This is a genomic window from uncultured Paracoccus sp., from assembly GCF_947487305.1.
Classification (GTDB): domain Bacteria; phylum Pseudomonadota; class Alphaproteobacteria; order Rhodobacterales; family Rhodobacteraceae; genus Paracoccus.
Window position 1 is genome coordinate 53,028 of record NZ_CANKWH010000001.1, and the last position, 446,415, is coordinate 499,442.

441 protein-coding genes, 4 tRNA genes and 2 pseudogenes (2 of these 447 running past the window's edge) are annotated in these 446,415 nt (G+C 66.6%); 193 read left to right on the plus strand and 254 right to left on the minus strand.

The window, feature by feature from the left end; translation table 11 throughout:
- The 3 genes from adh to ychF form a co-directional block, all read right to left on the minus strand.
- Positions 1–1,210, minus strand: partial view of an aldehyde dehydrogenase gene (gene adh, locus Q1A36_RS00320; RefSeq protein ID WP_299838091.1) — the 5' portion only. Its footprint begins 317 nt before the window's first position; 1,210 of the gene's 1,527 nt are visible here — the first part of the coding sequence; the start codon lies at positions 1,208–1,210; its stop codon lies beyond the left edge, outside the window.
- A 139-nt stretch (positions 1,211–1,349) separates the two neighbouring features.
- Entirely contained in the window at positions 1,350–2,312 is a 963-nt protein-coding gene (locus Q1A36_RS00325) for a GAF domain-containing protein (RefSeq protein WP_299838094.1), read from the minus strand.
- A 102-nt stretch (positions 2,313–2,414) separates the two neighbouring features.
- The gene (ychF, locus tag Q1A36_RS00330) at positions 2,415–3,512 is read right to left on the minus strand and encodes a redox-regulated ATPase YchF (RefSeq protein WP_299838097.1); all 1,098 of its coding nucleotides are present in this window, start codon (positions 3,510–3,512) and stop codon (positions 2,415–2,417) included.
- An 82-nt stretch (positions 3,513–3,594) separates the two neighbouring features.
- Here ychF and Q1A36_RS00335 point away from each other — a divergent pair, with 82 nt between their 5' ends.
- The 8 genes from Q1A36_RS00335 to Q1A36_RS00370 all read left to right on the plus strand — a co-directional run bounded on the left by Q1A36_RS00335 (position 3,595) and on the right by Q1A36_RS00370 (position 8,783).
- Positions 3,595–4,017, plus strand: coding sequence for a VOC family protein (locus tag Q1A36_RS00335; protein WP_299838099.1), 423 nt, complete (start codon positions 3,595–3,597; stop codon positions 4,015–4,017).
- Positions 4,018–4,262: 245 nt separating this feature from the next.
- The gene (gene trpA / locus Q1A36_RS00340; RefSeq protein WP_299838102.1) at positions 4,263–5,060 is read left to right on the plus strand and encodes a tryptophan synthase subunit alpha; all 798 of its coding nucleotides are present in this window, start codon (positions 4,263–4,265) and stop codon (positions 5,058–5,060) included.
- Positions 5,061–5,065: 5 nt separating this feature from the next.
- Positions 5,066–5,647: a VOC family protein gene (locus Q1A36_RS00345; RefSeq protein WP_299838105.1), complete on the plus strand. Its 582-nt coding sequence runs from the start codon at positions 5,066–5,068 to the stop codon at positions 5,645–5,647.
- Positions 5,644–6,135: a GNAT family N-acetyltransferase gene (locus Q1A36_RS00350; RefSeq protein WP_299838108.1), complete on the plus strand. Its 492-nt coding sequence runs from the start codon at positions 5,644–5,646 to the stop codon at positions 6,133–6,135. Before Q1A36_RS00345 ends, Q1A36_RS00350 begins: the two co-directional genes overlap by 4 nt.
- Positions 6,132–6,725 (plus strand): lysoplasmalogenase, encoded by a 594-nt coding sequence (locus tag Q1A36_RS00355; protein WP_299838110.1) that lies wholly within the window; start codon positions 6,132–6,134, stop codon positions 6,723–6,725. The genes Q1A36_RS00350 and Q1A36_RS00355 overlap by 4 nt, the downstream gene beginning before the upstream one ends.
- Positions 6,726–6,768: 43 nt before the next feature.
- A complete protein-coding gene (locus Q1A36_RS00360) occupies positions 6,769–7,488 on the plus strand; it encodes a molecular chaperone DjiA (protein ID WP_299838113.1) in 720 nt (239 codons plus the stop codon).
- Entirely contained in the window at positions 7,485–8,210 is a 726-nt protein-coding gene (locus tag Q1A36_RS00365) for a sterol desaturase family protein (protein WP_299838116.1), read from the plus strand. Before Q1A36_RS00360 ends, Q1A36_RS00365 begins: the two co-directional genes overlap by 4 nt.
- Before the next feature lie 54 nt (positions 8,211–8,264).
- Entirely contained in the window at positions 8,265–8,783 is a 519-nt protein-coding gene (locus tag Q1A36_RS00370; protein ID WP_299838119.1) for a hypothetical protein, read from the plus strand.
- Between the two features lie 9 nt (positions 8,784–8,792).
- Here the strand turns inward: Q1A36_RS00370 and Q1A36_RS00375 are convergent, their stop codons facing one another.
- The 10 genes from Q1A36_RS00375 to Q1A36_RS00420 form a co-directional block, all read right to left on the minus strand.
- The gene (locus tag Q1A36_RS00375) at positions 8,793–10,733 is read right to left on the minus strand and encodes a 3'-5' exonuclease (protein ID WP_299838122.1); all 1,941 of its coding nucleotides are present in this window, start codon (positions 10,731–10,733) and stop codon (positions 8,793–8,795) included.
- Positions 10,727–11,098, minus strand: a complete 372-nt coding sequence (locus Q1A36_RS00380) for a response regulator (protein WP_101751318.1) — start codon at positions 11,096–11,098, stop codon at positions 10,727–10,729. The genes Q1A36_RS00375 and Q1A36_RS00380 overlap by 7 nt, the downstream gene beginning before the upstream one ends.
- A complete protein-coding gene (locus Q1A36_RS00385) occupies positions 11,098–11,595 on the minus strand; it encodes a hypothetical protein (protein WP_299838129.1) in 498 nt (165 codons plus the stop codon). The genes Q1A36_RS00380 and Q1A36_RS00385 overlap by 1 nt, the downstream gene beginning before the upstream one ends.
- Positions 11,592–13,406, minus strand: coding sequence for a DUF294 nucleotidyltransferase-like domain-containing protein (locus Q1A36_RS00390; RefSeq protein WP_299838132.1), 1,815 nt, complete (start codon positions 13,404–13,406; stop codon positions 11,592–11,594). The genes Q1A36_RS00385 and Q1A36_RS00390 overlap by 4 nt, the downstream gene beginning before the upstream one ends.
- Positions 13,407–13,468: 62 nt before the next feature.
- Positions 13,469–15,292: a sodium:solute symporter family protein gene (locus Q1A36_RS00395; protein WP_299838135.1), complete on the minus strand. Its 1,824-nt coding sequence runs from the start codon at positions 15,290–15,292 to the stop codon at positions 13,469–13,471.
- 12 nt (positions 15,293–15,304) lie between these two features.
- Positions 15,305–15,562 carry a DUF4212 domain-containing protein gene (locus Q1A36_RS00400; RefSeq protein WP_299838137.1) on the minus strand — a complete coding sequence of 86 codons (258 nt, stop codon included), beginning with the start codon at positions 15,560–15,562 and terminating at the stop codon, positions 15,305–15,307.
- A gap of 121 nt (positions 15,563–15,683) precedes the next feature.
- A complete protein-coding gene (locus Q1A36_RS00405; protein ID WP_299838140.1) occupies positions 15,684–17,525 on the minus strand; it encodes an MFS transporter in 1,842 nt (613 codons plus the stop codon).
- A 69-nt stretch (positions 17,526–17,594) separates the two neighbouring features.
- On the minus strand, positions 17,595–19,550 hold the full coding sequence (gene acs, locus Q1A36_RS00410; protein WP_299838142.1) for an acetate--CoA ligase: 1,956 nt from the start codon (positions 19,548–19,550) through the stop codon (positions 17,595–17,597).
- Between the two features lie 283 nt (positions 19,551–19,833).
- Complete coding sequence (locus tag Q1A36_RS00415; RefSeq protein ID WP_299838144.1) at positions 19,834–22,128, minus strand: glycosyl hydrolase family 28-related protein; 2,295 nt, start codon at positions 22,126–22,128, stop codon at positions 19,834–19,836.
- Positions 22,129–22,254: 126 nt separating this feature from the next.
- Positions 22,255–23,844 carry a lysine--tRNA ligase gene (locus tag Q1A36_RS00420; protein WP_299838146.1) on the minus strand — a complete coding sequence of 530 codons (1,590 nt, stop codon included), beginning with the start codon at positions 23,842–23,844 and terminating at the stop codon, positions 22,255–22,257.
- Positions 23,845–23,935: 91 nt separating this feature from the next.
- On the opposite strand from Q1A36_RS00420, the gene Q1A36_RS00425 reads away from it, so the two are divergent.
- Entirely contained in the window at positions 23,936–24,358 is a 423-nt protein-coding gene (locus Q1A36_RS00425; protein ID WP_101751310.1) for a tellurite resistance TerB family protein, read from the plus strand.
- On the opposite strand, the gene dacB is transcribed toward Q1A36_RS00425, so the two are convergent.
- The 5 genes from dacB to Q1A36_RS00450 all read right to left on the minus strand — a co-directional run bounded on the left by dacB (position 24,318) and on the right by Q1A36_RS00450 (position 28,622).
- Positions 24,318–25,811, minus strand: a complete 1,494-nt coding sequence (gene dacB / locus Q1A36_RS00430) for a D-alanyl-D-alanine carboxypeptidase/D-alanyl-D-alanine-endopeptidase (protein WP_299838150.1) — start codon at positions 25,809–25,811, stop codon at positions 24,318–24,320. The two genes, Q1A36_RS00425 and dacB, sit on opposite strands and share 41 nt — an antisense overlap.
- Positions 25,812–25,883: 72 nt before the next feature.
- Entirely contained in the window at positions 25,884–26,510 is a 627-nt protein-coding gene (locus Q1A36_RS00435) for a nicotinate-nucleotide adenylyltransferase (RefSeq protein ID WP_299838153.1), read from the minus strand.
- 94 nt (positions 26,511–26,604) lie between these two features.
- Entirely contained in the window at positions 26,605–27,681 is a 1,077-nt protein-coding gene (locus tag Q1A36_RS00440; protein WP_299838156.1) for a diguanylate cyclase, read from the minus strand.
- Complete coding sequence (locus Q1A36_RS00445; RefSeq protein ID WP_299838159.1) at positions 27,678–28,262, minus strand: heme NO-binding domain-containing protein; 585 nt, start codon at positions 28,260–28,262, stop codon at positions 27,678–27,680. Before Q1A36_RS00445 ends, Q1A36_RS00440 begins: the two co-directional genes overlap by 4 nt.
- 105 nt (positions 28,263–28,367) lie before the next feature.
- Positions 28,368–28,622 carry a DUF3572 family protein gene (locus Q1A36_RS00450; RefSeq protein WP_299838162.1) on the minus strand — a complete coding sequence of 85 codons (255 nt, stop codon included), beginning with the start codon at positions 28,620–28,622 and terminating at the stop codon, positions 28,368–28,370.
- Positions 28,623–28,879: 257 nt separating this feature from the next.
- On the opposite strand from Q1A36_RS00450, the gene Q1A36_RS00455 reads away from it, so the two are divergent.
- The 3 genes from Q1A36_RS00455 to Q1A36_RS00465 all read left to right on the plus strand — a co-directional run bounded on the left by Q1A36_RS00455 (position 28,880) and on the right by Q1A36_RS00465 (position 31,622).
- On the plus strand, positions 28,880–30,316 hold the full coding sequence (locus tag Q1A36_RS00455; RefSeq protein ID WP_299838165.1) for a diguanylate cyclase: 1,437 nt from the start codon (positions 28,880–28,882) through the stop codon (positions 30,314–30,316).
- Between the two features lie 263 nt (positions 30,317–30,579).
- Positions 30,580–30,936: a DUF983 domain-containing protein gene (locus tag Q1A36_RS00460; RefSeq protein WP_299839292.1), complete on the plus strand. Its 357-nt coding sequence runs from the start codon at positions 30,580–30,582 to the stop codon at positions 30,934–30,936.
- The gene (locus tag Q1A36_RS00465; protein WP_299838167.1) at positions 30,933–31,622 is read left to right on the plus strand and encodes an NUDIX hydrolase; all 690 of its coding nucleotides are present in this window, start codon (positions 30,933–30,935) and stop codon (positions 31,620–31,622) included. The genes Q1A36_RS00460 and Q1A36_RS00465 overlap by 4 nt, the downstream gene beginning before the upstream one ends.
- A gap of 15 nt (positions 31,623–31,637) precedes the next feature.
- On the opposite strand, the gene Q1A36_RS00470 is transcribed toward Q1A36_RS00465, so the two are convergent.
- Positions 31,638–33,248 carry an ATP-binding cassette domain-containing protein gene (locus tag Q1A36_RS00470; RefSeq protein ID WP_299838170.1) on the minus strand — a complete coding sequence of 537 codons (1,611 nt, stop codon included), beginning with the start codon at positions 33,246–33,248 and terminating at the stop codon, positions 31,638–31,640.
- Positions 33,245–34,894 (minus strand): ATP-binding cassette domain-containing protein, encoded by a 1,650-nt coding sequence (locus Q1A36_RS00475; protein ID WP_299838173.1) that lies wholly within the window; start codon positions 34,892–34,894, stop codon positions 33,245–33,247. Before Q1A36_RS00475 ends, Q1A36_RS00470 begins: the two co-directional genes overlap by 4 nt.
- Before the next feature lie 128 nt (positions 34,895–35,022).
- Here Q1A36_RS00475 and Q1A36_RS00480 point away from each other — a divergent pair, with 128 nt between their 5' ends.
- The gene (locus tag Q1A36_RS00480) at positions 35,023–37,074 is read left to right on the plus strand and encodes a calcium-binding protein (RefSeq protein WP_299838175.1); all 2,052 of its coding nucleotides are present in this window, start codon (positions 35,023–35,025) and stop codon (positions 37,072–37,074) included.
- A 38-nt stretch (positions 37,075–37,112) separates the two neighbouring features.
- Here the strand turns inward: Q1A36_RS00480 and Q1A36_RS00485 are convergent, their stop codons facing one another.
- The 4 genes from Q1A36_RS00485 to rplU form a co-directional block, all read right to left on the minus strand.
- Positions 37,113–38,126: an LLM class flavin-dependent oxidoreductase gene (locus Q1A36_RS00485; protein ID WP_299839295.1), complete on the minus strand. Its 1,014-nt coding sequence runs from the start codon at positions 38,124–38,126 to the stop codon at positions 37,113–37,115.
- A 318-nt stretch (positions 38,127–38,444) separates the two neighbouring features.
- The gene (locus tag Q1A36_RS00490) at positions 38,445–38,990 is read right to left on the minus strand and encodes a GNAT family N-acetyltransferase (RefSeq protein WP_299838178.1); all 546 of its coding nucleotides are present in this window, start codon (positions 38,988–38,990) and stop codon (positions 38,445–38,447) included.
- Between the two features lie 100 nt (positions 38,991–39,090).
- Positions 39,091–39,363 (minus strand): 50S ribosomal protein L27, encoded by a 273-nt coding sequence (rpmA, locus tag Q1A36_RS00495; protein ID WP_299838181.1) that lies wholly within the window; start codon positions 39,361–39,363, stop codon positions 39,091–39,093.
- 81 nt (positions 39,364–39,444) lie between these two features.
- Positions 39,445–39,981, minus strand: a complete 537-nt coding sequence (gene rplU, locus Q1A36_RS00500; protein WP_299838184.1) for a 50S ribosomal protein L21 — start codon at positions 39,979–39,981, stop codon at positions 39,445–39,447.
- Positions 39,982–40,259: 278 nt separating this feature from the next.
- Here rplU and Q1A36_RS00505 point away from each other — a divergent pair, with 278 nt between their 5' ends.
- The 5 genes from Q1A36_RS00505 to Q1A36_RS00525 all read left to right on the plus strand — a co-directional run bounded on the left by Q1A36_RS00505 (position 40,260) and on the right by Q1A36_RS00525 (position 45,637).
- Positions 40,260–41,231 (plus strand): putative zinc-binding metallopeptidase, encoded by a 972-nt coding sequence (locus tag Q1A36_RS00505; RefSeq protein ID WP_299838188.1) that lies wholly within the window; start codon positions 40,260–40,262, stop codon positions 41,229–41,231.
- 116 nt (positions 41,232–41,347) lie between these two features.
- Complete coding sequence (gene purL, locus Q1A36_RS00510; RefSeq protein ID WP_299838191.1) at positions 41,348–43,528, plus strand: phosphoribosylformylglycinamidine synthase subunit PurL; 2,181 nt, start codon at positions 41,348–41,350, stop codon at positions 43,526–43,528.
- A complete protein-coding gene (locus tag Q1A36_RS00515) occupies positions 43,525–44,673 on the plus strand; it encodes a bifunctional 2-C-methyl-D-erythritol 4-phosphate cytidylyltransferase/2-C-methyl-D-erythritol 2,4-cyclodiphosphate synthase (RefSeq protein ID WP_299838194.1) in 1,149 nt (382 codons plus the stop codon). Before purL ends, Q1A36_RS00515 begins: the two co-directional genes overlap by 4 nt.
- Positions 44,674–44,675: 2 nt before the next feature.
- Entirely contained in the window at positions 44,676–45,170 is a 495-nt protein-coding gene (locus tag Q1A36_RS00520) for a phosphatidylglycerophosphatase A (protein ID WP_299838196.1), read from the plus strand.
- Complete coding sequence (locus Q1A36_RS00525; protein WP_299838198.1) at positions 45,167–45,637, plus strand: CinA family protein; 471 nt, start codon at positions 45,167–45,169, stop codon at positions 45,635–45,637. The genes Q1A36_RS00520 and Q1A36_RS00525 overlap by 4 nt, the downstream gene beginning before the upstream one ends.
- Before the next feature lie 172 nt (positions 45,638–45,809).
- Here Q1A36_RS00525 and Q1A36_RS00530 read toward each other — a convergent pair whose 3' ends face one another.
- From Q1A36_RS00530 to Q1A36_RS00585, 12 genes are all read right to left on the minus strand, one after another.
- Entirely contained in the window at positions 45,810–46,847 is a 1,038-nt protein-coding gene (locus Q1A36_RS00530; protein ID WP_299838201.1) for a beta-eliminating lyase-related protein, read from the minus strand.
- Positions 46,844–47,284 carry a YcgN family cysteine cluster protein gene (locus Q1A36_RS00535; protein WP_299838204.1) on the minus strand — a complete coding sequence of 147 codons (441 nt, stop codon included), beginning with the start codon at positions 47,282–47,284 and terminating at the stop codon, positions 46,844–46,846. The genes Q1A36_RS00530 and Q1A36_RS00535 overlap by 4 nt, the downstream gene beginning before the upstream one ends.
- Positions 47,284–48,216, minus strand: a complete 933-nt coding sequence (locus Q1A36_RS00540) for a bifunctional riboflavin kinase/FAD synthetase (RefSeq protein ID WP_299838207.1) — start codon at positions 48,214–48,216, stop codon at positions 47,284–47,286. Before Q1A36_RS00540 ends, Q1A36_RS00535 begins: the two co-directional genes overlap by 1 nt.
- 37 nt (positions 48,217–48,253) lie before the next feature.
- Complete coding sequence (locus Q1A36_RS00545) at positions 48,254–48,697, minus strand: MaoC family dehydratase (protein ID WP_101754108.1); 444 nt, start codon at positions 48,695–48,697, stop codon at positions 48,254–48,256.
- 132 nt (positions 48,698–48,829) lie between these two features.
- Positions 48,830–49,699, minus strand: a complete 870-nt coding sequence (locus Q1A36_RS00550) for a TIGR01459 family HAD-type hydrolase (protein WP_299838213.1) — start codon at positions 49,697–49,699, stop codon at positions 48,830–48,832.
- Positions 49,699–50,616 (minus strand): manganese-dependent inorganic pyrophosphatase, encoded by a 918-nt coding sequence (locus Q1A36_RS00555; protein WP_299838215.1) that lies wholly within the window; start codon positions 50,614–50,616, stop codon positions 49,699–49,701. Before Q1A36_RS00555 ends, Q1A36_RS00550 begins: the two co-directional genes overlap by 1 nt.
- 140 nt (positions 50,617–50,756) lie before the next feature.
- Positions 50,757–51,332 (minus strand): ester cyclase, encoded by a 576-nt coding sequence (locus Q1A36_RS00560; protein WP_299838218.1) that lies wholly within the window; start codon positions 51,330–51,332, stop codon positions 50,757–50,759.
- Between the two features lie 185 nt (positions 51,333–51,517).
- Positions 51,518–52,027 (minus strand): CarD family transcriptional regulator, encoded by a 510-nt coding sequence (locus tag Q1A36_RS00565; protein WP_101751285.1) that lies wholly within the window; start codon positions 52,025–52,027, stop codon positions 51,518–51,520.
- A gap of 320 nt (positions 52,028–52,347) precedes the next feature.
- Positions 52,348–52,686 carry a ferredoxin FdxA gene (gene fdxA / locus Q1A36_RS00570; protein WP_299838223.1) on the minus strand — a complete coding sequence of 113 codons (339 nt, stop codon included), beginning with the start codon at positions 52,684–52,686 and terminating at the stop codon, positions 52,348–52,350.
- A gap of 157 nt (positions 52,687–52,843) precedes the next feature.
- Entirely contained in the window at positions 52,844–53,134 is a 291-nt protein-coding gene (locus Q1A36_RS00575) for an RNA-binding S4 domain-containing protein (RefSeq protein WP_299838226.1), read from the minus strand.
- Between the two features lie 7 nt (positions 53,135–53,141).
- On the minus strand, positions 53,142–56,126 hold the full coding sequence (locus tag Q1A36_RS00580) for a helicase-related protein (protein ID WP_299838228.1): 2,985 nt from the start codon (positions 56,124–56,126) through the stop codon (positions 53,142–53,144).
- Positions 56,127–56,130: 4 nt separating this feature from the next.
- A complete protein-coding gene (locus tag Q1A36_RS00585; protein WP_299838230.1) occupies positions 56,131–56,694 on the minus strand; it encodes a tetratricopeptide repeat protein in 564 nt (187 codons plus the stop codon).
- 82 nt (positions 56,695–56,776) lie between these two features.
- Between Q1A36_RS00585 and Q1A36_RS00590 the strand changes: the two genes are divergently transcribed.
- From Q1A36_RS00590 to Q1A36_RS00600, 3 genes are all read left to right on the plus strand, one after another.
- Entirely contained in the window at positions 56,777–57,061 is a 285-nt protein-coding gene (locus Q1A36_RS00590) for an SCP2 sterol-binding domain-containing protein (protein WP_299838233.1), read from the plus strand.
- Positions 57,062–57,074: 13 nt separating this feature from the next.
- Positions 57,075–58,016 (plus strand): alpha/beta hydrolase, encoded by a 942-nt coding sequence (locus Q1A36_RS00595; RefSeq protein WP_299838236.1) that lies wholly within the window; start codon positions 57,075–57,077, stop codon positions 58,014–58,016.
- Between the two features lie 214 nt (positions 58,017–58,230).
- Positions 58,231–58,455, plus strand: coding sequence for an excalibur calcium-binding domain-containing protein (locus Q1A36_RS00600; RefSeq protein WP_299838238.1), 225 nt, complete (start codon positions 58,231–58,233; stop codon positions 58,453–58,455).
- A gap of 13 nt (positions 58,456–58,468) precedes the next feature.
- Here the strand turns inward: Q1A36_RS00600 and Q1A36_RS00605 are convergent, their stop codons facing one another.
- Entirely contained in the window at positions 58,469–59,053 is a 585-nt protein-coding gene (locus tag Q1A36_RS00605) for a YdeI/OmpD-associated family protein (RefSeq protein WP_299838241.1), read from the minus strand.
- Positions 59,054–59,172: 119 nt separating this feature from the next.
- Between Q1A36_RS00605 and Q1A36_RS00610 the strand changes: the two genes are divergently transcribed.
- Genes Q1A36_RS00610 through Q1A36_RS00620 form a run of 3 tightly spaced genes read left to right on the plus strand, consistent with a single transcriptional unit; the run spans position 59,173 to position 62,675 of the window.
- Positions 59,173–60,990, plus strand: coding sequence for a M3 family oligoendopeptidase (locus tag Q1A36_RS00610; protein WP_299838243.1), 1,818 nt, complete (start codon positions 59,173–59,175; stop codon positions 60,988–60,990).
- Positions 60,987–61,457 (plus strand): GNAT family N-acetyltransferase, encoded by a 471-nt coding sequence (locus Q1A36_RS00615; protein ID WP_299838246.1) that lies wholly within the window; start codon positions 60,987–60,989, stop codon positions 61,455–61,457. The genes Q1A36_RS00610 and Q1A36_RS00615 overlap by 4 nt, the downstream gene beginning before the upstream one ends.
- Positions 61,458–61,502: 45 nt before the next feature.
- Positions 61,503–62,675: a dipeptidase gene (locus Q1A36_RS00620; RefSeq protein ID WP_299838249.1), complete on the plus strand. Its 1,173-nt coding sequence runs from the start codon at positions 61,503–61,505 to the stop codon at positions 62,673–62,675.
- A gap of 6 nt (positions 62,676–62,681) precedes the next feature.
- On the opposite strand, the gene Q1A36_RS00625 is transcribed toward Q1A36_RS00620, so the two are convergent.
- The 4 genes from Q1A36_RS00625 to Q1A36_RS00640 are packed head-to-tail and all read right to left on the minus strand — an operon-like array spanning position 62,682 to position 64,915.
- Positions 62,682–63,128 (minus strand): NUDIX hydrolase, encoded by a 447-nt coding sequence (locus Q1A36_RS00625; RefSeq protein ID WP_299838252.1) that lies wholly within the window; start codon positions 63,126–63,128, stop codon positions 62,682–62,684.
- Positions 63,125–64,162 (minus strand): 5-(carboxyamino)imidazole ribonucleotide synthase, encoded by a 1,038-nt coding sequence (locus tag Q1A36_RS00630; protein ID WP_299838255.1) that lies wholly within the window; start codon positions 64,160–64,162, stop codon positions 63,125–63,127. The genes Q1A36_RS00625 and Q1A36_RS00630 overlap by 4 nt, the downstream gene beginning before the upstream one ends.
- The gene (purE, locus tag Q1A36_RS00635) at positions 64,155–64,640 is read right to left on the minus strand and encodes a 5-(carboxyamino)imidazole ribonucleotide mutase (RefSeq protein ID WP_299838257.1); all 486 of its coding nucleotides are present in this window, start codon (positions 64,638–64,640) and stop codon (positions 64,155–64,157) included. The genes Q1A36_RS00630 and purE overlap by 8 nt, the downstream gene beginning before the upstream one ends.
- Before the next feature lie 56 nt (positions 64,641–64,696).
- Positions 64,697–64,915, minus strand: coding sequence for a DUF465 domain-containing protein (locus tag Q1A36_RS00640; protein ID WP_101751273.1), 219 nt, complete (start codon positions 64,913–64,915; stop codon positions 64,697–64,699).
- A 173-nt stretch (positions 64,916–65,088) separates the two neighbouring features.
- Between Q1A36_RS00640 and Q1A36_RS00645 the strand changes: the two genes are divergently transcribed.
- The 4 genes from Q1A36_RS00645 (at position 65,089) to Q1A36_RS00660 (ending at position 67,779) form a co-directional block, all read left to right on the plus strand.
- On the plus strand, positions 65,089–65,499 hold the full coding sequence (locus Q1A36_RS00645; RefSeq protein ID WP_299838262.1) for an Hsp20 family protein: 411 nt from the start codon (positions 65,089–65,091) through the stop codon (positions 65,497–65,499).
- Between the two features lie 14 nt (positions 65,500–65,513).
- Entirely contained in the window at positions 65,514–65,738 is a 225-nt protein-coding gene (locus tag Q1A36_RS00650; RefSeq protein ID WP_101751271.1) for a DUF1150 domain-containing protein, read from the plus strand.
- 122 nt (positions 65,739–65,860) lie between these two features.
- A complete protein-coding gene (locus Q1A36_RS00655; RefSeq protein WP_299838269.1) occupies positions 65,861–66,274 on the plus strand; it encodes a hypothetical protein in 414 nt (137 codons plus the stop codon).
- A gap of 44 nt (positions 66,275–66,318) precedes the next feature.
- On the plus strand, positions 66,319–67,779 hold the full coding sequence (locus Q1A36_RS00660; protein ID WP_299838272.1) for a PepSY domain-containing protein: 1,461 nt from the start codon (positions 66,319–66,321) through the stop codon (positions 67,777–67,779).
- A 6-nt stretch (positions 67,780–67,785) separates the two neighbouring features.
- Here the strand turns inward: Q1A36_RS00660 and Q1A36_RS00665 are convergent, their stop codons facing one another.
- The 11 genes from Q1A36_RS00665 to Q1A36_RS00715 form a co-directional block, all read right to left on the minus strand.
- Positions 67,786–68,598, minus strand: a complete 813-nt coding sequence (locus Q1A36_RS00665; protein ID WP_299838275.1) for a hypothetical protein — start codon at positions 68,596–68,598, stop codon at positions 67,786–67,788.
- 61 nt (positions 68,599–68,659) lie between these two features.
- Positions 68,660–69,652: a N(2)-acetyl-L-2,4-diaminobutanoate deacetylase DoeB gene (gene doeB / locus Q1A36_RS00670; protein ID WP_299838280.1), complete on the minus strand. Its 993-nt coding sequence runs from the start codon at positions 69,650–69,652 to the stop codon at positions 68,660–68,662.
- Positions 69,649–70,845, minus strand: coding sequence for an ectoine hydrolase DoeA (gene doeA, locus Q1A36_RS00675; RefSeq protein WP_299838283.1), 1,197 nt, complete (start codon positions 70,843–70,845; stop codon positions 69,649–69,651). The genes doeB and doeA overlap by 4 nt, the downstream gene beginning before the upstream one ends.
- Before the next feature lie 9 nt (positions 70,846–70,854).
- Positions 70,855–71,814 carry a cyclodeaminase gene (locus Q1A36_RS00680; RefSeq protein ID WP_299838286.1) on the minus strand — a complete coding sequence of 320 codons (960 nt, stop codon included), beginning with the start codon at positions 71,812–71,814 and terminating at the stop codon, positions 70,855–70,857.
- Entirely contained in the window at positions 71,811–72,764 is a 954-nt protein-coding gene (gene eutB, locus Q1A36_RS00685) for a hydroxyectoine utilization dehydratase EutB (RefSeq protein ID WP_299838288.1), read from the minus strand. The genes Q1A36_RS00680 and eutB overlap by 4 nt, the downstream gene beginning before the upstream one ends.
- Positions 72,758–73,477, minus strand: a complete 720-nt coding sequence (locus Q1A36_RS00690) for an ectoine utilization protein EutA (RefSeq protein WP_299838291.1) — start codon at positions 73,475–73,477, stop codon at positions 72,758–72,760. The genes eutB and Q1A36_RS00690 overlap by 7 nt, the downstream gene beginning before the upstream one ends.
- Before the next feature lies 1 nt (position 73,478).
- Positions 73,479–73,922, minus strand: coding sequence for a universal stress protein (locus Q1A36_RS00695; protein ID WP_299838294.1), 444 nt, complete (start codon positions 73,920–73,922; stop codon positions 73,479–73,481).
- Between the two features lie 9 nt (positions 73,923–73,931).
- The gene (locus tag Q1A36_RS00700) at positions 73,932–75,218 is read right to left on the minus strand and encodes a TRAP transporter large permease (RefSeq protein WP_299838297.1); all 1,287 of its coding nucleotides are present in this window, start codon (positions 75,216–75,218) and stop codon (positions 73,932–73,934) included.
- Positions 75,219–75,221: 3 nt separating this feature from the next.
- Positions 75,222–75,815, minus strand: a complete 594-nt coding sequence (locus Q1A36_RS00705) for a TRAP transporter small permease (RefSeq protein WP_299839298.1) — start codon at positions 75,813–75,815, stop codon at positions 75,222–75,224.
- Between the two features lie 113 nt (positions 75,816–75,928).
- Positions 75,929–76,939 (minus strand): TRAP transporter substrate-binding protein DctP, encoded by a 1,011-nt coding sequence (dctP, locus tag Q1A36_RS00710; protein WP_299838300.1) that lies wholly within the window; start codon positions 76,937–76,939, stop codon positions 75,929–75,931.
- A gap of 182 nt (positions 76,940–77,121) precedes the next feature.
- Positions 77,122–78,486: a PLP-dependent aminotransferase family protein gene (locus Q1A36_RS00715; RefSeq protein WP_299838303.1), complete on the minus strand. Its 1,365-nt coding sequence runs from the start codon at positions 78,484–78,486 to the stop codon at positions 77,122–77,124.
- 73 nt (positions 78,487–78,559) lie between these two features.
- Here Q1A36_RS00715 and Q1A36_RS00720 point away from each other — a divergent pair, with 73 nt between their 5' ends.
- From Q1A36_RS00720 to Q1A36_RS00735, 4 genes are all read left to right on the plus strand, one after another.
- The gene (locus Q1A36_RS00720; RefSeq protein ID WP_299838306.1) at positions 78,560–79,039 is read left to right on the plus strand and encodes an Lrp/AsnC family transcriptional regulator; all 480 of its coding nucleotides are present in this window, start codon (positions 78,560–78,562) and stop codon (positions 79,037–79,039) included.
- A 356-nt stretch (positions 79,040–79,395) separates the two neighbouring features.
- Positions 79,396–79,593, plus strand: a complete 198-nt coding sequence (locus Q1A36_RS00725; RefSeq protein ID WP_299838309.1) for a hypothetical protein — start codon at positions 79,396–79,398, stop codon at positions 79,591–79,593.
- A gap of 174 nt (positions 79,594–79,767) precedes the next feature.
- Positions 79,768–81,228, plus strand: a complete 1,461-nt coding sequence (locus tag Q1A36_RS00730; protein ID WP_299838311.1) for an NAD-dependent succinate-semialdehyde dehydrogenase — start codon at positions 79,768–79,770, stop codon at positions 81,226–81,228.
- Between the two features lie 211 nt (positions 81,229–81,439).
- On the plus strand, positions 81,440–82,810 hold the full coding sequence (locus tag Q1A36_RS00735) for an aspartate aminotransferase family protein (protein WP_299838313.1): 1,371 nt from the start codon (positions 81,440–81,442) through the stop codon (positions 82,808–82,810).
- A gap of 98 nt (positions 82,811–82,908) precedes the next feature.
- Here the strand turns inward: Q1A36_RS00735 and Q1A36_RS00740 are convergent, their stop codons facing one another.
- Entirely contained in the window at positions 82,909–83,466 is a 558-nt protein-coding gene (locus tag Q1A36_RS00740) for an NTP transferase domain-containing protein (RefSeq protein WP_299838316.1), read from the minus strand.
- 416 nt (positions 83,467–83,882) lie between these two features.
- Here Q1A36_RS00740 and Q1A36_RS00745 point away from each other — a divergent pair, with 416 nt between their 5' ends.
- Positions 83,883–84,575, plus strand: coding sequence for a response regulator transcription factor (locus Q1A36_RS00745; RefSeq protein WP_299838319.1), 693 nt, complete (start codon positions 83,883–83,885; stop codon positions 84,573–84,575).
- Positions 84,576–84,581: 6 nt separating this feature from the next.
- Here the strand turns inward: Q1A36_RS00745 and Q1A36_RS00750 are convergent, their stop codons facing one another.
- The 10 genes from Q1A36_RS00750 to Q1A36_RS00795 all read right to left on the minus strand — a co-directional run bounded on the left by Q1A36_RS00750 (position 84,582) and on the right by Q1A36_RS00795 (position 99,815).
- Positions 84,582–85,946: a sensor histidine kinase gene (locus Q1A36_RS00750; protein WP_299838322.1), complete on the minus strand. Its 1,365-nt coding sequence runs from the start codon at positions 85,944–85,946 to the stop codon at positions 84,582–84,584.
- A gap of 69 nt (positions 85,947–86,015) precedes the next feature.
- Positions 86,016–87,347, minus strand: a complete 1,332-nt coding sequence (locus Q1A36_RS00755) for an HlyD family type I secretion periplasmic adaptor subunit (RefSeq protein WP_299838325.1) — start codon at positions 87,345–87,347, stop codon at positions 86,016–86,018.
- A 7-nt stretch (positions 87,348–87,354) separates the two neighbouring features.
- On the minus strand, positions 87,355–89,673 hold the full coding sequence (locus Q1A36_RS00760; protein WP_299838328.1) for a cadherin-like domain-containing protein: 2,319 nt from the start codon (positions 89,671–89,673) through the stop codon (positions 87,355–87,357).
- A complete protein-coding gene (locus Q1A36_RS00765) occupies positions 89,670–91,424 on the minus strand; it encodes a type I secretion system permease/ATPase (protein ID WP_299838331.1) in 1,755 nt (584 codons plus the stop codon). Before Q1A36_RS00765 ends, Q1A36_RS00760 begins: the two co-directional genes overlap by 4 nt.
- Positions 91,425–91,504: 80 nt before the next feature.
- Positions 91,505–97,750, minus strand: a complete 6,246-nt coding sequence (locus Q1A36_RS00770; RefSeq protein ID WP_299838334.1) for a peroxidase family protein — start codon at positions 97,748–97,750, stop codon at positions 91,505–91,507.
- A 348-nt stretch (positions 97,751–98,098) separates the two neighbouring features.
- Positions 98,099–98,503, minus strand: coding sequence for an OsmC family protein (locus Q1A36_RS00775; protein WP_299838335.1), 405 nt, complete (start codon positions 98,501–98,503; stop codon positions 98,099–98,101).
- Between the two features lie 59 nt (positions 98,504–98,562).
- Positions 98,563–98,639: transfer RNA gene (locus tag Q1A36_RS00780), tRNA-Arg, on the minus strand.
- Between the two features lie 47 nt (positions 98,640–98,686).
- A complete protein-coding gene (locus tag Q1A36_RS00785) occupies positions 98,687–99,040 on the minus strand; it encodes an MliC family protein (RefSeq protein ID WP_299838337.1) in 354 nt (117 codons plus the stop codon).
- An 8-nt stretch (positions 99,041–99,048) separates the two neighbouring features.
- Complete coding sequence (locus Q1A36_RS00790; protein WP_299838339.1) at positions 99,049–99,516, minus strand: GNAT family N-acetyltransferase; 468 nt, start codon at positions 99,514–99,516, stop codon at positions 99,049–99,051.
- Positions 99,504–99,815 carry an ETC complex I subunit gene (locus Q1A36_RS00795; RefSeq protein WP_299838342.1) on the minus strand — a complete coding sequence of 104 codons (312 nt, stop codon included), beginning with the start codon at positions 99,813–99,815 and terminating at the stop codon, positions 99,504–99,506. The genes Q1A36_RS00790 and Q1A36_RS00795 overlap by 13 nt, the downstream gene beginning before the upstream one ends.
- A gap of 138 nt (positions 99,816–99,953) precedes the next feature.
- Here Q1A36_RS00795 and Q1A36_RS00800 point away from each other — a divergent pair, with 138 nt between their 5' ends.
- On the plus strand, positions 99,954–100,268 hold the full coding sequence (locus Q1A36_RS00800; protein WP_299838344.1) for an I78 family peptidase inhibitor: 315 nt from the start codon (positions 99,954–99,956) through the stop codon (positions 100,266–100,268).
- A gap of 76 nt (positions 100,269–100,344) precedes the next feature.
- Entirely contained in the window at positions 100,345–100,602 is a 258-nt protein-coding gene (locus Q1A36_RS00805; RefSeq protein WP_299838347.1) for an I78 family peptidase inhibitor, read from the plus strand.
- A gap of 3 nt (positions 100,603–100,605) precedes the next feature.
- On the opposite strand, the gene Q1A36_RS00810 is transcribed toward Q1A36_RS00805, so the two are convergent.
- The 9 genes from Q1A36_RS00810 to Q1A36_RS00850 form a co-directional block, all read right to left on the minus strand.
- The gene (locus Q1A36_RS00810) at positions 100,606–101,094 is read right to left on the minus strand and encodes an anthrone oxygenase family protein (protein WP_299838350.1); all 489 of its coding nucleotides are present in this window, start codon (positions 101,092–101,094) and stop codon (positions 100,606–100,608) included.
- An 83-nt stretch (positions 101,095–101,177) separates the two neighbouring features.
- Positions 101,178–103,364, minus strand: a complete 2,187-nt coding sequence (uvrB, locus tag Q1A36_RS00815) for an excinuclease ABC subunit UvrB (protein WP_299838353.1) — start codon at positions 103,362–103,364, stop codon at positions 101,178–101,180.
- 193 nt (positions 103,365–103,557) lie between these two features.
- Positions 103,558–104,772 (minus strand): FAD-dependent oxidoreductase, encoded by a 1,215-nt coding sequence (locus tag Q1A36_RS00820; RefSeq protein ID WP_299838356.1) that lies wholly within the window; start codon positions 104,770–104,772, stop codon positions 103,558–103,560.
- 226 nt (positions 104,773–104,998) lie between these two features.
- Positions 104,999–105,622 carry a cob(I)yrinic acid a,c-diamide adenosyltransferase gene (gene cobO / locus Q1A36_RS00825; RefSeq protein ID WP_299838359.1) on the minus strand — a complete coding sequence of 208 codons (624 nt, stop codon included), beginning with the start codon at positions 105,620–105,622 and terminating at the stop codon, positions 104,999–105,001.
- A gap of 58 nt (positions 105,623–105,680) precedes the next feature.
- A complete protein-coding gene (locus Q1A36_RS00830) occupies positions 105,681–106,571 on the minus strand; it encodes an aldo/keto reductase (RefSeq protein WP_299838362.1) in 891 nt (296 codons plus the stop codon).
- Between the two features lie 20 nt (positions 106,572–106,591).
- Entirely contained in the window at positions 106,592–107,818 is a 1,227-nt protein-coding gene (locus Q1A36_RS00835; protein WP_299838364.1) for an FAD-dependent oxidoreductase, read from the minus strand.
- Positions 107,818–109,461, minus strand: a complete 1,644-nt coding sequence (locus tag Q1A36_RS00840) for a long-chain fatty acid--CoA ligase (RefSeq protein ID WP_299838366.1) — start codon at positions 109,459–109,461, stop codon at positions 107,818–107,820. The genes Q1A36_RS00835 and Q1A36_RS00840 overlap by 1 nt, the downstream gene beginning before the upstream one ends.
- A 365-nt stretch (positions 109,462–109,826) precedes the next feature.
- Entirely contained in the window at positions 109,827–111,251 is a 1,425-nt protein-coding gene (locus Q1A36_RS00845) for an amidohydrolase (protein ID WP_299838370.1), read from the minus strand.
- Positions 111,252–111,261: 10 nt separating this feature from the next.
- Positions 111,262–112,257, minus strand: coding sequence for a D-glycerate dehydrogenase (locus Q1A36_RS00850; RefSeq protein ID WP_101751241.1), 996 nt, complete (start codon positions 112,255–112,257; stop codon positions 111,262–111,264).
- Positions 112,258–112,474: 217 nt separating this feature from the next.
- Between Q1A36_RS00850 and Q1A36_RS21435 the strand changes: the two genes are divergently transcribed.
- Entirely contained in the window at positions 112,475–113,209 is a 735-nt protein-coding gene (locus tag Q1A36_RS21435) for an SH3 domain-containing protein (RefSeq protein ID WP_366141529.1), read from the plus strand.
- 52 nt (positions 113,210–113,261) lie between these two features.
- Here the strand turns inward: Q1A36_RS21435 and Q1A36_RS00860 are convergent, their stop codons facing one another.
- From Q1A36_RS00860 to Q1A36_RS00870, 3 genes are all read right to left on the minus strand, one after another.
- Positions 113,262–113,657 (minus strand): hypothetical protein, encoded by a 396-nt coding sequence (locus tag Q1A36_RS00860; RefSeq protein WP_299838377.1) that lies wholly within the window; start codon positions 113,655–113,657, stop codon positions 113,262–113,264.
- A 26-nt stretch (positions 113,658–113,683) separates the two neighbouring features.
- On the minus strand, positions 113,684–115,708 hold the full coding sequence (locus Q1A36_RS00865; RefSeq protein WP_299838379.1) for a M3 family metallopeptidase: 2,025 nt from the start codon (positions 115,706–115,708) through the stop codon (positions 113,684–113,686).
- 63 nt (positions 115,709–115,771) lie between these two features.
- Positions 115,772–116,461 (minus strand): winged helix-turn-helix domain-containing protein, encoded by a 690-nt coding sequence (locus tag Q1A36_RS00870; RefSeq protein WP_299838382.1) that lies wholly within the window; start codon positions 116,459–116,461, stop codon positions 115,772–115,774.
- Between the two features lie 72 nt (positions 116,462–116,533).
- Between Q1A36_RS00870 and Q1A36_RS00875 the strand changes: the two genes are divergently transcribed.
- Together Q1A36_RS00875 and Q1A36_RS00880 are read left to right on the plus strand one after the other, a co-directional pair.
- Positions 116,534–116,857: an NIPSNAP family protein gene (locus Q1A36_RS00875; protein ID WP_299838384.1), complete on the plus strand. Its 324-nt coding sequence runs from the start codon at positions 116,534–116,536 to the stop codon at positions 116,855–116,857.
- Positions 116,854–117,201, plus strand: a complete 348-nt coding sequence (locus Q1A36_RS00880; protein ID WP_101751236.1) for an antibiotic biosynthesis monooxygenase — start codon at positions 116,854–116,856, stop codon at positions 117,199–117,201. The genes Q1A36_RS00875 and Q1A36_RS00880 overlap by 4 nt, the downstream gene beginning before the upstream one ends.
- A 13-nt stretch (positions 117,202–117,214) precedes the next feature.
- On the opposite strand, the gene moeB is transcribed toward Q1A36_RS00880, so the two are convergent.
- The 3 genes from moeB to infC all read right to left on the minus strand — a co-directional run bounded on the left by moeB (position 117,215) and on the right by infC (position 119,380).
- On the minus strand, positions 117,215–118,300 hold the full coding sequence (gene moeB / locus Q1A36_RS00885; RefSeq protein WP_299838388.1) for a molybdopterin-synthase adenylyltransferase MoeB: 1,086 nt from the start codon (positions 118,298–118,300) through the stop codon (positions 117,215–117,217).
- The gene (gene dut, locus Q1A36_RS00890) at positions 118,297–118,770 is read right to left on the minus strand and encodes a dUTP diphosphatase (RefSeq protein ID WP_299838392.1); all 474 of its coding nucleotides are present in this window, start codon (positions 118,768–118,770) and stop codon (positions 118,297–118,299) included. Before dut ends, moeB begins: the two co-directional genes overlap by 4 nt.
- A gap of 70 nt (positions 118,771–118,840) precedes the next feature.
- Positions 118,841–119,380 carry a translation initiation factor IF-3 gene (infC, locus tag Q1A36_RS00895; protein ID WP_366141533.1) on the minus strand — a complete coding sequence of 180 codons (540 nt, stop codon included), beginning with the start codon at positions 119,378–119,380 and terminating at the stop codon, positions 118,841–118,843.
- Between the two features lie 196 nt (positions 119,381–119,576).
- Here infC and Q1A36_RS00900 point away from each other — a divergent pair, with 196 nt between their 5' ends.
- The 7 genes from Q1A36_RS00900 (at position 119,577) to Q1A36_RS00930 (ending at position 125,295) form a co-directional block, all read left to right on the plus strand.
- Positions 119,577–120,299 (plus strand): hypothetical protein, encoded by a 723-nt coding sequence (locus tag Q1A36_RS00900; protein WP_299838395.1) that lies wholly within the window; start codon positions 119,577–119,579, stop codon positions 120,297–120,299.
- Positions 120,296–121,189 carry a hypothetical protein gene (locus tag Q1A36_RS00905; protein ID WP_299838397.1) on the plus strand — a complete coding sequence of 298 codons (894 nt, stop codon included), beginning with the start codon at positions 120,296–120,298 and terminating at the stop codon, positions 121,187–121,189. Before Q1A36_RS00900 ends, Q1A36_RS00905 begins: the two co-directional genes overlap by 4 nt.
- 85 nt (positions 121,190–121,274) lie before the next feature.
- Positions 121,275–121,784: a bifunctional 3-hydroxydecanoyl-ACP dehydratase/trans-2-decenoyl-ACP isomerase gene (fabA, locus tag Q1A36_RS00910; protein ID WP_299838400.1), complete on the plus strand. Its 510-nt coding sequence runs from the start codon at positions 121,275–121,277 to the stop codon at positions 121,782–121,784.
- Positions 121,785–121,809: 25 nt separating this feature from the next.
- Positions 121,810–123,039 carry a beta-ketoacyl-ACP synthase I gene (fabB, locus tag Q1A36_RS00915; RefSeq protein ID WP_299838403.1) on the plus strand — a complete coding sequence of 410 codons (1,230 nt, stop codon included), beginning with the start codon at positions 121,810–121,812 and terminating at the stop codon, positions 123,037–123,039.
- A gap of 4 nt (positions 123,040–123,043) precedes the next feature.
- Positions 123,044–123,832 (plus strand): enoyl-ACP reductase, encoded by a 789-nt coding sequence (locus tag Q1A36_RS00920; RefSeq protein WP_299838406.1) that lies wholly within the window; start codon positions 123,044–123,046, stop codon positions 123,830–123,832.
- A complete protein-coding gene (locus tag Q1A36_RS00925; protein ID WP_299838409.1) occupies positions 123,829–124,470 on the plus strand; it encodes a haloacid dehalogenase type II in 642 nt (213 codons plus the stop codon). The genes Q1A36_RS00920 and Q1A36_RS00925 overlap by 4 nt, the downstream gene beginning before the upstream one ends.
- Positions 124,471–125,295, plus strand: coding sequence for an alpha/beta hydrolase (locus Q1A36_RS00930; protein WP_299838412.1), 825 nt, complete (start codon positions 124,471–124,473; stop codon positions 125,293–125,295).
- A gap of 58 nt (positions 125,296–125,353) precedes the next feature.
- Here the strand turns inward: Q1A36_RS00930 and Q1A36_RS00935 are convergent, their stop codons facing one another.
- From Q1A36_RS00935 to thyX, 3 genes are all read right to left on the minus strand, one after another.
- A complete protein-coding gene (locus Q1A36_RS00935; protein ID WP_299838415.1) occupies positions 125,354–126,118 on the minus strand; it encodes a BglII/BstYI family type II restriction endonuclease in 765 nt (254 codons plus the stop codon).
- Complete coding sequence (locus Q1A36_RS00940) at positions 126,115–126,756, minus strand: MT-A70 family methyltransferase (RefSeq protein WP_299838418.1); 642 nt, start codon at positions 126,754–126,756, stop codon at positions 126,115–126,117. Before Q1A36_RS00940 ends, Q1A36_RS00935 begins: the two co-directional genes overlap by 4 nt.
- Positions 126,757–126,831: 75 nt before the next feature.
- Positions 126,832–127,758, minus strand: coding sequence for an FAD-dependent thymidylate synthase (thyX, locus tag Q1A36_RS00945; protein ID WP_299838421.1), 927 nt, complete (start codon positions 127,756–127,758; stop codon positions 126,832–126,834).
- 148 nt (positions 127,759–127,906) lie between these two features.
- Here thyX and Q1A36_RS00950 point away from each other — a divergent pair, with 148 nt between their 5' ends.
- On the plus strand, positions 127,907–128,335 hold the full coding sequence (locus Q1A36_RS00950) for a VOC family protein (RefSeq protein ID WP_299838424.1): 429 nt from the start codon (positions 127,907–127,909) through the stop codon (positions 128,333–128,335).
- A gap of 3 nt (positions 128,336–128,338) precedes the next feature.
- On the opposite strand, the gene Q1A36_RS00955 is transcribed toward Q1A36_RS00950, so the two are convergent.
- The 3 genes from Q1A36_RS00955 to alr are packed head-to-tail and all read right to left on the minus strand — an operon-like array spanning position 128,339 to position 130,844.
- Positions 128,339–129,043 (minus strand): ATP-binding cassette domain-containing protein, encoded by a 705-nt coding sequence (locus Q1A36_RS00955; protein WP_299839307.1) that lies wholly within the window; start codon positions 129,041–129,043, stop codon positions 128,339–128,341.
- A gap of 23 nt (positions 129,044–129,066) precedes the next feature.
- Positions 129,067–129,831 (minus strand): ABC transporter permease, encoded by a 765-nt coding sequence (locus tag Q1A36_RS00960; protein ID WP_299838427.1) that lies wholly within the window; start codon positions 129,829–129,831, stop codon positions 129,067–129,069.
- Entirely contained in the window at positions 129,828–130,844 is a 1,017-nt protein-coding gene (alr, locus tag Q1A36_RS00965; protein WP_299838430.1) for an alanine racemase, read from the minus strand. The genes Q1A36_RS00960 and alr overlap by 4 nt, the downstream gene beginning before the upstream one ends.
- A 188-nt stretch (positions 130,845–131,032) precedes the next feature.
- Here alr and Q1A36_RS00970 point away from each other — a divergent pair, with 188 nt between their 5' ends.
- From Q1A36_RS00970 to Q1A36_RS01000, 7 genes are all read left to right on the plus strand, one after another.
- Positions 131,033–132,565, plus strand: a complete 1,533-nt coding sequence (locus Q1A36_RS00970; RefSeq protein ID WP_101751225.1) for an acyl-CoA carboxylase subunit beta — start codon at positions 131,033–131,035, stop codon at positions 132,563–132,565.
- A 202-nt stretch (positions 132,566–132,767) separates the two neighbouring features.
- Entirely contained in the window at positions 132,768–132,908 is a 141-nt protein-coding gene (locus Q1A36_RS00975) for a hypothetical protein (RefSeq protein WP_299838436.1), read from the plus strand.
- A 66-nt stretch (positions 132,909–132,974) separates the two neighbouring features.
- A complete protein-coding gene (locus Q1A36_RS00980) occupies positions 132,975–133,382 on the plus strand; it encodes a hypothetical protein (RefSeq protein ID WP_299838439.1) in 408 nt (135 codons plus the stop codon).
- A gap of 127 nt (positions 133,383–133,509) precedes the next feature.
- Entirely contained in the window at positions 133,510–133,749 is a 240-nt protein-coding gene (locus Q1A36_RS00985) for a hypothetical protein (protein WP_299838442.1), read from the plus strand.
- Between the two features lie 114 nt (positions 133,750–133,863).
- The gene (locus Q1A36_RS00990; RefSeq protein ID WP_299838443.1) at positions 133,864–134,088 is read left to right on the plus strand and encodes a hypothetical protein; all 225 of its coding nucleotides are present in this window, start codon (positions 133,864–133,866) and stop codon (positions 134,086–134,088) included.
- 120 nt (positions 134,089–134,208) lie between these two features.
- Positions 134,209–136,257 carry an acetyl/propionyl/methylcrotonyl-CoA carboxylase subunit alpha gene (locus Q1A36_RS00995; protein ID WP_299838445.1) on the plus strand — a complete coding sequence of 683 codons (2,049 nt, stop codon included), beginning with the start codon at positions 134,209–134,211 and terminating at the stop codon, positions 136,255–136,257.
- Positions 136,258–136,261: 4 nt separating this feature from the next.
- On the plus strand, positions 136,262–136,948 hold the full coding sequence (locus Q1A36_RS01000; RefSeq protein ID WP_299838448.1) for a hypothetical protein: 687 nt from the start codon (positions 136,262–136,264) through the stop codon (positions 136,946–136,948).
- Here Q1A36_RS01000 and Q1A36_RS01005 read toward each other — a convergent pair.
- Both Q1A36_RS01005 and Q1A36_RS01010 read right to left on the minus strand, forming a co-directional pair.
- Positions 136,914–137,111: a hypothetical protein gene (locus Q1A36_RS01005; RefSeq protein WP_299838451.1), complete on the minus strand. Its 198-nt coding sequence runs from the start codon at positions 137,109–137,111 to the stop codon at positions 136,914–136,916. The two genes, Q1A36_RS01000 and Q1A36_RS01005, sit on opposite strands and share 35 nt — an antisense overlap.
- Before the next feature lie 118 nt (positions 137,112–137,229).
- On the minus strand, positions 137,230–137,751 hold the full coding sequence (locus Q1A36_RS01010; protein WP_299838454.1) for a DUF4174 domain-containing protein: 522 nt from the start codon (positions 137,749–137,751) through the stop codon (positions 137,230–137,232).
- A gap of 60 nt (positions 137,752–137,811) precedes the next feature.
- Here Q1A36_RS01010 and scpA point away from each other — a divergent pair, with 60 nt between their 5' ends.
- From scpA to Q1A36_RS01030, 4 genes are all read left to right on the plus strand, one after another.
- Positions 137,812–139,956: a methylmalonyl-CoA mutase gene (gene scpA, locus Q1A36_RS01015; protein ID WP_299838456.1), complete on the plus strand. Its 2,145-nt coding sequence runs from the start codon at positions 137,812–137,814 to the stop codon at positions 139,954–139,956.
- A 110-nt stretch (positions 139,957–140,066) separates the two neighbouring features.
- On the plus strand, positions 140,067–140,591 hold the full coding sequence (locus tag Q1A36_RS01020; RefSeq protein WP_299838459.1) for a hypothetical protein: 525 nt from the start codon (positions 140,067–140,069) through the stop codon (positions 140,589–140,591).
- Complete coding sequence (locus Q1A36_RS01025; RefSeq protein WP_299838461.1) at positions 140,578–141,045, plus strand: isoprenylcysteine carboxylmethyltransferase family protein; 468 nt, start codon at positions 140,578–140,580, stop codon at positions 141,043–141,045. The genes Q1A36_RS01020 and Q1A36_RS01025 overlap by 14 nt, the downstream gene beginning before the upstream one ends.
- Before the next feature lie 75 nt (positions 141,046–141,120).
- Positions 141,121–142,410 carry a homoserine dehydrogenase gene (locus tag Q1A36_RS01030; RefSeq protein ID WP_299838463.1) on the plus strand — a complete coding sequence of 430 codons (1,290 nt, stop codon included), beginning with the start codon at positions 141,121–141,123 and terminating at the stop codon, positions 142,408–142,410.
- 37 nt (positions 142,411–142,447) lie between these two features.
- Here Q1A36_RS01030 and Q1A36_RS01035 read toward each other — a convergent pair whose 3' ends face one another.
- The 8 genes from Q1A36_RS01035 to Q1A36_RS01070 all read right to left on the minus strand — a co-directional run bounded on the left by Q1A36_RS01035 (position 142,448) and on the right by Q1A36_RS01070 (position 151,799).
- Positions 142,448–143,467, minus strand: a complete 1,020-nt coding sequence (locus Q1A36_RS01035; RefSeq protein WP_299838466.1) for an LLM class flavin-dependent oxidoreductase — start codon at positions 143,465–143,467, stop codon at positions 142,448–142,450.
- Between the two features lie 120 nt (positions 143,468–143,587).
- Positions 143,588–144,466 carry a lysophospholipid acyltransferase family protein gene (locus Q1A36_RS01040; protein WP_299838469.1) on the minus strand — a complete coding sequence of 293 codons (879 nt, stop codon included), beginning with the start codon at positions 144,464–144,466 and terminating at the stop codon, positions 143,588–143,590.
- Positions 144,467–145,360, minus strand: coding sequence for a DMT family transporter (locus Q1A36_RS01045; protein WP_299838472.1), 894 nt, complete (start codon positions 145,358–145,360; stop codon positions 144,467–144,469). It abuts the gene before it with no gap.
- A gap of 82 nt (positions 145,361–145,442) precedes the next feature.
- Positions 145,443–147,467 carry a transketolase gene (gene tkt / locus Q1A36_RS01050; protein WP_299838475.1) on the minus strand — a complete coding sequence of 675 codons (2,025 nt, stop codon included), beginning with the start codon at positions 147,465–147,467 and terminating at the stop codon, positions 145,443–145,445.
- 227 nt (positions 147,468–147,694) lie between these two features.
- Positions 147,695–149,026 (minus strand): HlyC/CorC family transporter, encoded by a 1,332-nt coding sequence (locus Q1A36_RS01055; protein ID WP_299838478.1) that lies wholly within the window; start codon positions 149,024–149,026, stop codon positions 147,695–147,697.
- Between the two features lie 4 nt (positions 149,027–149,030).
- A complete protein-coding gene (locus Q1A36_RS01060) occupies positions 149,031–150,011 on the minus strand; it encodes a tyrosine recombinase (RefSeq protein WP_299838481.1) in 981 nt (326 codons plus the stop codon).
- Positions 150,008–151,507, minus strand: coding sequence for a hypothetical protein (locus Q1A36_RS01065; protein ID WP_299838484.1), 1,500 nt, complete (start codon positions 151,505–151,507; stop codon positions 150,008–150,010). The genes Q1A36_RS01060 and Q1A36_RS01065 overlap by 4 nt, the downstream gene beginning before the upstream one ends.
- On the minus strand, positions 151,500–151,799 hold the full coding sequence (locus Q1A36_RS01070) for a hypothetical protein (RefSeq protein ID WP_299838487.1): 300 nt from the start codon (positions 151,797–151,799) through the stop codon (positions 151,500–151,502). The genes Q1A36_RS01065 and Q1A36_RS01070 overlap by 8 nt, the downstream gene beginning before the upstream one ends.
- A gap of 117 nt (positions 151,800–151,916) precedes the next feature.
- Here Q1A36_RS01070 and Q1A36_RS01075 point away from each other — a divergent pair, with 117 nt between their 5' ends.
- Both Q1A36_RS01075 and aroB read left to right on the plus strand, forming a co-directional pair.
- Positions 151,917–152,453, plus strand: coding sequence for a shikimate kinase (locus Q1A36_RS01075; RefSeq protein ID WP_299838490.1), 537 nt, complete (start codon positions 151,917–151,919; stop codon positions 152,451–152,453).
- A complete protein-coding gene (aroB, locus tag Q1A36_RS01080) occupies positions 152,450–153,565 on the plus strand; it encodes a 3-dehydroquinate synthase (RefSeq protein WP_299838493.1) in 1,116 nt (371 codons plus the stop codon). The genes Q1A36_RS01075 and aroB overlap by 4 nt, the downstream gene beginning before the upstream one ends.
- Positions 153,566–153,759: 194 nt before the next feature.
- Here aroB and Q1A36_RS01085 read toward each other — a convergent pair whose 3' ends face one another.
- Together Q1A36_RS01085 and ssb are read right to left on the minus strand one after the other, a co-directional pair.
- On the minus strand, positions 153,760–154,812 hold the full coding sequence (locus Q1A36_RS01085; RefSeq protein WP_299838495.1) for a Glu/Leu/Phe/Val dehydrogenase dimerization domain-containing protein: 1,053 nt from the start codon (positions 154,810–154,812) through the stop codon (positions 153,760–153,762).
- Positions 154,813–155,098: 286 nt separating this feature from the next.
- The gene (gene ssb / locus Q1A36_RS01090; protein WP_299839310.1) at positions 155,099–155,617 is read right to left on the minus strand and encodes a single-stranded DNA-binding protein; all 519 of its coding nucleotides are present in this window, start codon (positions 155,615–155,617) and stop codon (positions 155,099–155,101) included.
- A gap of 212 nt (positions 155,618–155,829) precedes the next feature.
- On the opposite strand from ssb, the gene Q1A36_RS01095 reads away from it, so the two are divergent.
- The gene (locus tag Q1A36_RS01095) at positions 155,830–156,465 is read left to right on the plus strand and encodes a lytic transglycosylase domain-containing protein (RefSeq protein ID WP_299838498.1); all 636 of its coding nucleotides are present in this window, start codon (positions 155,830–155,832) and stop codon (positions 156,463–156,465) included.
- A 195-nt stretch (positions 156,466–156,660) separates the two neighbouring features.
- Positions 156,661–156,921, plus strand: coding sequence for a YjhX family toxin (locus Q1A36_RS01100; protein ID WP_101751202.1), 261 nt, complete (start codon positions 156,661–156,663; stop codon positions 156,919–156,921).
- Here the strand turns inward: Q1A36_RS01100 and Q1A36_RS01105 are convergent.
- Entirely contained in the window at positions 156,918–157,244 is a 327-nt protein-coding gene (locus tag Q1A36_RS01105; protein ID WP_299838501.1) for a DUF6665 family protein, read from the minus strand. The genes Q1A36_RS01100 and Q1A36_RS01105 overlap by 4 nt on opposite strands.
- A gap of 304 nt (positions 157,245–157,548) precedes the next feature.
- Between Q1A36_RS01105 and sucC the strand changes: the two genes are divergently transcribed.
- The 11 genes from sucC (at position 157,549) to lpdA (ending at position 168,341) form a co-directional block, all read left to right on the plus strand.
- Positions 157,549–158,742: an ADP-forming succinate--CoA ligase subunit beta gene (gene sucC, locus Q1A36_RS01110; protein WP_299838504.1), complete on the plus strand. Its 1,194-nt coding sequence runs from the start codon at positions 157,549–157,551 to the stop codon at positions 158,740–158,742.
- A 5-nt stretch (positions 158,743–158,747) separates the two neighbouring features.
- Positions 158,748–159,632, plus strand: a complete 885-nt coding sequence (sucD, locus tag Q1A36_RS01115; protein ID WP_101751199.1) for a succinate--CoA ligase subunit alpha — start codon at positions 158,748–158,750, stop codon at positions 159,630–159,632.
- A gap of 55 nt (positions 159,633–159,687) precedes the next feature.
- A complete protein-coding gene (locus Q1A36_RS01120) occupies positions 159,688–160,098 on the plus strand; it encodes a hypothetical protein (protein WP_299838509.1) in 411 nt (136 codons plus the stop codon).
- 29 nt (positions 160,099–160,127) lie between these two features.
- Positions 160,128–160,619: a hypothetical protein gene (locus Q1A36_RS01125; protein ID WP_299838512.1), complete on the plus strand. Its 492-nt coding sequence runs from the start codon at positions 160,128–160,130 to the stop codon at positions 160,617–160,619.
- Between the two features lie 49 nt (positions 160,620–160,668).
- Complete coding sequence (locus Q1A36_RS01130; protein ID WP_299838515.1) at positions 160,669–163,653, plus strand: 2-oxoglutarate dehydrogenase E1 component; 2,985 nt, start codon at positions 160,669–160,671, stop codon at positions 163,651–163,653.
- Positions 163,654–163,657: 4 nt separating this feature from the next.
- A complete protein-coding gene (gene odhB / locus Q1A36_RS01135) occupies positions 163,658–165,274 on the plus strand; it encodes a 2-oxoglutarate dehydrogenase complex dihydrolipoyllysine-residue succinyltransferase (RefSeq protein ID WP_299838518.1) in 1,617 nt (538 codons plus the stop codon).
- A 55-nt stretch (positions 165,275–165,329) separates the two neighbouring features.
- Positions 165,330–165,815 carry a hypothetical protein gene (locus Q1A36_RS01140; protein ID WP_299838521.1) on the plus strand — a complete coding sequence of 162 codons (486 nt, stop codon included), beginning with the start codon at positions 165,330–165,332 and terminating at the stop codon, positions 165,813–165,815.
- On the plus strand, positions 165,812–166,225 hold the full coding sequence (locus Q1A36_RS01145; protein ID WP_299838524.1) for an EVE domain-containing protein: 414 nt from the start codon (positions 165,812–165,814) through the stop codon (positions 166,223–166,225). The genes Q1A36_RS01140 and Q1A36_RS01145 overlap by 4 nt, the downstream gene beginning before the upstream one ends.
- A gap of 3 nt (positions 166,226–166,228) precedes the next feature.
- Positions 166,229–166,483 (plus strand): hypothetical protein, encoded by a 255-nt coding sequence (locus Q1A36_RS01150; protein WP_299838527.1) that lies wholly within the window; start codon positions 166,229–166,231, stop codon positions 166,481–166,483.
- 1 nt (position 166,484) lies between these two features.
- Positions 166,485–166,874 (plus strand): MAPEG family protein, encoded by a 390-nt coding sequence (locus Q1A36_RS01155; RefSeq protein ID WP_299838530.1) that lies wholly within the window; start codon positions 166,485–166,487, stop codon positions 166,872–166,874.
- Positions 166,875–166,952: 78 nt separating this feature from the next.
- Positions 166,953–168,341 carry a dihydrolipoyl dehydrogenase gene (gene lpdA, locus Q1A36_RS01160; RefSeq protein ID WP_299838533.1) on the plus strand — a complete coding sequence of 463 codons (1,389 nt, stop codon included), beginning with the start codon at positions 166,953–166,955 and terminating at the stop codon, positions 168,339–168,341.
- A gap of 355 nt (positions 168,342–168,696) precedes the next feature.
- Here the strand turns inward: lpdA and Q1A36_RS01165 are convergent, their stop codons facing one another.
- Positions 168,697–170,112, minus strand: coding sequence for a class II 3-deoxy-7-phosphoheptulonate synthase (locus Q1A36_RS01165; protein WP_299838536.1), 1,416 nt, complete (start codon positions 170,110–170,112; stop codon positions 168,697–168,699).
- A gap of 127 nt (positions 170,113–170,239) precedes the next feature.
- Between Q1A36_RS01165 and Q1A36_RS01170 the strand changes: the two genes are divergently transcribed.
- From Q1A36_RS01170 to Q1A36_RS01180, 3 genes are all read left to right on the plus strand, one after another.
- On the plus strand, positions 170,240–171,226 hold the full coding sequence (locus tag Q1A36_RS01170) for a GlxA family transcriptional regulator (protein ID WP_101751187.1): 987 nt from the start codon (positions 170,240–170,242) through the stop codon (positions 171,224–171,226).
- Positions 171,227–171,501: 275 nt separating this feature from the next.
- Positions 171,502–172,605, plus strand: a complete 1,104-nt coding sequence (locus Q1A36_RS01175) for a Hint domain-containing protein (protein ID WP_299838542.1) — start codon at positions 171,502–171,504, stop codon at positions 172,603–172,605.
- A gap of 24 nt (positions 172,606–172,629) precedes the next feature.
- Positions 172,630–173,103, plus strand: a complete 474-nt coding sequence (locus tag Q1A36_RS01180) for a GNAT family N-acetyltransferase (protein WP_299838545.1) — start codon at positions 172,630–172,632, stop codon at positions 173,101–173,103.
- Positions 173,104–173,173: 70 nt separating this feature from the next.
- Here the strand turns inward: Q1A36_RS01180 and Q1A36_RS01185 are convergent, their stop codons facing one another.
- Positions 173,174–174,775, minus strand: a complete 1,602-nt coding sequence (locus Q1A36_RS01185; RefSeq protein WP_299838548.1) for a bifunctional metallophosphatase/5'-nucleotidase — start codon at positions 174,773–174,775, stop codon at positions 173,174–173,176.
- Positions 174,776–174,912: 137 nt separating this feature from the next.
- On the opposite strand from Q1A36_RS01185, the gene Q1A36_RS01190 reads away from it, so the two are divergent.
- Together Q1A36_RS01190 and Q1A36_RS01195 are read left to right on the plus strand one after the other, a co-directional pair.
- Positions 174,913–175,248, plus strand: a complete 336-nt coding sequence (locus Q1A36_RS01190; RefSeq protein WP_299838551.1) for a DUF952 domain-containing protein — start codon at positions 174,913–174,915, stop codon at positions 175,246–175,248.
- The gene (locus tag Q1A36_RS01195; RefSeq protein WP_299838555.1) at positions 175,245–176,309 is read left to right on the plus strand and encodes a quinone-dependent dihydroorotate dehydrogenase; all 1,065 of its coding nucleotides are present in this window, start codon (positions 175,245–175,247) and stop codon (positions 176,307–176,309) included. Before Q1A36_RS01190 ends, Q1A36_RS01195 begins: the two co-directional genes overlap by 4 nt.
- 6 nt (positions 176,310–176,315) lie before the next feature.
- Here Q1A36_RS01195 and cysE read toward each other — a convergent pair whose 3' ends face one another.
- The 23 genes from cysE to Q1A36_RS01310 all read right to left on the minus strand — a co-directional run bounded on the left by cysE (position 176,316) and on the right by Q1A36_RS01310 (position 196,147).
- On the minus strand, positions 176,316–177,143 hold the full coding sequence (gene cysE / locus Q1A36_RS01200; RefSeq protein WP_101754091.1) for a serine O-acetyltransferase: 828 nt from the start codon (positions 177,141–177,143) through the stop codon (positions 176,316–176,318).
- 78 nt (positions 177,144–177,221) lie between these two features.
- Positions 177,222–177,935, minus strand: a complete 714-nt coding sequence (locus Q1A36_RS01205; protein WP_299838557.1) for a DUF2793 domain-containing protein — start codon at positions 177,933–177,935, stop codon at positions 177,222–177,224.
- Positions 177,922–181,800: a glycoside hydrolase TIM-barrel-like domain-containing protein gene (locus Q1A36_RS01210; protein ID WP_299838560.1), complete on the minus strand. Its 3,879-nt coding sequence runs from the start codon at positions 181,798–181,800 to the stop codon at positions 177,922–177,924. Before Q1A36_RS01210 ends, Q1A36_RS01205 begins: the two co-directional genes overlap by 14 nt.
- A 24-nt stretch (positions 181,801–181,824) precedes the next feature.
- A complete protein-coding gene (locus tag Q1A36_RS01215; protein ID WP_299838563.1) occupies positions 181,825–182,253 on the minus strand; it encodes an NlpC/P60 family protein in 429 nt (142 codons plus the stop codon).
- Complete coding sequence (locus Q1A36_RS01220; protein WP_299838565.1) at positions 182,246–183,151, minus strand: DUF2163 domain-containing protein; 906 nt, start codon at positions 183,149–183,151, stop codon at positions 182,246–182,248. The genes Q1A36_RS01215 and Q1A36_RS01220 overlap by 8 nt, the downstream gene beginning before the upstream one ends.
- Positions 183,148–183,780 carry a DUF2460 domain-containing protein gene (locus tag Q1A36_RS01225; RefSeq protein WP_299838567.1) on the minus strand — a complete coding sequence of 211 codons (633 nt, stop codon included), beginning with the start codon at positions 183,778–183,780 and terminating at the stop codon, positions 183,148–183,150. The genes Q1A36_RS01220 and Q1A36_RS01225 overlap by 4 nt, the downstream gene beginning before the upstream one ends.
- A 12-nt stretch (positions 183,781–183,792) precedes the next feature.
- On the minus strand, positions 183,793–184,377 hold the full coding sequence (locus Q1A36_RS01230; RefSeq protein ID WP_299839314.1) for a phage tail tape measure protein: 585 nt from the start codon (positions 184,375–184,377) through the stop codon (positions 183,793–183,795).
- Positions 184,378–184,485: 108 nt separating this feature from the next.
- A complete protein-coding gene (locus Q1A36_RS01235) occupies positions 184,486–184,689 on the minus strand; it encodes a phage tail assembly chaperone (RefSeq protein ID WP_299838570.1) in 204 nt (67 codons plus the stop codon).
- Positions 184,686–185,000, minus strand: coding sequence for a gene transfer agent family protein (locus tag Q1A36_RS01240; RefSeq protein WP_299838573.1), 315 nt, complete (start codon positions 184,998–185,000; stop codon positions 184,686–184,688). The genes Q1A36_RS01235 and Q1A36_RS01240 overlap by 4 nt, the downstream gene beginning before the upstream one ends.
- Positions 185,000–185,413 carry a phage major tail protein, TP901-1 family gene (locus tag Q1A36_RS01245; protein ID WP_101751175.1) on the minus strand — a complete coding sequence of 138 codons (414 nt, stop codon included), beginning with the start codon at positions 185,411–185,413 and terminating at the stop codon, positions 185,000–185,002. Before Q1A36_RS01245 ends, Q1A36_RS01240 begins: the two co-directional genes overlap by 1 nt.
- A gap of 12 nt (positions 185,414–185,425) precedes the next feature.
- A complete protein-coding gene (locus tag Q1A36_RS01250) occupies positions 185,426–185,845 on the minus strand; it encodes a DUF3168 domain-containing protein (RefSeq protein WP_299838577.1) in 420 nt (139 codons plus the stop codon).
- Entirely contained in the window at positions 185,842–186,180 is a 339-nt protein-coding gene (locus Q1A36_RS01255; RefSeq protein ID WP_299838580.1) for a head-tail adaptor protein, read from the minus strand. The genes Q1A36_RS01250 and Q1A36_RS01255 overlap by 4 nt, the downstream gene beginning before the upstream one ends.
- Complete coding sequence (locus Q1A36_RS01260) at positions 186,180–186,797, minus strand: head-tail connector protein (RefSeq protein ID WP_299838583.1); 618 nt, start codon at positions 186,795–186,797, stop codon at positions 186,180–186,182. Before Q1A36_RS01260 ends, Q1A36_RS01255 begins: the two co-directional genes overlap by 1 nt.
- A gap of 174 nt (positions 186,798–186,971) precedes the next feature.
- On the minus strand, positions 186,972–188,135 hold the full coding sequence (locus Q1A36_RS01265; protein WP_299838586.1) for a phage major capsid protein: 1,164 nt from the start codon (positions 188,133–188,135) through the stop codon (positions 186,972–186,974).
- 79 nt (positions 188,136–188,214) lie between these two features.
- Positions 188,215–188,736, minus strand: coding sequence for an HK97 family phage prohead protease (locus tag Q1A36_RS01270; protein ID WP_299838589.1), 522 nt, complete (start codon positions 188,734–188,736; stop codon positions 188,215–188,217).
- A 3-nt stretch (positions 188,737–188,739) separates the two neighbouring features.
- On the minus strand, positions 188,740–188,973 hold the full coding sequence (locus Q1A36_RS01275) for a hypothetical protein (protein ID WP_101754090.1): 234 nt from the start codon (positions 188,971–188,973) through the stop codon (positions 188,740–188,742).
- A 7-nt stretch (positions 188,974–188,980) separates the two neighbouring features.
- On the minus strand, positions 188,981–190,165 hold the full coding sequence (locus Q1A36_RS01280; RefSeq protein WP_299838595.1) for a phage portal protein: 1,185 nt from the start codon (positions 190,163–190,165) through the stop codon (positions 188,981–188,983).
- Positions 190,166–190,269: 104 nt separating this feature from the next.
- On the minus strand, positions 190,270–191,631 hold the full coding sequence (locus tag Q1A36_RS01285; protein WP_299838598.1) for a terminase family protein: 1,362 nt from the start codon (positions 191,629–191,631) through the stop codon (positions 190,270–190,272).
- Positions 191,567–191,995, minus strand: a complete 429-nt coding sequence (locus Q1A36_RS01290) for a permease (protein ID WP_299838601.1) — start codon at positions 191,993–191,995, stop codon at positions 191,567–191,569. Before Q1A36_RS01290 ends, Q1A36_RS01285 begins: the two co-directional genes overlap by 65 nt.
- 289 nt (positions 191,996–192,284) lie before the next feature.
- Positions 192,285–192,752 (minus strand): hypothetical protein, encoded by a 468-nt coding sequence (locus Q1A36_RS01295; RefSeq protein WP_299838603.1) that lies wholly within the window; start codon positions 192,750–192,752, stop codon positions 192,285–192,287.
- 129 nt (positions 192,753–192,881) lie between these two features.
- Positions 192,882–194,057: an endolytic transglycosylase MltG gene (gene mltG / locus Q1A36_RS01300; protein ID WP_299838606.1), complete on the minus strand. Its 1,176-nt coding sequence runs from the start codon at positions 194,055–194,057 to the stop codon at positions 192,882–192,884.
- Positions 194,054–195,316 carry a beta-ketoacyl-ACP synthase II gene (gene fabF, locus Q1A36_RS01305; protein ID WP_299838609.1) on the minus strand — a complete coding sequence of 421 codons (1,263 nt, stop codon included), beginning with the start codon at positions 195,314–195,316 and terminating at the stop codon, positions 194,054–194,056. Before fabF ends, mltG begins: the two co-directional genes overlap by 4 nt.
- Positions 195,317–195,562: 246 nt before the next feature.
- Positions 195,563–196,147 carry a TetR/AcrR family transcriptional regulator gene (locus Q1A36_RS01310; RefSeq protein WP_299838612.1) on the minus strand — a complete coding sequence of 195 codons (585 nt, stop codon included), beginning with the start codon at positions 196,145–196,147 and terminating at the stop codon, positions 195,563–195,565.
- Between the two features lie 71 nt (positions 196,148–196,218).
- On the opposite strand from Q1A36_RS01310, the gene Q1A36_RS01315 reads away from it, so the two are divergent.
- Both Q1A36_RS01315 and Q1A36_RS01320 read left to right on the plus strand, forming a co-directional pair.
- Positions 196,219–197,235 (plus strand): NAD-dependent epimerase/dehydratase family protein, encoded by a 1,017-nt coding sequence (locus Q1A36_RS01315; RefSeq protein WP_299838615.1) that lies wholly within the window; start codon positions 196,219–196,221, stop codon positions 197,233–197,235.
- A 74-nt stretch (positions 197,236–197,309) separates the two neighbouring features.
- The gene (locus Q1A36_RS01320) at positions 197,310–198,518 is read left to right on the plus strand and encodes a PLP-dependent aminotransferase family protein (RefSeq protein ID WP_299838618.1); all 1,209 of its coding nucleotides are present in this window, start codon (positions 197,310–197,312) and stop codon (positions 198,516–198,518) included.
- An 18-nt stretch (positions 198,519–198,536) separates the two neighbouring features.
- Here the strand turns inward: Q1A36_RS01320 and Q1A36_RS01325 are convergent, their stop codons facing one another.
- Together Q1A36_RS01325 and nth are read right to left on the minus strand one after the other, a co-directional pair.
- On the minus strand, positions 198,537–199,550 hold the full coding sequence (locus Q1A36_RS01325; protein ID WP_299838621.1) for an adenosine kinase: 1,014 nt from the start codon (positions 199,548–199,550) through the stop codon (positions 198,537–198,539).
- Positions 199,547–200,209 carry an endonuclease III gene (nth, locus tag Q1A36_RS01330; RefSeq protein ID WP_299838624.1) on the minus strand — a complete coding sequence of 221 codons (663 nt, stop codon included), beginning with the start codon at positions 200,207–200,209 and terminating at the stop codon, positions 199,547–199,549. Before nth ends, Q1A36_RS01325 begins: the two co-directional genes overlap by 4 nt.
- Positions 200,210–200,316: 107 nt before the next feature.
- Here nth and Q1A36_RS01335 point away from each other — a divergent pair, with 107 nt between their 5' ends.
- Both Q1A36_RS01335 and Q1A36_RS01340 read left to right on the plus strand, forming a co-directional pair.
- Positions 200,317–200,829: a DinB family protein gene (locus Q1A36_RS01335; protein ID WP_299838627.1), complete on the plus strand. Its 513-nt coding sequence runs from the start codon at positions 200,317–200,319 to the stop codon at positions 200,827–200,829.
- A gap of 177 nt (positions 200,830–201,006) precedes the next feature.
- Positions 201,007–201,672 carry an OmpA family protein gene (locus tag Q1A36_RS01340; protein WP_299838630.1) on the plus strand — a complete coding sequence of 222 codons (666 nt, stop codon included), beginning with the start codon at positions 201,007–201,009 and terminating at the stop codon, positions 201,670–201,672.
- Between the two features lie 61 nt (positions 201,673–201,733).
- Here the strand turns inward: Q1A36_RS01340 and Q1A36_RS01345 are convergent, their stop codons facing one another.
- The gene (locus Q1A36_RS01345; protein ID WP_299838632.1) at positions 201,734–202,186 is read right to left on the minus strand and encodes a DUF6428 family protein; all 453 of its coding nucleotides are present in this window, start codon (positions 202,184–202,186) and stop codon (positions 201,734–201,736) included.
- 75 nt (positions 202,187–202,261) lie between these two features.
- Here Q1A36_RS01345 and Q1A36_RS01350 point away from each other — a divergent pair, with 75 nt between their 5' ends.
- Entirely contained in the window at positions 202,262–202,630 is a 369-nt protein-coding gene (locus Q1A36_RS01350; protein ID WP_299838635.1) for a metalloregulator ArsR/SmtB family transcription factor, read from the plus strand.
- Between the two features lie 15 nt (positions 202,631–202,645).
- Positions 202,646–203,038: a hypothetical protein gene (locus tag Q1A36_RS01355; RefSeq protein ID WP_299838638.1), complete on the plus strand. Its 393-nt coding sequence runs from the start codon at positions 202,646–202,648 to the stop codon at positions 203,036–203,038.
- Between the two features lie 93 nt (positions 203,039–203,131).
- Here the strand turns inward: Q1A36_RS01355 and ftsY are convergent, their stop codons facing one another.
- The 7 genes from ftsY to Q1A36_RS01390 all read right to left on the minus strand — a co-directional run bounded on the left by ftsY (position 203,132) and on the right by Q1A36_RS01390 (position 211,644).
- On the minus strand, positions 203,132–204,328 hold the full coding sequence (ftsY, locus tag Q1A36_RS01360; protein ID WP_299838640.1) for a signal recognition particle-docking protein FtsY: 1,197 nt from the start codon (positions 204,326–204,328) through the stop codon (positions 203,132–203,134).
- An 89-nt stretch (positions 204,329–204,417) separates the two neighbouring features.
- Positions 204,418–205,869 carry a sodium/proline symporter PutP gene (gene putP, locus Q1A36_RS01365; RefSeq protein ID WP_299838643.1) on the minus strand — a complete coding sequence of 484 codons (1,452 nt, stop codon included), beginning with the start codon at positions 205,867–205,869 and terminating at the stop codon, positions 204,418–204,420.
- A gap of 179 nt (positions 205,870–206,048) precedes the next feature.
- Positions 206,049–207,662: a glucose-6-phosphate isomerase gene (gene pgi, locus Q1A36_RS01370; protein ID WP_299838646.1), complete on the minus strand. Its 1,614-nt coding sequence runs from the start codon at positions 207,660–207,662 to the stop codon at positions 206,049–206,051.
- A 35-nt stretch (positions 207,663–207,697) separates the two neighbouring features.
- Positions 207,698–208,375, minus strand: a complete 678-nt coding sequence (pgl, locus tag Q1A36_RS01375) for a 6-phosphogluconolactonase (protein WP_299838649.1) — start codon at positions 208,373–208,375, stop codon at positions 207,698–207,700.
- Positions 208,372–209,832, minus strand: coding sequence for a glucose-6-phosphate dehydrogenase (gene zwf / locus Q1A36_RS01380; RefSeq protein ID WP_299838652.1), 1,461 nt, complete (start codon positions 209,830–209,832; stop codon positions 208,372–208,374). The genes pgl and zwf overlap by 4 nt, the downstream gene beginning before the upstream one ends.
- A 76-nt stretch (positions 209,833–209,908) precedes the next feature.
- Positions 209,909–210,448, minus strand: coding sequence for an RSP_2648 family PIN domain-containing protein (locus Q1A36_RS01385; RefSeq protein ID WP_299838655.1), 540 nt, complete (start codon positions 210,446–210,448; stop codon positions 209,909–209,911).
- Entirely contained in the window at positions 210,448–211,644 is a 1,197-nt protein-coding gene (locus tag Q1A36_RS01390) for an RSP_2647 family RNA methyltransferase (RefSeq protein ID WP_299838658.1), read from the minus strand. The genes Q1A36_RS01385 and Q1A36_RS01390 overlap by 1 nt, the downstream gene beginning before the upstream one ends.
- A 158-nt stretch (positions 211,645–211,802) precedes the next feature.
- On the opposite strand from Q1A36_RS01390, the gene edd reads away from it, so the two are divergent.
- The gene (gene edd / locus Q1A36_RS01395) at positions 211,803–213,605 is read left to right on the plus strand and encodes a phosphogluconate dehydratase (protein ID WP_299838661.1); all 1,803 of its coding nucleotides are present in this window, start codon (positions 211,803–211,805) and stop codon (positions 213,603–213,605) included.
- Positions 213,606–213,608: 3 nt separating this feature from the next.
- Here the strand turns inward: edd and Q1A36_RS01400 are convergent, their stop codons facing one another.
- Both Q1A36_RS01400 and Q1A36_RS01405 read right to left on the minus strand, forming a co-directional pair.
- Positions 213,609–215,234, minus strand: a complete 1,626-nt coding sequence (locus tag Q1A36_RS01400; RefSeq protein ID WP_299838666.1) for a class I SAM-dependent methyltransferase — start codon at positions 215,232–215,234, stop codon at positions 213,609–213,611.
- A 9-nt stretch (positions 215,235–215,243) separates the two neighbouring features.
- Positions 215,244–216,815: a class I SAM-dependent methyltransferase gene (locus tag Q1A36_RS01405; RefSeq protein WP_299838668.1), complete on the minus strand. Its 1,572-nt coding sequence runs from the start codon at positions 216,813–216,815 to the stop codon at positions 215,244–215,246.
- A 135-nt stretch (positions 216,816–216,950) separates the two neighbouring features.
- On the opposite strand from Q1A36_RS01405, the gene Q1A36_RS01410 reads away from it, so the two are divergent.
- Both Q1A36_RS01410 and Q1A36_RS01415 read left to right on the plus strand, forming a co-directional pair.
- Positions 216,951–217,523: a thymidine kinase gene (locus Q1A36_RS01410; RefSeq protein WP_299838670.1), complete on the plus strand. Its 573-nt coding sequence runs from the start codon at positions 216,951–216,953 to the stop codon at positions 217,521–217,523.
- Between the two features lie 117 nt (positions 217,524–217,640).
- Positions 217,641–218,321 (plus strand): DUF2270 domain-containing protein, encoded by a 681-nt coding sequence (locus Q1A36_RS01415; protein WP_299838672.1) that lies wholly within the window; start codon positions 217,641–217,643, stop codon positions 218,319–218,321.
- A 9-nt stretch (positions 218,322–218,330) separates the two neighbouring features.
- Here the strand turns inward: Q1A36_RS01415 and Q1A36_RS01420 are convergent, their stop codons facing one another.
- A complete protein-coding gene (locus Q1A36_RS01420) occupies positions 218,331–218,609 on the minus strand; it encodes an SH3 domain-containing protein (RefSeq protein WP_299838674.1) in 279 nt (92 codons plus the stop codon).
- Between the two features lie 189 nt (positions 218,610–218,798).
- Positions 218,799–219,257: an SRPBCC domain-containing protein gene (locus Q1A36_RS01425; RefSeq protein WP_299838676.1), complete on the minus strand. Its 459-nt coding sequence runs from the start codon at positions 219,255–219,257 to the stop codon at positions 218,799–218,801.
- Positions 219,258–219,361: 104 nt separating this feature from the next.
- On the opposite strand from Q1A36_RS01425, the gene Q1A36_RS01430 reads away from it, so the two are divergent.
- Genes Q1A36_RS01430 through Q1A36_RS01455 form a run of 6 tightly spaced genes read left to right on the plus strand, consistent with a single transcriptional unit; the run spans position 219,362 to position 224,785 of the window.
- Positions 219,362–220,519: a D-alanyl-D-alanine carboxypeptidase family protein gene (locus tag Q1A36_RS01430; protein ID WP_299838677.1), complete on the plus strand. Its 1,158-nt coding sequence runs from the start codon at positions 219,362–219,364 to the stop codon at positions 220,517–220,519.
- Complete coding sequence (tmk, locus tag Q1A36_RS01435) at positions 220,519–221,121, plus strand: dTMP kinase (RefSeq protein WP_299838679.1); 603 nt, start codon at positions 220,519–220,521, stop codon at positions 221,119–221,121. The genes Q1A36_RS01430 and tmk overlap by 1 nt, the downstream gene beginning before the upstream one ends.
- Positions 221,118–222,221, plus strand: coding sequence for a DNA polymerase III subunit delta' (locus Q1A36_RS01440; protein WP_299838682.1), 1,104 nt, complete (start codon positions 221,118–221,120; stop codon positions 222,219–222,221). The genes tmk and Q1A36_RS01440 overlap by 4 nt, the downstream gene beginning before the upstream one ends.
- 1 nt (position 222,222) lies before the next feature.
- A complete protein-coding gene (locus Q1A36_RS01445; RefSeq protein ID WP_299838685.1) occupies positions 222,223–223,017 on the plus strand; it encodes a TatD family hydrolase in 795 nt (264 codons plus the stop codon).
- Positions 223,014–223,844, plus strand: a complete 831-nt coding sequence (locus Q1A36_RS01450) for an MBL fold metallo-hydrolase (protein ID WP_299838687.1) — start codon at positions 223,014–223,016, stop codon at positions 223,842–223,844. The genes Q1A36_RS01445 and Q1A36_RS01450 overlap by 4 nt, the downstream gene beginning before the upstream one ends.
- Positions 223,841–224,785, plus strand: coding sequence for an AEC family transporter (locus Q1A36_RS01455; protein ID WP_299838690.1), 945 nt, complete (start codon positions 223,841–223,843; stop codon positions 224,783–224,785). Before Q1A36_RS01450 ends, Q1A36_RS01455 begins: the two co-directional genes overlap by 4 nt.
- A 21-nt stretch (positions 224,786–224,806) precedes the next feature.
- Here the strand turns inward: Q1A36_RS01455 and Q1A36_RS01460 are convergent, their stop codons facing one another.
- The 5 genes from Q1A36_RS01460 to Q1A36_RS01480 form a co-directional block, all read right to left on the minus strand.
- Entirely contained in the window at positions 224,807–225,760 is a 954-nt protein-coding gene (locus tag Q1A36_RS01460) for an ABC transporter permease (protein ID WP_299838693.1), read from the minus strand.
- 6 nt (positions 225,761–225,766) lie between these two features.
- The gene (locus Q1A36_RS01465) at positions 225,767–227,065 is read right to left on the minus strand and encodes an ABC transporter permease (protein ID WP_299838696.1); all 1,299 of its coding nucleotides are present in this window, start codon (positions 227,063–227,065) and stop codon (positions 225,767–225,769) included.
- Between the two features lie 65 nt (positions 227,066–227,130).
- Complete coding sequence (locus Q1A36_RS01470; protein ID WP_299838699.1) at positions 227,131–228,207, minus strand: ABC transporter substrate-binding protein; 1,077 nt, start codon at positions 228,205–228,207, stop codon at positions 227,131–227,133.
- Between the two features lie 123 nt (positions 228,208–228,330).
- Complete coding sequence (locus tag Q1A36_RS01475) at positions 228,331–229,407, minus strand: ABC transporter substrate-binding protein (RefSeq protein WP_299838702.1); 1,077 nt, start codon at positions 229,405–229,407, stop codon at positions 228,331–228,333.
- Between the two features lie 48 nt (positions 229,408–229,455).
- Positions 229,456–230,544 carry an ABC transporter ATP-binding protein gene (locus Q1A36_RS01480; RefSeq protein ID WP_299839317.1) on the minus strand — a complete coding sequence of 363 codons (1,089 nt, stop codon included), beginning with the start codon at positions 230,542–230,544 and terminating at the stop codon, positions 229,456–229,458.
- Positions 230,545–230,733: 189 nt separating this feature from the next.
- On the opposite strand from Q1A36_RS01480, the gene Q1A36_RS01485 reads away from it, so the two are divergent.
- A complete protein-coding gene (locus Q1A36_RS01485; RefSeq protein ID WP_299838705.1) occupies positions 230,734–231,561 on the plus strand; it encodes a hypothetical protein in 828 nt (275 codons plus the stop codon).
- A gap of 65 nt (positions 231,562–231,626) precedes the next feature.
- Here the strand turns inward: Q1A36_RS01485 and Q1A36_RS01490 are convergent, their stop codons facing one another.
- The 6 genes from Q1A36_RS01490 to Q1A36_RS01515 all read right to left on the minus strand — a co-directional run bounded on the left by Q1A36_RS01490 (position 231,627) and on the right by Q1A36_RS01515 (position 238,597).
- Complete coding sequence (locus Q1A36_RS01490) at positions 231,627–232,865, minus strand: DUF2254 domain-containing protein (RefSeq protein WP_299838708.1); 1,239 nt, start codon at positions 232,863–232,865, stop codon at positions 231,627–231,629.
- Positions 232,866–232,971: 106 nt separating this feature from the next.
- The gene (locus tag Q1A36_RS01495; protein WP_299838711.1) at positions 232,972–233,922 is read right to left on the minus strand and encodes an ATP-binding protein; all 951 of its coding nucleotides are present in this window, start codon (positions 233,920–233,922) and stop codon (positions 232,972–232,974) included.
- A 20-nt stretch (positions 233,923–233,942) separates the two neighbouring features.
- Positions 233,943–234,617: a response regulator transcription factor gene (locus Q1A36_RS01500; protein ID WP_299838713.1), complete on the minus strand. Its 675-nt coding sequence runs from the start codon at positions 234,615–234,617 to the stop codon at positions 233,943–233,945.
- The gene (locus tag Q1A36_RS01505) at positions 234,617–236,125 is read right to left on the minus strand and encodes a DUF4173 domain-containing protein (protein WP_299838716.1); all 1,509 of its coding nucleotides are present in this window, start codon (positions 236,123–236,125) and stop codon (positions 234,617–234,619) included. Before Q1A36_RS01505 ends, Q1A36_RS01500 begins: the two co-directional genes overlap by 1 nt.
- Positions 236,126–236,235: 110 nt before the next feature.
- Positions 236,236–237,507: a glycerate kinase gene (locus Q1A36_RS01510; protein WP_299838719.1), complete on the minus strand. Its 1,272-nt coding sequence runs from the start codon at positions 237,505–237,507 to the stop codon at positions 236,236–236,238.
- Positions 237,500–238,597, minus strand: coding sequence for a tartrate dehydrogenase (locus Q1A36_RS01515; protein WP_299838722.1), 1,098 nt, complete (start codon positions 238,595–238,597; stop codon positions 237,500–237,502). The genes Q1A36_RS01510 and Q1A36_RS01515 overlap by 8 nt, the downstream gene beginning before the upstream one ends.
- 86 nt (positions 238,598–238,683) lie before the next feature.
- Here Q1A36_RS01515 and Q1A36_RS01520 point away from each other — a divergent pair, with 86 nt between their 5' ends.
- From Q1A36_RS01520 to Q1A36_RS01530, 3 genes are all read left to right on the plus strand, one after another.
- On the plus strand, positions 238,684–239,598 hold the full coding sequence (locus Q1A36_RS01520; protein ID WP_299838724.1) for a LysR family transcriptional regulator: 915 nt from the start codon (positions 238,684–238,686) through the stop codon (positions 239,596–239,598).
- Positions 239,599–239,732: 134 nt separating this feature from the next.
- Positions 239,733–240,998 (plus strand): SLC13 family permease, encoded by a 1,266-nt coding sequence (locus tag Q1A36_RS01525; RefSeq protein ID WP_299838727.1) that lies wholly within the window; start codon positions 239,733–239,735, stop codon positions 240,996–240,998.
- Positions 240,999–241,276: 278 nt separating this feature from the next.
- Positions 241,277–242,356 carry an LLM class flavin-dependent oxidoreductase gene (locus Q1A36_RS01530; RefSeq protein ID WP_299838730.1) on the plus strand — a complete coding sequence of 360 codons (1,080 nt, stop codon included), beginning with the start codon at positions 241,277–241,279 and terminating at the stop codon, positions 242,354–242,356.
- Between the two features lie 226 nt (positions 242,357–242,582).
- On the opposite strand, the gene Q1A36_RS01535 is transcribed toward Q1A36_RS01530, so the two are convergent.
- Positions 242,583–242,669: transfer RNA gene (locus tag Q1A36_RS01535), tRNA-Leu, on the minus strand.
- Between the two features lie 188 nt (positions 242,670–242,857).
- A complete protein-coding gene (gene dapA / locus Q1A36_RS01540; RefSeq protein WP_299838732.1) occupies positions 242,858–243,733 on the minus strand; it encodes a 4-hydroxy-tetrahydrodipicolinate synthase in 876 nt (291 codons plus the stop codon).
- 156 nt (positions 243,734–243,889) lie between these two features.
- On the opposite strand from dapA, the gene Q1A36_RS01545 reads away from it, so the two are divergent.
- Positions 243,890–246,025 carry a lytic transglycosylase domain-containing protein gene (locus Q1A36_RS01545; RefSeq protein ID WP_299838736.1) on the plus strand — a complete coding sequence of 712 codons (2,136 nt, stop codon included), beginning with the start codon at positions 243,890–243,892 and terminating at the stop codon, positions 246,023–246,025.
- Here the strand turns inward: Q1A36_RS01545 and Q1A36_RS01550 are convergent.
- Positions 245,979–246,830 carry a DMT family transporter gene (locus Q1A36_RS01550; protein WP_299839319.1) on the minus strand — a complete coding sequence of 284 codons (852 nt, stop codon included), beginning with the start codon at positions 246,828–246,830 and terminating at the stop codon, positions 245,979–245,981. The genes Q1A36_RS01545 and Q1A36_RS01550 overlap by 47 nt on opposite strands.
- Before the next feature lie 262 nt (positions 246,831–247,092).
- Between Q1A36_RS01550 and Q1A36_RS01555 the strand changes: the two genes are divergently transcribed.
- Entirely contained in the window at positions 247,093–249,003 is a 1,911-nt protein-coding gene (locus Q1A36_RS01555; protein WP_299838738.1) for a PAS-domain containing protein, read from the plus strand.
- Positions 248,996–249,703, plus strand: coding sequence for a response regulator transcription factor (locus Q1A36_RS01560; RefSeq protein ID WP_299838740.1), 708 nt, complete (start codon positions 248,996–248,998; stop codon positions 249,701–249,703). Before Q1A36_RS01555 ends, Q1A36_RS01560 begins: the two co-directional genes overlap by 8 nt.
- 8 nt (positions 249,704–249,711) lie before the next feature.
- On the opposite strand, the gene Q1A36_RS01565 is transcribed toward Q1A36_RS01560, so the two are convergent.
- Positions 249,712–250,500 carry an inositol monophosphatase family protein gene (locus Q1A36_RS01565; protein ID WP_299838743.1) on the minus strand — a complete coding sequence of 263 codons (789 nt, stop codon included), beginning with the start codon at positions 250,498–250,500 and terminating at the stop codon, positions 249,712–249,714.
- A gap of 373 nt (positions 250,501–250,873) precedes the next feature.
- Entirely contained in the window at positions 250,874–251,779 is a 906-nt protein-coding gene (locus tag Q1A36_RS01570) for a LysR family transcriptional regulator (RefSeq protein ID WP_299838746.1), read from the minus strand.
- A gap of 93 nt (positions 251,780–251,872) precedes the next feature.
- Here Q1A36_RS01570 and metF point away from each other — a divergent pair, with 93 nt between their 5' ends.
- Positions 251,873–252,766 (plus strand): methylenetetrahydrofolate reductase [NAD(P)H], encoded by an 894-nt coding sequence (metF, locus tag Q1A36_RS01575; protein ID WP_299838749.1) that lies wholly within the window; start codon positions 251,873–251,875, stop codon positions 252,764–252,766.
- Positions 252,767–253,032: 266 nt separating this feature from the next.
- Here metF and Q1A36_RS01580 read toward each other — a convergent pair whose 3' ends face one another.
- Positions 253,033–254,169, minus strand: coding sequence for a DUF2235 domain-containing protein (locus tag Q1A36_RS01580; RefSeq protein WP_299838752.1), 1,137 nt, complete (start codon positions 254,167–254,169; stop codon positions 253,033–253,035).
- Positions 254,170–254,238: 69 nt separating this feature from the next.
- On the minus strand, positions 254,239–255,393 hold the full coding sequence (locus Q1A36_RS01585) for a type III PLP-dependent enzyme (protein WP_299838754.1): 1,155 nt from the start codon (positions 255,391–255,393) through the stop codon (positions 254,239–254,241).
- 131 nt (positions 255,394–255,524) lie between these two features.
- On the opposite strand from Q1A36_RS01585, the gene Q1A36_RS01590 reads away from it, so the two are divergent.
- Entirely contained in the window at positions 255,525–255,956 is a 432-nt protein-coding gene (locus tag Q1A36_RS01590; RefSeq protein ID WP_101751127.1) for an Lrp/AsnC family transcriptional regulator, read from the plus strand.
- 67 nt (positions 255,957–256,023) lie between these two features.
- On the opposite strand, the gene Q1A36_RS01595 is transcribed toward Q1A36_RS01590, so the two are convergent.
- The 4 genes from Q1A36_RS01595 to Q1A36_RS01610 form a co-directional block, all read right to left on the minus strand.
- Entirely contained in the window at positions 256,024–257,739 is a 1,716-nt protein-coding gene (locus Q1A36_RS01595) for a bifunctional sulfate adenylyltransferase/adenylylsulfate kinase (RefSeq protein WP_299838759.1), read from the minus strand.
- A 278-nt stretch (positions 257,740–258,017) separates the two neighbouring features.
- The gene (gene purN, locus Q1A36_RS01600; protein WP_299838762.1) at positions 258,018–258,602 is read right to left on the minus strand and encodes a phosphoribosylglycinamide formyltransferase; all 585 of its coding nucleotides are present in this window, start codon (positions 258,600–258,602) and stop codon (positions 258,018–258,020) included.
- Positions 258,599–259,645 (minus strand): phosphoribosylformylglycinamidine cyclo-ligase, encoded by a 1,047-nt coding sequence (gene purM, locus Q1A36_RS01605; RefSeq protein ID WP_299838764.1) that lies wholly within the window; start codon positions 259,643–259,645, stop codon positions 258,599–258,601. Before purM ends, purN begins: the two co-directional genes overlap by 4 nt.
- Positions 259,646–259,758: 113 nt before the next feature.
- A complete protein-coding gene (locus tag Q1A36_RS01610; protein ID WP_299838767.1) occupies positions 259,759–260,511 on the minus strand; it encodes a DsbA family protein in 753 nt (250 codons plus the stop codon).
- Between the two features lie 206 nt (positions 260,512–260,717).
- Between Q1A36_RS01610 and Q1A36_RS01615 the strand changes: the two genes are divergently transcribed.
- Both Q1A36_RS01615 and Q1A36_RS01620 read left to right on the plus strand, forming a co-directional pair.
- Positions 260,718–261,854 carry an aminotransferase class I/II-fold pyridoxal phosphate-dependent enzyme gene (locus tag Q1A36_RS01615; RefSeq protein ID WP_299838770.1) on the plus strand — a complete coding sequence of 379 codons (1,137 nt, stop codon included), beginning with the start codon at positions 260,718–260,720 and terminating at the stop codon, positions 261,852–261,854.
- Between the two features lie 5 nt (positions 261,855–261,859).
- The gene (locus Q1A36_RS01620) at positions 261,860–263,071 is read left to right on the plus strand and encodes an N-acetylmuramoyl-L-alanine amidase (RefSeq protein ID WP_299838773.1); all 1,212 of its coding nucleotides are present in this window, start codon (positions 261,860–261,862) and stop codon (positions 263,069–263,071) included.
- Here Q1A36_RS01620 and Q1A36_RS01625 read toward each other — a convergent pair.
- From Q1A36_RS01625 to Q1A36_RS01650, 6 genes are all read right to left on the minus strand, one after another.
- Complete coding sequence (locus tag Q1A36_RS01625; RefSeq protein ID WP_299838776.1) at positions 263,061–263,723, minus strand: thiamine diphosphokinase; 663 nt, start codon at positions 263,721–263,723, stop codon at positions 263,061–263,063. The genes Q1A36_RS01620 and Q1A36_RS01625 overlap by 11 nt on opposite strands.
- Complete coding sequence (locus tag Q1A36_RS01630; RefSeq protein ID WP_101751119.1) at positions 263,720–263,932, minus strand: DUF2842 domain-containing protein; 213 nt, start codon at positions 263,930–263,932, stop codon at positions 263,720–263,722. Before Q1A36_RS01630 ends, Q1A36_RS01625 begins: the two co-directional genes overlap by 4 nt.
- 4 nt (positions 263,933–263,936) lie before the next feature.
- Positions 263,937–265,229: an adenylosuccinate synthase gene (locus tag Q1A36_RS01635; RefSeq protein ID WP_299838779.1), complete on the minus strand. Its 1,293-nt coding sequence runs from the start codon at positions 265,227–265,229 to the stop codon at positions 263,937–263,939.
- Positions 265,230–265,324: 95 nt separating this feature from the next.
- Entirely contained in the window at positions 265,325–265,687 is a 363-nt protein-coding gene (locus tag Q1A36_RS01640) for a cell division protein ZapA (RefSeq protein ID WP_299838782.1), read from the minus strand.
- Positions 265,688–266,350, minus strand: coding sequence for a hypothetical protein (locus Q1A36_RS01645; RefSeq protein WP_299838785.1), 663 nt, complete (start codon positions 266,348–266,350; stop codon positions 265,688–265,690).
- 118 nt (positions 266,351–266,468) lie between these two features.
- A complete protein-coding gene (locus Q1A36_RS01650; RefSeq protein ID WP_299838787.1) occupies positions 266,469–268,166 on the minus strand; it encodes a BCCT family transporter in 1,698 nt (565 codons plus the stop codon).
- Between the two features lie 214 nt (positions 268,167–268,380).
- On the opposite strand from Q1A36_RS01650, the gene Q1A36_RS01655 reads away from it, so the two are divergent.
- Genes Q1A36_RS01655 through hisH form a run of 4 tightly spaced genes read left to right on the plus strand, consistent with a single transcriptional unit; the run spans position 268,381 to position 271,668 of the window.
- Positions 268,381–269,037, plus strand: a complete 657-nt coding sequence (locus Q1A36_RS01655) for a TrkA family potassium uptake protein (protein ID WP_101751115.1) — start codon at positions 268,381–268,383, stop codon at positions 269,035–269,037.
- Entirely contained in the window at positions 269,034–270,389 is a 1,356-nt protein-coding gene (locus Q1A36_RS01660) for a TrkH family potassium uptake protein (RefSeq protein ID WP_299838791.1), read from the plus strand. The genes Q1A36_RS01655 and Q1A36_RS01660 overlap by 4 nt, the downstream gene beginning before the upstream one ends.
- Before the next feature lie 47 nt (positions 270,390–270,436).
- Positions 270,437–271,024, plus strand: a complete 588-nt coding sequence (gene hisB, locus Q1A36_RS01665) for an imidazoleglycerol-phosphate dehydratase HisB (RefSeq protein WP_299838794.1) — start codon at positions 270,437–270,439, stop codon at positions 271,022–271,024.
- Positions 271,024–271,668: an imidazole glycerol phosphate synthase subunit HisH gene (gene hisH / locus Q1A36_RS01670; protein ID WP_299838797.1), complete on the plus strand. Its 645-nt coding sequence runs from the start codon at positions 271,024–271,026 to the stop codon at positions 271,666–271,668. The genes hisB and hisH overlap by 1 nt, the downstream gene beginning before the upstream one ends.
- 100 nt (positions 271,669–271,768) lie before the next feature.
- On the opposite strand, the gene Q1A36_RS01675 is transcribed toward hisH, so the two are convergent.
- The 6 genes from Q1A36_RS01675 to Q1A36_RS01700 form a co-directional block, all read right to left on the minus strand.
- The gene (locus Q1A36_RS01675) at positions 271,769–273,127 is read right to left on the minus strand and encodes a P-loop NTPase fold protein (RefSeq protein ID WP_299838799.1); all 1,359 of its coding nucleotides are present in this window, start codon (positions 273,125–273,127) and stop codon (positions 271,769–271,771) included.
- A gap of 136 nt (positions 273,128–273,263) precedes the next feature.
- On the minus strand, positions 273,264–274,793 hold the full coding sequence (locus Q1A36_RS01680; protein ID WP_299838802.1) for a Ppx/GppA family phosphatase: 1,530 nt from the start codon (positions 274,791–274,793) through the stop codon (positions 273,264–273,266).
- 75 nt (positions 274,794–274,868) lie between these two features.
- Positions 274,869–277,034, minus strand: a complete 2,166-nt coding sequence (locus Q1A36_RS01685) for an RNA degradosome polyphosphate kinase (RefSeq protein ID WP_299838805.1) — start codon at positions 277,032–277,034, stop codon at positions 274,869–274,871.
- 37 nt (positions 277,035–277,071) lie between these two features.
- Positions 277,072–277,761, minus strand: a complete 690-nt coding sequence (locus Q1A36_RS01690; protein WP_299838807.1) for a DnaA/Hda family protein — start codon at positions 277,759–277,761, stop codon at positions 277,072–277,074.
- Positions 277,762–277,764: 3 nt separating this feature from the next.
- Complete coding sequence (locus tag Q1A36_RS01695; protein WP_299838810.1) at positions 277,765–278,937, minus strand: AI-2E family transporter; 1,173 nt, start codon at positions 278,935–278,937, stop codon at positions 277,765–277,767.
- A 62-nt stretch (positions 278,938–278,999) separates the two neighbouring features.
- On the minus strand, positions 279,000–280,703 hold the full coding sequence (locus Q1A36_RS01700; RefSeq protein WP_299838813.1) for a pentapeptide repeat-containing protein: 1,704 nt from the start codon (positions 280,701–280,703) through the stop codon (positions 279,000–279,002).
- Between the two features lie 140 nt (positions 280,704–280,843).
- Here Q1A36_RS01700 and proS point away from each other — a divergent pair, with 140 nt between their 5' ends.
- The 8 genes from proS (at position 280,844) to Q1A36_RS01740 (ending at position 288,534) form a co-directional block, all read left to right on the plus strand.
- The gene (proS, locus tag Q1A36_RS01705; protein WP_299838816.1) at positions 280,844–282,199 is read left to right on the plus strand and encodes a proline--tRNA ligase; all 1,356 of its coding nucleotides are present in this window, start codon (positions 280,844–280,846) and stop codon (positions 282,197–282,199) included.
- Complete coding sequence (locus Q1A36_RS01710; RefSeq protein WP_299838818.1) at positions 282,196–282,684, plus strand: DUF2937 family protein; 489 nt, start codon at positions 282,196–282,198, stop codon at positions 282,682–282,684. Before proS ends, Q1A36_RS01710 begins: the two co-directional genes overlap by 4 nt.
- A 160-nt stretch (positions 282,685–282,844) precedes the next feature.
- A complete protein-coding gene (locus Q1A36_RS01715) occupies positions 282,845–284,029 on the plus strand; it encodes an ABC transporter substrate-binding protein (protein ID WP_299838821.1) in 1,185 nt (394 codons plus the stop codon).
- A gap of 132 nt (positions 284,030–284,161) precedes the next feature.
- The gene (locus Q1A36_RS01720; protein WP_101754080.1) at positions 284,162–284,944 is read left to right on the plus strand and encodes an ABC transporter ATP-binding protein; all 783 of its coding nucleotides are present in this window, start codon (positions 284,162–284,164) and stop codon (positions 284,942–284,944) included.
- The gene (locus Q1A36_RS01725) at positions 284,941–285,780 is read left to right on the plus strand and encodes an ABC transporter ATP-binding protein (protein WP_299838824.1); all 840 of its coding nucleotides are present in this window, start codon (positions 284,941–284,943) and stop codon (positions 285,778–285,780) included. Before Q1A36_RS01720 ends, Q1A36_RS01725 begins: the two co-directional genes overlap by 4 nt.
- Position 285,781: 1 nt before the next feature.
- A complete protein-coding gene (locus tag Q1A36_RS01730) occupies positions 285,782–286,171 on the plus strand; it encodes a hypothetical protein (protein WP_299838827.1) in 390 nt (129 codons plus the stop codon).
- Positions 286,171–287,178 (plus strand): branched-chain amino acid ABC transporter permease, encoded by a 1,008-nt coding sequence (locus tag Q1A36_RS01735; protein WP_101751101.1) that lies wholly within the window; start codon positions 286,171–286,173, stop codon positions 287,176–287,178. The genes Q1A36_RS01730 and Q1A36_RS01735 overlap by 1 nt, the downstream gene beginning before the upstream one ends.
- Before the next feature lie 12 nt (positions 287,179–287,190).
- Positions 287,191–288,534, plus strand: a complete 1,344-nt coding sequence (locus Q1A36_RS01740) for a branched-chain amino acid ABC transporter permease (protein ID WP_101751100.1) — start codon at positions 287,191–287,193, stop codon at positions 288,532–288,534.
- A 76-nt stretch (positions 288,535–288,610) separates the two neighbouring features.
- On the opposite strand, the gene Q1A36_RS01745 is transcribed toward Q1A36_RS01740, so the two are convergent.
- Positions 288,611–289,240, minus strand: coding sequence for a J domain-containing protein (locus Q1A36_RS01745; protein WP_101751099.1), 630 nt, complete (start codon positions 289,238–289,240; stop codon positions 288,611–288,613).
- Between the two features lie 68 nt (positions 289,241–289,308).
- On the opposite strand from Q1A36_RS01745, the gene Q1A36_RS01750 reads away from it, so the two are divergent.
- From Q1A36_RS01750 to Q1A36_RS01770, 5 genes are all read left to right on the plus strand, one after another.
- Positions 289,309–289,575 (plus strand): BolA family protein, encoded by a 267-nt coding sequence (locus tag Q1A36_RS01750; RefSeq protein ID WP_299838839.1) that lies wholly within the window; start codon positions 289,309–289,311, stop codon positions 289,573–289,575.
- A 51-nt stretch (positions 289,576–289,626) separates the two neighbouring features.
- The gene (glpX, locus tag Q1A36_RS01755) at positions 289,627–290,592 is read left to right on the plus strand and encodes a class II fructose-bisphosphatase (RefSeq protein ID WP_299838842.1); all 966 of its coding nucleotides are present in this window, start codon (positions 289,627–289,629) and stop codon (positions 290,590–290,592) included.
- Between the two features lie 69 nt (positions 290,593–290,661).
- Positions 290,662–292,407, plus strand: coding sequence for a single-stranded-DNA-specific exonuclease RecJ (recJ, locus tag Q1A36_RS01760; RefSeq protein ID WP_299838844.1), 1,746 nt, complete (start codon positions 290,662–290,664; stop codon positions 292,405–292,407).
- A gap of 63 nt (positions 292,408–292,470) precedes the next feature.
- Entirely contained in the window at positions 292,471–293,163 is a 693-nt protein-coding gene (locus Q1A36_RS01765) for a metal-dependent hydrolase (protein ID WP_299838847.1), read from the plus strand.
- Positions 293,160–294,974, plus strand: a complete 1,815-nt coding sequence (locus Q1A36_RS01770; protein WP_299838850.1) for an aminopeptidase P family protein — start codon at positions 293,160–293,162, stop codon at positions 294,972–294,974. Before Q1A36_RS01765 ends, Q1A36_RS01770 begins: the two co-directional genes overlap by 4 nt.
- 38 nt (positions 294,975–295,012) lie before the next feature.
- On the opposite strand, the gene purU is transcribed toward Q1A36_RS01770, so the two are convergent.
- From purU to Q1A36_RS01790, 4 genes are all read right to left on the minus strand, one after another.
- Positions 295,013–295,897: a formyltetrahydrofolate deformylase gene (purU, locus tag Q1A36_RS01775; RefSeq protein WP_299838853.1), complete on the minus strand. Its 885-nt coding sequence runs from the start codon at positions 295,895–295,897 to the stop codon at positions 295,013–295,015.
- Positions 295,898–295,977: 80 nt separating this feature from the next.
- Positions 295,978–296,430: a group II truncated hemoglobin gene (locus Q1A36_RS01780; protein ID WP_299838856.1), complete on the minus strand. Its 453-nt coding sequence runs from the start codon at positions 296,428–296,430 to the stop codon at positions 295,978–295,980.
- Positions 296,431–296,463: 33 nt separating this feature from the next.
- Complete coding sequence (gene folD, locus Q1A36_RS01785; protein ID WP_299838859.1) at positions 296,464–297,405, minus strand: bifunctional methylenetetrahydrofolate dehydrogenase/methenyltetrahydrofolate cyclohydrolase FolD; 942 nt, start codon at positions 297,403–297,405, stop codon at positions 296,464–296,466.
- Positions 297,406–297,692: 287 nt separating this feature from the next.
- A complete protein-coding gene (locus Q1A36_RS01790) occupies positions 297,693–299,036 on the minus strand; it encodes an NAD(P)/FAD-dependent oxidoreductase (protein WP_299838861.1) in 1,344 nt (447 codons plus the stop codon).
- A gap of 165 nt (positions 299,037–299,201) precedes the next feature.
- Here Q1A36_RS01790 and Q1A36_RS01795 point away from each other — a divergent pair, with 165 nt between their 5' ends.
- Positions 299,202–300,494 (plus strand): ABC transporter substrate-binding protein, encoded by a 1,293-nt coding sequence (locus tag Q1A36_RS01795; protein ID WP_299838864.1) that lies wholly within the window; start codon positions 299,202–299,204, stop codon positions 300,492–300,494.
- A gap of 4 nt (positions 300,495–300,498) precedes the next feature.
- On the opposite strand, the gene Q1A36_RS01800 is transcribed toward Q1A36_RS01795, so the two are convergent.
- Positions 300,499–301,212 carry an FCD domain-containing protein gene (locus Q1A36_RS01800; protein ID WP_299839323.1) on the minus strand — a complete coding sequence of 238 codons (714 nt, stop codon included), beginning with the start codon at positions 301,210–301,212 and terminating at the stop codon, positions 300,499–300,501.
- 133 nt (positions 301,213–301,345) lie between these two features.
- On the minus strand, positions 301,346–303,133 hold the full coding sequence (locus tag Q1A36_RS01805; protein ID WP_299838867.1) for an APC family permease: 1,788 nt from the start codon (positions 303,131–303,133) through the stop codon (positions 301,346–301,348).
- A gap of 509 nt (positions 303,134–303,642) precedes the next feature.
- On the opposite strand from Q1A36_RS01805, the gene Q1A36_RS01810 reads away from it, so the two are divergent.
- The 6 genes from Q1A36_RS01810 to Q1A36_RS01835 are packed head-to-tail and all read left to right on the plus strand — an operon-like array spanning position 303,643 to position 306,909.
- A complete protein-coding gene (locus Q1A36_RS01810; protein ID WP_232816556.1) occupies positions 303,643–303,930 on the plus strand; it encodes a hypothetical protein in 288 nt (95 codons plus the stop codon).
- A 3-nt stretch (positions 303,931–303,933) separates the two neighbouring features.
- The gene (locus Q1A36_RS01815; RefSeq protein ID WP_101751088.1) at positions 303,934–304,320 is read left to right on the plus strand and encodes a hypothetical protein; all 387 of its coding nucleotides are present in this window, start codon (positions 303,934–303,936) and stop codon (positions 304,318–304,320) included.
- A 10-nt stretch (positions 304,321–304,330) separates the two neighbouring features.
- Positions 304,331–304,498, plus strand: a complete 168-nt coding sequence (locus tag Q1A36_RS01820; RefSeq protein WP_299838877.1) for a hypothetical protein — start codon at positions 304,331–304,333, stop codon at positions 304,496–304,498.
- A 9-nt stretch (positions 304,499–304,507) separates the two neighbouring features.
- Complete coding sequence (locus Q1A36_RS01825) at positions 304,508–305,923, plus strand: amino acid permease (RefSeq protein ID WP_299838880.1); 1,416 nt, start codon at positions 304,508–304,510, stop codon at positions 305,921–305,923.
- 18 nt (positions 305,924–305,941) lie between these two features.
- A complete protein-coding gene (locus Q1A36_RS01830) occupies positions 305,942–306,640 on the plus strand; it encodes a hypothetical protein (protein ID WP_299838884.1) in 699 nt (232 codons plus the stop codon).
- Positions 306,637–306,909: a hypothetical protein gene (locus Q1A36_RS01835; protein ID WP_299838886.1), complete on the plus strand. Its 273-nt coding sequence runs from the start codon at positions 306,637–306,639 to the stop codon at positions 306,907–306,909. Before Q1A36_RS01830 ends, Q1A36_RS01835 begins: the two co-directional genes overlap by 4 nt.
- A 15-nt stretch (positions 306,910–306,924) precedes the next feature.
- Here the strand turns inward: Q1A36_RS01835 and Q1A36_RS01840 are convergent, their stop codons facing one another.
- Complete coding sequence (locus tag Q1A36_RS01840) at positions 306,925–309,291, minus strand: aminomethyltransferase family protein (protein ID WP_299838889.1); 2,367 nt, start codon at positions 309,289–309,291, stop codon at positions 306,925–306,927.
- A 203-nt stretch (positions 309,292–309,494) separates the two neighbouring features.
- Between Q1A36_RS01840 and Q1A36_RS01845 the strand changes: the two genes are divergently transcribed.
- The 5 genes from Q1A36_RS01845 to Q1A36_RS01865 all read left to right on the plus strand — a co-directional run bounded on the left by Q1A36_RS01845 (position 309,495) and on the right by Q1A36_RS01865 (position 315,624).
- Positions 309,495–310,448 (plus strand): LysR substrate-binding domain-containing protein, encoded by a 954-nt coding sequence (locus Q1A36_RS01845; RefSeq protein ID WP_299838892.1) that lies wholly within the window; start codon positions 309,495–309,497, stop codon positions 310,446–310,448.
- A gap of 116 nt (positions 310,449–310,564) precedes the next feature.
- Complete coding sequence (locus tag Q1A36_RS01850) at positions 310,565–311,815, plus strand: sarcosine oxidase subunit beta family protein (protein WP_299838894.1); 1,251 nt, start codon at positions 310,565–310,567, stop codon at positions 311,813–311,815.
- 11 nt (positions 311,816–311,826) lie between these two features.
- Positions 311,827–312,114: a sarcosine oxidase subunit delta gene (locus tag Q1A36_RS01855; protein WP_299838897.1), complete on the plus strand. Its 288-nt coding sequence runs from the start codon at positions 311,827–311,829 to the stop codon at positions 312,112–312,114.
- Positions 312,111–315,065 (plus strand): sarcosine oxidase subunit alpha family protein, encoded by a 2,955-nt coding sequence (locus tag Q1A36_RS01860; RefSeq protein ID WP_299838899.1) that lies wholly within the window; start codon positions 312,111–312,113, stop codon positions 315,063–315,065. The genes Q1A36_RS01855 and Q1A36_RS01860 overlap by 4 nt, the downstream gene beginning before the upstream one ends.
- A complete protein-coding gene (locus Q1A36_RS01865) occupies positions 315,058–315,624 on the plus strand; it encodes a sarcosine oxidase subunit gamma (RefSeq protein ID WP_299838902.1) in 567 nt (188 codons plus the stop codon). Before Q1A36_RS01860 ends, Q1A36_RS01865 begins: the two co-directional genes overlap by 8 nt.
- Before the next feature lie 5 nt (positions 315,625–315,629).
- On the opposite strand, the gene Q1A36_RS01870 is transcribed toward Q1A36_RS01865, so the two are convergent.
- A complete protein-coding gene (locus tag Q1A36_RS01870; protein ID WP_299838905.1) occupies positions 315,630–316,619 on the minus strand; it encodes a GlxA family transcriptional regulator in 990 nt (329 codons plus the stop codon).
- 145 nt (positions 316,620–316,764) lie between these two features.
- Between Q1A36_RS01870 and Q1A36_RS01875 the strand changes: the two genes are divergently transcribed.
- Positions 316,765–317,394 (plus strand): XRE family transcriptional regulator, encoded by a 630-nt coding sequence (locus Q1A36_RS01875; protein WP_101751079.1) that lies wholly within the window; start codon positions 316,765–316,767, stop codon positions 317,392–317,394.
- A gap of 3 nt (positions 317,395–317,397) precedes the next feature.
- Here the strand turns inward: Q1A36_RS01875 and Q1A36_RS01880 are convergent, their stop codons facing one another.
- The 4 genes from Q1A36_RS01880 to Q1A36_RS01895 form a co-directional block, all read right to left on the minus strand.
- Positions 317,398–318,438 (minus strand): DUF3445 domain-containing protein, encoded by a 1,041-nt coding sequence (locus tag Q1A36_RS01880; protein ID WP_299838909.1) that lies wholly within the window; start codon positions 318,436–318,438, stop codon positions 317,398–317,400.
- Between the two features lie 10 nt (positions 318,439–318,448).
- Complete coding sequence (locus tag Q1A36_RS01885; protein ID WP_299838912.1) at positions 318,449–319,414, minus strand: PDR/VanB family oxidoreductase; 966 nt, start codon at positions 319,412–319,414, stop codon at positions 318,449–318,451.
- Entirely contained in the window at positions 319,411–320,019 is a 609-nt protein-coding gene (locus tag Q1A36_RS01890; RefSeq protein ID WP_299838915.1) for a dimethylamine monooxygenase subunit DmmA family protein, read from the minus strand. Before Q1A36_RS01890 ends, Q1A36_RS01885 begins: the two co-directional genes overlap by 4 nt.
- 74 nt (positions 320,020–320,093) lie before the next feature.
- Entirely contained in the window at positions 320,094–321,233 is a 1,140-nt protein-coding gene (locus Q1A36_RS01895) for an aminomethyltransferase family protein (protein WP_299838918.1), read from the minus strand.
- Positions 321,234–321,591: 358 nt separating this feature from the next.
- Here Q1A36_RS01895 and Q1A36_RS01900 point away from each other — a divergent pair, with 358 nt between their 5' ends.
- The 4 genes from Q1A36_RS01900 to glnT all read left to right on the plus strand — a co-directional run bounded on the left by Q1A36_RS01900 (position 321,592) and on the right by glnT (position 325,899).
- The gene (locus Q1A36_RS01900; RefSeq protein WP_299838920.1) at positions 321,592–322,488 is read left to right on the plus strand and encodes a glutamine amidotransferase family protein; all 897 of its coding nucleotides are present in this window, start codon (positions 321,592–321,594) and stop codon (positions 322,486–322,488) included.
- A gap of 2 nt (positions 322,489–322,490) precedes the next feature.
- A complete protein-coding gene (locus tag Q1A36_RS01905; protein ID WP_299838923.1) occupies positions 322,491–323,180 on the plus strand; it encodes a GXGXG domain-containing protein in 690 nt (229 codons plus the stop codon).
- Positions 323,181–323,191: 11 nt separating this feature from the next.
- On the plus strand, positions 323,192–324,520 hold the full coding sequence (locus Q1A36_RS01910) for an FMN-binding glutamate synthase family protein (RefSeq protein WP_299838927.1): 1,329 nt from the start codon (positions 323,192–323,194) through the stop codon (positions 324,518–324,520).
- Positions 324,521–324,591: 71 nt separating this feature from the next.
- Positions 324,592–325,899 (plus strand): type III glutamate--ammonia ligase, encoded by a 1,308-nt coding sequence (gene glnT / locus Q1A36_RS01915; RefSeq protein ID WP_299838930.1) that lies wholly within the window; start codon positions 324,592–324,594, stop codon positions 325,897–325,899.
- Between the two features lie 321 nt (positions 325,900–326,220).
- On the opposite strand, the gene hemF is transcribed toward glnT, so the two are convergent.
- Positions 326,221–327,075 carry an oxygen-dependent coproporphyrinogen oxidase gene (gene hemF, locus Q1A36_RS01920; RefSeq protein WP_299838933.1) on the minus strand — a complete coding sequence of 285 codons (855 nt, stop codon included), beginning with the start codon at positions 327,073–327,075 and terminating at the stop codon, positions 326,221–326,223.
- Positions 327,076–327,153: 78 nt separating this feature from the next.
- Between hemF and Q1A36_RS01925 the strand changes: the two genes are divergently transcribed.
- The gene (locus Q1A36_RS01925) at positions 327,154–327,579 is read left to right on the plus strand and encodes a hypothetical protein (RefSeq protein ID WP_299838936.1); all 426 of its coding nucleotides are present in this window, start codon (positions 327,154–327,156) and stop codon (positions 327,577–327,579) included.
- Positions 327,580–327,586: 7 nt separating this feature from the next.
- Here Q1A36_RS01925 and Q1A36_RS01930 read toward each other — a convergent pair whose 3' ends face one another.
- Genes Q1A36_RS01930 through clpS form a run of 3 tightly spaced genes read right to left on the minus strand, consistent with a single transcriptional unit; the run spans position 327,587 to position 329,730 of the window.
- Positions 327,587–328,393: an SDR family oxidoreductase gene (locus tag Q1A36_RS01930; protein ID WP_299838939.1), complete on the minus strand. Its 807-nt coding sequence runs from the start codon at positions 328,391–328,393 to the stop codon at positions 327,587–327,589.
- Complete coding sequence (locus Q1A36_RS01935; RefSeq protein ID WP_299838942.1) at positions 328,393–329,409, minus strand: class I SAM-dependent methyltransferase; 1,017 nt, start codon at positions 329,407–329,409, stop codon at positions 328,393–328,395. The genes Q1A36_RS01930 and Q1A36_RS01935 overlap by 1 nt, the downstream gene beginning before the upstream one ends.
- 3 nt (positions 329,410–329,412) lie before the next feature.
- Positions 329,413–329,730, minus strand: a complete 318-nt coding sequence (clpS, locus tag Q1A36_RS01940; protein ID WP_157935821.1) for an ATP-dependent Clp protease adapter ClpS — start codon at positions 329,728–329,730, stop codon at positions 329,413–329,415.
- A 248-nt stretch (positions 329,731–329,978) separates the two neighbouring features.
- On the opposite strand from clpS, the gene Q1A36_RS01945 reads away from it, so the two are divergent.
- The 7 genes from Q1A36_RS01945 (at position 329,979) to Q1A36_RS01975 (ending at position 336,030) form a co-directional block, all read left to right on the plus strand.
- Positions 329,979–331,643, plus strand: a complete 1,665-nt coding sequence (locus Q1A36_RS01945) for a D-alanyl-D-alanine carboxypeptidase family protein (protein WP_299838945.1) — start codon at positions 329,979–329,981, stop codon at positions 331,641–331,643.
- 148 nt (positions 331,644–331,791) lie between these two features.
- Positions 331,792–332,445: a glutathione S-transferase family protein gene (locus Q1A36_RS01950; RefSeq protein ID WP_299838948.1), complete on the plus strand. Its 654-nt coding sequence runs from the start codon at positions 331,792–331,794 to the stop codon at positions 332,443–332,445.
- A 55-nt stretch (positions 332,446–332,500) separates the two neighbouring features.
- On the plus strand, positions 332,501–332,749 hold the full coding sequence (locus Q1A36_RS01955; protein WP_101754073.1) for a hypothetical protein: 249 nt from the start codon (positions 332,501–332,503) through the stop codon (positions 332,747–332,749).
- 3 nt (positions 332,750–332,752) lie between these two features.
- The gene (locus Q1A36_RS01960) at positions 332,753–333,133 is read left to right on the plus strand and encodes a type II toxin-antitoxin system death-on-curing family toxin (RefSeq protein ID WP_299838953.1); all 381 of its coding nucleotides are present in this window, start codon (positions 332,753–332,755) and stop codon (positions 333,131–333,133) included.
- A 124-nt stretch (positions 333,134–333,257) separates the two neighbouring features.
- Positions 333,258–335,225 carry a DNA topoisomerase IV subunit B gene (parE, locus tag Q1A36_RS01965; RefSeq protein ID WP_299838956.1) on the plus strand — a complete coding sequence of 656 codons (1,968 nt, stop codon included), beginning with the start codon at positions 333,258–333,260 and terminating at the stop codon, positions 335,223–335,225.
- 21 nt (positions 335,226–335,246) lie between these two features.
- Positions 335,247–335,831, plus strand: coding sequence for a hypothetical protein (locus Q1A36_RS01970; RefSeq protein WP_299838959.1), 585 nt, complete (start codon positions 335,247–335,249; stop codon positions 335,829–335,831).
- On the plus strand, positions 335,824–336,030 hold the full coding sequence (locus tag Q1A36_RS01975; protein WP_299838962.1) for a hypothetical protein: 207 nt from the start codon (positions 335,824–335,826) through the stop codon (positions 336,028–336,030). The genes Q1A36_RS01970 and Q1A36_RS01975 overlap by 8 nt, the downstream gene beginning before the upstream one ends.
- Positions 336,031–336,156: 126 nt before the next feature.
- On the opposite strand, the gene Q1A36_RS01980 is transcribed toward Q1A36_RS01975, so the two are convergent.
- The 4 genes from Q1A36_RS01980 to Q1A36_RS01995 are packed head-to-tail and all read right to left on the minus strand — an operon-like array spanning position 336,157 to position 339,108.
- Complete coding sequence (locus tag Q1A36_RS01980) at positions 336,157–336,660, minus strand: phosphatase PAP2 family protein (RefSeq protein ID WP_299838965.1); 504 nt, start codon at positions 336,658–336,660, stop codon at positions 336,157–336,159.
- On the minus strand, positions 336,660–337,091 hold the full coding sequence (locus Q1A36_RS01985; RefSeq protein ID WP_299838967.1) for a cytochrome c: 432 nt from the start codon (positions 337,089–337,091) through the stop codon (positions 336,660–336,662). The genes Q1A36_RS01980 and Q1A36_RS01985 overlap by 1 nt, the downstream gene beginning before the upstream one ends.
- 51 nt (positions 337,092–337,142) lie before the next feature.
- Positions 337,143–337,814, minus strand: a complete 672-nt coding sequence (locus tag Q1A36_RS01990) for an ABC transporter ATP-binding protein (RefSeq protein ID WP_299838970.1) — start codon at positions 337,812–337,814, stop codon at positions 337,143–337,145.
- Entirely contained in the window at positions 337,807–339,108 is a 1,302-nt protein-coding gene (locus Q1A36_RS01995; RefSeq protein WP_299838973.1) for a lipoprotein-releasing ABC transporter permease subunit, read from the minus strand. Before Q1A36_RS01995 ends, Q1A36_RS01990 begins: the two co-directional genes overlap by 8 nt.
- 136 nt (positions 339,109–339,244) lie before the next feature.
- Here Q1A36_RS01995 and radA point away from each other — a divergent pair, with 136 nt between their 5' ends.
- From radA to purF, 3 genes are all read left to right on the plus strand, one after another.
- The gene (gene radA / locus Q1A36_RS02000) at positions 339,245–340,609 is read left to right on the plus strand and encodes a DNA repair protein RadA (RefSeq protein WP_299838975.1); all 1,365 of its coding nucleotides are present in this window, start codon (positions 339,245–339,247) and stop codon (positions 340,607–340,609) included.
- Positions 340,610–340,651: 42 nt separating this feature from the next.
- Entirely contained in the window at positions 340,652–341,323 is a 672-nt protein-coding gene (locus Q1A36_RS02005; RefSeq protein WP_299838978.1) for a CvpA family protein, read from the plus strand.
- A 127-nt stretch (positions 341,324–341,450) separates the two neighbouring features.
- The gene (gene purF, locus Q1A36_RS02010; protein WP_299839331.1) at positions 341,451–342,935 is read left to right on the plus strand and encodes an amidophosphoribosyltransferase; all 1,485 of its coding nucleotides are present in this window, start codon (positions 341,451–341,453) and stop codon (positions 342,933–342,935) included.
- A 184-nt stretch (positions 342,936–343,119) separates the two neighbouring features.
- Here purF and Q1A36_RS02015 read toward each other — a convergent pair whose 3' ends face one another.
- On the minus strand, positions 343,120–343,326 hold the full coding sequence (locus Q1A36_RS02015) for a SlyX family protein (protein ID WP_299838981.1): 207 nt from the start codon (positions 343,324–343,326) through the stop codon (positions 343,120–343,122).
- 49 nt (positions 343,327–343,375) lie between these two features.
- Between Q1A36_RS02015 and hisS the strand changes: the two genes are divergently transcribed.
- Genes hisS through hisG form a run of 3 tightly spaced genes read left to right on the plus strand, consistent with a single transcriptional unit; the run spans position 343,376 to position 346,601 of the window.
- Entirely contained in the window at positions 343,376–344,869 is a 1,494-nt protein-coding gene (hisS, locus tag Q1A36_RS02020) for a histidine--tRNA ligase (RefSeq protein WP_299838984.1), read from the plus strand.
- A complete protein-coding gene (locus Q1A36_RS02025) occupies positions 344,869–345,927 on the plus strand; it encodes an ATP phosphoribosyltransferase regulatory subunit (protein WP_299839334.1) in 1,059 nt (352 codons plus the stop codon). Before hisS ends, Q1A36_RS02025 begins: the two co-directional genes overlap by 1 nt.
- Positions 345,927–346,601, plus strand: a complete 675-nt coding sequence (gene hisG, locus Q1A36_RS02030; protein ID WP_299838987.1) for an ATP phosphoribosyltransferase — start codon at positions 345,927–345,929, stop codon at positions 346,599–346,601. Before Q1A36_RS02025 ends, hisG begins: the two co-directional genes overlap by 1 nt.
- 63 nt (positions 346,602–346,664) lie before the next feature.
- On the opposite strand, the gene Q1A36_RS02035 is transcribed toward hisG, so the two are convergent.
- Genes Q1A36_RS02035 through Q1A36_RS02050 form a run of 4 tightly spaced genes read right to left on the minus strand, consistent with a single transcriptional unit; the run spans position 346,665 to position 349,155 of the window.
- Positions 346,665–347,513, minus strand: a complete 849-nt coding sequence (locus Q1A36_RS02035) for an ATP-binding protein (RefSeq protein WP_299838990.1) — start codon at positions 347,511–347,513, stop codon at positions 346,665–346,667.
- Entirely contained in the window at positions 347,510–348,370 is an 861-nt protein-coding gene (gene tatC, locus Q1A36_RS02040) for a twin-arginine translocase subunit TatC (protein WP_299839336.1), read from the minus strand. Before tatC ends, Q1A36_RS02035 begins: the two co-directional genes overlap by 4 nt.
- Positions 348,371–348,380: 10 nt before the next feature.
- Positions 348,381–348,887 (minus strand): Sec-independent protein translocase protein TatB, encoded by a 507-nt coding sequence (gene tatB / locus Q1A36_RS02045; RefSeq protein WP_299838993.1) that lies wholly within the window; start codon positions 348,885–348,887, stop codon positions 348,381–348,383.
- A 22-nt stretch (positions 348,888–348,909) separates the two neighbouring features.
- On the minus strand, positions 348,910–349,155 hold the full coding sequence (locus Q1A36_RS02050) for a twin-arginine translocase TatA/TatE family subunit (RefSeq protein WP_299838996.1): 246 nt from the start codon (positions 349,153–349,155) through the stop codon (positions 348,910–348,912).
- 163 nt (positions 349,156–349,318) lie between these two features.
- On the opposite strand from Q1A36_RS02050, the gene Q1A36_RS02055 reads away from it, so the two are divergent.
- Positions 349,319–349,930: a MarC family protein gene (locus Q1A36_RS02055; protein ID WP_299838999.1), complete on the plus strand. Its 612-nt coding sequence runs from the start codon at positions 349,319–349,321 to the stop codon at positions 349,928–349,930.
- Positions 349,930–350,511, plus strand: coding sequence for a TIGR02281 family clan AA aspartic protease (locus tag Q1A36_RS02060; protein ID WP_299839000.1), 582 nt, complete (start codon positions 349,930–349,932; stop codon positions 350,509–350,511). Before Q1A36_RS02055 ends, Q1A36_RS02060 begins: the two co-directional genes overlap by 1 nt.
- Positions 350,512–350,760: 249 nt before the next feature.
- On the opposite strand, the gene Q1A36_RS02065 is transcribed toward Q1A36_RS02060, so the two are convergent.
- Both Q1A36_RS02065 and Q1A36_RS02070 read right to left on the minus strand, forming a co-directional pair.
- Positions 350,761–351,210, minus strand: a complete 450-nt coding sequence (locus tag Q1A36_RS02065) for a DNA polymerase III subunit chi (RefSeq protein WP_299839003.1) — start codon at positions 351,208–351,210, stop codon at positions 350,761–350,763.
- A 1-nt stretch (position 351,211) separates the two neighbouring features.
- Positions 351,212–352,717 carry a leucyl aminopeptidase gene (locus Q1A36_RS02070; RefSeq protein WP_299839007.1) on the minus strand — a complete coding sequence of 502 codons (1,506 nt, stop codon included), beginning with the start codon at positions 352,715–352,717 and terminating at the stop codon, positions 351,212–351,214.
- A gap of 105 nt (positions 352,718–352,822) precedes the next feature.
- Here Q1A36_RS02070 and lptF point away from each other — a divergent pair, with 105 nt between their 5' ends.
- From lptF to rsmA, 6 genes are read left to right on the plus strand one after another with little or no spacing between them, the layout of a single operon-like run.
- Complete coding sequence (lptF, locus tag Q1A36_RS02075; RefSeq protein WP_299839010.1) at positions 352,823–353,974, plus strand: LPS export ABC transporter permease LptF; 1,152 nt, start codon at positions 352,823–352,825, stop codon at positions 353,972–353,974.
- On the plus strand, positions 353,971–355,080 hold the full coding sequence (gene lptG, locus Q1A36_RS02080; protein ID WP_299839013.1) for an LPS export ABC transporter permease LptG: 1,110 nt from the start codon (positions 353,971–353,973) through the stop codon (positions 355,078–355,080). Before lptF ends, lptG begins: the two co-directional genes overlap by 4 nt.
- A complete protein-coding gene (gene lptD, locus Q1A36_RS02085) occupies positions 355,077–357,461 on the plus strand; it encodes an LPS assembly protein LptD (RefSeq protein WP_299839016.1) in 2,385 nt (794 codons plus the stop codon). Before lptG ends, lptD begins: the two co-directional genes overlap by 4 nt.
- A 35-nt stretch (positions 357,462–357,496) precedes the next feature.
- On the plus strand, positions 357,497–358,750 hold the full coding sequence (locus tag Q1A36_RS02090; protein ID WP_299839019.1) for a peptidylprolyl isomerase: 1,254 nt from the start codon (positions 357,497–357,499) through the stop codon (positions 358,748–358,750).
- A gap of 4 nt (positions 358,751–358,754) precedes the next feature.
- Positions 358,755–359,720, plus strand: a complete 966-nt coding sequence (gene pdxA / locus Q1A36_RS02095) for a 4-hydroxythreonine-4-phosphate dehydrogenase PdxA (protein WP_299839022.1) — start codon at positions 358,755–358,757, stop codon at positions 359,718–359,720.
- Positions 359,717–360,568, plus strand: a complete 852-nt coding sequence (gene rsmA / locus Q1A36_RS02100; protein WP_299839025.1) for a 16S rRNA (adenine(1518)-N(6)/adenine(1519)-N(6))-dimethyltransferase RsmA — start codon at positions 359,717–359,719, stop codon at positions 360,566–360,568. Before pdxA ends, rsmA begins: the two co-directional genes overlap by 4 nt.
- A 285-nt stretch (positions 360,569–360,853) precedes the next feature.
- Here the strand turns inward: rsmA and Q1A36_RS02105 are convergent, their stop codons facing one another.
- The 3 genes from Q1A36_RS02105 to prfA form a co-directional block, all read right to left on the minus strand.
- Positions 360,854–361,672 carry a DUF4167 domain-containing protein gene (locus Q1A36_RS02105; protein ID WP_299839028.1) on the minus strand — a complete coding sequence of 273 codons (819 nt, stop codon included), beginning with the start codon at positions 361,670–361,672 and terminating at the stop codon, positions 360,854–360,856.
- 249 nt (positions 361,673–361,921) lie between these two features.
- Positions 361,922–362,749 (minus strand): peptide chain release factor N(5)-glutamine methyltransferase, encoded by an 828-nt coding sequence (gene prmC, locus Q1A36_RS02110; RefSeq protein WP_299839031.1) that lies wholly within the window; start codon positions 362,747–362,749, stop codon positions 361,922–361,924.
- Complete coding sequence (gene prfA, locus Q1A36_RS02115) at positions 362,746–363,798, minus strand: peptide chain release factor 1 (protein WP_299839034.1); 1,053 nt, start codon at positions 363,796–363,798, stop codon at positions 362,746–362,748. Before prfA ends, prmC begins: the two co-directional genes overlap by 4 nt.
- A 130-nt stretch (positions 363,799–363,928) precedes the next feature.
- Between prfA and Q1A36_RS02120 the strand changes: the two genes are divergently transcribed.
- Positions 363,929–365,167: a TCR/Tet family MFS transporter gene (locus tag Q1A36_RS02120; protein WP_299839037.1), complete on the plus strand. Its 1,239-nt coding sequence runs from the start codon at positions 363,929–363,931 to the stop codon at positions 365,165–365,167.
- Between the two features lie 178 nt (positions 365,168–365,345).
- Here Q1A36_RS02120 and speB read toward each other — a convergent pair whose 3' ends face one another.
- Together speB and Q1A36_RS02130 are read right to left on the minus strand one after the other, a co-directional pair.
- Positions 365,346–366,305: an agmatinase gene (gene speB / locus Q1A36_RS02125; RefSeq protein WP_299839040.1), complete on the minus strand. Its 960-nt coding sequence runs from the start codon at positions 366,303–366,305 to the stop codon at positions 365,346–365,348.
- 232 nt (positions 366,306–366,537) lie between these two features.
- Entirely contained in the window at positions 366,538–367,149 is a 612-nt protein-coding gene (locus tag Q1A36_RS02130; RefSeq protein ID WP_299839043.1) for a YceI family protein, read from the minus strand.
- A 243-nt stretch (positions 367,150–367,392) separates the two neighbouring features.
- Between Q1A36_RS02130 and rpsF the strand changes: the two genes are divergently transcribed.
- From rpsF to bmt, 4 genes are all read left to right on the plus strand, one after another.
- The gene (rpsF, locus tag Q1A36_RS02135) at positions 367,393–367,818 is read left to right on the plus strand and encodes a 30S ribosomal protein S6 (protein ID WP_299839046.1); all 426 of its coding nucleotides are present in this window, start codon (positions 367,393–367,395) and stop codon (positions 367,816–367,818) included.
- A gap of 14 nt (positions 367,819–367,832) precedes the next feature.
- Positions 367,833–368,060: a 30S ribosomal protein S18 gene (rpsR, locus tag Q1A36_RS02140; protein ID WP_101751034.1), complete on the plus strand. Its 228-nt coding sequence runs from the start codon at positions 367,833–367,835 to the stop codon at positions 368,058–368,060.
- 12 nt (positions 368,061–368,072) lie between these two features.
- Complete coding sequence (gene rplI / locus Q1A36_RS02145) at positions 368,073–368,660, plus strand: 50S ribosomal protein L9 (protein WP_299839054.1); 588 nt, start codon at positions 368,073–368,075, stop codon at positions 368,658–368,660.
- A 186-nt stretch (positions 368,661–368,846) separates the two neighbouring features.
- Complete coding sequence (bmt, locus tag Q1A36_RS02150) at positions 368,847–369,857, plus strand: betaine--homocysteine S-methyltransferase (protein ID WP_299839057.1); 1,011 nt, start codon at positions 368,847–368,849, stop codon at positions 369,855–369,857.
- 242 nt (positions 369,858–370,099) lie between these two features.
- On the opposite strand, the gene Q1A36_RS02155 is transcribed toward bmt, so the two are convergent.
- Positions 370,100–370,474 carry a DUF3461 family protein gene (locus Q1A36_RS02155; RefSeq protein ID WP_299839060.1) on the minus strand — a complete coding sequence of 125 codons (375 nt, stop codon included), beginning with the start codon at positions 370,472–370,474 and terminating at the stop codon, positions 370,100–370,102.
- 87 nt (positions 370,475–370,561) lie between these two features.
- Positions 370,562–371,641, minus strand: coding sequence for a PA0069 family radical SAM protein (locus Q1A36_RS02160; protein ID WP_299839063.1), 1,080 nt, complete (start codon positions 371,639–371,641; stop codon positions 370,562–370,564).
- A gap of 141 nt (positions 371,642–371,782) precedes the next feature.
- Between Q1A36_RS02160 and Q1A36_RS02165 the strand changes: the two genes are divergently transcribed.
- Complete coding sequence (locus tag Q1A36_RS02165) at positions 371,783–372,490, plus strand: B12-binding domain-containing protein (protein ID WP_101751029.1); 708 nt, start codon at positions 371,783–371,785, stop codon at positions 372,488–372,490.
- Positions 372,491–372,560: 70 nt separating this feature from the next.
- Here the strand turns inward: Q1A36_RS02165 and Q1A36_RS02170 are convergent, their stop codons facing one another.
- The gene (locus Q1A36_RS02170) at positions 372,561–374,030 is read right to left on the minus strand and encodes a calcium-binding protein (protein WP_299839067.1); all 1,470 of its coding nucleotides are present in this window, start codon (positions 374,028–374,030) and stop codon (positions 372,561–372,563) included.
- A gap of 346 nt (positions 374,031–374,376) precedes the next feature.
- Here Q1A36_RS02170 and Q1A36_RS02175 point away from each other — a divergent pair, with 346 nt between their 5' ends.
- From Q1A36_RS02175 to Q1A36_RS02190, 4 genes are all read left to right on the plus strand, one after another.
- On the plus strand, positions 374,377–374,556 hold the full coding sequence (locus tag Q1A36_RS02175) for a hypothetical protein (RefSeq protein WP_101751027.1): 180 nt from the start codon (positions 374,377–374,379) through the stop codon (positions 374,554–374,556).
- Complete coding sequence (locus Q1A36_RS02180) at positions 374,546–375,205, plus strand: DUF1638 domain-containing protein (protein WP_299839074.1); 660 nt, start codon at positions 374,546–374,548, stop codon at positions 375,203–375,205. Before Q1A36_RS02175 ends, Q1A36_RS02180 begins: the two co-directional genes overlap by 11 nt.
- 82 nt (positions 375,206–375,287) lie before the next feature.
- On the plus strand, positions 375,288–376,337 hold the full coding sequence (gene nadA / locus Q1A36_RS02185; protein WP_299839339.1) for a quinolinate synthase NadA: 1,050 nt from the start codon (positions 375,288–375,290) through the stop codon (positions 376,335–376,337).
- 5 nt (positions 376,338–376,342) lie between these two features.
- Entirely contained in the window at positions 376,343–377,917 is a 1,575-nt protein-coding gene (locus Q1A36_RS02190; protein WP_299839076.1) for an L-aspartate oxidase, read from the plus strand.
- Positions 377,918–377,932: 15 nt separating this feature from the next.
- Here the strand turns inward: Q1A36_RS02190 and Q1A36_RS02195 are convergent, their stop codons facing one another.
- Positions 377,933–378,526 (minus strand): HNH endonuclease, encoded by a 594-nt coding sequence (locus Q1A36_RS02195; RefSeq protein ID WP_299839078.1) that lies wholly within the window; start codon positions 378,524–378,526, stop codon positions 377,933–377,935.
- Between the two features lie 183 nt (positions 378,527–378,709).
- Between Q1A36_RS02195 and Q1A36_RS02200 the strand changes: the two genes are divergently transcribed.
- Positions 378,710–379,153 (plus strand): VOC family protein, encoded by a 444-nt coding sequence (locus Q1A36_RS02200; protein ID WP_299839081.1) that lies wholly within the window; start codon positions 378,710–378,712, stop codon positions 379,151–379,153.
- Here the strand turns inward: Q1A36_RS02200 and Q1A36_RS02205 are convergent.
- The 7 genes from Q1A36_RS02205 to Q1A36_RS02235 form a co-directional block, all read right to left on the minus strand.
- Positions 379,150–380,220: a 2'-deoxycytidine 5'-triphosphate deaminase gene (locus Q1A36_RS02205; protein ID WP_299839084.1), complete on the minus strand. Its 1,071-nt coding sequence runs from the start codon at positions 380,218–380,220 to the stop codon at positions 379,150–379,152. The two genes, Q1A36_RS02200 and Q1A36_RS02205, sit on opposite strands and share 4 nt — an antisense overlap.
- 57 nt (positions 380,221–380,277) lie before the next feature.
- A tRNA-Pro gene (locus Q1A36_RS02210) sits at positions 380,278–380,355 on the minus strand.
- A gap of 83 nt (positions 380,356–380,438) precedes the next feature.
- Positions 380,439–381,086, minus strand: a complete 648-nt coding sequence (locus tag Q1A36_RS02215) for a MerR family transcriptional regulator (protein ID WP_299839087.1) — start codon at positions 381,084–381,086, stop codon at positions 380,439–380,441.
- Positions 381,087–381,100: 14 nt separating this feature from the next.
- The gene (ihfA, locus tag Q1A36_RS02220) at positions 381,101–381,403 is read right to left on the minus strand and encodes an integration host factor subunit alpha (protein ID WP_101751019.1); all 303 of its coding nucleotides are present in this window, start codon (positions 381,401–381,403) and stop codon (positions 381,101–381,103) included.
- A gap of 134 nt (positions 381,404–381,537) precedes the next feature.
- A complete protein-coding gene (dctP, locus tag Q1A36_RS02225; RefSeq protein WP_101751018.1) occupies positions 381,538–382,629 on the minus strand; it encodes a TRAP transporter substrate-binding protein DctP in 1,092 nt (363 codons plus the stop codon).
- A 34-nt stretch (positions 382,630–382,663) separates the two neighbouring features.
- Complete coding sequence (locus Q1A36_RS02230) at positions 382,664–383,995, minus strand: TRAP transporter large permease subunit (RefSeq protein ID WP_198590255.1); 1,332 nt, start codon at positions 383,993–383,995, stop codon at positions 382,664–382,666.
- On the minus strand, positions 383,985–384,506 hold the full coding sequence (locus tag Q1A36_RS02235; RefSeq protein ID WP_299839097.1) for a TRAP transporter small permease subunit: 522 nt from the start codon (positions 384,504–384,506) through the stop codon (positions 383,985–383,987). The genes Q1A36_RS02230 and Q1A36_RS02235 overlap by 11 nt, the downstream gene beginning before the upstream one ends.
- A 141-nt stretch (positions 384,507–384,647) precedes the next feature.
- Here Q1A36_RS02235 and Q1A36_RS02240 point away from each other — a divergent pair, with 141 nt between their 5' ends.
- Entirely contained in the window at positions 384,648–384,917 is a 270-nt protein-coding gene (locus Q1A36_RS02240) for a DksA/TraR family C4-type zinc finger protein (protein WP_299839099.1), read from the plus strand.
- Between the two features lie 204 nt (positions 384,918–385,121).
- On the opposite strand, the gene Q1A36_RS02245 is transcribed toward Q1A36_RS02240, so the two are convergent.
- The 3 genes from Q1A36_RS02245 to rpmF are packed head-to-tail and all read right to left on the minus strand — an operon-like array spanning position 385,122 to position 387,453.
- Positions 385,122–386,108 carry a beta-ketoacyl-ACP synthase III gene (locus Q1A36_RS02245; RefSeq protein WP_299839101.1) on the minus strand — a complete coding sequence of 329 codons (987 nt, stop codon included), beginning with the start codon at positions 386,106–386,108 and terminating at the stop codon, positions 385,122–385,124.
- Entirely contained in the window at positions 386,105–387,226 is a 1,122-nt protein-coding gene (gene plsX, locus Q1A36_RS02250) for a phosphate acyltransferase PlsX (protein WP_299839104.1), read from the minus strand. Before plsX ends, Q1A36_RS02245 begins: the two co-directional genes overlap by 4 nt.
- 20 nt (positions 387,227–387,246) lie before the next feature.
- Positions 387,247–387,453, minus strand: a complete 207-nt coding sequence (rpmF, locus tag Q1A36_RS02255; protein WP_101751014.1) for a 50S ribosomal protein L32 — start codon at positions 387,451–387,453, stop codon at positions 387,247–387,249.
- Between the two features lie 271 nt (positions 387,454–387,724).
- Here rpmF and Q1A36_RS02260 point away from each other — a divergent pair, with 271 nt between their 5' ends.
- Positions 387,725–388,990 (plus strand): cation:proton antiporter, encoded by a 1,266-nt coding sequence (locus tag Q1A36_RS02260; protein ID WP_299839108.1) that lies wholly within the window; start codon positions 387,725–387,727, stop codon positions 388,988–388,990.
- A 6-nt stretch (positions 388,991–388,996) separates the two neighbouring features.
- Here the strand turns inward: Q1A36_RS02260 and Q1A36_RS02265 are convergent, their stop codons facing one another.
- Positions 388,997–389,530, minus strand: a complete 534-nt coding sequence (locus Q1A36_RS02265) for a DUF177 domain-containing protein (protein WP_299839110.1) — start codon at positions 389,528–389,530, stop codon at positions 388,997–388,999.
- 126 nt (positions 389,531–389,656) lie between these two features.
- On the opposite strand from Q1A36_RS02265, the gene bamE reads away from it, so the two are divergent.
- Positions 389,657–390,100, plus strand: a complete 444-nt coding sequence (gene bamE / locus Q1A36_RS02270) for an outer membrane protein assembly factor BamE (protein WP_101751011.1) — start codon at positions 389,657–389,659, stop codon at positions 390,098–390,100.
- A gap of 23 nt (positions 390,101–390,123) precedes the next feature.
- Here bamE and Q1A36_RS02275 read toward each other — a convergent pair whose 3' ends face one another.
- The 8 genes from Q1A36_RS02275 to Q1A36_RS02310 form a co-directional block, all read right to left on the minus strand.
- Positions 390,124–391,245 (minus strand): THUMP domain-containing protein, encoded by a 1,122-nt coding sequence (locus Q1A36_RS02275; protein ID WP_299839115.1) that lies wholly within the window; start codon positions 391,243–391,245, stop codon positions 390,124–390,126.
- Positions 391,246–391,312: 67 nt separating this feature from the next.
- Positions 391,313–391,516, minus strand: a complete 204-nt coding sequence (locus Q1A36_RS02280) for a hypothetical protein (protein ID WP_299839118.1) — start codon at positions 391,514–391,516, stop codon at positions 391,313–391,315.
- Between the two features lie 9 nt (positions 391,517–391,525).
- Positions 391,526–392,173, minus strand: a complete 648-nt coding sequence (gene scpB / locus Q1A36_RS02285; RefSeq protein WP_299839342.1) for an SMC-Scp complex subunit ScpB — start codon at positions 392,171–392,173, stop codon at positions 391,526–391,528.
- 57 nt (positions 392,174–392,230) lie between these two features.
- The gene (locus Q1A36_RS02290; protein WP_299839120.1) at positions 392,231–393,055 is read right to left on the minus strand and encodes a ScpA family protein; all 825 of its coding nucleotides are present in this window, start codon (positions 393,053–393,055) and stop codon (positions 392,231–392,233) included.
- A gap of 85 nt (positions 393,056–393,140) precedes the next feature.
- A complete protein-coding gene (locus Q1A36_RS02295) occupies positions 393,141–394,139 on the minus strand; it encodes a glycoside hydrolase family 3 N-terminal domain-containing protein (protein WP_299839123.1) in 999 nt (332 codons plus the stop codon).
- Positions 394,136–395,341: an SPOR domain-containing protein gene (locus tag Q1A36_RS02300; protein ID WP_299839125.1), complete on the minus strand. Its 1,206-nt coding sequence runs from the start codon at positions 395,339–395,341 to the stop codon at positions 394,136–394,138. The genes Q1A36_RS02295 and Q1A36_RS02300 overlap by 4 nt, the downstream gene beginning before the upstream one ends.
- Before the next feature lie 83 nt (positions 395,342–395,424).
- Complete coding sequence (argS, locus tag Q1A36_RS02305; protein WP_299839128.1) at positions 395,425–397,167, minus strand: arginine--tRNA ligase; 1,743 nt, start codon at positions 397,165–397,167, stop codon at positions 395,425–395,427.
- 147 nt (positions 397,168–397,314) lie between these two features.
- Entirely contained in the window at positions 397,315–399,294 is a 1,980-nt protein-coding gene (locus Q1A36_RS02310) for a sodium:proton antiporter (protein WP_299839131.1), read from the minus strand.
- A gap of 267 nt (positions 399,295–399,561) precedes the next feature.
- Here Q1A36_RS02310 and Q1A36_RS02315 point away from each other — a divergent pair.
- Positions 399,562–401,175: pseudogene (locus tag Q1A36_RS02315) on the plus strand (DEAD/DEAH box helicase); the annotation flags it as partial.
- A gap of 498 nt (positions 401,176–401,673) precedes the next feature.
- Positions 401,674–403,218, plus strand: a complete 1,545-nt coding sequence (gene lnt, locus Q1A36_RS02320; RefSeq protein ID WP_299839134.1) for an apolipoprotein N-acyltransferase — start codon at positions 401,674–401,676, stop codon at positions 403,216–403,218.
- 3 nt (positions 403,219–403,221) lie between these two features.
- On the opposite strand, the gene Q1A36_RS02325 is transcribed toward lnt, so the two are convergent.
- Entirely contained in the window at positions 403,222–403,785 is a 564-nt protein-coding gene (locus tag Q1A36_RS02325) for a CAP domain-containing protein (RefSeq protein ID WP_299839137.1), read from the minus strand.
- A gap of 136 nt (positions 403,786–403,921) precedes the next feature.
- Between Q1A36_RS02325 and guaA the strand changes: the two genes are divergently transcribed.
- On the plus strand, positions 403,922–405,484 hold the full coding sequence (gene guaA, locus Q1A36_RS02330; protein ID WP_299839139.1) for a glutamine-hydrolyzing GMP synthase: 1,563 nt from the start codon (positions 403,922–403,924) through the stop codon (positions 405,482–405,484).
- Between the two features lie 133 nt (positions 405,485–405,617).
- Here guaA and Q1A36_RS02335 read toward each other — a convergent pair whose 3' ends face one another.
- Positions 405,618–407,054, minus strand: coding sequence for a TIGR00366 family protein (locus Q1A36_RS02335; RefSeq protein ID WP_299839142.1), 1,437 nt, complete (start codon positions 407,052–407,054; stop codon positions 405,618–405,620).
- Positions 407,055–407,235: 181 nt separating this feature from the next.
- Between Q1A36_RS02335 and Q1A36_RS02340 the strand changes: the two genes are divergently transcribed.
- The 3 genes from Q1A36_RS02340 (at position 407,236) to Q1A36_RS02350 (ending at position 409,500) form a co-directional block, all read left to right on the plus strand.
- Positions 407,236–407,886, plus strand: coding sequence for a GntR family transcriptional regulator (locus Q1A36_RS02340; protein WP_299839145.1), 651 nt, complete (start codon positions 407,236–407,238; stop codon positions 407,884–407,886).
- A 67-nt stretch (positions 407,887–407,953) separates the two neighbouring features.
- Positions 407,954–408,685 carry a DUF72 domain-containing protein gene (locus tag Q1A36_RS02345; RefSeq protein WP_299839148.1) on the plus strand — a complete coding sequence of 244 codons (732 nt, stop codon included), beginning with the start codon at positions 407,954–407,956 and terminating at the stop codon, positions 408,683–408,685.
- Positions 408,682–409,500 (plus strand): GNAT family N-acetyltransferase, encoded by an 819-nt coding sequence (locus Q1A36_RS02350; RefSeq protein WP_299839151.1) that lies wholly within the window; start codon positions 408,682–408,684, stop codon positions 409,498–409,500. The genes Q1A36_RS02345 and Q1A36_RS02350 overlap by 4 nt, the downstream gene beginning before the upstream one ends.
- Positions 409,501–409,551: 51 nt before the next feature.
- Here the strand turns inward: Q1A36_RS02350 and Q1A36_RS02355 are convergent, their stop codons facing one another.
- The 6 genes from Q1A36_RS02355 to Q1A36_RS02380 form a co-directional block, all read right to left on the minus strand.
- Entirely contained in the window at positions 409,552–410,463 is a 912-nt protein-coding gene (locus tag Q1A36_RS02355) for a hemolysin family protein (protein WP_299839154.1), read from the minus strand.
- A complete protein-coding gene (gene ybeY, locus Q1A36_RS02360) occupies positions 410,460–410,996 on the minus strand; it encodes an rRNA maturation RNase YbeY (RefSeq protein ID WP_299839344.1) in 537 nt (178 codons plus the stop codon). The genes Q1A36_RS02355 and ybeY overlap by 4 nt, the downstream gene beginning before the upstream one ends.
- A gap of 10 nt (positions 410,997–411,006) precedes the next feature.
- Positions 411,007–412,089, minus strand: a complete 1,083-nt coding sequence (locus Q1A36_RS02365; protein WP_299839156.1) for a PhoH family protein — start codon at positions 412,087–412,089, stop codon at positions 411,007–411,009.
- A gap of 266 nt (positions 412,090–412,355) precedes the next feature.
- The gene (locus Q1A36_RS02370; RefSeq protein ID WP_299839159.1) at positions 412,356–412,883 is read right to left on the minus strand and encodes a winged helix DNA-binding protein; all 528 of its coding nucleotides are present in this window, start codon (positions 412,881–412,883) and stop codon (positions 412,356–412,358) included.
- Between the two features lie 137 nt (positions 412,884–413,020).
- Positions 413,021–413,323, minus strand: a complete 303-nt coding sequence (locus tag Q1A36_RS02375; RefSeq protein ID WP_299839162.1) for a succinate dehydrogenase assembly factor 2 — start codon at positions 413,321–413,323, stop codon at positions 413,021–413,023.
- Positions 413,316–413,735, minus strand: coding sequence for a helix-turn-helix transcriptional regulator (locus Q1A36_RS02380; RefSeq protein ID WP_299839165.1), 420 nt, complete (start codon positions 413,733–413,735; stop codon positions 413,316–413,318). Before Q1A36_RS02380 ends, Q1A36_RS02375 begins: the two co-directional genes overlap by 8 nt.
- A gap of 52 nt (positions 413,736–413,787) precedes the next feature.
- Here Q1A36_RS02380 and Q1A36_RS02385 point away from each other — a divergent pair, with 52 nt between their 5' ends.
- Positions 413,788–414,990: a pyridoxal phosphate-dependent aminotransferase gene (locus Q1A36_RS02385; protein WP_299839169.1), complete on the plus strand. Its 1,203-nt coding sequence runs from the start codon at positions 413,788–413,790 to the stop codon at positions 414,988–414,990.
- Here the strand turns inward: Q1A36_RS02385 and Q1A36_RS02390 are convergent.
- Entirely contained in the window at positions 414,987–415,238 is a 252-nt protein-coding gene (locus Q1A36_RS02390) for a hypothetical protein (RefSeq protein WP_299839172.1), read from the minus strand. The genes Q1A36_RS02385 and Q1A36_RS02390 overlap by 4 nt on opposite strands.
- 114 nt (positions 415,239–415,352) lie before the next feature.
- Here Q1A36_RS02390 and Q1A36_RS02395 point away from each other — a divergent pair, with 114 nt between their 5' ends.
- Positions 415,353–416,231, plus strand: coding sequence for a LysR substrate-binding domain-containing protein (locus Q1A36_RS02395; RefSeq protein WP_299839175.1), 879 nt, complete (start codon positions 415,353–415,355; stop codon positions 416,229–416,231).
- Between the two features lie 57 nt (positions 416,232–416,288).
- Here Q1A36_RS02395 and Q1A36_RS02400 read toward each other — a convergent pair whose 3' ends face one another.
- Positions 416,289–417,071 carry a 3-hydroxybutyrate dehydrogenase gene (locus Q1A36_RS02400; protein ID WP_299839178.1) on the minus strand — a complete coding sequence of 261 codons (783 nt, stop codon included), beginning with the start codon at positions 417,069–417,071 and terminating at the stop codon, positions 416,289–416,291.
- Positions 417,072–417,481: 410 nt separating this feature from the next.
- Here Q1A36_RS02400 and Q1A36_RS02405 point away from each other — a divergent pair, with 410 nt between their 5' ends.
- Genes Q1A36_RS02405 through Q1A36_RS02415 form a run of 3 tightly spaced genes read left to right on the plus strand, consistent with a single transcriptional unit; the run spans position 417,482 to position 419,705 of the window.
- Positions 417,482–419,257 (plus strand): extracellular solute-binding protein, encoded by a 1,776-nt coding sequence (locus Q1A36_RS02405; RefSeq protein WP_299839347.1) that lies wholly within the window; start codon positions 417,482–417,484, stop codon positions 419,255–419,257.
- Positions 419,257–419,391, plus strand: coding sequence for a hypothetical protein (locus Q1A36_RS02410; RefSeq protein ID WP_269801966.1), 135 nt, complete (start codon positions 419,257–419,259; stop codon positions 419,389–419,391). Before Q1A36_RS02405 ends, Q1A36_RS02410 begins: the two co-directional genes overlap by 1 nt.
- Entirely contained in the window at positions 419,388–419,705 is a 318-nt protein-coding gene (locus tag Q1A36_RS02415) for a hypothetical protein (protein ID WP_299839181.1), read from the plus strand. Before Q1A36_RS02410 ends, Q1A36_RS02415 begins: the two co-directional genes overlap by 4 nt.
- Before the next feature lie 38 nt (positions 419,706–419,743).
- Here Q1A36_RS02415 and Q1A36_RS02420 read toward each other — a convergent pair whose 3' ends face one another.
- The 3 genes from Q1A36_RS02420 to xth form a co-directional block, all read right to left on the minus strand.
- Positions 419,744–420,031 (minus strand): hypothetical protein, encoded by a 288-nt coding sequence (locus tag Q1A36_RS02420; RefSeq protein ID WP_299839184.1) that lies wholly within the window; start codon positions 420,029–420,031, stop codon positions 419,744–419,746.
- 143 nt (positions 420,032–420,174) lie between these two features.
- Positions 420,175–421,344: a BCCT family transporter gene (locus Q1A36_RS02425; RefSeq protein WP_299839187.1), complete on the minus strand. Its 1,170-nt coding sequence runs from the start codon at positions 421,342–421,344 to the stop codon at positions 420,175–420,177.
- 273 nt (positions 421,345–421,617) lie between these two features.
- A complete protein-coding gene (gene xth, locus Q1A36_RS02430; protein ID WP_299839190.1) occupies positions 421,618–422,403 on the minus strand; it encodes an exodeoxyribonuclease III in 786 nt (261 codons plus the stop codon).
- Between the two features lie 9 nt (positions 422,404–422,412).
- On the opposite strand from xth, the gene Q1A36_RS02435 reads away from it, so the two are divergent.
- Positions 422,413–423,150, plus strand: coding sequence for a hypothetical protein (locus Q1A36_RS02435; protein WP_299839194.1), 738 nt, complete (start codon positions 422,413–422,415; stop codon positions 423,148–423,150).
- Between the two features lie 4 nt (positions 423,151–423,154).
- On the opposite strand, the gene Q1A36_RS02440 is transcribed toward Q1A36_RS02435, so the two are convergent.
- Positions 423,155–423,478, minus strand: a complete 324-nt coding sequence (locus Q1A36_RS02440) for an iron-sulfur cluster assembly accessory protein (protein WP_299839197.1) — start codon at positions 423,476–423,478, stop codon at positions 423,155–423,157.
- A 69-nt stretch (positions 423,479–423,547) separates the two neighbouring features.
- Here Q1A36_RS02440 and Q1A36_RS02445 point away from each other — a divergent pair, with 69 nt between their 5' ends.
- The 3 genes from Q1A36_RS02445 (at position 423,548) to Q1A36_RS02455 (ending at position 426,157) form a co-directional block, all read left to right on the plus strand.
- On the plus strand, positions 423,548–424,699 hold the full coding sequence (locus Q1A36_RS02445; protein WP_299839200.1) for a deoxyguanosinetriphosphate triphosphohydrolase: 1,152 nt from the start codon (positions 423,548–423,550) through the stop codon (positions 424,697–424,699).
- 190 nt (positions 424,700–424,889) lie between these two features.
- Complete coding sequence (locus Q1A36_RS02450; RefSeq protein WP_299839203.1) at positions 424,890–425,315, plus strand: OsmC family protein; 426 nt, start codon at positions 424,890–424,892, stop codon at positions 425,313–425,315.
- Positions 425,315–426,157 (plus strand): transglutaminase family protein, encoded by an 843-nt coding sequence (locus tag Q1A36_RS02455; RefSeq protein WP_299839205.1) that lies wholly within the window; start codon positions 425,315–425,317, stop codon positions 426,155–426,157. The genes Q1A36_RS02450 and Q1A36_RS02455 overlap by 1 nt, the downstream gene beginning before the upstream one ends.
- Positions 426,158–426,163: 6 nt before the next feature.
- Here Q1A36_RS02455 and Q1A36_RS02460 read toward each other — a convergent pair whose 3' ends face one another.
- Entirely contained in the window at positions 426,164–427,069 is a 906-nt protein-coding gene (locus Q1A36_RS02460; RefSeq protein WP_299839208.1) for a DMT family transporter, read from the minus strand.
- Complete coding sequence (locus tag Q1A36_RS02465) at positions 427,066–428,661, minus strand: peptide chain release factor 3 (protein WP_299839211.1); 1,596 nt, start codon at positions 428,659–428,661, stop codon at positions 427,066–427,068. The genes Q1A36_RS02460 and Q1A36_RS02465 overlap by 4 nt, the downstream gene beginning before the upstream one ends.
- A gap of 159 nt (positions 428,662–428,820) precedes the next feature.
- On the opposite strand from Q1A36_RS02465, the gene Q1A36_RS02470 reads away from it, so the two are divergent.
- Positions 428,821–429,120, plus strand: a complete 300-nt coding sequence (locus Q1A36_RS02470) for a hypothetical protein (RefSeq protein WP_299839213.1) — start codon at positions 428,821–428,823, stop codon at positions 429,118–429,120.
- Here Q1A36_RS02470 and Q1A36_RS02475 read toward each other — a convergent pair.
- Both Q1A36_RS02475 and Q1A36_RS02480 read right to left on the minus strand, forming a co-directional pair.
- On the minus strand, positions 429,117–429,890 hold the full coding sequence (locus Q1A36_RS02475) for an alpha/beta fold hydrolase (RefSeq protein ID WP_299839216.1): 774 nt from the start codon (positions 429,888–429,890) through the stop codon (positions 429,117–429,119). The two genes, Q1A36_RS02470 and Q1A36_RS02475, sit on opposite strands and share 4 nt — an antisense overlap.
- Positions 429,884–430,693, minus strand: a complete 810-nt coding sequence (locus Q1A36_RS02480; protein ID WP_299839219.1) for an alpha/beta hydrolase — start codon at positions 430,691–430,693, stop codon at positions 429,884–429,886. Before Q1A36_RS02480 ends, Q1A36_RS02475 begins: the two co-directional genes overlap by 7 nt.
- A gap of 88 nt (positions 430,694–430,781) precedes the next feature.
- Here Q1A36_RS02480 and Q1A36_RS02485 point away from each other — a divergent pair, with 88 nt between their 5' ends.
- Positions 430,782–431,177 carry a hypothetical protein gene (locus Q1A36_RS02485; RefSeq protein ID WP_299839222.1) on the plus strand — a complete coding sequence of 132 codons (396 nt, stop codon included), beginning with the start codon at positions 430,782–430,784 and terminating at the stop codon, positions 431,175–431,177.
- Between the two features lie 18 nt (positions 431,178–431,195).
- On the opposite strand, the gene Q1A36_RS02490 is transcribed toward Q1A36_RS02485, so the two are convergent.
- A complete protein-coding gene (locus tag Q1A36_RS02490; RefSeq protein ID WP_299839224.1) occupies positions 431,196–432,458 on the minus strand; it encodes an Nramp family divalent metal transporter in 1,263 nt (420 codons plus the stop codon).
- 312 nt (positions 432,459–432,770) lie between these two features.
- Positions 432,771–434,060: a serine hydroxymethyltransferase gene (gene glyA, locus Q1A36_RS02495; RefSeq protein ID WP_299839227.1), complete on the minus strand. Its 1,290-nt coding sequence runs from the start codon at positions 434,058–434,060 to the stop codon at positions 432,771–432,773.
- A gap of 182 nt (positions 434,061–434,242) precedes the next feature.
- Here glyA and Q1A36_RS02500 point away from each other — a divergent pair, with 182 nt between their 5' ends.
- Entirely contained in the window at positions 434,243–434,998 is a 756-nt protein-coding gene (locus Q1A36_RS02500; protein WP_299839229.1) for an NAD kinase, read from the plus strand.
- A gap of 18 nt (positions 434,999–435,016) precedes the next feature.
- Here Q1A36_RS02500 and ccmE read toward each other — a convergent pair whose 3' ends face one another.
- The 3 genes from ccmE to Q1A36_RS02515 form a co-directional block, all read right to left on the minus strand.
- On the minus strand, positions 435,017–435,466 hold the full coding sequence (gene ccmE / locus Q1A36_RS02505) for a cytochrome c maturation protein CcmE (RefSeq protein WP_299839350.1): 450 nt from the start codon (positions 435,464–435,466) through the stop codon (positions 435,017–435,019).
- 18 nt (positions 435,467–435,484) lie between these two features.
- Positions 435,485–436,297 (minus strand): glutamate racemase, encoded by an 813-nt coding sequence (gene murI / locus Q1A36_RS02510; protein ID WP_299839232.1) that lies wholly within the window; start codon positions 436,295–436,297, stop codon positions 435,485–435,487.
- Positions 436,298–436,373: 76 nt separating this feature from the next.
- Positions 436,374–439,775, minus strand: coding sequence for an indolepyruvate ferredoxin oxidoreductase family protein (locus Q1A36_RS02515; RefSeq protein ID WP_299839235.1), 3,402 nt, complete (start codon positions 439,773–439,775; stop codon positions 436,374–436,376).
- 162 nt (positions 439,776–439,937) lie between these two features.
- Between Q1A36_RS02515 and Q1A36_RS02520 the strand changes: the two genes are divergently transcribed.
- Entirely contained in the window at positions 439,938–440,843 is a 906-nt protein-coding gene (locus Q1A36_RS02520; RefSeq protein ID WP_101750973.1) for a LysR family transcriptional regulator, read from the plus strand.
- Positions 440,844–441,211: 368 nt separating this feature from the next.
- On the opposite strand, the gene Q1A36_RS02525 is transcribed toward Q1A36_RS02520, so the two are convergent.
- The 4 genes and pseudogenes from Q1A36_RS02525 to araD form a co-directional block, all read right to left on the minus strand.
- Positions 441,212–442,183 (minus strand): aldose epimerase family protein, encoded by a 972-nt coding sequence (locus Q1A36_RS02525; RefSeq protein ID WP_299839238.1) that lies wholly within the window; start codon positions 442,181–442,183, stop codon positions 441,212–441,214.
- Between the two features lie 6 nt (positions 442,184–442,189).
- Entirely contained in the window at positions 442,190–443,053 is an 864-nt protein-coding gene (locus Q1A36_RS02530) for an SMP-30/gluconolactonase/LRE family protein (protein WP_299839241.1), read from the minus strand.
- Positions 443,050–443,994 (minus strand): Gfo/Idh/MocA family oxidoreductase, encoded by a 945-nt coding sequence (locus Q1A36_RS02535; RefSeq protein ID WP_299839244.1) that lies wholly within the window; start codon positions 443,992–443,994, stop codon positions 443,050–443,052. The genes Q1A36_RS02530 and Q1A36_RS02535 overlap by 4 nt, the downstream gene beginning before the upstream one ends.
- Positions 443,981–445,766: pseudogene (araD, locus tag Q1A36_RS02540) on the minus strand (L-arabinonate dehydratase). The gene Q1A36_RS02535 and the pseudogene araD overlap by 14 nt, the downstream one beginning before the upstream one ends.
- 210 nt (positions 445,767–445,976) lie before the next feature.
- Between araD and Q1A36_RS02545 the strand changes: the two are divergent.
- A tRNA-Ser gene (locus tag Q1A36_RS02545) sits at positions 445,977–446,066 on the plus strand.
- 226 nt (positions 446,067–446,292) lie between these two features.
- Here Q1A36_RS02545 and Q1A36_RS02550 read toward each other — a convergent pair.
- Positions 446,293–446,415: the 3' end of an SDR family NAD(P)-dependent oxidoreductase gene (locus Q1A36_RS02550; protein WP_299839247.1), read on the minus strand. The gene runs 531 nt beyond the window's last position; only the last 123 of its 654 coding nucleotides appear in the window; its start codon lies off the right edge, out of view; its stop codon occupies positions 446,293–446,295.

A 446,415-nucleotide genomic window follows, 5' to 3' on the forward strand; every position in this document is an offset into this window, starting at 1 on the left:
CTTCCTGGAAGATGCGCATCTTGTTGTTGCCACGGAAGACGGTCGGCTGGACATAATAGCCGCTGCTGAGCTCGCCCCCGTGATCGGCGGCGGCGCCCCCGGTCAGCAGTTCCGCCCCCTCTTTCCGGCCGATGTCGATATAGGAAAGGATCTTTTCCTTCTGCTCGCCCGAGGCCTGCGCCCCGATCATCGTCTCCAGCGCGCGCGGATCGCCCTGACGGATCGCCTCGACACGCTTGATGGCGCGCTCCATGAAGCGGTCATAGATCGATTCCTGGATCAGTGCGCGCGACGGGCAGGTGCAGACCTCGCCCTGGTTCAGCGCGAACATGGTGAAGCCTTCCAGCGCCTTGTCGAAGAAATCGTCATCCTCACGCGCCACATCGTCGAAGAAGATGTTGGGCGACTTGCCGCCCAGTTCCAGCGTCACCGGGATCAGGTTTTCCGAGGCGTATTGCATGATCAGCCGGCCGGTCGTCGTCTCGCCGGTGAAGGCGATCTTCGAGATGCGCGGGTTCGAGGCAAGCGGCTTCCCGGCCTCGAGGCCGAAACCGTTCACGATGTTCAGCACACCCGTCGGCAGGATGTCGGCGATCACGTCCATGAACACGAGTATGCTGGCCGGGGTCTGTTCGGCCGGCTTCATCACCACGCAATTGCCGGCGGCCAGTGCCGGGGCCAGCTTCCACGCCGCCATCAGCAGCGGGAAGTTCCACGGGATGATCTGTCCGACGACGCCAAGCGGCTCGTGGAAGTGATAGGCGATGGTGTCGTGGTCGATCTCGGAAATCCCGCCCTCCTGCGCCCGCAACACGCCGGCGAAATAGCGGAAATGGTCGATGGCCAGCGGCACATCGGCGGCCATGGTCTCGCGGATCGGCTTGCCATTGTCCCAGGTCTCGGCAATCGCCAGACGCTCGAGATTGGCTTCCATCCGATCGGCGATCTTCAGCAGCAGGTTCGACCGTTCGGTGGTCGAGGTGGCGCCCCATTTGTCCTTGGCGGCATGGGCGGCGTCCAGCGCCAGCTCGATATCGGCCGCACTCGAGCGGGCGATCTCGCCCACGCCGCCGCCGGTGATCGGGGTCGTGTTGGTGAAATAGCGCCCGTCACGCGGGGCGACCCATTTGCCGCCGATGAAGTTGTCATAGCGCGGGGCAAAGGGAATCGCGGTCGCGCCCTGGAAATGCGGTGATTGATCGTTGGCCATGCTTAAAATCTCCTCCTCAGGATTCCGCCGGCGGCCTCGCGCCGGTGATGGAAGGAAGGTGCCAGAGCGGCGGATTCGCACAATCCGGGGGTCTTGGGCGAGACCGGGCGACTGTCTCACGGGCGAGACAGTCACCCGCTTATTTCTGCTCGAAGCCCAGTTTTGCCATCCGGCGATAAAGCGTCGCCCGCCCGATCCCCAGTGCCCGCGCCGCCGCCGAGGCATTGCCGTCGGCCCGCGCCAGCGCCCGCGCAATCGCCGCGCGCTCGCCCTTGTCGAACCCCCGCATCCCCTCGTCGCGCTGAAGCACATCCGAGGCCGGGCGCGGCCGGATCTCGCCCTCGCGCGGCAGGCCCAGCAGCTTGCGGGCGGCGCGGGTGGCGCCGATGGTCAGGTCATCCTCGTCGACCGCGATCAGCGCCGCGCCGCCCGAAAGATGTTGGGCAAGCCGCTCCTCAGAGGCCAGCACGATGCGGGCCGAGGGGAAACTTGCGCGGAACAGCAGCGCCTCGATCGAGGCCGCCGCCTGCCCCACCTGCGCCGCGATCAGCCGGTTATAGTCATCGGCCTGCACCGGGCGGACCGAACTGACATCCAGCGCCGCGATCAGCCGCCCGTCCGGGCCCCAGATCGGTGCATCCATGCAGGACATGGCGGTGTTGCGGGTGTGGAAATGCTCGTCGCGGGTGATGGTCAGCGCCCTGCCCTCGGCCAGGCAGGTGCCGATGCCATTGGTGCCCTGCGCCGCCTCGGACCAGTCGAACCCTTCGCTGAGGCCCCAACCGGCGAATTGCGCCGCATCGCCGTCGCGCACCCGCTGCGCCAGAACCAGCCCCTCGGCATCGGTCAGAAGCACGTTGCAGCCCGAGAGGCCGACCAGTTCGAACAACTGATCGAGTTGCGGATGGGCGACATGCATGAGCAGGTCCATCGCCTCGCGCCGCCCGGCAAGTTCCGACCCCAGCACCCGCGCCGGCAGCCGCGTCGCCGCCGGGTCGAGTCCGTATTTCACCAACGACCGGCGCCACGAGCTGACCAGCGCCGAAGCCGCGCTGGCGGATTGCGACTGCTCGGCCACGAAATCGGCATGGGATTTGCGCATAAGGATGGTTCCTCCCCAGGGAAACCATAGCAAATGCGGGCGCAACGGGGCGAGGCGCAATGCGCCGCACCCTATGGGACATAGGTCGAAGGAGGGCGAGGATCAGCCGCTGAAGAGGAAATGCAGGACGTCGCCGTCCTTGACCTCGTAGGTCTTGCCCTCGACGCGCAGCTTGCCGGCCTCGCGCGCCCCCGCCTCGCCATTCCCGGCAACGTAGTCGAGATAGGCGATGGTTTCGGCCCTGATAAAACCCTTCTCGAAATCGCCATGGATCTCGCCTGCCGCCTGCGGCGCCAGCGTGCCCTTGCGGATGGTCCAGGCCCGGGCCTCTTTCGGGCCGACGGTGAAATAGGTCTGCAGGCCCAGAAGGTCATAGGCGGCGCGGATCAGGCGATCCAGCCCGGCCTCTTCCAGCCCCATCTCGCCGAGGAACATCTCCTGCTCATCGGCGGGCAACTGGCTGATCTCTTCCTCGATCTTGGCCGAGATCACCACCGAGCCATTGCCTTGCGCCGCCGCCATCTCGGCCACGCGGGCCGACTGGCTGTTGCCCTTGGCCGCGTTCTCTTCCTCGACATTGCAGACGTAAAGCACGGGCTTGGCGGTCAGCAGCTGCAGCATGTTCCAGGCCTTGCGGTCCTCGTCATCGACCTTGACGGTGCGCGCGGGCTGACCGGCCTCCAGCGCCACCAGCGCCGCCTTCATCAGCTTTTCCTGCGCCGCCGCCTCCTTGTCGCCGCCCTTCAGCTTGCGCTGCAGGTTGGCCAGACGACGCTCGATCGATTCCATGTCGGCGATCATCAGCTCGGTCTCGATCACCTCTGCATCGGCGATCGGGTCAACGCGGCCCTCGACATGGGTGACGTCGCCATCCTCGAAGCAGCGCAGCACATGGGCGATGGCATCGACCTCGCGGATATTGGCGAGGAACTGGTTGCCAAGCCCCTCGCCCTTGCTGGCGCCCTTCACCAGACCGGCGATGTCAACGAAGGTGATCCGCGTCGGGATGATCTGTTTCGAGGTGGCAATCGCCGCCAGCTTGTCCAGCCGCGGGTCGGGCACCGCCACCTCGCCCACGTTCGGCTCGATGGTGCAGAAGGGGAAATTCGCAGCCTGCGCGGCGGCGGTTTTCGTCAGCGCGTTGAACAGCGTCGACTTGCCGACATTCGGCAGCCCGACGATCCCCATGCGAAAGCCCATGATTGCAACCTTTCCTGAATTCGGCGGTTACTTAGAGCCGGGGCGGGCACAAGTCCAGCCTGACGGCGGAAAGGATCCTCTCATGCAGTTCATCCCCTATCTCTCTTTTCAGGGCGAATGCCGCCCGGCCTTCACCACCTATGCCGAGATCTTCGACGGCACGCTGGAGCTGATGCCCTTCTCGGACATGCCGCCGGGCGACGGGATGCCGAGCCTGCCGCCCGAGCAGGCGGGCTGGATCATGCACGGATCGGTCACTCTGCCCGATGGCGGGTTGCTGATGGGCGCCGACATGCCGCCGCAATTCGGCGGCGAGCGCATGGCCGGGGCCTCGGTGGCGATCTCGTTGCCCTCGCCCGCCGAGGTGAACCGGGTCTTCGACGCGCTGAAGGCGGATGCGCAGCGGATCGCGATGGAGGTCGGCCCGACTTTCTTCTCGCCCGCCTTCGGCATGGTCACGGACCGCTTTGGAACCAGCTGGATGATCATGACCGAGCCGCAATAGGCGCGGCAGAGGGGCATCGGGCGACAGCGGGCTTCCGCTGAGGCGGTTGGATGCAGGCGCTTTATGGCGCCACCACATCGAACAGCTGTTCAGCTCTGACCGTCACCAAAGCGGACGCCCGGAGGGCGGTCGTCCGCTGGCCCGGCGCGCTTCGCGCTGGATTCCGGGCCGGGTCTCCTGTCCGCCGCATTGCACCGCAGGCTCAGAGAAGCTAGTGCTAACAGCCGGACAAGACGGGGCGGGATATGACCAGAATCGACGACACTTTCGCGCGGCTCAAGGCCGAGGGCAAAAAGGCTTTCGTGGCCTATATCATGGCCTCGGACCCCGACGAGGCGACCACCGCCGAGATCCTGCGCGGCCTGCCCGGCGCCGGCGTCGACATCATCGAACTGGGCATGCCCTTCACCGACCCGATGGCCGATGGCCCCACGATCCAGCACGCCGGCCAGCGGGCACTGGCGGCGGGGGGCAGCGTCACCCGCACGCTCGCGATGCTGCGCGAATTCCGCAAGACCGACACCACCACGCCCGTCGTGCTGATGGGCTATTACAACCCGATCTATGCAAGGCGCGGCGGAGTCGATCGCTTTCTCGAAGAGGCGGTCGAGGCCGGTGTCGACGGCCTGATCGTCGTCGATCTGCCGCCCGAGGAAGATGCAGAACTCTGCATCCCCGCCGGCAAGGCCGGGCTCAATTTCATCCGCCTCGCCACCCCCACCACCGATGACCGCCGCCTGCCCGCCGTGGTGAAGAATACGAGCGGCTTCGTCTACTACGTCTCTGTCACCGGCATCACCGGCGGCCCCGCCGCCAATGCCGCCGAAGTGGCCCCCGAGGTCGCCCGCATCCGCGCCGCCGCCGGCCTGCCGGTCGTGGTGGGCTTCGGCATCTCGACCCCCGAGGCGGCAGAATCCGTGGCCAGCGTCGCCGATGGCTGCGTGGTTGGCAGCGCCATCGTCAAGATGATCGGCGAAGGCCGCCCGGTGCCCGAAATTCTGGGCTTCGTGTCCGAACTGGCTGCCGGGGCGCATCGGGGCTGAGGCTGATGACCGCGCTGGCCCTCGACCACATCGTCATCGCCGCCGAAACGCTGGCCGAGGGGGTGGACTGGCTGACCGCCCGGCTCGGCACCCCGCCCCTGCCCGGCGGCAAGCACCCGCTGATGGGCACGCATAATGCGCTGTGGCACTTGGGCGGGCGCGAATACCTGGAAGTCATCGCAATCGACCCCGAGGCCCCGGCCCCGTCGCGGCCCCGCTGGTTCGGACTGGATCACTTCAGCGGCCCGCCGCGACTGGTGGCCTGGGTCGCCCGCAGCAGCCCGCTGACCGCACCCGAGGGCAGCACGATCAGCGAGGCGAGCCGGGGCGACCTCAGCTGGCGCATCGCCATTCCCGACAGCGGGGTCTCGGCTGCGAATGGCATCGCGCCCCTGCTGATCGACTGGGGCGATGGCCCGCATCCGACCAGCCGGATGCCCGAGCAGAGCCTGCGCCTGACCGCACTGACGCTCTCGCATCCGAACCCGCCCACGCTGGCGCTCACCGATCCGCGCATCACCGAGACCACCGGCCCCCTTGGCCTCTCGGCCCGGATCGTCAGCTACCAGGGCGAGGTCAGCCTGTGATCCGCGACAGCCGCGCCGAGGATGCCGCTGCCATCGCCGCGATCTGGAACCCGATCATCCGCGACACCGCCATCACCTTCTGGCCGACCGAGCGCGGCGAGGCCGAGATTGCGGCGATCATCGCCGAGCGTCAGAGACAGGGCTTTGCGCATCTGGTCATGGAGGCCGATGGCGCGATCATCGGCTTTGCCAGCTATGCCCAGTTTCGCGGCGGCGGCGGCTATGCGCGTTCCATGGAGCACACCATCCATGTCGCACCCGAGGCGCGGGGCACAGGGACAGGCCGCGCGCTGATGATCGCGCTGGAAGATCACGCCCGCGCCGCCGGCCACCGGCTGATGATCGGCGCCATCACCGCCAGCAACGAGGGTTCGGTGCGGTTCCACGACCGCATGGGCTATGCCCATTGGGGCCGCATCCCGGCGGCGGGCTGGAAGTTCGGCACCTTCCACGACCTGATCTTCATGGGCAAGGACCTCGCCGCGTGATCTGGCTCGCCGCCGGCTTTGCCGCGATCTACGGGCTGCGCCATGCCGGGGCCGCGCCGTCTTGGGCCGGCAGCATCGCCAAGACCGCCGCGACCGCGCTTCTGGCCCTCACCGCCCTGCTGGCAGACGCGCCGCCCTTGCTGATCGCCGGCCTCGCCCTCGGCGCTGCTGGCGATTTCGCCCTGTCGCGCCCCGGCCAGCCCGCCTTTCTGGCCGGCATGGGCGCCTTTGCCGCCGGGCATCTGGCCTATATCCTGATGATGTGGACGCCAGCGGGCGTCGGACAGATCTGGCCCCTGGGGCTGGTCATGCTGGCGCTGGCGATCTCGACCGAATTCTGGCTGATCCCGCGCACGGGCGGGTTGCGCTGGCCGGTCCGGGCCTATGTGCTCATCATCTCGCTGATGGCGCTGGCGGCGCTGAGCCTGCCGCCGGACCAGACCCTCACCCGCATCGGCGCGGGGTTGTTCGTCCTCTCGGACCTGCTCCTCGCCATCCATCTCTTCGTCGCGCCGCGCCGCCTCTTGGCCCTGACGCTCTGGCCTGCCTATTGGTGCGGTCAGGCGCTGATCCTGATGGGCCAACTGTGACCCGCTGGCCCCCTGCGCCGAAGCACGATAATCTGCCCCGATGATGGATCAGGTGATACCGCCACTCGACGCCCCCGAACTGCCGAAGCCCCGCAGCTTCTGGCAGCGAATCGCCGACCGGCTGGCGGCGATGCTGTCGCCGCGCCCGGCCTCGGTGGCGCCGGAACGCTCGGTGGCCTTCTCGATCGCCATCATCGCCCTGGGCGCAAAACTCGCCAAGGCCGATGGCGCGGTGGCGAAATCCGAGGTGGCCGCCTTCCGCCGGCTCTTCGTCATCCCGCGCGCCGAGGAAAAGAACGCCGCCCGGGTCTTCGATCTCGCCCGGCAGGACGTGGCCGGATACGACGCATGGGCGCGGCGCATCGCCGCCATGTTCCCGCCCGCCGATCCGGTGCTTCTGGACGTGATCGAGGGGCTGTTCATCATCGCGCTGGCCGATGGCGGGCTGCATCAGGCGGAAGTGGCGTTCATCGACGAGGTGGGCCGCATCTTCGGCCTCACCCCGGCGCGCATCGCCGCCATCCGCATGCGCCATGACCCCAATCGCGGCTGCGCCCCCTGCGAGGTGCTGGGCCTCGCCCCCGACACGCCCCTGCCCGAGGCGCGCAAACGCTATCGCTCGCTGATCCGCGAGGCCCATCCCGACCGCGCCATCGCCCGCGGCCTGCCGCCCGAGGCCGTGCGTCTGGCCGAGGCCCGCACCCGCCGCCTGACGGAAGCCTGGGAGCAGTTCCGCAACATGCAGCAGGTCCCCGCAGGATGAGCCGTCTGCGTCTGCTGGCCAGCCACTGGGCGATTCTGGTGATGGCGCTGGCCTTCCTCGCCGGTCTGGTGATCACCGCAGCCGGTCCGCTCTGGCTGTGGCTCTTGGTGCCGCTCGGCGTGGCGCTGCAATTCGTGAACGAATACGGGATGCACCGTTTCCTGTTCCACCTGCCGCCGCCGCGCACGCAATGGCGCTTTGACCTGATGTATCAGGCGCATTACGGCCATCACGATTTTCCGACCGTGCCCGGGCTGTTCTTCGTGCCGTGGTGGATCGCCCTGCCGATGCTCGGCACGCACTACCTGATCGCCAGCGCGATCGGCGGGCTGCTGTTCCCCGACCTCGGCTGGCAGGTCGGCGCGGCGGTGATCCTTGTGGGCGGCGTCGGCACCTTTTTGGCCTATGAGTGGTTCCATGCCACCGCCCATCTGCCGGTCAAGAAAACCGCCGCCGAGCGCCATGTGACCGCGCTGCACAACCAGCACCATTTCCGCGACTTCTCGCGCTGGTTCCATGTCTCGCCCGGCGGCGAGGTGATCGACCGCGCGCTTGGCACCGCCATCGATCGCGAGGCGCTGAAGGGCGCGCAGCGGGCCGAATTCATGACAACGCTTGGCCTGCCGCCCGACGATCCGCGACTGATCGCCGCCCGCCGCCGTTTTGGCCCCCGCCACGGCATTACCGAGGCACAGATCGCCCGCGCCGCAAGGCTGGGCTGACCTGTCGCAGCCTTGCGACTTGCGCCAGCGCCGCTCAGCCCCCACATTCGGCGGATGAAACGCATCTACGCCCTGCCCGTGATCGCCCTTCTGGCCGCTGCGCCCTTCGCGCTGGCCCAGCAGGAGAACGCGCCCGATCTTCCGGCGCCGGATTACCAATACACCCCGCCGCTGGCCGACGAGGCCCCCGGCGCGCCTGCCCCCGATGCCGGTGGCTCCATGGCCGAGGGCGGCGACCTGATCGAGCGCGGGATGGGGATGTTCCTCGACAACCTGCTGAACGACATGGCGCCCGAGATCGACGGGCTGTCGCGCGATTTGGGCGGCGCTTTGTCGATGCTGGGGCCGGTAATGACCGACCTCTCGACGCTGGTCGATGACATCTCGAACTACCAGACGCCCGAGCGGCTGGAAAACGGCGACATCATCATCCGCCGCAAGGCCGATGCCCCGCCGCCGCCGCCGATCGGGGAAAGCCTGCGCGGCTTTGGCCGGGGCACGCCCGAGGGCGCGCCCGCACCCGAGCGCCGGCAGCTGCCGGTCGATCCCTACCAACCTCAGGTAGAACTTTAGGTTATCATCCTAACCATCTGATCCTGAGTTCACATCGCCGATCAACCGGCGATGTTTCCGGGCTTCCTCCAGCACATCCTCGAACCGCTCGATCCCCTTCGCCGCCAGCGCCGGCACCATTCGCAGGAAGGCCGAGGCCGTCGCCTGCGCATCGCCCATGGCGGTATGGCGCAGCTCGGGCGGGATGGCGATGTCCAGCCGGGCGCAGAGCGCATCCAGCGAGTGATCGGCCGACTGCCCCCAGAGCATCGCGGACAGCAGCACCGTGTCCAGCACCGGGTTGGTGAAATGCGCCCCGGTCTCGGGCGCGGCGCGGCGCAGGAAGCCCATGTCGAAGGGCGCGTTATGGGCGACCAGCGTGGCCTCGTCGCAGAAATGCTGGAAGGCCGTCAGGGCCGCGGCCTTCAGGGGGGCATCCGCGACCATCGCATCGGTGATGCCGTGGATGCGGGTCGAGGCGGCGGGGATCGGGCGGCCGGGCTGAACCAATGTCTCGAACCTCTCGCCGGTCAGCCGGCCGCCGGCAATACGCAGGCCCGCGATCTGCAGGATGCGGTCGCTGTCGGTCAGGCCCGTCGTCTCGGTGTCGAAGACCACGCAGGTCAGGTCCGACAGCCGGGTCGAGGCCGCACCCCGCCCGGCCAGCGCGAAATCATAGGTCAGCCCGCCCGACGCATCCGCGCCCGCCGCCCGCGCCAGCGGCAGGACCAGCCGTGCCTTGCCATCGGCAGCGCGCTCGGCCCAGATGCCGGTGCCCTGCGCCGCCAGCAGGTCGGCACCGGATTGGTCGGGCTGGTCGGGATCAGGCGCGCGGGCCAGCCAGTCCTCCAGCCGGTCCATCGGCAGCGCCGCACCTTGCCATTCCAGCAAGAGGCGCACTTCCTCGGGATCTTCGGCATCGACGCGCAATTGCGGATCATGCCCTTCGGCCCGCAGGCTGCGGTCGAGATCGCGCAGCAGCGCATTGACCGGCCCCGCCTCGGCCTGCACCGCGATCAGCGGCAGGGCATCGGCGAAAAGCCCGGTGGCCAGTTCCGGCAGCAGCGCGCGGGCCGTGGGCAGGGCGCGGGCCGAGGCCTCGGACAGCGCGCGGGTGGCGGCGGCCAGCCCCTGCCCCTCGACCCGGATCGCCTCGGCCAGCGCCGGCGGGATCGGCCCATCCAGCGCGCCCAGCATCGGCACCAGCGTCGCGGCATGGCGGCGCAGCGCCTCGATCGACGCGCGGGCATCCGCCCGGTCGGCGGGATGGTCGCGCAGGATCAGCAGCGTGCCGTGATCCAGCAGCCGCATCCGCCCCGCCAGCCGCCCGCCGGTCACGGTCAGCGCCGTCAGGTCGGTGGCCTCGATCCCCTGCCCGTCCAGCCGCGCCCGCGCCGCCAGCAGTGGCCCCCGGCGCAGATGCCGTTCCAGCGGACGATCCAGCCCGAGGCCAGGCAGCATCCGGGCGGCGGCGGCGTTGTAGAAGACCACCCGCCCGGCCGCATCGCTCATCACCGCGCCGGCGCCGAAATCCGACAGGATGCTTTCCAGCACCGCCATCTCATGCGCCTGTTCGGCGGCATGGTCCTTGAGCGCCTGCGCCAGCGCCTCGGCCGACCGCGCCCGCGCCTCGGCGGCGTCGCGCGCGGCGGGGCCGAGATCGCCCAGATACTGCGCCTCCTCGCCTGTGGGCGCCTGCCCGGTGCGCAGCCCCCCGGCCAGGGTCTCGATCGGCCGGGCAACATGGCGGTCGAAGAGATACCAGACCGCGACCACGGCCAGCACCACGCCCAGAACGGCGACGAAACCCGCGAGCAGCATCGGCGACAGCGCCTGATCCAGCGCCACGCCCTGCGCCATCAGCCGCCTTGCCTCGACCCAGAGGGCGAAGAGGATGACCAGCGCCGCCGCCGCTGCCAGTCCTGCAAAGATCAGCAGGACCCGCAGCCGCAGCGGCAGCTGGCTCAGCATGGCTTTTCCAGAAGCCGGGCCATCTCGGCCCGGAGTTCCGACAATTCGAACGGCTTGGCGATGAAGCCATCGGCCCCCAGCGCCATGCCCTTGCGCCGTTCAACCACCGAGCCGCGCGCGGTCATCATCAGCACGCGCGTCGCCGAAAGACCCGGATCGGCCCGCATCTCCTGCACGATCTGATAGCCCGAGACCTCGGGCAGCATCACGTCGAGCAGCACCAGATCGGGCCGCTGGTCGCGGATCGCCTGCACCGCGCCGGCACCGCTGGCCATGCGCGAATGGTCATGGCCGTCGCGGGTCAAGAGGTAATCCAGCGCCAGCGCGATATTGTCCTCGTCCTCGATGACCATGACCCGCGCCATCACGCCCCCTCCCCGCAGACCAGGCGGAAGGCCGGATCATCCGCCCCCGCCGCCTGCCAGTCGCCCGATGCGGGCCGGATCAGCCGCTTGGCGCAGTCGAAATCCTGCGGCACGACGACGGTATTGCCCCGCCGCTCGACCAGCATGATGCGCGCGCGCGAGGTGGCATCGGCATTCATCTCGATGCTGGCCGGGTCGATGGCGGCAAAGCGGGTGGTGATCGGGAAGAGATAGCTCCAGGGTGCCCAGGGCTGGCTGACCTCGCCGGTCAGCAGCACCGAGGCATCAGTCGGCAGACGGGCGACGGCGCGGCCATACCAGGCGTAGTCGTTCCAGACCGAATAGGCGATCATGGCAAGGCCGATGCCGGCAGGCAGCAGCCAGCGGGCGGGCATGACCCCGGCCTTTCGCAGCGCATGAAACAGCGCATAAAGCACCGCGGCCGCGCCGATCCCCACCGCGATCACCCCCAGAACCTCGACCCCTACCCCTGTCATCCCAGCATTCCCTTTCCCTGTCCCAGTGCCGATTGCATCCCGCGCACGACGACGAAGGCATCCCGCAGATGGCTGCGCTCGAAATCGGGCAGGTCGGCGGGGGCCAGATAATTGTCGGGCTTGCGGCCCGAACGGATCAGATGCGCCTGATTTTCCAGCCGCAGCGTCTGGATCACGTCATATGCGGCGATCAGGTCGCGCGCCCCGCTGCCCGAGATGACGCCGTGATCCTCGGCCTCCAGCAGCCGGGCGCGGGTGTTCACCGCCGTCAGCCGCCCCTGCAGCGCATAGATGCGGGCAAGGTCGGTCACTGGCACCACGCCGTTATGCTTCATGTCGATATGGTGGCGATGCTCGCCCGAGCGGATGGTGGCAAAGCCGCCGATGATGCCCAGAGGCGGGCGGTGCTTCAGCGAATTGGCGATCATATGGGCCACGAAGATCGAGTTCTTCGAGGCCATCGCCAGCGTCTCGGCCTGCAGCCCCGTCAACAGCGCCGCATCGCCGCCGATCGCGCGCAGGTCAAACATGACCGAGGCCAGCATCTGCGCCTCGGGGCTGGGCTTGCGGATCCAGCCGGTGAAATAGTCTCGCCAGACGTTCAGCGGCTGGCACCAGCGCGGATTGGTCGCCATCATGTCGCCGGGGCAATAGACGAAGCCCGCCCGGTTCAGCCCGTCACTGACGAAGCGCGCGAGCGCGGTGAACCACGGATGCGCGGGATCGGCGCCTTCGGCGAGGATCAGGCAATTGTCCTGATCGCTGACCCCGGTCTGTTCCTGCCGCCCCTGACTGCCGCAGGCGGCCCAGAGCCAGCGGGCGGGGGCCTGGCCAAGCTCGGCCTCGGCCAGCACCAGTAGCCGGCGGGTCACAGCATCGGTGATGTCGGTGATCATCCGGGTGATGACCTCGTGGCGCTGATGCGCGGCGACGAGGCTGACCAGAAGCTCGGGCACCCGCGCGGTGATCCGCGCCATCTCCTCGGCCGAGCCGGTATCGGCCAGATCGCGGATCAGCACCGAGGCGCTGATCGCCTGAACCCTTGTCAGGTCGGTCTGGGTGATCATGCCGACGAAGCGGCCCTGATCGACCACCGGCAGATGACCCACGCGACGTTCCAGCATGGCGTTCAGCACGTCATAGCCCAAGGCCTGCGGCGGCAGGGTCACGGGATCAACGGTCATCACCTCGCTGACCGGGCGCGACGGGTCGAGGCCGGCGGCGACGACGCGGTTCGACATGTCGCGGATGGTAACGATGCCCAGCAGGCGCCCGTCCTCGGTCACGCCGATGCTGCTGACGCCTGCATCGCGCATCATCTGCGCCGCCTGCCGCACGGGTGTTCCGGGCGCGCAGGTCAACGGTTTGCGGGTCAGCAGGTCCTCGACCTTCAGCGTGGCGATCTCGGCCCCGCGCCCGTAGCCCTGACCGCTGCGCCCCCGGTCAAAGAAGCGCGCCACCGCCCGGTTCTGCGCGATGAGATCCAGCAGAACCTCGCGCGGCAGCATCCACAGCACCGCATCCTCGGTGACGCGGGCGGTAGTCACCGCCGACCCCTCGCGCAGAAGCCCGCGCTCGCCGAAGCTGTTCCTCGGCCCCAGTTCCGACACGGAATCGCCATTGCGGTCACTGACCGCCACGCGGCCCTCTTCGATCAGCCAGATGCCCGGCAAGAGGTCGCCATATTCATAGACCACGGCACCCGCCGGCATCTGCCTGCGGCTGAAGGAGCTGGCGGCACGCGCCAGCTCGTCCTGCGACAGGCTGTCATAGGGGTGGACCGAGGCGATGAAACCGGCGGCGTCCGTCATGTCACTCCCTTGGTCTTGCAGAGAAATGGCCGCGCCCCGGTTGGGGGCGCGGCCAGTCCGTATCAGTGGGCGACGGCGTCGCCGGCACCGCGCGGAACGCGGATCGACTCGACCAGTTCGATCACCTCGACCGGCGGCTCCTCGGTCGCGCTCGACACCGCGTAGGCGACGATGAAGTTGATCAGCGCACCGACGGTCCCGAACGAGGCCGGCGAGATGCCGAACAGCCAGTTGGCCGCCGTATCTTCCAGCATGTTGGTGCCCGAGATGAAGAACCAACCCTTGTAGGCGAAGATATAGAGCAGCGTCGACAGGATGCCGGCGAGCATCCCCCAGATCGCCCCCTGCTTGTTGATGCGCTTCGAGAAGATGCCCATCATCAGCACGGGGAAGATCGAGCTTGCGGCAAGGCCGAAGGCCAGCGCCACGGTCTGCGCCGCGAAGCCCGGCGGGTTCAGACCCAGGATCGTCGCCACCAGGATCGACACCCCCATCGAGATGCGCGCCGCCATCAGCTCGTTCTTTTCGCTGATGTTCGGGTTGATCGCGCCCTTGATGAGGTCATGGGACACCGCGCCGGAGATCGCCAGCAACAGGCCCGCCGCCGTCGACAGCGCCGCCGCAAGACCGCCCGCCGCCACGATGGCGATGACCCAGCCCGGCAGGTTGGCAATTTCGGGATTGGCCAGAACCATGATGTCGTTGTTCACCGTGGTCAGCTCGTTGCCCTGCAGGTTCTGGGCCGCGATCTGCTCGGCCACCGGGGCGCCTTCCGCGCCGGCCTCGTTGTAATACTGGATCAGGCCGTCGCCGTTCTTGTCCTCCCACGAGAGAAGCCCGGTGGTCTGCCAGTTCCGCATCCATTGCAGTTCCGGTGCGGTCTCGATCTGCTCAAGCGAGATCGCCGGTTCCGAGAAGGTCGAGCCCGCCTCGGTTCCGGTCACTGCCCCCGGCCACATGGTCGCGGTCAGGTTGAAGCGCGCCATCGAGCCCACGGCAGGCGCGACGGTATAAAGCAGCGCGATGAACACCAATGCCCAGCCTGCAGAGGCCCGCGCATCCGACACCTTCGGAACGGTGAAGAAGCGGATGATGACATGGGGCAGACCCGCCGTGCCGATCATCAGCGCCAGCGTGAACAGCACCATGTCCAGCGTGGACTTGTGGTGGCCGGTATAATTGGCAAAGCCCAGATCGGTGACGACCTGGTCCAGCTTGGCCAGGAACTTGGCGCCCGACGCGTCATGGGTGCCGAAAAGGCCGGTCTGCGGCAGGACGTGGCCGGTCAGCTGCATCGCGATGAACACCGCCGGGATGGTATAGGCGATGATCAGCACGACATATTGCGCCACCTGCGTATAGGTGATGCCCTTCATGCCGCCCAGAACCGCGTAGCAGAAGACCAGCGCCGCGCCGATCCAGAGGCCGGTCGAGTTGCTGACCTCGAGATAGCGCGAGAAGGTCACGCCGACGCCGGTCATCTGGCCGATCACGTAGGTGATCGAGATGATCAGCAGGCAGATGACGCCGATGATCCGTGCGGTCTGCGAATAGAAGCGGTCGCCGATGAATTCCGGCACGGTGAACTTGCCGAACTTGCGCAGGTAGGGCGCAAGCAGCAGCGCCAAGAGCACGTAGCCGCCAGTCCAGCCCATCAGGTAGGTCGAGTTGTCATAGCCGGTGAAGGCAATCAGGCCCGCCATCGAGATGAAGCTGGCCGCCGACATCCAGTCCGCCGCCGTTGCCATGCCGTTCATCACCGGGCTGACGCCCCGGTTCGCAGCATAGAATTCCGAGGTGGAACCGGCCCGGGTATAGATGGCGATGCCGATGTAGAGGGCAAAGCTCAGGCCGATGACGATGAGGTTAAGCGTGAATTGATCCATGTGTCTGCCCCCTCACTCGTCCACGCCATGTTCACGGTCGAGGCGGTTCATCCGCGCCGCGTACCAGAAGATCAGCACGATGAAGACCAGGATCGAGCCTTGCTGGGCAAACCAGAAGCCCAGATCGGTGCCGCCGATGCTGATGCTTGAGATCAGCGGCCGCAGGATGATGCCGAAGCCATAGGACACCAGCGCCCAGATAATGAGACAGACCCAGATGATCCTGAGATTGGCCTGCCAATATGCGTTCGATGATTGTCTGTCACTCATGTCCTTCGCTCCTCCTCGTTAGGGACAGCCGTCTTGTTCGCGTGACCCCCGGCCCGACGGCAGAGACGGGGTAGACGATAAGGCCCCGGCACTTTCGCGCCGGGGCCCCTGTTTCATTCGCTCACCAGCCCTTCGAGGGCGGGGCATTGTCATAGCCCGTCTGGTGAACCTTGTGGTCCGAGTCGTCCGCGAAGAGGCTGCGGCGATAGCCGCTGTTCGGGACGAAGATCAGGCCGATGATGACGGTCAGCCCGGCAACCACGATCGCGTACCAGAGACCGGCATAGATGTTGCCGGACTGGGCCGAGATGGCGAAGGCGGTGGCGGGCAGCAGACCCCCGAACCAGCCGTTGCCGATGTGGTAGGGCAGCGACATCCCCGAGTAGCGGATGCGGGTCGGGAACATCTCGACCAGCGCCGCGGCCATCGGACCATAGACCATCGTGACCAGCACGATGAGATAGGTCAGCAGCAGCACCAGCTTGAAGTTCTGGCCGTTGAACACGTCGAAGAAGTGGTCGGCCTTGGCGATCGTGGTGTTGGTCTTGGGATCGACCGGATAGCCGGCCTCGGTCAGCGCCCCGTTCACGGTCTTGTCGAACTCGGCCTTGGCCGCCTTCAGCTCCTCCGCCGGCAGGGTGCCGTCATAGACCGGGATCTGCTTCTCGCCGATCTGAACCACGGTCGGCGCACCGGCCGCGACATCCACTGAGGTATAGTTGACCGAGGACTTGGCCAGCATCGCCTTGGCGATGTCGCAAGCCGAGGTGAACTTGGCGGTGCCGGTCGGGTTGAACTGGAACGAGCAGGTTTCCGGGTCAGCCGAGACGGTGACGACGGTATTGGCCTGCGCTTGTGCCAGCGCCGGGTTGGCGGTTTCGGTGATCATGCGGAAGACGGTGAAATAGGACACCACCGCCAGCGCGCAGCCCAGCAGGATGATCGGCTTGCGACCGATCTTGTCCGAGAGCGAACCGAAGAACACGAAGCCCGCGGTGCCGAGGATCAGCGACCAGGCCACCAGCACGTTCGAGGTGAACTGGTCCAGTTTCACGACGTTGTTGATGAAGAACAGCGCGTAGAACTGGCCCGAATACCAGACCACTGCCTGACCCGCGACCAGGCCGAACAGCGCGATCAGGGCGATCTTGCCGTTCTTCCACTGGCCGAAAGCCTCTTTCAGCGGGGCCTTGGACTGGGTGCCTTCTTCCTTCATGTGCTTGAAGGCCGGGCTCTCTTCCATCTGCAGACGGATGTAGAGCGAGATCAACAGCAGGAAGATCGAACCGAGGAAGGGAATGCGCCAGCCCCAGGCCTTGAAGGGTTCGAGCATGACCTGCAACCCGTCGGGACCAAGCATCGGCTCGCCATTCGAGAATTGCGGGACCGGTTCATAGTTGCCGTTCACATAGGATTGCACCATCAGGATGACGACCAGCGACAGCAGGAGACCCATGGTCGCCGTCGTCTGGATCCAGCTGGTGTAATAGCCACGGCGGTTCATCGGCGCGTGCTCGGCGACATAGGTCGCGGCACCGCCATATTCGCCACCGAGGGCCAGACCCTGCAACATGCGCAGCACGATCAGGATGATCGGCGCGGCCATGCCCCAGCTTTCATAACCGGGCAGAAGACCGACGATGAAGGTGGACATGCCCATGATGAGGATGGTCATGAGGAAGGTGTATTTGCGCCCGACGAGATCGCCGAGCGAGCCGAAGACAAGTGCGCCGAAGGGACGCACGATAAAGCCAGCCGCGAAGGCCAGCAGAGCAAAGACGTTCCGAGTCGCCTCGGGGAACGAGGTAAAGAACTGGGCCCCGATGATCGCCGCCAGCGATCCGTAGAGGTAAAAGTCATACCATTCGAAAACGGTACCCAGCGAAGACGCGAGAATGACCTTCTTCTCCTCGCGCGTCATCGGCCTCGAACGGTCGACGTCTGTTGCTTCGACTACTGCCATTTGTTTCCTTTGGCTCCCTGAAGGAAAGGCGCGGGCGGGATGCCCGCGCCGGCGAAACGCATGTCCGGGCTACCCCCGGTTCATGCGATTATTGATAAGCTCGTCCACGACCTCGGGCTCGGCGAGCGTCGAGGTGTCGCCCAGTGCGCCGAAATCGTTCTCGGCGATCTTCCTGAGGATGCGGCGCATGATCTTGCCCGAACGGGTCTTGGGCATGCCCGGCGCCCATTGGATCAGGTCGGGCTTGGCGATCGGGCCGATCTCGGTGCGGACCCATTTCTCCAGTTCGCCGCGCAGCTCCTCGGTCGGCTCGACCCCGTTCATCAGCGTGACATAGGCATAGATGCCCTGCCCCTTGACCGGGTGCGGATAGCCCACGACCGCCGCCTCGGCGACCTTCTCATGGGCGACCAGCGCGCTTTCGACCTCGGCCGTGCCCATGCGGTGGCCCGAGACGTTGATCACGTCATCGACGCGACCGGTGATCCAGTAATAGCCGTCCTCGTCGCGGCGGCAGCCGTCGCCGGTGAAGTAATAGCCCGGGTATTGCTGGAAATAGGTTTCCATGAAGCGCTGGTGATCGCCCCAGACCGTGCGCATCTGGCCGGGCCAGCTGTCGCCGATGCAGAGGACACCCTCGGCCGGGTTGCCCTCGACCACCTTGGCGCTCTCGGCCTCCAGCACCACCGGCTTGACGCCGAAGAAGGGCACCGTGGCCGATCCGGCCTTGGTCTCGATGGCGCCGGGCAGCGGCGTGATCAGGTGGCCGCCGGTCTCGGTCTGCCACCAGGTATCGACGATCGGGCAGCGGCCCTTGCCGACATGGGTGTTGTACCAGTTCCAGGCCTCGGGATTGATCGGCTCGCCCACCGTGCCCAGAAGGCGAAGGCTGGACAGGTCGTGCTTTTCCACGAATTCCGCGCCCTTGCCCATCAGCGAGCGGATGGCGGTGGGCGCCGTGTAGAACTGGTTGACCTTGTGCTTGGCGCAGACCTCCCAGAAGCGGCCGGCATCGGGCCAGGTCGGCACGCCCTCGAACATCAGCGTGGTCGCGCCATTGGCCAGCGGGCCGTAGACGATATAGCTGTGGCCCGTCACCCAGCCCACATCGGCGGTGCACCAGTAGATGTCGCCGTCATGGTAATCGAAGGTATATTGATGGGTCATGGCGGCAAAGACCAGGTAGCCGCCAGTGGTGTGGACGACGCCCTTGGGCTTGCCGGTCGAGCCGCTGGTATAAAGGATGAACAGCGGGTCCTCGGCATTCATCGCCTCGGGTTCGCAGGCCTCGCTCGCCTCGGCCATCAGCGCCTTCAGGTCGATGTCGCGCCCCTCGGTCCAGGTGGTCTGGCCGCCGGTATGCTTGACCACAAGGCATTTCACCCGGTCCGAGGTGTTCAGCAGCGCCTGATCGGCATTGGATTTCAGCGCCGTCCGGCGGCCGCCGCGCGGCGCCTCGTCGGCGGTGATCAGGATGTTCGCACCGGAATCGTTGATGCGGTTGGCCAGCGCGTCGGGCGAGAAGCCGGCGAAGACGATGGAATGGATGGCGCCGATCCGGGTGCAGGCCAGCATGGCATAGGCCGCCTCGGGGATCATCGGCAGATAGAGGACAACGCGATCACCGCGCTTGACGCCGAGGTCGCGCAGCACGTTGGCCATCTTGTTCACCTGCCGCGACAGCTCGGCATAGGTGATGTGCTGAGCTTCCGCCTTGGGATCATCGGGCTCGAAGATGATCGCGGTCTGGTCGGCGCGGGTGGCGAGATGGCGGTCGATGCAATTGGTCGAGACGTTCAGCTGCCCGTCCTCGAACCATTTGATGCTGACCTGGCCGAAGGTGAAATCGGTGTTCTTCACCTTGGTATAGGGGGTCATCCAGTCGAGACGCAGGCCTTCGCGACCCCAGAACCCATCGGGATCGTCGATCGATTCGGCATACATCCGCTTGTAATCGTCAGGTCCCGCATGAGCCTTTTCGAACCCTGCCGGAATTGCGTGCTTTTCAATCGCTTCTGCACTCATGACGCCCATCCTCCTCATGGCCAGCGCGCCGGATCCGATCCCCTGCCGACGGGCTGCCTGACAGGCTCGGATCACGGGTTGGCGATATGTTAATCACAAACCACCCATTCGCGTAAACTGTTTTTTTCAAAGGAAAGTTTTGTAAATTTATTAGCTGGACGGTTTGGAAATTTGTAAAACATTCACAGAAACGCGAGCCAATTCGCGACCTAAGTCGAACGAAACGCCGCCGCAGTCGGGACTGCGGCGGCGTCGAGCCACGCGGAATGGCCTGCGCGGTCACTCAGTTCGGATCGTCGACACGCACCCTCAGCGAGACGCTGCCCTTGACCGGCACGCTCCAGTTCAGCCGCACCTGCCGGCCGTCCGTGCCGACGGCGCCCTGGACCCAGGGCGATTCGGACACCGGCACGCCACCGGCATTGGTCAGCGCCCCGGTCAGCACCACCGAGCTGACATTCTTGGCCCAGCCCTGGAACGGCAGTCCGGTCACGACCGGCAGCGTCCAGGTCTTGGCTGCACTGGCCTGCACATGCGCCACGGTCAGCGGGTTTGCGACATAATCACGCACCCCGTTCAGGCTGTTGCCAGAGAACTGGATGTTGCGCATCCGGGCATAGTTCAGATCGGCATGGCTGGTATCGACCCGCTCGATCCGGTCGACCTTGGTATAGAGCGACTTGAACACGTTGCCCGAGACGTTCAGCCCGTGGATGAACTGGCCGCTGCCGAAGGGCTTGACCACGAGCCAGGAAAACCACGGCACCGTGCTGTCGGACAGAAAGGTGTTGTTGCTGATCGTCAGCCCGCCAAAGCTGTAGCCGCCGGAGGTGAAATCGGGCTTGGCGTCATGCTCGTTCGTCCATTCGATCGCGGCGTTGTCGACGTAATTGCCGCTGATGGTGATCATCGGGTTCAGCAGCGTCAGCACCAGACCGGCAGTGCGCAGCCCCTCCTCGGAGCCATCGCCCTGGAACCAGTGGTTGCCGGTGATGATATGGCCGCCGCCATGCGCCACCATGAAATGCGCGAAGCGGACAAAGCGGTTGTGCCGCACCTTCACGTCATTGGCGTTGATGTTGACCGCGATGCTGCGGCGCAGATGCGCCGGCTGATCCGTCTCGTTCGAGCGGAAATCGCACTGGTCGATCAACATCCCCTGGCAGCCGCGCCCGATCGAGGTGATGCCGCGATCCTTGGGCCGGTCAAAGCAGCAGTCGCGGAAACTGAACAGCCCGCCATCGGCCGGCAGCATCACCGCGCTGCCAAGGCCCTCGCAGTTGAACTCGACATCGACGAAATTCACCCGCTGCAGCCCCGGAACCTCGGCGAAATCCAAGGCATAGCGGCAACGGTGAAAGCCATAGCTGCGGGTGCCAGAGCCGCCATAGAGCGGCTGCGACAGGCTCAGCGTCGCGCCCGCCACGTCGCGGCCGTTCACGTAGACTTCGCGCCCGACGCCCGGCCCTTCCAGCCGGCTGCCGATCTCGATGGCCGCGACATTGGCGACATTGCGCAGGATCAGCGGGTCGTCATCGTCATAGCTGGCGGTGCTGGTCAGGGCGCGTGTGGTCCAGGCGGCACCCGCCGCCAGCCGGATCTCGCCATTGGCGATGGTGCGGCGGGTGCTGAAGTTCCGCAGGTCGGGCACCACATCGGCAACCACGATCGGCTCGGTCAGATCGACCCGCCGGCCGCAGAGATCCAGCCTGACATGATCGGAATAGCCGAACAGCGCCTGGATGGCCTTCTTCAGCCCCAGCGTCTCGTCGCCGAAGGCATCGGCATAGGTGGGGAAATCGAAGCTGCGCAGGAAGGTGATGCGCGCCGCCGCCGGTGCGGTCAGCTTGCCCTTGAAGCGGATGGGCGCGGCGATGGAGAGGCTGCTGCCGATGCGGAAATTGCCCTCGGGCACCAGGATGCCGCCACCCCGGCTGGCCGCGTCCGCGGCGGCGAAGGCAGCGCGGTCATCGGTCACGCCATTGCCCGTCGCGCCGAAGTCGCGCACATCCACCCAGTCGATGAGTTCCGGGATGAAGGCCGAGGTCACGTCCTCGATGCGCACCCCTTCAATCCGCACCGCACCGCCATTCGGCCCGGTCAGATCCAGCCCGAAATGGCCATAGACCGGCCGCGGGCCCCAGCTCAGATCCACCCCCCGGCGCGCGCCGATACCGACGATGGCGCTGATCTCGATGATCTCGCCGTAACCCGGCAGGCTGCGTGCGGGCGCAACCTCGGTCAGCCCGGTCACATGGACACGCTGCCCGTCCCCGGCCCAACCGGCGATGCGCGCCTCGGGCAGCGCACCGGCCATCGCCTTCAGCCGCGCCGAGACGCGCAGGTAGACGCCGGGGATCATCGGCGTTTCGCCCATGAAGCGGATGCGGGTGGTGGTGGCGGTCTTGACGATTTCGAGGCAGGTCCCGAAATCCTGGTCCGCCGGCACGATGGCGGCGTTCGGCTGACCCGCCCAACTGTCGCTGCCCGGGGTGCCGTCCTCGCGCGACCAGACCGTCAGCCCGGCGCCAAAGCTTGGCGGCATCAGCAGCAGCCCGTCGGTAATCGCAATGTTCATCGCCCATCCCCTCCATCCTGACCCGGCCAAGACGGGCCGCGTGACAGCGCGAAGGAATAGGCGATGAGGCCTTAACGGCGGCTTGAGGCTGCGCGCGCCGCAACGGGGCGGCGCGCAACGGGCGGATCAGGCGTCGGCGGTCGTGACCAGTTCGCCGGCCAGCGCCCGCTCGATCAGGGCGCGGGTCTCGTCGATGCCGTAAAGCGCGATGAAGCCGCCGAAGCGCGGCCCCTGATCGGCACCCAGCAGCACCTGGTAGAGCGCCCCGAACCAGTCGCGCAGCGGTTCGAACCCGTGCTCCTTGCCGACCGCGAAGACCATCGACTGCAATGCCTCCGCATCAACCGGCTGGTCCCATGCGGCCAGGCGCCCGGCCAGATCCTCGATCGCCCGGCGCTCGACCTCGGTAGGCAGGCGGAAGACCCGCGTGGGCGCGACGAAATCGTTGAAATAGCGCACGGCGAAACCGGCGGCGTGATCCAGACCCGGATGAGTTTCCGGGCTGGCTTCCGGCGCATAACGCTGGATGAAGCCCCAGAGCCCGTCCTTGTCCTTCGCGCCCGCCACCGAGGCGAGGTTCAGTAGCATCTGGAACGGCACCACCATGTCCGATGCCGGCACATCGCCGCCGTGGATATGCCAAACCGGGTTCGCCGCCTGCTGCTCCGGCGTCTGGTCGGCATAGGCGCGCAATTGCTGGTGATACTCGTCGACCGCCTTGGGGATGACATCGAAATACATCCGCTTGGCGGTCTTCGGCTTCTGGTACATGAAATAGCTGAGGCTCTCGGTCGAGGCATAGGTCAGCCATTCGTCGATGCTGAGCCCGTTGCCCTTCGATTTCGAGATCTTCTGGCCTTCCTGGTCAAGGAACAGCTCGTAGGTGAAATGCTCGGGCTTGCGGCCGCCAAGGATCTCGCAGATGCCGTCATAGATCGGCGTATTGGTGCTGTGGTCCTTGCCATACATCTCGAAATCGACATCCAGCGCCGCCCAACGGGCGCCGAAATCGGGCTTCCATTGCAGCTTCACATTGCCACCCGTGACCGGCAGCGTGGTTTCCACCCCGTCCTCGTCGAAGGTGATGGTGCCGTTCTTCGCGTCCACATGCTTGATCGGCACGTAAAGCACCCGGCCCGTCTTGGGGCTGATCGGCAGGAAGCAGCTATAGGTCTGCTGACGCTCTTCGCGCAGGCTCGCCAGCATCACCTCCATGATCGCGTCATAGCGTTCGGCGGCCAGCAGCAGCGTGTCGTCGAACTGGCCCGAGCGATAGAACTCGGTGGCGCTGATGAATTCGTACTCGAAGCCGAAGGTATCGAGGAAGCGGCGCAGCATGGCGTTGTTGTGGTCGCCAAAGCTGGGATACTCGCCGAAGGGATCGGGCACCGTGGTCAGCGGCTCCTGCAGGTGCTGGCGCAGCATCTCGGTATTCGGGACGTTGTCGGGCACCTTGCGCATCCCGTCGAGATCGTCCGAGAAGCAGAACAGCCGCGTCGGAATGTCGCTGATGATCTCGAAGGCGCGGCGGATCATCGTGGTGCGCGCCACCTCGCCGAAGGTGCCGATATGGGGCAGGCCCGAGGGGCCATAGCCGGTCTCGAACAGCACATAGCCCTTTTTGGGCGGCGCCTTTTCATAGCGTTTCAGCACCCGGCGCGCCTCTTCGAAGGGCCAGGCCTTGGAGGTCATTGCGGCGTCGCGCAGGGTGGTCATGGGAATTCTCCGTTCCAAAGAGGTGCCGAGGGCTTATTGAAACCCCGAAGGATCGTCAATAATTTGGCCCTGAAACGCTACGGAGAATTCGATGACCAGCGACCTGCCCTCTTTCTCGCCCTGCGACGCGCTGGTGGCGGTCATGGTCGCCACCTCGGCCTCGGACGAGACCATGCGCACGTCTGAACTCGTGGCGATCCAGCGCATGGTCGATCACATGCCGATCTTCGCCGAATATGACGCCGACCGGATGCGCGCAGTCAGCCAGACGGTGATCTCGCTGTTCGAGGAAGAAGAAGGGCTGGATGCCCTCTTCGGCCTGATCCGCGAGGCGCTGCCCGAACGGCTTTACGAAACCGCCTATGCCATGGCCTGCGACGTGGCCGCCGCCGATGGCCGCACCTACGAGGGCGAGATCGCCATGCTGGCCGAGATCCGGCACGAGCTGAACATCTCGCGCCTGCACGCGGCGGCTATCGAGCTATCGGCGCAGGTTCGGCACCGGCTGCAATAGGCAGGCCTTCGACCACGCCTGAACTCCATCCCTCAACCAGTTGCCGTTGCAGGGTTTTCGCGCGCTTGGTCCAGGTAGATACGCCGGCGGGCAATTCCTTGCCCTCGCTGGCCGCGCGCCGGTCCAGATCGCCGCAGAGCACCGCGAAAGCGATCTGCCGACCCTCGGTGCCGCTGGCATAGCCGGCGAGGTTCGAGACGAAGTTCAGCGTCCCGGTCTTGGCCTCGATCCGTGCCAGCGCGGCGGGATCGCGGCCCAGGTCCTCGGTCAAGGGATCGTCCTTCATCAGCTCGCGCAGCCCCGCCGTTGCGCCATAGCCCGCCATCAACCGCGCCATCGACTGCGCGGTGATCTGGCTGTCCGCCGACAGCCCGGAATGATCGGCAAAGCGCAGGTCGCCGCCACCCTGATCCCGCAGCCAGCCGGCCATCGCCTGCCCCGACGCCGCGAGTGAACCCGCGCCGCTGGCGTGCAGCCCGACCACCTCGGCGGTGAGGTTGGTGGAGTAGCGCATCATCCCCAGCAGGATCTCGCGCAAGGGCGGGCTGTCGATACCGGCCAGTTCCGTCGCCCCTGCGGGCAGTTGCCCGATCACCTCGGGCGTGGGCAGAACCAGCCCTCGGGCGCGGCACAGCGTCTGGAACACGTCGCCGGCGTAAAGTTCGGGCTGGCGCACCGGCAGCCAGCGACTGCCGGCCCGCCCCATCGCCGCGCGCGAGATCAGCCAATGCTCGCGCGTTTCATCGGCGGAATAGGTGAACAGCTCGCGCTGCGGCCCCGGTGCGGCGGTGATCGAATAGGCGCGCGGCGACTGCCGTTCCGCCCGCGCCTCCAAGGACAGCTGGTAATCCCCCGCCGCTTGCCGCCAGCCCAGGTGCACCCGGTTGAAATTGAGGATCATCCCCGAGATGGTCGGATTATAGGCCAGCCAGACCGCCTGATCGGGCTCGAGCTCGGCGATCCGGGGCAGCGCGCCGCCCCAGACGGCAAAGCGCGCCGGGGTTTTGGCGCCGGTCGCCACCAGCGCCTCGGCCAGCCGGTCCAGATCGTCGGTGCTCAGCACCGGATCGCCGCCCCCGGCCAGCACCAGCGTGTCGCCCATGCGCAGGATGCGGGTGCGAAAGCGGTGGTCGGCCCCCAGCCGGTCCAGCGCGTAAAGCGCGGTGATCGATTTCAGCGTGCTGGCGGGCGGCAGCGGTGTGTCGCCGCCCCGTGCCTCGATCACCTCGCCGCTGCCGAGGTCGATGGCCGCGAAGCTGACGACGCCCCCCAGCCCCGCCTGCGCGATCAGCGCCTCGGACGAGGGCCGGGGTTTCGTCCGGGGCCGCCGCGCCAGCCCCAAGGGATCGGGCGGCCCGCCCAGAACCTCGACCGGCTGCGCCAGCGCCGCCCGCCCCGCCAGGGCAGAGGCCGCAACCGCGACCAGAAATCCGCGCCGGTTCATCCGTGTCATGGGGCAGCCTCGTCTTTCAGCATTCATTGCGCCGGCTATAGCGCCTGATCCGTTACCCTGTCAGCCGCACGCTCAACTTTGTGATCCGTCGACCGGGTTCGCCTTGCGCGTGCGCCGCGCCCGAAGCGCAGTCGAGGACAGGTTCGACATCGGCACATTGATCATCACCCAGGCAGGCGGGGTCGATATCGCCAGTTCCCGCACCCGATGTTCCGGCAGACGCCAGCGCTTCAGCACCTGCGCCGCCACCGAATGCCGCGCCGCCAAGCGCGATCCCGGCCGCGCCATCACCCCGATCGGCACCCGATCGGCAATCTCGCGCCAGCGGTCCCACTGGTTGAACTGCACCATGTTGTCCGCTCCCATCAGCCAGACGAAGCGCACGCCAGGATAGAGCTGCTGCAAGCGGGCAATGGTGTCGGCGGTCATTCTGGTGCCAAGCCGCGCCTCGATCCCGGTCACCACGACGCGCGGATCCAACATCAGCGCCCGACCATTGCGAATCCGCTCTGCCAGCGGCGCGGGCTGCCGGGCCTTTAGCGGATTGCCGGGGCTGACCAGCCACCAGACCCGATCCAGGTCAAAGCGGCGCATGGCCTCCTCGGTGATCATCACATGGCCTTCATGGGGCGGATCGAACGACCCGCCCAGCAATCCGACCCGCATCCCGGACAGGGCTATAGGAAACCGATGCCTCATATATGCCCTTTAACCTGCCAAGCGCGATGCTCCAAGGGCTTGCGTCACCTGAGAAATCGGGGTTGCGGCCGCGCCACGCCCGGCAGGGTTCGCCTCACGCCGGCCCCGCCGGTTGGGTGCCATGAATCGACGCCCGCGCGCGCCCGGCATGTTTCGAGCGGTAGAGCGCCGCATCCGCATCGGCCAGCAGCGTCTCGGCCACCGGCGGATCATAGAGCGAGGACAGGGTGATGCCGATGCTGACCGAGATCAGGCACTCGCCTTCCTCCAGCAGGATCGGCCGCTCGATCTCGGCGATGATCCGCTGCGCCAGACGCTCCAGCGGCGCGGTGGCGGTCATGCCGGGCAGGATCAGCACGAACTCATCGCCGCCGACCCGAGCAACCGTGTCATTGCTGCGGGTCTCGCTGCGCAACACCTCGGCCACCCGGCACAGCACCTGATCGCCCGCCGCATGACCATACTGGTCATTCACCTCCTTGAAGCGGTCGAGATCCAGATGCGCCAGCGCGAATCCGGGCCGTGCCGCCGCCCCTGCCGGACCCGATGGCCGGGCCGTCGCCGCCCGCAGCGCCATGGCCAGCGCGATCTCCAGCCCGCGCCGGTTGTAGAGCCCGGTCAGCGGATCGCTGAACGCCTGTGTCTCGGCCACCTCGCGCGCCTCTTCGAGCCGCAGGTTGAAGCGCGACAGCTCGCCCATCACCGCGCGATTGGCCTCGTGCAGGAACAAGAGCTCCATCGCCAGCTCGGCCGGGGCGAAATCACTGTCCTTCAACTCCAGTTCCCGCACCGCATCGACCAGCGCGATGCCGAAGCCAAGGTTCAACAGCAGCCGCCCCGCCCCGACCTCGACCGCATGGCCGCGCAGCGACAGCTGCGGCGGGGCGATCATGCGCAGGAACACCCGTTCGGCCTGATGTGCGGCCAGGATCAGCGCCTGATGATCGTCCTCCTGCGCCACCGGACGGGTCAGCACGAAGACGTCGGACAGGCGCGCCAGACCGGCGGGCAGGATCTTGCGCAGCGTCGGCCCGGCGGAACCGATGCGGCCATCCGCCTCGATCATCAGATGCATGGGCAAGAGATCATCAAGAATCGTCGGGGTGAAAAGCACATTCGCCGCCCGGGACAGGGGCGCGGCAGAGGGTTCGGGATCGGGAAGCTGGGTCATGCCGCACCCTCGTCCCGATGCAGCGGGCCGGCGCCAAGCTCGAACCCGCGCCCCTCGCTGAAGCTCTCGTGCGAGATCGTGACCGTCACGGCATTACCCTCGACCGCGATCAGGCCCAGCACGCCGTAATCATCGGCCATGCCGCGCAGCAGCCCGGCCATGACGCTGCGCCATTCGGGGAAGCAATCGGGCATGACGACGCGCAATTCATCCTCGCCCCCGGGCTCGACGCGGATGCGCGGCATGCCGAGATCGGGGATCACCATATGCGCCCGCCCCTTCAGCTCTTCCAGCGAATGCAGGAAATCGACGAAGCTGCGGCCCGAGAAGCGCAGCAGGCGGCGCACCGGCTCGACCCGCGCCAGCCAGGCCCCCAGATCCTCGAGCAGCGCGGCCTCGGGCTTGTCCAGACGCTGAGAGGCGTGATTGATCAGCGCGTGGCTGATCGTGTCGGGATAGAGGCGAACGGTCTGGAAGCCGCGGGCATCGATACCCGAGGCCTCGGCGACATCGGCCCAGAAGGCGTCGCCATAGGTGTCCCGCAGGAACCCCTCGATCGAGCGATTGATCAGACCGTGCATTCTCTCCTCTTCTGTGCCGATCTTAGCGGCGAACGGTTGTGAAATCGAACCAGATTGCGCGGTGCCACGATCACGTGACCTTGGGTCGCACTCCTGTCGAACGGGTCATCCATCGCCGCCGCCGCCACCATGGACCAGCCATTCCCGCGCCTGCAGAACAGCCTCGGGCGGCACCGCCCGATCCGCCGCAAAGGCAAGGACCCGGCGGTCGTCCTGCAGGATGAAATCCAGCAGGAACAGGCCGAATTCGGGCGTGGCTGCGGCCTTGCGCAGATCCCCGGGTTGCAGCCCGGAAACCTCCAGCAGCGCGGTGACGAGGTCGGGGTCGGCCGCGATGAAGCCCAGGGCATCCGCTGCCAAGTCCCGTGCCCGTAATTCTGAAAGCATCTGCCCGCCCTGTCGATCAGTCTCAGACGCAGATGCTTCCCCGGCTGCCGGGAAATTGCAATCACTTCAATTGATTTTGAACGTTTTTTTCGCTTCGCAGCCGGATGTCACGCGCGGGGTCAGGAGAATTTCTGCAGATTCCGCAAATTTGTTCCCCGGGGAAACCGTTTGTTAAACTTTCTCTGCGAGTCTTGTCTCCAAGGGAATAAGACAAAAGGAAGATCGGCCGCATGACCGGACGAATCCTCATCGCAGACGGGCTTGCCACCAATCGAATCATGCTCAAGGTCAGGCTTTCCGCTGCCTGCCATGACGTGATGACGGCCGAGACGACCGAACAGGTGATGGCGCTGGCGATGCGCGAGCGGCCGGACCTGATCATCCTTGGCGGCTCGCTGACCGGCGACGACCCGGTGGCGCTGTGCCGAAGGCTGCGGCAGGACGCGGCCACCGCGACGGTTCCGCTGCTGGTGCAATGCGATGCGGCACGGCAGATCGAGGCGCTGCGGGCCGGGGCAACGGCGGCGCTGGATCCGCGCATCGACGAGCAGATGCTGCTTGCCCGCATCCGCAGCCTGCTGCGCGAACGGGAATTCCTGGGCGCGATGCCGGGCATGGCCGAGGCGGCTGCCGGGTTCGAGGCACCGTTGCGCGGCGCCGTCACGCTGGTGGCCGATACGCCAAGCCGCGCACTCGGCTGGAAGCACCTTCTGTCGCAACGTCTGCCGCTCTGCTTTACCGTCAACGATGCCGAACAGGCGCTGGCCGCCGCCGCGCGCAACAAGCCGGCCGAGCTTTACGTGATCGCCTCGGATCTCGAACACCAGGGCGAGGGGCTGCGGCTGCTGGCCGAACTGCGCTCGCGCACGGGTTCGCGCGATGCGTCCTTCATCATGGCGGTGCCGCAGGGCCGTTCGGACATCGCCACCATCGCGCTTGACCTGGGCGCGGGCGACACCATGCCCCTGGCGCTGCAGACCGATGCGGCGGTCGAGGCGACGGCCATCACCATCACCGCGCAGATCCGCCGCAAGCGCCAGACCGACCGCTACCGGGCCGAGGCCGAGCGTCACCGGGTCTGGGCGATGACCGATTCGCTGACCGGGCTCTACAATCGCCGCTATGCGCTGCCGCGACTGACCGCCATCGCGCAGGAGGCACAGGAACAGGGCGCGCCCTTCTCGATCCTGGCCATGGACCTTGACCGGTTCAAGCAGGTCAATGATCGCTTCGGTCATGCTGCGGGCGATGCGGTGCTTGTCGAGATCGCCGCGCGCATCGATGCGGCACTGCCCGAAAGCGTGCTGGTCGCCCGCGTCGGCGGCGAGGAATTCGTGGCCGTGCTGCCGCAGACGGATGCCGATGAAGCGATGGGCATGGCGGAAACCGTGCGCCAGGCGGTGATGGCCGAACCGGTGATCCTGCCAGAGCGTGTCGGCGGCGGCGATCTGCAGGTGACGCTGTCGATCGGCATTGCCACCGGCTGCCCGGTCGAGGGGCGCTGTGCCGAACCCTTGCGGGTTGCCGAAGATGCCATGGATCAGGCCGACCGGGCCATGCTGGAGGCGAAATCGCAGGGCCGGAACCGGGTGATCCGCGCCTCGGCCCTGCGGACAGCCTGGCAATGGCCGCAGTCTGCATCGCGGGCCGGTGTCTCGGGCCGATAGTCACCGCCCGATACGTTTCCCGGCAGGTCTTGAATCATACCCTCCGCTGTCGTGACATTCCCCGCCAGACAGGGCAAACTGCGGTCAAGTCAAAGGGGGTGCGACATTTTCGCAGTGGTTGCGCGGGGTCTCGCTTCCTAGATTGTTCCTGTCACCACATAGGACAAGTTGCGATGAACACCGACCAGGGAACGGTCGCGAGAGGCTATTCGCCTCAAGCCGGCACCACCGAAACCGAGAATGACAGGCCGACCCGTCCGGCCATGCTGCGCGGCGCCATGGGCCGCTGCCCCGCCTGCGGCGAGGGCAAGATTTTCGACGGCTATCTGAAGGTCAACGACCATTGCCCGAATTGCGGCGAGGAACTGCATCACCAGCGCGCCGATGACGGACCGGCCTATCTGACGATTCTCATCGTCTCGCATATCGCCACGCCGCTGCTGCTTTATATCTTCATCGCCTATCGGCCCTCGGCCCTCAGCCTGCTTCTGGGCTTCGGCATCGGGACGGTTCTGGCCTGTCTCCTGATGCTGCCCCGGATCAAGGGCGCCTGGGTCGGGCTGCAATGGGCACGGCGGATGCATGGCTTCGGCCTGCCCTCGGGGCAAAAATCCGCATGACGGCGGGCGACCCGCCGATCCGCGACGCCGCCACCGTGATCCTGCTGCGTCGCGGGCCGCAGGGCGCCAGCGTGCTGATGGGGATGCGCGGCGACAAGGCCGCGTTCATGCCGTCGAAATACGTCTTCCCGGGCGGCGCGGTCGATGCCGGTGACGGCACGGTCCCCCTGGCCGCCGGCCTGGCCGAGCCGAGTCTCAGCCGGTTGACGCAGGAACCCCGCCCCGGTGTGTCCATTGACGTGCCTGCCCTCGCAGCCGCCGCGCTGCGCGAGCTGGTCGAGGAAACCGGGCTGATGATCGGTCGCAAGGATGGCGCGGGCTGCGACTGGCCGGGCTATGCCGAGGCCGGGCTGACGCCCGATGCCGGGGCGCTGCATTACGTCTTTCGCGCCATCACCCCGCCGGGCCGTCCGCGCCGCTTCGACGCGCGCTTCTTCATCGCCGATGCCGCCACGCTCAGCAATGATCCCGACGATTTCAGCGCCGCCGCCGACGAGCTGTCACACCTGCACTGGGTGCCGCTGGACGAGGCGCGGGCACTGAACCTGCCCTTCATCACCGAGGTGGTTCTGGCCGAGGTGGCGGAACTGGTGGCCGAATCGGGCGATGGCCCGCTGCAGGCGCCGGATACGGTGCCCTTCTTCGACAACCGCAACGCCACGCCGCGTTTCGCCCAGATCAGCTGACCCGCCTGCCTTCGGTTACAGCGCGATGACGCGCTCCGCCGCGTCACGCTCGGCCGGGCGGTGCGAGGCGATGAGGATCGCGGCCTTGGGCAGATAGGCGCGGATGCCGGCCAGAACCTGCCGCGCGGTCGGCTCGTCCAGCCCCTCGGTCGGCTCGTCCAGAAGCAGGATCGCAGGCCGCCGGACCAGCACCCGCGCCAGCGCCAGCCGCCGCGCCTCGCCGCCGGAAAGCCCCTGTCCGGCCTCGCCCAAGCGGCGCTCCAGCGGCAGCGGCAGGGCGACGACCTCCAGCACCTCTTTCATCTCGTCAGTCGTCGCATCGGGCCTGCCCAGCAGCAGCGCCTCGGCGATGGTGCCGCTGGTCAGGGCCGGGCGTTGGGTCAGATAGCCGAGCACCTGCCGCAGCGCCGCCTCGTCCTCCGCGCCCTGCCCCAGTGCGATCCGGCCTGACAGTGGCGGGCGCAGCCCGGCGATGGTGTCGAGCAGCGTGGTCTTGCCCAGCCCGCTGCGCCCCGACAGCGCCAGGGTCTCTCCCGACGCGACGGCCAGATCCAGCGGGCGCATGAGCGGCACGCCTTCCAACCCAACCACCAGCGCATTGACTTCCAACCCGCTGGACGGCGCGGCGGGGATCGCCGGAGCCGACACCTCGGGCGCGGCCTGCATCAGCGGGGTCAATCGCGCCGCCGCGCCGCGCATCCGGCCTAAATCGGCAATGGCGCGGGACAGGGGCGCCATTACCTCGGCCACCGCCAGCGCCGCGAAAAACGCCAGCGCCGCGCGCGCCGGATCGAGTGCGCCCGCCAGCACGGCCTGACCGGCGATGACCAGCGCCCCCGCTGCGGTCAGCGCGTTCAGCGCCAGCAAGGCCGCATCGATCCCGATCTCGATCCCCGCCAGCCGCAGCGCCGCAACCCGCGCCGCGCCGTCATGGGACAGGACAGCGGCCCGCGTTGAGGGCAACCGCCCCTCGACCGCCAGCAGACTGCGGCTGCGCAGGTGATCGATCATCGCCGCGCGCAGGGATTGCCGCGCCGCCTCGGCTCGCTCGGCCTCGCGCGCCGCCGATGACCCGGCCATGAGGGCAAGCAAAACCGCACCCAGCAGGCTGCAACCGATGATCCATAGCGCGACAGTGGGCAGCACCAGCCACCATAGAAAAGCCCCGGCGACGAGAAGGCTCAGGAGCCCGGCGAGGATCGGGAAGACCAGCCTTATCGCCAGCCCGTCCAGCGCATCCACATCCGCCGTCAGCCGGTTCAGCACTGCCCCGCCGCGCAGCCGCGCGTGCAGCCCGTGATCGGCCAGCGCCAGCGCCGCCAGCAGTTGCACCCGCCAGCCGGCCAGCACCCGCAGGGTCGCGTCATGGGTCAGCATCCGCTCGCCATAGCGCGCCACGGTGCGGGTCAGCGCGAGGAAGCGCACGCCCGAGGCGGGGCGGAAGATCTCGAAGGTGATGCCCAGCCCGGCCAGCCCGGCGATGCCGGCGGCGGTGATGAACCAGCCCGAGAGGCCCAGAAGCGCGATCCCGGCCAGCAGCACGACCAGCGACAGGGTCAGCCCGCGGATCAGCGCCGCACGCTGATCGGCCCAGATCCGGCGCAGGAAGGGGGCGAGGTGGTTCACAGCGCGATCCTCCGCCCCATCGCCGCGATCAGCCGGGGGTCGTGACTGGCGACGACCAGCGTTGTGCCGGCGCGGTGCAGGTCCAGAAGCCCGGCAATGACCTCGGCGGCGGTGTCGTCATCCAGATCGGCGGTCGGCTCGTCGGCCAGCAGCAGCGCCGGGCGGCGCAAGGCCGCACGGGCGATCATCAGCCGCCGCGCCTCGCCGCCCGAAACCCCGGCCCCGCGCTCGCCAAGCCGGGTCCGCAGCCCCTCGGGCAGCCGCGCGACGATCTCCTGCGCATGGGCCAGCCGCAGCGCCTCGTCCAATCCCTCCGTCCCGTCGGGACCAACCCCCAGCGTCTCGGCCAGCGTCTCGTCGCCGAAGTGAACCTGCTGCGGGATCAGCGCCAGCCCCGCCCGCCAACGATCCGCACTGTCCGGTCCGATGGGCTGGCCGCCGACCAGCACCTGCCCCGGCGCAGCCTCGCCAAGCCCCGCCACCAGGGCGATCAGCCGCGACTTGCCCGCGCCTGATGGCCCGGTCAGGGCAAGGCTCTCGCCCGGGGCAAGGTCGAAATCGGGGATCGCGCGGCCCTCGATGCGGAGGCCCCGCACTTGCAAGCCGGTGAACCCAAGCGGTGCAGCCGCGCCACCCTCGCCCAGAATCTCCGCCGCCGGGCGATCCATCTCGGCCGTCAGGTCGCGCGCCAGCGCCAGCGCATCGGCGCGATCATGCCAGGCTGCCGCCAGGTCGCGCATCGGCTGGTAAAAGGCCGGGGCCAGCATCAGCAGGAATATCCCCTGCCCCAGCCCCAGCCCCTCGCGCCAGAGGCCGAAATCGATCAGCCCCAGAAGCGAGAAGCCGACATAAAGCGCCATCATCGCCACGCCGAGCGCCGAGAACAGTTCCAGCACCGTGCTGGAGAGAAAGGCCAGCGCCAGCACCCGCATGGTCCGGCGGCGCAGCCGGTCGGCGGTCTCCGCAAAACCCGCGAGCATGGTCGCGCGCGCATCCAGCAGGCGGATGTCGGTCAACGCCGTCAGCCGCTCGACCAGCAGCGCGTTCATGTCGGATATTTCGTCCATCCGCTCGCGGCTGGCCTGCCCGGCGGCCATACCGACCAGCGCCATGAAGACCGGGATCAGCGGCCCGGTGATCGCAAAGATCAGCGCCGCCGCCCAGGAGATGGTCAGGGCAAGCATCAGGATCAGCAGCGGAACGGTCGCGACCCGCATCCGCGCCACCGGCCAGCGGCGCAGATAGGGCAGCAGCAGCGCCAGCTTGTCGGTGGCCAGCGCCGCGATGGCCGCCGAAGGCGCCGCCCCCGCTTCCGGTGCACGCCGGTCAGCCTGTTCCAGCAGCCGCAAGCGCCATTCCCCCGTCAGCGCATCGCCGGCCCTCGCCAGCCGCTGACCGGCCAGCGTGTTCAACCCGGCACGGACCAGCCCGACCAGCAGGAAGCCCGCCGTGCCGAGCAGCAGGTTCCGCCCGGCCGTTTCGGTGCCTTCGGCAAGCCCCGCCAGCACCAGCGCCACCATGCCGGCCTGAAGGGTCCAAAGCGCCTCGGAAAGGGTCGCCAGCACGGCGGCACGTTTCAACTGGCCCGACTGGTCACGCGTGATCCGTTCAAGCTCTGCTCGGTCATTGGCACTGGCTCTGCTCATGCGCCCTCCATTCCGGGATTTGGCGCGAGGGTCAATGCGACCGGCTGTCCCCGGCGCGGCGGCGATTAACCGGGGATTAGGCGGAGGCTGCTAGCCTGCAGCCTGTCTCAACCGCGAAGGGGGCAATCATGTCTGATCCGGCCAGTCTCGACGGCGACGCGGGTGACAACCTGCTGATCGGAAGCAGCGGCGCCGACCTGATCCGGGGCCTGGGCGGCGGCGACCAGATCACCGCGCTTGATGGCGACGACCTGCTGCAGGGCGGCGACGGAGATGACAGTCTTTACGGCGACGCGGACAATGACACGCTGGAGGGCGGCAACGGCGGCGACGTTCTGGATGGCGGGACGGGGATCAACCTGCTTGTCGGCGGCGCGGGTGATGATCTTTACTTCGTCTACCAGCCCGGCGAGATCATCATCGAGGTCGCGGGGCCGGCCGGCGGCTATGACCGGGTCCTTGCCCTTTGCAGTTTCTCGCTGCTGGATCAGGCCGCCGAGGTCGAAGAGCTTTTCGCCATTGGGGCCGGCAACCTGATCCTGCAGGGCAATGACATCGCCAACCTGATCATCGGCAATGGCGAGGAAAACCAGATCAGCGGTCAGTCCGGCGATGACCGCCTTTTCGGTCAAGACGGCAATGACCGGCTGAACGGCGGCAGCGGCTCCGACCTGATGGAGGGCGGGACGGGCGATGACATCTTCGTCGTCGATGCGCCCGGCGATCGGGTGAGCGAGACTGCCGGGCAGGACCGGGTGGAAAGCACCGTCAGCTATGATCTCGTCAGTGCCACAGGGCAGGTCGAGGAACTGGTGCTGCTGGGCATGGCCGCGCTGAGCGGCTGGGGCGGTGACATCGACAACCTTCTGACCGGCAATGCTGGGGCGAACCGGCTGTCCGGTCGGGGCGGCAATGACCTGATCGACGGCGGGGCAGGCCCTGACCGGCTGGAAGGGGGCGACGGCAATGACCGGCTCACCGGCGGCGAGGGCGATGACGAGCTGATCGGCGGGGCGGGGAACGACACGCTGTCGGGCGGCATGGGCAATGACATTTACCAGGTCGATGATCCGGGCGATGTGATTATCGAACTTGGGGGACAGGGGGTGGACCTGCTGCGCATCGCCGCCTCGATCCAGTTGAACGGCGTCTTTGCCAATCTCGAGCACGCGACGCTTCTGGGCTCGGCGGGCTACACGCTGCGCGGCAATGGCCAACCCAACCAGCTGCTGGGAAACGCGGGCAACAACCTGCTTGCCGGCTATGGCGGCATCGACCGGCTTCAGGGCGGCGGCGGTCTGGACAGCCTCTACGGCGGGGCCGGCGATGACCTGTTGCTGGGCGATGCCGGCAATGACCGGCTTTACGGCGAGGACGGAATCGACCGGCTGGAGGGCGGGCCCGGCAGCGACCTGCTGTCGGGTGGGGCCGGCAACGACGTGCTGCTGGGCGGATCCGAGCGCGACAGCCTGACCGGCGGCAGCGGCAGTGACCGGCTGTGGGGATCAACCGACCACGACCTGCTGCTGGGGGCCGGCGATGCCGACACGCTGCTGGGCGAGGCGGGCGATGACCGGCTTTACGGCGAGGATGGCCATGACCGGCTGGAGGGCGGCATCGGCAATGACCTGCTGGCGGGCGGCGCTGGCGATGATACGGCTCTGGGTGGCGCAGGGCGCGACAGCCTGTGGGGCGGGGTCGGCAATGACTGGCTGGCGGCCGCTACCGAAGATGACCTGATGACCGGCGGCGACGGCGCCGATACCCTGCTGGGCGAGGCGGGAAATGATCGGCTGGCGGGCGACAACCAGAACGACAATCTGCAGGGCGGCGACGGGAATGACGCGCTCAGCGGCGGGGCGGGAGATGATCTGCTGCTGGGCGGTGCGGGAAACGACTATCTGCGTGGTGCCGCTGGTCATGACCGGCTGGCCGGTGGCACCGGCGCCGATGTCTTCTATTTCGAGGGCAAGGGCGGACGCGACACGGTCATCGGCTGGCAGAACGGCATTGACCGGCTGGCCTTCCTCGACAGCAGCGGCATGGACAGCTTTGCCGAGCTCAGGCGCTATTGCCGACAGCTCGGGGACGATGTGCATATCGCCCTGCCCGATGGCACTTCGGTCCTGCTGGATCACGCCCGCATCGGCCTTCTCGATGCAGGCGATTTCATCTTCTAAGCGCTCGGGCGGTCAGATCGCCGCCTTCGCGGCGCGCGTCAGACAGCAGCCTTCGCGGCGGGGCGTGCCCCGGCCAGCGACTGCATCGCCTCGGCGGCCAGCTCGAAACTGTGCAGCCGTGCGGCATGGTCGTGGATCTGGCCGGTCAGGATCACCTCGTCGGGCTGATAGCGGTCGATCAGAGTGGCCAGCTGGTCGCGCACCTGGTCACGCGTGCCGATGGCGCTGATCCGCATGGCCTCGTCGACGCCGCGGCGCATGGCCGGCGGGATCACCGCATCAATGTCGCGCACCGGCGCCGGCAGCTTGCCCGGCATCCCCGTGCGCAGCTTGGCGAAGGCCTGCATCATCGTGGTCTTCAGATATTGCGCCTCATCGGTGCTGTCGGCGGCAAAGACATTCGCGGCCAGCATGAAGCGCGGCTCGGGGTTCTGCGCCGTGGGCTTGAACCGCTCGCGGTAGATCTTGACCGCATCGTCCAGATCGCCGGGGGCGAAATGGCTGGCAAAGGCATAGGGCAGGCCCAGATAGGCGGCCAGCTGCGCACCGAAGAGCGAACTGCCGAGAATCCAGATCGGCACATTGGTGCCCTCGCCGGGCAGCGCGCGCACGGCGGCGCCCGGCCGCTCGGGGCCGAGATACTCCATCAGTTCGACCACATCCTGCGGGAAGCTGTCTGCCATCGGGTCGCGGCGCAGCGCCCGGATCACCGCGCCATCGCCGCCGGGCGCTCGGCCCAGCCCCAGATCGATGCGACCGGGAAAGGCGGTAGCCAGCGTGCCGAAGGCCTCGGCCACGGTCAGCGGCGCGTGATTGGGCAGCATGATTCCGCCCGAGCCAACGCGGATCGTCTTGGTCTTGGCGGCGACAAGGCCGATCAGCACGGCGGTCGCGGCGCTGGCGATGCCGGGCATGTTGTGATGCTCGGCCATCCAGTAGCGGTGATAACCCCAGCCCTCGGCTTTCGCAGCGAGGTCCAGCGTATTGGCGATGGCCTGTCCGGCATCCGAGCCCTCGGGCACGGGCGACAGGTCGAGAACGGAATAGGGGATCGCATGTGTCATGGCAGATAGCTAGGAAGCCATCCACGTCACGAAAAGAGCCGCCGCGAGGAACGCGACGGCTTTTTTGCAGATCGTGCAGATCTGGGCTACGGCTTTCGGGTGGGAAAAGCGTGACCGAGGGCCGGCGGCCTGCCGTGGATGGACGCTGCGGCGGCCGAACGACAGAGCTTTATGGCACCAGCATATCGAACAACTGCACGGCGCGGGTGGTCACCAGAGCGGCCAGCCGCCGGGACGGCAGGCCGCTGGCCCGGCGGTGCTGCGCACCTTGATTCCGGGCCAGGTAGCTGTTCAGCTGCCAGCCGCTCAGTCCATCCGGCGCAGATAGGTCCAGGTCGGCACACGGGCCTGCCGCGCCACCGACCAGCTTTCGGCATCGCCCAGATAGGCAAAGCCGCAATTGGTCAGAACGCGGGCCGAACCGGGATTGTCCTGAAACGCCTCGGCGAAGAGCGTGCGCGCGCCATGCGGGTTCGCGGCTACCAGCGCCTCGACCGCCTCGGTGGCAAAGCCGGTGTTCCAGAAGCCGGCGCCAATCCAGAAACCCAGTTCGGATTGCTGCTCCTCGAGCCGGGTCAGCGAGATCACGCCCAGCAGTTCGGCCAGACGATTGGCGCTGCCGTCGATGGCCCAGACATCCTCGCCACGCTCGGGCGCGAGCGCGCGCTTGATGAAGCCTTCCGAGGCGCCGGGCGGCAGCGGATGGGGGATGGCACGGGTGCCCTCGGCCACGCGCTTGTCGGCGGTGTAATGGGCCAGAAGCCCGGCATCGGACGGGCGCAGCGGACGCAGCAGAAAGCGCGGCGTCTCGATTGTCGGCTGGATCGACGTGGCGGGGGCCAGATCAACCATGTGAATGTTCCTCCCGGGTGCCGCCAGAACACGGCGGCGAAAATGAAAAGGGGGACCGGCTGAGCCGATCCCCCGATACCGTACGTATCTCAATCGGCCGTTATTCGGCTGCCTCGATATTGGCGGGCATAATCGAGACGAAGGTGCGGCCCTTCAGGCCCTTGCTGAAGCTTACCGCACCATCGGTCAGGGCGAACAGGGTGTGATCCTTGCCCATGCCGACATTGGCGCCGGCCCACATCTTGGTGCCGCGCTGACGCACGATGATGTTGCCGGCGATGGCTTCCTGACCGCCATACAGCTTGACGCCGAGACGACGACCGGCCGAGTCGCGGCCGTTGCGGGACGAACCGCCTGCTTTCTTGTGTGCCATGACTTTAGTCCTCTTGCACTCTGGCCGGATCAACCGGCCGACTTGTTCCGTTCAGCGGGGCCATCGGGGCCCCAGCAGCGATCAGGCTTCGTCCGAAGTCTCGGCGGCGGCTTTCTTGGCCTTGGCCGGCTTCTTCGCCGCCTTGGCGGGCGCGGCGGCGTCAGCAGCCTCGGCCTTCGCCTTGGCGGGTTTCTTGGCCTTGGCAGCGGGCTTCGCCTTGGCGGCCGGCTTCTTCTCGTCAGCCGGGGCCGCGACGAAGGACGCGCCGGCGGTGCGGAAGCCGATGGCTTCCTTCACGCCCGACTTGTCGGCGCCCGATTCCAGCACCTCGGTCACTCGCAGCAGCGTCAGTTGCTGGCGGTGGCCACGGGTGCGCTGCGAGCTGTGCTTGCGGCGGCGCTTGACATAGGTGATGACCTTGTCAGCCTTGATCTGCTCGATCACTTCGGCCTGCACGCCGGCACCCGCCACCAGCGGCGCGCCGAGGGTCGAGCCGACCATCAGAATCTCGTTGAACTGGACGGTATCGCCTGCGTTGGCGGCCAGTTTCTCGACGCGCACGACGTCACCCGCCTGCACCTTGTACTGCTTGCCACCGGTTTTCAGAACCGCGAACATGCCTTGTCTTCCTTCATTTGCCGCGTCCTGTGGCCCCTGCCTGCGCAGGTGTTGCCGGGTCAGACCCGCCGTCGGACAGCGCACCCTGTCGATTGGGTGGTGTTGAAAATAACGCACCGGCCAAAAGCGGTTGCCTGGCCGGTCCGCGGCTATATGGCGGATTCGGGCGGGCAAGTCAAGCGATGCAGGGGTTGGCGACAGGTGTCGTTCCCGTGATCATGACCCGGAACCCGCCCGGCCCGCAAGGCATTGTCCCGCGAAAGGAACCCTGCCCGCCCATGCAACGCTTTGCCTGTCCCGCCTGCGGCCGCCGCGCCTATTTCCACAGCCTCAGCTGTCCCTGTGGCCACGACCTCTATTTCGACCCCGGCGAGGCCCTGATGCTGAACGCCGCCCCGCCCTGCCCCAATCGCGGCCCGATCGCCTGCAACTGGATCGCGGGCGAGTTCGGCGGCTTCTGCGCCTCCTGCGCGCTGTCGCAGGTGGTGCCCAATCTCAGCGCCGGCAACAATATCCAGCTGCTGAACCGGGCCGAGCGCGCCAAGCGATGGGTGCTGGCCAATGTCGCCAAGTGGAACTGGTTCACTGCCGCCGATCCCGGCCCGCGCCCGCGTTTCCTGATGCTCTCCGAGGATATGGGGGGCCGCGTCCAGCAGATCACCATGGGCCATATGGGCGGCGAGATCACCATCAACGTGACCGAGGCAGACGAGTTGATCCGGCTGCAGCGCCGGCAGGAACTGGGCGAGCAATATCGCAGCATGGTCGGGCATTTCCGCCACGAGCTGGCGCATTTCTTCTTCGACCGGCTGGCCGTTGCGCCGGATTTCCTGCCGGGTTTCCGCGCGCTTTTCGGGGACGAGCGCGCCGATTACGGTCTGGCGCTGCAGACCTACTATGCCGCCCCGCCGGACCGGAGCAGCGATTTCATCACCCCCTATGCCGGCGCCCATCCGCATGAGGACTGGGCCGAGACCGTCGCCCATCTGCTGCATCTGGTGGACATGACCGACAGTTTCGTCAGCACGGGCCTTTCGATGCCCGACCTGCCCGAGGGTTTCGACGCCTATGCCGCCGATGACACCGAGGCGCTTCTGGACATCGCCGCCCGCGTCGCCATCGCGGTGAACGACATCAACCGCGCGCTGGACAATGCGGACTTGTATCCCTTCGTGCTGACCACCCCGATGCGGCAGAAGATCGGCTTCGCCCATCGCTGGCTGAAGAACCACCTGGCGGAAGGGGCGTAGTCAAAGCGGAAGAACCCCGCCCCGGGGTCATCGGGGAAAACCATCGCCCCTTTCCCTTGCCCGCCGCAGCGCCTAAAAGGCGGCGAATTCCCCGATGACCGCAAAGGGCGCATGACATGCAGGAACCGTCGATCACCCCGGATCTGATCGCCGCGCACGGGCTGAAGCCCGACGAATATGACCGCATCCTGCAGATCATCGGGCGCGAACCGAGCTTTACCGAGCTTGGCATCTTCTCGGCCATGTGGAACGAGCATTGTTCCTACAAATCATCGAAGAAATGGCTGCGCACCCTGCCCACCTCTGGCCCGCAGGTCATCTGCGGCCCCGGCGAGAACGCGGGCGTCGTCGATATCGGCGACGGTCAGGCCGTGGTCTTCAAGATGGAGAGCCACAACCACCCCAGCTATATCGAGCCGCATCAGGGCGCCGCGACCGGCGTCGGCGGCATCCTGCGCGATGTTTTCACCATGGGCGCACGCCCGATCGCGGCGATGGATTCGCTGAGCTTCGGCCGGCCCGAGCACCCCAAGACCCCGCATCTGGTAAAGGGCGTAGTCGAGGGGATCGGCGCGTATGGCAATGCCTTCGGCGTGCCGAATGTGGGCGGCGAGGTTCGCTTCCATCGCAGCTATGACGGCAACTGCCTGGTCAATGCCTTTGCCGCCGGTCTGGCCGATGCCGACAAGATCTTCTACTCGGCCGCCTCGGGCGTCGGCATGCCGGTCGTCTATCTGGGTGCCAAGACCGGGCGCGACGGCGTCGGCGGGGCGACCATGGCATCCGCCGAGTTCGACGACACGATCGAGGAAAAGCGCCCCACCGTTCAGGTCGGCGACCCCTTCACCGAGAAATGCCTGCTGGAAGCCTGCCTCGAGCTGATGGCCTCGGGATCGGTGATCTCGATCCAGGACATGGGCGCGGCGGGGCTGACCTGCTCGGCGGTCGAGATGGGCGACAAGGGCGGGCTTGGGATCAAGCTGCAACTGGACGCCGTGCCGCAGCGCGAAACCGACATGACCGCCTACGAGATGATGCTGTCGGAATCCCAGGAACGCATGCTGATGGTGCTGAAGCCCGAGAAAGAGGCCGAAGCGCGGGCGATCTTCGTCAAATGGGATCTCGATTTCGCCATCGTCGGCGAGACCATCCCCGAGGACCGTTTCCTGATCCTGCACGGGAACGAGGTGAAGGCCGATCTGCCGCTGTCGAAACTCTCCTCCAGCGCGCCGGAATATGACCGTCCCTGGGTCGAGACTCCGGCGGCGCAGGCGATGCCCGCCCTGCCCCCGATCACCCCGATCGCGGCGCTGCGCAAATTGATCGGCTCGCCCTCCCATGCGCACAAGGGCTGGGTCTGGGAACAGTATGACACGCAGGTCGGCGCCGACACGATCCGCCGCCCCGGCATGGGGGCGGGCGTGGTCCGCGTTCATGGCACGCAAAAGGCGCTCGCCTTCACCAGCGACGTGACCCCGCGCTATGTGAAGGCCAACCCTTTCGAGGGCGGCAAGCAGGCGGTGGCCGAAGCCTATCGCAACCTTTCCGCCGTGGGCGCGCTGCCCTTGGCCACCACCGACAACCTGAATTTCGGCAATCCCGAGAAGCCCGAGATCATGGGCCAGTTCGTCGGCGCGGTGAAGGGCATCGGCGCGGCCTGCGCGGCGCTGGACTTCCCCATCGTCTCGGGCAACGTGTCCCTCTACAACGAGACCGACGGCACCGGCATCCTGCCCACGCCCACGATCGGCGGCGTCGGGCTGATCGACAACCTTGACAATCTGATCGCCGGCCTGCCCGAAGATGGCCATGTCGCCATCGTCATCGGCAGGACCGACGGCCATCTGGGCCAGTCGGCACTGGCCGCCGAGGCCTTCGGGATCGAGGCGGGCGATGCCCCGCATGTCGATCTGTTGGCCGAGCGCACGCATGGCGAATTCATCCGTGCCAATCGCAGCCATATCCGCGCCTGCGCCGACCTGTCGGATGGCGGGCTGGCGCTGGCCGCGTTCGAGATGGCGGAAGGTGCGGGTATCGGGCTTCGTCTCGACAGCGGCGAGATCGGCCAATTGTTCGGCGAGGATCAGGCCCGCTATCTGGTCGCCACCGATGCCGAAGGCGCCGAGGCGTTGCTGAAAGCCGCCGAGGCCGCCGATGTGCCGGCAGCGCAGGTCGGCAGTTTCGGCGGGCTGGCGGTGCAGATGGGCGAGGATGCGGGCGATCTGGCCGAACTTTCGGCCCTCTACCGCAGCGCCTTCGCGACCGCGATCAGGGGCGACATGCCCGATCACGCATGACGGTTGCCGCCCCGAAAGGCTATGCCGCCATAATCACCGCCGCCGGTCGCGGCACTCGGGCGGGGGGCGGTGAGCCCAAGCAATGGCGCGCGTTGCGAGGCCGACCGGTTCTCGCCCATACGCTCGACCGCTTTGCTGGGTTCGAGCGGGTGATCCTGACCGTTCATCCCGAGGACATGGCCCGCGCGCTGGATCTCTTCGCCGGACAGGTGACGATCCTGACCGGCGGCGAGACCCGCGCCGCCAGCGTCCGCGCGGCGCTGGACAGCCTGCAGGGCAGCGAGATCACCCATGTGCTGATCCATGACGGCGCAAGGCCGCTGGTCAGCGATGCGGTGATCGACGGCGTCATCGCCGCGCTGCAAGCGGGGGCCGAGGCCGCCGCCCCGGCCTTGCCCGTCACCGATGCGCTCTGGCGTGGCGAGGGCGGCAGCGTCACCGGCACCGCCTCGCGCGAGGGTCTGTTTCGGGCGCAGACCCCGCAGGGTTTCTCGCTCGTCCAAATATCCAAGGCCCTTCGTGACCACCCGCAGGATGCCGCCGACGATGTGGAACTGGCGCGCAAATCCGGCATCCCGGTCGCCATCACCCTGGGCGACGAGGATAATGTGAAGATCACCTTTGCCCCGGATTTCGCCCGGGCCGAGCGCATTCTGGGAGGCGGCATGGATATCCGCATGGGCAATGGCTATGACGTTCACGCGCTTGGCCCCGGCGATCATGTCTGGCTCTGTGGCGTGCAGATCCCGCATGACCACGGGCTGGTCGGCCATTCCGACGCCGATGTGGGCATGCACGCGCTGACCGACGCGATCTATGGCGCGCTGGCCGAGGGGGACATTGGCCGCCATTTCCCGCCCTCTGACCCGCAATGGAAGGGCGCTGACAGCGCCATCTTCCTGGCGCATGCGGCCGAGTTGTTCCGCGCGCGCGGCTTCCGCCTTGGCAATGCCGATGTAACGCTGGTTTGCGAGGCGCCGAAGATCGGCCCGCATGCGCTGGCCATGCAGGATCGGCTGGCGGCGATCATGGGCGTCGAGACGGGCCGCGTCAGCGTCAAGGCCACCACCTCGGAGCAACTCGGTTTCACCGGCCGGCGCGAGGGCATCGCCGCCATCGCCACCTGCACCCTGATCGGAGCGTGAGCATGCAGCGCCTTCTCAGCATCTGGTTTGGCGCGGGGCTTCTGAAGCCCGCCCCCGGCACATGGGGCTCGGCCGTCGCCGTGGCGCTTGGCCTGCTGATCCATCGCATCGGGCATTTCCCGCTGCTGGCGCTGGCGACGCTTGCCGTCACCCTTGCCGGTTTCTGGGCGGTCCGGGGCTATACCGCCGGCATGGCCGATCCCGATCGCAGCGAGATCGTCATCGACGAGGTGGCCGGGCAATGGCTGGCGCTGTGCTTCCCCTCGGCGGGCTTCTGGTTCGCGGGCCTGCCCGCTGACAGTTTCCCCTATCCGGGCTGGGTCGCGGCCTTCCTGTTCTTCCGGCTTTTCGACATCTGGAAGCCCTGGCTGGTCGGCCGCGCCGACCGGCGCAAGGATGCGGTTGGGGTGATGGCCGATGACCTCTGGGCTGGCCTCTTCGCCGGCATCGCCACGATGATCGCCGCCGCCGCCTTCCACATCCCGTTGATGCTATGAGCCTCGCGGCAGAGGTTCTGGAAGCCGCCCGCGCACAGGGCGCGATGATCGCCACAGCAGAAAGCTGCACCGGCGGGCTGATCATAGGCGCGCTGACCGAGATCGCCGGCTCCTCGGACGTGGTGGATCGCGGCTTCGTCACCTATTCCAATGCTGCCAAGATGCAGATGTTGGGGATCAAGCCCGAGACGCTGGAGGCTCATGGCGCCGTCAGCGAAGAGATCGCCGCCGAGATGGCCATGGGCGCGCTGGCGCATTCGCAGGCGCAATATGCTGTCGCCGTCACCGGCATCGCCGGTCCGGGCGGGTCCGAGCACAAGCCCGAGGGTCGGGTCTGCTTCGGGCTGGCCGGGGCGCAGGGGCTGCGGGTCGAGACGGTGGAATTCGGTGCGATTGGCCGCGCCAATGTGCGGGCGGCGACCGTCGAGCACGCGCTGCGGATGCTGCTGGCGGCGCTGAAGGGCTGACGGGCAGCGGACGACCGCGGGCTTCCGCTGCCGGCATCTGAACAGGTCACTTTATGGTGCCGCCATATCGAACGGCTGTTCAGCACTGAACGGCACCGAAGCGGACGCCCGTGGGGCGGTCGTCCGCTGCCCGGCAGCGCGTGCCGCGCTGCGCATCGGGCGGGTCTTCAGGTCAGCCGATCAGCCGCAAAAACCCCTCGATCTCCTCGTCGGGCGTGTCCCAGGCCGTGACCAGCCGCAGCGGCACCGGGTCCAGCCCCTCGGCGCTCTTGTCGGGCCAGAGGTGATAGCGCACGCCAGCCGAACGCGCCCGGTGGTGGGCGGCAGCGGGGATCGTGGCAAAGACCGCGTTCGACTGCACCGGCAGGATCAGCCCGCCGCCCGCCGCCAGAATCCCCTCGGCCAGCCGCGCGGCCTTGGCGTTCGCCAGCCGGCCCAGTTCCAGCCACAGCCCGTCCGTGGCCAGCGCCAGCATCTGCGCCGCCAGATAGCGGTTCTTGGAAAAGACGTGGCCCGTCTGCTTGCGGCGATAGTCAAAATTCTCGGCCCGGGCCGCGTCAAAGAAGACCATCGCCTCGGCCCCCATCGCGCCGTTCTTGGTGCCGCCGAAACACAGCGCATCGACGCCCGCGCGCCAGGTCAGATCCGCCGCCGTCACCCCCAGACCCGCGACGGCATTGGCAAAGCGTGCGCCGTCCATGTGCAAGGGCAGCCCGCCAGCATGGGCGATCTCGGCAAGCGCCGTCACTTCGGCGACGCTGTAAAGCGAACCCCATTCGGTCGCATTGGTGATCGAGACCATGGCGTTGCGGCCCTCGTTCAAGCCGCCGCCGGCCCCGCGCCGGATCGCCTCGGTCAGCGTCTCGGGGGCGATCTTGCCGCCCGGACCGGGCAGCGTCACCAGCTTGGCGCCGCCGGTAAAGAATTCGGGCGCGGCGCATTCGCTGGTCTCGATATGGGCATCCTGATGGCAATAGATCCGCCCGAAACCCGGTGCCAGTTGCGCGCAGACCAGCGCGTTCGCCGCCGTGCCGGTGGCGACGAAGCGGATGACGGCCTCGGGCGCCTCCAGCACCTCGCGCAGCGCGGCCTCGGCCGCCGCAGTCACCGCATCGGCGCCATAGCCCATCATCGCGCCCTGATTGGCATCGGTCAGCGCGGCCATCACCGCCGGATGGGCGCACCAGGCATTGTCCGAGGCGAAATTCACGACAGATCCTCGATCATGTAATCTTCCCAATCATCCTCATCGACCTCGACCTCGCTGATGGTCCGGTCGCGCATGCTGATGCCGGCGCGATGGATGGTCTCGCGGTCGCCCGAGATCAGGTAATGCCAATTCTCCAGCGGCTTGCCCTCGTGGCGCAGCCGATAGGCGCAGGTCGCGGGCAGCCAATAGGCCACCTCTTTCAGCTTCTTCGGCGTCAGCACCACGCAATCGGGCACGTAATCGTGGCGGTTGGCATAGGAGGTGCACTGGCAGGCGTGGCCGTCGAGCAGCCGGCAGGCGACGCGGGTGAAGACCAGCTCGGGCGGGTCCTCGAATTCCAGCTTGTTCAGGCAGCATTTGCCGCAGCCGTCGCACAGCGCCTCCCATTCCTCGGGGTCGAGCTTGGCCAGCGGCAATTCCCAGAAACGCGGACGCATCAGACCCCCGCCAGGATCGCCCGCGCCTGATCGGCATCGGCCTCGATCTGCGCGATCAGCGCCGGCAGCCCGTCGAACTTGGCCTCGTCGCGCAGGAAATCGACCAGTGCCACCGACAGGTGCTGGCCATAGAGATCGCCCGAGAAATCGAACAGGTTCACTTCCAGGTTGGGGCGGTTCTCGCCGAACATCGGTCGCACGCCAAGGCTGGCCACGCCCTGGTAGGTGCCGCGATCCGGGCCGGTCAGCACATCGACGAGCACCGCATAGACGCCGAGCCGGGGCAGATGCAGCCCCTCGACCGACATGTTGGCAGTGGGCCAGCCAAGTTCCCGGCCGCGCTTTTCGCCATGGATCACCTCGCCCTCGATCCGGTGCCAATGGCCCAGCATCGTCTCGGCCTCGCGCACCCGGCCCTGGGCCAGCGCGTCGCGGATCGCGGTCGAGCTGAAATCGGTGCCGTCGCGCCCGACCAGCGGCGCGATGGTGACGCCAAAGCCCATGTCGCGCCCCAGCTCCTGCAGCGTCTCGGCGCTGCCGGCGCGGCCCTTGCCGAAACAGAAGTCCTGCCCGACGGTCACATGCGCGAGACCCAGCCCGTCACACAGCACCTGCCGGGCGAACGCCTCGGGCGAGAGGCCGGCCAGAACCGGGCCGAAGGGCAGTTCGAACAGGTGTTCGACACCAAGCCGGGCCAGACGGTTGGCCCGCGCCTCGGCATTCATCAACCGGAAGGGCGCGGCGTCACGGGCAAAGAACTGGCGGGGATGGGGCTCGAAGGTGATGACCGACAGCGCCGCGCCGGGTTGGGCGCGATGCGCCGCCTCGATCACCGAGCGATGGCCCAGGTGCACGCCGTCGAAATTGCCCATGGCGGCGCTGGTTCCGCGCGCGGTGGCGGGCAATCCGGTCCAGTGATGATGGATCTGCACGGCAGCGCCCCCCTGGGGCGCGCGCCGCACCCCGTCTTCAGTCGAATTTGCGGCTTGGCGCCAGAACCACCGCCTCGCCCTTCAAGACGACCGTATCACCGACGAGGCAGCGGGTTGCAAGGGTCACGCGGCGCTTGGACATGTCAATATCCAGCACCGAGACCTCGGCGCGGACCATGTCGCCCGGGCGAACCGGGGCCATGAACTTCAGCGTCTGGCCAAGATAGACCGTGCCGTGACCGGGCAGCTGCTCGCCGATGACGGCCGAGATCAGCCCGGCGGTCAGCATCCCGTGGGCGATGCGGCCTTCGAAGATGGTATCCTGCGCGTAGGCCTCGTCGAGATGCACCGGGTTGCGGTCGGTCGAGACCTCGGCGAACAGCTCGATATCGTGGTCTGTCACCTGCTTTTGCAGGTAACGGGTCATGCCGATTTCGAGATCCTCGATGACGATGGTCCCACGCGGAAGATTGTCCAACATCCCAAACCCCTTGCTGCGATCCTGATGCTGCATAGCAGCATGAAAACCGTCACGCAAGAAAATATCGCGGGGCTTGGCCTAAAGTATAAGATTGTTACCCGACGATTTTCGACCCGCACCAGCGGCCGCGCCTCAGCGCAGCCGCCCGATGGCATAGGTCGGCGTCAGCTGATGCATGGCCAGCCATTCCTGCAACAGCACCGGATCGGGGTTCTCGACGTCATCGCCAAGCGCCGAGGCCGCCAGACCGCCGGTGACGAACAGCGAATCGATGCCCTCCTCGACCGCGCCCTTGATGTCGGTGTTGATGCCGTCGCCGATGGCCAGCACCCGCGCGTCATCGCCCAGATCCAGCATCTGCCGCGCCCGGTCATAGATCGGCGGGTAGGGTTTGCCGAAGTAAAGCGAGGTGCCGCCGATCTCCTGATAGAGATCGGCCAGCGCGCCTGCGCAGTAGATCCGGGTCTCGCCCATGTCGACGACGACATCGGGATTGGCGCAGAGCAGCTTGAGCCCGCGTTCCCGCGCCAGCATCAGCCGGCCGCGATAATCGTCGGGCACCTCGTTCAGCTCGTCGAAGGGGCCGGTGCAGACGATGCCCTCGGCTTCCTCCAGCGGAACGCGGGTGATCGGCGGGGCATCCTGCCATGCGGCGGGAATGTCGCTGAAGAAACCCTCGTCCTTCTCGGTGCCGATGAACCAGACCTTGCGGCCCACGGCGCCCGCGAACATCGCATCCTGCGCGCAATCGCCCGAGCTGACGATGATGTCGTAAGCATCCTGCGGCACGCCCATGCGGTCAAGCTGCGCCCGGACATAGGGGTTCGGACGCGGCGCATTGGTCATCAGGCAGACCTTGCCACCACCCCGGCGATAGGCTTGCAGCGCCGCCACCGCGGCCGGATAGGGCTGCTTGCCATTGTGCAGGCAACCCCAGAGGTCGCAGTAGAGCGCGTCATAGCCCTGCCCGATCTCGGACAGGGAGTTGATGATCGGAACCATCAGACAGCCAGCGCCGGGATGATCTGCTTCTTGCGGCTCATGATGCCCGGCAGCAGCACGGTGTCGCCGGTGACGGTGGCGTTGAAGCTTTTCTCGGCCACGGTCTTCACGAAGTCGTTCGGCACCAGCAGCGTCGCCTGCTCGTTCAGGATGTCGACGATGAACAGCAGCACCTCGTCGGCGCCATCGGCGGCGGCAACGCCCGGCATGGCGGCCATCAGCGCATCCTTGCGGTCCAGAAGAACCTGCGGCGCGGTGGTTTCCAGAACCGAGACGCGCAGCTGCTTGCCGCCGAGTTCATATTCCTTGCTGTCCATGCGCAGCAGCGCGTCATCGGCAAAGGCCGAAACGTCCGATTTCGCCGCGAACATTTCCGCCGCATAATCGCTGATGGTGATGCCCAGATCGGCGGCCAGCTTCTCGGCCACGGCGCGGTCATGGGCGGTGGTGGTCGGGCTGCGGAACTCCAGCGTGTCCGACAGGATGCAGGTCAGCATCACGCCCTTGATCGCCTCGGGCGCGCGGGCCAGCTCCTCGCCGATCAGATCATGCATGATCGTCGCGGTGCAGGCCAGCGGGCGGATGGTGATGTTGATCGGGGTCTTGGTCTTGATGCCGCCCGCCAGCAGGTGGTGGTCGATGATCTCGATCACATCGGCCTCGTTGATCGAGGCGGGCAGCTCGGCCGGGTTGTTGGTGTCGACGACCACGACCTTCTCGCCTGCCGCCAGATCGGCGATGATCTCGGGCTTCTCGACGCCCCAGCGGGTCAGCATCCAGCCGGCCTCGGTATTCGGCTCGCCCTGCAGCACGGCCGCGGCCGGGGTCTTGCGGACCTCGTTCAGATACCAGGCCCAGATGACGGGAGAGCCGGTGGCATCGGTATCGGGGGCCTTGTGGCCGAGAACCTTGATCATGGTGCGCCTCACAGAAGGATGGGAAATTTGCGCGCCTTATAGGTGGCCGGGGGGGCAATGTCCACGCGGGCCGCGGCGGCGCGGATGCGACGAAAGGCCATGCCGGACGCGCGCCGGCATGGCATCTGATCGGCCGGAGCCTACTGCCCGACGCCGATCTGGCTCATCAGCGTGGCATTGTCCCAGAACAGGAACTCTTCCTCCATCACGCCCTCGGCATTCCAGCGCCCCAGTGTCGCCATCGGCAGGTGATAGGCCTTGCCTGTGGGCTCGATCGTGGTGCCGTCGGCCAGCACCATCGGTTCGGTGAAGGTGCCGTCCAGTTGGCCCATCACCGCCGTCCAGCCGCCATCGGCGGTGCCGAAGCGCACCGGATGCTCGGTGATGCGGTTGTCGGGGGCAAAGGTCCACATGAAGGCCAATTCCTTGATGTGGTCGGGGATGCCGGTGGTCGTGCGGCCATCGGGATAATGGACCAGGATGTTCTCGGCATGGCTCTTGTGCAGGTTTTCCCAATCCTGCCCGGTATAGACGTTGAAATCGAGATCGTCGAAATTGGCGAGGTTCTTCGCCAGGATCTCGGGCATGCCCTCGACCACGGGCGCCGGCTCGCCGGCCTTGCTGCCCGGCCAGTCCTGCGCCATGGCCGGCAGCGCCGGGGCCAAGAGCAACGCGGTCAGAGTTGCCGCATTCGTCAAACCAGTTTCAAAATTCATGATCCTACCTTTCCTTCGCATCAAATCTTCCAGCGAATTCACCTGCAACCCATGCAGCATCCCCTGGAAATTGCAGCAGAAAGGCAGAGCGTGGCCAAGTCAATCCGCAAGCCGACAGGCCGCTGACGCCCAACGAAAAAAGGCGCCCCCTGCGGGACGCCCTTCCGATGCGGTGAGGTGAATTCTTACGCGGCGCGGCTGGTCAGGACCTCGTCCACGCGCTTCTGGGCCGAGCCCTCGTCGAGGCCGGCCACGGCGGCAACCTCGCGGGTCAGGCGATCCAGCGCGGCTTCGTAAAGCTGACGCTCGGAATAGGACTGCTCGCGCTGGTCGTCATTGCGGTGCAGGTCGCGGACCACCTCGGCGATCGACATCAGATCGCCCGAATTGATCTTCTGCTCGTATTCCTGCGCGCGGCGCGACCACATGGCGCGCTTGACGCGTGCCTTGCCCTTCAGCGTCGCCAGCGCCTGATCGACCAGATCGGGCGAGGCCAGGCTGCGCATGCCGATCTCGGCGGCGCGGGCGGTGGGCACACGCAGGGTCATCTTGTCCTTCTCGAAGGAGATGACGAACATCTCCAGCTTCAGACCGGCGACTTCCTGCTCTTCGATCGAAACGATCTTGCCTACGCCATGCGCGGGGTAGACAACGAAGTCGTCGGGACGGAATTCGTTTTTCTTGGTTTTCGACATCAGGCTTCCTCATCGATAGTGTCCGTGCGTCAGCGCAGGGCACAAGCGGCCCAAGGCAGGATGCCCGCCTGGGGTCGCGTCTGGTCATTTCATCTTGCCCAAGGACCGGCAGAGGTCATTGGGATCAGCAGCTTGCGGGCGCACGTATCCCGGGGCCTCACCCCGGTAAACGCGAATGTAACCATTATATAGCATAAAAAACGCTTCAAAAAAAGAAGCTTGCGTCAATTCGCGCCCGCGAAACGCATGTTCAATTAAGACTTGTTTGCCATGGGGTTAGCGCCTGACAACCGAGCCTGACCCCTGCGCGACTGAACGAATCAGTCGCCCTCGCCCGGCGCTTCCGAGAAGTACTTGTCCAGCTTGTCGGTCTGCCCGTCCATCTCCTCGGCGGTCGGCAGCGGGTCCTTCTTGCGGGTGATGACCGGCCATTGTTCCGAGTATTTTCGGTTGAACTCGACCCATTTCTCCATGTCCGGCTCGGTATCCGGGCGGATGGCATCGGCCGGGCATTCGGGCTCGCAGACGCCGCAATCGATGCATTCGTCGGGGTGGATCACCAGGGTGTTCTCGCCCTCGTAGAAGCAGTCGACCGGGCAGACCTCGACGCAATCCGTGTATTTGCACATGATGCAATTATCGGTGACGACATAGGTCATGGGGCGCTCCGTTCAGTCCGAGCCGCTAGTTACGCCCGGCGGCGCGATCAATCAAGGCCGCGCGGGTTGAAAAGTCCGGCATTCCGGACAGGTGCCAAAGCCGGAACGCCCGTCCTGCCGGCGGGTCGGGACGGCAAAAACCATCCCGGTCGCGGGCTCAGTCCTCGGGCATGTCCGAAGCTGTCAGATCCTCGTAGAGCGTCTGCGCCTCCGAGGCCGGGCCGCGCCGCACCCCCGGCGCGATCATCCGCAAGGCACGCACTCGGCCCTGCATCGAGACCGTCACCTCGTCACCGGGACGGATGCTGCGGCCCGGTTTGCGGCTTGGCTGGCCGTTCACCCGCACGCCGCCGCCCTCGATCCGCTCGGCGGCCAGTCCGCGCGTCTTGAACAGGCGCACATGGACCAGCCACTTGTCCAGCCGGATGCTGTCGGGCGCCTCGCTCACGCGCGGGTCAGACCTTGCCCTTCAGTGCCGCCAGCACCGCAAAGGGGCTGTCGGGATCGGCCTTTTTCTCGGGGCGCGACTGGTAGGTCTTGGGGCTTTGCGAGCCGGAGGGTTTGCCACCCTTCTTGAAATCGCCCTTCTTGAAGTCACCCTTCTTGCCGGGACCGCGGCCGGGCTTGCCATCGCCCCGGTTCTCGCCGCGGGCTTCGCCACCCCTATCGGACCGCGCTTCCTTGCGGTCCTCGCCGCGATTCTCGCGCTTGGGCCGGTCGCCCTGCCCCTGCGCCTGACCCTCGCGCGGCCCCTGTGCAGCGTCGCGGCGCGGGCCGCGACGGCCCTGACCCTCGCCCTGCGGACGGCGCGGGGCGCGGGGCTTCGGGGCCCAACGGAAGGTGTAGAAGGTTTCCAGCTCGGGCGCCTCGGCCTCGGCCGGGGCCTCGCCTTCTTCAGCGACGGTCTCGCCCGCAGCAGCGGCCGCTTCGGCCTCGGCAGCTTTCTTTGCCGCCTGCTCGGCTTCCCATTTCGCCCGGGTCTCGGCGGCCAGCACCGATTCCTCTTCGGTCATCGGCGCATCGGTCGCAGGCGTCTCGGCCACCGGCTCGGGTGCAGCTTCAACAGCCTTGCTCTTGGCGCGCTCGCCCTTTTCGGCGGCATAGCCCAGACCCTGCATCAGCCCGGCGAACTGTTCCAGCGTCATGCCGGTGATCGACAGCATGTCGGGATTGGCCTCGAAGCCGCCGCGCGTGTCCTGCGCCCGGACCAGATCGGCCAGCCGCTCCAGCATGTCGATGCGGATCGCGCGATCGCCCGCCGGGTGATAGCCCGAGAGGATGTAATAGCCGTCCGGCACCTCGGCCAGGTGCGGGATCGTCACCAGGCCCGGCGGCGGGCTTTCGGGGAATTCATCAAGGCCGGCGTTCAGCGACCACAGCACCAGCCGCAGCCGCGTCGGCGCGGGCTTCAGCAGCGCCGGCTGGAAGATGGTGAACTGGCCAAAGCGCACGCCATGCTTGCGCAGGGTGCCGCGCGCGTCCTGATCCAGCGATTTCACGTCATTGGCAACCTCGTCGCGCGGGACCACCCCAAGCGACTCGACCAGCCGAAAGGCAAAGCCGCGCGCCAGCCCGGTCAGCGCCTCGTCCTTCTGCAGCGCGAGCAGCGGCTCGAACAGCGTCGCAACCTTGCGGTCGATGAAATGCTGCAAACGGCGACGGACCTTCTCGGCGATCTCGGGGCCGGCTTCCTCGTCCACGAAAGGCTCGACGCCCGGATGCAGCGCATCCGCGCCCTTGACCAGCTTGCCCACGGCCGAGGCGCCCCACATCAGCCCGCCCTGCTCGGTGAAATCAAGCTCGGTATCAGGGGCGTTGTAGAAGCGGTCGGCGCGCAGGTGGAACTCGGGCTTCAGCGCCTCGTAGCTGGCGCGGTTCAGCATCTTCGCCTCGTCCGCCGTCGCGGTCTGGTCGGGGCGGAAGCGGAAACCCTCCAGCCGGCCGGCGAATTCGCCCTCGACCGTCACTTCGCCCTTGTCATTCACTTCGGCCACGAGGCTCTCCTTCTGCTTGAGCCGGCGCAACAACACCGAGGTGCGCCGGTCCACAAATCGTTCGGTCAGTGCGACATGCAGCGCATCCGACAGGCGGTCTTCTACAGCGCGCGTCTCGCCGCGCCAATGGCTTTCATCCTGCACCCAGCCACGCCGCTGCGCCACATAGGTCCATGTGCGGATATATGCCAAGCGCTTCGACAGCGTGTCGATATCCCCTTTCGGGCGATCCAGCCGCTCGATCTGGCCGGCCAGCCAGTCCGAGGGAATGCTGCCTTCCTGCAGGAAACCGAAGATGCGCTGCAACAGTGTCGTGTGTTCCGCCGGGGAAATGCCCCTGAAATCAGGCACCCGGCAGACATCCCAGAGCAGCCGAACATCCGGTGGCCCGGTCACGCGGTCGCGGATCTCGGGCAGATCACCCAGGGCTTTCAGCGCGCGCAGGTCATCGGCCTCGCGCCCGCGCACCAGCCATTCATTCTCGGGCGAGACCTCGAGACTGGCGATCAGCCGCTCGAGCGTGCCGTATTCGACTGCGGCATTGCGCCACATCAGCCGCTGGATCGGGGCGAAGCGGTGGTTTTCCAGCGCATCGATCAGCCCCTCGTCCAGCGGTCGCGCCTCGCCGGTGACGCCGAAGGTGCCCGGTTCGGTATGCCGGCCGGCGCGCCCGGCGATCTGGCCCATCTCATGCGGGAACAGATGCCGCACGCGGCGGCCGTCGAATTTCTGGGTCGAACTGAAGGCGACATGGTGGATGTCGAGGTTCAGCCCCATGCCGATGGCATCGGTGGCAACGAGGAAATCGACCTCGCCTGCCTGATACATCGCCACCTGTGCATTCCGCGTGCGCGGGCTGAGCGCGCCCATGACCACGGCGGCGCCGCCGCGCTGGCGGCGGATCAGCTCGGCCATGGCATAGACGTCATCGACGCTGAAACCGACGATGGCCGAACGCGCCGGCATCCGGCTGAGCTTTTTCGAGCCGGCCCATGTCAGGGTCGAGAACCGCTCGCGCCGCTCGAAGCGCACATTGTTCACCAGCGCGTTGATGGCCGGGCGCATGGTGTCGCTGCCCAGAAGCAGCGTCTCGTGCAGCCCCCGCATGTTCAGCATCCGGTCGGTAAAGACATGACCACGCTCGGGATCGGCACACAGCTGGATCTCGTCGATGGCGACGAAATCGGCACCGACCTCGGGCATGGCCTCGGTGGTGGCGACCCAGTATTGCACCCGGTCGGGCACGATGCGCTCTTCGCCCGTCACCAGCGCCACGACCGAGGGGCCGCGGGCGCGCACGATCCGGTCATAGACCTCGCGCGCCAGCAGACGCAGCGGCAGGCCGATGACGCCGGTGCGATGCGCCAGCATCCGGTCGATGGCGTAATGGGTCTTGCCGGTATTGGTCGGCCCCAGCATGGCCGTCACGCGCGAATTCGACTTCATGGGATCAGATATCGGTGCCGTGATTGGCCATTTCCAGACGGGCCAGCCCGTCGATGGCTTCCTGCTGATGCGGATGGATCTCCAGCGTGGCGCGATAGGCGGCCATGGCGCGTTCGTCGTCGCCCATTTCCTCCAGCATCACGCCCATCTGGGTCAGCGCCGCGAATTGCCGTGGTTCCAGTTCAAGCGCATGGGCGAGATCGGCGATGGCCGGTCCGTAATCGCCCTTCAGCGCATAGGCGGCGGCGCGGGCCTGGTAGCCGGTGGCGAAATCGGGGGCGTGATCGGTCAGCGCCGTCAGGTGGCCGATGGCGGTGACGGCATCGCCCTGGTCCAGCGCCTCCTCGCCGCGCTTCAGCAGCAGGTCCATCGCCGGCGAGCCGGATTTCGACCATTCGCGCAGGATATCGCTTTCGGCGATGCGCCAGCCCTCGCCCTCGGGCTGGGACAGTTGCTGAAACAACGCATCCATGTCGACCGTGCCCTGGGATGACGCCACGCCAGCACTTGCGCCAAGGGCAAAAATGTTGACGCTTGCGGCAAGCAGCACTGCTGCGACCCGAACCATTTTCCCGCCTTCCGCCTTGTCTGCCCCCAGTGTAGACAGTCCTTGGGTTGGGGACCAGTCATAGCGCAACGGAGTAACAGATATGAGCGAAGTCGTGAACAAGGCGGTCGAGAAACTGAACGAACGTTTGGGCAGTTTCGACTCGACCGCGAAATTCGTGATCGAGGATGAAGGCGCGATCATGATCGACGGCAACGGCGCCCGCGCCGCCGACGAAGAGGCGGAAGTGACCCTCTTCGCCTCGCGCGAAACCTTCGAGGGCATCCTTGACGGCACCGAGAACCCGACCTCGGCCTTCATGACCGGCAAACTGCGCATCGAGGGCTCGATGCCGCTGGCGATGCAGCTGGGCGTGGCCCTGTCCTGACCCGGAGCGCCCGGTGAGACCGGCCCCCTTTCACAGCCTGCCGGGGGATCACCTTGCCCCGGCAGAGGCGTTTTTCGTCACCGCCGATGACGGCGTGCAACTGCGTCTGGCGCATTGGCCGACAAGCCGGCGGGCGCCGCGCGGCAGCGTGCTGCTGTTCCCGGGCCGCACCGAATATGTCGAGAAATATGCCGGCGTCGCCGCGCGGCTGAATGCCGCCGGCCTCTCTGTCCTGTCGATCGACTGGCGCGGCCAGGGCCTGTCGGGCCGGCTGCAGAACGATCCCCGCCCCGGCCATGTCGGCGAGTTTTCCGACTACCAGCGCGACGTGGTGGAAATGGTCCTCGCCGCGACCGAGCTTGACCTGCCCCGGCCCTGGCATCTTCTGGCCCATTCCATGGGCGGCTGCATCGGGCTGGCGGCGCTTTACAACGAATTGCCGGTCGAGACGGCGGCCTTTTCCGCGCCGATGTGGAACATCAACCTGCGGCAGATGCCGCATGGCGTGGCGCTTGGCATGGCCTACCTGGCCGGTCGGCTTGGTCACGGCGGCCGCGCCGCACCGGGCAGCGGCGCCGCCGGCACCTACCTTCTGGACGAAAGCTTCAGCGCCAACCTTCTGACCCATGACGCCCCGACCTGGGCGCGGCTCGTGTGCGAGGCCGCCGCCTGGCCCGAGCTGACCATCGGCGGCGCCAGTTTCGACTGGGTGGCCAAGGCGCTGAACGAATGCACCCGGCTGGCCGGCCTCGACTCGCCCGATTGCCCGGTGCTGATCACCCTGGGCGATGGCGAGAAGATCGTCTCTGGCGCCGCCATCCGCGACCGCGCCGCCCGCTGGCCGGGATCGGAGCTGCTGGAGCTGGCCCGCTGCCGTCACGAGGCGATGATGGAAAGCCCCAACGTGCAGGAACGGTTTTATGACGCGCTCATGCGGCATTACGGGGTGGCGTGACGCCATTGCGGCGCTGACCTGACGTGCATCAGAGGGCCAGCGGCCTGCCGTGGATGGCCGCTGAAACGGTCGTGCTGCGCACCCTGATTCCGGGTCGGGGTTGCCGTTCAAACCTCTGCAAGACCGGCAGGACAGACCGAACACCCCACTAGCCATTCAGACATATTGTCATCCCGTTGACCACATCCGACAGTCGGGCATTGGAGTTTGCCCGATGTTCCGAGCCAGCCTTTTCACCCTTCTCCTCATCCCCGCCGCGTCCTTCGCGCAGGACTGCCACCCCAGCTATGATCTGGTCTGCGTCCCGGTCAGCAGCGATGTCGATTGCGCCGGCGGCAGCGGCAATGGCCCGGATTACGTGCGCGGTCCGGTCCGCGTCATCGGCCCCGATGAATACGGCCTCGACCGCGACGGCGACGGCATCGCCTGCGAGAAATAGGGCCGCTTACCCCTCAATCATGCATCCCCTTCCCGGCCAATATCTTCCCGGCCGCCTTCTCGATCCGCGCGACCACGGTCTTTGACTGCTTCGGCTGCGAGAAATGCAGCAGCCAGCCGCGCCGCCGCCCCGGGGTCAGTGCGTCAAAGGCCTCGCGCAGCGCCGGGTCCGCGTCCAGCGCCTCGTCGAGTTCCGGGGGATGGTCCAGGTCGTCCTTCTCGAAGGTGATCTTCAGCCCCTTCGCCTCGTTCTCCACCGCCTCGACCACCAGCGCCCGGATCGCCGGCGCGGCGGCCTTGATCTCGGCGAGATCGGTGAATTTCAGCATCCGGGCCGAGCGGGAATTGTCACCCGGCGGCACTAGAAGCCCCTCGGGATCGGTGAGCAAAGCCCCCTTCAGGAACGAGACAAAAGCGCAATCCTTCATCCCGCCGATGATCGCGATATTGCCGTCATGGGCGCGGTAGCAGGGCTGGCGCCAGCGCAGATCCTCCTCGACCGGCCCCTCCAGCATGATCGCCCTCAGCGCCTTCACCTCGGCCTTCCAGGGCGTGTCGCGGTCAAAGAAGCGGTCCAGCCGCGGGTTCGGGTCGGCCATGCGGTCCTCCGTCTCGGGTTCGGTCCAAACTTGCCCGACACGCGGCAAGCTGTCTACTGGCCCGGCCTTGCACCGGCCCGCCCGGCGGTCCACATCTAGGCCAACAGAAAGGACCCAAGATGCTGCGCACCCCGCTTTTCGACGCCAAGGACCCGGTCACCGACACCCCCTTCGGCGATCTGCCCGAATGGGATCTGACCGACCTCTACCCGGCCCCCGACGCGCCCGAACTGACCCGCGATGTCGAGGCGCTGCGCGATCAAGCCGCCAGCTTCGCTGCGGATTATCAGGGCAAGCTGGCCGATCTGACGCCCTCGCAGATGCTCGAGGCGATCCGTCGCTACGAGGCCATCGATATCCTCGGCGGCCGGATCATGTCCTATGTCGGCCTGCGCTATTATCAGCAGACGACCGATCCCGCCCGCGCCAAGATGCTGGGCGATTACCAGTCGAAGATCACCGATTTCACCACGCCGCTGGTCTTCTTCAGCCTCGAATTCAACCGCATCCCCGATGCCACCTATGAGGCGATGTTCACCGCTGCGGATGGCCCCGCGCGCTACAAGCCGGTCTTCGACCGGATGCGCGCCATGCGCCCGCACCAGCTGTCCGACGAGTTGGAGCAGTTCCTGCATGACAATTCCGTCGTCGGCGCCGCAGCGTGGAACCGGCTGTTCGACGAAACCACCGCCGGGCTGGAATTCGACGTGGACGGCGAAAAGCTGGGCATCGAGGCCACGCTGAACCTTCTGACCGATCACGACCGCGCGCGTCGCGAGGCCGGGGCCAGGGCGCTGGCGGTGGTCTTCCAGAAGAATATCGGCCTCTTCGCCCGGGTCCACAACACGCTGGCCAAGGAAAAGGCCATCGAGGACAAGTGGCGCAAGATGCCCACGCCGCAATATGGCCGGCACCTGTCGAACCATGTCGAGCCGGAAGTGGTCGAGGCGCTGCGGAATGCCGTGACCGCCGCCTATCCGCGCCTGTCGCATCGCTATTACGCGCTGAAGGCCAAATGGCTGGGTCTCGACAAGATGCAGGTCTGGGACCGCAACGCCCCCCTGCCGACCGAAACGCCCCGCGTCATCGACTGGCCCGAGGCGCGGCAGACGGTGCTGGATGCCTATGCCGGCTTCTCGCCCGATCTCGCCGATCTGGCCGAGCCGTTCTTCGACAAGGGCTGGATCGACGCGGGCGTGAAACCCGGCAAAGCGCCCGGCGCCTTTGCCCATCCGACCGTCGTGACGGTCCATCCCTATGTGCTGCTCAATTATCTCGGCAAGCCGCGCGACGTGATGACTTTGGCGCATGAGCTGGGCCACGGCGTCCACCAGCGACTGGCGGCGGATCAGGGCGAGCTTCTGGCCTCGACGCCCCTGACGCTCGCGGAAACCGCCTCGGTCTTTGGCGAGATGCTGACCTTCCGCGCGCTCTTGGCCAAGACCACCGACCCGGTGCAGAAAAAGGCGCTGCTGGCCGGCAAGGTCGAGGACATGATCAACACCGTGATCCGCCAGATCGCCTTCTATGATTTCGAGGTAAAACTGCACGCCGCCCGCGCCGAGGGCGAATTGACCCCGGATGACATCAACGCGCTGTGGATGTCGGTTCAGGCCGAAAGTCTCGGGCCCATCTTCGAGTTCATGCCGGGCTACGAGACCTTCTGGACCTATATCCCGCATTTCGTCCACTCGCCCTTCTATGTCTATGCCTATGCCTTCGGCGACGGCTTGGTGAACGCGCTCTACGCCGCCTACGAGGACGGGCTGCCCGACTTCCAGCAGAAATATTTCGAGCTGCTGAAGGCCGGCGGGTCCAAGCACCACAAGGAGCTTCTGGCCCCCTTCGGCCTCGACGCCTCGGACCCGGCCTTCTGGGACAAGGGCCTGTCGATGATCGAAGGGCTGATCGACGAGCTGGAGGCACTGGAGGCGTGATCCGGCTTGCCCCCCTGTCCAAGGACGACCCCGCCCGGGTCGCCCATATCCGCGTTCTGCCCGAGCAGGAGCCGTTCTGCGGCACCATCGCCGGGCATTTCGCGGATGTCGACCCGGCGGTGGATTTCCACCAGATCAGCCGCGACGGGCGCGTGGTCGGCTTCTTCAAGATCGATCACGCCTATCCCAACCGCTACGAATTTGCCCATCCGGGCGAGATCGGGCTGAGGGGCGTGATGATCGACCGGGGCGAACAGGGGCGAGGCACCGGCACGGCGGCGATGGCGATGCTGAGGGATTATCTGCCCGGCATCTATCCCGCGCCGCCGGCGCTGGTGCTGACGGTGAACGCGATCAACCCCGCGGCCATCGCCGCCTATACGCGGGCCGGTTTCACCGATACCGGCGAGCGGTATCTGGGCGGCAAGATCGGGCCGCAACATGTCATGCGCATGGCCCTGCGCTGAGGCGCGGGACCGGCGCGCAATCTCAACCGGGGGCGAGGGACAGTCATGCTGCGGAAACTGCTGATCGGGGTGCTGGGGCTGCTGGCCCTTGCCGTCATCGCGGTGCTGGTCTGGGGCCCGGCCTATGTCGAGCGGCAGTTGAACCCGCTGACCACCCCGCCCGAGGGCTGGCCGGTCTCGGCCGAGGCACAGGCGCTGCATGACCGGCTGGTGATCGGCGACTGGCACGCCGACCCGCTGCTCTGGGACCGCGACCTGCTGGACCGGGGCGTGCGCGGCCATACCGACATCCCGCGACTGGCCGAGGGCAATGTGGCGGTGCAGGTCTTCACCACCGTCACCAAAAGCCCGCGCGGCCAGAATTACAGCGAAAACAGCGCCGAGGCGCCCGACAACATCACACCTCTCTTCATCGGCCAGTTGCGCCCCTTCCGGGCCTGGTTCAGCCTGAAGGAACGGGCGCTGGTGCAGGCCGAGGCCTTGCGCGACATGGCCGAGGCCGCGCCCGACCGGCTGTCGCTGATCCTGACCCGCGCCGACCTGCAAGCCGTGCTCGACCGCCGGGCGCAGGGCGAGCCGGTTCTGGGCGCGATCCTTGGCAGCGAGGGCGGCCATCCGCTGGAGGGCGAGATCGCCAACCTGGATGTGCTCTATGACGCCGGTTTCCGGCTGATGGGGCTGACGCATTTCTTCGACAACGAGCTTGGCGGCAGCCTGCATGGTCAGGGCGACAAGGGGCTGACCGAGTTCGGGCGGCAGGTGGTTCTGGCGATGATGGCGAAGGGCATGGTGATTGACCTTGCCCATGCCAGCCCGCAGGTGGTCCGCGATGTGCTGGCGATGCAAGGCACGCGGCCGATCATCTCGCATACCGGCATCCACGGCCAATGCCAGACGCCGCGCAATTTCACCGATGACCTGATGCAGGCGGTGGCGCAGAAGGGTGGCGTCATCGGCATCGGCTTCTGGGCCGACGTGGTCTGCGGCAGGACGCCCGCTGACATCGCCTCGGGCATCACCGCCGCCATCGCGCTGCTGGGCGAGGATCATGTGTCGCTCGGCTCGGATTACGACGGCTCGGTCGATGCCCCCTTCGACGTGGCGCATCTCTCGGCGCTGACGCAGGCACTGATCGATGCCGGCCTGACCGAGGATCAGATCGCCAAGGTCATGGGCGGCAACATGATGCGCTATCTGGCGGAAACCCTGCCGGAATAGGACCGATCAGACGACGATCCGCTCCAGCGGGTCATAGATCGCGCGGGCCTCGCCCCAGACCGCAGCGCCAAGCGCATCCGGCTTGTGCCGCAGCCCGGCAAGCTCGGCGCGGCTGACCCAGCGAAAGCGGTTCACCACCCCCTCGGGATCCTCCAGCCGCACGGCATCGCCGCCGACCAGTTCGGCGCGGAAGAACAGTTCGACCTGATGAAAGCCGCTGGCGGGGTCGTGGAATTCGTTCACCAGAAAGGGCGCGCCGACGGAGATGGCGAGGCCGGTTTCCTCACCCACCTCGCGGATCAGGTTCTGGGGCAGCGACTGGCCCGGCTCGACACCGCCGCCCGGCAGCGCCCAGAGATCGCTGTGCTGGCCCGGATAGGCATTGACCAAGAGCAGCCGGTCGCGATGCAGGATCGCCGCGCGCACGGCCAGTCGCGGGCGGGCGAGCTTCACCGGGTGATCCGGTTTACATGACCCATCTTGCGGCCCTCGCGCGCCTCGCCCTTGCCGTAAAGATGCACCTGCACATCGGGCGCGCGCAGAAGCTCGGGCACCTGCGCCATGTCCGCGCCGATCAGGTTCTCCATCACCACATCGGCATAGCGCTTGCCGTCGCCAAGCGGCAGCCCGGCCACGGCGCGGATATGCTGTTCGAACTGGTCGACGGTGCAGCCGGCCTGCGTCCAGTGGCCGGAATTATGGACGCGGGGCGCGATCTCGTTCACGATCAGCCCGCCGGGCGTCACGAAGAGCTCGACCCCCATCACGCCGACATAATCCAGCGCCGCAGCAATCCGGGCGGCGATCAGCACCGCATCGGTCGTCACTCGCGCGGGCAGACCGCAGGGCACCGTGGTCGTGCGCAGGATGCCGCCCTGATGGACGTTCAGCCCGGGATCGAAGGCCGCGACCTGACCATCGGCGCCCCGCGCAACGATGACGCTGATCTCGGCGGTGAAATCGACGAAGCCTTCCAGCACCGAAGGCGCGCCGGTCCAGTCGGCTGTGGCTGGATCGGTGATCCGCACCTGACCCTTGCCGTCATAGCCCATGCGCCGGGTCTTCAGGATCGAGGGCGTGCCGATCTGCTGGATCGCCGCGGCCAGCGCCGCCTGGTCGGGCACATCGGCAAAGGGCGCCGTCGCCAGCCCGATCTCGTTCAGGAAGGTCTTTTCCGTCAGCCGGTCCTGCGACACCGCCAGCGCCCGGCGGTTGGGACGGATCGGCGCGAACCGCTCGATCAGGTCCAGCGCCTCGGTCGGCACGTTCTCGAATTCATAGGTGACGACATCGACCGAGGCCGCGAAGCTGCGCAAAGCCGTCTCGTCCTCATAGGTCGCGGTGGTCAGGTCATGGGCCACATCCGCCGCCGGTGCCGCCCCCGGCTCGTAGATATGGCAGCGCAGGCCAAGCCGGCTGGCCGCGACCGAGAGCATCCGGCCCAGCTGTCCGCCGCCAAGGATGCCGATGGTGGTCACGTCACTCATCGCGGGGCTCCTCGGGGATCGAGGCAGACAGCGCCGCGCGCCAGTCATCCAGCCGCTGTGCCAGCGCCGGATCGGAGACGGCGAGGATGCCCGCCGCCATCAGCCCGGCATTGGCCGCGCCCGCCGCGCCGATGGCCATGGTGGCAACCGGATAGCCCTTGGGCATCTGGAGGATGGAATAGAGCGAATCGACCCCGGACAGCGCCTTGGTCTGCACCGGCACGCCAATGACCGGCACCCGCGTCTTCGAGGCCATCATGCCGGGCAGATGCGCAGCACCCCCTGCCCCCGCAATGATAACCTTGAGGCCCCGCGACACCGCCGTCTTGCCGTAGTCCCACAACCGGTCCGGGGTGCGATGGGCGCTGACGATCTTCGTCTCGTAAGCCACGCCCAACTCGTCGAGGATCGCGGCGGCCTCGCGCATGGTCGGCCAGTCGGACTGGCTGCCCATGATGATTCCAACGGGTTTTCCCAACGCCATCCCCCTTTTTCTCATCGGCACGCCTTAGCGCGCGGCGGCGCGGGGCGCAATCAGGCGATGATATCCGGGGTCAGCTCGTCGGCCAGGCGGGCGATGCGATCCTTCAGCCCCAGCTTCTGCTTCTTCAGCCGTTGCAGGGTCAGGGACGAGGACAGGTTCTGGGCGGACAGCGCGGCAATCGCCTCGTCCAGGTCGCGGTGCTCGCGCTTGAGCACTTCGAGACGGGCGCGCACGATCTCTTCATGCGACATTTCGTGATGGGTATTCATGGGCTGACTTCTTGCTGGCTGCCGCGAACGGGAACCCTGTTATAGCGCGCCGCCCCGCCGCTGTTAACAGAATCTTGCGGCACTTGCGCGCAAGCCGGGCGGGGCACATATTCTGGTTACGGGCCGCTGCGATGCGGGGTCCGTGACCTGCAGTCGCTTCGAAAGGGCTGACCATGACCAAGATCTCCCTGGGGGCGCACCCCTACCTGCTGGGCTTCGATCAGCTCGAGCGGCTGGCCGAACGCGCGGCCAAGGGTGCCGAGGGCTATCCCCCCTATAATATTGAACATTTCGCCCCCGATGGATTCCGCATCACGCTGGCGGTGGCCGGCTTTGCCGAGGACGATATCAGCATCACCATGGAGGACCGTCAATTGGTCATCCGTGGCCGTCAGGCCGAGGACGAGGGCGAGCGGGTTTTCCTGCATCGCGGCATCGCCGCCCGCGCCTTCCAGCGCAGCTTCGTCCTGGCGGATGGCGTGGATGTGACCGAGGCCCGACTTGAAAACGGGCTCTTGAATATCGATCTGACAAGGGTGCAGCCACAACAAGTGGTGCAGACCATTCCGATCAGCCGCAAGTAAAGGGGATCAGAGAGATGAATACGAAATACGATTTTGGCGACGGCGAACAGAACACCGTCTATATCCGCCGCGTGGCGATCGACAGCCTGCCCGACGAGGTGCGCGAACAGGCGCCCGATCTCGACAGTCTCTATGCCGTCCACGGCATCGATGGCGAGCGTCTGGCTTTGGTCAAGGACCGCAAGCTGGCTTTCTTCCTGGCCCGGCAAAACGATTTGTCGCCCGTCAGCGTTCACTGAATTCTTTCCGACAGGGGTCGCCGATGGGCGGCCCCTGCTGCCATCTGCCATGTGACCCGACGCCACGGTATCCCGCAGGGCGTTACTTGACCCCGAAGTTCCCGATCGCCTAACACGGGCTCGTGACAAACGGGGCGGTTCTGCACGGCTTTCGCCAAATGGTTGTGGGGGCCTTGCTGGCCCCCTTCCTGCTGTTGACGCTTGTCTCGGATGCGGTGATGCCGGCGCGCGGGGCCGATGGCCGGCTGATGCTGGTCCTCTGCATACCCATCGCGGTGCAGCAGGTCGCGACAGACCCGCATCACCACGGCGGCCATGCCGGGCATGCGCAGGACGATCCCGAAGAACAGCCCGTTGCGACCGACCGTTGCCAATGGGCCGGCCTTCATCCGGTCCTTGCCCTGTTCGACCCGCCGGACCTGCCGCTGCCCGAACGCCGGGCGTTGTCGCCCGCCCGGCCCTCGCCGCCCGTCATCCTCATCGCCGCCCGTGCGACCGGCTTGCCGCCCGCGACCGGACCACCCCTCGCCGTCTGAGTTTCCGACCTTTTCAGAAACCCAAGGACGACGAGACAAACCGAATGACCGACATTCCCCGGCGGACGACCGTCCCCAAGGCCGAACCGGCCGCAAGCAACACCTATTTCATCGCCTGGCGCTGGCATTTCTATGCCGGGCTCTATGTCATCCCCTTCATGACCATGCTGGCCCTGACCGGGCTGATGATGCTGTGGATCTCGTGGAGCACCGGCATCGGCGGTGAGCGTCTGGCGCTCACGCCCTCGGGCGACCTCCTGCCCGCCAGCACCCTGCAGGCCACCGCCGAGGCCGCCGTTCCGGGTGCAACCGCCTTCCACTATCTCGAACCTTTGGCCGACGACCGTGCCGCCATCGTCGCGGTTGCCGTCGACGGCGTGAAAACCGGCGTCGCGCTCGACCCCTATAGCGGCGAGGTTTTGCGCAGCTTTGACTGGCAGGCCGGCTGGTATGACTGGCTCAGCGTCATCCATGGCACGCTGATGCTGGGCGTGACCGGCGACCGGATGATCGAGATCGCCGCCAGCCTCGGCCTGATCATGATCGCCACCGGGATCTACCTGCACTGGCCGCGTGGTCAGTCGGGCTGGCGCGGCGCGCTGCTGCCGCGTCTCTCGGCGCGCGGGCGCAGCTGGTGGAAATCGCTGCATGGCGTGCTGGGCTTCTGGGTCTCGGCGCTCTTGGTGGTGTTCCTGATCTCGGGCCTCAGCTGGAGCGGCATCTGGGGCGAGAAATTCGTTCAGGCCTGGAACACCTTCCCGGTCGAGAAATACGCCCCGCCGCCGTCGGAAGCCGTGGCAGCCACGGACAACGCGGCCCCGGAGATGATGCATGACATGCCCATGTCGGACGATGTTCATGCCAAGATGAACCACGGCGCCGAGAAGGAGGTGCCCTGGACGCTGGAACAGGCACCGATGCCGGCCTCGGGCTCGCTGGCCGGCACAGCCGCCATCGCCGGCGCGCCGGATCTGGACAGCGTGGTGGCTTTCGCACGTGGTCTCGGCTTTGACGGCCGCTTCCAGATCGCCCTGCCGGATGGCCCCGAGGGAGTCTGGACCGTCAGCCATGACAGCGCCTCGAATGACGGCCCCGGCGCCGGCACCGACCGCACCCTGCATCTCGATCGCTATACCGGCAATGTCCTCGCCGATATCCGCTATGCCGACTATTCGCCCTATGCCAAGGCGATGGCCTGGGGCGTGGCCTTCCACGAGGGCGATCTGGGCGTATGGAACCTGGTGCTGAACACGCTCTTCTGCCTGTCGGTGGTGTTCCTGACCGTCTCGGGCCTGGTCATGTGGTGGAAGCGGCGCCCGGATCGCGCCGGCCGCCTGGCCGCCCCGCCCCGCTCGCCCGACCACTCGCTGTGGAAAGGCGCGGCGGTGCTGGTGGTGATCCTGTCGGCGCTGTTCCCGCTGGCCGGGGCCGCCATCGTCGCCGCATGGCTGCTGGATCTCACGCTTCTGCGGCTGATGCCGGGGCTGAAGCGCGCGGTCAGCTGACCGGCCTCACGCCTCGGGCGCATAGCGCATGAAGGCGAAGCTTTGCCCATCGGGCGACCAGCAGGGCACGTTGATCGTGCCCTGCCCTCCGAAAAGATCGAAAAGCTTGCGGCGGTTGCCGCCATCGACATCCATGATCCACAGCGCCACCTCGCGGTCGCGCGGATGGCCCTCGGTGCCGGGCGCATAGGCGAGATAGAGCACTCGCCGTCCATCGGGCGAGGGATGCGGGAACCAGTTCACATTCTCATCGCGGAAGACCGGCGCGGCCCCGCTGCCGTCCAGACCCATGCGCCAAATCTGGGCATGACCGGTGGCGTCCGAGTTGAACCAGATTTCTTCGCCAGAGGCCGCGAAATCCGGCCCATCGTGATGGGCGATCCCGGGGGTCAGCACCGTCTCGGCCGCGGGTTGCAGGTCCATCACCGCCACCCGCACCACCCGGTCGCCGCCCCGCGCACAGGCATAGGTGATGCGCGAGCCACTGGCCCCGTGCCACCAGCTTGGCCGGGGCAGCGGCAGGGCGCGCGGGCCATCGGGGTCAAGGACATAGATCCCCGCGCCCTGATCGTTGTGACAGGAAAAGACGATCCGGCCATCGGGCAGGAAACCGTGATCGTTGTTGCAGCGATCCAGCCCGCCCAGATCGATGGGCCGCAACCCGTTGCCATCGGCCCGCCACAACCGGCCTTCGCCATTGACCAGAAACCAGCCCTCGGGATGCCAGTTCGGCGCCTCGATCAGCACATCGGTTTGCAGGACCAGGCGGGTCTCGCCGCTTGCCAGATGATGCACCTCCAATGACGACCGCCAGCCCATTCCGCCCCCTCCGTTCACCGCCCCTAGCGGTGACTGAATGAAGGCATCAGAGCAAGCCCGTTCAGACCAGAGCCGCGATGACCGCCAGACAATCGCCGCCCTGCACCAGACCGGGGAAATGCCGCGCCGCCAGCAAGCCGTCGCGGTTGGCCCGCACCTCCTCGGGCGCGACACCGCTGCGGTCCTTGGGCCAGATCCGGGCGATGGGCTGACCGGCGGCGACGGCATCGCCCAGATCGACGAGCGGCTGCACCAGCCCGTCCTGCGTGGCGAAATGGAAGCAGTCATCACCCGGCATGTCCAACATCCGGCTGCCCCCCGCAAGCTCGATGCCGCCCGACAGGATACCGGCATGGCGCAGGACGTTCTTCGCCCCGCGTATGGCGATCTCGCTCGATCGCGCGGTCGCCGTGCCGCCGCCGCCCAGTTCCGTGGTGACGAAAACCTTGCCCTGTTCCTCGACCGCCGTGTCGAACATGCCCACGGCATCGATTTCCACCATCATCATCGAATAGGGTGCGCCAAAGGCCCGCACGGCGGCAAGGCAGGCTTCTTGCTGGGCCTTGTCCTCCAGATAATGCGCGGCGGCGAAGGGCAGGAAATCCAGTGTCTTGCCGCCGGAATGGTAATCCAGCACGACATCGGCCATCGGCACCAGCGTGTTGCAGACATAATCCGCGATCTTCTGGCTGGGGCTGCCATCGGGCTTGCCCGGAAAGGCGCGGTTCAGGTTCACCTGATCAATCGGGCTGACCCGGGTTCCGGCGCGAAAGGCCGGGCTGTTCAGATAGGGGATGAGGATGATCCGCCCCGTCACCTCTTCCGGCTCGATCTCCCAGGCCAGCTGCTGCAGCGCGATCGGACCTTCATATTCATCGCCGTGATTGGCCCCGGTCAACAGCGCCGTCGGCCCCTGCCCGTTCGCAATCACCGTGATCGGGATCATCACCGAGCCCCAGGCGCTGTCATTGCGGCTGTAGGGCAGGCGCAGGAAGCCATGCGCCTTGCCGGGGGCATCAAGCGGGATGGTCGGGCGGATCGGGTTCGCCGTCATGCTTTCACCAGCATCTTCCGGGGCAGGTTGCAGAAAGTCTCGGGCGCGCCCTCGGTGATCAGGATCGACTCGGTGGTCTCGTAGCCCCAATCCTCCATCCAGAGGCCGGTCATGAAGTGGAAGGTCATGCCGGGTTGCAGCACGGTCCGGTCGCCCCGGCGCAGCGACATGGTGCGCTCGCCCCAGTCGGGCGGATAGCTGAGACCGATCGGATAGCCGGTGCGGTTATCCTTCACGATGCCGTAACGGTCGAGCACATTGAAGAAGGCGATGGCGATATCCTCGCAGCTATTGCCGGCGCGGGCGGCGGCCAGCCCCGCCTCCATCCCCTCGAGCACGGCCTTTTCCGCCTCGACCATCTCGGCCGGCGGCTTGCCCAGAAAGATCGTGCGCGACAGCGGGCAGTGATAGCGCTGGTAGCAGCCGGCGATCTCGAAGAAGGTGCCTTCGTTCGCGCGCATCGGCAGGTCGTCCCAGGTCAGGTGCGGCGCGGCGGCATCGGGGCCCGAGGGCAGCAGTGGCACGATGGCCGGGTAATCGCCGCCGACCCCGGTCGCCGGGTCAAAGCGCAGCCCGGCATCATAGATCTCGGCCACCAGATCGCATTTGCGCATCCCCACCTCGACAGTCTCGGCGATGCGGCGGTGCATGCGTTCGACGATGCGGGCGGCCTTGCGCATATAGGCCAGTTCCGCCGGGGATTTCACCGCGCGCTGCCAGTTGACCAGCGCGGTGGCGTCCGTGAAACGCGCGTCAGGCAAACCGTTTTGCAGCCGTTCATGCGCGCGGGCAGAATACCAGTAATTGTCCATCTCGACGCCGATCCGACCCCGGTTCCAGCCCCGGTCGGTCAGTTGCGCGGCGAGGTAGTCCATCGGGTGCCGCTCGGTCGATTGGACGTAATGGTCGGGATAGCCGATGATATTCGCCTCGGCCATCCAGACGGTGCGCAGCGCGCCATTGCCGTCCTGCCCGCGCCCGAACCAGAGGGGCGGGCCATCCGGGCCGACGATCACCGCCTGATGGACATAGAAGGACCAGCCGTCATAGCCGGTCAGCCAGGCCATGTTCGAGGGGTCGCTGACGATCAGCAGATCCAGCCCCGCCTTTTCCATGGCAGCGCGGGTGCGGGTCAGGCGGGCCTCGTATTCGGCGGTGGGGAAACGTTCGGTGCTGCGCTGCAACTCGGGCATGGGAAACCTCTAGGCAAACAGGGAAAGTGTGTGGCTGGCGATGGCGGTGTCCTGAACCCCGGTGCCGGTCAGATCGGCGATGGTGATCTGCTCGGGCGAGGTCCGCCGCGGATGCTGGCCGGCGATGATCTGGCCAAGCTCGGGGAAGGCGGCATCCTTGGCGATCAGCCCGGCAGCCAGTGCCGCGCGCAGCTCGCCCAGATCGCGGGTCTGGCTGAGCCGGTCGGCGACATAGAGATCGGCGCGGTCCAGCGCACGGGGATCAAGCTCGTTCTTGCCCGGCTGGTCGCTGCCCATGGCGGTCACATGCTGGCCGGGGCGCAGCCAGTCGGCGCGCAGGATCGGGGTGGTCGCGGGGGTGGTGGTGACGATGATATCCGCTGTCGCCACGGCGGCTTCCGGGTCGGCCTCGGCGCGGGTGGGCAGGCCCTCGGCACTCATCTCGGCGGCCAGCGCGCGGGCCTTGACGGGATCGCGCGCCCAGATCGTGGCCTCGGTGATCGGGCGCACCAGCCGCAGCGCCTGAAGCTGCTTCCGCGCCTGCAGACCCGCACCGAAGATTGTGGCGCGGCTGGCATCCTCCCGCGCGAGGTGGCGCGCCGCCACGCCCCCCGCCGCCGCCGTGCGCAGGTCGGTCAGATAGCCATTGTCCAAGAGCACCGCCTGCACCCGCCCGGTGTCCGAGGACAGCACCACCATCAGCCCCGAAGTGGAGGGCAGACCCTTCGACGGGTTGTCAAAGAAGCCCGGCGAGATCTTCACCGCGAAGCCCGGCAGGCCGGGCACGAAGGCGGTTTTCACATCCACCTCGCCATTTGCCTGCGGCAGATGCATCGACAGGATCGGCGGCATCACCACCTCGCCCATGGCCAGCGTGGCGAAGGCGGATTCGATCACGTCGATCAGGCTCGCGTCGAGATGGATGCGCTCGCGCAGCTTTGTCTCGGTCAGGATCAGGATCTCGCTCATCTTGCGCCCCTCACGATGGCGGCGTGGCGGGACGGGTCGATATTGCCGCCCGAGAGGATCAGGACCAGCGGGCCGGGGACGCGCAGCTTGCCGGCAAGGATCGCCCCTGCCCCCACAGCCGCCGCGCCTTCGACCGTCTCGCCGTCCTCCAGCGCCAGATGGCGGATGCCGGCGGCGATTTCGGCCTCGGTCACGAGGATCAGCTCGTCCATCAGGTCGCGGACCATCGGGAAGGTCAGGCGATTGCCTTGCCCGATGCCGCCGCCAAGGCTGTCGGCCAGCGTCTCGAGTTCCTCGACCTCGACCGGATGCCCGGCGGTCAGGCTGGCGGCCATGGCCGCCCCGCGCTCCATGCTGATGCCGATGATGCGGATGCCGGGGTTCAGCGCCTTGGCGGCGGCGGCGACCCCCGCCAGCAGCCCGCCACCCGAAAGCGGCACGGCAATCGCCGCGGCATCGGGGATCTGCGCGAGGATCTCCAGCCCCAGTGTCCCTTGCCCCGCGATCACATCGGCATGGTCAAAGGGCGGAATCAGGGCAAAGCCCTCGTCGCGCTGCAAGCGCCGGGCCTCGGCAAAGGCTGCGTCCTGGCTGGCACCAATGATGCGCGCCTCGGCCCCCAAGGCAGCGATCGCGTCGAGCTTGTTCCGCGGCACCAAGGACGAGACGCAGATGATCGCCGGCAGCCCCCGCGCCCGCGCCGCATGGGCCAGCGCGCGGCCGTGATTGCCGGTCGAGGCGGTGGTGACGCCCGCCACATCCCCCAGCCGCGCCACGGCGTTGCTGGCCCCGCGCAGCTTGAAGGCCCCCGTCAGTTGCTGGTGCTCGCATTTCAGCCAGACCGGCCCGCCCGCCAGCGCCGACAGGCTGGCCGACGATTTGATCGGGGTCACGCGCACCTGCCCGGCGATGCGATCCCCTGCCGCGCGGATGTCATCGAGGCTCACCATGTCCGCACCGTCATCAGCCGATAAGGCCCGGCGGCGGCGATGCCCGCCTGATCCAGCATCGACCAGTAGAGCGCCAGATTGGCCGAGAGCACCGGCCTTTGCAGTCGCGCCTCCAGCCGGGGGATGACGTCCAGCGCGGAGATCGCGGTGCAGGAGAGAAAAAGCGCCTCGGCACCGGGGTGATCGGCCTCCAGCGCGGCCTCCATCACCGCCGCCCCATCCAGCCGCGCCATGTCGCGGTCATCGGCATGGCCGAGCGAATGGCGCTTCACCACCGCGATCCCCTGCGCCTTGAAATAATCCGCGACCGGAGCCGTGGTTTCCGGCAGATAGGGCGTCATCAGCGCGATCTTTTCAACGCGCATCGCCCGGAACGCCCGCACCGCCCCGCCCGCTGGCGTGCTGATCGGCGCGCGCTTGTCGCCGATCAGCGCGGGCAGGTCATCGCCCAGCACCGCCCCCGCCGAGGTGCAGGCAAAGCCGATCCCCGCAAGCGGCACATCGGGCACCAGCAGCGCCGCCGCATCGCGCAGGCGCGGGCCGGTGGCGCGCAGGTTCTCGGGCGTGGTCGGGTTGTCGAAGGCGATGCGGGTCACATGCAGCGCCGTGCCCTCGGGCATCAGGCGGGCGGCGTCCCGCTCGGTCGTCAGGTCGGTGGCCAGTGCGATGAGGCCGAAGCGCCGGATCGGATCAGGGGGCAGCGCGGCGGGCATCCTAGACCACCAGCACCGGGCAATCGGAGAGACCCGTCACCTTGTGGCTGACCGAGCCCAGCAGATAACCCTCGGTCGAACCCAGCCCGCGCGAGCCGACAACGATCAGGTCGGCGCCCTTCTCGGCCGCGACCGAGATGATGGTGCGGGCGGGCTGCCCCGCCTTGATGAAGGCCGACACCTTCGCCACGCCGGCATCCCTTGCATGGCTTTTGGCGTAATCGGCAGCGTTGCGGGCGGTGTCGCGCATGGCCGCGTCCAGGTTGCCGCCCGGCTCCAGCGCACCGCGCACCATCGAGATCGAGGCCTCGAGCATGGAATGATGGCGATAGACGGTCAGTATCACCAGCGCCGCGCCGGTCAGCTTGGCCAGTTCAGCGGCCTTCTCCAGCGCGCGCTCGGCACCGACTGAACCGTCATAGGCGATCAGGATCTTCCGGAACATCGCCGCCCCCTATTTCGCAAAGGCCAGGTCACGCAGGAACAGCGCGATCTGCGGAAAGAAGATCAGCGCCACCGAGACGCCCAGCAGCATGATGATGAAGGGCGGCGTGCCGCGCACCACCTCGGCATAGGGGCGCTTGAATATGGCGATGGCGGTGAAGATGTCGCAACCGAAGGGCGGCGTGGCGCTGCCGATGGCGACCTGCAGGGTGATGATGGTGCCGACCAGCACCGGGTCGAGACCGACCGAGTTCACCACCGGGGCAAAGATCGGCACGAGGATCAGGATCACCACGATCGGATCGACGAACATGCAGCCGATGAAGAAGGCGATGGAGATGGTGAAAAGGACGCCGTAAGGCCCCATGCTGTCGATGCCGATGCCGCCAAGGATCGCCTGCGGGATCTGCGCGAAGCTGATGACATAGGAAAACGCAGCCCCTGCCCCGACGAGGATGAAGACCACGGCGGTGATGAGGCCTGTGGATTTCGCCGTCTGGTACAGCTGGCGCAGGTTCATCTCGCGGAAGACCACCATTTCCAGAAACAGCGCGTAGAGGACGCAGGCGGCGGCGGCCTCGGTCGGCGAGAAGATGCCGCCATAGATGCCGCCGACGATGATCAGCGGAAAGCCCAAGGGCCACAGCGCCCGGCGCAACGCCGCCACGCGCTCGGCCCAGCTGGCCTTGGGTTCGGTGGGGACGTTGTTGCGGATGGCATAGATGTAGGAATAGATCGAGAACAGCACGAGGATCAGCAGCCCCGGCCCGATCCCGGCGATGAACAGCTCGGAAATCGAGGTGCCCGAGACGACGCCATAGATGATCATGCCGATGGAGGGCGGGATCAGGAAGGCGATGTCCGAGGCATTGATGATCAGCGCCAGAACGAAGCTGTCATTGTAGCCCGCCTTCAGCATCCGTGGCCTCAGCGGCCCGCCGACCGCGACGACAGTGGCCTGTGTCGAACCCGAGACCGCGCCGAAGAGGGTGCAGGCGGTGGCGGTCGAGATCGCCAGCCCGCCCCGGATATGGCCGACAAAGGCCATGACCAGATCGATCAGCCGGTTGGCCGACTGGCCGCGGGTCATGATATCGGCGGCGAAGATGAACATTGGCACGGCGATCAGGCTGGCGGGGCGGATGCCGGCGAGGATCTGCTGGACCATCGTGTCCAGCTGTCCGAAGCCACCGAAAAGCGCGATGAAGCCGATCAGCGCGCCCATGAGCAGCGGGATCATCATCGGGAAACCGATCAGCAAGAGCACGATCATCGAACCGAAGATGGCATAGGCCATGGCTCAGACCTCCTCCTCGCGGCTGTCGTCATAGCCCTCGATGACCGAGGTCGACAGCCAGACATCGCGGTCGATCAGGTTCTTGATGGCGGTCAGCGCGTATTGCAGACCGGTCAGCAGGAACCCCAGCGGCACCCAGACGATGATCCACCATTGCGGGATCTGCAGCGCGGGCAAGAGCCGGCCCCGGCTCATCTGCGCCATCAGGTAGTCGAAGGAATACCAGCTGAGCAGGAACATCATCGCGGCGGTAATTGCCGCGATCGCGACCATCATGGTCTTGCGCAGCGCGAAGGGCGCGGCGTCGAAAAAGGCCGACATGCGGATATGCCGACCATGGCGCGCGGCATAGGAAATGCCGGCAAAGGTGATCAGAATGATCAGCGCCTGATTGAGTTCCTCGGAAAAGAAAATGCTTTCGCCGAGAAGATAGCGGCCGACGACATTGGCCATGGTATTCAGGGCCATCAGCAGCACGCCAAGCGCCAGCAGCACCGCCTCGATCCGTGCGATCACCACATCGATCACCCCCAGTGGCCCGGGCAGGCCCGAGACATATCGGGAATCGTCGATATCGTCATCACTGGCCGAGATCATCTCGGGGATGGCGGCGGGCTTGTCGTGCAGGGTCATCGGGTCGCGCCTCGTGAGTGGTGGTGTGTCAGAGGACGGGTCAGGCCCGGCCCGAAGGCCGGACCCGCTGACAGGGATCAGCCGCCAGCAGCGGCGGCCAGATCGGCCTTCATCTGGTCCAGAATGGCCTGCGCCTGCGCGCCACCGATCTCGAGGAACTTGGCCTCGACCGCCTCGGCCGTGGCCTTGAAGGGCGCGCGCTGGTCTTCGGTCAGCGTGGTGACGGTCATCTCGGGCTTGGCCGCCTGGATCTTCTCGACCGATTCCTCGGTCAGCCCGGTCTGGTATTCGATGATATAGTCGAAGGCGGCGGCGGTGGCGTTCCGGATGACGGTCTTTTCCTCATCGCTGAGGCCGTCGAAGAATTCCTTGTTGGCCATGACGGCGGTGGTGAAATTGTTGTGCCCGGCGCGGGTGATGTAATCCGTCACCTCGTACATCTTGGTCGATTCGATGAAGAAGGCCGGGTTTTCCTGCCCCTGGATGATGCCGGTCTGCAGCGCGCCATAGACCTCGCCCCAAGGCAGCGGCGTCGGCGTGGCGCCGAAGGCCTTGTAGCTTTCGACCAGCAGCGGGTTGGTCATCACCCGGAACTTCACCTCGTTCAGATCCGCCGGGCTGGCCACCGCCTTGGTCGTGGTCATCATCACCTCGCCCTCGGGGAACATGGTCAGCAGTTCCAGCCCCTGATCGGCATAGAGCGGCGGGAACAGCTCGTGGATGGCCTTGGAATTGCGGAAGAAGCTCACCAGCTGGTCCTGGTCGGCAGGCAGCAGGTAGGGAACGAAGAAGACCTGCGCCTCGGGGATCAGCGCGCCGGTGAAACCGGGCGACTGGTCGACGAATTGCAGGATGCCCGATTGCGCCTGTTCCATGATGTCGGCGCTTTCCCCCAGCGTGCCGAAGGGGAACAATTGCACCTTGTGATCGGAATTGGCCTCGACCTCTTCCTTGAACTTCTGGGCATATTTGCCCTGAACCTCTTCCATCGCCTCCTCGAAGGCATAGCGCCAGGTATCGGCAGCGGCCGCGCCTGCGCCGAGGATCAGCGCGGTCAGACTGGCAGTGGCAAAAGCCTTGTAATGCATGGTTTTTCCTCCTGTTCTGGGCGGCGCAATCGCAGTCGCTGCGCGCCTCTGGTTTGCAGGATTCGGGCCGGTTTTCGCCCGATCTGGCTGGCCCCAGAACATGCGCCCGGAAAATTACAAGTCAATTTTTATATTAAATCATGACAATTTTCAGGGATGCGAGGCCCACCGGAAATGCGGTTTCAGCCCGCCGGCAGCAGCCGTGCCAGCGTGGTCAGCCCCTGTTCCAGATCGGGCAGGCTCGCCCCGCCAAGCGAGACACGCAGCGCCGGGGTGGTGTCGGTGACGGCAAAGCCCGCGCCGGGGGCCAGCGCCACGTCCTGTTCCAGCGCATCGGCCAGCAGCGCGCGTTCATCGCTGTCCTCGGGCAAGGGCAGCCAGCGGTGCAGCCCATGCGGAAAGCCCTGCCCTGCGCCTGCCAGAAGCCGCTGCGCCAGCCGGTTCCGCGCCGACAGTTCCGCCCGCTGCGCCGCCAGAAGCCGGTCGGCGATGCCGCTCTCGATCCAGTCCTTGGCGATCTCGGCCATCAAGGGTGTGGTCATCCATGAAATCGACAGATGCCGGTTCAGCGCCTGCCGCGCCTGCCGCTCGGGCATGACGAGAAACCCAAGGCGCAGGCCGGGTGACAGGCTTTTCGACAGGCCGGTGAAATAGAAGCTGCGCTCGGGCGCGAAACTGGACACGGGCGGCGGACGGCGCGGCGAGACCGGGCCGGTGGCGTCGTTCTCGAGGATCGTCAGACCCGCAAGCGCCGCAGCCTCGGCCAGCGCCTCGCGACGCTCGCGGTCGATGATCCGGGCGAAGGGACCGGCGCCCGAGGGCAGAAGGAATACCGCCGTCATCCGCCCGGCCGAAGCCCGCGCCGCCGCCAGCAGCGCCTCGGGCAGCATCCCGCGCTCGTCGCCCTCGATGCCGCGCAACTGGGCGTGCAGATATTGCGCCGCCGGCTTCAGCGTGTGGCAGGTCGAGCTTTCGGTGGCAATGATCTCGCCCGGCTTCACCGCCGTCATCAGCGCCACGAACATCGCGGGCGTTGTGCCATTGGTGATCAGGATGCGCTGCGACGGCACCACCATGCCGCAGCGCGCCAGCCAGCCCGCCGCCATCCCGGCATAGCGGGTCATCGTCTGGCGCGGACGAAAGGACAGCATGGCCGGGTCGGGCAGCCGGTCGGCCAGCCGGTGCAGGCTGTCGCGCCAGGCCTCGGCGATCAGCGGCAGGCTGACCGGGGTCATCATCGAGAGATCAATCGGCTGGCGGCCCTCGGGCGCGCGATACCACGGCACCTCGACCACCTCGCGCGGGCCCGATTTCACGAAACTGCCCCGCCCCACCTGCCCCGAGATCAGGTCGGCCCGGATCAGTTCCTCATAGGCGCGGCTGACGGTCTGGACCGAAACCCCCAGCTTCCAGGCCAGATCACGATGCGGCGGCAGCCGGTCGCCGGGACGCAGGTTCCCGGCATCGATGGCCGCGGCAATGCCCTGCGCCAGACTGCGATAGGCCGGGCGGGTGATGTCAGAACGGGTCAGGGGCCAATGCGACATGGGCCGAGTGTCGCCCCGGCGCAGGTCCTTGTCCAGAATTGACAAAGCGAAGCCAGCACCCGCAGATGGCCGGATGACCCAGACCCGCCTTGACGATCGTGACATCGCCATCCTCGCCCTCCTCTCGCGCGAGGGCCGCATCGCCAAGACCGAGCTGGCGGCGCGGGTGAACCTGTCGCCCACGCCCTGCTGGGAACGGATGAAGCGGCTGGAACAGGCCGGGCTGATCCGCGGCTATCGCGCCGAGATCGATCTGGCCCTGATCGGGCCGCATGTGCAGGTCTTCGTCACGGTCGAGCTGGACAGCCACAAGGCCGAGAGCTTCCAGACCTTCGAGCGCGTGGTGGCCCGGATGGACCAGGTGACGGGCTGCTGGGCGCTTGGGGGCGGCCATGACTACCTGATGCAGGTGGTGGCGCGCGACGTGGCGGCATTTCAGAACCTGATGGACGGCTTGCTGGAAAGCCGCGCAGGGGTCAGGCGCTATTTCAGCTATATCGTGACGAAGCCGGTGAAGGATCTGCCGCCGGCGCTGGGGTTGCTGGGCGGGTAGCGCGGCGAAGGGCCAGCGCCGGCCCGTGGGGTCGCATCGGAACGGTTCGCCGAGGCGGTTTATGGTGCCAAGCCCCTCGCCTGCCGGAACTCGGGACCAGCGGCACCAAAGCGCCAGCCCAGGGTACGGGCCGGTGCTGGTCCGGGCGGGCTTCGCCCTGGTTCCCGGGCAGGGTCTGCCCTGGGTGGAACAACAAAATGCTTGGTCCGAACCGAGACCAATCCCATAATAATCACAGACTTGCTCTCGACCGAGAAGGAGGGATGGCAAAAATGATGACTTCGGGAACCGCACCTACCTGTCCGGGCTGTCGGCGCCCCCTCGATGGTGATCCAAGCGAGCACGAGCAAGTTCGGATGGAACAGGTCGCGTGGGAACGTCAGCGGGACAAGGACTGGCTGGAAATGGATCGCCTGAGGCATGAGATCGCGCTGAAAAATCTCCGCCAGATCGCAGCGATGCGGAATCCGTCTGCCATGAGTTCCACATGGGTTCTGCTTTTGCTTTTCGCGGTCAGCACGATGATTGGGCTCATTCTGGGGCTGTCGTTCTAGAGATCTCGGCACAGGGAGCACTGCACTGAGTAGTCCGGCCGATTCAGCGACCTGACCCGGGTTTTCCTCCGGCCCGCCGTGGCTAAAAAAGAGAAATCCTCTCCACGCCCCCCGACAATCAGCGAAATTCCCTGCCCGTCCACCCGCATCCTTCCCGCAACAGGGAGGGATGCGATGCTGGACGAACCCAAGGCGAAACTGGCCGACCAACTGGCCGATCCGGATCTGCTGAACCTGACCGGCGATTTTGCGGGCCATGGCCGGCTGGCCGTGCGCGACCCCGCAACGGGCGACCTGGTGGCGCAGGTCGCCATCAGCGATGCGGCGGGCGCGCGGGCTGCGGTCGATGCAGCCGAGGTCGCCTTCACCGGCTGGTCGGAGCTGCTGCCCCAGCACCGGGCCGAAATCCTGCATCGCTGGCACCGGCTGATCCTTCAGGCGAAGGAGGATCTGGCGCGGATCATGGTGGCCGAACAGGGCAAGCCCATCGGCGAGGCGCGGGGCGAAATCGACTATGCCGCCAGCTTCGTGCAGTTTTATGCCGAAGAGGCGCTGCGCCCGAATATCGAGGGCGTCACCAGCCACCTGCCCGACGCAGAGATGGAGTTGTGGCGCGAGCCGGTGGGCGTCGCCGCGCTGATCACGCCGTGGAATTTCCCCTGCGCCATGATCACCCGCAAGGCGGCGGCGGCGCTTGGCGCGGGCTGCACCGTGGTCATCCACCCCTCGGCCGAAACGCCGCTCTCGGCGCTGGCGCTGGCGGAACTGGCGCGGCGTGCGGGTTTTCCCGTTGGCGTGGTGAATACGGTGATCGGCGATGCCGCGACCATCGTCGGCGAATGGACGGCGGATGCCCGCGTCCGCGCCCTGTCCTTCACCGGCTCGACCGAGGTGGGGCGGCTGCTCTATCGCCAGTCGGCGGAGACGGTGAAGCGGCTGGTGCTGGAACTGGGCGGTCACGCCCCCTTCATCGTCTTCAAGGGCGCCGATCTGGACCGCGCGGTCGCCGAGGCGGTGAAGGCGAAATTCGCCACCTCGGGGCAGGATTGTCTGGGCGCCAACCGCTTCTATATCCACCGCCCGATCTATGACGAATTCTGCGCCCGCTTCACCGCAGCGGTCGAGACACTGACCCTCGGGCACGGTCTGGATGACCCCGATCTCGGCCCGCTGATCCATGACCGCCAGATCGCCAAGCAGATCGCCCATGTCGAGGATGCGCGTTCCCATGGCGCGCGGCTGCTGACCGGCGGCGGTGTCGACGAAACGCTTGGTCCGCTCTTCTTCCGCCCGACCGTGATGGCCGATGTGCCCGACGCGGCGGCGATCATGCGCGAGGAGACCTTTGGCCCGGTCGCCGCGCTGACCCCCTTCGAGGACGAGCCCGAGGTGATCGCCCGTGCCAATGCCAGTGACTACGGCTTGATTGCCTATCTCCACAGCCTCGACCCGCGCCGGATCTATCGACTGACCCGGGCGCTGCACTACGGCATGGTCGCGGTTAACCGCACCAAGGTCACGGGCGCGCCGATCCCCTTTGGCGGGATGAAGCAATCGGGGCTGGGCCGCGAAGGCGCGCGACAGGGTTTGGAAGCCTTCACCGAGATCAAATATGTCTGCCGCGACTGGGGTTGACCCGCAGACCACGGCCCGGAGCAAGGGGCGTAGCCCCGCCGGGCCGGCGGCCGACCGCCCCCATGGGCGGCCGCCCTGGTGCCGTCCCGCGCCGAACAGCCGTTCGATGCACTGGCACCATAAAGGCGCTTCGCCCCGCCCTCGCAGCGGCCACCCGCGGTCACCCGCCGGCCCTCTGTCCCGCAAAAGATGACCCTGAAAGGAAACCGAGATGCTGACGAATGACGAACTGGCGAAATGGGACCGCGAGAGCTTCTTCCACCCCTCGACCGCGCTGGGGCAATTCGCCCGGGGCGAGGCGCCGCAGCGGATCATCAAGGGCGGCGAGGGCGTCTTCATCACCGACCGCGACGGCAACCGGTTGCTGGATGGCTTTGCCGGGCTCTACTGCGTGAACGTGGGCTATGGTCGGACCGAGATCGCCGATGCGATCGCCAAGCAGGCGCATGAACTGGCCTATTACCACGCCTATGCCGGCCACGGGTCCGAGGCGAACATCACGCTCGCGAAGATGGTCATGGACCGCGCGCCCGAGGGCATGGCGCGGGTCTATTTCGGGCTTGGCGGCTCGGATGCCAACGAGACCAACATCAAGCTGATCTGGTATTACAACAATATCCTCGGCCGGCCCGAAAAGAAGAAGATCATCTCGCGCTGGCGGGGCTATCACGGTTCGGGGCTGATGACCGGCTCGCTGACCGGGCTGGAACTGTTCCACAAGAAATTTGACCTGCCCTTGGCGCAGGTGATCCATACCGAGGCGCCTTACTACTTCCGCCGCCCCGATCAGTCGATGAGCGAGGCGGATTTCGTCGCCCATTGCGTGGAACGGCTGGAGGCGCTGATCGCCGCCGAGGGCGCGGACACCATCGCCGCCTTCATCGGCGAGCCGGTTCTGGGCACGGGCGGTATCGTGCCGCCGCCGGTGGGCTACTGGCCGGCGATCCAGAAGGTGCTCGACCGCCACGATATCCTGCTGATCGCCGACGAGGTGGTGACGGGCTTCGGCCGGCTGGGGTCGATGTTCGGCAGCGATCACTATGGCATGAAACCCGACCTCATCACCTGCGCAAAGGGCCTGACCTCGGCCTATGCGCCACTGTCGGCCACGATCGTCGGGAACCGCATGTGGGAGGTGCTGGCACGCGGCACGGATGAAAACGGCGTGCTGGGCCATGGCTGGACCTATTCCGCTCATCCCATCGGCGCGGCGGCGGGGATCGCCAACCTGGAGCTGATCGACAAGTTGGGGCTGGTGCAGAATGCGGGCGAGACCGGGTCCTATCTGAACCGCACCATGCGCGCGGCCTTGGGCGATCATCCGAATGTCGGCGAGGTGCGCGGCGAGGGAATGCTGTGTGCGGTGGAGCTGGTGGCCGACCGCGAGGGACGGCAGTTCTTTGACCCGGCGCAGGGGATCGGGGCCAAGGTCGTCGCCGCCATGCTGCGGCGCGGGGTCATCGCGCGGGCCATGCCGCAGGGCGACATCCTGGGCTTCGCCCCGCCTCTGTGCCTGACGCGCGACGAGGCGGATCAGATCGTCGGGGTCACGACCAAGGCAGTGGCGGAGGTGCTGGGTTAGGGGCGGCCAGCGGACCGGGGCGCTGCCCGTCGTCATCGGCCTTGAACCGATGGCGGCTCGATGACGACCCGGGATATTTTGGCCAAGATGAAAGCGGCTCATCGGAAGAGCCGGCGCAGCGCCTCGGGCGTGTCGATATCCGGCAGTTGCCCGGATGCCTCGACCATCTGGCTTGCGGGCAGGTCACGCAACAGTCGCCCTGCCCCCTGATCGCCGCTGAGTTCAGCAAGGCGCGGCAGCCAGCTTGCGGGAAAGCAGGCGGGCGGCATGGGCGGGCCATCCGCCTCGCGGCTGGCCGAGGGCTGGTCGTCGGTGCAGGCGGCGACGATCCGATCCAGCAGCGCCGCCGTGACCAGCGGCATGTCGCCAAGCGCGATCAGCAGGCAGTCGGGTGCGCCGGCGGCGGCCAGCCCGGCGCGCAGGCTGTCGGATTGTTCGCCCTGCGCGATGCGGATGACCTCGAACCCGTCCAGAAGCGCGGCGGTCCCGGCGGAACTGACCACGGCGATGCGGCGGTCAAGCACCGCCGCGCGCATGGCTGCCGCTGCATGGGACAGAAGCGGCTGCCCCGCGACGAGGGCCAGCAGCTTGTCCTCGGGGCCGAAGCGGCGCGAGGCGCCGGCGGCGAGAAGCAGGCCGGTGCGGATGTGGGGCATGGCGGTGCTGGCAATCCATCTGAACAGGGACGAAGCTCGGCTTACTATGCACCCGGACCGCGGCCAGACAAGCCGGCACAGGCATCCTTGCGCGGGGATATCCTTAGCGCCGCCGGCATCGCCCTGTCATCGCACCCTTCTCCGTTGAGGGTGGACAGCATTTCCTAGTCGGCCTTCAGCGCGCAGACCCCTTCGCGCCTGCCCTGCGGGTCAGACCGCGCTGCGGGCGTTCAGCCGGATCCCACAGCTCACCCGCTGGACCAGATCCATCGCAGAGGCGACCGGCTTGGACGTTCGATCACTATTTTTCAGCGGAACATGTCCTTTTCGTCAGGTTTCGATCCACGCCCCCTGCCCGAACTGTCCAGCTGCACAATCTGCATGCTAGCCTTAATGTAATCCCCCGGCAGACATTCATGGACTTCATTGTGGACAAGTGCAGATTGGCAATCGTCGATGATCACCCGATATTTCTTGAAGGGTTGATTAACATATTCTCGGAATCCGATGAGTTCATCATTCTCAATCGCGGCACCAATGCCGGTGATGCGATCAGTATATCAAAGGAAAAGAATTCGGATGTCATTCTGATGGATCTGGATATGCCGGGCAGCGTGCTGTCGGCGATCCGCGAGATCAGGATGGACTCGCCCGATGTGAAAATCCTCATGTTCACGGCCTCGATGGCGGTTGAACACGCGGTGCAGGTGCTCGAGGCAGGCGCCCATGGCTACGTGGTGAAGGGCAGCACGAAATCCGAACTGACCAACGCGATCCGCGCGGTCTTGCGCGATGAAACCTATGTCACCCAAGCCTTTGCCGCGAAGGTCATTTCAGCCCTGCAGAATGCGGCCCTGCGCAAGCGTGCCCTGCAATCGATCAAGCTGAATGTGCGCGAGCATCAGATTATCCGTCTGCTCTTGCGGGGAAAGACCAATCGCGAAATCGGCGAGCGGCTATCGATCAGCGAGAAAACCGTAAAACATTACATGTCGATCCTGATCCAGAAACTGCAGGTCCGCAACCGGACCGAAGTTGTGCTGGCCGCGCAGAAACTGGAAATCGAGGCCCTCGAGAAGGAACCGGCGGTCTCCGCCTATCTGCAATAACCGGCGTCAGACCGGCAGCCGCACCGTCACCCGCGTGCCCCTGCCGCCATGCGAAGCGACCTCCAGCTTTCCGCCAAGCGTCTGCACCCGGCGCGCGATTCCGGCAAGGCCCAGCCCGGTCATCGGGCCGGTCGCAGCACTTGCAGCGATGCCCGGGCCGTGGTCGCTGACCGTGATCTCGACCGCGTCGTCCTGCAACCGGCCACGGACCTCCTGCCCCTCGCCGCCGGCATGGCGAAAGGCATTGGTCAGCCCCTCCTGCACCACCCGGTAGAGGCTGATCTTCACCGGCTCGGGCAGGTCCTCGGGCAGCGCGCCAAGATCGATCAGGACCGAGCTGCCCGTCTGCCGCTCGTGCCGCGCCACCGCGAGGCGCAGCACCTCGGGGACCGAGAGGCCCGCCAGCTCCGGCACGCTCAGCCCGTCGGCCAGATGGCGCAGTTCGCGGATGGCCTGGCTGGTCAGCGAGACGGCGGACATGCGGGTTCCGGGGCCGGGTTCCGATGCGACCTCGTCGCTGTGCAGGATCGCCAGACCCAGAAGCTGCAGCGGGCCGTCGTGCAGGTCGGCGCCGATGCGGTTCAGCAGGTCCTCGTTCACCTCGACCGCGTCCAGCTTGGCCTGCTCGGCGATCCGCCGCAGCCGGTCGTTCTGCCGGGCGAGGTCCTGGGAATCGATCAGCCGCCGGTTCAGCTCGGCCTGCTGCATCTGGACGATGCGCCGGGCACGGCCGGCCAGCAGCAGCAAGAGGCCCATCATCAGGAAGGTGGTCAGGCCGATGCCGGCCCAGATCCGCACCGAGACAACCCGCATTTGCGCCAAGAGGCGGGTCGGGTCCTGGTAGAATTCGCCGACGGCGGCGATTCCCGGGACGCCCTGCACCTTCAGCGGCACATAAAGTTCAAGGACGGTCTCATCCGCGCGCCGCTCGGGGATCAGGCCATGCACCGCCGGCTCATGTTCGAGGATGGCGACGGTGCCGCCCGCCAGCGCCTCGGCCAGATGCTCGGAATTGGTCTGCAACCCGACCAGCCGGGGATCGGTGCTGTAGGCAATGGTTCCGTCGGGCCACCAGATCAGCGCGGTGCCGATCTCCTTGGCGGTGATATAGGCGGCCAGCACCTCGTCAAGCCGCGCCTTGACCGCATCTGGCAAGGGGCCGTTCTGCGGCAGATCGGTCAGCAGCGGCTCCATCAGCAGGCTCATGAACACCGCGTGCGAGGCCGAGACGGCCTTGATCTCGACATCGCGGATATAGGCGTTCAGCGTCGCGCCCAGAACCAGCATCGAGGCGCAGATGATGACCGAGATCATCAGGACGGCTTCGACACCAAGGGCGAAGGGCCGCGACGGGTTTGCCGGCTGTGTCATCAGGGATCATGAATTTCGATCAATCTCGGCAGATGGTGGCACAGGATCTGCATTCTGTGCAACTTGCACTTAGCGTTCGCGCATCGCGCGGTTGAACTGGTCGGTCAGCGGCTTGGTGAGATAGGACAGCGGCGTCCGCGCCTCGGTCGAGACGAAGATCTCGGCCGGCATTCCCGGGATCAGTTGCAGACCGGCCAGCTTCTCCATCTCCTCGGTGCCGATCTCGGCATCGCCGGCATAGTGGCTTTCGGCCGAGGCGCTTGCCCGGGTGGCGGCGGCGGCGACATAGGTCATGACGCCGGTGACTTCGGGCGTGGTGCGCTGGTTGAAGGCCGGGAAACGGATGCGGACCGGCTGGCCCACGGCGATCTGGTCGATGCTGTTCGGGGGAAACTTGATGCCGATCTTCAGCCGCGCGTCATCCGGCACGATGCTGGCCAGCACCTCGGCCGGGGTGATGACGCCGCCGATGGTGTGCACCTTCAGCTCGTTGATGATGCCCGCAATCGGCGCGCGCAGGTCGGTCCGCGTCAGCTTGGCCTCGGTCGCCTCGCGGCGGTCGCGCAGTTCCGAGATGCGCGCGGTCGCCTGCCCGATCTCGCGCTGCGCCTCGGTCCTTGCCTCGTCATCGACGGCGAGGATCTGCAGCCGCAACTCGCCGATCCGCACGCGGGCGCGGGCCATGGCCGAGGAGATCTCGCCATGCTCGCCCAGCAGCCGCGCGCGTTCGCGGCTCATGGCGAAGATGCGGGTGCGGTCGATCAGCTTGGCCTCGGTCAGTTCGGCGATCCGCGCATGTTCGACATCGACCAGCGCGATCTCGTCGGTCTTGCCCCGCAGCTGGGTCTCGAGCCCGGCGATTTCCTCCTCGATCTGGCTGATGCCCAGGTCCAGCTGCTGCTTGCGCGAGTTGCGGCTGAGGCTGTTGCCCTCGAACATGCGGGTTTCGCCCTGCACGATCCGGGCGATCTGGACTGTCTCGCCGCTCAGTTCGGACGGAAAGGCGATCTCGGCCAATCCGTCGCGCTCGGCGGTCAGGCGGGCTTCGCGGCCTGCCAGTTCCAGAAGTTGCGATTGCAGGATCGACAGCTCGGCGCGGGTCTGCGCGTCGTCGAGGCGGAACAGCACCTGCCCGGCCTCCACCCGGTCGCCTTCGCGGATCTCGATGGCGCTGATGATGCCGCCGTCGCGGTGCTGGACGAATTTCAGGTTCTGATCCACTGCCACCTCGCCCTGCGCGATCACTGCGCCGTTGAGCTGCGCGGTGGCGGCCCACCCCCCGACGCCGCCGATCAGCAGGAAGGCCAGCACGAAGCCGGCACCGACCCTGAGGCCGAGGGGAAAGCGCTTCTCGCCGGTGTTGACCGGCGCCGCAGGCTGATTGCTGGGTTTTTGCGTCATCTTGTCCTCACGCGATCTCGACCAGGGTCAGCACATGCCGGCCCTCGAGGATGATGGTTGTGTCGAATTCATTGTCGCGGTTGAAGTCCGCCCGGATGATGGTCCGGTCCAGGTCCAGTTCGTCATCGCGTTCGTGGTGGAAGGACAGGCGGATGTCGTCATCGTCGAATTCCTCGCCATAGATCCGTTCGAAGGCGTCCTCCTGTTCGTCCATGATCTCTTCGAAGAGGTCATATTTGGACATGCGCAGCCGGTCGCCCACGTCGAAATCCTGGATCTCGAAGACGATGATGCCCGGCGTCAGGCTGACGACGGGCGGCAGCGCCTCCGGCGCGCGGAATTCGAACAGGTTGTCGCCGCCGCCGCCGAACATCGACACGGGCGCGTTGCCGGCGAGGAAATGGTCATCGCCGCCGCCGCCCGCGATGGTCTCGAACCCTGCAAAGCTGTCGGGGCCGGTTTCCTCGCTGGTGATGGTTCCGGCATCGATGTCGATGGCGAGGGCTTCGGTCGCCGCGCTGTAATCCAGCAGGTCATCGCCCGCGCCACCCTCGAGCAGGTCGGCGGCGCCATCGGCATCGGCGATGACATGATCATCGCCCGCCCCGGCCTCGATGGTATCGGCCCCCGCGCCGCCCGCCAGCCGGTCATCCCCGTCACCGCCGAGAAGAAGGTCTGCCCCCGCCTCGCCCAGCAGCGTATCCTCGCCCCCTGCCCCGTCCAGACGCTCGCCATCGGCGCTGCCCCGGATCTGGTCGTCACCCGCGCCGCCGAGAATGGTTTCGAAGCCCGCGATGCGATCATCGCCGATCTCGGCGCTGCCGGCGGTGCCCTCGGTGGCATCGATCAGCAGGGCGTCGCTTGCCTGGCTGTAATCGAGAACATCACTGCCCTCGCCGCCCTCCATCCGGTCGGCAGCCGCGTCGGGATCGCCGATCACGTGATCATCGCCCGCCCCGGCCTCGATGGTATCGGCCCCCTGCCCGCCCGCCAGCCGGTCCTTGCCCGCGCCACCCTGCAACAGGTCCTGACCGGCCCCGCCCAGCAGCAGGTCGTCGCCTGCGCCCCCGGAAAGGCGATCGTTGCCGGCGCCGCCGTCCAGATGGTCGCGCCCCGCCCCGCCGTCCAGTTGATCGTCCCCGGCCCCGCCGATCAGGATGTCATCCCCGGCCTCGCCATGGATGCGGTCATGCCCCGATCCGCCCCAGACATGATCATTGCCGCCACCGGCGAGGATGACATCATCGCCATCGCCGCCCAGGATCGTGTCATTGCCCGACCCGGCGATGACATGATCGTCGCCGCCACCGGCGAGAACCACGTTCGCGCCATTGCCCGTATCGATATTGTCATCGCCGCCCCGCGTGTCGAAATCCTCGCCGCAGCTGCCGCCCAGCAGCATGTCGTCGCGATCCGTGCCCTCGATCAGCCGCCGTCCGAGGCTGTCGAAGGTGGCGGTCTGGGTGATCTCGGCCTGACCGTCGCTGATCTGGTAGGTCAGCGTCACCTCGCCCGCGAATCCCGGTTCAGGCTCGAACTGCCAGCCCTCGGCGGTCCTGACCAGCGTTCCGGACGAGGCGGTCAGGCCCATGATCTGCAGCGCGTCGCCATCCGGGTCATGCGCGTTGCGCAAGAGGTCCGCCATGGCGATGGCCAGCACCGCGCAAGAGCCGACATCGGCGAGATGAACCGGGCCCGAGACGCGCGGGGCGCGGTTCGGGGTGTCGTGATCTTCCTGTTCGGGCGTGGTCTCGGATCCTTCAGCGGTGGCTTCGGGATCCTCGGCCTTGTCCCCGGGCAGGACCGGCACGGGCCGTTCAGGCGGCGCGCTGCCGGGGTTCCGGTCGGCGGCATTGCCCGGGGGCAAGGCCGCATTGTCATTCGCCGGTTTGCCGGCTGCGGCCTCGGCCCCGCCGCGGATCGCCGGCGCGGCCCTGCCCTCGCTTTCGACGATGACCGATTTCTGGGGCCTGGATGACAGCACCGGCGCGTCCGGCGCGACCGGGCCGGTCGATGCGATGGGAGGAACGGCCGGATCACCCGCGACCGGAACAGGGGTCCGGCCGTCCTCGGGCATCCTGGCTGCCGCCGCAACCGATGCAGCCTCCGGCAGGGCATCCGTAGATTTGGGGTTTGCATCAGGGCGCACGGCCTTCTCGGCCCAGCCCGGAAAGATCGACTTGAGGTAGAGGCCGACGCTGACCAGCACCATGCCGAAGACATAGGGGGCGCGGGTCGGGCTGGCGGCAGCTGCATCCGCCGCGAATTTCGCCGCACCCTGGGGCTCGTCCGCTTTCGACCGGGTTCCCTTGACCGAAATGCTCATCCCGTCACCTTTGCCGCCGTCAGCGCGTCCTGCGGGGAGCGCGCCGCGGTTCCCTTCGCCTGCGATTTGCCGATGATCTCTTCCTTAGCGCCGAAGGCCGTCATCCGGCCGTTCTGGATCACCGCCACCAGGTCGACCGCCGCCAGCGCGCTGGGGCGGTGGGCGATGACGATGGCGATGCCGCCCCGCGCCCGGACCGAGCGGATGGCGGCAGTCAGCGCCGCCTCGCCCTCGCCATCGAGGTTGGAATTCGGCTCGTCCAGCACCACAACGAAGGGATCGCCATAGAGCGCGCGTGCCAGACCGATGCGCTGGCGCTGTCCCCCCGACAGCGCCAGACCCATCGGCCCCAAGGCCGAGTGATAGCCTTCGGGCAGGCGGACGATCATCTGATGCACCCCGGCCGCCTTGGCCGCATCGACGATGCGGCGCGGGTCGGGATTCTCTTCCAGACGTGCGATGTTCTCCTGGATGTCCCCTTCGAGCAGGGCGACATCCTGCGGCAGGTAGCCAACATATCCCCCCAGTGTTTCGTCATCCCATTGCGCCATCTCGGCGCCGTCCAGCCGCACGCTGCCGCGCAGCACCGGCCAGATGCCGGTCAGCGCGCGGGCGAGCGTGGTCTTGCCGCCACCGCTTGGCCCGATGATCCCCAGCGCCTGCCCGGCCTCCAGTTGCAGGCTGACATCGCTCAGAAGCACCCGGCCCGTATCCGGCGCGGCCACGGTGATGCACTCGACGGTCAGGGACTGGGTGGGCGCGGGCAGCAGCATCGGCTCGGGCCGGTCGGCAAGGGCTGTGACCGTGTCCTTCAGCCGACGCATCGCCGCGCGGGCGGCCACGACGCCCTTCCAGTTGGCGATCGCCATGTCGATGGGTGCCAGCGCCCGGGCCGAGGCGACCGAGGCGGCGATGATCGCGCCCGCCGACAGATCGCCCTTGATGGTCAGGAAGGCGCCAAGGCCCAGCACGGCGGATTGCAGGATCATCCGTAGCACCCGCGAGATCGCCCCGAAAGTGCCGCCGACATCATTGGCGCGGGTCTGCAGGCCCAGATGCTCGTCATTGGCGCGGGCAAAGCGTTTGACCGCGCGGCCGCCGAAGCCCATCGCCTTGAGGATCTCGGCATTGCGGGCGTTGGAATCGGCGATCTGGTGGCGCGCGGTGGCCGCGCGCTGCGACGCCTCGTTCAGGCCCCGCATCAGAAGCTCGGTCACGATGGTCAACAGCGACAGCACCACCGCCCCGCCAAGCGCCAGCATCCCCAGCCAAGGATGCAGGACGTAGACGAAGGCAATGAACAGCGGCACCCAGGGCAGATCGAACAGCGCCACCGGCCCCTGCCCGCCCAAGAAGCCGCGCACCGTATCGACATCGCGCCCGCGCTCCAGCGCCTCGGAGGTCGAGAAGCCAAAGCGCGGCATGTCGATGGTGACCTGGTGCGCCAGCGGCGCCAGCTTGCGATCCAGCCGCGCGCCGACGCGCACGAGGATCTGCGAGCGGATGATGTCAAAGAGGCCCTGCGAGAAATACAGCCCGATGGCCAGGACCGAGATCGCCAGCAGGGTCGGCACGCTGCCGCTGCCGAGGGCGCGGTCATAGATCTGCAGCATGTAGAAGGCGCCGGTCAGCGCCAGCACGTTGATGATGCCCGAGATGCCGAAGAGGAAAACCAGCAGCCAGCGATAGCCGCGGATCAAGCTGGTGGCGGCTTTCGGCGATCTGGACCGGGCGGAGCTCTTTCTGGCCATAACACTCTTCCATCATGGGGGGGCATAACGCAGAGGGTGCCCGGCCAGCCCTGTTCCACAGGGCCGGCCGGGCAGCGGCACTAGAGGTTGAAGTCGCTCTGGGTGAGGGCGTGGGTTCCCTTCAGCGTGATGCTGAATTCCGCGTCCTCGCCGCCGGAGGTGCCGCCGGTGACAATCGTGACAGCGCCCTCCTCTCCCTCCTCGTGAGCGATCATCACCTGGCCGCTACCGGTCAGGGCCCCGTTGACCAGGGTAAAGCTCTGGTCTCCGGCCATGCCCGCCTTGGCGTCGATGCCGCTGAGATCGATCCGGTCGCCCGGCTCGAAGCCCAGGATGACATCCCCGTCCGCCGCCTCGACCGAGGTGAAGCGGAAGATGTCCTTGCCGGCACCGCCATCCATCACGTTCACCGCCTCGCTGGCGGTGATCTTGTCGTCGCCCGAGCCGGTGACGATGTTCTCGACGTTCCACAGGACATCCTGCCCGGAACCGGCGCTGTTGACGCTGCCGCGCCCGGCAAACCCGCTGCCGAGATTGGCGGTGATATTGGCGCTGATCGCGGCCATATCCAGCGTGTCGGTGCCGTCCTCGCCGTAATAGACATCATCTCCGTCATGGGCCGAGGCAATGATCAGGTCGTCGCCGGACCCTGCCAGAACGGTGTCGCTGCCCTTGCCGCCGGTGATCATGTCGCTGCCGTCGCCGCCGAAGACCCGGTCATCGCCGCCGTCGCCATAGAGCATGTCGGCATCCGCGCCGCCGAAGACATCGTCATTGCCCTCGCCAGCCAGGATGATGTCGCGCCCGGCATTCCCGGACAGCATGTCATTGCCCGCGCCGCCGTGAACGATGTCGGCCCCGTCGCCACCGATACGGACATCATCGCCATCCGTTCCGGTCAGGGTCAGATCGGCAGGGGTATCATCGTCCTCCTCGGCTTCGTCATCGGGGGTGTCGCTGTCGTGGTCGTCCCCGTCCTCCTCTGCGGCCGCCGCGGTATAGGTCACCGTGCCGGCGCCCTGCGACATGGTGGTGGTGCCATCGGCATTCTCGGCCAGGCTGACGCCCGCACCTTCCGCGCCGGCGGGCATCTCGATCACGTCCTGCGGGCGCAGGGTGCCGATGATCGTGTCATTGCCGCCGTTCGAGCGGAAGAGGACGCGATGCGCCGATTGCAGGTCCGAGATATCGACCGTGTCATCGCCCTCGCCACCTTCCAGCGTGATGGTGCTGTAGCTGAGGCTGGTGCCGGTGAAGTCGCCATGCGGAACGAAGGTGTCGCCACCGCCCATGCCGCTGATGACGATCTCCTCGATGGCGCTCAGCTGCACCGCGATGGCGCCGAAATTGGTGCCGTTGCGGGTGATGATGATCTCGGCCTCCGGGTCGAGATTCACCTGCTGGTTGCTGTTGCCGGTGCTGAAGCCGATCCATTCGGCGCGGGTCCAGATGTGATAGGTCTCGGCCGTGGCATCGCCGGTCAGCTGCACCGTGTCGGTGCCATCGCCGCCCCTGACCACATCGCGGCCATCGGTGGCGCTCCAGGTGATCAGGTCATCACCTGCCCCGGCCTCGACGGTGTCGGCGCTGACCCCGCCGTTCAGCGTGTCATTGCCCTCGCCGCCCTGCAGAAGGTCGGCGCCGATGCCACCGTCGAGCATATCGTCGCCGGCACCGCCATCCATGACATCGGGCCCGGCGCTGCCGTCGAGCGTGTCATTGCCGTCACCGCCCTGCAGGTCGTCGGCCCCGCCGCCGCCGAGGATCAGGTCATCCCCGGCCTGGCCCGACAGCGTGTCATTGCCGCCGAGACCATCGATGATGTCGGCGCCAATGGTGCCCCCGAAGCTGTTGGGGGTTCCGTTGCCGACATAATGCGCCCCGACCGGGCCGGTCTCGGCGGACATCACCGCCTCGGCATTACCGGCACCATCGACATAGCTGACCGAGACCCTCAGCGGGGTGTTGATCTGGCCGAGGTCGGGGGTGAAGCTTTCCGCCGTGGCGCCCGCAATATCGGTCCAGACGCCCCCGATCATGCTTTGCCATTGCAGCTGCATCGAGCCGGGGGCGATGCCATTGCCGTCGCTGATGCCCGAAAGATCGACCGTCAGCGCCTGCCCCTGCGTGGGCGAGGCATCGCTGATCACCGGCGATCCGACCGGCGGCTGGTTGAAATAGGCCGCCACGTCGATCAACTGGTCGCCGAACTGGATCTGCTCGATATTGTACAGCCGGTCGGTCCCGTCCAGCTGCCGGTTCTGGTTGGTCAGCGGATCGATGACCCCGACCGTCTCGTCCAGGTGCTCGACAGCGATGCTGCCATCGCCGTTCAGGGTCAGGCTGTAATTCTCGAACACGTCCCAATAGCTGGCGGTGTCGCTGCCGCTGTCATCCCAGAGGATCTCGCGGGTGATCGACAACTGCCCGGGATTATAGACCCGCGACAGCATCAGGTTCTCCAGCGTGCGGCCGTCATGCAGCACGGTCCCGGCCAGATCGGTGACGACAGAAGACAGGCCCTCGGCCGTCGCGATCTCGGTGCCGCTGCCATCGCGGATGCTGATCCGCACGTTCAGCCAGGCGTCGCCGTCGATCACGTCATTGCCGCCGCGCCCCTCGATCAGGTCGCTGCCGCCGCCGCCCAGCAGGATATTGCCGCCGTTGAAGATCTCGCGCGTGTCGCCCGAGCCGTCGGCCAGGTATTCGCCGGTCACCATCAGCTCGGGCGTGATGATCTGGGCCAACCCGGCAATGCGGTCGATCCCGGCCTGATCCAGCTCGTTGTGAAGGAAGTTTCCCTCGGGCGTCGGGTCGGCAATCGGCCCGCCGCCTTCTTCAGCCGGATCGGGTGCGGTGCGGTCATCGCCGCGCAGCACGTCGTCATGCACCCAGCCCGACAGCCCCTCGACCTGGCTGAAGCGGTCGCGCAGCACCTCGAGCGGCAGGGTGGCGAAGGCGGGGAAGTTCAGGTCGGCATCGGCGGCGACCGCCTGTCCCTTGTGGATCACCCAGTCATGGCCCCACATGCCGATATTCTTCTGGATGCCCTCGCCCGCGACCATGATGTCATCGCCGGAATCGGCGTCGTAATCGGTATCGCCACTGCCGCCGTTCAGCACGTCATGGCCGATGATGGTCGAGTTGAAGAAGATGTCGCCATTGTCGCCGGCGATATATTCGAACAGCTCCTTGCCCTCGGCCCAGTCATCACCCTCGTTGCCGAACAGCATGTCCGAACCGTTGCCACCCATCAGGAAGTCATTGCCGACCCCGGCGCGGATCTCGGACCCGTCCGGCCCGGTCATCAGCACGTCCGAGCCCGAACCGCCGAAGATCAGCGCAAGCCCGGAACCGCCCTGGATCACATCATTGCCGGCATCGCCATGCAGCATGTCGGTCTCGCCGATGTCGGTGCCGGCATTGGTGATCACGTCGTCGCCGTCATTGCCATGGACCTTGTCGACACCATAGCCGGCCTCGATGTCATCATCGCCGCCGAAACCGCGCACTGCATCGTCGCCGCCACCGGCGATGATCGTGTCATTGCCCTCGGTCCCGGCGATGACGGTGTGATCGAGGCCGTTATACTTGATGAAGTTCGCATCCCGCTCGACCATGTTCGAGATGGCTTCCAGCAGCGGGTTGTCATGAACCGGATCGACATGGCCAAAGCTCGCCTGCTTGGCCGCATCGACATAGAGGACGTGATCGGGGTTCGAGAAGATGTCGCCCGGCAGGGCAAAGCCGGTCTCGCCCAGATCGGTATTGCGCATGACCATCGAGGCCAGCGAATTGTTCTCGAGCTCGGTCAGCAGGTTCAGCCCCTGCGCCCGCGACAGGTAATAGAAGCGGTCGGCATGTTGCAGGTTTTCCATCTGCAGTTCGAAGACGAAGGAGAAGGTCGAGCCCAGCATCCCGCCGAAGGCCATCTTCTTCTCGGCCAGCCCGCCGATCCACAGGTCGACATCGTCGAGCCCGCCCTTGCGGTCGGTATAGTCGCCCCGCGCGTTCAGTAAATCCATCCGGTCGGCCGGTGCCGCGATGGTGCGGCTGCCGCCGGCTTCATAGACGATCTGGTCGGTGCCGAAGACGATGGCCATGGCGGCGGCGCGCTTGCCGGCGACGGTCTCCTCGGCCTCGATCAGCGCATGGTTGCCATAGGCGGCGATGAAGTTGACGATGGATTCGGGGTTCTTCATGTTCAGCGCATAGTCGATCCAGCTGGTATAGGGGTTCAGCTGGGTGTCGCCGTTGGCCATCTCCTTGAACTGCTGCCGCGCCTCGTTCAGCGTCGGCATGCCGGTGTCACGACCGCGCGCGATATTGGTCGCGGCAAGGTCCAGCGGAATGCCCACCAGCTGGTTGCGCAGCACGTTGGTGACAAACTCGTCGATCTCGTTGCCGGTCTGGCCGGTCATGCCGCGCACGATGGCGCCCGCCGCGTCGTGATGGCTGATCGTGTCCGAGCCGAAGGCCAGCGGGTTCAGGAAGGCGTCGAACAGGGTCAGGTTGTTGGTGCTGCCATCGGCATAGGTCTGGTCGACCGTCTCGTTCAGCATGGAATGGCCGAAGCGATAGACGACATGGGCGAACTCGGCAAAGATCGCCGGGTCGAGATTGACATCCGGCTGCACCATGAAGACATCGACATCGGGCTGGATCTTGCGGGCAAACTCCTCGAAGACCAGGTGCTGGTATTCCATCTCGGTGGTGAAACGCGCGGCTTGGAACAGCCGCTCGCCATCCCATGCGCCGGTCTCGTCCTGCCACTGGGCGATGAATTCGGCATCGCCCGAATCGAGGATCACCTGCTTCGCATGATCGACCAGCCTGTTGTGCTCGGCATGGAAGACCGAATGCACGGCGGTCAGGCCGATATTCTCGTTCCCGCGCCCGTCGCCGGTGATGTAATGCGCATCCAGCAACTCGTCGTCATAGGAGGTGTTGTTGCCGCGCGCGTCGAAGCCGCCGGAATAGCCGACCTCGGTGTCGGCGTCTTCCTGCAGCACGCCGCCGACCGCCACCGGGGCGGCGACATGGGCGATGTCGTCAAGGAAGGCGTTGCCGGTGCGCGCGGCCGAAACCGTCTCGCCCTCGGCGATCACATGCCCGCCCATCAGCACGGTGCCGGCGGGCAGTTCGATGGCCGAAGGGTTGACCGGCTCGGCCAGGTTGCCCTCGACATAGATCGGCAGACCATCGACATCGACGGCGGCCAGGATCTGCGGCAACCCGTTCGCGCCGCGGATGAACTCGCCATAGGGATCGGTCAGCAGCACCGGCACATTGCCGACGTCGAGATCGGTCAGCTCGATCCCAAGCATCTCGCGGGCCTGCTCCTTCACATCGCCCCAGGTGGCCATGCCGCGCGCGCCTTCCAGCAGCTTGCCGGTCGAGACCGGGCCATCCGCCCCGACCTCGTACTCGCGCAAGAACACCTGGTGCGAGGGATGCGAGGTGTAGGTCTGGTTCTGGTCAACCCAGGGCGTCGTCACATTGGTCGCCTCGTCGCCCAGGGTGGCGCGGGTCACCGCCATGAAATTCGTATGCGGCGAGGCCGGGTTATACAGCGGGTCATCGGGCTGCAGCGGGATGTAGACCGTGCCATTGCCGCCCTTCTTCACCAGGTCCAGCCCGTGGTCGAAGAACTGCCCGAACAGGGTGAACCAGGCATTGTACGAGGCCGAAAGCCCCTCGTCCGGCGAGACATTGGGCAGCATCACCGTCGGCCCGTCCATCTCGACCCCGCGTTCCTCGAGCAAGCCGTCCAGCTGCGCCTGCGCGATGGCGCGCGCCGGGGTACCCGGGGCCGTGCCCTTGACCAGCGTGTGCGACATCGAGATCTCGTCGACGGCGGCAGGAATATCCGCCTCCGCCATCCCGGCATGGCGCAGCGCCGCGGCGATGGCGGCGGGATTTTCCAGCGTCTGGTCGACGATCAGGTTCGAGATGGTCCGGGGATCGGCATCAACGACGGTGCCGGGCTGAAAGCCCGGGCTGGTCGGCGCGCCTGGGGTATAGTCGTTGTTGTTCAGCACCACGGTCATGGGACCCGCGCCGAAGGTCATGGAATCATCGGCCTCGTTGCGCCAGGTCTGGTCGGTCAGCTGGGTGAAGCTTTCATGCGACGCGCCCCAGTTTTCGCGGCCCGGAACAATGTTGTTGAAGCTGCCATCGACGGTCCTGAGGCCATGCGGCAGAAGCGGGCTGTCCACCAGGTCGGTCAGGTCGGCACCCGCCGCATGGGCCTCGGCCAGCAGGATCTGGTCAAGGATGAACCCGAGGTCATGTTTCGTCAGCGTCACCATGGTCAAACACTCCAATCATCGGCCGCCCGGACCCGGGGGGTGCGCATGGGCAGGGTTAGCGTTGCGTTCTGATTGGGTTCAGTCTGGGCGCGGGAGGGTCCGCCGGGAACCTGACAAGGTCCGGTGTTGGCTCGGCCGCAGGTCCAAGGTCCGCTTGCCCGAAAGGCCGACGCGGATCAGACCAAGGTCCGATCGCGGAAACCGGATCAATGGGGTCGGATGCATCTTGAAGGCGGGCTATTTGCCCTGTCCCCCGCGCAACGGGAGAAGCGATCCGGCGGAATGACCGCCGCTCCGCTGGGGATGGGCCGGACGGCGTTCCCGACGACCTGTTCGCGTCTGGATGCGCAGCCTCACGGCTGTCTACATCGCGGCAAGCCCGGCCGAGATCGTCACCGGACCCAGGCTGTTGCTGATCGTGCAGATCGCCTTGGCATCGGCGACGAGATCCCCCCCACCCGGCTGGTCCATCGGCCAACCCTCGACGGCATAGCGGATGCTGCCCAGCCTGCCCGGCAGATCGAGGGCGCGTTCCCCGATCACGGTGATGGTGAAGGCCCCGGGCGTCAGCCCCTTGCCGCGGGCGACGATGCGCAGGGATTCGAGAAGGCAATGCCCGAGCGAGGCGAGCAGCGTGACCACCGGCGTCGAATGCGGCGGATGGGCATGGCGCTCGCCCGTCTCGCCCTCGGCAAAACTCACGCCGCCCTCGCCGTCGAAATGGACGTGAACCGGGCCATAGGTCTTGGGTTTGAATTTCAGGGCCATCTCGGAACTCTCCTGCGGTCAGGGTGATCGCAAGAGAGATTATTCCGCAGCAACCCGATTGGCGATCCCGGAAGGGCTCGAACCCTCAACCTGCCGATTAGAAGTCGGCCGCTCTATCCAGTTGAGCTACGGGACCGCGTGGCGGCTTTCTGCGTGATCAGGCGTCCGGGTGCAAGCGCTGCCTCACTTGGCGGCGGTGCAATCCCCGGCCACGGGCGCATCCGCATCCTCGGGCCCTTTGGTGATCATGGCGTCGTCGCCCTTGGTCCAGATCTGATAGCCCGGTGCCGGCATGTCGCTGCGATAGCGCGCCCCCGAAGCCGAGATGACCAGCGGCAGGACCATCAGCTTGCCCTCGATGACGGTCGTCGCGTAGCCGGTATCGGAGTCGGGCGGATTGACGAAGATCACCGGCACGGTCACGTCACCGGCGCAGCGATAGGTGACCGGCACCTGTTCCGGCGTCTGGCCCTGCGGGGTCATGGCGCAGGCGGGCGTGGCAAGGGCCAGAAGCCCGGCGACAAAGCGTAGATACATGGTTTAACTCACAATTCCCGCGTCATGAAGACGCTGTTGGGGTCAGGGCGATAGCTGCCGAAGGGCGGGCATTCGGCAAAGCCGGCACGGGCATAGAGGCCACGGGCCGAGGCGAAACTGTCCTGCGATCCGGTCTCGAGCGACAGGCGGGCGAGACCGTCCGCGCGGGCTGCCGTCAGCATGTGGTCCAGAAGCCGGCGCGACAGGCCCCGGCCCCGCGCCTCGCGCAGGACATGCATGGATTTCACCTCGCCATGGCCCGGCGCGATGGTTTTCACCGCCCCCATGGCCAACGGACCAGTGGCGTCGCGCAGCACGTAGAAGGCGATCTCGGGCCGGTCCAGATCGGCGCGCGGCATCATGTGGATCGATTCGGGCGGCGTGTCGCCATGCACCATCTCGATGGTGTGGCGTTCGAACAGCAGCGCGAGATCAGCCGCCAGCGGGCTGTCGCGCGTGATCGTCAATGCGTCCATGGCGAACGGCGGTCGGTGGCGAAATTCTCGCCATAACCGCGCGGACGGACATTGGCGGCGCGGCTGTGCGGATCGACGACCGTCACCTCGATCTTGTTGGCGCGGGCATATTCCTCGGCCTGCTTACGCGTCTCGAAGCGCAGGCGGACCTGGCTTTGGGTGTCGTCGCTGCTGGTCCAGCCCATCAGCGGGTCGATCTCGCGCGCGTCGGCGGGCGGGAATTCCAGCACCCAGCCCTGGGTCCGGGCAAGGCCCGACTGCATGGCGTTGCGGGCAGGCTGGTAGATGCGGGCGCGCATGGGCTGGTTCCTTCCAGAGCGGTCTTGCCGTCTTATCGCCAATGCACGCGCCCGGATCAAGGGCCGGAACGTCGCAGGGCCGGGAACAATGCCGGGCATTTTCGCGTTCCGACTGCACAAGATTTCAGGGAGAGAAGCATGAACATCCTCAAGCCCCTTGGCCTTGCCGTCCTGCCGCTTGCATTGGCCGCCTGCGCCCCGCCGCCGACCCAGGTGATCGTCCCGATCATCGAGGAGACCCCGGCGACCGAGGCCGACGCCCCCGGCGATACCTGCGGCGCGACCACCTACCAGCAATATGTGGGCCAGCAATCGCCGCAGATCAGCCTGCCCGCCGGCACCGTCATCCGCCATTACCGGACCGGCGATCCGATCACGATGGATCACGCCTCGGGCCGGATCAACTTCGAATATGACCGGACCGGCAAACTGGTGAAGGTCGCCTGTGGCTGACCCCACGCAGCGGTGATTTCGGGATCGCGGGCCGGTCTGGCAGACTGCCCGCGCATCCACCCTGACCGGAGGCCTCATGACCCGCCTTCTCCTGATCGGCCTTGGCCCTCTGGCGCTGGCCGCCTGTGATCCCGCCGCGCCCGCCGGGCCGCTCGACTGTGATGACAGCTATCAATCACTGATTGGCCAGAATATCGGCGCTGTCACCCTGCCCGCCGGTCTGTCGCACCGGATCATCTCGCCCGGCATGGCAGTGACCGAGGATTACAACCCCGACCGGCTGAACGTCTATGTCGACGACAAGGGCTGGATCGCCAGGACCGAGTGCTGGTGAGCCTCAGCGCCCACCATCCCGCCCCAGCCGCCAGGTGCCCCAGCCGGCCAGCAACAGCGCGAGACCCGAGGCCACGGTGCGGATCTGGTTCCAGAGCTGCCAGCGCGGCGAATAGCCGGCCCAGATCGCGGCGGCTTCGGCCCGGTCCTCGGGGATTATAACCTGCGCCAAGGCCTCGTTCATCGGCACATTGACGGCGAGCGTCAGGATCAGCCCGCCGAGGGTATAAACCACTGCCGCCGCCGCAAAGGCCAGCGCCGCCGCGCCCGAGGCCCTGCGGTTAGCCAGCGCCGTGACCAAGAGCACCAGCGGCGTACCGAAGAAGGCGGGGGCGAAGACCGCATTCCTGACCGAGGCATTCATCGCCTGCATGGCGGCAATGGCGACCCGAGGATCGACCGCGTCCAGCCCCCACATGGTGGATGACACCCAGGCATAGAAGAAACCGAAGATCGCGCCCGAAAACAGCAGCGACAGCAGTGCGAAGACCATCGCGCCCCCCTGACCGTGACAACACCCGCCCGTTCTGGACGATTGGGCGGCGCTTGCCAACCGCTCAGGGCGGACCGCTTTGTTCAGCCGCGCCGTTTCGACCGCTTGTTGCCGCCGCGCTGGCCCGCCCGGCCTGCGGTGGACCGGCCCGAGGACTTCACCGCCTCTTCCGCCGCCGCCTCGATCGCCGATTGCCGCGCCAGCGGGTCGTCGGCGATGGCCAGATCGACGGCTTCCAGCCGCTTCACCTCGTCGCGCAATCGCGCCGCATCTTCAAACTCGAGGTTCTCGGCGGCCCTGCGCATCTGCGCCCTGAGCGCCTCGAGATGCGCCTGCAGGTTCGAGCCGACCATCGGCTTGTCGATCTTCGCGGTGATCCGCGACTGGTCGGTATCGCCCTGCCACAGACCGGCCAGAACATCCTCGACATTCTTGCGCACGGTCTGCGGGGTGATACCATGCTCGACATTATAGGCGTGCTGCTTGGCCCGCCGCCGATCCGTCTCGGCAATTGCCCGCTCCATGCTGCCGGTCATCTTGTCGGCATAGAGGATCACCCGGCCATCGGCGTTGCGTGCCGCCCGGCCGATGGTCTGGATCAGCGAGGTTTCCGAGCGCAGGAAGCCCTCCTTGTCGGCGTCCAGAATGGCAACGAGGCCACATTCAGGAATATCAAGACCTTCGCGCAACAGGTTGATGCCGACCAGCACATCGAAGGCGCCAAGGCGCAGGTCGCGCAGGATCTCGATGCGTTCGATGGTGTCGATGTCACTGTGCATGTAGCGGACCTTGATGCCCTGCTCGTGCAGGTATTCGGTCAGGTCCTCGGCCATGCGCTTGGTCAGCGTCGTGACCAGCGTGCGCATCCCCGCAGCCGTCACCTTGCGCACCTCGTCCAGAAGGTCATCGACCTGCATCTCGACCGGGCGGATCTCAACCACCGGATCCAGAAGGCCGGTCGGACGGATCACCTGTTCGGTGAAGACGCCGCCGGTCTGGTCCATCTCCCATTGCGCGGGCGTGGCCGAGACAAAGATCGACTGCGACCGCATCGCGTCCCATTCCTCGAATTTCAGTGGCCGGTTGTCCATGCAACTGGGCAGGCGGAAGCCATGTTCCGCCAAGGTGAACTTGCGCCGGAAGTCGCCCCGATACATGCCACCGATCTGCGGCACGCTCACATGGGATTCATCGGCGAAGACAATGGCATTGTCGGGGATGAACTCGAACAGCGTGGGGGGCGGCTCGCCCGGCAGGCGGCCAGTCAGGTAACGCGAATAGTTCTCGATGCCATTGCAGACCCCCGTGGCTTCCAGCATCTCGAGGTCGAAATTCGTCCGCTGCTCCAGCCGCTGTGCTTCCAGCAGCTTGCCCTCGTCGGTCAGCTGCTTCAGCCGCTCGATCAACTCCTTGCGGATGCCCTTGATCGCCTGCTGCATGGTCGGGCGCGGGGTAACGTAATGGCTGTTCGCATAGATGCGGATCTGCTTGAAACTGTCGGTCTTCTGGCCGGTCAGCGGGTCAAACTCGGTGATCGCCTCCAGCTCGTTGCCGAAGAAATCGAAGCGCCAGGCCCGGTCCTCGAGGTGCGCCGGCCAAACCTCGACCAGGTCGCCGCGCACCCGGAAGCCGCCGCGCTGGAAGCTGGCATCGAGCCGGCGGTATTGCTGCGCCACCAACTGCCCCAGAAACTCGCGCTGGTCATAGGAATTGCCCACGATCATGTCCTGGGTCATGGCCGAATAGGTCTCGACCGATCCGATGCCATAGATGCAGCTGACCGAGGCGACGATGATCACGTCATCGCGTTCCAGCAGCGCCCGCGTGGCCGAGTGGCGCATCCGGTCGATGGCCTCGTTGATCTGGGATTCCTTCTCGATATAGGTATCCGACCGCGCCACATAGGCCTCGGGCTGGTAGTAATCGTAGTAGCTGACGAAATACTCGACCGCGTTATCGGGGAAGAACCCCTTGAATTCGCCATACAATTGTGCGGCGAGCGTCTTGTTCGGGGCAAGGATGATGGCCGGTCGCTGGGTCTCTTCGATGACCTTGGCCATGGTATAGGTCTTGCCGGTGCCGGTCGCGCCCAGAAGCACCTGGTCGCGCTCGCCGTCACGCACGCCCTGCGACAGCTCGGCAATGGCCGTAGGCTGGTCGCCGGCGGGCAGGAATTCGCTGGACATGACAAAGCGCCGCCCGCCCTCGAGCTTGGGACGGCTGACTTCGGGAAAGCGCGCGACGGGGGCGTTGGTGTTGTTGTGGGCCATGCGGCTCAAGGTGGGCGTGAGGGGCGGAAAGTCAAGCCGGGCTGCTGACAGGAGGTGTCAGGAGGCGGCAGAGGGCGAGCGCCGCTTGGCCCGTGCGACCAGCACGGGCCGGGCGCGGCCCTCAGTCCTGCAGGACGCGGCGGATGGAAGGTGCGCTGAAGCGCACCCTACAGGCGCACCCTGCGCGCGCCCCTTACCGCTTCAACCGCATCGGCTGCAGTTCGGCCCAGCCCTGCCCGCCATCCATCTCGTCAGCGAGGATCTCGGCAGTGACGGGGCCCAAGGTAAAGCCCTGGTGGCCATGGCCGAAATGCGCCCAGAGGTTTTCATGGTCGGGCACGCGACCCACCACCGGCAGCATGTCGGGCATGCAGGGGCGGCGGCCGGTCCAGGGTTCGGCCTCGACCGGGGCGCCGATATGGAACAGCTCCTGCGCGGCCTTCTCGCCATGCTTCAGCTGCGGCGGCGACAGGCGCGGATGCGGCGTCAATTCGGCGGCGGTGGCGATCCGCAGGCCGCGGCGCATGGGCGACAGCACCACCGAATTGCCGAAATCGGCGATCGGGTGATTGGGCGGCGTCTCCATGTGGTAATGCTTGTGATAGCCGCGCTTGTAGACCATCGGCACCTTCAGCGCATAGCGCGCGAGCAGCATCGGCGACCACGGCCCCAGCGCGATGACGGCATGTTCGCCCTCGGCCTCGTCGGCCTTCCAGCCCTTGCCGGCGCGGTGCAGGTCGCCCGCATCGCCGACCACGACCCGGCCGCCACGCTTCTGGAACAGCGCCGCATAGGCCGCCACCAGACCGCCGGGATCGGCGCAGTTCCAGCTGTCTGACCAATGGGTTGCACCCTCAACCTCGATCTTGATCGAAGGCTCCAGCCGGGCCAGCTGCTTGCCATCCATAAGCGTCGCCTCGACCCCGAACTCGGTCAGGAAGCGCTCTGCCACCTTGCGGGCCTTGTCCATCTTCGCGGGGGTGCGGTGGATCTCGATATAGCCGTCGCGGCGGATGATATTGTCGGCCCCGGCAGCGGCGATCAGCGGGCCGTGACGCTCGGTCGATTGCCGGATCAGCTTGCCCCAGGTCTGCGAGGCGCGCTTATGCGCCGCCGGCAGCGAGTTCCGGGCATAGGTCAGCACCGCCTGCGCCTGCGACAGGAGGCCCGAGACGTTCCATTTCACGTCATAGCCCCGGCCCATGGCGATCTGCAGCAGCGCGCCCGGCGCCAGCGGCATGGCATAGGGCTCGACCGCCTCGGTCTGGATCAGCCCGGCATTGCCATAACTGGTCTCGCGGCCCGGCGCGGTGCGGTCGATCATGACCACCTCATGCCCGCGCGCCTGCAAGGCCAGCGCCGTGCTGACCCCCACCATCCCCGCACCCAGAACCAGAATCTCGGCCATCACCGCCTCCACACAGCATGTCCGCGAGCAGATGCGCATTCCTCTGCGATCTGGCAAGGATTATCGCACCTTCTGCGGAGTCCTTTCAAAAATTCGCAAGATCCTTCTGCGCTGCAGAAATTCTGTCGAAGAAGGTTCGACAAAATGGGGCCGTCACCCCACCCCTGCACGCAGGCAAAGGGGGCTGACGGCCCGGGCTGATTCTCGTTTCGGGCCGGACGGCGGTTCAGAACTCGACGCCGGCCTGCGCGATGATGCCCTGCGACTTGAACGGATGCTTCACCTCGGTCATCTCGGTGACGAGATCGGCGGCCTCGATCAACTCTTCCTTGGCATTGCGGCCGGTCAGGATCACATGGGTCATCGGCGGCTTCTCGGTCATGAGGAACTCGACCACCGCATCGACATCGAGATAGTCATAGCGCAGCGCGATGTTGATCTCGTCGAGCAGAACCAGCCGCATCGCCGGATCGCGGATCAGCTCTTTCGCCTTCTCCCATGCGGCACTGGCGGCGGCGATGTCGCGCTGGCGGTCCTGGGTGTCCCAGGTAAAGCCCTCGCCCATGACATGGATCTGGCATTCCTTGGCAAAGTGATCGCGCAGCACCCGCGCCTCGCCGGTCTCCCATCCGCCCTTGATGAACTGCACCACGGCGCAGGGCATCCCGTGGCCGATGGCGCGCAGGATCATGCCGAAGCCCGAGGAGGACTTGCCCTTGCCCTTGCCGGTATGGACGATGATCAGGCCCTTCTCGCCGCCGGTCTTGCCGGCCATGATCTTCTGCCGCGCGGCCTGAATGCGCTTCTTCTTCTCGCTGTGGCGAATGTCCTCGTCGCTGGCGTCTGTCATGTCCCTGCCCTTGGTTGATGGCGGGACAGTGGCACAGCGGCGCGCGCGGCGAAACCCGTCAGGGCACGTCCCGGCCAAGCGCCGCCTGATAGAGCGCGAACCAGTCCTGCCGGTCCATCCGCACCGACAGCGCCTGATGGGCCTGGGCGATGCGATCAAGGTTGTTGGTGCCCACCACCGGCATGATCCGCGCCGGATGGGCCAGAAGCCAGGCGAGGGCCACGGCCCCCATGTCGGTGCCCTCGCGCTCGGCCAGGTCCTTCAGCATCGTGGTCAGTTCCGGCCGGACCGAGGCAAACAGGCTGCCACCGCCAAGCGGCGACCAGGCCATGACCGGGATGCGGCGCTCCATCAGGAAGGCCAGATCGCCATCCTCGAAGGGTTCATGCGCCAGAAGGCTCAGCTCGATCTGGTTCGTGGACAGCGGCTCGGTCATCCGGCTTTGCAGCAGCTTCACGTCCCAGGGCCGGAAGTTCGAGACGCCGACGGCGCGGGTCTTGCCCTCGGCCACCAGCTGGTCCAGCACCGCGCCGGTCGCATCGGCATCCATCATCGGGTCGGGGCGGTGGATCAGCAGCAGATCCACCTGCTCGACCGCCAGATCGCGCAGGCTCTGGTCCAGCGAGGCGCGGATATAGGCGGGGCTGGTGTCGTAATGCTTGACCCGCGCGCGGTTGCGGCCCGGCGGCACGATGCCGCATTTGGTGACAAGTTCGATCCGCTGGCGCAGCTCGGGCGCCGCCCGCAGCGCCGCGCCCAGCAGCGTCTGGCCGGTGCCGCCGCCATAGATATCGGCATGGTCCATGGTGGTGATGCCCTGCACCAGGCAGGCCTCGATCTTCTTCTGCACCAGCGCAGGCGAGGTGTCGGCGTCATCGCCAAGCCGCCACATGCCATAGACGATGCGGCTGAGGCTGACGCCGCCTCCGGGCAGGTCGATCCGTTCCATGATTGCGTCCTCTGGCTGGGTCAGGTCAGGCGCGCGGGGGCGAGTTCCGGAAAGCCCGTCCCGCCCGCCATCGCATCGGCCAGAAGAACGCCGCTGATGGCCGCCAGAGTCAAGCCGTGATGACCATGCCCGAAATTCGCCCAGAGGCCCGGCTGACCCGGCACCGCGCCGATGACCGGCAGCATGTCGGGCATACAGGGCCGCCGGCCGGTCCAGGCCCGCGGCTCCACCGGGTCCAGCGGTCCCAGCAATTCGGCGGCAGCACCCTCGCCCCGGCGCAATTGTCGCGGGTTGGGGCTGGGTTGGGCGGCCAGATCGGCAGCGGTGCAGATGCGCAGGCCCGCTTGCATCGGCGCATAGACCACGCCCTGTTCCAGATCGGCGAGGGTGTGGCGCGGGGTCGTGGCCGGGCGGTAGTGGCGGTGATAGCCGCGCTTCAGAAGCATCGGCACCCGCAAGCCGAAACGCCCGGCCAGGGCCGGCGACCACGGGCCAAGGGCAATGACCGCAGCCCTTGCATCGACCCTGCCGCCATCGGCCAACGCTAGCCGCCAGCCGCTGCCGGCCCGGTGCAGACCCATCGCATCGCCCCGCAGGATGCGCCCGCCGCGACGGGCGAAAAGATCGGCATAGCGCGCGGTCAGCGCCGCCGGGTCGCTGACCGTCCAGCAATCGCGCCAATGCAGCGCGCCGGGCAGGTCGCGCCGGATGGCCGGCTCGGTCGCGCGCAACCCCGCCGCGTCCAGCACCTGCACCGCCACGCCATGATCCTCGGCAAAGCGCCGCGCCATCGCCCGGCCCTCGTCCAGCCCCTGGTTGCTGCGGAAGAGTTCCAGGTAGCCGTCGCGGCGGATCAGATCGTCTGCGCCAGCGGCCGCGATCAGCGGAGCGTGGCTGGTGCAGGCCTCGGGGATCAGCCGGCGATAGGCGGCGATGGCGCGGGCATGGGCAAGCGGGCGCGAATGGCGGGCATAGCGCAGCAAGGCCTCGCCCTGCCCCATCAGCGCAGCCGGGGTCCAGCGCACATCATTGCTGCGCCCGCGGGCGATCTGCCATAGCGCGCGCGGTGCTAAGGGCATGGCATAGGGCTCGATGGCCTCGCACTGGATGATGCCGGCATTGCCGAAGCTGGTTTCCTGCCCCGGCGCCGCGCGGTCGATCAGGGTGACGGCATGGCCCTGCTGCTGCAAGGCCAGCGCCGCCGAGACGCCGACAATCCCGGCGCCGAGAACCAGCGTCTCCGACATCATCCCTGGCGCAGATCCGGGTGGATGTAATCGGCCAGCGACTCGCGCAGGTTCAGCTTGCTGATCTTGCCGGTGGCGGTCATCGGCAATTGCTCGACGAAGACGATGTCATCGGGCAATTGCCAGCGCGCCATCGAGCCGAGCATCAGTGTCTGGATCTCCTCGAGCGTCGGCCGGTCATCGGCGGATTTCGGCACCACCACCAAGAGCGGCCGCTCGTCCCATTTCGGATGGGGCACGGCGACGACCGCCGCCTGCGCCACCTTGGGATGGGCGGTGGCGATGTTTTCCAGATCGATCGAACTGATCCATTCGCCGCCCGACTTGATCAGGTCCTTCGACCGGTCATGCAGCTGCAGGTAGCCATCGGCGCGGATCGAGGCGACATCGCCGGTGGCGAACCAGCCCTCGGCATCCATCACCTTGGCGGTGGCGGCGTCGTTTTCGTAATAGCCCGAGGTGATGTTGTTGCCGCGCACATACAATTCGCCCTTGGCCTTGCCGTCATGGGGCTGGCGCTTGCCGTCATCGCCGACGATCTTCATCTCGACGCCATAGGCGCGGCGGCCTTGGGTCGATTTCAGCGCCATGCGCTCGTCAAAGGGCAGGCCCTCGATCTGCCAGGCCAGCGCGCCATGGCTGCCGATCGGGCTCATCTCGGTCATGCCCCAGGCATGGTTGACGCTGACCCCGCTCTGCTCGAAGCGCTCGATCAGCGAGCGCGGGGCGGCGCTGCCGCCGACGACGATCTGGCGCAGCGCGGCGGGCTTGCGACCATGGCGGTCGATGGCGCCCTGCAGCCCCTGCCAGATGGTCGGAACGCCCCAGGCGCTGGTGACACCCTCCTCCTCCATCAGCGTCCACAGGCTCTCGCCATCGAGATTCGGCCCGGGAAAGACCAGATCGGCCCCGACCATCGGCGCCAGATAGGGCAGGCCCCAGGCGTTCACATGAAACAGCGGCACCACCGGCAGGATCCGGGCATCACGCCCCATATCGGTCAGAAAGCCGCTGGCCGCGATCTGAAGCGTGTGCAGCACGCTCGAGCGGTGGGAATAAAGCACGCCCTTGGGATCGCCGGTCGTGCCCGAGGTATAGCAGAGGCCCGCCGCCGTATTCTCGTCGAACTCGGGCCAGTCGCGCGTGGTCGGGCGCCCCTCCAGCAGGTCCTCATAGCAGAGCGCGTTCAGCGTGTTCTCGGGCATATGCGCGGCATCGGTCATGAAGACGTGGCGCATGTCGGCGGGGAAAATGTCCTTCAGCTTTTCCAAAAGCGGCACGAAGGTCAGGTCCGAGAACAGCAGCATGTCGCCCGCGTGATTGGTGATATAGCCCAGCTGCTCGGCCGAGAGGCGCGGGTTGATGGTGTGGCAGATCGCGCCGATATTCGAGATGGCGTAATAGAGTTCCATATGGCGATAGCCGTTCCAGGCCAGCGTCGCCACCCGGTCGCCGGGCTTCACACCCAGTTCCTCGAGCGCCAGCGACAGCTGCACCACCCGCGCGCGCATGGTCGGATAATCGGTGCGATGAATGTCGCCCTCGACCCGGCGCGAGACGATGGTGGCATGGCCATGAACCTCGGCGGCATAGTCCAGGATGCCGCTGATCAGCAGCGGCCGGTGCATCATCATACCCTTCATCACGTTCCTCCTCGTGGTCATGCGGATGTGGCGGCAGCCTGTTGGTCCATCCGAGTCGGATCAACCGCAGGTCGTCCCCTGGACGCAGGGTAACTGAGCGCGAACGTCGGGTCATCTCCTGTCATGGGGTCAGAGGGATGGCGGCAAATGCGCCAGATTCGCGGCAGAGGGCGGGCGCCTGTCCGTGGGCCGGCGCAGCATCGGTTCGCCGGCACGCTTTATGGTGCCAAGGCCCTCGCTTCCCTGAACTCGGGACCAACGTCACCAAAGCGCCGGCCCGCCGGGACGGGCAGGCGCTCGCCCGGCGGCACCGCGTGCCTTGTCCCGGGCGGGGTCTGCCGATCAACCGGTGGCGCAACCCTCGCTCACCCCAGCGGGCGCGGCACCAAGGGCGGCTCTACATCCTCGGGCAGCGGGTTCCGGTAGGGGGTCTTCCTCAGCCGCCCGGCATGTTCAGCCTGCGCCTCGGCCAGCAGCGCCGGGTCCTCGATCAGCATCTGCGCGCAGCGGGCCATCACCTTGGCGGCATGGGTCATGCCCTTATGCGCGGCAGGGGACTTGCCCTGCGCGGTGATCTGCCAGCTATGCGCGGGCGTGCCGATGGCATGGGTGGCGACCAGCACTTCGGACAGCGGCACCACCCAGCTCACGTCCGACACATCGGTCGAGCCGATCAGCACCTCGCCACCGGGCCGCAGCGGCACGATGTAATCGCACAGCGGCTCGTCGCCGCGCGGCTCCATCGCCACGCCGCGATAGGGCGCGGCCAGATCGGCCTCGGTCAGCGTCGCCTGGATGGCGCGGGCATAGATGCGGTCGGCTTCGTCAAAGGGAACGCCGCCCAGTTCCTCCAGCGCCCGCTGCATGGCGCCGTCCATCACCTTGTTCTCCAGCGTGCTCGAGACCGCCGAGAAGATCTGGAAACTCATCTCGGTGCCGGTCATCAGCGCCGCGCCACGGGCCACGTCCTTCACCCGCTCGACCAGCGCCAGCATTTCCGCCGAATGCAGCGCCCGGATGGAATAGCGCACCTTGGCGCGGGACTGCACCACGTTCGGGGCCGAGCCACCGGCATCGAGATAGGCGTAATGGATGCGCGCATCCTGCACCATGTGCTCGCGCAGGTAGTTGACACCGACCGAAGTCAGTTCGACCGCGTCCAGCGCCGAGCGGCCCAGATGCGGGTTCATCGCCGCATGGCTCGAACGGCCCTGGAAGGTGAAATCGATGCGGGTATTGGCGAGGCTGAGCGGATCATCCACCCGGGTCATGCCATCGGGATGCCAGGTCACGGCGGCATCGACATCGGCGAAGGCGCCGTCGCGGACCATGAAGGTCTTGGCCGCCCCGCCCTCTTCCGCCGGGCAACCGTAATAGCGCACCCGGCCGGGCGTGCCAGTTTCCGCCAGCCAGTCCTTCAGCGCGGTGGCGGCCAGCAGTGCGGCAGAGCCCAGCAAGTTATGCCCGCAGCCATGACCATTGCCGTTCGGCATGACCTCGCGCGGCTCGGCAATGCCCGCCACCTGCGACAGTCCCGGCAGCGCGTCATATTCGCCAAGGATCGCGATGATCGGCCCGCCCTCGCCCGCCTCGCCCATGACCGCAGTGGGAATGCCGGCGACATTTTCGGTCACGCGAAAGCCCTTGGCCTTCAGCATCTCGGCATGGGCCTCGCACGAGGCATATTCACCGTAAAGCAGTTCGGGCGTCGACCAGACCTGATCGGCCAACCCGGTCAGGTCATCGCGGTGGGTCTCGACATGGGCCCAGATCGGTGGGGTGTTCAGCATCGTGGCACCCTCACAGCATCGACGGCACGACCAGATCGGGCGGTCGGTGGCCGTCGGCAAAGGTCTTGATGTTGATGATCACCTTCTCGCCCATCTCGTTCCGGCCCTCGACCGTTGCCGAGCCCATATGCGGCAACAGCACGACATTGGGCAATTCGCGCAGGCGCGGGTTGATCTCGTGCCCATGTTCGAACACGTCGAGACCGGCACCGGCGATCTCGCCCGCGCGCAGCATCCGGGTCAGGGCGTTCTCGTCGATCACCTCGCCGCGCGAGGTGTTGATGACCACCGCCGAGGGTTTCAGCAGTTTCAGCCGCCGTGCGTTCAGCAGATGGAAGGTGCCGGGCGTATGCGGGGCATTGACGCTGATGATGTCGACCCGAGCCATCATCTGGTCAAGGCTTTCCCACCAGGTCGCCTGCAGCTCTTCCTCGATCTCGGGGCGCAGCCGTTTGCGGTTGTGGTAATGGACCTGCATGCCAAAGACATTGGCGCGCCGCGCCACCGCCTGACCGATCCGGCCCATGCCGAGAATCCCCAGACGCCGCCCACCGACGCGCCCGCCCAGATGCGAGGTCGGCGCCCAGCCATGCCAGCGCCCCGCCTGCATCTCGGCCAGTCCCTCGGGGATCTTGCGGGTGACGGCGAGGATCAGAGCCATCGCCATGTCAGCGGTATCCTCGGTCACGACCCCCGGCGTGTTCGAGATCAAGACCCCGCGCTGCCGCGCCGAGAGCACGTCGATATGATCGACACCCGCGCCGTAATTGGCGATCAGCTTCAGCCGCTCGCCGGCCTGTGCCAGCATGTTCGCGTCGATATGGTCGGTGACGGTGGGCACCAGCACATCGCTGTCGCGCATCGCGCGGGCCAGTTCCTCGCGCGTCATCTTGGTGTCGCTCTCGTTCAGCGAGACGTCGAAGAGCTCCTTCATCCGGGTCTCGACCGCCTCGGGCAGGCGTCGCGTCACCGTGACCTTCAGGCGTGGGCGCGATGATGATGACATATTGACCTCACATTCTCGACGACGTGGTGCTGCGCACTTTTCTTGCGCGGCCGGTTTTGGCAAACTGCCCCCGTTGAGGGGCAGGCACAAGACCCCTGTAGGTGGGTTGTCGCGGTCATCGTGCCGGGAGCGATCCGAGGATGAGGCAAGGCAGGCAGCAGGCGGCGCGCGGAGGACCGGGCGCGGCGGGCTGATGGCAGGCAGGAACGGACAAGGAATGACGCTTTCAAAGTGTTTCGGCGCGATCGGAACGAGGATGCGGCGGGGGATCATCTTCGGCACCGCGGTGGCCCTTGCGCTGCCATTGCTGGCGGGGGGACCCGCGCCGGCGGAAACATCGGCCACGGGAACAGCAGTCGCAGAGGCCGTCACCATCCCGCCCGGCGTCACCATCGTCTCGACCGGCGGTCCCGACAATTCCACCGATGGCCTGCCGGTCCCGGCCGGCGGCGGGGTTATCGTGCTGAGCCAGGCGCCAAGTCCGGATGCTCAGATCAGCCGCAACCCGGATGGCCGCGACCCCAATCGCGGGCCGGTGACGAACATGCCCCTGCCCCGCTATGTGAGTCTCAAGGGCGGCGAGGGCAATGCGCGACGCGGCCCCAGCCTGTCGCATCGGATCGACTGGGTCTTCCGCCATGCCGGGATGCCGCTGCGCGTGGTGGCCGAATTCGGACAATGGCGCCGGGTCGAGGACAAGGACGGTGCCGGGGGCTGGGTGCATTACGCGCTGCTGTCCGGCGTGCGCACCGCCATCGTGCAAGAGGATATGGTGGAACTGCATTCCAAACCGAACCTCGATTCGGATGTCGTCGCCCGTGCCGAGGCCGGGGCTATCGTCCGGCTTGGCGAATGCACCAGGGACTGGTGCCGCATTTCGGGCGGGGGCGAACGAGGCTGGGTGATGAAGCCCTCGATCTGGGGCGTCGATCCGGGCGAAGTCAGGGAATAGGTCAGACCCGCCGACCGAAGGGGCCGGCGGGTGCGATCAGGCCAATTCCTGATCAGGCGTCACATTTGAAATAGGTCAGCGTGGTCGAGCCATCGGTCAGGCGCAACTCGCCCGGGCGGTTCTGCAGATCGACGATGCGGTTGGTCTGTTCTCCCTCGCCCGCACAGGAGAGCGTGACCTGCGTCGAACCGGTACCGGGCTCCGAGGCCGCCACGGTGCAGGCGGATTCGTAGAAGTTGAACTTGTTGCCCTCAATGGTCAGACGGGTCTCGGGCGCGCCCTGATCGGTGCAATCCGACGCGCGCAGGTTATAGGTGCCGTTCAGCGAACCGGGCGCGTCGATCGGCCCGGCCGCGGGTTCCGGCACAGGCGGGGCGGCGCCCTCTTCGCAGGCGGCAAGGCCGAGGGTGGCGATGGTGGCAATGGCAAACAGGCTGACGGTTTTCATGAACTCTCTCCCTTTACATCGGGCGCTCACATCAACCCGCGCCCCTCTAGTAAAGGCTCAACCCCCGGCATTCGTTCCCTGAATTCGATCCAGAGGTCATCGGCCTGCGCCGATCCGCCGCGCGACAGGATCGAGGCTTCCAGCCGTCTGGCCGTCTCGGGGTCGAAGATGTCGCCGGCCTCGACAAAGGCGGCGAAGGCATCGGCATCCATCACCTCGGACCACATGTAGCTGTAATAGCCGCTGGCGTAATGGCTGCCGGAAAACACATGGCTGAAATGCGGCGTGTCGTGGCGCAGCGGGATGGCCGGGGGCGCACCCAGTTCCGCCAGCAGATCGGCCTGCCGCGCCGCAGGGTCGGCGGGCGCATCGCCCCGGTGGAAGGCCAAATCAACCAGCGCCGATTCCAGGTATTCGACGGTCGAGAAGCCGGCATCGGCCTTGTCGGCAGCCAGCAGCCGTTCAAGCAGCGCCGGGGGCAGCGGCTCGCCGGTCTGGTAGTGCCGGGCGTGCTGCGACAGCACCTGCGGCTGCGACAGCCAGTGTTCGTAAAGCTGGCTCGGCAATTCGACGAAATCGAGCGCGACCGAGGTGCCCGAGATCGAGGGCCAGTGCACGTCCGACAGGATATGGTGCAGCGCATGGCCGAATTCGTGAAAGAGGGTGCGGGCATCGTCCCAGGACAGGAAGGCCGGGGCGCCGGGCTGATCCGGCGGGGTGAAGTTGCAGACATTCACGACAATGGGCCGCTGCCCCGCGCCGATCTTGTGCTGGGGCTGCAGCGAGGAACACCATGCGCCCGAGCGTTTGCCCGGTCGGGCATAGTAATCCCCAAGGAACACCGCCATCGGCTGGCCGTCGCGGCTGATCTGCCAGGCCCGCACATCGGGGTTCCACAAGGGCGCATCGAAGGGCGTGAACTCCAGCCCGAACAGCCGCTGCGCCGTGTCGAAGACCGCGCCGATCATCGCGTCCAGCGTCAGGTAGGGCTTCAGCAGGTCGGGGTCGAAATCATGCTCGGCCCGCTTGCGGCGCGCGGCGTAGTGGCGCCAGTCCCAGGCCTCCAGCGGACCATTGCCGCCCTCGGCCCGCAGCATCTCAGTCAGCGCGGCCTCGTCCTTCTGCGCCCGCGCAAGCGCCGGACGCCAGACCTGCATCAGCAGTTCCTCGACCCGGTCCGCATCGCGGGCCATTTCCGGCTCGAGCCGGTAGGCGGCGAAATCGGCATAGCCGAGCAGCCGGGCCTTTTCATGGCGCAGCGACAGGATCTCTGTGACCAGACCGCGATTGTCGGTGGCGGCACCACCGGCACCCGCGCCCGAGCCGCGCGCGGCCCAGGCCCGGAAGGCCGTTTCGCGCAGCGCCCGGTCCTCGGAGAGTTCCAGGAAAGGCACGATCAGCGAACGGCTGAGCGTCACCACCTGCCCGCTCAGCCCGCGCTCCCGCGCCGCCGCGCGCATCGCGCCGAGCAGCCAGTCGGGCAGCCCCGCCAGCCGGTCATCGGCGATGGGCAGCACGAAATCGCGCTCGTCGGTCAGCACGTTCTGGGAAAACTGCGTGGTCAGCACCGCCAGCCGCTCGTTGATCGCCGCGAGCCTTGCGCGATCCTCGGGCGGCAGACCGGCCCCCGAGCGTCGCCGGGCGCGCAGTTGCAATTCGGTGATCCGCGCATCATCGGCGGGCAGCGCGCCCGCGCCGTCGGACACCGCCTGCACCCGCGCGAACAGGCGCGGGTCCATCATGACGGTGCTGGAATAGGCCGACAGCTTCGGCGCCAGATCGCGCTGCAAGGCTTCGCGCGCGGGGTTCGAGGCGACGCCGGCCAGCGTGTAGAAGACCCCGCAGGCACGATCCAGCGGCTCTTCGCAGGTCTCCATCGCGGCGACGGTATTGGCGAAATCCGCCGGCGCGGGATTGGCGGCGATGGCCTCCACCGCAGCCTCGGCGCGCGCCAGTTCGGCATCGATCACCGGGGCGAAATCCGCGTCCGAGATCAGATCAAAGCGCGGCAACCCGTGCGGGCCGGTCCAGTGCGTCAGTTCGGAATTCATCGGCTGCTCCTCTGCGTGTCGGACCAGAGGCTATGCCAGCCCGCCGGCAGGTGCCAGAGGGGGTCAGGCCGAGACCAGCGCGAATTGCGCCCGAAACGCCTGCTCGCCCGCCGGGCTGAAGCGCAGGGCGCGGCTGTCATCCTGACGGCTGGCCCAACCCAGCGCCTCGATCCGGGACAGGATCGCCCGGCCGAAACTGCCGGCCAGGTGGGCGCGCCGTTCGCTCCAGTCCAGGCATTCGCGGCACAGCGGCGCCCGGCCCACCGACAGCGCGGCAATGTCGATGCCGAAACCGGCTGCGAACCCCCTGCCCGCCTCGGTCAGCCGCAAGGCCTCGCCCTGCCGCGCGATGATCCCCTGCACCAGCAGCGCATCGAACAGCTGGGTGCCCAGATCGCCCGCCAGATGGCTGTAGCAGACCCGGGCATGGCGCAGCGCCGGATCGGCCGGGCCGGTACGGCTGCGCAGATGCCCCGCCCCCGCCGCCACGCCCATCAACAGTTCCAGCAGCCGCCCGACCTCGTCCCCGGCAAGCGACAGGTACTTGTGCCGCCCCTGCTTCTGCTGGCGCAACAGCCCGCCCTCGGTCAGCCGGGCCAGATGGCTGCTGGCGGTCTGCGGGGTGACGCCGGCCTCGACGGCCAGTTCGGTCGCGGTCAGGGCCTTGCCGCTCATCAGCGCGGTCAGCATGTTGGCGCGGGCGGGATCGCCGATCAGCGCGGCGATGCGGGCAATGTCGGGGCCGGATTTCATAGTTCGACGCTAGCCGAAGCATTTCGGTCGCGCAACAGGCTAGATGACGGCAATCTGAGAAAGGAAATCCCGATGCTGACCTGCGTGATCCGATACGAGATCGACCCGACCCTCCCCGAGCTGTTCCATGAGTATGCGCAGAACTGGGGGCAGGCAATCCCCCGCTGCGGTGCGGACCTGATCGGCTATTTCGCCCCGCATGAAGGCTCCTCGACGCTGGCCTATGGCATGTACAACATTCCCAGCCTCGCCGAGTACGAGGCTTATCGCGCGCGGCTGAAGCTTGATCCGCTCGGCCGTCGCAACTACGATTTCGCCCGGGCCGAGGGCTTCATCCGGCGCGAGGACCGGACCTTCCTCAAGCTGGTTTCAGCCCCGCATGGAGGAGCCACATGATCGCCGTCATCTTCGAGGTCGAACCCGCCGGCGACAGCCAGCGCAGCGCCTATCTTGACATTGCCGCCGGGCTGAAACCGCTTCTGGAACAGATCGACGGCTTCATCTCGGTCGAGCGGTTCCAGAGCCTGACCAATCCCGGCAAGATGCTGTCGCTGTCGTTCTTCCGCGACGAGGCCGCCATCGCCGAATGGCGGCAGCTGTCGCGCCACCGCGCCGCGCAGGAGGCCGGGCGGGGCGGGCTGTTCGCGGATTATCACCTGCGCATCGCCCATGTTATCCGCGATTACGGGCTGAACGAGCGCGACGAGGCCCCGGCGGACAGCCGCGCGGTGAATGGCTGAGACCTAGCCCCGGTCAGGCGGGATGCACCCCGCCGCAGACCGGGCAATCCGCGCGGCGTTCGGTCTGGATCATCCGGGTCTCGCCATAAAGCCCGTCGAAGATCAGCATTCGCCCGCGCAGCCCCTGCCCCGCGCCGGTCAGGTGCTTGATCGCCTCCAGCGCCATCAGGCTGCCGACCACGCCGGGCAAGGCACCAACCACGCCGGCCTCGGCGCAGGCGGGGGCCAGACCGGCAGCGGGGGCCTCGGGGAAAAGGCAGGCGAGGCAGGGCCCGCCCCGCGCCGGGTCGTAGAGCGCCAGCTGCCCTTCCCATTGCGCGATCGCCCCGGCCAGCAGCGGCACACCGGCCGCGACGCAGGCGGCGTTGATCGCCAGACGCCCGGCAAATGTGTCGGTGCCGTCCAGCACCAGATCATGTTCGGCGATCAGCGCGGCGTCGTCAGCGGTGATGCGCCGCCGCAGCGGCGTCACCGTCACATGCGGGTTCAGCGCCCTCATCGCGGCGGCACCGGCATTGGCCTTGGACTCCCCGGTCTGGTCGCTGCGAAAGATCACCTGACGCTGCAGGTTCGACAGGCTGACCGCATCGTCATCCGCCAGCGTGATCCGCCCCACCCCCGCCGCCGCCAGATACAGCGCCGCCGGCGCGCCAAGACCGCCCGCACCGATCAGCAGAACATTGGCCCCGCGCAGCCGCATCTGCCCCGGCCCGCCGATCTCGCGCAGCACGATATGGCGGGCATAACGTTCAAGTTCGGCATCGGTGATGGCGTTCGAGGGCGGAACCGCAGTCGCCTCGGCGGACGCTGCGGCTGGTGCCGGCTCCACAATCGGCAGCGCGGCGTCGCGCAGTCGCCCGATCACCCGGCGATAGCCGATGACCAGCGCGACGGCTATTCCCGCGACGAACCAGCTGCCGAGACTTCCCCCGAGCTGGTAGGCGATCCAGTAGAGGGGCTGGCTGGAGGCGGCAAAGTAATGGATCGCCAGCACGGCCAGCCACCAGACGAGCAGCGCCCAACGCAGGGTCCGCCAGCGCAGACCCAGAACCACCCAGGCAAAGGCAAAGGCCGCCGCACTGAGGAGCAGAACGCTCATCCCCGCCCGGTCGAGCCGAAGCCCCCGCCCCCCCGTTCGGTCTCGTCCAAAACCTCGACCAGTTCGAACCGGGCCTGCGGCGCGGGCGCGACCACCATCTGCGCGATGCGATCGCCGTGGGCGATGGTGACGGGTGCCTCACCCAGATTGACGAGGATCACGCCGAGAGGCCCGCGGTAATCGCTGTCGATTGTGCCGGGCGTGTTCAAGAGCGTGATCCCCTGCTTCAGCGCCAGACCCGAGCGCGGGCGGATCTGCACCTCCCAGCCCTCGGGGATCGCCAGCCGCAGCCCGGTCGGGATCAGGCTGCGCGCACCCGGCGCGAGCTCGACCGATCCGCCGCCCAGATCGGCGCGCAGATCGGCACCCGCCGCTCCGGCGCTGGCATAGGCCGGCAGGGGCAGCGCGGGATCGGCACCCTCGATACGGGCAACGCGGATGACGGGCAGAGGATGGGATCTGTCGGACATGGCCGCTCTTCCCATGAAAAAGGCCGCGCGGCAATAACCGGCGCGGCCCCGTTCGGCTTAGTGTGAGAGATCAGCGCGGGGCGATCATCATCACCATTTGCCGGCCTTCCAGCTTGGGCATGGATTCGATCTTGCCGGTCTCTCCGACATCGTCGCGAACCCGGTTCAACAGATCCAGACCCAGATCCTGGTGGGCCATCTCGCGGCCACGGAAGCGCAGGGTGATCTTGACCTTGTCGCCTTCGCCCAGAAACTTCATGACGCTGCGCATCTTGACGTCATAGTCGTGCGTATCCGTACCGGGACGGAACTTCACTTCCTTGATGTCGATGATCTTCTGCTTCTTGCGCGCTTCGGCCTCGCGCTTCTGCTGTTCGTATTTGAACTTGCCGAGGTCCATCACCTTGCACACCGGCGGAACGGCATTGGGCGAGATCTCGACCAGGTCGAGGCCGGCCTCCTCGGCCATCCTCAAACCGACGGAGGGCGGCACGACGCCGACATTCTCTCCCTCGGGGCCAATCAGGCGAATTTCGGCGACGCGGATACGGTCGTTGACGCGGGGTCCGGTGTCGCGTTGGGGCGGCGCATTGTGCGGTCTGCGGGCTATGGCGAGAATCCTTGGATTGTGGAAGTTTGATTAACGGAAAATAGGCAAGACAACCGGGTGATTCAACCGGATTCCGGTGGCAATCGCGGCATACGGGCGGCATCCGTCAGCGAATCCTGCGGCAAGACGCGACTTTTCGGAGGCGTGCCGCTGTGCAATAGCTGGGGCAACCTGACCCTCAGCCGGAGCCCTGCCCATGCGTCGTATTCTGCCCCTCATCGTGATTCTCGCGGCGGCCTTCGCCGGCTGGCAGTGGTGGCAGGCGCGCGAGGCCGATCAGGCGGTCGTCACCGAGCCCGCCGCCCCGCCGACCGAGCCGGTGGAAACCGCCCCCGAAGCCGCCGCCGAGGTCGCCGAGGAGACGGCTGCCGAGGCGGCTGCGGCGGCAGATGTGGCCGAGGCCGATGCCGCTGACCCCAGCGCCGATACCACCGCCGCCGCCGAGGCCGCCGCGGATGCCGCAGCCGATGCCGCCGCCACCGCCAGCGATGCCGCCGCCGAGGCCACCCGCGCCGCCAACGAGGCCGGGATCGAGGCAGCCGGTGAAGCCGCGACTGAGGCCGAGGCTGCCGCCGAAGCCGCGATCGAGGCCGCCAACCGCGCCGCCGACGCGGCCGCCACCGCCGATGCCGCCGCAGCCCCCGCCGCCGAGGAAGCCGCCGCCGAAATGGCCGCCGAGGCGGCACGCGATGCCGCCAGCGCCACGGGCGATGCCGCCGATGCCGCCAGCACGGCCGGCGAGATCGAGGCGCTGTTGACCCCCGAGGGCTTCGATCTGGCCAAGGTCAACGGGCTGATCGACGGCTCGGCCCTCAGCGAGCCGCAGAAGGCGACGCTGAAACGGCTGGTGGAAAGCGCCAGCGGCAATCCCGACCTGCTGCGCTCGGCGCTGGAGCAGGTGAAGGCGATCATGCAGTGACAGACGGCGCGGCCCAGACTGCCCCGGCCCTGGCCGACTACCTTTCCGCGCGCCCGGCTGTGCTGAAGCGCGGGCCGGTGGCGATGATCCTGTTCGAGGATCTGGCGGCGGTCGGGCCGACGCTGGACCATGCGCTGGCCCGGGGTTTCCGCCTGATCCTCGCGCTGTCGCCCGAACCCCTCGCTATGCCGCCGCATCTGGCCGGCGAGGCGCGGGTGGTGAACCTGATCCACGACACCCGCCGCCCCGATGCCCATGTCCCGGCGGTCAATGCGCTGATCGAGGCGGTGCCGGCGGGGACATGGCTGCATTACGGCTTCAACGCCGAATTCCTGTTCTATCCTTTCTGCGAGACCCGCAGCGTCGGCGAACTGCTGGCCTTCCATGCCGAGGAACGGCGCGATGCCATGCTGGGCTATGTGCTGGACCTCTATGCCCCCGATCTGTCGCGCCATCCCGATGCCGTCGATCTGGATGGCGCCATGTTCGATCGCAGCGGCTATTTCGCCCTTGGCCGGAAGAAGCCCGTGGGCGATGGCTACGAGGAGCGGCAGCTGAACTTCCACGGCGGGCTGCGCTGGCGCTTCGAGGAACATATCCCCGCCGACCGCCGCCGCATCGACCGCATCGCGCTGTTCAAGGCCGCGCCGGGGCTGCGGGTAACGGGCGATCACCGCTTCAGCGTCGAGGAATACAACACCCATTCCTGCCCCTGGCATCACAGCCTGACCTGTGCCGTGGCCTCGTTCCGGGTCGCCAAGGCGCTGCTGCGCAACCCGATGTCGCGCGACCGGATCGACAGTTTCAAGTGGCGCAATTCGACCCCGTTCGACTGGCAGGGCCAGCAGCTGATGGACCTGGGGCTGATGGAACCGGGGCAATGGTTCTGAGCCTGCCCTTGCGGCGGGCTGACTGCGGGTGATAGACGAAACGTCAACGTGATATACTGACCCCATCGCAAGGAAGACCGTTCCCATGGCCATGACCCAGACCAGCTTTGACTATGATGACCTGCTGGCCTGCGCCCGCGGCGAGCTGTTCGGGCCGGGCAATGCGCAATTGCCCGAACCGCCGATGCTGATGATGGATCGCATCATCGAGATCTCGGAAGACGGTGGCGCGCATGGCAAGGGCCATGTCGTCGCCGAATTCGACATCAAGCCCGACCTGTGGTTTTTCGCGTGCCATTTTCCCGGCAACCCGATCATGCCCGGCTGCCTTGGCCTCGACGGCCTCTGGCAGCTGACCGGCTTCAACCTCGGCTGGCGCGAATGGAAGGGGCGCGGCTATGCGCTTGGCGTCGGCGAGGTCAAGCTGACCGGCATGGTTCGCCCCGACCGCAAGCTGCTGCGCTATACCGTCGATTTCACCAAGGCGGTGCAGACGCGCCGCCTGACGATGGGGGTCGCCGATGGCAAGGTCGAGGCCGATGGCGAGCTGATCTATCAAGTCAAGGACATGAAAGTCGCGCTCTCCGAGAGCTGATTTCAACCGAACGAAAGGGGTGCCCATGCGCCGCGTCGTCATCACCGGGCTGGGGATCGTCTCGCCCATCGGCAATAACGCTGCCGAAGTCACCGACAGCCTGAAGGCCGGCCGTTCCGGCATCGTCTTCGCGCCGGAATATGCCGAGCACGGCTTCCGCAGCCAGGTCCACGGCATGCCGCAGATCGTGCTGGAAGACCATATCGACAAGCGCAACATGCGCTTCATGGGTCCGGGCGCGGCCTATAACTTCCTCGCCATGGAACAGGCGATTGCCGATAGCGGGCTGGAGGAAAGCGACGTCTCGAACGAGCGCACCGGGCTGATCATGGGTTCGGGTGGACCGTCCACCTCGAATTTCTTCGACGCGCACCGCATCGTCATCGAAAAGGGCGCACCCAAGCGCATGGGTCCTTTCATGGTCACGCGCTGTATGTCCTCGACGAACTCGGCCTGCCTTGCCACCCCCTTCAAGATCAAGGGCGTGAACTATTCGATCACCTCGGCCTGCGCCACCAGTGCCCATTGCATCGGCAATGGCGTCGAGCAGATCCAGATGGGCAAGCAGGACATCGTCTTTGCCGGCGGCGGCGAGGAGCTGGACTGGACGCTCAGCTGTCTCTTCGACGCGATGGGCGCGATGTCGTCAAAATACAACGACACGCCGGAAACCGCCTCGCGCGCCTATGACGCGACCCGCGACGGTTTCGTCATCGCCGGCGGCGGCGGGGTGGTGGTGCTGGAAGAGCTTCAGCACGCGCTGGCGCGCGGCGCCAAGATCTATGCCGAAGTCACCGGCTACGGCGCGACCTCGGACGGCTATGACATGGTCGCGCCCTCGGGCGAAGGCGGCGAGCGGGCGATGCGCGTGGCGCTGTCGACCCTGCCCGAGGACCGCAAGGTCAGCTATATCAACGCCCACGGCACCTCGACCCCGGTCGGAGACCTGGGCGAGATCAAGGCCATTCGCCGCATCTGGGGCGAGGGCAGCACGCCGCCCGTCAGTTCCACCAAGTCGCTGACCGGCCATTCGCTTGGCGCGACAGGGGTGCACGAGGCGATCTATTCGCTGTTGATGCTGCAGGACGACTTCATCACCGCATCGGCCAACGTCACCACGCTGGACCCCGAGATCAATCCGAACGAGATTGCCACCACGCGGGTGGACAATGCCGGGCTGGATACCGTGTTGTCGAACAGCTTTGGTTTCGGTGGCACCAACGCCACCCTTGTGATGTCGAAATACCGGGATTGAGTGCATGGGCGATTTGCTGAACGGAAAACGCGGCCTTGTGATGGGGGTCGCGAATGACCGTTCCATCGCCTGGGGCATTGCGAGGGCGCTGGCGGACCAGGGCGCGGAACTGGCCTTTTCCTACCAAGGCGAGGCCTTTGGCCGGCGGGTCGAACCGCTGGCCGCCTCGGTCGGCTCGGATTTCCTTGTCGATGTGGACGTGACCGATGACGCCAGCCTCGACGCCGCCTTTGCCGCGATCTCCGAGCGCTGGGGCAAGCTGGACTTTCTGGTCCATGCCATCGCCTTTTCGAACAAGGACGAACTGACCGGCCGCTTCGTCAATACCAGTCGCGAGAACTTCAAGCACAGCCTTGAAATCTCGTGCTATTCGCTGATCGAGGTGGCGCGGCGCGCGCATCCGCTGATGGCGCCGGGCAGCTCGATCATCACCCTGACCTATGGCGGCTCGAACCGCGTCACCCCCTTCTACAACGTCATGGGCGTGGCCAAGGCGGCGCTGGAATCGACCGTGCGCTATCTCGCCAATGACCTTGGCACCGACGGCATCCGCGTCAACGCCATCTCGCCCGGCCCGATGAAGACGCTGGCCGGCGCGGCCATCGGCGGGGCTCGCAAGACCTATCGCCATACCGAGGCCAATGCACCCCTGCGCAGCAATGCCACGCTGGAAGCGATCGGCGGCACCGCGGTCTGGCTGACCAGCGACTGGGGCAGCTCGACCACCGGCGAGATCGTCATGGTCGATGGCGGCTATCACGTGCTGGGCATGCCGCAGAGCGAGAACCTGTGATCTGGGTCTTCGACGCCTATGGCACGCTGTTCGATGTGGACGGCGCGGCGCGGCAGGCGGCCGAGGATGACCCGACGCTGACGGCAATCTGGCCGGCTTTGTCCTTCGACTGGCGGCGCAAGCAGCTGGAATACAGCTGGATGCGCTGCGTGACCGGCGAGCACGCCGATTTCTGGCAGGTGACGTCAGACGCGCTCGATTGGGCGGCCGAGCGGCATGGCGTCAGCGACACCGCCCGGCTCTTGGACCTCTATCGCCGCCTGCCCGCCTATTCCGAGGCGGCGGAGGTGCTGGAGCGCCTGCGTCAGCGCGGCCAGACCGCGATATTTTCCAACGGCTCGCCGCAGATGCTGGAGGATGCCGTGTCCAGCGCCGGGCTGGCGCCGCATCTGGATGCGCTGCTGTCGGTGGAAAGCGCCGGACGCTTCAAGCCTGCGACCGAGGCCTATCGCGTCGTCACCGATCATTTCGGCGTGGCACCGGGGGAGATCACCTTTGTCTCGTCGAATGGCTGGGACATCTATGGCGCCGCCGCCTTCGGCTTCGACACCGCCTGGGTCAATCGTGCCGGGCTGCCGGTCGATCGCCTGCCGCACCGCCCTGCCCGAATTCTTCCCGACCTGACCGGATTGTTGTAAATGCCGCATTTCACCACCGCCGACGGCGCCCGCCTCGCCTATGCCGACGAGGGGACCGGCCTGCCCGTTCTCTGCCTTGCCGGGCTGACCCGCAACATGGGCGATTTCGACTATCTCGCCCCGCATCTGCCCGATGTCCGGCTGATCCGCATGGATTACCGCGGCCGTGGCCAGTCGGATTACACCGGCCCCGCGACCTATACCGTGCCGCAAGAGGGCAAGGACGCGCTGGCGCTGCTGGACCATCTGGGGATCGACAAGGCGGCGGTGCTGGGCACCTCGCGCGGCGGGCTGATCGGGATGCTCCTGGCCGCAGTCGCGCATGACCGGCTGCTGGGCCTCTGCCTCAACGATGTCGGCCCGGTGATCGTGCGCGTCGGGCTGGAGCGCATTTTCGACTATGTCGGGCGTAACCCGTCCGCGAAAACCTATGAGGCCGTGGCCGAGCGCATGGCCGCGCTGAACCCCGGCTTTGCCAATGTGCCCGAGGGGCGCTGGCTGTCGGACGCGCAAAAATTCTATGTCGAGACCGAGCGCGGCCTGCAGATCCGCTATGACCCGACCCTGCGCGAGGCGTTTATCGCCGCCTTCGAGGGCGAGACACCGGACCTCTGGCCGCTCTGGGAGGCGACGGCGGGCTTCCCCGTCGCGCTGATCCGGGGTGCGAATTCGGATCTGTTGTCGCGGGACGTGTTCGACGAGATGCGGCGGCGGCGGCCGGATGGCATCTACGCCGAGGTGCCGGACCGGGCGCATGTGCCGTGGCTCGACGAGGCGGAGAGTGTGGCGGCGGTCAGGGAGTGGGTTGAGAATGTGCGGGCGTAGGGTGGGGTTTCACCCCACCATGTGAGCGTCGGCCGGAATGGTGGGTTGGAAACCCACCCTACGCGGGCTGTGACGCGTCATCCACAACACATCGTGGCGTGATCCCGAATGCCAGCACCGGGCAGCCGCCGTTTCTTCCAGCATCAAGGCGATACAGCAGCTTTCTCATCCACGTCGTTGACGCGCCATATTTCTTGTACACCTCGCCTGCGCCTTCGGAGCCATCTTTGGTCAAAACCTTGCCGAGGCGCCGAAAGAAATTCGTGTCTAGTGACGAACCACGCGTGATAATAACCCCGACATCGATCGCACCGGCTTCATAGAAGGCCGAGAATGCATAGAGATCGCGATCGTAGGTCTGATCCTTGCTGTTCCACTCAAGATCTACGGCCACACGGCCATTCACGAAGTCGATGCGATGACCATCGAGAAAGCCCTCGCGAATGTAGCTGTCATAGATCTCACTCCCTTTGGGTGACTGCAGTTTGACATGCAGATCTGCCGAGATACGCATTTCACGCCATTGCGGGTCGAAAAGTGTGTCGACATACTTTGCAATCACCGACTTGCTGCCGCCAGGTGTTCGAATTTGCTGTGTCGAGATCTCAAATCGTTCAAGAACAGACACGATAGAAGCAAACTGACCGGGAAATCCGTTCTTCAGAACGCTCGCAGCGTTGCGGTAGGAATAGACCTCGAAACGATCGGTGATCGATGCCGGTATCGCGCCGCTGACCAGATCAGGATGATCGGCATTCCGACCAAAGGAAACATCATCATCCCGGCCGGAGGCCTCATCCACTTCATCGTCACCGGCCGTCATTCCGCTGCAGCCACCGTCGAGTTGAAAGAATAGGTCTTCCAAGTCGGCTTATAGCTATCGTCGGCCTGATTCCCCCATACCGTCCAACCTTTGCGTTCACCGCGTGCGAAAAGCTCAAGATACGGCCCCCAAGAACAGGACTCAATGATCTCATACTGCTCGTCAGGCTTGCGCGAATGCTCCCGCTTGCGGGTTTTCAGTAGATCACCATCGGGCTCGATAGATTCAATGAAATTGACCTGCGAACGACCAGGGGCAAGCGTTCGGGCGGCCTTCCCACGCACACCGAACAACAAGATCTCGGTGACGTTTCGGAAGTAGAAACCGACCCCGCGCCCATCTGGTCCACCATCCTTGCGAATTTTTTCCCAGATCAGGTTCGACTTATAGTTAAATCCCCAGGCCTCCATCACCTTCAGCCCGTCCGGCAGCAGCGCGTTCGGTACCCAAAGGTAGAGATGAGCCGGATCCGCAGCCAGTTCCTTCACCGGCATGGCGCAAATATCGGCGAGTGGCATCGTCGGATAGCGATTTAAACGCTTGTGCTCCGGCGCGACCTTGCCCGTCTTGTTGGTAAACTGCCAAGGGGGGTCGGCCATTATCGTCCCGAACTTCTGGCCAGCCAACTTATCAAACATTTCGCACCTTCGCTTTTTCACCCACCTTATCGGAGGTATTCGTCAAGATCACGTTAAGTTCGTGGGAGACAACACTCACCCCCAATCCCCCTCAAACTCCCGCCATTCCCGCGCGCTCATCCCGCTCTCTTCCTGCGTGACCACCTCGCCCTTCAACCGCCGCCGCAGCACCGCCGCTGCCTGCGCCGACAGGCTCACCGCCTCCATCCGGTAATCCCGGAACGCCCCGAAGGCCGCCGGGACCCAGTCGGCGACGATGGCGCACATGGCGTCGGCATAGGCGCGGATCTCGTACTGGGCGTGGGGGTCGGCGCGCAGGCGCAGGAAATGCAGCAGGTTGTGGAGATCGACCTTCCAATACCATTGCGTATAGATATTCGCCGGCAGGTTCATCCGCGCCAACTCGCGCGCCAGACCCTGCTGGGGTGTTCCATCAGGCTGGGCTTGGGACAGCATCGCCTCGTAATGGTCATAGCTGCGCATCGCGTCCTCGCGCAGCAGCGACAGGACGCGCTGCGCCTCCTCGCCCTCCAGCACCTCGCCCCGACCCTGGTTGTTCTGGCGCGACTGCGCCGCCAGCTGCTCGGGCTGGGGGATGTAGAATTCGCGGTCGAGGATCGAATAGCGCGCCGAATATTCGTTCACATTGGCGGTGCGGTGGCGGATCCATTGCCGGGCGACGAAGACCGGCAGCTTGACGTGGAACTTGGCCTCGCACATCTCGAACGGGGTCGAGTGCCAATGCCGCATCAGGTAGCGGATCAGCCCCTCGTCATTCTGCACCGACTTGGTGCCGCGGCCATAGCTGACGCGGGCCGCCTGACAGATCGCGGCATCGTCGCCCATATAGTCGACGACGCGGACGAACCCGTGGTCCAGCACCGGATGGGCGGTGTAAAGATGCGCCTCCATCCCCGGCGACACGGCGCGCAGGGTGGGTTGCGGGGTGTCGCGCAGCGCGTCGATCTCGGCCTGTTGGTCGGCACTTACCGGCGTATTCATGGTAGTCTGTCCCTTTCGATCCACATCATCTTGTGCCACCTGCGCCCGAGTCGTTCAACCGAATTGCGCCGCTTGCGAACGGTTTGCGCCCCGGCTGTCGCCGTGCCAGTCTGCGGCCCGAAACTGGCTGCATCGAAAGGCGAGGATGATGAAAATCCGCTATCTGCACACCATGGTCCGGGTGAAGGACCTCGAGGCCAGCATGGCCTTCTATCGTCTTCTGGGGCTGGAGGAGATCCGCCGCAGCGACAGCGAGAAGGGTCGCTTCACGCTGGTCTTCATGGCGCCGCCGGGCCAGCCCGATTGCCCGATCGAGCTGACCTATAACTGGGATGGCGACGAGGGTCTGCCCTCGGACAGCCGGCATTTCGGCCATCTCGCCTACCGGGTCGAAAACATCTACGCGCTGTGCCAGACGCTGATGGATGCGGGCGTGACCATCAACCGTCCGCCGCGCGACGGGCATATGGCCTTCGTGCGCAGCCCCGACAATGTCTCGATCGAGCTGTTGCAGGAAGGCGAGCATCTGGCCCCGGCGGAACCCTGGGCCAGCATGGAAAATACCGGTCACTGGTAGGGTCTACTCGGCCCCCAGAAAGGCCTTGAGCGGGTCGGCAGCGGCCATCCGCGCCACCGGCCCGTCCCAGGCAATGCGCCCGTCCTGCAACAGCGCCACCCGGTCGCCGATGGCGCGGACGGACTGCATGTCATGGGTGATGGTGATGGCCGTCGCCCCGGTCTCGGTGACGATGCCGCGGATCAACTCGTTGATGCGGCGCGCGCGGATCGGGTCCAGTCCGGTGGTCGGTTCGTCGAAGAAAATGACCTGCGGATCATCGGCAATGGCGCGGGCCAGGGCGGCGCGCTTGGCCATGCCACCCGACAGCTCGGCCGGCATCAGGTCGGCGGTTTCGGGGCCAAGGCCGACCCGGGCCAGCTTTTCCACCGCGATGGCGCGGGCGCGGGCGTCGGACATGCGCTGGCGCAGGCGGAAACCGACATTCTGCCAGACGGTCAGGCTGTCGAACAGCGCCGCGCCCTGGAACAGCATGCCGAAACCCGAGAGGAAGTCGCGCCGCCGCGCCGGGGTCAGGCGCTGGCCCTGCCACAGCACCTCGCCCGCGTCAGGCTCGACCAGCCCGAGGATGCATTTCAACAGGATCGACTTGCCGGTGCCCGACTGGCCGATGACGCAAAGGCTCTCGCCCTGCCCCACAGCCAGATCGACGCCGGCCAGAACCTGCTTCGGGCCGAAGGATTTCGTCAATCCGCGGGTTTCGATCAGTGGCCCATTCTTTGCCAGCCCGCTCATTGGAAGAACGCCCCGGTCAGCAGGAAGTTGGCGGCAAGGATGCCGACGGCGGCGGCGACCACGGCGGATTTCGTCGCCCGCCCCACGCCCGCCGCGCCGCGATCCGAGCGCATGCCGAACCAGCAGCCGCTGACCGCGACGATCAGCCCGAAGGCCGCACCCTTGATCAGGCCCGACAGCACGTCCCATTGTTCCAGATAGGCCCAGCTGTTCGAGAGATAGGCCGCCGAGGTGAAGCCAAGCGATTGCGTGCCGACGATCCAACCGCCCATGATGCCGATGATATCGCCCACGCCGACAAGCAGCGGCACGGTCAGAAACCCGGCCCAGAGGCGCGGCGTGACCAGCCAGCGCATCGGATCTGTGGACAGCGTCACCAGCGCGTCGATCTGCTCGGTCACTTTCATCGTGCCGATCTCGGCGGCGATGGAGCTGGCGACGCGGGCGGCGACCATCAGCCCGCCCAGCACCGGCCCAAGCTCGCGCACCATGCCGATGGCAACGATGGCCGGAACCACGTCACCGGCCTGGAAACGCGCCCCGCCGGAATGGATCTGCAGGGCCAGCGCCGCGCCGGTGAACAGTGCGGTCAGCCCGACGACCGGCAGCGACAGCCAGCCGATCTGTATGAATTGCGCGAGCAGCGCGCGACCGTGGAAGGGGTGCAGGCCGAACAGCCCCCGCCCGGTGAACAGCGCCACCGCGCCGATGCCCCGCGTCAGCCGCAGCGCCAGCCGGCCCAGCCATCGGACAGGTTTCACAGATAGGCCCGTTCGTAGCGCCGGCCGAGGGAGGTCAGGATCTCGTAACCGATGGTGCCCGCGCGCTCGGCCAGCGCATCGACGGGTTGCGCCGGGCAGATGATGTCCAGCGCGGGCGGCACCTTGGCCAGCCCGGTCACGTCGACGGTGATCAGGTCCATCGAGACGCGCCCGACGATCGGGCAGGCGGTGCCGGCGGCATAGAGGTTCGCGCCCTTCCCCGACATCGCCCGGTGCAAGCCATCGGCATAGCCGGCAGCGACGGTGGCGATGCGGCGGGGGCTGTCGGCCACCCATGCGGCGCCGTAGCCCACGAACTCGCCCGGGGCCACGTCGCGGGTCTGGATCACCGGCAGCGACAGGCGGATGACCTGCCGCGCCTCGGCAAAGGGCAGCCCGCCATAAAGACCGACGCCGGGCCGGGTCAGGTCGAAATGATAGTCCGGTCCCAGAAGGATACCCCCGGTCGCGGCCAGCGAGCGCGGGACATTGCAGCCCTCGGTCATCTCGCGGAAGGTGGCCAGTTGCATGGCATTGGCGGGATGGTCCGGCTCATCGGCGCAGGCCAGATGCGAGATGATCAGCGCCGGCCCCTCGGCCAGCGCCTCGTCGCGGATCGCGGCCCATTGCGCCGGCTCCATCCCCAGCCGGTTCATGCCGGTGTCCAGCTGGATGGCGAAGGGCTGGCCCGGGCGCAGGCTGCGGTCGCGGAAATATTGCTGCGGGCTGTTCAGGACCGGCACCAGACCATCCAGATCGGCGCCCTCCATATGCCCCGAGAGGACGAAGATGCGCGCGTCATCGGCCAGGTGCGGGCGGATCGCCTGCCCCTCGCCGGCCAGCGCGACAAAGAAATCCCGCGCCCCTGCCCCGTACAGTGCCGGCGCCACCCGCTCGGCCCCCAGCCCATAGGCATTGGCCTTGACCACCGCCCCCGCACGCGCCTTGCCCGAGCGGTCGGACAGCGCCAGCCAATTGGCCCTGATGGCCCCAAGTTCGATCTGCAATACCATGCCTATCGCTTGCCCGCGCCCCTGCCCCTCGTCAAGAGTGGATCAACCGCGACCGGGTGGCGCAGGTCATTTGCAATTTCGCAATTTGCATCATGAACCCGCGACAGATTTTGCAAATTTTCTGCATTTCGCTTTCCTCTCGCGCGTCCCCGCCTTAATTTCCGGCAACTTTACCGGGAGAGGCAGCCATGAAAGACATTCTGGGTGAGCTTGAGCGCCGTCGCGATCAGGCCCGGCTTGGAGGCGGTCAGCGCCGCATCGACGCACAACATGCCCGCGGCAAGCTGACCGCGCGCGAGCGCATCGACCTGTTGCTGGACGAGGGCAGCTTCGAGGAATTCGACATGTTCGTCGCCCATCGCTCGACCGATTTCGGCATGGAGGCCGATCGCCCCTATGGCGATGGCGTGGTCACTGGCTGGGGCACGATCAACGGACGCATGGTCTATGTGTTCTCGCAGGACTTCACCGTCTTCGGCGGCTCGCTGTCGGAAACCCATGCGCAGAAGATCTGCAAGATCATGGACATGGCGATGCAGAACGGCGCACCGGTCATCGGCATCAACGATTCGGGCGGCGCGCGGATCCAGGAGGGCGTGGCCAGCCTTGCCGGCTATGCCGACGTGTTCCAGCGCAACATCATGGCCTCGGGCGTGATCCCGCAGATCAGCCTGATCATGGGCCCCTGCGCCGGTGGCGCGGTCTATTCGCCGGCCATGACCGACTTCATCTTCATGGTGAAGGACACCAGCTACATGTTCGTCACCGGCCCCGATGTCGTGAAGACCGTGACCAACGAGGTGGTGACGGCTGAACAATTGGGTGGCGCCTCGACCCATACCAAGAAAAGCTCGGTCGCCGATGGCGCCTTTGAAAACGACGTGGAGGCGCTGTCCGAGATTCGCCGGCTGTTCGATTTCCTGCCGCTGTCGAACCGCGACAAGGCCCCGACCCGGCCCTTCTTCGACGATCCGGCCCGGATCGAGGACAGTCTGGATACGCTGATCCCCGACAACCCGAACCAGCCCTATGACATGAAAGAGCTGATCCTGAAGGTCGCCGACGAGGGCGATTTCTACGAGATCCAGAAAGACTACGCTGCCAATATCATCACCGGCTTCATCCGCATCGAGGGCCAGACGGTCGGGGTCGTCGCCAACCAGCCGATGGTGCTGGCCGGCTGCCTCGACATCGACAGCTCGCGCAAGGCCGCGCGTTTCGTGCGCTTCTGCGACGCCTTCGAGATCCCGATCCTGACCTTTGTCGACGTGCCGGGCTTCCTGCCGGGGACGACGCAGGAATATGGCGGCGTCATCAAGCACGGCGCGAAACTGCTGTTCGCCTATGGCGAGGCGACGGTGCCGAAGGTCACGGTCATCACCCGCAAGGCCTATGGCGGCGCCTATGACGTCATGGCCTCGAAGCATCTGCGCGGCGATTTCAACTATGCCTGGCCCACCGCCGAGATCGCGGTGATGGGGGCGAAGGGCGCGGTCGAGATCCTGTATCGCAGCGAGCTGGGCGATGCCGAGAAGATCGCGGCGCGGACCAAGGATTACGAAGACCGCTTTGCCAATCCCTTCGTCGCCGCCGAGAAAGGCTTCATCGACGAGGTGATCCAGCCGCATTCGACCCGTCGGCGCGTGGCCCGGGCCTTCGCCAGCCTGCGCAACAAGAAGCTGACGAACCCGTGGAAAAAACACGACAACATTCCGCTGTAAGGTCGCCCAGAATGACGCATTTGCACGAATCCGTGAATGATGCAGCGCCGCCACAGGGCGGTTGGCATCTGTCGCGGCACCAGCCTGGAAACTGTTTCGGCGCGAGTCCCGTGACTAAGGTGGATTGTCCGGCGCGTGAAGACGCCGGTGTCAACCCGAGCAGTCGGGCCGTGCGCGGCCCGCGAAACAGGAGCTTGCAGATATGTCGAAGAAACTCGCCTTTGCCCTCGTGCTGGTCGGCGTCCTTGCTGCCTGCGCGCAGCAGCAGCCCGATGTCGTCGTCACCGACCCGATGGTCCCGGTCAGTCAGGAGCCGGTCTACCAGGGCAAATACGGCAACTGACGCCCGTCTGCGCGGGTGGCCCTGCCGCCCGCGCAACCCGCAGGCCGCCCGCACGGGGGGCGCGTCATGCTGAAGCATCGCGGCTTTCCCGGCCGTCTTCCCGGTTCGGACTTCCAGTTCACCATCCGCCGCGCCGTCAACAAGAAGGGCGCGACGCCGATCGTCCGGCGCGAGCGATTCCGCGATCGCCGGGCTCACGACCGCGCCGCCGACGAGGGATTTCTTGCGGCGCTGATCGAGCATTTCGGAGGTGAAGAGTTTCAACGCGGAAACCTCGATGCCGGTCGCCTCTCCTGGCTGATCGGGCGCGAGGTTGTTGCAGTTGGGCAACTCGACCCGACCGATTACGAGCAATTGCTGCGGGTCGATCTGGCTGCAGCCGAGGCCTCTTTTCCCCAATTGTTCAAGCAGGTTGGCGATGATGCCGACGGCGAGGACGAGGATTGGGACGAAGATCAAGAGGATCGTGACTGATGCGCGATTTGCCGCCCATGAAGGTCGCGTCACATGCTTGTCAGTTTGACGGCCCTCTGTTGCGTGCAATATTCAGCGCAAATCTACAACCGACCCCCAAGCGGGTCTCAACTACAGGCGAAGACCAATGCAAATCTCGACCCTTTTCCGCCCTGCGGGCGCCCTCGTCGTCGCGGCCACTCTGGCGGCCTGCGCCCCCGGCTACCAGACCGGCCTGTCGCCCGACGCGCAGCGCGCTGCTGGCGGTGCTGTCGCCGGTGCCGTCATCGCCAAGGCGCTTGACGAAGACATCGCGACCGGCGCGGCTCTGGGTGGTGCAGCCGGTGCGCTGTGCGACGACGCCGGCGTCTGCCAGCCTCGCTACTGATCAACGCAACCGTGAACCCGCGTCGCCGGAACCAACGGGCGTCGCGGGGGTTGCAGTTCGGTCAATACGGGGCGGTTCAGTTCCGTCCTTCGAGCAAACTGAAGGATCACATCCATGCGTAAACCCGCAATGTTCGCAGCCATTGCCGCGCTCGGCTTTGCCGTCGCCGGCTGCACCCAGGGGATCAACCCGACCGACACCGACCGCGCCATCATCGGCGCCGCTGTCGGCGCGACCGCTGCCCATGTCGGCGGCCGCAAGGAAAGCGACTACTACAAGGCTGCTGCCATCGGCGCTGCCGGCGGTGCGCTTTGCGACGACGTTCGCCTCTGCCAGTAACAGCCTGATCCTGCGCGGCCAGCCGGCCGCCGCAGTATCCCCGACCCTTGACGCCGTTCCCGCCTTGCGCGGGGGCGGCGTTTTTCGTTTTCCGTCTCAAGACAAGCCGCAGGGACAGCCATGTTCAAGAAAATCCTGATCGCCAACCGGGGCGAGATCGCCTGCCGGGTCATCAAGACCGCCCGCAAGATGGGCATCAAGACCGTGGCCGTCTATTCCGACGCCGACCGCAACGCGCTGCATGTGAAGATGGCCGACGAGGCCGTCCATATCGGCCCGCCGCCGGCCAACCAGTCCTATATCGTGATCGACAGGATCATGGAGGCGATCCGCCAGACCGGCGCCGAGGCGGTGCATCCGGGTTATGGCTTCCTGTCCGAGAACATGAAATTCGCCGAGGCGCTGGAAGCCGCCGGCGTCGCCTTCATCGGCCCGCCCTCGCCCGCCATCGAGGCGATGGGCGACAAGATCACCTCGAAGAAGATCGCGCAGGAGGCCGGCGTCTCGACCGTGCCCGGCTACATGGGTCTGATCGCCGATGCCGACGAGGCGGTGAAGATCTCGAACCAGATCGGCTACCCGGTGATGATCAAGGCCTCGGCCGGCGGCGGCGGCAAGGGCATGCGCATCGCCTGGAGCGACCAGGAGGCGCGCGAGGGGTTTGAAAGCTCGAAGAACGAGGCGGCCAACAGTTTTGGCGATGACCGCATCTTCATCGAGAAATTCGTGACCCAGCCCCGCCATATCGAGATCCAGGTTCTGGCCGACAAGCATGGCAACGCGGTCTACCTGCACGAGCGTGAATGCTCGATCCAGCGCCGCAACCAGAAGGTCATCGAAGAGGCCCCTTCGCCCTTCCTCGACGAGGCCACCCGCAAGGCCATGGGCGAGCAGGCCGTGGCCCTGGCGAAAGCCGTGGGCTATTCCAGCGCCGGGACGGTGGAATTCATCGTCGATGGCGAGAAGAACTTCTACTTCCTCGAGATGAACACCCGGTTGCAGGTGGAACATCCGGTCACTGAACTGATCACCGGCGTCGACCTGGTCGAACAGATGATCCGCGTGGCGGATGGCGAGACCCTGCCCTTCACCCAGGCCGATCTGAAGATCAACGGTTGGGCGATGGAAAGCCGGCTCTATGCCGAGGACCCCTATCGCGGCTTCCTGCCCTCGATCGGCCGCCTGTCGCGCTATCGCCCGCCGGTCGAGATCGCGGCCGGTCCGCTGAAGGCCACCGGCAACTGGGTGAACGACAGCGACGGCCGCGACAGCGCGGTGGCGGTCAGGAACGATACCGGCGTCTACGAGGGCGGCGAGATCAGCATGTTCTATGACCCGATGATCGCCAAGCTCTGCACCTGGGCACCGACGCGCGGCGAGGCGATCGAGGCGATGCGCGTGGCGCTGGACACCTTCGAGGTCGAGGGCATCGGTCACAACCTGCCGTTCCTCTCGGCGGTGATGGACCATCCGAAATTCGTCGCCGGCGACATGACCACGGCCTTTATCGCCGAGGAATATCCCGAGGGCTTCCAGGGCGTCGAACCGGGACCCGAGGACATCGCCCGCATCGCCGCCGCCGCCGCCGCCATGCACCGCGTGGCCGAGATCCGGCGCACCCGGATCACCGGGCGGCTCGGCAATCACGAGCGCCGGGTGGGCAAGCATTGGGTGGTCTTCATCGGCAATCACGACATCCCGGTCGAGATCGAGGCCGACCGCGACGGCTCGACCGTCACCATCGACGGCCGCGCCATGCGGGTCGAAAGCGACTGGCTGCCCGGCCAGTCCCTCGCCCGGCTGGTGGTCGATGGCAAGCCGCTGGTGCTGAAGGTCGACCGCATCCCCGCCGGCTATCGCCTGCGCACGCGCGGCGCGGATCTCAAGGCCTATATCCGCCGCCCGAACGCTGCCGCCATGGCCCGGCTGATGCCGGTGAAGGAGGCCCCCGATACCTCGAAATTCCTGCTCTGCCCGATGCCGGGCCTGATCGTGAAGATCAACGTCGCTGCCGGCGACGAGGTGCAGGAGGGTCAGGCGCTGGCCACGGTCGAGGCGATGAAGATGGAAAACATCCTGCGCGCCGAAAGGAAGGGCGTGGTGAAATCAATCAGTGCCGAGCCGGGGCAAAGCCTCAAGGTCGATGATGTGATCATGGAGTTCGAATAGGCCCTTGGACTGGCAGGCGCTCCTTCTGAACGACCGGGTTGTCGCATCCCTCGTCACCGCCATTGTCGGCGGTGGCGTGGTCGCGGCCGGGTGGTTCTGGACGCATTGGCTGTCGCGCATCCGCGACCGCTCGCTGCGGTGGGAGCGGATCAGCGACATCCAGCGCGCCCTGCTGGCCGAGATCCGGGCCCATGTCGTGGCGCTCGAGGCGCAGCAGGATGCGGGTGGTCTCGCGGCGCTGGACTTCATTTCCGACGAAGACTACCTGCCTATCCTTCCCCATGAGGCGAATGACCGGATTTTTCTCGCGCTGGTCGAGGATGTGCACATGCTGCCGGAATGGGCGATCGATCCGGTGGTGCGCTATTACCGGCTGCTGTCGGTGCGCTCGGCATTGGCGCAGGATATCCGCAACAATGCCAAGGACTATCCCGAACGGGCGGCGCTGATGTTCAGCGACTATATCGAGATCAACGAGGAAACGCGGGATACCGGGCTGGAGGCAATGGAAATCCTGACGGCCAGCCTGAAGGGCGGACCCAATCCGAAAAAAAGTCAGGCCGAGGTGGAAACGCTGCTGGCCGAGCGCATGGCTGTCGCGCGCCGTGAATTGACGGCAAACCTGCCGGCGGAACTGGAGCGGCTCCGGTCTGGTTTCAATACGCGATTCTCGGGCCGGAGCGGCCAGTGATGGGGGTCAGTCCAATCGCACTGGTAATCTCATTCGCGCGGCGGCGCGCTGGCTTGGCGGCCGGTTTCGCGCGCTCGGCGGCTTCGCGTTCCTCGCGGAACTCGCGCAGCACCCGCGACCGCAGGTTTTGCGGGGTCGGTTTCTCGACTGCCGAATTCGTCATCGCGCCATCCTCCGTCGCGGCGGAACGGTCCGCCGTCACCAACAATATAGGTCAGGTCGCGCAGTTCCACAATATTTCGCGTCGCACCCCAGCACTGCCCCCGATGCGCACCGCAGGGCTAGGGCAGCACCCCCGCCCGGCCGATCTCCTGCCGGCGCAGCGGGAACTTGTCGATGGCCCGGCCGATCTCGCGCCCGCTCCAGGGCAGCGGCTTGCGCAGCTTGACCTGACCGTCCTTGTCCATGAGGACCAGCGAAAAACCGCGTGGATGCAGGGTGTTGCGCCACACAGTTCGGGCATCGGGTGCGGTATCGGTGATCACCACCACGTCCCGCTCGGCCAAGAGGGCGGCGCGGGCGGTGATGGCATTCATCTGCTCGACAAAGGCCGGGTCCTGCGGCGTGTCGGCAAAGACCACGACCGGGCGGCGCTGCCACAGGAATTCTTCCGGCGTGGCTTGCGCGGCATCCATGATCACCAGTTCGGGCGCCACGGGCTCAGCCACCACCTCGGGCGCCGGTTCGGGCTGGGCCTCAGGCTGGGCCTCGGGCGCAACCTCCGCAGCCTCGGGCAAGGCACCGGATTTCCCCGGCCCCATCGCGGCCAGAAGCATCACCATCAGTACGGGTCTCAGATTCATCGGCACCTCTTTCCCTTGGAATATAGGGCAGACGGGCCGGGACGAAAGGACGGATAAGACATGACCGACGACACGAAACCGACACTGGCCGACTGGCAGGCGCTGGCGGCGAAGGAATTGAAGGGTCAATCGCCCGACAGCCTGAACTGGGACACGCTGGAAGGCATCACCGTCAAGCCGCTTTACACGGCCGAGGATACCGACGGGCTGGCGCATATGAACAGCCTGCCCGGCATCGCCCCCTTCACCCGCGGCCCGCGCGCGACCATGTATGCCGGCCGGCCCTGGACCATCCGGCAATATGCCGGCTTCTCGACTGCCGAGGAATCGAACGCCTTCTATCGCCGGAACCTCGCCGCCGGGCAGCAGGGCGTTTCTGTGGCCTTCGATCTCGCCACCCATCGCGGCTATGACAGCGACCACCCGCGCGTCGAGGGCGATGTGGGCAAGGCCGGCGTGGCCATCGATTCCGTCGAGGACATGAAGATCCTCTTCGACGGCATCCCGCTGGACAAGGTCTCGGTCTCGATGACCATGAACGGCGCGGTGATCCCGATCCTCGCCAGCTTCATCGTCGCGGGCGAGGAACAGGGCCACTCCCGCGCCGTGCTGTCGGGCACCATCCAGAACGACATCCTGAAAGAGTTCATGGTGCGGAATACCTATGTCTATCCGCCCGAACCCTCGATGCGGATCATCGCCGACATCATCGAATACACCTCGAACGAGATGCCCAGGTTCAACTCGATCTCGATTTCCGGCTATCACATGCAGGAAGCCGGGGCGAACCTGGTGCAGGAACTGGCCTATACGCTGGCCGACGGGCGCGAATATGTGCGCGCGGCCATCGCGGCGGGCATGGATGTCGATGTCTTTGCCGGGCGACTCAGCTTCTTCTTCGCCATCGGCATGAACTTCTTCATGGAGATCGCGAAACTCCGCGCCGCGCGGATGCTGTGGCACCGGATCATGTCGGAATTCGGCGCGAAGAAGCAAAGCTCGCTGATGCTGCGCACCCATTGCCAGACCTCGGGCGTCAGCCTGCAGGAGCAGGACCCCTATAACAACGTCATCCGCACGGCCTACGAGGCCATGTCGGCGGCGCTTGGCGGCACCCAGTCACTGCACACCAATGCGCTGGATGAAGCCATCGCGCTCCCCACCGATTTCTCGGCCCGGATCGCGCGGAACACCCAGCTGATCCTGCAAGAGGAAACCGGCATCACCCATGTCGTCGATCCGCTGGCCGGGTCCTATTACATCGAAAGCCTGACGGCGGAACTGGCCGAGAAGGCCTGGGCGCTGATCGAGGAGGTCGAGGAGATGGGCGGCATGACCAAGGCCGTCGCCTCGGGCATGCCCAAGCTCAGGATCGAGGAATCGGCCGCCCGTCGGCAGGCGATGATCGATCGCGGGCAAGAGGTCATCGTCGGCGTCAACAAGTATCGCAAGGACAAGGAAGACCTGCTCGACATCCTCGACATCGACAACATGGCCGTGCGCGACGCCCAGATCGCCCGGCTGAAGACGATCCGCGCCAGCCGCGACGAGGCCGCCTGCCAGGCCGCGCTCGAGGAGCTTACCCGCCGCGCCAAGGATGGCGGCAACCTGCTGGAGGCGGCGGTCGAGGCCGCCCGCGCCCGTGCATCAGTCGGAGAGATCAGCATGGCTATGGAAAAGATCTTCGGTCGCCACCGCGCCGAGGTGAAGACGCTGGCCGGTGTCTATGGCGCCGCCTATGAGGGCGACGAGGGCTTTGCCGCCATCCAGCGCGACGTGGAAAAATTCGCCGAAGAGGAAGGCCGCCGCCCGCGCATGCTGGTGGTGAAGATGGGTCAAGACGGCCATGATCGCGGCGCCAAGGTGATCGCCACCGCCTTTGCCGATATCGGCTTCGACGTGGATGTCGGCCCGCTGTTCCAGACCCCGGACGAGGCGGCACAGGATGCCATCGACAATGACGTGCATGTCATCGGCATCTCGTCGCAGGCCGCCGGCCACAAGACGCTGGCGCCGAAGCTGATCGAGGCACTGAAGGCGCAGGGCGCGGGCGAGATCCTGGTGATCTGCGGCGGCGTCATCCCGCAGCAGGACTACGACTTCCTGAAAGCGGCGGGCGTCAAGGCGATCTTCGGCCCGGGCACCAATATCCCCGCCGCCGCCGCCGATATCCTTCAGCTGATCCGTCAGGCCCGCGCGGCCTGATCCGCGACATCGCCCCCCTTCCTTCTCGCGGAAATATCCTCGGGGGGTGAATTGGCCGAAGGCCAAGAGGGGGGCAGACAGCCCCCCTTTTCTGTGCCTAGATCAGGCCCATGACCATACCCCGCGCCCCCGACCGCCTGTCCGACGAGATGGCCACCGCCATCGGCCATGCCGTTTCCGCCTTCGGTTTCCTCGAGGAAGCCCTGAAGCGCGCCATCTTCTCGCTGACCCGCAAGGACCTTGGCGAGGAGGTCAGTGAAAAGGCGATGCAGAAATGGCTGCGCCGGATGGAGGATATCGCAGATGACACGCTTGGCACGCTGATCGACAGCTTCCTCGCCGCGCTGCGCAATGGCCGGATGGCAGAGCGGCAGGAGCTGGCCGGGGTGCTGGCCGATATCCGGATGAAGCGCAACCTGCTCTGCCATGCCTCGTGGCGGCGCGGGAAGGAACCGGGACAATGGCATCCGACCTTCATCAACACACGCGGCGAAAGCTTTCCCGACGACATGGGCGTCGAAGAGGTGATGGCGGTGCACGCCATGACGCTGAAAACCGCGCGGCGGGTGGTTGGCATCATGCGGGCCACCGGGATCGATGGCGAATGGCTGGGCTGGGATGATGTCGAGGCGTGAGGGCAAACCGGGCTGGCCCCTGTCCGCGGATTACCCGCCGGTCTGGACGCTGGGGTTTGCCGTCGCCATCTGGCTCATCGGTCACGCCCTGCGCTCGGGTGCCTCACTATTTGTCGCACTCGGCTGGCTTCTGGTGCTGGCGGCCTTCGCGCTGATGCTCTGGGCGGTGATGCATTTCCGCCGCGCGAACACCACCGTCAACCCGCATGGCCAACCCGCGCGGCTGATCACCGGCGGGCCGTTCCGGTTCTCGCGCAACCCGATCTATCTCGGCGATGCCCTGCTGCTCGTCGGCCTCTGCCTTGCCTTCCGCGCTTTGCCCGCGCTGGTCCTGATCCCGCTCTTCGTCTGGATCATCAACCGCCGCTTCATCGGGCCGGAAGAGGCGCGGCTGACGGCGGCCTTTCCACAGGGCTACCCCGAATATGCAAGCCGCACCCGCCGTTGGCTCTGACCCCGCGCTTTCGCGCGTTGCAACGCGCCCTCGTCCGCGCTAACACCCTGCCGATACGGGAAGAAGAGGGACATCATGTCAGCGCCCCTACGCCTTGGCATTGCCGGGCTCGGCACGGTCGGGATCGGTGTGGTCAAGATCGTGCAGAAACATGTCGATCTGCTGGCCGCGCGTTCGGGCCGCCCGATCGCCATCACCGCCGTCTCGGCCCGCGACCGGATGAAGAACCGCGATGCCGACCTGTCGGCGATCAGCTGGGTCGATGATCCGATGGCGCTGGCCGTGCGCGATGACGTGGATGTCTATGTCGAGCTGATCGGCGGCGATGCCGGCATCGCCAAGGACAGCATCGAGGCCGCCTTGCGCGCCGGCAAGGATGTGGTCACGGCGAACAAGGCGCTTCTGGCGGTGCATGGTCAGGAACTGGCGTCGCTGGCCGAAAGCCTTGGCCGGGTGATCCGCTTCGAAGCGGCGGTGGCGGGCGGCATCCCGGTCATCAAGACGATGACGGAATCGCTGGCGGGCAATGGCATCACCCGCGTCATGGGGGTGATGAACGGCACCTGCAATTACATCCTGACGCGGATGGAAAGTGCCGGCCTGCCCTATGACACGGTGTTCGAGGAGGCGCGGCAGCTGGGCTATCTCGAGGCCGATCCGACGCTGGACGTGGGCGGCATCGATGCCAGCCACAAGCTCGCCATCCTCTCGGCCATCGCCTTCGGCACCAAGGTCGATTTCGACGGCGTCGAGATCGAGGGGATCGAGCGGGTCAGCATCGACGATATCCGCCGCGCCCATGACATGGGCTACAAGATCAAGCTTCTGGGCGTGGCGCAGATGACCGCGCGCGGGCTGGAACAGCGCATGTCGCCCTGCCTCGTGCCCGCCGACAGCCCGCTGGGGCAGCTGCATGGCGGCACCAACATGGTGGTGATCGAGGGCGACAGCGTCGGCCAGATCGTGCTGCGCGGTGCCGGGGCCGGCGAAGGCCCGACGGCCAGTGCCGTCATGTCCGACATCGTCGAGATCGCCCGTGGCGTGCGCCTGCCGGTCTTCGGCCAGCCGGCGGACAGCCTGCGAAACGCCCAGCCCGCCCGCACCGCCGTTCCGGCCGCCTATTACATGCGGATGGAATTGCAGGACAAACCCGGCGCGCTGGCCAAGGTGGCCTCGGTCCTGGGCGATGCCGGCATCTCGATCGACCGGATGCGGCAATATGGTCATGGCGAGGATGACCGGGTGCCGGTGCTGATCGTCACCCACAAGACCACGCCCGAGGCCATCGACCACGCCATCGAGGCCCTGCCCCGCACCGGCGTCTTGTCGGGCGAGCCGGTGGAACTCCGGATCGAGGAAGTCTGAGAGCGGCGCCCGCGCTCAGCGGGCGCCCTCCACCCCCTCAGCGCCAGCCCATCTCGGGCGCCACATGGGTCAGGATGCTTTCGATGACATGGGCGTTGTACTCGACGCCCAGCATGTTCGGCACCGTCAGCAGAAGCGTATCGGCCTCGGCAATCGCCTCGTCCTCTTTCAGCTGCGTCACCAGACGGTCGGGCGTATCGGCATAGCCGCGACCGAAGATGGCGCGGAAATCGTCGATCTGGCCGATCTGGTCGCTCTCTTTCCCGCCCCGGCCGAAATACATCCGGTCCTGATCGTTCATCAGCGCAAAGATCGAGCGGCTGACCGAAACCCTCGGCTCGCGCGCGTGCCCGGCCGCTTTCCACGCCTCGCGGAACTTGCGGATCTGCGTGGCCTGCTGGATGTGGAAAGGCTCGCCCGTCTCGTCGTTCTTCAGGGTCGAGCTTTGCAGGTTCATCCCCATTTCCGCCGCCCAGACCGCCGTAGCGTCCGAGGCCGCGCCCCACCAGATCCGCTCGCGCAACCCTTCGGAATGCGGTTCCAGCCGCAGAAGCCCCGGCGGGTTCGGGAACATCGGCCGGGGGCTCGGCTCGGCAAAGCCCTGGCCCTCGAGCAGGTTCAGAAATACCTCGGCATGGCGCCGCGCCATCGCCGAGCCATCCTCGCCCTCGCCCGGCTGATAGCCGAAATGCCGCCAGCCATCGACCACCTGCTCGGGCGAACCACGGCTGATCCCCAGTTGCAGCCGCCCGCCCGAGATCAGGTCCGCCGAACCGGCATCCTCGACCATGTAGAGCGGGTTCTCATAGCGCATGTCGATGACGCCGGTGCCGATCTCGATGGTCTTGGTGCGCGCGCCCACCGCCGCCAGCAGCGGGAAGGGCGAGGCGAGTTGCCGGGCGAAATGGTGGACGCGGAAATAGGCGCCATCAAGGCCCAGTTCCTCGGCGGCGACCGCCAGTTCGATCGATTGCTGCAACACATCGGCAGCAGTCCGCACCTGCGAGCCGCGATCCGGCGACCAATGGCCAAAGGAGAGGAAACCCAGTTTTTTCATGACCCTATGCTCCGCTTGCAGGGTGGCCATATGCCACCCGCTTTGCCCCTATCTGGGATCAGAAGTGCAGCCTGTGCAAGTGGCGGCGGCCCTGCAGGGATGCGCAGGGCCTGTGCGGCGCTATTTCCAGCGGCGATGGATCCAGAACCACTGATCCATGTGCCGCCGGACCAGTTGCTCCAGATCGTCGTTCAGCGCCTGCATCATCACTGCCGGCTCGTCGGGCTGCAACGGCGCGCCGACATGAACCTTGAAGGACAGCCCGTCCGGCTGGCGGATGCCGGCGATATGGACGACCAGCGCGTCATTGCGGATCGCCAGTTCCGCCGGCGTCAGCACGGTCTTGGTCGGCAGGTCGAAAAAGCGCAGCTCCGCCCCGTCGCGCTGATACTGGTCAAAGCCAAGCGCCATCCAGCCGCCACCGCGCAGGAAGCGCAGCATGGCGGTCAACCCGGCGCGGCCGCGCGGAAAGATCGGCTCGGCAATGGCGCGCATGGCCGGGATGTAATGGGCGTTGAACGCCTGGTTGTTCATCGGGCGATAGAGCGCCCCCACCGGCCAGCCCCGCGCCGCCAGCGCCGCGCGCATGGCGTCGTAATTGCCGAAATGGGCGCAGGCGAGGATCACCGGACGGTTGGTCTTGAACGCGGCCTCCAGCGCCGGGACGCCCGGCCCCTCCATCGGGTTGCTGTCGCGGATGCGGTCGGTAAATTCGCTGCCCGAATAGATCTCGGCCAGCGAGCGGCCGGCATTGTCCGGCACCGCCCGGACCAGCGCCTCGACCTCGTCGGATGAAAGGTCCGGCCGGGCCAGCGCCAGATTGTCGCGGATGCGCTTGCGCCAGCCGGCGACCGGGGCCAGCAGGCGCGAGAAGAACCAGCCCACCGTCGGGATACGGCGGTCATAGGGCAGCAGCCGGGCGATCCCCATGACCGCGAGAAAGGCCCCATTGGCCAGCCGGTCGCGCAGGTCTGGCTTCTCCTCGGTCTCGTCGCTCATTCACGCCTTCCGGGTTGCGGCCTTCGCCAAAGCCGCCTCGCGCGACCAGACATAGATGCCGGCGGCCACGATAATCGCGGCGCCGAGGATGGTCCAGCCATCGGGGATCTGGCCAAAGAACAGCGCCCCCCAGACCCCGGCCCAGATCAGCCCGGTATAGCCGAAGGGCGCGATGGCACCGGCCTCGGCCAGGGCAAAGGCGCGGATCAGCATGGCCTGGCTGCCCGCCCCCAGCACCCCGATCAGCAGAAAGGCCCAGAGATGTTCCATCTGGATCGGCTGCCAGAAGAAGGGCACGGCGATGCTGGCGATCAGCGTGCCGAAAACCGTCGACCACAACAGCGAGGTGGCGGTGGAATCGCCCCGGACCACGCGGGTCAGCAAGGCGCCTGCGGCATAGGTGAAGGCGCCGATCAGCGGCAGGATCGCGGCGGGCTGGAACACGCCCATGCCGGGCCGGATGATGATCAGCGCGCCGGCCAGCGCAGCGGCGATGCCAAGCGCGCGACGGATGCCGATGCTTTCGCCCAGGAACAGCGCCGCGCCAAGGGTGATCAGCACCGGGTTGATGTCCATGATCGCGGTGGCCTCGGCCAGCCCGATATATTGCAGAGAGGAAAAGAACAGCCCGACCGAACCGATCTGGGTCAGGCAGCGCAGGAACTGCACCCCCGGCCGGCGCGTGCGCATCAGCGTCGGGATGCGGACGTGGAAGATCGCCACCAGCAGAACCATGTTGCCGGCGAAGCGCGCCCAGACCACCTGTGCGGGATGATAGAATTGCGTCAGGTATTTTGCGGTGGCGTCCATCAGCGTGAAGCTGAAGATCGCCGCCAGAAGCAGCAGGATGCCGGCGGACTGGTCACTGCCCGGCCGCCGCAGCCCCCGCATCATTCCGCCCGGGCAGGGATCATCGGATGAAGAGGAAAGGGCTTCTTCTTCATCCAGATATCCCCGCCGGAGGCGGAACCGCGTCTCACAGAAGCGCCTTGGCCTTTTCGACCACGGCCTCGGCGGTAATGCCGAATTCCTCGTAGAGCTCGGGCGCCGGGGCCGAAGCGCCGAAGCCCATCATGCCGACGAAATCCGACTTTTCCTCGCGCCCGCGCTCGCCCAGCAGCAGCCAGTCCCAGGGCTGGCGCACGGCGGCCTCGATGGCGATGCGGACGGTGCCGGCGGGCAGCACGTCGCTGCGATAGGCGGCGTCCTGTTCGCGGAAGAGCTCCATCGACGGCACCGAGACGACGCTCGTGGGCGTGCCTTCGGCTTCCAGCACCTCACGCGCAGCGACGGCGATCTCGACCTCGGACCCGGTGGCCATCAGCACCACCGCAGGCGTGCCGCCCGAGGCGGCGCGCAGCACATAGGCGCCCTTGGCCGAGAGGTTCCCGGCGGAAGGTTCGACCCGCAGCTCCGGCAGGTTCTGGCGCGACAGGGCCATGACCGTCGGGCGGCTCATCTGCGACAGCGCGATCTCCCAAGCCTCGGCGGTTTCCACCTGGTCGCAGGGACGCAGCACCAGCGTGTTCGGCGTGGCGCGCGAAATCGCCAGATGCTCGACCGGCTGGTGGGTCGGGCCGTCTTCGCCCAGACCGATGCTGTCATGGGTCATGACATAAACAACCGGCAGGCCCATCAGCGCCGACAGGCGCATGGCGCCGCGGGCGTAATCGGTGAAGGTCATGAAGGTGCCGCCATAGGGGCGGAAGCCGCCATGCAGCCACAGCCCGTTCATCGCCGCCGCCATGCCATGCTCGCGGATGCCATAGTTCAGGTAACGGCCCTTGCGGTCCTCGGGCGAGAAGATGCCCAGATCCTTGGTGAAGGTGTTGTTCGAACCGGTCAGGTCGGCCGACCCGCCGAAGTTTTCCGGCATCACCGGGTTCAGCACTTCCAGCGTGTTCTCGCTGGCCTTCCGGGTGGCGATCTTCGGCTTGGCGGCAACCGCCTGATCCTTCAGCGCGGTGATCGTCGGCGCCAGGTGCGGGTTCACGTCGCCGTTGATGCGGCGGGCGAATTCGCTGCGGGCGTCGGCGGCCAGCGCGTCGACGCGGGCGTTCCAGCCGGCGCGGGCCTCGGCGCCACGGGCACCGATGGCGCGCCAGTCAGCGGCGATGTCGTCGGGGATGATGAAGGGACCATGTTCCCAACCGATGGCAACGCGCGCAGCCTCAATCTCCTCGGCCCCCAGCGGCGAGCCGTGGACCTTGTGGCTGTCGGCCTTGTTCGGCGCGCCGAAGCCGATGATGGTCTTGCACGAGACCAGCACCGGGCGGCCGTCCTCCTGCTGCGCTGCGGTCAGGGCGCGGTCGATATCGGCGGCGTCATGGCCGTCGCATTCCAGCACCCGCCAGCCCGAGGCGGCAAAGCGCGCCAGCTGGTCGGTCTTGTCCGAAATGGTGACGCGACCGTCGATGGTGATGTTGTTATTGTCCCAGAGCACGATCAGCCGGCCCAGTTGCTGACGCCCGGCCAGACCGATCGCCTCCTGGCTGATTCCCTCCATCAGGCAGCCGTCGCCGGCGATGACCCAGGTGCGGTGGTCGCACAGGTCCGCACCGAATTCCGCCCGCATCGCCTCTTCCGCGACGGCGAAACCGACCGAGGTGGCGATGCCCTGACCCAGCGGGCCGGTCGTCGTCTCGATGCCCTCGGCATGGCCGTATTCCGGGTGGCCGGCGGTGATCGCGTGCAGCTGGCGGAAGTTGCGGATCTGCTCCATCGTCATCTGCTCGTAACCGGTCAGGTGCAGCAGCGCGTAAAGCAGCATCGAGCCATGGCCCGCCGACAGGATGAAGCGGTCGCGGTCGAACCAGTTGGGCGCCGAGGCGTCGAATTTCAGGTGCTTCTGGAACAGCACGGTGGCCACGTCGGCCATGCCCATCGGCATCCCCGGATGTCCGGAATTCGCGGCCTGCACCGCATCCATGGCCAGGACGCGGATGGCGCTGGCCAGTTTCCAATGGGCGGGGTCGGCCTTGCGGCGGGCTTCGATGTCCATGTCGGTCCTCTGCGGCTGAAACTGACGGCGTGTCGCTTTGCCGCCCTGATAGGCAGGGAGCGATCCGGTTGCAAGGTGAACTGCCGTGGCCGGGCCCACGATTGGTGCCGATGATGGTCCTGCGACGCCGGACCATACGCTGTAGTCGGCACGGGTGGCGCGGAGGTCAACGGTATGGCTCCATTGCAATGTAATACGCCCATACCCGAGCCCTCGGCGCGGGAAGTTCAGCCCTCCTCGGCCTGATCATTGCCGGCCAGCGGCCTGATGCGCAGCTTGGTGATGCGGTTGTCGCGCCGGGCCACCACCTCGAAGCGATAGCCGTGGAAGGAAAAGACCTGCCCCTGTTCGGGGATCGACTGGGCCATGTGGATGACCAGCCCGGCGACGGTGTTCGCCTCGTCATCGGGCAGGTTCCAGTCCAGCTGGCGGTTCAGGTCGCGGATGGTCATGCCGCCCTCGACGGTATAGTCGCCCGCCGCATTCGGGGTCAGCGTCTGGTCGGCCTCGGTGTCGTGTTCATCGGCGATCTCGCCGACGATTTCCTCGAGGATATCCTCCAGCGTGATCAGCCCGCGCAGGCTGCCATATTCATCGACGACCAGCGCGAAATGCGTGCGTCGCTTCAGGAACTCGCGCATCTGCTCGTCCAGCGGGCTGGTCTCGGGCACGAAATAGGGCTTCATCGCCACCGACATCACGTCCAGCGTCTGCAGCGCCGCCGGGTTGCCGGTCTCGCGCACGGCGCGGTTGACCGCGCGCAAGAGGTCCTTGGCATGGATGACGCCCACGACATTCTCGCGCTCGCCCTTGAAGACCGGCAGGCGGGTATGGGGGCTGGCCAGCACCTCGCTGAGGATCTCGGCGGGGGGCGTGGCGGCATCGATCATCTCGATCTCGGATCGGTGGCGCATGATCTCCTCGACCGTGCGGTTGCCGAGATCCAGCGCGCCCAGCAGGCGGTCGCGGTCTTCCTTCTGCACCGCCCCGGTTTCCTGCCCGATGGACAAGGCGCCCGCGATCTCCTCGTGCAGCGAGAACATGTGCGAGCCGGGATCGGTGCGCTGCCCGAAGAGCCGCAGGATGCCGCGCACGATGAAGCGCACCACCGCCACCACCGGCGACAGGATCACCGTCAGCCAGCTGATCGGGCGGGCGACGTTGCTGGCGACGTTTTCGGGCGCCGAGATGGCATAGGTCTTGGGCAGCACCTCGGAAAAGATCAGCACCATGACCGTCATCACCAGCGTCGCCAGCGCGACCCCGCCCGAGCCGAAAAGCCGGGTGAAAAGCGCGGTGGCGAGACTGGCCGAAAGGATGTTGACGACGTTGTTGCCCAGCAGGATCGCGCCGATCAGCCTTTCGCTGTCCTGCGTCACGTTCAGCGCCGCCAGCGCCCCGGCATCGCCCTTGTCGGCGCGGGCGCGCAGCTTGGCGCGGCTCGAGGCGGTCAGTGCGGTCTCGGAACCCGAGAAGAAGGCGGACATCATCAACAGGACGACAATGGCGATGATCGTGGTCCAGAAGGTGACATCCATCATCGAGGAGGCGTTTTCCATGGGCTCAGTCTGTTGTCCTGTCGGGGGGTGAAACCTGCGCCGCGCCGGGCGCCTGCGCAAGGGGGTGGTGGTTCAGCACCAGATCGCGCATCCGCGCGTCGAGCACATGGGTGTAGATCTCGGTCGTGCCGAGATCCGCGTGGCCCAGCAGCGTCTGGATGGCGCGCAGATCGGCCCCGCCTTCCAAGAGGTGGGTGGCGAAGGCGTGGCGGATCACATGCGGGCTGACGCGGGCGGGATCGACCCCGGCGGCGATGGCGATTTCTCCCAGCAGCCGGCCAAAGCTCTGCCGTGGCATATGACCCTCGGCGCCGGGGGCGGGGAACAGCCAGCGCCCTCCCTTGCCGGCGACCAGCTTGCCAAGCGGGGTTGTCTCGTCGGCCCGGTCGCGGATCGCCAGCCACGCGGCCAGCGCCGCGCGGGCCTTTGGGGTCAGCGGCACCATCCGCTCGCGCCCGCCCTTGCCGCGAATGAGCAGCACCGCCGGATCACCCCGGCAGGCGCTGACCGGCAGGGCGACCAGCTCGCTGACCCGCATCCCGGTCGCATAGAGCAGTTCGATCAGGCAGGCATTGCGCGCCCGCTCGACCGGGTTGCGGCCGAGGTCGGGCGCGGCGTCCAGCATCGCCCCGACCTCGGACTGGCTCAGCGTCTTCGGCAGGCGCTGCGCCCGGCCCGGGCCGCTGATGCGGATGGCGGGATCATCCTCGCGCAGACCTTCCTCGAGCGCGAAGCGGGTGAACTGCCGGATCGAGGACAGGCGCCGGGCGCGCGTCGCCCGCGACAGGCCCTGCGCATCGCAGAAGCTCAGGTAATCCTCGATGCCTTCACGGCTGACGCCGGGCAGATCACCGCCCTGCCCCGCCAGCCATTGGGCGAAATCCGCCAGATCGCGGCCATAAGCCAGCAGCGTGTTCCGCGCCGCCCCGGCCTCGGCCGCCTGCGCGTCCAGAAAGGCCGAGATCAGGCGGTGATCGCTGCTCATGGGGCGCTCAAGCCCGGGGCGAGGGTCAGCTGCGTCTCGGCCAGATCGGCCTCGGCGGTCAGCCCCAGCGCGCGCAGCGTCGCCAGCCCGCGCGCCGCCTGCGCCCTGTCGCCATCAAGCCCCCTGTCGATCTGGGCCATCGCCACCAGCAGCGCCTCGCCCTTGCGATCGTTGCCTGCGGCCAGCGCATCGGCCTCGCCCCCCGCCAGCGCCGGATCGGCAGGCGTGGCCCTGGCCACCGCCAGCCCCTGCCATTGCCTGAGCTTGCCGGCGATCTCGCCCGCCTCGCCGGGCAGATCATCGGGCAGCCGGTCCGCGACCAGCGCGGCCAGAACATCACCCATGCCCGCGCCGGTGAACTCGGCAAAGGCCGGTGGCAGCGCGTCGGCCAGCGCGGCCTTGTCCTCGGAAGCCAGCGCCGCATCGAGCCGCTGGAAGCTGGCCACCCGTTCCCAGACCCCGCCCGAGGCGGCGGGCTTCTGTTCGTCATAGATGCCGCGCAATTGCGAGGGCGGCAGCACACCGGCGCTGGCCAGCCGTTCGGCAGCCTCGAGCCGGGCCTTCCAGCCGCCATTGGGCCTGAGGTCGGAATGGGCGAAGGCCAGCGGCAGCGGCGCGGTCGGCAGCGGTTGGCCCACGGCCTCGTGCATCCGGAAATCCAGGGGCGTCACCGGCAGCGGTGGCTCCAGCACCTGGCCGGCATCGACATAGCTGTCATCGAGATATTGCGCCAGCAGCAGCAGCCGGTCCTCGGGGATCAGCTGCAGCGCCTCGGCACCGTGGAAGGTGATTGCGGCGGCGGACCAGTCGCCGGACTGGGCGAGGCAGAAGATGCGGGCGGCAAAGCTGGGAGCGATGCCGGGCGTGTCGTTCATCACCGCGCAGGCCCGCGCCTCTTCCCCCGCCAGCAGCGCCACGTCGAACAGGCGGCGGAAGCTTTCTGGCGAGCGCAGCCCGGCGCTGGCCAGAAGCCGCGCGGCCTCGGCATTGGCGCCCATGCCCAGCAGCCGGTCGACGCGGGCGAGGAACAGCGTGCCGGGCGCGGCTTCGGCCATCGCCGAGGGCGGGGTCAGCTGCGCGGTCAGCACCCGGCGCAACAGCGTATTCATCGCCGGCAGGCGGGCGGGCGTCTCGCCGATCAGCTGCGCCAGCCGGGCCGGATCGCTGCCCGACCAGAGCGAGGCCGGCAGCCCCGCCTTGCGCGCCGATTGCGTGCCGGCGGCGTCGGGATCGGCCTCGTCCAGCCGGGTGACGGCAACCGCCCCCACCGCCCCGGTCTCGGCCACCGGCGGCAGGTCGCGCTTGGGCGGCAGCGCGTCGGCGGGCAGGCCCTGATCCGGCCGCCAGCCCGAGCTTTCGCGCGGCGGCGACTGGATCGAACCCGAGAGCCAGTCACTGGCCGACAGCGGATCCTGCGCCAGGCCCGGAGACGCGCTGACGCCAAGGGCGATCAGCGCAGGCAAAACCAGTGCGGGGATGCGCCGGGGATCAGTCACCCGGCGCCTCGCTGGTGTCTTCATTGGTGATGGCGTCTGCGGGCGCTTCCGCCGGCGCTTCCGCTGCGGGAGCCTCTGCCGGGGTCTCTGCTGCCGGGGCCGCAGGCTCGGCAGGTGCCTCTGCCGCACCCTCTGCCGGCACCGCGGGTGCCGGGGCCAGTTCGCCGCCCTGCACCGGGATGGCAGTTCGGATCTCGCGCCGCTGCGGCTCCATGTCGCCCAGATAGGCATAGCCTACCAGCGCGATGACCGCCGCCACCACCAGCACCACGAGAAACTTGATCAATCGCATCTAACTGCCCTTTCTTCGCCGGTCTCAGGCCGGTTCGGTGGAAATATATATGGCCTTTCCGGAAAGATCACGCCATTGAACGCAATCGAGCCCCAAAGGCTCAATCAAGGGGCAAGGATGGACCGGCATATCGTTCTGATCGGCATGATGGGCGCAGGCAAGACGGCTGTGGGCGGTGAATTGTCGCGCAAGCTGAAGGCCCGGTTCATCGATTCTGACCACGAGATCGAATCCGCCGCCGCCATGACCATTGCCGAGATCTTCGCCCGCGACGGCGAGGAGTTCTTTCGCGCCCGCGAATCCGAGGTGCTGCGCCGGTTGCTGGATGGCCCGCCCATGGTCATCTCGACCGGCGGCGGGGCCTGGCTGCGGGCCGAGAATCGCGAGATGATCAAGCAGAAGGGCCTGTCGGTCTGGCTGGATTGCGATCTCGAGACGCTGTGGAACCGGGTGCGGATGCGCTCGACCCGGCCGCTGCTGAAAACGCCGGACCCCAAGGGCACGCTGACGCAGATGCTGGAAACCCGGCGGCCCTATTACGCCATGGCCGAGCTGATCTATCCGGTGCATCCGGGCGATACGGTGGACCAGACCGCGACGCGGCTGCTCGGCATGATCCGCGAACACCATCCCGAGACGCTGGGGCAAGCATGACCGACGAGACCATCACCACCGTTCGCGTTCCCCTTGGCGACCGCGCCTATGACGTGTTGATCGGACAGGGGTTGATCGGTCGCGCCGGGGCGTTGATCGCGCCGTTGTTGAAGCGCCCGCGGGTGGCGATCCTGACCGACGAGACCGTGGCGGCGCTGCATCTCGCGCCGTTTCAGGCGGCGCTGAAGGCCGAGGGCATCGACAGCGCGGCGCTGGCACTGCCGGCGGGTGAGAGCACGAAAAGCTGGCCCTATCTGACGCAATCGGTCGAATGGCTCTTGGAACAGAAGGTCGAGCGGCGGGATATCGTCGTGGCGCTTGGCGGCGGTGTGATCGGCGACCTGGCTGGCTTTGCCGCCGCGATCCTGCGCCGGGGCGTCCGCTTCGTGCAGGTGCCGACCTCGCTGCTGGCGCAAGTCGACAGCAGCGTCGGCGGCAAGACCGGGATCAACAGCCCGCAGGGCAAGAACCTGATCGGCGCCTTTCACCAGCCCTCGCTGGTGCTGGCCGATATCGACGTGCTGGACACGCTGACGCCGCGCGATTTCCGCGCCGGTTATGGCGAGGTGGCGAAATACGGGCTGCTGGGCGATGCCGGTTTCTTCGACTGGCTCGAGGTGAACGGGCCGGCGCTTGCGGCCAATCCCGCGCTGCGCCAGCAGGCGGTGGCGCATTCGGTGGCGATGAAGGCCGGCATCGTCAGCCGCGACGAGACCGAACAGGGCGAACGCGCGCTGTTGAACCTTGGCCATACCTTCGGCCATGCGCTCGAATCCGCGACCGGCTATTCCGATCGCCTGCTCCATGGCGAGGGCGTGGCCATCGGCTGCGCGCTGGCCTTTGACCTCTCGGCGCGGATGGGGCTCTGCAGCCAAGAGGCGCCAAGCCGGGTGCTTGCGCATCTGCGGCAGATGGGCATGCCGGCGCGGCTGTCGGATATTCCGGGCGAGTTGCCGGATGACGAGGCGCTGATCGCGCTGATGGGGCAAGACAAGAAAGTGGTCGATGGCAAGCTGCGCTTCGTCCTCGCGCGCGGCATCGGCGAGGCTTTCGTCAGCGATGACGTGCAGGTGGAGATGCTGCGCAGTGTGCTGGCCGACGCGCGGCATTGAGGGCGCGATAGAAGCGGAACAGAGGGCAGCGGCTGCCCGCGGGTGGCCGCAACTCTGGTTGAACGATTCACTTTATGGCGCGGCCACATCGAACGGATGTTCGGCGCGGACCGTCACCGAAGCGGCCGCCCGTGGGGCGGGCAGCCGCTGCCCGGCGGGTCTGCGACCCGCGTATCGGGCGGGGTCTTCCGCTCTTACGCCGCTTTCGCCTGGTCCAGCATCCGGTCGACCATGGCATCGGCGATCTCGACCGTGGTGCGACCCTCGGCTTTCGCGCGGGCCAGCATCTCGGCGACGCGGGTGGCGATGCCGTCGAGGCGGCCACGGCGGTAATTCTCGCCGCGCTTGTGGATCTCGCTCGCCACGCTGATGATGCCGCCGGCATTCACCACGTAATCTGGCAGGTAGACGATGCCGCGCGCCTTCAGGAGATCGGCGATCTCGGGCGTGGCCAACTGGTTGTTCGCCGCGCCGCAGACCAGTTTCGCGGTCAGCGCCGGCACGGTTTCAGTATTCAGCACGGCACCAAGGGCGCAGGGGGCGAAAATGTCCATCTCCTGCCGGAAGACCTCGCCCGGCGCGATCACCTCGGCCCCCAGACGCTCGGCGGCATCGGCCAGGGTGGCGGCGTTGATGTCGGTGACGATCAGCTTGGCACCGGCGGCGTGCAGTTTCTCGGCCAGCGACAGGCCGACATGACCCAGACCCTGCACCAGAACCCGCTTGCCGGTCACGTCCTCGGTTCCCCAGACATGGGCGGCGCCGACCTTGAGGCAGCGGAACACGCCCTCGGCGGTCCAGGGCGAGGGATCGCCCGAGCCGTGATCGCCCCCGGCCAGACCGACCGCATAGGCAGTTTCCTCGGCGGCATAAGCCATGTCCTCGGTCGAGATGCCGACGTCCTCGGCGGTGTAATACTGACCGCCAAGCGCCTGCACCGCGCGGCCGAAGGCGCGCATCAGCTCGGGGGTCTTGTCGCGGCGGGCATCGCCGATGATGACCGACTTGCCGCCGCCGAGGCCCAGATCGGCCATGGCGTTCTTGTAGGTCATGCCGCGCGCCAGACGGGTCGCGTCGGTGATCGCCTCGGCATCGCTGGCATAGTTCCACATCCGGCAACCGCCGGCCGCCGGGCCAAGCGCGGTCGAGTGGATGCAGATCAGCGCGCGCAGGCCCGCATCAGCGTCCTCGGCCAGCACCAGGCGTTCGAAGCCGGGCTGTTTCAGGTCGGTCAGGTTCAGGGTCATCTTGGTCGCTCCTCCCGTTCAAGGCGCCGCTCGGGCGCCCGGTCCAGGGCAGAAATGCCGCAGTTTGAAGGCATTGCAAGCCTAGCATGTTTTGCAAAGGAAGGCCCGCGTGGCGCGATATTTTCGGTCGCGCGAAAGATTGTTGCGCGCAATTTCCGGTGCGCGGTTTCCGGCGCGCCGGGCTGATAGCGCCAACCGGGACGGCGCGGTGATTCGCGCGGGCCCGGAATGACAAACGCCGCGCCCTTGCGGGGCGCGGCGTTCCACCTGGACCTGTGGCCCGGGATCAGAACGGGATTTCGTCGTCGTAATCCGACCGGCCACCGCCGCCGCTGCTGCTGCCACCACCCGACGAGGGGCCCTGGTCATAGCCGCCGCGGTCGTCATAGCCGCCGCCGCTGCCGCCCCGGCTGCCGCCGCCATAATTGCCGCCGCCGCCACCGCCGCCTTCGCCGCGACCGTCAAGCAGCGTGAGGTTGCCCGAGAAGGGCCGCAGCACCACCTCGGTCGTATAGCGGTCCTGACCCGACTGGTCCTGCCACTTGCGGGTTTCCAGCTGGCCCTCGAGATAGACCTTGCTGCCCTTTTTCAGATACTGCTCGGCGATCCGGGCCAGCGGCTCGGAGAAGATCGCCACCGAATGCCATTGGGTGCGTTCCTGACGCTCGCCGGAATTGCGGTCCTTCCACTGTTCGGAGGTGGCGATGCGCAGGTTCACCACCTTGCCGCCGTTCTGGAACGTGCGGACTTCCGGGTCCTGACCCAGATTGCCGATCAGGATGACCTTGTTGACGCTGCCTGCCATGATTGCCTCGAATTCGCTGGATTTCGGCATGGGTCTATCGCGTTGCAGCCTAGGGCGCAAACATTTCGCTTGGGTTAATTTTGTTCGCGTAATGGTTGTATTTGGGCGAAATCTCGCCGACGCAACCGGGCGTGGAACTGGTGAAATCGGTGCTTGTGGCGTCAAAGTGCATTTGCTGTATAGTTCTGCAAAAGACTTTGAGGGCGGTGAACATGCAAATCCAGAAAATCGCACGCGGCGCTGTGGCGCTCGCTCTGGGTGCCGTGCTGGCGATGCCGGTGGCCGGATCGGCCGAGGCCGAGGGGCTGCGGCTCTCGGGCTCGTCGTCGAAATCGCGGGCAGAGCAGTTCGCGCGGCAGACCCGGCTGATGGATTCGCGGCTGGCCGGCCAGTATCAGCAATCGGCACGGCTGCAGCCGGGGGCGAACAACCGCTCGGTGGTGACGATCGAGCTGTCGCCGAACATCCCCGCCTATCGCGGCAAGCGCAGCACCTACCTGCCTCATGCCCAAGCGGCGGCGCGGAAATACGGCATCCCGGAAAACCTGTTCCTGCGGCTGGTGCAGCAGGAAAGCGGCTGGAACCACGGTGCGCGCTCGCACAAGGGCGCGATGGGGCTGGCGCAGCTGATGCCTGGCACCGCGGCCAAGCTGGGGGTGAACCCGCGCGACCCGATCCAGAACCTCGAGGGTGGCGCACGCTACCTGCGCATGATGTACAACCAGTTCGGCGACTGGCGGCTGGCGCTGGCGGCCTATAATGCCGGACCGGGCGCGGTGGCGAAATACGGCGGCATCCCGCCCTATCGCGAGACCCGCAACTACGTGCGGATCATCGCCGGCGGCTGATCCGCCACAGGCAGGAACCATGCGGGCGCCGTCGCTTGACCGGCGCCCTTTTTCATGGCACCGCCGCCATCCCTGAACTCAGAGTTTTTATGTCCGAGACTGTCTGAACCTGACCCTGCACGATGCAGGGTCGCCTTGTCCCCGGTGACGCAACCCGCGCCGCCGGACCGATGACGTTCAGACCCAGGACATTCCATGAATATCTCGAAACGGGAACAGCGCGTCTTGCACGTGCTGGCGCAGGGCGGTTGCATCCGCCATCTGCGCGAAGACGACCAGCGCCGGATCAGCGAGGTGATCTGCGTCACCCGCGACGGCGCGGTGCTGAGTGATTGCGACCTGCCCCTGTTCCGCCGCCTGCGCCAGCGCGGGCTGATCGGATCACAGGGCGGCGCGCCTTACCGCATCTCGCTGAAGGGGCGGCGCGCGGTCAGGGCGCAGCCTGACAACCGTTAGGTCGAAGAGCGAGGCTGCACGGCGCCCATGCCGTGCAGCACCTCGGGCGGGATGGCATAAAGCCGGATCACCGCCGGCCAGTCGCGCAGGCCCGCCGCCTCGCGCTGGACCATGAATTCCCACGCCCGCCGCCGGGCCATGGCAAGCCGCGCCGCGCGGTTGGTTTCATCCGCCGTTGCAAGCTCCGCCAGCGCCGCTTCAAGCCGCTTGCCGCCGGTGCCAAGCGCCGAGGCGCGTTCGGCCTGCAACTGCACCTCGAGGATGTCGCTGCCGCTCTGCTTCAGCGCGCTGGCCCATTCGATCTGCGGCAGGAATCTGGACATGGCGCCCCCGATGCGTCTTGCCGCAAGTCTATCCGGGCGCGCGCGGACCGCAACCCGCACCTGCCCCCTCGCCCGCCGTGTCCTTCGAATCAGTGCCGGCGAAAACGGCAAAGCCGCTCTCGGCATACCGTTGCATGCCAAACGCGAATTCTCCTGCGGATTTGTGATCACGACCTTTCGCCCCGTGATCACAACCTTGGCTTTCCGCCCGAATTCCCGCGCATGCGGGCGGAAAACGGTTCATCGCCCTGTCTCCTTGTGCCAGAACCGCCCGAAATCTGCTGAACCGATCAAGGGGGTCGCGATGAACATCCACGAATATCAGGCCAAGGCGCTGCTGCGTCAATTTGGGGCGCCCGTCAGTGATGGCCGCGTCGTCACCCAGGCCGATCAGGCCAAATCCGCAGCCGGCGAACTGGATGGTCCCCTCTGGGTGGTCAAGGCCCAGATCCATGCCGGCGGTCGCGGCAAGGGCCAGTTCAAGGAAAAGGAAGCCGGTGAAAAAGGCGGCGTTCGCCTGGCGAAATCGGTCAGCGAGGCCGAGGAGCTGACCCGCCAGATGCTGGGCCGCACGCTGGTCACGCATCAGACCGGCCCGTCGGGCAAGCAGGTGAACCGCATCTATATCGAAGACGGCTCGGACATCTCGCGCGAACTGTATCTGGCCCTGCTGGTTGACCGTGGCACCAGCCGCGTCAGCTTCGTCGCCTCGACCGAGGGCGGCATGGATATCGAGGAAGTCGCCGCCAAGACCCCGGAAAAGATCGTCAGCTTCAGCGTCGACCCGGCCTCGGGCCTGTCGGATTTCCACGGCCGCCGCGTGGCCTTCGCCCTGGGGCTGGAAGGCGCGCAGGTCAAGCAATGCGTGGCCCTGATCAAGACGCTCTACCGCATGTTCATCGAGAAGGACATGGAGATGCTGGAGATCAACCCGCTGATCGTCACCGAAAAGGGCGATCTGAAATGCCTCGACGCCAAGATTGGTTTTGACAACAACGCCCTCTATCGCCAGCCCGACATCATGGCGCTGCGCGACGAGACCGAGGAAGACCCGAAGGAACTGGCCGCCTCGAAGTTCGACCTGAACTACATCGCGCTGGATGGCGAGATCGGCTGCATGGTGAACGGCGCCGGTCTGGCGATGGCCACCATGGACATCATCAAGCTTTACGGTGCCGAGCCGGCGAACTTCCTCGACGTGGGCGGCGGTGCGACCAAGGAGAAGGTGACGGAAGCCTTCAAGATCATCACCTCTGACCCGAACGTCAAAGGCATCCTCGTCAACATCTTCGGCGGCATCATGCGCTGCGACATCATCGCCGAGGGCATCGTCGCCGCGGTGAAAGAGGTCGGCCTTGCGGTTCCGCTGGTCGTGCGTCTGGAAGGCACCAATGTCGAACTGGGCAAGGAAATCATCCGCAACTCGGGTCTGAACGTGATCGCCGCCGACGATCTGAAGGACGGCGCCGAGAAGATCGTCAAAGCGGTGAAAGGGTAAGAAAAATGGCCATTCTCGTCGACAAGAACACCAAAGTCATCACCCAGGGCATCACCGGCTCGCAGGGGACCTTCCACACCGAGCAGGCGATCGCTTACGGCACGCAGATGGTCGGCGGCGTGACCCCCGGCAAGGGCGGGTCCGAGCATCTGGGCCTGCCGGTCTTCAACTCGGTCCATGAGGCCGTGGCGAAAACCGGGGCCAATGCCACCGCGATCTACGTGCCGCCCCCCTTCGCAGCAGATTCGATCCTCGAGGCCATCGATGCCGAGATCCCGCTGATCGTCGCCATCACCGAGGGCATCCCGGTTCTGGACATGATGCGGGTCAAGCGCGCGCTGGAAGGCTCGTCCTCGAAGCTGATCGGGCCGAACTGCCCGGGCATCATGACGCCGGACGAGTGCAAGATCGGCATCATGCCGGGCACCATCTTCAAGCGCGGTTCGGTCGGCGTCGTGTCGCGTTCGGGCACGCTGACCTATGAGGCGGTGAAGCAGACGACCGATGTGGGCCTTGGCCAGTCCTCCGCCGTCGGCATCGGCGGCGACCCGATCAAGGGCATGGAGCATATCGACGTGCTGCGCCTGTTCCTTGACGATGACGAGACCACCTCGATCATCATGATCGGCGAGATCGGCGGTTCGGCCGAGGAAGAAGCCGCCGAATTCCTGGCCGAGCAGAAGCGCAAGGGCAAGTGGAAGCCCACCGCCGGCTTCATCGCCGGCCGTACCGCCCCTCCGGGCCGGCGCATGGGCCATGCCGGCGCCATCGTCTCGGGTGGCAAGGGCGATGCGGAAAGCAAGATCGAAGCCATGAAGAAGGCCGGCATCATCGTCGCCGACAGCCCTGCGGGTCTTGGCGAGGCGGTGCTGAAGGCGATCAAGGGTTGATGATTTGAAACCCTGCGCTCCCTGACTAAGTTGGGTCGGGGGGCGCAGTTGAGGAATGTTGGGTGCTACGGTGATGATGCAGGATCGGGCCGAACCGCGACAAGCGGCAGAGCGCAGGAACGGGATGCAGGGCCTTGCCCTGCCCGCCGCCGCCCTCGCCCTGCTGGCACTGGCCGCCTGCGGGCGTGCGCCCACCGATGACATCCTGCGCGGCGGCGTGCCGGCGATGACCAACCTGCACCAGGCCAGCAACCTTCCGCCCGAATCCGTGCGCACCGTGGCGCGGCGCGATTACGGCTGGCGGCTGATCTATCACCCGGCCCGCGCACCCGCCAATGCCGAGCAGGGCGCCGCCCGGGCGCTCTGCGGGCTGGAAAGTCGCCGCGCCGCCCGCATCGACCATATCCCGCGCATCGATCCGCTGGCCGATCCCGGCGCGCGGATCATCGACATCTACTGTGCATGAGCAAGACACCGTCCAACATGGGGGCTAGCATGAAACCGAACCTGATCGTCCGTCCGACCCGGGGGCGCATGGCGCTGACGCTTCTGGCGGCGCTGGCCCTGTCGGCCTGTGCCGTGGCCCCGATGGCGACCAATGCGCCGGTCGCGCCGCCCGTCACCTCGGCGCCGCCGCCCGCCAGCCCCTATCGCACCCTGCCCGCCCCGGCGCCCACGCGCCCGGCGGTCCCGGTGGCACCGACCACACCGGTCGCCCCGGCGACGCCGCCCGCACCGACCTATTCCGGCGGCTTCGACGGCCGCACCGGCTTGCGGCAATCCGCCATGGTCGGGCTCAGCGGCGATGCCGCCTCGGGCTATACCATGATGTACCGCCCGGCCCGGACCGAACCGGCCACCGTCGATGCCGCCGCCGGCAAGCTCTGCGGTGACGCGGGCGTGGCAAGCAGCCGCAGCAATTCCGCCGGCTCGGGCAGCGCCATGCCCGGCGTGCAGATCATGATCGTCAAATGCAACGCCGCCTGACCGCGACGTCTTCACCCCTTCCATCCATTGCGTCAGGGACGCGCTGAACATGACCGACCAACCCAAGAACGCCGATTTCCACGACTCTTCCTTCCTGCAGGGGCATAACGCCGCCTATATCGAGCAGCTTTACGGTCAATGGGCGAAGAACCCGCAGGCCGTCGATGCCGCCTGGGGCGAGTTCTTCCGCGGTCTCGGCGATGCCGGGACCGACGTGACCCGCGAGGCCTCGGGTGCCAGCTGGAAGCGCGCCGACTGGCCGCCCGCGCCCTCGGATGAACGCACTTCGGCGCTGACCGGCGAATGGCCGCAATCGACCAAGGCCGAAGCCGACGCGGCGATGAAGAAGATCGCCGCCAAGGCCGAGGAAAAGGGCGTCGCCCTTACCGATGCGCAGATGCGCCAGGCGGTGCTGGACAGCATCCGCGCGCTGATGCTGATCCGCGCCTACCGGATCCGGGGGCACCTGCACGCCTATCTCGACCCGCTGGGGATGCGCACCTATCCCGATCATGGCGAGCTGAAGCCCGAAACCTATGGCTTCGGCCCGAACGACCTCGACCGGCCGATCTTCATCGACAACGTTCTGGGGCTGGAAGTGGCCTCGATCCGCCAGATCAGCGAGCTGATGTGGCGCACCTATTGTGGCACCTTTGCGCTGCAATACATGCATATCTCGGACCCGGAAGAAGCCGCATGGCTGAAAGAGCGGATCGAGGGTTACGGCAAGGAAATCCAGTTCACCCAGGAAGGCCGCCGCGCCATCCTGAACAGCCTGGTCGAGGCCGAGGGCTTCGAGAAGTTCCTGCATGTGAAATACATGGGCACCAAGCGCTTCGGCCTTGATGGCGGCGAGGCGCTGATCCCGGCGATGGAACAGATCATCAAGCGCGGCGGCCAGCTGGGCGTGAAAGAGATCGTCATCGGCATGCCCCACCGGGGCCGGTTGTCGGTGCTCGCCAATGTGATGGAGAAGCCCTACCGCGCGATCTTCCACGAATTCCAGGGCGGCAGCTACAAGCCCGAGGACGTGGACGGTTCGGGCGACGTGAAATATCACCTCGGCGCGAGTTCCGACCGCGAGTTCGACGGCAACAATGTCCACCTGTCGCTGACCGCGAACCCCTCGCACCTCGAGGCGGTGAACCCGGTGGTGCTGGGCAAGGTCCGCGCCAAGCAGGACCAGTATAACGATCGCAATGCGCGGACCGCCGTTCTGCCGATCCTGCTGCACGGTGACGCGGCCTTTGCCGGCCAGGGCATCGTGGCGGAATGTTTGCAGCTGTCGGGCATTCGCGGCCACCGCACCGGCGGCACCATCCATATCATCGTGAACAACCAGATCGGCTTCACCACGGCGCCGCATTTCAGCCGCACCTCGCCCTATCCGACCGATATCGCGCTGATGGTCGAGGCGCCGATCTTCCACGTCAACGGCGATGACCCCGAGGCCGTGGTCCATGCCGCCCGCGTGGCGACCGAGTTCCGCCAGCGCTTCCACAAGGACGTGGTTCTGGACATCTTCTGCTATCGCCGCTTCGGTCACAACGAAGGCGACGAGCCGATGTTCACCAACCCGATGATGTACAAGCAGATCAAGGGTCACAAGACGACGCTGCAGCTTTACACCGAACGGCTGGTCAAGGACGGTCTGATCCCCGAGGGCGAGATCGAGGACATGAAGGCCGCCTTCCAGTCGCACCTGAACGAAGAGTTCGACATCGGCAAGAACTACAAGCCGAACAAGGCCGACTGGCTGGACGGCAAGTGGTCGGGCTTCGAGCGCGAGGGCGCCGAGTATTCCTCGGGCGAGACCGGCATCACCCCGCAGGTGATGACCGAGGTCGGCCATGCGCTGACCACCGCGCCCGAAAGCTTTGACCTGCACAAGACCGTGGCCCGTCTGATCGAGGCCAAGAAGCAGATGTTCGAAACCGGGACCGGCTTTGACTGGGCCACCGGCGAGGCGCTGGCCTTCGGCAGTCTGCTGGTCGAGGGCCATCCGGTCCGTCTGGCCGGTCAGGACAGCACGCGCGGCACCTTCAGCCACCGGCATTCGGCCTTCGTCAACCAGACCGACGAGGACCGCTATTACCCGCTGAACCACATCGAAAAGGGTCAGGCGCATTACGAGGTCATCGACTCGATGCTCTCGGAATACGCGGTGCTGGGCTTCGAATACGGCTATTCGCTGGCCGAGCCCAACGCGCTGACGCTGTGGGAAGCGCAGTTCGGCGACTTCGCCAATGGCGCGCAGATCATGTTCGATCAGTTCATCTCGTCCGGCGAGAAGAAATGGCTGCGCATGTCGGGCCTGGTGATGCTGCTGCCCCACGGCTTCGAGGGCCAGGGGCCGGAACATTCCAGCGCCCGCCTGGAACGCTTCCTGCAGATGTGCGCCGAGGATAACTGGATCGTTGCCAACTGCACCACGCCGGCGAACTATTTCCACATCCTGCGCCGGCAGATCCATCGCGGCTTCCGCAAGCCGCTGGTGCTGATGACGCCGAAATCGCTGCTGCGCCACCCGATGGCGATCAGCAAGGCCGAGGATTTCCAGACCGGATCGACCTTCCACCGCGTGCTGTGGGATGATGCCGAGCGCGGCAACTCGACCACCCAACTGGTCCCGGACGACGAGATCAAGCGCGTCGTGGTCTGCTCGGGCAAGGTCTATTACGACCTGCTGAAAGCCCGCGACGAGGCCGGTATCACCGATATCTACCTGCTGCGGCTGGAACAGTTCTACCCGTTCCCGGCGCAGGCGATGCAGAAGGAACTGTCGCGCTTCAAGCAGGCCGAGATCGTCTGGTGCCAGGAAGAACCGAAGAACCAGGGCGCCTGGAGCTTCGTCGAACCGAACCTCGAATGGGTGCTGGACCGCATCGGCGCCAAGCACGGCCGTCCGCGCTATGTCGGCCGCAATGCCGCGGCGTCCGTCGCCACCGGCCTCGCCTCGCGCCACAAGGCCGAGCAGGAGGCGCTGGTGAACGACGCGCTGTCGATCAACGACATCGTGGCCAACGAAGGATGAGCTGATGACAACCGAAGTCCGCGTCCCGACACTGGGAGAATCCGTCACCGAGGCCACGGTCGCCACCTGGTTCAAGAAACCCGGCGACCGGGTCGAGATCGACGAGATGCTGTGCGAGCTGGAAACCGACAAGGTGACGGTCGAGGTGCCAAGCCCCGCCGCCGGGATTCTGGCCGAGATCATCGCCGAGGAAGGCGCGACGGTCGAACCCAACGCGCTTCTGGCGCAGATCACCGAGGCGGGCGCTGCATCCAGCCCCGCCCCGGCGAAACCCGCCGCCCCCGAGAAGGCCCCCGAACCGGCCTCGGCGAAGGCCCCCGAAAAGCCCGCAGACAAGCCCAAGGAGGGGCAGACGAACATGAGCGGTAAGAACGTTGACGTGATGGTGCCCTCGCTTGGCGAAAGCGTGACCGAGGCGACCGTCGCCACCTGGTTCAAGAAGGTCGGCGATGCCGTGGCCGTGGACGAGATGCTGTGCGAGCTCGAGACCGACAAGGTCTCGGTCGAGGTTCCCAGCCCCGCCGCCGGCGTGCTGGCCGAGATCCTCGCCGAGGAAGGCGCGACCGTCGATGCCAAGGCCCGCCTGGCGATCATCAGCGAAGGCGCCAGCGCCGGTGCCGCAGCGCCCGCCGCCGCCAAGGAGCCGGAAGCCGAAGGTGACAAGGACAGCGACACCGCATCCGATGTCGGCTCGCCCGGTGCCGGTCCGGAAGAGACCAAGCCCCGCGAAGGTGCCGGTCGCACCGATGTCGAGGATGCCCCCTCGGCCAAGAAGGCCATGGCCGAATCCGGCGTCAGCCGCGATGCCGTCACCGGCACGGGTCGCGATGGCCGGGTGATGAAGGAAGACGTGGCCCGTGCCGCCGCCGCACCGGCACCTGCTGCTGCCGCCCCGGCCGCGCCGCGCTCGACCGACCAGGCCGACCGCGAGGAGCGGGTCAAGATGACGCGCCTGCGCCAGACCATCGCCCGCCGGTTGAAGGACGCCCAGAACACCGCGGCGATGCTGACGACCTATAACGAGGCCGACATGTCGGCCATCATGGCGCTGCGCAACGAGTACAAGGACGCCTTCGAGAAGAAGCACAAGGTGAAGCTCGGCTTCATGTCCTTCTTCGTGAAGGCCTGCACCCATGCGCTGGCCGAGGTGCCCGAGGTCAATGCCGAGATCGACGGCGACAGCGTGGTCTACAAGAACTACGTGAACATGGGCATTGCCGTCGGCACGCCCTCGGGTCTGGTGGTTCCGGTGGTCCGCGATGCCGACCGGAAAAGCTTTGCCGAGATCGAGAAGGAAATCGGCGAGCTGGGCATCAAGGGCCGCGACGGCAAGCTGACCATGGCCGAGATGCAGGGCGGCACCTTCACCATCTCGAACGGCGGCGTCTATGGCTCGCTGATGTCCTCGCCGATCCTGAACCCGCCGCAATCGGGCATTCTCGGGATGCACAAGATCCAGGACCGCCCAATGGCCATTGGCGGTCAGGTCGTCATCCGTCCGATGATGTATCTGGCGCTGAGCTATGACCACCGCATCGTTGACGGCAAGGGCGCAGTGACCTTCCTCGTCCGCGTGAAAGAGGCGCTGGAAGATCCGCGCCGGCTGCTGATGGACCTGTAAGCATCTGACAAGGGCGGCGACATCGCCGCCCTTTCCCTCTCGGACGAGCCAGATCATGACCGCGCGCCTCGCCTTCATTGCATCGCTGCTCATGTCGCTGATCGCGGCGGTGGGTCTGGTGCCGCTGCTTGGCCTCTTCGGCGTAGAACGGCTGCAACCCGGCGCCGCCCAGACCTTCTGGGCGCTCGTAACACTGGTGGCACTGGCTGCCGTCTTCATGCTGCTGGACGAGATCGGGCCAGCCCCGAGCTGCCCATGGTGTAGCCGGATCGCCCGCGCCCTCGGTTATGCCTTGATCATTTGGGGCGCGCTGCTCTTCATTTCCGTCATCTTCATCATGCCGACCGGGGCAGCTACCGACCTGCCACCATCGCAACTTGCGCTGGCGATCACCGCCGTGATGGATTGGCTTGCCAGCCGCTACGCAGCGCTGAAAATGCACCTGGCCGATCTGCCGGCCGAATTGCTGCTGCTGATCCCAGCTCTGATCGCCGCCGCCGCCCTTCACCGCCACCGCGCCAGCAGGGGCGCCCCCGCATGACCCGCCACTGGATCAGCGTGGTCTCGCGCGAACATGTCCTGATCGGCGTGGCGGGCGGCTTTGCGATGATGAACCACGGCAAGCTCGCGCCGCTGAAGCGACTGAGCCCCGGTGACAGCCTGACCTATTACTCGCCCAAGACCGCCTGGCCGGAGGGCGAGCCGCTGAAGGCCTTTACCGCCACCGGCACGGTCAGCGCAACGCCGCCCTACGCTTCCGAAATGCCCACCGGCGGGACAGGATACCGCATCGATATCGACTGGATGACCGCCCGCGAAACCCCTATCGTCGGGTTGACCGACCGGCTGGAATTCACCCGGGGCAACTGGGGAATGCTGGCCCGCCGGGGTTTGTTCGAAATCTCTGACGCGGATTTCCGGACCATCCGCGCCGCCATGACAGGAGACTGATCCATGCAGATGATCGCGCATTACAAGGTGAATGATTACAGCACCTTCAAGACCGCCTTCGACAATGACGCGGAAGACCGCGACACTGCCGGGCTGTCGCTGCTGCAATTGTGGCGCGAGGATAATGGCAATGCCTGGGCGCTCTATCAGGTGAACAACGCCAAGGCTGCGCGGGATTACCTGCAGGGCGCCGCCGGCGTGTTCAATAGCCAGGCCGGGGTGACTTCGGCCGATTTCCACATGGTCGAGACTGCCTGAGATGACGCCCGAACTGACGGTGCTGGCGCTTGCCGCCCTGCTTCAGGGGTTGCAGCTGGCTGCCTTCTCGGTTGCCGCCAACCGTCAGGTCGGGCCGAAAGTGACGACCGGCACCCGCGACAATGCGCCCACCCTGACTGGCACCGCCGGGCGCTTGCAGCGCGTGGTGTCGAACCATTTCGAGGGGCTGATCCTCTTCTCCATCGCCGTGGTGGTGGTCAGCTTCGGCCAGCAGGGCTCGGGCTTCACCGCCGGTTGCGCCTGGATCTACCTCGCCGCGCGCGTGCTTTACGTGCCGGCCTATGTCTTTGGCTGGGTGCCCTGGCGCTCGGCCATCTGGGGCGCCGGCTTTCTGGCCACGCTCCTGATGATCTTCGCCAGCCTGATCTAGTTCACCCTGGCGCAAATATCCTGCGGGGGTCCGGGGGCGCAAAGCCCCCGGCTCCGACACTGAAAGAAGGGACCAAACATGTATGATCTGATCGTGATCGGCGCCGGACCGGGCGGCTATGTCTGCGCCATCCGCGCCGCGCAGCTGGGCCTGAAGGTCGCCTGCGTCGAGGGCCGCGACACGCTCGGCGGCACCTGTCTCAATGTGGGCTGCATCCCGTCCAAGGCGCTGCTTCATGCCAGCCACATGCTGCACGAGACGCATGAGAATTTCGACAAGATGGGCCTGACCGGCGCCAAGGTTAAGGTCGACTGGACCAAGATGCAGGGCTACAAGGCCGACACCGTCACGACCAACACCAAGGGCATCGAGTTCCTGTTCAAGAAGAACAAGATCGACTGGCTGAAGGGCTGGGCCACCATCGAAGCCCCGGGCAAGGTCAAGGTCGGCGATACCGTCCATGAGACCAAGAACATCGTCATCGCCAGCGGCTCGGAACCGACGCCGCTGAAGGGGGTCGAGGTCGACAACGCCGCCGGCGTCATCGTCGATTCCACCGGCGCGCTGACCCTGCCGAAGATCCCGAAATCGATGATCGTCATCGGTGCCGGCGTCATCGGGCTGGAGCTTGGCTCGGTCTATGCCCGCTTGGGGGCCGAGGTCACGGTGATCGAATATCTCGACGCCATCACCCCGGGCATGGATGCCGAGATCCAGAAGCAGTTCCAGAAGACGCTGACGAAGCAGGGCTTCAAGTTCATCCTGGGTGCCGCCGTTCAGGGTGCCGAAGTGAAGAAAGGCAAGGCCGTCGTCACCTATGCGCCGAAGGCCGGCGGTGACGCGCAGGCCGCCGAAGCCGATGTGGTGCTCGTCGCCACCGGTCGCCGCGCCTTTACCGAGGGGCTGGGGCTCGACAAGGCCGGCGTCGCGGTCAGCGATCGCGGCGTGGTGCAGGTGGACAAGCACTGGCAGACCAACGTGCCGGGCATCTATGCCATCGGCGATTGCGTGCCCGGCCCGATGCTGGCGCACAAGGCCGAGGACGAAGGCATGGCCGTGGCCGAGGTCATCGCCGGCAAGGCGGGTCATGTGAACTATGACGTGATCCCCGGCGTCATCTATACCAGCCCCGAGGTCGCCAATGTCGGCCTGACCGAAGAGGCGGCGAAAGCCACCGGCCGCAAGATCAAGGTCGGCAAGTTCCCCTTCATGGGCAATGCCCGCGCCAAGGCCATGTTCATGGGCGACGGCTTCGTGAAGATCATCGCCGATGCCGAGACCGACCGGGTCCTGGGCGCGCATATCATCGGCCCGAACGCGGGCGAGATGATCCACGAGATCTGCGTGGCGATGGAATTCGGCGCCTCGGCCGAGGATATCGCCCTGACCTGCCACGCCCATCCGACGACCTCGGAAGCCGTGCGCGAGGCCGCGCTGGCCCTTGGCGGCGGCGCGATCCACGTCTGAGACAGAGGACCCGGGCCGGTGCATCTGCGCCGGCCCGATGAGGCACCTGAAGTTCTGCGGGCTGCCCTCCGCCCCTAGCACCCGCAGCCTTCGCGTGACAGAGGGCGAGCGCCTGCCCGTGGGACGGCGCTGCATGGGTTCGCCGATGCGCTTTATAGGGCCAAGTCCATCTTCTGCCTGAACTCGGGACTGACGCAGCCAAGCGCCGGCCCGCCGGGACGGGCAGGCGCTGGCCCGGGCGGGCTTCGCCCTTGTCCCCGGGCCGGGCGCGACGACGATCCGCCATGAGAGCAAACGAAAACAGCCGGCCGCAAGGCGGCCAGCTGCATGAGGCATTCGACCTGTGACGGTCGGCTCAGCCGGCCTTGGCCTGCTGCGAGGCACCGCCGTTCTGGCGACGATCCCGCAGCTCTTCCGCCACGAGGAAGGCCAGTTCCAGCGACTGGCTGGCGTTCAGGCGCGGGTCGCAGGCGGTGTGGTAACGGTCCGACAGGTCCTCGTCGGTGACGGCACGGACGCCGCCGGTGCATTCGGTCACGTCCTGGCCGGTCATCTCGAAATGCACGCCGCCGGGGACGGTGCCCTCGGCCTTGTGGATGGCGAAGAACTCGCGCACCTCGCGCAGCACCGAGTCGAAGGGCCGGGTCTTGTAGCCGGTTGCCGACTTGATGGTGTTGCCATGCATCGGGTCGCAGGACCAGACGACGTTCGCCCCCTCTTCCTGCACCGCCTTGACGAGGCGCGGCAGGTGATCGCCGACCTTGCCGGCGCCGAAGCGCGCGATCAGGGTCAGGCGCCCGGCCTCGTTTTCCGGGTTCAGCTTGGCCATCAGCACCTTCAGGTCCTCGGCAGTAGTCGTCGGGCCGGTCTTGAGACCGATCGGGTTCTGCACGCCGCGGGCGAATTCGACATGCGCGCCATCCGGCTGCCGCGTGCGGTCGCCGATCCAGATCATGTGGCCCGAACCCGCGACCGGCAGGCCGGTGGTGGAATCGGTGCGTGCCAGCGCCTCTTCGTATTCCAGAAGCAGCGACTCGTGGCTGGTGTAGAAATCGACCTGGCCCAGGTCATGCGCGGTCTCGGCGGTGACGCCGGCCGCCGCCATGAAGGCCATCGCATCGCCGATGCGGTCGGCAACCTCGCGGTATTTCGCCGCTTCCGGGCCACCGACGAAATCGGCGATCCAGCTTTGCACCCGGTGCATGTCGGCATAACCGCCGGTCGAGAAGGCGCGCAGCAGGTTCAGCGAGGCAGCCGCCTGGGTATAGGCGGCCAGCATCCGCTGCGGATCGGGAATGCGGGCCTCGGGGGTGAAGTCGAAGCCGTTGATGATGTCGCCGCGGTAGCTGGGCAGTTCCACCCCGCCCATGACCTCGGTCGGGGCCGAGCGGGGCTTGGCGAATTGACCGGCCATGCGGCCGACCTTGATGACGGGCATCTGCGCGCCCCAGGTCAGCACCACGGCCATCTGCAGCATCACCTTGAAGGTGTCGCGGATATTGTCGGCGCTGAACTCGGCAAAGCTCTCGGCGCAATCACCGCCCTGCAACAGGAAGCCCTTGCCGCGCGAGACATCGGCCAGCTGCGCCTTGAGACGGCGAACCTCGCCCGCAAAGACCAGCGGCGGGAACTTGGCCAGCTGCGCCTCGACCGCGTTCAGCGCGGCCGGATCGGTATAATCGGGCATCTGGACGCGCGGATAGGCGCGCCAGCCGGCCTTCGTCCAGCCCTGGGCTGCGGAAGCGGCGGTGCGGTTGTCCTGCGTCGTCATGGCACGATCTCCTGTTCAAATGCTGGGCTGTATATATGGCCCCTGATCGCCGAGTAAAAGCCTTGCCTCTTGCGGGCGGACCGCTTCCTGACTTAGCTGGTGTTCGATAACGACCCGAAATGCCCCAATGACGACCTCAAAACCCCGGCGCTTCACCTTCCTGCTGCTCGAACGCTTTACCATGTTGCCCTTCTCGGGGGTGATCGAGGCCCTGCGGCTGGCCAACCGCGCCGCCGGCAAGACCCTTTACGAATGGCGGCTCGTCGGGCCGCAGGGCGACGTGGCGCATTGCTCGAACGGCACCGGCATGGTGCTGGATGCGGGGCTGGAGGATCTGTCGAGTTTCGGGGAACGTGCGACGCCGCGCGGCGACCAGGTGGTGATCGTCTGCGGCGGAATCGACGTGCGGAAAGAGGCGACGAAGCCGGTGCTGAACTGGCTGAGGCGTCAGGAGCGCGGCGGGGCGATCATCGGCGCGGTCTGCACCGGCGCCTGGGTTCTGGCCGAGGCGGGTCTGCTGGACGACCGCCGCGCCACCATCCATTGGGAAAACCATGACGGTTTCGCCGAGGCCTTTCCCGATGTGGACCTCTACCGCTCGGTCTTCGTCAATGACGGCAACCGCATCACCGCCGCCGGCGGCACCTCGTCGATCGACCTGATCCTGCACCTGATTTCCGAGGATCACGGCGAGGCGCTGGTGACGCAGATCGCCGACCAGATGCTGCACACCGCCATCCGCTCGGACCAGGATGACCAGCGGCTGTCGATCCCCACCCGCATCGGCGTGCGCCATCCGCGCCTGTCCGAGGTGATCGCCCGGATGGAGGCCAATCTGGAAGAGCCGATCAGCCCGGCGAAACTGGCCGCCGATGCCGGCATGTCCACCCGGCAGCTGGAACGGTTGTTCCGCCGCTATCTGAACCGCAGCCCCAAACGCTACTACATGGAAACCCGCCTCGCCCGCGCCCGCAACCTTCTGATGCAGACGCAGATGTCGATGATCGAGGTGGCGCTGGCCTCGGGCTTTTCCAGCCCGTCGCATTTCTCGAAATGCTATCGCGCCCGCTATGGCAGCACCCCCTATCGCGAGCGCGGCACCGGCGGCGCGTGAGGCGGGGCGGTGAAGAGTTTTCACAACTTAAGCTTGCATTAACCGGCTCTTAAACATTCCTGTCTAATCCTGACGGCGAGGCGCAAGGCCGCAGAGACGGCCGCGCCCGCAAGGCCATGCCCCGGCATGGCGCGGGAGGGAGAACTCGGCCGATGGACTACGCGATTACCGTCATCACGTTGAATAGTCCGATCCCCACGGGACCAACAGGGAATGCGGCACAAACACCCTTTGGAAAATTTACACCTTATTCGGAGAGCTCGCAGAAGGGGCAATTGCTGGACTTTGCGAATGCCGAACGCGAGACCCTGCATGTCGGCGATGGTGATACGCGGTTAGACGGATATGCCGGCGCGAAATCCGCTGGTGCTGCCCCCGATCTTGATCAGGTGGTGAGCAAGGCCATTACTCTGGGTTATGGCGATAGCAGACAGGACCTGCTGGTCGGGCAGCGGATAGGTTTCGATTACTCCGCCCATATCTTCCAGATCGATCAGGGCAAGATCGTCGCAGTTTTTGAAATCGCCTTTCCGCGCATTCCGGCCGCAACCGAGGGCAGTGTCGGCACCATTGTCGGTAGCAAGTATTCGATGATGGTGATCCCGGTGCCCTATAAGACCAGCGCCGGCAATGAACTGGCACCGGTTCCGTTCGACCTCAGCAAAACCTATTACTTCGGCAACAACCTGCCCTACAGCAAGACAGACTATAGCATCGACTATTCCTTCGATTGCTTTGCCACCGGCACGCTGATCGACACCGCCACAGGGCCGCGCCCGGTCGAGACGCTGCGGGCCGGCGACCGGGTCGAGACGCGCGATCACGGGCCGCAGCCGCTGCTCTGGACCGGCAGCTGCCAGGTCGATGCCGCCCGGATGGACCTGCAGCCGAACCTGCGCCCGGTCCGCATTGCCGCCGGCGCGCTGGCCCGCGGATGCCCGGCCAGCGACCTGGTCCTGTCGCCGCAGCATCGGGTGCTGGTCCGCTCGTCCATCGCCCTGCGCATGTTCGACACGCCCGAGGTGCTGGTCGCCGTCAAGCATCTGGTCGGCCTGCCCGGGATCGAGGTGCTGGTGCCGCCCGGGGGTGTCGGCTATCACCACTTGCTGTTTGCCGGGCATGAGGTGGTCCGCTCGGACGGGGCATGGACCGAAAGCCTGTTCCTTGGCCCGCAGGCGATGAAGGGGCTGGACCCCTCGGCCCGGCGCGAGGTGATGGCGCTGTTCCCGGAACTGGCGGCGCGGGGTGCCATGCCCGAACCCGCGCGCCGGCTGCTCTGCGGGCGCGAGGGGCGCAAGCTGGCCGAGCGCCACGGCCGGAACCGCAAGCCGCTGGTCGAGCCGGTCAGCGAGGTCGCGCAGTCCCTCTTGCCGGCCTGATCCGGGCGGCATAGCGTGCCGCGCATGAGCGCATATACCATCGAACCCGCCCGCTTTCCCGAGGATGCCGAGACCGTCCGGCGCCTGTTTCGCGCCTATGCCCACTGGCTGGCGGTGGACCTGTGCTTCCAGGATTTCGAGGCCGAACTGGCCGCCCTGCCCGGCGCCTATGCCCCGCCCGGCGGCACGGTGCTACTGCTGCGCGATGCGGCGGGCGAGGCCTTGGGCTGTGTCGCCCTGCGCAAACGCGCAAATGGCGAGTGCGAGATGAAGCGGATGTATCTCGACGTCGCGGCACGCGGATCGGGTCAGGGCCGCGCCCTTGCGCAGGCGATCATCGCCACGGCCCGCGCCGCCGGCTATCGCCGCATGGTGCTGGATTCGCTCGACCGCCTCGGCTCGGCGCTCAGGCTTTACGAGAGCCTCGGCTTTCGCGAAATCGCGCCCTATTACCACAACCCCCTGCCCGGCGTGGTCTATCGCGGGCTGGATCTCTAGCGGTTCGTCGCCCGGCAGAAATGCGAAAGGCCCCGGCTCGCGCCGGGGCCTTCGCTTTGGCAAACCGCTCTCAGTTCACCGTGATCCGGCCATCCAGCACCGGCTTGAAGCCGGGGCCTTGCGCGGCCAGGTATTCGGCCAGCACATCGGCCAGGTCGGGGCCGAAATCATAGGGGTTCTGCGCCTTGGTGGCGAAGACCTCGAACCCGTCGCCGCCGCCGCGGACATAGTTGTTCGAGACCACGCCATAGACCGCCGCCGGATCGATCGGCGCCCAGGCACCTTCCTGCATCACCTGCACGTCGCTGACCCGGCTGCCCGCCGCCGCCTTGCTGTCGATGGTGTATTTCAGCCCGGCCACCTGCGCGAAGCGGCCCGCGCCTTCCTCGATCTGGCTGGCGCCGTTTTCCAGCGCGGCCACCACGTCGGCGCCGGTCAGCTGGAAGGTCGCCAGTGTGTTCTGGAAGGGCAGCACCGTCAGCACCTCGCCCATCGACACCGGCCCGGCATCGATCGAGGCGCGCAGCCCGCCGCCATTCGAGATGGCGATGCTGACGCCCTGGTCCTTCACCCGCGCCAGCATGGCTTCCGAGACGACATTGCCCATCTCGCATTCCTTGGCGCGGCAATTGGCGCGGTCGCCGTCGATCGGCGCGGCGGTCTCGGCCACCAGCTTGTTCTTCAGCTCCTCGATCGGCGCGCCCAGCTCCTTGATCCGGGCCAGGGTCGCCTCGTCCGGTGTGACCGAATTGTCCATCAGGATCGGCTCGCCCTCGACCTTGATGACCTTGCCGGAATCGTCGAAGGTCAGTTTCAGGTGTCCGAGATATTTCGAATAGGCATAGGCCTGTACCACCGGAACCTCGACACCTTCACCGCCTATCACCATGGTCGGATAGGGGCCGACGGCATTCTCCATCGTGCCAAGCGGGCTGTGCGAATGGCCCCCGACGATGGCGTCGAGGCCGGGCACGGCGGCGGCCAGTTCCTGATCGCGCTTGTAGCCCTCGTGGGTCAGGGCGATGATCTTGGTGACGCCCTGCTCGGTCAGTTCCTGCACGTCGCCCTTGATGCTTTCCACATCGTCCATGAAGATCACATTATCGCCCGGCGCGGCGATCTCGGGCGTGTCCAGCGTGGTGCCGCCGATGATGCCGATCTTCTCGCCGCCGACCTCGAGGATCGTATTGCCGGTCAGCTTGCCCTTCAGGTGCGCGTCCTGCGAGGCGTCGATATTGGCCGAGATGACCGGGAAATCCACCGCATCCATGAAGGTCGCCAGCACTTCGGGACCGTCGTCGAATTCGTGGTTGCCCACCGCCATCGCGTCATAGCCGAGCTTGTTCATGAACTCGGCGGTGTCCTTGCCCTTGTAGGTGGTATAGAACAGGCTTCCCTGGAACTGGTCGCCCGCGTCCAGAAGGATCACCGGCTCGCCCGCTTCCTCGAACTGCTTCCGAAGCTCGGCGATCTTGGTGACGAAGCGCGCGGTGCCGCCGAAGCATTCGCCCTTGCCCTCGGTCTCGGCGTCGCAGGTGCTGTCGAAGGCGTTGATCGATTCGACGCGGCTGTGGAAATCATTGGTGTGCAGGATATGCAGCACGGTCTCGGCCTGTGCCGTTCCCGCAGCCAGCGCCGCCGCCGAGGCAGCCAGAAGAAGCCGGGTTTTCATCATGATTCCTTTCGATCCCTGTTGGTCTGATGGGGACAGACTGGCGCAGCGATCCGCAGGGGTCAAACCTATTGGTCCTTTGGCGATCCAGCGCCTTGGCCCTTGACCCGAGCGCGCGGCAAGCCGCATATGCCGCCATGCTGATCTACAAGATATTCCGCCCCGCCGAATGGGCCGAGTTGCAGTCAGAGGGTGCCACCCCGGGCGCACCCGTCGACCGCGCCGATGGCTATGTGCATTTCTCGACGGCCGGGCAGGTCGCGGGCACGCTGGCCAAGCATTTCGCCGGTGAAGAGGGGCTGACCCTGCTGGCCTGCGAAACCGAGGCGCTGGCGGATGATCTGCGGTGGGAGGTGTCGCGCGGCGGGCAGGACTTCCCGCATCTTTACCGCGCGTTGCGGATGGGTGACGTGCTCTGGTCGCGTCCCATCGCCTCCGGCCCCGACGGCCACATCCTGCCGGCCCTGACATGAACATGCTGGAGAAACTGGGCGTCGCCGCGCTGCACCGGCTTGACCCCGAACAGGCGCATGACCTGTCGATCCGGGCGCTTGCCGCGGGGCTGGTGCCCCTGCCCGGCGCGCCCGTCACGTCGGACCGGCTGCGGCTGCGGCTGGCGGGGCTCGATCTGCCGAACCCGGTCGGTCTGGCCGCCGGCTATGACAAGAATGCCCGCGCCGTAGCGCCGCTGATGCGCGCGGGCTTCGGCTTCATCGAACTGGGCGCCGCAACGCCCCGGCCGCAGCCCGGCAATCCGAAACCGCGGCTCTTCCGGCTCAGCGGAGATCGCGCGATCATCAACCGCTTTGGTTTCAACAACGAGGGGGCCGAGGTCATCGCTGCGCGGCTGGCCGCGCGTCCGAAGGGCATCCCGGTCGGGTTGAACATCGGCGCCAACAAGGACAGCTCCGACAAGGCCGAGGATTTCGCCCGCGTCGTCCGCCTCGCCGGCCATGCGGCGGATTTCCTGACGGTGAATGTCAGCTCGCCCAATACCGAAAAGCTGCGCGACCTTCAGGGTCCGGCGGCCCTGGCGGCGCTGCTGCAGGGGGTGATGGAGGCGCGAAACGGGCTGACTGCCAAGCCGCCGGTTTTCATCAAGATCGCGCCGGATCTGGACGAGGCCGCGCTGGCGGATATTGCCGCCGTGGCGCGCGAAGCCGGGGTGGACGCGATCATCGCCACCAATACCACGCTGTCGCGCGATGGTTTGAGCGATCCGCAAAAGGGCGAAACCGGCGGATTGTCGGGTGCGCCGCTGTTTGATCGCTCGACGCGCGTGCTTGCGCGCCTGTCGCAGGAAACGGGTGGGAAGATTCCGCTGATCGGGGTCGGAGGCATCTCGACGACGGATCAGGCCTGGGAAAAGCTGCGCGCCGGCGCGAGCGCCGTCCAGCTTTATTCCGCCCTGATCTATCAGGGCTTTTCACTGGCGGCGCGGATCGCGGGGGAGCTGGATGAACGGCTCGCGGCGCAGCGGCTGACGCTGGCCGAATTGACCGGCAGCGGCGTCAGCGACTGGCTTCAGAAGTAGCTGGCTTCAGAAGTAATCGTCGATCCCCAGAAGCTGGTTCATCGTGCGCGAGGGATCGGTGCAGCCGGCATCGCCGATCACCCGCGCCGGCACCCCTGCGACGGTCTTGCAGCGCGGCACGCTTTGCAAGACGACCGAACCGGCGGCGATGCGGGAATGATCGCCCACGGTGATATTGCCCAGCACCTTGGCCCCGGCCCCGATCAGCACGCCCTCGCCGATCTTCGGATGGCGGTCGCCATCCTCCTTGCCCGTGCCGCCAAGCGTCACCGAATGCAGCATCGAGACATCATTGCCGACCACCGCCGTCTCGCCGATGACGATGGAGTGGGCATGGTCGATCATCACGCCGGTGCCGATCCGCGCGCCGGGATGGATGTCCACGCCAAAGCATTCCGAGCAACGCATCTGCACGAAATAAGCCATGTCCAGACGGCCCTTGCGCCACAACCAATGCGCGATCCGATAGGCCTGCAGCGCCTGGAAGCCCTTGAAGAACAGGATCGGCTGGATCAGCCGGTGGGTCGCCGGATCGCGGTCATAGACCGCCAGCAGATCGCAGCGCGCCGCATCGCCAAGCGAGGCATCGTCGGCATAGGCGGCATCGGCGATCTCGCGCAGGATCTGCTCGCTCATCTCGGCCGAGGCCAGCTTCATCGAGAAGCGATAGGCCAGCGAGGCCTCGAGGCTCGGGTGATGCAGCAACCCGGCATGGATCATCGCGCCCAGCAGCGGTTCGCCCTGCACGGCATCGCGCGCCTCGTCGCAGACCTGCGCCCAGATGGCCTCGCGCCCACGCGCCGCCGTGGTCTTGGCATTGTTCTGCATGTTCATGGCAGGCCCGCCCATTCTGTTTCAGACCCTCTATCTATACCATCCGCGTCAAGGGTTAAAGAACGGGCGGGCAGGTTCTCACTCCGGCAGGCGCAATTCCAGCCAATGCACGGCGATCTTCACCTTGCCACCAGCGAACTGGCCGTTTTCGGCAGTCAGGATCAGGTTTTCCGCCTGCCAATAGGTCATCGGCTGGCCCAGCATCCCGCGCGCCCAGCTGCCGGTTTCCTTGCCCAGACCCTGGCCGAAACGGTTCTCGGCCCCCGGCGTGCCCAGTTGCCAGCCACTCAGGTTGCCGGTCAGCGCCGCGCTGACCCGCGCCGTGGCGCCGATGACCAGGCTATGCGCCGGGATCTGGACATCACTGGTGACGCTGGCGCCCGGGGTGATCGTCACCTCGCCCTCGGCCAACCCGGCCAGCAGCCCCGCGCCGGTCAACCCCAGCGTGATCGCCCCGGGGACCCAGCCCCTACCGTCATGGATCGCCTGCAGCCCCTGGTCCGCGACGAAGGCCCGCAGCCCCGGCGCCGGTTGCCGGAACACCCAACCGCCATTCGCGCCGATGGCGATCTGTCCGGCCCGCCCCTGCCATGCCCCGCCCGCCCCCTCGGGCACCGCCCAACAGAGCCCGTCCGTGACCACATCGGGCGGCAGGCTGACGCTGGTGCTTTGCAACACCAGCCCGACCAGCCCGTCGAGCCGCATCAGCGCCTCGTTCACCGTCACATGCTTCTGCGCCTGCGCCGGCATCAGCAGCGGCAGGCCCAGTCTCGCGGTATCATTCCCCGCCATCGATCTCTCTCCTGACAAACGGCCCCGCCCCGAACTGGTCGGAGAGTTGCGCCACCTCGATGATGAAGGCACCTGCGGCGCTGGCCTGCTGCCAGATCGCCGACGGCACCTCGTATTCAGGCCGCTCGACCCGGACAGAGTGGATCACCACCCCGCGCTGCCGCAGACGCAGCAGATACTGCTCGCGGCTCTCCCCCAGCGGCACGTCCGGCCCGTCCCAGCCATCGCCGTCGATGCGGGTCCGGCGGGTCCAGTTGATACGCCGCCCCTCAAGACGCAGATGGCAGGGCGCATAGGGCCGCAGGCCGATGCCGCCGATGGTCAGCGCACCGGAGCGGTAGGCCCGGTCATCCATTGCCCGCGCCGCCGGACCGATCCGCCAGAACCGCTCCTGCCCGCGCGCGGCGGGTGGAAGACTTAACTGCGTCACAGCGCTGTTCAGCAGAACCACCGTGCAACCGGCGGGCCAGGTCTCTGGCATGACCGCCTCGGTTCCCGCCTGCCCGCGCAGCCGCTCGCTGATCTCCCAGACACCCTTGACGACGGGAACGGCGCGGGCGAATTGCAGCACCTCCCAGTGATCCGGGCGGCCATCGCCGATCGCCAGCACGTTGGCCCCGTTGAGCAGCGCCCGCTGCCCGACCGAGGCAAGCTGCCCATCCAGCAATCGCAGTCGCAGCGGCGCGCCCCGGTCGATCAGCCCCGGCCTTGCCGCAGCCAGCGGCGTTTCGGTGACGCCCATCGTCGCCGGCTGGTTCAGGGTCCGGTTCAGCGTGAACCCTCCCTCCTCCTCGACCGACAGGAAGGCCGCGACCGGGCCGGGCCAGCTCTTGGCCGCGACCGCGAGGCTGGGTGCATGCGGCACCTCGTCGCCGCGCAACAGCGGCAGGTCCATCAGGATCGGCCAGACCGGCATCGGCGGGCGATAGGCCTTGACCGAGCCGCCGGCATTGGTCGTCAGCGCGGGCAGATAGATCCCCGGCTCGACCCGGACGGCATCCACCGTTGCCGCGCCCGCCCGCTCCACCCGGTCGATCCGCCAGCGATGCGCGCGACCACCCGCGACCCGGACCCGCACCACATCGCCACCCCCCAGATGTGACAGCGAGGGCGGCAGGGCAAAGCGCGCGGCATCGCGCGCGACGCGCGATTCCGCCAGCCAGCGTTCGGCGATGGCACGCCCCTCGGCCCGGGTCAGCGACAGCGGAAACTCGCTGTCGGCAACGGCCATCGGGTCATCGCCGGGCAACATCGCCTCGGCGGTGCAGGGCGTGTAGTCCGACCCGGCCTCGATATGGGTCAGCCGGATGCGCCCGGCCAGTTCCGGCTCGGCCGCGCGCACCGCCTCGAACCCGCCGATCTCGCCGCTCAGCGCCAAGTGTTCCGGCCCAAGTTCCGCCACCGCCAGCCCGTCACGCATGACGAAGCGCAGCACGCCCTCGCGCTCGACCGCGTCGAAACCATAGGCCAGCATCAGCGGCTGCAGCGCCGCCCGCCCGGTTTCATCGCCGCCAAGGACATAGCCGCGCACGGTTCCCGACAAGCCGCTGGTATCAAACGCGGCGATCCCGGCCTCGCGGCAGATATCCCCAACGACCGAAGCCAGCGGCACCGCCCCCGCCCGCCCGTTCAGCCAGTGCCCGCGCTCCCAGGCCGGTCCATCGCTCCACAACTCGCCGCGCTGCGGGAAGGCGGGATAGGGCCGCGCATCCCAGCACCAGACATGGGCGCGCGCGGTATCCACCATGCGGCCGCGCGGCATCGCCGGGTTGTTGGCCGGGTCGGACCAATGGCCCATGACCGCCCGCAGATAGGCGGTCTGCACCGCATCATCGCGCCGCCCGTTCGAGAAATAGGGCAGCCGGCTTTCCGAACTCATCGCGTCGAGGAACTTGTTCGGCTGGTTCGTGCCCTTGTCCAGCGCCGCGCAGCCGATCTCGGTGAACCAGATCGGTTTCGAGCCCGGCACCCAGCCGGTCGCCTGCTCCTGCCGAACCCCGCCGGGGCGATTGAAATGCGGATTCCCCCACCAGCCCTGCAGATCCTTGTAGCGCCAGATCCAGTCCTCGCCATGCGCCCCGTCGCGGATCGGGCTGCGGATCTGGTCGCGGCGGTCCTGCTCGCTGGCATAGTACCAGTCATAGCCCTCGCCGCCGCAGACATTCGCGCGCAGGTAGTCCGGGTTGTCGATGCGCCGCCAGCGCGCATCCAGGTGCTCTTCCCCGTCTCGCCAGTCCGACAGCGGCATGTAATTGTCGATCCCGATGAAATCGATGTTCGGATCGGACCAGAGCGGGTCGAGATGGAACATCACCTCGCCCTCGCCCGGATGATGGCCGAAATATTCCGACCAGTCGGCAGCATAGCTGATCTTGACCCCCGGCCCGAGGATGGCCCGCACGTCACCGGCCAGCCGCTTCAACTGCGCCACCGCCGGATAGCTGCGCCCCTCGCCCCGGATCTGGGTCATGCCGATCATCTCGGACCCGATCAGGAAGGCATCGACCCCGCCCGCCAGCGCGCAGAGATGGGCATAATGCAGGATGAAGCGGCGATAGGACCATTCGTCCGGCCCGGCATAGTCAACCCCGCCATCCGCGATGGTGAAGTCCGAGGCTTCCGCCGTCCCGAAGAACGCATCCACCTCGGCCTTCGCCGCCGCCGTGCCATCGCTCGATCCCGCACGCCCCGCCGCGATGCGGGTCGTGATCCGCCCGCGCCAGGGCATGACGGGCTGTTCCCCGGCCCCATGGGGATCGGGCAGGCCGTTCCCGGCCAGCTGGTCCATCAGGATGAAGGGATAGAACATCGCCTTGCGCCCCGTTGCCGCGATGGCCTGCAGCGCCTCGATGGCCGAACGGTCGCAGGGCGTGCCGCCATAGATCGGGCGCCCCTCGACCCGCGCAACCTCCAGCGCCTCGGCGCGCGCGATGCCGCCGGCCCGCCAGGGCATCTCGGCCCCGTCAGCCCCGCGCTGCTCGACCTTCGGCTGCAGCTTGCACTGTCCGATCCGCAGATCGTCTCCGAACCAGGACACCACCAGAGACACCGAACCCACCTTCGGCAACTCGCGCCTCAGCGTCCGCAGACTGACGGCGAAATCGGTGCCGCCCGCCGGGGTGTTCACATTGACCAGCTGCTCGTCAAAGCGATCAAGGCGCCGCGACATCTCGGTCGTCGCCAGCGCATATTCTCCGGTCGCCGGGATCATCGCCACCGCGCGGACATCGCCGGCGAGGCCCGAGCCATCCCGCGCCGCCGCCGTCACCTCGAAGCTCAGCTGCGGCATCCGGTTGCCCCAGCGTTCCAGCCCCAGGTCCTCCAGCACGACATAGGCCAGCCCGCGATAGGCCGGTGCCTCCTCGCCCTCTTCCGCCGCAATGGCGCTGTCGGGCAGTTGCTCCTCGCCGCCGCGATAGACCCGCATGTTCAGCTCGCTTGCCGCGATCTCCTCGCCATCCGCCCAGACCCGGCCGACGCCGAGGATCGGCCCTTCGCACAGCGCCAGCGCGATCGACAGGCGATAGCTGATCTCGGTCACGCGCGGCTTCGGTGCCCCCTTGCCGCCGCCCTGCTCGTGCCGGATTTCCTCAAGCGGAGAGGCCCAGATGACATGGCCCCGCAGGCGCATCTGCCCCCAGACCTGCGGGATCGCGGTGCTCTCGCCCGCCGTCTGCAGGCGCAACCGGTCGATCCGCCCGGTCTCGACCACCTTCGAGCCGCCACCCAGCAGGCGCTGATCGATGGCGCGGCCCAGGGTCGCCCCGACCGCCCGCCCGATCACCGCCCCCGACAGGCCCAGGAACGCACCGCCGAAGCCGCCCCCGATCGAGGCACCCACGGCTGCAAGCACTAACGTGGCCATGCCGGCCCTCCTTCTCTCGTCGTCTCAGGGAAAGCGGAACCGCCGTACCAGCCGCGCCCGCCAGGGATCACCGAACGGGCTTTCGATCACGCCGTGGCGGTCATAGGCATGGACAAAGCGCGCGGCCCCGCCCACCGCCGTCAGGATGCCCAGATGCTTGGCAATGGCGCCCTCGCGCATCCGGAACAGCAGCACCTGCCCCGGAGCCTCGGCATCCTTCAGCGCCACCGGCTGCAAATGCCGCATCGCGCCATCGAGCAGCTTCTCCTCCCGCCCCGCCTCGCCCCAGTCGGCGGAATAGGGCGGAACCGGCTCCGGCTCGTCGCCGTGAAGCTCGCGCCAGATTCCCCGGATCAGGCCCAGGCAATCAGTGCCCGCGCCCTTGATGCTTGCCTGATGCACATAAGGCGTGCCGATCCATCCGCGCGCCAGTTGCTCGATCCGCTCACCCATCGCGATCCCCCAACGCTGCCGAGATGCTGAAATCCGGCAGATCGCCCGCGGACCGCGCATCCGGGGCGCGCTTTGACCTGTCGGGCGACATCAGCCAGTCCTCGCTCGGCAGGTGCGGGAAGCCACGGAAGTTCACGAAGTTGTCGAACTTCCCCCGGCAGGTCCCGGCGTGCTTGTCACAGCCCGCCACCAGCCGCAGCCGGTCGCCCGCCCCGGGCAGGATGCCGAAGCCCGCCCACAGATCGACCCGCCGCCTGCCCCCCGGCAGCGCGCGGTCATTCTTCACCCAGCCGCGCAGCCCCCGCGCCGGCCCGGTCAGCACCTCGACCGCCCCGCGTTCGAACCAGCCGCTGGCAAGGCTACCCGCCACCGACAGGTCAAAGCCCGCTCCCTCGGCAGCCGGCGGCGCGAGGATCTCGGCCTCGACCCGCATCCCTGCTCGGCCCAGGTCGGCGGCGCACTGGCTGTCGCCCAGCATGGCCGAACAGCGCGGATGAAAGCGCCGCCCGCGCGCCTGGTTGAGCGGCTCGGACAGTCCCCGCAACTCTGCCCGGAACGCGCCGCCGCTGCGCGACACCTCGCCCAGTGTGCCGCGAAACTGCAAACGGCGATCGGTGGGCTTCTGCCAGTCCACCTCCCACATCCGCAGTTCGGCCCCGTCCCACAGCCCGGCCATCAGATCGGCCTCGGTGATCGCGTCATCCGACAGCGCCCCCTCGGCCTCGCTGTTATCGACCGACAGGCCAGCCGCCTGAACCAGCGCCCGCGCCGACAGCCCGGTTTCGGGCCGAAAGCTGATGCCGCCGAAACTCAGCACCCCGTCATGATCGGTAAAGCCCAGAACCAGCCCGTCCCTGCGGCTGATAGCCCAGGCCCGGGCCAGCGTCGTCGTGCTCATATCCGGATCTCCACGACCGGCACCTGCGGCAGGTCGCCGGCCTGAAACGAGGCGACCGAGACCGCGATCCGGTCGGTGTCAAAGCGCACCGGCACATCGAACTCGAACCCCGCCGTCACGGCGACGCCGGGTGCCGGGGCGGTTTCGAAGGTGACGGTTCCGGTCGCATGATCGACCGAATAGCCCGCGCCCGCGAACAGCTCGACCCCGCCGATCCCTGCCCTCACGCTGTCCAAAACCGGCTTGCTGATCGGCCGCTCATAGCGCACGCCGCCCGAGACATAGGCTTTCAGCAGCTGGAACGCCCGGCGCTCGCCGTCGCCGCGCCCGATCACCTGATCATCGAACTGCGGCGCGGCGGAGGGCTTGCTGCTCTTGCAATCCGACCAGTCCTTCCAGCGAAAGCCGTGCAGCTGCCCGGCCCGTGCCTCGAAGAAGGCCAAGAGGTCCTGCACATCGTCCAGCGAGCGCAGCCCCATCCCCGCATCATAGCGGCGGCGCGAATGCGCCCAGGGCGAATTCCGCTCCTCGAAGCCGCTGGCCAGCGTCACGATCTCGGATCGCCGCTCCGGCCCCCCGACCGAGCCGAGGGACAGGCTGGCCGGAAAGCGCACCTCATGAAATGCCATTCTGCTGTCTCCTCACCCGTTCCGCTCGCCGCGCGACAAGGCCCGGCCCAGCTCGGCCGCGATCTGCGACTGACTGCGCCGGAAGCCCGCCACATCGGGCGTCGTCACGTTCATGGTGATATTGATCGCCCGGCCGCCCCCCGCTGCCGCAACCCCCAGCCGGCCATCGGCCCCGCGCCGCAGCGGCATGATCGCCTCCGGCCCCGCCTCGCCCATCAGCCCGGTCGCACCGCGCATCGGGAAAGAGGTGGGCTGGCTGACCACGCCGCCCTTGGCAAAGGGCATCACCCGCCCCTGCAGGAAGGCCCCGCCATGCGCAAAGGGCATGGCCCCTGCCATCACGCCGCCGATCCCCTGCGCCAGCGTCCCGGCCAGCGCCTGCTCGACCGGCTTCATCGCCACCGCGAAGATCGTGTTCGAGATCGTGCGTCCCAACCCGCGCAGCGTGTCCGACAGTTTCGCCCCGTCAAAGACCAGCCCCTCGAAGGCGCGGCGCAGCCCGCTGCCGATGCCGCTCGACAGCGAGCTGACCTCGCGGCTGGTGAACATCATTTCTTCGCGCAGCCGCGCCAGTTCCGCCTCGAAGGCGGCGGTCATCGCGCCGGCCCGGTCGAAATCCTCGTCCAGCCCGTCGAGCCCAACTGAAAATCCGTTGCTCTCCGTCATCAAACGCCCTCGCTTGCAGAAATCCCTGCGCCCGCCCGCTCAGTCGGGAAAGCGCGCTGCCAGTTCGGCCAGCCGGTCGCGGGTCATCGCACCGGCCCCCGCCTCGATCCCCAGCATCAGCGCCAGTTCCGCCGGGGTCAGCGCCCAGAACTCGGCCGGGCGCAGGCCCAGTCCACGCATCCCGGCCCGCATCAACCCCGGCCAGTCCAGTCCGCGTGGCCGGCCCTCGGGCGCCCCGCTCATGGCTCCAGCCGGAAGGCCCGGGCCAGCAGTTCCGCCGCCAGCCGCGCCGCCGTCATCGGCCCGCCGCCGATCTCGACGCGCTGCAGATCCTCGGCCCGACCCTGCCAGCCGGCACCGCGCAGGCCCGCGACCAGCACCGCCAGCACGTCGCGGCAGGAAAAGCGCGCCTGCTCGAACCGCTCGACCAGCGCGAACATGCTGTCGGCACCCAGCCCGGCCTCAAGCTCGGCCAGCGCCCCCAGCGTCAACCGTGCCAGATGAGCCTGCCCATCTAGCGTCACCTCGACCTCGCCGCGCATCGGGTTCGCCATCACAGCGCCACGAAGCTCAGCGCCCCGGCCGAGGCCAGCGTCAGCTCATAGGTCGCTTCGCCGTTATGGCTGCCGGCATATTCCAGGCTGGTGATCTGGAACGGTCCCTCGACGATGCCGAAATCCGGGATGATGACCTGAAAGCGCGGCACCTCGCCGTCAAAGAACACCTGCCGCGCCCGGCCATCGCTGGCCGCATCGCGAAACACGCCCGAGCCCGAGATCGAGGCGCTGCGCACCCCTGCCCCGGCCAGCAACTCGCGCCAGCCGCCCTCGCTCTCGAGGCTGGTCACATCCACCGTCTCGGCGTTGAAGGCCAGCCGCGAGGCGCGCAGCCCGCCGACCGTCTCGAAAGAGCCATCGCCGATCATGTCCATCTTGATCAGCAGGTCACGCCCGTTCTGCACTGCCATTTTCCCGTCTCCTCAACCCAGATCAATGCGCGCGCGAAAGGTCAGATCGACCCGCCGCCCCGCCCCGTTTTCCACTCGCAGCGCCCGTGCGCGCAGGAACCACAGCCCCGCCAGATGCCCCCGTTCAAGGTCCAGCCGGGATGTCTCCAGCGCCTCGGCCACGGCCCCTGCCACCGCCTTCACCTCGCGGAACCCACCGCTCCCCTCCGCCCCCGACAGCACCGAGACGATGAAATCATGGCGCGAGCCGCGCCCGGTCATGTCGCCCGCATCGCGCGCCTCGTCCGGCCCCAGCGCCACATAGGTCCCGCCCGGCGCCTCGACCGGCATGGCGTCGAAGATCGCGTCGCCCACCAGCCCGGCCAGCGCCGGATCGGCACGCAGCTGCCGATAGACCGCCGCCTGCAGGGCCGCCCCTGCCGCATAGCTCATGTCCGTTTCTCCTCTCGGGCAAAGCAGGTGAGATAGCGGCCATCGCCATCGCGCTCGGCCACCGCATCGATGCGGAAGAGCCGCAGCCCCATCCGCAGCCGCTGCTCGGGCCTTGGCCGGCGCGGATCGCCCTCGGGCGCCCCCCGCGTCACGATCCGCCAGGTGACGACGCTTTGTGCCCCGGCCTGCCCCGAGCGTTCGGCCCCGCTGACGGCGCTCAAGCCCGCCCACAGCTGGCCGACCACCTGCCAGTGGGTGCGATACCCGCCCGCGCCATCGCCCTGCCGCTCGGGCGTCTCGAGGATCATCGGCACGTTCAGCCTTGGCTCGGCCATCACCGACCCTCCCGAACCGCGCCGCGACCGGCCAGCGTGCGAACCGCCCGCCAGCGCTCGATCAGCGCGCTGACGCCAAAGGGCAGCGCCGATTTCGCCGCGCCCGAACTGCGATCCTCATAGAATTGCGCCGCCAGCATCAGCACCGCCTGCGCCAGATCCGCCGGCACCTTGTCCCAGCTGTCGCCGAACCCCGCCGTGAACGTCACCGCGACCGAGCCGAGCCGTGGCACATGCGGCAGGATCACCCCCGCCGGCAGGATCATCGGCCGCTGCAGGTCGCCGATCAGCCGCCAGCTTTCCGCCGGCAATTCCGTGACCGTGCCCTGCCCGTCCTCGATCTCGATCCGCTCGACCGCGATCACCGGGGCCAGCGGCAGGGTCTGTCCCAGCCGGTCGCGCCAGTCATCCAGCCGCATCACGAAGCGCCGGGTCAGCAGCACCTTGCCGGTGCGCCCCTCGATCGTCGCGATGGCGGCGCGCAGGAACCCCGCCAGCGCCGCGCTCTCCGCCTCGTCATCGACCAGCCCAAATCCCGAACCCAGCCGCAGATGCGCGCGCAGCCGGGCGACCGGCAGCGCCTCCGCCGTTGGCGCCGTTTCTTCGATCAGCAACATCTCCCGAACCTTCCCTGCTGCCATTCCGCCAGAAATTCACTGCGCCGCTCCATCCCAAGGGACAGGGCGGCGCAGGCCGGGGGTCGCGCCCGCGCACCTGGCTTCAGCGCGCGCGGACAGTTGTGCCGGTCAGCCCGGCGCGTGCTGCGCGGCCCCCTTTCGCCCGATCCCCGATCAGACGAATTTCATCAGCTTCACGGCACGGAAATCGGTGACGCCGCCGCCGACGCGCTTGGTGGCATAGAACAGCACATGCGGCTTGGCGCTGAACGGATCGCGCAGCACCCGCAGGTCCGGACGCTCCACCACGGTATAGGCGGCGCGGAAATCGCCAAAGGCGATCGAGAGCGACTCGATGTCCAGGTCGGGCATGTCCTCGCTGACCAGCACCGGATAGCCCAGCAGTTGCGCCGGCTGACCGGCCGCCAGCCCGTCCGCCCAGATGAACCGGCCCTCGGCATCCTTCAGCTTGCGCACCGCCGCCGCCGTTTTCGAGTTCATCAGGAAGCTGGCATTGGCGCGGTATTCCGCGCCCAGCGCATAGACCAGGTCGATCAGCGCGTCCGCGGGATCGACCGGGGCGAAATCGCCCAGATTGCCGGTGCCGACCGTGCCGATCTGGCCTTCGCCCTCGCTGCCCGCCTCGGCGGTGGGATAGGACAGGATGCCCCGCGGCTTGCCCGCACCATCGCCGGTGATGAAGGCCGCCGCCTCGGCCCGGGCGAACTTGTCGGCGATGCGCTCGGCCAGCCAGCTTTCCACGTCAAAGGCCGCATCATCCAGCAGCCGCTGGCTGGCCTTGGGCATGGCCGACAGCTCGTGCACCGGGATCGAGATACGCTCGATGCCCCCCCCGCCGGTCTCGGCCGCCTGGGTCTCGCTGGCCCAGCCTGCCCCCAGCTCGCCCTTGTCGACCAGCACCTCGTAACTGGCGCTCTCGACCGTCACCACATTGGCCAGCTTGCGCAGCGAGGCACCCGAGCGCAGCACCGCCTGCACCGCCTCGGCCACCTGCGGCGCCGCGAGGAACCCGCCATCGCTGGCAACCGTCAGGCCCTTTTCCTCCAGCACCAGGCCGCGCAACCCGTCATCGGCACCGCTGCGCAGATAGGCATTGAAGGCCTTCTGATGCGGCACCTCGACCTCGGCATGGGTCGACAGAGGGCTGCGGCCCCGGAAAGCGGTCTTGCGGTCCAGCATGGTCATGCGGTCATCCTGTGCTTGAAGTTTGCTCTGAATATCGTCGCGGAAGCTCTTGAGTTCGCTGACGAACCCAAGCATCGCTCCCTTCAGTTCTCCGGGCATGTCATCCCCGGCCGCGGCTTTCACCTCGGTCATTCCCTTCTCCTCATCACGTTGGTCTGGGCGATGCCGCCCCATGGTCTGAACCGCGCGCAGCTCGCGCGGCCCGAACGCCTCACCCCCGCAGCGCCTCGGACGCAGCAAGGAAAACCGCCGCCATCTCGCGCATCTCCTCGGCAGCCTTGCTGCCCAGCTTGGCCTCGGGCAGCATCGGGAAAGTCACCAGCGACACTTCCCACAGCTCGACCTCGGCCAGCCTGCGCCGGCCCTTCTGGTCACGCTCTGCGCGGATGGTGCGATAGCCGATCGACAGCCCGTCGATCGCCCCCGCCCCGATCAGCGCCGCCGCCTCCCGCGCCTGCGCAACCTCCGTCAGCAGCCGGCCCTTGACCCACAGCCCCTTGCCATCCTCGCGAATCTCGTCCCAGACGCCGATGGGCTGCGCCGGATCGTGCTGCCACAGCATCCGCACCCTGCCACCAACCTCCCCGAGCCGTTTCAGCGAGGCGGCAAAGGCGCCGGGCAGGACGGCATCTCCGCCCTGATCGGTCAGCCCGAACAGGCTGGCATAGCCCTCGATCACCGAGCCCTCGCTCAGCACCGGCACCCCGCCGGCGAATTTCCGTTCCAGGTCCATCCCTCAGCCCCCTTTCGGCACATAATCCAGAATTCCCTGCACGGCCTGGGTCAGGATGACGGCAACGACGCCGTAAACTGTCATCCACAGCCGCCGCTCCAGCCCCTCGATCAGCGCCTCGATCCGCTCCAGCCGCTTCTCGACCGCACCGAATTGCAGCGCCATGATCCGCTCCTGCGCCTCGAAGCGCTGGTCGTGCCAGCCCCAGGCATCCTTGACGAAACGCGAACCTTCCATCGCGCCCTCATCCATCGGCCAAGGGCGGCAGACCCAGCAGGGCCCGCTTCTCCGCATCGGTCAGGAAACTTGCCTCGCCGATCCGCCGCCATTGCTGGTCGCGCTCGGCCGCCAGCGCCGGGATGGCATCGGGATCGGGCCGCAGATCGACCTCGGCGCCCAGATGCTCGCTCAGCCACCAGGCCACCGCCGCCGCGACCCGCGTCGCCAGCGGCAGCACGGTCAGCCTGTAAAACGCCCGATGCGCCTCGGCATAATTGGCATAGGTCGCATCGCCGGGGATCCCGAGCAGCATCGGCGGCACGCCGAAGGCCAGCGCGATCTCGCGCGCGGCGGCCATCTTGGTCTCGTGGAACTCCATGTCCGAGGGGCTGAACCCCATCGCCTTCCAGTCGAGCCCGCCCTCCAGCAGCATCGGCCGCCCGGCATTGCGCGCGCCCTGATGGTTCGCCTCGATCTCGCAGACCAGCCGCTCATATTGCTCGGGCGACAGGCTGCCCTGCCCATCCGCCCCCTTGTAGACGATCGCCCCAGAAGGCCGCGCCGCATTGTCCAGAAGCGCCTTGGACCAGGCCGAGGCGCTGTTATGCACATCCAGCGCCACCGCCGCCGCCTGCATCGGCGACAGACCGTAATGGTCGTCCTGCGGGTGGAAGCTCTTGATATGGCAGATCGGGTCGGGACTGCCCGCCATGTCGAAGCGATGCTTGCGGCCGCCGACCGAATAGTCGAACGCCACCGGCCAGCCATCGGCCCCCGGCACGATGCTCATCCGGTCCGAGCGCAGGACGTGCAGCTCCTCCGGCAACCCGTCCTTGCCCAGCCCGACGGCTTCCAGGTAGCCATTCCCCGACAGCAGCATCTGCCCGAAGAGCGCCTCGAACAGCTCGGCCCGGCCCTGCCCCGGATTGGGCCTCCGCAGAAGCTCGATCACCGGATGACTGTCATAGCGCCGCTCCTTGTCCTGACAGATCAAGGGCACCGCCGCCGCCGCCTCGGCGATCAGCCGGACCGAGCGGAAGCCCACCGGATTGCCGACGAACCCGCCCCGCGTCAGGCTGCCCATATCCCGCGCCGACCAGGCCACCCGGCCCGAGCCGCTGGCAAAGGCCACCACTCGCCCGGTGGCGCTGGCCTTCTTCTCCACCACGGGCGGGGCCTTGCCCTCCCGCGAAAACAATCGAAACGCCATCCTTCGCCTCCCGCTCTGCCCAAAGGAAAAGGGCCGCCCCAGAGGACAGCCCTTTCATCTTGGCTTAAGTATCCCGGGGTCCGGGGCAGCGCCCCGGTCCTCCCTCACAGCCCGCGGACTTGCGGCCTTCGCCAGCCCGCCGCCGGCTCGATCATCAGCTCGTGGATCGCCCAGACCAGCGCATCCAGCCGATCGGGCGAGCCGCGCCCCTCGAAACCGCGCACCGTCATCTGCGTGAGCTGATCCTCCAGCGCCCCCAGATTGCCGGTCCGCAGATGCTTGACCCGGCCCTGTTCATACAGCGCCGCCACCGGCTCGGCCCGCAGCCCCTTGCCGCGCCCGGCCCGCAGCGCGCGGAACGGCACCAAGGGATCGACCTGCCGGATCACCTGCTCGACCAGATCGCCACCCTGGTTCACCTCGGCCACCAGCCGCTCGGCCCCGTGCCGGTCCATTGCCGCGATGGCCGCCCGCGCCCAGTCCATCGGTGTGCCCTTGACGGTCGCATCCTCCAGCACGTAACCGCGCCAATGGCCCGGCTCGCCCTCGCTGACCACACCCGCGACCACGATCCCGCATGCGTCGCTCGCCCGCCCCGCCGTCACCGCCGGATCGACCGCCACGACCACCCGGCTCAGCTTCGGCGCCCGCTCGACCCGGCAGGCCTCCAGCATCGCCGTCGACCACAGCGCCCCCTCGACATCATCGAGCAGAACCCCGTCCAGCTCCTGCCGCCCCTGCCGCGTCCCGCCATAGCGCGCGGCGACCTCGGTCAGGAAGCTTTCCGCCAGGTAGGCGCGGTTGGCATCGGTCGGTGCATGGGTCGTCACCGTCGAGGCGTTCGCCAGAATGCGTTTCAGCACCGCGATGTTCTTCGGCGTCGTCGTCACCACCTGCTGCGGATGCTCGCCCAGACGCAGGGCGAATTGCAGCATGTCCCAGGCCTCCTCGGCCTTCTGCCACTTGGCCAACTCGTCGACCCAGGCCCCATCGAATTGCGGGCCCCGCAGTGCCTCGTAATCATGGGCCGAATAGACCGTCGCGGTGGCGCCATTGGCCCAGACCAGCCGCCGCCGCCCGGCCTCCCAGGCCGGCCGGCGATCAGGGGGCGAACAGGCGAGAATACCGCTCTCGCCCATCACCATCACCTCGCGCGCCTGCTCATAGGTCTCGCCCAGCAGCGCCAGCCGGTGACAGCGCCCCGGCGCGGTGGCCGTCGGCCCCTCGACCATGCGCCGCACCCATTCCGACCCGGCGCGGGTCTTGCCCGCGCCCCGCCCGCCCATGATCACCCAGCTTTTCCAGTCGCCCTCGGGCGGCAGCTGATGTGGCAGCGCCCAGAACTCGAACAGCCAGGGCAGGCTCAACAGCGCGTTCTCGCTCAGGCCGTCCAGAAATGCGTCAACCTCCGCCGGCTCGGCGCAGGCAAGCCAGGCGGCGCCCGATCTCGTCTCGTGCGGCGCCAAGGTCGAGGCAGCCTCCTCCGACCCCGCCGGCGATATCCTTGCGAAGTTTGTCAACCTTGTCCCTCTCCTGCTTCATCAGCACCAGCGCCTCGCGCACATCCCGCGCGGATTTCACCGCCCGCTTCAGCGCCTCGGCATCCAGCGACACCCCGCGACCCGCCCGCATCTCGTCGAAATCGCGTTTCAGATCGGCCACATAGCTCCAGAACAGCGACGAGGTGAACGCCACCCCGTCCGTGTCCTTCGCCTCACCCGCCCGCGCGACCGCCGCCAGCACCGCCGCGCGGTCCGCCTCGGGTACGCTGTCGGGGACCGCAAACGGCCCTCCGGGACCAACGGCCCCGCCCCACGTCATGTCATCCATCAGGTTACTGCCCCGCCTCGTGTCCTGTCCGCACGAGCGAGAAACGAAAAAGCGGCCTCGGGGTCGCCCCCCGGCCGCTTGCCCACCTCTCCCAGCATGTATGTTTTCTACTTTAGGGCGTTCCGTGAGTCAATGGAAAACCCAAAGAGCGATCGATTCACTCTGCATAATCACGTAAAAACAACCTGTTACGGAATGCAACAGGGGCAGCGCGCGCTGCGCAACACCGCCCCTGCCAATAGGAAAATTCAACCTATGCGAGTTTCATTCCGCGCGAATCCCCGCGCGATCAGGCCTTCTTCTTGCCCGCCGGCGCAGCCGCCTTGCCGGCCTTGCCGCGCGCTTCGGCGGCGGCGGCAACGGCCTTGCTGGCCTCTTCCTGCACCTGCTGTGCATAGGCAACCATGTTCGCGGCATAGGCCTCGGACCAGTCGGCAACGTCCTCCTCGTGCATGTCCTTGGCCGCGACGCGCATCTCTTCGCCCTTGGCCTTGATCTTGTCGACTTCCTTGTCCCAGTCGGCCTTGGCGGTGCTCCACTGCGCCTTCACCTGCTCGCTGGCATCGTTGAAATAGCCCTTGATCTGCGCGTCCAGATCCTGCTGCCGCTGCTCGGCGGTCTCGCGCCATTTCTTGGCGCTTTCCATCATGTCCTCGCCGCGCTCGCGGAAATCTTCCTGCCACTTCTCGACGCGTTTCTCGAAATCCTGCGCGTTGCGGGCAAGCGAAGCGAACATGTCCGAAAGTTTCATCACCATCACCAACTTCTCCTGTGGCTCGTTCCGAAAACAGATGCTGCGATCAGACCCAACGAAAACCCCCGCGCCGGGTTCCGGTCACGGGGGTCATGATGGCGTGGATTTTCAGCCATTTCCAGCGGCTTCGCGTCAGCCGCCATTCTCGGGCTGGGGCGCGGGCTGGCTGGCCTCGATCTCGCGCCAGCGCGCGACATTGGCGTTGTGCTCCTCGAGCGTCCGGGCAAAGGCGTGCCCGCCCGAGCCATCGGCGACGAAGAAGACGAAATCCGTGTCGGCCGGGTTCAGCGCCGCATGGATGGCGGCCTTGCCCGGATTGGCAATCGGCGTCGGCGGCAGCCCGTCGATCTGGTAGGTGTTGTAGGGCGTCGGCCGGTTCAGCTCCGACTGCCTCAGGCCGCGGTCCAGAATCCCCTGCCCGCCGGTCACGCCATAGATGACGGTCGGGTCGGTCTGCAGCCGCATCCCTTCCTCCAGCCGGTTGACGAAGACGCTGGCAACCGTCTCGCGCTCGTCGGGAATGCCGGTTTCCTTTTCCACGATCGAGGCCATGATCAGCGCCTCTTCCGGGCTGGCATAGGGCAGGCCGAAAGGCCGCGCCTCCCATTCCTGCTCAAGGATCGCCGCTTGCCGCTGCCCCATCTCGGCCAGCAGCGCGGCGCGGTCAGCACCCACCTTCACCTCGTAGGTATCGGGCGCGAGACTGCCCTCGGCCGGCACGTCCCCGACTTCGCCGGCCATGAAATCGGCCTCTTTCAGCCCCTCGACGATCTGCCAGCTGGTCACGCCCTCGGCCACGGCGATGCGCAGGCGCGCATCCGGCTGCTGCCCGGCGGCAAGGATCGCCTCGGGCGCCTCTTCCTTGGCCGGGTCATATTTCACCCGCTCCTCATAGGCGCCGGTCTCGGGGTTGATATCGCGCAGGACCACGCTGTTGGCCCGCACGCCGACGCGGAAGATCACCTCGGTCCCGCAGGTCGACGGCCCGCCGGCGGTGATCGCATCGGCGATCGCCTCCATGCTGGCCCCGGGCGGCACCATGTAACTCCCGAACTTCAGCTGCCCCGCGCGGCCCTGGTAATCGACCCCGGCGCGGAAGATATAGGCGCTGCTGATCGCCCCCTGCTCGGCCAGCCGGTTGCTCACCGCGTTCAGGCTGGCGCCCTGCGCCACCTGCACGCATTGCGCCGTGGCGCTTGGCCCCGGCCCGCTGAACTGCCGCTTGCCCCAGGCCACGGCAATCGCCGCCGCCACCATCAGGACCAGCGCCAGCGTCAGGAAATTCGAGACGATGTGCCGCCAGATCATGCGTCGACCTTGCCAAGGACCAGGCTCGCATTGGTGCCGCCAAAGCCAAAGCTGTTCGACAGCGCCACGTCGATCTTGCGGCGCACGGCGGCATTGGCCGCCAGGTCCAGCTTCGGCGTCACCGCCGGGTTGTCGAGGTTGATCGTCGGCGGCGCGATCTGGTCGCGGATGGCGAGGATGCAGAAAATCGCCTCGACCGCCCCGGCCGCACCCAGCAGGTGCCCGATGCTCGACTTGGTCGAGGACATCACCGCGTCCTTGGCGTGATCGCCCAGCAGGCGCTCGACCGCGCCCAGCTCGATCGTATCGGCCATGGTCGAGGTGCCATGGGCGTTGATGTAATCCACATCCTCCGGTGCCAGCCCGGCGCTTTTCAGCGCGTTGCGCATCGCCCGGAAGCCGCCATCGCCATCCTCGCTCGGGGCGGTGATGTGATAGGCGTCGCCCGACAGGCCATAGCCCAGCACCTCGGCATAGATCTTGGCCCCGCGCGCCTTGGCGTGCTCGTATTCCTCCAGCACCACCACGCCCGCGCCCTCGCCCATGACGAAACCGTCACGGTCGGCGTCATAGGGGCGGCTGGCCGATTGCGGGTCATCCTCGCGCTTCGTGGACAGCGCCTTGCAGGCGTTGAAACCGGCAATGCCGATCTCGCTGATCGGCGCTTCCGCTCCGCCCGCGACCATCACGTCGGCATCCCCCAGCATGATCAGCCGCGCCGCATCGCCAATGGCATGGGCGCCGGTCGAGCAGGCCGTGACCACCGAATGGTTCGGCCCCTTGAAGCCGAAGCGGATCGAGACCTGCCCCGAGGCAAGGTTGATCAGCGAACCGGGGATGAAGAAGGGCGAGACCCGCTTCGGCCCCCGCTCCTTGATCAGCACGGCGGTTTCGGCAATCGAGGTCAGCCCGCCGATGCCCGAGCCGATCATCACGCCGGTCGCCTCGCGGTCCGCGTCGGTTTGCGGCTTCCAGCCCGAATCCTCGACCGCCTGCACCGCCGCCGCCATCGCATAGAGGATGAAGTCATCGACCTTGCGCCGGTCCTTCGGCTCCATCCAGTCATCGGGATTGAACGTGCCGTCGCTGCCGTCGCCGTAAGGAATCTCGCAGGCATATTTGGTGATGACGTTGCTGGCGTCGAAGCGGGTGATCGGCCCGGCCCCGGACTTGCCGGCCAACAGCCGCTCCCACGTCGCCTCGACCCCCGAGGCCAGCGGCGTGACCATTCCCAATCCGGTGACTACTACCCTGCGCATCCGCGTCTTCCTCTGAACTGCCCGTCTTTTTTGACCTGATACACGCGGGGTGCATAGCGCGCAACGCCGGCCTGCCTCGCGCCGGCTCACAGGCTTGCGACAGATCATGGGGACGACCCCGTCATCTTGGCGCAAATATCCCACGGGGCGAGCCGCGCCCGGAAAAAGATCCGGTGGACCTTTTTCAGCGGCAAGCGCCCGGCCCGCGTGCCGGGCTGGGGGGGTGTGAAACCCCCGGTCTCGACGCTACGCCACCCCCAGCACCACCGCGATCACCGGCTCCAAGAGCCCCGCCAGCACCTCGGGATCGGCGTCCGCCAGCGCCGGCAAACCGATTTGCTGGCGCATCAGCTGCACCCCCGCGACCAGCGACAGCAGGATCGCCGCGCGCTCGGGCGCATGATCGCCCCGGACCAGACCTTCGGCGGTGGCATGGTGCACCGTCCTGATCTGCTCGCGCGCGATCCGCGCTGCCACCTCGCTGCCGCCCGAGGCCCACATGACCCGGAACCCGTCCAGCACCGCCTGCCCCGGCGTGCTGAGGCCAACGAGCGCCCGCGCGAACTCGCGCGCCATCTGCGGCGAGCCCAGGTTGTCCGCCGACAGGATCACCGGATCGCGCATCGTGTCGGCCACCACCTCGGCGAAAAGCTGCTCCTTCGAGCCGAAATAGCGTCCCACCATCATCGCCGTCACCCCGGCAGCTTCGGCAATCCCGCGCAGGCCCGCACCGTCATAGCCGCTCTCCGCGAACGCCCGCCGTGCCGAGGCCAGAATGGCGCTGCGCGTCTCCTCGGCATTGCGCCTGCGTGTCGGTTTCTCATCCGCCATCATGACCCTCTTGCAAGTCTACACTCGTATACTTATATCCGATCCATCAGATTTGCAAAGGGATTCGTTCCATGTCCAAGACCGTTCTCGTCACCGGCGGCACCGGCTTTGTCGGCAGCTGGTGCATCGTCGAATTGCTGAAGCGCGGCTATTCTGTCCGCACCACCATCCGCAGCGCCGCGCGCGAAGGTGACGTGCGCCGCGCCGTCGGCTCGCAGGTCGATCCCGGCAACCGCCTCAGCTTCGCCATCGCCGATCTGACCAGCGATGCGGGCTGGACCGAGGCCATGGCGGGCATCACCCATGTCCTGCATGTCGCCTCGCCCCTTGGCCGCGAGGCGCCCAAGGATCGCGACGCCCTGATCGCCCCGGCCCGCGACGGCACCTTGCGCGTGCTCAAGGCCGCCGTGGCTGCCGGTGTGGATCGGGTGATCCTCACCTCCGCCGCCGCCACCGCCCGCGACCGCGCCACCGGCCAGTCGAGCGAAGAGATCTGGGCCGATCCCGAGGATCCGCTGCTCGAAGCCTATCGCCGCTCGAAGATCCTGGCCGAGCGCGCGGCCTGGGACTTCATGCGTGACCATGGTGGCAAGACCACGCTGACCACCATCCATCCCGGCGCGGTCTTCGGCCCGCTTCTGCCCGGCATCGACACCGGCTCGGTCTGGGTGATCGGCGGCATGCTGCGGGGCCAGCCGGCGCGGCTGTTGAACCTCGGCCTTTCGGTCGTCGATGTGCGTGATCTTGCCGCCGCCCATGTCGCCGCGCTCGACGCCCCCGCCGCCCCCGGCCAGCGTTACCTCTGCACCGGCCATTTCCTCTGGATGCCCGAGATCGCGCAGATCCTGCGCGACGGCCTCGGCCCCCGCGCCGCCAAGGTGCCCACGAAAACCCTGCCCAATGCGCTGGTGCGGGTCATTGCGCTGTTCCAGCCGCGCCTCAGGATGTTCCGCCACGATATCGGCCGGCGCCGCGAGGTCGATCATTCCAAGGCCACCCGCGATCTGGGCTTCCGCCCGCGTCCCGCCAGCGAAACGCTGATCGACTGCGCCAATTCCCTGCCCGAGGCCCGCAAGCAAGCCGCCTGAACAGGTCAGACCCATTGACTTACCCTCTGCCGCGCGCAACGGATGGCAAAGGGAGCAGTCAGGGGAGACCGGCGATGGATTGGAGCACGCTCTGGGCCGAGCGCATGACACGGATGCGCGCCTCGGAGATTCGCGAGCTTCTGAAGCTGCTCGACCAGCCCGACATCATCTCCTTCGCCGGCGGCATTCCCGACCCGGCGCTGTTCCCGGCCGAGGCGTTTCGCGAGGCCATGACCAGCGCACTCAGCGACCAGAATGCCGGCGTGGCGCTGCAATATTCGGTCAGCGAGGGCTATGGCCCGCTGCGCGACTGGATTGCGGAACAGATGGCGGCGGACGGCATCCCCTGCACGCGCGAGAATATCCTGATCACCTCGGGCTCACAGCAGGCGCTGGATTACCTGGGCAAGCTGATGCTGACCCCCGGCGACACGGCGCTGGTCGGCTGGCCGACCTATCTGGGCGCCATCGGTGCCTTCAACGCCTATCAGCCGCGCTATGCCCCGCTGATCCCCGGCGACAACCGCCCCGCAGCCGAGATCCGGGCCGAGGCGCAGGCGGCGGGCGGTCAGGTGAAATTCGCCTATCTCTCGCCCGATTTCGCCAATCCCACCGGGGTCAGCATGGACCGGGCCGAGCGGTTGCGCATCCTCGATCTGGCCGATGAATTGGACATGGCGATCCTCGAGGACGCGCCCTATGCCGCGCTGCGCTATCAGGGTCAGGCGGTGCCGCCGATCCTTGCGCTCGAAATCGAACGCAAGGGCGATATCGACCAGTGCCGCACGGTCTATTGCGGCTCGTTCTCCAAGACGCTGGCGCCGGGGCTGCGCATTGGCTGGGCCTGCGCCGCGCGCGAGGTCATCGGCCGGCTGGTGCTGCTGAAACAGGCCGCCGACCTGCACACGGCGACGCTGAACCAGATCGCCACCCATCTGGTCGCCAGCGAACATTTCGCCGCCCATGTGCCGATGCTGCGCGGGGTCTATGGCCGCCGCCGCGACCTGATGCTGGCGGCGCTCGCGCGCGAGATGCCCGACGGCGTCCACTGGACCCGCCCCGACGGCGGCATGTTCATCTGGCTGACCCTGCCAGACCACATGGACAGCGCCGAGTTGCTGGCCCGGTCACTCAGGGCCGAAAAGATCGCCTTCGTCCCCGGTCACGCCTTCTTCCCCGACGGATCGGGCCGGAACACCCTGCGCCTCTGCTTCACGCTGCATGACGAGGCGATGGTGAACGAGGGCATCGCCCGGCTTGGTCGGCTGCTCCGCAGCGCCTGACCCGCCGGGCGCTGCGTCTCAGATCAGCCCTTCGGCGCGGAAATCCACCTTCAGGTCGCGTTCCGGGCGCGGGCCGACATGGCCGATCACCTCGGCCGCCGCGAGGCAACCCATGCGCCCCGCCGCCTCCAGCGTCGCACCGATGGCGAGGCCATAGATCAGCCCGGCGGCGAACTGGTCGCCCGCCCCGGTGGCGTCCACGGGCACCACCCGATCAACCGGCACCTCGACGCGCTGGCCCTCGCGGATCAGGATGGCGCTCTCGCCCGAGCGGGTGCAGATCACCGTGCCGCAATCGGCCACGGCCTGCGCCAGCGCGGTTTCCAGATCCTCGGTCTGATAGAGCGAGGTCCATTCATGGATATTGCCGATGACGTAATCCATCGGCCCGGCGACCAGACGGCGGAAGCCCTCGCGGTGGCGATCGACGCAGAACGGATCGGAAAGCGCGATCCCGGCGCGCCCGCCCGCCGCATGGCAGGCCTCGGCCGCCTTCAGGAAGGCTTGCTTCCCGTCCGGCTTGTCGAACAGATAACCTTCGAGGAACAGCCATCCAGCGCCCTGGAATGTCGCGGGATTCACGTCCTCGACCCCCAGCTCGGCCGAGATGCCCAGGTAGGTGTTCATCGACCGCTCGCCATCGGGCGTCACGAAGATGATGCTGCGGCTGGTGGGCAGCACCTCGCCGCCAACCGGCGGATTGACGAAGACGGTCCCCGCCGCCTCGGTCTGCTCGGCATAGCTGAGCCCCAGCGCGTCATTGGCGACCCGGCCGATGAAGGCCGTGCGCAGCCCCAGCATCCCGATCCCGGCCAGCGTATTCGCCACCGATCCGCCCGGCACCAGCCGCGCCTGTTCGCGCCGGGGGCTGTGGTCGTCAGCCTGCGCCGCCATCAGGTATTCCGACCGGTCGCGCTCGATCAGCTGCATGATGCCCTTCTGGATGCCCAGTTGGGCCAGCCGCGCGTCGTCGGTCGGGGCGATCACGTCCATGATCGCATTGCCGATGCCGATCACATAGGGGGTGGTCATTCGGTCTTCTCCTCGAAGGGGCAGAGGTCGCGGATCACGCAGAGGCCGCAGCGCGGCCGGCGTGCCTGACAGATATAGCGGCCATGCAGGATCAGCCAGTGATGGGCGTGATGCTGGAAACGGGCGGGCACGTTATCCTCGATGGCGCGCTCGACCTCGTCCACGTCACGGCCCGGGGCGACGCGGGTGCGGTTGCCCAAGCGGAAGATATGGGTATCGACCGCCTGCGCCGGCTGGCCGAAGGCCACGCTGAGAACCACGTTCGCGGTCTTGCGCCCGACGCCCGGCAGGCTCATCAGCGCCGCCCGGCTGTCCGGCACCTCGCCCGCGTAATCCTCGACCAGGATCCGCGACAGCGCGATGACGTTCCTGGCCTTCTGCCGGAAGAGGCCGATGGTCTTCACCGCCTCGGTCACGCCCTCGAGACCCAGATCCAGCATCTTCTGCGGCGTATCGGCCACCGCGAACAACCCGCGCGTGGCCTTGTTCACCCCGGCATCGGTGGCCTGCGCCGACAGCGCCACGGCCACGACCAGCGTGAAGGGATTGGTGAAATGAAGCTCGGTCTCGGGTTCCGGATTGGCCTCGGCCAGCCGCGAGAAGATCGCAACCTGATCAGCAAAGGGCAAGGGGTCGGGCAGTCGCGCGGGTTTGGCCATGGCCCGGGTTTTCGCCGGATGCGCCCGGCTTTGCAAGCCGCCCTTGCCATCGCCCTTTGGTTGCGCGCTAATGTCGTCCAGTGAGTCACGATCAAAGGGGATGCGCGATGACCGACCCCGCCTATGCGCAGATGATGGCGCGCTACAATTGCTGGCAGAACGACAATATTCTGACCGCCGCCGACGAGCTGGACGATGCCAGCCGCCGGGCCGAGCGCGGGGCGTTCTTCGGCTCGATCGAAAAGACCTTCTCGCATCTGCTCTGGGCCGACCGGGTCTGGCTCGGCCGCTTCAGCGACAGCGCGCTGCCGACCGGCGGCATCTCCGACTCGACCGGTCTGATCGGTGATTGGGAGGCCTTCCGGCAGGAGCGGATGCAGATGGACCGGCGCATCCTCGATTGGGCCAGCCATGTCGCGCCGGACTGGTTCACGGGCGATCTGACCTGGCATTCCGGCGCGCTTGGCCGGCAGATCACCCGGCCCCGGGCCGAGCTGGTGGTGCAGCTCTTCAACCACCAGACCCATCACCGCGGCCAGATCCACGCCATGCTGACCGCCGCAGGGGCACGGCCAAGCGATACCGACCTACCCTTCATGCCGGAAATCTACCGAAACTGACCCGGCTGGTCGCAATGCGCTGAATTGGGCGCCTGCCCGCCCCGTCCACACAAGCGTGACTGGCGTTTTCCATCGGAACCTGTGCATTTTATCCGCGTTATTCGCCCGAAGGCCCGGAAAACAGGGCCGAATGACGGGCTTGAAACCGAAACGGAACGAACAAAGGACAGAAACCAGATGACCACCCGGCTTATCGCGCTTGCCGCAGCAACCTCGCTCTTCGGCCTCGCCGCCTGCACCGACCCGAATACCGGCGCCCCCCTTGGCGGCATGAGCCGCACCCAGCAGGGCGCCCTTGCCGGCGCCGCCGTGGGTGCCGTTCTGGGCGCGACCCGCGACAGCGACAACAACAACGAGGGCCGCGACGCGGCGCGCGGCGCCATCCTTGGCGCGGCGGCTGGCGCCATCGCAGGCAATATCCTCGACCGCCAGGCACAGTCGCTGCAGCAGTCGATCAGCAACCCGAACATCCAGATCATCAACCACGGCAGCTACCTGCAGGTGATCCTGCCCGAAGGCATCCTCTTCGCCACCGATTCGGCCGCCGTCTCGGGCCCGGCGCAGAACGACCTCTATGCCGTCGCGCGCAACCTGAACCAGTACCCGAACAGCCGCGTCGAAGTGGTGGGCCACACCGACGATACCGGCCGCGACGCCTATAACATGGATCTGTCGCAGCGCCGCGCGCAGTCGGTCGCGGGCATCCTGACCGCCGCGGGCGTGAACGCGGGCCGCGTCGTCGCCACCGGTCGCGGCGAAAGCCAGCCGATCGCCTCGAACGCCACGGCCGAGGGCCGCGCGCAGAACCGCCGCGTCGAGATCCTGATCCGCCCGACGAAGTAAGCGCGGGTTACACGATGTTGCGAAAGGGCCGGTTTGACCGGCCCTTTTTCATGTCCAAGCCTCAGGCCGCCCCGCAGCAGCCCGCCGCGACCACCCCGGCCAGCGCCTGCTGCGCCGGTTTGCACAGCGCCGCCGATTCCGTCAGCCGCAGGGTCACGGCCTCCTCACGCGCTTCGGGCGCCTCGGGACGATAGAGCCGCAGCCCGGCATTGCCCGGCGCGAATTCGACCTGGAACGGGCTGTCGCCCAGGCCGTCAACATGGCGGATGCTTTGCCCCAGAATGCTGACAAAGCGCCCGACGGTCATGTGCCGCCCGCCCGATCCATCCAGCAATTGCAGGATCGCTTCGGTCCAATCGGTCTTGCGCGCGCCACAATCGATGCTCTGGGTCCGGTTCTGCCGCCATTCGGTCACGTGATAGCCGCCCCGGATCGGCCCCGCATCGGTCTGAAAGACCAGCGGCGCATCGGGCGGCAGGGTCGAGAGTGCATCAAGCAGGTCCTGGGGTGTCATCATTGGCCCTTTCCATTTCAATGATTCTTGAAATATGATACAGCAGCACGCAGTCATTTCAAGAATATTTGAATCATGGAAGAACCCCGCGCCCTCACAGCCCTCGCCGCCATGGCCAATCCCACCCGGTTACGGATTCTGCGCGCCCTCGTCGCCGCCGAGCCGCAGGGCCTGACCGCCGGACAACTGGCCGAAACGGCCGAGGCCACCCCCTCGCGCGCCTCGTTTCATCTCTCCAACCTGGCCGATGCGGGGCTGGTCAGTTCGACCCGCAACGCGCGCGAGATCACCTATCGCGTCGAATTCGCGGCCATTGGGGGGCTGGTCGACTATATCATCCGCGATTGCTGCCGGAACAATCAGACCGTGATCGCCTGCTGCGCCCCATCACGCAACTGTGGCGGAAACCCGGACGCGGCGCGCGGCGTTGACCCCGAAACATGAGGTAGGAGCCCCGAGATGACCCTTGCACCGAAACTGGCCGCCGTCGCGCTGGCCACGCTGACCCTGCCCGGCATCACGCTGGCCTCGTCCGACGAGGCGTGGGAGGAATTCCGCGCCGAGGTCGAAACTGCCTGCACCGCGCTGATCCCCGACGAGGGCGGCGAGGCGGTCATAGAGGTCAATCCCTTCGGCTCGGAAAGCTATGGCGCGGCGCTGATCATCAACACGCTGCCCGATGGCGCGGGCGCGGACCGCTATGTCTGCATCTATGACAAACAGGCCAAGACCGCCGAGATCACCGCCCCCTTCCTGCCGCCCGAGCCGGTGGCGGAAGCCGTCGCCGAACCCGATGGCACGATCGAGGCCGAGGTGGTGCCGGAAACCGACGCTGCGCTGGTCAAGCAGTAACGCCTGCAGGCCCGGCCCGGGAACGAGGGCGAAGCCCGCCCGGGCCAGCGGTCGACCGCCCCTCGGGCGGCCGCCCGCCGACCCTCTGCCATCCTACAGCCCGACCAGCGCCCGCGCGAACTCGTTGGCGTCGAACGCATCCAGATCGTCGATCTGCTCGCCCACGCCGATGGCATGGATCGGCAGGCCAAAGCGATCCGCGAGCGCCACCAGAACCCCGCCCCGCGCCGTGCCGTCGAGCTTCGTCATCACCAGTCCCGAGACATCGGCGAGCTTCTGGAAGGTCTCGACCTGCGACAGGGCGTTCTGCCCGGTGGTCGCGTCCAGAACCAGCAGCGTGTTGTGCGGCGCGGTCGGGTCTTTCTTGCGGATGACGCGGACGATCTTGGCCAGTTCCTCCATCAGGTCGGCGCGGTTCTGCAGCCGACCCGCCGTGTCGATCATCAACAGATCGGCACCCTCGGCCTCGGCCCGGGTCATCGCGTCAAAGGCGAGGCTCGCCGGATCGCTGCCCTCGGGCGCGGTCATTACCGGCACACCGGCCCGCTGGCCCCAGACCTGCAACTGCTCGACTGCTGCCGCGCGAAAAGTGTCGCCCGCGGCGATCACCACCTTCTTGCCCGCGGCGCGGAACTGGCTGGCGAGCTTGCCGATGGTGGTGGTCTTGCCCGAGCCATTCACGCCCACGACCAGCACCACCTGCGGCTTCTTCGGATAGATCGGCAAGGGCCGCGCGACCGGCGCCATGATCCGCGTCACCTCGCCGGCCAGCAACTCCTTGAGTTCGGTGGACGACACCCGGCGGCCCATGCGGCCTTCGGCGATATTGGCGGTAACGCGCAGCGCGGTCTCGACCCCCATATCGGCCTGGATCAGCATATCCTCCAGCGCCTCCAGCATCTCGTCATCCAGCGCCCGGCGCGGCTCGGCCGTGGCCGCAGGCGCGCCGCCACCGAAGATCCGCCCCATCAGCCCGGGCTTCTGCGCGGCAGGCGGCGCGACCGGGGCCGCGCTGACTGGTGCGGGCCGGGGCGGCACCGGTTCGGGATGAGGACGCGGCGCCGGCTCGGGCCGCGGCTGCGGGATCGGATCGGGGCGCGGATGCGGCGCCGGTTCCGGCTGGCGGGCGGCAGGAGCGGGTTCGGCCACCGGCGCGGCGACAGGTTCGGGCACCGGCTCGGGCTGTGCCGCCTCACCCTCCGGCGCGTCGCCGACGATCTCGTCCAGACCCTGTCCGATCTTCGAGGAAGAGCGGGTCAGCCGCTCGCGCAGTTTCGAAAAGAACGACATGATCCGCCCCGCTGGCCTGTTCTCGCGTTGCGCGCAACCTAATCACCCGAGGGCGAAAGGGAAAGCCCGCGCGGGGCTTTCCCCGAGGCTCAGCCGGCTTTCGGTGCCCGGTATTCGCCCCGGTCCGGGGTGGCGAGGCTGACCACGACGATCGCGATCCAGGCGGCGATGAAGCCCGGCACGATCTCGTAAAGCGTGCTGCCAAGGCCCGAGGCGATCCACAGGATCACCACGACCGCGCCGGTGATGAGCCCCGCCACCGCGCCCGCGCCGGTCATCCGCTTCCAGGTCAGCGCCAGCACGATCAGCGGACCGAAGGCCGCGCCGAAACCGGCCCAGGCATTGGCGACCAGCCCCAGCACCTCGGAATCCGGGTTGCTGGCGATCAGCACCGCCACCGCGCCCACGGCCAGCACTGCCAGCCGCCCGACATTCACCAGCTCGCGCTCGGTCGCACCGCGCTTGAAGACGGTGCGATAGATATCCTCGGTCAGCGAGGAGGAGGCGACGAGCAATTGGCTCGACACGGTGGACATGATCGCGGCCAGAAGTGCGGCGTAAAGGAAGCCGGTCACGAGCGGGTGGAACAGCAGGTCCGACAGGATGATGAAGATGGTCTCCGGGTCGGCCACGTCCAGCCCCGTGCGCAGCGCATAGGCGCGACCAAAGATGCCCACGGCCACCGCGCCGATCAGCGAGACGATCATCCAGCTCATGCCGATGCGGCGCGCGGTCGGCACGTCCTTGACGCTGCGCACGGCCATGAAGCGCACGATGATATGGGGCTGGCCGAAATAGCCCAGACCCCAGGCCACGGCGGACAGCCAGCCGAGGAAGGTGACGCCGGAAAAGAGCGACAGGTAATTCGGATCGACCCCTTCCAGCCGCGTGACCGCCTGGTCGACGCCTGCGCCGCCCTGCGTGGTCAGGATCACGATGGGCATGATCACCAACGCCAGCATCATGATGCAGCCCTGCACGAAATCGGTCAGGCTGACGGCCAGAAAGCCGCCCATGACGGTATAGACCAGGACCACGCCAAGCGTAACCAGCACCCCGGTCATGTAATCGCCGCCAAAGGCGCTGGCGAAGAGCTTGCCGCCACCGACGAGGCCCGAGGCGGTATAGACCGAGAAGAACACCACGATGATGATCGCCGAGACGATGCGCAGCAGCACCGCCTGGCTGGGGAAGCGGTTGCCGAGGAAACCGGGGATGGTCAGGCTGTTATCGTATTCTTCGGTCTGCTGGCGCAGGCGCGGGGCGACGATCAGCCAGTTAAGCCAGGCGCCGATGACCAGACCGATGCCGATCCAGCTTTGCGACAGGCCCGAGACGAACAGCGCACCGGGCAGGCCCAGCAGAAGCCAGCCGCTCATGTCCGAGGCCCCGGCCGACAGCGCCGCGACCGAAGGCGACAGGTTGCGGCCGCCCAGCATGTATTCCTCGGAATTGGCGGTCGATTTCCGCCAGGCATAGACGCCAATGGCCAGCATCAGCAGGAAATAGGCCGCAAGGCTGACCCAGACTCCGGTATCCATCACGCGTCTCCACTTATTACGAATCCGTGATCTACCGGGCTACGCGCTCCGGCGCGGGCCCGCAACCCCGGTTCCTTGCAGGTCCGAGGGCCGCGTTCGGTGCATGAACCGCGTCGAAATGCGCCCTCCGATGGGAGGGTCGGGCGCGGCCCGTGCTGGTCGCACGGGCCAAGGGTCGATTAACCCTCGCCCCGCATCTCGCGCACCAGTTCCGCCAGATGCACGGTCGAGGGGTCATGCCCCGGCGCTTCCTCGCCTTTCAGCAGCGGCTCGACCTTCAGCGCCAGTTCCTTGCCGAGTTCCACCCCCCATTGGTCAAAGCTGTTGATGCCGAGGATCACCCCTTCGACAAAGACCCGGTGTTCATACAGCGCCACGATCTGCCCCAGCGCGTGCGGGGTCAGTTCCTCGATCAAGAGCGTGGTTGACGGGCGGTTGCCCTTGAAGACACGGTGCCGCGCCTGACGCTCCAGCTCCGCGCCCTGCAACCCCTTGGCCTCCATCAGCTTGCGCGCCTCATCGAGCGAGCGGCCGCGCATCAGCGCCTCGGATTGCGCAAGGCAGTTCGCCGCCAACAGGATGTGGTGATGGGCCAGGTCCGGCTCGTGTCCCCGCGCGGCCAGGATGAACTCGCAGGGGATGACGGCGGTGCCCTGGTGGATCAGCTGGTAGAACGCGTGCTGGCCATTCGTGCCCGGCTCGCCCCAGACCACCGGCCCCGAGGCGACGGTCAGGTCATTGCCGTCCATGCCGACGCCCTTGCCGTTCGATTCCATCTCGAGCTGCTGCAGATAGGCCGGCAGGCGCATCAGCCGGTTGTCATAGGGCAGCACGGCGCGGGTCGGATAGCCGCAGACCTGGTTGTGCCAAATGCCGACCAGCGCCAGCATGACCGGCAGGTTCTGCTCGAAGGGCGCGGTGCGGAAATGGTCGTCCATCGAGGCGGCACCGGCGAGGAACCGGTCGAAATGCTCGGGCCCCACGGCGATCATCAGCGACAGGCCGATCGGGCCCCACATGGAATAGCGCCCGCCAACCCAGTCGGCGAAGCCAAAGACCCGCGCGCCATCGATGCCAAAGGCGGCGGTGCGGTTCGCATCGGTGCTGAGCGCGGCGAATTGCGCCCCGGGATCGCGCACGGTTTTCGCCATCCAGTCCTTCGCCGTCTTGGCGTTGGTCATGGTCTCGATGGTGGTGAAGGTCTTCGAGGCGACGATGACCAGCGTCGTTTCCGGGTTCAGCCCGGCCAGCGTGTCATGGATATCGGCGCCATCGACATTGCTGACGAAATGCGCGCGCGGCCCATCGTGATAGGGGGCCAGCGCCAACACCGCCATCGCCGGGCCGAGGTCCGAGCCGCCGATGCCGATATTGACGATATCGGTGATCGCGCCGCCCTGCCCCCGGAAGATGCCGGTGCGCACGTCACGGGCAAAGGCGCTCATCCGCTCATGCGTGGCGCGGACCTCGGGCATCACGTCCTTGCCGTCGACCATGACGCTGCCCGAGAGGTTCCGCAGCGCCGTGTGCAGCACCGCGCGATCCTCGGTCTCGTTGATCTTCGCGCCCGAGAACATCGCCTCGCGGCGGTCCGCGACCTGCGCGCCTTCGGCCAGCGAGATCAGCATCTGCCGGGCCATGCGGTCGATCAGGGTCTTGGAATAGTCGAAGACCATGCCGCCCGCCGCGACCGAATAGCCGGTGGCGCGGTCGGCGTCGGTCAGGAACAGGTCGGTGATCCGGGTCTCGCTCTGCGCGGCGCGGTGGGTCTTCAGCTTGGTCCAGTCAGACATGGCCGGGTCCTTTCCGGGGGGGAAATCGGGGGCCGTCACTCGGCCCAGTGCACGGTGAGATTGTCCATCAGGGCGCGGATCGGCGCTTCGAGCGGATCGAGCTTCTGCGCCCGCTCGAAAGCCTCGCGCTTTTCCGGACCGGTGATCAGCAGATGCAGGTTGATGGCATTGCGAAGGTAAGGTGCTGTCAGGGTGATGCGCGGCTCGTCGGCACCCTCGGCGCGAATGGCCAGCACCGGCGGCGCGTCGGGGGCCAGCGCGGCGGCCAGATGATCGGCACCGGGGAAGAGGCTCGCCGTATGCATGTCATTGCCCATGCCCAGCAGCGCCACGGTGATCGGAAAGACCGGCTCCAGCCGTGCGCAGAGGCCCGGCAGCGCGTCATCGGGCGTCGCGTCGCCGGTATAAAGGTCGATGTAATTCGCCGCCGCCGCCTCGTCCTTCAGAAGATGCCGGCGCAAGAGGCGCGAGTTCGAGCGCGGATGCTCGCCATCGACCCAGCGTTCGTCGCCCAGAACCACAGTCACGCGGTCCCAGTCCAGATCGGTGGCGCTCAGCGACTCAAAGACCGGCGCCGGGGTGGTGCCGCCCGGCACACACAGGCTTGCCTGCTGGTTGGTGCGCAGATGCTGACCCAGCTGGCTGGCCAGCTTGTCGGCCAGGATCAGCGCCAGCATCTCGCGGTCGGGATATTCGACGAACTCGACCGTCATGCCCTGATCTCCCGCCACCTTCGCTTGTCACGATGCATCAGGCCCAGGGCCTCGTCGGGACCGGAAGAGCCGGGATCATAGGGTTCGGGACGCTGCTTGCTGTTTTCCCAGGCATTGATGATCGGATCGGTCCAGGCCCAGCTGGCCTCGATCTCGTCGCCGCGCATGAACAGGGTCTGGTTGCCGCGGATCACATCCATGATCAGGCGCTCGTAGGCGTCCGGCATGTCGGCGCCCTCGGGGCCAAGCGCATCGGCAAAGGTCATGTCCAAGGGCACCTGCACCAGGCGCATCCCGCCCGGTCCCGGTTCCTTGATCATCACCTTGAGGTTCATCCCCTCGTTCGGCTGCAGCCGGATCACCAGCTCGTTCGCCTTCGGCTCGCCCGAGGTCTGGGCATCCTCGAAGATCGAATGCGGCGGCTCCTTGAAGATGATGGCGATCTCGCTGGTGCGCGCGCGCAGCTTCTTGCCGGTGCGCAGGTAGAAGGGCGTGCCCTGCCAGCGCCAGTTCGAAATGCGCACCTTCATCGCCACATAGCTTTCGGTGCGGGTGGCCGGGTTCTCGGAATCCTCGACATAGCCCTTGCCGTCGCCATTGGCCTGATACTGGCCGCGCACGATCTCGGTGGCCTCGACCGGCTCCAGCGCGCGGATCACCTTCAGCTTCTCGTCGCGCACGGCATTCGGATCGAAGTGATAGGGCGGCTCCATCGCGATCAGGCACAGAAGCTGCATCATGTGGTTCTGCACCATGTCGCGGATCGCGCCCGAGGTGTCATAATAGCTGCCGCGCCCGCCGACGCCGACGGTCTCGGCCACGGTGATCTGCACATGGTCGATGTATTGCGCGTTCCACAGCGGCTCGAAGAGGATATTGGCAAAGCGCACCGCCATCAGGTTCTGGACGGTTTCCTTGCCCAGGTAATGGTCGATCCGGTAGATTTGCTGTTCCTCGAAATGCTGCCGCAGGGTGGCGTTCAGCGCCTTGGCGGTGGCGAGGTCGCGGCCAAAAGGCTTTTCCACCACGATCCGGCTGTCACCGTCGGCAATGCCGTGGCTGGCCAGCCGCTCGGCCAGATCACCGAAAAGCGCGGGCGCCACCGAGAAATAGAAGGCATGGACCGCGCCCTTGCGCATCTTTGCCTTCAGCTCTTTCCAGCCGCCCTCGCCCTTGGCATCGATGCGGACGTAATGCAGGTGCTGCAGGAACCGCGCGAGGTCGTCGTCGCCTTTCTTCACCCCGCCGAATTCGACGATGGCCGCCTTGGTCTCGGCGCGGAAGGCTTCGTCATCCTGTTCGCTGCGGGCGGCACCGATGATCTGCGCCGCTTCGGGCATCTGCCCGGCGACAAAGCGGCGGAACAGGCCCGGCAGGATCTTGCGGCGGGCCAGATCGCCCGTTGCGCCAAAGATCACAAGGTCGAAATCCTCGACCGGAATCACCCGAGAAACCATTCAGAGCCTCCTATGCGTCGTGCCCGTTCATAGCGCGTGTTAGCGTTAACATCAACCCGCATCATGCCTTGCCGCGTCATCTTGCCAAGGCACGCCCCAGACGCGGCAACCGCGCGCGCTTCATCATCTGCGCCAGCGGCATCGCGCCCCCCAGACGTTCCGCCTTGGCATGGGCGGCACGCACCGCCGCCGCGACCGGGTCGGGGTGATGGGCAAAGAGGTCCAGAAGAAACGGATCGGGATGGACCGCGCGCAGGCCCACCGCCGCCATCTGGGGCCGGGGAAAGTCGCGCAGATTGGCGGTGACGATCAGCTCAGCCCCGCCATTCAGCGCCGCCTCGATCACATGGGCATCGGCCGGGTCGGGCAAGTCCAGCCCGGCGCTGCGGCTGCCCTGATCGCTGACCGAGGCCGCCGGGAAACGTTCGGCCAAAAGCGCGATCTCGACCCCGGCCACGGCGGCGACATCCGGCCCCTGACGTGCAGCGACATGACGCCACTCCTCAAGGATGCGCGGCGACCAGATCGGCACGTAAAGCCCCGCCGCCGCCACGTCCGCCAGCACCTCCCGCAAGACGGTGGGATAGAGGACATTGGCGTCCAGCAGCGCCCGCATCATCCATCCAGCCGGAAGAACAGCGCCTTCAGGTAGCCGGTTTCCGCCAGCTGCGGCAGGGTCGGATGGTCCGGCCCGGCCTGCCCGGTATGGATCAGCTGCGGCCGCCGCCCGCCGCGCCCGATGCCGCGCGCCGAGACATTGCGGAAGGCCGTCAGATCGGCGGCATGGGAGCAGGAGCAGAGCACCAGGTAGCCACCGGGCGCGACCAGCGGTGCGGCCAGTTTCGCCACCCGCTCATAGGCGCGCAGACCGGCCTCGAGCGCGGGTTTCGACGGCGCGAAGGCCGGCGGGTCGCAGACGACCACATCGAATTGCGCGCCCTCCTCGGCCAGCGCCTCCATCGCCTTGAAGGCGTCGGACTGGGTGACGCTGAGCCGGCCTTCCGCCGCCATTGCCTTTGCCCCGCCCTCGGCAAGCGACAGGGCAGGTGCGCTGCCATCGATGCAGGTGGCGTGCTCGGCCCCGGCGGCCAGCGCCGCCAGCCCGAAGCCGCCGACATGGCTGAACACGTCCAGCACCCGCGCGCCCTTGGCGAGCCTTTGGGTAAAGGCATGGTTCGGCCGCTGGTCATAGAAAAGTCCGGTCTTCTGCCCGCCCATCAGATCGGCCAGGTAGATCGCCCCGTTCATCGGCACCTCGACCGGCGCCTCGGGCGCCGGACCCAGCAGAACCTCCATGCGCTCGTCCAGCCCCTCAAGGCCGCGCGCCCGCCCCTGCCCGTTCAGGATGACGGTCTTCACCCCCGTCACCTCGGCCAAGGCCGTGGCGATCTCGCCCGCCATGCGGTCGGCCCAAGCGGCATTGGGCTGCATCACCGCCGCGTCACCGAAACGGTCGATCACCAGACCGGGCAGGCCGTCGGCCTCGGCATGGACCAGCCGATAGAAGGGCGCATCATAGAGCCGCTCGCGCATCGCCAGCGCCCGGGCCAGCCGTGCTGCGATCCATGCGCCATCGATTCGCGCCTCGGCATCCGCGTCCATCACCCGGCCGATGATCTTCGAGTTCGGATTGACCGTGACCAGCGCCAAGGGCTTGCGCTCGGCATCCTCCAGCACGGCGAAGCTGCCGGGCTCGATGGCGCGGGTGCGGCGGTCGGCGACCACCTCATCGGCGAAAACCCATGGAAAGCCGTGGCGTATCGCCTGGGGCTTGGATTTCGGGCGCAGGCGGATGATGGGCAGATCGGTCATGGAAGGGTCCTTTCGCTGACACATCTGGCACGGGCGGAAGGTCGGAGCAAGCCATGCCCCGGCATGCGCAAGCCCGCATTTATGTATGCATTGCCGGCGATCCGGTCTTGAACTGTTATCGCTAACAGCATAACCTGTCGGCAACCGGAGGAAGCGACATGACCCTGAACGCCACCATTGCCCGAGTGACCGACCGCATCCGGGAGCGCAGCGCCCAAAGCCGGCCGCATTACCTGCAAAAGATCGCCAAGGCGGCCGAGGAAGGTCCGCGCCGCGCGCATCTGAGCTGCGGCAACCAGGCCCATGCCTATGCCGCGATGGACGACAAGGCCGACATGGCCCATACGCGGATGCCCAATATCGGCATCGTCACCGCCTATAATGACATGCTGTCGGCGCATCAGCCCTTCGAGGCCTATCCCGCGCTGATCCGCAAGGCCGGCAAGGCGGCGGGCGCCACGGTGCAGGTGGCGGGCGGCGTGCCGGCCATGTGCGACGGCGTCACGCAGGGCCGCGCCGGGATGGAGCTGTCGCTGTTCTCGCGCGACGTGATCGCGCTGGCCTCGGGCGTGGCGCTGTCGCATGACTGTTTCGATGCGGCGATGTACCTGGGCGTCTGCGACAAGATCGTGCCGGGGCTGATCATCGCCGCCGCCACCTTCGGCCATATCCCCGCCGTCTTCGTGCCCGCCGGGCCGATGCCCTCGGGCCTGCCCAACGACGAGAAATCCAAGGTCCGCCAGCAATTCGCCTTGGGTGAGGTCGGCCGCGACGCGCTGATGAAGGCCGAGATGGAAAGCTATCACGGCGCCGGCACCTGCACCTTCTACGGCACCGCCAACACCAACCAGATGCTGATGGAATTCATGGGCCTGCACCTGCCCGGCTCCAGCTTCGTCAACCCGAACACGCCCCTGCGCGATGCGCTGACCATCTCGGCGGTGGAACGCGCCGCCGCCATCACCCGGCTTGGCAACGATTATCGCCCGGCGGGCGAGATCCTGGACGAGCGCGCCTTCGTCAACGGTCTGGTCGGGCTGATGGCCACCGGCGGCTCGACCAACCTCGTCATTCACCTGCCCGCCATGGCACGGGCGGCGGGGGTGATCCTCGACATCGAGGATTTCCACGACATTTCCGAGGCGGTGCCACTGATGGCGCGGGTCTATCCGAACGGGCTGGCCGATGTGAACCATTTCCACGCCGCCGGCGGTCTGGGCTACATGATCGGCGAATTGCTGGAGGCGGGCCTCTTGCATCCCGACGTGAAAACCATCGTCGGCGACGGGCTGGAGCGTTACACCGCCGAGCCGAAACTGGATGGCGACCGGGTGCGGTGGGAAGAGGGCGCCAAGGAAACGCTGAACGACAAGATCCTGCGCCCGGCCGGCGATCCCTTTGCCATCACCGGCGGGCTGAAACTGCTCGAGGGCAACCTGGGCCGCGGCGTCATCAAGATCAGCGCCGTCGCCGCCGAACGCCATGTGATCGAGGCCAAGGCCCGCGTCTTCAGCGACCAGGAACAGGTGAAGGCCGCCTTCAAGGCCGGCGAGTTCACCGAGGACACCATCGTCGTCGTCCGCTTCCAGGGCCCGCGCGCGAACGGGATGCCCGAGTTGCATTCGCTGACCCCGATCCTCGCCGTGCTGCAGGATCGCGGCTTGAAGGTCGCGCTCGTCACCGACGGGCGCATGTCCGGGGCCTCGGGCAAGGTGCCGGCGGCCATCCATCTCTCGCCCGAGGCGGCCAATGGCGGCCCCCTGGCGCGGGTGCGCGATGGCGACCTGTTGCGGCTCGACGCGACCATGGGCACGATCGACTGCCTCGCCGATGATTTCGACGACCGCCGCCCGGTGGTGGCCGATCTCAGCGGCAATGCCGAGGGCATGGGCCGCGAGATGTTCGCGATGTTCCGCGCCAATGCCGGTCTGGCCACCGAAGGCGCCGGCTGCGTCAGCTAGGCGTCAGTCGCCGGGCGGGGAAACCGGCTCGCGCCGGATCGACACTGCGCTGGGGTCAAGCCTCTGCAACCGGATTGCCGCAGTCAGGGCGGTCTTCGCATCGCCGGTCTCCTGCGCCATCTCGATCAGGGCGCGCAGGCGTATGGGCTGCTCCTCCGGCGGAAAGCGGTCGATGGCCCCGGCCAGCAGCACCCGCGCGGCAGACTTGTCGCCGTGATCGAACTCGACCTCGGCCAGCGCGGCGATGATCGGCAGGGAATCCGGCACCCGCCCCTGCGCCGCGCGCAGGATCTGCAGCGCCTCGCCCCCCTGCCCGGTCTCGCGCAGCGCGAGGCCGAGATGCGCGGTCAGCCGGGGATCGCTGTGCCCGTCGCTCTGCGCCTCGCGGCAGAGCCGCAGCAGATCGCGCCATTGATGCCGCTCGGCCAGAAGCTCGGCCCGCTGCAGGCGATAAAGCGGGTCGCGGCAACCCATGGCCTGCAACCGGTCCAGATGCGCGATCCCCACCTTGCCCGCCCCCGGCAGATTCTTCAGCCGCAGATGGGCCAGGAGACCCTTTTCCGTCGCCGCCTTGTCCGTCAGCACCTCGCCCATCTCGGCCAGCACCGCCGTCACCTGCGGATGGCGGGCATCGAAGGCGAAATTCGACGGGTAGCTGTTCTCGCCCAGAAGCAACAGCACGCCCTCGGGATAGATCGACAGGCCGGCGATGCGCCCGGCCAGCCCGTGCAGCGGTGCCTTGGGATGGTAGACCCGCATCTCGCGATGGTCGATCTGGACGAAGATATCGCGCAGCAGAGCCTGGTCTTGCCACGGCCCGCGCAGCATCAGAATGCCGTCCGTGCCGGCACTGGCGGCCAGCGCGGTCAGCGCCGTGAGGTCAACCAGATCGCCGGCCTCGGCCTCCACGATCTTGCGCCCCTCGGCCTTGGCGGCGGCAAGATGGCGATCCTCGGTCAGCAGCGGGCGTTTCTGCCGGGCCACGCGCTTGTGGATCACGATCAGGTTGTGGAACCGCTCGATCCGGGCCATGCCGCCGCCCTGCCCGGCCTGCAGCTTCGCCACCCGCTCCAGCGCCATGGCGAGGCTGTTCGGTGCCTTGAGCTCAAGCGAGCCGCCGAATTTCGGGAAAAGGGCGGTCTGCACGTCCTCGATGATATAGACCCCGCCCGAGGCCAGCGTGGGGAAGAGCAGGCGAAAGCTCTCGACCACATGGGCGTTCTGATGGCTGCCATCGTCGAGGATCACATCGAACGGCCCGCGCTCCTCCACCAGCCGCGACAGGCAGTCCGCATCGACCTGGCTGCCCTGCCGGATCGCCACGCGCGGCCCGAGGTTCAAGTCCTTGCGCGCGATGTCCAGCCCGGTGATCTCGCCCTTCGGGAAATAGTCGCGCCACATCGCCAGCGATTCACCACCACGCAGCGGATCGCTGTAGCCGCCGATGCCGATCTCCAGCAGCCGGATCGGCCGGTCGCGCAGAGGGCCCAGCATCGCATGATAATGCGGCGTATAATCGTGGAAGCCGTATTTGTCGGTGCCATGAAGGATGGCCAGACGGGACAAGGCATCGGTCAACAGCGCGGCTCCCTGCTGCGGGTTCTGGTCAGCCAGCAGAAGGCTGACCAAGGCGCGGCGTCAAGACTTGGCATCTGAATCCGCGACCGGGCCGAGAACCTCGGTCGCCAGCGGGTCATCGGGCACCGCCTCGCGCAGACGCCGGGCGACGCGCTGCGCTGCCTCCTGATCGCCGCTGGCAAGGCACAGTTCGATCAGCTTGCGCTGTCGGCCGGCACGGTCGGCTGGCGGAAAAAGGACCATCGCCTTTTCCAACAGCTCGATGGCGCGGGGCCGGTTGCCCACCGAAACCTCGAGATTGGCCAGCGTGGTAACGATCGATCGCACCCGTGGATTGGCCTCATGGGCGGTCCGAAGCAGCTCCAGCGCCTCGTCCAGCCGACCCTGACGGCGCAGGGCCAAAGCCAGCGTCGGCAGGACCTGCGGATCGTCCGGCAGATGGGTCAGCGCCTCGCGGCACAGCCGCTCCATCGCCGGCCAATCCTCGGACTGGCGCAAGAGCTTGGCATAGAGCAGATAGAAACGCTGATCGGTGCAGCCCATCTGCGACAGGCGCTGCAGCAGCGGCGCGGCGGCATCGGCGCCGTGGAACCGCTCGGTCATGACGGCGGCCTGCTGCAAGCCGTTCTCGGTCGCGGCAGGGTCGGTGATGACCTCGGAAATCGTCGCCATGGCGGCAGCGGCCAGCGGGTTTTCCGGGCTGTAGTCGAAGTTCGACGGATAGGTATTGTCCCCGACCTGCAGCACCACGCCATCGCCATAGATGGCCATGCCCAGAATGCGCGGCGCGGTCGGCAGCAGCGGCGCATCGGGAAAATGCACCCGGATCTCGGTGTGATCGACCTCGACGAAGAGCTGCAACAACAGCGCCGGGTCAGGCCGGCCCTCGATCAGCAGCAGGCCCGCCTCGCCCACCCGGTCCACCGCCTGCATCAGCGCGGCGGCATCCGTCACGCTGTCAGCGGCGATCCGCGTCACGCCATCGGCGGCGCGAACCCGGCGGTCATTCTCGATGCCCGGCGCGGGCTGGCCGGGATCGCGCTTCCAGAAGGCGAAGATATTGTGGAAGCGTTCGACGGCGACGATCTCGCCGCCCTCGCCGCGCTGAAGCTGCGCCATGATCTCGGCCGCCATGCCGACGCTGTTCGGCGCATCCAGCGTCAGCGAGCCGCCGAAGCGCGGGAAGAACGAGGTCTGCACATCCTCGACCAGATAGAGCCCCCCCGGTTTCAGACCCGGAAACAGCAGGGCAAAGCTTTCGACCACATGCTCGTTGCGATGGCTGCCATCGTCCAGGATGACGTCGAAGGGCCCGCGCTCGGCCTCGATCTGGCTGAGGCAATCGGCATCGACCTGACTGCCCTGAACGATGCGCACACGGGACCCGAGATCGATGGTCTTGCGCTGAATATCCAGCCCGGTGATCTGCCCCTCGGGAAAGAAATCCCGCCAGACCGCCAGCGATTCGCCACCCCTGACCGGCGAGCCATAGCCGCCCACGCCGATCTCGAGCAGCTTCAGCGGCTCGTCGCGCAGATGGTTCAGCAATCCGAAGTAATGCGGGGTGTAATCGTGATAGCCGAACTTGTCGGTTCCGTTCAGGATCGCCAGTCGGGTCAAGGGGTCGGTCATCGGGAAACTCGTCTACAGCAGGTGGAGTTCTGGCACTGTCCACCAGAACCGCGCCATAGAAAAGGCGCGTTCTGCCGCAGACCGATCAAAGCCGCGCCCTTGCCGCCCCCGCCGCCGCCCGCTAATCCAGCGCGCATGGCCAAGCTCTATTTCCATTTCTCCACCATGAATGCCGGCAAGAGCACGCTGTTGCTGCAAGCCTCCTACAATTACCGCGAGCGCGGGATGGAGACGCTGCTGCTGACCGCCGCGCTGGATGACCGCGCCGGCGAGGGGCGCATCGCCAGCCGCATCGGGATCGAGGACAGCGCGCTGACCTTTGACGCCGCCACCGATCTGTTTGCCCTGATCGAGCGGCAGGGGGCCAAGGCCGCCTGCATCTTCGTCGACGAGGCGCAGTTCCTGACCCCGGACCAGGTCTGGCAACTGGCACGCGTCGCCGATGACCTGGGGATCCCGGTCATGTGCTATGGGCTACGCGTCGATTTCCGGGGCGCGCTTTTCCCCGGCTCGGCGGCGCTGCTGGCGCTGGCCGACGACCTGCGCGAGGTGCGCACCATCTGCCATTGCGGGCGCAAGGCCACCATGGTCATCCGCCGCGGCGCGGACGGGGCCGCCATCCGCGAGGGTGCGCAGGTGCAGGTCGGCGGCAATGAAACCTATGTCTCGCTCTGCCGCCGCCACTGGCGCGAGGCGATGGGGCGGTAGCGCCCCCAAGACCCGCACCGATCCCGACCCAAGCACTTGCAGCGGCAGAAAAATCCCGCTGCCAGCTTGCGCCGACGCCCCGGGCCATGCCAAGCTTGCCGCAGGGGAGGCCACGGCATGGCCGAAGACGGCGAGATCCGCGAACGCAAGCAGTTCGACTCGGCCGAGATGGGGGTGCTGGCCCATCTCTACCGGGCCGAGGTCTATCGCTCGACCATCTGGCGCACCCGGCTTGACACCTCGACCAACTGGTCGGTGGTGACGCTGGGGGTGGCGCTGTCGATCACCTATTCCTCGCCGCAGGCCTCGCCGCTGCCCCTGGTTCTGGTCGGCATCCTGATCGTCTTCTTCCTGATGCTCGAGGCCCGGCGCTATCGCTATTTCAACGTCTGGCGGGCGCGCTGCCGCTGGATGGAACTGAACTTCATCGCTCCGATCCTGAAAGAGGGCGACCTGCACCTGGAAGATCACTGGCAGGACCGGCTGGCCGACGACTACATGCGACCCTCCTATCACGTCAGCATGTGGACCGCCGTGGGCCGCCGCATCCGGCGCAACTATTTCTGGATCCTGCTCATTCAGACCATCGCCTACCTGGGCAAGCTGGCGGTGCATCCGACGCCGCTGACCTCGGCCGGAGAGCTGCTGGACCGCGCCGCCATCGGCCCCCTGCCCGGCTGGCTGGTTCTGCTGATGGGAGCCATTTATTGCACCGGCTTCGGGGTGATCGCAGTGATGAGCGGCCGGCATGACCGCCGGCGCGCGAAGAAGCGGAGAGATCCGCTGGGGATGGGGTGAGGGTCGCTGTCAGCGATGTGCCAGATAGTCCGCCGAAACATAGCCCGACACACTCGGCCGTTCGGCGAGCGAGACCTTGCACCAGACCTTGCCATTGGTCGTCACGCAGCTCTGGCGGTTCAGGCGCGTGCCGTCCGGCAGGCCGATGATGATGTTGTGCTCGAGCCCGGGGCCTTCTCGAAGCTTCAGAAGATCGTCCGGCCCGGCGCCCTTGACAACGGCACTGGAACCCACCGCGCATCCGCCGGCGATCATGAGAGCGAGAATCGCAGAAATATGAGTTCGCATCATCCAACCTGAATCGTTTTTCCATCCCTACGACACCATCACCTCGAATGACAGCAGGCAGGTATCGAACGCGGATCGCGGGCGGCACACGTCCGGCCATTGCGCCAGCCTTGCGGCGTCCGGACGTGCCAAGGAAGCGGCGATCCTCGCGCGAGCGCACGAGCCCAAGAAGCTCACCCGCGCATCCCCTCACACATACATCCCCTGCCTCAGCACAACGCCGTGATCCAGCCACGCCTTCATCGCGGCCAGCATCTGGGACCAGCCCATTGCATTGCCGTAGGCCTGCTTCAGCCCCTCGGGGGTGGCGGGCCAGCCGGTTTCGGTGACGTGGACCTTGGTGCGGCCGGCGGGTAGTTCCTCGAAGCGGAAGATCACCCGGTTCAGACCGTTGCCCGAGGGGGCGGGCCAGTCGAACTCGATGCGTTCGGGCGGCTCAGCGATCAGCACGGTCACGTCGAAGGGGCCGGGGAAATCGCCGAATTCCCAGGTGACGGTGGCGCCGCGGTCCATGTGACCCCTGGCCCCGCCGGTGGTGAAATAGGCCGAGAGCTGCGCCGGGTCGGCCACCGCCTCGAAGACCGTCTCGCGCGGCTTGTCGATGATCGCCCAGATCGTGAAGTCCATGTCGGTTTCGGAAATGCTCACTATCCCAGTCTCCCTTGGGTCAAACCTCCGCGCGCGACCGCTCGGCGCGTTGCGGCAGGTCTGCAGCTGTTGTAGTCAAGGCTCAAACAGGCAAAGGAAACCCCATGCGCGCCCAATTGTTCCGCATCGCAGCCCTGCTGCTGATCGCCCTGCCGGGTCTGGCCCAGGCGCAGGCCTTTGACACCAATGCCCGCTCGGCCTGGGTCTATGACGTGGCGACCGGCACGGTGCTGATGGAAAAGAACGCCGACGAGGCGCTGCCGCCGGCCAGCATGTCGAAGCTGATGACCGTCTACATGCTGTTCGAGGCGGTGCGCGAGGGCCGGGTGCAGATGGATACCCGCCTGCCGGTCTCGACCAAGGCGCGGCAGATGGGCGGATCCACCATGTTCCTCAATGAACAGGACCGCCCCACGGTCGAGGAGTTGATCCAGGGCATCATCGTGCTGTCTGGCAACGACGCCTGCGTGGTGGTGGCCGAGGGCCTGGCCGGCACGGAAGAGGCCTTTGCCCGGCAGATGACCGAGAAGGGCAAGGAGCTGGGCCTGACCAATTCCACCTTCGCCAATGCCTCGGGCTGGCCCGATCCGCGCCACCGCATGTCGACCCATGACCTGGGCGTGCTGGCGCAACGCCTGATCCAGGATTTCCCGCAGCTGTACAAGTACTTCTCGGAAACCGAATACCCGTTCGACAACCGCGCGCCCTCGAACCGTTATAACCGCAACCCGCTGCTGAAACTCGGGATCGGCGCCGACGGGCTGAAGACCGGCCACACGCAGGAAGCGGGCTACGGCCTGACGGGCAGCGCCGTGCAGGGCAATCGCCGCATCATCTTCGTCGTCACCGGCCTGCCGACCGAAGCCTCCCGCGCTGAAGAGGCCGAGCGCATCGTCAACTGGGCCTTTCGCCAGTTCACCATGAAGACGCTGGTGCCGAAGGGCGAAACCGTGGTCGAGGCGCCGGTCTGGCTGGGCTCGGCCTCGCGGGTGGCGCTGACCACCAAGGACGGGCTCAATGTGCTTATCCCCGGCGGGGCCGGCGACCGGGTGACGGCCGAGGTGGTCTATAGCTCGCCCATCCCCGCGCCGATCAAGGCCGGGCAGCAACTGGGCGAGCTGGTGGTGCAGATCCCCGGCACCGGCGAGGCGCGGATGCCGCTGCTGGCCGCGACCGACGTGGCCGAGACCGGGTTCCTTGGCCGGGTGAAGGGCGCGGCCCTGCGTCTCGGAGGGCGCGCGGTCGAGGCCGTGGGCCTTTGATGTTCATCAGCTTCGAGGGCATCGACGGCAGCGGCAAATCCACCCAATCGCGGCTTTTGGCCGAGACCTTGCGGGCCGAGGGGAGCGATGTCGTCCTGACCCGCGAGCCGGGCGGTTCGCCCGGCGCCGAGGAGATCCGTCGGCTGCTGGTCGAAGGCGCGGGTGAACGCTGGTCGCCCGAGACCGAGATCCTCTTGTTCACCGCCGCCCGCCGCGACCATCTGGAACGGCTGATCCGCCCGGCGCTTGCGGCAGGCCGCACCGTCATCACCGACCGTTTCGCCGATTCCACCCGCGTCTATCAGGGCGCCACGCGCGGCGATCTGCGCGGCATGGTGGACCGCCTGCACGAGACCGCCATCGGCATCGAGCCCGACCTGACGCTGGTGATCGACATCGACCCGGCCACCGGCCTTTCACGCGGGAAGGCACGGGGCGGCAGCGAGGATCGGTTTGAAAGCCTCGGCCTCGGCTTTCAGGAAAAACTCGCCGCCGGTTTTCGGGCACTCGCCGCCGAGAACCCCGCACGGGTGCGGCTGATCGACGGCTCGGGCGCGCCCGAGGATGTCGCCGCCCGGGTCCGCGCGGCCCTGCCGGCATGAGTGCCCCTGACGACATTCCTGAACCCGACCGGGTGCCCGGTGCGCCCCATCCGCGCATGGCCCCGCGCGTCGTCGGCCAGACGGCGGCAGTGGCCGATTTCGTCAGCGCCGCGCGCAGCCACCGGCTGCATCACGGCTGGCTCATCACCGGCCCGCGCGGGGTGGGCAAGGCGACCCTGGCATGGTCCATCGCCCGCTGGCTGCTGACGGGTGCCGGAAGCGACGACCTGACCGCGCCGCCGGATGCCCCCGCCGCGCGCCGCATCGCCGCGCTGTCGGAGCCGAATGTCATGCTGATCCGCCGGCCATGGGACGACAAGGCCAAGCGTCTGCGGGCCGAGATCACCGTGGACGAGATCCGCAAGGTGCTGGGCTTCTTCCACATGAGCGCGGCCGAGGGTGGCCGCCGCATCGCCATCATCGACGCCGCCGACGAGATGAACACCGCCGCCGCCAACGCGCTGCTGAAAGTGCTGGAGGAGCCGCCCAAGGACGCGCTGATCCTGATGATCGCGCATCAGCCGGCGCGGCTTCTGCCGACCATCCGCTCGCGCTGCCGCGAGTTGCGGCTGACGCCGCTGGCGCCCGAAGACATGGCCTCGGTTCTTCAGGATCTGGGCAGCGAGGATGACGCCGAGAAGCTGGCGGCGCTGGCCGGCGGGTCTGTGGGCGAGGCGCTTCGGCTTGCCGGTCAGGACGGGCTGGCGCGCTATCAGGACCTGATCGATCTGATGGACAGCCTGCCGGCGATGGACCGGCAGAAGGCGCTGAAGCTGGCCGATCAGGCGGCCAAGCGCGCCGATGCCGATGGCGATCCCTTTGACCTGATGGTGACGCTGATGGACCGGCTGCTGAGCCGTCTGGCGCGTGCCGGGCTGATGGGCGCGCCACTGCCGCAGGCGGCCGAGCGCGAGGGGCGGGTGATGGCGCGGCTCTCGCCCGATGACCGTGCCGCGCGGGACTGGGCCGGCGCGCAGGCCGAACTGCTGGCGCGGGCGCGGATCGGGCGGTCCGTGAACCTTGACCCTGCGGCGCTGGTGATGGATATGCTGACCGAACTGGCGCATCTGCCGCCGGCCCAATCAGCCAGGACCTCGTGACATGACCGATGCGCCCCCCGCAATCGTCGATAGCCATTGCCATCTGGATTTCCCCGATTTCGACGGCCAGCAGAACGAGATCATCGCCCGCGCCCGCGCCGCCGGGGTGACGCGCATGGTGACGATCTGCACCAAGATGCCGAATGTCCCCAAGGTGCAGGCGCTGGCCGAGGCGCATGACGGGCTCTTCTACGCCGTGGGCCTGCACCCGATGAGCGTGGCGGACCAGCCGCCGGTGACGCTGGACGAGCTTCTGGGCTATGCCGCGCATCCGAAGATGGTGGGCATCGGCGAGACGGGGCTGGATTACCATTACACCGCCGACAGCAAGGCGGCCCAGCAGGTCAGCCTGCGCCTGCATATCGAGGCCGCGCGCCGGACCCGCCTGCCCCTCATCATCCATGCCCGCGACGCCGATGAGGATATGGCCCGCATCCTGACCGAGGAATATCGCAACGGCGATTATACCTGCGTGATGCATTGCTTCAGCTCGGGTCCGGAACTGGCACGGGCGGCGCTGGATCTGGGCTTCTACCTGTCGATGTCGGGCATCGCCGCCTTCCCCCGCTCGCAGGAGCTGCGCGACATCTTCGCCGCCGCGCCGCTGGAGCGGATCCTCGTGGAAACCGACAGCCCCTATCTCGCCCCGCCGCCTTATCGCGGCAAGCGCAACGAACCGGCCTATGTGGCGAAGACCGCCGCCGTGGGCGCGCAGGTCTATGGCATCGACTATGCCGATTTCGCCCGCGCCACGACCGAGAATTTCGACCGGCTGTTCTGGAAGGCTGCCGCATGATCCGCGCCACGATCCTCGGCTGCGGCTCATCGGGCGGCGTGCCGAGGATCGGCAACCGCTGGGGCGCCTGCGACCCGAGCAATCCCAAGAACCGCCGCCGCCGCTGCGCCCTGCTGGTCGAGCGCGTGGGCGAACATGGCATCACCCGCGTGCTGATCGATACCGGCCCGGACATGGTCTGGCAGCTGATCGACGCCAATGTGACCACGGTGGATGCGGTGGTCTATACCCATGCCCATGCCGACCATACCCACGGCATCGATGACATCCGCCAGCTGGCCTATAACGCCCATCAGCGCATGCCGGTCTGGGCCGATGCGCCGACGACCCGGGCGCTGACCCAACGCTTTGGCTATATCTTCGAAACGCCCGAGGGCTCGGCCTATCCGCCGGTCGCGGACCTGAACCTGATCGACGGCCCCTTCGGCATCGATGGCGCCGGCGGGCTGATCCAATTCCTGCCCTTCCGCGTCCAGCATGGCGATATCACCGCGCTGGGGTTCCGCATCGGCGGGCTGGTCTATCTGCCCGATGTCTCGTTCATCCCCGGCGAGTGCTGGCCGCTGATCGAGGGGGCCGAGGTCTTTGTCTGCGACGCCCTGCGGCTGACGCCCCATCCCAGCCATGCCCATCTGGCGCTGGCGCTGGACTGGATCGAACGGTCACGGGCCAGGCGCGGCGTAGTGACGAACATGCATATCGATCTCGACCATGCCGAGACCATGCAAGCCACGCCCCCGAACGTCATCCCCGCACATGACGGGCTGGTGATCGAGGTGGGCGTGAACGCTCCTGCCCCACAGCCCCTTGCCGAGGAGCCGGCATGAGCGATCTTTTCACGGTCATCCTGCCGGTCTTCCTGGTCATCGGTTTTGGCTACCTGGTCGCCTGGCGCGGCTGGTTTTCGGAAAGCGCCGTCGACGGGCTGATGCGCTATGCCCAGAACTTCGCGGTGCCGGTGCTGCTCTTCTCCTCGATCGCACGGCTGGATCTGGGCGAGGGCTTCCGTATCAACCTGATGCTGTCCTTCTATGGCGGCGCCTTTGCCGGCTACCTGGCGGGCTGGGCCGGGGCCAAGTTCATCTTCAAGCGCCCGCCCGCCGATTGCGTCGCCATCGGTTTCGTCTGCCTGTTCTCGAACAGCCTGCTTCTGGGCATCCCGATCATGGAACGCGCCTATGGGCCGGAATCGCTGATGGGGAACTGGGCGATCATCTCGATCCATTCGCCGCTGATCTATACCTTCGGCATCACCATGATGGAATTCACGCTGGCCCGCGGCAAGAACCTGTCGGTCGGCGCGGTGGCGGCGCGGGCGCTTGGCGGGGTGCTGCGCACGCCCTTGGTCATCGGCATCCTCGTGGGCTTCGTGGTGAACCTGCTGACGCAAGCCGGGCTGACCCTGCCCGAGGGCTTCTGGGCCGGGGTCGACATGCTGGCGCGCTCGGCCCTGCCCGCCGCCCTCTTCGGCCTTGGCGGCGTGCTGCTGCGCTACAAGCCCGAGGGCGACATGGCCACCATCGCCATGTGCTGCGGCATCAGCCTGATCCTGCATCCGGCGATCAGCTTTGGCCTTGGCCGCAGTCTGGGGCTGGATACGGACGGGATGCGCTCGGCCGTCGTCACCGCCTCGATGGCACCGGGAGTGAACGCCTATATCTTCGCCAATATCTACGGCGCGGCCCGGCGGGTCGCCGCCTCGACCGTGCTGATCGGCACCTTGGCCTCGGTCCTGACCATCTGGATGTGGCTGGCGATTCTTCCCTGACAGGGGCCTGCCCCGCCCGGATCAGTGCGGCGTCACACCCCGCAGCCGTTCCGAGCGGCGGCGCAGCAGCTCGACCGTCGCCAGCAGCGCGATCGAGAAGATCACCAGAATGGTGGCGACGGCAAGAATGGCAGGCGAGATCTGTTCGCGGATGCCGTTCCACATCTGCCGCGGGATGGTCTGCTGATCCGGGCCGGCGATGAACAGCACGGCGACGACCTCGTCAAAGCTGGTGACAAAGGCGAACAGCGCGCCCGAGATCACGCCGGGCAGGATCAGCGGCATGGTCACGCGGAAGAATGTGGTGCGCGGATTGGCCCCGAGGCTCGCGGCGGCGCGGTTCAGCGATTGGTCAAAGCCCACCAGCGTCGCCGTCACGGTGATGATGACGAAGGGAATGCCAAGCGTGGCATGGGCAAGGATCACGCCCAGGTAGGTGCCCGCCAGCCGCCCGCAATTCGTCGGCAGCCCGACCCAGCCCAGCACCGAACAGGGGTTCGAATAGAAGAAGAACATGCCGGTCGCGGTGATGATCAGCGGCACGATCATCGGCGAGATCAGGATCGCCATGATCGCCCGGCGGAAGGGCATTTCCGGGCGCGACAGGCCAAGCGCGGCCAGCGTGCCGAGGAAGGTGGCAAGGATGGTCGAGAAGAAGCCGATGATCAGCGAGTTCTTGGCGGCGTTGATCCATTTGGCATTGGCCCAGGCATCGGCCCACCAGCCGGCATTGCGCGGCCCGTCGGGCGCCTGCATCCCGAAGGTCAGCAGGCTGTCATACCAGCGCATCGAATAGCCGTCGGGATCAAAGGACCGCATCTTCTCGGTGAAGGTGAAATAGGGCTCGGCGTTGAAGCTGAGCGGGATGATGACCAGGATCGGCGCGATCAGGAAGATGAAGATCAGCGCGCAGATCAGCAGGTAGGACCAGTGCCAGATCCGCTCGGCCGGGGATGCGTAATTCGGAAGCGCCATCTTGCGTCACCCCAGCTTCAGGTTGTCGATGCCGACCATGCGGTCATAGCACCAGTAGAGCAGCAGCACCGCGCCCAGAAGCAGCGCCGCCAGCGCCGCCGCCATCGACCAGTTCAGCGTGTCGGTCATGTGCATGGCGATCATGTTCGAGATGAGCTGCCCCGAGGACCCGCCGACCAGTGCCGGCGTGATGTAATAGCCCACGGCGAGGATGAAGACCAAGAGCGCCCCTGCCCCCAGCCCCGGCAGCGTCTGCGGGAAATAGATGCGGCGGAAGGTCGTCCAGCTGGTCGCCCCCAGTGACCGCGCGGCGCGGGCATAGGAGGGGTTGATCGTGCGCATCACCGAGTAGAGCGGCAGGATCATGAAGGGCAGCAGGATATGGGTCATGGCGATGATCGTGCCGGTGCGGTTGTAGATCATCTGCAGCCGGCCATTCACGTCGATGATGCCCGCCCAGACCAGCAGGTCATTCACCACGCCCTGCTGCTGCAACAGCACGATCCAGCTGGTCGTCCGCACCAGCAGCGAGGTCCAGAAGGGCAGAAGCACGAGGATCATCAACAGGTTCGACTTGCGCATCGGCAGCGTCGCCAGCAGATGCGCGATCGGGAAGCCAAGGACAAAGGTCAGCGCGGTGATCAGCAGCGACAGGCCGAAGGTGCGCAGGAACAGCATGATGTAGACACGCTGGTTCTCGGCCACCTGGGCGATGTTGCCCTCGGCATCGCGCTTGCGATCCAGCGAGGCGAGATAGAAATTCGTCGTCACCGGGTGTGAGGCCTCGCGCATCGTGCTCCACAGCACCGGGTCGGCCCATTTCGCATCGATCTCGGTCAGCGCCGCCTGGTAGGGCGGCTCCAGCCCGTCGCGGACCTTGCGGCCGGTCGAGGTGAACAGCGAGCGCGTGCCGGCCATGTCATAGTTGATGCGGGTGCCGACGATGCCGATGGTGCGGTTTTCTGCGGCCGCAGTCAGGTCGGCGGCCAGCGCGGCCCAGGCCGCCTCGTCGGGATCGGTGCCGCGCTCGGTCTGGGCGAACCAGGCAGAGACCTGCGGCATGTTGGCCGAGAAGCCGTCATTATAGAAGGATCGCTGCAGCATCTGCGCGATCGGCACCACGAAGGTCAGCAGGATGAAGGCCAGCAGCGGCAGGACCAGCAGGAAGGCGCGGCGCTTGGCGCGCTTCTGCGAGCGGCGCAGCGCGCGGGCCAGGGGTTGGCCATCGGCCGTGGTCAGCGGGCCGTCATCGATGCCACCCGCTTGGGTGGCGATGGCGGCGTGGGGATCGAGGGCCTGTGCCATGATGTCTCTTCGCGGTCGCAAGGCCACCGCCCCCGGACGCACCGGGGACGGCGGCGGGTGTCGGATCAGCCGGCCAGCCAGGCGTTGAACTGTTCGCTCAGCTCGGCATCGTGATCGGCCCAGAATTCCGGGTCATCCATGACCGCGCTGGTCATGTGATCCGGATTCGTCGGCATGTGCGGACCCATTTCGGTGGTACCGTCCTTGTACATCCCGACCAGCGCCGCCGAGGATTTCCGCGACGGGCCATAGGCGATGTATTTCGCCTGGTCAGCCAGACGCTGCGTGTCGGTGGCGTATTTCAGATAGGCCATCGCGGCTTCCGGGTTGGGCGAGCCCTTGGGAATGGCGAACATGTCGAGATCCATGTACTGCCCGTCCCAGATGATGGTGAAGGGCTTCTTCTCGCCGACCATGGCGTCGAAGAAACGGCCGTTATAGCCGGTGGCCATGGTCACTTCGCCATCCGCCAGCAGCTGCACCGGTTGCGCGCCCGCTTCCCACCAGACAACGCTGTCCTTGATGCTGTCGAGTTTCGCAAAAGCCTGCGCCACGCCTTCCGGGGTGGCCAGCTTGTCATAGATCTCGGCGGCGGGCACACCATCGGCGATCAGCGCCAAATAGAGCGTGCGCTTGGGGTTCTTGGGCAGACCGCGCTTGCCGGGGAATTTCTCGAGATCAAAGAAATCCGCCGCCGTGGCCGGGGCACCATCGGGGAACTTGGTGTTGTCATAGGCAATGACCGTGCCCCAGAAGATGTTCGCCACAGCGCAATCCTGCAGCGCGCCGTCGATGAAATCCTCGGCGGCGGGGGTGCCATCGGGGGCGGCGGGCAGATCGGCGGGGTTGATCTCGACCAGCGCGCCCTCGTCGCACAGGCGGATGGCGTCGGAGACTTCGATGTCGAACACGTCGCCGGTGATGTTGCCAGCCTCGACCTGCGCCTTCAGCGGCGTGGCCGGGTTGTCGGCGGCGATCATGTTGACCTTGATGCCGGTCTCGGCGGTGAAGGGTTTGTTATAGGCCTCGACCTGGCTGACCTCGTAGGCGCCACCCCACGAGACGACGTTCACCTCGCCCTCGGCCAGCGCGGCGGATGCCAGCCCGGCCAAGGCGGTGGTAGCAATGAGGATAGACTTCATTATGGTTCACCCTGTTTCAAGATTGTTGTCTTATCTTTTTGTTCTTATTGGCCTGCCCTGCTTTCGGCAGGTTGACAGGCAGAAGCGGGCGGCCCCAAGGGGGCCACCCGCCGGATTGTCAGATCAACCGGCCAGCCAGCTGTTGAAACGCTCGTTCAGCTCGGCGTCGTGATCGACCCAGAAATCAAGGTTCGAGCCGAGCGCATTGGTCATGTTCTCGGCCGAGGTGGGCAGGTTCGGCCCCATCGGCACCTCGGTGCCCTCGATATTGCCGACCAGCGCGGCAGCCGATTTGCGCGGCGGGCCGTAGCTGATGAATTCGGCAGCCCGGGCCTGCGGCTTGGGCGAGGTCGAATAGGTGACGAATTTCAGCGCGTCTTCCAGATGCGGCGCGCCCTTCGGCACCACCCAGCCTTCCATCTCGTAGATCTGGCCGTCCCAGATGATCTTGAACGGCTTGCCCTCGGCCTGCGCGGCGTTGAAGATCCGGCCGTTGAAGGCATAGGCCATGGTCACTTCGCCATCGGCCAGCAGCTGCGGCGGCTGCGCCCCGGCCTCCCACCAGATCACGTCCGACTTGATGCTGTCGAGCTTGGCAAAGGCGCGGTCCACCCCCTCGGGCGTGCCGAGCGTCGCATAGACATCTGCCGGGGCCACGCCATCGGCCATCAGCGCCAGTTCCAGATTGAACTTGGCACCCTTGCGCATGGTGCGCTTGCCGGGGAATTTCGCCAGGTCGAAGAAGTCTGCCGGGGTGGCCGGCTTGGCGTCGGTGAACTTGCTGTCGTCATAGGCCAGGATCATCGAATAGACATCGGTGCCGACGAAGCAGTCGGTCACGGCCCCCTCGATGAAGTCATCCGCCGCCGCCGTGCCATCCTCGGCTGCCGCCAGGATCGAGGCGTCGATGGTTTCCAAGAGGCCCTCGTCGCAGAGGCGCACTGCATCGGCATATTCGACCGAGGCCACGTCGACCGTCACATTGCCCGCCTCGACCATGGCCTTGATCGGCGTGGCCGGGTTGTCGGCGTCCTGCATCACCACCTTGATCCCGGTCTCGGCCTCGAAGGGCTTGGCATAGGCTTCCAGATGGCTGTTGCCATAGGCGCCGCCCCAGGACAGCAGGGCAACCTCCTGTGCTGCCGCCGGCAGCGCGATCAGGCCCGTCAGGGCAGTGGTCAGGATCAGGGAATGTTTCATAAGGTCCTCTCGCTTCAATAAATCTGTCTCTCCGCGCAAGGCCCGTGTTCAGACCGGGTCCAGCGCGCGGGCATCCTGCGGATGCCAGCCAATGCGGATCTTCTGACCCGGCGACAGCCGGGTCTGGCCAATGGTATTGCGGCATTTCATCACGAAATCCTCGCTGCCCGCGACCTTCAGCCGAGTCCGCAGGATATCGCCCATGTAGACGACATCCATCACCTCGGCCTCGACCGTATGGGCGCCGGCGGGCATCAGTTCCGGCTTGAACTCGACCCGCTCGGGACGGATCGAGACGGTGGTGTCCTGACCCACCTGCCGCACGTTGACGGCGGTGGCGTCGATCGCCTCGCCATTGTGCAGGCGGATGATCGCACTATTCCCATCCAGTTTCTCAAGAGTTCCGGGCAGAGCGTTGTTTTCGCCGATGAAACTGGCGACAAAGCTGTTTTCCGGCTGCTCGTACAGCGCCGAGGGGCTGGCCAGTTGCTGGATACGGCCATCGTTGAAGACGGCGATGCGGTCCGACATGGTCAGCGCCTCGCCCTGATCATGGGTCACATAGACCACGGTGATCCCCAACCGCTCGTGCAGGGCCTTGATCTCGAACTGCATATGCTCGCGCAATTGCTTGTCGAGCGCGCCGAGGGGCTCGTCCATCAAGACCAGCTTCGGGTCAAAGACCAGCGCGCGTGCCAGCGCGATCCGCTGCTGCTGCCCGCCCGAAAGCTGCGCCGGGCGGCGATTGATGAAGGCGCCCATCTGCACCATGTCCAGCGCCCGCTTGATCCGCGTCTCGCGCTCGGCCTTGGTCATGCCGCGCACTTCCAGCGGGAAGGACAGGTTCTCGCCCACCGTCATGTGCGGGAAGAGGGCATAGTTCTGGAACACCATGCCGATCCCGCGCTTGTGCGGCGGCACGTCGTTGATGTTCTGGCCGTCCAGCCGAATCTCGCCATGGGTGGCCTGCTCGAAACCGGCCAGCATCATCAGGCAGGTGGTCTTGCCCGAGCCCGAGGGCCCCAGCATGGTCAGGAACTCGCCCTTGCCGATGTCGAGATTCAGGTCTTTGACGACAAGCGTCTGACCGTCATAGCTTTTCTGCACATGCTCGAAGACGACAAAGCCGCCACCCATGCGATCTTGCTGCAATCCGCGCACTCCCTGATTGGCTTATTGGTCTTGTGGCGCGTCGTCACGTTACGCGCGCCGCCCCAAGGATTGCAACTGGCTTTTCGTCCAGCGCGCGGTGGTGACGCAGGCTTACCTTATCTTAAGCCGGGCCGGTTATGCTGTCCCAGGATCGGGCAGGCGCGAAAGGTGCAGATGCTGCAATATCAGGGACTTGCCCGGACATGGGCGCTGTTGGCGCTTCTGGCAGCCTTTCTGCTGCCGGTGCAGGCAGTTGCGGTGCTGTCGCAGGCAGACCTGTCCAATCCGGCGGCCATTTGCGAGGGCGCGGCGCGGCAGGCGGCGGCGGAATATGGCGTGCCGGCGGATATCCTTGGCGCGCTGACCCTGACCGAGACCGGGCGGCGGCTGGACGGCCATGTCCGACCCTGGGCCTGGAGCGTGAATGCCGAAGGTGCCGGCTCGTGGTTCGACGATCCGGCCTCGGCGCTCGCCTTCGCCGAGGACCGGGTGGCCCTGGGCCGGCCCAATGTCGATATCGGCTGCTTCCAGATCAATTACCGCTGGCATGGCGCGAATTTCCCCTCGGTCGCCGCCATGTTCGATCCGCTGACCAATGCCCGCTACGCCGCCAGCTTCGTGTTGCAACTGTATCAGGAAACCGGCGACTGGCGCGCCGCCGCCGGCGCCTTCCATTCGCGCAGTCCCGGCAATGCCCGGAAATATCTCGCCCGCTTCGACGAGTTGTACGTCATGCTGCAAAGCCGCGGCTTCGACGGCCTGACCGACTCGCCCGAAACCTATAACGAATTCGCCGATGCCGCCCCGATGCCCGAGGAGAAGGTGCGGGCCGCGCGCGAGAAGCTGACCTTGCTGGGCGCCCCCCTCGGCACGCCCCTGACCGGCATGGCGGGATCGCTGGCGGTGATCGGCGAGACCCAAGGCCCGCTGATCAGCGGCGACACCGGCGCGGTGCCGCTGGCGGGCGAACCCTCGCTCTGGGCCAGTGCGCTGACGCCGTGAGCCGAGTCTTCGTCAGACACGACGCAGCCGGATCGCCTGCGCCTTCGATCCCGAGATGACGCCCCCTATCCCCGCGCCGCCGCAAGGGCGCGCCTCTCCCACTCCTCGCCAAGCGCCTGTTCCGAGCGGGCGAAAGCCCGGTCGGCCTGACGCCGTGCAGCGGTCGCGTCGCCGCGGCGCCCAAGCGCGGCAAGGCAATCCTGCAAGGTCTCCTGCACCTCCAGAAGCCCGGCACCATCGCGGGCGATCGGGGCGAAGAAGCTGGCATAGACCGCCGGAATGTCCAGCACCGGGGCAAAGACCCGATCGTGCCGGGACGAGTTTTCCACCTCGGCAGGCGCGTGCAGCGTTTCGAGCACGCGGGTGCCGGCGCGCAGCACCTCGATGGCGGTGCCGGGATCGTTGATGGCGGGCGACAGCGCCTTGCTGGCCACCTCGCTCAAGACGATCAGCCCGTATTGCAGATCCTGATCGAAGCTGCGGGACTCTCCAAGTGAAAAGCCACTCCTCAGCCTCTTCAGGACAATCTCGTCGACCGGTTGCGACAGGCGCAGCAGCGCCTCGCCCTGATGGACATACTTGCCCGGACTGCGCAGGATCTCGACCCGCAGCCCGGCAGCCTCGGCCGCAGCCTGCAGCTTGGCGATGTCGATATGGCGGACATAGCCTGACTGATCCGCAGGCAGCAGCCCGCCACCGTCATCGCCCGAAGGATCGCGCGGCATGGCGCCGAAGGCCGGGCGATCGCGATAGAGTTCCGCCGCCGGCATGGCTGCCGACTCGATCCGGGCGATGATATCGCTCATCCGGCCGAAATCGTTCAGATGGCTGACCCAGCGCAGCAAGGCCCATGCGATCAGCGCGATATCCAGCAGCGTGGCGGCAAAGAGGACGATCCGGCTGTTGTCGGGATAAAAGCCCGCCGCCAGCCCGATGATGCCGACGATGCTGAACAGGAACGAGCCGATGAAGACCGAGACTGCGCTTTGCGCCGTGCGGTCCTGTTCCAGAAGGCGGGTGGCGCGCGGCGTCGCGTTCGAGGTGGCAGAACCATAGGCGCCGACGATGATCGACATCGAGAAGGTCGTCACCGCCAGCATGGACGAGGCGATGATGTTCAGAAGCGATCCCACCGATCCGGCGGCCAGATCGATCTTGGGGACATAGGGCAGGACCGGCCCGATCAGCGGGGCGAGCCCGGCCAGCGCCACCCCGGCCAGACTGTAAAGCAGCACGCGAACCCACATCAGCCGCAATTGCTCGCGCAGGCGCTGCACCCATCCCCGATCCAGAATTTCAGCCATCTCTGTCCTGCACGTCCTCTGTGGCGCCAGCGTGGCGCAGATCACCTTGCGCATCAACAGGATAGCAGGAGGGTTGGTTCCGAAGGAAAGCCCGGCTTCGCAGGCCTTACGCCCCGCCCGATGCAAAGTCGATCGCGAAATGGGTTCCCTCGGCGACCGGGATCAGCCGGATTGTCGCGCCATGGGCATGCAGCAGATTGCGCACCACCGGCAGCCCCATGCCGGTGCCGCCCTCGTCGCGGCGGGTGGTGAAGAACGGATCGAAAATGCGTTCGGCATTGCCGCTGGAAATGCCCTGACCATCATCCGAGACGTCAAGCCGCGTTGCCTCGCCGACAGCCTCTGCCTGCAACGTGACCCGCCCCGCGCCGTTCTCGGCGGCATTGGCCAGCAATTGTCCCAGCACGATCAGCATCCCCTGCGCGGCGATCGGCAGTGACACGGTTTCGCCCTTCGGTTCCAGCTGCAGTCCGGGGCGAAGGGTCCGCAGCTCTGGCAGCATTTCGGCCAGATTTGTCTGCCCGAGATAGCGCGTCTCGCGCGAGCGCGCGACCTCGCGCAGGGCAAGAAGCTGCGCCTCGATCTGCGCCCTCGCCCCGTCGATCTGCTCGACGAGTCGGGCGTCAGCCGGGGTCAGCGCGCCGCCATCCTGCAGCAATTCACAGGCCGCGCGAATCGACGAGACCGGCGTCTTGATCTCGTGGGTGACGTGGTCGGTAAAGGCGCGGATCGTCGCCTCGCGGTCACGCAGGGCCTCGGCCATCGCCACCACGCGGCGGGCTGTGGCGTGCAGTTCGCGCGTACCGAAATGGCTTGGCGGCACCGGCTCTGCCCCCTGCTGCTGGGCCTCGGCATAAGCTTCGAGCGCATGGATCGGTCGCAGCAACAGGCGCATCAGCAACCAGCCAAGCATTGCCGTAAGCAGGGCGATCACCAGCGCGAGGCCTGCCGCCGAATTGCGAAAGCCGAATTCCGGCCCGAGATAGCGCAGCATGACCAGCCCGGCAAAGGACAGGCCCAGGGTCCCGGCAAGCGCGCCCCCCAGAACAAAACCCATCGCGGGACGCCACCGGCGGGTCAACGGCAGGGCCCCATCCGCATTCCCTGACCATGCACGGTATCGATCGCCTCGGCGCAGCCCTTTTCGGCCAGTTTCCGGCGCAGGTTGCGCAGATGGCTGTCCAGCGTCCGGTCCGAGATCAAGCTGCGCGCGCCCCAGATCCCGGCCACCAGCTCGGCGCGCGGGGTCAGGCGGGCCGGATCGCGCATCAGCCGAAGCAGCAGGCCGAATTCGGTGGCGGTCAGGGCAACCTCCTTGGTGCCGACCCGGCAACTGCGGGTATGGGCATCCAGCGACAGCCGACCGTGATCCAGCCGGGCCGGAGCGGCCGGGGCGGCACTGCGCCTCAGGATCGCCCGCACGCGCGCGACCAGTTCGCGCGGGCTGAACGGCTTGGTGACATAGTCGTCGGCGCCAAGCTCCAGCCCGAGCACCCGGTCGATCTCGTCATCGCGCGCTGTCAGGAACAGGATCGGCACCTCGGACCGGGCGCGGAGGCGGCGGCAGGTCTCGAACCCGTCCATCTCGGGCAGGCCGACATCAAGCACGATCAGGTCCGGGATCTCGCGCGCCGCATGGGTCAGTGCCTGGCTGCCATCGGCAGCGGTGATCACGCTGTGGCCCGCGCGCTCGAGCGCGATCCTGACCAGATCGCGCAACCGGGGATCGTCGTCGACGATCAGGATCTTCATCAGGGCCTCGCTGCATATGACACCTGCCGAACATAGCGATGCGCTGACCATGTCCGAAAGCCCCATTCCCGCCAGTTCCGGATCCGCGGAGCGGTGATCTCGCAATCACCAAGATCGATGCGGTTGGCGATCCTGCGACCGACCCCGCTTGCCAGGATCGGGCCGCTGGCCAGCGGTCCAAGCGAACAGAGATAGGCCCGGTCGGGGTCCGGTCGTGTCACGTTCTGCGCCGCGATGATCTGGGCGAAATTGACAAAACTGCACAGGTACAAGGTCGTCACCAGCAGCACCGCGACCCGCCGGCCGAGCCAGTCATTCGAGCGCCGTCGCAGCACCTGCCAGATCAGCAGGCTCAGCCCGGCCGCGACCAGCCCCATCCAGATCAGCGCATGGAGACGCAGATAGGTCAGCCCGAAGCTCTCGATATACAGCTCCAGCCTCAGCGCCGCCGCCCCGCACAGCACCATGTTCTGCGCCAGCCAAACCAGCATCAGCGGACGCATCAGCCGGTGCTCGGCCAGAAACGGCCGCGCGGTCAGCGCGAAGGCAGCGGCGATGAGGGCCGTGGCCAGCAGCGGATAGGCACCGCGATGCGCATATTCGGCCAAGGTCATCCCGGCAGGAAGGTCCGCGCCGCCCAGCAGGATCAACAGGTCGGTCAGGCTCTGCACCGCGATCAGCAGATTGAACAGGACCAGCGCGCGCAGCACCGCCCCCGCATTGATCCCGAAGCCCGTCAGCCGCCATCGGGACGGATCGCGCTGCGGGGCTTTTGCGAGCGGATCGTCCATGGGCAACAGGAACGGGCTCACGAAGACGGCGGTTCCCGCCCAGAACAGCGCCCGCCGGACCGTCTGCCACAGATCGAGATCGATCTGAAGCAGCCGTGCCAGAACCGGGTTCGCCTCCATCAGCAGGGCAAGAAAGACCAGACTTCCCCCGACGGGCAGCGCCCAGTTGCGCAGCATCCTGCGCAGCGCCAGCGCCGGCGCGCCGGCGTCGCGCAGCGCGGATCCCCCGACCGACAGCCTGCGCGGATCGAGCACGCGGACCCAGTTGCCGGGCAGCTTGCCGAGAAACCGTATCGCGCTGCGGATCAGTTGCGCGGCCGAGGCATCAGGATGGCGCGACCAGAGCAGCGCCACGATCTGGCCAAGGACCAGAAAGGTTAGGGAAAGCGCCTGCAGGTGATCGATGACCGGAAGCGCGGCCAAGACCAAAAGGACCGCAGGACCGCGCCAGACAACCACCCCCTGTGTCATCGACAGGGCAAAGATCGCCGCCGCGAACAGCGCCAGCGAGAGACCGGGCCCGTGCCGCCAGAACAGCAGATCGGCCAGCGCCACCAGAATCAGGATCGCGCCCAGCCTGCGCGCGCGGCGGGAAAGGCCCGCATTCGCAGCCGCATCGCCATCGGCCCCATCATCGCCCGAGGGCGCCGCGACCAGCCACCATCCGTCCAGAGCCAGCACCTGCGGCAGGCCGCGAATCGTCAGGTTCTTCTCCATCTTGCCGTCTCCGATTGCCAGAACTGGCCCGAGACTGCTTCGGAAACCGCGCAGATATGGCGGACAAGTCATGCAGGACTTGTGCAGATCGGCCGAAAGACGCGATCGGATCAGCCCAGCAGGATCGCCCTGAAATCATTCACATTGGTCAGGGTCGGTCCGGTGCGGATCAGCGCGCCGAGCCGGTCGAAGAGGCTGTAGCTGTCATGGCCGTCCAGATGGTCGCGCGGGATCAGCCCGGCCCTGCCCGCCGCCGCAAGCGTATCCGGCCCGATCATCGCCCCGGCGGCGTCTTCGGTGCCGTCTATGCCGTCGGTATCGGCGGCCAGCGCGTGAATGCCGGGTTGACCGTTCAGCGCGAGGGCGAGGCTCAGCAGGAACTCGGTATTCCGCCCGCCCCGCCCGGGCGTCCTGTCGCCGATGGTCACGGTGGTCTCGCCGCCCGACAGCAGCACGGCGGGCGCCTTGACCGGGGTGCCATGCAGGCCACCGGCACGGGCGATCCCGGCCAGAACGATGCCCAGCTGCGCCGCCTCGCCCTCCAGCGCGTCGCCAAGCAGCAGGGGCGTGATCCCGGCGGCGCGGGCGACATCCGCCGCCGCCTCCAGCGACATCTGCGGCGTGGCGATCATGCGGTAATCGGGGGGGAACGCGGGCTGAGCCACTGGCGGGCGCAGCAGGATCTCGCGCGCGGCGGCGGGCAGGTTCGGCCCCAGCCGTGCTACCAGGGGCGACAGATCGTCGCCCGCCGAAGGATCGGGCACTGTCGGACCCGAGGCGATGGCCGCCGGGTCGTCTCCCGGCACGTCCGAGATCGCCAGCGTCACCAGCCGCGCCGGTGCCGCCGCCAGCGCCAGTCTGCCGCCCTTGATCCGCGACAGGCGCCGGCGCACCCGGTTCATCTCGTCGATGGTCAGACCCGAGGCCAGAAGCAGCCGGTTGACCGCGCGCTTGTCCGCCAGCGTCATCGGCGGCTCGGGCAGGGTCATCAGCGCCGAGCCGCCGCCCGAGGTCAGCGCAAGCACCAGTTCATCCGGCCCGGCCCGTTGAACGGTTTCGAGGATCTCGACGGCGGCGCTGTGCCCGGCCTCGTCCGGAACCGGATGCGCAGCTTCGCGCACCGTGATCCGTTCGGTCGGCACGGCATGGCCATAGCGGGTCACGACCACGCCTGACAGGTCCACATCCGGCCAGGCGCGCTCCACCGCCCGCGCCATGGCGGCGGCGGATTTTCCGGCCCCCACCACGATGCAGCGGCCCGCGGGCTTTTCGGGCAGGTGCCGGGCGAGGACCGTGGCGGGGTCCGCCGCCGCGATCGCCGCATCCAGCATCTGCCGCAGCAGCGCCTGCGCCTCCGCGTCCCGCATGGCGATCTCAGACATTCTCGCGGCGAATGGCTTCGCAGACTGCATCGGTGACCTCTTGGGTCTTGGCGCTGCCACCGACATCCGGGGTCAGCACGCCATCAGCGCAGACCTTTTCCACCGCCCGCATCAGCCGTTCGGCAGCCGCCGGCTCGCCCAGATGCTCCAGCATCTGCGCGGCGGTCCAGAAAGTGGCGACCGGGTTGGCGATGCCCTTGCCGGTGATGTCGAAGGCCGAGCCGTGGATCGGCTCGAACATCGAGGGGAAGCGCTTTTCCGGGTCGATATTGGCAGTGGGCGCGACGCCCAGACTGCCGGCCAGCGCCCCGGCCAGGTCGGACAGGATATCCGCGTGCAGGTTGGTGGCGACGATGGTGTCGAGCGAGGCCGGGTTCTTCACCATCCGCACCGTCATCGCATCGACGAGCATCTTGTCCCAGGTCACATCGGGGAATTCCCTGGACACCTCGGCGGCGATTTCGTCCCACATCACCATGCCATGGCGTTGGGCATTGGATTTCGTTACCACGGTCAGGAACTTGCGGGGCCGCGACTGCGCCAGCCTGAAGGCATAGCGCATGATCCGGGTGACACCCGCGCGGGTGAAGATCGCGACCTCGGTGCCGACCTCTTCGGGCAGGCCCTTATGGGCGCGGCCGCCATGGCCGGAATATTCGCCTTCCGAGTTTTCGCGCACGATCACCCAGTCCAGATCGCCCGGACCGACCCCGGCCAGTGGCGAGGTGATGCCGGGCAGGATCTTCGTTGGCCGCACATTGGCATATTGATCGAAACCCTGACAGATCGGCAGGCGCAGCCCCCACAGCGTCACATGGTCCGGCACATCCGGCGCGCCGACCGCACCGAAGAAGATCGCGTCGAAGGCCTTCAGCTGTTCCGGCCCGTCCTCGGGCATCAGCGCCCCGGTCTTCTTGTAGCGCTCCGAGCTCCAGTCGAACTCGGTCACGTCAAAGTCGAAGCCGCCATCGCGGCGGGCCAGCGCGTCCAGCGCCTGCAGCCCGGCGGCGATCACCTCGGGGCCGATGCCGTCGGCGGGTATGGCGGCGATCTTGTAGGTCTTCATCTCTCTGTCCTCGTTCGGGTTCATGACGTGAAGTTGCGCCCAGCCTGGCGATTCCTCAATTTGCGTGGAATTATATACAGAAACGAGATAATCTACCGGCGGAGGGGACGATGGATATCCAGCAGATCAGGTGTTTCCTCGCCGTGGCCGAGGAGTTGCATTTCGGGCGCGCGGCGCAGGCGATGGACATGTTGCCGGCCTCGCTCAGCCGGCAGATCCGGCTGCTCGAGGATCGGTTCGAGACCCGGCTGTTCCTGCGCACCACCCGCAACGTCGCGCTGACCGAGGCCGGCATGGCCGTCCTTGACGATGCCCGTGCCCTTGTCGCGCAGGCCGATCGCTTCGAGCAGCGCATCCGGGCGGTCAGGCGCAGCGAAACCGCCGTGCTGAAGGTCGGCGCCATCGACAGCGCCGCCGCCGGGCTGTTGCCGCAGCTGTTGCAGCTGCTGCGCACGCGCCGGCCCGAGATCGACGTGCAGCTGGTCGAGCAGAAGACCATGCACCTGCTGCCCCGCATCCTCAGCGGCAGCCTGGATATCGCCTTCTGCCGCCCGCCCGATATCCGCGACCCCAAGATCCACTTCCAGACGTTGTTCTTTGAAACGGCGGTCGTTGCCCTGCCCGAGACGCATCCCTTGGCAGGTCGTGCCGAACTGACGGTCGAGGATCTGGCCGACGCGCCGCTGATCGTCCCCGACCGCCGCTCGCGTCCGCATTCCCACGACCTGACCATAAAGCTCTTCACCGATGCCGGGCTGACCGCGCGGATCGCCCAGATCGCCGAGGAAAAGCACACCATCGTCAACCTGGTGGCGACGGGAACCGGGCTGGCCATCGTGCCGAAATGGGCCTCGCGCATTGCCGTGACGGGGGTCCGCTTCGTGCCGCTGCTGCTGCCCGAGGGCACGACCCGCGGCAAGCTGATCCTGGCCGCAGCCTGGGCGCGCGGCACCCGCGACGAACAGCGCGATGCGCTGCTGGCGGTGCTGGACGAGAACCTGCAGGCGATCGAGGAGACCGCCTGAGGCGCGGCGCGATCCGCAATTATCACGAATAATAATATAATTTCTGGCAGATTTTCTGCCGGAAGCCGCCCGCCTAAGCCGGTGACGATTCATCCCCTGTCGCAGGGGGCGGAACCGGAACTCGGGAGGAAACCTTGGACCCTGCAACCATCACCCTGCTGCTCTTGCTTTTCGCGATCATCATGTTCGTGTGGGAGCGGATCCCCCTTGCCCTGACGGCGATGATCGTCTGCGTCGCGCTTGTGCTGACCGGCGTGCTGGACGCAGGCGAGGCCTTTGACGGCTTCGTCAACAGCAATGTCATCCTGTTCGTGGACATGTTCATCATCGGCGGGGCGCTGTTCCAGACCGGCATGGCGGCCGAGATCGGCGGGCTGGTCACGCGCTTTGCCCGGACCGAGCGGCAGCTGGTCGTGGCGATCATGCTGATCACCGGGCTGATGTCGGGCTTCCTGTCGAACACCGGCACCGTCGCCGTGCTGATCCCGGTGGTGATCGGCATTGCCGCGAGGTCCGGTTTCGCGCGCTCGCGTCTCTTGATGCCGATTGTCTTCGCGGCGGCCATGGGCGGCAATCTCAGCCTCATCGGCGCGCCCGGCAACATGATCGCGCAGGCGGCGCTGCAGGAAAGTGGGCTCAGCTTCGGCTTCTTCGAATATGGGCTTGTCGGCCTGCCGATCCTGCTGGCGGGCATCCTGTTCGTCGCCACCATCGGCTTCCGGCTGTTACCCGACCACAAGGTCGGGGAGATGGCCGTGGACAGCCAGACCGCGGCGACGACTGCGGTCCCGCAATGGAAGAGGACCGCCTCGCTGGTCGTGCTGGTGGTCACCATCCTCTGCATGATCTTCGAGGCGCAGATCGGCATCCGCCTGCATATCACGGGCGCGATCGGGGCCATCGTGCTGATCCTTCTGGGGGTGATCAGCGAGGAACAGGCCTATCGCTCGATCGACGCCAAGACCATCTTCCTCTTCGGCGGCATCCTGTCGCTGGCGACGGCGATGGAAAAGACCGGGGCGGGTCAGGTCATTGCCGAAACCGTGCTGGGCGTGACCGGGCCCGAGACGCCGATGTTCGTCTTCCTGCTGGTCATCTTCCTTCTGGCCGTGGTGATGACGAACTTCATGTCGAACACCGCGACCACCGCGCTGCTGGTGCCGATCAGCCTGTCGATCTCGGCCCAGATCGGTGCCGACCCGCGCGCCGTGCTGATGGCCACGGTGATCGGCGGCTCGCTGGCCTATGCCACGCCCATCGGGATGCCGGCCAATGTCATGGTGCTGGGGCCGGGCAGATATACCTTCATGGATTACACCAGGGCCGGGCAGCCGCTGATCCTTGTCTCGACGGTCGTCGCCATGATCCTGCTGCCGATCCTGTTCCCGTTCTTTCCTTGAAGCCGCACCGCACGGAGGCGGATCTGACGCGTGGGCGGCGGGTCCGCCGCGTGCCTCGGACATGAGGCCGCAAATGTTCGCCAGATGCGAATGCCGGGTTCGCCCGGACGGCGCTGGGTATGGCATCTCCTCGTCCCCTAATTCGGGGCAAAGACGATGCGGTGCCAACCGTCGTGTCACCTTCAACCGACCGGCTGCGAAACGCCTGCCCCCGGATGGCGGCATGGCCCCGGCTTTGCGCCGATCCCCGGAAGCCGCCCCGGCGGCAGGAGAGCATCATGCGTGCATTCGGATTTCTGAGCTTTGGCCATTACGGCAAATCCTTCGGGTCGCAGGCGATCACCGCCAGCGACATGATCAAGCAGGCGGTCGAGATCGGCACCGGTGCGGAAGAGCTGGGCGTGAACGGCGCCTATTTCCGCGTCCACCATTTCGCCCGCCAGCAGGCGGCGCCGATTCCGCTGCTGACCGCCATCGCCGCGCGCACCAGGCGCATCGAGGTCGGCACCGGCGTCATCGACATGCGTTACGAGAACCCGTTCTATCTGGCCGAAGAGGCGGCGGCGCTGGACATCATCGCCGATGGCCGGCTGGCGCTTGGCATCAGCCGCGGCTCGCCCGAGACCGCCTCGCGCGGTTATGAAACCTTTGGCTATACCGGCTCGACCGATCCGCGTGGCGCCGATATCGCCCGCGCGAAATTCGACCAGTTCCTGAAAGCGGTCGAGGGCGAGCGGCTGGCCAAGGGAAATCCGCAACTGGTGGGCGCGGGTCAGATGCTGCCGATCGAGCCGCAATCGCCGGGGCTGCGCGACCATATCTGGTGGGGTTCAGCCACGCGCGACAGCGCCGAATGGACCGGGCGGCTGGGGTTGAACATGATGTCCTCGACGGCGCTGGTCGAGGATACCGGCCAGCCTTTCCACGAGTTGCAGGCCGAGCAGATCCGGCGCTTCCGTGACGCCTATCGCGCGGCCGGTCATGTCGGCGCGCCGCGGGTTTCGGTCAGCCGCAGCATCATCCCGATCATGAACGAGACCGATGCCGGCTATTTCGGCCATCGCAGCGGTGCCGAGGCGCGCGACAGCTACGGGATCATGGACGGGTTCCGCGCCACCTCGGGGCGGACCTATGCCGCCGAGCCCGACCAGCTGATCGAGGAGCTGCTGCAGGACGAGGCCATCGCGCTGGCCGACACCCTGATGCTGACCATCCCCAGCCAGCTCGGGCCGGATTACAACCTGCACCTGCTGGAATCCTTCGCCAAGCACGTCGCCCCGGCGCTTGGCTGGAAGCCCAATTGGGAGGGTCCGGTGACGGGTGATCCGATCGGCGGGGACAGTCAGGCCGCCGCCTGACCTCGCCGCCGGCGGACAGGGCCTCTGCCCATGGAATGCGCTGACCAGACAAGCCCGCCGGACGACGTGCCGGCGGGCTTGCTGCGATCCTTGAAGCTGATGCGCGGTCCTGATCACCTCGGCTCGAATCAGCGCGACGCGTGACGCCGGCCTCCCGGACCGCGAGGATGGACGGGTGGACCGGCACATCCGGTCACAGTTCAGCACAGTGATCTGAAGGGAAAGTTGGTGCGGTCGAGAAGACTCGAACTTCCACGGGAGTTACCCCACAGCGACCTCAACGCTGCGCGTCTACCAATTCCGCCACGACCGCATCCGGGGCAGTGGGCGGGGTGATAGCCAAAGGCGCGGCGGATGAAAAGGGGTAATCGGCGGGTTTGACGCGAAGAAATGCGCGGGCCAGTCAGCGTGGGGGAAGCCGACGGTCCCCTGCCCGTCACATGCAAACGCGGCGGTCCGAGGAACCGCCGCGCGCCATCAGGTGAACAAGCTATCAGCCGCTCAGATCAGCCCGGCATGGGCCAGCGCGTCGTCGATCTGCTTGCGGGTCGCCTCGCGCAGCGGCGTCAGCGGCAGGCGGACGCGATCATTGCAAAGCCCCAGCCGCGACATGGCGTATTTCACCCCGACCAGGCCCGGCTCGACGAAGATGGCGATATGCAGCGGCATCAGCCGGTCCTGGTATTCCAGCGCCTTGGCGTAGTCGCCCGCCTGCGTGGCCTTCTGCATGGCGGCCAGCAGCTTCGGCGCGACATTGGCCGTCACCGAGATACAGCCCACGCCGCCCTGCGCGTTGAAGCCGTGCGCGGTGGCATCCTCGCCCGACAGCTGGATGAAATCCGTGCCGCAGGTGATGCGCTGCTGGCTGACGCGCTCCAGCTTGCCGGTCGCGTCCTTGACGCCGACGATATTCTTCAGCTTGGCCAGCTCGCCCATCGTCTCGGGGCTCATGTCAATGACCGAGCGGGGCGGGATATTGTAGATGATGATCGGCAGGTCGGCGGCGTCATGCAGCGCGGTGTAATGCGCGATCAGCCCCTCTTGCGTCGGCTTGTTGTAATAGGGGGTGACGACCAGCGCGCCCTGCGCCCCGGCCTCGGCGGCAAACTGCACCAGCCCCACCGCCTCGCGGGTGGAATTCGAACCCGCGCCGGCGATCACCGGGATGCGACCATCGACCACCCGGATCACCGTCTCGATCACCTGGCGATGCTCGTCATGGCTCAGCGTCGGGCTTTCGCCGGTCGTGCCCACCGGCGCGAGGCCATGGCTGCCTTCGGCCACATGCCAGTCGACCAGCTTCTTCAGCGTGTCCAGATCCAGCTCGCCGTCCGGGGTGAACGGCGTGACGAGGGCAGGTATTGACCCTTTGAACATGACACGCTCCTGATTTGCGATTTTCTGAACGCGCAATCCCTATATCCCGCAGCCGGAATTGCCAAGCTTGTGAGTTGCGCCGCGCGGCAAAGCACCGCACAGATAGGCGGAATGCGGTTCATCGGCCACATATTCCGGGCGGGCGCACTGGCCTTGATGCTGCCAGCCCTGCCCGCGCGCGCCGAAAATGCCGGTGCGATGGCGCTGGCCTTGGCGGCGGCCGACACCGGCGACTGGGTTACGGCAAAGGCCGCCGCCGGGCGCTCCGGCCCGATGGCCGAGGCGCTGGTCGGCTGGCAGGCGCTGATCGCCGGCAATGGCGCGTTCCGCGATTTCCTCGCCTTCCGCCTGAACCATCCCGGCTGGCCCGGCGAGGCGGCGCTGATCCGGCGCGGCGATGCACTGCTGCGCCCCGACCTGCCGCCTGACCAGATCCGCAACTGGTTCGGCGATCGCCTGCCCGACAGCCTGCGCACGGAAACCGCCTTTCTCGCCACGCTCTCGGCCGGCGCGGCCAAGGCGGAGCGCGAACGCTTCTGGACCACGGTGCCGCTGGAACCGGCGGAAGAGGCGGCGTTCCTGAAAACCTACACCGACGAGCTGACGCCCCTCGCCGCCACCCGCGCCTTTGCCATGCTGGACCTTGGCGAGTGGCAGGCGGCGGAACGGCGGCTGGCAGAGCTTTCGGCCCCCGATGCCGCCTTGGCCCGCGCCCGTATCGCCCTGCAGGCCCGGCGGGCGGGCGTCGATGACCTGATCAACGCCCTGCCGGAACCCGTGCGCGCCGATGCCGGGCTGGCGATGGACCGGTATCGCTGGCGGGTCCGCGCCAAGATGCACGATCTGGCGCGCGACCTGATGCTCGAACGCTCGACCAGCGCCGAGGCGCTGCGCGATCCCGAGGTGTGGGCCGAGATGCGGGTGGATTACGCCCGCCTCGCCATGCGTCAGGGCGATTGGGCTATGGCGGAAAAGCTGGCGCGGGCGCATTTCCTGCCGCCCGAGAACGAACATTATCCCGATCTCGAATGGCTGGCGGGTTATGCCGCGCTGCGCGCCGGGGCGCCGGACCGCGCGCTGGGGCATTTCGAGCATCTGGAAACCGTGGTCGGCAGCGCCATCAGCCGCTCGCGCGCCGATTACTGGCAGGGCCGCGCGCAGGAGGCGCTTGGCAAGACCGATGCGGCGCGGACGGCCTATCAGGCGGGGGCCGAGTATATCGGCACCTATTACGGCCAGCTTTCCGCCGAGAAGCTGCACCTGCCCATGCCCGCCGAATTCGCCGTGCCGGGCAAGGCGCTCGACAGCCTGCCCGACTGGCGCGGCAGCGATCTGGTCGGGAACGAGCTGTTCAATGCCGGCTTGTGGATGCTCGGCACCGGCCGCGCCGATCAGGCGCAGCAGTTTTTCCTGCAGGCGGCGGCGACCGGGGCCGAACCCGACGACATCGCCCGCATGGCCCGGCTGATGCTCGAAGCGCGCAAGCCCTGGCACGCGCTGCGGCTGTCGAAACGCGCGGCCAGTCTTGGCGCGATCTATCCGGCGGCGCATTTCCCGCTGACCGGGCTGGAGGATACCGATCTCGGCATCCCGCCGGAACTGGTCCTGTCCATCGCCCGGCAGGAAAGCGAGTTCAACCATACCGTCGGCAGCCATGCCGGCGCGCTGGGGCTGATGCAGGTCATTCCCGACACCGCGCAGGCGATGGCCCGCAAGATCGGCGAACCCTATGAGCGCGCGCGGCTGACGCAGGATGCGGCCTATAACGCCCGGCTTGGCGCGGCCTATCTGGACGGGCTGCGCGACCGTTTCGGCGCTTCGGTGGCGCTGGTCGCCTCGGGCTATAATGCCGGGCCGGGGCGGCCTGCGCGCTGGATCAGGGATTTCGGCGATCTGAGGAAGGGTGCCGATCACGGCGGCGCCGATGCGGTCGATTGGGTCGAACTGATCCCCTTCGACGAGACCCGCAATTACGTCATGCGCGTCGCAGAGGCACAGCCGATCTACCGCGCAAGGATCATGGGAAAGCCGGTGCCGATCGTGCCGACCTGGGATCTGACCGGCGGCGGGCTGATGCCGGCGCCGCCATTGCGGCTGACGCTTGCCTTGTCTGCCCCGCCGCCGCTGCGGCCGCTGCGGCTCGCGCGCCTGCCGGTCAGTGACGAGATGCAGGCCGCCGTGGCCGCCATGCCGGTGCCGCGTCTGGCCGCCGATGCAGGCGATGGATTCCGCTGGCCCGAGGGGATCAGCGCGCCCTTGCCCTTGCCTTCTGACGCTCGCGCCACAAGGTGAACAGGCCCGCGCCGACCACCACGGCGGCACCGATGACCACGTTGGTCTTCACCACGTCGCCGAAGAAGATCACGCCGATGACGCTGGCCCAGACCAGCTGGGTATAGGCAAAGGGCTGCAGCGCCGAGGCCTCGGCCAGCTCATAGGCGCGGATCAACAGGTAATGCCCGGCAATGGCGGTGATGCAGAGGCACAGCATCCAGAACCAGTCCAAGGGCGCCAGCCAGACCCATTGCCAGATGCCGACCAGCGTGATCGCGGCGGCGCCGGAAATGCCGGTCCAGAAGAAGCTGACCAGCGAACTGTCCTGCCGCGAGACATAGCGCGTGGCCAGCCCGTAGACGGCGAACATCAGCGCGGCGATCAGCGGCAGGATGGCGGCGGGGGCGAACATGCCCTGCCCCGGATTGAGCACGATCAGGATGCCCAGAAAGCCGATCATGATCGCCGTCCAGCGCCGCCAGCCGACCTTCTCGCCGAGGATCGGCCCCGACAGCGCGGCGACCAGCAGGGGCGAGGCGGTGAAGATCGCGTGCGTCTCGACCAGGCCAAGGCGGACGAAGCTTTCGACCATGATGACCACCTCGGCCACCAGCAGCACCCCCCGGAAGATCTGCATCCACGGATGCTTGGACCGCATCGCCCGGCCAAGGCCACCGGGCTGGCGCGCGACCAGCACGATGACGAAGAGCGCGAAGAACCAGAAGCGCAGCATGACGATGAAGATCGCCGGATACTGGCTGCCCAACTGGCGCGACAGCCCGTCCTGCACCGCGAAGATCATCGCCACGGCGCACATGATCATGATCGCCAGCCCGGTGCGATCCTCGCGCGGGGTGTTCAGGGGCGGCACCGCCGGGGCGCGGGCGGCAGGGGCGTTCAGCGGATTGGCGGCCTCAGGACTTGCGGGGGGCTGGTCCGACATGGGGAATCCTTGCACATACTGCAGGTCCGATGCGCCTTTTGGTATGCCGGGTCAACCCGGCCCAAGGTTCGGCACGCCTGCCTTGCACCTTGCGCATGGCTGGGCATTGCAACCCCCGCCGATCCGGGCACAATCCCCCGCCATGATCCGCGCCCCGAACAGTGATGAGACCCGCGCCGAACTGACCCGTTCGGGACTGAACCTGATCGGTCAGGCGCTGTCGATCTTTGACGCCGACCTGCGGCTTGCGGTGGCGAACCTGCAATACCAGGCGATGTTCGACCTGCCCGACGAGCTGACCCGGCCCGGCGCCAGTTTCGAGGCGACCATCCGCTATCTGGTTCATCGCGGCGAATACGGGCCTCAGGACGATCCCGAGGCGGCCATCGCCTTCCGCGTCAAACAGGCCGCCACCTTCGAGCCGCATTACTTCGAACGTCCGCGCGCCAATGGCCGCTGGATCGCGGTCGAGGGCGCGCCGCTTGGCGAGGGCGGCTGGATCACCGTCTATACCGACATCACCGACACCAAGCGGCAGGAATCGCTCTTGCGCGCACGCTCCGAGGAGTTGAGCGAGCAGGTGCTGGACCATGCCGAGCGGCTGGCCGCCGCCAACCGCGAACTGGCCGCCACCAACGCCGCTTTGCAAGAGGCGCAGCGCATCCTGACCGCCAGCGAGGCGCGCATCCGGCAAGTGACCGAAATGGTCCCGGCCCATATCGCCCATGTCGATGCCAGCTATCGCTACAGCTTCTCGAACCGCCAGCAGCCGCTGGTCTTTCCCGGCACCTCGGACCGGATCACCGGGCTGCATGTCGCCGAGGCGCTGGGGCCGCAGACCTTTGCCACGCTGAAACCCTGGCTCGACCGCGCGCTGACCGGCGAGCCGCAGGTCTTCGAGATGACCCACCAGCCCTCGGGCCGCCGCATCCGCATCGCCCTGACCCCGGACCGGACCGGACAGGGGGTCTATGTCCTCTCGACCGATGTCAGCGCCGAGGTTCAGGTGCGCGAGGCGATCAGCCATGCCGGCAAGCGCAGCCTTGCGGCGCGGCTGACCTCGGGCATGGCGCATGATTTCGGCAACCTGCTGACCATCATCCTCGGGCTGCAGGGGCGGCTGGCGGGGCTGGACCTGCCGGGGACGGCGGGCGCGGATGTGCAGGCGACGCTGGCGGCGGCGCGGCGGGGCGCCCAACTGCTCAACCGCCTCGCCAGCATCAGCCTGCCGCGCGATCTCAGCTTCCAGCCGGTCAGCCTGCCGGCGCTGCTGAACGAGGTGGCCACGCTCGCGCGCCCCTCGCTGGCCGAGGGGGTGGTGCTGTCCGTCGAGTCTGCGCTGGACGATGCCCCGCTGCTGCTCGATCCCGGCGCGTTGCAGGATTCGCTTCTGAACCTGATCCTCAACGCCAATGCGGCGCTATCCGGCCCCGGCACCATCACGCTGACCGCCCTGCCCCGTGGCGGCTGGCTGCGTATCATGGTCGAGGATAGCGGCCCGGGCTTCTCGTCCGAGGCGCTGACCCGCGCGACCGAACCCTTCTACTCCACCAAGCAGGGACAGGGATCGGGGCTGGGCCTGTCGATGGTCTATGACCAGACGAAACTGGCCGGTGGCACCCTCAGGCTGGACAATACCGGGACCGGCGCAAGGGTGACGCTGAGCCTGCCCTTGCGCCGGGTGGCGCGGCAAATCGTTTTGCTGGTCGAGGATGACGACACCATCCGCACCGAGGTCCGCGCCATGCTGACCGGACTCGGCCATGCGGTGATCGAGGCTGCCAGCCTGACCGAGGCGCAGGCGCTGACCGACCTGCCCGGCCTGACGCTGATCCTGTCGGACCTGCAACTGGGCGACGGGCTGGGGCTGGACCTGTCGCGCGCCGGCCTGCCCCTGGTGCTGATGACCTCGCTGCCGCCGGGCGATCCCCTGCGCGCAACCGCCACCGCCCCGGTGCTCACAAAACCCTTCGATGCCGACCGGCTGGCGGGCGCGCTGGCCGATGCCGCTTGCCGTGCCGCCCCCGACGCGCCAGAAGACCCCCATGACTGACGCGCCCCTGATCGCCATTCTGGATGACGAGCCCGAGATCCGCCGCCTGCTCTCAGGTGCGCTGGAGGAGGCGGGCTTTCGCACCGCCAGTTTCGCCCGCGCCACCGAGTTCGAGGCCGCCCTGCGCCGCATCACCCCCGAGGCCTGCCTGATCGATCTGGGCCTGCCCGACCGCGACGGTCTGGCGCTGGTGCATCGGCTGGCGCGAGAATCGGGGGCAGCGATCATCATCATCTCGGGCCGGGCGCAGGTGCAGGACCGCATCACCGGGCTGGAACTGGGCGCGGATGATTACATCATCAAGCCCTTCGAGACCGCCGAGGTGGTGGCCCGCATCCGCGCGCGGCTGCGCAAGCCCGCCGCCGCCGCCAGCGCCGAGCGCAGCGACAACCGCATCCGCTTTGCCGGCTGGACCGCCGATTTCGACAGCTACATGCTGATCGCCCCGGATGGTGCGGAAACGCCGATCAGCCATGCCGAGGCGGAACTGCTGCGCATCTTTCTGGACAGCCCGCGCCGGCTGATCACCCGCAACCAGATGCTCGAGGCGCTTGGCGGCACGGCGGGGGAAAGCTTTGACCGGGCGATGGATGTGCGCATCTCGCGCCTGCGCGGCAAGCTGGGCGAAGACCCGAAAAACCCGCGCCTGATCAAGACGATCTATGGCGCGGGTTATATCTTTCTGGCGGAACTGGGCTAGTCGCGCGATCAGTCCCGCGCCCGGATGACCTTGGCGAAAGTGTCGAAGATGGTGGCATTGGCGGCGACGATGCGGCCCGATTCCAGCACGTGATCGCCCTCGCGCAGCCCCTCGGCGAAACCGCCGGCCTCGCGCACCATGAGGATGCCCGCTGCGACATCCCAGGGGAAAATGCCGCGTTCCCAGTAGCCGTCGTAACGGCCGGCGGCGACATAGGCCAGATCCAGCGAGGCCGCGCCCCAGCGGCGCACGCCGGCGGTCAGCGGCATCAGCCGGGCCAGGTCCTGCAGCGTCGCGGGCAAGGTGCCGCGGCCGCCGAAGGGAACACCGGTGGCAAAGATCGACTCGATCATCCGCCCGCGCGACGAGACCCTGAGGCGCTGGTCGTTCATGAAGGCGCCGCCGCCCTTTTCGGCCACGAACATCTCGTCCTTGGCCGGGTCAAAGATCACCGCCGCGACGATCTCGCCCTTGTGCTCCAGCGCGATCGAGACCGCCCAATGCGGCAGGCCGTGCAGGAAGTTGGTGGTGCCGTCCAGCGGATCGACGATCCAGCGCCGGGTCGGGTCCTCGCCCGCCTCCTCGCCGGTTTCCTCGCCCAGCCAGCCATAGTTCGGGCGCGCGCCGCGCAGTTCTTCCTTGATGATCCGCTCGGCCTCGCGGTCGGCGCGGCTGACGAAATCGCCCGCACCCTTGACGCTGACCTGCAGGTTCTCGACCTCGCGGAAATCCTTGACGAGGCTGCGGCCGGCCTTGCGGGCAGCCTTGATCATGACGTTCATATTGGCGCTGAGCATATGCGGACTCCTGTCGGGTTGCGCGCCTCTTAGGCGCATGGGGCAGGAAAGTGAAGCACCCTAGAAATCATCACGGTTTTTCTGGTGTTTTTGCTTTGTTCCAAGGTCAACCGATGATACCATATGATGTGTGCGATTGGGTCGCACTACACCATTGATAGGAAAAACCATGGCTAAGATGAGTAGAAGTGCGAGGACGGGTAAGTTCGTGACCAAGAGCTATGCCAAGGCACACCCGAGAACCACACTGAACGAGACCCGTGGAGGCGGGAAAACAGGATCATCGAGGAGTGCAATCAGCGGTCGCTTCGTAACTGACGCTTACGCACGTCGGAACCCGTCAAGAACGGTCACTGAAAGCTAGTTCTGCGGCTCAGCCCCTCAGCATCCTGACCGGCTCGGTCCGCGCCAGCCGCAGCACATGCGCCATATAGGGCTGCGACAGGTCGTCGTCCCTGACCGCCGCGTAAAGCCGGCGCAGCATTCCGCCCTGCCCCAGAGGCAGCATCGCCAGTTCGGGATTGGCGGCATGGCGGCGCAGCACCCAGTCGGGCATGACCGCCACACCGCGGCCCGAGGCGACCAGCATCAAGGCCACATCGGTCAGCTCGACCTTGCGGTGATGGGCGGGTTCGACCCCGGCGGGGGTCAGGAACTGGCTGAACACATCCAGCCGCGCCCGGTCCATCGGATAGGAGATCAGCGTCTGCTCGGCGAGGTCCTCCGGCTCGACAAAGCCCTTCTCGACCAGCGGATGCCCGGCGGGCACGACCATCGTCGGCGAATAGTCGAACAAGGGCGCGAAGGTCACGTCCGGCACCTCCTCGGGGTCCGAGGAGATGACCAGATCGACCTGTTCCCGCGCCAAGGCCGGCAGCGCGCCAAAGGCGAGGCCAAGGCGGATGTCCACATCGACATCCGGCCAGGTGCGGCGGAACTGGTCGAGCACCGGCAGAAGCCAGTCGAAACAGGCATGACATTCCATGGCGATATGCAGCCGCCCGACCCGGCCCATCTCGACGCCCTTGAACTCGGCCTCGGTGGCGGCGACCATCGGCAGGACCTGCTCGGCCAGCCGCAGAAGCCGCATCCCGGCGGCGGACAGCCGCATGGGCTTGGCGCGGCGGACGAACAACTCGACCCCGGCCTGGTCCTCCAGCCCCTTGATCTGATGGGACAGCGCCGACTGGGTGATGTTCAGCACATCGGCGGCGCGGGCGAGACCGCCCTGTTCGTGGACGGCGCGGACGGTGCGCAGATGGCGCAGTTCGAGATGCATGGTGTTGAGCCGATTTCATGACAATCTTGAGAAACATGAATTTGTCTCACGTCGCCGCGCATGGCACAAGGGCCTCAAGAAAAGGGAATCGCCATGACCACGCCGACCATCACCACCGCCCCGAAGATCAGCTTCGAATTCTTCCCGCCGAAAACGCTCGAGGCGTCTTTCGCGCTGTGGGAAACCGCGCGGGCGCTGGCACCGATGGAACCCGATTTCGTCTCGGTCACCTATGGCGCCGGCGGCACCACCCGGCAACTGACCCATGAGGCGGTGACGACCATCCAGAAAAACTACGGCGTGACCGTCGCCGCCCATCTGACCTGCGTCGATGCCTCGCGCGAGGAAACGCTGGCCATCGTGCAATCCTATGCCGATGCCGGGGTGCGCGAGATCGTGGCGCTGCGCGGCGATGCGCCGAAAGGCGCCGACCGCTTCACCGCCCATCCCGAGGGCTTTGCCAATTCGATCGAGCTGATCGAGGCGATCGCGGCGCGGGGCGACATGACCATCCGCGTCGGCGCCTATCCCGAGCCGCATCCCGACACGCAGGGCGGCACCGATGCCGATGTGGCCTGGCTGAAGCGCAAGATCGACGCCGGTGCCACCAGCGCCATCACCCAGTTCTTCTTCGAGGCCGAGACCTTCTTCCGCTTCCGCGACAAATGCGAGAAGGCCGGCATCACCGCACCGATCATTCCCGGCATCCTGCCGATCCAGAGCTGGGCCGGTGCAAAACGGTTTGCGGCCATGTGCGGCACCTCGGTCCCGCAATGGGCCGATGACGCCTTCACCGCCGCCGCCCGCGATGGCGAGGGCCGGACCGAGCTGCTGGCCACCGCCGTCTGCACCGAACTTTGCGACAACCTGCTGAAAGGCGGCGTCGACCGGCTGCATTTCTACACGCTGAACCGCCCGGGCCTGACCCGCGACGTCTGCGCCGCCCTGGGCATCCAGCCGGTGCGCGAGTTGAAGGCGGTGGCGTAGGGCCGAGGGCCTGACGGCATGACAGCGGCGGTCGCCGAAAGGCGGCCGCCGATGTCATGTGTGACAGAGGGCCGACCGAGGGCCAGCGTCCGACCGCGGGGGGACGCTGAGGCAGTTGATCTGTGAACCTTTATGGCGCCGCCACATCGAACGGCTGTTCGGCGCGGGTCGGTGAAAAAGCGTCCGCCCGGGGGGCGGTCGGACGCTGGCCCGGCGCGCTTCGCGCTCGATTCCGGGCCAGGTCTGCCGATCCGCGCTCGCGTATTTCAGGCCGGCTTGCCCTCATCCATCGACGGCAGGTCCGGAAGCACCGGCAACTCCACGCTCTCGGGCGTGGCGCGGCGCAGGCGGCGGCGTTTGGGCGCGGCGAACTGGGCCAGATGCCGGGTCAGGATCGCCGGGCCGGGATAGGGCAGCGGCACCGAGGGGTGCAGCGTCTCGGTCGCCTCGCGGCCGGCCAGACGCGGTGCGCGGGCGAGGAAGGCCTTGCCCCAGCGCCGCCAGTTGCCGATCGAGGGCGCAGTGGCATCAGTGGGGAAATGCCGCCGCCAGCCATCGGGAAGCGGCAGGCCCACGGCCTCGGCCCGTTCCATCATCCAGACGAGCGGGATATTGGCCAGTGGCCGGGCGAACTCCAGCCCCGACAATTGCCCGCCGATATCGGCATGGGCCCCCTTGAACCAGACCTGTTCGATCCGCCCGGCATCGCTGGCATCGTCCCAGAGGATCGGCGCGAAGGCCGCCCGGGTTTCATCCAGCGCCAGCGCCTGAAAGCCGAAATCGACATGCGCGCCCAGATGCGCGTCGTGGAACCGGTGGCGCGGCTCGCTGAGCATCCACAGCATCGGCAGGCGTATGCCAAGCGCCATCACCGTGTCGAAACAGCCGACCATGCGGATCTGCACATGGTCATGGCAGCGGCTGCGCCGGAACGCCTCGAGCGATTGCGGATTGCCGCCGCCCTGGTAATAGCGCCAGGCCAACCGGATATGCCGCTCGGTCGCGTGGCGGTCGCGCAGAAGGCCGATCCGCCCGATCATTCCCGCAAGGCTGCGCACGGCGAATGCCCCACGCGAATAGCCCAGCAGATAGACGGAATCGCCCGGCGCATAGCCCGAGGCCAGCCAGCCATAGGCTTGGGTGATGCGCAGCTCCATCCCGCGTCCCGACGCCAGTTCCGGCAGCATCCGCCAATTGTCCAGCTGCTGCCCGGCGGCGTAATGCAGTCGCAATCGGCCCGCATCGGCGGGCAGATGCCCCAGCCGGCCGCGCAGGGCGGCATAGATGCGGCCGATCGCGCTGCGGCGACCTTCGGTCAGGGACGCGAAGGTGCCGTCGATCAGGATGACATGGGTGACGGGGGGCCGTCTGGGGGCAAGCGGTTGGGGGGCAAGGGGTTGCACGGGGGACACTCGGAAAGCTGGACTGAATGGTCAACAAATCCAGCGTAACACGAGTCGGTCAAAAATCTATCACGCGAGTGACATTACCGTTGCGTGACTCATCAGACCGAAGCCGTTGAAGCGCGTATTCGTCACCGTCGAATAGGCACCGATGCCGTGGACGATGACGTAATCGCCTTCTGCGATATCCTCGGGCAAAGTCAGCTCGCCCGGCAGGCGATCGACCGAATCACAGGTCGGGCCGAAGATCACCCGGCTCTGCGGTTCGCCCTCGCGCGGCTTGCCCTGCGGGGTCAGCACCTGCAGCCGGTCGATATTGCCGATGATCGGCAGTTCCGCCAGCCCGCCATAGACGCCATCGTTCAGGAAGACGCTGCTGCCATCGCGCAGCGCCTTCACCCGGGTGATCAGCGCATAGGCATCGGCGCAAAGGCCCCGGCCCGGCTCGCAGACGAGATCGGGGCGGTCGTCGCCAAAGGTCTCGGCGACGGTCTCGCCGATCTCGGTGAAGATCGCCTCCAGGTCGGGCTCGACGCCCACGACGCGATGCGAAGGGAAGCCGCCACCGACATTCAGCCGCTTGGCCTTGACGCCCGCCATTTCGCAGATCTCGCCCGCCACCCGGATATAGCTTTCCCAAGCAATCGGGTCGGTGCATTGCGTGCCCGGATGGAAGGTCAGCGAGGGGGTATAGCCGCGCGCCGCGACCGCCGCCAGCAGCTCGGCCGCCAGTTCCGGCGTGGCGCCGAATTTCGAGCCGAAGTCATAGGCCGCGCCCAGCACCGGCAACTTGAAGCGGGGCGAGATCTCGACCGGGCCGTGATCGGTTTCGGTCGGCACGCGGGCGAAAAGCTTGTCCAGTTCGGACTGGCTGTCGACCGACCAGGCGCGGATGCCGGCCTTCACCGCATGGTCGATCTCCCATCCGGCGCGGACCGGGTTGTGGTAATGCCGCGCGGCGGCGGGGGACATCCGGCCGATCAGGTCGATCTCGAAGGGCGAGGCCACGTCGAAACCCTTGATCCCTGCCGCCAGCAGGTTCTGAATCACCACCTCTTCGGGGTTCGACTTGACCGCATAGGTCACCAGCCCGGGAAAGCCCGCGACGAAGCGCCGGGCGGTCTCCTGTAGGGCCGACGGCGCGAAGGCCATCACCGGGTGATCCGGCTTCATGTGCCGGATGATGTCGGCGGGATTATCCCAGACGGTCTTGTTCTGTCCCATTGGTGGCCTTTCCTTCTGTTCGTCCCGCAACCAAGAATGGCGCATATAGGTTCCGATTTCACCGATGAATATGGTAGAATTGTGTCACGCTTCGGTTATTTTGACGAACCACCCAGCAGACTGAGGGATTCATGGACGATCTGGACCGAAGCATCATCACCCAGCTGTCGCAGGACGCGCGCATCTCGGTCGCGGTGCTGTCGCGGCGGCTGAAAGTGGCGCGTTCGACCGTCCAGGCGCGGCTGGAACGGCTGGAAAGTTCGGGCGCCATCGCCGGCTATACCGTGCGCTTGGGCGAATCGGCCCGTGCCACCCGCATCCGCGCCACGGTGCTTCTGGTGATCGAACCGCGCTCGCTGGCGGCGATCCTCGCCCGGCTGAAGACCCTGCCCGAGGTCGAGCGCATCCACACCACCAGCGGCCGCGTCGATCTGGCGCTGCAACTGGCCGCACCCTCGACCAGCGCGCTGGATGACGTGCTGGACCGGATCGGCGGGTTCGACGGGGTGCGGTCCTCGGAAAGCCTGATTCATCTCTCGACCAAACTCGACCGGGCGGTCTGAGGCCCGGATAGGGACGGCCCCGCCCGGAGGGGCGAGGCCGCGTTCATTCTGTGGCTGAAGCCGACGGTCAGCGCAGACCGATCAGGCCCATGTTTTCCAGCGTCAGCAGCACCTGGTGCGCGGCATTGTCCACGTCGATCTCGGTGGTATCGACGCGCAGCTCGGGCTTCTGCGGTTCTTCATAGGGGTCCGAGATCCCGGTGAATTCCTTGATCTTGCCCTCGCGCGCCAGCTTGTAGAGACCCTTGCGGTCACGGCGCTCGCATTCCTCGATCGGGGTCGAGACATGCACCTCGCAGAAGGCGCCATACTGCTCGACCATCTCGCGCACGGCGCGGCGGGTCGCGGTATAGGGCGCGATCGGGGCACAGATGGCGATGCCGCCATTCTTGGTGATCTCGGAGGCGACATAGCCGATGCGCTTGATGTTGATGTCGCGGTGCTCCTTCGAGAAGCCCAGCTCGCTCGACAGGTGTTTGCGCACCACGTCGCCATCGAGCAGCGTCACCGGACGGCCGCCCATTTCCATCAGCTTGACCATCAGCGCGTTGGCGACGGTCGACTTGCCCGAGCCCGAGAGGCCGGTGAAGAACACGGTGAAGCCCTGGCGCGCACGCGGCGGCGAGGTGCGGCGCAGCTGAGTGACGACCTCGGGGAAGCTGAACCATTCGGGGATGTCCAGACCCTCGCGCAGACGGCGGCGCAGTTCGGTGCCGCTGATATCCAGCACGGTGCCGCCCTCGGGGACTTCGTTCACCGGGTAATATTGCGCCTTTTCCTGCACATAGACCATGTGCTTGAAGTCGACCATCTGGACGCCGATTTCGTCCTCGTGCTTCTTGAACAGCTCTTGCGCGTCATAGGGGCCGTAGAAATCGACGCCCTGGCTGTTCTTGCCCGGACCGGCATGGTCGCGGCCGACGATGAAATGGGTGGCACCGTGGTTGCGGCGGATGATGCCGTGCCAGACCGCCTCGCGCGGGCCGGCCATGCGCATGGCGAGGTTCAGAAGCGACAGCGAGGTGGTGGCCGCCGGATACTTGTCCAGCACCGCCTCGTAGCAGCGGACGCGGGTGAAATGGTCCACGTCGCCGGGCTTGGTCATGCCGACGACCGGGTGGATCAGCAGGTTGGCCTGCGCCTCGCGCGCGGCGCGGAAGGTCAGTTCCTGGTGGGCGCGGTGCAGCGGGTTGCGGGTCTGGAACACCACGACCTTGCGCCAGCCGAGCTTCTTGAACTGGGCGCGCAATTCGTTCGGCGTGTCGCGGCGGCCGCGGAAATCGTAATGCGTCGGCGCCTGCAGGCCCTTCACCGGGCCACCGAGATAGACCGGGCCGGCCACGTTGTGCAGGTAGTTGATCGCCGGATGGGCCAGGTCATCGGCACCGGCGCCAAAGACCTTTTCGGCCTCGAGTTTCTTGTTCGGCACCCATTTGTCGGTGACGGACATGATCGCGAGGATGACGCCTTCCTGATCGCGCAGCGCGATGTCGGTGCCGGGCTCCAGCCCCTCGGCGAATTTCTCGCTGACATCGAGGTTGATCGGCATCGGCCAGAGCGAACCGTCGCTCAGCCGCATGTCGTTCACGACGCCGTTGTAATCGGCCTCGGTCAGAAAGCCTTTCAGCGGGTAGAAGCCGCCGTTCATCAGCAGCTCGAGGTCGCAGATCTGGCGCGGGGTCAGATCCCAGCTGGGCATGTTGCCCGCCTCGTCCTTCAGCGCCGCGGCGGCATCGGGCGAGACATAGAGTTCGGGAATCGGGGCTTGGTTGGCTTGGGTCATGGTTGCGCTCGGATCATCCAGAGAAATCGGCAGGCGCCAGAGGGGCGCGGGATCGCGGCGGACCTATACCCGTCGGGTCTGACAATCAACCAAGCGCGGCGTGAATCCGCCGTCCATTGCTGCGTTGCAGCATGATCCGGGAAGAATGGCTGAACCGGGTCTTGGGCCTTTCGGGTGGACCGGGTTCCATGCCGCCCGGCCTCCATGCGTCAATCATTTGCGCAGGCCGTCGATTTGCAGAACGGGATTTTTTTCTGTCCGCGCGAGACTGGGCAACGTCAGAGAAGGACCGGCCTGCGATCGCCCGCGGCAAAACGGCGCAGCACCTCGGGGTAAAGCCGGTGTTCCTGAACCAGCACCCGCGCGGCAAGGCTGTCGGGCGTGTCGCCCGGCAGCACCGGCACCCGCGCCTGCCCGAGGATCGGCCCGGCATCGAGATCGGCGGTGACCTCGTGCACCGTCGCGCCCGCCTCGGCATCGCCGGCCTCGATGGCGCGGGCATGGGTGTGCAGGCCCGGGTATTTCGGCAGAAGCGAGGGGTGGATGTTCAGCATCCGGCCCGTGAAGCGGCGGGTGAAATCCGGCGTCAGGATGCGCATGAAGCCGGCAAGGCAGATGATGTCGGGCTCGGCGGCCAAGAGCGGCTCAAGCAGCGCGGCCTCGAATTCGGCCCGGCTGGCGAAGGCGCGGTGATCGATGGCAACGGTCGGCACGCCCTGCGCGGCGGCCTTGGCCAGACCGCTGGCAGCGGGATCGTTCGAGCCGACCAGCACCGGCCGCGCCGGATGATCGCCCACCATGCTGTCCAACAGGCGCAGCATGTTCGAGCCGCCACCCGAGATCAGGATGGCGACACGTTTCACGCCAGCGTGCCGGAATAGCGCACGCCGCGCCCCTCGGTCACGGTGCCAAGGCGATGGACCGTCTCGCCCTCGGTCTCGAGCAGCGTGGTCAGCGCATCGGCGCGGTCGGCGTCGACCGACAGGATCATGCCGATGCCCGAGTTGAAGGTCTTCAGCATCTCGGCCTCGGAAATGCCGCCCGACTTCTGCAGCCAGCGGAAGACCGGCGGCAGCGTCCACGCGCCCAGATCGATCTCGGCGCCAAGGTCTTTCGGCAGCACGCGCGGCAGGTTCTCGGTGATGCCGCCGCCGGTGATATGGGCCGCCGCATGAACGCCGCCGGCGCGGATCGCCGACAGCACCGGCTTGACGTAAAGCCGGGTCGGCACCAGGAGACCGCGCCCCAGCGTGCCCTCGCCGAAGGGGCTGGGCGAATCCCAGTCCATCCCCGCCGCCTCGGCCACGTGCCGGACCAGCGAGAAGCCGTTCGAATGCACCCCGTCCGAGGCGAGGCCCAGCAGCACATCGCCATCGACGACGCCGGCGGGCAGGACCGAGCCCCGCTCCATCGCGCCGACGGCAAAGCCGGCGAGGTCGAAATCGCCCTTGGCATACATGCCGGGCATTTCCGCCGTCTCGCCGCCGATCAGCGCGCAGCCCGAGCCGGCACAGCCCTTGGCGATGCCCTCGATCACCCGCGCGCCCTCATCGACCGACAGCTTGCCGGTGGCGAAATAGTCGAGGAAGAACAGGGGTTCCGCGCCCTGGCAGACCAGGTCATTGACGCACATGGCCACGAGGTCGATGCCGACGCCGTCCAGATGGCCGGTATCGATGGCGATGCGCAGCTTGGTGCCGACGCCATCGGTCGCGGCGACCAGAACCGGGTCCTGAAAGCCCGCCGCGCGCGGATCGAACAGCGCGCCGAAGCCGCCAAGGCCATCGACGACCCCCGGCCGCTGCGTCGAGGCCGCCGCCGGCTTGATCCGCTCGACCAGCGCATTGCCGGCATCGATGTCGACGCCAGCCTCGGCATAGGTCAGACCGTTGGGTTTATCGCTCATGTCGCCGCCCTCGCTTGGATGGCGTCCCCATAGCGGAAGCCGGCGGGCGGGGCAACGGATTGTCGGAGCCCATTCCCGGCCCCATGGTCAGGGACCGGGTTGCGGGCCGCGCCCTAGCCCTCGTCGGCAGCCATCTTGGCGCGGATCTCGGCCACTGTGGCGGTGAGACCGGCCTGCGGAACGCCGCGCAGAAGCTCGTCGCCGATCACGAAGGTCGGCGTGCCCTGAATGGCCATCTTCTCGCCCAGCTGGCGATTGGCGCGCAGCACCTCGCTGACCGCGTCGGAATTCATCGCCGCCAGCACCTTTTCCGCGTCAACGCCGATATCCTCGGCCACCTTGGTCAGCGCCTCCAGCGTCGCGCCGCTGCGCAGCGTGATCAGCTCTTCATGCGCCTTCACATAGGCCTCGTCGCCGGCGATCTGCTTTACCGCCACGGCAAAGCGGGCCGAGGTGTCGCTGTCCTGGCCGAGGATCGGGAAGTCCTTCACGATGAAGCGGATATTGCCATCGGCCTCGACCAGGTCCTGAACCTCCTGATCGAACTGCCGGCAGACGCCGCAGCGATAGTCGATGAACTCGACCACGGTCAGGTCGCCCTCGGGATTGCCGCCGACCCAGCTGTGGCCGTCCTCGAACAGCTCGTCCTTGAACTGGCTGACCAGCAGCTTGTCATTCTGGGCCGAATCCGCCGCCCGGCGTTCCTCGAGCACGTTGATCGACTCGATCAGCACCTCGGGATTGGCCATCAGGTAGTCGCGCACGGCGACGCCGAAGGCCGCCTTCTCGTCCTCGGTCATGGCGCTGATGTCAAAGGCCATGACCGGCGTGGCGGTCAGCATGAGGGCGGCGATCAGGCGTTTCATCGGGCATCCTTTTTTCGTGTCGCGACAGCATAACCCCGGGGACCGCGAAGACAAGGACACGGCTGTGTGATCGCGCGGGCATCACCGCTTCTTTCTCGTCCAAATATCCATGCTGCCCGCGCCGTCCTCGCGGACCGAAAAGGGTGGAGCCGCCGCGCCGCCCGCGCTAGAACACCGGGCAAACCAAGAGACCGAAGGTCGGGCAGATGAGACAGTCGCAACGCGGGCAGGTGGACCCGTTCATCGTCATGGACGTGATGGAGGCCGCGCGCCGGGCAGAGGCCGCCGGGCGCAGCATCATCCATATGGAGGTGGGCCAGCCCGGCACCCCTGCCCCCGCCGGCGCCCGCGCGGCGCTGGCACGCGCGCTGGAACAGCCGCTCGGCTATACCGTGGCGCTTGGCCTGCCGGAACTGCGGCAGGGCATCGCCGCGCTCTACCGGCGCTGGTATGGGGTTGATCTCGATCCGGCGCGGGTGGTGGTGACGCCGGGCTCTTCGGGGGCCTTCATCCTCGCCTTCTCGGCGCTTTTCGATGCCGGCGACCGGGTGGCGCTGGGGGCGCCGGGCTATCCCAGCTATCGCCAGATCATGCGGGCCATGTCGCTGCAGCCGGTGGGCATTCCAACCACGCTGGAGAACCGCTTCCAGCCCCGCCCCGAGGATATTCCAGAGGGTGTGCAGGGGCTGATGCTGGCCTCGCCCGGCAATCCCTCGGGCACCATGCTGACGCTGGACCAGCTGCGCGGGTTGATCGGCACGGCACAGGCGCAGGGGACGGCGGTGATCTCGGACGAGATCTATCACGGGCTTTCCTATGGCGAGCGCGCGCATTCGGCGCTGGAGGTCAGCGATGATGTCTTCGTCATCAATTCCTTCAGCAAGTATTTCAGCATGACCGGCTGGCGCGTCGGCTGGATGGTGGTGCCTGACAGCCATCTGCGCACGGTCGAGCGGCTGGCGCAGAACCTGTTCATCTGCCCGCCCCATGCCAGCCAGGTCGCGGCGCTGGCGGCGCTGGACTGCACCGGGGAGGCCGATGCCAATCTTGCCACCTATGCCGAGAACCGCCGGCTGATGCTGGAAGGTCTGACCAAGGCCGGGTTCGACCGCATCGCGCCGCCCGACGGGGCTTTCTATATCTATGCCGATGTCTCGGCCCTGACCGATGACAGCGTGGCTTTCGCCGCCGAGATCCTCGACAAGGCCGGGGTCGCCGTCACCCCCGGCGTCGATTTCGATGCCGAGCGTGGCCGGACCATGCTGCGCTTTTCCTATGCGCGTTCGACGCCAGAGATTGCCGAGGGGCTGGCGCGACTGCAGCGCTTCATGGCGGCGCGGTGAGGCTGATGCTGCGCATCGCGGCGCTGCTGCTGGCGCTCTCTGCCCCCCTTGCCGCCACGGCGCAGGATCAGGCCCGGCTGGATCTGGGCGCCTCGGCCCTGACTGCCGAGGGGCGCGACCGGGGACGGCCGCGACCGATGGAACTGCGCCTGACGCTCAGCGAGCCGGTGCCCTACCGGGTCTTCCTGCTCGATGGCCCGCCGCGGCTGGTCGTGGACATGAAGGGCTTCGATTTCGGTGAGGCCCAGCCCCAGCAACTGTTCGGCGCCGATCTGGTGCCGGCGATCCGCTGGGGCCGGTTCCAGCGCGGCTGGTCGCGGCTGGTCGCGGAACTGCCCGGCCCCTATGCGGTGACGCAAAGCGCGCTCTCGACCAAGGCGATGCAGCCGGTGCTGAGCGTCGCGCTGAAGCCCGTCAAGCAGGAGGACTTCCGCCCCCGCGCCAGCGCCGCCGCCGCCCTGCGCAACCTGCCCGAGCCGGTGGCGCCCGCAGAAAAGCCCGAGGCGATCGCGGATGACCGGCTGATCGTCGCCATTGATCCCGGTCACGGCGGCATCGATCCGGGCGCGCTGGCCGATGGTCATTCCGAAGCCGATATCGTGTTGACCGTTGCCCTGGCCGCCAAGACGGCGCTGGAGCGCATCGGCATCGGCGTGGTGCTGACCCGCAGCGATGACAGCTTCATGGGGCTGGAATCGCGGATGACGGCGGCGCGGCTGGCCGGGGCCGACCTGTTTCTGTCTCTGCACGCAGATGCCCTGCCCGAGGGCGAGGCGGCGGGCGCGGCGATCTATACCTGGGATGAGACCGCCAATGACGCGGCGGCGCAGATCCTCGCGCAGCGGCACGAGCGCGACGACCTGCTGGCGGGCATGGACCTGACCGGCACGGATGACGCACTGGCCGGCGTGCTGATGGATCTGGCCCGCACCGAGACCCAGCCCCGCTCCGAGAATTTCGCCAAGTTCCTTGCCTCGCGCATGGCGCTGGCCGGGATCGAGATGCACCGCCGCCCGGTCAAGGGCGCGCGCTTCTCGGTGCTGAAATCGCCCGACATTCCCTCGGCTCTCTTGGAACTGGGTTTCCTCACCGATGCCACCGATCGCCAGCAGCTGACCGACCCGATCTGGCGCGGAAAGATGGTCAATGCGCTGGTCGCGGCGATCAATGGCTGGGCGCGGGACGAGGGTGCGCGGGCGGTGCTGCTCAGGCAGTAAACCCAAGGCCCGAAAGCGCCGCCGCCAGCCCGGCGCGGGGCAGCATCACCAGCATCGGCCCCGCCATGGTCAGGCGCACCGGCCCCGTAACCCGGTTCGATGTGCCGCTGGCGCCAGCCGGTGCAAAATCCAGCCCGTCGATCGGCCATTCGAGGCCGAGGCTGGTGCCGCGCGACGGCCCCATCGGAAACAGCGACAGGCGCGAGCCGATGGGCAGGTCCAGCGACAGCACGGGCGGACAGAGAAACACCACATCCTCGGCGGCGATCAGGATGACATTCGGCGCGGGCAGCCGCGCCATCACGTTCAGCGCCGCCAGCGTGTGATCCAGCCGCCGCCCGGCGAAACCCACGGCGATGACGAAGGGGGCCGCGATCCGGGTCAGGCATTTCTCGAAATCGGTGCTGTCCTGTTCGGCGACGCGGTAGAGCGCCCCGGGCGGCAGCAGGTCGCGCGCCGCCTCGGACAGGCTGTCGAAATCCCCGATCACCGCCGATGGGCGATGGCCCAGTTCCAGCGCCTCGTCGGCGCCGCTATCGGCAGCGACCAGCAAGGGCGCGAGCGCCAGCGCCTGTTCCAGATCGCGCCCCGACACGGCGCCGCCCCCGATCAGGGTGACGCCGCCCGCCGAGGTCACGACCGGCGCGGTCACTCGCCCTTCCCGATGCCGGAAAAGATGCGCTTGAAGGGCAGGATCCAGATGATGCCCAAGACCACGATCACCAGCAGCTCGACCAGAATCGGCAGGCGGCCATAGCGGTCGCCCAGCCAGCCGAGGATCATCCAGGCGATGGCGATATAGCCCGGCAGGCCGATCACCAAGAGCAACAGCGACAGGCGCTTGCGGGTCTTCAGGTCCATGGGATCAATCCGCGAAGGGATCGGTCACAAGGATGGTGTCGTCGCGTTCGGGGCTGGTGGACAGCATGGCGACCGGGCACTGGATCAGTTCCTCGATCCGGCGCACATATTTGATCGCCTCGGCCGGCAGATCGGCCCAGCTGCGCGCCCCGGCGGTCGATTCCGACCAGCCCGGCATTTCCTCGTAGATCGGCGTCACCTTGGCCTGCACCGCCGCGGCGGTGGGCAGATAGTCTACACGCTCGCCGTCGATCTCGTAGCCGACGCAGATCTTCAGCGTCTCGAAGCCGTCCAGCACGTCGAGCTTGGTCAACGCGATGCCGTTCACACCCGAAATGGCGCAGGTCTGGCGCACCAGCACCGCATCGAACCAGCCGCAGCGGCGCTTCCTGCCCGTGACGGTGCCGAATTCGCGCCCGCGCTCGCCAAGGCGCTGGCCATCCTCGTCGTCGAGTTCGGTCGGGAACGGCCCCTCGCCCACGCGGGTGGTATAGGCCTTGACGATGCCAAGGACGAAACCGATGGCGCCCGGCCCCATGCCGGTGCCGGTGGCGGCCTGACCGGCGATGACGTTCGAGGAGGTGACATAGGGATAGGTGCCGAAATCGATGTCGAGCAGCGACCCCTGTGCGCCTTCGAACAGTATCCGCTTGCCCGCGCGGCGGGCTTCGTTCAGCACCTTCCAGACCGGGGCGGCGTATTTCAGGATTTCCGGGGCGATCTCGCGCAGGCTCTGCAGCACCGCCTCGCGGTCGATCGGCTCCATCCCCAGACCGGCGCGCAGCGCGTTGTGATGGACCAGCGCGCGGTCGACGCGCAGTTGCAGCGTGTCGTCATCGGCCAGATCGGCGACGCGCACCACGCGGCGGCCGACCTTGTCCTCGTAGCAGGGGCCGATGCCCCGGCCGGTGGTGCCGATGCGGGCGACGCTGTTCTGGGCTTCGCGCGCCCGGTCAAGTTCGCCGTGGAAGGGCATGATCAGCGGGGTGTTTTCCGCCACCATCAGGTTCTCGGGATTGATCTCGACGCCCTGCTCGCGGATGGCGGTGATTTCCTTGACCAGGTGCCAGGGGTCCAGCACCACGCCGTTGCCAATGACGCTCAGCTTGCCGCCGCGCACCACGCCCGAGGGCAGCGCGTTCAGCTTGTAGACCTCGCCGTTGACGACCAGCGTATGGCCGGCATTATGGCCGCCCTGAAACCGCGCGATCACGTCGGCGCGTTCGCTCAGCCAGTCGACGATCTTGCCCTTGCCCTCGTCGCCCCATTGCGCGCCGACCACCACCACATTGGCCATCAGATGCCCCTTTCGGTCCGTTTTTACGGATGAGGCAATAGAGGATCGCGGGCGGGGATGAAAGCGGCGATTTCGACGCGCAGCCTAGCGGTGTCTCAGTCGACCAGCCGGTCCTCGAGCTGTTCAGCCAGCGATTCCGCCCGTGCGGCCAGTTCGGCCATGGCCTCTTTCAGGTCGGCGGGAATCACCGGCACCTCGACCTTGGCCGGGTTCGACTGCAGCCGCGCCAATTGCTTTTCGGCCTTCTCGGCCCGGTCTTCCAGCACCGAGAACTTGTCGGCCAGCATCAGCCCCGCCAGCAACAGCAGCCGCTGTTCCGGCATACGCCCGGCCTGTTCCAGGATCACCTGCGCCTCGGCATCCAGAAGTGCTGCGGCCCGGCGCAGCAGCTTTTCCTCGCCCGGCTGGCTGGCAAGGCGATAGTCCTTGTGCCCGATGGAGAAATCGACTTCGGCCATTTACCTGCCCCTGCTTTCTGCGTCGTCCAGATCGTCGTCCTCGGCCAGCTCGTCCCCGTCCTCGCCATAGACGGCGTCGAAACCGGGATCGCGCTCGCGGGTCAGTTCCGGCACCCCGCCCTCGTCGCCGAAGCTGACGATCTCTGCGGCGCGCGCGGCAGCGGCGGGGCCGGCGACATCGGCGGCGAAGGGGGCGTCCGAGGCGGCGGAATCCGACAGCATCCGCTGCAACTCGGCCATGATCTCGGCGATCTGGGCGATCTCGGCGGCACGGGCGGCGCGCAGCGCCTCGATCTCGGCCTCCAGCGCCACGGCCACGGCCTCGACCCCGTCGGTGTCGCCTGCCATCGCCTCGATCAGCCCGCGATTGGCGGCGACCAGTTCCTCGTTCGCCTGCGACAGCCGCGCGGCATGGTCGGCCAGATCGATCAGCCGGCCATCGTCCTGCCCGTCGAGATCGGACGGCGATTGCGGCGGCTGGCGCATCGCCTCGAGCGCGGCCTGCAAGCGGTCATTATCGGCCAGCGCCTGGTCCAGCCGGGCCTGCAGCGCGGGGTCCGCGCCGCCCTGACCGGCCTGTCGCGGCGCGGCGGTTTCCAGAAGATAATCCATTCGGTCAAGCGCAGCAGCCAGACGGCGCTCGCTGGCCTTGATATCACTCATCACCTAAATCCTTGAGGCTGTCGCAGACAGGGCGTCATGCGACTTTCTGGCATCCCCGGGCACATAAAACAAGAACGGGCGGGGTTTCCCGCCCGTTCTTTTGGTCCTTTCGACAGGTTCAGGCGGTTTCGCGCCGTTCCGCCGCAAGTCCCTTGAAGATCGCCCAGACCGCGCCCAGAAGCACGATGGTGAAGGGAAACCCGGTGGAAACCGCCATCGCCTGCAGCGCCGTCAGCCCGCCGCCCAGCAAGAGCGCAATGGCGACCAGACCCTCGAAACTGCACCAGAACACCCGCTGCGGCACCGGGGCGTTGATCTTGCCGCCGGCAGAGATGGTGTCGATCACCAGCGAACCGGAATCCGAGGAGGTGACGAAGAAGACGATCACCAGGATGATGCCGATGAAGCTGCTGATCTGCGACAGCGGCAGCTGTTCCAGCATCGAGAAGAGCTTCAGCTCCAGCGGCGCCTCGGTGATGCCGGCAAAGCCGCCAAGCGTCAACGAGATGGCGGTGCCGCCAAGCGCGGTCATCCACAACACGCAGACCAGCGACGGCACGATCAGCACCGCGATCAGGAATTGCCGCACCGTCCGGCCGCGCGAGACGCGGGCGATGAACATGCCGACGAAGGGTGACCAGCTGATCCACCAGGCCCAGTAGAAGGCGGTCCAGCCCTGGCGGAAGTTGTCATCCGTGCGCCCGAAGGGATTGGACAGCGGGATGATGTCGACCGCATAGGCGCGCAGGTTGCCGAAGAAGCCGGTCAGGATCGACCAGGTCGGCCCGACGGCGATGACGAAGACGAGCAGCAGGATCGCCAGCGCCATGTTGGCCTCGGACAGAAGCTTCACCCCCTTCTCGACCCCGGCCACGACCGAAATGGTGGCGATCAGCGTGATCAGCACGATCAGGATGATCTTGGTGCTGAGGCTGGCTTCGATGCCGAAGAGATGGCTCAGCCCCGCCGTCGCCTGTTCGGCCCCGAGGCCAAGCGAGGTGGCGAGCCCGAAGATCGTGGCAAAGACCGCGAGAATGTCGATGACATGCCCGGGCCAGCCCCAGATCCGGTCGCCGAAGATCGGGTAGAAGACCGAGCGCATCGTCAGCGGCAGGCCCTTGTTATAGGAGAAAAGCGCCAGCGACAGCGCCAGCACCGCGTAGATCGCCCAGGGGTGCAGACCCCAGTGGAAGATCGTCGCAGCCATGCCAAGGCGGCGCGCGCCAAGCTCGTCCCCGGTCGCGCCCGCAAGCGGTGCCCAATCTGTGCGCACCCCGTCCTCGACCACCGGCCCGGCCAGCGCGGCATCGAAATGCCCCATCGGCTCGGCCACGCCGTAGAACATCAGCCCGATGCCCATCCCGGCGGCAAACAGCATCGCGAACCAGCCCGACAGGCTGAAATCCGGCGTCGCCTCGGGCCCGCCAAGACGAACGCTGCCATAGGGCGAGACGATCAGGATCAGGCAGGTCAGCACGAAGATGTTGCCCGCCGTCAGGAAGAACCAGTCGAGATTGCCGGTCAGCGCATCGCGCAGGCCGGTGAAGACCGGCTCGAGCGAGCTGGCGAACAGCATGGTCACGACGGTGAAGATCAGGATCGCACTCGCCGAAATGACAAAGACCGGGTTGTGGATGTCGTAGGGAATGCCACCGCGGTTCTGGATATTGTCCTGCCCGATCTCGTAATCGGTCTCGATGATTTCGGTTGCGCCCTCGGGCTCGGGGATCGCTTCGACCTCGGGGGGTGCAGTCTCTTGCCCCTCGGTGATGCGATCATCCGCATCGTCGGGCCGTGGATCGGCGGGATTGTTCATTCCGTCCCTTTCCTTTGTTGGTTTTCATGGTCATCCGGCGGATTTCCGCCGGGGGCGAGAAACCTGCCACATCCTGTCCAGAATGGCCACCCACCCGCCCGGCGTGGCGAGTTTCGCGACGAATCCGGGGCCTGATGCGACCAATGCGCGCCCCGCCTTGACCCTTCCGGGCGCCCCTGCGCAGTATCCGCCCACCGAAAAGGAGCCGGGACACATGAGTCGCGAGAACCGCAATTTCGTCGTCGTCGGACTGGGCAGCTTCGGCAGTGTGGTCGCGGCGGAACTGGCGCGCTTCGGCAACCGCGTCCTTGGCATCGACAATGACGAGCGGCGGGTGTCGGCCATGGCCGAAACCCTGTCGAGCGTCGTGATCCTGGATGCCACCGACGAGGGCGCGCTTCGCGAGGCGGGTGCCTATCAGTACGATGTCGCGCTGGTCTCGATCGGCAATGATCTCGAGGCCAGCATCCTTGCGGCGATGAACCTGCGGCTGATCGGGGTCGAGACCATCTGGGCCAAGGCCGAGAACCGCACCCAGCACCGGATCCTGTCCAAGATCGGCGTCGACCGGGTGATCCTGCCGGCGCTGGAGATGGGCCGGCACACGGCGCAGATGCTGAACAACCCGGCGGTTCAGGATTACGTCGCGCTTGGCAATGGCTTCAGCGTGGTGAACCTGCTGATCCCGAAACGGCTGGCCGGCAAGGCCATCGGCGATCTCGCCATCGGCGAGGGCGTGCGGGTGCTTGGCGTCATGCGCGGCACCGAGTATTTCAGCGGTCAGGACGAGGGCTATCTGCTGAAAGAGGCCGACCGCATGTTGCTCTTGGGCAAGCGGCCCGAGCTGACGGCCTTCGGCGACCGGCTGTGACACGCTTCCCCCGCCTGACCCGGCGCGGCTTCCAGCGCTGGCTCGGCCGCACCCCGCCGACGGCGGTTCTGGCCACCGGCTATCTTGCCCTGATCCTGCTGGGCGGCCTGCTGCTGATGCTGCCCATTGCCACCACGCGGCCGATCACGCTGCTGGACGCGCTTTTCACCTCGACCTCGGCGGTGACAGTAACCGGGCTTGGCGTCATCGATTCCGAACTGACCCTGACCTTCTGGGGGCAGCTCATCGTCATGCTGCTGATCCAGCTGGGCGGGCTGGGGCTGATGACCTTCGCCGTGCTGGTCTTCTCGGCGCTTGGCATGTCCATCGGCGTGGCGCAGAGCCACTACCTGCGCGAGGATCTGAAGCAGACCTCATATGAAAGCCTGTCGCGGCTGACCTATACCATCCTGCGCATCGTGCTCTTGGCCGAGGTCGCGGGCGCGATGCTGCTGTGCCTGACCTTCGTGCCGAAATACGGGTTCGAGATGGGCGTCTGGCACGCCATCTTCCACTCGGTCTCGGCCTTCAACAATGCCGGTTTCTCGACCTTCTCGCCGGGGCTGGTGGCCTATGCCACCGATCCGATCATCAATGTCGTGCTGCCGGCCTTGTGGATCACCGGCGGCATCGGCTACCTTGTCACCTCCGAGATCGCCCGGCGCAAGTTCTGGCAGGGCTATAGCCTGCACACGCGGCTGATGCTCGTGGGCACGGCGGTGCTGATCGTCCTGGGCGTCGGGCTGACGGCGGTGCTGGAATGGAACAACCCCGAGACGCTGGGGCAGTTCGACAGCTGGATCGCGCGCATGACCGTCGCCTGGTTCCAGGGCGTTGTGCCGCGCACCGCCGGTTTCAACACCGTGCCCATTGGCGAATTGCACGAGTCGACCTCGCTGCTCTACATGGCGCTGATGATCATCGGCGCCGGCCCGACCTCGACGGCGGGCGGGCTGAAGGTCACGACGATCATGGTGCTGTTCCTCGCCACACTGGCCTTCTTTCGCCGCCGCACCCATGTCTGGGCCTTCGGCCGCTCGGTCGGGCTCGAGGAGGTGCTGAAGGTCATGGCGCTGATCGCGCTGTCCGCCGTGCTGATGTTCAGCGCCATCTTCATCCTGATGATGACCGAGACGGCGGATTTCCTCGACATCAGCTTCGAGGTCGCCAGCGCCTTCGGCACCACCGGGCTGTCGCGCGGGGTCACGCCCGAACTGAGCGAGTTCGGCCGCGTCGTCATCATGGTGGTGATGTTCCTTGGGCGGGTCGGGCCGCTGACGCTTGGCGTCTTCCTTGCCACCAGCGTACCGTCCCGCGTGCGTTATCCGCAGGGACAACTGCATCTTGGCTGACCGCCCTGCCCGGCCTATAACCGCCGCGACAGTCGAAGGATCAGCCGATGCGCAGCGCCACCATCACCCGCAACACCGCCGAAACCCGGATCGAGGTCAGTGTGAACCTCGACGGCAGCGGGGTCTATGACAACCAGACCGGCGTCGGCTTCTTCGACCACATGCTGGACCAGCTGTCGCGGCATTCGCTGATCGACCTGACCGTGCGGGCCGAGGGCGACCTGCATATCGACGATCACCACACGGTCGAGGATGTGGGCATCGCCATCGGCCAGGCGCTGACCCGGGCCCTTGGCGACAAGCGCGGCATCCGCCGCTATGGGTCCTTCCTGCTCGCCATGGATGACAGCCTCGTGCGGGCAGCGCTGGACCTGTCGGCGCGGCCCTTTTTGGTCTGGAATGTCGATTTCCCGACCCAGAAGATCGGCACGTTCGACACCGAGCTGGTGCGCGAATTCTTCCAGGCGCTCAGCACGCATGGCGGCATCACCCTGCATGTCGATCGGCTCCACGGGCTGAACAGCCACCACATCGCCGAGGCCGCGTTCAAGGCGGTGGCCCGCGCCCTGCGCGAGGCGGTCGAGCCCGATCCGCGCATGGCCGGCATCCTGCCCTCGACCAAGGGGGCGCTGTGATGCGGGTGGCGCTGGTCGATTACGACAGCGGCAACCTGCATTCGGCGGAAAAGGCGTTCCAGCTGATGGGCCGCGAGGCCGGCGCCGAGGTGGTCGTCACCTCGGACCCCGGGGTGGTGGCCCGCGCCGACCGGATCGTCCTGCCGGGCGACGGCGCCTTTCCCGCCTGCCGGGCGGCGCTGAACGCCGTCGACGGCATGACCGAGGCGCTGCGGGACGCGGTGCTGGCGCGCGGCGTGCCCTTCATGGGTATCTGCGTGGGGATGCAGATGCTGGCCGATCTCGGCCATGAATACCGCCCGACCGAAGGGCTGGGCTGGATCGGGGGCGAGGTGGTGGCCATCGACACGGCGGAAACCCGCGCCGCCGGGCTGAAAGTCCCGCATATGGGCTGGAACGACCTCGTCATCGACCACCCCCACCCGGTTCTGGAGGGCATCACCACCGGCGATCACGCCTATTTCGTCCACAGCTGGCAGTTCCAGGTGCGGAACCCCGCCGAGCGCCTGGCCCATGCGGGTTATGGCAGCGCGGTGACGGCGGTGGTCGGGCGGGACAATATCGTGGGCACGCAGTTCCACCCCGAGAAGTCGCAGGGGGTGGGGTTGCGGATGATCGGGAATTTTCTGGGGTGGAGGGTGTGAGGGGGTAGGCGGAGGGAAGCATCTTGCACCAACCCTCTGCCGATTGTGAGAAGCCTGAAAAGATCGACCGCACTAGGCCGAAAAAGGTGCACAACTGAGATCAAACTCTAAAGACGTCCACCCAGTCCTTCTGAATATTGAAAGGTATCTTCCGGTGGCTTTGCGGACGTCCAAAACTGTCAAACCGACTTCCGATATCATCCTTCCATGACGGGAGGCGATCGTCGTCAAGAGCGGATTCCGGCCCACACGCATAAATAGTTGTTACCAACCAAAGGGTTAACCCATGGTCGTATTCAGGGTTATAATTACCATCAATTCTCTCCGCGGTCTTAACCGCAGAGGCTCCAAGGAATTCACTTATTTCATCGATAGATGCGCTTGACGAAACAAGTTTCCTATGAAGCTTCGGATCAACGACAGAACTTGCAAGAAGAACGCAAAGAATGTCAATAAAGCCCTCTTTATACCTTCCCTCTAATACTGACGTTGGAAGAATTGCTATTTTAGATAATATTTTTCCGACGTCTCTCAGTGACATCTCATTGCGCGCGGCCACATACAACATTAGGTTGGCGCAGCGTTCTGATAGCGCCCTTGGAAGATCCATATCAGATATCAATTGAGCAGCGTACCGCGCCACAGTGCTCTCATCGCCTCTAGGTCCCATGAGGCGCGGAAGAGAGAACGATATGTTGATGAATTTCCTCAAATAGCTCTCGGCATCTACGTCAGTACCGTACCTTGCTTTCACACTATTTTCGAGAGCTGCACCATTAATGCCAAGTACGAAATGAACTCTTGGGACCGAAAAGAAATGTTTTATTATTTCCAATACCGATAGCGCGTAGTCTGGGCGACAACGGTCCAACTCATCGATAACTACAATGATGGGAGCATCTTGATCTTGAGTCAATTTGACCAATAAATCTTTGAACGCCTCGATTGCGCTTCTACGTTCTTTCTCAAAGTCCCACAAATTTCTTGTGGCGTCTTTCGCTTCAGAACTCACCGAGTCGACGAGCACGTCACCAAGTTCTTCGAGATGCTGTTTGGCACCGAATGTTGCGAGAGACAGAGCTATCCCGAAGGTCGGTTTGGCAATCTTGGTTGCTACCGCTTTCCACTTCCTGATCGTCGACTGCTGTTTCGCCGGAATGCGGTCGCTCACCGCCCCAATAATTGATACAAGGGGATCTGAAACATAATCATTTTCAAATGCATCAAAATATACTGTTGTCGCGGAACCGTTGTTCTCTTTTTTATGCGCCGCGCACCATCTTTTTAGGAAGTAAGTTTTTCCATTCCCCCACTTATCATCGAGAGCAATAACAACAGGATTTTCTAGCCTCTCCACGAGGCCGGAAAGCTGCTTTGATAGGGGTGCGCGCCCCAGTATATCATCCTCAAATCCAGTTTCATAAAGAACACAGTCAGCATCCTGTGGGAACAGCTTCATATATCATACTCATATTAACCCCCGACCAACAGGCTACGGTAAGAACCAACCGACGCCTGTGGAAGGCTAAATTAATCTATCCATAATCTATCAATAGTAGGTCGTCCCCCTACCGTACCTAGGAAGCCACCCCCCCTCACACCACCACCGCCTCAACCTCCATCGACTTGCACAGTGACTCGAACCGCGACCTTGCCACTTCGCCGAACAGCGCCTGCCCCACCCGGGTCAGCTTCAGCTCCAGCGCCTTCGGCCGCAGTGTCAAGGTCCCCGCGCTGTTCGGGTCCTTGACCGAGAACATGGCGCCGAAGCGCATGGCCTTGCCGAGGATTTCGGCATCCTTGGTCTCGCGCTCGGTCAGCAGCGCGAAAAGCGGCGTCATCGGAGAATCCTCGCGGCTGTTCTTGTAGCGGTGCAGCAGGGCGAGGCCGAGGAAGATGCGTTCGGGGTGGGACAGCGCGGCCATGTTGGCGCGGGTGACGTTGTCGAAACAGGCCTCGGCGCGGTAGTCGGGATGGGCGCGCCAGGTGGTGTCGTGCAAAAGGCAGGCAGCGCGGATCAGCCGGTCGCGCTCGGGCGTGACGCCGGCGAACAAAGGTTCGAGGAACTTGTAGAGCTTCTTGCCGAAGCCGGGGGTGCGGGCCATCTGCCGCTCGGTGAAGCGCGCGGCCTCGATCAGCGGGTCGCGCTTGCGCAGGGTCTTCGACATATGCTCGTAAAGCAGGCCCTCGCGGATGCCATAGCTGCTGACGGCCAGTTCCTTGGGCTTGAAGGTCAGGACCAGCTGGCGCAGCACCTGCGCGGCCAGCGGCACCAGTTCCATCCGCGCGGTGCCGATGCCCACCAGCTTGCGCAGATGCTCGATGTCGTTCTCCTCGATCCATTTCACGGTGTCCTGCACCGCCGCGGGGCCCATGCGGTATTCGTGCAGCACGGTCATCGGGTAGTGCGTGCGCTCGATATCCAGCCGCGCGATGGCCCGCCACGAGCCGCCGACCAGATAGATGCGGTCGTGATCGGTGCCAACTTGCGCCGCCAGTTCCTCCATCACCGCCTTGATATGGGCGCGCAACCCATCCTTGCCGCCCTTGACCTGCTGCAACCGGAAGGGGCCCAGCTGCGAGGTGGCGCGCTTGCCGACCTTGCCATCCTTCAGCACCGCCAGTTCCATCGAGTTGCCGCCGATGTCGCAGACGAGGCCGCTTGCATCGGGCCAGCCCAGCAGCACCCCCTGCGCCGAGAGCCGCGCCTCTTCCTGGCCGTCGATGACCCAGAGCTTCAGCCCCAGTTCCTCCTCGACGCGCTTCTGGAAGGCCGGGCCATCCTCGGCATCGCGCACGGCGGCGGTGGCAACGCAGGTCAGGGGCTTCACGCCCATGCCCTCGGCCAGCGCGGCAAAGCGTTTCAGCGCCGAAAACCCGCGCTCGACCCCCTGCGGGTTCAGCTTGCCGGTGGCGGCCATGTCCTGCCCCAGACCGGCCATGACCTTCTCGTTGTAGAAATAGGCCGGGCTGCGCGCCGCACCCTCGAACACCACCAGGCGGATCGAGTTCGAGCCGACATCGACCACGCCCACGCGGCTGAGTGCCCGGGCAGAATCGTCGGTGAAGATCGAATCGCCCCAGGGCTCGATCTTCTTGCCAGCAGTCGTCAGAACCCCGTTCATCGCCTGTCTCCTTCTGGCCGTCCGGCCAAGCGCGCCGGGTTTGCCATGTGTAGATGACCCGTCATCCCGCCGGGGTCAATCCGACGAATGGGTCAGCGCCGGCACGTCGCGATGCCCCGCCGTGCCGCGACCCGACAATGATGGATTTGCCATGAAGAAACGATGACAGTTGAACAGGTCATCGCGCCCCGCCGGCAGATAGCGGATATAGCGCCCGTCGGGCTGCAGGATCCAGCTTTGCGCCTCGTCGGCCATGTTCGCGGCCATGATCTGGCTGACGATCTGCGCCTTCACCGTCTCGTTCTTGCACTCGACCAGCGTTTCCACCCGGAAAGACAGGTTCCGCCCCATCCAGTCGGCCGAGGAAAAGAACACCCGCGCCTTGTCCGAGGGCAGGCCATGGCCATTGCCGAAGCAGACGATGCGCGAATGTTCCAGGTAACGGCCGACGATGGATTTCACCCGGATATTCTCGGACAGGCCCTTGATCCCCGGGCGCACGCCGCAGATGCCGCGAATGATCAGGCTGATCTTCACCCCGGCCTGGCTCGCGGCATAAAGCGCCTCGATCACGTCCTTCTCGATCAGCGCGTTCATCTTGGCCCAGATCGCGGCGGGCCGGCCCTGACGCGCCAGTTCCGCCTCGCGCTGGATCATCGCCAGCAGGTCCTCTTTCAGGTTCACCGGGCTGATCGACAGGTTTTCCAGACCTTCGGGGCTGACATAGCCCGAGAGATAGTTGAACACCTTGATCGCATCCCGCCCCAGCGCCGGGTCACAGGTGAACAACGACAGGTCGGTATAGATGCGGGCGGTGATCGGGTGGTAATTGCCGGTGCCGAAATGGGTATAGGTGACCAGCCGGTCGCCCTCGCGCCGCACCACGCTGCTGATCTTGGCATGGGTCTTGAGGTTCACGAAGCCATAGACGACATGAGCGCCCGAACGTTCCAGCCGCCGCGACTGGCGAATATTGGCGGCCTCGTCGAAGCGCGCCTTCAGTTCCACCAGCGCGGTGACGGACTTGCCCGATTCCGCCGCTTCGCAGAGCGCATCGACGATCGGGCTGTCGCGCGAGGTGCGGTACAGCGTCTGCTTGATCGCCAGCACATCGGGATCGCGCGCTGCCTGCGCCAGAAAGCGGATCACCATGTCGAAGGTTTCATAGGGGTGATGCAGCAGCATGTCCTTTTGCCGGATCGCCGCGAACATGTCGCCGTCATGGTCCTGCACCCGTTCCGGCACGCGCGGGGTAAAGCCGGGCCACAACAGCTCGCGGCGGTTGTCGAGCACCAGTTCCGACAGGTCAGCCATGCCCAGAAGTCCCTGCACCTCGACCATCTCGTCGGGATGGACCTCCAGTTCCTCCATGATCAGCGCCCGCATCCGCTCGGGCGCACCGGCGGTGATCTTCAGCCGCACCACGCTGCCACGGCGGCGGCGCTTCAGCGCGGTTTCGAATTCGCGCACCAGGTCATCGGCCTCTTCCTCGACCTCCAGATCGCTGTCCCTCAGCACCCGGAAGGCGCAATGGCCATTGTCGCGATAGCCGGGGAACAGGCTCGCGAGGTTCATCAAAAGCAGGTCTTCCAGCCGCAGGAAGCGTTCTGTTCCCGGCAGCCGGATGAAGCGCGCCAGCTGCGCCGGGATCGGCAACAGCGCCTGCATTCGCCGGTCGTCGCGGTCGCGCACCAGTTCAAGCGCCAGCGAGAAGCCGGCATTCGGGATGAAGGGAAAGGGATGCGCCGGGTCGATGGCCAGTGGCGAGAGCACCGGGAAGACGCTGTCCTGAAAATAGCGGCTCAGATAGGTCATTTCCTCGGTGGTCACGTCCTCGCGCTCGAGGATGGTCAGCCCCTGCTCGGCCATGGCACGGCGCAACCGGTTCCAGACTCCCTGCTGTGCGCCCATCAGCCGGCGGGCATCGGCATTGATCAGCATCAGCTGTTCCGAGGGCGTCAGCCCGTCATCCGAGGGCACGCCGTTCCCCTCGCGCACCAGCTCGCGCAGGCCCGCGACCCGGACGGTATAGAACTCGTCGAGGTTGGTGGCGCTGATCGACAGGAAGCGCAGCCGCTCCAGCAGCGGCACCCGCTCGTTCCGGGCCTCGTCCAGCACCCGCCAGTTGAAGCTGAGCCAGCTGAGTTCGCGGTTGAAAAAGCGCGCCGGCCCCTCGGGCGTGCCGCCGGGAACGTCTTGTGCCGGAGGGAAGGGATTACGAAGGAAATCGGCCTGGGTCATGTCTCGTCATGTGCTGGGCGGGGCAGGAACGGCCGGATCATGCGTCGGCGGTGGCCAGCTTGTCCAGCAACTCGGCAGCGAGCCGGCGGTTGACCGGCTTCTGGTCCGACATCGCCGCCTGATCCAGCGCCTCGACCAGCTTGCGCGCAAGGCCCAGGTCGCGGTCCATGCGCAGCACCAGCCAGTCGATCACGGCAGAAGGCACCGGCAATTGCCGGTCGGCGCACAGTTTCACCAGCACGGCGGCCAGCAGCGTCTCGTCGGGCGCGTCGATGCGGATCTGCGGCATGGCGTCCATGCGCGAGCGCAAGTCCGGCAGGCCCAGCCCCCAGTCGCGCGGCGGCGTGCGCGCGGTCAGCAGCAATTTGCAGTCGCGTGCATGGCAGAGGTTCCACAGGTGGAACAGCGCCTGTTCGGCCTCGGGCAGCCCGCCGACCCGATGCGCATCCTCGACCACCAGCGCGCCGCCATCAAAGGCCAGCGCATCGGTCATCTCGGGCAGCAGCATCCGGCCCGGGATCCGTTCGGCATCCTGTTCCACCGCCCAGAAGCTCGCCAGATGGGTCTTGCCGGCACCGGCCTCGCCGATCAGCAGCATCCGCCCCTGCGGCCAGGTCCCGGGCGCGTCCAGCGTGGCAAGCGCCAGCCGGTTCGCCCCGGCGACCAGGAAATCGCTGCGCGCATGGGCCGGATCGCCGGCGAGATCAAAGGTCAGCTGCCGCGCCACGGATCAGGCGGTCTCGTCCCGACCGGAAGCGGCGGCAGTCTCGACCCGGGCGATGTGACGCTCGGCCTCGACCGTGCCGCGCGGCACCAGTTCGACCAGCATCGGCTGCGCCGGCTCGGGCGGCACCGCCAGCCCGGTATAGACGCTGCTTTCGCGGTAGCGCTGGATCATGAAGCGGACGATGACGCCTAGCGCTGCGGCCAGCGGCACCGCCGCCACCAGCCCGACGAAGCCGAACAGCGCGCCGAAGACCGACAAGGCCAGAAGCAGCCAGACCGGGTGCAGCCCGATGCTGCCGCCGACGATCTTGGGTTGCAGGTAATTGCCCTCGACCACCTGCCCGATGATGAAGATCGCGGCCACCGCGCCGATCCACATCGGATCGCCCCAGAAACTGAACAGCGCGACCCCAAGCGCCGTGCCGCCGCCCAGCACCGTGCCGACATAGGGGATGAAGGACAAAGCCGCCGCCATGATGCCGATGAAGAAGCCGAAGGGCAGCCCGACCACCGCCAGCATCACCGAATACCAGGCACCGAGGATCAGCATCACCAGCCCCTGCCCGCGGATGAAGCCCGACAGTGCCTCGTCGATCTCATGCGCCAGCTGGCGGATCGTCGGGGCATGTTCGCGCGGCAGCAGCGTGTCGATCTTGGCGACCATGTGGTCCCAGTCGAGCAGCAGGTAGAAGGCCACCACCGGCACGATCACGAACAGCGCGATGACGCTGATGACGCCCGCGACCGAACCCATGACGGTCGACAAAAGCTCGCCCGCCCGCTCGCCAACGGCCGAGCCCACCTGCGACAGGGTCGAGGAGAGCGTGCTGCCCTCGGGGAAGAGGCTGGGGAATTGCGCGGTCAGGAAACGCTGCAGCCCGGCAACCATCTGCGGCCAGGTCTCGATCAGCGCCGTCGCCTGCCGCACGAGAACCGGCACGACCAGCAGGATGGCAATGACGAAGACCAGCACCGCAAAGCCGGTGATCACCACCACCGACATGGTCCGCGTGAGCCCCATCCGCTCCAGCCGATCAGCCACCGGGTCTAGAAGATAGGCCACGCCCGCGCCGAGGATGAAGGGCAGAACCGCGCTGCCCAGAAGCCACATGACCAGCAGCAGTATCGCCGCCGCGATGCCCCACCATTTCGCCTGTTTCTGAACCGGAATGCGCATGGATGGTCCCCTCTGGCCTTGAGGCTATGTGGCGGGTTGGGCGGGGGGATGCAAGGGTGTGGTCAGGGGGAGGTGGGTGGCGGGGGTGGTGTGTAGGTGGAGGGGTCGGCGAGCCAAAGGGCGTATTCTGTATCGAACGACGAAATATCAAGCTCCCAATTTGGCCAATGTGCTGGCTTCGGCCCTAGGTCATCGGGCCACACGACGGAAGCATCACCAAAAGCTCGTGCAACTTCTTTGATCGTCAGCTTGCTGACCGCTGACAAATCAACTGATCTAAAAGTTGCGCCATCAAGCGTAGCAAAGTCTAGCTTTGCACGCTCCAGCCTTGCGTACTCGAAATTAGCGCTGTTTAAGTTCGCCCGCCAAAGATTTGCCCCTTCAAGCTCAGCGGAATAAAAATTCGCTCCTTCTAGAAGCGCATTATTTAAGTCCGCGAAATTTAGGGACGCCAATGAAAGGTTCGCCCCCTCAAGCTTGGCGCGTCCTAGGTCCGCACCCGTCAATTTTGCCGCTCTTAAGTCGGCAACTTCAAGCCGGGCCTCTTCTAAACAGGCTCCTTCAAGAACAGCCCAACCAAGTCGTGCCCCCTCTAGTTGTGCATCGATAAGTATTGCTCCATCGAATCGTGCCCATCGCAAACCGGTGCCAGCCATTTGCGTGGCTTGAAGATTCGCGCCGTCTAATCTTGCAGCCTCCAACCGCGCACCAGTTAGCTGCGCCTTGCCCAATTGCGCTCCTTCCAATCGTGAATCATCTAGCAAAACACCACCAAGTCTAAATGCGCACAGTTGTGCGCGCTGAAGACAAGTCTGCCTCAAGTCCAATCGATATCCCTGATATTCGTGGCGCACCTGTCGCCGCTTACCGATTTGATCCCTAAAAGCATATGCGGAAGCGAGATTAACCGGTTGAAGGTCAGGTGGCTCTGACGAACCGTGGCTCGGTATCTCGAAAGGCCTTTCTTCAACGTCATCGGTTTTCTGACCATGCGCTGCCTCGTAACTCCTTTGCAACTCCGACCGCCGCTCAAGAACAGTAAGGGCGACCATGATATCGACACGAGGAGGAGGAAGGCTGCGCGCCCATTCGATGATGTTGCCATCGTAATAACCTGCTTCCGAGACTCCTCCCCAGCGTAGTTCCGCATATTTCTGATAAACAGCGAGCGTCTCGCCATCCGCATCGACTAGAGGTCGGGACCATTCGCCCAATGGGAATTTCTTGGCGATATTCGCGGGCGCATTGTTCCTAATATAGGCACATATGATCTCCATCACCCGGACATGATCGCGGCCCTTATCATAGGCCACTGAATCCTGCGCGATGCGTTCCAGCGACAGCAATCCGCCGATCCGCACCTCAAGGTTCGGCTCTGTGGTTTCCCGCGTCACCGGATTGCCGTCGTCGTTCTCGACGATCTTCTTGACGGTCTTTTCCGCACCCAACTGCTCAACCGCCTTCGCCAGCCGATCGGTCAGGTGACCTTCCTTCTGAAAGCCCAATGTCCGGTGCTTGATCCATGTGCCCCAGATCAGGAACGGCGCGGATAGGATCGCCACGATCAGCGCGCCCGCCCCCAGCGACCCCTCGCCTCCTGTCAGTATACCGCCAAGCACCACGAGCGCCGAGCCAAGTGCCAGCAGGAACAACAGTAGCAAGACGAATGAAACCGCCCTGCCCAGCAACCGTGCCCGCGACCAGTCCGGCGCATCGCTCACCCCCATCCAGTCCAGCAAGTCCTTCGGCGGCGTTTTGCGGGTCATGTGCAAGCCTCTCGATCAATTGATCTTTTATGCACATCGGGCCCCACTCCCCGCAAGCCTTCACCGCCATCGCCCTTGCATCAGCCCCCCGCTTGGCCCAGAAGGCCAAGGCAACACCACCTGCCGCCAGAGGGCCCATAATGCGTCTGTCCCGCTATTTCCTGCCGGTCCTGAAAGAGGATCCCAAAGAAGCCCAGATCGTCAGCCATCGGCTGATGCTGCGCGCGGGGATGATCAAGCAGCAGACGGCGGGGATCTATTCCTGGCTGCCCCTGGGCTACAAGGTGCTGGACCGGATCCAGCAGATCGTCCACCAGGAACAGCAGCGCGCCGGGCACATTCCGCTGCTCATGCCGACGTTGCAGCCGGCGGATCTGTGGCGCGAAAGCGGGCGCTATGACGATTACGGCGAAGAGATGCTGCGCATCAAGGATCGCCACAAGCGCGACCTGCTTTATGGCCCGACGAACGAGGAGATGATCACCGACATCTTCCGCAGCCATGTCAGCAGCTACAAGGACCTGCCGCTGACCCTCTATCACATCCAGTGGAAGTTCCGCGACGAGATCCGGCCGCGCTTCGGCGTCATGCGCGGGCGCGAATTCCTGATGAAGGACGGCTACAATTTCGACCTGACCAAGGAAGACGCGCTGCATGCCTATAACCGGCATCTGGTCAGCTATCTGCGCAGCTATGAGCGGATGGGGTTGCAGGCGATCCCCATGCGCGCCGATGGCGGGCCGATCGGCGGCGACTATACCCATGAGTTCCTCGTGCTGGCCGAGACCGGCGAATCCGAGGTCTTCTATGACAGCGAGATCACCGACCTGACCTTCGGCGACCGCGAGATCGATTATGACAGCGTCGAGCAGTGCCAGGCGGTGCTGGAGGAATTCACCAGCCGCTATGCCCGCACCGACGAGACCCATGATCAGGCGATCTTCGACAAGGTGCCCGAGGACCGCCGCCGCACCGCGCGCGGCATCGAGGTCGGGCAGATCTTCTATTTCGGCACCAAGTATTCCGAGCCGATGGGCGCCACGGTCGTCGGCCCCGACGGGGCGCGGGTGCCGGTGCATATGGGCAGCCACGGCATCGGCGTCAGCCGCCTGCTGGGGGCGATCATCGAGGCGAACCACGACGAGAAGGGCATCATCTGGCCCGAGGGCGTGACCCCCTTCCATGTCGGCATCGTGAACCTGAAGCAGGGCGATCCCTCGACCGACAGTGCCTGCGAGGCGCTGTATCGCGAGTTGAAGGCCAAGGGGCTCGATCCGCTTTACGACGACCGTGACGAGCGGGCGGGGGCGAAATTCGCCACCATGGACCTGATCGGCCTGCCCTGGCGCATCACCGTCGGCCCGCGCGGGCTGGCCAATAACAAGGTCGAGCTGACCAACCGGCGCAGCGGCGAGAGCGAAGAGATCGCGCCGCAGGATGCCGTCGCCCGTCTGGACGAGATCTACCGGCCGGTGCTGGCGGCCGCGAAGCTGTGACCGGGTTCCTGCGGCTGCTGGTGGCGCTGCTCTGCGCCGCCGGCCTGTCGCAGTTTCCGGCGTTTTCCGACCAGTACGTCCAGCGGCTTGGCGGGCAGGTCGATGCCCTGACCCGCGTGGCCGCCGAATTCGACGCAAGCGCGTCCCGCGCCGGCCTGACCCGCGAGGCGGCACTGGCCGATCTCGGCGGCAGCGAATTTCGCGATCTGCATCAGGGCGATATGCGCCGGACCTTCGACCGGCTCGAACACGCGGCGGCGGATCTGGCCATGCTGCGTCTGGCCGGCCCGCTGGAGCGGATGGCCTTGCCCCACCGGTTGCGCGACCGCGAAACCCTCGCCGCGACCTGGGGCGATTTCAGCCCCGCCGTCCCAGTGACCTTCGCCGGGCTGGCGGCGGCGGGCATCGGTTTCCTTCTCGGCTGGCTCATCTTCACCCTCCTCGCCAGCCCCTTCCGCCGGCGCGAGCGGTTGGGCTGGCGCTGACCCGGCGCGGGTGTCGGCCAGCCGGCAACAGGCATTCCGCCCGAAATCATGTCGAACTGCCCGAATAGGCAGGTCCGACACTGAGATATGATGCTTTTCTTTTGGGAATGCGCCTTTTAACCTGCCGCGCAGGACATTGTTCCAACTGGGAGACAAGCATATGAAAAAACTACTTCTTGCCGCCGCCACCGGCGCATTGATGGCCGGTGCCGCAGGCGCTGAAGATGTCAAGATGGGCATTCTGCTGGGCTATACCGGCCCGCTGGAATCGTTGGCCGGCCCGATGGATGCCGGCGCGCAACTCGCCATGAAAGAGGTCAGCGACTCGGGCAAGCTGCTGGATGGCTCGACCGTGACCGCCGTCACCGCCGACACCACCTGCATCGACGCCGCCGCTGCGACCGCTGCGGCCGAGCGCCTGGTGACGGCCGAGGGTGTCAAGGGCATCATGGGCGGCATGTGCTCGGGCGAAACCATCGCCACGCTGGAAAAGGTCGGGATGCCCAACGGCATCGTGATGATCTCGCCCTCGGCCACCTCGCCGGCGCTGACCTCGATGGAGGATGGCGGGCTGTTCTTCCGCACCGCGCCCTCGGATGCGCGCCAGGGCGAAGTCATGGCCGATCTCTTGATCGCCAAGGACATCAAGACGGTCGCTGTGACCTATACCAACAACGACTATGGCAAGGGTCTGGCCGACAGTTTTGCGGCTGCCTATGAAGCCAAGGGCGGCAAAGTCACCATCAATGCCCCGCATGACGACGGCAAGGCCGACTATACCGCCGAAGTGGCGGCGCTGGCCGCTGCCGGTGGCGATGCGCTGGTCGTGGCCGGCTATGTCGACCAGGGCGGCTCGGGCGTGACCCGCGCGGCGCTGGACACCGGCGCCTTCTCGACCTTCGTCTTCCCCGACGGCATGGTCGGCACCGCGCTGGAGACCAATTTCGGCAGCGAGACCGAGGGTTCGATCGGCATCAACCCGGCCTCGGAAGGCGATGGCCGCACCAAGTTCAACGAGATGGCGACGGCCGCCGGCTTCGACCCGACCTCGCCCTATGCCGGCGAGGCCTATGACGCGGCGGCGCTGATGCTGCTGGCGATGGAAGCGGCGAAGTCCAGCGATCCGTCCGTCTACAAGGACAAGATCACCGAGGTCGCCAACGCGCCGGGCGAGAAGATCCTGCCGGGTGAACTGGCCAAGGGTCTGGAACTGCTCGCCGCAGGCACCGACATCGACTATGATGGGGCCAGCTCGGTCGAGCTGATCGGCAATGGCGAAAGCGGCGGCAGCTTCCGCGAAACCGTCATGAAGGACGGCAAGCTGGACGTGGTCGGCTATCACTGATCGATCGAGGATCTGATCGAAGGGCCCGGTGCGGATGCGCCGGGCCTGATCGCACCTAGGGACTGCCAAAAGAACGGGGCCGGAACCGGCCATGCCCGCCGGAGCATGCGGGCGACCAGGGGGGAAGACGAGATGATCCGGGTCGAGGATCTGCACAAGCATTTCGGTGGTTTCCGCGCCGTGGACGGCGCCAGCCTGGTGATCGAGGAAGGCTCGATCACCGGCTTGATCGGTCCGAACGGGGCCGGAAAATCAACATTGTTCAACGTGATCGCCGGGGTTCTTAAACCGACCTCCGGGCGCGTGTTCATGGGCAAGGAGGATATTTCCGGCCTGCCCCCGCACGAGCTGTTCCACAAGGGCCTGCTCCGGACCTTCCAGCTGGCGCATGAGTTTTCGTCGATGACGGTGCGCGAGAACCTGATGATGGTGCCCGGCGGCCAGACCGGCGAGACCATCGTGAACACCTGGTTCCGCCGGGGCAAGATCGAGCAGGAAGAGGCCGCCTTGCGCAAGAAGGCCGACGAGGTGCTGGACTTCCTCACCATCCGCCACCTGACCCATGAAAAGGCCGGCAACCTGTCGGGCGGGCAGAAGAAGCTCCTGGAGCTGGGCCGGACCATGATGGTCGATGCCAATATCGTCTTCCTGGACGAGGTCGGCGCCGGGGTGAACCGCACGCTGCTGGGCACGATTGCTGACGCCATCCTGCGGCTGAACAAGGAACGCGGCTATACCTTCTGCGTCATCGAGCATGACATGGATTTCATCGGCAAGATCTGCAACCCGGTCATCGTCATGGCCGAGGGCAAGGTCCTGGCCCAGGGCTCGGCGGCGGATATCATGCAGAACGAGGCCGTCATCGAGGCCTATCTGGGCCGAGGCCTGAAGAACAAGGAGATGATCGGCGCATGAGCGACAGCGACGCAGATCAGGCCTTCGGCAAACGCGGAAACCGCGATGCCTCGATCGTCAACCCCAAGGGCCGGGGCACCGTCGACGGCACCCGCAAGTCCGGTGCCACCAGCCCGGCGGGCGAGAGCCTGCCCTTTCTCATCGGCGAGAACATGACCGGCGGCTATGGCCGTGGTCCCGACATCCTGCACGACTGCACCATTGCCGTCGATCAGGGCCAGATCGCGGTGATCGTCGGCCCGAACGGCGCCGGCAAATCGACCGCGATGAAGGCGATCTTCGGGATGCTGGACCTGCGCCAGGGCCGGGTCTGCCTGAACGGGCAGGACATCACCGCGCTGAACCCGCAGGACCGGGTCAAGGCCGGCATGGGCTTCGTGCCGCAGGTGAACAACATCTTCCCCTCGATGACCGTCGAGGAGAATCTGGAAATGGGCGCCTTCATCCGCAACGACGACATCCGCGAGACGATGGAGCAGGTCTATGAACTGTTCCCCGCCGTTGCCGCCAAACGCAAGCAGGCGGCGGGCGAGCTGTCGGGCGGACAACGCCAGCAGGTCGCGGTCAGCCGCGCGCTGATGACCCGCCCCAGTGTCCTGATGCTGGACGAGCCGACCGCCGGCGTTTCGCCCATCGTCATGGACGAGCTCTTCGACCGCATCATCGCCATCGCCCGTGGCGGGCTGCCGGTGCTGATGGTGGAACAGAACGCCCAGCAGGCGATGATGATCGCCGACAAGGCCTATGTTCTGGTGCAGGGCGCCAATGCCCATACCGGCACCGGCAAGGAGCTGATGGCCAATGACGAGGTGCGCCGCACCTTCCTGGGAGGCTGAGATGAAGCCCTCCCTCACCGCCCTCACCCTTCTCACCGTTCTTGCACCCGCCGCCGCTTCGGCTGCCGCCTCGGGCATCACCTGCCGCTTCAGCATGGAATGCCTCGACGACGATTGCGCCCCCACGCGCTACGAGGCCGACCTGGAGCTGACGCCCATGGCAATCGATGCCGGTGTCGCCAAGCTGGTCGCCACATTCGAGGATGACTCGGAAACCATCAAGTTTCAGGGCATGGACCAGAACGGCTTGCAGCGGCTCTACAATCTGGAGAGCGCTGCGGGCGCACGGCTGCTGACCGTCTGGCCCGACGGCGTCGCGCGCTATACCACCCATATCGCCGATCCGGCATCAAGCATCACCTATGTCGGCCGCTGCGAGGAACCCCGGTAATGGATATCCTGAACGCCCTCGTGGCCTTTCTGAACTTCGTCTTCATCCCCGCCGCCGCCTATGGCGCGCAGCTGGCGCTTGGCGCACTGGGGGTGACGCTGATCTATGGCATCCTGCGCTTCTCGAACTTCGCCCATGGCGACACCATGGCCTTCGGCACCGCCGTCGTGGTCATCGCCACATGGGGTCTGCAGGCCATGGGTATCTCGCTGGGGCCGCTGCCCACGGCGCTGCTGGCCCTGCCCGTCGGCATTGCCGCCACCGCGCTGCTGGTGCTGGCGACCGACCGCGTGGTCTATCGCTTCTACCGGGTGAAACGCGCCGCACCGATCATCCTGGTGATGGCCTCGGTGGGCGTGATGTTCGTCATGAACGGTCTGACCCGTTTGCTGATCGGCGTCGATGAATACCGCTTTGACGATGGCGCGCGCTTTGTCATAGATGTGCGCAGCTTCCGCGAATGGTCCGGCCTGCAGGAGGGTCTGGCGCTGAAGACCACGCAGGTGCTGACCGTGGTGGTCGCGCTGCTGGTGTGCTGGGCGCTGTTCCGCTTCCTGAACAAGACCAAGTCGGGCAAGGCCATGCGCGCCTATTCCGACAACGAGGATCTGGCGCTGCTGTCGGGCATCGACCCCGAGAAGGTTGTCCGACTGACCTGGATCATCGCCGCCGGCCTGATGACCATCGCCGGCACGCTTTACGGTCTCGACAAGTCGTTCAAGGCCTTCAACTACTTCCAGATCCTGCTGCCGATCTTCGCCGCCGCCATCGTCGGTGGCCTCGGCAACCCGCTTGGCGCCATCGCCGGCGGTTTCGTGGTGGCCTTCTCCGAGGTCGCCGTGACCTACCCCTGGGTCAAGGTCGCGGGCTACCTGTTCCCCGGATGGGAGCCCGGAAGCCTGCTGCAACTGCTGTCGACCGAATACAAGTTCGCCGTCAGCTTCGTCATCCTGATCGTCGTCCTGCTGTTCAAGCCCACCGGGCTGTTCCGCGGCAAATCCGTGTAAGGGGGCAAATCCATGTCATCCAATCGTCAAGCCGCTGCCTCCAGCCCCTGGCGCGCGCCGATCCTCTTCGCCATCCTCGCGGTGCTGTTCATCCTCGAGGGCACAACGCGCAACGCCATGTTCTCGGGCAGCTGGAACACCTCGCTGGCCATCCTGAACATGGGCCTGATCTCGGCGGTCGTCGCGCTTGGTGTGAACATGCAATGGGGCTATGCGGGGCTGTTCAACGTCGGCGTCGTGGGCTTCCTGGCGCTCGGCGGCCTCGCCCCGGTGCTGGTCTCGCTGCCGCCCGTCGAGGGCGCCTGGAATGCCGGCGGCCTTCGGGTGCTGGCGGCGCTGGCGGCGGGCCTCGGCACGCTGGCACTTGCCACCGTGGTCTGGCGGCGCATGGCGCGCGGCATGACCCGTGGCCTTGCCGTGACCGCCGTGCTGATCGTGGGCTTCGTTCTTTACCGCGAGCTTTTCGACCCGGCGGTGATGGCGATCGAGGCCAACCGCTCGGCGCAATTCGGCAATATCGGCGGCCTCGGCCTGCCGGTGCTGCTGTCCTGGCCCGTGGGCGGCCTTTTCGCCGCCGCCGCGGCCTGGGCGGTGGGTAAGGTCGCGCTTGGCCTGCGCTCGGATTATCTGGCCATCGCCACGCTCGGCATCGGCGAGATCATCGTCGCGGTGATGAAGAACGAGGAATGGCTGGCGCGCGGGGTGAAGAACATCACCTCGATTCCCCGCCCCGTCCCCTACGAGATCGCGCTGCAGCAGAACCCGGAATTCCAGCAGGCAGCGGCGAACTGGGGTTTCCCGGTGGCCGAGGCCTCGGGCATCTGGGTCAAGCTCTGCTACATGTCGCTGTTCCTCGTGGTGCTTCTGACCTTGATCCTCTTGGCCGAACTGGCGCTGAAATCGCCCTGGGGCCGGATGATGCGCGCCATCCGCGACAACGAGACCGCCGCCGAGGCCATGGGCAAGAACGTCACCGGTCGGCATCTGCAGGTCTTCGTCATCGGCTCGGCGGTGATCGGCATTGCCGGTGCGATGATGATCACGCTGGACGGTCTAATGGCACCCGGCGGCTATAACCCGCTGCGCTATACCTTCCTGATCTGGGTGATGGTGATCGTCGGCGGCTCGGGCAACAACTGGGGCGCGGTGCTGGGCGCGGTGCTGATCTGGTTCCTCTGGATCAAGGTCGAAGTCTGGGGCCCGCAGTTGATCGGCCTGTTGACCGCCCCCCTGCCCGCCGGCGCGGTGAAAGAGCATCTTCTGGACAGCGCCGCCCATATGCGCTTCATCGCCATGGGCCTGGTGCTGCTCTTGGTGCTGCGCTTCGCCCCGCGCGGACTGGTGCCGGAGAAGTAGACCGGGACCACCGCCCCGAAACGCAAACAGCCGCCGGATCTCCGGCGGCTGTTGTCATTCCAAAGCGACGAAACCCCTATTCGTCGCGGAAATGCCGGCTGTCCTTGATCTGGTCCCAGGCCCAGACCACCTCGGCCAACCGGTCCTCGTCGGATCGGTCGCCGCCGTTCATGTCGGGATGCAGATCCTTGACCAGTGACTTGTATTGCTTACGGATCTCGGGCCGGGACCAGCTGTCCTTGGCCTCGAGGATCTCCAGCGCCTTGCGCTCGGTCGGGGGCAGCTTGCGGCTGATCTTGGCCCGCGCCTCGGCGCTGGTGCCATTGGCCCCCAGAATTTCCATCGGGTCGCTGACGCCGTGGCGCGCCCATTTCTGTTCCTCGGCGGCGCGGCCAAAGGGCTTTGTCGGGCGTTCCCAGACCGTCGCATTGTCCAGGAACTCCTGGAACTCGGCCTCGGACTGGCCCTGGAAATAGTTCCAGTTCAGGTTGTACTCGCGGACGTGATCCTTGCAGAACCAGAAATAGTCATCGAGGTTGCGCGGGCTTTTCGGCGCGCGGTACTTGCCCGGCTCCTCGCAGCCCTCCTTGTCGCAGCTGCGGGTCGATGTCTCGAAAGCGCCAGACATGCCACGCCGGCCCTTTGACCTGCGCTTCTTGTCCTTGGCCGCCGAGATATCGAATCCGAACGGGTCGTTATTGGTCATGTTTCTGCACCTTTGCGACTCGGGAACGAGAGTTTAGGGTTTTTCGCGGGACATGAAAGGGGTCGAAAATGATGAAACCGCAATTGATCGCGGATGAGATGGCGGAACGGCTGGCGGTGCTGAAGCCCACCCGGCTGGAGGTCATCGACGAAAGCGAGGGCCATCGCGGCCATTCCGGCTACCAGGAGGGCGGCCAGAGCCATTTCCGCATCCGCATGACCAGCGCCGCTTTCGCCGGTCTCAGCAGGTTGCAGCAGCACCGGCTGATCCACACGACCCTCGGCGACATCGTGCCGCGTATCCATGCCTTGGCGCTAGAGCTTGAAGCCGCGTGACGCTGTGCCTAGAAGGCTGGCAACCCAATCGAGAGCCACGAGGATCAGGTAATGACCGCCCAGAAGGATTTCAACGATCGCATGCTGTCCCTGGGCCTCGCCCGCGTCAGCGAGGCGGCGGCCCATGCCTCGGCCCTGATGATCGGCCGCGGTGACGAGAAGGCCGCCGATCAGGCCGCTGTGAACGCCATGCGCGACCAGCTGAACATGCTGGACATCAAGGGCGTCGTGGTCATCGGCGAGGGCGAGCGTGACGAGGCGCCGATGCTGTTCATCGGCGAAGAGGTCGGCACCGGCAACGGTCCGGCGGTGGATATCGCGCTCGACCCGCTGGAAGGCACCACGCTGACCGCCAAGGACATGCCGAACGCGCTGACCGTCATCGCCATGGCACCGCGCGGCACGCTGCTGCACGCGCCCGATGTCTACATGGACAAGCTGGCCATCGGTCCGGGCTACGACAAGGACGTGGTCAGCCTCGACATGTCGCCTGCGGAACGCGTGCGGGCGCTGGCTGCCGCCCGCGGCGTCAAACCCGACAACATCACCGTCTGCATCCTCGAGCGCCCTCGCCACGAGGACATGATCGCCGAGGTGCGCGAGACCGGCGCGGCGATCCGGCTGATCACCGATGGCGATGTGGCGGGCGTCATCCACACTGCCGAGGCCGAACTGACCGGCATCGACATGTATATGGGCTCGGGCGGCGCCCCCGAAGGCGTTCTGGCGGCCTCGGCGCTGAAATGCATGGGCGGCCAGATGTGGGGCCGGCTGCTGTTTCGCAACGAGGACGAGAAGTCCCGCGCCCGCAAGGCCGGAATCAGCGATTTCAACCGCATCTATACCCGCGACGAGATGGTGACTGCCGACGTGATCTTCGCTGCCACCGGCGTCACCAATGGTTCGATCGTGGCCGGGGTCAAGCGCGAGCCGCATTACCTGCAGACCGAGACGATCCTGATGCGCTCGAAAACCGGGTCGGTCCGGCGGATGATCTATCGCAACCCGATCCGCTGATCCGCTGCGGGGCTGAAGCTGCGGGGCGCTGCCCCGCACCCCGGGATATTTCTGCGAAAGAGAAACGGCATGGCGGCATATCTCGGCGTTGAGCAGTCGCTGACCGGACGGCGCTGGATCGGCCCCGATCCGGCGCGCGAACGGCTGGCCGAGGGTCTGGCGCAATCGGCGCGCCTGCCCTTGCCGGTGGCGCGGGTGCTGGCCGAACGCGGCGTGCCGCCCGAAGAGGTCGAGGGCTTCCTGACACCCAAGCTGCGCGATCTGCTGCCCGATCCCATGGCTTTGCGCGACATGGGACCGGCGGCGGCGCGGCTGGTTACGGCGGCGCTGAAGGGCCAGCGCATCGCCGTCTTTGCCGATTACGATGTCGATGGCGGCACATCGGCCGCGCTCTTGGTCTGGTGGCTGCGCGCGCTTGGCCGGCCCGACCCGACCCTCTATGTCCCCGACCGCATCGACGAGGGCTATGGTCCCAATCCCGAGGCAATCGGCGTGCTGGCCGGCGGGCATGACCTGATCATCTGCGTCGATTGCGGCACCCTGTCCCATGACGCGCTGGCGGCGGCAGAGGGCCGCGCCGATGTGCTGGTGCTCGATCACCACCAGGGTGGCGAGACGCTGCCCCCGGCACTGGCTGTGGTGAACCCGAACCGGGCGGACGAGGATGGCGCGCTTGGCCATCTGTGCGCTGCCGGGGTGGTGTTCCTGGTGCTGGTGCAGGCCGGACGGCTGTTGCGCGAGGCGGGGCAGACAGAACCGGCGCTGATGGCGCTGACCGATCTGGTGGGGCTGGCGACGGTGGCCGATGTGGCGCCGCTGGTTGGCGTGAACCGGGCCTTTGTTCGCGCCGGTCTGGCCGTCATGGCCCGGCGCGAGCGGCCGGGTCTGGTGGCGCTGTCGGATGTGGCGCGGCTCGACGGTCCGCCCAATGCCTTCCATCTGGGCTTCCTCCTCGGGCCGCGCATCAATGCCGGTGGCCGGGTCGGTCGGGCCGATCTGGGGCTGCGCTGCCTGATCGCCCGTGACCCCAGCGAGGCCGCGAAGCTGGCCGCTGAACTGGACGAGTTGAACCGCGACCGCCGCGCCATCGAGGCCGCCGTGCGCGAGGAGGCGCTGGCGCAGGTCGAGGCGCGGGGTGATGCGGGCCTGAGCTGGGCTGCGGGCGAAGGCTGGCATCCCGGCGTGGTCGGCATCGTCGCCGCGCGGGTCAAAGAGGCGACCGGCCTGCCTTCGGTGGTGATCGGGGTCGAGCATGGCATCGGCAAGGGCAGCGCGCGTTCCGTTCCCGGCGTCGATCTGGGCCGGGCGATCCAGCGGCTGGCGCGCGAGGGCTTGCTGATGAAAGGCGGCGGGCACGCCATGGCGGCCGGGCTGACTGTGGCCGAGGCGGCCATCGCCCCGGCCATGGCGCGTCTGGCCGAATTGCTGGCCCCCGACCTCGACGCCCGCACCGGCATCCATGACCTGCGCATATCGGGCCTGATCGAACCCGCCGGCGCCACGATCGAGATGTTCCGCCAGATCGAGGATGCCGGCCCCTTCGGACAGGCCGCCCCTGCTCCGCGCTTTGCCTTTGCCGACATGCTGATCGACAGCGCCGCGACCATGGGCGACAGCCACCTGCGGCTGGATTTCCGCAGCCCCGGCAGCCCGCCGATGCAGGCCGTGGCCTGGGGGGCGATGAATGGGCCGCTGGGGCCGGCGCTGCTGGGCGCGCGCGGGCGGCGCTTTCACCTGGCCGGCAAGCTCGAGATCAGCACCTGGGGCGGGCGCGAGCGGCTGCGGCTCAGGCTTGACGACGCGGCGCCGGTCTGAGGCGGCTGGCCCTTCCCCCTCCCCCTCGCTAACCTGCCGCCTGACCCGAGAAGGAGATTCCCCATGAAACTGACCTGGCTTGGCCATTCCGGCTTTCGTCTCGAGATCGAGAAGGCAGTGATCCTGATCGATCCGTGGATGAGCGGCAACCCGGTCTTTCCCGAGGGTCGGCGCGACGAGGCGATCAAGGGCGCGACCCATATCCTTCTGACCCATGGCCATGGCGATCATAGCGGCGACACGCTGGCCATTGCCAAGGCCGAGGGCATTCCGGTCGTCGGCATCTATGACCTCATCAGCAGTTGGACCACGCATCAGGGCATCGAGGGCATCGGCTTCAACAAGGGCGGCACGGTCGATCTGGGCGGGGCCAAGGTGACGATGGTCAATGCCTGCCATTCCTCCTCGACCGAAGGCAGCGACGGCCCGATCTATGCCGGCAGCGAGGCGGGTTTCATGATCGCGGGCGAGGGTCACGTGATCTATGTCAGCGGCGATACCGACATCATGGCGGACATGGGCTGGATGGGCGAATATCACCAGCCCGATATCGGCATCCTCTGCGCCGGCGGGCATTTCACCATGGACATGGACCGCGCGGCCTGGGCGGCGAAGAGATATTTCGACTTCAAGACCGTCATTCCCTGCCATTACAAGACCTTCCCTCTGCTGGCGCAATCGGCGCAGCCGCTGATCGACGCCCTGCCCGGCGTGACCGTGCTGACCCCCGAAGTCATGGAACCGGTGACGCTGTGAGCGCCTTCCAGCAATTCGAGGATGAAGGTTCGGCGGGCAATCACGCCGCGCGGCTGACGGGTTTGCGCGGTCAACTGGCCGAGGCCGGGCTGGACGCGTTCATCGTGCCGCGCGCCGATGCCCATCAGGGCGAATATGTGGCCGATGCCGATGCAAGGCTGCGCTGGCTGACCGGCTTCACCGGCAGCGCCGGCTTTGCCATCGCCACGGCGGACCGTGCGGGCCTGTTCGTCGATGGCCGCTACAAGGTGCAGGCGCGGGCGCAGGTCGATACCACGATCTACACCGTGATCGACTGGCCGGCGACCAAACCCGCAGACTGGCTGCGCGAGGCGCTGCCCGAGGGCGGCACGGTCGGCTTCGATCCCTGGCTGCACACCCGCCGCGAGATCGAGGCGATCCGCAAGGGGCTGGAGGGCAGCGGCATAGCCCTGCTGGCCACCCAGGCGAACCCGCTGGATGCCGTCTGGACCGACCGCCCCGCCCCGCCGGTGGGCCGCGCGCGCATCCATGGGGGTGATGTAGCGGGCGAGACGGCGGCAGCCAAGCGTGAGCGGATCGCGGCAGAGCTGCGCAAGGCCGGGCAGAAGACGGCGCTGCTGACCCTGCCCGATTCCATCTCGTGGCTCTTGAACATCCGGGGCAGCGACATTCCCCGCAACCCGGTGGTGCAAAGCTTTGCGCTGCTGGGCGATGACGGGCATGTGGCGCTGTTCGCCGCGCCTGAGAAGTTCGATCAGGCGCTGCGCAGCCATCTCGGCAATACCGTCACCATCGCCCCGCCCGATCAGCTGGGCGCCGCGCTGGATGCCGCCGAGGGGCCGGTGCGGCTTGATCCCGGCAGCGCGCCGGAAGCGGCCTTCCTGCAACTGGAGCTTTGCGGCACCACCATCGCGCCCGGCACCGATCCGGTGATCCTGCCGAAGGCGCTGAAAAATGCCGCTGAACTCGAGGGGATGCGCGCCGCCCATCGCCGCGATGCCGCCGCCATGGTCAACCTGCTGGCCTGGCTGGATGGGCGCGAGCCCGAGGGCCTGACCGAGATCGACGTGGTGGAAAAGCTGGAAAGCCTGCGCCGCGATCACGGTATTCTGGATATCAGCTTTGACACCATCTGCGGCGTCGGGCCGAATGCCGCCCTGCCGCATTACCGGGTCAACCGCGACAGCAACCGGCCGCTGGTGGCGGGGGATATCCTGCTGATCGATTCCGGCGGGCAATACGCGGACGGCACCACCGACATCACCCGCACGCTGGCCATCGGCCCGGCGCGCGCGGATGCCATCGGGCCGAATACGGCGGTGCTCAGGGGCATGATCGCGCTCAGCCGGGCGCGTTTTCCGAAGGGCGTCGCGGGGGCGCATCTCGATGCGCTGGCAAGGCAGTTCCTCTGGGCCGAGGGTCTGGATTTCGACCATGGCACCGGCCACGGCGTCGGCGCGGCTTTGTGCGTCCACGAGGGGCCGGCGCGGATCAGCCGGGTCAGCGAGATCGCGCTGGACGAGGGCATGATCCTGTCGAACGAGCCGGGTTATTATCGCGAGGGGGCATTCGGCATCCGCATCGAGAACCTGGTCGCCATCCGCAAGGTCGAGGCCGAACCGGGGCGCGAGATGCTGGGTTTCGAGACGCTGACACTCTGCCCCATCGACCGGCGGCTGATCGATCTGGCGGTCCTGTCGCCCGAGGACATCGACTGGCTGGATGCCTATCACGCGCGGGTCCGGGACGAGATTGCCCCGCTGGTCGAGGGCGCGGCGCGGGACTGGCTGACCCGTGAGACCCGGCCCCTGCACGACGTGACGGCCTAGACAGGGGGGGGCGGGCCGACGAACCCGCCCCCCCCCTCTCAGCCCATCAGTTCCGAGGCATAGCTGCCGGGCGAGGCCGGGAAGACCACGGTCTTGTCGCCGTTCAGGAAGACCCGGCGGCGGATATGGGCATGGATCGCCCGGGCCAGCACCTGCGCCTCGACATCGCGGCCAAGCGAAACGTAATCCTCGGCGCTTTGGGCATGGGTCACGCGGATCGTGTCCTGCTCGATGATCGGGCCTTCATCCAGATCGGCGGTGACGTAATGGCTGGTCGCGCCGATCAGCTTCACGCCTCGCTCATAGGCCTGCTTGTAGGGGTTCGCGCCCTTGAAGCTGGGCAGGAAGCTGTGATGGATGTTGATGATCCGCCCCGACATCTTCCGGCACAGATCGTCCGACAGCACCTGCATGTAGCGCGCCAACACCACCAGTTCGGCCCCGGTTTCCTCGACCACGCGGGTGATCGCCGCCTCGGCCTCGGGCTTGTTCTCCTTGGTGACCTTGATGCGGTGGAAGGGGATGTCGTGGTTCACCACCACCTTCTGGTAATCCATGTGGTTCGAGATCACCGCCACGATCTGGATCGGCAGGGCGCCGATCCGCGCGCGGTAAAGGAGGTCGTTCAGGCAATGGCCAAAGCGCGAGACCATGATGATGACCTTCATCTTCTCGGCCTCGTCATGGAAGGAATAGGTCATGCCGAAAGGTTCGGCGACTGCGGCAAAGCCCTGGTCCAGCGCCGTCAGGGCGGCACCGGTTTCCGGCGTGAAGCTGATCCGCATGAAGAAATTGCCGGTCTCGGGGTCGTCATATTGGGTCGAGTCGGTGATGTTGCAGCCCTCTGCCGCCAGGTAGGTCGAGATCGCGGCGACGATCCCGCGGGTCGAGGGGCAGGTCACGGTCAGGCAGAACTTGGTCATGGATTGGTCCTTGCTGGACGGCGCCGGATGCGGGTCCCGGGCAGACTGTCGGGTCGATTTCGGAGGGTTCGTGATGATGTTCATTTTCTGACGGTCCCGGTTGTGGAGGGTGTGGAAATCTCGGTGCCGGGGGGCATCCCCCAGTCTTCAAGGTCATTGACCAGCATCAGGCAAATCTTGCGAAACCTGTCCCGCAGCCGGTCGATCTCGGGACCGGCAAGGCCGTTCCGGGCCAGCGCCTTGTCCATGCAGGCAAGCCAGTCTTCGGCATCCTGCGCCCGGATCGGGATATGGCCGTGCATGTGGCGCAGGTCCATATGGCCGTGCCTTTCGAGGTAGTATCGCCGCCCGCCAAGGAAGCCGCTGAGGAAGTTGAACTGCTCCTGCCGCACATGGGCAAGGCCGTGACCGCGCAGATGCAGCCGGCGCAGGCTCTCGCCCTCGGGCAGGGCCTCGATCAGGTCATAGAAATCCTCGACCAGGTGGCGCAGGGCGGGCTCGCCGCCGATGCGGTCGATCATCTGTCCGGACATGCTGGCCCTCCTTCCCCGGTCATGGCACGGCCCCTAGGCGGTCAGCCCGGCCGGCGCCTCCAGCCCATTCGCACGGCAGGCGGCGGTCAGGGTATTGGCCATAAGGCAGGCGATGGTCATCGGCCCGACCCCGCCCGGCACCGGGGTGATTGCCCCGGCCACGCTTGCGGCGCTGGCGTAATCCACGTCGCCCACAAGCACCGTCTTTCCGTTCCGCTCGATGCGGTTGATGCCCACATCGATCACCGTCGCCCCGGGCTTCACCCAGTCACCCCCGATCATCCCGGGCCGGCCAACCGCCGCGACAAGAATATCGGCGCGGCGGCAGAGCTCGGCGAGATCCTTCGTGCGGGAATGGGCGATGGTCACGGTGCAGCTGTCGCCCAGCAAGAGCTGCACCATCGGCTTGCCGACGATGTTCGAGCGGCCGACGACCACGGCGTTCATCCCCGACAGGCTGCCATGCAGGTCGCGCAGCATCATCAGGCACCCCAGCGGCGTGCAGGGCACGATTGCCTTCTGCCCGGTGCCGAGAAGCCCGACATTCGAGATGTGGAAGCCATCGACATCCTTGGCCGGGTCGATGGCGTTGATGACCAGATCGGCGTTCAGATGGCCGGGCAGCGGCAATTGCACCAGGATGCCGTGAACCGCCGGATCGCTGTTCAGCCGGTCGATCAGCGCCAGCAATTCAGCCTCAGACGTCTCGGCGGGCAGCTTGTGCTCATAAGAATTCATCCCGACCTCGAGCGTCTGCTTGCCCTTCGAGCGCACATAGACCTCGCTGGCCGGGTCCGCGCCGACCAGCACCACCGCGAGACCCGGGGTGAGGCCATGCTCGGCCTTGAGCCGGGCGACGTGCTGCGCGACCTCGGCCCGCACCTGTGCCGCGAAGGCCTTGCCGTCGATGACGCGGGCCTCGGCCGGATTTTCGCCTGAGGCTGGGGCCAGCGCGATATCGGTTTTCAGTGCCATTCGGGTCCAACTCCGTCAGCTTGCCTGTCCTCGGGCGGGTCCCAGCCCGTGCGTCAGGCGATTTGATCACATTCCTGATGATAAAATATTATTAGTATTGGTCAAATGTTCGATCGTGTGTTTGACCCGAGAATTTGCAGGCCGACCCTGCGCTTCCCCCCTTGAGGCTTGATCTTTCAGGCACAGCTCGCGCGACCTCCGCCCAACAACCAGCATCAGCCCGCAGCATCACGAGCCGGGGGGCAACTCGCTGCTGCGGACTGATGGGGCCAGCCGGACAGGCCGGGCTAGTTCCGCAGATAGGCAACCATGGAATCGTCCAGCGCGTCCTTCCACGGCGTGTGGTGGACCGGCGCCATCGTCCCGGTGATGACCGAGCGATAGCGGTGGTTCCTGAAGCCCATGATGTCCTGCTTCTTGTGCTCCTTCCACTCGTAGAAGGCCTCGCAGGCGCCATCCACGTCGAAGCTGGGATAGTCGGTCTCGGCGATCAGCTCCTTGACGTAATCGCCCTGGTAATGGATCGCGTCATGCGCATCGACGCCCGCATCCTCGCCGGCCACGCGCGCCGCGACATCCGCCAGCATGGTCGCCGTATCGCTCGGCACCGCGATGCGGCCCATGATCGCATCGCGCACCCACCAGGCCTGCGCATCGAACATGTTGAAGGTGAACCACTGGTCCTGCATCCCGAGATAGAAAAGCTTCGGGTTATAGACCCAGACCACCCCCTTGTAGAGATCGGCCGCCGCCAGCCGGTTCGCCGTCTTCAGCCGCAGATCGTCGGGCAGGAAAGGGAAATGGTGCTTGTAGCCGGTGCAGAGAATCACCGCATCGACCTTTTTCGAGCTGCCATCGGCGAAATAGGCGGTGGATTCGTCCATCCGCTCGAGCTTCGGGACCTCTTTCCAGTTCTCCGGCCAGTTGAAGCCCATCGGCGCGTTGCGATAGGCGACCGTGATCGACTTGGCGCCGTATTTCCAGCATTGCGAGCCGATATCTTCGGCCGAATAGGACGAGCCCAGCAGCAGCAGGTCCTTGCCGGCAAACTCGCGCGCGTCGCGGAAATCATGGGCGTGCAGCACCCGGCCATTGAAGCGATCGAAGCCCGGGTATTCCGGCACGTTCGGCACCGAGAAATGGCCCGAGGCGACGATCACGTTGTCGAACTCTTCATCATACATCCGGTCGTTCTTCAGGTCATGGACGGTGACGGTGAATGCCTCGGTCTTGGGGTCATAATTGACCATGCGCACGGTGGTCGAGAAGCGGATCCAGTCGCGCACCCCGGCCTTCTTCACCCGGCCCTCGATATAGTCGAACAGCACCGCGCGCGGCGGGTAGGAGGCGATCTGCTGGCCGAAATGTTCCTCGAAGGCATAGTCGGCGAATTCCAGCCCCTCCTTGGGGCCGTTCGACCAGAGATAGCGATACATCGAGCAATGCACCGGCTCGCCATTCTCGTCGAGCCCGGTGCGCCACGTATAGTTCCACAGCCCGCCCCAGTTCGACTGCTTCTCGAAGCAGACGATCTCGGGGATCTCGGCGCCCTGCTGGCGGGCCGACTGGAAGGCCCGAAGCTGCGCCAGACCGGACGGACCGGCGCCAATCACCGCGACTCGCTTGTTCATGAAGAACCTCCTATTGGTATGGACCAATTGTGATGAGTTGGTGCTTTTGGTTTGAACCAGATTGGCCAACTGGTATATATTCTGTCAATCAAAATTTTTGCCTCTCGGTGGATGAACGCAGAAATCTGCTCGCCATTGCCGAGAAAACCGGATCAGACTGCGGCGATGACCAGCGCAAGCTTTGCACAGAGACTGGCGATCAGGGGCGCCCTGCCCCGGCTCTCGGCCGGGGTCGAGGACACCATTGCCATCGGCTTCCTCGCGCCGCTGACCGGGCCGGTGCAATCCTGGGGCCTGCCGGGGCTGAATGGCTGCCAGATCTGGATCGACAGCATCAATCGCCGGGGTGGTCTGGACCTGGGCGGGCGGCGCCATCCGGTGCGGCTGGTGCCCTTCGATTGCCGCTACGAGCCGGAACGCGCGATGACCGGGGTGCGCAAACTGGTGCAGGAGGATGACGTCAGGCTGCTGCTGACGCTTGGCGGCGACACGCTGGCGCCGATCATCGACTATCTGACCGACCGCAAGCTGCTGACCGCGACGCTGCTTCCCAGTGACCTCTCGCCCGACACGCCCTACCTGATCGCGCCAAGCGAGACCCACCCGGTCTATACCGTCACCGGCGTCGACTGGCTGGCCCGCAACCGCCCCGATCTGCGCCGGATCGCGCTCTGCAGCCAGACCGATGCGCTTGGCCTGCCCTCGCTGGCCACCTACCGCGCCGCCTCGGCCGCGGCGGGCCTGACTGTGGTTAAGGAAATTCGCTATGACCCGCAGGATCGCGATGCCGCGGGCATCATCGCCGCCATGCTGGAGGGCGCGCCCGATATCCTGTGCTTCTGCACCAGCACCACGCCGACGGTTCACGCCCTGACCGAGGCCGCCCATGCCGCCGGGTTCAGGGGCCAGCTCTTGTCCTGCACGCTCGATTCCTATGACCGGCTGATCGCCCGCACCTCGCCCGGCTTCATGGAGGGGTTCGTCTTCCAGTTCCCCGATTTCGACGATCCGGCGCTGTCGGAAAAGGCCTTCTTCTTCAACCGCCCCAAGGATTTCTTCGACGAATACCAGCACCGCTTTCCCGGCAGCTGGAGCGCGGTGTCCTGGGAATATGCCGCCACGCTGGACATCTGGCGCGCGGCGGCGGAACGGGCGGGCACGATCAGCTCGCTCTCGGTGCTGGCGGCGATGAAGCAATCGGGCCGGGTCATGCACGCCTTTGGCCGCGCCGCGTGGTGGGGCGCGGATATCTTTGGCATCGACAATGCGCTGGTCGGCGACTGGCCGGTGGTGCAGCTGCAGGACGGCAAGGCGCGGATCGTGGAATTCGGCTCGGTCCCCGACTGGCTGGCCCGGCATGGCGCGCTGCTGAAGGCGCAGATGACGGAGCTGGGCCAGATGTGGGACCAGCGGCAGGTGCGCGCCAATGCCCGGATCGCGCTGGACCGGCGGGGTTGAGGGTTCACACTTCCTGCAGCAACAGCTTCTGTTCCTCGACCAGGTGCAGCTTGATGAACTCGACCGCGGCCTCGATGTCGCGGGCGGCGATGGCGTTGAACAGGGTGTTGTAGCGCTGCTGATAATCGCCGATGCGCTTGGGCGTCAGGTGGCGGCGCAGCATGGCGGCGCGGAAATTCTGCCGGCAGGCGTCGATGGTCAGCCCGTAACAGGCTGCCAGCAACGGGTTGCCGCTGCCCTCGGCGATCTGGCGATAGAATTCTTCCTCCTGCCGGGCGAAGGCGGTGGCATCGGTGCGCACCTGTTCCATCTGCGACAGGGTCTCGCCAAGCGCCTCGATCTGGCGCGGCGCCATGTGGATGACCGCGAGCCGGATCATTTCCGGCTCCAGGATGCCGCGCATGACCAGGTGGTGCAGCGGGCTGGTATTCGCCGCCAGCGCCGAGCCGGTGGAGTTGCGAAACTCCTCGCCCTGCTGGGCGACGAAACTGCCGCTGCCGGCGCGGCGGCGGATCACCCGTCGCGTCTCCAGCACGTCCAGCGCCTCGCGCACGGTGTTGCGGGCGACACCCAGCTCAGCGGCCAGCGTGCGTTCGGCCGGCAGCCGCTCGTCGACCTGGTACTCGCCGGCCTCGATCCGCGCCAGAAGCGTGTCGATCACCCCCTGCACGGTCGCGCCGATGGTTGCCTCGGCGGGATCGGGGGTCAGCAGCTGCATCCGTCGCGTGGTCACTTTCGGCCTCCGCCGTTTCTCGCGCCAAGACTAAGCCGGAACGGAGCCAAAGCTCAACCACGGCAGAACGCAAACGGGCGGCCCGGAAGGGACCGCCCGCCTCGGGAGGGACGGCAGATCAGCCCGGCAGGACAAAGAACCAGTTCGCCCAGACCACGATGGTCGCGCCGAGGGCCAGCGCCAGATACGGCAGGACGCCCGCCTTGCGCTCGCCCAGCTCGCCGCCCTTGAGACCAAGGTCCTCCAGCGCCTCGGGCGGGAAGCGGCCGCCATCCTGCACGTAATGGCGATACCAGAAGACCGGCAGGATCAGCGCAGCGAAGATCACCCCCGACCACAGCGCGCCGGAATAGCCCCAGACCTTGGCCCCCGCGCCGAGGAACAGCGCGTTCACGAAGGCCAGCACGGTGTTCAGCCCGATCAGGAAGGTCGGCGCCTTCCACGGCCGGCGGATATGGCCCGAATCGATCCGGTGGATCCAGCCGGCGTTGAGGTTGAGGAAGTTGAAGGTCAGGTAGCCCACGTTCGAGATGGCGAGGACGTAGAAATAGCCACCCGCATCCGAAGCCAGCGCCAGCAGGAACAGGTTGAAGCCAAGATCGGTCCACATGGCATTGGTCGGTGCGCCATGCTCGTTCACATGGCCGAGGTAGCGCGGCAGCCAGCCATCGCGGGACCCCTGATAGAGCGTGCGCGACGACCCGGCCATGGCGGTCATGATCGCCAGAAAAAGCGCCATGATCATCAGGATGACGAAGATCTGGGTGACGATGTTCGAGGCGCTGACCATCGAGCCGAGCGCGGCGGCGATGCCGGTGCCATCGACGATCCCCGGCTCCAGCATCCCGGCGGCACCGAAGACGCCCTGGAACGAGAAGGGGATGAGGAAGAAGAAGACCATGCAGAGAAGGCCCGAGAAGAAGATGGCCTTGAACGTGTCCCGCGCCGGATCGCGCATCTCTGCGGTGTAGCAGACGGCGGTCTCGAAGCCATAGGTGGACCAGGCGGCGATATACATGGCGCCGAGAAACAGCGTCCAGCCGCCGACATCCCAGCTGCCCCGGTCGCCGCCATAGGCGACCGAGGGCGGCACGATGTCGGTCACGTTCATGTAGTTGATCGAGCCGGTGACGATGGGCACGATGCCGACGAGGAACAGCGGCACCAGCACGATCACCGCCAGCACCTTCTGCGCGCTGGCCGTCGAGGCGATGCCGCGATGCTGGATGGCGAAGATGATCAGCATCAGCACCGCGCCGATCACGAAGGTCGAGTTGAAATGCAGCGTGCCGAGGCCGGGAATGGTCAGGGCGAAGGCCTCCCAGTGGCGGATCGCCGGGGTCAGCGCCTCGACGGCCGCGGCGGTCGAGACGGCCGAGATGGCATCCGCCGGGCTGGTGCCGGCATGGGCGGCAAGGTAGTCGACGACCGGCTGGCTCTCGGCGGTGAACTGCGCGCCATTGGCCGCGACCCAGTCCAGCACCAGCTGGCTGTCGGCTGCGGGAATGGCAAACAGCGCGTTCAGCACGTAGCCGGCGGCGATGGCACAGCCGAGCGACAGCACCGGCGACCAGGCGAACCAGTTGCACCAGACCGACAGCGGCGCGATGATCTTGGAATAGCGCAGCCAGGCCGTCGCGCCATAGATCGAGGCGCCGCCCGACTTGTTGCCGAACATGCCGGCCATCTCGGCATAGGTGAAGGATTGCAGGAAGCCCATGCACATGGACAGCATCCAGACGACATAGGCCGCCTGTCCCGCCACCCCGGCGATCCCGCCGATCGAGAACAGCACCAGAGGCGGCACGCCCGCCGCCACCCAGAAGGCGCCGCGCCAGTCCAGCGCCCGGTGCAGGCTGCCGCTTGGCGCCGCGCTCTCCGTGGACGCATTAATGTCCGTCGACATCTCGTTTCCTTTCCCTGTTCTGGACGGATTGGCCGATCTTGCGCCGGCGATCCCGCGGCTTCATTGGCGTTGCGCAGGGCATGTCCTGTCGCTGGCGGCGCGTGTGCCGCCTGCCGGACAATCTGCCGCAAGACCGTCCATTCTCAAAGAAAAATTTTGCCTAATAAGAAACATTCATTCATTTCAATGTAATTCCTGTCCGCTCGGCCCACGCCGGACCACCCGGCGTGAGAGCCGTCGTCTGCGGATTCGCGCAGGGCGATCCGACCGCGAATTGATCGCCGCCGAATCTGCCTTCCGTTTGGGCATCCGCCGGATTCGCCCCTGCAAATGCTGGCCCGCGCAACGCAAGACACCGCCGGATTCGCCCCAAACGACCCGCCCGGACTCAGTTGAAACTTGACAAAAAGCCCGACAGCGAGTTTCCTATCCGTTAAAAAAGTTGATTGCAGAATAAGTCATTGGCCGCCGAACGCGGCCGGAACGTGATCGACAGACCGGGAGGAACCATGTCTGACCTGCAAGCACGCATCGAAAGGATGCATCGACGCGACGTGACCGTTGCCTGGGCCTTCGTGCTGGGATTGTGGCTGGCGATGGGCTTCGTCGCGCTGGCGACCTGGAGCCTCGCCCCGACGGCGGCGGCGCGGACCGTGCTGCTGATCGGCGGCGCAACGGTGCTGGTGTTCAACACCGCCGCGATCATGGCGATGCTGAAGCATTACCGCGAGGACCGCGATTTCATGTACGGGCTCGACATCAAGTTCCTCGACGCCGCCCGCGCGGCCAGGGGTTAAGCCATGGCCCGCTATACCCCACCCGTGCAAAGCAAGTTCGGCCAGATCACCGACGTGATCGTGCTGCTGCTTCTGACCGTCGGCGCGCTCTACATCCCGCTGTGGCTGGGGCTGGCCGGCAGCGCCAAGACCGCGAATGTGCCGGAAAACCCGACCTGGGAATCGCTCGGCCAGAACCCGGTCATGGTCGAGAAATGGAACCAGCTGGGCTATGCCGATCCGGCCTCGGCGGCCGAGTTGATCACCGCGCGCTTCGACTATTCCTTCTCGATCGCCAGCCTCGTGGTGATGATCGTCGTCATCGTCGGCTATTACGCGATCATGCTGAAACTGTCGGAAAAGGAATACCGCGACGTCATCGCCGAGAAATTCGGCGAGAGCCGGAGCTGAGGAGCGGAACATGGACCTGTGGGACTTCATGGAACTGGCGGCCTGGGCGGCTTCGGCTGTCCTCGGCGTCATCATCGTGCGCGACTGGATCAAGACCGACAGCAGCTATTCCGAAGAGGTGCTGACCTCGTCGCGGGAAGGCGAGCTCGAGGCGATGACCGAAGAGCACAAGGGCTGAGAGGGCAGGATGGCCGAATTCGACATCACTTCGAAGACGATGGACGGCATGGGCCCGCATGGCACCAATGTCGGCCTGTTGCGCGTGCTGGGCCCGGCCCATGTCTGGGCGCTTGGCGTCGGCATCGTCCTGGTCGGCGAATACATGGGCTGGAACATTGCCGTGGGCAAGGGCGGCGCCTATGCGGCGCTGATCGCCTGCTGGTTCGCCGGGCTGCTGTATTCCTGCGTCGCCATGATCGACAGCGAAGTGACCTCGACCGTCGCGGCGGCGGGCGGGCAATACACGCAGGCCAAGCATATCGTCGGCCCGCTGATGGCCTTCAATGTCGGGCTATACCTGGTCTTTGCCTATACCATGCTCGAGGCCGCCAATGCGATTACCGTGGGCTTCCTGATCGACACCGTGGCGGTCATGACCGGGCATGAGGGCCTGGACCAGCGGCCCTTCATCGTGCTGGCGATCATGTTCCTCGCCTGGTTGAACTATCGCGGGGTTCTGGCGACGCTGACCTTCAGCCTTGTCATCACCGCCATCGCCTTCAGCGCCATCCTGATCCTGTTCTTCGCCACCTCGCCGATCTTCGGCAGCGACGTGCTGCAGCACCGGGCGTTGATGACCGACCTGCCCTATGGCTGGCTGGGCGTGCTGGCGGCGATGCATTTCGGGCTGTGGTATTACCTCGGGATCGAGGGCACCACACAGGCCGCCGAAGAGGTCCGCTCGCCCGCCCGCGCCCTGCCCTTCGGCACGCTGGCCGGGATCATGACGCTGCTGATCGCGGCGACCCTGACCTGGTATGTCTGCGTCGGCCTGATGCCCTGGGAATATCTCGGCCAGGCGGGGGTGCCGCTGTTCGACGCCGCGCGGCTGTCGGGCTCGACGGCGCTGATGGTGCTTCTGGGCATCGGCACGCTGTTCGCCACGCTGGCCTCGGCCAATGGCTGCATCAACGACGCCTCGCGCGCCTGGTTCGCCATGGGGCGCGACCACTACCTGCCCTCTTGGTTCGGCGCCGTGCACCCGGTCTATCGCACGCCCTATCGCTCGATCATCTTCCTCGTGCCGATCGCGCTGATCTTTGCCCTTGGCGCGCCGCTGGATCAGGTGATCACCTTCTCGATCCTGTCGGGCCTTCTGGAATACACCTTCATGCCGATCAACGTGATCATGTTCCGCCGGAAATGGCCGCTCGGCTCGATCAAGCGCGGCTATCAGCATCCGTTCCACCCGGTCCCGGCCGTCGTGCTGCTGTGCCTCTGCGGCATCGCCTTCTTCGCGGTGTTCCTTGGCTACGGCACCCAGCTTGTGGCGATGATCTCGTTCTACGTCATCGTCTCGCTGTGGTTCCATTTCCGCCGCTATCGCTATGTCCGCCGGGCGGCACAGTTCACCATGCCCTGGCCGCGTCCGCAGGGCTATTGAGCGGGCAGAAAGGCCGGGATGGAACAGCTTGGACTGGGACTTCTGGGGACCGGACTGGGGGCGGGGCTCGCGCTGCTGGCCCACCAGACCCTGCGCGCGGGGCGGGCGCGCATGGCCGGGCGGCGCGCCTATTTCGACCATTGCGCCGAGGGGCTGGTCACGCCGCGCCGGGGCGAGGGCAGTGCCGGCTTTCCGCGACTGGCCGGCTACCATGGCGGGGCCGAGTTCGATCTGCAGGCGGTGCCCGACACGCTGACCTTTCGCAAGCTGCCTGCGCTCTGGGTGCTGGTCACGCTGCCGGTGCAGCTGCCGCTTCGCGCCACGCTGGACCTGATGATCCGGCCCACCGGGGTCGAGCCCTTCTCGCACTTCCACAGCCTGCCCGACCAGATCACCCCGCCCCCCGGCTTCCCCGAGGATTGCGCCCTGCGCAGCGACGCGCCCGAGGCGCTGCCGCCCGAGGACATCCTCGCCCCCCATCTGGGCCTCTTCGCGGATGACAGCGTCAAGGAGCTGATCCTTTCGCCCAAGGGCCTCAGGATCACCTTTCTGGCCGATGAGGCGAACCGGGGCCGCTATCTCATCTTCCGCGATGCCGAACTGGGCGGCACGCCCCTGCCCTTCGCCCGCATCCTGCCGCATCTCGACACCCTCCTGTCGCTGCGCCGCGACCTGCTGGCCCGGCTCGCCCCGCCCCTCGCGCGGGCCGCCGGATGACCAAGCCGCCCCTCAACCCGCGCCTGATCCTTGCCACGGCGCTGATCCTGCCCGGCACCGGGCAGGTGCTGAACCGTCAGCCGGTGCGCGGGCTGATGTTCCTGTTCTTCATCCTGCTGCTGGGCGGCTACACGCTGAAGACGGCGGCGCCCGAGGTCTCGATCATCGGCAAGCTGTCGGGCGGGATCTTCGTCTATGCCATGTCGATCTTCGACGCCTACAAGCAGGCGCGCATCCGCACCGAGGTCTGGCGGCATCACCATCGCTGACGCCGCCCGGCACTGTCAGTAATTGCCCTTCACCCGCTCCTTCGTGGGGTCGAAATGCGGAAAGGGCACGACCGTCGCCAGCAGGCGCTTCTGATCGCCGTCCAGCCGCCCGACCTCGAGCCGCGTTCCTGGCTCGGCATGGGTCACATCGACCCGCGCCAGCGCAATGACCTTGCCGAGGATGGGTGATTTCACCGCCGAGGTGACGACGCCGATCTGCGGCTTGCCGACATGCACGCAATCGCCGGGGGTCGGCACGATGCCGCCATCGAGATCCAGCCCGACCAGCTTTTTCTGCGGGTTGGCCTTGCGCGCCTCCAGCGCGGCGCGGCCGATGAAATCGTCGCTCTTGCCCTTCAGCGGCACGGCGAAGCCGATCCCGGCCTCCATCGGGTCGGTCTGGTCGTCGAATTCCGAGCCGGCAAAGATCAGCCCGGACTCGATCCTCAGCATGTTCAGCGCCTTCAGCCCCAGCGGGATCATCCCCATCGGCTCGCCCACCGCCCAGATCGCATCGAAGATCTCGGTCGCGTCCTTTGGATGGCAGAAGACCTCGTAACCCAATTCGCCCGAATAGCCGGTGCGGCTGAGGACCAGCGGCGGGCCGTCGAAACCGTTCAGGCGGCCAATGGTCAGGCGGAACCAGCCCAGCTCCTCGACCGTGGGCTGCGCCGGCGGGGTCCAGATCACCTCTTTCAGGATGTCCCGCGACAAGGGGCCCTGCACCGCGATGTTGCAATGATGGTCGGTCGAGCCGCGCACCCAGACGTTCAGCCCGCGCTCGACCGCCTGCTTGCGCAGCCACAGTCCCGACTGGTCATTGCCGCCGATCCAGCGGAAATTCATCTCGCCAAGGCGGAACACCGTGCCATCGTCGATCATGCCGCCATGGTCATAGCACATGGCGGTATAGACGATGCCGCCCACCGGCAGCTTCTTCATGTCGCGGGTGACGCAGAGTTGCATCAGCGCCTCGGCATCGGGGCCAGTCACCTCGTATTTGCGCAGCGGCGACAGGTCCATCACCACCGCCTTCTCGCGCGCCGCCCAGTATTCGGCGGTGGCGCCGTGACTGGTCATCTCGTTCGGAAGCCAATAGCCGTTATACTCGACGAAATTGCGGGTATGGCGCGCAAAGCAGTCGTGAAATCCGGTTTTCCTGGTCTCTTCCAAATCAGCCCCCGGGGTTTTGCGCCAGCCAATGGAGCGCTTGAACTCTTCGGTCTTGTCATAGGTCCGCACCTGGATGTCGGTCGGGTTCCAGCCATTGGCCGGATCGATGTCGCAGGGACAGGCGGTCGAGATGCACACGAGATCGGTCAGAGCCCTGAGCAGGACATAATCCCCCGGCCGCGACCACGGATCGTCCATGCCGATCGCATGGCTGTCATCCAGAAGCGTGTTGAAGAAATAGTTGATCGCCGGCCAGCCGCCGCGCGGGCGGATGCCGAACTTCGACAGCGCGGCATTGATGTTGTCCGAACAGTTGACATGCCCCGGATAGCCCAGATCGGCATAATAGCGCCCGGTGCAGGCGAGGCCGAAGGTGTCATGCCGCCCGATCGTGTCCTGCACGATCTCCAGCAGCGGCTCGTGATCGACGGTGAAGTATTTCGAGTTGAGCCCCGGCATCGGGTAAAGCGAGCCCATCAGCGAGCGGGTCGTGGTCGGGTCGATCTCGCGCTCCAGCCCCTTGTCCAGCGCGCGCAGCGAGAAAGCCTGAAAGTCCGAGCATTCGCGGCCCTTCACGTCGAGGATCTGGATATATTGCCCGGCTTTCACCTCATAGGGCACGGCCTGACCGGGCAGGATGTTCAGGTCGATCAAGGGATCGGCCAGAGGATCGGGCGCGACCAGCTGGTCCTTTCCAGCCGGCATCGTGGCGCGGCGGATATACAGCACCACATCGGTCGGCGCCCATTGCTCCTGCGGCTCCATCGGGCCACCGGCGGCGCAGACGATCAGCAAGCCATCGACCGAACTGGTGAAGCTGGCCTGATCGCCGGGGCGCGAACCCTCGGCAAAGACCAGCGTGCCATCGGCGCGGCCCAGATCGAAACCGGATTTCTCCAGCGCGCGGACGACCTTGCGGCCCGAGGGGTCGCGGATCAGCGCCTCTTTCAGCCCTTCCGGATCGCGCCCGCCCTCGGCCCCGATCATCCCCGCATCCGAGCGGCCGTCATGGGCAAAGACCACCATCTCCACCGGTTGCAGCCCCTCGCGGTCCTGGATGGTGATCTCGTCGCCCTTGAAGATCGGCACCGCCCGGCTGCCGCCCCCCGGCACCGGATGACGTTCCACCCCCGGCGGCAGAACCGGCAGGCCGGGGACCAGCACCCCGGCCCGTTCGAACGGCGTCTCGAAAAGCAAGGACTGGCTCATCACCGGGACTCCAATGCGTCAAATCAGCTTCGCCGCCGCAGCGGGTCCACCCACTATGGCCGAGGAGGGTGCCGAACCCTGCGAAGAATATTGGCGGTCCTTGCCGCTAATTTTTAGTGCCAAAAGCACCTGTATCTTCTAGCCTCGGGCGGGTTTACCGGAGCTGCGGACAGGGCCGCGGGTCGCAGGAAGGACAGCAGGGAATGACGCAGGATCACGCCAAGCGCCTCTCGACCGAACGGCGGCGGCCGCTGCCGCCGCTGGACTATCTTCTGGCCTTCGAGGCGGCGGCGGACCAGATGAGCTTTGCCGGCGCAGCGCGGCAGCTGAACATCAGCGAGACCGCGATCAGCCGCAAGGTGCGGCTGCTGGAACTGCATTTCGGCCTCGATTTCTTCTCGCGCGGCCACCGCTCGATCGAGCTGACCGCGCAGGGCCGCGAATTTCAGGCCCGCATCCTGCCGGCGCTGGAGCTTCTGCGCAGCGCCGCCGATGACATGCTGAAGACCAGTCAGAAGCGGCCGGTGGTGCTGGCGGCGACCAATTCGGTCGCCTCGCTGTGGCTGACCCCGCGCCTGCACGATTTCCGCCAGACGTCGAAGCCGGTCAGCATCATGCTGGTCGCCTCGGACAATGACGACGAATGCCTGGCCGAGACGGTGGATCTGGCGATCCTCAGGGGCGATGGCGACTGGAAGGGCTTCGAGGCCGAGCGGCTGTTTGGCGAGACGGTGTTTCCGGTCTGCTCGCCCGACTTCCTTGCCCGTCACCCGGAGGTGGCGGAGGCGCGGAACCTGCCCGCCGCTCCGCTGATCGAGGTCAGCAGCAGCCATACCGAATGGATGAACTGGCGGATCTTCCTGTCGCATCTGGGTGTGAATGGCGGGCGGCTGGACCGGGCCACGCTGTTCAACGCCTATCCGCTGTCGATCCAGGCGGCGGTGGATGGGCTGGGCGTGGCCCTGGGTTGGGCACACCTGGTCGATCCGCTGCTCGACTCGGGGCAACTGGTGCGCCCGCTTGGCGATCGGCAGGTGCGGACCGAGCATGGCTATTACCTCTTGGTGCCCAAGAACCGCCCCGCCTTTCCCGGTCGCACCGAGGTCGCCGACTGGCTGATGCAGGTCAGCGCCAGCCGCAAGCGCTATGGCCCCTGAGCCGCGACCCTGAACAGTCCCCGCCATGTCGGAAGTCGCCTGCAGGATGTCCGAACCGGACCTAGCGCGCGACGCCGCCGCGCCCCAGTCTTGGGGGGCAACGCGCCGAGGGTGAGATGAGATATTCGGGCTTCAAGGTCCTCAAGGAGGCACTGACCGGGCACAAGGGCTGGCGACCGGCCTGGCGCGATCCCGAACCGAAAGCCCATTACGACATCGTCATCGTCGGCGGCGGCGGGCATGGGCTGGCCACGGCCTATTACCTCGCCAAGGTCTTCTCGCAGTCCAGCGTCGCGGTGATCGAGAAGGGCTGGATCGGCGGCGGCAATGTCGGGCGCAACACCACCATCATCCGCTCGAACTACCTGCTGGACGGCAACGAACCCTTCTACGAATTCTCCATGAAGCTGTGGGAGGGGCTGGAGCAGGATTTCAACTTCAATGCCATGGTCAGCCAGCGCGGGGTGCTGAACCTCAGCCACACCGACAGCCAGCGCGATGCCTTCCGCCGGCGCGGCAATGCCATGCGGCTGAACGGCGTCGATGCCGAGCTTCTGGATACCGAGGGCGTGCGCCGCATCGCCCCCTTCCTGAATTTCGACAGCGCCCGCTTTCCGATCAAGGGCGGGCTGTTGCAGCCGCGCGGCGGCACGGTGCGCCATGACGCGGTGGCCTGGGGCTATGCCCGTGGTGCCGACAGCCGCGGCGTCGACATCATCCAGAATTGCGAAGTTACCGGCTTTCGCATCGAGAACGGCCAGTGCCGGGGGGTCGAGACCACGCGCGGCTTCATCGGTGCCGGCAAGGTGGGCGTGGCGGTGGCGGGCTCCTCGGGCCAGGTGATGGCCAAGGCCGGGCTGCGCCTGCCCATCGAAAGCCACGTGCTGCAGGCCTTTGTCTCGGAGGGGCTGAAGCCGCTCTTGCCCGGGGTCATCACCTATGGCGCGGGGCATTTCTATGTCAGCCAGTCCGACAAGGGCGGGCTGGTCTTTGGTGGCGATATCGACGGCTACAACTCCTATGCCCAACGCGGCAACCTGCCGGTGGTCGAGGATGTCTGCGAGGGCGGGATGAGCCTGATGCCGATGATCGGCCGCGCCCGGCTGTTGCGCATGTGGGGCGGGATCATGGACATGTCGATGGACGGCTCGCCCATCATCGACCACACGGATATCGGCGGGCTCTATTTCAACGGCGGCTGGTGCTATGGCGGGTTCAAGGCCACGCCGGCCTCGGGCTGGTGCTTCGCCCATCTGCTGGCGACCGACCGCCCCCATGACACCGCCACCGCCTATCGCTTCGACCGCTTCCGCAAGGGGCTGATGATCGATGAAAAGGGCGTCGGCGCCCAGCCCAACCTGCACTGAGGTCAGACCAGATGCTTATCCCCCATCCCCTGCTCGGCCCGCGCGACAGTCAGGAATTCACCTATCTCGGCGATGCGCGGCTGATCGACCGCCCCGACGGGCTGGCCGAGGGCGCGCTCGATCTGTTCCACGACTACCTCTACCTGCGCGACAACCCCGCCGGGCTGCATCAGGAGCTGTGGTTCCATGAACAGGGCGACCGCAGCTGGCTGGTGGTGACGCGCGACACCCGCACGCATGAGATCGTCGGGGCGGAACTCGCCAGCGACGTGGCGCGGGCACGGGGTCGCAGCAAATGAGCCAGAGCCACCGGATCGAGGGCGGGCTGATCGACCGCACGCGGCGGCTCGACTTCCGCTTTGACGGCAAGAGCTACCAGGGCCATCCGGGCGATACGCTGGCCTCGGCGCTGATGGCCAATGGCGTGCGGCTGATGGGACGCTCGTTCAAGTATCACCGCCCGCGCGGCCCGCTGACCGCCGGCTCCGAGGAACCGAATGCGCTGGTCGAGTTGCGCAGCGGCGCACGGCAGGAACCGAACACCCGCGCCACCGTGGCCGAACTGTATGACGGGCTGGATGCGCGCAGCCAGAACCGGATCGGCGCGCTGTCCTTTGACCTGCTGGCGGTCAACGACCTGATGTCGCCCTTCCTTGCGGCGGGCTTCTATTACAAGACCTTCATGTGGCCCAAGGCCTTCTGGGAAAAGCTCTACGAGCCGATGATCCGACGCGCGGCAGGGCTGGGCAGCCTCAGCCGGGAAACCGATCCCGACCTCTACGACAAGGGTTTCCTGCATTGCGACCTGCTGGTCATCGGCGGCGGGCCTGCGGGTCTGGCGGCGGCGCTGACGGCGGGCCGGGCCGGGGCAGACGTGATCCTGGCCGACGAGGATTTCCTGATCGGCGGGCGGTTGAATGCCGAGACGCTGACCCTCGGTGATACCAGCGGCGCGGTGTGGGCCAAGGCCAGCGCCGCCGAACTGGCCAGCCTGCCGAATGTCCGGCTGATGCCGCGCACCACCGTCATCGGCGCCTTTGACCACGGCATCCATGGCGCGCTGGAACGCAATGCCGATCACCTGCCCTCCCCCGCCGCCGGCAAGCCCCGCCAGACGCTGTGGCGCATCTATGCGAAACGCAGCCTGCTGTGCGCCGGCGCGACCGAGCGGCCGATCGCCTTCCGGAACAATGACCGGCCCGGCATCCTGCTGGGCGCAGCACTGCGCAGCTATGCCAACCGGTGGGCCGCCGTCCCGGCGCAGGAGGTGGCGATCTTCACCAACAACGACGACGGCCACCGCACCGCCGCCGATCTGCTGGCCAAAGGGGTGCGGGTCGCGGCGGTGATCGACAGCCGGAGTGATGCGCCGAAAACCGGTGGTTACGAGGTGCTGGCCGGGGCGGTAGTCACCGATGCGGCGGGTCGTCTGGGGCTCAAATCCGTCACCGTGAAGCTTGCGAACGGCGAGACCAAGACCATCCCCTGCCAGCTTCTGGCTGTCTCGGGCGGCTGGAACCCCAATGTGCATCTGACCTGCCATCAGCGCGGGCGGCCGGTCTGGGATGCGGCGCTGTCAAGCTTCGTGCCCGGCGGCGTGCTGTCCCCCGGCCTCTCGGTGGCGGGCGCGGCGCAGGGTCATATGTCCACCGCAGCCTGCCTGCGCTCCGGCGCCGAGGCGGCAGTTGCCGCCCTGTCGGATCTCGGCATCACCGCCCATTCCGCCGATCTGCCCGAGGCCGAGGATGCACCCTACCGGATCACGCCGCTTTACCACGTGCCGGGCAAGGGCCGCGCATGGCTGGATCAGCAGAACGACGTGACGGTGAAGGATGTGAAGCTGGCGCATCAGGAAGGCTATGTCTCGGTCGAGCATCTGAAGCGTTACACCACGCTTGGCATGGCCACCGATCAGGGCAAGACCGCCAACCTTGGCGGGCTGGCGGTGATGGCCGAGATGACCGGGAAATCCATTCCCGAGACCGGCACCACCATCTTCCGCCCGCCCTATACGCCGGTGCCGATTGCCGCGTTTGCCGGGCGTTCCTCCGGCAAGGATTTCCGCCCCACGCGCCTGACCCCCAGCCATCACTGGGCGGCCCGACAGGGCGCGGTCTTTGTCGAGGTGGGCATGTGGATGCGGGCACAATGGTTCCCGCGTCCGGGCGAGACCCAGTGGCGGCAATCGGTCGACCGCGAGGTTCTGGCGACCCGCAACTCGGTCGGCATCTGCGACGTGACCACGCTTGGCAAGATCGACGTTCAGGGCAGCGAGGCGGCGGAGTTCCTCAACCGCATCTATGCCAATGCCTTCGCCAAGCTGCCGGTGGGCAAGGTCCGTTACGGGCTGATGCTGCGCGAAGACGGGATGGTGATGGATGACGGCACCACCGCGCGGCTGGCCGAGGATCATTTCGTCATGACCACCACCACCGCCAACGCGGTCGGCGTCTATCGGCACATGGAATTCTGCCGCCAATGCCTCTGGCCGGATCTTGACGTCCAGATCATCTCGACCACCGAGGCATGGGCGCAATATTCCGTGGCCGGGCCGAATGCCCGCAGGCTGCTGCAGAAGATCGTCGATCCGGCGCACGACCTGTCGAACGAGGCTTTCCCCTATATGGGCTGCGCCGAAATCACCGTCTGCGGCGGGCTGCGGGCGCGGCTGTTTCGTATCTCGTTCTCGGGTGAACTGGCCTATGAGATCGCGGTGCCGACGCGCTATGGCGATGCGCTGATGCAGCGGCTTGTCGAGGCGGGGGCGGAATTCGACGCCGTGGTCTATGGCACCGAGGCGCTCGGCGTCATGCGCATCGAAAAGGGCCATGCAGCCGGGAACGAGCTGAACGGCACCACCACGGCGCTGAACCTCGGCATGGGCGGGATGGTGTCGAAGAAGAAGGACAGCATCGGTTCGACCCTTTCGGAACGCGAGGGGCTGAAGCGCGCCGACGCGCTGGTGCTGGTCGGCTTCAGGCCGGTGAACCCTGCCGAAAGCTTCACCGCCGGTTCGCATTTCATCGCCCGCGAGGCCGAGGCCAATGCGGCGAACGACCAGGGCTACATGACCTCGGTCTGCTTCTCGCCGAGCCTCGGCCACATCATCGGGCTTGGCTTCCTGAAGAACGGCGCAGCCCGCAAGGGCGAGGTGCTGCGCGCGGTGAACCCTGTTCAGGATGTCGAGACGCTGGTCGAGGTGGTCAGCCCGCATTTCATCGATCCCGAGGGAGAGCGCGTCCGTGCATGATCTGGCCCCCCTGACCCCGCTTGGCGCCGCTTCGCCCCGAACCGACCGGATCGGCGCGCTGGTCATCCGTGAAGTCACCGAGCGGGCGCTGGCCTCGGTCACTTGCCGGCGCGGGCAGGACGCGGGTTTCGCGCACGCTGCCACACGCCTGTTCGGTATCACCCCGCCAGCCCCCGGACGTTGGGCCGAAAGCGGCGACTGGTCGCTGATCTGGACCGGCCCCGACCAATGGTTCGCGGAAGCGCCCTTCGAGAGCCACGAGGAGATCGCGCGGATCGTCAAGGACGGGTTTGGCCCCAGCGCTTCGATCACCGAGCAGACCGATGGCTGGGTGCGCTTCGACATCGAAGGGCCGACGGTCATCGAGCTGATGGAACGGCTCTGCCCGCTGCCGACTCGCCGGATGGAAACCGGGGCGGCAACGCGCAGCATCATCGAGCATATGGGCTGTCTGGTGATCTGCCGCAGCGCCGGCGTGCGCTTCAGCCTGATCGCGCCACGCTCCTTCGCCGGCTCGCTGCATCACGCCCTCGTGGCGGCCGCCCACAGCATCGCCTGAGCGGATCAGGCCGAGGGCAGCGGTCGGTTGTCCTCATAGCGGAAGCGGTTGATGGTGCTGCGGTCCTCGGCCGGACTGGTGCCGAATTCCTGCCGGTAATGCCGCGTCAGCGGCGGCAGGGTCTCGTAACCCACCGCCACGGCGATGCGCGGCAGCGGCTCGCGCGAGAACAGCACCAATTGCCGCGCGGCCTTCATCCGCAAGGTGCGGTAATAGCGCGCCGGGCTTTGGCCGGTGGCCTTCTTGAACTGGCGCTCCAACTGCCGCGACGAGACACCGACCTGCTGCGCCACCTCTTCCACCGCGATCGGTTCCGACAGGCGGCTGGCGAGCAGATCGACGGCCTTGGCGACCGAGGCAGGCAGCAGGTCCACCGTGCTTTCGCGGCGGAAGGTCGGGGTCTTCTGGCGGATGCCGCGACCGCGCACCACCGGATGCTGGAACCAGCAGGCGACCTCGGTGGCGATGTCGGCGCCAAGCCGGTCCTCGATGAAGCTCAGCATCAGATCGAAGGAGGCGGCGGCGCCCGAAACGGTATAGCGTGGATGGTCGAAGACGATCACGTCGTCGCTCATCGGCAGGTCGGGAAATTCCTGCGCGAAGGCCGCCTCGTAGCACCAATGGACCGAGACCGCGTGACCGTCGAGAAGGCCCGAGCGCGCCAGCGGAAACACCCCGCCACTGACGCCCCCCACCGCCGTTCCATGCCGCGCCAGACGTCGCAACTGGCCCTCGGCGGCTTTACGGTCAGTGAAATTGGCGGTCGGGCTGCTCAGGAGAAACAGGTAATCGATCCCGGCGGCCTCGGACAGCGTCAGGTCCGGCTCGAACACCACCTCGGCGCTGGAGGCGACGCGATCCGGCGTTTCCGCCAGAATTCGCCAACCGAATGCGGTGCTTCCGGCGATCTCGTTTGCTGCGCGCAGCGGCTCGATCATCGAGGTGAGGCAGGACATCGGGAAGCCCGGAAAGATCAGGAATCCGATGGTTGTCACACGTTGCTGAGGCAGAGGTTGCATATTACCATCAGGAAACTTATCGGGCAGCCCTGCCCTGACTAAACCCGAATCCCGCTTCGGTGTGCAAGTCAATTGGTGATGTTTGACCACGGCCCGATGGGTCAGAAGAACCGGAGTTTCCATGACCGAACCCGTATTGGCGCAGGACCCGCACAAGGTCAGGGAAGAGCGCGAGAACATCCTCGAGGTCGCCATCGGGCGCGAGGTCCGGGCTTTTCGCCATCAAAGCGGCATGACCATCGCCGAATTGTCGAACCGCACCGGGTTGTCGATCGGGATGCTGTCGAAGATCGAGAACGGCAATACCTCGCCCTCGCTGTCGACGCTGCAATCGCTGGCCCATGCGATGAGCGTGCCGCTGACCTCGTTCTTCCGCCGTTTCGAGGATGTGCATCACGCGGTGCATACCAAGGCCGGCACCGGGGTCGAGACCGAGCGGCGCGGGACGCGGGCCGGGCATCAATACAACCTGCTGGGCCATCTGGGGAACAACTCGACCGGGGTGACGGTCGAGCCCTACCTGATCACGCTGACCACGGAGTCGGATGTCTTTCCCACCTTCCAGCACGAAGGGATCGAACTTCTCTACATGCTGGAAGGTGAAGTGGACTACCGGCATGGCAAGAATGTCTATCCGCTGAAGCCCGGCGACACGCTGTTCTTCGACGCCGATGCGCCACATGGACCCGAGGTTCTGGTCAAGCTGCCGGCGCGCTATCTGTCGATCATCTCCTATGTGCAGGGCAAATAGCCCTCAGTCCGGAAAGATCCCCGGCGAGGTCGGCGCGCCGTCGTCATAGGCCGAGAGGAAGTCGACGATCATCGGGCGATTGCGGATGAAGCCCTTGTAGGTCGCCAGTTCCACGGGCAGGTCGCGCAGCACGCGGTGCAGACGACGGCCCCATTTCGGCACGCTGACCACATCCTCCAGCCGGATCAGGTAGCAGCGGATCGGAAAGACCAGCGCGTTCGAGCGCGGCAGGCGGAAGAAGCTTTGCAGCTCGACCCGCAGGTATTGCTTCTGGCCGACGTTTTCGGGGGTCAGTTCGGTCTTCTGCACGCCCCATTTGTGGTAATTCTCGGGACTGGTATCCAGCAGCGGGTTGACGGTCATGGTCCAGTTCAGCCGCCGATAGGGCGCGCCTTGTTGCAGGTTCAAGAGGAATTTCAGCGCCCGCTGGAACACCCCCATCTCATGCGCCAGCGGCACCGGCGCGTGCCATTCGTAGAAGTTCATCCCGATGTCGAAATCCAGCGACCAGTCGGCCTGCGTCGTCACCATGCCGGCATCCATCCACAGGTTTTCCTCGCGCTGGTCCAAGAGGGCGAAATCGCCCTGTGCCTGCCGGGTGATGTATTCCATCGGCCCGCAGGGCAGCGTGCTGTCGTCAAGGAAGGTAAAGCGCTGCTCGATCCCCAGCGGCTTGTTGATCCAGTGCCAGTGGTCGCCGTCGCGGTGCAGTTCGAAGAGGTCCGGATAGTCGCGCGCCTTGGCCTCCATGATCAGCTCGACCAGGTCCCAGCCCGCCAGCGTCATATGCGGCAGCGACTGGCAGCGCAGCGGGTCATTGGCCAGCACCCGCGCGCGGTCTTTCATTTCCGAGATGTAATGCTCGTCCACGTCGAAGGTCTTCTCGAAGACCGATCCCGGGCGCAGCGACAGATGCGGCTCGAGGTTGACGGAATACATGTAGCTGTCTTCGTGGAAGGGAAAGGGAAAGCGCTGGATCGCCCAGGGCGAATTCCGGAAGGTATAGTCGTCGTGGAAGGTCTCGTCCTTGAACTGGATGGTCATCGCGCCTCTCCTATCGGTCGATCACGAGGGACTTGCCCTCGAACCGCGACACGCATGGCATGATCTTCTTGCCGCACGTCTTCTGGTCATCGGTCAGCCAGTGATCGCGGTGGATGAAATGGCCCTCGTGGCGGACCACGTCGGTTTCGCATTGCCCGCAGGCACCGCCCCGGCACAGGTAGGGCGCATCGACCCCGGCGGCTTCCAGCGCCTCGAGCATGCTTTGATGTTCGCCGACGGTGATGACCCGGCCGGTGCTGGCCAGCGTCACCTCGAAGGGCTTGCCCGATTGCGGGGCGAGGAATTCCTCGTAATGGACCGCCTCGGCCGGCCAGCCGTGATCCGTAGCCGTGCGGATCACCCAGTCGATCATGCCCTTGGGACCGCAGACGTAAAGATGCGTGCCAAGCGGCTGGCCATCCAGCAACCGGGCCAGGTCGATCACCTGAGACTGGTCGTCGTGGTAGACATGCACATTGGCCGGGAAACGCCCGGCCAGTTCCCCGGCATAGGACCCCAGCGCCGCGGTGCGGACAGAATAGTGCAGCTCGAACCGGCCACCCGTCGCGGACAACTGCTTGATCTGGGCGAGGAAGGGCGTGATGCCGATCCCGCCGGCGATCATCAGGTGCTTTTTCGCCCGCAGGTCCAGCGCGAAGAGGTTCACCGGATAGCTGAGCACCATGCGATCGCCGATCCTGACCTGCCGGTGCATGTAGAGCGAGCCGCCCCGCCCGGCCTCGTCGCGCCGGACCGAGATGGTGAAGGCGCGGCGGTCGCGCGGGTCGGACATCAGCGAATAGGGGTTCAGCCGGGTCACGTCGCCGTCGCGCATCTCGACCACTGTATGCGCACCGCCGGAAAAGGTCGGCATTTCGCCGCCATCGCTGCGCTCGAAGCGGAAGCGTTTCACCAGCTCGTTGACCTCGACCACGTCGGTCACGGTCACGTCGATCTTACGGGTTCCCGCGCTCATGAATAAAGCTCCTTCGACGGGGGAACGTCGCCGGGATCCTCGGCATCGATGCAGACCCCCTGGAAGGCCGCCATGCGGCGGGAATAATGGTCGCGCACGAACAGGTTCAGCCCGCAATGGGCGCAGACGAAAGGATCGGTGGTCACGTCCTCGGTGATGCCCTTGCAATGGACGCATTGCATCCGCCGCGCGACCGAGCCTCGATGCTCGGTCTGGATGGCACCGGCGGGGATGCCGGCCTCTATCGCCTCGCGCATCGCCTGCCCCATCAGCCCCTCCGTCCCTGCCAGATAGACCTGCAGGCCCATATGGGCATCGCTGAGCGCCTTCCTCAGGCGCGGCTCGGCGGCGGGATAGCTGGGCCCGATGTAAAGCTGCGCCGGTGACAGCGTCTCGAGCCGCCGGGCATAGGTCGCGCCGGTGGTCTTGGGCAGGTAGATGACATGGGCCCGCTCCATCAGCCCCGGTGCCGCGGCCGCCAGATCCAGCAGCGCCTCGGCCCCCTCGGCATCGGCGACCATCAGATGCGCCGAGCCGGGCCGGGCCGTCAGCCTGCCATAGACCGGCCGGCTGGCGATGGATTTCGGGAACTGGAATCTCGTCATTTCCCCGGTGGTCCTTTCGCGTCTTGCAGGTTCGGGACGGGATGCAGACCGTCACCGGCCCGCATCCCCGCAGTTCAGCCCTTGGCGGTGCGGCGCTTTTTCTCGACATCGTAGAAGGGCATGGAGTGGGTGGTCGCGGCGATGTCGCCATGGGTGCCGCAGCGCACGGTCAGTTTGGTGCCGTCATTGGCGCAATCGACCGGCAGCCGGGCGATGGCGATGTTGTGCTTGTTCAGGGGCGAATACATCGCCTGCGTCACCACGCCCACCTGCTGATCACCGCGATAGATCGGCGCGCCATTTCCCGGCACGTTGGTTCCCTCGAGCACAAGCCCCCAGATCTTGAACCGCTCGCGGCCCTTCAGCCGGTAATGTTCCTCCGCCCCGCGGAAGCCGGTCTTGCCGGGCGAGACGGTGAAGTCGAGACCTAGTTCCCACAGCGTATCGCCGGGGCCTTCGTCGTCGAACGGATACATCTCGGAATTGTCATAGGGGAAGAACAGCAGATAGCTTTCGGTTCGCAGCAGATCCAGCGTGGTGAAGCGGCAGGGGATGATCCCCATTGACGCGCCCTCGTCCAGAATACGGTCCCAGATCGCCGGCGCGTCCTGACCCCGGCAGAAGATCTCGTATCCGCGCTCGCCGGTATAGCCGGTGCGCGAGATCATCACCGGCAGGCCGAACAGCGAGGTCTGCATATGGCTGAAATAGTTCAGGTTGCGGATGCCCTCGACATGCTGTTGTAGATAATCGACGGCCAGCGGCCCCTGCAGCGACAGGTCGTGCAGGTTGTCGTCGAAGCGGATCGAGACATCGCGCCCGGTCGCCGCCATGGTCAGCTGCTCATGGGCCCCGCCCGAGCCATGCACCACCATCCAGGCATTCGGGCCGGTGCGGTAGATGACGCAATCATCCACGAACTTGCCGGCATCGTTCAGCATGGCGGCATAGACCGAGCGGCCAGGCATGATCTTCTCGACATTGCGGGTGGTGGCGCGGTCGATGACATGGCTGGCGGCGGCGCCGGTGATGTGGACCTTCTTCAGACCCGAGACATCCATCAGCCCGGCCTTGGTGCGGATCGCCAGGTATTCCTCAAGCGGGTCGCCCTTGGCATAGGACCAGGCCGTTCCCATCCCGCTCCAGTCTTCCAGGTCCGACCCCAGCGCGCGATGCCGGTCGCCCAGTGCCGAGAATCTCCAAGATGCCGTCATTGCTGTCTCCCTTGTCCCTTGTTGTCGTCTGTCAGCCGCGCCGGGCGGCAGGATGCGCCGGACCCGGCCGGTGCTTTGCGGATGAGTGTGGTCCGAAACCACGACGCGGCAGCGAAGAATATTGGCAGCCGATGCCCCACATAATTGCAGGCAAAGCCCGCTTGTCCGGCGTCATCATGGTTGCGAGCCTCCGGCTGGCAGGAAGGGGCTGGACCGCAAGTGGAGATGCCGCGCCAGCCCCCGGATCGCTGAAGGATAGACCCGGTCGGTTATTCTCACAAGAAAAAATGTTTCTTCATAGTTGCTGCACCGAGATGCTGCTGCTAGGCTGAAGCGACATCAGCAAGGGAATCAGATCATGTGCGGCATTGTCGGACTTTTCCTGAAGGACAAATCACTTGAACCGCAGCTCGGCGCGATGCTGACGGAGATGCTGATCACCATGACCGATCGCGGCCCCGACAGCGCGGGCATTGCCATCTATGGCGGCGCGGATGACGGCGCGGGCAAGATCACCGTCCAGTCGCCGCAGCCCGAAAAGGACTTTGCCGATCTGGACCGCGAGCTGAAGGACGCCATCGGCAAGCCGGTCGGCATGGTGATCCGCAGCACCCATGCGGTGCTGGAGGTGCCGGTCGACCAGGTCGAGGTCGCGCGCGCGGCCTTGGCCGAGCTGCGCCCCGGTCTCAAGGTGATGAGCGTCGGCGACAGTCTCGAGATCTACAAGGAAGTCGGCCTGCCGAAGGATGTGGCCAGCCGCTTTGAGCTGGCCAAGATGCGCGGCACCCATGGCATCGGCCATACCCGCATGGCAACCGAATCCGCCGTGACCACCAATGGCGCGCATCCCTTCTCGACCGGATCGGACCAGTGCCTTGTCCATAACGGCTCGCTGTCCAACCACAGCAGCCTGCGCCGAATGCTGGCGCATGAGGGCATCTATACCGAGACCATGAACGATACCGAGGTCGGCGCCGCCTACCTGACCTGGCGGATGAAGAACGGCGCGACCCTTGGCGAGGCGCTGGAAGGCACGCTCGAGGATCTGGACGGCTTCTTCACCTTCGTCGTCGGCACCCATGACGGCTTCGGCGTGGTCCGCGACCCGATCGCCTGCAAGCCGGCGGTGATGGCCGAGACCGATCAATACGTGGCCTTCGGGTCGGAATACCGGGCGCTGGTGAGCCTGCCCGGCATCGACACCGCCCGGGTCTGGGAGCCGGAGCCCGCAACCGTCTACTTCTGGAACCACTGACCATGCAGAGATTCGACCTCGAGGCGCAGGGCCTGCGCGCGCTGAACGCGGCCCTTCACGCGCTGAACGGCCAGACCAATGAAACCGCGTGGGAGGTGGTGAACCCGAAGGGATCGCACAGCATCGCGGTGGGACTCGACGCCCCGATCGAACTGACCGTGCATGGCTCGACCGGCTATTACTGCGCCGGGATGAACAAGCAGGCGACCATCCGGGTCAAGGGCTCGGCCGGGCCGGGTCTGGCCGAGAACATGATGTCGGGCGCGGTGATCGTCGATGGCAATGCCTCGCAATATGCCGGTGCCACCGGGCGGGGCGGGCTGCTGGTCATCAAGGGCGATGCCAGTTCGCGCTGCGGCGTGTCGATGAAGGGCATCAACATCGTCGTGCATGGCAATATCGGCCATATGTCGGCCTTCATGGCGCAATCGGGCAACCTGGTCGTCCTGGGCGATGCCGGCGACGCGCTTGGCGACAGCCTTTACGAGGCGCGGCTGTTCGTGCGCGGCGCGGTCAAGTCGCTGGGTGCCGATTGCGTCGAGAAGGAGATGCGGCCCGAACACCTGGAGCTGCTGGCCGACCTGTTGAAGCAGGGCGAGGCCGAGCACCTGGCCAAGCCCGAAGAGTTCAAGCGCTATGGCTCGGCCCGCAATCTCTACAATTTCAACATCGACAACGCGTCGGCTTACTGAGGCGAACCCCCATGAGTGATTTCCCCCACACGCCGCCGCGCTTCTCTGCCACGTTCACCCCGGCGGTGAATGCCGAGATCCGCCGGGCGGCCGCCTCGGGCATCTACGACATTCGCGGCGGCGGCACCAAGCGGCACCTGCCCCATTTCGACGACCTCTTGTTCCTCGGCGCCTCGATCAGCCGCTATCCGCTGGAAGGCTATCGCGAGAAATGCGCCACCGATGTCTGGCTGGGCACGCGGCACGCGAAGAAGCCGATCCACCTGGACATCCCTGTCACCATCGCGGGGATGAGCTTTGGCGCCCTGTCCGGCCCGGCGAAAGAGGCACTGGGTCGCGGCGCCTCCGAGGCCGGGACCTCGACCACCACCGGCGATGGCGGCATGACCGAGGAAGAGCGCGGCCATTCCAAGACGCTGGTCTATCAATACCTGCCCTCGCGCTATGGCATGAATCCCGACGACCTGCGCCGCGCCGATGCGATCGAGGTGGTGGTGGGTCAGGGCGCGAAGCCCGGTGGTGGCGGGATGCTGCTCGGCCAGAAGATCTCGGATCGGGTGGCGATGATGCGCAACCTGCCCAAGGGCATCGACCAGCGCTCGGCCTGCCGGCACCCGGACTGGACCGGACCCGACGATCTGGAAATCAAGATCGGCGAGCTGCGCGAGATCACCGATTGGGAAAAGCCGATCTATGTGAAGATCGGCGGCGCCCGGCCCTATTACGACACCGCGCTGGCGATCAAGGCCGGGGCCGATGTGGTGGTGCTGGACGGGATGCAGGGCGGCACCGCCGCGACGCAGGACGTGTTCATCGAGCATGTCGGCATGCCGATCCTCGCCTGCATTCCGCAGGCGGTGCAGGCGCTGCAGGACATGGGCATGCATCGCAAGGTGCAGCTGATCGTCTCGGGCGGCATCCGCAGCGGCGCCGACGTGGCCAAGGCCATGGCGCTTGGCGCCGATGCGGTGGCCATCGGCACCGCCGCGCTGATCGCGCTTGGCGACAATGACCCGGCGCTGGAAGAGGAATACCAGAAGCTCGGCAGCACCGCCGGCGCCTATGACGACTGGCACGAGGGCCGCGACCCCGCGGGCATCACCACACAGGACCCCGAGCTCTACAAGCGCTTCGACCCGGTTCTCGGCGGGCGGCGGCTGAAGAACTATCTGAAGGTGATGACGCTGGAGGCCCAGACCATCGCGCGCGCCTGCGGCAAGAACCACCTGCACAATCTTGAACCCGAAGACCTCTGCGCGCTGACCATGGAGGCCGCCGCCATGGCGCGCATCCCGCTGGCCGGCACCGATTGGTATCCGGGCAAGGGCGGAGGCATGTAACCGCACAGACCCCGCATCTGCACCGCCTTGCCAAGCGCAGGTCCAACCAACAGGGAAAGGAAAGTCGGCCCATGACGTCAGATCTGGCAGCTTTCGCGACGAAGAACGGCATCAAGTACTTCATGATTTCCTATACCGACCTGTTCGGCGGGCAGCGCGCCAAGCTGGTCCCGGCGCAGGCGATCGACGATATGTCACGCGACGGCGCGGGCTTTGCCGGCTTTGCCACCTGGCTCGACCTGACGGCGGCGCATCCCGACATGATGGCGGTGCCCGACCCAGCCTCGGTCATCCAGCTGCCGTGGAAGCCCGAGGTGGCCTGGGTCGCCTCGAACTGCGTGATGGAGGAGAAACCCGTCGCTCAGGCCCCGCGCAACGTGCTGCGCCGGCTGGTCGATGAGGCGGCGAAAGAGGGGCTGCGTGTCAAGACCGGGGTCGAGCCGGAGTTTTTCCTGCTGACCCCCGAGGGCGACAGGATCGCCGATCCCTATGATACCGCCGAGAAGCCCTGCTATGATCAGCAGGCGGTGATGCGGCGCTATGACGTGATCGCCGAGGTCTGCGACTATATGCTGGATCTGGGCTGGGAGGCCTACCAGAACGACCACGAGGACGCGACCGGCCAGTTCGAGATGAACTGGAAATATGACGACGTGCTGCCGACCGCCGACAAGCACAGCTTCTTCAAGTTCATGATCAAGTCGATCGCCGAGAAGCACGGGTTGCGCGCGACCTTCATGCCGAAGCCGTTCAAGGGGCTGACCGGCTCGGGCTGCCACGCGCATATCTCGGTCTGGGATCTCGAGGGCAGGACCAATGCCTTCGCCGATCCCGAAAAGGAACTGGGCCTGTCGGATCGCGGCCGCAACTTCCTCGGCGGCATCATGAAGCACGCGGCGGCGCTGGCGGCGATCACCAACCCGACGGTGAACAGCTACAAGCGGATCAATGCCCCGCGCACCAGCTCGGGCGCGACCTGGGCGCCGAACACGGTCACCTGGACCGGCAATAACCGCACCCATATGGTGCGCGTTCCCGGCCCCGGCCGGTTCGAACTGCGCCTGCCCGATGGCGCGGCCAACCCCTATCTGATGCAGGCGGTGATCCTTGCCGCGGGGCTCGACGGCATCCGCACCAAGGCCGATCCCGGCCCGCGATCGGATGTCGACATGTACACGCAGGGCCATACGGTAACCAATGGCACCAAGCTGCCGCTGAACCTGCTGGACGCGCTGCGCGACTATGACCGCGACGAGACGCTGAAATCGATGATGGGGCCGGATTTCTCGTCCGCCTATCTGAAGCTGAAGCTGCAGGAATGGAACAATTTCACCGCGCATTTCTCGCGGTGGGAGCATGACAACACGCTGGACATCTGACCGGCACTGATCGCAGTCCCCCAGCTGCCGCGGCCTTCGTGCCGCGGCTTTTTTTGGGGGGGCTGTTGGCTGACCAGCCTTTTTTGCCATCGCCCGGGCTGCCGACCCGGCCCGGAATCAAGGTGCGCAGCACCGCCGGGCCTGCGGCCTGCCGTCCCCACGGCTGGCCGCATCGGTGACGCCCCGCGCCGAACAGTCGTTCGATATACTGGTGCCATAAAGCACGTCGTTCAGTCGCCGCAGCGGCCATCCACGGCAGGTCGCAGCCCCTCTGCCGCGCATTGGATCAAGCTTGCGACAGCGCCGAATCTGTCATGGGGATCACACCCACTTCGCCAAGGGCGGCAGGCTCATCAGCACGGCATCGGCGTTGTGGCCGGTCTCCAGCCCGAACTTGGTGCCACGGTCATAGACCAGGTTGTATTCGGCGTAGAGGCCGCGATGGATCAGTTGCGCGTCCTTGTCGGCCTCGTCCCAGGGCTGGGCCATGCGCCGCTCGGCCAGCGGCAGGAAAGCCGGCAGGAAGGCCTCGCCCACCGCCTTGGTAAAGGCGAAATCGGCGGACCAGTCGCCGCTGTTCAGATCGTCATAGAAGATGCCGCCGACGCCCCGCGCCCGGCCGCGATGGGGGATGAAGAAATACTCGTCGGCCCAGGCCTTGAAGCGGTCATAGTAGTCCGCGCCATGGGGCGCGCAGGCCGCGCGCAGCGTGTCGTGGAAATGCGCCGTGTCCTCGGCATAGTCGATGCAGGGGTTGAGGTCGGTGCCACCGCCGAACCACCAGGCGCCCGGGGTCCAGAACATCCGCGTGTTCATGTGGACGGCGGCGGCATGGGGGTTCTGCATATGGGCGACGAGGCTGATGCCCGAGGCCCAGAAGCGCGGGTCCTCGGCCATGCCCGGCACACCGCGCGCGGCCATCGCCGCCTGCGCCCTGGGCGCCAGCGTGCCATGCACCTCGGACCAGTTCACCCCCACCTTCTCGAACACCCGGCCGCCGCGCATCACCGACATGAGGCCACCGCCACCGTTCTCGGCCCGCTCGGTCGGGGTCACATCGAAGCGGCCTGCGGGGGTGTCACCCGAAGCCCGATCCTCCAGCGCCTCGAAGGCGGCGACGATACGGTCGCGCAACTCGTGGAACCAGCTTGCGGCTGTGCGGCGTTGTTCATCCATGGGGCGGCCTCGATTGTTGATTTGCCTCACCGCCGCGCTTGCGGCTAGCATCCGATGAGACACCTAAAGGCCCACCCCATGACCCGCAACATCGCATTGACCCTTGCCGCCCTGCCGCTGCTTCTGGCGGCCTGCGGCACCCCGCAGGAACGCTGCATCAGCAAGAACACCCGTGAATACCGCAATGTCAGCAACCTGCTGCGGGAGGTCGAGGGCAACCTGGCCCGCGGCTATGCCTGGGAGGAACGGGTGGTCTATGACGAGATCCTGACCCAGTGCCGCGACCTGGTCCGCGACCGCGAGGGCAATGCCCGGGTCATCTATACCCCCTGCTGGCGCGATGTCTCGACCACCGAGCGTTACCGCGTCTCCATCGACCCTGCGGCGGAACAGCGCAAGCGGGCGAACCTGGCCGCACGGCAGAAGGACCTGGCGGGGCAGGCCGAAGCCTATGTCCGTGCCTGCCAGGCCGCCTATCCCGAGGAGCAGAAAGCCGCCCAATAGGGCGGGGTCAGAGCATGCTTCCGGTGACAGGATCGGCCAGGCTGCGACCGCCATCGACGGTCAGAATCTGGCCGGTGACGAAGCTGGCGCCGCTGCTGACCAGATAGAGGACCGTATCGGCCACCTCGTCGGCGGCGGCGATCCGGCCCATCGGCGTTCCGGCGATCACCCGCTCGCGCAGGCTGCCATCCTCGCGCAGCGACAGTTTCAGCTCGTGCGACATGACGCTGCTGAAGGAAACCCCATTCACCCGGATGCGGTGCGGCGCCAGCGTCAGCGCCAGCCCCCGCGTCGCCTGTTCCAGCGCCGCGCAGGCAATGGAATAGCCCAGCAGGTCCGGCACCGGCCGGGTCCCGGCCAGCGTCGAGATATTGACGATCGAACCGATCTCGTCGGCATCGGGCGCCGCCTCGCCCTGCTTGATCATCCGCCGCGCCACCAGCTGCGACATGCGCAGCCCGGCCATCATGTTCTGGCGCATCATCTCGTCCAGCGTATCGACATCGGTATCCAGCGGGTCCGAGGCCCGCACCAGCCGATGGGCGTTGACCAGGATATCCACCCGGTCGAAGGCGTCGAGCGTCGCCGACAGAAGGTTGGCCATCGCCAGCTTCTCGCTCATGTCGCCGGAAAAGGACCGCACCGGGCCATCACGCTCGGGGTCGCTGCCAAGCTCGGCCTCCAGCAGCGCCTCGTCGCTGTCGGCGAACATCACGTTGGCGCCGCGCTCGACGAAATGCCGGGCGATGGCAAGGCCGATGCCGCGCCCCGCGCCGGTGACGATGGCGGTCTTTCCCTGGATCGACAGTCCCATCACTTGCCCCTTTTGCCGCCGGCGGCAGCAGCCCGTCGTGCCCCCGTCGCCTCGATGATCTTGAAGCGGGAATCCCCGCCGATCTCTGTGACCTTGGAGAAATGCGTGCCAAGCGCCGCCTCGTAGGGCAGGTGCCGGTTCGCCACCATCCACAGCTTGCCCGCGCCGGTCAGCAGGCGCGCGGCAGCGGCGATGAAGCCCGCGCCCAGCCCCGGATCGGCCGCGCGGCCTTCGTGGAAGGGCGGGTTCATCACCACGCCGTTCACCGGCTCGGGCAGGCGGAAATCGCGGGCATCGGCCCAGTGGAACGTGGCGCGCGGGTCAGAGACATTCTGCCGCGCACAGGCCAGCGCGGCGTGATCGGCCTCGACCAGATGCAGCGTCTCGACACCCTCGCGCGCCAGCACCTGCGCGGCGAGCCAGCCCCAGCCGGCCCCAAGATCGACCATGCGCGTCGGCAAGCGCGGCGGCAGATGCGCCGCCAGCAGCGCCGAGCCGGGATCGATGCCATCGGCGGAAAACACCCCCGGCAGGGTGACGAAGCCATCCGCCAGCACGCGGGGCGCGGCGCGCCAGTCGGCGGGCAGCCAGTCGCCCTCGGGCCGGGTCAGGCGGAAAATCCGGCCATGGGCCTTGTTGTGCTGCTCCTCGACGGGTGCAAGTGCGCGCATCGCCTTCAGCACCGAATCCACCCCGTCGGTCTTTTGCCCGTCGATCCACAGCGCGGCCCCGGGTTTCAGCCGGTCCGAGGCGGCGGCGATCAGCGCATGGGCCTCGGCCTTGGCGCGCGGCAGAAAGACCAGCGCGCTGTCGAACGCGCGCCCCTCGGGCAATTCCGCCAGCACCTGCCAGCCCTGTGCCTGAAGCGCGCGGTGATCGGGGAAATGCCCCTGCACCAGCAGGGTGCGGTCGGGATCAAAGCCCTGCAGCCCCGCCGCACCGGAGGCCCCGAGGACCAGCAGGTCGCCATCGGGCGAGGTCTCGCCGAAGGCCAGTTCAAGTCGTGGATCAGTCACGGTCTATTCTTTTTCCATGGTGCATTGCAGCGGATGCTGCTGCCGCCGGGCCAGTTCCATCACCTGCGCAACCTTGGTCTCGGCGATCTCGTGCGAGAAGACGCCGACCACGGCAATGCCCTTGCGATGCACGGTCAGCATCACCTCGATGGCCTGAGCATGGGTCATGTTGAACAGCCGTTCCAGCACATGCACGACAAACTCCATCGGGGTGAAATCGTCGTTCAGCAGCAGAACCTTGTACAGCGGCGGCCGCTGCGTCTTGGCGCGCGGCTTGGTGGCCAGTTCGATCTGATCCTTGCCGTCCTTCCGGTCGGTCATCCAATGCGTCATCGTGGTTCCTGAGACTTGCCGTGATGCGCCGCGCGGGTCGCTGGATGTCACAATATAGGCCGAAATACGGCCGATGGTAGTCCCCTCGGCCTTGGGCGTGCCGTAGCCCTGTGGGAACAGACGGGAATTTTGATCAATTGTCTGGTTCCCAGCCTGAATCATGCGTGCTATTGTGGGTTGATTAACGAAGGGCGTGCAATGAATGACGCGCCCCCGAGGCAGAAGAGATCGAGACAGTGACCCGCAAAACACGATTCGCCCGGTTCTGGGCGCTTATCCTGCTGGCCGTTCTGGCCCCTGCATTTGCAAGCGCGGCGCCCTTTGCGGCCTATGTCATGGATGCCCGAACGGGCAAGCCGATCTACGCGCAGAATGCCGATACCAAGCTGCATCCGGCCTCGCTGACCAAGATGATGACGCTGTACTTGGCCTTTGCCGCCATTGAGCGGGGTCAGGTCCGGCTGGATTCGCAGTTCCCGGTTTCGTCGAATGCCGCGGCCGAGCCGCCCTCGAAGCTGGGGCTCAGGGCCGGCCAGAAGATCGAATTGCGCTATCTGATCCGCGCCGCCGCGATCAAGTCGGCCAATGACGCGGCCACTGCCATCGGCGAAGGCATCGCCGGGTCGGAACAGGCTTTCGCGGCGCAGATGACCGCGACCGCGCGGGCGTTGGGGATGCGGAACACCAACTTCCGCAACGCCAACGGGCTGACGCAAGAGGGTCACTATTCCACCGCCCATGACATGAGCATCCTCGGCCGGCGGCTGTTCTATGATTTCCCGCAATATTACTCGCTCTTCTCGCGCCGCTCGGCCGATGCCGGGATTGCCACGGTCTCCTCGACCAACAAGCGCTTTCTTGACGCCTATCGCGGTGCCGATGGGATCAAGACCGGCTATACCCGCGCCGCCGGCTTCAACCTGACCGCCTCGGCCCAACGCGGCAACAAGCGCATCGTCGCCACCGTGCTGGGCGGTACCTCGACGGCGCAGCGCAATCAGATAATGGCGCAGCTTCTGGATGCGGGCTTCGGCAAGGCACCCTCGAACGTCCGCGAAGTGCGCCCCGAGCCGCCGCAGCTTCTGGCGCAGCGCGTGGTGCGCAAGGCGCAGGTCCAACCGACCGCCGCCGCGACACAGCCGCGCGAGCTGACGCTGGCCAGTTCCGCCCCGCCGCAGCGCACCCGCCGGGTGATGAAGGTCGCGCCCGAGGCCCCTGCCCCGGCCGCCGCCGCCGCTCCGGTCGCCACGCTGGTCGAGACCGCCGCCGCCGCGCCCGTCGCCGCCGGCCGGATGGCGCTGGCAAGCAGCAACCGCCCGCGCCTGCGCCCCGCAGCCCGTGGCGAGGCCGTCGATCAGGCGGTGCGCATGGCCGTGGCACAGGATACGGCCGCGCCGCAATCGGCCAGCCTCGCGGCCCCGGTGCTGGCCTCGTCCAGCCGCCCGGCCCCTGCCCCGCGTTCGCGCAATGCCGCCCCCACCCCCGCGCCGGTGCAGACCGCTGCCGCCGAACCGGCCGCAGCCGCGCCCGCCAGCAGCAATCGTGATCTGAACCTCAACAGCTCCCGCGCGCCGAAGCCGCGCTCGGAAACGGTCATCCTCGCCGCCATGGGTGAAGGCGACATCTCGCCCGAAGCGGTCGAGATCGTGTCGCGCCCGCCGGCCGGATCGCGCGGCTATGGCGTCAACCTGGGCCGCTATCGCTCGCAGGCCGAGGCCGACAAGCTGCTGTTGCAGGTCGCGCTGCAGGGCGGCCCGGCGCTGGAGGGCGGGCGCCGCCATGTCGCCAACACCAATCGCGGCTTCGAGGCGAATTTCACCGGCCTCAGCAAGGCCTCGGCCCAGCTGGTCTGCGACCGCGCCGCCGCCCGGCAGGAACCCTGCACGGTGATCACGCCCTGATCGGTCGACACGGCACAACCATCTCAAAGGGCGCGGTTTTCGAACCGCGCCCTTTTTCATGGCCGCCCCGCGCAGCGATGCCGCAATCGGGACTTCCCGTCCCCGGACCCGCCGCGTAACGTGAGGTTCGAACAACCGGAGCCGCCTCATGCTGACCATCCACGGTGTCACCCGCTCGCGCGCCTCGCGCATCATCTGGCTGTGTCACGAGATCGGCCTGCCCTTCCGGCAGATCCCGGTGATCCAGGCCTATCGCCTTGCCGATCCGATGGCCAAGGACGCGCCGCTGAACACCCGTTCGCCGAGCTTCCTGAAGCTCTCGCCCGCCGGGGCCATCCCCGTGATCGAGGATGACGGGTTGATCCTCTCCGAGTCGATGGCCTGCACGCTTTACCTGGCGCGCAAGCACGGCCAACCCTTCGGCCCGGCGGACGCGCAGGAAGACGCGCTGATGTCGCAATGGAGCTTCTATGCCTGCACCGCGATCGAGGCCGATGCGCTGACCATCCTGTTCCTCGGCGGCAAGGCCGATGCAGCCCATGAACGCGCCGCGGTCGAGGCCGCGGCGGACCGGCTGACCCGCCCACTCGAGGTCATCGCCGATCATCTCGCCCATAACGGCCAGATGGTCGGCCGCCGCTTCACGGTCGCCGATATCAACATGGCCGAGGTGATCCGCTATGCCCAGAGCCACGAGCCGCTGATGCGCCAGTTCCCCGCGATCACGGACTGGCTGGCCGATTGCCAGGCCCGCCCGGCCTTCCGCAAGATGTGGGAGGCCCGGCTCGCCGAGCCGGAATGACATTGAAATATGCACTGAAATGTGCGATATGATGGGCAACTGAAAGGATGCCCCGATGACCCGCCTGCTGACCAACCACATCTGCACCATGACCGAACTGCGCGAGCCGCATAAGGTGCTGGAACGCTCGGGCGGCAAGCCGGTGGCGATCCTGAAGAACTCGCAGCTGGTCGGTTATCTCGTCCCGGAGGAAGCGACCGACAAGGGCCAGCACCGCCATGCCACCCGCGACGAGGTGATGGAATCGCTGCGGCGCACGCAGGCGCGGGCGCAACCGGTGCTCGACTATCTGCGCGACAAGTAGATCATGAGCGACTGGCTGCTGCCCTCGACCGAGCTGGTCGAGCTGATCCATGACGCCGTGCTGAACCCCGGGGAACTGGCCGGGCTTGCCCGCGACAAGTCGCTGGATGGGGCGCTGGCGCGGGTCGAGAACCGGCTGGCCTATGGCATGATCGGCGACATCTTCGATCTGGCGGCGGCTTACGCGATGGCCGTCGCACAGGGCCATTGTTTCAACGATGCCAACAAGCGCACCGCCTATCGCGTGATGCTGGTCGTCCTGGACATGAACGGCGCACGCGAACCTGATGTGGAGGTCGAAGAAACCGGCCAGAAAATCATCGCCCTGGCCCAGGGACTGATCGACGACGGCGATCTGGCGGACTGGCTGCGCGATCAGGCCTAACCCCTATCCCTTGCGACCCGCGCCGCCGGGGCCTCAAGGCCTTGCCCCCAAGCCCTTGCCCCATGCCCCCCGGACATGAGATAGTCCGCAGAATCCGCAAGAACCAAGAATAACGAGCAGTCCGATGGCCGACGATCTTCTTTCCGCCGCTGATGCCAGCGCCGACAGCTACTCTGCCGCCTCGATCGAGGTGCTGGAGGGGCTGGAGCCCGTGCGCAAGCGCCCGGGCATGTATATCGGCGGCACCGATGAACGCGCGCTGCACCACCTGGTGGCCGAGATCCTCGACAACTCGATGGACGAGGCGGTGGCCGGGCACGCGAGCCGCATCGAGGTGGATCTGCTGGCCGATTTCAGCGTGGTGATCCGCGACAATGGTCGTGGCATTCCGATCGATCCGCATCCGAAATTTCCCGGCAAGTCGGCGCTGGAAGTCATTCTCTGCACCCTGCATGCGGGCGGCAAGTTTTCCGGCGATGCCTACCAGACCTCGGGCGGCCTCCACGGCGTCGGCGCCTCGGTGGTGAACGCCCTGTCGGACCTGATGGTGGTGCAGGTCGCGCGGAACAAGGAACTGTTCGAACAACGCTTCTCGCGCGGGATCCCTCAGGGTCCGGTGGCCAAGATCGGCGCCGCCCCGAACCGGCGCGGCACCACCGTCACCTTCCATGCCGACGAGGAGATCTTCGGCCATCACCGCTTCAAGCCGGCGCGTCTGCTGAAGATGGTGAAATCCAAGGCCTATCTCTTCTCGGGCGTCGAGATTCGTTGGCGTTCCGAGATCGACGATGGCGAGACACCGACAGAGGCCACCTTCCACTTCCCCGGCGGGCTGGCCGATTACCTCGCCGAGACGCTCAGCAACGCGACCACCTATGCCGACCGCCCCTTTGCCGGCAGCGTCGATTTCAAGCGCTTCAATGCGCCGGGCAAGGTCGATTGGGCGATCAACTGGACCCCGGCGCGCGACGGCTTCATCCAGTCCTATTGCAACACCGTGCCGACGCCCGAGGGCGGCACACATGAGGCCGGGTTCTGGGCGGCGATCCTCAAGGGCATCCGCGCCTATGGCGAGCGGGTCAGCAACAAGAAGGCCGCGCAGATCACCCGCGAGGACCTGCTGACCGGTGGTTGCGCGCTGGTTTCCTGCTTCATCCGCGAGCCGGAATTCGTCGGCCAGACCAAGGACCGCCTCGCCACCACCGAGGCCGCCCGACTGGTCGAGGGCGCGGTGCGCGACCATTTCGACACCTGGCTGGCGGCGGATACGAAATCGGCGGGCGCGATCCTCGATTTCCTGGTGCTCAGGGCCGAGGAACGTCTGCGCCGCAAGCAGGAAAAGGAAACCGCCCGCAAGACCGCAACCAAGAAGTTGCGGTTGCCGGGCAAGCTGGTCGATTGTTCGGCCACAAACCGCGAGGGGACGGAACTGTTCATCGTCGAGGGCGACTCGGCCGGTGGTTCCGCCAAGATGGCCCGCGAGCGCCAGACGCAGGCGCTGCTGCCCCTGCGCGGCAAGATCCTGAACGTGCTGGGCGCGGCCAGTTCCAAGCTGGGCTCCAATCAGGAAATCAACGATCTCTGCCAGGCACTTGGCGTCGGCATGGGGACCAAGTTCAACGTCGACGACCTGCGCTATGACAAGATCATCATCATGACCGATGCCGATGTCGACGGCGCCCATATCGCCAGCCTCTTGATGACCTTCTTCTTCACCCAGATGCGACCGATGATCGACAAGGGGCACCTGTACCTCGCCTGCCCGCCGCTCTATCGCCTGACGCAGGGCGCACATCGCATCTATGTCGCCGATGACGCCGAGAAGGAAAAATGGCTGGCCAAGGGTCTGGGCGGCAAGGGCAAGATCGACGTGCAGCGCTTCAAGGGTCTGGGCGAGATGGACGCCAAGGACCTGAAGGACACGACGATGAACCCCAAGACCCGCCGGCTGATCCGGGTCAGCATCGACGATGACGAGGGCGGCGAGACCGGCGATCTGGTCGAGCGTCTGATGGGCAAGAAGCCGGAACTGCGGTTCGAATATATTCAGGAGAACGCGCGGTTCGCGGATGCGGATGAGCTGGATGTGTGAGCAGGGACACGAAACGGGCGCATGAGTAACGAGATATTAAACACTGATGAGGCTTACTATTACGCACTTCGTGCACTCGCACGCAAAGATGCAATGATGCGGTTAAACGCGCGAATTTTGCGTGATGGCGGAGCACAAGAGTGGGACGGAACGTCACTTGCATCGATCAACGATGAGGCAATTTTTTATGCTGAGACCGAGTGGCCAAAATGGTATGGTGAGAAAACTCACTACGGCTTCGTGAAGCCCTGGGAAAAGATATGGAACCACACCCAGAGGCAACCGGCGAATTTCAATGTCGCTGTTTGGCAAAGCGTAGAGAACCAAAACGTTCTGCAAGGCATGGCGACAGGAACAGCATCGAGCGGACGCGAACACCTCACGTTGAATTGGGTTGAACGGAGCTTTGCTCCAACCTATCTGCGCTTCGGGGCGCTTATTCCCGTGCTGCTTTGCTTTGAAGGTTATGGTCGGCTACTTGGAGTACGTAGACTTCTCATCAAAAACCCAGTTGATGAGGCGAAGTATAAGCGGTACGGGTATGTCGATGTTGAGATACACAAGTCTACGACTCGGTATCTCGGAAAGGAGATAAGCTATGACTAGTGCATTGAGAAAGCAGGACTTTGGCGAATCCGTGAACCTTGCGGTTCATGGTGCCTTTGAGGCCGCCATTCTGCGCGCTACCGAGGTCGGCTTCTCCAAGCAGTCGATCCTAGACATGATCTCCGTTGAGGAGTGGAAGGTCATGGATGCAACTAACGACGACATTTGCGTGCAGGATACTGACTCAGACGATTGCTGATTACTGCATGAGATCAGCTACTTAAGCGCGCTCTGGGCCCAGAGCGCGCTTTTAGCTTTCAATAGCCTTTGTGGCTATACAAAGACGTATCCTGACACCCTCGATACGACTAATCGGGCCTCCCCCCTAAAACCGCATCCCCAAACTGAACCCCACCTCATCCGTCCCGATCCCGAAGCTCGCGGCCCCGAAACTGATCCCGATCAGCGCGCCGGTCATCACTTGCGGAACGGTATGCTCGCCGGCATGGACACGGCTCCAGCCGGTGAAGCCTGCCGCGCCGTAGAGCGCCGCCCCCGCAGCCCGGTCATCTTCAAAACATTTGCCGGCGAGGTCAGAGGCGCCGAAGAAGGCGGCGGCGGTGTGGCCGGAGGGAAAGCCCTTGCCCTCGCCCGAGGGGCGGCGCGACAGGGGTGTGCCGTCGAGATATTCCTTCAGCCCCCAGACGATCGCGGCGTTCAGCAGGCCGCGGACGGCGAAATCCTCCAGCCGGTCGTCGCGTTCGGCGCAGACCGCGGCGGCCAGCGGCAGGCCATATTTCATCGCCGTCCCGAATTGCTCGACCGGGTCGGCGGCGGCGGGCTGGAACAGCGCGGCGGTCAGCGCGCCGGCGGCAAGAAGCCCCCGCATTACTCCTGGTTCTCTGCGAGGTAGTCGGTCAGCGCCGCCAGCCGCGCGGGGGTCGGCGTCACCTGATCCTTGCCGGTCTCGTACATGATTTCCGGCCCGGCGAAGAGGTCGCCGAATTGCGGCATCGGGCTGTCAGAGCGGCCCATGGTGTGGCCATAGATATGGCCCGCCACCTGCGCCTTGGGGAAGACCCCGCCATTGCGGGCGCTGATCGTGGTCAGGTCGGCGGGCGGCGGCACCATGCCCGGCGCGGCGCGGCCATCGCCCTTGCCCCCCGGCCCGTGGCAATCCGAGCAGAGATTGACAAAGTCCATCCGCGCGCCCTCCTCGGGATCCATCGCGGCATCGAGATCGCGCGGTTCGGGCGAACAGGCACCCACCATCAGCGCCATCGCCGCCGCGCCGGCCAGACCCGAAATCACTGCTCGCATGACTGTCCCCTTCTGGGTTGTTCTGATCCGAGTCTGCCGCAAGCCCGGCGGTCAGGCAAGCGGGCGGCCAAGGGTGATGATACGGTCCATGCGCCCGGCCAGTTCGTGGTTATGGGTGGCGATCAGGGCCGAGAGGCCGGTTTCGCGCACCAGCGCCATCAGCATGTCAAACACCCGGTCCGAGGTTTCGGGATCGAGGTTGCCGGTCGGCTCGTCGGCCAGCAGCAGCGCCGGCTGGTTGGCGAGGGCGCGACAGAATGCCACACGCTGCTGCTCGCCGCCCGAGAGTTCCGCCGGGCGATGCGCGGCGCGATGGGCAAGGCCGACCCGGTCCAGCAGGTCGGCGGCACGCGCGGCGGCCGTGCGGGCGGCCACACCATCGGCCAGCTGCGGCAGGATGATGTTCTCGGCGGCGGTGAATTCCGGCAGCAGGTGGTGGAACTGGTAGACAAAGCCCAGCTCGGCCCGGCGCGCCTCGGTCCGTGCCTTGTCGGGCAGCCCGGTCATGTCGCGGCCGTTCAGGGCCACCTGCCCCTCGTCGGGTGTATCCAGCAGCCCGGCGATGTGCAGCAGCGTCGATTTCCCCGCCCCCGAGGGCGCGACCAGCGCCACCACCTCGCCCCGCCCGACGGCAAGGTCGATACCCGACAGCACCCCGACCGGGGCCGGACCACCCTTGCCATAGGTCTTGCTGACCCCCGTGAGCCGCATCACCTCATTCATAGCGCAGGGCCTCCACCGGGTTCATGCGCGCGGCGCGGCGCGCGGGGAAGATGGTCACGATGAACGAGAGCGCCAGCGACAGCGCCACCGCCCGGAAGATGTCCCACGCGCGCAGTTCGGCGGGCAGACGATAGATGCCGCGCACCTCGGGCTGCCAGGCCCCGCCGCCGGTCAGCGCATTCAGCGCCGCCATGATGTTGTCTACGTTCAGCGCCAGGGCCACGCCCAGCAACACGCCCGCAATGGTGCCGATGACGCCGGTGAAGGCGCCGCAGAGGAAGAAGACCCGCAGCACCGCGCCCTCGGTCAGGCCCATGGTGCGCAGGATGCCGATGTCGCGGCCCTTGTTCTTCACCAGCATGATAAGCCCCGAGGTGATGTTCATCGAGGCGATCAGCACCAGCACCGACAGGATGACGAACATCACGTCATCCTCCATGTCGAGGGCCGAAAGGAACGAACCCGAGGCGTCCTGCCAGGTCCAGACCAGCGAACGATCGCCAGCCGCCTGCATCAGGGCTGGGGTCCAGTTCCCCACCCGCTCGGGGTCGCTGACGAAGACCTCGATCTCGTCGGCCACGCCCTCGCGGTTGAAATAGCTCTGCGCCTCGGCCAGCGGCATGTAGATGCGGGTGCGGTCGATGTCATAGCGGCCGGCGCTGAAGATATAGGTGACTTCATAGGCATTCACCCGTGGCGTCGTGCCAGAAGGGGTCTTGGCACCGTCGGGCGAGATCAGCCGGATCCTGTCGCCGATGCCGAGGTTCAGCTCGCGCGCGATGCCCGAGCCGATCGCCACGCCATTCCCGAACTGCGCCAGATCGCCCGCCGAGGTTTCGGGATCGACGATGCGTGGCATGGCGGCCAGATCGGCCTCAGTCACGCCGAAGACCTCGGCCACGTTGGAACTGTCGCCCGCCGTCGCCATCACCTGCCCCTTCACCACCGCATTGGCGCGGGTGACGCCGGGCAGCGCGGCGATGCGGGCGGTCAGCGCGTCATAATCCTCGATCACGCCGGACTGGGTATAGACCTCGCCGGTCAGCTCGTTGGTAAAGCTGGTGGGCGCCATATAGACCGTGCTGTGGGCATTGGCGCCGAGGATCGTATCGACGAACTCGGCCCGGAACCCGGCCCTGACCGCCAGCGTGGCGATCAGTGCCATCACCCCCAGCGCGATGCCGATCAGGCTGATCCAGGTCATCACGCTGACCCCGCCCTCGGCCCGGCGCGCGCGCAGGTAACGCCAGGCGATCATGAATTCATAGCGGGAGAAGGGCGCCGGGCTGGCCATCGGGGATCCTTGCCGAAAATCGCGCAGACCCTGACGGCGCCGTCGCAAAAATTCAAGCCGACAATGGCGTGAGCGCCGCGCCTTGCCCGAAATATCCATGTTGCGGTGCCGGCCCCCGGCTGCCACAAGATATGCCATGGCCAAATCCGTCACCGCCTTCACCTGCACCGCCTGCGGCGCCGCCCATAAGAAATGGGCCGGGCGCTGCGAGGCCTGCGGGGCCTGGAACACCATCATCGAGGAAGCGCCGCTGTCGCAGGGTCCGGGCCGGGGACTTGGCGCCGCCAAGGGTCGCGCCATTCCGCTGGCGCCCTTGACCAGCGCCGAGGCACCGCCCCCGCGCAGCGACAGCGGCATGGCGGAACTGGACCGGGTGCTGGGCGGCGGGCTGGTGCCGGGCAGCGCCATCCTGGTCGGCGGCGATCCGGGCATCGGCAAGTCGACGCTGCTGTTGCAGGGCGCGGCGGCCTTCGCCCGAAAGGGCCTTCAGGCGGTCTATATCAGTGGCGAGGAGGCCGGGGCGCAGATCCGCCTGCGCGCGCAGCGTCTGGGTCTGGCGGATGCGCCGGTGCGGCTGGGGACCGAGACCAACCTGCGTGACATCCTGACCACGCTCGATGCCGAACGCCCCGATCTGGCGGTGATCGACTCGATCCAGACGCTCTGGTCCGACCAGGTCGAGGCCGCGCCGGGATCGGTGGCGCAGGTGCGCAGCGCCGCGCATGAGCTTGTCACCTTCGCCAAGCGAAGGGGCGTCGCGGTGGTGCTGGTCGGCCATGTCACCAAGGAGGGCCAGATCGCCGGCCCCCGCGTGGTCGAGCATATGGTCGATACCGTGCTTTATTTCGAAGGCGAGCGCGGCCACCAGTTCCGCATCCTGCGCAGCGTCAAGAACCGCTTTGGCCCGGCGGGCGAGATCGGCGTCTTCGAGATGACCGGCGCCGGCCTCTCGGAAGTTGCCAACCCCTCGGCCCTGTTCCTCTCCGAGCGCGGCCAGCCCGTCGCCGGCAGCGCCGTCTTTGCCGGGATCGAGGGCACGCGGCCGGTGCTGACCGAGATTCAGGCGCTCGTTGCCCCCTCGACGCTGGCCAGCCCGCGCCGCACCGTGGTGGGGCTGGACAGCGGCCGGGTCTCGACCATTCTCGCCGTGCTGGAGGCGCGCTGTGGCATCCCCTTTGCCGGGCTGGATGTGTTCCTGAACGTCGCGGGCGGGATGCGGGTCAACGAACCCGCCGCCGATCTGGCGATTGCGGGGGCGCTGCTGAGCGCACGCGAAGATAGTGCGCTGCCCGCTGACTGTGTCCTATTCGGCGAAATCAGCCTGTCCGGGGCGCTACGTCCCGTCGCTCAGGCCGAAAACAGGTTGAAAGAGGCGCAAAAACTTGGTTTTTCACAGGCGATTTTGCCCGAGGCCCGCAAGGTCGAGGGTGTAACCGGCATGTCCCTGATGGGGATTGCCGATCTGACAGGATTTGTGGGCGAGGTGTTCGGCGCCGGCTGAAACCCGCGGAAAACCAAGGAAAACCGGCGCGAGGGCAGGTTCATGGACGGCTTTACCATCATCGACGGCATCGTGGCCGCGGTCATCATCCTCTCGGCCATTCTGGCCTATTCGCGCGGCTTCGTGCGCGAATCGCTGGCGATTCTGGGCTGGATCGGGGCGGCCATCCTGGCCTTCCTCTTCGCCGGAACCATGCGACCGCTGATCGGGCAGATCCCCTATCTGCGCGATTTTCTGGGCGACAATTGCGAGCTCAGCATGATCGCGGGCTTTGCGGTGGTCTTCGCGCTGGCGCTGGTGGTCTTCTCGATCATCACCCCCCTCTTCTCCTCGGTGGTGCAGCGCTCGGCACTCGGCGGCATCGACCAGGGCATGGGCTTCCTGTTCGGCGTGGCGCGCGGCGTCCTGCTGATCGCGGTGGCCTTCATCGTCTATGACCGGGTGATGACCAGCCAGAGCGTGCCGATGGTGGAAAACTCGCGCTCGGCGCAGGTCTTTGCGCGGCTTGGCAGCCAGATGAACGACAGCCTGCCCGATGACGCGCCGGGCTGGATCGAGAACCGCTACGAGCAGCTGGTGGGCAGCTGTGGCAGCACCGGCGCGGCGGTCGATGCGACGACCGAAACCCCGGCGGCTCCGGCCACCGAAGCGGCCCCGGAAACCGCGCCGGAAGCCCCCGCAGCGCCCGAGGCACCGGCTGCGCCGTCCAACTGATCGCCTGAACGTGACAGTTCAGAGACAATTTAACGCCCCCGCCTGCACGCGGGGGCGTGACTTTTTGGTGATGCGTCCCTAAATAGCGCACGACGCCACAAGCAGCACCGGAATTCCGATGACCCAGATGCAACCCTTCCTGGCACATCCCTTTGATTCCGACCGGCTGCACGAGGAATGCGGCGTCTTCGGCGTCTCCGGGGTGGCCGACGCCGCCAGCTTTGTCGCGCTTGGCCTGCACGCCTTGCAGCATCGCGGGCAAGAGGCCGGCGGCATCGTCGCCCATGACGCCGAGCAGGGCTTCAACAGCGCCCACCGCTTTGGCTATGTCCGCGACAATTTCACCAAGGCCGACGTGATGGCGACGCTGCCGGGGCCGCTGGCCATCGGCCATGTCCGCTATTCCACCGCCGGGACCAAGGCCAACACCGCGATCCGCGACGTGCAGCCCTTCTTCGGCGAGTTCGCCATGGGCGGCTGCGCCATCGCCCATAACGGCAATATCACCAATGCCGCCGCGCTGCGCCGCGAGCTGATCGAGCGCGGCTCGATCTTCCAGTCCTCCTCGGACAGCGAATGCATCATCCACCTGATGGCGCGCTCGATCCAGCGCAACATCCCCGAGCGGATGAAGGACGCGCTGCGCCGGGTCGAGGGTGCCTTCTCGGTCATCGCCATGACCCGCACCAAGCTGATCGGCGTGCGCGACCCGCTTGGCGTGCGGCCGCTGGTTCTGGGCAAGGTGGGCGATGACGGCTTCGTGCTGGCCTCGGAGACCTGCGCGCTGGACATCATCGGCGCCGAGTTCCTGCGCGAGGTCGAGCCGGGCGAGATGGTCGTCATCTCGAAGGGCCAGATCGAATCGAGCCGCCCCTTCGGCCCGTCCAAGGGCCGCTTCTGCATCTTCGAACATGTCTATTTCTCGCGCCCGGATTCGATCATCGGCGGCCGCTCGGTCTACGAGACCCGCCGCCAGATCGGCGTGGAACTGGCGCGCGAGGCCCCGATCGAGGCCGACCTGGTCTGCCCGGTGCCCGACAGCGGCACCCCCGCCGCCATCGGCTTCGCGCAGGAATCGGGCATTCCCTATGGCATGGGGATCATCCGCAACCAGTATATGGGCCGGACATTCATCGAGCCGACCGAGCAGATCCGCAACATGGGCGTGAGGCTGAAGCTGAACGTGAACCGCTCGCTGATTGCCGGCAAGCGCGTCGTGCTGGTCGACGACTCGGTCGTGCGCGGCACCACCAGCCGCAAGATCAAGGACATGATCCTGGATGCCGGTGCGGCCGAGGTGCATTTCCGCATCGCCTCGCCGCCGACCGCCTGGCCCTGTTTCTACGGCGTCGATACGCCTGATCGCGGGAAACTGCTGGCGGCGCAGATGTCCACCGAGGAGATGCGCGAGTGGATCGGCGTCGACAGCCTGTCCTTTGTGTCGCTGGACGGGCTTTACCGCGCCGTCGGCGAGGCCAATGGCCGCAACCGGGACCATCCGCAATATTGCGACGCCTGCTTCTCGGGTGATTACCCGGTGGCGCCCTTCGACCAGCTCGAGCGTGGCTTCCGCATGAAGCTTGGCAGCGAGACGGCACACGCGGCGGAGTAAACCCGGCAGAGGGCCGGCGGACGACCGCGGGCTTCCGCTGCCGCCGGCTGACGGCAGGCGCTTTATGGCGTCAGCATATCGAACGGCTGTTCGGCGCTGACCGCCACCAAAGCGGACGCCCGGGGGGCGGTCGTCCGCTGGCCCGGCGCGCTTCGCGCTTGATTCCGGGCCAAGGTCTGCAATCTCACCAATGCGGCGGGCGCTGATCGGCCAGCGGGATCGTCCCGCCGGCATCCGCCTCGCGTTCCGCCGCCACGCGCAGCAGCGCCTCGACCCGGCGGGTCAGCAGGGCGATCTCGCCATCCTGCCGCGCCACCACCTCGGACAACTCGTCCACGGCGCGGGTCAGATGCGCCACCGCCTCTTCCAGTGCCTCGCTGCGCTTGTCCATCTTGCCCCCCTCGGCTAAAGCAGCCACGGACTGGCCCAAAGGCAGCGACATGGCGAAAGATCAAAAGAAACAGCCCCAGAAACAGCCGCGGCCCAAGGCGGAAACGCCGAAGGGCTTTCGTGACTATTTCGGCGCAGATGTGACCGAACGCAAGGAGATGCTGGATCGCATCGCCGAGGTCTATCACCGCCACGGCTTCGACCCGCTGGAAACCAGTGCCGTCGAGACGGTCGAGGCGCTGGGGAAATTCCTGCCCGATGTCGACCGCCCCAATGCCGGCGTCTTTGCCTGGCAAGAGGAAGCGGTGCCGGGCGGCGGTTCGGGCGACTGGCTGGCGCTGCGCTATGACCTGACTGCGCCCTTGGCGCGCGTCGCGGCGCAGTTCCGCAACGACCTGCCCTCGCCCTATCGCCGCTATGCGATGGGTCCGGTCTGGCGCAACGAGAAGCCCGGTCCGGGACGCTTCCGGCAATTCTATCAATGCGATGCCGATACGGTCGGCTCGGCCTCGGTCGCGGCGGATGCCGAGATCTGCGGGATGCTGGCCGACGCGTTGGAGGGCGCTGGCATCGAACGCGGTGATTACATCGTGCGCCTCAACAACCGAAAGGTGCTGAACGGGGTGATGGAGGCGGCCGAGGTCGGTGAGACCCAGGCCGAGGACGTGCTGCGCCAGATCGACAAGTTCGACAAGGTCGGCGAGGCCGGCGTGCGGCAATTGCTGACCACCGGCCGCAAGGACGAGAGCGGCGCCGAAATCGAAGGCGTGGGCCTTTCCGATGCGCAGGCCGCGCCGGTGCTGGCCTTCCTGACCTCGAAGGGCGCGGACAATGCCGCCACGCTGGAAAACCTGCGCGCCGCCGTCGGTGCCTCGGCCATCGGGGCCGAAGGCGTGGACGAGCTGGCGCAGATCGCCGAGATGCTGGCTGCGATGGGCAAGGGCGAGGATCGCGTCGTCATCGATCCCTCGATCGTGCGCGGCCTTGGCTATTACACCGGCCCGGTTTTCGAGGCCGAGCTGACCTTCGAAATCCTCGACGAGAAGGGCCGCAAGCGGCAATTCGGCTCGGTCGCGGGCGGCGGGCGCTATGACGGGCTGGTCGAACGCTTTACCGGCCAGAAGGTCCCGGCCACCGGGCTGTCCATCGGCGTCGACCGGCTGCTGGCGGCTTTGCGCGCCAAAGGGCTGGCGGGGGCCGAGGCCGTGGGGCCGGTGGTCGTGACCGTGATGGACCGCGACCGCATGGGCGACTACCAGGCGATGGCGGCGGAACTGCGCAATGCCGGCATCCGCGCCGAAGTCTACCTGGGCAATCCGAAGAATTTCGGCAACCAGTTGAAATATGCCGACAAGCGCCTGTCCCCGGTGGCGATCATCCAGGGCGGCGACGAGGCCGCGCGCGGCGTCGTGCAGGTGAAGGACCTGATCCTTGGTGCCAAGATCGCCGCCGAGGCCAGCCACGAGGAATGGAAGGCGCAGCCCGCGCAGACCGAGGTGCCGCGCGCCGACCTGGTGGCCGAAGTGCGGCGCATCCTCGGATGATCACCAAGCGCGACAAGCAGGCCCTGGGCCAGCGCCTGCTGGCCGGTTTCCGCGAAGCCGGCGCGGTCGAGGTCGCCCCCGACCTGCTCTTGCCCGCCGATACGCTGCTGGACCTTTACGGCGAGGATATCCGTGCCCGCGCCTATCTGACCGACGATCCGCTGCGGGGCGAGGTGGCGCTGCGCCCCGACTTCACCGTGCCGGTGGTGCAGATGCACATGGCGGGCGGGGCGGAACCAGCGCGCTATTGCTATCTGGGCGAGGTCTTCCGCAAGCAGGACCCGGGCGAGACCCGGCCCGAACATCCGCGCGACAATGAATATCTGCAATGCGGGTTCGAGCTGTTCAGCCGCGAGCCGCAGGCCGATGCCGAGGTCTTCGCGCTGTTCCACCGCCTGCTGGCCCCCTACGAGGCGCAGCCGGTGATCGGTGACATGAGCCTGCTCATGGATGCTGTCCGCGCCCTGCCCCTGCCGGAACCGCGCCGGGATGCGCTGTTGCACCACATCTGGCGGCCGGGCCGGTTTGCCGCGCTGCTGGAACGCTTCGCGGCCCCCGCCGCTGCGCGCGGCCTTGCCGCAAGTGATGCCCCCCTGACCGGGCTGCGCAGCGCCGAGGAGATGCAGGCGCGGCTGGACCGTCTGGCCGCCGATGCCGACACGCCGCCCCTGCCAGCCGAATGGGCCGAACGCCTGACCCGGCTTTTCGCCATTGACGCCCCCGCCCCCGAGGCGCTGGCCGAATTGCGCGATCTGGCCGCGCAGATGCCTGCCATCGCCCCCGCCGTCGACCGGCTGGCGGCGCGGCTTTCGGCCATTGCCGGGCATGGCATCGATCTGGCCAGCCTGCGCCTTGACGCCAGCCATGGGCGGCACACGATGGAATATTACGACGGCTTCACCTTCAGCTTCCTGGCCCCGGACCGCGAGGGCTGGCCGCCGGTCGCCTCGGGCGGGCGCTATGACGCGATGACGGCGGTGCTGGGCGGGGGCCGCGCCATCCCGGCCGTCGGCGGCATCATCCGCCCGGGCCTGCTGGCCGAATTGGAGGCCTCGTGATGCTGAAGCTGGCGGTGCCCTCCAAGGGGCGGCTGATGGAGCAATGCTTTGACTGGTTCGCCGATCACGGCGTTCGGCTGTCGCGCAGCGGTTCGGACCGGGAATATGCCGGGCGGGTCGAAGGGGTCGAGAACCTGTCGCTGCAGCTCTTGTCGGCTGGCGAGATTCCGCGCGAACTGGGCGCGGGGCGGATCGATCTGGGCGTCACCGGCACCGACCTGGTGCGCGAGAAGCTGGCCGGCTGGCGCTCGGTCGTGACCGAGATCGCGCAGATGGGCTTTGGCCATGCCGATCTTGTGCTGGCGGTGCCGGCGGGCTGGCGCGACTGCGAGACGCTGGACGATTTCGCCGCCATCGCCCGCGATTTCCGCCGCGCCCATGGCTTCCGCCTGCGCATCGCCACCAAGTATCACCGGCTGGTGCGGGCCTGGCTGTCGGCCCATGAGGTCGCCGATTACCAGCTGGTCGACAGTCAGGGCGCGACCGAGGGCACGGTGGCGAACCTGACTGCCGAGGCCATCGCCGATATCACCAGCTCGGGCGAGACCTTGCGGGCGAACCACCTGAAGATCCTCGGCGAGCCGCCGATCCTGCAATCGCAGGCGACGCTGTTTGCCAGCAAGGCGGCCAAGGCGGATGAGGTGGCGGCGCTGATGGAGCGTCTGGGGCTGTAGCGGAACAGAGGGCCGGCGTCCGACCGCCCGCGCATCGGGCCGGGTCTGCGTCCGAACCCTCGCCTACAGGTTCACCCGGATCCCGCTGCGCCCCGCCAGATCGGTGAAGAACTGCCACGCCACCCGGCCCGAGCGCGCGCCGCGCGTGGCCTGCCATTCGATCGCTTCGGCGCGCAGCTGCTCGTCGCCGATCTTGACCCCGTAGGCATCGCAATAGCCGCGCACCATGGCGAGGTATTCGTCCTGCGAACAGGGATGGAAGCCCAGCCACAGCCCGAAGCGGTCCGACAGCGACACCTTTTCCTCGACCGCCTCGCCCGGATGGATGGCCGTGGAGCGCTCGTTGTCGATCATGTCGCGCGGCATCAGGTGGCGACGGTTCGAGGTGGCATAGAGGATGACATTCTCGGGCCGCCCGGCAATGCCGCCGTCCAGCACGGCCTTCAGCGATTTATACTGCGTGTCGTCATGGCTGAACGACAGGTCATCCGAGAAGAGCACGAAGCGCCGGTCCCGCGCGCCGCCGAGGATCGCCAGCAACCGCCCGACCGAGCCAAGATCCTCGCGCGCGATCTCGACCAGGATCAGCGGCAGGCCATCGGCCACCGCCTGCGCATGGACCGCCTTGACCAGCGAGGATTTCCCCATCCCCCGCGCGCCCCAGAGCAGCGCGTTATTCGCCGCAAAGCCGCGCGCGAACTGGATGGTATTGGCCAGCAGCGTGTCGCGCGAGCGGTCGATGCCAATAAGCTGCACCAGATCGACGCGGTTCACCGTGTCCACCGGCTCCAGCCGGTCGGGATCGGGATGCCAGACATAGGCCGTGGCCTCGGTAAAGCTGGGCGCGGGCGCAGGGGCCGGGGCCATCCGCTCCAGCGCGGCGGCAATGCGGACCAACGTTTCTTCGGTCACTTCTCGGCCTCGTCCTCGTCCTCGTCATCCTCGACCCACAGGCCTTGGGCGCGCAGCTCGGCCTCGCGCTTCTTCTCGATGCGGCGGACCAGCTGGATCGAGATCTCGTAGAGACCATAGATAACCGTGAACAGCACCACCTGGCTGATGACATCGGGCGGCGTCACGATGGCGGCCAGAACCAGAATGCCGACGATGGCATATTTGCGCATGCTGGCCAGACCGGCGGCGCTGGCCAGCCCCGCCTTGCCCATCAGCGTCAGCGCCACGGGCAACTGGAACGACAGGCCGAAGGCCAGCAGGAATTTCTGCGTCAGCCCCAGATACTCCTGCATCGACCCCTGGAAGGCGATGCCGGCGACATTGCCGGTCGTCGTCACCTCGTCCGAGGTGGCAACCACCGGGGCCTGCTGGAAGCTGAGGAAGAAGTCATAGGCCATCGGCAGGATGACGTAATAGGCAAAGCTCGCACCGATCAGGAACATGACCGGCGAGGCCAGCAGGAAGGGCATGAAGGCCGCCTTCTCGCTGCGATAGAGGCCGGGCGCGACAAAGCGCCAAAGCTGGTAGCCGATGATCGGGAAGGCCAGGACGAAGCCGCCGAAGAAGCTGATATTGATCGCGGTGAAGAAGCCTTCCTGCAGCTTGATGATCTGCAGCTGACAGCTCTGGCCGCGATCGGCCAGCGCCTGACAGATCGGCTGGGTCAGGAAATTGTAGATCGGCTGCCAGACGGTATAGCAGATAATCATCGCACCGATGAAAGCCAGCGCCGACCAGATCAGCCGCGAGCGCAGCTCGGCCAGATGTTCGATCAACGGGGCCGAGCTGTCATCGATCTCGTCGGGGCGGTTCACAGAGGCCAAATCAATCGTCTTTCATGTCCGAACGCCGCACGGCGTGGATGCGGCGCTTGCCCTCGCCCGAGGCGGCTGTGCTTGCCGAAGCCGTGGCGCTGGCCGTCGCGGTGGCGGCTGCCGGGGCTGCAACCGCACTCGCCGCGGTCGTGGCGGCCGGGCTGGCTGCCGAGGCCGGGATCTTGGCGATGCTGCCCGGATCGGGCTGCGCCGGGGCTTTCGCCGTCGGGATTTTCGGGTCCCATTTCTCGAACTTGTCGGCTGCGCGCTCCAGCGCGTCCAGCCCGAGATTCTTCTTCGAGGTCAGCGACCTGACATCGTTGAGGGATTTGCTGGCTTCATCCAGCCCGGACGATTTCGCCGCCTCTTCCATCGCCGACGAGAACTCGCGCGCCATGGCCCTTGCCTTGGCGGTAAAGCGCCCAAGCGAGCGAAAGAGTTGCGGCAGATCCTTTGGGCCAATGACGATCAGCGCAACGACGCCAATCAGCAGAAGCTCGCTCCAGCCGAGGTCCATGCTATTCTGCCGCTCCCGTGGCTCAGACCTTGTCCTTGGTCTCGACGGTGGTGGTCGGGGTCACGTCGCGGGCCGATTGGCCGGGCAGGTCGCGCGTCTCGTTCATGTCGCGCTCGATCTCTTCGCTGCCGTCCTTGACGCCCTTCTTGAAGGCGGTGATTCCCTTGCCCACCTCGCCCATCAGCGAGCTGATCTTGCCGCGGCCGAAGAGCACCAGCACCACGACGGCGATAAGAAGAAGGCCGGGAAGGCCGATATTGTTCAGCATAGTCTGCTCCCATATGCGGGCCTGCTGCCCGCCTGCGGGCAACATTTAGGCCCATAGACCGGCGATTGCAAAGCCCGATTGCGTGAGGCCGGGCGCCCCCGCCGGTGACATCGCGTCGCGCGCGCCCGCTTGGCAGCACGGGGGCGACGGGCCATAAGGGCACATGGACCCGACCGCCTATGTCACCGCTTTCGTCACGCTCTTCGTGGTCATCGACCCGGTCGGGCTGGCGCCGATGTTCGTGGCGCTGACCGGCGAGATGAGCCACCGCCAGCGCCGGCAGGTCGGATTTCGCGCCGTCTGCGTGGCCTTCCTGCTGCTGACCCTCTTCGGGCTGGCGGGCGAGCAGATCCTGCACGGCATCGGCATCTCGCTGCCCGCCTTCCGCATCGCCGGCGGTATCCTGTTGCTGCTGACCGCCTTCGATATGCTGTTCGAGCGGCGGACCGAGCGACGCGAGGGCCAGACCGCGCCCGAGCCGCAGGACCCTTCGGTCTTTCCGCTGGCCATGCCGCTTCTGGCCGGGCCCGGGGCGCTGGCGACGATGATCCTGCTGTCCGGTCAGGGCGAGGGTTGGGGCTACCTGGCGATGATCCATCTCATCATGGGGGCGGTTCTGGTCATTGCGCTGGTGCTGTTCGAGTTGGCCAGCGGGCTGGGGCGGGTGTTGGGGCGCACCGGGATCATGGTGGTGACGCGGCTCTTCGGGATGCTCTTGGCGGCACTGTCGGTGCAGTTCATCATCGACGGGTTGAAGGGATCGGGGTTGGTGTAATGGGTGATCTTCTGCCGGATGACTGGGCGCGGTTCCTGTATCTGGGGCTACTCTTGCTGTTCATCGGCGGCGCGCTGCTGGTCGAATTCTCGGGCCGGGCCAGCCAGGCGATGCGGATGGCGGCATTGTGGGCGATCATCTTCGCCGGCGCGATCTTCCTGGCCGGGGTCTGGCAGGACTGGAACACGCCCGAGCAGGTAGTCAGCGAGGATGGCACGCGGATCGAGGTGCCGATGGATGCGAGCGGGCATTTCCTGCTGACCGCCGAGGCCAATGGCCAGCCGGTGCGCTTCATCTTCGACACCGGCGCCAGTTCCATCGCGCTTTCGCCCGATGACGCGCGGCGCATCGGCATCGATCCCGACGATCTGGCCTATGTCGGGCAGGCCGAGACCGCCAATGGCACGGTCGAAACCGCCCCCGTCACCATCGAACGCTTCGCCATCGGTGATCTGGTCGACGAGAACGTGCCGGCCATGGTGATCCGCGCCGAGATCAGCGGCTCGCTGCTGGGCATGTCCTATCTGCGGCGCTTCGCGCGGGTCAGTTTTGAAGGCGAGATGCTGGTGCTGGAGCGGTGAAGTCAGTTATCAGGTATATAGTTCAACTATCTGATACAGAATAATATCTGAGCAGAGACCCGCCCGATGCGCGGGCTGCAAGCCCGCCGGGCGAGCGCCGGCCCATCCCGGCGGGTAGGCGCTTTGGTGCCGCTGGCGAGACGGTCGAACGATGGATGTGGCTGGCACCATAAAACGACCCGGCCAACCGTTCGGAAGCGCCACCCCACGGGCCAGCGCTCGCCCTGTGCCCCGCAAGTTTCGGCTCGCCTACCGTTTCCGCTCCCAGCCACCGCCCTCTTCGGACCAGTATTCCGCCGTCACACCGGCACCTGTCAGCGCCCGCCACTGGTCGCGCGCGCGGCTGGTCGCCTCGGGGTCGTTGCCGTCGAAGAGGATGCAGGCGCGTTGCAGCCCGCTGCATTCCTCGGGCGTGACCTCGGCGCCATCGAGCGCCATCAGGCAGGAGGGATTGTTGGCTGCCGCCTGCCCCGCCACGGTCATCAGCACCGGCTGGCGCGCGTCATGCGGGCCGCCGGCGAGGCCGTGGGGCAGGAAGCCGTCGCCCTGCCACAGCCGTTCGTCCAGCCGGTCCAGCCGGTCGCGGGCCGTCGCGCGCAACTCGACCCGCCAGCCGGCCTGCAGCGATTTGCCGATCAGCACCGGCAAAAGCTGCTCGGCCGGCGAGCGGGTCAGGTGGTAGAAGAGCGCGTTGCCCAACTCAGCCCTTTTCGTACTGGTCGCGCACCAGGCGGTCCAGCGTCATCACCCCCCAGCCGGTCGCGCCCTTGGGGGCCAGATCGGTCGCACCGGGCGGCAGCGCCACGCCGGCAATGTCGATATGCGCCCAGGGCTGATCCTTGCGGATGAAACGCTGCAGGAACTGCGCCGCGGTGATCGAACCCGCGGCACGGCCGCCGGTATTCTTGATGTCGGCAAGCCGCGACTTGATCAGCGCGTCATAGCCGGGACCAAGCGGCAGGCGCCATGCGCCCTCGCCCTCGGCGCCGGCAGCCTTGAGGATGCCATTCGCCAGCGCGTCGTCATTGGCAAAGACCCCGGCATTCTCGTGCCCCAGCGCGATGATGACCGCGCCGGTCAGCGTCGCCAGATCGATCACCGCCTTCGGCTCGAAGCGTTCCTGTGCATACCAGAGCACATCGGCCAGCACGAGGCGACCTTCGGCATCGGTGTTGATGACCTCGATCGTGTCGCCCTTCATCGATTTCACGATATCGCCGGGGCGCTGCGCGCGACCGTCGGGCATGTTCTCGACCAGTCCGACCAAGCCGACGACATTGGCCTTGGCCCGGCGCAGCGCCAGCGTGCGCATGACGCCCGCCACCACCCCGGCCCCGCCCATGTCCATGGTCATCTCTTCCATCCCGGCCGCCGGCTTGATCGAGATGCCGCCGGTGTCGAAGACCACGCCCTTGCCGACCAGCGCCAGCGGGGCCTCGCCCTTCTCGCCGCCATTCCACTGCATGACCACGACCTTCGAGGGGCTTTCGCTGCCCTGCCCCACGCCCAGAAGCGCGCGCATCCCCAGCTTTTCCAGCTCGGGCTCGTCCAGCACCTCGACGGTCAGGCCCAGTTCCTCCATCGCCTTCAGCCGGTCGGCGAAGTCGGTTGTGGTCAGGACGTTGGCGGGCTCGTTCACCAGGTCACGGGTGAAGAAGACACCCTCGGCCACGGCGGCACCGTCCTTGGCGCTTTTGGCCAGCGCCTCGGGGTCGCTGGCCATGAAGGTCACGCGGGCCTTGTCGGGCTGCGCCGCCGGTTCCGCCTCGCCGTCAGTGCCGCCCTCGTCATGGGCGCTGGTGTGATAGACCGAGAAGTCATAGCCCCTGAGCGCCAGACCCAGAGCCACCTCGCCCGCCTGCTTGTGATTGCCGGCCAGCACCAGCGTGTGGGTCTTGCCCAGCTTGGCGCCGATGGCGGCACCGGCCTTGCGGGCCTCGTGCGTGGTCGAACGCGGCGGCAGGGCGACCAGCTGGATCGCCTCGGCACTGATGCCGGCGGGGAAGGCCAGTTCCAGCGCCTGACCCGGCTTCAGCTTCTGCCCCTCGCGCGAGGCCATCGCCCGCGCCACGGCCTCGCGCGCGGCCTTGGGCAGCTTGGCGCGGACCGGGCTGCCCGGCGTGACCAGAATGGCGATGCGGCCCTGATGGTCCGCGACCTTTTCTGCATCGGTTTCGGTGAACTGGATCTCGACGGGATGGGTCATGCCTGGTCCTCTTATCTGCTTGAGCCGAACCCTATCGCCAACGCACCCCCTTTGCCAGAGCCGCACTTGCCGTTAATCAGGGTGAAGCAAAGCGACAAGGACCCCATGCCGCGTATTGATCGATATATCCTGTCGCAGATGCTGACTTTGTTCGGCTTTTTCGCGCTGGTGCTGGTGTCGGTCTACTGGATCAACCGCGCCGTCGGCCTGTTCGAACAGTTAATGAGCGATGGCCAGACGGCGCTGGTGGTGCTGGAATTCACCGCCCTCACGCTGCCGCTGGTGATCTCGGTGGTGCTGCCGGTAGCGGCCTTTGCGGCCACCGCCTATGGCACCAACCGGCTGTCGAACGAATCCGAACTGGTAGCGATGCAGACCGCCGGCCTGTCGCCCTGGCGGCTGGCGCGCCCGGTGCTGGTCTTCGGGCTGGTGGTCAGCGTCATGGTCGGCATTCTGGTCAACGGGCTGGTGCCTGCCGCCCGCGCCCGCATGGCCGACCGCCAGGCCGAGATCGCCGAGAACGTCACTGCGCAATTCCTGCGCCCCGGCGTGTTCCAGTATCCCGTGGACGGGATCACGGTTTTCATCGGCGCGATCGCCAGCGACGGGCGGCTGCTCGACGTGTTCCTCGAGGACGCGCGACTGGCCAATCGCCGCGTCTCCTATACCGCCGAGGAAGCGCTGGTGGTGCGCGGCGAGGCCGGGCCGGTGCTGATCATGCTGAAGGGGATGATCCAGACCCTGCATGGCCGGGACGAAGCGCAGCGTCTGGATGTCACCCGGTTCGAGGAACTGAGTTATGATATCGGCGCGATGGTGTCGAAAAGCGGCGCCCGGGGCCGCGACCTGCGCGATTACGCGACGCTGAGGCTGCTGAACCCCGACGCCGAGTTGCTGGCGGCGACCGGCGCCACGCCCCAACGCGCGCGGGTCGAGGCGCATGAGCGAATCGCGCAGCCGCTGCTGTCACCGGTCGCCGCGATGATCGGCTTCGCCACGCTGCTGATCGGCGGCTATTCGCGCTTCGGCGTCTGGCGGCAGGTCATCTGGGCGATTGTCGGGCTGATCGGCGTACAGTTCCTGACCATCGCCGCCGCCAATCTGGCCAATGAGGATCCCTCACGCTGGCCGCTGATCTATGTGCCCGCGCTGGCCGGGACCGGGCTTTGCCTCCTGCTCTTGTGGATGGCCGGGCGGCGGCGGCGGCCCTGCCCGCCCGCCTTCATTGCCGGCGGATCGGGGAAGTCCGCGCCATGACCCTGTCCTTCTACATCGCCCGCCGCTTCCTGCGCGCCCTCTTGGTCGTGGGCGGCGCCTTCGCGCTGATCCTGTTCCTGATCGACATGATCGAGATGATCCGCCGCTTTGCAGCTGCGGATATCGGCCTGACCGGGGCCGCCGGTCTGGCCGGGCTGAACATCACCGGCAGCTTCTATGCGATCCTGCCGCTGATCACCATTCTGGCCGGGATCGCGCTGTTCCTGGGGCTGGCGCGCAGCTCGGAACTGGTGGCGATCCGGGCCTCGGGGCGCTCGGCGCTGAAGACGCTGATCGCGCCGGTGGCGACGGCGATCATCGTCGGGGCCCTGGCGGTGGCGCTGGTGAACCCCTTCGTCGCCGCGACCGGCAAACGGCTGGACATCGCCATGGCCAATATCGAGCGCAATGGCAGCCAGACCGTCAGCCTTGGCGACAGCGCCGTCTGGTTGCGGCAGGGTTTCGTCGTCGATGGCAAGGACCAGGGCCAGCTGATGATCCGGGCCGAGCGGACCAGCCCGGATGCGGCGACGCTGTACAATGCCAGCTTCACCATCTTCGCCCCCGATACCGGCCCGACCCGGCGGATTGAGGCGCGCGAGGCGGTGCTGCAACCGGGGGAATGGCAGCTGAGCGGCGTCAAGGACTATCCGCTGACCGAGCCCAATCCCGAGGCCTCGGCGCGCGTCTCGGACACACTGACCCTGCCCTCGGACCTGACCGCGCAGCGCATCCGCGAGGGCTTTGGCCGGCCCGACTCGGTGCCGGTCTGGGAACTACCGGGCTTCATCCAAGGGCTTGAACGCGCAGGATTTTCCGCCAATCGCCATCGCACCTGGTTCCAGATGGAGCTTGCCCGCCCCTTCCTGATGGCGGCAATGGTAGTGATCGCAGCGGCCTTTACCATGCGCCCGGTGCGCGGGCGCAGCACCGGCATCCCGGTTCTTCTGGCCTTCGGTGCCGGGATCGGGGTGTTCTTCCTGCGCAATCTGGCGCAAGTTCTGGGCGATAACGGGCAGGTTCTGCCCTGGATCGCGGCCTGGGCCCCGCCGGCGGTGGCCGCGCTTCTGGGGTTGGCGCTGATCCTCTACCGGGAGGACGGATGAGCAAGGGTTTGGCATGGACGGCCTGGGCGCGGCGCGAGGCAAGGCGCGCGGCGCTGGCCGGTGCGGCAGGGCTGGCCATCGCGGCGGCGCTGTCCACCGGCATGGCCGGGGCCCAGTCCAAGGGCGACCAGACGGCGAATGAACTGGCCAACGGCCCGGCGCTGGCGCCGACGGCCGACATGCTGGATTTCTCGCCGATCTCGGACGGCACGCTGGCGGTTCAGGCGCCCGAGGTGGCCGATCCGCGCGCCGATGTGACCCTGTCGGGCGATGGCGGTTCGGGGGCTGTGGCCGAGGATGCCGCGACCGTTCTGGCCGACAACATCGTGCTGACGGATGACCGCACGCTGATCGCCGCCGGGGGCGTGGTGATCTGGTACCAGGGCGCGCGGCTGGTCGCCTCGCGGCTGACCGTCGATGGCGCCTCGGGCGACCTGACCATCGAGGGGCCGATCCACCTGACCGAGCCGGGCAGGCGCGGCACCGATCAGGAGACCACGCTGATCGCCGACACGGCGCAGCTGGACCGCAAGCTGCAGGACGGAATCATCCGCGGCGCGCGGCTGGTCATCGCCCGCGAATTGCAACTGGCGGCGACGGAATTGCAGCGCACCGGCGGCGGTCGGATGACCCGCCTGACCAATGTGATCGCATCGTCCTGCCAGGTCTGCGCCGAGAACCCGGTACCCCTGTGGGAGATCCGCGCCCGCTCGATCACCCATGACGCCGAGCGGCGCGAGCTGACGCTGGAGCAACCGCGATTCCGCGCCTTCGGCCTGCCACTTGGGGGATTGCCCTTCACCATCACCGCCCCCGATCCGACGGTCGACCGGCGTTCGGGCTTCCTGCGTCCGCAGATGCGCACCACCTCGTCCCTCGGTTTCGGCCTCAAGGTGCCCTATTTCATCACCCTTGGCCGCAGCGCCGATCTGACGTTGACGCCCTATCTGTCAGCCAGCCGCACCCGCACGCTCGAGGCGCGCTATCGCCAGGCTTTCAGCTTCGGCGAGTTGCAGCTGGAGGGCGCGGTTAGCCGCGACGATCTGGAGGAGGGCGAGACCCGCGGTTATCTTTTCGGCGCAGGCCGGTTCGATCTGCCACGCGGGTATCAGCTGGGCGTGCAGATTCAGACCGCCTCGAGCCGCCAGTATCTGCTGGACTACGACATCACCGATGCCGACCGGCTGTGGAGCGGCGTGACCCTGCAGCGGATCGATGCCGACCGGTTCACCATCGCGCGGATCGGCAACTACGAATCGCTGCGCGAGGGGGAAGAGGCCTCGACCTCACCCGCCCAGGTTGCCGACGCGATCTGGATGCGCCGGATCGAGCCGGGTCTGGTCGGCGGCGAGGCACTGCTGCAATGGTCGCTTCATGCACATCGCCGCCCCTCGAAGGAGGATGTCGTCGGTCGAGACATGGCGCGCGCCTCGTTCGGCGTCGACTGGCGGCGCAGCGAGATCCTGCCCGGCGGCTTCGTCGCTGCCGGATTGTTCGGCCTGAACGCCGATCTCTACCGCATCGCCCAGGACAGCCAGTATGACGACGTGGAAAGCCGCGTCGTGCCTACGCTCGGGGCGGAATTGCGCTGGCCGCTGATGGCGCAGTCGGGAGGCGCGACACATCTGGTCGAGCCGGTGGTGCAGCTGCTCTATTCGCCGCGCACCGATGATGATACCGACATCCCCAACGAGGACAGCCGGTTGATCGAGTTCGACGAGGGCAACCTCTTCGGGTTCAACCGCTTTCCCGGTTGGGATGCCTATGAAAGCGGGCTGCGGGCCAATGTTGGGGTCAGTTGGACGCGCCTCGATCCGACCGGCTGGTCGATCGGTCTGACTGCGGGCCGGGTATTCCGCGACAAGCCGGACGAGGCTTTTGCGGTTGACTCGCCGCTTTATGGCCGTCGCTCGGACTGGCTGGTCGCGACGCATTTTTCCGGCGCGAACGGGCTTGCCATCGCCAATCGGGCGCTGTTCGACGACGACCTGAAATTCTCGCGCGACGAATTGCGGCTCGGCTGGCTGCGGCCGAACCTGCAGTTGTCGGCGGGCTATCTGTGGATTGACAGCGACCGCGGCGAAAGCCGCAGCTTCGATGCCTCGGAACTGAGTGCCGCCGTCGGCTGGCAGATCGCGCCGGGCCTGTGGGGCAAGGCCGAAACCCGCTATGACTTCGTCGCGAACCGGGCACAGAAGGCCGAGCTGGGCGTGACCTATCGCAACGAGTGCATCACCGTCGACATGGGTGTGGAGCGGCGCTTTTCCGCCTCGGACACGCTGGAGGCGCAGACCGATTTCGACCTTTCCGTGCGCCTCGGGGGCTTCGGGCGGCAGAAAGACGGTCCGGGCACAGTGGCGCGGCGATCCTGCATGCGCTAGTGTCGCCGCAAGAACGAGGAATACAGAGGCAGATGATGCGGCAGTTTCTTTCCGGCCTGACCCTTGCGGCGGTGCTGATGGCGGCCAGCCCGGTGATGGCGCAGAACCCTTTCGAGCCGGTCGTCTATGTCAATGACTCGGCGGTGACCCGCTTCGAGGTCGATCAGCGCATCCGCTTCATGCAGTTGCTGAACGCCCCCGGCGCCACGCCCGAAGAGGCCGAGAAGGCATTGATCGAGGACCGGCTGCGGATGCAGACCGCCAAGAAGCTGGGCATCACCGTCAGCCCCGAGGCGCTGGATGCGGGCCTGTCGGAATTCGCCGGCCGGGCCAACCTGGACACCTTCGCCTTTACCCAGGCCCTGGGCCAGGCCGGGGTCGAATCCCAGACCTTCCGCGATTTCGTCGAGGCCGGGGTGGCCTGGCGCGACGTGATCCGCCAGCAGATCCTGCCCTCGGTCCAGGTCCGTGACGCAGAGATCGACCAGGCGCTGAAGCGCGAGATCGAGACCCCGATCATCAACCGCGTGCTGTTCTCGGAACTTATCATCCCGGCCCCCCCGGGCCGCGAAGAGGCGGTGATGGCACAGGCCCGGCAGATCGCCGCCAGCGTCACCACCGAGGCCGAATTCGCCTCGGCCGCGCGCCGGCTGTCGGCCACGGCCTCGGCGCCGAATGGCGGCCGTCTGGACTGGATGCCGGTCGACAACCTGCCGCCCACCCTGCGCCCGATCCTCCTGGGCCTGCGCCCCGGCCAGATCACCCAACCGCTCAGCATTCCCGGCGCCGTGGTCCTGTTCTTCCTGCGCGACAGCCAGGGCAATCTGCGCCCCGGCGCATCCGAGCAGGTGCTGGATTACGCCGTGCTGCGGCTGCCCTCGGCGCAGGATGCGGCCAATATCGTCGCCCGCGTCGATACCTGTGCCGATCTCGAGGCCCAAGGCCGGGGCCAGACGCTGCGCCAGTCGGCCTCGCAAGGGGCAATCGATCCGCTGGTCGCCGGCCAGCTGGCCTCGCTCGACGCCGACGAGACCGCCACGATCAATCTGGGCGGGGCGGTCGACGTGGTGATGCTGTGCTCGCGCCAGCCGGCGCTGCTGGCCAATGCCCAGACCGATGTGCCGGTGACGGCCGAGGCGCCTGACGGGGTCGAGGCGGCTGTGCCCGATGCCAATGCCCTGCCCGACCGGCAAATGGTGCGCGAATCGCTGCTGAACCAGAAGGTTAACGCGATGGCCACGGCCTACCTGGCCGAGCTTTACGCCGACGCCGTCATCCGCCGGCCCTGATCCGATGGTGCAAAGGGTGATCCTGACCTGCGGCGAGCCGGCGGGGATCGGCCCGGAACTGGCGCCGCTGGCGCTGGCCTCGGGCGTCGATTTCGTCTGGCTGGGCGATCCCCGCCACCTGCCCGCCGGCACCGACTGGACCGAGGTCGCCACCCCCGGCGATCCGGTCCCCTCGGGCAGCCTGCCGGTGCTGCGCCATGATTTCGCCGCCGCCGCCACGCCCGGCCGGGCGGAACCCGCCAATGCGGCGGGCGTGATCGAGGTCATCGCGCGCGCCGTGGACCTCGTCATGCGGGGCGAGGCTTCGGCCATCTGCACCCTGCCGATCAACAAGCAGGTGCTGAAGGAAGGCGCGGGCTTCGCCTTTCCGGGCCATACCGAATACCTGGCGCATCTTGCGGGCGATCTGCCGGTGGCGATGATGCTCGCGTCAACCACGGTCACGCCGCCCTGCCGGGTGGTGCCGGCGACCATCCATATCGCCCTGTCCGACGTGCCCGCCGCGCTGACGCCCGAGGCGCTGGAGGCCGCCATCCGCATCACCCATGGGGCGATGATCCGCGATTTCGGCATCGCCGCTCCGCGCATCGCGGTGGCGGGTCTGAACCCCCATGCCGGCGAGGGCGGGGCGATGGGCCGCGAAGAGCGCGACTGGATCGCGCCACTGCTGGACCGGCTCAGGGCCGAGGGGCTGGACCTTGCCGGTCCGCTGCCCGCCGATACGATGTTTCACGCCCCCGCCCGGTCGCGCTATGACGCGGCGATCTGCGCCTATCACGATCAGGCGCTGATCCCGATCAAGACGCTGGATTTTGCCGGCGGGGTAAACGTGACGCTTGGCCTGCCCTTCATCCGCACCTCGCCCGATCACGGCACCGCCTTCGATATTGCTGGCAAGGGGCTGGCCGATCCGGCCTCGACCATCGCCGCGCTGAAGATGGCGCGCGATATGGCGGCAGCGCGGGGATGAGCACCATCGACGGCTTGCCGCCGCTGCGCGAGGTGATCGAGAGGCACGAGCTTCGCGCCAAGAAGCAGCTGGGCCAGAACTTCCTGCTGGATCTGAACCTGACGGCCAAGATCGCGCGTCAGGCGGGCGATCTGTCGCAGACCGACGTCCTGGAGATCGGCCCCGGCCCCGGCGGCCTGACCCGCGGGTTGCTGGCCGAGGGCGCGCGACATGTGCTGGCCATCGAGAAGGATGAACGCGCCCTGCCCGCGCTGGCCGAGATAGCCGAGGCTTATCCGGGCCGGCTGACCGTGCTGCATGGCGACGCGCTCGAGATCGATCCGCTGGCGCATCTGACCCCGCCGATCCGCATTGCCGCCAACCTGCCCTATAATGTCGGCACCGAGCTGTTGATCCGCTGGCTGACGCCGAAGGAGTGGCCGCCCTTCTGGCAGTCGCTGACGCTGATGTTCCAGAAGGAAGTGGCCGAGCGCATCGTGGCGAAACCCGGCGGCAAGGCCTATGGCCGGCTGGCGCTGCTGGCGCAATGGCGGGCCGAGGCGAAGATCGTCATGGCCCTGCCGCCCGAGGCTTTCGTGCCCGCGCCCAAGGTCCATTCCGCCGTGGTCAGCCTGACCGCCCTGCCCCAGCCGCGCTATCCGGCCGATCCCGCCGTGCTGTCGCGTGTCACCGCCGCCGCCTTCAACCAGCGCCGCAAGATGCTGCGCGCCAGCCTGCGCGGGCTGCATCCCGATATCGAGGCGCTGCTGGAAGCCGCCGGCATTCCGCCGACGGCGCGAGCCGAGGAGATCGACCTCGAACGCTTCTGCACGCTGGCACGGCTTCTGGCCGAGTCGCCGCGCGGCTGAGGCTGCGGGCAGCAAAACAACGCAGGTCAGAGGGCCGGCGGACGACCGCAGGCTTCCGCTGAGGGGGTTGGATGCAGGCGCTTTATGGTGCCAGTATATCGAACGACTGTTCGGCGTTGATGGTCACCAAAGCGGACGCCCGTCCGGGCGGTCGTCCGCTGGCCCGGGCGGGCTTCGCCCTGGTTCCCGGGCCGGGGCTGCGGTTCAACTGGCGACAACAAAAAAAACGGGCCGTGAGATCGGCCCGTTATGAATTGTCTTACAGTGATCCTGCGTGCCGTAGCCTCAGGCAGCCGGATCGGTTTCAGCCTCGCCCTTCGGCTCTGCCTTGCGGCGGCCACGGCTGGCGCGGGCGGGCTTGGCCTCGTTCGCGGCGGCTTCACCCTCGCCCGGGACAGCGGCCGGCTTACGCGGAGCGCGCGGGCGCTTGGGTTTCGGCTGGCTTTCCGGGGTCTCGACCAGACCGCTGTCAGCCTCGTCCGAGGCCGGCATGGCATCGGGCAGCGCCTCGGGCTGCAATTGCAGCTGCGGCTGCGGGGTCTCGTCGCGCGGCGGGCGCGGCGCGCGCGGCTGGTGCTGCGGCGCGTCCTCGCGCGGGGCGCGCTGGTGCTGCTGCTCGTCACGCGGGGCGCGCGGCTGCTGGGGTTGCGGCTCGCGGGGCTGGAAGTTGCTGGCGCGAACCTCGCCCTCGTCGCCGTCATCCGTGCGGTCGTTGCGCGGCTGCTGGTCGTTGCGATAGCCGCCACCATAGGGCTGCTGGTTGCCGCCCCGGCCATTGTTGCCATTCTCGCGATCGTCATCGCCATATTGGCGCTGATGCGGCTGGCCCTGCGGGTTCTGCGCCTGCCGCTCGGCCTGCTCGCGCTGCGCCTCGCCCAGCATACGGGTGTAATGCTCGGCATGTTGCAGGAAGCTTTGTTCCGCGACCCGGTCGTTCGACAGCTGCGCATCCCGCGCCAGCGTCAGGTATTTCTCGATAATCTGTTGGGGCGTGCCCCGCACCTTGCCCTCGGGACCCGAGGAATCAAAGACGCGGTTGACGACATTGCCAAGCGTGCGCTGACGATTGGACTTGTTACGCGAACGGGATTTGGATGATCTCATCAGTCTGTCTGTCGATAATGCCAGTTCAACGTCTGGAATTAGGTTGGGGTCGTGCCCGAGCGCGATTTCTCAGACCTTGCTTGCCCTGATTGCGGGGCGGGGCGTCTGGCCCCGGTCGGTGTTGCGTCTTGTCAGGCTGACCCGTGCGTTGGCGCCAAGCGCCCCCGTCACGAGTCCGAATAAACACGCCGATCCCGCTGTTACAAGGGGAAAGTGAAGAAATTCATGCCGAACGCGGGGCAAACGGCGCTAAATCGCCGGGAACTGCGCAAAAATGACGCGATCCCGCCCGTCGAGGTCCGGCAACACCCGCGTTGCCCCGGCCCCGGCTGCGACAAAAAGCGCGGCCACGGCCACGGCCTGCGTCGGCCCGATCTCGACCAGCACCCGGCCGCCGGGGGTCAGATGGTCCCGCGCCCCTGCCGCGATGGCGCGATAGGCCGCAAGCCCGTCACCGAAATCGGTCAGTGCCTGATGCGGCTCCCAGTCCCGCACCTCGGGCGCAAGGTCCGCCATCTCGGCCAGCGCGATATAGGGCGGGTTCGAGACAATGAGGTCAAAGCGCCCGTCGATCCCGGCATACCAGTCGGCCTGCCGGAAATCCGCCGTCACGCCGATCCGCGCGGCATTCCCGCGCGCCACCTCGAGCGCGGCTGCGGAAATATCGGCGCCGGTTCCCGTGGCCCCTGACCGATCCGAGAGCAATGAGATCAGGATCGCCCCGGTTCCGGTGCCGAGATCAAGAACCGAGTTCCACGGCAGGGCCAGCGCGGCTTCGACCAGCGTTTCGGTGTCAGGGCGCGGGTCCAGAGTGTCGGGGGTCACGCGGAAATCATGCTTCCAGAAGGCGCGGCTGCCGGTGATCTGGCTGACCGGCTGGCGCGCGGCACGGGCGGCGATGGCGGCGTCATAAGCAGCCCGGTCGGCGCTATCCGCCGCTTCGCCCTGCCGCAGACGCCAGCGCCCTGCCCCGCCCAGCACATGATCGGCCAGCCGCTGCGCATCACGCTCGGCGCCCTCGATCCCCGCCGCACGCAGCCGGGCCACGGCCTCGCGGTGAAGCGCGGACCAGATCATTCCTGTGCGGCCAGTTTCTCGGCCTGATCGTGGGCTGTCAGGGCGTCGATGATCTCGGTCAGGTCGCCCGCCATCACCCGGTCCAGCGCATAGAGCGTCAGGTTGATGCGGTGATCGGTCATCCGGCCCTGCGGGAAGTTGTAGGTGCGGATGCGCTCGCTGCGATCGCCCGAACCGACCTGTGACTTGCGGTCGGCGGCGCGTTCGGCGTCGGCGCGCTGGCGTTCGATGTCATAAAGCCGCGCGCGCAGCACGGCCATGGCATTGGCGCGGTTCTGGTGCTGCGATTTCTCGCTGCTGGTGACGATGATCCCGGTGGGCAGGTGGGTGATGCGCACGGCGGAATCGGTGGTGTTCACATGCTGGCCGCCGGCACCCGAGGCGCGCATGGTGTCGATGCGGATGTCGGTCGCGGGGATATCGATATCGACCTCTTCGGCCTCGGGCAGCACGGCCACGGTCGCCGCCGACGTATGGATGCGCCCGCCGCTTTCGGTCTCGGGCACGCGCTGGACGCGATGGACGCCGGATTCGTATTTCAGCCGGGCAAAGACCCCCTCGCCCTCGACCCGCGCCACCGCCTCCTTGACGCCGCCCAGTTCGGTCTCGCTGAGATCCAGAAGCTGGAAACTCCAGCCCTGCGCCTCGGCATGGCGACGATACATCGAGAGAAGATCGCCCGCAAACAGCGCCGCCTCGTCGCCGCCGGTGCCGGGGCGGATCTCGATCAGCGCGGGCCGCGCATCGGCGGCATCCTTGGGCAGAAGGGCGATGCGCAAGCGCTGCTCCAGGTCGGGCAGGGTCTCGCGCAGCCGCTCCAGTTCATCCTCGGCCAGTTCGCGCATCTCGGGGTCAGTGAGCATCGCCTGCGCCTCGGCCATGCCGTCGCGCGCTTCGCGCCAGGCGGCGATTTCCTCGACCACCGGCTTCAGCTCGGCATATTCGCGGCTGATCGCGGCGATCTTGTCGGGCGCGGCGCCGGCGTTCAGCTGCGCCTCGAGAAACTCGAAACGCTGGGTGATCTGGATGAGGCGGTCTTCGGGCAGCATGGCCGGGATGTGGCGCGGGCAAGGCGCGGCGTCAAGCACCTGTCGCAATCTGGCAGCAGGATCGCGGCATGATCGCGGCGCCGGGATCACCGCCCTCGCTCCGGCGACGGCAATTGGATAATGAGCGATGATGACCGAGACAGCCGCCCATATTCCCCCCTCTCCCACGCTGGTCCGCCGCGGACTGGTCCTGGTCTTCATCATCCTGTTTCTGGACATCATCGGCATCGCCATCATCATGCCGGTGCTGCCGGCGCTGCTGCACGAGCTGACCGGCGATGATATCAGCGCGGCGGCGGTGGATGGCGGCTGGCTTCTGCTGATCTATGCCGCGATGCAATTCCTGTTCGCGCCGGTGATCGGCAATCTCAGCGATCGCTTCGGGCGGCGGCCGGTGCTGCTCATCTCGATCCTGACCTTTGCCATCGACAACCTGATCTGCGCGGCGGCAACGACGCTGTGGATGCTGTATCTGGGCCGGGCGCTGGCCGGGATCTCGGGCGGCAGCTATGCCACCTGTTCGGCCTATATCGCCGATATCAGCGATGATACGAACCGGGCGAAGAATTTCGGGCTGATCGGCGTGGCCTTCGGCGTCGGCTTCACCGTCGGGCCGGTGATCGGCGGGCTCTTGGGCGAGCTGGGGCCGCGCGTCCCCTTCCTCGGCGCGGGGCTGTTGTCGCTGGCGAATTTCGTCGCCTCGTATTTCCTGCTGCCCGAGACGCTGGCGCCGCAGAACCGCCGCCGCTTCGAGTGGCGGCGCGCGAACCCGCTGGGGGCGCTGAGGCAGATGCGGCATTATCCGGGCATCGGCTGGGTCATGGCGGTGATGACCATGTACTGGCTGTCGCATGCGGTCTATCCCTCGATCTGGTCCTTCGTCACCACCTATCGCTATGGCTGGAGCGAGGCGCAGATCGGGCTGTCGCTTGGCGCCTATGGAATCTGTGCGGCGCTGGTCATGCTGCTGGTGCTGCCGCGCGCGATCCGCATCTTGGGCGAGTGGCGCGCGGCACTGCTGGGGATGGCGGTCTCGGCTGCCGGGCTGATGGCCTTCGGCCTCGCCTGGCAGGGCTGGATGATCTATGTCGTCATCGCCGCCTCGGCGCTGGAGGCTTTGGCCGATCCGCCGCTGCGCAGCATCGCGGCGGCGAAGGTGCCGCCCTCGGCACAGGGCGAGCTGCAGGGGGCGATGACCAGCCTGTCCAGCCTGACGACCATCGTGGGGCCGCTGCTGTTCACGCAGGTATTCTTTCGGTTCACCGGAGAGAATGCGGTGGTGGAAGTGCCGGGCGCGCCGTTCATGCTGGCCTCGGTATTCATGGTGGTGGCGATCGTGGTTTTCCTGAGGCGAGTGCGCAGGGGTTGAACTGAAGACCTTGGCCCGGAGCAAGCGCGAAGCGCGCCGGGCCGGCGGCCGACCGCCCCCATGGGCGGCCGCCTTGGTGCGGTTCAGCGCCGAACGACTGTTCGATGTGCTGGCGCCATAAAGGTGCTTCGCTCAGAGGCCGGCAGCGGCCACCCGCGGTCGTCCACCGGCCCTGCCCTCAGCGCCGGTTCCAGCCATAGAGCGCGATCAGCTCCATCGCCACATGCGCCCCTGCCACTGCCGTCGCGCCGGTCGTGTCATAGGGCGGCGAGACCTCGACGACATCGCCACCGATGAGATCGATCCCCGCCAGACCGCGCAAGATCGCCGCCGCCTGCCAGCTGGCCAGCCCGCCCCAGACCGGCGTGCCGGTGCCCGGCGCGAAGGCCGGGTCGAGTGCGTCGATATCGAAGGTCAGATAGACCGGCCGCGCGCCGATCACCGTGCGGATGCGGTTGAGCGTCGCCTCGATCCCGTCCCGATGCACCGAGGGCGCGTCGAGGATCGTCACCCCCATCGTATCGGGATTGTCGGTGCGGATGCCGACCGATACGCTGGCCGCCGGGTCAACGATGCCCTGCCGGATCGCCTTGTAGAGAAAGGTCCCGTGGTCGATGCGCTCTGGGTCGTCATCGGGCCAGCTGTCGGAATGCGCGTCGAACTGGATCAGCGCCACCGGCCCCCGCCGCGCCGCCACGGCGCGCAGGATCGGCAGGGTGATGGAATGATCGCCGCCAAGGGTGATCGGGGCGGCGCCGGCATCCAGGATCGCGCCGATATGCGCCTCGATCCGCGCCGGCACTTCGCTTGTCTTGGCATAGTCGAAGGCCATGTCGCCGTAATCGATGACAGTCAGCAGCGACAGCGGGTCATAGCCCCAGCCATAGGGCGGATCATAGGGCTGCAGGGTCGACGCCTCGCGGATGGCGCGGGGGCCGAAGCGGGTGCCGGGGCGATGGGTGACGGCCTGATCGAAAGGAATGCCGGTCACGGCGATATCCGCGCCCGCCAGGTCCTTGGAGTAACGTCGGCGCAGGAAGCTGGTCGCCCCGCCAAAGGCATTCTCGAAGCTGAGGCCGCGCGGGTCGGTGCGGGTGAAGGCCTGATCGACCTGATGCTTTGCGTCTTCCAGTGCCATTGCGTCCCTCCACTGACGGGTTTCCGCAGAGGATGGCCGAAGCGCGCCACAGGGGCAACAGGGGGACAGCGGCAGACCGCCGGGTGGCCGCTGGCACGGTTGGTCGAAGCACATTCATGGCGCAACCATATAGAACAGGCGTTCGGCGTGGGGCGTCACCAAAGCGGCCGCCCGAGGGGGCGGTCGGCCGCTGGCCCGGGCGCGCTTCGCCCGCGTTTCCGGGCCGGGTCCGCTACTCCGCCTTGCCCGCCTCCACCGAAATCTCGATCTCGACCTCGTCGCCCACCGCCGGGGCGAATTGGCCCAGGCCGAAATCGGACCGCTTGATGGTCGTCTCGGCGTCAAAGCCGATCCACGGCTTGCCGGACACCGGGTTCTCGCCCTGCTGGTTCAGTTCGACCTCGAGCACCACGGGCTTCGTCACCCCGTTCAGCGTCAGATCACCGGTGACGGTCGCGGTCTTCTCGCCCGTCGGCTCGACGCTGGTCGAGGCGAAGGTGATCCGCGCGTCGCTGCCCTCGGGCAGATCAAAGAACGCGGGCCCCATCAGGTCGGTGAAACGGTCCTGCCAGCCGGTCAGCATCGCGCGGACCGGAAAGCTGACCTCGACGGCGGAATTTTCCGGTGCCGCCTCGTCCAGCGTGATCTGCCCCTCGATGCCGCCGAAGAGGCCGCGCGTGGTGGAGAAGCCAAGATGGTCATAGGCGAAGGCGATCTGGCTGTGTCCGGGATCGAAGTGCCACAGCGTCGCCCCCTCGGGTGCGGCCTCCTGCGCCCCCTCCTGCGCCAAGCCGGGCAGCGTGGTCAGCGCCAGAAGCGCGAGCGTTGACAGGGCGTGTTTCATCTGCTTCTCCGATCCACGGCAAGGACCCGCCCTTGGTGCGGCCTGCGGCGCGCCGGGTCAACGCCCGGACCGCTCAGATTTCCGTCAACCGAGGACCGGGCGTTTGCGCTTGCATTGCCGGGATTCGCCGCTATAAAGCCGCATCCTTCCGCAACTATGCGAAACCGGTGCAGCCTCTCGTGGCGGGGCGTGGAAGGGTTGACCCGCCGTTGAAGCGCGCCTTGAGACTGAGAAAGGATCGCCATGCCTTTGTACGAGCATGTGCTGATCGCCCGCCAGGACCTGTCGAACACGCAGGCCGAAGGGCTGATCGAACATTTCTCGGCCGTGCTGACCGATAACGGCGGCAAGGTCATCGAGAACGAATACTGGGGTGTCCGCACCCTCGCCTACAAGATCAACAAGAACCGCAAGGGCCATTACGCCTACCTCCGCACCGACGCGCCCTCGGCCGCCGTGCAGGAGATGGAGCGCCTTGCCCGTCTGCACGATGATGTGATGCGCGTCATGACCGTGCGCGTCGACGAGCACGAGGAAGGCCCGTCGATCCAGATGCAGAAGCGCGACGAGCGTGGTGATCGCGGCGACCGTGGTGATCGCGGTGACCGTGGGGACCGCGGCGATCGTGGTGACCGTGGCGAGCGTCGTGAACGCCGCGAACGCGCATAAGGAGATCTGATCCAATGGCGAACAAACCGTTTTTCCGTCGTCGCAAGGTCGATCCGTTCGGTGGCGAGAATGCCCCGAAGATCGACTATAAAGACACCCGCACCCTGCAGCGCTACATCAGCGAGCGCGGCAAGATCGTGCCGTCGCGCATCACCGCGGTCTCGGCCAAGAACCAGCGCAAACTGGCCCAGGCCATCAAGCGCGCGCGTTTCCTGGCCCTGCTGCCCTACGCCGTGAAATAAGGAGGCAGACCGATGCAAGTCATTCTGCTGGAACGTGTGGCCAAGCTGGGCCAGATGGGCGAAGTGGTGAAGGTGAAAGAGGGTTATGCCCGCAATTTCCTTCTGCCGCAGGGCAAGGCGCTGCGCGCCAGCCAGGCCAATATCGACGCCTTCGAGGCGCAGAAGGCCAATTTGCAGGCCCGCAACGAAGAAGGCCGCGCCGAGGCCGAGAAGATGGCCGCGCGCATTGATGGCGAGAAATTCGTCATCATCCGTTCGGCTTCCGATGCCGGTGCGCTTTACGGTTCGGTCACCCCGCGCGACGTGGAAACCGTCGCCGCCGAGGCCGGCCACAAGATCGACCGCAAGCAGGTCGTTCTGGGCAACCCGATCAAGGAACTGGGCCTGCATGACGTGACCGTCGTGCTGCACCCCGAGGTCGAGGCCACCGTCACCCTGAACATCGCCCGTTCGACCGAAGAGGCCGAACTGCAGGCGCAGGGCAAGTCGATCCAGGAACTGGCCGCCGAGGCCGATGCCGAGGCCGAATTCGAGATCGCCGAACTGTTCGACGAAATCGGTGCGGCCAATGACGACCTGGACGGCCCGGACAACCGTTGATCGCGCGTCAGGTCTTGACCTGACCGGACGGTGATCCCGATATCTGCGCCGCGCCGAGCAATCGGCGCGGCGTTTTCTTTCAGCGAGTTGAAACTGATTCAAGTCAGACCCGCGATTTATGAATTTGACCTGCCGGCCTGCCCGTGAAACAGCAGGGGCGAGACGGCCTGACGTGAGGATTGGACCATGAGTGACGCGCTGACCCGGTTGATGGCGGAACGCGACTGGCTGCTGGCCGACGGGGCCACCGGCACGAACCTGTTCAACATGGGCCTGTCTGCGGGCGAGCCGCCGGAACTGTGGAACGTGGACCAGCCCGACAAGATCCGCGCGCTCTACAAGGGCGCGGTCGATGCCGGCTCGGACCTGTTCCTGACCAACAGCTTCGGCGGCAATGCCAGCCGGCTGAAACTGCACCAGTCCCAGCATCGCGTGCGCGAGCTGAACCGCGTCGCGGCCTCGCTTGGCCGCGAGATCGCCGATGCCTCGGGCCGCACGGTCATCGTCGCCGGCAGCATGGGCCCCACCGGCGAGATCATGGCGCCGATGGGCACGCTGACGCATAATGCCGCGGTCGAGATGTTCCATGAGCAGGCCGAGGGGCTGAAAGAGGGCGGGGCCGACGTTCTCTGGGTAGAGACCATCAGCGCGCCCGAGGAATACCGCGCCGCCGCCGAGGCCGCCGATCTGGCCGGGATGCCCTGGGTTGGCACGATGAGCTTCGACACCGCCGGGCGCACCATGATGGGCATGACCTCGGCCGCCATGTCGGCCATGGTCGAGAAGCTGCCGAACGCACCGGTGGCCTATGGCGCCAATTGCGGTGTCGGGGCCTCGGATCTTCTGCGCACCGTCATGGGCTTCGTCGCCTCGGGCAACGAGCGTCCGATCGTCGCCAAGGGCAATGCCGGGATTCCGCGCTTCGAGCATGGGCACATCCATTACGACGGCACGCCCGAGCTGATGGGCGAATACGCGGTGCTGGCCCGTGACCTGGGGGTGCGGATCATCGGCGGCTGCTGCGGCACCATGCCCGAGCATCTGCGCGCCATGCGCCACGCGTTGGAAACCCGCCCCCGGGGCGAGCGTCCGACGCTGGAAGCGGTGGCGGAAAAGCTGGGCGGGTTCTCCTCGGCCAGCGATGGCACCGACGACAACGGCCCCAAGCGCGAGCGCACCAGCCGCCGCCGGGGGTGAGCCGGTCCGCATGAAGATCAAAGGCCGCGCGGGATTGCGCGGCCTTTTTGTATCCCGTGCGAGCAGCACAGGGTCAGCGGCCTGCCGTGGGTGGCCGCTGAGGCGGTTGGCCGATGCAGTTTATCGAGCCAGTATATCGAACGACTGTTCGGCACGGATCGTCACCAAAGCGCCTACCCGCCCGAACGGGCAGGCGCTCGCCCGGCGGCACTTCGCACCTTGTTCCGGGCAGGGTCTACCGTTCAGCTTCCCGTCGTCTCCTTGATCTGCCGGGTCAGCGCGCGCACACGCGCCACCTCCATCTCGACCGCCTTCAGCGCCTCGTCGATCTGGCTGGCAAGCGACGCCACATCGCCCCGCGCGGCCAGCAGGCTGTCCAGTTCCACGATCGCCGTGCTCAGCGTCGGCGAGATCTCCTGCGCCCCCTCCTCGGCCGTGCCGGGCGTGCCGACGCCGATGCGGCGAAAGCGATAGACCCGCGTGTCGGGCAGAAGCGAGCCGGGCTTGCGGCGATACCTGACGCGCAGGATATCCTCGTCATTCGGTCCCTCGAAATAATCGTAGGAACTGATCTCGTTCGGCGACGTGATGCCCATCTCGGTCAGGGTCGGATACATGCGACGGCCTCCTCGCGGTCCTGCACTGAATTGCCCGTTCATGTTGGCGTTAACAGAACCGTGAATCAAGCGTTTAGACGCGGTGGGTCAGAACAGGCTCAGCTGGTCGCCGGCGCGGGGCGGCGCGGCGAAGCGGCTGCAATCCATCATCGGCGCGCGCTCGGAATAGCCGAGCTTCCTGCGCGCCAGCCGGAACCGCTGGCGCATCAGGTCGGCCTCGATCCCCTCGCCGCGGAAGCGGTGGCCAAAGCGCGGGTCATTGTCGCGCCCGCCGCGCATGGCCTGCACCCGGTTCATGATATGGGCGGCCTTGCCGGGATGGTGACGCTCGAGCCAGTCGCGGAACAGCGGCGCGACCTCGTTGGGCAGGCGGACCGGGATCAGGCTCGCCGTGGTCGCCCCGGCCTCGCGGGCTGCTGTCAGGATCGCCTCGATCTCGGGCTCGTTCAGGACCGGGATCACCGGCGCGACCATGACCCTGACCGGCACGCCGGCCTTGGCCATGTCGCGGATCATCCGCAGGCGGGTGGCGGGCGACGGCGCGCGCGGCTCCATCTGCCGGGCGAGGGTCTCATCCAGCGTGGTCAGCGAAATCCCCACCGCCGCCATGTATTTCGCCGCCATCTCGGCCCAGAGATCCAGATCGCGCAGCACCGTCTGCCCGCGCGTGACCAGCGTGACCGGGTGGTTCCAGCTGTTCAGCACCCTGAGCAGGCCGGGCATGATGGCGAATTTCGCCTCGGCCGGCTGGTAGGGGTCGGTATTGGTACCGAGCGCGATGGGCGCGACCTTGTAGCTGGCCCGCGCGATCTCCTGTTCCAACAGCCGGGCGGCATTGGGTTTGGCGGTGATCTTCGTCTCGAAATCGAGACCCGGCGACAGGCCCAGATAGGCGTGGCTGGGCCGGGCATAGCAGTAGATGCAGCCATGCTCGCAGCCGCGATAGGGGTTGATCGAGCGGTCGAAGGGAATGTCGGGGCTGGAATTGCGGGTGATGATGCTGCGCGGCTCTTCGGTGACGATCTCGGTCCTGAGCAGATGTTCCTCGTCCGGCAGGTCCCAGCCATCGGCCTCGGGCTCGGCGCGCAGCCGGTCAAAACGCGGCGCCGGCCGGGTATCGGCACCACGGGCCTTCAGGCGTTCAGCGGGGTTGCGGGGCGACAGCATGGGGCAAATATAGAACACAACGGGAACATTGACCAGAGATTCGCCACAGGCGTCGCCAGCATAGCGCGCCATGTCGGATTTCTGCTATCCAAAGGGTCAAATACCGTTCAAAGGGCGGGAAACGCGAAGTGGAGTCCGATCATGGCTGACGAAGACGAAGAGATCATCCTCTCTGAACTGAACGACGACGATCTCGTCCAGCAGATGATGGATGACCTGTACGACGGTCTGAAGGACGAGATCGAGGAAGCCGTCCACATCCTGCTGGAACGCGGCTGGCAGCCCTATGACGTGCTGACCAAGGCGCTGGTCGCCGGCATGACCATCGTGGGCGCGGATTTCCGCGACGGCATCCTGTTCGTCCCCGAGGTGCTGCTGGCCGCCAACGCGATGAAGGGCGGCATGGCCATCCTGAAGCCGCTCCTGGCCGAGACCGGCGCGCCGCGCATGGGCAAGATGGTCATCGGCACGGTCAAGGGCGACATCCACGACATCGGCAAGAACCTCGTCTCGATGATGATGGAGGGTGCGGGCTTCGAGGTGGTCGATCTGGGCATCAACAATGCCGTCGACAAATATCTGGAAGCCGCCGCGCGCGAAGAGGCCGACATCATCGGCATGTCGGCGCTGCTGACTACGACCATGCCCTATATGAAGGTCGTCATCGACACGATGAAGGAACAGGGCATCCGCGACGATTACATCGTGCTGGTGGGCGGTGCGCCGCTGAACGAAGAATTCGGCCGCGCCATCGGCGCCGACGCCTATTGCCGCGATGCCGCCGTGGCGGTCGAGACCGCCAAGGACTTCATCAAGCGCAAGCATAACCAGCTGGCCGCCGGCGCCTGAGCCGCCGAGCGACTGGCATTTCGACCTGGGGCGGCCGCAGCGATGCGCGCCGCCCTTTTTCCTGCAGGGCTCAGAGCAGGAAATAGGTGGAGGTAACGGCCAGCGGGTCGTCGAGGAACAGGCCGAAATCGGCCACCCTGTCACCGTTCACATCGGCCGAGATCCAGCGTTGGGTTCCCACCGCCTGGCACCGCAGCTGACCCGCCACGCCGGTAAAGGCAGCCCCGCCGATGAAGCTGAACGCTTGGTCGCCCGCCATGGTGGTCCGGGCATCGATGACGCGCAAGTCGATGCGGTCGCCCTCGGCCAGGCTGAAATCGGTGATCACGTCGCGTCCGGCACCGGCATAGGTCGATTCGAGACGGCTGTTGAAGATGAAGCGGTCGGCGCTCTCGCCCCCGATCAGCCGGTCGGCCCCCATCCCGCCGATCAGGCTGTCATTGCCGTAGAAACCGTTCAGCACGTCATTGCCGCCGCCGCCGCGCAGCAGGTTGGCGTTGGTATTGCCCATGATCGTGTTGTTCAGCGCATTGCCGCTGCCCGCCCAGGCTGCGGTGCCCTGCAACAGGGTCAGGTTCTCGTGATAGGCGCCAAGGGTGCGGTTGGTGTTGCTGGCCAGCGTGTCGATGCCGGTATCGGCATATTCGAAGCGGAAGACATCGCCCCCCTCGAGGAAGTAGAGGTCATTGCCAGCCCCGCAGTCATAGATGTCGGCGCCGGCATTGCCGGAGAAGACGTCATTGCCATCGCCGCCGACCAGCCGGTCGATCCCGTCGCCCCCGTAAAGCCGGTCGTGACCATAGCCGCCGAAGATGGTGTCATTGCCGGCCTCGCCAAAAAGGTTGTCCGAGGCATCGGCGGAACTGGCGTAATAGCCGCCCCCATCGATCAGGTCATCGCCGTCGCCGCCGAAGATGTAATCCGCGCCGTCTCCGCCTTCGAGATCGTCATTGCCGGCGAGGCCACGAATGGAATCGTTGCCCAGGTCGCCATAGACCTCGTCGACCCCGCGTCCGCCAATGATCGTGTCATTGCCCGCCCCGCCCCAGGCCGAATTGTACCAGCCGGTCGCGTGCAGGAGGGTCAGCGAATCCTGATCGGTGTAGATGACATCATGGCCATCCTCGCCGCGCAGGACATCGCTGCCCCAGCCGCCGATCAGCCCGTCATCTCCAGTGCCGCCGTAAAGCTGGTCATTGCCATGCTCGCCGAAGATCGTGTCATTGCCGGCATCGCCATAGAGCCGGTCGGAACCGCCGGTCAGCCCCAGCTTCCAGTCGGCGCCCGCCTGCGGCCCGGTATCGCCATAGATCAGGTCATTGCCGTCGCCGCCATGGGCCTCGTCACCCTCGATCCCGTCATCGCCATCATAATAGATGTCGCCATAGATCGTATCGTCGCCGCCATAACCGAAAAGCGCCCCGGGAGTGCCGGTATCGCTGTAATTGTCATAGCCGCCATCACCCAGCACGAGGGCCCTGCCCCACAGCAGGTCGCCCAGATTGGTTCCGATCAGATTTCCATTTGGATTCAGTGGCATGTCGAACTCCTACAACATCCCGTCCGGCGGTGGTGACGCGAGAATATCGCGCCGCTCCTCGGTCCTGGGCACTGATACCTGCCGAGAATATTAGGGAATATGCCACGGGTTTATCTCTTAGGCAATTCTATTCAATTAACTCATGTTAATTTGTCGCAGATTTATTCATATTCAATTTAAAATTGTAGAAACTGATCGACTGTCGCGGCGGCGTGATTCCGAACCGCCCCGGCCAGATGCGACCGGCAAGGACCCGCCCATCCGCAACGTCACCCCGACAAATGAACCACAATCGCAGACTCGGCCTTTTCATCCCGCCTGCCCGGCCCCATATTAGTGGGGCAAGATGAGTGAGGACATCATGCCGCTGCCGCATTTTCTGGTGATGATCGCCGCTGTTATTCTGGCTGCCGCCCTGACCATCTGGGCGAGCCTGTCTGCGGGTATTCCGCTGGTCGCATTGGCGCTGATCGCGCTCACGGGGGCAGCGGTGCTGCACCTGTCGATGCGGGACAATGAAGGCTGAGATCCAAGACCTGACCCCGGCCGAGAACGCCACCCTGCCCCGCACGCTGCTCTTGGCCTGCGGTGCCTTGGCGCGCGAGATCCTGGCCGTGCGTGACGCCAATGGCTGGGCGCATATGGACCTGCATTGCCTGCCCGCCGACCTGCATCTGCGCCCCGAGCGCATTCCCGACGCGGTCGAGGCCGCGCTGGCGAAGCATGGCGCCGATTATGACAAGGCCATCGTCGTCTATGCCGATTGCGGCACCGGCGGGCTTCTGGAGGCGCGCTGCAAGGCGCTGGGGGTCGAGATGATCCCGGGGCCGCATTGCTATGCCTTCTTCGACGGGATCGAGGACCATGCCGCCCGTCAGGACGAAGAATTCACCGCCTTCTTCCTGACCGATTTCCTGGTCCGCCAGTTCGACGCCTTCGTCTGGCGCGCCATGGCGCTGGATCGCCACCCCGAATTGCGCGACATCTATTTCGCCCATTACGAGCGGCTGATCTACCTGGCGCAGACCGACGATCCGGCACTGGATGCCAAGGCCGAAGAGGCCGCCGCGCGGCTGGGTCTGGCCTATCAGCGGCGCAAGACCGGCTATGGCGACTTGCCGGGCGAACTCGCACGGCTTGGCGCCGTTTCAACTTCCCGAGGCCCCGACCGGTGACGTTAGGTCAACTTGGCCCTTGGGTTTCCCGCGCAGACGGGCTAACCCGCTGCCACCCCTGCCCCCAATCGGAGTGCTGCCGTTGCTTGACCTGACCCATGTTCGCGCCGAACTGGCTGATCATTACGACCTCGCGCCCTCGCTGGACCTCGCGGAATCGATGTCCGATATCCACGAGAAGATGAAGCGGGTGGTGCCCCTGCCCGATTGGGCGATCCACGCCCCCTATGTGAAGGCCATTCTGGAGCTGAAGCGCAGGCGCAATGCGGTGATCCTTGGCCATAACTACATGACGCCCGAGATCTATCACGGCGTGGCCGATTTCGTCGGCGACAGCCTGCAACTCGCCATGAAGGCGACCGAGGTGGATGCCGATGTCATCGTGCAGGGCGGCGTGCATTTCATGGCCGAGACCTCGAAGATCCTCAGCCCGGACAAGATCGTGCTGATGCCCGACATGGAGGCCGGTTGCAGCCTGGCCGAAAGCATCACCGCCGAGGGCGTGGCCCAGATGCGGGCAAAATATCCTGGCGCGCCGGTGGTCAGCTATGTGAACACCACCGCCGAGGTGAAGGCCGCATCCGACATCTGCTGCACCAGCGCCAATGCGCTGCAGATCGTCGATGCCATGCCGGGCGATACGGTCATCTTGACCCCCGACCAGTTCCTCGCACAGAACGTGGCGAACAAGTCGAAGAAGAAGGTCGTCTTCTGGGCCGGTTCCTGCATCGTGCACGAGCTTTACACCGCCGAGGATCTGCGCAGCCACCGCGCGCATAATCCCGGCATCAAGATCATCGCCCATCCCGAATGCACCCCCGAAGTGGTGGCCGAGGCCGATTTCACCGGCTCGACCAAGGGCATCATCGACTGGGTGCATCAGAACCAGCCCGGGCAGGCCATGCTGGTCACCGAATGCTCGATGGCCGCGAACATCGCGGACGAGCTGCCGGGGGTGAACTTCACCAAGACCTGCAACATGTGCCCCTATATGAAGAAGATCACGCTGGAGAAAATCCTCTGGGTGCTGCACAGCATGGAGAATCAGGTTCATGTCGATCCGGCCGTGGCCGACCGCGCGCGGCTGGCCGTTCAGCGGATGATCGACCTGTCGCGCAAGCTGGGCCTCTGACGCCGGTGGCGCATCAGCGGATCGCGACCGATCGCGTCATCATCGTCGGTGCCGGGCTGGGGGCGCTTTATGCGGCGCTGAAGCTGGCGCCGCGCCCGGTGGTGATGATCTCGCCCGAGCGGCTTGGCAGCGGCGCCAGCTCGGCCTGGGCGCAGGGCGGCGTGGCGGCGGCGATGGCGCTGGCCGACAGCCCCGAAAGCCATGCCGAGGACACAGAACGCGCTGGTGCCGGCATCGTCGATGCCGAGGTTGCCCGGCGGGTGACGCGCGAGGCGCGCGAGCATATCCTTGACCTCACCAGCCTCGGCACCCCCTTCGACCGGGGCGCGGATGGCGGCTACGTGCTGTCGCGCGAGGCGGCGCACAGCTTTGCCCGCGTGGTGCGGGTGAAGGGCGATCAGGCCGGCGCGGCGATCATGGCCGCGCTGATCGAGCAGGTCCGCGACACGCAATCGGTCCAGGTGCTGGAAGGCACGATGGCGGTGGCGCTGGACATGACCGCAGGCCGCGTGACCGGTGTGGTGATCCAGTCCGCCGATGCCGATGGCTCGGCCCCGGTCGTGCTTCAGGGTCCGGCGGTGCTGCTGGCGGGGGGCGGCTCGGGCGGGCTTTTCGCGCTGACCACCAACCCGCCGCGCATTCGCGGTCAGGTGATCGGCATGGCCGCGCGCGCAGGCGCCGAGATCGCCGATGCGGAATTCGTGCAATTCCACCCGACCGCCATGGATGTGGGCGAAGATCCCGCGCCCTTGGCGACCGAGGCGCTGCGCGGCGAGGGCGCGGTGCTGATCAACCGCGATGGCGAACGCTTCATGCGGTCCGTTCACCCGGATGCCGAACTGGCCCCGCGCGATATCGTGGCACGGGCGATCTTCGCCCAGACCCAAGCGGGCAAGCGCCCGATGCTGGATACCCGCGCCGCGCTTGGCGCGCGCATCCTGACGCAGTTCCCCGCCGTCGCCTCGGCCTCTGCCCGCAATGGCATCGACCCGGTGACGGAACCGATCCCGGTCGCCGCCGCCGCGCATTACCATATGGGCGGCATTGCCACCGACGCGCAGGGCCGCGCCACGCTGCCCGGCCTCTGGGTCTGCGGCGAGGCCTCCTCGACCGGGCTGCACGGGGCGAACCGACTGGCCTCGAACGGGCTCCTGGAGGCGCTGGTCTATGCCCGCATCTGCGCCGTGGATATCGCCGAGGCTCTGCCCGAGGGGATGGATGCCGCGCCGGTCGCACTCGGCTTTGCGCCGGGTGGCAGGGCGTCGGACCCCGAGGCCGTCAGCCAGCTGCGCCACACCATGACCGATCTGGTCGGCGTGGTCCGCAACGGCACCGGACTGCGCGAGGCGCTGCGCCGGATAGCGGTGCTGGAACGGGCGGCGGGCGATGATCCGAACTTTCTGAACATGACCGCCACGGCCACCCTGATCGCGGCGGCGGCACTCCTGCGCGAGGAAAGCCGGGGCGCGCATTGCCGGTCGGACTTCCCGGAGCCTGCGCCCGGCCCCGGAAAACGCTCGCGCCTGACACTGGCGCAGGCGATGGATGTTCGCAGCGAGGTGAGTGAGGCGCGGGCTTAGGTCAAAGGCCAGAAGTCAGCTTTCCAGCTCGGCATCCCAGTAAAGGAAATCCATCCAGCTGTCGTGCAGATGGTTTGGCGGGAAGCGGCGGCCATGGGCGTGCATTTCCTCGCTGGTCGGGCAGCGCGGCGGACGGCGCAGGGTCATGCCGGAATGGCGCAGCGACTTGTTGGCCTTCCTCAGGTTGCAGGGCGAACAGGCGGCGACGACGTTCTCCCACGAGGTGATCCCCCCGCGCGAGCGCGGCACCACATGGTCAAAGGTCAGATCGCCCTTGCCACCGCAATACTGGCAGGAAAATTCGTCCCGCAGAAAAAGATTGAAGCGCGTGAATGCCACGCGCTTCCTGGGTCTCACATAATCCTTCAGAACGACAACCGAGGGTATCCGGAAGGCCTGTCGCTGACTTCGGACCACCTCGTCATATTCGGCCAGAATGCTGACCCGGTCCAGAAACACCGCCTTGATCGCCTCTTGCCAGGGCCAGAGCGACAGCGGGTAATAGGACAGCGGACGGTAATCGGCGTTCAGGACCAGCGCCGGGTGATGGCGCAGGCTGGCGGGCTCGCGCACGAAATGGGTCCTGAAATCACCGTGGTCGTCCAGCATAGGCGCCTTCCCATCTGCCCCTTCAGGCGGTTTCGGGGCAAAGCTTCGATCCGATACGATGACTATATATCGCGTCGGAAATCTGACAAGCCCCTGCATGTATTGGTGCCCAAGGAATAGCCTGCGCCCGTGACAGGCGCATGACGCATTGCGGCATCTCGCCCCCCGTGGCAGGCTATGGAGATGAGCGAAACCTCCGCCATTCCGCCGCAGCTCGGCACGCTGGAATCAGCGCTTTACGTCGATGACCTCGATGCAGCCGTGGCTTTCTGGCAAGGGGTGATCGGGCTTCCCTGCTTCCAGCGCGTGCCGAACCGCCATGCTTTCTTCCGGGTCGCCGAAGGCCCCCGGCCGCAGGTCCTGCTGGTGTTTCGCGCGGATGTGACCGAACACCCGCCCGCCCCTGACGCCCGCCTGCCGGTGCCGCCGCACGGGACGCGCGGGCCGGGGCATTACTGCCTTGCCGCCGCGCTCGAGACGCTGGACCGCTGGCGTGCGCATCTCGAGGCCTCGGGCATTGCCATCGAGGCGGATTTCCACTGGCCGAACGGCGCGCGCTCGATCTATTTCCGCGATCCGGCAGGCAATTCGATCGAGATCGCCGACCCGGCCATCTGGGCGGGTTAGGCGAACTGTTTCGCCAGCTTCAGCCCCTGCCCCTGGTAGTTCGACTTGATGCCTTCGCCATAAAGCCGCTCGGGCCGTTCGGCCATGCGCTCATAGACCAGACGGCCGACGACCTGCCCGTGTTCCAGCACGAACGGCGCCTCGTGGCAGCGCACCTCCAGCACGCCGCGCGCGCCGCGCCCGGCCTCGCCCACGCCGAAGCCCGGATCGAAGAAGCCGGCGTAATGCACCCGGAACTCGCCCACCATCGCCAGATAGGGGGCCATCTCGGCGGCGTAATCGGGGGGAATCGCCACCGCCTCGCGGCTGACGAGGATGTAGAAGGCACCGGGATCGAGGATCAGCCGGCCCTCGGTCGTGTGCAGCTGGTCCCAGAACTCGCGCGCGTCATAGGCGCCGATCCGGTCCAGATCGACCACGCCGCTATGCGGTTTGGCGCGATAGCCGACCAGATCGCCCGTCTCGGGGCGCAGATCGACGGAAAAGCCCAGACCCTGATCGATCAGCGCCGGGCCGCCGGTCACAAGTGGCTGCGCCTCGTTCAATGACACCAGCTCGGGATCGGTCAGAACCGCCTGCCCCTCGCGCAAACGCAGCTGATTCAGCCGCATTCCCGGCCGCACCAGAACGCTGAAACTGCGCGGGCAGATCTCGGCATAGATCGGGCCGTCATAGCCCTCGGGCAGCCGGTCAAACTCGGTGCCGTCATCCGTCACCAGCCGGGTCAGCAGATCCAGCCGCCCGGTCGAGGATTTGGCATTCGCCACGGCGGTCAGCCCCTTGGGCAGGGCCAGACGCTCCATCAGCGGCACCAGGTAGACGCAGCCGCGTTCCAGCACGGCACCGTCGGTCAGGTCCATCTGGTGCATCTGGAAATCGGGCAGCCGCTCCATCACCCGCCGGCCCTTGCCGGTCAGGAAGCTGGCACGCAGGCGATAGGCGGTAGTGCCAAGGCGCAGGTCAAGGCTGGCGGGCTGGATCTGTTCGGGGATGATCGCAGGCGCGGCGGAAATCGCGCCTGCGGCGATCAGCGCCTTGATCCGCGTGTCAGGAAGGACGCCGTTCATCAGATACCCCCGGATAAGCGAACGCCCACCCCCGCAAGGGGATGGGCGTTTTCGGAATGGTCGGGCCGGAGAGATTCGAACTCTCGGCCTTCCGCCCCCCAGACGGACGCGCTAACCAGGCTGCGCCACGGCCCGACGCCGGCCATATAGATCGAAGCGGACGGGCAGCACAAGGGCCGGAAGGCGGAAAAATCATGCCGGCCAAACATCTGGTCTGATCAATAGTGATCGGCGATGGCGTCCAGCAGCCGCAGCGCCTGCTCGAGCGCCCGATCGGGCAGATGCGAGCCGCCCGGATGGGACCGCAAAGACCCGTTGGCGCGGGTCAACTCGCCGAGCCAACCGGCCTGCCGGGCATCGACGGGGCTCGCCTGAGCGCGCGTGGCTGCAGGGGAAACGGCATCCTCAGGGAACAGCGGCAGCGGGCCGGGGGCATGACCCGCCGGGCGCTTGCGGTTGCGCGCGCGGGGGCCACGGGCGGGTTCGTCCTGTTCCGACAGGCTGGCGGCGGTCTGCTCAGCGACGGGCGGCCGGGCGGCAGGCGTCTCGACCGCCGCATCCTCGGCCTCGTCAGCCTCCAGCACCTCGCCCAGCTTCAGCGCGCCGCGCGCGCGGACCGATTCCCCGCGATCCTTGGCCAGCAGTTTCTTGGCACCGCGGATGGTCAGCCCCTCGTCGCGCAGCACCTCGCAGAGGCCGGCGGCAAGGCGCACATCATCGGGGCGGTAATAGCGGCGGCCATCGCCGCGCTTCATCGGCTTCAACAGGCCGAACTGGGTCTCCCAATAGCGCAGCACATGGGGTGCGACTCCGATCAGCTTGGCGACTTCGCCGATCGATCGGAATGCCTCTGCGCCCTTGGCCATGTGTCAGGAGATCCTCAGCTCTTGTTGCCTGCCGCAACGCGATCCTTCATCAGATGCGAGGGCCGGAAGGACAGAACCCGGCGCGGGGTGATCGGCACCTCTTCCCCAGTCTTGGGGTTGCGACCGATGCGTTCGTTCTTGTCGCGGACCGAGAAGGTGCCGAAGGACGAGATCTTGACCTGATGACCCGACACCAGCGCATCCGAGATATGACCCAGCACGCTTTCCACAAGCTGTGCCGATTCATGTCGCGACAGACCGACTTCGCGGAAAACGGCCTCGGCCAGATCCATTCGTGTCAGCGTCTTTTCACTCATACCTGCACCCTGTCGATTGCATCCATGATTGTTCGGTTTCGCATGGCCTGTCAACAATCGGGGCGGAGGAATCGTTCCCCCGCCCCTTGGTTTTCCGTTGATTTTGCGCGGTTTACCGCCGCGTCACGCCCAAATCACCCGGCGCAGGCCTGAATCTTGGCGAGGTCGGGGCCGTTCGGCGAGCGGCCCAGATTGTAGGGCGCCGAAGCATCCCGCCATTGGCTATAGTCCTGCAGGTAGGTGATCATGCTCGCATAGACTTTCGCCGAGAGGGGATTCTCGCAGGCGGCTTCCTCGATCGTCTCGTTGGCGAGCGTCTGGATGTTTTCCAGCGTCGCGTCATCCAGACGGGTGATCTCGGTCCCGGCATTCTTGAACTCGGCATAGGCTTCGGTGGCGCGCTTCTCGGTGAAGGCCAGCGACCAGAGAAGGTTCGCGGACGCCGCGACCTTCAGCGTCTCCTGCACTTCGGGCGTCAGCGCGTCCCAGCTGGCCTTGTTGATCATCACGCCGAAGACCGAGGCCGACTGGTGCCAGCCCGGGGTGGACCAGTATTTCGTCACCTGCTGGAAGCCGCCCGACCAGTCGACGTTCGGGGTCGAGAACTCGGCCCCGTCGATCACGCCACGCTCCAGCGACTGATAGATCTCGCCGCCGGCCATGCTGACCTGGTTGCCGCCCAACTTCTCCAGCAGTTTACCCTGCTCATAGCCCGAGAGACGCAGGCGCAGGCCCTTCAGGTCCTCGGTGGTCTGGATCGGCTTGTCGACGGTGCGGAAGCCCGATTCGTTGTTGGTCACGCCGTAAGGCAGGTAGACCATGCCGAACTTGCCATAGACCTCGTTGTAAAGCTCGGCCCCGCCCCATTCCTGGATCCAGTTGATGTAATCGACGGCGTTGAACAGCGCCGAGGTGGTGGCCAGCGGCGAGAAGGCACTGTCGCGGCCCGCCCAATAGCCCGGCCAGTCGCCGCCGGCCTGGATGGTGCCCGATTCGACCGCGCCGAAGACCTCGCCCGCCGGGACCAGCGAACCGCCTTCGAAGAATTCGATGTTCAGCTGGTCATCGGGGATCATGTCATTGGCAAGCTTGACGAAATGCTTGTCGATCTCGACCAGTTCGAGGCTCGACGGCCAGGTCGAGGTCATTTGCCAGGTCTCGGCCATGGCCGGCGCGGCGGCCAGCGTCACGGCGGCCAGCGCGGCCCCGGTCATCATCTTTTTCATTGTTACCTCCTTGTTGAATTCAGTTGCCCAGCCCTCACGAGGCCGGACCGTAAAGCGTTGTCGGCAGCCAGCTGACCAGCGCCGGGAACAGGATGATCAGGCCGCACATGACCAGCACCAGCAGGATGAAGGGCAGGACGCCGCGGATGATGTCGCCGGTCGAGACCTCGGGTGGCGCGATCGCCCGCATGTAGAACAGCGCGTAGCCGAAGGGCGGCGACAGGAAGCTGGTCTGCAGGACCACCGCCATCAGGATCACGAACCACAGCGGATCGATGCCCATCTCGCTGACCAGGGGCAGGAAGATCGGGAAGGACAGTAGCACGATCCCGGTCCAGTCAAGGAACATGCCGAGGATGAACACCACCAGCAGCATCACCGCCACCAGCGTATAGGGATCATCGGCCAGACCCCGGATCAGGTCCTGGCTGGCGCGCAGGCCTCCGGTGATGTTGAAGACGCCGGTAAAGGCGGTGGCACCCACCACGATGAAGAGGATCATCGCCGAGGTGCGGCCGGTTTCCAGCAGCGCCGAGTAGAAGGTGCGCCATTCGAAGCGGCCCCGGAAGATGACGATCAGCAGCGCCAGTGCCGCGCCGATGGCGCTGGCCTCGGTCGCCGTGGCGATCCCCGCCAGCATCGAACCAAGGATGCCGAGGATCAGCACCAGCGGCGGCACCGCCTCGATCAGCAGCATCTTCCACAGCTCGCCCCGGCTGATCTGCTCTTCGTCCTTCACCGGCGGCGCCCATTCCGGCCTGACCCAGGCGATGACAGCGACATAGAGCGCATACATCAGGCCCAAGAGGACGCCCGGGATCATCGCCCCGGCGAACAGCTGCCCGACCGACAGGCCCGGCGCGTAGGAGGCCATCAGGATCAGCATGATCGAGGGCGGGATCAGGATGCCAAGGCAGCCCGAGGCCCCGATCAGCCCGGTCGCCAGCCGCTTGTCATAGCCGTATTGCAGCATCGGCCGCAGCGCCATCATCCCCATGACGGTGATCGAGGCACCGATGATGCCGGTGGTCGCGGCCAGCAGGATCGAGATGAACACGACCGCAAGGCCCAGGCCCCCGGTCACGCGGGCCATCAGGTGGCGCAGCGCCTCGAACATCCGGTCGGTGACGCCGCTGTCGCTGAGAAAGCGCGCCATCAGGACGAACAGCGGGATGGCGATCAGCACGTAATTGTCCAGCACGTCGCCGAAGATGCGGTTGATGACGATGCCCAGCACCATCGGCTTGCCGGCGATGAAGGCCCCCAGCACCGCCGTGCCACCCAGAACGAAGGCCAGCGGATGACCCATGAACAGGCCAAGCACCAGCATCCCGGCCATGATCAGGCCGATCGTTTCACCGGACATCAAGCGCCTCCTCGGGATCGGGGGTATTGGTCCGGTTCAGCACCAGCTTCAGAAATTCGCTGATACCCTGGATCAACAGCAGCGCCGCAGCGGCGGCCATCGCCAGCTTCAGCGGATAGACCGGCAGCGAGACCGCGCCATAGGTCACTTCGCCCTGCCGCCACGAGGTCAGGGCGAATTTCCAGCTTTCGCGCAGGAAGATCACTGCGAAAGGGAAGAAGAAGATCAGATAGCCAAGCGCCTCGACCAGCCGGCGCGGACCGGCGGTCAGCCGCGCGGTGACTAGGTCGACCCGCACATGCGCCTGGTGGCGCAGAGCATAGCCGCCCAGCATGATGAAATAGAAGCCGTAAAGCTGCTTGGTCACGTCGAAGGCCCAACGGGTCGGGTCGCCGAAGACGTAGCGCATGACGACATCATAGATGATGATCCCGGCAAACAGGATCGCCACGACCGAGACGATGCGGCCGACGACCTCATTGATGCCGTCGATCAGACGGATGATGGGCAAGATGTCCTCCCTCGCGCGGTCATTGCTCGCCGCGTTTCGCTGCAGAGACTGCAAGGGGGGCGCGGGGCTGTCAACCGCTCGCGGGGCCTGTTTGCGCTAAGGGTCGGCAATACCTATCTTTACCTCAAGAAGGAGAGAGCCATGGCCGGTGGATGGGCGCAGGACGGCGCGGTAAACGAACAGATCGAGGTCTCGACGCAGGAAGCGATCGAGCGGATGCGGGCGCGGCAGCGTCAGGGCGGCGAAAGCGCCGCGTTCTGCGTGGATTGCGACGAGCCGATCCCCGAGGCGCGACGCCAAGCGGTTCCGGGGGTAAAGCTCTGCATCGAGTGCCAGCAGGGGCGCGACAAGACCTTCAAGGCAGTTGGCGGGATCAACCGGCGCGGCAGCAAGGATTCGCAGCTGAAGTAGCGCGGCAGAGGGCGTGCGCCGGCCCGTGGGGAGGCGCTGCAACGGTTGGCGCGGTCCCTTTATGGTGCCAAGCCCCTCCCAGTTTCAACCGTCTCGCGGATCTCACCAAAGCGCCTGCCCGCGGGGACGGGCCGGCGCTCGCCCGGCGGTCTTGCAGACCGCGCATCGGGCGGGGTCTGCAGTTCGGCTGTCAGATGGTCGCCCCTACCAGCGCAGGATCACCGAACCCCAGCTCAGCCCGCCGCCGATCGCCTCCGTGACGATCAGGTCGCCCGGCTTGAACCGCCCCTCGGAAGCAGCGACCGACAGGGCCAGCGGGATCGAGGCGGCCGAGGTATTGCCGTGATCGGCGACCGTCAGCACCACCTTCTCCATCGGCAGGTCCATCTTCTGCGCGGTGGCGGTGATGATGCGCATATTGGCCTGGTGCGGCACCAGCCAGTCGACATCAGTGGGGGCGAGCCCCGCCTTGTCCAGCGCCGTGTGCGCGGTCTTGGCCAGCTTCTCGACCGCGTGGCGGAAGACCAGGTTGCCCTGCATCCGCAGGTGCCCGGCCGTGCCGGAACTGCTGACGCCGCCATCGACGTAAAGCAGGTCACGATACTGCCCGTCGCTGTTCAGGTCGGTGGCCAGAATGCCCCGGTCGGCATTGGTCCCCTCGCCCTCGGCGGCCTCCAGCACCACGGCCCCTGCCCCGTCGCCGAACAGCACGCAGGTCGAGCGGTCGGTCCAGTCCATGATCCGGCTGAAGGTCTCGGCGCCGATGACCAGCACGCGATCCGCCTGATGGCCGCGGATCAGCCCCTCGGCATTGGCCAGCGCGAAGACGAAGCCGGCGCAGACCGCCTGCACGTCGAAGGCAAAGCCACGGGTCATGCCCAGCCCGGCCTGCACCATCGTCGCCACCGCCGGGAAGGTCAGGTCGGGGGTCGAGGTCGCCAGCACGATGGCGTCGATGTCATCGGGCCGAAGGCCCGCATTCTCCAGCGCGGCCTTGGCCGCACGGATGGCCAGATCGCTGGTGGTCTGGCCCTCGGCCGCGAAATGCCGCCGTTCGATGCCGCTGCGCGAGCGGATCCAGTCATCGGTGGTGTCCAGCTTGTCCTCGAACCAGCTGTTCTCGACCACGCGCTCGGGCAGGTAATGCCCGGTTCCCCGGATCACGGCGCGACGGGTGGCTTTGCCGGTCATGTTGCGGCCCCTTTTTCACTCGACTCGCCGCCCTCGGCCTGCGCCACGGCAACGCTTTGGGCCACGCGCGCGGCCAGACGGTCCTGAAAGCCCGACTTCGCCAGCTGAAAGGCCAGCTTGATCGCCGCCGAAATGCCGGTGGCATCGGCCGAGCCATGCGACTTGACCACGGTGCCGTTGAGGCCAAGGAAGACCCCGCCATTCACCCGGCGCGGATCGATGCGCTTCTGCAGACGCTTCAGCGAGGTCATCGCCAGAAGCGCCGCGAATTTCGACATGAAGGAATTGGCGAAAGCTTCGCGCAGGAAATCACCGACCAGCTTGGCGGTGCCCTCGCCGGTCTTCAGCGCGATATTGCCGGTAAAGCCATCGGTGACGATGACATCGGCGCGGGCCGAGGGCAGGTCGCCCCCCTCGACGAAGCCGACATAGGCAAAGCCGCCGGTGGCCGCCGCCTGCCCGATCAACTCATGCGCCTCTTTCAGCTCGGCCCGGCCCTTGTGCTCTTCGGTGCCGACGTTCAGCAGCCCGACCCGCGGATCCGCCACGCCAAGGCCATTGCGGGCATAGGACGCGCCCATCATCGCATATTGCAAGAGGTCCGGCGCATCGGCGCGGATATCGGCGCCCACGTCCAGCATGATGTTGAAGCCCGAGGGATTGCGCGAGGGCCAGAGGCAGGCGATGGCCGGCCGGTTCACCCCCGGCAGCTTGCGCAGCCGGATCATCGACAGCGCCATCAGCGCGCCGGTATTGCCGCAGGAGACGGCGACGGTCGCCTCGCCCTGCTTGACCGATTCGATCGCCGACCACATCGAGGTGCCTTCGCCCTTGCGCACGATCTGGCTGGGCTTGTCCTCCATCGTCACCACGCCCGAGGCGTGACGGATGTCGCAGCGCTCGGCCAGACCGCGCCGCTTGTCGATCAGCCGTTTCAGCAAATCGCCATCGCCATGGACGATGAAGCGGATCTCGGGGTTCTTCTCGGCGCTTTCGGCGATGCCGGCGACGACGGCGGCGGGGCCACGATCGCCCCCCATCGCGTCAACCGAAATCACCACGCTGCCCCCGGATGCAGGGGCGCGCGGGCCGGGGCTTTGCGCGTCTGGTGCCGTCATCGATCGACGAAACGGGCGGCTTACGCCGCGTCGTCGTCCAGCTCGATCTCGTTGGCCTGCGCGACCACTTCACGGTCGGCGTAATGGCCGCAGGACGGGCAAACGTGGTGCGGGCGCTTCAGTTCGCCGCAATTGGTGCACTCGTTCGGGTTGCCAGCGACCAGCGCATCATGGGCGCGGCGCATGTTGCGGCGGGAACGGGTTACGCGATTCTGAGGGACAGCCATGTCACAACCTCGGTTTTTGGCGGGCGCGCACGAAGGCGGTTCCGGTGTTAGTCTGAATTCATGAACGAACCGCGCCAATACGCCATGACGACCGGGCCTGCAAGGCCATTCCGCTGAAAGCGGATTGTCGGCCGGTGGGCTTGTGGGCCGTCCGGGTGAACGGTCGAGGTAAGCGATGCCTTGCCCTCACGCAAGGGTAAACTGGGCGGCACCCCGCGAAATCCCGCTTGCCGACGGATGTGCCACAGGGCCATGCTCGGCCCCCATGACGATGAGCTACGAAATCTTCCTCGCCATGCTGGGTTTCGGCGTCCTTGGTGCCGCGATCCTGCCGGCGCTGTCGCGGTCACTGGGCTGGGCGGTGCCGATCTCGATCCCGATCGCCTGCCTCTTCGGGGGAATCGGGGTCGGGCTGATCTTTCAGGACATGCCGACCATCGACCCGATCCGCCAGGGCGTGCTGGTCCAGCGCATCACAGAATTGGCGGTGATCCTGTCGCTGACCGGCGGCGGGCTGAAGCTGGACCGGCGCATGGGCTGGCGCAGCTGGGCCTCGACCTGGCGGCTTCTGGCGCTGACCATGCCGCTCTGCATCCTCGGGCTTGCAGCACTCGGCTATGGGCTTCTGGGCCTGCCGCTGGCCGCCGCGCTGCTCCTCGGCGCGGTGATGGCGCCGACCGATCCGGTGCTGGCCGCCTCGGTCCAGGTCGGCCCGCCCGGCGAGGCGGAAGAGGCCGAGGCGCGCTTTGCCCTGACCTCCGAGGCCGGGCTGAATGACGGGCTGGCCTTTCCCTTCGTCTTTCTGGCCATCGCCGCCACCGCCGACCGCATGGCCGAGACCGGCCAGCCCGGCGACGAGGGCAGTTTCGATCCGCCGGTGCTGTGGGAATGGCTCGCCTATGATGTCGGCTGGAAGATCGCCGCCGGGCTGCTGATGGGCTGGCTCATCGGCCGCTTCCTTGGCTGGGCGGTGTTCCGGCTGGCACCGCGCCGGGGTGTGCCCGATGCCTTCCTGGCGCTTGGCCTGACGCTGTTTGCCTATGGCCTGACCGAGATGGTGCATGGCTATGGCTTCATCGCGGTCTTCATCGCCGCCCTCAGCTTTCGCCGGTCCGAGCGCGACCACGCCGTCCATCGCGACCTGCATCACTTTGTCGAGCAGACCGAGATGATCTTCCTGATCGGCGTGGTCTTCGTCACCGGCATCGCCATCGGTCAGGGGATTCTGGCACCGCTCGGCTTCACCGGCCTGATCGTGGCGGCGCTGTTCCTGATCATCATCAGGCCCCTTGCAGGCTGGCTTTCGCTGGCGGGGCTTGGCCTGCCCCGGGGCGAGCGTTTTGCCATTGCCGCGCTTGGCATCCGCGGCGTCGGCTCGATGTATTACCTGGCCTACGCGCTGAACCATGCGCCCTACAGCATCGAATCGGGGCAGATGCTCTGGGCCATCGTCGCGCTGATCGTGGCCTCCAGCGTCATCCTGCACGGGATCGGCGCGCCGCGGCTGATGGCGCGGCTGGCCGAGCGGCAGCGATAGGCCGCGTTATTGCGGGCGCTTCTTCAGCAGGTCCCCCAGACCGGCAAAGGGCTTCTTGCGGTCATCCTCATCACCGGCATCGGCCTCGTCTTCAGCCTCGGGCAGTTCCGCCCCGTCCGCACGGGGATAGAGCGGCAGCGCCAGCGCCAGCGCCTCGATCATCACCGCGCCGGCGTCGATGAACTGGCCCAGGGGCTCCATCTCGTCATCCGGCATCTCGATCTCTTCCTCGGTCGGCGCGGTCATATGCGGCGAAAAGATGCGCCGCACCTCCTCGTCGATCGGACTTTCGACCGGGGCCATCGTCACCACGCAGGGCTGCACCACTCGCGCCGTCAGGCGGCAGGTCATGACCCAGGCGTCATTGCCGCGCGCCACCACCTCGCCCTTGAAGCGCAGGGCCGGCAGGTCCAGCAGGTCCAGTTCGGAAGCGATGGCGGCGCGGGCCGCGGCATCGGGCTCAAGGTCCAGCGGATTGGGCGCGCGCGGATTCAGATGCGCCACGCGCAGACGATGGGCAAAGGAGGGTGTCGCGGTCATTCTTCTGTCTTTCGCATCTGGGGGCACATCGCCGGCCCTGCGCCTTATTCTTGAGCGCAGGTGCCGAGTTTGCTAAGCCGGGTCGGCGGCGTCAACCGAACTGCCGGAAATGAGGGACCAAAATTCATGTCAGCCATTCGGCAGTTTCTGATTCTGGCGGTTCTCGCCATCGCCGCCTGTGCTCCGGTCTATCGCAATCACGGCTATATTCCGCCCGAGAACGATCTGGCCCAGGTCGTCGTCGGCCAGACCACCGTCGACGAGCTGCCCGGGTTGATCGGCCGCCCCAGTTCGCAAGGGCTGCTGACCGGCTCGGGCTGGTACTATGTCGGCTCGCGCTGGCGGCACTATGGCCCCTACGAGCCGGACGAGATCACCCGCCAGGTCGTCGCCGTGACCTTTGGCGAGACCGGCACCGTCGCCAATATCGAACGCTTCGGGCTGGAGCGCGGTCGGGTCGTGGTGCTGTCGCGCCGCGTGACCGATTCGGGCGTGGGCGAGATTTCCCTGATCCGTCAGCTGATGGGCAACCTCGGCAACTTCAGCGCCGGCCAGCTGATCGACGAGTGATCCGTTCGCGGTGAGGGGCGGCATCAGCCGCCCAAGATCCCCGTCTGCCACAACCGCACCTTCAGCCCGCCATGTGCCACGATCGGCCCGGGCGGCAGGAACGGCAGCCCGGTCGCCTTGGCCAGCCCCGCCTCGCTGGTGACGATGCCCACGCGCCAGCCGGCAAAGCGGCTGCGCAGCACCTCGCCCATATTGGCATGCAGCCCGAAAAGCGGCCCCTTGTTGCCGACCCGCGCGCCATAGGGCGGGTTGATGATGACGATCCCCGCCGGCCCGTCGGGGCGCTGCAGGTCGGCGATGGCACCCTGCGCAAAGCCGGTCCAGTCCGCCACCCCTGCCCGTTCAGCATTGGCAAGGCTCATCCTTACCGCGCCGGCATCGCGGTCGCTGCCGGTGAACCGCGCAGTGGGCACGCGCGGCGTCACGCCGGTGCGCAGGGCCTGCCACGCTGCCGCATCGAAATTCGCCAGAAGCTCGAAGGCAAAGCTGCGGCTGCGCCCCGGCGCCATGCCCGCCGCCATCTCGGCCGCCTCGATGACAAAGGTGCCCGAGCCGCACATCGGGTCCAGCACCGGCTGGCTGCCGTCAAAGCCCATCTCGCTGAGGAACATTGCCGCCATGGTCTCGCGCATGGGGGCCTTGGCCACGGCCTGCTTGTGGCCGCGCTTGTGCAGCGATTCCCCGGTCGTATCGAGGCTGATGGTGCAAAGATCATCCTCGATCCGCACCTTCACCGTGACCGAGGGATCGGTCGCCTCGGGTTTGGCAATCGTCGCACCCAGTTCCTCGACCAGCGCCCGCTCGATCCGCTGGCTGATGGCCCCGGCGTGATAGACGCGGCTGGCCTTGCTGCTGGCCTCGACCCGGACCGGCACATCGGGACGCAGCCAGTCGGCCCAAGGAAACTTGCGGGCGCGCTTATCGAGCTGCGCCAGATGCATCGCCCGGAAACTGCCGACCCGCGCCAGAACCCGGGTGGCACCCCGCAGCATCAGGTTCGCGCGCATCACGTCGGTCCAAGGACCGGAGACGGTGACGCCGCCGGGCTGGATCGCAGGCGTCCAGCCCAGCTCGCGCGCCTCGGCCGCCAGCGGCGCTTCAAGGCCGGGCGTGGCGACAAGGAAGATGTCGAATGTGTCTGTCATGGCCGAGGCCATAGAGGGGATTCGCGCGGACGGCTATCCCCCATGCGTGCCGGCGGGCCGGCTGCCGCTACTTCCCCAGCCGCCGGGTGATTCTGGCGGCCTGGCGAGCGCGCTTCACCGCGTCGCGCGTCACCTTGGCCTGCTGGCGGCTGGCCGGGGTGGATTTCCCGCCGCTGCCGCGCTTGGCCAGGTGGTCGATGCCCTTGTTGATGCCGCGATTGGTCAGCCGGTTGACCAACTGGCGCAGGAACTGGTTCAGAAAGCCGCTCATGGCGATGCCCTATTCATCCTCGAAAAGATCGTCTGCCGGCGATCCGTCCTCCATTTCCTCCTCTTCGTCGCGCAAGGCAAGAGGCACGTTGAAGCCCCCTTCGGGCGGGCGGCTGTCCAGCAGTCCGGCGGCGCGCAATTCGGCCAGCCCGGGCAGGTCGCGGGCCGATTCCAACCCGAAATGATCGAGGAATGTTTCGGTCACGACGAAGGTCGCCGGACGGCCAGGGGTCATGCGGCGGCGGCCCATGCGCACCCAGTCCATCTCGATCAGCTGGTCCAGCGTGCCGCGGCTGACGGCGACGCCCCGGATCTCCTCGATCTCGGCGCGGGTGACGGGCTGGTGATAGGCGATGATCGCCAGCGTCTCGGTCGCGGCGCGGGACAGGCGGCGGCTGTCCACCGTCTCGGTCTGCATCAGGAAGCTGAGGTCCGGCGCGGTGCGGAAGGCCCAGGCATCGCCGATCCGTTCCAGCACGACGCCCCGATCCTGATAGCGCGCAGCCAGCGCCCGCACCGCCTCGGCCGGGTCGCAGCCACGTGGCAGGCGTGCCGCCATCTCGCGCACGCTCATCGGGCCGGAACTGGCGAACAGCAGCGCCTCGACCATGCGTTCCTGCACCGCCAGCGGCGGCGGCGGGAAGTCGCGCGGGTCGATCTCGTCGCCCGGCTGGGGATCGTCCCCGCTATCGCTGAAATCGCTCACTGCACTCACTTAATTGGGCTTGCGCCTTATCGTTATCGGGGAAAACGTCCCGTCCTGTTTCAACTCGAGCTGCCCCTGCCGCGCAAGCTCCAATGTCGCGGCAAAGGTCGCGGCGGTGGCCGAGCGGCGGCGCGCCGGATCGGCCTCCCAGCCATCGGGCAGGAAATCGGCCAGCGCCGTCCAGTCGCCGGCATAGCCGATCATCTTGCGGACCCGGTCCAGCGCCTGCTCCATGGTGAAAACGCCCTTTCGGTCAAAGGCATAGGGGCGAAACTCATCCTTGGTTCTGAGCCGCGAATAGGCCCGCATCAGGTCGATCAGCCCGGCCTGCCATTCCGTGCGACGCTTGCGGGCGACGGTTTCCGGCGCCCCGCGCTGGAACCGGCTCTGCCCCAGCCGGTCGCGGCCCATCAGCCGGCTGGCGGCCTCGCGCATGGCCTGCAGGCGTTCCAGTTGGAAGGCCAGATGCGCCGCCATGTCCTCGGCGCTTGGCCCCTCGGCCTCGGGATCTGGCGGCAGCAGCAGCCGCGATTTCAGGAAGGCCAGCCAGGCGGCCATGACCAGATAATCGGCGGCCAGTTCGATGCGCAGCTTGCGCGCCTGTTCGACGAAGGCCAGGTATTGCTCGGCCAACTTCAGGACAGAGATCTTCATCAGATCGACCTTCTGCGTCCGCGACAGCGTCAGCAGCAGGTCGAGCGGCCCCTCGAACCCCTCGACATCGACGATCAGCGCCTCTTCGGCGCGACGCTCGGCCACGGCATCGAAATCATCCGCCCCCGAGCCATCGGGCACGGGCTTCAGATAGGGCACGTCTTTGCCGGATCGGGACATGGCAGCCACCGTGAGCAGAAAGGCAGGCGTTCAGCGTCGGGCGAAGCGGGTCTTGAGTCAAGCTGGGTGATGGACCCGCTTTGTCTCAGGCAACCGCCGTTCCCGGCACCAGCGCCCGATATTCGGCCATCAGCTCGGCCTCATCCGCCGGTTCAGGCGCGCGGCGCATCGCCAGCGCGGCCTCGCCCCGGCGGGTGGCATCAGCCGTCATCGCACCGGCTGCGGCCACGACCAGCTCCATCTCGGGCACGGTCTTGTTGCAATGCAGGACCAGGTCGACCCCGGCGGCGATGGCCGAGGCGGCACGTTCGGCCTCGGTCCCTTTCAGCGCCTTCATGGTGATGTCATCGGTCATCAGCAACCCGTCAAAGCCGATCCGCTCGCGGATCAGCCGGATCACCGCAGGCGAGGAGGTCGCCGGGCGGTCATCGCCGCTGGAGGGCACGCGGATATGCGCGGTCATGCCCATCGGCAAGTCATTCAGCATCCGGAAGGGGGCGAAATCGGTCTGGTCCAGCTCGGCCAGCGGCGCGTCCAGCAAAGGCGTCTCGTGATGGCTGTCGACCAGCGTGCGGCCATGACCCGGCATGTGCTTCATCACCGGCAGGACACCGGCGGCCAGCAAGCCGTCGGCCACCGCGCGGCCAAGCCGGGCAATGGTCGCCGGGTCCTCGCCAAGGCAGCGGTTGCGCAGAAACGGATGCGTCGTCGGCCCGGCAATATCCAGCGTCGGGGCACAATCGCTGTCGATGCCCACCGCGCGCAGCTCCGCGCCGATCAGCCGATAGCTCAGCCACATGGCGCGTTCGCCCGCCCCGGCCTGCTCCAGCGGCGGCAGCCATTCGGCCCAGTGCGGCGCGCGCAGGCGCTGCACCCGTCCGCCCTCCTGGTCGACGGTGATGACCGCATCGCGGCCCACGGCCTCGCGCAGATCGCCGGTCAGGCGGCGCAGCTGCTCGGGGCTGTCGACATTCCGGGCGAAAAGGATGAAGCCCCAGGGATCAGCCGAGCGAAAGAAATCCCGCTCGGCTGCCGAAAGCTCGGTCCCGGCGATGCCGCCGAGGATCGTGGCGCTGTTGCTCATTGGGCGGTTGCGGGGATGCAGTCGGTCCCGGCGGCCTTGAGCTTGGCGCAGAAATCCTGTGCCTCGGCGCGCGATTCGAACCCGGCGACCCGCAGACGCCAGAAGGTGCGGCCATTCACCTCGTGCTTCTGGATCACCTGCCCCTTGCCGGCGAAGAGATTGCCGTATTTGCCCGACATGCGGCCGAACTCGCCGGCCGCCAGCGCGTCGCTGTCGAAGGCACCGATCTGCACCAGCGGCGCACCCGAGGAGACCTGGGCCGAGCGGCTGGGGGCCGGGGCCTGCGCCTCGGCCTGCGATTCTGCCAGCGCGGCTTCGGGCCGGCGGGCGGGCGCATCGGCCTCGGCGGTGCGAGCCTGAACCGCGGCAGCGGCGGGCGCGGCGGCAGCAACCGTGCGGGTGCGCGGACGCGGGGCCGGACGGGTCGAGACGGCCAGCGACGACGGACCAGCCGCCTGCGCCTGGGTCAGCGCCTCGCGGATGGCATCTGCCTGGGCCGGGGCACCGGTTTCGTCGGTCACCACCTCGTTCACCGGGCCTTCGGCAGCCGGGGCGTCGGTCATATTGGCGGCGGCAATCTGTTCCTCGGCCTCGGCGGCGCCGGCCAGCGCCTGCTGGCGCTGCTGCTCGGCCAGAAGGGCGGCGGCCTCGGCCTCGGCGGCGGCGCGGGCTGCGGCGGCGGCAGCCTCGCTGTCCTGCAGCGCGATCACGGCCTCGCTGTCGAAGGCGACGGGCAGATCGGCCTCGGCGGGTTCGCGGGCGGTGGCACCAAGCTGGCCCATGGCAACGTCGCTGTCATCCAGCGGCGTGGCCGACGGGGCAATGCCAACCTGATCGACCAGATCGGCTTCAGCCCCACCCGAAACAGTGTTGACGGCAAAGCCGGTATGGCCGGTCAGTTCGCCACCCGGATCGTCCGGCGTGGTGCGCGCCTCGCCGGCGACGGCCTTGATGACCGGGATGCCCGAGACATCGCGCATCACCAGCTGCCAGCCCCAGACCATCAGCCCGACCATCAGCGCGACCGAAACCAGCGCGCCCAGGTAATGCGTCAGCCGGGCGATTCGGACCGACAGCCCGTCACCACCCGGATCGGCCGCATAGCGCGCCTCTTCGACGTCGAAGCCGTCATCGTCACGATAGGAGAATTCGCGCCGCTTGTCGCCACGCGAGAATACATGTCCGCCGTCGCGGAAATCCATCACTGCCATGCCTGCCTGCCCGCCGGTTGTCCCGGAATATAATTGTTAACTGCTCGTCTCGGCCCGGCGGCGACGGTCGTTGATCAACGCATTTCTTCCGCCGGATTGACGCCCAAGATAGCCAGACCGGATGAAATGACAACGCCAACCGCCCGCACCAATGCAATTTTTGCAGCGGTTGTGTCCTTATCGCCATCCTGGACAAAGCGCAGCGACAGGTCGTCATTGCCCCGGTTCCACAGCGAATGCAGGCTGGAGGCGATGTCATAGAGGAAGAAGGCAACCCGGTGCGGCTCATGCGCGCGGGCGGCATGTTCGACCAGACGTGGCCATTCTGCCACCTTCCGCGCCAGATCCAGCTCGGCCTCGTGGGCAAGCCGCGACAGATCGGCCCCGGCCAGCGCCGCATCGGAGGTGTCGACGCCCATCTCGGCCGCGCGCTTCATCACCGAGTTCGCCCGGGCATTGGCATATTGCACATACCAGACCGGGTTGTCCTTCGACTGCTCCAGCACCTTGGCGAAGTCGAAATCCAGCGTCGCGTCGTTCTTGCGGGTCAGCATGATGAAGCGGGTCACATCGGCCCCGGCCTCGTCCACCACGTCGCGCAGGGTGACGAAGGTGCCGGCGCGCTTCGACATCTTGAACGGCTCGCCGTTCTTGTAGAGCTTCACCAGCTGGATCAGCTTGATGTCCAGCGGCACCCGGCCATCCGACAGCGCCTGCACGGCGGCATTCATCCGCTTGACGTAACCGCCGTGATCGGCACCGAAAACGTTGATAAGCTGGTCGAAACCACGCTCGATCTTGTCCCAGTGATAGGCGATGTCGGGGGCGAAATAGGTCCAGCTGCCATCCGATTTCTGGATCGGGCGGTCCTGATCGTCACCGAAGGCGGTCGAGCGGAACAGCACCTGCTCGCGCGCTTCCCAATCCTCGGGCAGCTTGCCCTTGGGCGGCTCCAGCGTGCCGGTATAGATCAGCCCCGCCGCCTCGAGACGGGCAATCGCGCTTTCGATCTTGCCGGTGCCGTAAAGTGCCTTCTCGCTGGAATAGACGTTCATCGTCACGCCCAGCAGCGCCAGATCCTCGCGGATCATCTGCAGCATCGCCTCGGTCGCAAACTCGCGGATCTCCAAGAGCCAGTCGGCTTCCGGCTTGTCGATCAGGCTGGTGCCGTATTTCGCCTTCAGCGCCTCGCCGACCGGGATCAGGTAGTCGCCCGGGTAAAGCCCCTCGGCGATCTGCGGTTCCAGCCCGTTGGCCTCGCGGTAGCGTTCATAGGCCGAGCGCGCCAGCACATCGACCTGCGCGCCGCCGTCGTTGATGTAATATTCGCGGGTCACGTCATAGCCGGCGAAATCCAGAAGGCTCGACAGCGCATCGCCAAAGACCGCACCGCGGACATGACCCACATGCATCGGCCCGGTCGGGTTGGCGCTGACGAACTCGACGTTCACCTTCTCACCCTTGCCAGCCTGCGAACGCCCGAAATCCGCGCCCGCCTTCAGCGCGGCGGCGATCACCTGCTGCCAGACCGAGGGCGCCAGCCGCAGGTTCAGGAAGCCCGGCCCGGCCACCTCGGCCTTCTCGATGCGTTGATCCGTCAGCCGTGCTGCCAGCTTGTCGGCGATCTCGCGTGGCTTCAGCCCGGCGGGCTTGGCCAGCACCATCGCGGCATTGGTGGCCATGTCGCCATGGGCCGCATCGCGCGGCGGCTCGACCGTGACATTGCTGAAATCGAGGCCCGCAGGCAGCTCGCCCGCCGCCACCATGGCGTCCAGCGCCGCGATCACTTGGCCACGGATATCGGTAAAGAGGTTCATCATGCGCATCCTGAATTCTGCCTGCGGGGTTAACGCTGCCACCCCCCAAAGGTCAACAGCGCCCTTCACCGGCTCCTGCCCCGCCGCCTTCATCTTGGCGCAAATATCCCCGCCGGAGGCATCCGAGCCCGCCGCCGGCGCGGCAGTTCAGGCCTTGCCCTTGGTCTCGACCAGGTCCGGGTCGTCGCTGCCCTCGGCCGCGCCATTGCCGGTGCCGGTCTCCTCGGCCTGCGCCTTGCGGGTGGCCTCGGCCTCTTCGCGGGCGATCTGGCGGGCCTTGTCCTTCATCTCGGTCTGGGCCTCGTTCTCCTGCCGGATCTTCTCGGCGATCTCGGGCGGCATCAGCGAGACGAGCCGCGTGCCGGGTTTGCCGTCGATCTTCTCGGCATTCTCGACGAACCAAAGATCGCCGCCCTGAACCACCACCAGCGGCACCGCGCCGTCGCGCGCGGCGCGCCAGTCGTCCAGCGTGTATTCCTCGGTCAGACGGGTGGTGCGGAAAATCCAGCCCTCGGCCAGAAGGTCCAGGTATTGCGCCAGCGTGCGGCCGCCTGCGATCTGCTGCCCGCCCAACTGGCTGGGCAGCGCATGGCGGGCGCGATCCTCCTTGTGGCGGGCGACCTGCCAGATGCTGTCGCGGCCAAACTCCGGGCCAAGATCGGTGGCGACCAGCGTGTTATAGGCATCGTTGTCCGAGGCCGCGAGGATGGCAGAATAGGCGATGAACTCGACATTGTTGTCCGCCGCCTCGCCCAAAATGTCGCCATAGAAGCTGGGCAGGCCCGCCGCCCGCGCCGTGCGCAGGTGGTCGCGGTTGGTGTCGGTGATCAGCACCTGCACATCGGCATTCTGCAGCGCCTTGGCGAGTCCCGTCGCAAACAGCGAGCCACCGACGATCAACAGCCCCGGCTTCTCGCCCGAGGTCAGGCCGAGATAGCGGGCGATCGGCGCAAGGGTAAAGCCGTGCAGCACCACGGTCGCCAGCACCAGCACGAAGGCCAAGGGCGCGATCTGGCCGCCATCCGGCACACCCACCGCCACCAGCCGCTCGGCAAAGACGCCCGAGACCGCGACCAGCACCACGCCGCGCGGCCCGGTCAGCGCGATCAGCAGCCGCTCCTGCCAGCTGAGATTGGTGCCGATCAGCGAGATCAGCACCGTCAGCGGCCGCGCCACGCAGACCACGAGGATCAGGAACAGCCCGGCCCGCCACCAGTTCAGCTGCGCCAGCACCTCGAAGCGGACGCTGGCCGCCAAGAGGATGAACACCCCAGAGACCAGAAGGATCGTGGCGTGCTCCTTGAAGCGGTGCAGCTCGTGATAGCTGGGCAGATCGGCGTTGGCGATCATCAGGCCCATCACCGTCACCGCCAAAAGCCCGCTTTCATGCAGGATCGAATCCGAGATGGCAAAGACCGCCAGCACGCTGACGAACAGGAGCGGCACCTTCATGTATTCGGGCACCCAGCCCCGGCGGAAGGCGGTGACGATCACCCAGCCACCCGCCAGACCCACGGCCATGGCAAAGGCGATGCCGAGGCCGAAATGCCCGAAGGCGGAACTGGCCGGCAGGTCGCTGTGAAAGACGGTCACGATCCCCAGCGCCAGCACCGCCGCCAGCGCGCCGATCGGGTCGTTGACGATGGCCTCCCATTGCAGGATTTGCGCCGGGCGCGAACGCAGCTTGGCGGTGCGCAGGAGGGGCGCGATCACCGTCGGGCCGGTGACAATCATGATGCCGCCAAAGACCACCGCGCTTTCCCAGCTGAGCCCGGCGCCATAGGCCAGGGCCAGCGTCGAGGTCAGCCAGCCGAGCGGCGCGCCGATATAGACCAGCCGCCGCACCCCCGGCCGCGCGTCGGCCAGTTGCTTGAAGCTCAAGGTCAGCCCGCCCTCGAACAGGATCACGGCGACGGCCAGCGAGATCATCGGCGCCACCAGATCGCCGATATCGCGCGAGGGCACGAAGATCCCGGTGACGGGGCCAAGGACCAGACCTGCGGCCAGCATCAGCACGATTGCCGGCAAGCGGAAGCGCCAGGCCAGCCATTGCGCGGCCACCCCGGCCACGCCGACGATGGCGAATGCCTCGATCGGGCTCAGCCCGCCTGCCGCTTCTGTCGCCATCTGATCCCGCCTGTCCTGTTCGCTTGATTGCACCCGGTGAACGTTACCCCCTGCCGTGAGTTCCGCCGGATGTCACGGTTTTTCACCCTGAAATCCGGGGAATATTGACGCAAGCCCCGGTTTCGTCTAGGGCAAGCCAGCCCGCATCCGGCGGGCCAAAGGCGGGGCGTGATGAGATGCGTCCCAGTTTTGCCGAATATGTCCCGATCCGGGGCCTCGGCGTGGAACGCACGTGCCAGATGGCGCATCACAGCAAGAAAGCTCCGAATGACCAAATTCTCTGACCTGAAGCTGGACCCCAAGGTCCTCAAAGCCATTGCCGAAGCCGGCTACGAGACCCCGACGCCGATCCAGGCCGGCGCCATCCCGCACGCGCTGGAAGGCCGCGACGTGTTGGGAATCGCCCAGACCGGCACCGGCAAGACGGCCAGCTTCACCCTGCCGATGATCACCCTGCTGGGTCGTGGCCGGGCGCGGGCGCGGATGCCGCGCTCGCTGGTCCTCTGCCCGACGCGGGAACTGGCGGCGCAGGTGGCGGAAAACTTCGACACCTATGCCAAGCACACCAAGCTGACCAAGGCGCTGCTTATTGGCGGCGTCAGCTTTGCCGAGCAGGACAAGCTGATCGACCGCGGCGTCGACGTGCTGATCGCCACGCCGGGCCGGCTTCTGGACCATTTCGAGCGCGGCAAGCTCTTGCTGACCGGCGTGCAGATCATGGTGGTCGACGAGGCCGACCGGATGCTCGACATGGGCTTCATCCCCGATATCGAGCGCATCTTCCAGCTGACCCCCTTCACCCGGCAGACGCTGTTCTTCTCGGCCACCATGGCGCCCGAGATCGAGCGCATCACCAACACCTTCCTGCACAGCCCCGAGCGGATCGAGGTCGCGCGTCAGGCAACCACGGGCGAGAACATCACCCAGCGGCTGGTCGAGATCACCCCCACCCGCCGCGACCAGACCGCCAAGCAGAAGCGCGAACTGCTGCGCGCGCTGATCGATGCCGAGGGCGAGGCGCTGAAGAACGCCATCATCTTCTGCAACCGCAAGACCGATGTGGATATCGTCGCCAAGTCGCTGAAGAAGCACGGCTATGACGCCGCGCCGATCCATGGTGACCTGGACCAGAGCCAGCGGATGCGCACTTTGGACGAATTCCGCGATGGCAAGCTGCGCTTCCTCATCGCCTCGGACGTGGCGGCGCGCGGATTGGACATTCCGGCGGTCAGCCATGTGTTCAACTTCGACCTGCCCAGCCATTCCGAGGATTACGTCCACCGCATCGGCCGCACCGGCCGCGCCGGGCGCAAGGGCACCGCGATCAGCCTCGCCACCCCTGCGGACGAGAAATACCTCTCGGGCATCGAGAACCTGGTGAAGCACGCGCTGCCGCGTGGCGAGGTGCCCGAGGGCTTCTCGCTGTCCGAGGCCGCGCATTCCGCCCCGCGCGGTGACCGGCGCGACGATCGCCGTGGCGATCGCGGCGAACGGGGTGGCCGTGGTCGCAACCGCGATCGCGGTGACCGCGAGCGCCGTGAGGATCGCCCGCGCGACGAGAATCGCAGCGAGGCCCGCAGCGAGCCGCGCCCGCAGCCGGAAGCCCGTGAACCGGAGCGCAATGCCCCGCGCAGCGAGCCGCGCCAAGAGCGTGGCCATCAGGACCGCGGCCAGCAGGATCGGGGTCAGCAGGAACGGGGCTTTGACGGCAACCGCGACGGCAATCGCCGGGACCGCGATGGTGGCCGTGATGGTGGCCGCGACCGCAACCGCGAGGGGGGTCGGGACAACCACCGTGACCGCCGCCGCGATCACGACCGTGGCCCCGAGGTCATGGGCATGGGCAGCCATGTGCCGGAATTCATGACGCAAAGCTTCCGCCCGGTAGAGTTCCCGCCGGAAACCGCCGTTGAGGTGGTGGCCGAGGTGATCGCCGCGCCGGTCGCCGAAACCGTGGCCGCAGAAGCCCCGGCAGCAGCAGAAAAACCGGCGGCGAAGCCCAAGCGCAACCGGCGCAAGAAGGCGGAACCGGCAGCAGAGGCTGCATCGGACGCCACGCCCGAAACGGCAGCGGTGGAAGCGGTCGCGGCGGCGGAAGCGGACCCGGTCGCCGAGACCCCGGCCGAGGTCGTTGCGGAGAAACCCAAGCGCGCGCCGCGCAGCCGCAAGAAGCCGGTGACGGCGGAAGCGGCCGAGGCCGCGCCTGCGGAAGCCGCCGCCGAGGCCCCGGAAAAGCCCAAGCGGACCCGTCGCAAGAAGGCCGAGGTTGCGGCAGAGGCCCCCGCCGAGGCTGCGGCCGAAGCGGCACCGGAAAAGCCCAAGCGCACGCGCCGCAAGAAGGTCGACGAGACCCCGGCCGAAACAGCCTGAGCGCCACCCATGCCTGATGCCAGCCAGCCGCCGCATGTCCGGCCGCCCCTGCGGGCGCGCCTGACCGGCTTGGCGATCCCCTTTGCCCTCGGGCTGGTCGCGGCCCTTGGCCTCGATCCCTTCGGCCTCTGGGGCGCGACGGTGCTGGCGCTGGCGGTTCTGCTCTGGCGTCTTGCCCGCATTGCCGATGCCCGCTCCGCTTTCGGACAGGCACTGGCGGCGGGCATGGGCTGGTTCGGCCTCAGCCTCAGCTGGATCGTCGAGCCGTTTCTGGTCGAGCCAGAGGTCTACGGCTGGATGGCGCCCTTCGCGCTGATCCTGATGGCGCTTGGCGGCGGGCTGTTCTGGGCCGTCCCGGTCTGGATCGCGCATCGCATCGGCGGTGGCTGGCGGTTGCGCGTCCTCGGCATCGCCGCCGCGCTGGTCCTGTCCGACTGGCTGCGCGGCTGGATCTTCACCGGCCTGCCCTGGGCGCTGACGGGCCATGTCTGGATCGACACGCCGGTTGCGCAACTGGCCGCAGGACTTGGCGCCAGCGGTCTGTCAGCCCTGACGCTGATCGCCGCCGCCCTGCCCGCGCTTCTGTGGCGCCCCGCCGACAATCGCGCCGCCGGCTTTGCCCCCGGTGCGATTCTGACCGTGCTGCTGATCGGCGCGGTCTGGGCCGGCGGTCTGGCCCGACTCGCGCGCCCGCTGCCCGAGGATCGCCCCTTCAACCTGCGGCTCGTGCAGCCCAATGCCGAGCAGGCGCTGAAATGGAATCCCGATTGGGCGCGGGTCTTCTATCAGCGGCTCATTGACCTCTCCGCCACGCCCGGCCCGCGCGATCTGGTTATCTGGCCCGAAACGGCGGTGAATTTCCTGCTGGAGGACGCCACCCCCGTCCTGCCCGACCTCGCGCGCGCCGCCGATGCGCCGCTGATCCTCGGCATCCAGCGGCGCGAGGGCAGCCGCTATTACAACAGCCTCGTGGCGCTGGACCGCGCGGGCACAGTGACCGGGCTTTACGACAAGTTCCACCTTGTCCCCTTCGGCGAATATATCCCCTGGGGTGATGCGCTGGCGCAGGTCGGCATCTCGGCCTTTGCGGCGCAGCAGGGCAACGGCTATTCCCCCGGCCCGGGTCCGATGGTCATGGGGCCGATGGTCATGGGCGCGGGCGATCTGCCGCCCTTCCAGCCGCTGATCTGCTATGAGGCGATCTTCCCGCAGCATCTGCGCGGGCTGCCCGAGCGTCCGGGCTGGCTCTTGCAGATCACCAATGACAGCTGGTTCGGCCAGTTCTCCGGCCCCTACCAGCATCTGGCGCAGGCGCGGCTGCGCGCGGTGCAATCTGGCCTGCCACTGATCCGGGTGGCCAATACCGGCGTCTCGGCGGTGATCGACGCGCGGGGCGGGTTGCGCGAGACGCTGGGGCTTGGCGAGATGGGGGTGATCGACGCGCCCCTGCCCGGCGATCTGCCGGAGACGCTCTGGATGCGCTGGGGCGACGGGCCGGTGGTGGCGCTGATGCTGGCCCTGCTGGCGGTCAGCGGCTGGCGGCGCCGCCGCTGAGCCTCAGCAGCTGTCGCCGATCACAAGGCTCCACCAGCGCCGGCCATCCGGGCCAAGCGTTACGCCCGCACCCACATCATCGCTGAGATCGCCCAGCAATTGCTCGCGATGCGGCGGCGAGCCCATCCAGCGCGAGATCACCTCGCTCGCCGAGCCACCGACCGCGACCAGCTGGATCACCCCGCAGGTCGGATAGTTCACCGACCGCGCCCGGTCGACGATGCTCGACCCGTTCGAGCCGGCCACCGTCGGCTTGCCGATCCGGGTCACGTCGCAGGCATGGCTTTGCGCCACCTTGTCCAGCCGGCTTTCGGGCTTCAGGATCACCTTGCCCTCGGCCGCGCGGACGGCATTCACCGCCTCGACCATCGCGGCGGAATCGATGCCGTCATTGGAACAGCTGGGGGCCAGCGCCTCCTGCGCCGGATCGACCGCCACGCCGGTTTCAAGCGGCACGAGGTCGGCTCCCTCGAGCGAAAGGCTGGGCGCGTCCGCCCCGCCGCCGGGCTGGCAGGCCGCCAGCAGCGCGGCACAGGCCGTCAGGGCGGTCAGTCGGATCAGGGTCATTGGCGCGCTCCTTGCACAGTCGGCTGTTTCGATTGATGATTTCGAACGCGAGACCGGCAGGTTCAGTTCCCCCTGCCGCCCACGCGCGCCCGTCTGGCCCCTTGCGCCATCCTGCAGCCAGCCTTAAAGCGCATCCATGACCCAGCATCAGCGCCTTCTCATCATCGATTTCGGCTCTCAGGTGACGCAGCTGATCGCGCGCCGCCTGCGCGAGCTGAACGTCTATTGCGAAATCCACCCCTATCAGAACGTCACCGATGCGTTCCTGAAGGACTTCGCCCCGAAAGCCATCATCTTCTCGGGCGGTCCCGACAGCGTGACCCGCCCCGGATCGCCCCGCCCGCCGGCCTCGGCCTTCGACATGGGCGTGCCGATCCTCGGCATCTGCTATGGCCAGCAGGTGATGATGCAGGAACTGGGCGGGCTGGTCGAAAGCGGCCATGGCACCGCCGAGTTTGGCCGCGCCTTCGTGACGCCCGCCGATGAGCGCCTGCCGCTGCTGGACGGCTGGTTCGCCGATGCCGATGGCCGCGAGCAGGTCTGGATGAGCCATGGCGACCATGTCTCGAAGATCGCCCCCGGCTTCCGGGTCTACGGCACCTCGCCCGGCGCACCCTTCGCAATTACCGCCGACCCGGCGCGCGATTTCTATGCCGTGCAGTTCCACCCGGAAGTGCACCACACCCCGCGCGGCGCGAAGCTTTACGAGAATTTCGTGAAGCTGGCGGGTTTCACCGGCGACTGGACCATGGCCAGCTATCGGGAAGAGGCGATCCGCAAGATCCGCGAGCAGGTCGGCGACAAGAAGGTCATCTGCGGCCTCTCGGGCGGCGTCGATTCTTCTGTGGCGGCGGTGCTGATCCACGAGGCGATCGGCGACAACCTCACCTGCGTCTTCGTCGATCACGGGCTTCTGCGGCTGAACGAGGCCGAGGAAGTCGTCACCATGTTCCGGGACAATTACAACATCCCGCTGATCCATGCCGACGAATCCGACCTGTTCATCGGCGCGCTGGAAGGCGTCAGCGACCCCGAGGTCAAGCGCAAGACCATCGGCAAGCTGTTCATCGACGTGTTCCAGAAATACGCCAACGAGATCGAGGGCGCCGAGTTTCTGGCCCAGGGCACGCTCTATCCCGACGTGATCGAAAGCGTCAGCTTCTCGGGCGGCCCCTCGGTCACGATCAAGAGCCACCACAATGTCGGCGGCCTGCCGGAAAAGATGGGGCTGAAGCTGGTCGAACCGCTGCGCGAACTGTTCAAGGACGAGGTTCGCGCGCTTGGTCGCGAGCTTGGCCTGCCCGACAAATTCATCGGCCGCCACCCCTTCCCCGGCCCCGGCCTTGCAATCCGCTGCCCCGGAGAGATAACCCGGGAAAAGCTCGAGATCCTGCGCAAGGCCGATGCGGTCTTCATCGACCAGATCCGCAAGCATGGCCTCTATGACGAGATCTGGCAGGCCTTCGTTGCGATCCTGCCGGTGCGCACCGTCGGCGTCATGGGCGACGGCCGCACCTATGATTTCGCCTGCGCGCTCCGCGCCGTCACCTCGGTCGATGGGATGACGGCAGATTACTATCCCTTCACCCACGAGTTTCTGGGCGAAACCGCGACGCGGATCATCAACGAGGTCAAGGGCATCAACCGCTGCACCTATGACATCACCTCGAAACCGCCTGGCACGATCGAGTGGGAGTGAACGGAAATTGACGACGGGCGGGGCCAAGGCTCCGCCCGTTTTCGTCAACCCGGACAGCGTCCTCTCCACAACGACAGAGGCCAGGCATTGCGCCTGGCCTCCTCCGCGTCGGGTGTCTCGGACTGATGGGAGGTCAGCCGATCCAGCCCGTGGCTTGCGCATAGATCAGGAACAGCGCCGAGATCGCGATCCAGATGCCGAAGAGCGGCAGGAAGAACCGGACCCAGCGGTCCCAGGACACACCGGCCAGCGCCAGCGTCGCCATGAAATAGCCCGAGGTCGGGTAGAGGATGTTCGAAAGCCCGTCGCCCAGCTGGTAGGCCAGCACCGCGCTTTGCCGGGTCACGCCGATCAGGTCCGACAGCGGCGCCATGATCGGCATGGTGACCAGCGCCTGACCGCTGCCCGAGGGGATGACGAAGTTGAAGCCAAGCTGGGCGGCGAACATGCCGAGCGCCGAGAAGGTCGCGGGCAGACCACCGACCAGATCGCCCAGACCATGAACCAGCGTGTCCATGACCTGCCCCTGCTCCAGCATCACGGCGACGGCGCGGGCAAGGCCGACGATCATCGCGCCGACCATCACGTCGCGAAACCCCTGGTTGAAGGCCTCGCAGATCTTGCCGCTGCTGAGGCCCGCGATCAGGCCGACGCTGATTCCCATGATGACGAACAGCCCCGCCATCTCGGTCATGAACCAGCCACGGGTCAGCACGCCCCAGACCATCACCGCGAAGAAGCCCATCACCGCGACCCCGCCCCAGGCCTGCCGGGTGGTAAAGCGCATCGGCGGGGTATCCAGATCATGGACATAGACCCGGCGCTTTTCCTGCTCCAGCGCATTGCCGGCCATCAGGCTCTGCCCGGGATTGGCCCGCACCTTCAGCGCATAGCGCACCAGGTACAGCACCGCCGCCCCGACCAGTGCGATGAACAGAAGCACCCTCAGCCCGAAGCCGGAATACAGCGGCAGCTCGGCAATGGTCTGACCCAGCCCGGTATTGATCGGATTGAGGACACCCGAGGCGAAGCCCGCCGTCGTCGCCAGCAGCGCCGTGCCCGCGGCCACCACCGAGTCGAAGCGCAGCGCGATCATCAGCGGCAGGATCACCGGCACATAGACCAGCGCCAGTTCCTGCGTGCCGATCAGCGTGGCGATGGTGGCGAAGGTCACCATCAGCACCGGGATCAGCAGCACGCTGCGCCCGGCAAAGCGGCGGGTCAGCTTGTCCACCGCCACGTCGATGATGCCGGTAAAGCGGATCACCATGAACATGCCGCCGATGATCAGGGTGAAGAACACCACCTGCGCCGCATCGATCAGCCCCAGCGGCACCGCCTTCATGAACTGCTCAAACCCCACCGGCGTCGGATCGATATAGCGGAAGGTCTCGGGGTCCACCGCGATCCGGCCGTTCGGCAGGGTCACGCGGTCATATTGCCCCGCCGGAATGATATGGGTCAGCAGGGCCGCGATGGCCGTGAACACGAAAAGGATCACGTAGATATCGGGCATCCGGAAGCGCCCGGGGGTCTCGTCTTCGCTGCGGTCGGTTACGCGGTCTGACATCGTCTTCTCCCGGCTGGTCGCGCCCTCTGCGCGGATGGGTTGAAACAGTTTCCCTGAAATGCGTCTTGATATTTCTTCTAACATGTTACCTGATAGGTGAAGAACCCGACTATATCGGAATCCGGGATACAGTCGTTTGGAATTCTTGAGAATGGGCCGGGCCGGTCAAGGAGATACCACCATGAAGCCGACAGAGGACCTGCAATCCGATCAGGCCTTCAAGATGCTGCTGGCGCAGCTGCGCAGCGGCCGCCTGCGCGGCAGCGCGCTGCTGGCCACGCCGGAGCTGGTCGAGCTGATCGGCTTCCCGCTCTCGGCCACCCGCGAGGCGATCAAGCGCGCCGAGGAACAGTCGCTGCTGCGCATCTTGCCGAAGCGCGGGGTGGTGATCATGGATACCGGCCCCGAGACCACCCGCGCCTGCATGGATATGCGCGCCACGCTGGACAAGGAAGGCGCAAGACGGCTGCTGGCCGCCGGCACCCCCGACCTGTCGGCTCTGCGCCGGGCGCATGAAGCCCTGCTGGCCGAGGTCGAGGGCGATCCCGCCGCCGACCTGTCGCAGCGCGCCATCACCACCGACCTGTCCCTGCACGACTTCCTCGCCTCGGGCCTCGACAACCCCTTCCTGCAGCAGGCCTATGCCGCCAACCGCAACCGCATCGCCATCATCCAAAACGCCCGCAACTTCCTGCCCGACCGCGTCCGCCCGGCGATGCAGGAGCATCTGGAGATCATCACCGCGCTGGAAAGCGGCGACAGTATGGCCGTGACCGACTGCATCGATCACCACCTGAAACTGACGCTGAGGTGGTGGGGGATCGAGGGGTGAGGGGGATACCCCGGTTGCGCAACCGCACCACCACCCCTACCCTCCCCCCGAAGCGAGGAGCAAACCCATGATCCGCATCGGCATCGGCGGCTGGAATTATCCAGACTGGCGCGGCGGCGCCTTCTATCCCGAGGCCCTGCCGCAGAAGCGCGAGCTGGAATATGCCAGCCGTGCGCTCACGAGCATCGAGATCAACGCCACCTATTACGGCAGCCAGAAACCCGAGAGTTTCCAGAAATGGCATGACGACACGCCCGAGGATTTCGTCTTCGCGATGAAGGCCAGCCGCTATGCCACCAACCGCCGCGTTCTGGCAGAGGCCGGCGACAGTGTGCAGCGTTTCCTGACCTCAGGAATCACCCGGCTCGGCCCCAAGCTTGGTCCGATCAACTGGCAGCTGGCCGAGACAAAACAATTCGATCCCGCTGATTTCGCCGCCTTCCTGTCGCTTCTGCCCGAGGAACAGGACGGATTGCCCCTGCGCCACGCGATCGAGGCGCGGCATGTCAGCTTTGCCGACCCCGCCGCCGCCGATCTCTGCCGCAACCGCAACATCGCGCTGATCCGCGCCGGCGACAGCAAGTTTCCCGATATCGACGCGAGAACCGCCGATTTCGCCTATCTTCGACTGATGGGGACGCAGGATATCGACGGAGGCTATGACGCGGCGGGGCTGGGGACATGGGCAGCGGAGGCCCGCCGAATGGCCGATGGCCGCGAACTCTATCTCTATGTTATCTCTGGCGCGAAGCACCGAAACCCGGCCTGCGCACAGGCCCTGATCCAGAGGCTGGCATGAGCAGTTGCACCTGCGGACATCACCACCACCACCCCGCCGCAGCCTGCAACGATACGGGCACGCCCATCGCCCTTGACCGCCCGATGATCGCGCTGACCGGGCGCCTCGTCTGCGACGAGACCGCGCAGATGTTGACCGCGCTGACGCTGCTGCCCGATCACAGCCGCCTCAGCAGGGCCGAGCCGGGCAACCTGCGCTTTGACCTTGCGCAGAGCGAGGACCCGATGGTCTGGACGCTCGACGAGCTTTTCGCCGATGCCGAGGCCTTCGCCGCCCATCAGGCACGCACCGCCGCCAGCGACTGGGGCCGGTCCTCGACCGAGATCAGGCGCGACTTCACCCGCAGCGAGGTGGTCCCGCATCTCCGCTCGGAAACGCCCGCCGACCGGCCGACCATTCACGCGCTGAACCTTGCAGCCTTCGGTGGCGCGGACGAGGCGGTGCTGGTCGACGCCCTGCGCCGCGATGGCGATCTGAACCTGTCGCTGGTCGCTGCTCAGGGCGGGACGATCCTTGGCCATCTGGCGCTATCGCCGATCTCGGCGCCCTTCCCGGCGCTGGCGCTGGCGCCGGTGGCGGTGCATCCGGTGTTGCACGGGCGCGGCATCGGCAGCGCGCTGATCCGTGCCGCCATCGCCGCCCGGCCAGGCTACAGCCTTATCCTCCTGGGTGATCCGGCCTATTACAGCCGCTTCGGCTTCCAGCCCGTGGACCTGAAATCGCCCTATGCCGGCCCCTACCTGCAGGCGCTCGGCGCGGGCCTGCAGCCCGGCGCGACCATCACCCACGCCCCGGCCTTCTCTGCCCTGGGCTGAGGCTTTCAGCTTGGCAAAAATATCCCCGCCGGAGGCATCCGGCGGTGGCGCTCACTCGGCGGCGACATTGGGCGCGCGCAGCCGCACGCGTTTGATCCGCCGAGGATCGGCATCGACCACCTCGAATTCCGCGCCGGAATCATGCCCGATGACCTCGCCGCGCAGCGGAATGCGGCCGGTCATCATGAAGATCAGCCCGCCAAGCGTGTCGATCTCTTCGTCCTGATCCTCGCTGCCAAGGCGCAGCCCGGTTTCGGCCTCGACATCGGACAGCGGCGCGCGGGCCTGGATCAGCCATTGGCCGGGCTTCTCGCTGACCCAGAGACCGCCCTCGGTCTCGTCATGCTCGTCCTCGATCTCGCCGATCACCTGCTCGATCAGGTCCTCGATCGTCACCAGCCCGTCGACCCCGCCATATTCGTCGATGACCAGCGCCATGTGCATCCGCTTCTGCTGCATTTGCTGCAACAGGACACCGATGGGCATCGAGGGCGGCACATAGAGCAAGGGCCGCAGCATCGGCCGCAGGGTGAAACGCCCGCCCTTGCCGAAACCGTGCTTCAGCGCCAGGTCCTTCAGGTGGATCAGGCCAAGCGGGCTGTCCAGCGTGCCGCGAAAGACCGGGATGCGGGAAAAGCCATGTTCGCGGAACATTTCGACCAGATCGTCGAGCGAAATGTTCGAGGGTGCCGCCACGATCTCGACCTTCGGGATGGCCACGTCATCGACCCGCATCCGCCGCAGGTTGACCATGCCGGGGGCAGGATGGGCGGTCGGGCTGCTGTCCTCTGCTGCGGCCTCGTCCTCGCCCCGCTCGTCCTCGCTGCCAAAGATCTCGCCGAAGAAGCGTCCCAGGAAGCCGCGCTGGCTGGGCAGGTCGCGCCCATCACCTCCGACGCCATCGGCCGTGCCGGCCGGTTCGCCGCGAAGCGGGGGGGTGCTAGATCGGGGTTCGGAACTCATATGCGTGACTCTGAATACGGATCGGAAATGCCAAGGGTGAACAGGATCGAACGCTCGACCGCCTCCATGGTTTCGGCGTCGGCGTCGTTTTCATGGTCATAGCCCACCAGATGCAACCCGGCATGGATCAACAGGTGGATGACATGATGGTCAAAGGGCTTGCCCTGCGCCAGCGCCTCGGCGGCGCAGGTGTCGAAGGAAATGGCGATATCGCCCCATTCCTCGTCCTCGGGCAGGTTGGGCCGGTCACCGGGCTCATGCGGCTGATGCTCGACCGAGGGCCAGGAGAGGACGTTGGTGGCGCGCGGCTTGCCACGGAAATCGGCGTTCAGCGCGGCGATGCGGGCATCGTCGCAGCCCATGACCACGATCTCGCCCGAGGCACCCAGCCACAGTTGCAGGGCATCGAGCGCACGTTCGGCCAGAGGCTCCAGTCCGGCCTCTTCCCACCGCTCATCCTCGATCACCACGTCGGGCGGCATCGGAGACGGAGGTTCGTCTTCCGCCTCGCCGGGTTCATGCGCGGGGGTCATGGACATCGGCTCAGCCATCGGCCTCGAGCCGTCGCGGGCGGCGCGGGATATAGCCGCCGCGCATGTCATCGACCTCGCCGCGCGCCATTGCCGCCTCGGCCTCGGCGTCATAGGCCATGATGATCTTGGCGACCAGCGGGTGGCGGACCACGTCCTTGGCGGTGAAGTAGCTGAAGCTGATCCCCTTGATATCCTTCAGGATATGCTCGGCATCGACCAGCCCCGACTGGGTGCCGCGCGGCAGGTCGATCTGGGTGCGGTCGCCGGTGATGACCATGCGCGAGCCCTCACCCAGACGGGTCAGGAACATCTTCATCTGCATGGTCGAGGCGTTCTGCGCCTCGTCCAGCACCACGAAGGCATTGGCCAGCGTGCGCCCGCGCATGAAGGCGAGCGGCGCGATCTCGATGCGCTTTTCCTCCATCAGCTTCTGCATCTGCTTGCCGGGCAGAAAGTCGTTCAGCGCGTCATAGAGCGGCTGCATGTAGGGATCGACCTTCTCCTTCATGTCGCCGGGCAGGAACCCCAGACGCTCGCCCGCCTCGACGGCGGGGCGCGACAGGATGATCTTGTCGACCTGCCCGCTGATCAGCATGGTCACACCCACGGCCACGGCCAGGTAGGTCTTGCCGGTGCCGGCCGGGCCGATGCCGAAGGCCAGTTCATTCTCGAACAGGGCGCGGACATAGGCCTTCTGCGCCTCGGTGCGCGGTTCAACCGATTTCTTGCGGGTGCGCAGTTCGTAATTGCCGGCGGCGAACATCTCGAGCTGTTCGATCGGCGAGGTTTCGGGCGCGGCCTCGCCGCCCATGCGCAGGGCCGCCTCGACCTCGCCCATCTCGACCCCACGCCCCTGCTCCAGCCGGGCATAAAGCGCGCGCAGCACCTGCGCCGCCTCGGTCTGGGCCTCGATCGGTCCGACGATGGCCAGAAGATTGCCGCGCCGCAGGATGTGCACGCCCAAGGCTTCCTCGATCCGCGCCAGATGCCGGTCATTGGCACCGCAGAGATCAATCAGCAGGCGATTGTCAGGGAATTCCAGCAGCGTTTCACTGGCGGCGGGGGCAGCGGGGGTAGTCGGGTTCAGACCCAAAAAGCGACTCCTGAAAAGGCTCTGGCCCAATGGTGGCAAGCCCGGGTCGTTTGCGCAAGGGACAGGGGCGAAATTCGGGTGAATTTTCCCCCCGGAAGCTGCGCTCTGCGGAAATCTGCCGCCTCGGGCCGCGCGCACCCGAGCCTGACCCATCGGCCCCGCGCAGGAGAGTCATGCCGGGGGCTTCTCCCACCACGCAGGGGCAGGACAAGCTGCGAGGCCCGCGCGTCCGGCGCGCGGACCTCTCCGCACACTCATGAACGAGGTCAATAGATATAGCGGATCTGCTCGATCCAGTAACGTTCGATGCGCCGGGCCTGCAGGTTCACCTGCGCCAGCGGCGGATCATCCAGCACGCCCGACATGGCCAGTTGCTCGGCGTGGCGGCAGAACAGCGTCAGCACGATCTGCCGCACCTCCTGCCCGGCCTCGGTCAGCCGCACCCGGACCGAGCGGCGATCCAGGTCGCAACGCTCGTGATGGACATAGCCCATGCTGACCAGCTTCTTCAGGTTATAGCTGACATTGCTGCCCTGGTACATGCCGCGGGACCTCAGCTCTCCGGCCGAAACCTCTGATTCACCGAGATTATAGAGGATCAGCGCCTGAACCGGGTTGAGATCCTGCCGCCCCAGCCGCTCGAATTCGTCCTTGACCAGATCCTGCATCAGGCGGTGCAGACGTTCCAGCAATTGCAGCGCCTCGAGATAGGTCGCGGGCGCCGCCTCGCTGCGGTCATCAGCGGGGCGCGACGCATCCACGAAATCGCGTCGCGCGGGTGCAAGCATGGTCATCATCCGTCCTGATCTGACTGTCCTGACGATGACCTTGCCCGAAAAACCCGAATCCCCGGTTAATCGGCCCGGCTTTCCCCGCGCGCCTTGCCTAAAATGCGATCAGCCGGGTTAACCACGCGGGAGAGCCAACTTGGCTAGCCGCGCAGCCGCGCGCCGGCATGGCTGGCGATCACGTCGAGAAGCGGCGCCAGGTCCGCCGGCCCGCCCTCGCGCCCTGCGATCCGGGCGGTGATCCACAGGTAGAGGTCCTGATCGTTCTCGGACATCAGCGCCTCGTATTGCGCCATCATCGGTTCGGACAGATCGGCCAGCGGCCCGTCGGCGAAGGGGCCGAGGATCAGATCCATCTCCTTCATCCCGCGCCGCCAGCTGCGCATCCTCAGGCGCCGCAGCCGCTGATCGTCATCCATTGCAACCCCCTGCATCGCCTCAGCCATCGGCCAGCAGCTTCTCAAGCCGCGCCAGCCGCCGCGTAGCCTCGCGCAGGCTTTGCTGCAAGGCCCGGAATTCCGTCAGGATGGCGTCGCGCGACGCGCCGCCAGCCGACGCCTGCGCTGTCGCGGCCTCGCCCGAAGGCCCCTGCCCCTGACCGCTGAGCAGCCAGACCAGCGACACGCCCATCAGCCCCGCCAGCATCCGCAGATGGTTCGCCCTAGGCTCGCGCTCGTCATGTTCCCACCCGTTCAGCGTGCTGGTGCGGACACCCAGCTTGCGGGCCAGTGCCTCGGGCGTCAGTCCTGCGCCTTCGCGCGCCGCGTTGATCCGGTCGCCCAAGGTGGCCTTGTCGTCGCTGTAGAAATCCTCGCCCAAAACATCCCCTTCCGTTGTATTCGTCGCTTGTCTCGTCATGGCCCCAAGCCTAAGACAACCGGGCTGTCATTACAAATCAGGGGTCCGGGTCATGGCTTTTCTGTCCGATACGCTGGCACGCGTGAAACCGTCACCGACCATCGCCATGAGCGGCCGCGCGCTGGAATTGCGCGCTGCCGGGCAGGACATCATCAGCCTCTCGGCCGGCGAGCCCGATTTCGACACGCCCGCCCATATCCGCGAAGCCGCCAAGGCCGCCATCGATGCGGGTCATACGCGCTATACCGCCGTTGACGGCATCCCGGCGCTGAAACAGGCGATCTGCGACAAGTTCGCCCGCGAGAACGGGCTGGATTACAAACCCTCGCAGGTCAGCGTCGGCACCGGCGGCAAGCAGATCCTCTACAATGCGCTGATGGCCACGCTGAACCCCGGCGACGAGGTGATCGTGCCGGCGCCCTATTGGGTCAGCTATCCCGACATGGTGCTGCTGGCAGGCGGCACGCCGGTCTTCGTGTCCTGCACCGCCGAACAGGGCTTCGTCATGTCGCCCGAGGCGCTGGAGGCGGCGATCACGCCCCGGACCAAATGGCTGATCCTCAACTCGCCCTCGAACCCTTCGGGCGCGGGCTATGACCGCGCGGCGATGCAGGCGCTGACCGATGTGCTGGTGAAGCACCCCCATGTCTGGGTGCTGGCCGATGACATCTACGAGCATCTGGTCTTCGATGATTTCGAGTTCGTCACCCCGGCGCAGGTCGAGCCGCGGCTGAAGGATCGCACGTTGACGATGAACGGGGTCAGCAAGGCCTATGCCATGACCGGCTGGCGCATCGGCTATGGCGCCGGGCCGGAACTGCTGATCAAGGCCATGGCCAAGCTGCAGTCGCAATCGACCTCGAACCCCTCCTCGATCGGCCAATATGCAGCGCTGGCGGCGTTGAACGGCCCGCAGGACTACATCGCCGAAAGCCGCGCCGCCTTCCAGCGCCGGCGCGACCTGGTGGTGGCCGGGCTGAACACCTGCCCCGGCATCGACTGCCCGACCCCGGTCGGCGCCTTCTATGTCTATCCCTCGATCAAGGGGCTCCTCGGCAAAACCTCGGCCGGCGGCAAGGTCATCGAGAACGACGAGGCCTTCGCCAATGCGCTGCTGGAGGAAACCGGCGTGGCGGTGGTCTTCGGTGCGGCCTTCGGCCTCAGCCCGCATTTCCGCATCTCCTACGCGACCAGCGACGCGGAACTGACCGACGCGATTGCCCGCATCAAGGGCTTCTGCGAGGGCTGCCGCTAGTCGGCCCTAAAGCGGCCAATAGGGCATAGGATCGCGCTCAAGCCTTGCCCGCCGTCCAGCCCGATGTCGCGGCGCAGATGGTCCGGGACATAGCGCAGATCGCGCGCCAGATCGCGGGTGACGCGGCTGGCGCAGGGATGGGTTGGCATGGCCCCCTCGGGCCAGAGCCACACCGCCAGATCGATGGCGCGTGACCAAAGCAAGTAAAGACGGGACGGGCGCGGCAGGTTGCAGGTTTCGCTGGACATGATGTCCTCCATTTCAAGCCTGACTGTTTCAGGCGGTTGATCGATGCCACCAGACTGCTATGATTTTCTGGACATATCCAACAAAGCCCCGGCAACCGTTCATAAGGCCAGCTTATGCAGCTTCCGCCCCTCGCCGCCATCCGTGCTTTTGAATCCGCCGCCCGGCACCTGTCGTTCACCAAGGCGGCGGACGAGCTGGGCCTGACGCAGGCCGGGATCAGCTACCAGATCAAGCTGCTGGAGGAACGTCTGGGTCAGGCGCTGTTCCTGCGCCAGCCCCGCGCGCTGCAACTGACCGAGCTGGGCCAGCGGCTTGCGGCACCGACGACGCAGGCCTTTGACCTGTTGCGCAATGCCTATGCCGACAGTTCGGGCCGGGCCTCCACGCTGTCGATCACCACGCCGGTCACGCTGTCGGGCAACTGGCTGGCCGAGCGGCTGGGGCGCTTCCAGATGGATCACCCCGAGCTGACGCTGCGCCTGGATGCCAGCGACAAGAACATCAACTTCGCTCGCGACGATTTCGACCTGGCGATCCGCTTTGGCCATGGCGACTGGTCGGGCCTGACCGCGCATCGGCTGTTCGATTTCGAGATCACCCCGATGCTGTCCCCGCGCCTGCTGGAGGGTCGCCGGTTGACCGACCCGGCAGAACTTCTGACCCTGCCCCGGATCGACTCGGGCGATCCGCATTGGGCCATGTGGTTCTGCAAGGCCGGGATCGCGGACCTGCCCGAGGCCGCCAGCCCGACCCCGGATCTCGGCACCCAGATCCACGAGGCCCGCGCCGCCATTGCCGGTCAGGGCGTGGCGGTGCTGACCCCGCGCTTCTTCCGCTACGAGCTGGCGACCGGCAGCCTGGTCCAGCCCTTCCAGATGACCTGCGGCAACGGCAAATCCTATTGGCTGGTCTATCCAGAGGCGCGGCGCAACCGCCCGGCGATCCGCGCCTTCCGCCAGTTCATCCTGGCCGAGGCCGCTGCCGACCGATGAGAAAAGGGGCACGGCCAAGACGACCGCACCCCTTCATCTGTCAGCACGAGGCTTGGCTCAGAGCGCCGTCCAGCCGCCATCCACGGAGATCGTGGTGCCGGTGATCTGCGCCGCCGCATTGCTGCAGAGGAACACGGCGGTGCCGCCCAGTTCCTCGACCGTGGCGAACTGCTTCGAGGGCTGGCGCTGCAGCAGCACGTTCCGCACCACCTCCTCGCGGGTCATCTTGTATTCCTTCATCGTGTCGGGGATCTGCGCCTCGACCAGCGGGGTCAGCACGTAGCCCGGGCAGATGGCATTGGCGGTGATCGGTTCTTCTGCCGTTTCCAGCGCCGTCACCTTGGTCAGTCCGACCACGCCATGCTTGGCGGCGACATAGGCCGATTTGAACGGGCTCGCCGTCAGGCCATGGGCCGAGGCGATGTTGACCACCCGGCCCCAGCCGGCCTTGCGCATCATCGGCAGCGCGGCAGCGGTGGTGTGGAAGGCGGAACTCAGGTTGATGGCGATGATCGCGTCCCATTTGTCGGTCGGGAATTCCGGGATCGGCGCGACATGCTGGATGCCGGCATTGTTGACCAGGATGTCGCAGCTGCCCGCCTTCTCGACCAGCGCGCGGCATTGATCGCCCTTGGACATATCCGCCTGGATATAGCGCGCGGTGACACCGAATTCCTTGCCCAGCTTTTCCGCCAGCGCGTGATCCTCGTCGCGGTCGGTAAAGCTGTTCAGCACGATATTGGCACCCGCCCGCGCCAGTTCGGTCGCAACGCCCAGACCGATGCCGGAATTCGAGCCGGTCACGATGGCCGTCTTGCCGCTCAGGAATGTGTCAAACATGGGAATCTCCAATTCGTCGACTTTGCGCCCGCAGCATAGGCGCGCCATGCGGCAGGCGCAGCAGGAAACTTTGGCGCCGCAGCATGGGGCGGAAACCCGCCCGGCGGGTGCCCGACCCGCGCCGAAAGCCAAAAAAAAAAGCGCCCGCACAAGGCGGGCGCAAGTCATGAGGCAGGTTTCATACAGGCAAGAAACCTATCGAGCAGTAAGTTATTTATACGCGATCAACCGCCGGAGTCCAAGGTCGAAGTTCACGCCTTGGTTGACGCTGGCCTCGTCTGCCGGTTGAAATCACAGCAAAACCAGAACGAGGCAGGCACCCGATCATGCGAATCTTGAAAATCCTTAACGAATCCGCGAGCGAAAGGCGATTTTTCGTGAGATTCGCCCTCGCGGCGACTGTTGCCGCAATGCCGCTGGCAAGCTTTGCCGCGCCCAGCCATGGCATTGCAATGTATGGAGAACCTGCCCTTCCGGCCGGCTTCACCTCGCTGCCCTACGCCAATCCCGAGGCCCCGAAAGGCGGCTCGATTCGCTTTGCCGAGCCGGGCGGATTCGATTCGCTGAAGTCCTGGGTACTGAAGGGCAACCCGGTCTTCTTCGGCACCATGTCGGTCGTGGCCGAGACCTTGATGTATCGCAGCATCGACGAGCCCTTCACCCTTTACGGGCTGCTGGCCGAAAGCGTCGAGACCGACGAGAGTCGCAGCTGGATCGAGTTCACCCTGCGCCCCGATGCCAAGTTCTCGGACGGCTCGCCCGTCACGGTCGAGGATGTGATCTGGTCCTATGAGACCCTCGGCACGCAGGGCCATCCCCGCTATCTGGGCGCATGGGAGAAGGTCGAGAAGATCGAGAAGACCGCCGAGAACAAGGTCCGCATCAGCTTCAACACCGTCGACCGGGAATTGCCGCTGATCATGGGCCTGCGCCCGATCCTGAAGAAGGCGCAATGGGAGGGCAAGGATTTCACCGAATCCGGGCTCGAGGTGCCGATCGGTTCCGGCCCCTATGTGGTGGACAAGGTGGATGCCGGCCGCTCGATCAGCTTCAAGCGCAACCCGGATTACTGGGGCAAGGATCTGCCGATCAATGCCGGGCGGAACAATCTCGACACAATCCGCTATGACTATTTCGGCGATGCCAATGCCATGTTCGAGGCCTTCCGCGCCGGCGAGGTCGACGTCTGGCGCGAGCTGTCGCCGACGAAATGGGACACGGAATTCAGCTTTCCCCGCGTGACCTCGGGCGAGGTGGTGAAATCCGAGATCGGCAATGAACGCCCCTCGGGGATCATGGGGCTGGTGATGAACACCCGAAATCCGATCTTCGCCGACTGGCGCGTGCGCGAGGCGATGATCGAGGCCTTCAACTTCCAGTTCATCAACGCGACGCTGAACGGCGGAAAGGAGCCCCGCATCACCTCCTATTTCTCGAACTCGGTGCTGGCGATGCAGCCCGGAGCGGCCGAGGGCCGGGTGAAGGAGCTGCTGGAGCCCTTCGCCGCCGATCTGCCGCCCGGCACGATGGAGGGCTATACCCTGCCCGAAGGCTCGGACAAGGCACTGGACCGTCGGGGCCTGCGCAGCGCGCTGAAGCTGATGGAAGAGGCTGGCTGGACGGTGCAGGACGGGGTGTTGAAGAACGCCGAGGGCCAGCCCTTCGCCTTCGAGATCGTGCTGAACCAGTCGGGCAGCGCCATGCGCACCGCCGCCGAGACCCAGCAGATGGTGGATATCTACATCGAATCGCTGCGCAACCTCGGCATCACCCCCAAGGTGACGCTCCTGGACGCGGCGCAATATGTCGACCGCACCAACCGCTATGATTTCGACATGACCTGGTATGAACGCGCCCTGTCGCTGTCGCCGGGGAACGAGCAACTGCTCTATTGGGGTGCCGCCGGCGTGACCGAGCCGGGCAGCCGCAACTGGATGGGGATGAACAGCCCCGCCGCCGAGGCGATGATCACCGAGATGCTGAATGCCGCCGGTCCCGAGGATTTCACCGCCGCGGTGCGGGCGCTGGACCGGGTGCTGACGGCGGGGCGCTATGTCATCCCGGTCAGCTATTCGCCGATTTCTCGACTGGCGCATAGTTCCAGCCTGCATTATCCTGAAAAGACGCCGATTTACGGCGATTGGCCGGGTTTCATGCCGGACGTGTGGTGGCAGGAGGCCCAGTGATGAAGATCGTCGTATTGGCTCTGCTGGCCACCCTGACCGTGGCCGGATGCAACACCGTCGCCGGGGTGGGCGAGGATATTACCGGCGCAGCACGCACCGTCCAGGGCAGCATGGGCGGAGGGGGATACCAATGAAGTGGCATCACGTTCAGGAGAACTGGCCGGCCTTCTACGAGGCGATCATCGACAAATGGCCTGAAGCCGAGGAATCCGAGCTGGACGAGATCGACGGCGACCAGCGTGCCTTCATCGCCTATATCGCGGAAGTGACTGAGCAGGATGCGCGCGAGGCGCGCGACGAGATCCGCGAATGGCTGACGGGCGAGATTCCGGCGGACGTGGTCATGGACCCGATCCATGACAATCACTCGATCGCGCTCAGCTCGAAATACGTCCCCGAGGGCGAAGACGAATCCGACGACGACGCCCGCTTCGGCGACGACGACTGAGGCATGGGCCCGGCCGCAAGCCGGGCCGGCCGCTTCGCTCAATTCGACCAGTTGGCGATCACGTCATAACCGCCCGGTGTCGGGGGCCCCTCGAGATGCGGCGCGAAGGCTTTCCAGATCTCGGCGATCAGTGCGCTGTTGGCATTGGCGATGGCGGCGCTGTCGGACAGGGAAATGACATATCCCTGCCCATCCTCGTTCACCAGATTGATGAATTGCCTCAGGCCGGGCAGCCCCATGATCTGGCTGTGAACCGAGTTCTGAAGATCGGTCGCAGCCGCAAGGGCGCCGGGCTTCAGCCGATAGATGGTCACGCGTGCGAACATGCTGGTGTCTCCCTGTTGCGGCAGAGTGCAAAAGGGCCCTCTCGCTACGGGATCGGTCGGGCTGCGTCCCGGCCGATCTCTGCACAAGATCCGTGTCGATCAGCCTAGCATGACCGCTGGAATTCGCCAAACGGCGGTCCCACTTATTCCCCCGCCTTCACCGCCGCGCCCTCGTGCAGGTCCGACAGCCGGTCCAGCCGCTGCAGCATCAACACATAGATGACGCCGTAGAGGCCAGCCACCACCAGCCCGACCCACTGGATCTGGAAGGGGGTGTAGAAATAGGCGATCACCAGCAGGAATTGCAGGATGAAGTGCAGCGGGTAATAGACCCGGTCGCCCAGCTGTTCCCGCGACCAGCCCAGGTTGGCGGCATAGAGGCGGATCAGGCTGTCCAGCGAGTTGACCACGAAGACGATGCCCACGCCGATCATGAACCAGTTGAGCCAGCCGGGAATGACGATCTGGTTCTGGTGATAGACGAACAGCACGCAGAACCACAGCCCCAGCGGGATCGCCGGCAACAGCACCATCGCCCCGGCCAGTTGCCAGACCGGCAGACCGCCGACGAAACGGGCAACGAACTGGCCGATCATGATGCTCCAGGCGAACCACCAGAACAGGTAGAATTCGTGGTAGTCCGAGATCGGCGTGGTGAAGCGCGCGATATTGGGGAAATAGTCCATCAGCAGCCTGATATTGCCGAAGAAGCTGCCGATGCCGGTGCCGCTATAGGCTAGCGCGACCACGGCCAGCGTGGTGAAAGCCAAAAGTCCGAAACCGTAAGTCGAGACGATGGCCAGCCATTTCATGATGGCGAAATTGCCGCTCGACACGACCGAGAAGGCGATGACGCCGATGGCCAGCCCCCAGATCGCCCATTGCGGCAGGTCGGGCGCATAGGTCGGCAGGTTGATCATGAAGAGGTAGCAGGTGAAGGAACAGGTAGCGATGACCGTCAGATTATAGACCCATTTCACCGCCGGGATCTCGAACAGGCGCAGGCGCGGCTCGATGGCGACGAAATAGAAGGTGGCGACGAAATACATCAGCCAGACCAGCGGTCCCCACATGCCGAACTCGACCGCCAGCGCATTGGTGAAGGCATAGGCCTGATCGCCCTCGTAGATCGGGAACTCGCCCAGGGGCAGCATTACCAGCCCCATGTCGAGACCGGCGGTGAACAGCAGAGCGACCAGCGTGAATACCCCCACCGGGGTTTCGCCGGTGACGCGCATACGGGGCCAGCGGATCAGCACGAAGATGGCGCAGGCCAGAACACTCAGATAGGCGACGGTGATGATCGGGGTCATGGAGATCCTCTCTGACGGTCACGGGGACGAAGGTCGGTCGGGTCGGTCCAGAAACGCAGATTCAGCGTAAGCGTAATGCAGTCGGGTGAATTTCGCGACAATATCGGCTGCCGCTGGGTCAACTTTCGGATGTGCTTGCCGGATATTGATTGATCAGTCAATCAAAAACCTTTCACGGCAGACCGCATCAAGGCCCATACGGCGAAATTGCGCGCGCAGGAGCGATCAGCGGCGCGAGCGCCGCTCAGCCTTTTGCCTTCGGTAGATCGGGAATCAGGCGGCCAGCCGCACCCAGACCGGCACGTGGTCACTGGGCTTGTCGCCGTCCCGCGCGGCGCGATCCACGCCGCTCTCCTCGACCAGGTCGGCGGCCTCGGGGCTCAGCAGCAGATGGTCGATGCGGATGCCGTTATCCTTCGGCCACGCCCCGGCCTGATAGTCCCAGAAGGTGAAGGGGCCGCGATCGGTGAAGGGCTCGGCCAGCCGCAACGCATCGCTCCAACCCTCGGCCGCGATCCGGCGCAGGGCCGCCCGGCTTTCGGGCAGGAACAGCGCATCGCCCGTCCATTGATCGGGCTTGGCGGCATCGCGCGGCTGGGGGATAACGTTGTAATCGCCCAGCATCACAACCGGCATCTCGCCCGCCAGCAACTCCTCGGACCGCCGCTTCAGCCGTTCCATCCACGCGAGCTTGTAATCGTATTTCGGCCCCGGCGCCGGGTTGCCATTGGGCAGATAGAGCCCGGCGATCCGAACCGCCCGCGCACCGATCACGGTCGCCTCGATATAGCGGGCCTGCTCGTCCGTGTCGTCGCCCGGCAAGCCGCGCGTCACGTCCTCCAGCGGCAGTTTCGACAGGATGGCGACGCCGTTGAAGCCCTTCTGGCCATGGGTCTCGACCGTCCAGCCCAGGTCCTCGAAATGCTCGCGCGGGAAACCCTCGTCCACCGACTTGATTTCCTGCAGCACGACGACATCGGTCTCGGACCCGGCCAGCCAGTCGGTCAGGGCCTCGATCCGCGCCTTGACGCCATTGATGTTGAAGCTTGCGATTTTCATGGCCGCACCATGGCGCGCGGGGGCGTGATTGGCAAGCAGCAGCGCAGCGCCCTAGACTGGCCGCGAAAGGAACCGCCCTTGCGCCTGATCCTCGCCCTTCTCACTGCGCTTGCGGCTTCGCCGGCCATGACCGCCGAGCGCCCGGTGGCCGGGCTGATGTGGAACCGCAGCGGCTTGCCGGCCACCCTGCCCCTGCAATTGCACAGCGAGGCCGGGCTGGATCATGTGGTGATGCTGACCCCGCCCGGAGGAGATGCGCCGGTGCTGGCCGCCTATATCCGCGGCGGGGATTTCTTCCGGGTGTTGGTTCCGCCGGGTGACTGGCAGATCGGCATCGCCTCGGGGGCGGACTGGCAAGGGGGCGAGGCGCTGTTCGGTGCGGCGACGCAATGGACCAGCCTGCCCGAGCCGCTGCATTTCGGCGTGTCCGATGGCTCGCGCCGCGAGGGCCATGTGCTGTGGCTGGGTCAGGAGGGCGATCAGGTGGCCATCACAGAGACCGCGCCGCAGACCATCTGCGAGCTGGCGGGGTTGAGCAGTCAGACCCGCGACCTGCGCGACGACAGCGCACCCGATTGGTCGCGCGATGTGACGGAGGGCCGGCCGGCGGTGCGCAAGCTGCCCTCGGAGCCGCGCGTATCGACGCAGGCCCTGAGCTTCGACCGCCTGCCCGCACCGCAGGTCCAACGCCCGCCGCTGACCTATCAAAGCCGCGAATTGCGCCTGCGCCGGGTCTTCTGCGACTGAGGGATTACATCGAGAAGGAGGTGCCGCAGCCGCAGCTCGAGGTGGCGTTGGGGTTCTCGATCACGAAGCGCGCGCCGATCAACTCGTCGCTGAAATCGATCACCGCGCCGGCCAGGAACGGCAGCGACACCGGGTCCACAATCACCCGCTGACCGCCGCCTTCAAGCACCAGGTCATCGGCCTCGGCATCGTCCATACGGATCTCGTATTGGAAACCCGAGCAGCCGCCGCCCAGCACCGCCACGCGCAGCGGGCGCGCCACAGCACCATCATTGATCTCGGCCAGCCGCGCAAAGGCCCGATCAGTCACTTTCGGAGGCAGGTTCATCGGTTGTTCCCGTTTTCGCCGTTGAGTCCGAAATATAGGCTTCGCCCCGACGCCCTGCAAGGAACAGACATGACCGCACCCTATGCCTGCCAGCCGCAAGACAGTCGCGGCCGCCTCTGGCCCGAGCGCATGTCGACCTTCCGCAGCCCCTGGCAGCGTGACCGCGACCGCATCATCCATTCCTCGGCCTTCCGGCGGCTGAAGCACAAGACCCAGGTCTTCGTGGAACTGGAGGGCGAGGAATATCGCGGCGACTATTTCCGCACCCGGCTGACCCACACGATCGAGGTGGCGCAGGTCGCCCGCACCATCGCAGGCGCCCTGGACCTGAACACCGAACTGGCCGAGACCGTGGCGCTGGCCCATGATCTCGGCCATCCGCCCTTTGGCCATACCGGCGAGGATGCGCTGGCGGCGCTGATGGCGCCCTATGGCGGCTTTGACCACAATGCGCAGGCGCTGCGCATCGTCACCCGGCTGGAACGCCATTACGCCGATTTCGACGGGCTGAACCTGACCTGGGAATCACTGGAAGGCATCGCCAAGCATAATGGCCCGGTCACCGGCCCCCTGCCCTATGCGCTGGCCGAGGTGAATGCCCAGTGGGACCTGGAACTGCACACCAATGCCAGCGCCGAGGCGCAGGTGGCGGCCGTGGCCGATGACGTGGCCTATAACCACCATGACCTGCATGACGGGCTGCGCGCGGGCCTGTTCACGGAGGAGGAGTTGCGCGAACTGCCGGTGATCGGCCCGGCCTTCGCCCGCGTGGACGAGCTGCATCCCGGGCTTGACCCGATGCGCCGCCGGCACGAGGCGCTGCGCAGGGTCTTCGGCGTCATGGTCGAGGATGTGATCGCCGTGGCCCGCAACCGGCTGACCAGCCTGCAACCCACTTCGGCCCAGCAGATCCGCGACATGGAGGGGCCGATCATCCGGTTTTCCAAGCCGCTCTATCAGAACATCAAGGCGATCAAGTCCTTCCTGTTCACCCGGATGTACCGCGCCCCCTCGGTGGTCGAGGAGCGCGCCAGCGCCACCGCCATGCTGAACGACCTTTTCCCGCTGTTTCTCGCCGACCCGGCGCAGATGCCCGACCATTGGGGGTTGGAGGCTGCGGCGACGCCCTCCGAGACCGAGCGGGCGCGGATGGTGCTGGATTATGTTGCGGGGATGACCGACCGTTTCGCCATGTCGGAATGGCGGCGACTCTGCGGCTGATGCCACGAATCCAGCGAGTTTTCGTCACCCCGCGTCAGGCCAATGCCATGCGCTGACTGCCCCGGCACGAGCAGGCGCAGAGGCTCGCTGCCCGCCCGCCGTGCAGTTGCACAAAAAGCAACCCTAGCGGGTTGAACCGGCGCTGACCCAATGGCGTTGATCAGGCAGACAGAACGAAAGGAGCTCTGCGATGATCAAGAAATCGGGTTCGGCCAAGTGGGATGGCGGTCTGAAGACCGGTGGCGGCACCGTCTCGACGCAATCGGGGGCGCTGAAGGATCAGCCCTACGGCTTCAACACCCGTTTCGAGGGTGTGGCCGGCAGCAATCCCGAGGAATTGCTGGGCGCTGCCCATGCCGCCTGCTTCTCGATGGCGCTGTCCCTGATGCTGGAACAGGCCGGGATCAAGAACACCTCGGTCGAGACCACGTCCGAGATTTCGCTGGAGCCCGATCCCGCCGGTGGCTTCAAGGTGACGAAGGCGCACCTGGTCACGAAGATCTCGGGCGATGGCGACCGCGACGAGATGCTGAGGCTGGCTGGCGAGGCCGAGACCGGCTGCCCGATCAGCAAGGTGCTGAACGCCGAGATCTCGTTGGACGCGCAGGTGGTATGATGCGGCTCCGGGTCGGCCACGAGATCACCATTTCTGCCGACCGGGACACACCCTTGGTCTGCCTTGTCGCGCCGCATGTGTCGCGGCAGGGCGACTTTCTGGGTCCCGAACGGGTCGAGACCGACCCGCAGGTGCCCATCCACAGTTATTTCGACCTCTACGGCAATATCTGCCGGCGCCTGATCGCGCCGGCAGGCAGGTTCACCCTGCGGGGCGATGTGACCCTGCTCGATGACGGGCAGGTCGACGAGGTGGACGAGGCCGCGCCCGAATGGCCGGTCGAGGCGCTGCCCGACGACGTGCTGACCTTTCTGACCGGTTCTCGCTATGTCGAGACCGACCTGATCAGCCAGGAGGCCTGGGATCTTTTCGGCGGGGTCGCCCCCGGATGGGGCCGGGTGCAGCATATCGTGGACTATGCCAATGCCCGGTTGACCTTCGACTACCAGCAGGCCTCGGCCACCCGCACCGCGACCGAGGCCAATGCGGGCCGCGTCGGCGTCTGCCGCGACTTCGCCCACTTGGCGCTGGCCTTCCTCAGGGCGCTGAACATTCCGGCGCGCTATGTGAACGGCTATCTGGGCGATATCGGCGTGCCCGATCCGGGTCATCCGATGGATTTCTCGGCCTGGATCGAGGTCTATCTGGGCGGCAAATGGTACACCTTCGACCCCCGGAACAACGCCGCCCGCATCGGCCGCGTGGTGGTGGCGCGCGGCCATGACGCCGCCGATGTGCCGCTGTTGAACAGCTTCGGTGCGCACCGGCTGGAAAAGTTCACCGTCTGGTGCGATGCGGTCGACGAGCAGGGTCAGAAGATCGACGGCATGGCCTTCGCCTGAGGGCGGTCAGCGCAGGAAGATCAGCGCCATGCCGGCGCAGGCGATGGCCGCGCCCAGCCAGCTTGCCCCGGTCGGTCGCTGCCCGGTCCTGAGCCACAGCATCGGCAGGATCAGCACCGGCGAGGTCGCCGACAGGGTCGAGATGATCCCGACCTTGCCGCCCGCCAGCGCGAACATCAGCAGTGTCATGCCGAGGCCCAGCCCGATGAAGGCTGTCGCCAGCGCGGGCCAGAGGACGGCAGGCGTGATCGGGTTCGGCGGCCCCAGCGGCACCCGCGCCGCCATCATGGCGCTGGCCGAGATCGCCATGCAGAGACCCGAGGCCGCGACCCGGATCAGCGAGGCGACATAGGGATCGACCCCCAGCTCCATCACCGGGCGTGCGACCAGCGCCCCGCCAGCCTGCCCCAGTGCGGCGCCAAGCCCAAAGGCGATGCCGGTCAGGATGATGCCCTCGGTCTGCTCGAAGCGGTGGGCATGGGCCGGCGGGCGGCCGACGATGGCGATGGCGACACCGACGGCGGTGGCGGCGATGCCCAGAATGGCCTGCCCGTTCAACTGCTCGTCCAGCAGCAGCCAGCCAAGCGCCGCCGCCATCGGCGCGTTCAGCGCGAAGACCGCGCCGGCGCGACGCGCCCCCAGCCGCCCGACGGCGGCGAAGTTCAGCGTGTCGCCGATATAGATGCCGATGATGCCCGAGATGACCAGCACCACGGCGGACCAGCGCGACAGGTCTGTGCCCTGCGACCAGATCGCGACGATGCCGCTGAGCAGGACGATCACGAAGCCATGCCGCAAGAGGTTGAAGCGGAACGGCCCGATTTCGCGCACCGCGCCGGTGACGATGGTGCCGGTAAAGGCCCAGCAAGCCGCCGCCCCAAGGGCGGCCAACTCGTGAACCGGCAGGCTCACACCATCATCTCTTTCGTCGCCGTCAGCTTCAGGTCCGGGTGATCGCGCACCACGCGGTCGATGTCCCATTGCAGCCGGGTCAGGTAGACCGGATCGCCATCATGGTCGCTGGCCATGTGCTGCTTGTTCTGGTTGGCAAAGGCGTCGAGTTTCGCCTGCGGCCCGCTGACCCAGCGGGCCGAGGTGAATTGCGAGGGTTCGAAGCGGACCGGGATGCCGTATTCGATCTCGATCCGGCTGGCCAACACCTCGAATTGCAGCTGGCCCACCACGCCGACGATGAAGCCCGAGCCGATCATCGGCTTGAACACCTTGGCGGCACCTTCCTCGGCGAATTGCATCAGCGCCTTTTCCAGGTGCTTGGCCTTCATCGGATCGCCCGAGCGGACGGTCTGCAGCAGTTCCGGCGCGAAGGAGGGGATGCCGGTGAAGCGCAGCCCCTCGCCCTCGGTCAGCGCGTCACCGATGCGCAATTGCCCGTGGTTCGGAATGCCGATGATGTCGCCGGCCCAGGCCTCCTCGGCCAGTTCGCGGTCGGCGGCGAGGAACAGCACCGGGTTGGTCACGGCCATCGGCTTCTTCGAGCGCACATGCGTGAGCTTCATCCCGCGCTCGAAATGGCCGCTGGCCAGGCGCACGAAGGCCACGCGGTCGCGGTGCTTCGGGTCCATGTTCGCCTGCACCTTGAAGACGAAGCCGGTCACGGGGTTTTCCTCGGGGGCAATCTGGCGTTCAGCCGCCATCTGCGGCTGCGGCGTCGGGCCGTATTGGCTGATGCCGTTCATCAGTTCCTTCACGCCGAAGCTGTTGATGGCGCTGCCGAACCAGATCGGCGTCAGATGACCTTCAAGGAAGCTCTGCCGGTCGAAGACGGGCAAGAGTTCCCGCGCCATCTCGACCTCTTCGCGCAGCTTCGCCAGCAGGTCCGCCGGGATGTGATCGGCCAGCTTGGGATCGTCGAGGCCCGAGATCTTGACCGATTCCGCCACCTTGTTGCGGTCGGCGCGGTCCATGATCTCCAGCCGGTCATGCAAGAGGTCATAGGCGCCGATGAACTCGCGCCCCATGCCGATGGGCCAGCTTGCCGGGCAAACGTCGATCGCCAGGTTTTCCTGGATCTCGTCGATGATCTCGAAGGTGTCGCGGCTTTCGCGGTCCATCTTGTTGCAGAAGGTCAGGATCGGCAGGTCGCGCAGCCGGCAGACCTCGAACAGCTTCCGGGTCTGGCTCTCGACGCCCTTCGCGCCGTCGATCACCATGATCGCGGCGTCCACCGCCGTCAGCGTGCGATAGGTATCTTCCGAGAAATCGCTGTGGCCCGGCGTGTCGACGAGGTTGAAGCGGTGCCCGTCATATTCGAAGGACATGGCCGAGGCCGAGACCGAGATGCCCCGGTCCTGTTCCATCTTCATGAAGTCCGAGCGCGTGCGCCGCGCCTCGCCCTTGGCCCGCACCTGCCCGGCCATCTGGATCGCCCCGCCGAACAGCAGGAATTTCTCGGTCAGCGTGGTCTTGCCGGCGTCCGGATGCGAGATGATCGCAAAGGTCCGGCGGCGGGCGATTTCGGGCGGGAGGTCGGGGCGGTTTTCCATGCCGCGCATGTAGCCGCTGCCGGGGTAATCTGCAATGCGGGGCGCGTGAGCCGGGGGCGCTTCGCCCCCCGGACCCCCAGAGGATATTTGCGCCAAGATGAAATGGGCGCGCGGAGCGATTAACCGGGCGTTAAGCTTGCGGGGGCTAGGGTCCTGGTCATGCGTCTTGCCTTGCTCAGCCTTTTCCTGCTCGCGGGTTGCGAAACCGCACATCCGACGATGATTGGATCGGTGAAGCGCGAGGTCGTTGTGCAGGGCCTACGTTTCGTCACCTTCCAGAAGGGCGACGAGGTCGAGGTGCTGCGCATGGGCTATCTGAAGCGCAGCGAACGCGCGGGTGTGCAGGCGCTGATGGCCGAGGCCGCGGCAGCAACCACCGGCTGCCGGGTCATCCCCGACAGCATCCGCACCCGCATCCCCGGCGACAGCGGCGAGGCGATGTTCGATCTCGACTGCTAGTCGCGGGCGAGGAACCCGGCCACGGCCTCGGCAGTCTCCTCGGGCTTTTCGGCATGAAGCCAATGCCCCGCCCCCTCGATGCGCCGGATCTGTGCCTGCGGGAACAGGCGCTGGATTTCCGCCTCTCCGGCGGCATCGACGTAATCCGAGTCGGCGCCCGCGATGAACAGGGCCGGCCCGGTGAAACGCCCGGCCGTGACCGCATCCGCCGGCCAACCGACCAGCCGGTCCATCTCCTCGCGCAGCACCTTGAGGTTCAGCGTCCAGCGCGCGGGCTGGGATTTCAGGTCCAGAGATTGCAGGAAGAAGGCGCGCAGGCTGGGGGCGTGCAGGATCTCGGCCAGCCGCTTGTCGGCTTCCGAGCGGCGGTCGAGCCCGGTCAGATCGAGCGCCTCCATCTGGTCGATATAGACCGACTGGCTGTGCGGATAGGCGACCGGCGCGATGTCCAGCACCGCCAGCCGCTCGACCATCTCGGGCCGGGTCAGCGCCAGCATCATCGAGGCCTTGCCGCCCATGGAATGCCCGACCACATCCATCCGCCCGCCATGGGCGTCGATCACCTTGGCCAGATCATCGGCCAGCGCCGGATAGCTGTGATCCTCGTCATGGAAGCTGTCGCCGTGATTGCGCATGTCGACGCTGACGACGCGGCGGCCCTGAGCCAGCCGACGGGCGATGCCGCCGAGATTGCGGCCCTGACCGAAAAGCCCATGGACCAGCAGAACCGGCGTGCCCGGCCCCTCGCCCGTGATGATCGTGTTCAGCATATCGCCCCCGTCCTGTTTCTGCCCTCGACGGGCAAACCCGCCAGAAATTCCGCCACCGCCGCCACGGTGCCGGCCTCGTCGCTGCGATGGGGGAAATGCCCCTCGCCGGCCATGAGCCGCAGCACTACCGGACCGCCCGCCCGCTCGGCAAGCCGCAAGGGATGGGCGGTGCTGCCATAGTCATCCGCCTCGCCATGGATCGCCAGCACCGGGCAGCGGAGCTGCGCCAAGGCGGCGTCGAGGGTCCAGTCGGCGAAGACCGGCGACAGCCAGGTCTCGGTCCAGGCGTCGAGCACCCAAGGCGCCTTCTCGCCGTGCCAGCGCGCCAGCCGTTCCATCTGCCCCGGCGCGGCGAAGCCTGCCTTGGCCTCGCTGATGCCCTGCAGGGTCAGCGGCTCGGCGAAGGTCTGGGCCGAGATCGTCACCAGCGCCCTGCAGCGATCCGGGAAGGCAGCAGCAATGCCGATGCCCATGCCGCCGCCGACGCTGTGGCCGAGGATGGCGAAGTGCTCGATCCCCAGCGCCGCGATCACCCGGGCGAAATCGCCCCCTGCCTCGCCGGTGACGAAGCCGGGCCGGTCCAGTTCGCCGGGATGCGGGTCCGAGCGGCCGAAGCCGAGCCGGTCATAGGCTAGCACCCGCCGCCCTGTTGCCCGCGCCAAGGCCTCGGGAAAGCCGCGCCACAGGTCTACGGAACCGAGGGAATCATGCATCAGGATCAGCGGCACCGCGCCATCGCCAGCCCAGTCCCGCAGGAACAGCCGCCCGCGCGGTGTCTCGATCCAGTGCTCGGTGATGCTCATGCGCGCCCTCCTGCCGATGCGAACCGATCATGTTTTCCCGCCCGCTTCAAGCTGGCGCCGCCCCGGCGCAGCCCCTATGCTGCCGCCCATGACACAGGCACAGACCCCCGAAGATATTCGCAACATGGCCGACGAGGTCGCCCGGCTGATGGCCGAGCGCTTTGGCGGGGCGCGGCGGGGCGAGTTTCCCGGCCTTGCCGAGATGATCCGCCGACGCGGCGCCGCCCTGCCCCGGCGGCTCAGGGTGTCGGCGAAAACGCTGGCCGAGGCCGATCAGCGGCTGGCCCAGCCCCGCATCGCCCGGCAGATGGACCTGCGCGCGCCCTCGCGTGCCCATCACCTGCTGACCGCGCATCTGCGCCCGCTTGGCAGCGTCAGCCGCTGGCAGAACCGGGCGGTGAATTTCGCGGCATCGGTGGCACTGGGTCTCTTGGTTCTGGGCGCCGTGGTGATCTGGGTGATGGTGCGGCGCGGTCAGCTCTAGGACCGCGCCCGAACCAGCTTACAGCACCTTCACAATGGCGCCGCGCAACTGATCCAGCGCCAAGGCGGCAAAGGCCAGCGTGCAAAGGACCAGCAGGATATTGGTCAGAAGCTTGTTGCGCCATTCGCGCGGCACCCGGTCGGTGTTCAGGATCCACAGCAGCGTCACCGACATGAAGGGCATGAACAGCGCGCCCAAGACGCCATAGGCGAGGATCAGATAGACCGGCTGGCCGACGAAGAGCATCACCATCGGCGGGATGGTCAGCCAGAAGATGTAGAACTTGTAATAGCGACCGCCGGCCAGACGGTCCGGGTCCTCATGCGGCTTGCCCTGCACATGGCCGAGGAAATCGGCGAACATCAGGCTGACGCCGTTCCAGACGCCAACCAGCGAGGACATCGAGGCGGCCCAGAAGCCGACCAGGAACAGCTTGCTCATCCATGTGCCGTAACGCTCGCCCAGCACGCCGGCCAGATCGACCATGCCCTGATCGCCCGCGCCGATGACGATGCCGGCGGAATAGAGCAGTTCGGCGCCGACGATCAGGGTGGCGACGACGAAGATGCCGGTGACCAGATAGGCGATGCCATTGTCCAGACGCATCACCCGCATGAAGCGCGGCGTGGTCCAGCCCTTCTCGCGCAGCCAGTAGCCATAGGCGGCCAGCGTGATGGTGCCGCCGACGCCGCCGGCGACGCTGAGCACGTTGATCAGCGCGCCCTCGGGGATGATCGGGACGAGGCCGGTCAGGATCTCGCCCAGATTGGGCAAGGTCAGGGCGGCGGCCAGCACCATGGTCACGAACATCAGGCAGACCAGCGCCGTCAGCACCTTTTCGAACCGGTCATAGCGGCCCGACCAGACCAGAAGCATGCCCAGAAGCCCCGAGACGATGCCCCAGACGGCAACGCTGAGAAACGGGAAGAGCGAGTAGAGCGCGAGGCCCGTGCCCGCCATCGCGGCGGCGCCATAGACGAAGCCCCAGATCACGATATAGGGGCCGAAATACCAATGGGTCCAGCGGCCGAGGCTGCTCCAGCCCTCGAAGATGGTGTTGCCGGTGGCCAGCGTATAGCGGCCCGCGCCCTCGACCAGCACCACCTTCATGATGCAGCCGGCGATGATCGCCCACAGCAGCGCATAGCCGTATTTGCTGCCCGCGACGGTGGTGGCGATCAGGTCGGCCGCGCCGACACCGGTGGCGGCGACGACGATGCCAGGGCCGACAAGGCTCCATTTCGGCTCGCCGGTGGATTGGTTCACGTCCCTGACGGTCATGCGACTCGCTCCTCTGCTCGATATGCTCATATCGCCTGAGTTGTGCAGGGAATGCAAAGAGGATGGGGACGGTCGATCCGCAGCCCCCGCCCGGAGCAAGGGCGAAGCCCGCCGGGCGAGCGCCTGCTCGTCCCGGCGGGCTGGCGCTTTGGTGACGCTGGTCCCGAGATCACCCAAGCGAGAGGCTTGGCACCATAAAGTGCATCGGCGCAGCGTGGCAGCGCCACCCCACGGACAGGCGCTCGCCCTCTCTCACATCCATGAAAAAGCCCGCCGCATTCTCATGCGGCGGGCCATAACCTCAACCGGAGATCACATCCCCTGGTACAGCGGGAAGCGCTGGCACAGGGCCTCGACCTCGGCGCGGACCTTGGCCTCGACCTCGGCATTGCCCTCGTCGCCGTTCTGCGCCAGCCCGTCGACGACCTCGACGATCCAGCGGGCGATCTGGCGGAATTCCTCTTCCTTGAAGCCACGGGTGGTGCCGGCGGGCGTGCCGAGGCGGATGCCGGAGGTGACGAAGGGCTTCTCCGGGTCGAACGGCACGCCGTTCTTGTTGCAGGTGATATGGGCGCGGCCAAGCGCGGCCTCGGTCGCCTTGCCGGTCACGCCTTTCGGGCGCAGGTCGGCCAGCATCAGGTGGTTGTCGGTGCCGCCCGAAACGATATCGATGCCGCCCTTCATCAACTCATCGGCCATGGCGCGGGCATTCTTGACGATCTGCGCGGCGTATTCCTTGAACGAAGGGTCCAGCGCCTCGCCGAAGGCCACGGCCTTGGCGGCGATCACGTGCATCAGCGGGCCGCCCTGCAGGCCCGGGAACACCGCCGAGTTGATCTTCTTGGCGATGTCCGGGTCATTGGTCAGCACCATGCCACCACGCGGACCGCGCAGCGATTTATGGGTGGTGGTGGTCACGACATGGGCATGGGGCAGCGGCGAGGGATGCTGGCCGCCCGCCACCAGGCCGGCGATATGGGCCATGTCGACAATCAGGTAGGCGCCAACCTCGTCGGCGATCTTGCGGAAGGCGGCCCAGTCCCAGACCCGGCTATAGGCGGTGCCACCGGCGACGATCAGCTTGGGCTTGTGGGTCCGGGCGGACTCGGCAATCGCCTCCATGTCCAGAAGCTGGTCCTGCTGGCGCACGCCATAGCTGACCACGTTGAACCATTTGCCCGACATGTTCACCGGCGAGCCGTGGGTCAGGTGGCCGCCCGAATTCAGGTCCAGCCCCATGAAGGTATCGCCCGGCTGCAAGAGCGCGAGGAACACCGCCTGGTTCATCTGGCTGCCCGAGTTCGGCTGGACGTTGGCGAAGCCGCAATCGAACAGCTGCTTGGCCCGGTCGATGGCCAGGTCCTCGACGATGTCGACATACTGGCAGCCGCCGTAGTAGCGCTTGCCCGGATAGCCCTCGGCATATTTGTTGGTCAGCACCGAGCCCTGCGCCTGCAGCACGGCCTTGGAGACGATGTTTTCCGAGGCGATCAGCTCGATCTCGTCGCGCTGGCGGCCCAGCTCCTGACCGATGGCCTTGGCAATGGCGGGATCGCTGTCGGCGAGTTCGGCGGTGAAGAAGGCATGGGTCTGGGTGTTCATCGGCTGTCTCCGGCTGGACTGCTGCGCTCGGCTTCCCTTTAGCCGAGGCCGGCGTCGGCATAAACAGCGAATTCGACGCACAGGGGTGCGAAAGCGGCGGCGTAGCGATCGGGGCAGCGATCGGGGCTTGCCTTCCGGGAGCGCAGGCGGAAATCTGGTGCCGGTTGGCAAGGAAAGGCGCCATGGCACCCAGATTGATGTTCGTGGCAAGCGAGACCCCGGTGGCGCAGGACTCGCTCGACCGCCTGACCGCGCGCTATGGCCAGACCCGCCAGTCCGAGGCCGATGTGATCGTGGCGCTCGGCGGCGACGGGCTGATGCTGACCACCCTGCACAAGAATACCGGCCTGCCGGTCTATGGCATGAACCGCGGCACCATCGGCTTCCTGATGAACGACTATGCCGAGGATGACCTGCCCGACCGCATCGCCGAATCCGAGGAGGCGGTGACGAACCCGCTCTCGATGCTGGCCGGCGCGGGCGACGGGCACGAACACCGGGCGCTGGCGATCAACGAGGTCAGCCTGCTGCGAGCCGGTCCGCAGGCGGCCAAGCTGAGGATCAGCGTCGATGGCCGGGTGCGGATGGAGGAACTGGTCTGCGACGGCGCGCTGCTGTGCACGCCGGCCGGGTCGACCGCCTATAACTATTCCGCCCATGGCCCGATCCTGCCGATGGGCTCGGACGTGCTGGCTTTGACCGCCATTGCCGCCTTCCGCCCGCGTCGCTGGCGGGGCGCGATCCTGCCGAAATCGGGAGTGGTGCGCTTCGATGTGCTCGAGCCCGAGAAACGCCCGGTCATGGCCGATGCCGACTCGCGCGGCGTCGACCGGGTGCTGTGGGTCGAGATCCGGTCGGAACCGGCCATCGCCCATCGCATCCTCTTCGATCCCGGCCACGGGCTCGAGGAGCGGCTGACGCGCGAGCAGTTCGTCTAGGATGCGCCGGGCGCAGGATCAGGAATTCGGGTCCTCGTAGACCCCGGCTTCCTTCAGCGAGTCGATGACCTCTTTCGGCATATAGGTCTCGTCATGCTTGGCCAGCAGGTTGTCGGCCTCGAACCGGCCATTGCGGTAATAGCCTTTGGCGATGGTGCCCTGCCCCTCGGAAAACAGGTCCGGGGCCGGATCGCGGCCGACATAGCTGACCGGCACCTCGGCGACATTGTCGGTGATGACGAAATCGAAAGCCACCCCGTCGGTCGCGGTAATCGAGCCTTCCTTGACCAGCCCGCCCAGCTGGAAATACTCGTCCGGGTCCGGCGTGGCTTCGGCCAACTGGCTCGGCGAGCGATAGAGGTTGATGCCGTCGCGAAACCCGTAGCCGATCAGCGCCACGGCCAGGACCAGCGCGACACCCGCCGCGATCAGGATCTGGATGCGGCGCTTTTTCTTCAGCGATTTCATACCTGACATGGGGATACCTCAGGCGGATTCAAAGCGGATCGGGTTGCGCAGGAACTGCGTCGCCTTGCCCGAGACGCGCACCGGGTCGCCGGTGGTCAGGAACTTGGACGCGGTGCCGCTGCCCAGCATCTCGGGCCGACGCATCAGGTAATCGGCAAGGCTGTCGGCGACCAGACCGGCCTGCGAATAGACCTTCACATGATCCCCGAGCGCGCGCTGAAACGCATCCTGCATCAGCGGGTAATGGGTGCAGCCAAGGATCGCGGCCTCGGGATGAGGCATCCGGCGCAGCAGCGCCTCGACATGGCTTGTGACCAGCGCCTCGGCCAGAATTTCATCCCCCTGCTCGATGGCATCGACGACCCCGCCGCAGGGCTGGGCCTCGACATCCACGCCAACGGCGCGAAAAGCCAATTCGCGCTGGAAGGCGCGGCTGGCGACGGTGGCGGGGGTGGCGAACAGCGCCACATGCTTGACCGAGACCTCGCGCGGGGGCGAGTTGTCGCCCCATTGCCGTTCGGTCAGCGCCTCGATCATCGGGACGAAGACGCCAAGGACGCGCTTGTCCTTCGGCAGCCATTTCTCCTGAATCCGGCGCAGGGCGGCGGCGCTGGCGGTGTTGCAGGCGAGGATGACCAGGTCGACGCCTTCCGCCCACAGCCGCTCCACCCCGGCGGTGGTCAGGTCAAAGATGTCATCGGGCGTGCGGGTGCCATAGGGCGTATGGGCATTATCCCCATAATAGACCAGCGGCAGATCGGGCAAGCGGGCGGCAATGGCCTTGTGGACCGTCAGACCGCCCAGACCGCTATCGAATACGCCTACCGCCATGCCACCACTCCCTTGCCGTGCCGGGTTGTTTTAGGCCCGGCAGCGGCATTTGGAAATGGGGCCATTGGTCCAAGGGCTACTCGGCGGCTTCACGCATCGGTGTGCCGCCCGAGCGGAACTGCGCCAGAAGCTCGGCCTGACGGGCCGCGGCCTCATGCTCCGCCTTCTCCTTGACCGGGCCATAGCCGCGGATCGACAGCGGCAGCTCGGCCAGTTCGATGGCGATCGGCATGGTCGCGGGCGTCACCTTGGCGATGACCTCGGCCATGACCTTGGCATAGTCCTTGATCGCCGCACGCTCGCGCCGACGCTCGGGGAAATAGCCGAACGGGTCCAGGGGCGTGCCGCGCAGCCCCTTGAGGCTGGCCAGCACCTTGAAGGCCGGCAGCACCCAGGCGCCGAATTCGCGTTTCTGCGGGCGGCCATCGGCATCCTTGCCGGGCAGCATCGGCGGGGCGAGGTGGAAGGACAGTTTCACATCGCCATCCCACTGCGCCGCGACCTGGCTGGCGGTGGAGAGATGCAGCCGCGCGACCTCGTATTCGTCCTTGTAGGCCAGAAGCTTGTAATAGCCGCGCGCAACGGAGTCGCGCAGCCCCTCGGGCGCGGTGTCGACCAGCTTGCGGAACTTCTTGGCCAGACCCTTGCCCTGATACTCGACCAGACGGCCCTCACGATAGGCGATCGGGTCCTCGGCATGGGCCGGTTCTTCCTCGGGCAGCTTCGCCATCTCGCGGGCCTGTTCGGGGAAGGCCACGGCCCAACGGCCGATCTCGAAGGCGCGCTGGTTCTCGGCCACCTTGGCGCCGTTCAGACGGATCGCCTCGAGAATGGCCTCTTCCGACAGCGGCAGCAGACCGGCCTGCCACGACCCGCCCAGCACCAGCATGTTCGAATAGATCGAGTCGCCCAGGAGGCGCAGCGCCAGATTGTTGGCGTCGAAGAAGGCGACCTTCTCTTTCAGCCGCGCCTCGAGCGACAGGCGCAGACGGTCGGACGGCACCTGGAAATCGCGGAAGCGGGTGAAGTCGCCGGTGATGATCTCGTGATCATTGACCACCGCGCCGGTGCGGCCCGTGGTCATCAAGCCGATGGTCTTGGCCCCGGCCGTCACCACCATGTCGCCGCCGATGATGCAATCGGCCTCGCCGGTGGCGACGCGAATGGCGCTGATATCCTCGGGCTTGTTGGCCAGACGCAGGTGGATGTGCACCGCCCCGCCCTTCTGCGCCAGACCCGCCATCTCCATCATGCCGGCGCCCTTGCCGTCGATATGGGCGGCCTGCGCCAGCACCGCGCCGATGGTGACGACGCCGGTGCCGCCGACGCCGGTGATGACGACGTTATGCGTGCCAGTGATCGTGGGCAGCACCGGCGCAGGCAGCGCCGGGATGTCGAAGGCGGTGGCTTCGGGCTTCTTCAGCTTGCCGCCCTTCACGGACACAAAGCTGGGGCAGAAGCCTTTGACGCAGCTGTAATCCTTGTTGCAGGACGACTGGTCGATCTTGCGCTTGCGGCCAAGTTCGGTGTCCTCGGGCACGATCGAGACGCAGTTCGACTGCACGCCGCAATCGCCGCAGCCCTCGCAGACCTCGGGGTTGATCCAGATGCGGCGGTCGGGATCGGGGAACTGGCCCTTCTTGCGGCGGCGGCGCTTTTCGGCGGCACAGGTCTGGATATAGAGGATGGCACTGACGCCCTGGGCTGTTTCCAGTTCGCGCTGGACGGCCATCATCTTGTCGCGCTCCTCGAAGCGCAGGCCGGCCGGGAACTGTTTGCGGTCCACGTCCTCTTTCTCGTCATAGACGACGATCAGCGGATCGACCCCCATGGCGGTCAGTTCGCGCGCGATCTGCGGCGCGGTCAGCCCGCCCTCGTTCGGCTGGCCACCGGTCATCGCCACGGCGTCGTTGAACAGCACCTTGTAGGTGATGTTGGTCTTGGCCGCCAAGGCCGCGCGGATGGCAAGGCTGCCCGAATGGTTATAGGTGCCGTCGCCGAGGTTCTGGAACACGTGGCCACGCTTGCTGAAAGGCGCCTCGCCGATCCAGTTCACGCCCTCGCCGCCCATATGGGTAAAGCCGTTCGTCTCGCGGCCCATCCATTGCACCATGTAGTGACAGCCGATGCCGGCATAGGCGCGGCTGCCCTCGGGCAGGCGGGTCGAGGTGTTGTGCGGGCAGCCCGAGCAGAACCAGGGCGTGCGGGTGGCGATCTCGGGGGCGTTGTCGTTACGGCGCACTTCGGTCAGGCGGTCCATGCCCGACTTGATGCCTTCGGTGCCGCGGCCTTCCTCGATCAGGATGCCGCCGATCTTCTGCGCGATCATCACCGGGTCCAGCGCATAGCGGGTCGGGAAGATTTCCTCATGGCTGCGGTCATGCTTCCAGCCGATGACCCGGCGGCCGTGGCGGTTGTCGAAGATCGCCTCTTTCAGCTGCACCTCGATCAGCTTGCGCTTTTCCTCGACGCAGACGATCAGGTCCAGATCCTCGGACCATTCCTGCATCGATTTCATGTCCAAGGGCCAGGTCTGGCCGACCTTGTAGGTGGTGATCCCCAGCCGGTCCGCCTCGGCCTCGTCGATGCCCAGAAGCGACAGGGCATGGACCAGGTCCAGCCAGTTCTTGCCGGCGGCGACGAAACCAATCTTCGCGCCGGGCTTGCCCCAGACCGGGCGGTCGATGCGGTTGGCGCGGCTGAAGGCCTCGGCGGCCCACCGCTTGTAATCGATCATCCGCGCTTCCTGCGCCACCGGGGTATCCCCCAGACGGATGTTCAGCCCGCCCTCGGGCAGGTGGAAATCGGGGGTCACGAATTTCAGCCGGAACGGGTCGCCATCGACCACCGCCGTTGCCTCGACCGTGTCCTTCATCGTCTTCAGCCCGGTCCAGACCCCGGCAAAGCGCGACAGCGCGAAACCATAGAGACCGTAATCCAGGATTTCCTGCACACCTGCCGGCGACAGCACCGGGATATAGGCGTCGATCATCGCCCAGTCCGACTGGTGCAGCACGGTCGAGCTTTCGCCGGTATGGTCGTCGCCCATCGCCATGACCACGCCGCCATGGGGCGAGGAACCGGCCATGTTGGCGTGGCGCATCACGTCTCCGGTGCGATCGACGCCCGGGCCCTTGCCATACCACAGCGCATAGACGCCGTCATAGCTTCCCTCGCCGCGCAGCTCGGCCTGCTGGCTGCCCCAGATGGCGGTGGCGGCCAGATCCTCGTTCAGACCGGGCTGGAAGGTCACGTTCGAGGCCGCCAGACGCTTGGCTTCCTTCATCATCTGAAGGTCGACACCCCCCAGAGGGCTGCCGCGATAGCCGGTCACCAGGCCGGCGGTGTTCAGCCCGGCGGCCGCATCGCGCGCGTGCTGCATCAGCATCAGTCGCACCAGCGCCTGCGTGCCGTTCAGCAGAACGTGACGCTTTTCCAGATCGAACCGGTCGGACAGAGAGAACTCTTGCTTGCTCATCTGGCAGTCTCCTCAACAGCTTGATGAATTCTGCGTCATTATAGGTCAGAATTGCTGACCGATGAAGGAAAAACTTCACAACTCTCTTCTATTAAGAGTATGAGGGCGGGGATTTGGGCAATGCAAAACTTGTGGGGCCACTGACGCAGGATTGTGATCGCTATGGACTGGGACAAGCTTAGAATATTTCACGCGGTCGCGGATGCCGGCAGCCTGACCCATGCCGGCGACGTGCTGCACCTGTCGCAATCGGCGGTCAGCCGGCAGATCAGGGCGCTGGAGGATTCGCTTGGCGTGACCCTGTTCCACCGTCACGCGCGGGGGCTGATTCTCACCGAGCAGGGCGAATTGCTGTTCGAGGCGACCTCGTCCATGGCGAGGAAGCTCGACGCCGCCGCCGCGCGCATCCGCGACAGCGAGGAAGATGTCTTCGGCGAGCTGAAGGTGACGACGCCGGTGGGCTTTGGCACGCTGTGGCTGGTGCCGCGCCTGCCGAAGCTCTACGAGAAATATCCCGACCTGAAGATCGAACTGCTGCTGGAAGAACGGGTGCTGGACCTGCCCATGCGCGAGGCCGACGTGGCCATCCGCATGAAGGAACCCAGCCAGTCCGACCTGATCCGCCGCCGGCTGCTGAACATCCGGATGCGGCTTTACGCGTCCGAGAAATACCTGGCCGAGAACGGCACCCCGCCCAGCATCGAGGATCTGGGCAGCCACCGGCTGATCTGCCAAAGCCCCAGCACCCCGCAGGTCAGCGCCGGCGCGGTTTTGACCCAGATGCTGCTGGCCCAGAAACTCGGCTCGACGCTGATGGTGAACAACTATTTCGGCGTCTTGCAGGGCGTGCTGGCCGATCTGGGGATCGGCGTGCTGCCCGATTACCTGGTCGCCGATTTCGAGGGCATGGTGCGGGTGCTGCCAGAGATCGAGTCCGGCGATGTGCCGGTCTTCCTCGCCTTCCCCGAAGAGCTGCGGCAGTCGCGCCGGGTCATGGCCTTCCGCGATTTCGTGCTGGAGGAAATCCAGTCCTATCGCAAATGGCAGACCGAATCAGGCACCGTCTAGCGCGGCGCCACCCACCGAAACGGCAGGAAGCGGCTAGCAAAAATTAATTTTCCCTGATCGGCAACAACCGGCTCGCCAAGACTTTCGTCGCTGAAACGACGCAAAATCTTAACGAATCTACAACTTTCGCGTGTAGCTATTCAGCAACTGCATGGCCGGTATGCTGCATCTGCAGCATTAAGAACTTGCAGAATAGGCAACCTGCACATAAATCTGTCTTCGAAGGCAGGACGCGGCTTTGCTGCTCGCCTTCAACCTCCCTGTTGGACTTAGGCCGGGCTTCGTGCCCGGCTTTTTTTTGATTTCGGCACTGGTAACGGCAGCGTGACGCAATGGCAACCGCATTGCGGCGACTTTGTCGGGCTTGGTTAACCGGCCCGCGAGATCACCAAACGCGTCAGCTGGCGATAGGTCTCGCCCGGCGCCAGACCGGCATCGGGAAAGCCCGGATGGTTCGGCGCGTCGGGCCAGAGCTGCGGTTCCAGCGCAATGCCGCGATGGCCGAGATGGGTGCCGTCATAAATCTGCAATCCCGGCTCGGTTGACTCGATCGTCAGCGCATGGTTCGCGCCCGGCGCGGTCAGATGCGCCACCGGACGGCAGGGCTGCCGACTGGGGGCAAGGCAGAGGTTGTGATCCAGCAGCCCGCGCGCCATCTGCTCCCCAAGCCGGGTCGGCTGGCGGAAGTCGAAGCGCGTGTCCTGAACCGGCTCGACCGCGCCGGTCGGGATCAGGTCGGCATCGACCGGTGTATAGGTCTCGGCCGGGATCGTCAGCAGATGATCGGCGATGCTGTCGGCCCCGGTCAGGTTGAAATAGCCGTGCTGGGCAAAGTTGCATAGGGTCGGCACGTCGGTGATGGCCTCGATCTGGATCTCCAGCACCGGGCCGGTCAGGATGCGATAGGTGACGCGCACATCCAGAGCGCCGGGAAAGCCCATATGGCCGTGGGGCAGATGGTCGGTCAGGGTGATGCTGTCCTCGCCCGCGCCTTCGATCCGCCAGTTCCGCCCGCCGGTCCCGTCATCCCCGCCATGAAGCAGGTGCTGGCCCCGCCAGTTGCGGTCAAGCTGGCGTACCTCGCCGCCGATCACCGCCCGCGCCCCGCCGATGCGATTGGCATGGCGCCCGACGATGGCCCCGAAATGCCGGCCCCGGTCGAGATAGTCCTGATAGGTCTCGAAACCCAGCACCAGCGAGCGCCCACCCTCTGGCTCAAGACGCATCAGGCTCGCGCCATGGGTCATGACCTCGATGCTCAGCCCGCGGGCGCTGATCCGGGCCGCATCGACGGTCGAGCCGTCGCGATGGGTGCCGAAGCGTCTGACGCTCTCGCGCATCCCGGATCAGTCCAGCCGGACCTGATATTCGGCCTGCCCTTTGACACCCAACCCGCCCACCACGAAGGTCTGACCGTCTGCCGCCCCATCCAGCCCTTCGCCCGCAGTCGTGACCATCATCCGGTCAAGGCCTGCCCCGATGAAGGCCGGGCAGGTCGTCTTGCTGGCGGGCAACGCCACCACCCGCCGCAGCGTGCCATCGGGGGCATAGCAGGCCACCCGACCGGCGCCGAATTGCGCGTTCCAGATATTGCCCTCGGCATCCACCACCGCGCCATCGGGGCGCAGCTTCTCGGCCCGCAGATCGACGCACAGCTCTGCCGCACCCTCGGGCCAGCCCTCGCCGTCCAGCCGCTGGCGCAGGATCGTCGAGGTATCGGTATCGGCGTAATAGGCGGTGCGGCCATCTGGGGCGAAGCAGATGGCGTTCGAGACGCCGATCTCGCCATAAAGCTTGCGGATCTCGCCCCGGTAGAAGCGATAGATCGAACCGCGCTGGCCGCGTGGCTTGTTGATCGACATGGTGCCGATCCAGAACCCGCCCATCGGATCAGCCCGCCCGTCATTCGAGCGGGTCAGATCATTATCGGCCTCGAGCGCCCAGCTTTGCCCCGAGCTGCCATCGGCGACGTTGAACACCGTCAGCGCCGTCTGCGATGCGACCAGCATACGGTCGCGGTCGATCCAGCCCGCCGCCGTCACATATTCATCGAACTGCCATTCCCTCGGCGCCCCGCCCTCGATGGTCATCAGCCGCCGGCCAATGATGTCGAACCAGAAGGGTTGCTGGCGCTGGGGGTGCCACATCGGTCCCTCGCCCAGTTCGCAGCGGCGGGGATCGAAGACGGAAACGGCGGGTTCATCGGTCATGGGCTCTGCTCGTCATGAAATTCATCGGTGCGGCGGTGTCGGGCCAACATGAAGGCATCGGCCACCAATGTCATCGGCGAAAGATCGACATCCGAGGCCCGTGCCGCGATCAGCCCGGCAAAATGGTCATAGATCCGGGCATATTCCGACTCGAGCGCCGCCCCGTCCGACAGCAGCCGTCCATCCGCCACGGTGCGCGCGCCGCCTCCCGTCAGCTCGATCCGTCCGGCATCGGTGTCGAACCACATCGACCAGACCTGTTCTCCGGTCTCGCGGAAATCGAAATCGACATCGATCACGGCATCCTCGCCCGTCAGCAGCGACAGCCGCGCGGCAATCGGCGTCTCGCAATTCGCCGGCGTCTCGAATTCGGCGCGGGTGACGCGCACCGGCTCGGGCAGGATATGCGTCAGGATCGAGGTGGCGTTGATGCCCGGATCAAACACGCCCATGCCGCCCGGCTGCCAGATCCAGCCCTGCCCCGGATGCCAGCGCTTCACATCCTCGCGCCAGATCACCTTGCCGCCGGTCACGCGCCGCGCGGCCAGCCAGTCGCGTGCCGGGTCGACGCCATTGGCATGGCGCGAATGCCAGGTGGCATAGAGCACGCAGCCCTGCGCCTCGGCCAGCGCCCGCAGCGCCTCGACCTCGGCCAGCGTCACCCCCGGCGGCTTCTCCAGCAGCACATCGCGCCCGGCCTTCAGCGCCTCGACCGCCAGCGGATAACGCACCTGCGGCGGCACGCAAAGCGCCACGGCGGCAACGCCCGGATGGTCCGCGAACATCGCCGTCATCTCCTCATAGGCCGGCACATCGGGCAGCGACTGCCCGAGGCTCACGGTCGCGGCCAGCCGGAAATCTCGGCAGGCGCGGATTGCGGGCACATGCTGATCCGTGGCGATCTTGCCCAGCCCGATGATGGCGATGTCAGTGGCTGTCACGTCCGACCTCCCTGCCCCGGCAGCCGATCAGGAAATCCAGATCCGCGCCGGTATCCGCCCCCTGCACATGGTGATGGAACATCTGCGCATAGCCGCCCTTCGGCGCCTCGGGCGCACGCCATTCGGCCAGACGCGCGGCGATCTCGGCCTCGCTGACCTCCAAGTGGATGCGCCGGGCTTCGACGTCGATCTCGATCATGTCGCCAGTGCGCACGATCGCCAGCGGCCCGCCCCGCGCCGCCTCGGGCGAGGTGTGCAGGATCACCGTGCCATAGGCAGTGCCCGACATGCGGGCATCGGAAATGCGAACCATATCGGTGATCCCCTTCCTCAGAACCTTGGGCGGCAGGCCCATATTGCCCACCTCGGCCATGCCCGGGTAGCCGCGCGGGCCGCAATTCTTCAGCACCATGACAGAGTTCTCGTCGATCTCCAGCGCCTCATCCTCGATGCGCGCCTTGTAATCGTCAATATCCTCGAACACGACCGCCGGGCCGCGATGGCGCATCAGATGCGGGCTGGCCGCCGAGGGTTTCAGCACCGCGCCATCGGGCGCCAGGTTGCCGCGCAGCACCGCGATCCCACCCGAGGCGGTCAGCGCCCGGTCGGTCGGCAGGATCACATCGTCATTCCAGTTGGTGACATCCTTCACCTCGTCCCAGATGCTGCCGCCGCTGACCGTCAGCGCGTCCTTGTTCAACAGCCCGGCCTCCCCCAGGCGCCGCAGCACCACCGGCAGACCACCGGCATAGAAGAATTCCTCCATCAGGTACTTGCCCGAGGGCATCAGGTTCACGATGGTCGGCACGTCGCGGCCAAGCCGGTCCCAGTCCGCCAGCGTCAGATCGACCCCCACCCTGCCCGCCATGGCCAAGAGGTGAACCACCGCATTGGTCGAGCCGCCGATGGCGCCATTGGTGCGGATGGCATTTTCAAACGCCGCGCGCGTCATGATGTCCGAAGGCTTCAGATCATCCTTGACCATCTGCACGATCCGCCGCCCCGAAAGCTGCGCCATCACCCGGCGGCGACTGTCGACCGCCGGGATCGCCGCATTGCCCGATAGCGCCATCCCCAGCGCCTCGGCCATCGAGGCCATGGTCGAGGCCGTGCCCATCGTGTTGCAGGTGCCCGAGGACCGGCTCATCGCCTGTTCGGCATCGAGAAACTCCTGCTGCGTCATCTCGCCGGCCTTCACTGCCTCCGAGAATTTCCACAGATGCGTGCCAGAGCCGACCCGCTCACCCCGGAACCAGCCGTTCAGCATCGGCCCGCCGGTGACGACGATCGAGGGAATATCGGTCGAGGCCGCCCCCATCAGCAGGCTGGGCGTGGTCTTGTCGCAGCCGACCAGCAGCACCGCCCCGTCGATGGGTTGGCCGCGCATGGTTTCCTCGACCGCCATGGCGGCCAGGTTGCGAAACATCATCGCGGTCGGGCGGAAGGTGTTTTCCGAGGCCGAGAAGACCGGCACCTCGACCGGAAAGCCGCCAGCCTCCCAGACCCCCGCCTTCACCTTCTCGGCCAGCTCGCGCAGATGGCCGTTGCAGGGCGTCAGGTCGGCCCAGGTATTGAGGATTCCGATGACCGGGCGGCCGTCGAACAGATCATGCGGATAGCCCTGATTCTTCAGCCAGCCCCGGTGATAGATGGTGTCGCGCGAATTGCCGCCATACCAGTGCTGCGAGCGCAGCTTGCGTGGCCAGGCGGCGGGGGTGAAGCTCATCTCGGGCGGCCTCCGATGGGTGTTCAGATGGTGCGACCGGGGCCAGACCCCGACCACGTCCCCCAAGCTATAGGCGGCGGTTACATGCCCGAAAAATGATGATATTGATCGGTGATATACCATTGCGCTGACATCGGCATCGGCCCTGCAACGACGCGCGCAATCCCGCCTGCAAGCCTGCCGCCCGACAGGTTTTAGGGGTGAGGCGCGGTTTCCCCCCTTGCCCCTGCCCGCCCGGATCACTAAACGGGTCGGCGGAGATGTGGCCGAGTGGTCGAAGGCGCTCCCCTGCTAAGGGAGTAGACGGGGAACCGTCTCGAGGGTTCGAATCCCTTCGTCTCCGCCATTACCCCCATTCGAGTGCAAGACGCGCACCCTGACAGGGCCGTTGGTGCTGGCCGGTCGAGGGGGTGAACAACGTTTTGCTAGCCTCGGTGAACTCTCTTTATCCATACCGATCTTGAGCGACGCAGTTGGGGCGCGGGGTGAAGCTGATTCTATCACTTGCTCGCAAGATCAAGCCGAGGAAAGTCGAGCCTGAGGCCGTCCTGGTGGCTCGCGTCCACCGCTCGCTAAACCCCCGCCAGGATCCTCGCCGCCTCGTCGCGGGTGGGGGTCAGCCGGGCGCGGTCTTCGCCCGGGTGGAAGCGGGCGCGGGTGGCGGTGGGCATGGGCGCGGGCTGGGCGATCAGGAT

Excerpts from the sequence above, each read along its gene's own strand:
- Q1A36_RS01970 (WP_299838959.1), top strand. The coding sequence starts at position 335,247 with ATGAGTAACGAGATATTAAACACTGATGAGGCTTACTATTACGCACTT.
- Q1A36_RS02405 (WP_299839347.1), top strand. The coding sequence starts at position 417,482 with ATGCCGCTGGCAAGCTTTGCCGCGCCCAGCCATGGCATTGCAATGTAT.
- Q1A36_RS02015 (WP_299838981.1), bottom strand. The coding sequence starts at position 343,326 with ATGGACAAGCGCAGCGAGGCACTGGAAGAGGCGGTGGCGCATCTGACC.
- dctP (WP_101751018.1), bottom strand. The coding sequence starts at position 382,629 with ATGAAAAAGATGATGACCGGGGCCGCGCTGGCCGCCGTGACGCTGGCC.
- radA (WP_299838975.1), top strand. The coding sequence starts at position 339,245 with ATGGCCAAATCCGTCACCGCCTTCACCTGCACCGCCTGCGGCGCCGCC.
- doeB (WP_299838280.1), bottom strand. The coding sequence starts at position 69,652 with ATGACGGCGAACCCGATCCGCCCGACCATCCCGCTTGATGCCCCCGGC.
- Q1A36_RS01975 (WP_299838962.1), top strand. The coding sequence starts at position 335,824 with ATGACTAGTGCATTGAGAAAGCAGGACTTTGGCGAATCCGTGAACCTT.
- Q1A36_RS01310 (WP_299838612.1), bottom strand. The coding sequence starts at position 196,147 with ATGGCGGATGAGAAACCGACACGCAGGCGCAATGCCGAGGAGACGCGC.
- Q1A36_RS02050 (WP_299838996.1), bottom strand. The coding sequence starts at position 349,155 with ATGCTGAACAATATCGGCCTTCCCGGCCTTCTTCTTATCGCCGTCGTG.
- Q1A36_RS02090 (WP_299839019.1), top strand. The coding sequence starts at position 357,497 with ATGCGGCAGTTTCTTTCCGGCCTGACCCTTGCGGCGGTGCTGATGGCG.
- Q1A36_RS02465 (WP_299839211.1), bottom strand. The coding sequence starts at position 428,661 with ATGGAAAACCGCCCCGACCTCCCGCCCGAAATCGCCCGCCGCCGGACC.
- Q1A36_RS00365 (WP_299838116.1), top strand. The coding sequence starts at position 7,485 with ATGAGCCGTCTGCGTCTGCTGGCCAGCCACTGGGCGATTCTGGTGATG.
- Q1A36_RS00795 (WP_299838342.1), bottom strand. The coding sequence starts at position 99,815 with ATGCGCGCCCGCATCTACCAGCCTGCCCGCAACGCCATGCAGTCGGGC.
- tkt (WP_299838475.1), bottom strand. The coding sequence starts at position 147,467 with ATGGACATCGAAGCCCGCCGCAAGGCCGACCCCGCCCATTGGAAACTG.
- Q1A36_RS01325 (WP_299838621.1), bottom strand. The coding sequence starts at position 199,550 with ATGACCACCCCCTATGTGATCGGCATCGGCAATGCGATCATGGACGTG.
- Q1A36_RS02395 (WP_299839175.1), top strand. The coding sequence starts at position 415,353 with ATGCAGCTTCCGCCCCTCGCCGCCATCCGTGCTTTTGAATCCGCCGCC.
- Q1A36_RS01700 (WP_299838813.1), bottom strand. The coding sequence starts at position 280,703 with ATGACCCGCAAAACGCCGCCGAAGGACTTGCTGGACTGGATGGGGGTG.
- proS (WP_299838816.1), top strand. The coding sequence starts at position 280,844 with ATGCGTCTGTCCCGCTATTTCCTGCCGGTCCTGAAAGAGGATCCCAAA.
- Q1A36_RS02260 (WP_299839108.1), top strand. The coding sequence starts at position 387,725 with ATGAGCTACGAAATCTTCCTCGCCATGCTGGGTTTCGGCGTCCTTGGT.
- Q1A36_RS01010 (WP_299838454.1), bottom strand. The coding sequence starts at position 137,751 with ATGAATCTGAGACCCGTACTGATGGTGATGCTTCTGGCCGCGATGGGG.
- Q1A36_RS01430 (WP_299838677.1), top strand. The coding sequence starts at position 219,362 with ATGCGCGCCCAATTGTTCCGCATCGCAGCCCTGCTGCTGATCGCCCTG.
- tmk (WP_299838679.1), top strand. The coding sequence starts at position 220,519 with ATGTTCATCAGCTTCGAGGGCATCGACGGCAGCGGCAAATCCACCCAA.
- rsmA (WP_299839025.1), top strand. The coding sequence starts at position 359,717 with ATGAGCACCATCGACGGCTTGCCGCCGCTGCGCGAGGTGATCGAGAGG.
- Q1A36_RS00850 (WP_101751241.1), bottom strand. The coding sequence starts at position 112,257 with ATGTCATCATCATCGCGCCCACGCCTGAAGGTCACGGTGACGCGACGC.
- Q1A36_RS00950 (WP_299838424.1), top strand. The coding sequence starts at position 127,907 with ATGAAAATCCGCTATCTGCACACCATGGTCCGGGTGAAGGACCTCGAG.
- Q1A36_RS00690 (WP_299838291.1), bottom strand. The coding sequence starts at position 73,477 with ATGCCCGCCGCGCTGCCCCCTGATCCGATCCGGCGCTTCGGCCTCATC.
- Q1A36_RS00385 (WP_299838129.1), bottom strand. The coding sequence starts at position 11,595 with ATGACAGGGGTAGGGGTCGAGGTTCTGGGGGTGATCGCGGTGGGGATC.
- clpS (WP_157935821.1), bottom strand. The coding sequence starts at position 329,730 with ATGACCGACCGGAAGGACGGCAAGGATCAGATCGAACTGGCCACCAAG.
- Q1A36_RS00620 (WP_299838249.1), top strand. The coding sequence starts at position 61,503 with ATGCTGCGGAAACTGCTGATCGGGGTGCTGGGGCTGCTGGCCCTTGCC.
- Q1A36_RS01585 (WP_299838754.1), bottom strand. The coding sequence starts at position 255,393 with ATGGGACAGAACAAGACCGTCTGGGATAATCCCGCCGACATCATCCGG.
- Q1A36_RS01925 (WP_299838936.1), top strand. The coding sequence starts at position 327,154 with ATGACCCGCAACATCGCATTGACCCTTGCCGCCCTGCCGCTGCTTCTG.
- prmC (WP_299839031.1), bottom strand. The coding sequence starts at position 362,749 with ATGATCTGGTCCGCGCTTCACCGCGAGGCCGTGGCCCGGCTGCGTGCG.
- Q1A36_RS01165 (WP_299838536.1), bottom strand. The coding sequence starts at position 170,112 with ATGACGACGCAGGACAACCGCACCGCCGCTTCCGCAGCCCAGGGCTGG.
- Q1A36_RS01900 (WP_299838920.1), top strand. The coding sequence starts at position 321,592 with ATGTGCGGCATTGTCGGACTTTTCCTGAAGGACAAATCACTTGAACCG.
- Q1A36_RS00455 (WP_299838165.1), top strand. The coding sequence starts at position 28,880 with ATGACCGGACGAATCCTCATCGCAGACGGGCTTGCCACCAATCGAATC.
- fabF (WP_299838609.1), bottom strand. The coding sequence starts at position 195,316 with ATGCGCAGGGTAGTAGTCACCGGATTGGGAATGGTCACGCCGCTGGCC.
- Q1A36_RS01320 (WP_299838618.1), top strand. The coding sequence starts at position 197,310 with ATGGATTGGAGCACGCTCTGGGCCGAGCGCATGACACGGATGCGCGCC.
- Q1A36_RS01230 (WP_299839314.1), bottom strand. The coding sequence starts at position 184,377 with ATGACCGCCGCCTTCGAGGCGGAACTGGCGCGGCTGCGCGAAGAAATG.
- lpdA (WP_299838533.1), top strand. The coding sequence starts at position 166,953 with ATGTATGATCTGATCGTGATCGGCGCCGGACCGGGCGGCTATGTCTGC.
- hisG (WP_299838987.1), top strand. The coding sequence starts at position 345,927 with ATGCTGAAGCTGGCGGTGCCCTCCAAGGGGCGGCTGATGGAGCAATGC.
- Q1A36_RS00480 (WP_299838175.1), top strand. The coding sequence starts at position 35,023 with ATGTCTGATCCGGCCAGTCTCGACGGCGACGCGGGTGACAACCTGCTG.
- Q1A36_RS02105 (WP_299839028.1), bottom strand. The coding sequence starts at position 361,672 with ATGAGATCATCCAAATCCCGTTCGCGTAACAAGTCCAATCGTCAGCGC.
- Q1A36_RS00545 (WP_101754108.1), bottom strand. The coding sequence starts at position 48,697 with ATGTTGGACAATCTTCCGCGTGGGACCATCGTCATCGAGGATCTCGAA.
- ychF (WP_299838097.1), bottom strand. The coding sequence starts at position 3,512 with ATGGGCTTTCGCATGGGGATCGTCGGGCTGCCGAATGTCGGCAAGTCG.
- Q1A36_RS02195 (WP_299839078.1), bottom strand. The coding sequence starts at position 378,526 with ATGCTGGACGACCACGGTGATTTCAGGACCCATTTCGTGCGCGAGCCC.
- Q1A36_RS00820 (WP_299838356.1), bottom strand. The coding sequence starts at position 104,772 with ATGGCCGAGATTCTGGTTCTGGGTGCGGGGATGGTGGGGGTCAGCACG.
- Q1A36_RS01040 (WP_299838469.1), bottom strand. The coding sequence starts at position 144,466 with ATGAGCGACGAGACCGAGGAGAAGCCAGACCTGCGCGACCGGCTGGCC.
- Q1A36_RS01510 (WP_299838719.1), bottom strand. The coding sequence starts at position 237,507 with ATGTCTGAGATCGCCATGCGGGACGCGGAGGCGCAGGCGCTGCTGCGG.
- Q1A36_RS01100 (WP_101751202.1), top strand. The coding sequence starts at position 156,661 with ATGAATATCTCGAAACGGGAACAGCGCGTCTTGCACGTGCTGGCGCAG.
- Q1A36_RS00325 (WP_299838094.1), bottom strand. The coding sequence starts at position 2,312 with ATGCGCAAATCCCATGCCGATTTCGTGGCCGAGCAGTCGCAATCCGCC.
- Q1A36_RS00605 (WP_299838241.1), bottom strand. The coding sequence starts at position 59,053 with ATGGCCGACCCGAACCCGCGGCTGGACCGCTTCTTTGACCGCGACACG.
- Q1A36_RS01635 (WP_299838779.1), bottom strand. The coding sequence starts at position 265,229 with ATGGCCAATGTGGTGGTGGTCGGCGCGCAATGGGGCGACGAGGGCAAG.
- Q1A36_RS01985 (WP_299838967.1), bottom strand. The coding sequence starts at position 337,091 with ATGCGAGCAGTGATTTCGGGTCTGGCCGGCGCGGCGGCGATGGCGCTG.
- sucD (WP_101751199.1), top strand. The coding sequence starts at position 158,748 with ATGGCCATTCTCGTCGACAAGAACACCAAAGTCATCACCCAGGGCATC.
- Q1A36_RS01640 (WP_299838782.1), bottom strand. The coding sequence starts at position 265,687 with ATGGCCGAAGTCGATTTCTCCATCGGGCACAAGGACTATCGCCTTGCC.
- Q1A36_RS00665 (WP_299838275.1), bottom strand. The coding sequence starts at position 68,598 with ATGGGCTGGCGGTCGTCATTGGAGGTGCATCATCTGGCAAGCGGCGAG.
- Q1A36_RS01005 (WP_299838451.1), bottom strand. The coding sequence starts at position 137,111 with ATGACGAATTCGGCAGTCGAGAAACCGACCCCGCAAAACCTGCGGTCG.
- Q1A36_RS01215 (WP_299838563.1), bottom strand. The coding sequence starts at position 182,253 with ATGGGTGAGCGGATCGAGCAACTGGCGCGCGGATGGATCGGCACGCCT.
- Q1A36_RS01240 (WP_299838573.1), bottom strand. The coding sequence starts at position 185,000 with ATGGCGAACCCGATGCGCGGCGAGGTCGAGGTGACGCTAGATGGGCAG.
- Q1A36_RS01500 (WP_299838713.1), bottom strand. The coding sequence starts at position 234,617 with ATGAAGATCCTGATCGTCGACGACGATCCCCGGTTGCGCGATCTGGTC.
- Q1A36_RS01195 (WP_299838555.1), top strand. The coding sequence starts at position 175,245 with ATGAACATGCTGGAGAAACTGGGCGTCGCCGCGCTGCACCGGCTTGAC.
- Q1A36_RS00630 (WP_299838255.1), bottom strand. The coding sequence starts at position 64,162 with ATGAGTGACGTGACCACCATCGGCATCCTTGGCGGCGGACAGCTGGGC.
- Q1A36_RS01145 (WP_299838524.1), top strand. The coding sequence starts at position 165,812 with ATGACCCGCCACTGGATCAGCGTGGTCTCGCGCGAACATGTCCTGATC.
- Q1A36_RS00875 (WP_299838384.1), top strand. The coding sequence starts at position 116,534 with ATGCTGACCTGCGTGATCCGATACGAGATCGACCCGACCCTCCCCGAG.
- Q1A36_RS01270 (WP_299838589.1), bottom strand. The coding sequence starts at position 188,736 with ATGGACCTGGAACGGAAATTCGCCGGCGGGGTGCCGGTGCTGAGCGAG.
- Q1A36_RS00695 (WP_299838294.1), bottom strand. The coding sequence starts at position 73,922 with ATGTTCCGGAAGATCCTGATCGCCTATGACGGTTCAGTCGGTGCCGAG.
- alr (WP_299838430.1), bottom strand. The coding sequence starts at position 130,844 with ATGGTATTGCAGATCGAACTTGGGGCCATCAGGGCCAATTGGCTGGCG.
- murI (WP_299839232.1), bottom strand. The coding sequence starts at position 436,297 with ATGGCGGTAGGCGTATTCGATAGCGGTCTGGGCGGTCTGACGGTCCAC.
- Q1A36_RS00800 (WP_299838344.1), top strand. The coding sequence starts at position 99,954 with ATGAACATCCTCAAGCCCCTTGGCCTTGCCGTCCTGCCGCTTGCATTG.
- folD (WP_299838859.1), bottom strand. The coding sequence starts at position 297,405 with ATGGCACTGAAAACCGATATCGCGCTGGCCCCAGCCTCAGGCGAAAAT.
- Q1A36_RS02515 (WP_299839235.1), bottom strand. The coding sequence starts at position 439,775 with ATGAGCAAGCAAGAGTTCTCTCTGTCCGACCGGTTCGATCTGGAAAAG.
- Q1A36_RS02390 (WP_299839172.1), bottom strand. The coding sequence starts at position 415,238 with ATGTCCAGCGAAACCTGCAACCTGCCGCGCCCGTCCCGTCTTTACTTG.
- Q1A36_RS01685 (WP_299838805.1), bottom strand. The coding sequence starts at position 277,034 with ATGACCCAGGCCGATTTCCTTCGTAATCCCTTCCCTCCGGCACAAGAC.
- Q1A36_RS01085 (WP_299838495.1), bottom strand. The coding sequence starts at position 154,812 with ATGACCCTGAACCTGACCGACCTGAAACAGCCCGGCTTCGAACGCCTG.
- guaA (WP_299839139.1), top strand. The coding sequence starts at position 403,922 with ATGACCCAGCATCAGCGCCTTCTCATCATCGATTTCGGCTCTCAGGTG.
- Q1A36_RS01955 (WP_101754073.1), top strand. The coding sequence starts at position 332,501 with ATGACCCGCCTGCTGACCAACCACATCTGCACCATGACCGAACTGCGC.
- Q1A36_RS01415 (WP_299838672.1), top strand. The coding sequence starts at position 217,641 with ATGGCCGAAGACGGCGAGATCCGCGAACGCAAGCAGTTCGACTCGGCC.
- Q1A36_RS00970 (WP_101751225.1), top strand. The coding sequence starts at position 131,033 with ATGAAAGACATTCTGGGTGAGCTTGAGCGCCGTCGCGATCAGGCCCGG.
- glyA (WP_299839227.1), bottom strand. The coding sequence starts at position 434,060 with ATGAACACCCAGACCCATGCCTTCTTCACCGCCGAACTCGCCGACAGC.
- Q1A36_RS02385 (WP_299839169.1), top strand. The coding sequence starts at position 413,788 with ATGGCTTTTCTGTCCGATACGCTGGCACGCGTGAAACCGTCACCGACC.
- Q1A36_RS01405 (WP_299838668.1), bottom strand. The coding sequence starts at position 216,815 with ATGACCGACCCCTTGACCCGACTGGCGATCCTGAACGGAACCGACAAG.
- Q1A36_RS01815 (WP_101751088.1), top strand. The coding sequence starts at position 303,934 with ATGGCCCGCTATACCCCACCCGTGCAAAGCAAGTTCGGCCAGATCACC.
- Q1A36_RS00360 (WP_299838113.1), top strand. The coding sequence starts at position 6,769 with ATGGATCAGGTGATACCGCCACTCGACGCCCCCGAACTGCCGAAGCCC.
- Q1A36_RS00550 (WP_299838213.1), bottom strand. The coding sequence starts at position 49,699 with ATGGTTCCGATCATCAACTCCCTGTCCGAGATCGGGCAGGGCTATGAC.
- Q1A36_RS01875 (WP_101751079.1), top strand. The coding sequence starts at position 316,765 with ATGACCGAACCCGTATTGGCGCAGGACCCGCACAAGGTCAGGGAAGAG.
- Q1A36_RS02490 (WP_299839224.1), bottom strand. The coding sequence starts at position 432,458 with ATGACCGTCAGGGACGTGAACCAATCCACCGGCGAGCCGAAATGGAGC.
- Q1A36_RS01555 (WP_299838738.1), top strand. The coding sequence starts at position 247,093 with ATGATCCGCGCCCCGAACAGTGATGAGACCCGCGCCGAACTGACCCGT.
- moeB (WP_299838388.1), bottom strand. The coding sequence starts at position 118,300 with ATGAGCGTTCTGCTCCTCAGTGCGGCGGCCTTTGCCTTTGCCTGGGTG.
- ssb (WP_299839310.1), bottom strand. The coding sequence starts at position 155,617 with ATGGCAGGCAGCGTCAACAAGGTCATCCTGATCGGCAATCTGGGTCAG.
- pgi (WP_299838646.1), bottom strand. The coding sequence starts at position 207,662 with ATGTCTGACTGGACCAAGCTGAAGACCCACCGCGCCGCGCAGAGCGAG.
- Q1A36_RS00760 (WP_299838328.1), bottom strand. The coding sequence starts at position 89,673 with ATGAGCATTTCGGTCAAGGGAACCCGGTCGAAAGCGGACGAGCCCCAG.
- Q1A36_RS00785 (WP_299838337.1), bottom strand. The coding sequence starts at position 99,040 with ATGTATCTACGCTTTGTCGCCGGGCTTCTGGCCCTTGCCACGCCCGCC.
- Q1A36_RS01930 (WP_299838939.1), bottom strand. The coding sequence starts at position 328,393 with ATGGGACTGTCGATCCAGGGAAAGACCGCCATCGTCACCGGCGCGGGG.
- Q1A36_RS01735 (WP_101751101.1), top strand. The coding sequence starts at position 286,171 with ATGGATATCCTGAACGCCCTCGTGGCCTTTCTGAACTTCGTCTTCATC.
- Q1A36_RS02445 (WP_299839200.1), top strand. The coding sequence starts at position 423,548 with ATGACCGCACCCTATGCCTGCCAGCCGCAAGACAGTCGCGGCCGCCTC.
- Q1A36_RS01695 (WP_299838810.1), bottom strand. The coding sequence starts at position 278,937 with ATGCGCATTCCGGTTCAGAAACAGGCGAAATGGTGGGGCATCGCGGCG.
- Q1A36_RS00560 (WP_299838218.1), bottom strand. The coding sequence starts at position 51,332 with ATGAATTTTGAAACTGGTTTGACGAATGCGGCAACTCTGACCGCGTTG.
- Q1A36_RS01505 (WP_299838716.1), bottom strand. The coding sequence starts at position 236,125 with ATGGAGAAGAACCTGACGATTCGCGGCCTGCCGCAGGTGCTGGCTCTG.
- purM (WP_299838764.1), bottom strand. The coding sequence starts at position 259,645 with ATGAGCGATAAACCCAACGGTCTGACCTATGCCGAGGCTGGCGTCGAC.
- Q1A36_RS02245 (WP_299839101.1), bottom strand. The coding sequence starts at position 386,108 with ATGACCGGCAAAGCCACCCGTCGCGCCGTGATCCGGGGAACCGGGCAT.
- Q1A36_RS01545 (WP_299838736.1), top strand. The coding sequence starts at position 243,890 with ATGCTGCCAGCCCTGCCCGCGCGCGCCGAAAATGCCGGTGCGATGGCG.
- Q1A36_RS02005 (WP_299838978.1), top strand. The coding sequence starts at position 340,652 with ATGGACGGCTTTACCATCATCGACGGCATCGTGGCCGCGGTCATCATC.
- Q1A36_RS01315 (WP_299838615.1), top strand. The coding sequence starts at position 196,219 with ATGTCCAAGACCGTTCTCGTCACCGGCGGCACCGGCTTTGTCGGCAGC.
- Q1A36_RS00725 (WP_299838309.1), top strand. The coding sequence starts at position 79,396 with ATGGAACAGGTCGCGTGGGAACGTCAGCGGGACAAGGACTGGCTGGAA.
- glpX (WP_299838842.1), top strand. The coding sequence starts at position 289,627 with ATGACCGCCCAGAAGGATTTCAACGATCGCATGCTGTCCCTGGGCCTC.
- Q1A36_RS00740 (WP_299838316.1), bottom strand. The coding sequence starts at position 83,466 with ATGCCCCACATCCGCACCGGCCTGCTTCTCGCCGCCGGCGCCTCGCGC.
- lptF (WP_299839010.1), top strand. The coding sequence starts at position 352,823 with ATGCCGCGTATTGATCGATATATCCTGTCGCAGATGCTGACTTTGTTC.
- odhB (WP_299838518.1), top strand. The coding sequence starts at position 163,658 with ATGACAACCGAAGTCCGCGTCCCGACACTGGGAGAATCCGTCACCGAG.
- uvrB (WP_299838353.1), bottom strand. The coding sequence starts at position 103,364 with ATGGCCCACAACAACACCAACGCCCCCGTCGCGCGCTTTCCCGAAGTC.
- Q1A36_RS01485 (WP_299838705.1), top strand. The coding sequence starts at position 230,734 with ATGCTGCAATATCAGGGACTTGCCCGGACATGGGCGCTGTTGGCGCTT.
- Q1A36_RS01950 (WP_299838948.1), top strand. The coding sequence starts at position 331,792 with ATGCTGACCATCCACGGTGTCACCCGCTCGCGCGCCTCGCGCATCATC.
- Q1A36_RS01020 (WP_299838459.1), top strand. The coding sequence starts at position 140,067 with ATGACCATACCCCGCGCCCCCGACCGCCTGTCCGACGAGATGGCCACC.
- lnt (WP_299839134.1), top strand. The coding sequence starts at position 401,674 with ATGCCTGATGCCAGCCAGCCGCCGCATGTCCGGCCGCCCCTGCGGGCG.
- glnT (WP_299838930.1), top strand. The coding sequence starts at position 324,592 with ATGACGTCAGATCTGGCAGCTTTCGCGACGAAGAACGGCATCAAGTAC.
- argS (WP_299839128.1), bottom strand. The coding sequence starts at position 397,167 with ATGAACCTCTTTACCGATATCCGTGGCCAAGTGATCGCGGCGCTGGAC.
- pgl (WP_299838649.1), bottom strand. The coding sequence starts at position 208,375 with ATGACGGTCGAGTTCGTCGAATATCCCGACCGCGAGATGCTGGCGCTG.
- Q1A36_RS01590 (WP_101751127.1), top strand. The coding sequence starts at position 255,525 with ATGGACGATCTGGACCGAAGCATCATCACCCAGCTGTCGCAGGACGCG.
- Q1A36_RS01745 (WP_101751099.1), bottom strand. The coding sequence starts at position 289,240 with ATGACCAATAACGACCCGTTCGGATTCGATATCTCGGCGGCCAAGGAC.
- Q1A36_RS02400 (WP_299839178.1), bottom strand. The coding sequence starts at position 417,071 with ATGTTTGACACATTCCTGAGCGGCAAGACGGCCATCGTGACCGGCTCG.
- Q1A36_RS01890 (WP_299838915.1), bottom strand. The coding sequence starts at position 320,019 with ATGACGAGATTCCAGTTCCCGAAATCCATCGCCAGCCGGCCGGTCTAT.
- Q1A36_RS00445 (WP_299838159.1), bottom strand. The coding sequence starts at position 28,262 with ATGCACGGTCTGATCAATCGCTCGATCGAGGGGTTCCTGCGGGACACC.
- Q1A36_RS01765 (WP_299838847.1), top strand. The coding sequence starts at position 292,471 with ATGAAACTGACCTGGCTTGGCCATTCCGGCTTTCGTCTCGAGATCGAG.
- Q1A36_RS00405 (WP_299838140.1), bottom strand. The coding sequence starts at position 17,525 with ATGGCAGTAGTCGAAGCAACAGACGTCGACCGTTCGAGGCCGATGACG.
- Q1A36_RS01780 (WP_299838856.1), bottom strand. The coding sequence starts at position 296,430 with ATGTCCGGACAGATGATCGACCGCATCGGCGGCGAGCCCGCCCTGCGC.
- Q1A36_RS01715 (WP_299838821.1), top strand. The coding sequence starts at position 282,845 with ATGAAAAAACTACTTCTTGCCGCCGCCACCGGCGCATTGATGGCCGGT.
- rplU (WP_299838184.1), bottom strand. The coding sequence starts at position 39,981 with ATGTTCGCGGTTCTGAAAACCGGTGGCAAGCAGTACAAGGTGCAGGCG.
- Q1A36_RS01840 (WP_299838889.1), bottom strand. The coding sequence starts at position 309,291 with ATGAGCCAGTCCTTGCTTTTCGAGACGCCGTTCGAACGGGCCGGGGTG.
- rpsR (WP_101751034.1), top strand. The coding sequence starts at position 367,833 with ATGGCGAACAAACCGTTTTTCCGTCGTCGCAAGGTCGATCCGTTCGGT.
- Q1A36_RS00755 (WP_299838325.1), bottom strand. The coding sequence starts at position 87,347 with ATGACGCAAAAACCCAGCAATCAGCCTGCGGCGCCGGTCAACACCGGC.
- Q1A36_RS02345 (WP_299839148.1), top strand. The coding sequence starts at position 407,954 with ATGATCCGCATCGGCATCGGCGGCTGGAATTATCCAGACTGGCGCGGC.
- Q1A36_RS01275 (WP_101754090.1), bottom strand. The coding sequence starts at position 188,973 with ATGGAAGGTTCGCGTTTCGTCAAGGATGCCTGGGGCTGGCACGACCAG.
- Q1A36_RS01070 (WP_299838487.1), bottom strand. The coding sequence starts at position 151,799 with ATGCGATTGATCAAGTTTCTCGTGGTGCTGGTGGTGGCGGCGGTCATC.
- fabA (WP_299838400.1), top strand. The coding sequence starts at position 121,275 with ATGGCCATGACCCAGACCAGCTTTGACTATGATGACCTGCTGGCCTGC.
- Q1A36_RS00460 (WP_299839292.1), top strand. The coding sequence starts at position 30,580 with ATGCTGCGCGGCGCCATGGGCCGCTGCCCCGCCTGCGGCGAGGGCAAG.
- Q1A36_RS02300 (WP_299839125.1), bottom strand. The coding sequence starts at position 395,341 with ATGGATTTCCGCGACGGCGGACATGTATTCTCGCGTGGCGACAAGCGG.
- Q1A36_RS01025 (WP_299838461.1), top strand. The coding sequence starts at position 140,578 with ATGTCGAGGCGTGAGGGCAAACCGGGCTGGCCCCTGTCCGCGGATTAC.
- Q1A36_RS01180 (WP_299838545.1), top strand. The coding sequence starts at position 172,630 with ATGAGCGCATATACCATCGAACCCGCCCGCTTTCCCGAGGATGCCGAG.
- Q1A36_RS01255 (WP_299838580.1), bottom strand. The coding sequence starts at position 186,180 with ATGGCCGAGCCAAGGCTGAACGTGCCGATGATCCTCGAGACGCCCGAG.
- Q1A36_RS00555 (WP_299838215.1), bottom strand. The coding sequence starts at position 50,616 with ATGATCAAGGTTCTCGGCCACAAGGCCCCCGATACCGATGCCACCGGC.
- Q1A36_RS01260 (WP_299838583.1), bottom strand. The coding sequence starts at position 186,797 with ATGTTGCTGATCGAAGAAACGGCGCCAACGGCGGAGGCGCTGCCGGTC.
- Q1A36_RS01150 (WP_299838527.1), top strand. The coding sequence starts at position 166,229 with ATGCAGATGATCGCGCATTACAAGGTGAATGATTACAGCACCTTCAAG.
- Q1A36_RS01235 (WP_299838570.1), bottom strand. The coding sequence starts at position 184,689 with ATGAGCGGGGCGCCCGAGGGCCGGCCACGCGGACTGGACTGGCCGGGG.
- Q1A36_RS02215 (WP_299839087.1), bottom strand. The coding sequence starts at position 381,086 with ATGGCCAAGGGCGCAGAGGCATTCCGATCGATCGGCGAAGTCGCCAAG.
- Q1A36_RS01565 (WP_299838743.1), bottom strand. The coding sequence starts at position 250,500 with ATGCTCAGCGCCAATATGAACGTCATGATCAAGGCTGCCCGCAAGGCC.
- Q1A36_RS01185 (WP_299838548.1), bottom strand. The coding sequence starts at position 174,775 with ATGAAAACCCGGCTTCTTCTGGCTGCCTCGGCGGCGGCGCTGGCTGCG.
- dctP (WP_299838300.1), bottom strand. The coding sequence starts at position 76,939 with ATGCATTACAAGGCTTTTGCCACTGCCAGTCTGACCGCGCTGATCCTC.
- Q1A36_RS02340 (WP_299839145.1), top strand. The coding sequence starts at position 407,236 with ATGAAGCCGACAGAGGACCTGCAATCCGATCAGGCCTTCAAGATGCTG.
- eutB (WP_299838288.1), bottom strand. The coding sequence starts at position 72,764 with ATGGTGAGCCTCGATGACATCCGCGCGGCAGGGGATCGCATCGCCGGG.
- Q1A36_RS00515 (WP_299838194.1), top strand. The coding sequence starts at position 43,525 with ATGACGGTTGCCGCCCCGAAAGGCTATGCCGCCATAATCACCGCCGCC.
- Q1A36_RS01035 (WP_299838466.1), bottom strand. The coding sequence starts at position 143,467 with ATGAAAAAACTGGGTTTCCTCTCCTTTGGCCATTGGTCGCCGGATCGC.
- Q1A36_RS01655 (WP_101751115.1), top strand. The coding sequence starts at position 268,381 with ATGAGTCGCGAGAACCGCAATTTCGTCGTCGTCGGACTGGGCAGCTTC.
- Q1A36_RS01130 (WP_299838515.1), top strand. The coding sequence starts at position 160,669 with ATGACCGACCAACCCAAGAACGCCGATTTCCACGACTCTTCCTTCCTG.
- Q1A36_RS00465 (WP_299838167.1), top strand. The coding sequence starts at position 30,933 with ATGACGGCGGGCGACCCGCCGATCCGCGACGCCGCCACCGTGATCCTG.
- Q1A36_RS01190 (WP_299838551.1), top strand. The coding sequence starts at position 174,913 with ATGCTGATCTACAAGATATTCCGCCCCGCCGAATGGGCCGAGTTGCAG.
- Q1A36_RS21435 (WP_366141529.1), top strand. The coding sequence starts at position 112,475 with ATGACGCTTTCAAAGTGTTTCGGCGCGATCGGAACGAGGATGCGGCGG.
- Q1A36_RS02310 (WP_299839131.1), bottom strand. The coding sequence starts at position 399,294 with ATGGCGACAGAAGCGGCAGGCGGGCTGAGCCCGATCGAGGCATTCGCC.
- Q1A36_RS02375 (WP_299839162.1), bottom strand. The coding sequence starts at position 413,323 with ATGGCTGAGGCGATGCAGGGGGTTGCAATGGATGACGATCAGCGGCTG.
- Q1A36_RS02055 (WP_299838999.1), top strand. The coding sequence starts at position 349,319 with ATGGACCCGACCGCCTATGTCACCGCTTTCGTCACGCTCTTCGTGGTC.
- Q1A36_RS00610 (WP_299838243.1), top strand. The coding sequence starts at position 59,173 with ATGCTGCGCACCCCGCTTTTCGACGCCAAGGACCCGGTCACCGACACC.
- Q1A36_RS00565 (WP_101751285.1), bottom strand. The coding sequence starts at position 52,027 with ATGTCGAAAACCAAGAAAAACGAATTCCGTCCCGACGACTTCGTTGTC.
- Q1A36_RS00735 (WP_299838313.1), top strand. The coding sequence starts at position 81,440 with ATGCTGACGAATGACGAACTGGCGAAATGGGACCGCGAGAGCTTCTTC.
- metF (WP_299838749.1), top strand. The coding sequence starts at position 251,873 with ATGACCACGCCGACCATCACCACCGCCCCGAAGATCAGCTTCGAATTC.
- Q1A36_RS02130 (WP_299839043.1), bottom strand. The coding sequence starts at position 367,149 with ATGAAACACGCCCTGTCAACGCTCGCGCTTCTGGCGCTGACCACGCTG.
- Q1A36_RS02205 (WP_299839084.1), bottom strand. The coding sequence starts at position 380,220 with ATGAACGGCGTCCTTCCTGACACGCGGATCAAGGCGCTGATCGCCGCA.
- Q1A36_RS01530 (WP_299838730.1), top strand. The coding sequence starts at position 241,277 with ATGCGTGCATTCGGATTTCTGAGCTTTGGCCATTACGGCAAATCCTTC.
- bamE (WP_101751011.1), top strand. The coding sequence starts at position 389,657 with ATGTCAGCCATTCGGCAGTTTCTGATTCTGGCGGTTCTCGCCATCGCC.
- Q1A36_RS01910 (WP_299838927.1), top strand. The coding sequence starts at position 323,192 with ATGAGTGATTTCCCCCACACGCCGCCGCGCTTCTCTGCCACGTTCACC.
- Q1A36_RS01205 (WP_299838557.1), bottom strand. The coding sequence starts at position 177,935 with ATGGCGGGGAATGATACCGCGAGACTGGGCCTGCCGCTGCTGATGCCG.
- Q1A36_RS00525 (WP_299838198.1), top strand. The coding sequence starts at position 45,167 with ATGAGCCTCGCGGCAGAGGTTCTGGAAGCCGCCCGCGCACAGGGCGCG.
- Q1A36_RS01250 (WP_299838577.1), bottom strand. The coding sequence starts at position 185,845 with ATGAGCTATGCGGCAGGGGCGGCCCTGCAGGCGGCGGTCTATCGGCAG.
- Q1A36_RS00980 (WP_299838439.1), top strand. The coding sequence starts at position 132,975 with ATGCTGAAGCATCGCGGCTTTCCCGGCCGTCTTCCCGGTTCGGACTTC.
- Q1A36_RS00810 (WP_299838350.1), bottom strand. The coding sequence starts at position 101,094 with ATGGTCTTCGCACTGCTGTCGCTGCTGTTTTCGGGCGCGATCTTCGGT.
- edd (WP_299838661.1), top strand. The coding sequence starts at position 211,803 with ATGACCCTGAACGCCACCATTGCCCGAGTGACCGACCGCATCCGGGAG.
- Q1A36_RS00640 (WP_101751273.1), bottom strand. The coding sequence starts at position 64,915 with ATGAATACCCATCACGAAATGTCGCATGAAGAGATCGTGCGCGCCCGT.
- Q1A36_RS02380 (WP_299839165.1), bottom strand. The coding sequence starts at position 413,735 with ATGACGAGACAAGCGACGAATACAACGGAAGGGGATGTTTTGGGCGAG.
- Q1A36_RS00845 (WP_299838370.1), bottom strand. The coding sequence starts at position 111,251 with ATGCTGAACACCCCACCGATCTGGGCCCATGTCGAGACCCACCGCGAT.
- Q1A36_RS01265 (WP_299838586.1), bottom strand. The coding sequence starts at position 188,135 with ATGACCGAGGTGAAAGCCGCGGCCGGGGATGACATGCCCGGAGAACTG.
- Q1A36_RS00700 (WP_299838297.1), bottom strand. The coding sequence starts at position 75,218 with ATGGCCTATGCCATCTTCGGTTCGATGATCGTGCTCTTGCTGATCGGT.
- bmt (WP_299839057.1), top strand. The coding sequence starts at position 368,847 with ATGAGTGACGCGCTGACCCGGTTGATGGCGGAACGCGACTGGCTGCTG.
- Q1A36_RS01335 (WP_299838627.1), top strand. The coding sequence starts at position 200,317 with ATGACCGACCCCGCCTATGCGCAGATGATGGCGCGCTACAATTGCTGG.
- Q1A36_RS02425 (WP_299839187.1), bottom strand. The coding sequence starts at position 421,344 with ATGACCCCGATCATCACCGTCGCCTATCTGAGTGTTCTGGCCTGCGCC.
- Q1A36_RS00790 (WP_299838339.1), bottom strand. The coding sequence starts at position 99,516 with ATGGACGCATTGACGATCACGCGCGACAGCCCGCTGGCGGCTGATCTC.
- ccmE (WP_299839350.1), bottom strand. The coding sequence starts at position 435,466 with ATGAAATCGCTGAAGAAAAAGCGCCGCATCCAGATCCTGATCGCGGCG.
- Q1A36_RS02275 (WP_299839115.1), bottom strand. The coding sequence starts at position 391,245 with ATGACAGACACATTCGACATCTTCCTTGTCGCCACGCCCGGCCTTGAA.
- Q1A36_RS02530 (WP_299839241.1), bottom strand. The coding sequence starts at position 443,053 with ATGACCGATGAACCCGCCGTTTCCGTCTTCGATCCCCGCCGCTGCGAA.
- Q1A36_RS01905 (WP_299838923.1), top strand. The coding sequence starts at position 322,491 with ATGCAGAGATTCGACCTCGAGGCGCAGGGCCTGCGCGCGCTGAACGCG.
- Q1A36_RS00880 (WP_101751236.1), top strand. The coding sequence starts at position 116,854 with ATGATCGCCGTCATCTTCGAGGTCGAACCCGCCGGCGACAGCCAGCGC.
- Q1A36_RS01475 (WP_299838702.1), bottom strand. The coding sequence starts at position 229,407 with ATGAAACATTCCCTGATCCTGACCACTGCCCTGACGGGCCTGATCGCG.
- Q1A36_RS00390 (WP_299838132.1), bottom strand. The coding sequence starts at position 13,406 with ATGACGGACGCCGCCGGTTTCATCGCCTCGGTCCACCCCTATGACAGC.
- Q1A36_RS02160 (WP_299839063.1), bottom strand. The coding sequence starts at position 371,641 with ATGCTGTCGCCCCGCAACCCCGCTGAACGCCTGAAGGCCCGTGGTGCC.
- Q1A36_RS01725 (WP_299838824.1), top strand. The coding sequence starts at position 284,941 with ATGAGCGACAGCGACGCAGATCAGGCCTTCGGCAAACGCGGAAACCGC.
- Q1A36_RS02420 (WP_299839184.1), bottom strand. The coding sequence starts at position 420,031 with ATGTTCGCACGCGTGACCATCTATCGGCTGAAGCCCGGCGCCCTTGCG.
- Q1A36_RS01825 (WP_299838880.1), top strand. The coding sequence starts at position 304,508 with ATGGCCGAATTCGACATCACTTCGAAGACGATGGACGGCATGGGCCCG.
- Q1A36_RS00420 (WP_299838146.1), bottom strand. The coding sequence starts at position 23,844 with ATGACCACCCTGCGCGACGCCGCAATGACCTCCAAGGCCTGGCCCTTC.
- Q1A36_RS01880 (WP_299838909.1), bottom strand. The coding sequence starts at position 318,438 with ATGACCATCCAGTTCAAGGACGAGACCTTCCACGACGACTATACCTTC.
- Q1A36_RS01850 (WP_299838894.1), top strand. The coding sequence starts at position 310,565 with ATGAGATATTCGGGCTTCAAGGTCCTCAAGGAGGCACTGACCGGGCAC.
- Q1A36_RS01740 (WP_101751100.1), top strand. The coding sequence starts at position 287,191 with ATGTCATCCAATCGTCAAGCCGCTGCCTCCAGCCCCTGGCGCGCGCCG.
- Q1A36_RS02070 (WP_299839007.1), bottom strand. The coding sequence starts at position 352,717 with ATGACCCATCCCGTCGAGATCCAGTTCACCGAAACCGATGCAGAAAAG.
- Q1A36_RS01650 (WP_299838787.1), bottom strand. The coding sequence starts at position 268,166 with ATGAACAATCCCGCCGATCCACGGCCCGACGATGCGGATGATCGCATC.
- Q1A36_RS02355 (WP_299839154.1), bottom strand. The coding sequence starts at position 410,463 with ATGAGTTCCGAACCCCGATCTAGCACCCCCCCGCTTCGCGGCGAACCG.
- Q1A36_RS00705 (WP_299839298.1), bottom strand. The coding sequence starts at position 75,815 with ATGATCTCGGCCAGTGATGACGATATCGACGATTCCCGATATGTCTCG.
- Q1A36_RS00990 (WP_299838443.1), top strand. The coding sequence starts at position 133,864 with ATGCGTAAACCCGCAATGTTCGCAGCCATTGCCGCGCTCGGCTTTGCC.
- Q1A36_RS00375 (WP_299838122.1), bottom strand. The coding sequence starts at position 10,733 with ATGCTGAGCCAGCTGCCGCTGCGGCTGCGGGTCCTGCTGATCTTTGCA.
- trpA (WP_299838102.1), top strand. The coding sequence starts at position 4,263 with ATGACCAGAATCGACGACACTTTCGCGCGGCTCAAGGCCGAGGGCAAA.
- Q1A36_RS00600 (WP_299838238.1), top strand. The coding sequence starts at position 58,231 with ATGTTCCGAGCCAGCCTTTTCACCCTTCTCCTCATCCCCGCCGCGTCC.
- Q1A36_RS01455 (WP_299838690.1), top strand. The coding sequence starts at position 223,841 with ATGAGCGATCTTTTCACGGTCATCCTGCCGGTCTTCCTGGTCATCGGT.
- cobO (WP_299838359.1), bottom strand. The coding sequence starts at position 105,622 with ATGACAGACGCCAGCGACGAGGACATTCGCCACAGCGAGAAGAAGAAG.
- Q1A36_RS00590 (WP_299838233.1), top strand. The coding sequence starts at position 56,777 with ATGAGCGAAGTCGTGAACAAGGCGGTCGAGAAACTGAACGAACGTTTG.
- Q1A36_RS02370 (WP_299839159.1), bottom strand. The coding sequence starts at position 412,883 with ATGACCATGCTTGCACCCGCGCGACGCGATTTCGTGGATGCGTCGCGC.
- Q1A36_RS01845 (WP_299838892.1), top strand. The coding sequence starts at position 309,495 with ATGACGCAGGATCACGCCAAGCGCCTCTCGACCGAACGGCGGCGGCCG.
- Q1A36_RS01620 (WP_299838773.1), top strand. The coding sequence starts at position 261,860 with ATGCTGCGCATCGCGGCGCTGCTGCTGGCGCTCTCTGCCCCCCTTGCC.
- Q1A36_RS01345 (WP_299838632.1), bottom strand. The coding sequence starts at position 202,186 with ATGACACCCCAGGACCTGCTTGATGCACTCTCGACCCTGCCGCCCGAT.
- Q1A36_RS02450 (WP_299839203.1), top strand. The coding sequence starts at position 424,890 with ATGATCAAGAAATCGGGTTCGGCCAAGTGGGATGGCGGTCTGAAGACC.
- Q1A36_RS01990 (WP_299838970.1), bottom strand. The coding sequence starts at position 337,814 with ATGAATGAGGTGATGCGGCTCACGGGGGTCAGCAAGACCTATGGCAAG.
- Q1A36_RS01560 (WP_299838740.1), top strand. The coding sequence starts at position 248,996 with ATGACTGACGCGCCCCTGATCGCCATTCTGGATGACGAGCCCGAGATC.
- Q1A36_RS01280 (WP_299838595.1), bottom strand. The coding sequence starts at position 190,165 with ATGGCGTTTCGATTGTTTTCGCGGGAGGGCAAGGCCCCGCCCGTGGTG.
- Q1A36_RS02230 (WP_198590255.1), bottom strand. The coding sequence starts at position 383,995 with ATGTCCGGTGAAACGATCGGCCTGATCATGGCCGGGATGCTGGTGCTT.
- Q1A36_RS01495 (WP_299838711.1), bottom strand. The coding sequence starts at position 233,922 with ATGGGTTTTGTTCTGGGGGGCGCGCTTGCCGGGACCCTGGGCCTGTCC.
- Q1A36_RS02335 (WP_299839142.1), bottom strand. The coding sequence starts at position 407,054 with ATGTCAGACCGCGTAACCGACCGCAGCGAAGACGAGACCCCCGGGCGC.
- Q1A36_RS01630 (WP_101751119.1), bottom strand. The coding sequence starts at position 263,932 with ATGGACCTGAAGACCCGCAAGCGCCTGTCGCTGTTGCTCTTGGTGATC.
- rpmA (WP_299838181.1), bottom strand. The coding sequence starts at position 39,363 with ATGGCACACAAGAAAGCAGGCGGTTCGTCCCGCAACGGCCGCGACTCG.
- Q1A36_RS02350 (WP_299839151.1), top strand. The coding sequence starts at position 408,682 with ATGAGCAGTTGCACCTGCGGACATCACCACCACCACCCCGCCGCAGCC.
- fdxA (WP_299838223.1), bottom strand. The coding sequence starts at position 52,686 with ATGACCTATGTCGTCACCGATAATTGCATCATGTGCAAATACACGGAT.
- Q1A36_RS01790 (WP_299838861.1), bottom strand. The coding sequence starts at position 299,036 with ATGAACAAGCGAGTCGCGGTGATTGGCGCCGGTCCGTCCGGTCTGGCG.
- Q1A36_RS01170 (WP_101751187.1), top strand. The coding sequence starts at position 170,240 with ATGACGACCTCAAAACCCCGGCGCTTCACCTTCCTGCTGCTCGAACGC.
- putP (WP_299838643.1), bottom strand. The coding sequence starts at position 205,869 with ATGGATACCGGAGTCTGGGTCAGCCTTGCGGCCTATTTCCTGCTGATG.
- Q1A36_RS01445 (WP_299838685.1), top strand. The coding sequence starts at position 222,223 with ATGACCGATGCGCCCCCCGCAATCGTCGATAGCCATTGCCATCTGGAT.
- Q1A36_RS02440 (WP_299839197.1), bottom strand. The coding sequence starts at position 423,478 with ATGAACCTGCCTCCGAAAGTGACTGATCGGGCCTTTGCGCGGCTGGCC.
- Q1A36_RS00920 (WP_299838406.1), top strand. The coding sequence starts at position 123,044 with ATGGGCGATTTGCTGAACGGAAAACGCGGCCTTGTGATGGGGGTCGCG.
- ybeY (WP_299839344.1), bottom strand. The coding sequence starts at position 410,996 with ATGACCCCCGCGCATGAACCCGGCGAGGCGGAAGACGAACCTCCGTCT.
- Q1A36_RS01645 (WP_299838785.1), bottom strand. The coding sequence starts at position 266,350 with ATGAGTGATATCAAGGCCAGCGAGCGCCGTCTGGCTGCTGCGCTTGAC.
- pdxA (WP_299839022.1), top strand. The coding sequence starts at position 358,755 with ATGGTGCAAAGGGTGATCCTGACCTGCGGCGAGCCGGCGGGGATCGGC.
- Q1A36_RS01390 (WP_299838658.1), bottom strand. The coding sequence starts at position 211,644 with ATGACCGATCTGCCCATCATCCGCCTGCGCCCGAAATCCAAGCCCCAG.
- lptD (WP_299839016.1), top strand. The coding sequence starts at position 355,077 with ATGAGCAAGGGTTTGGCATGGACGGCCTGGGCGCGGCGCGAGGCAAGG.
- Q1A36_RS02520 (WP_101750973.1), top strand. The coding sequence starts at position 439,938 with ATGGACTGGGACAAGCTTAGAATATTTCACGCGGTCGCGGATGCCGGC.
- doeA (WP_299838283.1), bottom strand. The coding sequence starts at position 70,845 with ATGCCCGAGTTGCAGCGCAGCACCGAACGTTTCCCCACCGCCGAATAC.
- lptG (WP_299839013.1), top strand. The coding sequence starts at position 353,971 with ATGACCCTGTCCTTCTACATCGCCCGCCGCTTCCTGCGCGCCCTCTTG.
- Q1A36_RS02525 (WP_299839238.1), bottom strand. The coding sequence starts at position 442,183 with ATGCGCGAGAGCGTCAGACGCTTCGGCACCCATCGCGACGGCTCGACC.
- Q1A36_RS01060 (WP_299838481.1), bottom strand. The coding sequence starts at position 150,011 with ATGAGCAGCGATCACCGCCTGATCTCGGCCTTTCTGGACGCGCAGGCG.
- Q1A36_RS01460 (WP_299838693.1), bottom strand. The coding sequence starts at position 225,760 with ATGGCGCTTCCGAATTACGCATCCCCGGCCGAGCGGATCTGGCACTGG.
- Q1A36_RS00580 (WP_299838228.1), bottom strand. The coding sequence starts at position 56,126 with ATGAAGTCGAATTCGCGCGTGACGGCCATGCTGGGGCCGACCAATACC.
- mltG (WP_299838606.1), bottom strand. The coding sequence starts at position 194,057 with ATGATCTGGCGGCACATCGTCTCGAATTTCCTGACGCTGGCGCTGGTC.
- Q1A36_RS00425 (WP_101751310.1), top strand. The coding sequence starts at position 23,936 with ATGACCAGCGACCTGCCCTCTTTCTCGCCCTGCGACGCGCTGGTGGCG.
- Q1A36_RS02410 (WP_269801966.1), top strand. The coding sequence starts at position 419,257 with ATGAAGATCGTCGTATTGGCTCTGCTGGCCACCCTGACCGTGGCCGGA.
- Q1A36_RS02280 (WP_299839118.1), bottom strand. The coding sequence starts at position 391,516 with ATGAGCGGCTTTCTGAACCAGTTCCTGCGCCAGTTGGTCAACCGGCTG.
- parE (WP_299838956.1), top strand. The coding sequence starts at position 333,258 with ATGGCCGACGATCTTCTTTCCGCCGCTGATGCCAGCGCCGACAGCTAC.
- thyX (WP_299838421.1), bottom strand. The coding sequence starts at position 127,758 with ATGAATACGCCGGTAAGTGCCGACCAACAGGCCGAGATCGACGCGCTG.
- Q1A36_RS01750 (WP_299838839.1), top strand. The coding sequence starts at position 289,309 with ATGATGAAACCGCAATTGATCGCGGATGAGATGGCGGAACGGCTGGCG.
- Q1A36_RS01075 (WP_299838490.1), top strand. The coding sequence starts at position 151,917 with ATGGACCGGCATATCGTTCTGATCGGCATGATGGGCGCAGGCAAGACG.
- Q1A36_RS02470 (WP_299839213.1), top strand. The coding sequence starts at position 428,821 with ATGCGTCTTGCCTTGCTCAGCCTTTTCCTGCTCGCGGGTTGCGAAACC.
- Q1A36_RS00995 (WP_299838445.1), top strand. The coding sequence starts at position 134,209 with ATGTTCAAGAAAATCCTGATCGCCAACCGGGGCGAGATCGCCTGCCGG.
- Q1A36_RS01125 (WP_299838512.1), top strand. The coding sequence starts at position 160,128 with ATGAAACCGAACCTGATCGTCCGTCCGACCCGGGGGCGCATGGCGCTG.
- Q1A36_RS01355 (WP_299838638.1), top strand. The coding sequence starts at position 202,646 with ATGACCCTTGCACCGAAACTGGCCGCCGTCGCGCTGGCCACGCTGACC.
- purL (WP_299838191.1), top strand. The coding sequence starts at position 41,348 with ATGCAGGAACCGTCGATCACCCCGGATCTGATCGCCGCGCACGGGCTG.
- Q1A36_RS02485 (WP_299839222.1), top strand. The coding sequence starts at position 430,782 with ATGACACAGGCACAGACCCCCGAAGATATTCGCAACATGGCCGACGAG.
- Q1A36_RS01820 (WP_299838877.1), top strand. The coding sequence starts at position 304,331 with ATGGACCTGTGGGACTTCATGGAACTGGCGGCCTGGGCGGCTTCGGCT.
- Q1A36_RS02290 (WP_299839120.1), bottom strand. The coding sequence starts at position 393,055 with ATGTCCCGATCCGGCAAAGACGTGCCCTATCTGAAGCCCGTGCCCGAT.
- Q1A36_RS02500 (WP_299839229.1), top strand. The coding sequence starts at position 434,243 with ATGGCACCCAGATTGATGTTCGTGGCAAGCGAGACCCCGGTGGCGCAG.
- Q1A36_RS01410 (WP_299838670.1), top strand. The coding sequence starts at position 216,951 with ATGGCCAAGCTCTATTTCCATTTCTCCACCATGAATGCCGGCAAGAGC.
- Q1A36_RS01980 (WP_299838965.1), bottom strand. The coding sequence starts at position 336,660 with ATGCGGGGGCTTCTTGCCGCCGGCGCGCTGACCGCCGCGCTGTTCCAG.
- Q1A36_RS00805 (WP_299838347.1), top strand. The coding sequence starts at position 100,345 with ATGACCCGCCTTCTCCTGATCGGCCTTGGCCCTCTGGCGCTGGCCGCC.
- Q1A36_RS02325 (WP_299839137.1), bottom strand. The coding sequence starts at position 403,785 with ATGACCCTGATCCGACTGACCGCCCTGACGGCCTGTGCCGCGCTGCTG.
- Q1A36_RS00930 (WP_299838412.1), top strand. The coding sequence starts at position 124,471 with ATGCCGCATTTCACCACCGCCGACGGCGCCCGCCTCGCCTATGCCGAC.
- Q1A36_RS01030 (WP_299838463.1), top strand. The coding sequence starts at position 141,121 with ATGTCAGCGCCCCTACGCCTTGGCATTGCCGGGCTCGGCACGGTCGGG.
- Q1A36_RS01095 (WP_299838498.1), top strand. The coding sequence starts at position 155,830 with ATGCAAATCCAGAAAATCGCACGCGGCGCTGTGGCGCTCGCTCTGGGT.
- Q1A36_RS01340 (WP_299838630.1), top strand. The coding sequence starts at position 201,007 with ATGACCACCCGGCTTATCGCGCTTGCCGCAGCAACCTCGCTCTTCGGC.
- Q1A36_RS00750 (WP_299838322.1), bottom strand. The coding sequence starts at position 85,946 with ATGACACAGCCGGCAAACCCGTCGCGGCCCTTCGCCCTTGGTGTCGAA.
- Q1A36_RS02475 (WP_299839216.1), bottom strand. The coding sequence starts at position 429,890 with ATGCTGAACACGATCATCACGGGCGAGGGGCCGGGCACGCCGGTTCTG.
- rpmF (WP_101751014.1), bottom strand. The coding sequence starts at position 387,453 with ATGGCTGTCCCTCAGAATCGCGTAACCCGTTCCCGCCGCAACATGCGC.
- xth (WP_299839190.1), bottom strand. The coding sequence starts at position 422,403 with ATGAAAATCGCAAGCTTCAACATCAATGGCGTCAAGGCGCGGATCGAG.
- Q1A36_RS01570 (WP_299838746.1), bottom strand. The coding sequence starts at position 251,779 with ATGCATCTCGAACTGCGCCATCTGCGCACCGTCCGCGCCGTCCACGAA.
- Q1A36_RS01220 (WP_299838565.1), bottom strand. The coding sequence starts at position 183,151 with ATGAGCACGACGACGCTGGCCCGGGCCTGGGCTATCAGCCGCAGGGAC.
- Q1A36_RS01835 (WP_299838886.1), top strand. The coding sequence starts at position 306,637 with ATGACCAAGCCGCCCCTCAACCCGCGCCTGATCCTTGCCACGGCGCTG.
- Q1A36_RS01490 (WP_299838708.1), bottom strand. The coding sequence starts at position 232,865 with ATGGCTGAAATTCTGGATCGGGGATGGGTGCAGCGCCTGCGCGAGCAA.
- Q1A36_RS01350 (WP_299838635.1), top strand. The coding sequence starts at position 202,262 with ATGGAAGAACCCCGCGCCCTCACAGCCCTCGCCGCCATGGCCAATCCC.
- Q1A36_RS00775 (WP_299838335.1), bottom strand. The coding sequence starts at position 98,503 with ATGGCCCTGAAATTCAAACCCAAGACCTATGGCCCGGTTCACGTCCAT.
- Q1A36_RS01855 (WP_299838897.1), top strand. The coding sequence starts at position 311,827 with ATGCTTATCCCCCATCCCCTGCTCGGCCCGCGCGACAGTCAGGAATTC.
- fabB (WP_299838403.1), top strand. The coding sequence starts at position 121,810 with ATGCGCCGCGTCGTCATCACCGGGCTGGGGATCGTCTCGCCCATCGGC.
- prfA (WP_299839034.1), bottom strand. The coding sequence starts at position 363,798 with ATGCTGCCCGAAGACCGCCTCATCCAGATCACCCAGCGTTTCGAGTTT.
- Q1A36_RS01450 (WP_299838687.1), top strand. The coding sequence starts at position 223,014 with ATGATCCGCGCCACGATCCTCGGCTGCGGCTCATCGGGCGGCGTGCCG.
- Q1A36_RS02155 (WP_299839060.1), bottom strand. The coding sequence starts at position 370,474 with ATGTATCCGACCCTGACCGAGATGGGCATCACGTCGCCGAACGAGATC.
- Q1A36_RS01290 (WP_299838601.1), bottom strand. The coding sequence starts at position 191,995 with ATGGATGACATGACGTGGGGCGGGGCCGTTGGTCCCGGAGGGCCGTTT.
- Q1A36_RS01805 (WP_299838867.1), bottom strand. The coding sequence starts at position 303,133 with ATGTCGACGGACATTAATGCGTCCACGGAGAGCGCGGCGCCAAGCGGC.
- Q1A36_RS00520 (WP_299838196.1), top strand. The coding sequence starts at position 44,676 with ATGCAGCGCCTTCTCAGCATCTGGTTTGGCGCGGGGCTTCTGAAGCCC.
- Q1A36_RS02200 (WP_299839081.1), top strand. The coding sequence starts at position 378,710 with ATGAGCGAAACCTCCGCCATTCCGCCGCAGCTCGGCACGCTGGAATCA.
- plsX (WP_299839104.1), bottom strand. The coding sequence starts at position 387,226 with ATGACGGCACCAGACGCGCAAAGCCCCGGCCCGCGCGCCCCTGCATCC.
- purU (WP_299838853.1), bottom strand. The coding sequence starts at position 295,897 with ATGACCAAGTTCTGCCTGACCGTGACCTGCCCCTCGACCCGCGGGATC.
- Q1A36_RS01440 (WP_299838682.1), top strand. The coding sequence starts at position 221,118 with ATGAGTGCCCCTGACGACATTCCTGAACCCGACCGGGTGCCCGGTGCG.
- acs (WP_299838142.1), bottom strand. The coding sequence starts at position 19,550 with ATGAGTGCAGAAGCGATTGAAAAGCACGCAATTCCGGCAGGGTTCGAA.
- Q1A36_RS01480 (WP_299839317.1), bottom strand. The coding sequence starts at position 230,544 with ATGGGTGGCGGCTTTGTCGTCTTCGAGCATGTGCAGAAAAGCTATGAC.
- Q1A36_RS01675 (WP_299838799.1), bottom strand. The coding sequence starts at position 273,127 with ATGAAGCTGTTCCCACAGGATGCTGACTGTGTTCTTTATGAAACTGGA.
- purF (WP_299839331.1), top strand. The coding sequence starts at position 341,451 with ATGCAACCCTTCCTGGCACATCCCTTTGATTCCGACCGGCTGCACGAG.
- Q1A36_RS00335 (WP_299838099.1), top strand. The coding sequence starts at position 3,595 with ATGCAGTTCATCCCCTATCTCTCTTTTCAGGGCGAATGCCGCCCGGCC.
- Q1A36_RS01610 (WP_299838767.1), bottom strand. The coding sequence starts at position 260,511 with ATGAAACGCCTGATCGCCGCCCTCATGCTGACCGCCACGCCGGTCATG.
- Q1A36_RS00585 (WP_299838230.1), bottom strand. The coding sequence starts at position 56,694 with ATGGTTCGGGTCGCAGCAGTGCTGCTTGCCGCAAGCGTCAACATTTTT.
- Q1A36_RS01720 (WP_101754080.1), top strand. The coding sequence starts at position 284,162 with ATGATCCGGGTCGAGGATCTGCACAAGCATTTCGGTGGTTTCCGCGCC.
- Q1A36_RS01105 (WP_299838501.1), bottom strand. The coding sequence starts at position 157,244 with ATGTCCAGATTCCTGCCGCAGATCGAATGGGCCAGCGCGCTGAAGCAG.
- Q1A36_RS02060 (WP_299839000.1), top strand. The coding sequence starts at position 349,930 with ATGGGTGATCTTCTGCCGGATGACTGGGCGCGGTTCCTGTATCTGGGG.
- Q1A36_RS01210 (WP_299838560.1), bottom strand. The coding sequence starts at position 181,800 with ATGGCCACGTTAGTGCTTGCAGCCGTGGGTGCCTCGATCGGGGGCGGC.
- ftsY (WP_299838640.1), bottom strand. The coding sequence starts at position 204,328 with ATGTCGTTCTTTTCGAAACTGCGCGAGCGGCTGACCCGCTCTTCCTCG.
- aroB (WP_299838493.1), top strand. The coding sequence starts at position 152,450 with ATGACCGACGAGACCATCACCACCGTTCGCGTTCCCCTTGGCGACCGC.
- Q1A36_RS02435 (WP_299839194.1), top strand. The coding sequence starts at position 422,413 with ATGGCGCGCGGGGGCGTGATTGGCAAGCAGCAGCGCAGCGCCCTAGAC.
- dapA (WP_299838732.1), bottom strand. The coding sequence starts at position 243,733 with ATGTTCAAAGGGTCAATACCTGCCCTCGTCACGCCGTTCACCCCGGAC.
- Q1A36_RS00380 (WP_101751318.1), bottom strand. The coding sequence starts at position 11,098 with ATGGCGCGGGTCATGGTCATCGAGGACGAGGACAATATCGCGCTGGCG.
- Q1A36_RS01155 (WP_299838530.1), top strand. The coding sequence starts at position 166,485 with ATGACGCCCGAACTGACGGTGCTGGCGCTTGCCGCCCTGCTTCAGGGG.
- Q1A36_RS01295 (WP_299838603.1), bottom strand. The coding sequence starts at position 192,752 with ATGGTGATGAAACTTTCGGACATGTTCGCTTCGCTTGCCCGCAACGCG.
- Q1A36_RS00870 (WP_299838382.1), bottom strand. The coding sequence starts at position 116,461 with ATGAAATCCGGCCCCGACATTGCCCGCATCGCCGCGCTGATCGGCGAT.
- Q1A36_RS01830 (WP_299838884.1), top strand. The coding sequence starts at position 305,942 with ATGGAACAGCTTGGACTGGGACTTCTGGGGACCGGACTGGGGGCGGGG.
- Q1A36_RS02120 (WP_299839037.1), top strand. The coding sequence starts at position 363,929 with ATGACCGAGACAGCCGCCCATATTCCCCCCTCTCCCACGCTGGTCCGC.
- Q1A36_RS02415 (WP_299839181.1), top strand. The coding sequence starts at position 419,388 with ATGAAGTGGCATCACGTTCAGGAGAACTGGCCGGCCTTCTACGAGGCG.
- Q1A36_RS01895 (WP_299838918.1), bottom strand. The coding sequence starts at position 321,233 with ATGACGGCATCTTGGAGATTCTCGGCACTGGGCGACCGGCATCGCGCG.
- Q1A36_RS00490 (WP_299838178.1), bottom strand. The coding sequence starts at position 38,990 with ATGGTTGATCTGGCCCCCGCCACGTCGATCCAGCCGACAATCGAGACG.
- Q1A36_RS01595 (WP_299838759.1), bottom strand. The coding sequence starts at position 257,739 with ATGACCCAAGCCAACCAAGCCCCGATTCCCGAACTCTATGTCTCGCCC.
- Q1A36_RS00985 (WP_299838442.1), top strand. The coding sequence starts at position 133,510 with ATGCAAATCTCGACCCTTTTCCGCCCTGCGGGCGCCCTCGTCGTCGCG.
- Q1A36_RS01730 (WP_299838827.1), top strand. The coding sequence starts at position 285,782 with ATGAAGCCCTCCCTCACCGCCCTCACCCTTCTCACCGTTCTTGCACCC.
- tatB (WP_299838993.1), bottom strand. The coding sequence starts at position 348,887 with ATGGACCTCGGCTGGAGCGAGCTTCTGCTGATTGGCGTCGTTGCGCTG.
- Q1A36_RS00900 (WP_299838395.1), top strand. The coding sequence starts at position 119,577 with ATGCGTCGTATTCTGCCCCTCATCGTGATTCTCGCGGCGGCCTTCGCC.
- recJ (WP_299838844.1), top strand. The coding sequence starts at position 290,662 with ATGGCGGCATATCTCGGCGTTGAGCAGTCGCTGACCGGACGGCGCTGG.
- Q1A36_RS00415 (WP_299838144.1), bottom strand. The coding sequence starts at position 22,128 with ATGAACATTGCGATTACCGACGGGCTGCTGCTGATGCCGCCAAGCTTT.
- Q1A36_RS00935 (WP_299838415.1), bottom strand. The coding sequence starts at position 126,118 with ATGACGGCCGGTGACGATGAAGTGGATGAGGCCTCCGGCCGGGATGAT.
- Q1A36_RS00650 (WP_101751271.1), top strand. The coding sequence starts at position 65,514 with ATGAATACGAAATACGATTTTGGCGACGGCGAACAGAACACCGTCTAT.
- Q1A36_RS01055 (WP_299838478.1), bottom strand. The coding sequence starts at position 149,026 with ATGGAAAACGCCTCCTCGATGATGGATGTCACCTTCTGGACCACGATC.
- cysE (WP_101754091.1), bottom strand. The coding sequence starts at position 177,143 with ATGAACATGCAGAACAATGCCAAGACCACGGCGGCGCGTGGGCGCGAG.
- Q1A36_RS00830 (WP_299838362.1), bottom strand. The coding sequence starts at position 106,571 with ATGGAACGGATCGACCTGCCCGGAGGCGGCGTCAGCCTCAGCCGCATC.
- Q1A36_RS00345 (WP_299838105.1), top strand. The coding sequence starts at position 5,066 with ATGACCGCGCTGGCCCTCGACCACATCGTCATCGCCGCCGAAACGCTG.
- Q1A36_RS00680 (WP_299838286.1), bottom strand. The coding sequence starts at position 71,814 with ATGAGCGAGATCCTGATCCTGACCGAGACAAAGCTGCGCGAGCGCATC.
- Q1A36_RS00400 (WP_299838137.1), bottom strand. The coding sequence starts at position 15,562 with ATGAGTGACAGACAATCATCGAACGCATATTGGCAGGCCAATCTCAGG.
- Q1A36_RS00835 (WP_299838364.1), bottom strand. The coding sequence starts at position 107,818 with ATGTCGGAGACGCTGGTTCTCGGCGCCGGGATTGTCGGCGTCTCGGCG.
- hisH (WP_299838797.1), top strand. The coding sequence starts at position 271,024 with ATGCGGGTGGCGCTGGTCGATTACGACAGCGGCAACCTGCATTCGGCG.
- Q1A36_RS01120 (WP_299838509.1), top strand. The coding sequence starts at position 159,688 with ATGTTGGGTGCTACGGTGATGATGCAGGATCGGGCCGAACCGCGACAA.
- Q1A36_RS02240 (WP_299839099.1), top strand. The coding sequence starts at position 384,648 with ATGGCCGGTGGATGGGCGCAGGACGGCGCGGTAAACGAACAGATCGAG.
- Q1A36_RS02265 (WP_299839110.1), bottom strand. The coding sequence starts at position 389,530 with ATGACCGCGACACCCTCCTTTGCCCATCGTCTGCGCGTGGCGCATCTG.
- scpA (WP_299838456.1), top strand. The coding sequence starts at position 137,812 with ATGACCGACGACACGAAACCGACACTGGCCGACTGGCAGGCGCTGGCG.
- Q1A36_RS02480 (WP_299839219.1), bottom strand. The coding sequence starts at position 430,693 with ATGAGCATCACCGAGCACTGGATCGAGACACCGCGCGGGCGGCTGTTC.
- Q1A36_RS01225 (WP_299838567.1), bottom strand. The coding sequence starts at position 183,780 with ATGGCATTTCATGAGGTGCGCTTTCCGGCCAGCCTGTCCCTCGGCTCG.
- Q1A36_RS00535 (WP_299838204.1), bottom strand. The coding sequence starts at position 47,284 with ATGCGTCCGCGTTTCTGGGAATTGCCGCTGGCCAAGCTCGACCCCGAG.
- Q1A36_RS01140 (WP_299838521.1), top strand. The coding sequence starts at position 165,330 with ATGACCGCGCGCCTCGCCTTCATTGCATCGCTGCTCATGTCGCTGATC.
- hisS (WP_299838984.1), top strand. The coding sequence starts at position 343,376 with ATGGCGAAAGATCAAAAGAAACAGCCCCAGAAACAGCCGCGGCCCAAG.
- ihfA (WP_101751019.1), bottom strand. The coding sequence starts at position 381,403 with ATGAGTGAAAAGACGCTGACACGAATGGATCTGGCCGAGGCCGTTTTC.
- Q1A36_RS00765 (WP_299838331.1), bottom strand. The coding sequence starts at position 91,424 with ATGGCCAGAAAGAGCTCCGCCCGGTCCAGATCGCCGAAAGCCGCCACC.
- Q1A36_RS01420 (WP_299838674.1), bottom strand. The coding sequence starts at position 218,609 with ATGCGAACTCATATTTCTGCGATTCTCGCTCTCATGATCGCCGGCGGA.
- Q1A36_RS02175 (WP_101751027.1), top strand. The coding sequence starts at position 374,377 with ATGAGTGAGGACATCATGCCGCTGCCGCATTTTCTGGTGATGATCGCC.
- Q1A36_RS01810 (WP_232816556.1), top strand. The coding sequence starts at position 303,643 with ATGTCTGACCTGCAAGCACGCATCGAAAGGATGCATCGACGCGACGTG.
- Q1A36_RS00660 (WP_299838272.1), top strand. The coding sequence starts at position 66,319 with ATGACCGACATTCCCCGGCGGACGACCGTCCCCAAGGCCGAACCGGCC.
- speB (WP_299839040.1), bottom strand. The coding sequence starts at position 366,305 with ATGGCACTGGAAGACGCAAAGCATCAGGTCGATCAGGCCTTCACCCGC.
- Q1A36_RS01470 (WP_299838699.1), bottom strand. The coding sequence starts at position 228,207 with ATGAAGTCTATCCTCATTGCTACCACCGCCTTGGCCGGGCTGGCATCC.
- Q1A36_RS02165 (WP_101751029.1), top strand. The coding sequence starts at position 371,783 with ATGGCTGACGAAGACGAAGAGATCATCCTCTCTGAACTGAACGACGAC.
- Q1A36_RS01615 (WP_299838770.1), top strand. The coding sequence starts at position 260,718 with ATGAGACAGTCGCAACGCGGGCAGGTGGACCCGTTCATCGTCATGGAC.
- rpsF (WP_299839046.1), top strand. The coding sequence starts at position 367,393 with ATGCCTTTGTACGAGCATGTGCTGATCGCCCGCCAGGACCTGTCGAAC.
- Q1A36_RS00395 (WP_299838135.1), bottom strand. The coding sequence starts at position 15,292 with ATGGATCAATTCACGCTTAACCTCATCGTCATCGGCCTGAGCTTTGCC.
- Q1A36_RS00370 (WP_299838119.1), top strand. The coding sequence starts at position 8,265 with ATGAAACGCATCTACGCCCTGCCCGTGATCGCCCTTCTGGCCGCTGCG.
- Q1A36_RS00645 (WP_299838262.1), top strand. The coding sequence starts at position 65,089 with ATGACCAAGATCTCCCTGGGGGCGCACCCCTACCTGCTGGGCTTCGAT.
- Q1A36_RS01465 (WP_299838696.1), bottom strand. The coding sequence starts at position 227,065 with ATGGCACAGGCCCTCGATCCCCACGCCGCCATCGCCACCCAAGCGGGT.
- Q1A36_RS01245 (WP_101751175.1), bottom strand. The coding sequence starts at position 185,413 with ATGGCAGTGCAGAACGGGCGTGACCTGCTGATCAAGATGGACATGATC.
- Q1A36_RS00730 (WP_299838311.1), top strand. The coding sequence starts at position 79,768 with ATGCTGGACGAACCCAAGGCGAAACTGGCCGACCAACTGGCCGATCCG.
- Q1A36_RS01515 (WP_299838722.1), bottom strand. The coding sequence starts at position 238,597 with ATGAACCCGAACGAGGACAGAGAGATGAAGACCTACAAGATCGCCGCC.
- Q1A36_RS00940 (WP_299838418.1), bottom strand. The coding sequence starts at position 126,756 with ATGTTTGATAAGTTGGCTGGCCAGAAGTTCGGGACGATAATGGCCGAC.
- Q1A36_RS01550 (WP_299839319.1), bottom strand. The coding sequence starts at position 246,830 with ATGATCATGTGCGCCGTGGCGATGATCTTCGCGGTGCAGGACGGGCTG.
- Q1A36_RS01045 (WP_299838472.1), bottom strand. The coding sequence starts at position 145,360 with ATGATGCGGGGGCTGCGGCGGCCGGGCAGTGACCAGTCCGCCGGCATC.
- Q1A36_RS02455 (WP_299839205.1), top strand. The coding sequence starts at position 425,315 with ATGCGGCTCCGGGTCGGCCACGAGATCACCATTTCTGCCGACCGGGAC.
- Q1A36_RS01800 (WP_299839323.1), bottom strand. The coding sequence starts at position 301,212 with ATGCAGCTGCTGACCCCCGATCCCGCCGAGGCAACCATCGGCGCGACC.
- Q1A36_RS00865 (WP_299838379.1), bottom strand. The coding sequence starts at position 115,708 with ATGAATTCCGAACTGACGCACTGGACCGGCCCGCACGGGTTGCCGCGC.
- Q1A36_RS00840 (WP_299838366.1), bottom strand. The coding sequence starts at position 109,461 with ATGAAGGGTATGATGATGCACCGGCCGCTGCTGATCAGCGGCATCCTG.
- Q1A36_RS01960 (WP_299838953.1), top strand. The coding sequence starts at position 332,753 with ATGAGCGACTGGCTGCTGCCCTCGACCGAGCTGGTCGAGCTGATCCAT.
- nth (WP_299838624.1), bottom strand. The coding sequence starts at position 200,209 with ATGGCCAAACCCGCGCGACTGCCCGACCCCTTGCCCTTTGCTGATCAG.
- Q1A36_RS02180 (WP_299839074.1), top strand. The coding sequence starts at position 374,546 with ATGAAGGCTGAGATCCAAGACCTGACCCCGGCCGAGAACGCCACCCTG.
- hisB (WP_299838794.1), top strand. The coding sequence starts at position 270,437 with ATGCGCAGCGCCACCATCACCCGCAACACCGCCGAAACCCGGATCGAG.
- Q1A36_RS01860 (WP_299838899.1), top strand. The coding sequence starts at position 312,111 with ATGAGCCAGAGCCACCGGATCGAGGGCGGGCTGATCGACCGCACGCGG.
- rplI (WP_299839054.1), top strand. The coding sequence starts at position 368,073 with ATGCAAGTCATTCTGCTGGAACGTGTGGCCAAGCTGGGCCAGATGGGC.
- Q1A36_RS01795 (WP_299838864.1), top strand. The coding sequence starts at position 299,202 with ATGACCAGCGCAAGCTTTGCACAGAGACTGGCGATCAGGGGCGCCCTG.
- Q1A36_RS01385 (WP_299838655.1), bottom strand. The coding sequence starts at position 210,448 with ATGCGGGCGCTGCTGGACGCCAATGTCCTCTATCCCACCGTCTTGCGG.
- Q1A36_RS01680 (WP_299838802.1), bottom strand. The coding sequence starts at position 274,793 with ATGAACGGGGTTCTGACGACTGCTGGCAAGAAGATCGAGCCCTGGGGC.
- Q1A36_RS01520 (WP_299838724.1), top strand. The coding sequence starts at position 238,684 with ATGGATATCCAGCAGATCAGGTGTTTCCTCGCCGTGGCCGAGGAGTTG.
- Q1A36_RS02295 (WP_299839123.1), bottom strand. The coding sequence starts at position 394,139 with ATGAGCAACAGCGCCACGATCCTCGGCGGCATCGCCGGGACCGAGCTT.
- Q1A36_RS00435 (WP_299838153.1), bottom strand. The coding sequence starts at position 26,510 with ATGAGGCATCGGTTTCCTATAGCCCTGTCCGGGATGCGGGTCGGATTG.
- sucC (WP_299838504.1), top strand. The coding sequence starts at position 157,549 with ATGAACATCCACGAATATCAGGCCAAGGCGCTGCTGCGTCAATTTGGG.
- Q1A36_RS00720 (WP_299838306.1), top strand. The coding sequence starts at position 78,560 with ATGACCCAGACCCGCCTTGACGATCGTGACATCGCCATCCTCGCCCTC.
- Q1A36_RS00975 (WP_299838436.1), top strand. The coding sequence starts at position 132,768 with ATGTCGAAGAAACTCGCCTTTGCCCTCGTGCTGGTCGGCGTCCTTGCT.
- Q1A36_RS02170 (WP_299839067.1), bottom strand. The coding sequence starts at position 374,030 with ATGCCACTGAATCCAAATGGAAATCTGATCGGAACCAATCTGGGCGAC.
- Q1A36_RS00440 (WP_299838156.1), bottom strand. The coding sequence starts at position 27,681 with ATGACCCAGCTTCCCGATCCCGAACCCTCTGCCGCGCCCCTGTCCCGG.
- dacB (WP_299838150.1), bottom strand. The coding sequence starts at position 25,811 with ATGACACGGATGAACCGGCGCGGATTTCTGGTCGCGGTTGCGGCCTCT.
- zwf (WP_299838652.1), bottom strand. The coding sequence starts at position 209,832 with ATGGTTTCTCGGGTGATTCCGGTCGAGGATTTCGACCTTGTGATCTTT.
- Q1A36_RS00475 (WP_299838173.1), bottom strand. The coding sequence starts at position 34,894 with ATGAGCAGAGCCAGTGCCAATGACCGAGCAGAGCTTGAACGGATCACG.
- Q1A36_RS01995 (WP_299838973.1), bottom strand. The coding sequence starts at position 339,108 with ATGGCCAGCCCGGCGCCCTTCTCCCGCTATGAATTCATGATCGCCTGG.
- Q1A36_RS01885 (WP_299838912.1), bottom strand. The coding sequence starts at position 319,414 with ATGAGCGCGGGAACCCGTAAGATCGACGTGACCGTGACCGACGTGGTC.
- hemF (WP_299838933.1), bottom strand. The coding sequence starts at position 327,075 with ATGGATGAACAACGCCGCACAGCCGCAAGCTGGTTCCACGAGTTGCGC.
- Q1A36_RS00505 (WP_299838188.1), top strand. The coding sequence starts at position 40,260 with ATGCAACGCTTTGCCTGTCCCGCCTGCGGCCGCCGCGCCTATTTCCAC.
- dut (WP_299838392.1), bottom strand. The coding sequence starts at position 118,770 with ATGTCCGACAGATCCCATCCTCTGCCCGTCATCCGCGTTGCCCGTATC.
- Q1A36_RS00860 (WP_299838377.1), bottom strand. The coding sequence starts at position 113,657 with ATGAAAACCGTCAGCCTGTTTGCCATTGCCACCATCGCCACCCTCGGC.
- Q1A36_RS00745 (WP_299838319.1), top strand. The coding sequence starts at position 83,883 with ATGGACTTCATTGTGGACAAGTGCAGATTGGCAATCGTCGATGATCAC.
- Q1A36_RS00715 (WP_299838303.1), bottom strand. The coding sequence starts at position 78,486 with ATGTCGCATTGGCCCCTGACCCGTTCTGACATCACCCGCCCGGCCTAT.